The following is a 461373-nucleotide window of genomic DNA, read 5'->3' as shown; positions in this document are numbered from 1 at the left end:
TCTTGATGCCACGGCTCAGGGACGGGCCTTTTTCCACCTCGATGCTGCGAAACAGCGCCGGGTCGACATAGCTGCGGTTACCCGAACCAAAGAAATGCAGCCAGACGTTGGTGGACTGCTCGGTGCCGTCGATGGTCAGCGGCGTGCGCCCCTCGCCGGTGATGCCACGGATGTTCGGGGTAATCGACTGGCTGCTGCGGGTGTCCATGCTGTAGACGCCGTTCATGCCCTTGAACACGTCGCCAGGGTTGCTCACCTGGAAGCGCTGCAGCTCCTCGCGGCCCTTGTAAACGCTGGTGATGTTTTCCTCATAAACCTTGTCGCGTCCCTCGGCGTCCTTGTTGTGTTTGCCCACAACGGTGGTCGGCAACAACTTGATTCGGCCATCGTCGCCCGCATCTGCGCTTGGCTCAACTTGCTCTTGAGCCTGCACCGGCTGACTCAATAGGCAAAGACTCGATATCAATAGCGCGAGTTTTTTTGGCGTGTACGGCATTACCCCCTCCAAGTGACTCTAAGTGAGCGAATGACCTTTACCAGGACATCAGCAAATGAGAATCATTATTCTCTGGTAATCCAGTGCGTAAGCCCTATGACAATTGTCAACACATAAGCAAAATTGGATCGCTGAGAGGGGTAAGGGAGGAAGGGGACCGAGCAGCACTCATGCCAAAGCGCTAGTGCCAGGCCTTCGGCGATGACCTTAGGCTCCCCTGACCACGGACTTGTCCCTGTGTTTCACCTGGGTGTCTTGGAAGGGAAGCCCTGTGCCTGGCCAAGTGGAAGGAAGACGCGAGCGTATCGACTGTCCATGCCAGGCCTACGGGCATTACTACTGTGCGCTTTGTCAGTTTGGTTGCCCCAGAAGTCGATGCCCTCCAGCAGACGGTTCAACTCGCGCACCGTCAGCTTGATGACTTCGTTACCCGCATCCGGCTTGGTCTTGAAACGCTCGGCCTCCAGGCGCTTGAGCCACAGGCAGAAGCCGTTGCGATGCCAGTACAGAATTTTCACGTGGTTACGCGTGCGGTTCGGGATTGAGGAAGACAAACAGCACCGGGTCGAACATCGCAACCTTGATATCCAGCTCGACCAGGGCGGCCAGACCATTGATGGATCTACGGAAGTCGACTGGCTTGGAGTAGAAGTAAACTGCTTTGACCCTGGGGTCGGGACGCATCATGAGCTGGCTCCAGAAAGAAATCGGGAGTGCAGTATCGGCGGACTATAGGTTCATTCGAAGGTGGCGTTTATGGAGCGCTTAGTGCGCCAGCCAAGCTGGCAATAGAGCGTTTGGCTACAAGCTATCGATAAGCCTGGGTAAGCGCGGCAGACACACGCTGCATCTAGGTGTTGGCGTGGCGGATAGCGGCTGATGCTCCCGCTATCCGAACCGGTAGTAAGGAGCATCCGACCACTTATTCCACGGCCGTCCGGCAACCTAACCGGGCAGGCAGCGGCGCGTGATTTCTTCACTACCATCGACCTCTTTTTCGAAGCAGAGAGGTCGGCGTGGAGCGTTTATCCATGCGTAAGATTCGTGAAGTATTACGCCTCAAGTTCGAGGTCGGACTATCGGCTCGCAGATTGCGGTCAGCGGCAACACACCAGGCTCACTTAGCTCAGTCTCGCGGCGCTTTACCCACGCCTAAGCCGCCTTCTTGCGCGCGAAGGTTTGGCTCTCTGTGTAAACTTGCACCCCATCTTTTTTGATTCGAATCTAAGCGGTGTAACTGATCGTGCCGTCAGCCCTCTTTCGCGGTCTGATCGTTGCCATGGTGGTACATCCTGTTTGCCGGTGGTACATGCGAGCATTTAGGTGGTACAGCGCACCACCCGACTTTTAAAAATGCCCCCCCGAAAACACGTTAGAAGCACGCACACCGGAGACACCCATGCTACAAGGCTCCAACTCAGTAACCACGCCGGATACGCTGTCCCGCCGCTTCTCTGTTGCTCCGATGATGGATTGGACGGGTAAATTAAGAATTTATATTAAAATCAAAACCTTATAAACGCTATTAATTTACTTTAGCAATTATTAAGCAACCTAATGCGCACATCACCAGGCAAGCAATTATTTTTCTTTGTGAAAAGCGCCGACGGTCGCGATTAAAGAACCGCCACTAGGATGGCAAAAGTCCCTGAGCCATTCTGGACCTCTGCACCCTCCTCGCCGGCACAAGAAGATTTAACGAGCCTCGACAACCTTAAACGGTGGTGCGGACAACCTTTGTCCGCCGGGTAGGTGATTGAGCGACTTGGCACCGAGCGCGAGTGAACCCTTAATCCACGACCTCTTCCACAACGGTCTCGACAGCCCTGTCCTCTATAAGCGCTTTCGGCTTTGCCTGATTCCGTCGAGTTTGTCCGCGCTGCCGCGTAGCCTGATGTTTCGCATGCAGAGCCTGAGCCGCCGTCACAATGCCAACTGCCTGGCCGCTTAAGTCCAAGCGTGGCGCATTCTCCGTCATGCTTGCCCAGTATCGACTTCCTCGACACCAGGTGGCGATGCCCTGCTTGAGTTGTTCGCTGGTAATTCCGAGCAGCTCCAGGTGTTGCTCAGCATCTTTGAGAATGCCTTCCTTTAGCGGAACTTTAGGGGCCGGATTGACCGGAAAGGCCAATGGAAAGTACTTCTGTAATAACCAGATCGCTTCTACTGCAGGGTCTTGCTCGCGGACCTTCGCCTGCGGAGAAGGCTTCCGCTTGGGCGGCTTCGTACTCTCAGGCTTTACCTTCGCTTTTTCGGCCCGCAGGCGGTCGCGTAACTCAGCTAGTTGTTCAAAACCCATCGTTCAGTTCGCAGCTTCAAGTTGAAATGTGGAGCAAGGTTATCCCATGCAGCCTTTTCGACACAGCCTAATCAAGGGTCGGCATGATTATGGATAAAGGCTGCTTTTGGCCGAGAGGCACTCGTAGCGGCGGGCTGCAGCCGGACAATAGCCGGCTGATTCTTAGTGGATCAGCCTCCAGCATTGAGGTTCGCAGGTGCCTATGTTTTCAGGGGCCATTCACTCTACCAGTGGGTGGGATCTAAAATCACTGATGAGCTATGTGGGCTGGAGGGACGTAAAATCTGCATTGCGCTATGTCGATGCTGGTGCTTCGTTCGGCGGTCTGGCCGTCCGTGCGCCGAGCTCAAAAGTCGAGTCGCTCTAAAAGTCAGTACTTTCAGGTCTTTCCCCTTTTTTGGCTTTGAGCTCCCGGCCCGCTGGATACATGCCTGGCTCGATGTGGTCGGCTTCATGTCGAATGCCAACAGTCTCGGCAATCAGCCTACTGGTTGCGCTTGCGCGCAACGCGTCATGTCTGGCGCACCCGTGAGAAACCCCACGCTGCCATGCAATGTGGGGACTTTGACTTTCTTCGAAACGTACTGGCAGTTTAAGTTGTAAACTCACAGTTGTGGATAAATCCGCTCATACAATTGCACGTCGGAAGGGCAGTCAATTTCGCCCCACGGCGCATTTGTCGGTGTCCCGCCAACCCGCACGCCCGCCTCGATCAGCAAGGAAAACAGCGAGGTCATATCAACTTGCTCACGCTGCTCGATGTTCAGCCGTTCCAGTTGTCCATTAAGTGCATGCCAGCCCGCCGGCGTCAGCTTGAACAGCCCCATGTATTGTCCCTGGATCTGCTCCAGCGTCTCGGCACGATGGCCGATTTCGCAGATCCTGCCGTTATCGATAACAAATCGCTCCATGTCATCTAGAGGTTGATCGAAGCGCTGCTGCCAGAGTTTCACCGCCTGGGGATCAAATGCCAGATCGATATCCTCGTCTTTTTGTATCAGGGCACTGACCAGTTCAGGCGAATAGAAAATATCGCCATAACTCACCACGCACGCCTGCGAGTCCAGCCATTCATGGGCCGCACTCAGCGACTGGCGAATTCCCGTTGTGCTCCACAGTGGGTTGATAAACAGCCGATCGGCATAGGGCGCGAGCATGTCGCTGCGATAACCCGCGACAATGCCGATCTCAGTAATACCTGCGACACGCAAGGTACGAACTGTTCGCTCGATTAACGGCATGCCGTTGAACGTCACCAGTGCCTTGGGCCGCTGATCAGTGAGCGCCCCCAATCGGCTGCCACGTCCAGCCGCAAGAATGATTGCCTTCATGGTGAAACTCCATAAACCTGGCGGACCAAGGAAAGGTCAGCACTGTCCCAATGTTGATTACGTTCGGGGTGCCACATCACGGCGCTATGACCTGCGCCGGGGTTGCTGACGGCTTCGATTACACCGTCCTCACTGACTGCCTCGACTTCATAGCCAGGTGGCGCGGCATAAAAGCCGTAATCGTGAAACGAGTTGACCCGACGAACCGCGCCGCGACAGTGAATGTCGTGGGCGCCTACGTGGGATGCAACGGGCACCAGCGTTGCCCCAGCACGGCTGAGCATCACCTGCATTCCACGACAGACGCCCAGGACTGGAAGGCGATGCTGTGCAGCCCACGCCAACAGCATGGCTTCGGTTTCATCTCGCGGGTCGGCAATACCCGACAACGCCTGACAACTGCCGCCCCCGGTCAATAGCACACCCTGCGGCTGAAGCCGCGCCAGCAGGTCGCGACTGACGTAGGCATCATTGGGCATGTAAAGCGGTAGCACCCCGCAATGAGACAGAAAGGATGTCCAGCGCCCATCAATCGCATCCCTCCACTCCTCTCGCGTTGTATCGAACAGCCGAAGCATGGTGACGGCTATCAAGGTCACGACAGCACCTGGATACGCCGTTCGGCACAATCGAGAATTAACCGTGTACTCGACAGCAAACTACGAAACTTCGCCTCCCCGACGCCGATTGCAGCAGGGATGGCAAATTCCCGGGCACGGATCGACATGTGAGAGTTTTCGCCGCCGTAAGCGGTAATGAACCCCGCGATACGGTGAGTGAAAATCCAGTCGAAACCAGGGTCGGCGCTCTCGATCAGCACAATGCAGCCTTCGATGTCGCGCTTGCTGGTTTCTTCTGCCCGCAAAACCGCCACTGGCGCTTCAGTCGCACTGCGGGTGATGAAGTTCGGATTGCACGTCTCGATGGCGTGGGACAGCAAATCCTGAGGCTTGCAAACAATGACCGGGGTGCGGATACCTTGAGTCGACTGCCACCGCACTCGGTTGTTGGCGATCTGGTCGCGAATCATCTCAAGCCGAACCTCTTTAAGGTTGCCGACAAAATCGTCAAGCCTTGCGAAACTCAACTCTTCGCGACTCAGCTGATGACTCTCCCCCCAACTGCCGAGCGCCTTGAGGGCTTGCGAGACGAAAGCACCGTACAAATACTTGACCTTTTCCCGGGCGGCGACAGCGGCATCGAGAAACTTGAAAAAGTGTTCGGCCGATACGCGCAGCTGACACTCGTCGAAGGCTTGTTGCACGGCATTGCGGATTTCACGACTGATCACCCGCGGCCCCTCATCGCGATGGGCCCGTTGCAGCGGCGTATTCCAGTCGAAATATGCGTCGGGGGTTTCATCGTATCGGGCCACGCGCAAATCGTAGGTGCCGGGACGTACATGGCCGTGCAGACGCAAGAACGCTTCTTTGTGCAGTATCCGGAAGTCGTCGGCCATCTTGCGCCCGACGGTGCACACGCCGCCGATCAGCGAATCCGTGAAACCCGCTGGAATTCGCTGCATGGTTTCCAGCGACTTGATGACTGCGGTGGCAACAAATGCCGCCCGCGCCACGCCGGAAAAAACTTCCCCTACCACCTTTGCGTCAGCCAGGGCGTGACGCAATCGCTGAAGTGGATCCTCGCTCTGCTGATGGCTGCCCAGTCTTTCGACTTTTTGTTCAATCCGGGGGAGCCGCGTCAGGTCCGAAAAAAACGGCCCATCGGCGCTGATGATGTGCTCGGTAACGCTCTTCAGTTCTGCCAGATAGAGCGCATGCTGAGTCGCGTTCAATCCGTTGAAAGCTGGAATTGACCTCGCGGGCATGGCCGCCAGTTGTGGTGTAAAGCAGGTGGGAATAATCGAAAACTCAATCTTGTCGTGCAACGACTGGTGAGCTGCCAGGTGTTCACAACACTCCGTGACCACCGAGTTGACGATCGACAACGGCAGCGCCGCCGGAATGAACGACTCCACGCTGTAGGGAATGCAGATATACGGTGAACCACTGAACTGATACATCAATGGTTTGTTGCGCATGTCGCGGTAGCCGTAGCGGAACCGCGCCGACGCCCAATTCACATCGGTGATCAGCTCCTTGTAAAGCGAGTACGCCAGCGGTCGCGGCTTTACGCCAATCATCTCGGCTGGATTCCAGTCCGGCATCAGCCCCAAAAAGGCATTGAAGCTTTGCTCGGGCTCTCGCGTCTTTCTGGCCAACCCTTCAAGCAGCACCACCTCCGAATCCAGGACCGAACGCAACGCCAGGTCCGAGTGCGAGTCGATGTTCTCCACGCCTTGTCCCGTCATCGGGCGAACCTGAAACAGCAGCGGCCCGTCTTCGGTGATCGCGAACTCGATATCCAGCGCGTCGCGCTCAGTCAGTTGCTCGACTTCGGCCAGCAGGGCGAATAACCCCTTAAGCGCCACCGGTTCTGAACTGCACTGGGATTTGAGCGCCACGAACGAGTGAACAGTACCGGTGCCGGCGGTGACGCCATCCGTTCCGTGCCCTGGCACATAATCGACCACATAGTAAGGCAGGCCGGTTTCCGGATCACGAGTCATCGCTACACCCGACGCCAGCACCCCGGTTGCCATGCTCTGGATCAGCACTTCATCGAAATCGCTGGCTTGTCCGTAGGAGCCGATCACCTGTTCAATGGCCTGTTTCAATGCCACTGCCCCGCGCACATTACCGACCGAATCGTACATACCGGCTCCCGAGGCGCCATCCTGATCCTCGGACAGGCTGCTGGAGCGCACAATCAATGAATGATCACCGAAGCGCGTTACACAATAGTCCAGAATGGCCTGTGGCTTAATGCGCCAGTTCCTGACCGTGAACCGATGTAATGGCAGCACGCGGCCGGTTTTCAGAAACGGGGCAAGACTTTCCAGTGTCCCGGCTTTACCGGAAAATTCGAAAGGATCGGCTAAAGTCATCGACTGCATGTCGTCTTCCATTGATAGAGGTAATTACATTCCATTGTGGGCAGCGATGACCACCAGGAACCGGTACGACAATGACTTACGCCAGTTCAGGACCGGTGTATTTCGCCAGTTCGTTGCCGTACAGCAAGGACAGTTCAGCCAGGAAACTGTTGCCCTTTTTCGCGGCAGCGTAGGGGCAGCTGTCGAGCACAATGACATGGCCGATGGTTCCGATATTGCCGGTGTAGACGCTCACCTGCTGACCGGGGGCGACATGGGCAGTACAGAACTCGATCTCGTACTTGTCCAGCAGCGGTTGCAGCGTTCGAGGGTTGTAGCTATCGGCAATCCGTCCGCCATGTCGCGAGGCGATTGTGACCACGGTGCCCGCGGTTTCAATCAGCGAATCGTCAATCTTGATGATCTCCCCCAAGTGCAGACGGATCAGCATTTCGAATGGATCAATACCGGTCAGCATCCGATACATCTGCGGTGCGACACTGCCCATCATGCGGGCATTGATCTCCACCAGGCACGGGCCGTTTTCGTCACGGAGCAACTCGACGTGATACAGGCCTATGTCTAGTTTCAAGGCGGTGAATACCTGCTGGACGTAGGCCTTTATTTCATCGCGCGCTGCTGTATCCAGACCCGATGGCATGGTTGCCGTCATCTCGAGAATTTCGTTGTAATCGGCGCGGAAACGAATGGTCGTAGCGAAGCACGACACTACCCCGTCCTGAACGATGACTTCAGCAGAGTGCAGCGTACCGTTCACGTATTGCTCGACCAGGTATTCGCGGCTGACCAGGGCATCTATCATCGGATCGGAATCAGTACGAGCCTGACGGATATTATCGACGAATGCGTCGAAATCCTGCTGGGTAAAACAGATCGCCGAAAACTGTTTGGAAAAACCACGTGTGGGTTTGACCACGAACGGCAACGCCAACCGAGGCGCGATGCCTTCGGCCAGTTGGCTTTCGGTCAAGACCTGGAAGTCGGGAGAGCGCACGTTGTTGGCGCGCAAGGTTTCACGCAGATGACTCTTGTAAACAGCGCCGCAAAGGTTTTCATGACTTGGGTAACGCGTACCGAGCAGCTCGGCTTCCCGGGCCACGGCAACAATCGCCGCCTCGGACGTAGAGATCAGCGCATCGATTTTTCGAGTGTCATTGAGCTTTACCAGCAGATTGTGAAACTCGTCCCCCTCAAGCGAATCGACGCGAATGTATTCGTCGACGTGTTTAAGGTACGGCTCGATTTTCGAGTGATCCCCCTTGACCGATATTGTCAGAAACGACGTATCGCGCTGGTGAATAAATGTCACATGACAGCCCAGGCGCTTGGCAGCTTCAAAGGCGAGCAGGCCACTGACCGTGCTGTCGACAAAAACGACGTGTTTCATAAAGCGCTCCGTATAGTTATGCGTGATATAGGAAAAAACTGCAGAGGGAAAAGACAATCGCAATGAAGGCCACAGTGGGAACGGCCTTGAATTTCGGCAATTTCAGGTTCGTGACCTGAAGCACGGCAATGAGGAACATCAGTATCAGCACGTCATGAGCGCCGACCCTGCCCGCCGCCACTGACTGGAAAGCGAGCGCGAACAGCAAACCGGAATAGGTCGTCGGCAAACCGCGATAACCCACCGGGGCATCGGGGTCATTGATGGCGAAAACAGCCAGGCGCAGTACACCGGACAGCACCAGGGCAGAACCCGCCAGTACAGCCAGAGATGAAGGGAGCAGCAGGATCAGGACAAGTGCTGGCGCGATACTGAAATTCAGCAGGTCGGCAAAACCCCCCGGTGTCAGGCTAGTTGTCGCCTGAGCTGATTTATCAAAACGATAGATCGGGGGCGTCAAAGAGAGCTGTCATGTCGAGCTATTCACCCGAGCGTAAAGCTGCCCTTATCCGTAAATTACTACCGCCGCAAAACATGTCCGTGGCCGAGTTGTCGCGTCAAGAGGGTATCTCCCAAGCCACCCTGTATGCTTGGCGCACCAAGCTCAAAGCAGGAGGCGCGGTAGTGCCTGGAGACAAGAACAACGCCGATGACTGGCCCGCTGAAGCCAAGTTCGCAGCGGTATTGCATGCGGCCACCCTGAGCGAGATCGAGCTCAGCGAATACTGCCGCAGCAAAGGCTTGTACCCCGAGCAAATCAGCGCGTGGCGTCAAGCCTGCATCACGGGCCAGATGTCCGCTAAAGCGCAGCTCAAGGCAGAGCGAGATCAGGCACGCGCCGACAAGAAACGCATTACCGAACTGGAGCGCGAGTTGCGGCGCAAGGACAAGGCGCTGGCGGAAACCGCCGCCATCCTGGTGCTGCGAAAAAAGATGAATGCCTTCTGGGGAAACGACAGCGAGGACGTTTGACCTCGCTGCCAGAACGGCAACAACTCGTTGAACGCTTTAACCATGCCGTCGCTTCTGGTGCGCGCAAGGCAGTGGCCAGCGCAGAGGCAGGGCTGTCGCTGCGTAGCCTGCAACGCTGGGCGTTGACGCCAGCTATACAGGCCGATGAGCGCACGACCACGCTACGTCCGCGACCGAGCAACGCCCTGAGCGCAGAGGAGCGCCGCGCCATCCTGGATGTCTGCAATAGCCCGCCATTCGCCAGCTTGCCGCCCAGCCAGATAGTGCCGAGGCTCGCTGACCAAGGCCGTTACTTAGCCTCAGAAGCCACCTTTTATCGCGTGCTGAAAGCCGCCAATCAGCAGCACCAACGTGGCCGCAGCCATGCACCCTACAAGCACGCAGCGCCGACCACGCACAGCGCAACGAAGAGCAATCAGGTCTGGTCATGGGACATCACCTACCTGCAATCGCCGGTGCGCGGGCAGTATTACTACCTGTATTTGATCGAAGACATCTACAGCCGCAAGGCCGTGGGCTGGGAGGTTTACGCGTGTGAAAGCGGCGAACGTGCGGCCGAACTGATGGAGCGTACTGTGCTTGCCGAGCGCTGTGCTGGGAAGCCTCTAGTGCTGCACTCGGACAACGGCGCGCCGATGAAATCGGTGACACTGCTGAGCAAGTTATACGACCTGGGCATCACCCCATCGCGCGGAAGGCCTCGGGTGAGCAACGACAATCCCTACTCAGAATCGCTGTTTAGAACTCTGAAATATTGCCCGCAATGGCCGCAAGATGGCTTTGCCGACCTAGACGCAGCACGCAGCTGGGTGCGCGACTTTATCCACTGGTACAACCATGAGCACCGCCATAGCCGCATCCGCTTCGTGACCCCGGCACAGCGCCATCGTGGAGAAGATCAAACGGTGCTGGCCAAACGTCATGTGCTGTACCAGAAAGCCCGTCATAGAAACCCGCATCGCTGGTCAGGTGCAACGCGAAATTGGCAACCTATCGGCGCTGTCACGCTCAACCCAGAGAAAGAGAAACCGGCACTGAAAATAGCAGTTTAAAAACACAGCTGACGCGACAACTACCTTGCAAAACGCCGAAACTGTCCAGATGCTTGCCAAACGCGCGCCGTGGCGCGTCGCCGGCCAACCAGGTTCTTGCAATGTGTCCATCGACGAAGTCTAGTATCGCCGCCAAACAAATAATACTAGCCGCCCAAGACAAGCGTCCCTGTTGCGCCACGACCACCGCCGCAAAAGACAACAGTATGTTTAATGCTGTTACCCCATTAGCCAGATCAAAAAAACGAACGAACGGAAATATCGGCGCTATCTGGCGCATAACTCATGACTTCCTTGTGAAATTGGAAAATCTATTAGATAACTTGTTCAGCAGGTTTCAAACTGAACGAGAGCAGTAGAGTAGCCGCCAAATAACACACGGCAAAAATAACGCTGGTACATAGCAACCCAATGTGCTCGACCAATAATGAACCGAAGAATATCGTTATAATCATTCCAGCATAAACACCCGCATATTGTACTGACGCGACCAGTGGCATGGCATTGGCCGGTGTTGCCAGCACGACATCGGATTGCAACTTGAAAAATGCCAATTCAAAGAAAAAGATATAGAAGAAGTAAGCGCCATAGCTGGAGGCCAAGCCTCCACCATAGGCGGCCGCCATCATGAACAGTGCGCTGGCGGCTGCCATGGAAAGGGGCGCCAGTCTGTGGCCACGCTTGTTCAACTTGTAGTAAAGGATCGCGCCGACCAGGGCGGCCACGCTGTTGACTGCTTGCAGCAGGCCCACATAGCCATCCGACAAGCCCAGGACATGGGCCGGCAGGATAATCCGCGACACGTTGAAAAAGCCCTGATAAACGCTGACGAAAATAATGAAGCTCCAGAAACTGCGGCGCAGTTGCGGGCTGGCTCTCATGAGATTCGCAAATGTTTCGATCAGCGCCGCAGACTGAGGGATGGTGGCGGTAGCCGGGCGTTCCGCCCGGGGCAACAGAAAGGCGGCGAAGGAGGCTATGGAGAACAACACAGCAGTGATTGCCAACGCGTGCCAAGGCATCATATCGCCCTTGACCAGTGCCATTGTAGCACCGGCGATACCACCGGCAATGAACTGTGCCGTCAGGGTCAGCGGAACGGTGGATTCGACATTTGCTGAATTGAAATAGCATTTGATGGCAACGATTCGGCCCACCCGCTGCAACGCGTCCAGTGTGCCAATGGCGATACCGCCAACGATCGCAATCAATGCAACGGTCGGCAGTAACGAATACACCAACACCGCCACCAGCAACGCCAAGACATTGGATAAAAGCAATAACGTACGCGGAGAGATCCGATCGGACAGTCTATAAATCTGTCCGACAAACAATACTGGTAATACCATGGGTGAAAACAGCACGATCTGCGAATAAAGCAGACTGCCGGTTTCCTTGTAAGTGTAATAAGACAGGTAGATATAACTTAGCGTGGACGCACAGATGGCGCACAGATTGACGATCCAAATAAGAACCGTAAGGCCCTTCAACGAAGATGTAGTACGCATGTTATCCCTAACTTACAAAATCTCCTACCAACGACAGACACGCTATCGGGAAAAAAATAAAATCACAATGACCCGTAACAAAAACGTCATAAATTTCTGAATCGCCCACTTTTTTGCACTGCTTTGGGGCGAGCTGATGGCGAAAAATGGGGGCCTGCACGTTTTCGGCCCGCAGGCGGTCGCGTCACTCAGCTAGTTGTTCAAAACCCATCATTCAGTTCGCAGCTTCAGTTGAAATGTGGAGCAAGGTTATCCCATGCAGTCTTTTGACACCGCCTAATCAAGGGCCGGCATGATTAAGGTTAAGGATCCCCTGAAGTAGCCCTGCATTTCTGACCGACTTCAGCCTCCGCTGATTTTGAAAGCGGCAAATCGATCAAAAACGATCAGATCACCCGCTTATTTCTGTGTTCTTAGCCGCCGCGAGCACCTTGCGGCGGCTATTGCCCATATTACGGACGCACCTCTCCTGCATTCGTCAGCAAATGTCTGCGTGCCATCCACAGATTTGACAGCGCGAACAGCGTCACCAGTTGCGCGGTATTCTTGGCCAGGCCACGGAAGCGCGTCTTCACATAACCGAACTGGCGCTTGATCACTCGGAACGGATGCTCGACCTTGGCGCGCACTTGGGCCTTGGCCTTCTCGATCTTGCGCTTGGCTTTGTACAGCGCGCTGCGCTTATCGAGCTTCTTGTAGGTGCTGCGGCGTGCCGCCACCTGCCAGATCACCTTCCGACTTTCATGCTCCGGACGCTTTTCGACACCGGTGTAACCTGCGTCAGTACACACCACGTTCTCGTCGCCATGCAGCAACTTATCGACCTGGGTGATATCCGCCACATTGGCTGCTGTGCCCACCACGCTGTGCACCAACCCCGACTCGTCATCCACGCCGATGTGGGCCTTCATACCGAAGTAGTACTGGTTTCCCTTCTTAGTCTGGTGCATTTCCGGGTCGCGCTTACCGTCCTTGTTCTTGGTCGAACTCGGCGCATTGATCAGCGTGGCATCGACGATAGTGCCTTGGCGCAGTGACAAACCCCGGTCACCCAGGTAGCCATTGATCACCGCGAGGATGCCAGCAGCTAGCTCGTGTTTTTCCAACACACGACGGAAGTTGAGGGTGGTGGTTTCGTCAGGGATGCGCTCAAGGCTCAACCCCGCAAACTGCCGCAGGATGGTGGTCTCGTACAATGCCTCTTCCATCGCCGGGTCGCTGTAACCGAACCAGTTCTGCATCAGATGGACACGCAACATTGCCATCAGCGGGTAGGACGGACGACCACCATCACCCTTGGGGTAATGCGGCTCGATCAAGGCAATTAAGCCCTTCCACGGTACCACCCGATCAGGAACAACTCTTTGCGGGTCTGCTTGCGCTTGCCAGCGTACTCGGCGTCGGCGAAGGTCATCTGCTTCATCGGAAAACTCGGCGGGTGGAGTCCGGGTATTTACCAAAATCAGGAAGTCTTTTTCAGGGTTTCCTTAAAGGCTGCTTTTGGCCGAGAGGCACTCGTTGCGGCGGGCTGCAGCCGGCCAATAGCCGACTGATTCTCAGTGGATCAACCTCCAGCATTGAGGTTCGCAGGTGTCTATGTTTTCAGGGGCCATTCAGCCATTTGCATTCCGTAAGCTGCCAATAGCGTCTTGGCGGAATGTTTGTCCAGATATCGCAAATTCCGGCTGAACTTAGCCCGTTTAATGGAATTATCCTTAGTGCTCAACGCCCGGCAATCCCCGCCCGCGAATTCAAGCGCAAAAAACGGAGTGTCAAAGCTCCACTGCCCCCCGATAGTGGAACGCGCCGGCACGTGCGCCCCAAGCAGCGCCTGGCCTCGGCGTGACCCTTCATGGGTAGTGACCTGGAAAAACGTCCCGCCCCCAGCCTTGAAAAACACAGAGTCGATGACGGACAGGAGAAGAAACCACATGGAGCTACGCCATCTTCGCTATTTTCTCGCCGTGGCAGAGGAATCGAACTTCACCCGCGCCGCCGCCCGCCTCCACATCGAGCAATCCCCGCTGTCCCGGGCCATAAAGGAGCTGGAATCCGAGCTCTGCATCCAGCTGTTCGAACGCAACTCCCGGGGTGCGCAGCTCACCTGGGCAGGCAGCGTGTTCCTCGATAGCGCCAAGCGCATCTTAGCCGCCCTGGAGCAGGCCCGTATGGACATGCGCGGCGTCGTCCTGGGCTTTCGCGGCACCTTGCGCATCGCCGTGTCCGACGGCATCGCCCCGAAACGCCTAGCCGACCTGCTCGCCCGCTGCCGGCAGGAGGAGCCGGAACTGAGTATCCGCCTGTTCGAGGTCAGCTACGCCCAGCAGGTAAAGGGGCTGCTCGAACGCCATTACGACCTCGGCTTCGCCCGCATCGACGCCGCCAGCAGCGGCCTGCACACCCAACCCGTCTGGAGCGACCCGCTGGTCGCCGCCATGCCGGCCCGACACCCGCTGCTATCGCACCGGGGCATCCCGCTGCAGGAGCTGGTCCGCTACCCGCTCATCCTCAGCCACAGTGAAGTCCACGAAGGGCAGTTCCAGCAGATCAGCCGGCTGCTGCGCGCCTACCTCAAAGAAGAAGAGGTCGCCAGCATCAACATCGCCGAGCAGTACATCTCCCGCGAGACCATGCTGGCCTTGGTCACCGCCGGCTATGGTGTGGCCCTGGTGAGCGGCACCGAGCACAGCGACCTGGCGGGTGGCGAGATCGTCACCCGTCCCCTTTCGCTGCCCTACGCCGAACTAACCACCTACCTGCTGCGCCCGACGGGCGAGCCCAGCGCCCACCTGTCGCGCCTCCTCGGGTGGATCGAGCAGACCTGCCAGTGCACTGAGAACGCAAGCCCCCAAGGCTTGTTCGACAGCCTGCGCCCCATAGACTTGCCCCAGACCAACGGCAGTCTGTCCGTATTATGAGCGTCGTCTTTTTCTGCCCGACCGTGCCGGACGTCTCCCACACAGCCCTTCTCGACCGGCTCGACGCCCTAGACTGGTCCCAGCTGGAGCAACAACTGGAGCAGCACGGCCATGCCTGCATCGAACGGTTGCTGGACGCCGACACATGCGCCCGCCTGGCAGGCCTCTACTCGAACGATGGAGCGTTCCGCTCGCGCGTCGTCATGGCCCGGCACAACTTCGGACAGGGTGAGTACAAGTACTTCGCATACCCCCTGCCCACCCTGCTCGCAACTCTGCGCCACCGACTGTTCCCGCCGCTGGCGCGGATCGCCAATCGCTGGCAGGCGCGCCTCGGCCTGGAGACCCGCTACCCCGAGGCCCTGGACGCCTTCCTTATGCGCTGCCACCGCGCTGGGCAGACCCGCCCCACGCCGCTGCTGCTGCGCTATGGACCGGGCGACTACAACTGCATGCACCAAGACCTCTACGGCGAGCACAACTTCCCGCTGCAGGTCGCCGTCCTGCTCTCCGAACCCGGGCGCGACTTCACCGGTGGGGAGTTCGCGCTCACCGAGCACCTGGCCGGCACCCAGCGTGCCGAAGTGGTGCCCCTGCGCCAGGGCGACGCGGTGATCTTCCCGGTGGACCTACGCCCCGTGCCCGGCAAGCGCAGCGGCTTTCGCCGCGCTGCCATGCGCCACGGCGTCAGCCTGGTGCACAGCGGCCAGCGCCGCACCCTCGGCCTGATCTTCCATGACGCTACCTGAAGGATCGCGCATGATCCCAGACCTCTTCGCCACCCACGACAGTGGCCAGCGCGAATCCATGGCCGAGCAGGCCGTGATCCTGCGCGGCTTCGCCCTGGACCAGGCCGACGACCTGCTGCGCCAGATTTTCGCCCTGCAGGCCCAGGCGCCCTTCCGCCACATGCTCACCCCCGGAGGCTTCCGCATGTCCGTCGCACTGACCAACTGCGGCGCCCTGGGCTGGACCACAGACCGCCAAGGCTACCGCTACAGCCCCACCGACCCGGACAGCGGTGCGCCTTGGCCCGACATGCCGGAATGTTTTCGCCAACTGGCCTGCCAGGCCGCCGAAGCAGCCGGCTTCGCGGGTTTCGAAGCCGACGCCTGCCTGCTCAACCGCTACCAACCCGGCACCCGCCTGAGTCTGCACCAGGACCGCAACGAACGCGGCTTCGACGCCCCCGTGGTCTCCGTCTCTCTGGGTATGAGCGCCACCTTCCTGTTCGGCGGACTGTGCCGCAGCGACCCGGTCCGGCGCTTCCTCCTGCACCACGGCGATGTCGCCGTCTGGGGCGGCCAAGACCGGCTGCGCTACCACGGCGTGGCGCCGCTCAAGGGCCCTCCACACCCGACCCTAGGCGAGCAACGCCTGAACTTCACCTTCCGCCGTGCCGACTGACACCGCCCCACCACCCACGAGAGCCACTAAGTGTCCGATCTCACCGACCTCCCCGCCGCTCACACCGGCGAACCGCTACCGGCCTGCGACCCGACGGAACAAGCCAAGCGCCAGGTACTGGTGCCCGACGGCACGTCCTTCCAGCGAAAGGTTTGGGAGGCCCCGCCGGGCTTCGCCGACGCCAGTCGCTTCCTCGCCGCCCAGGACCCCGATTGGGCGCGGCACATTGAGGCTGTCGGCCCCTGCCGGCACCAGCCCCATCCCCAGCGCGAACCCTACGAGGCCTTGGTCCGCGCCGTGGCCTACCAGCAGCTTCACGCCCGGGCGGGCGATGCTATTCTCGCCCGGCTGATGGCGCTCTATCCCGGCGGACGCTTCCCCACCCCGGCCGAGCTGCTGATCACCGAACCGGAGCGGCTGCGAGCCTGCGGCTTCTCCGCGCGCAAACTGCAGACCCTTTTGGGCATCGCCCAGGCCACCCTGGACGGTCAGGTACCCGGCCGCGAGGTAGCAATGGCCTTGGACGACGACGCCCTGATGGCGCGCCTCATGCCCCTGCGCGGCGTCGGGCGCTGGACGGTGGAAATGTTCCTCATCTATACCCTGGAGCGCCGCGACATCCTCCCCGCCGACGATTTCGGCGTGCGCGAGGGCTACCGCCGTCTCAAGGGTCTGGAAGAGACCCCAAACGCCGCCCTAATGCGTCAGCTCGGGCAGGCCTGGAGCCCCTGGCGCACTGTTGCCGCCTGGTACCTCTGGAGGATGCCGCCCAATCCATGAATTCGACCGCAAGAACCGGAGTTTTCGGCCGCGCCAACTCTGTTAGCCTTCGACCGTCAATAGACCCTTTGGGATGAATGCCATGAGCAAAACCCTTCCCACCGCCCCGCGCTACCTCACGGAAGACCAGCGCTGGGCCGCCGTCCTCGAGCGCGACCTCGCTGCCGACGGCCAGTTTGTCTACGCCGTACGGACCACAGGCATCTACTGCCGCCCCAGCTCCTCCGCGCGCCTGCCCAATCGTCGCAACGTCGAATTTTTCGATACCTCCGAGGCCGCAGAAGCCGCCGGCTACCGCGCCAGCCGCCGTCAGGTGGGCGACCGCACCGCTGCCGCGGCCCACCGCGCCGTCGTGATCGCCGAGGCCTGCCGCGCCATCGAGACCGCCGACACGCCGTCCAACCTGAATCAATTGGCAGAGTGCGCGGGCATGAGTCCCTCGCACTTCCACCGGCTGTTCAAAAACGAGACCGGGCTCACCCCAAAGGCCTACGCTTCGGCCTACCGCGCCCGGCGCCTGCGCCGGGAACTGAGCGAGCAGGGCACTACGGTGACCGACGCCATCTACGGCGCAGGCTTCAACTCCAACAGTCGCTTCTACGAGACTGCCAACCAGCTGCTGGGCATGCGCGCCAGCGAATACCGTGACGGCGGCACTGGTGCCTCGATCCACTTCGCCGTCGGCCATTGCTCTCTTGGTTCCATCCTCGTCGCCCAGAGCCAGCGGGGGGTCTGCGCCATCTTTCTGGGGGACGACCCTGATACCCTGGTGCGCAACCTGCAGGACCAATTTCCCAAGGCCCAGATGGTGGGCGGCAACGCCGACTTCGAGCGCCTGGTGGCCCAGGTGGTGGGCTTCGTCGAGGCTCCGTCGCTTGGCCTCGACCTGCCCCTGGATGTGCGCGGCACCGCCTTTCAGCAACGGGTCTGGCAGGCCCTGCGGGAAATCCCACCGGGGGTCACAGCCAGCTACACCGAGATCGCCGAACGCATCGGCGCGTCCAAGGCCGTGCGGGCCGTGGCCCAGGCCTGCGGCGCCAACCACATCGCCGTAGCCATTCCTTGCCACCGGGTGGTGCGCCGCAACGGTGACCTTTCCGGCTACCGCTGGGGCGTCGAGCGCAAGCGCGAACTGCTGCAGAGGGAAAGCCAGGCCAGCCACCCGACGAGTGCGGCGCCATGCCTGAAACAGCCTACGCTCTGAATCTGCCGGAAGACTGGACCGCCATCGAACGGGCCCTAGACGAGCACGGCCACGCGCCGTTGCCCGGCTTACTAGACACGGAGGCCGCGCGCCTGTTGGGCGAGCGCTTGGACAAGGGCCCCCGGGAGCGCTTGGAAACCATCTCCCTGGGCCGCGGTGAGGGCGTACGCGCCGACCTGCCCCACGCCCAATGGGATGCCCTTCACGCCCCACTCGCCTCCATCGCCAACCGCTGGTGCCAGGCCTTCGGCCAGCCCAACCTGCACACCCCGGACGGCCGGGTGCACTGCGCCCACCTGACCCGCCTCGGCGCCGACGACTTCATGCCCCTGCTGCCGGGCGAGGATGACCCGGAGCTGCTACCGGTACGGCTGCTGGTGCTGCTCTCCGACCCGCAGGATTTCTGCGGCGGTGAGCTCGTGCTCACCGAGCAACGGCCTCGCATGCAGTCGCGGCTCTGGGTGGTGCCGCTGTCACGCGGTGACGGCGTGCTGGTGTGCAGTCAGCGCCGGCCGCTGCGCAACAGCCAAGGGCAGCTCTACGGTGCCCAGTTGCGCCACGGCATCGGCCGGGTGCGCAGCGGCGTGCGGGTCGGCCTGGAAGTGAGTTTCCAGGGCAGGCATGACGACTGAAACGGGCGAACCCAAGGCCTGGCGCCTGATCGGCGCCGACGGCCGCCCCTGCCTCAGCCCGGTGCCCGGCACCCTCGGCGGGCACCGCCGCAACCGCCTCTACGGCCGCCTGGATTGCCGCTGTGCCCTGCAAGCCTTGGCCCGCGGCGGCTACGTGGCACAGCGGGTGTTTTTCTTCGACGAAGCCACGGCCTTGAGCGCCGGCTACCGGCCCTGTGCCGTGTGCATGCCCGAGCAGTATCGGACGTGGAAGGCCGGTGAGTAGGGGTATCACCCGTAGGGTGGGCTTCAGCCCACCAGCGGCCGTCCGCTCGTAGCCCGGGCTTCAGCCCAGGGAGCTCGGGCGTTGAACCCGGACTGAAGTCCGGGCTACGGGCAGCCAGGGCGACCGTTCGCGAGCAAGTTCGCTCCTAAACTGGGCGGCGTGGGACTCTAGGGCGTCGGGGTGGGTGCCAGGGTCTGGGGCGTGGCGGCATCGGTGGTGCGGCTGCGTTCGGCGATGCGCTTGCCCAGGGCGATCATCGGTCGCTCCACGATGCGGTGGATCAGTTCAGTGGCGCCGAACACCAGCACCAGCATCAACGCCGTGTACTGCGGCCAGAGCGCGTCGGTGATGGCGATGCCTTCACTGCGGGTGTAGCGGTGCATCAGCTCCAGGGTCAGGAAGAACATCGGGATGTGCACCAGGTACAGGGTGTAGGAGCGCTTGCCCAGGTAATCCAGCAGTGCCTGCAGCGGCTGCGGGAATACCAGCAGGCCGCCCTCGCACACCGCCATGAATACCAGCGCCAGGGACAGTGCGCAGACCACCGGCACCGCCAGCACGTTGCCGAAGCCGATGGCCGTAACGCTGGCCAGCACCAACGCTAGTACCGTGGCCAGCAGCGCACCTGCGTAGCGGTGACGGCCGGCCCGCACACGCAGGGCGGTGAACCAGGGTTGGGTGGTGGCCAGGTACAGCAGGCAGCCGTAGATCAGCCCGTCGCAACGGGTTTGGGTGAAGAAGAACACCTTCATCGGGTCGGACAGGCTGAAGGGCCGCAGCACCAGGCTCACCAGCAGCAGTGTCCCCACTAGCGCCAGCACCCGCGCGCGGGTGCTCTTCAGCAGGATCAGAAACAGCGGATAGAACAGGTAGAACTGTTCCTCCACCGACAGGCTCCAGTACGGCGCCAGCGGCACCCCGCCGGCGATCTTGTTGTCCGGCAGCCAGAAGTTGAACGTGTAGGTGAAGATACTCAGCGCCGCCTGGGCGTTGTACACCGGCGGGGCGAAGTACTGGCCCTGGTTGAGGAACAGGCTGCAGGCCATCACCAGTGCCACCACTACCCAGGCCACCGGCAGGATGCGGAACACCCGACGCACGTAGAACGCCTTGATGCAGGCCGCCCGCTGCAGGCCGCTGCGCAGCCCGTCCAGTTGTTCCAGCAGGGTGCGCGAGATGATGTAGCCGGAGATGACGAAGAACAGATCGACCCCGCCCCAGGCGTTGCCGAACAGGTCCGCTACCGACTCGGGCTTGGGGTATTGCATGGTGAAGGTCCAGGGGTAGAACACCTGGTACAAGTGGACGTAGAAGGTCAGCAGCACGGCGATGGCGCGCAGGCGGTCGAGTTCAAGGTTCCTCGACGGGCTGCCCTGGGCGGCGAGGCCGGCGGCGGGCACTTCGGTCTTCATGTTCATGGGTCTACCCCCGGAGGTGGCTAGCGGTCAGAGTTTGGTGCCACCGTCGACGCTGAGGATGTCGCCGGTGATCCAGCGCGAGGCGTCGGAGGCCAGAAACAGCGCAACATCAGCAATGTCCTCGGGCTGTGCGACGCGCTTCAGGGCCTGAATGCCGAGCACGAAGTCGCGCCCCTCGTCGCTGCGCACGAAGCTGGACATTTCAGTGTCCACAACCCCCGGGGCTAGCCCGTTGACGCGTATGCCGTGCTCACCGAGGGCCTGGGCGAAGTGCAGCACCAGTGTGTCTAGTGCACCCTTCGTGGCGGCGTAGGCAGGGATCTCGCCGACCGCCGAGCGCGCCCCGAGGGAAGACACCATCACCACACTGCTGCCCTCCCCCATCAGCGGCAGCAGTTGCTGGACTAGGAAGAACGGTCCCCGCACGTTGACCGCGAACAGCCGATCGAAGTCCTCCACGCGAGTGTCCTCCAGGCGGGCCGTCTGGGCGATGCCAGCGCAGGCCACCAGCACGTCGAGCCGGCGCACCCGCTCGCCGACCTCGGCGGCGAGGATGCGCGGCCCGTCGACGCTGGCCAGGTCCGCCACCAGCACGTCGGCGCGGCCGCCTCGTTCGCGGATCTCGGCGGCTACGGCGCGGGCCTCCTCCACGCCCCGGTTGCAGTGCACCAGCACATGGGCACCGGCGGCCCCCAAGGCCAGGGCGGTGGCCTTGCCGATGCCACGGGAGGCCCCGGTGACTAGGGCGTTCTTGGAAAGCAGGGAATGCTGCATGATGGATCTCCTTGGTTCAGCTCAGGGGCGCAGGCGTGTGCACCCCGGGTGGTATGAAGTTCAGGCGGGCTCGGCAAGGCGGTGGCCGATACGCTGCTCGGCCACCAGTACCTGCGCGGCCAACTGAGCCACGGTGAGCACCGAGGCGTGGATGTTCACCGTCGGTATCTCGGGGATGACCGAGGCGTCCACAACCCGCAGTCCGGACACGCCCCAGACCCGGAAGCGCCCGTCCACCACACTGCTGCGCGGGTCGCGCCCGGCGCTGCAGGTGCCGGTGTAGTGCAGGCCGGGCCCGGCGTGGCGGGCGATGAAGGCGAGCTTTTGCGAAGGGGTGTCCAGCGGGTCGCTGGGGTAGAACCCACCGAAGTAGTCGGTGACCCCCGCGCCGATGGCAAGGCCCTGGTCCAGGGCAGCGACCATGATGTTGCGGTCGATGGCCTCGCCCAAGTAGTTGGGGTCGATCAGCAGGGATTCGCGCGGGTCTCTGCTGACCAGACGTACTCGCCCCCGACTGCGCGGCTTGGCGAGGAAGGGAATGACGGTGTAGGAGCTGCCGCTGGGCAGGGGCACTGGGCCGAAGGGGTACTGCATGCCGGCAACTTGGATGTCCGGCGCCTGCTGGCCACTGCCGTGGTGGTAGTAGGCCATGGTCGCCACGCCGTTGGAGACCTGCGGCGGGATGGCCAGACGCGAGCGGTACTGCAGGCTGAGCAGCAGGTGGTCCTGCAGGTTCTGCCCCACGGCCGGCAGGTGCAGCCGCACCGGGATGCCCTGCTCGCGCAGGGCCTGCTGCGGGCCGATGCCAGAGAGCATGAGCAGCTTGGGTGACTCGCAGGCACCTGCGCAGAGGATCGTCTCGCGGCGCGCTCGGACCGACATCAGGCGGTTGTCCACCAGCACCCGAACGCCTTCGCAGCGCGAGCCCCGGAGGATCAGGTTGGTGATCAGCGCCTCGCTCAGCACGCTGAGGTTGGGCCGGGCCAGCGCCGGGACCAGGAACGCTTGGGCCGGGCCGATCCGGTAGCCGTCAGCGTTGGCGTTAGCCTCGGTGATGCCGGCGCCTTCCAGCGGCAGCCCGTCGTTGAGGGTCTGCACGCCGAGCCCGGTGGCGCTGCTGGCCGCGAGGTACGCGGCGGTCAGCGGGTGCTCCCCGGCGAAGCGTCCGAGGCTGATGCGTGGCGCGCCGTGGCCGGCGGGGCTGCCCACGGGCTGCGCCATGTCCAGGTAGGCACGCTGCAGCGCCGCCACCGTCCAGGGTGCGCCGACCAGGTGCTGCCAGCGCTGCAGGTCACGGGGATCACCCCGCAACCAGATCATCGCGTTGATGCTGCCGGAGCCCCCGACGATGCGCCCGGCCGCCAGGCTCTGGGCACGGTGGTCCAGCTGCGGCTGCGGGGTGCTGGTGCGGGCCCAATCGGTGTCACTGCCGAGGTTCTGCAGCCACAGCGCAACCTCGCGGACCTTGGGTTGGTCGATGCGGTGGCTGCCGGCCTCCAGCAGCAGCACCGAAGCGCCGGTGGCGGAGAGCCGGTCGGCTAGCAGGCAACCGGCGGAACCGGCGCCGACGATTATGTAGTCGTAGTCCCGTCGGTGGCTGGGGCGGCGTTCGTCAGCGGCGGCCAGGGCGGCGGGCAGCAGCCCCATACCGGCGGCGCCGGCTCCCAGGGCCAGCAGGCGGGTGAGGAAGTCCCGCCGCCCGGAGGCGTCGAAACCGGCCGTCGCTTCGCCTTCGCCTGCAACGCCGGGCATGTCGTTGTGCGTCTTCATGTCGATGCGGATTCCATTGCGGTGGGGACGGGCGCCGCGGTCGCGGCGCCCGGATCGGCCGAGTGGCCTCAGGTGCGGGTGATGGTCACGCCGCCTTCCACGAACAGCGTGGTGCCGGTGACGAAGCTGGAGGCATCGGAGGCGAGGTACAGCGCCGATTGGGCGATCTCCTCCGGGCGGGCCATGCGCTTGAGGGCATGGATGCTTTCGACGAAGGCCTTCTGCTCCGCCGTGGAGGCGGCGGCACGGCCCATTTCGGTATCGGTGCCACCGGGCATCAGCACGTTGACCCGCAGTCCCTGGGCGCCGTATTCGGCGGCCAGGGTACGGGTCAGGCCCACCAGGCCGGCCTTGCTGGCGGCGTAGGCGGCCATGCCGGGGAAGCCGACGCTGTGGCCGACGAAGGAGGAGGTAAAAATCAGCGAGCTGCCGGGACGCTTTAGCAGCTCGGGGATCTGGTGGCGGGCGCCGAGGAAGGCGCTGGTGAGGTTGGTGTCGAGGGTGTCGTGCCAGCCCTCCAGGCTGATGTCGGTCACGCTGCCCAGGGCGCCCATGCTGCCGGCGTTGTTGAAGGCGATGTCCAGGCCGCCGAACTGGCCCACAGCCAGGGCCACGGCCTCGCGGGCGCAGGCCTCCTCCTTGACGTCGCCCACCAGCATCAGGGCCTTGCCGCCCGTGGCATTGATCTCGCCCAGCAAGCGATCTAAGCAGTCGGCGCGGCGGCCCACGACCACCACCTTGGCGCCGTGGGCCGCGAAGAGCTTAGCGGTCTCGTAGCCGATGCCGGAGCTGGCACCGGTGACGATCGCGGTCTTGTTCGCCAGAGTTTTCATGCGTTCACCTTCTTTTCATGTCGTGTTGAGGGATCAGTCTCGTTTACCGGACTCGAAGAGCCGGATCAGTCCGTCCAGGTTTTTGCCGAAGGGCGGCTCGCCCTCCTCCACCTTCTCGGCGTACTGCCAGAAGTCGGTGCTGAACATCATTCCGTAGTCGCGCGCTTCGCTGACGGCCTTGAGCTGGACGATGGGGTTGTTGCGGGCACCGCGCACGCCGGGGAGGATCGGCCTGGCGATGGATTCGAAGTAGCCCTTGAGGTTCACCTCGGGGGTGTCGGGGGTCCACACCAGCCACATCATCACGGTCTTGTCGGTGATGTTGATGAAGCCGTGGATGTGGTTGCGCCGGCCGAACACCATGGCGCCCTTCTTCATCGGGATCATGCGGATGGTGTCGCGCCCGGACGCGTGTGGCGGGTTGTCCAGGTCGGTGTAGGTGCGGGTGCCCATGAACATCACCACACCGCCGTCGGGGGCATAGAACCACTCGTCCGTGCGGGTGTGCACATGCAGCGGCGGGCCGGAGCCCGGGGGGATTTCCACCTTGGCCATGAGATAGCGGCCACGGGTGGTCTCGCCAGTCTTCACGAAGCGGATGGAGGCCCCTTCGGGCTCGCCGTTGACCACCTGCGGGTTGGGGTCGTCCTCGATCAGGGCGAAGGCCGCTGCGTTCTCCTGGGCGTCGTCCGCGTACTCGGTCTCCAGCCCGTTCACGTCAAGGACCTGGTCCCGTCTCTGTTCACTTGCCAATACACTCATGTCGCCTCCTTGATGCCATCAGTTTGTCGATCAGCCCACTGCACTGAATACGCAGCCCAGCACCGGGCCGGGGGCCTGGATGCCAGCCACCCCCTGCCCGACGAGGCGGTCCAGCAACGCGCCGGAATCCTCCGGCAGGGCGTCGCCACGCCAGCCGATGTGCTGGTCGGGCCGGACCAGCAGCAGCTGCACTGCGTAGAACGTGAAGGCGGTGGCCGGCAGGTCGACCACCTCCAGGGGAATACCACGGGCACGCGCCGCGTCCACCAGGCGCGTGGCCTCGGGGGCCTGCGGGCCGTTGCGCAAGAGGGTGAAGCCGACGCTCAGCCGGTCGAACACCGAGTGTCGGCCGGTGCTGCCATCGGCGATCCACAGGTGCGGCAGGCGCCCGCCCGGCAAGGTACTGGGGCGGTAGAGCAGCGGGTCGTCCTCGGGGGGCGTGCCGTCGTCCGGCCAGAGGATCGGCGAGCCGTCGTAGCGGGCGCCCAACTCGACGCCTAGAGAGGCAAACTGCCCGCGAAATTGCTGCAGCGCTTCGCCCAGACGCTCACGCGCTTGTTGGCCAGCGGACCCTGGGTCCTCGACCTCGGCGGGCACGCTCACCTGCCCGACGCGCAGGGTTAGGAGTCGGGCGGCGTGGGTATTGCGTAAAGCGACCGAGCGCCGCTCCAACTCATAGGTTGCCAAGAGCCCGTCGCCGGCCCATCCCTGCACGGCAGCGGCGAGTTTCCAGGCCAGGTTGGCGGCGCCGTCGATGCCGGTGTTCATGCCGAAGCCGCCTGTAGGCGAGAACAGGTGGGTGGCGTCGCCGGCGAGCAACACCCGGCGGTCGGCGAAGCGCTCGGCCACCAGGGCCAGGCCACCGTGCCAGACGGCGTGGGCCAACGCGCTGACCTCGACGGGCTCGCCGATACCGCGCTGGATGGCGCGGATCACAGCCTCGTCCTGGGGCATCTCTTCGCTGCTGCGGGCCTGAGTCATGAACAGGAACTCGTCGGCGCCGTCCAGGCTGATCAGCAGCATGCGCCCATCTGGGGCGACGACGTTGTACATCCAGGCCTTGCGGTCCGGCAGCAGGCGCCGGTGAAGGTCGGGGATGCGCACGTGGCTGGAGAACATACGCCCGCTGAGAAAGCCGCCGGTACTGCCGTCCGGGCCAATATAGCCGATGCCAAGGCGGCGGCGGACGAAGCTGTGGCCGCCGTCGCAGCCCACCAGGTAGTCGGCTCGCCAGTGCTCGCCGGCGCCCTGCCCGGCGCTGTCGATGACGTGGAGGCTGACGCCCTCAGCATCCTGCTGGAAGTCCTCGACGCGCCAGCCGAAGCGCAGCTGGATGCCGGGGCGGGTGCGCAGGTGCTCCAGCAGAAACCGCTCGACGTACATCTGGTTGGCCCGTAGCAGGGGCTCGGGCACTTGATCGGTGTCCGGTGCCTGACGCGTCGCCCGAAGGCGCTGGCGCTCGGAGGGCATATCCAGGCGCGCCAGCTCCCAGCCGTTGAGGCGAGTGAAGTAGGCGACGTCCCGGGGGTGGTCATCGGGCAAGCCGAGGCGACGGATGCCGTCGGACAACCCGAGCCGCCGGTAATGCTCCATGGTGCGGGCGTTGTGGGTGTTACCCTTTGGGTGCCAGCGGGTGGTGCGCTCGCTGTTGAACAGCACCACAGGCACGCCGTGATGGTCCAAAAACAGGGCGAGCATCATCCCCACCGGGCCGCCACCGACGATGGCCACCGGGGCCTTGAGGTCGTGGGTGTCATGCATGGTGATCGCTCCCGTAGGGCTCAGGCCTCGGCCGGTGCGTGAGCACCCGGCAGGAGCTGGAGGATGTCGTAGCGCGGCGCGCCGTCGCCCTGGCCGCTAACCGAGGACATCACCCGCGAGGCATAGCCGTGCTCGCGCAGCAGGACGTCCAGGGCCTGGCTGTCGCCCTGGCTGCTAAAGCCCATCAGCAGCATGCCGCCGAGGGCGAGGTGACGCGGGGCCTCGTCGAGGAACCTCCGGTGGGCGGCATACCCCGGATCGCAGAAGGCCATCATGATGGCGGCGTCGAACACGTGGTCGGCTTCGACGAAGACGAAGTTGGAGTTCCAGAAGATGACGTCGAAGTGCTCGCCCTCCTCCAGCACGTCGAACAGGTCGCCCTGGCGGACGAACATCCGCTCGGCAACGCCGTGCCTATTGGCGTTGGCGAGGGTGTTGGCCACAGCATCGGCGCTGATGTCGCTGGCCACCACCAAGGCGCAGCCTTCGAGGGCGGCAGTGACGGCAGTAACGCCAGCGCCGCAGCCGATCTCCAAGAAGCGTCCGCCCCGAGGATAAGTTAGGTGGCGGGTGAAAATGCCGGTCGACTGGAAGTGGGTGGGCGGGAAGACGCCGCCATGCACAACGAAGCGGCGCCCCATGCATTCGTATTCGTCCTGCTGGTCGGCCTGGGCAGTGGCGAGCCTCTGGCGCACCGACGCGAGGGCGTCGGGTTGGGAGGTGAGCTGGGTCATAGTACGGTCCTTGTTCGGTTGGCGTGGGCTCAGCGCGCGGTTCCGCTGGAGGCCAGCGAGCGTTCGGCTTCAGGGGCGCGGCGCAGCAGGTGCAGCAGGGCCTGTTCGTGCTGGCCGGCCAGCAGGGTCTCGGCAAGGCCGCGCAGGCGGCGCTTGAGGATCTTGCCGGTGGCACCGGCGGGGAGGAAAGCGAGGTCGCTGACCACTGCCACCGCCACCTCGCCCTCCGCCAAGTGCACACCCCTGCGCATGGCGGCCTGGTACAGAGCGGATAGCACGCGGGGGGCGATTGCGGCGGCCTGGTCCAGGGCCTGACGTTCGGGCAGCACCAAGGCGAGGACGCGGGTGCCCTCGGCGTGGCTGGGGTCGACTCCGACCACGGTGGCGTCGCAAACGCCTTCCACCTGCTGCGCCGCTTCTTCCAGCAGCAGGGTGTAGAGCGCGCCGCCGCTGGAGTCGATGACGTCCACGGCGCGGTCGATCTGGAAAAACTCGCCATCACGGCAGTAGGCGACGTCTCCGGTGAGGAAGTAGCCGGCGCGCCAGGCTTCGGCGGTCTTCTGCGACTGCTTCCAATAGCCTGATGTGACGGTGGGCGAGCGCACGGCCAGCAGACCGACTTCGCCGGGCTTCACTTCTTCGCCGCTACAGGGATCAAGGACCTTGGCTACGGCGATGTCTACCGGGCGGCCGATAGAACGCTGGTCCGCCAGAGCGTCGCGGGTGGATTCGCTGCGGAACAGAGCCATGCCCAACTCGGAGCTGCCGAAGGCGTCGATGAAGCGCGACTGTGGTGCGCCGTCGAGGATAGCGCGCACGTGGCTCTGATGGGATGCGTCGCCCATGGCGAACCAGCGGCGCACGCCGGGGAATTCGCCGGGGCGGATCCCGCCGTCAACCAGCAACACGTAGCTGCGCGGGAAGGCGACCACCGTGGTGGGCTGGAAGTGGCGGATGGCTTCGCGCAGGGCATCGCCGTCCTGGGTGCCCAACACGAAAGTGGGGATGCCGTGGAGGACGGCCGTCTCCAGGTGGCTGATGGCCGCCGAGTGGGACTGCGGCAGAGCGGTCAGCAGGCGCTCGTCGGGCCCTTCGGCGAAGCGACCGATGCGGGCGCGCTTGCCCATAAAAAATTGCCGATGTTCGAAGCGCACTGCCTTGGGCAGCCCGGTGGTGCCGGAGGTGTGGCTGAGCATGACCAGGGTTGAGTCCTCAGGTTCCAGCGGCCACCAGGTGGGCAGCTGTGGGGCTGGGTCGAGGCGCGACAGACTGACGTCGAGTACGGACTGGGGGGCCTGGTTGCACCATTGGCGGGCGAAGGCGCTAGTGGCTAGGGTGGAGCTGTCGGTGACCAGGCGCTCGAAGCCGTTCTCGGCCATGTAGGCGAGACCGAACTCGGCGGGCATTGCCGGGTTCATCAGCGAGATGGCAGCGCCGAGGCTGGTAAGGGCGAGGTAGTGGAGCATGGGCATGAGCCCGTCCTCGACGCTCACTGCCACCACGTCGCCGGGCTTCACTCCCTGTTGCAGGTACCAGTCGGCCAGCGCCATGCGGTGGCGCTGCAGATCGTTGAGCCCAAGGGCGCTGACCGGGGCGCCCTGCAGGAGCTGCAGCGGCCGATCAAGAAACAGGAACGGTTGGTCGGCGGTGGTGCTCAGGGCCAGGCAGCGGTCGAGGAAGTTGGCGCTGCCGAGGCTGGCGTCAGCGCGCAGGGCCTGGAGGGCCTCGGGACTGGTGAGGGTGCCCTGGGCCTTACCGGTGCCGCTGCCCTCGCCGACCAGCTCAGCGAGCAAGTCCATGCGCAGGTGGATCATTTCCTCGCCGATGGCGATTACCCGGCTGCGCAGGTAAGGCCGCTCGCCGAGCATGCGGTCAATGATGTCGCGCATGACGATGGCGTGCTCCTCGTCCTCTTCGATGTGCAGGACGAAGAAGTGCTCGGCCTCGCCGGGGGCGTTGTGACTACGTAGGGCATCCAGCACCGGGCCGTAGATCAGCGGGACGATGGCTTCGGCACCAAGGCAGAGGGCGGCTAGGCCGTCCAGCGGGTCGCTGCTGCGACAGTGGCGGAACATGGCGTCGATGAGCTGACGGGTGCCCTCCAACAGGGGGCGGCTGCGCGGGACGGCGGCCATCAGGTCCATGGCGCGTCGGTACAGCTCGGCGTGCGAGATGTCGACGCTGTCGCCGCCGGAGAGTTCTTCGGTGAGGTTGTGTGACAGGTCCTTGAACTCGCGCTGGTCCGCCAGGCTGCCCATGAGGGCGCACAGGTAGCGAGTGAAGTACTGGGAGTAGTAATGGTGCTGGATGAGGAAGTGACGCAGTTGGTCAACGCTGACCGCGCCGTTGCGACAGGCCACAAGGAAGGGGTTAGCCTTGAGCTGGCCAAGCAGGCCCTCGGGGAAGAGATCCGTCCAGAGGGGGGACAGCACGTAGTCGTTGCGGCCATCGGCACGCATGTCGAGGTGTTCCATTGACCTTCTCCTTGACGGCCGCCAGGCGGCCGTCGGTTGAGTACCGTTCACACGGCGCGACTGAGGTATTCCGTTTCGCCCCGGATGCAGTCCGCCAGGCGGCGAAGCAGGTCGAGGGGCCGTGGGTGCTGGAAGACGTTGCGCCCGACGCAGAGCCCGGCGGCACCGCTGGCCAGAATGGCGCGGGTCATGGCCAGAAGGCGCTCGTCTTCGGTGCGCTCGCCGCCGGCAAAAAAAATGTGAATGTCGCGACGGTGGGTCTCCACCAGTTCGGCGCATTCGGCGCTGGTTTCTGGCAGGGCCAGCTTGATCGCATCGGAGCCGAGCTCGGCGACCACCCGCACCAAGTGGCTGAGGCGCCGCTGGCGCTCCTGGGCGGTGAGCCCGCGCGCCTTGTCGTAGAGCATGGTGAGAATGGGCAGGCCGGCGGCGTGAGCGGCGTCGATCATGGCTCCGAGCTGGGCGAGGTTGTGCTGGAAATTGTGCTCGGTAAAGTTGACCTGCAGGGACACCGCATCTGCCCCCAGCTCCAGCGCCGCCTCGACACTGGCGACGGGGATCTTAGTGTCGGGCTCGGGGGCGATGCTGGCCATGCCGTTGAGGTGGAGGATCACGCCGGTGGCCGGATGCAACATGTCACGCAGGATTAGTCGTTCGATCAGGCCCTTGTGGGCAATGATGGCGCTGATGTGCTCGCTACCGATCCATTTCTCGAAGTCGGCGGTCTGGGTCATGCCGGCGATTGGCCCGAGGGTCAGGCCGTGGTCGATGGGGACGATCAATCCGCGGCGCGATGCTGGAAACAGCAAGCGCCGCTCCCTAAGAACTCTGCTGACGTAGCTCATGGCGGCCTCTATTTTTCGATGATCGATTCGTTGATCTTGATGCCGACATGACGACCGGGCTCTGTGACGTAGCCGAGGACCTTGTCGCCGGGCTTGAGCTCCGAAATGTTCAGGGGCTTGGCTGCGTCGGAGAAGATGCGCACGTGCCAGTCGTCCTGCATGAGGACGTTGACCCGCTCCTTGCCGGAGAACTCAACCTCGATCAGCCGCAGCGGGCGCTGCTCGATCTTCATGCGGCCGACTGTGGCCCGGCGCACGCGCCCCTTGGAGTTGACGAGCATGATCGGCGAGCCGGCCTTGAGCTCGCTCATGTAGTCGGTGCGGTTGTCGGTGTTGAACACATAGGAGTGCACGGCGCCGGCGTTGACGCGGAAGGGCCTCAGCTCCATGTAGGGCAGGAAGTAGACCTCGGGACAACAGAGCACACCGCCCTGGGAGGTGCTGCCGACCAGCATGCCTTCGTCGGGCTCGAACAGGGTGGCGGCGTCGATGCAAGCCCGGTAGCCCATGCCCGCGGGGCGGCTTTCGATGACGGTGCCGATCTGGATGTTGAGGCTGGCGTAGCTCTGCGCCTGAGACATGCGAGCGAGGAACTCGCTCATCACGCCATGGTCGCGGGGAGAGAAGATCACCCCTTCGGCCCCGTACTCCATCACGCCGTAGGAGACGATGGCATCGTCAACGTCGGTGGACGCCTTGACCTCCTTCATCAATACAGTGGAGGTGGACTGCAGCGAGGCAATGACCAGCTCCAAGGGAATGTTGGTGGGGTCACGAAAGAGAATCCACAGGTAGTTGAAGCGCTGTCCCTGGTCGATGGCGCCCAGTAGGCTGTCACGGTCGTCAACATAGCTGGTGAAGCAGGTGAGCAGGCCGTCAAGGCCCAGTTCGGCCAGGGCCTCAGCGTCGCTCAGAGCGACGGAGCGGTTGCGGGCGGCGGCACCCTTACGGAAGTCCTCCACCAGGGGTTTAGAGCTCTCGCGGAAGGCCTTGATTTCGGCGGCGTTGCGCAGGCGCAGCACCACGTGCATGCGCGAGGGCACGGCGGGGAGCAGTTCGGCGACGTTGTCCATGTAGAGGACTATGCCTGTGTAGAGCGAGTTGATGACGCGGACGAAGATGCCGTCGTCAGGGCGCTTGCTGGCCAGTTGGGCACTGTCGAACCAGACCAACTGGCTGTCGTTTGCAGTACGCTTGGACTCACCGGCCTTGCGAATGTTGGCGAGTCTGACCGAGCTGCGCCTGGAAATGGTTTCTGGCGTTTCGAAGTCTTGCGGGACAGCTACTTCCTTAGTGATCTGGACATCCTTTTCCTTCACCCCTGAGCTTGTATTGATCATGTTTCTTCTCCTGGCTGCGTACCCTTGGTGAAGCGTGTTCATATAGAGGGCATCCGGACACCCGCTTGCGCACTGCTCAATGATTCGCAACCTTTACGAGCGATCCGTCTCCCGTTGGGCTGCCCAACCTCTTCCATCGTCCAGCCGCTGGGCGTCCGATGGGGTCGAGTTGCGTTGGGCAGGCTCGGCGCGCACGGTCGGGTGGTGGTTTGGTCCCAGACCGTTTCGACGCGTGGCGCACTCTCTCCCAGCCCCCAGCACAAGAAAAGACCGTATGGTTTGCATGGCATACGAAACAGGTACGGTCAGTTTTCTAGACACAAAAAGTCCGTAATCAGACCTAGGACGACTCGACAAAAAAGCCTAACGGAGTGACGTAACGGCCTAAAAAACGGCATAGCGGCAAATTAACCAGACAAAAAATGTCTGTTAACAGACATATAAAGTTGGTAATTACGGCAAACCGACTCCGGTGAGCACTGAATCGCCTCGGGTTTCGTAAAGGTCTCAGCTCTTGAGAAAATGGGGCTATGAGAAAGACTACGACCTCCTCCCCTGAAGTCCGTGAACGTGCTGTGCGCATGGTTCTGGAACACCTGAACGACTATCCGTCCGAGTGGGCGGCTATTGAGGCCATTGCCCCGAAGATTGGCTGTGCAGCGCAAACCCTGCATGGCTGGATTCGTCGTCACCAAACTGATGCCGGCCAGCGCCCCGGGCCGACCACCGAAGAGCGTGAGCGCATCAACGCTCTGGAGCGTGAGAACCGCGAGTTGCGCAAAGCCAACGAGATTCTGGGTCTGGCCAGTGCGTATTTTGCCCAGGCGGAGCTCGACCGCCGCACCAAGTCCTGAGGGCCTTTTTCGACCAGCATCGTGACCGTCTCGGGGTCGAGTCGACCTGCCGTGTCTTGCAGATCGCCCCGTCCGGTTACCACAAGCACGCGGCGCAGCAGCGCAACCCGGCACTGCGCTGTTGCCGTGCTCGGCGCGATGACACGCTGATCAAGGAAATCCAGCGCGTATGGGACGCGAACATGCAGTGCTATGGCGCTGTGAAGGTCTGGAAGCAGCTCCAGCGAGAAGGCATCGAGGCAGCCAGATGCACGGTGGAGCGGTTGATGCGTCGAGCGGGATTGCAGGGCATAAGGCGTGGCCAGGTTGTGCGAACAACAGTGGCCGGTGACAAGTCGCTCTGTCCGCTGGATCGTGTGCAGTGCCAGTTCCATGCCGACCGCCCGAACCAACTGTGGGTGTCGGACTTCGCCTATGTTTCAACCTTGCAAGACTGGCTGTACGTGGCCTTCGTGATTGACGTGTTTGCGCGGCGGATCGTCGGCTGGCGAGTCAGTACCAGTATGAAGACCGACTTCGTGCTGGATGCCCTGGAGCAAGCCCTGTATGCCCGTCAGCCGCATCGTACGGATGGTCTGATCCATCAGCGACCGTGGCAGTCAGTACGTCTCAATCCGCTATACCGAACGCCTGGCAGAGACCGGCATCGAACCCTCGGTTGGCAGCAAGGGCGGCAGCTATGACAACGCCTTGGCCGAGACCATCACGGTCTGTGCAAGGCCGAGTTGATTTACCGACAGTCATGGAAGAGCCGCGAGGCTGTTGAGATGACGACCTTGAAATGGGTGCACTGGTGAATGACATCGCTGCTTGTCCTCACCGCTACTTGGTTCTAGCCACCCACAGTTCACTGACACTTTGGATATTCGTTGGCCAGTTTCCCAGCGGTGCTCGCTATATCGCTCTGCCTTAGTAGATCGGGTTTTGAACCTAGCCTTGGCGTTCGGATCGTCACGCGCGACAGGCATCTGCTTAATCAGCGCTGTGTATGACCACCAGTAATTGGGCTTGTACGTCGCCAACCGATCGCAGTCGGTGCGGCTTTTGTGAGTTGAAATGCAGCGCATCGCCACGGTCGAGTAGAAGCTTTTCGTTCATGAAATCTACTTCTACTTGCCCCTCGTGCACGAACAGAAACTCTTCGCCTAAATGTTCCTTGAAGGATTTGTCAGTAAATTCGGTGGGCGGGTAGATGATGAACGGCAACAGACTCCTGCTACTGATTTGGTGAGCCAATACCGCGTAACTCGGCTCTTCATTGCTCGCGGACAGCGACTGACGTTCATGCGCGCGCACAAGGCTGTAGCTGTCGAAGCTGCTGCTTTCTTCGGAGAACAGCTCTTCGACCTTCAGATTCAGAGCCTTTGCCAGCTTCAGGGCAGTCGATATTGACGGTGTATTGAGTCCACGCTCGATTTTCGACAGGTAGCTCTTGGTCATTCCGGACCGATCAGCCAATACCTCGAGTGTCACGCCAAGTTTCTTTCTCAATATTTTCAAGCGGATAGCCATATGGAGCGATCAGTCCTTCCAGGTAGAAACAGTTTCCCCTTGCGAATGACACAATGTGTCATATAGCATTGTTAGTGTCATCCGCATGACCCCTACCTTAAAGAGGAGGCCGACATGGCCAAGACATTGGAACTGCCTAAAGAGCAACTGGTCAGGCAAGCACTGACTCAGATGCAAAACACTCTTGCGGATAATACATGGACTGACCGGCAAAAACTCGCCCTGACCTGCCGCATTCTATTTGAGAGCGGCCACGACTCTGGCCTCGCTGGGCAAATCACAGCCCGTGGCCCTCAGCCAGGTACTTACTACACCCAGCAATTGGGTTTGGGCTTCGACGAAATTACCGCAAGCAATCTGCTTCTAGTAAACGAAGATCTGGAAGTGCTCGAAGGCCATGGCATGGCTAACCCTGCCAACCGTTTTCATAGCTGGGTATATCGAGCGCGCCCGGATGTGAATTGCATCATTCACACCCACCCAACTCACATTGCGGCACTTTCAATGCTTGAAGTACCGCTGCAGATCTCCCACATGGATCTTTGCCCTCTTTACGATGATTGCGCATTCCTTGAGGGATGGCCTGGCGTTCCGGTCGGTAATGAAGAGGGCGACTTGATCGCCGGTGCATTGGGCGACAAACGCGCGATTCTTCTTTCCCACCACGGTCAGCTTTCCACTGGAACCACCATCGAAGAAGCCTGCGTCATCGCGCAGCTGATCGAGCGGGCTGCCAAGCTTCAGCTACTGGCCATGGCCGCAGGCACGATCAAGCCAATCATCCCGGAACTAGGCCGTGAAGCTCACGATTGGATATCCAAGCCTAAGCGTCACGCCGCCGCATTTAATTACTACACCCGGCAGAAGCTGGGGCGTCACGCCGATTGCTTGAACTAAATCCCGCCCTGTAAACCGGAGACAAAGCATGATCAGCCCAAAAATTCACGGCATCATCGGTTACACCATTACACCGTTCGGCGCGACTGGTGAAAGTGTTGACCTTGACGCACTTGGCCGTTCCATAGACCGTCTGATCGACGGCGGCGTACATGCCATTGCGCCATTAGGTAGCACCGGCGAAGGCGCATACCTGAGCGATGCGGAGTGGGATCAGGTTGCCGAGTTCAGCGTTAAGCACGTCGCTAAGCGTGTTCCAACTATCGTCAGCGTATCCGACCTAACGACAGCAAAATCCGTACGCCGGGCACGTTTTGCGGAAAGTCATGGTGCGGATGCAGTTATGGTGCTTCCTACGTCCTATTGGAAACTCACGGAAGAGGAAATACTTGCCCACTATCGCGTCATAGGGGAAAGCGTCGGCATACCCATCATGCTTTACAACAACCCGGCTACCAGCGGCACCGACATGTCCGTGGATCTGATCCTCCGCATTATAAACTCCGTAGAGAACGTCACTATGGTCAAGGAGAGCACCGGTGACATCCAGCGCATGCACAAGCTGCAGTTGTTGGGCGAAGGCCAGGTGCCTTTCTACAACGGCTGCAATCCTCTTGCGCTAGAAGCTTTCGCCGCAGGCGCTAAAGGTTGGTGCACTGCTGCTCCGAACCTCATTCCGCAACTCAACTTGGAACTGTACGAGGCTGCGTTAGCCAATGATCTGGGTAAGGCGCGAGAAGTATTCTATCGTCAGCTTCCGCTACTGGAGTTCATCCTGAAAGGCGGTTTGCCCGCGACCATCAAAGCCGGCTTGCGTGCTACCGGTTTGGACGTTGGTGATCCGCGGTTGCCAGTCTTCCCTTTGGGTGAGGCTGGCCGTCACCAGTTGAATGACCTGCTGCAGGTTTTGCGCTAATTAGGTACGTAAGCTGTGTGATCGTTCCTTAGCCTTACGTCGGAACGCTCAAGCTGCTGTCTAGGCGATTTGGCTACCCGAACCGGGTAGTTGGGTCACCGATAACAATTTGAACGAGGCAATCGAGGCGCGAAACTCGCTAAACAAAGCGCGGGTAGTCGCGGGATATTGCTGGCCCTGGCTCAGCAAAAAAGACCCGATGGCCGATGACATTGTTATCGGCGACTACCGTCGTCAATGGAGTCTCAGCCAGGACGGCAGTCTGTGGATCATCGCTGACAAATCAATCGATCAGGTTGGCTGCATCCATACCTGTCAGGGGCTTGAGGTGGACTACATCGGCGTGATCATTGGGCCCGATTTTATTGTGCGGGATGGGCTGGTAATCACCTCCCCTGATCAACGCGACAAGCACGACAAGTCGATACGGGGTTACAAGAAGCTCAGTAAGGCTGATCCGGAGTCTGCGAAGCGTGAGACGGATCTGATCATCAAAAACACGTACCGGACGTTCATGACGCGTGGGATGAAAGGCTGCTATGTCTACTGTACTGACCAGGAGACGGCTGAGTATTTTCGGGCGAGGCTTGCTCAGCGGGACTGAGTAGCGCGGAAACCCCAGGAGCGCTGAAGAGGCAAAGCGTAGTTCGCCCTGCATCGTTATCGGCCGCCCTTGCGGTTCGTCGTCAGGGGCTACAGATGACTTGCAGATCGCATCCGATAGTCTCCTTCAGGTAGACCATGGCGGCCGCGATGACCATGTCTTGGTCATCGCTACGGCTAGCCGCAGATATACCTGGCTGAGCAATCAACACCTCCGCGACGATGGGTTTGAAACGGCTCTGCCTCAGCAGCTCGTTTAGCCTGGACGCATTGAATCGCCCCTAACTTCATAGACACCTCAGGTATCTGGTTGGCGCCCGCCGACCAGATACTTGGCATCCGAACAGACTGGACTACGCTCAGTGAACCTTGAAAAGGAGTTCGAGCTATGTGCCCCATGCGCAAGGCCGCGCCTCTGCTTCTCGCTCTCTTTTGGCGGTTTTGCACCGCCAAAGCTATTCCCATCGTAAGAAATCAGCCCTAGCGCTTTATCGGCTCACCCTATGCGTGAGATCGATTGCGTGTGCTCGTCCCCTTAACACCAGGCAAACCCATCAACACAGAGTTCAAGGGCAAGGTTTTCGACTACCTGCATAGCAACGGACAGCAAAGCTTTGCCGGTACCGATGGCAAATTCATCCGAAAGTCTGGCAAAAAAGTGTATGGCGCCACCTCAGTCAAGGTTGGTGGTTCAACAGTAGCGCTGGGGACGTCTGAAGATCTGGAAGAGACATACAGCCCTTGCCCACCGGCTACGCAGTAGATAGAACAACCAGTGTCTACAAAGGTAATCAGCATGGGGCCCCATGCAAGGTACAAATCTCAAGAGAGATGGAGCTTTAACTTGAGCGCTAGCGTGCAGTTTCTCTGATCTGCTGATCTGGTATCGTCGTTGCTCCATCAAGCGCTAGGAGCAGGAGCATGACGATATCGGTACACAGGCTGACTGGCGGCGACATTCCCGCAAGTTTTCGCAGTTCAGAAGTTAAAGCTGTCTGGCTCGTCGTAGCGAATGGCGAAGTCATCAAACTGTGCACTTCAGAGTCGGAGGCGCGTGGACTGGCCCAGTACTTGGAAGAAGAGGAACTCGAGCGAGAGCTCCAAAACTTCACAGATTTTGTCGACGGCGATGCAGAGACCCCAGAGGTAGAGCCTCCTTCACCGGAGGGACCTAGAATGGGCTAGATTACTGCGAGTCAGTCAAAATGACGGCATATTCATGTCCGATTTTGGTACCGGCAGGCCCACGCCTCCTAGCCACATTCAGAACCTTCCTGAGCCATCAACCTAAGCCCCCACCAACCAACGTACATGACGATCAGAACCTCCACCCCCATCTACAACTTGGGTGCCTCGGACGGATATCTTAGTCCGCTACTTGCCGATCTCCGCTCAAGGGAGCTATATACGCTTCGGAGATTTCTTTTCCACGATAAGCTGGTCGTTAGGGATCTCAAGCTGCCGCTCTGCGTCCTCATCCTTGAATACCACTACGGTCGTACTGCCGAACCCCTTAAATCGCACGCTAATACCTTCGTAGGCCTTGTAGCCCTCTGGCGCCTTTAGGTTCTTGGCGATAAGCGATTCCGGCAGCAACTCGTCATACGGGGCTTTCGCATAAATCACCGGGTGCTCAATGCGAACATTCGCGAGGCGCATAGCACTGTCTACCAGTTGCCCTGAAACGCCGCCGACGAGCAGCGGAAGCAGTATTATCAAGAAGCAAACGATGTGGTAGATGTTCTTCTGCTTGCTGGCTTCCACTGCGGCTTGGGCCTTGTCCGGTGTTTCAATTACCGAGTTTTGCAGCCTCTGCGCCGCACGAAATTTCTTACTGGCGTCAATTGCAACGGAATAGAACATGTGCAGCATGATCGCGACGGCCAGAAGCTTCAGGTAGACCGAATAGTCACTGCCTCCAAGCGCAATCATCATCATGACGGCCATCACTGCGAAAGGAATTGCGGGCCATTGGAAAGGCTCGAAGCTCATATGCCGGATCAATCTTCTTCCCGCGAAACTTCGTCATCACCCAGCTGGTGAACTTCAGCACTTGGTTCGTCAACGGACTGAAGCAGCTTCCCAATCCAACCAGGCCGGCCGTGAAGAATACGTAAAGGAAGCCAAAGCAGCCAGCCGCGAGCAGAAACAATAGCCCATCTCCCAGGGCCAGGCCTTGGGGAAAATGTCCGATTCGGATGGAATAGAGGATCACGCAGGCGCTACCCAGGGCGATGCTGAGTTTGACAGCGGCGCCCGCCACTTTCATGAGACTGTCCGAGGCCGATTCAAAAGGGGAAAGTTCCAGTTGCATAACTTCTCGCATATGAGGTTGGTTGTTAATGATTCAGGTAGTTTCTGCGTCGCTAGCTAGTACCAGCCGGCCACTTCGCGATTCGTTGTACTCGCCGAAGCGTCACTCCAGAAGGCCGGCTTGGCCGCGGCAGTGATCGCAGACGCTTACTAGGTCGCAGATCTCTCAGTGGTGAATCTGCCAGAGGATGAAGGGGATCAACCTTCGGCACCCTGCGTCCACAGGCTAAAGCGTCCCCACCTGTCGAATTGACTGAATACCCGCTCCTGGCCGACCTCTGCCGGCCATGACAAGCGGGGGTAATCCAGTTGCACTCAGTTTTGCCCCCGTCGAGCCTAATCAGGCAATCCCGGTATCCTGTGTACACGCACAGAGGTGATATCAAGCTTCTCAACCAACGCTTCGTGCTCGTACTGGCCAGTAAGAAGACCAACTATCCCCCACTGCTGGTCGAGCTCTTCGTTGATGGCTTGCATACGCTCAATCATCCGCCGAGCCGAACTCTGTACGGCCTCATCCTGAGAACGAAGCTGCTCGAAACCCATGGCCGTAACCGATGCGGTCATATGGGTCATGCTGCGGGCCATCAAGCCCACCAACTCAATCAACTGCTCTTCCCTGACAGACATAAACTACTTCCTGTGGTGATGCGCTCCAGAGTAGCTGATCGGCTTTAGAGGTAGATAAGCGGAATCTGTAAGCCAAACGCCACAGACCAGGTACTACATTTCCCACCTAACCCAATGACTGTCCCAAGCATACTGCTCTACAAGCCCCATCTACGCCCCAACATGTTGCCATCCTGAAACCCGCGAGCTAGAGTGCGTCCGTCGTGGTAAATCCCACGACCGGGTGTAGCAACCTGAATCGTTCGGGACGCGGCAGCGCCATAACTTAAGTGGTCAGCACTTCGTGTGCTCGGTTGCTTAACTTTATGGCGGGCCGTGTGGGGCAGGCTTTTGCCTGGCCGGTTCCCTCGGACGCCGGTTTGCTACCCCCGCACGGTCCGCCTCCATTACCGTGTAGCAACGGCGGTAGGCGGCTCCTTAATCGTCTGAGGAGCATAAGGAAAATGCGCTACCCCTTTTTTACCCAAGAGCTCCGCCTTGGCTGCTTACTCTTGCTGATCACCTCTATTTCGGAGGTGCGCCATGGCTGAGTTCGAAACCTGCGTTGTACCCTTCCCACGGCAACCGAGCCCACTGCACGAATCAGAGCGCTCTGCCCTCCCCATCGAAGCTGCAGCTGAACTGCGCGCAATCATGCTCGGCAATCTGCTGGATCAAATGGCTGAGCCACATGGCCTCCAACCTGAAAACCTACGCCTGCGTGTAGCTGCTTACTCAGCCCTGGATCTGCTGGATGAAATGGTGGTGCTCTACCGCCGGGCACTATCCCAAGTGCGAGGAGGTGCAAGATGAGCAAAGGTGTAATGACCTGCTTACCGGAACATGATGGTCACCCTGGTATGGAAATCATCTGGGCGGCAGACTGCAGACATGCGTTTAACCAGGGCGTAAGACTGGCTCAGTCATGGCTCGACAACGCGGGGAGCGGTTGGCTGTGGGCAACCATGATCGCCGAGCGAGAACTCCTGCCCAGCGCCATCGAAAGGCGTGCATTCGAGGTGGGCTTTCTAAGTCGTATTCATCAACGAATATACTTACGTCAGTGCGGCGATGAACAGAAAAGGGGCCTTCCCCTCACTTTGTAAACGACTGATCCGAGCCGGTATTGCCGGTTCGGTTCTGTTCTCATTTGTCTACGCAGACTTATCCACCAAAGCGCCCGGAGTCCAACAGCGGGGCTTTCGGCCAAAAGCGGTCGGTTCCGCTGGGCTCAGCATGCAGCCCATCACCTCATCTCGGCCTAACCGGGTTGGCTGGACAACACTGCATTGCGCTGAACCGTCATTTTGACTCCAGTCCGGGGGTTCCCCTCCAAATGAATCATGTTCAACAAATGCCTGTCCGTGATGCTCGAAAACTTTTGAGCCATGTGCCGCGCCAGCGAATCACTTGCAGTAGTCAAAATCAGGTTCATAGACGGCATGGAGGTCGCAACCAGTCGGAAAATGTCCAACATTGCCACTCGATTTAGGTCATCCAAATGCGCGATCGGCTCGTCGAGGAAGAAGCTTCCTCCGGTATTCCGAGCCCTGGCAAGGTACAACGACAATGCCAGATCCTGGCGCTGCCCTTGGCTCAGCTTCCCTTCTGCGTCCAACGCAGGCTCATGGCCTTCGGCGAAGACGGTCCACTTCAACGCATCATCGCCTTCGGAGACGCCCAGGCCTTTGTAGACTTCGTTGGCATGCATTCTAGAAAACAGCTCAGCTGCAGGACTGAGTAGAGGCCTGAGGCTCGAGGCAGTGAAATCTTTCACATGCAAGGCATACTGCTCAATCGCAAGTTCTGCTTCTGCGATGTAGTCTGTGCCGATTTTCAGTTTGCTGGTCAACTCAACCAGTTCCCGCTCAAGCTTCCTCAGCTTTGCCGATTCAGTATCAACACTCACCACTGCCTCGCATTCGTCGAGCATGCTGGAGTATTTCGTTACCTCATTTCCTCGCTGACCCACCTGTTGACGCATGAGTTCGTAGGATTGCACCAAAACGGGTTGATCACCAAAAAGTTCGCGCCAGAGGGCGTCGAAGCTACTGGTGATCCCTACTGCCGCTGCGATACTCGTGTTAAGACCAGCGATCTCGTTCGCCTTGGATTGAACGACTTGTAAAAGTCCCTGTACAACAAGAACAAGACTGCGGATTCCGCGCTGACTCGGACACCCATTCCACGCACATCCGGACAGTGATTCCACGCTGATCCGGACACCCATTCCACGAGCATCCGGACACTGATTCCACAGCCATCCGGACACTTTCTGGCAGGCAGCTACGCAGGATTTATTCACTACCATTGGCCTCTTTTTCGAAGCAGAGAGGTCGTCGTGGAGCGTTTATCCATGCGTAAAATCCGTGAGGTGTTGCGCCTCAAGTTCGATTGCGGGCTGTCTGTCCGTAAGATCTCCCGCAGTCTGGGCATAGGCCACAGCAGTGCCGGTGATTACCTCTGCCGATTCACGGCCTGCGGCCTCTCCTGGCCGCTTCCTGCTGAGCTGTCCGACGCAGAGCTGGAGCGGCGCCTGTTCCCGCCACCGCCGGAGATCCCCTCTGAGCAACGACCAACTCCCGACTGGGCCTGGGTGCATGCCGAGCTGCGCCGACCAGGCGTGACCCTGGCGCTGCTCTGGCAGGAGTATCGGCTGGGCCAGCCGCAGGGCTTCCAGTACAGCTGGTTCTGCGAGCACTACCGGGCCTGGGCCGGCAAGGTCGATGTGGTGATGCGCCAGGAGCACCGCGTCGGCGAAAAGCTGTTCGTCGACTACGCAGGGCAGACGATGCCGGTGATCGACCGTCACAGCGGCGAGATCCGCCAGGCGCAGGTATTCGTCGCGGTACTCGGTGCCTCCAGCTACACCTTCGCCGAGGCCACCTGGTCGCAGCAGTTGCCGGACTGGCTGGGCTCCCATGCCCGTTGCTTCGCCTTCCTCGGCGGGGTGCCGGAGATCGTGGTGCCGGACAACCTGCGCAGTGCGGTGAGCAAGGCCCATCGCTACGAACCGGACATCAACCCCAGCTACCGCGACTTGGCCGAGCACTATGGCGTGGCGGTGGTGCCTGCGCGGGCCCGTAAGCCCCGCGACAAGGCCAAGGCCGAGGTCGGCGTGCAGGTGGTCGAGCGCTGGATCCTCGCCGCCTTGCGCCATCGCCAGTTCTTCTCCCTGGACGAACTCAACACGGCCATCGCCGTGCTGCTGGAGCGGCTCAACCAACGGCCGTTCAAGAAGCTGCCGGGCTCCCGGCAATCGGCCTTCGCCAGCCTGGATCGCCCGGCCCTGCGCCCGCTGCCGGAGCAGCCCTACGTCTATGCCGAGTGGAAGAAGGCGCGGGTGCATATCGACTACCACGTCGAGGTCGATGGGCATTACTACTCGGTGCCCTACCAGTTGGTGAAGAAGCAGCTGGAGGTGCGTCTGACGGCCCGCACCGTGGAGTGCTTCCACGCCAACCAGCGGGTGGCCAGCCACGTACGCTCCCTACACAAAGGCCGGCACAGCACGCAGACCGAGCACATGCCCAAGAGCCATCGAGAGCATGCCGAGTGGACGCCGCAGCGGCTGATCCGCTGGGCCGAGCAGACCGGCCCGAACACCGCCGGGGTGATCGGCCACATCCTCGAACGGCGCGTGCATCCGCAGCATGGCTACCGCGCCTGCCTGGGCATCCTGCGCCTGGGCAAGCACCACGGCGAAGCGCGCCTGGAAGCCGCCTGCCAGCGCGCCCTAAGCCTCGGTGCCTGTAGCTACAAAAGCCTCGAATCGATCCTGCGCCAAGGCCTGGAAAACCTGCCGCTGGCTCAACAGAACCTGCCCCTACTACCGGACGACCACGCCAACCTGCGCGGCCCCGGCTACTACCACTGAACAAAGGAATCCCACCATGCTGCCTCACCCGACCCTGGACAAGCTGCAAACCCTGCGCCTGCACGGCATGCTCAAAGCCCTCGCCGAGCAACTGAAAACACCCGACATCGACAGCCTGAGCTTCGAAGAACGCCTCGGCCTGTTGGTCGATCGCGAGCTGACCGAGCGCGACGACAAGCGCCTGAGCAGCCGCCTACGCCAGGCCCGGCTCAAGCACAACGCCTGCCTCGAAGACATCGACTACCGCGCCCCGCGCGGGCTGGACAAGGCGCTGATCCTGCAACTGCGCAGCGGCCAGTGGCTGCGCGACGGCCTCAACCTGATCATCGGCGGCCCCACCGGCGTCGGCAAAACCTGGCTGGCCTGCGCCCTGGCCCACCAGGCCTGCCGGGACGGCTGCAGCGTGCGCTATCTGCGCCTGCCACGGCTGCTGGAAGAACTGGGCCTGGCACATGGCGACGGCCGCTTCGTCAAGCTGATGAGCAGCTACGCCAAGACCGACCTGCTGATCCTCGATGACTGGGGCCTGGCACCGTTCACCAACGAACAGCGCCGCGACATGCTGGAGCTGCTGGACGACCGCTACGGCCAACGCTCAACCATCGTGACCAGTCAGATGCCGGTGGACAACTGGCACGAACTGATCGGCGATCCGACCCTGGCCGACGCCATCCTCGACCGCCTGGTGCACAACGCCTACCGGATCAACCTGAAGGGAGAGTCGATGCGCAGGCGGGCGAAGAAATTGACGACGCCGGGCACCTCAGACTAACAATGCATATCCTGCGTCGCTGCGCTCCGACTGCCTGTCCGGATGACCGTGGAACAGGTGTCCGGATCAGCGTGGGCTGAGTGTCCGAATGGCGTGGAATCCGCAAATGACACAAATGAACAGCCCGCATTCTTACAAATCCTGCTTAAAACAGGGGTTCTTGCCCCCTCAAAATCAAGACAAATAGACGGTTTCCAACCGGCCGCTGCGCTGGGTGGAGCCTCCGCGATTTATCTTGATTTTTTCACGACAGCCTTAGTCGCCCTAGTCGGCAGGGGTTCATGCGCAACGCAAGCGCAGAACCCTGAAGACGAAGGAGCGAAAGCCATGAGCGAACACATCAGGATCTACGTTGCCGATCTAGCCGCCTACAACGCAGGCTATCTACATGGCGTCTGGATAGATGCCACCCAGGATCTCGACAACATCCAAGCACAAGTCGACATCATGCTGGCCGCATCACCCGTCGAGGGCGTGGAGGAATACGCCATCCATGATTACGAAGGTTTTGATGGCTACAGCCTCGGCGAGTACGAAGGGCTCGAAAATGCCCATGAGGTTGCCTGCTTTATCGAGGAATACCCGGCGTTCGGCGGTGCCCTGCTCGCCCACCTCAACGACATTGGCGAGGCGCGCAAAGCGGCTGAGGAAGATTACTGCGGCTGCTACGTCTCGCTAGCCGACTACGCCCAAGATCTAACCGAAGAAACCAGCAGCATTCCCCAACACCTGGCCAATTACATCGACTACACCGCCATGGCTCGTGACATGGAGTATGGCGGCGACGTATTCACGCTTGAGACTGGCCTCGAGCAAGTGCACGTGTTCTGGAACCGCTAATTTGAACGGAAGGCACCGGGAGCAACCGGTGCCTTTGCTTTTTGCGCCCCTGGCCTGCCGGCCACCCGCGCGCCCCACCCTAGTAGATGGACTGGTGCGAGCACCAGCGCTGAATCTAGATGCTGACAGCTCTGCGGCTGCAGCCTATTCAGACTGTTACGGACTTACGTCTTTGCACAAATCAGCCAATCCGTATCTACAGATTTACTGATTTGCAGGGAACCGGATTTACGCTTTTACGTATTTACGGAAATCCGCATCTGCGCATTTCAGGTTTTACAGGCTTCCGTAATTACCCAATCCTTGTTGTTGCGCGAGTAGACCTCGTCGAGGTCTTTTGCTGCCACCGGTTACCTTCATAGGCGGGCGTACTCGGTCAGCGCCCAGACCTTGGGGGCATCAATCCATCGCCGACCTTCCTGCGAGTTCGCCCAGACCTAACCCGACATGATCGAGCGCGACGGCTGCCGCACGGTGCACCTTCCACTTCAACGGAGGACACACCATGTCGCAACTACCGACTCTGCCCCACCACCAGCATCGCGTCGACCTAGACTCTCCGCGTCATCGCAAGGCTGGGCCGACGGCTCATGCCATGGCCCCAATAGCGCCCAATCAAACAGCAACCGCGAAGCAAGCCGGTACTCCACCGCGCTACCTCACCAATACCGAGGCAGCGACCTACCTGCGCTTATCGCCGCGCACTCTGGAAAAACAGCGCGTACTCGGCGGTGGCCCGCGCTTTCACAAGTTCGGCAGACGAGTCATGTACGCCCTGTCAGATCTTGAGACTTGGGCCAACGAGCGCAGCTTTGAGACCACCTTCGATCCTGAGTACCTAGAACGCCACCCAGGAGCTCAACGTGATGACCAGTGAAACCTTTGGCTATGAGTCGCTGCACGCACACCCTGCCAACGCAGAACGAACAACTGGATCTGTTCCGCGCATTGCCGGGCGAGATGGCGCCACGCGACGCCCAGGACCTAATGGCAAATCCGTTCTTCTCGCTGGCCAAGTCGCGGCGCACGGTGCCCATCGACTTTCGTTCGGGAGAAGTGACGGTGCGTGTGGAAGGCACACTGGAGCATGGTATTGCCACAATCTGGGATGCCGACATCCTGATCTGGGCAGCCAGTCAGATCGTCGAAGCGCGCGATGCGGGTATTCCGACCTCAAGACTGATGCGCGCAACGCCCTACCAAATACTGCGCTTCATCGGTCGCGGCACGTCATTACGCGACTACCAGCGGCTCAAGGCCGCTCTAGATCGGCTGCAGTCGACCAGCGTGGCCACCTCAATCCGCGAGACCACTGGCAGGCGACTGCACCGCTTCTCTTGGATCAACGAGTGGAAGGAACTCGCCGCACCGGATGGCCGACCGCTGGGTATCGAGTTGATCCTGCCAGATTGGTTCTACAGCGGAGTGCTCGACCAAGCACTGGTGTTAACAATCGACGCGGCTTACTTCCGGCTCACCGGCGGCATCGAGCGCTGGTTGTATCGTCTGGTGCGCAAGCATGGCGGCAAGCAGGAGGACGGCTGGCAATTCGATTTTCGCCACCTGTACCGCAAATCAGGGAGCACAGCCCGCTATTCAGATTTTGCTCTCGACCTGCGTGCACTGGTCGCTCGGCAGTCGCTACCGGGATATCGCTTGAGCATTGTTCGGTTTGCCCCCTCAACCGAACTGCTCGCCTTTCGCCCCGTGCCGTATACGGCACGGGGATAACCTGCGCAAAAACTGTGAATTCAGACGTGCTATCAGGCGCAAGCCGGCACGTGCTATCGGGAGCATCACCCTCGTGCCATCAGGCGCACGAAATTCTCTGCAGGCCACGCCCAGCGTGGCCTGCAGCATCCCTTAACTTAACTAACTTAAAAGCTCTAACTTGTTATTGGGAAAACACTCGACTGTGGACAGGTGAAAATCGGCCCTATCTGGCCGGGGAGATCCGACCATGATCGTCGCTCTACTCAACCAGAAAGGCGGGGTTGGTAAGACCACGCTCGCCACCCATATCGCAGGCGAACTGGCCCTACGTGGCAATAACGTTATCCTGCTTGATGCTGACCCACAGGGCTCGGCACTGGACTGGACGCAAAGACGCAGCCAACAAGGTTTACCTAGGCTATTCAGCGCCGTCGGCCTGGCACGCGAGACGCTGCATCAGGAAGCCCCTGAACTGGCTCGCCGGGCCGATCACGTGATCATCGATGGACCACCGCGTATTGCCGCCCTCGCCCGCTCGGCGTTACTTGCAGCCGACCGCGTTTTGATCCCTGTACAGCCTAGCCCTTACGACCTGTGGGCAAGCGCAGAAATGGTCAACCTGATCCGCGAGGCGCAGGTGTTCCGGCCCATGCTGCGCGCCGCGTTTGCCATCAACCGTCGCGTTAGCACTACGGTGATTGGTCGGGAGGCACGCAGCGCCTTGGCTGAACAACCGCTGCCAGCTCTGCAGTCGGAGGTACGCCAACGTATCGTCTTCGCTGAAAGCGTTGCTGCCGGTCGCTTGGCACGTGAGTTAGCACCAGCCAGTGCTGCAGCGCGCGAGATCAGTAACCTTGTAGACGAACTGCTGCGGTGGTCGCTGTGAGCGGCAAGCGCATCGACATCGGTGCTCGTCCGTTAGCCGATCCAAAGGCCGATAACTGGATACGCCAGGGCGCCGTCCAAGACAGCGGCAAAGTCGAACGCTACAGCGCCCGACTCACGCTCGACGTCACACCAGCACTGCGCACACGCATCAAGCTCGCTGCATTCGATCGCGGTGTAACGATGGCGGAGATGCTGCGTGATGTCCTGGAACGGGAGTTCCCGGAGGTCACGTCATGACGCCGTTTGGTCGACATGCGTTGTGGCCTATCGCCTTGAGCGTCGGCAGTCTGTTCGCACTGGCCTGGGTTGCACTCACCAGTTCGTCACCCCTGCTCGTCTACAACGCTTCCAACAGCGTGCCCGCAGGTTGGTACCACATCGCTGATGCTCGCCTACTGGCTGTTGGCGACTTAGTGCTGGTTCGCTTGCCGCCAGAGGCCACGGCATTAGCAGCGCAGCGCGGCTACCTGCCATCGACCGTACCACTGCTGAAAACGGTAGCCGCTATCGCGCCCCAGCATGTGTGCATACAGCGCAAGCAAGTACTGATCGACGGCCAACGTGTGGCCAAGCAATTGCGCCGGGATCAGCAAGGTCGCGCGCTTCCAGACTGGGGAGCCTGCCGCCACTTAGTGAGCGATGAACTGTTCCTGCTCAGCAGCAATCCAGAGTCGTTCGACAGTCGCTATTTTGGACCTGTTTCGGCCAACGCAGTAATCGGTCGAGCGCAGCCATTGAAGCTGGTAACACCCCCATGAACCCGCACTTACCGCGTCAACCAACGGGTCAACTTCGTGTGCTCCGCTTGCCCAGCCGCGCGCCGCCTAGGGGCATAAACCCCTGCCCTGCACCTGAGCCATGGGCTCCACATCTGGGCACCCAACACACCCTGTTTACCCACTTCAGAACAACCACAGCAAAGGAAAAGCAGAGGGCAAGATAAAAGGGGGCGGCACTTCGTGGCTCGCGGAGGTGGTCTGCACGGGAGGGTTAGACGGCACACCGCCTAGACGATCAGGTGCAGGAACTGTTTCGAACACTCTCAGCTCCTGGCCCATACGCGTGCTTGATACCCCCATCTGCGATCAGCTTTGAGGAGCCATCAACATGAGCAAGGAAAGCCACAAAGATAGCGAGCAACTATTTCAGCCCCAGCCGGGCAAGCCACAGCAGCGCGGCCAAACCTTCGTTAATCAGGTTCTGCGCCAAGCAAATAAGGCCGGCGCAAGTAAGCCACGCAAGGCCGGTCGCCAACCCGGTGCGGGTATCGGCCGCGGGCATGTAGCCGCTCGCTTCAGTAAGCAAAATCTGCCTCACAATGCGCGCCGTGTAACCATCAAGACGCGCTTAGTGAACCTGCGCCAGGCTGGTAAACGTTCAACGCTCACTCACCTGCGCTACATCGAACGCGATGGGGTCAGCCGCGATGGCGATCCGGGCAAGGCCTACGGTCCATTGGCAGACCAGGCCGACGTTGGTGCCTTCGAGGAACGGGGCCGGGAAGACAGGCACCAGTTTCGCTTTATCGTCTCGCCCGAGGATGCCGAACAGCTCGACGATTTGCGCACCTACATTCGTCATCTGATGAGCCGGATGGAAACGGACCTAGGCACTCGGCTTGAGTGGGTCGCAGTTGATCACTGGAACACCGACAACCCCCATACCCACATCGTTCTGCGCGGCAAGGACGATACCGGTAAAGATCTGGTGATCGCTCGCGACTACATCACCGAAGGCATGCGCAATCGTGCTGCAGAGCTAGCCACTGAGTGGCTTGGACCGCAGACAGAACTGGAAATCCAGCATGGCCTTCAGCGCGAGGTTCAACAGCAACGCTGGACCAGCCTGGATCGTACCCTGCTGCGTGAACACAAAGCTGGCGTGCTGCATCTGAAGACACTCGCTGACCATCCGCGTCGGCAGCTACTGATCGGACGCCTGCAGTACCTTCAGCAAATGGGTCTGGCTCAAGAGGGCCGCTCCGGCGAATGGGCAGTGCGCAACGACGTCGAGGTTACCTTAAGGGCCATGGGTGAGCGTGGTGATATCGTGCGTACGATGCAACGTGCCATGGCCGGTACCAAGCGGGATCTGGCGGTGTTTGAGCCAGGCGGAAGCAACCCGAACGTGGTCGGCTGCGTGGTGGCTAAGGGGCTTGCGGATGAACTGCATGACCGCGGCTATCTGGTAGTAGACGGTCTCGACGGCAAGGCTCATTACGTGACGCTGCCTGCACGCACGGAGTTGGCCGACTATCCCATGGGCGCAGTGGTGGAGATACGAAGCATAAGCGAGCCTCGCGCTATAGATCGCTCGATAGCCTCAATGGCCGTGGGCGGACTCTACCGAGCAGATCTTCACCTCACGCTGGCCAGGTCACAGACTTCCCAGGAAAAAGATCCAGAGTCACTTGTTGAGCGCCACGTACGCAGACTCGAAGCTTTGCGCAGGGCCGGCATAGTGGAACGGCTATCGGAGGGAACTTGGCAAGTTCCTGCCGACCTGCCCGAACGTGCAAGACGGTACGACGCACGTCGCCTTGGTAATGTCAGCGTTGAGTTGCGTACACCGCTCACTGTGGAGCAGCAAGTTCGTGCTTTAGGCGCGACATGGCTGGATCAGCAATTGATCGGTGGAAATCGAGATTGGGCTGATAGGGGTTTTGGCACGGAAGTGGGCGAAGCGCTGAAGCAGCGTGCCGACTACTTAGTTGAGCAGGGTTTGGCCAAGCGCCAGGGCAAGCGTGTCGTGCTTGCCCGCAACCTGCTGAACACCCTACGCGTGCGAGAGTTGTCGTCCGTGGCAGACGACATATCATCTCAGACGGGACTGCACTATCGCCCGGCAGTTGAGGGCGAGCGAATCAGCGGTATCTACCGACGCAGCATGCAGTTGGCGAGTGGTCGCTTCGCAATGCTGGATGACGGTATTGGCTTCAGCCTAGTGCCTTGGAAACCCGTGATTGAACAGAAACTCGGACAGAGTGTTTCGGCGGTCATTCAAGGCAACAGCATATCTTGGCAACTGGGACGCCACCGTGGACCTTCGATAGGTTGACCAATAATTGCCTGCGCTCACACCAACGCCGGCTCCTGCTGCAGCCACTGCTCGAATAATTGACTCTCAGGCCTGCCCTGCTTGGGCGCGTAATAGACCAACCGCAAGTGACGGTCTTCGTCGATCGTCAAGTTGGTATGGTCGAAGACAAGGTGCCCAACCGGCTTGATAAACAGATGCCGAATACCCTGGCAAGGCCCGTGAATGTCCTGGTGCCGCCACCACGTTTTGAAGTCAGGTGAGACCTTCTCCAACTCCTTAACCAGCTCAACGATATCCGGGCTTTGAGTCGCCCGGACAAAGTCACGACGAAAACTGGAGAGAATCTGCAGCGCCTGATCATCCCAAGGATCGAACAATTCGCGCATAGCTGGGCTGGTGAACAGCATCCAAAGCAGGTTGCGACGTTCAGCCGGTACCGCAGAGAAACCGAGCACCCGATCCGCTGCTGCATTCCAGGCCAGCACGTCCCAACGCAGATTAATCACATATGCAGGACTGAACGGCAGTTCCCCCATCAGGCGATGGATCACAGGGGGAACTACGCACCACGTTCGGCCGGGTTCAGCCGGTGGGCGCTGATGCGCCAGCAGGAACAGATGGCGACGCTCGGTCGCATCCAGCTTGAGTGTTCTCGAGAGGTTATCAAGGAAGGCCGCGGAGACGCTGATATCCCGCCCTTGTTCTAGCCAGGTGTACCAGGACAACCCAACCCCCGCCAAAGCTGCTACCTCCTCGCGGCGCAAGCCTGGCGTACGTCGCCGGCTACCAGCAGGCAACCCCACCTCCTCCGGCGAAATTCGCTCGCGGCGACTACGCAGGAATTCGGCCAGTTCTGCCCGGGTGCGTTCGAGTGTGCGCGGAGCGCTCATCTGGTTACCTCTAGTAATAGCATAAGCACTCAAATTGTAACCCTTTTAAATCCGAAGAAGAATAGCCCTACCTGGCCGCAAATACTTGAGCCAGAGCTCTTGCTTGATGAGGAAGCACACAGCGACGTGTCAGCAACTTGCTAAGGAGATAAACGGATGTACCAAGCACTTCTTCGGGAACAATTGGAGACATTGAAGTCATCCAACCAATACCGCACCTTCACCACCCTAAGCCGCATTTGTGGCCAGTACCCATTGGCCAAACTGGACGGCTGCGATCAGAAACCTGTGGTCGTGTGGTGCAGCAACGACTACCTGGGGATGTCTCAGCATCCCTGCGTGTGTAAGCAAATGCATGAGGCACTGGATACCTACGGGGCGGGTTCCGGAGGCTCGCGCAATATCGGCGGCTCTCACGAGGTCTACGCCCAGCTCGAAACCAGCCTGGCCGATTGGCATGACAAGGAAGCGGCCCTGGTTTTCCCGACTGGCTTCGGTTCGAACGACGCCACGCTCCAGTGCCTACTGCGCAGCATCCCCGACTGCGTTGTAGTGAGCGACGAACTGAACCACGCCTCAATCGTCAACGGTATCCGCTCAACACCAAACGAGCGCAGGATCTTCCGGCATAACGATGTAGAACACCTGGCGCAGATCCTCGCCAGCTACCCGTTGGGTCAGCCGAAAATCGTGGTGTTCGAATCGATCTATTCAATGGACGGCGACATCGCACCTATTGCCTCAATCATTGCTATCGCAAAGTGCTACAACGCACTCACCTACCTCGATGAGGTGCACGCTGTCGGCATGTATGGCCCGCGCGGTGCTGGTGTTGCAGCGAAGCTTGGCCTCGCCGATGAGGTGGATATCATCCAGGGCACCATGGCCAAGGCCATCGGGGTTATTGGTGGGTATATAGCCTCAACCCGCGTGATCGTTGATGCGGTGCGATCATTTGCCACCGGATTTATTTTCACTACCTCGCTACCACCCGCAGTTACTGCTGGCTGCCTGGCTAGCGTAGAGCACCTTAAAGACAGCAATACCGAGCGAGAACTGCTACATGCGCAGACAGCTAAGCTGCGCGCGCGCCTCAAGCACTTCGATATTCCTGTCATGCCCTGTTCGCAGACTCACGTATTGCCGGTGCTCGTGGGCGACGCAACGCGCTGCAAAGCCGCCGCCGAACGCTTGCTGCACACCCACGGCGTATATCTGCAGCCGATCAACTATCCATCGGTGCCCGTAGGTACCGAGCGTTTTCGCGTGAACGCAACGCCCAACCACAGCGACGCGCGGATTGAGCACCTTGCCGTCTCGCTGCGTGAGACCTTTGAGCACTTCGCCATACCACTTGCGTCCCAGGTGTTCGGCGCGGAGGTGGCCTGAGATGGATCAGCCATTACTCACTGTGCGTCCGGCTACCGTGGCGGATCTAGCCAGTTTGGTGGAGTTACGTGCACACCTTTTAGATGGCACTGCCGCCATCTACTCAAGCAAAACGCCTGAAGACTCCACCCGCTGGCGTGCGGCATACCGCGCCTGGCTGAGCAATCGCCTTAGCGAGAGCGACTGCGTGCAGATCCTCGCCGCTGAGCACAAGGAATCCGGTCAAGTGCTGGGCTGCGCGACCGCCATTATTGACCAACGCGCACCAGCCCCTGGCTGCCTGAACGGACTGTCCGGATGGGTACAATCGGTGGTGGTCGAGCCGCAATGGCGTAACCTGGGTATTGCTCGCATGCTGATGCAGCACCTGCTGCGCTGGTTCGCCAATCGCGGCGTTGGCTCAGTTGTGCTTCAGAGCACCGAAGCCGCCGGCACGCTCTATCAGACCCTTGGCTTTAAAATCAGCGACGAGCACCTGCTGATACGTCAGGAGGCCTCGGCATGAAGATACTGATCATTGGCCTGGGTTATGCCGGTAACCGCTATCTCCGCGCCTTCGAGCATATTGCCGCAAGCACTGGGATGCAGTTGTCGCTGGCCTATGTCGGCCGCAATCAAAAGCCAACTGAGCTGCCCTACTTCAACAACATCGGCGTAGCACTGACAACCTTTACTCCGGACATCGTCGTGGTAAGCGTCAACGACCACAACCATGCACCCGTACTACAGCAGTTGGCTGGTTTTCGAGGTTTCGTGATTTGCGAGAAGCCCTTGGTAACCCCAAAGGACGACATCAGAACGCTGTTCGAAGCTTTGAAGAACGTCAGCGGCTTCGCTCTCGACTTGGTGGAGCGTTACTCGGACGCCAGCCGCCAGTTGCGCGAGTGGATCGAACGGCATGACTGGCTACTGGTGCGCGCGAGCTTCCACTGGGGCAAGGACCGCATCAACGATTACCGCCCAACCTGCGGCGTAACCAGCGAAGTAATCCACGCCCTGGATCTGATCAGCTGGGTTTGTCCACGCGCCGGTCAGCTCAGGTTACATGGCGCACTTGGCGTACGCTCGGACTTCTCGATATCTGGCGACGAGGTACTCGATACCGTGCAACTCACGGCGAGCCTGGGAGAGGCGCGCGTCACCGGCTACAGCAGTTTCGTGAACATCGTTCGCCAGCGCACGGTGGACTTCAGCTTCGTAGACCGCGAATCCCAGTTCGTTCACGCGCGGCTGGTATTCGACACACCGCGCTGGGATCACGACCAACTGCAAATCTGGACGCGCGGCGCAAACGGTGAGGAGCAAGTGCTGCATCAGTTCGCTACCGAACCCAATGAACCTGGACTGGGCACCCTGCATAAGCTCTCGCGGCTGTGCCTGCAGGTGGTGCGAGCCGTGGCGCTCAAAGAGCCACCACGGCAGCCCTTCGCCAGTCTCAATACCGCCGTGGAGTTGCAGCGCCTGCTCAACGACCTAGATACCCATGCTCAAACCCCACCACCTGCGCGGTACGTCCATGGCGACAGGCGCGTGCTGCTGGCCGAGGACAGCGATCTGGAAAGCCTCGGGTAACCCAATTCACAAGGAGAGAACTATGTGTGGAATCGCTGGATGGCTGTCTTACAGCCAGAAGATGGAACTGCAACGCGACACCCTGCAGCACATGACGGACACCATGGCGCTGCGTGGGCCGGATGCCGGTGGGCTGTGGATCGATGGTCCGGTAGGGCTGGGCCATCGGCGCCTATCCATCATCGACTTAGAGGGCGGTCGCCAACCGATGACCGCCATGCATGGTGGTCTACGAGAGGTCGCTGCAATCACCTACAGCGGTGAGGTCTACAACTTCCGCGAACTCCGTACCGAGTTACAGCGGTGCGGCCATTTGTTCGAGACCCGTAGTGATACCGAGGTGGTACTGCGCGCTTACGTGCAATGGGGCGAGGCATTCGTTGAACGACTTAACGGCATGTATGCCTTCGCCATTTGGGATCTACGAACGCAGGAACTGATGCTGATTCGCGACAGGATGGGCGTTAAGCCGCTCTACTATTTCCCGACTGCAGACGGAGTGATATTCGGTTCCGAGCCCAAAGCGCTACTGGCCAACCCCCTGGTGCCACGCAAGGTGCGCGCAGATGGCCTGCGCGAGATTCTGGAAATGGTAAAGACACCAGGGCACGCCATATTCGCTGGCATGCATGAGGTGATGCCAGGCGAGATCGTGCGTATTAACCGCCAAGGCCTGAGCCGCCGCCACTACTGGAAACTAGAGGCGCAGGACCACAGTCATTCACTGGACGAAACCATTCGCCATACCCGCGACCTGCTAGAAGACATCGTCGACCGCCAGATCGTTGCCGACGTGCCGCTTTGTAGTCTTCTCTCAGGCGGCCTCGACTCCTCAATTATCACTGCGCTGGCCTCGAAAAAACTTCTGGCCGCTGGTAAGGAGAACATTCGTTCCTTCTCCCTCGACTTCCTCGACCACGGCGGAGGCTTCACCGGCGATGCCGTTCGAGGTACGCCGGATGCACCCTACGTTCGCGACCTGGTAGCAATGATCCGTTCAAACCATCAGGAGATTGTCCTCGACAGCAGTGAACTGGCAGACCCTGAACTGCGTACGCAGGTAGTCCGGGCTCTAGATCTGCCACCAGCGTTCTGGGGTGACATGTGGCCTTCGCTCTATCGCTTGTTCCAAGAGGTACGTAAGCACTCAACCGTGGCCCTGTCCGGCGAGAGCGCAGATGAGGTGTTCGGCGGCTACCGCTGGTTCCATGACCCCGAAGCCATTCAAGCAGACACGTTTCCCTGGCTGACCTCAGTCACTGGCAAGTACTTCGATGGGAAGCCTCTCTTCGATCAAGGCCTGCTGACCCAACTGGATATGCAGAGCTTCTTGCGCGACAGCTACACCCAGGCGCTTGCAGAGGCGCCGACGCTGTCCGGCGAAAGCATGGTGGACCAGCGCATGCGCCAGATGAGTTACGTCAACCTAACGCGCTTCGTGCAGACCCTGCTTGATCGCAAAGACCGCATGAGCATGGCCGTTGGCCTCGAAGTGCGAGTGCCATTCTGCGATCACCGCCTAGTCGAGTACGCCTTCAACATCCCTTGGGAAATGAAGTCCTTCGACGACCGGGAAAAAAGCATTTTGCGGGCTGCGACTCGCGACCTGCTGCCCGAGTCGATCAGCGAGCGGGTCAAAAGCCCCTACCCATCGACCCAGGATCCGGCTTACGAAAAAGCCCTCCGCGAGTCACTAGCCGCCATTCAAGCAGATCGAAATGCGCCCGTTACAGCGCTACTCGACAGCAGCCGTATCCAGCAGACCCTGGCCAAACCACTTGGCAGCATTTCCCCGATGCATGAGCGCATGGGAATGGAGTTGGCGGTCGGCCTTAACACCTGGCTGAGCGAGTACGACGTCAGCCTCGAGCTTTAACCCCCAAAAGATGCGGCTCTGTTACAGAGCCGCGTCATTCAGCTGTACCACTAGCGCGCCTCAAGAGCGCAAGCGAGCCTGAGCATGCACACACATAAACAATCCTCAATTTACCTGATAGCGCTAGGAGCCTTTGCCCTCGGCATGGCGTCTTACGTCACCGCTGGGCTGATTCCCATGATCGAGGCCTCATTCGCGGTTTCCGTTGCCGTGGCTGCACAACTGGTCACCGCTTTCACCCTCGCCTACGGCTTGGGTTCACCGATTTTCGTTGCACTGACTCCAGCGCACCGCCAACGTACCGGCCTTTTATTAGCCTTGGGGTTATTCGTCATCGCCAACGCTGCCAGCGCATTGGCTGAGGACTTCACCGTTCTGATGATATGGCGGGCGATTGCTGGCATAGGCGCTGGCGTCTATCTGGCCATGGGTATTGGTGCCTCTGCGGCAGTATCCACACCTGAACGCCGAGGCAAAGCCATCGCCATCATCATGGGCGGCATGGCCAGCGGCGTGGTGCTTGGCGTACCTCTTAGCCTGCTCGTCGCGGAGCAGATGGGCTGGCAAGGCGCTCTGTGGCTGGTCACTCTCCTCGGCTTAGTGGCGTTTTTCGGCCTGCTACTGAAATTACCAGCGCTACCCGCTGCCACAACAAGTTCTCTCAGCGAGAAGCTCGCAATCCTCGGCGATGGTCATGTGCTGGTGATCCTGCTGGTATCCCTGCTGGCAGCGATTGCCAGCCTGGGCATGTACACCTTTATTGCACCACTGATGACTGACCCAGCCTACGGCGCTGTTAGTTCAGTCACGCCTTATCTCTGGGTCTGGGGTATCGGCGGCGTAGTGGGCAGCTTTCTGATTGGACCGTTGGTGGACCGTATCAAAGGCCCGACACTGACCTTCGCCATCATGCTAATCCTCTGTGTATCGCTGCTCGTGCTGCCGCTGTCAGCTGCAATCAGCACGTGGCTGGTGATGCTGCCAATCGCTCTGTGGGGTGCAGTCGGCTGGGCACTTCAAGTGCCACAGAACAACGAACTGATCCAAGCACGCCAGGCGCAAGGTGACGGCAATCTTGCTATTGCACTGAATGAGTCTGCGCTCTATTTGGGTAGCGCTATCGGCGCCGCAGCAGGTGGTTTCGTGTTGCTGTTGCAGATGCCTACATGGACCCTAGCCGCAAGCGCCGGCGCAGTGGCGGCCCTCGGCGCCCTACTGCAGATAATCAATCTACGTCGCCGGCCAACCTGGACAAGCAACGTGCAAGCCCAACTCAACAACTAAATCACTACAAGGAGGAAGGCAGTGGAACTGCGCCATCTTCGCTGTTTCATCGCCGTCGCAGAGGAACTGCACTTTGCGCGTGCGGCCGCGCGTCTGCACATCGAACAATCGCCCCTCTCCAGAATCATTAAAGAACTGGAGTACCGCCTAGGAGTGCAACTGTTTGAACGCACGACGCGTAGCACACGCCTGACGTGGGCCGGCAAAGTATTGTTGGAGGAAGCCCGCCGTGTATTCGCCGTTGTCGATCAGGCCAAGGCCAGCGTCAAGAGCGCAGCGGCCGGCTACCAGGGGCGTATTCGGGTTGCGCTCTCGGATGGCATTCCACAAGCGCGTCTATCAACCTTGCTCGCCCAGTGCCGAGAAGAAGAGCCCGAAGTCGATATCTGCTTGTCAGAAGTCACGTTCACCGAACAGGTCAGGGGACTAAACAATGACATGTTCGATATCGGCTTCGCTCAGTCGGATGAGGTCGGCGATGGGCTGGTGGCCGAGCCGGTCTGGTTTGATCCTTTGGTTGTGGCGGTACCTTCACGTCATCCTCTACTGAGTTATCGGCGAGTCCCTCTCGAGGAGATAGTGCGCTACCCATTAGTGCTCTGCGATCCGCAAGTCTGCGAAGGCTTCTGGCAGCAACTGCAGCAGGTGCTAAGTAGCGTGGAAGCCCGACTGACCATCGCTGACCGGGTCCCAACGTTAGACTTGATGATGGCGCTGGTCGCTGCAGGTTATGGCCTAGGTTTCTCCAGCCTTGCCCGCATCGCCGAACTCAATAATCCGGACGTAGTAGCTCGCCCACTTGCCGGGAGCCCAGCGATGTTAACCACCTATTTGATAAGGCGCGAAGGCGACCCGGTCGAACAACTGGTCCGGTTTATCGGGCGGGTGAGCCCAGTCGAGGAACATGCATCGCTGCCTAATCAGGAGATAGCTTGACGACTCCAGACACAAGGCTTACGTAGATAGTGAAGGGACGCTTTTGGACCTGAAGATACGGTGAGAGAAAAATCATCAGGCGACAGACCTGATCCGTACCCTAAGCAAGCAGCCAGGACGATAAGCGAGTTGGTGAAACAAAAAGCTGCATTGTTTGAATCGACCGGAAATCGATAGCCGCTGAATGAATTAAGCTCTGCGACTCCTACCTATCACGAGTGGCAACTATAGGTAGAAAGCAGTACTGCCCAATCCGACCGGCATCCTTGCCTGATGCTCGCCGATCGGTGGGCAGAGGTGTCTAGTATAGGCGATCGGGTGGCGACACCGCGCGTTGAAGCAGACCTCAACCAGCCTTCACTAATTCACTATGGATGGTCTGAAAAAGTCCTTTCTCGAAATTGCAGCCCAGCAACCATACTGGTTACAGGGCAGCAATTTCGCGAAACAAGGGATTTTTCAGAGTTTCCCTAGCTGCTAACCACCCGGCAACGGCCAGCTTGGACTGTGAGTTGCAACAGATTTTGTAGACGCCATGATCGACCCATCGTCAGATCGCCTCTTAAATCGCGCACGGGTCAAGGTCCCCCCTCCAGGCCAGCAATGCTGCCAAAAGAAAGAAGCTTCCGCAGGCTGACTCAACCTTCTGTTCGACATCGGATACGGTTCGATAGCAATGTCCAATAAAGCGGCCATCCTCAAAGTCTGCGCTACGGACTACAGCCGCAAGCAGTTGGCCCGCCTGTTGGCGTGCTTCTTCACCGCCTGCCTCCGTGGCCAATCCTTGCAGAGCTAATGCCACCACCGCCGCAGAACAAGGGTCACTCGGTCCTAGGGGCTGGCCGAGACGGTTGGCCGGCGCGGACAAGCCGCGGCTGCTCAGCCAGTAGCGGCTGGCCACCAGCGCATCGGTACTGAAAGGCTCGCCATACAAGCGCGCGCCAGTTCCAAGCCCGAGCAGGGCCCAGGCCTGCCCCCGGGACCAATCGCCCGGTTTATCGCCAGTCCGCCATTGCCCCTGCTGAAAATACGCGTTGCTGCTCCAGACACCGTTCGCACTGGCACAGGCGTACAAGGACGTTTGCAACTGCTGGCGGCCCAAACCCAGAAGGCGTGGGTTTGCATCCAAGGCAAACAATTGCAGGGTTGCCGCTAGCGGGTCGACGCTCAGGCTGCGCTCGCCCAGTTCGCCGCCGCCCAGATCGCGCCCCAGAGGAATACACCCCAACAGAGGATCAAAAGCGGACGCCAGGTGAGCCGAGGCCTCGGCCGCTAACTCAGCGGCCTGAGAATTGGCCAGCAGGCGCTTGCCCAGGCCCGCGCCGTACCAGAAAATCAGACTGCGATGGTGAGTGGCGCTGCCAAGCTTGTCCCGCAGTCGCTCAGCAATGCACATTGCCTGTTGCTGGTCCTCACGACGCCCGCTGTGCAGGGCCCGCAACCACCACAGACCGGCCCAGAAGCCTCCCAGCCATGAGCCACCGGCGCTAACCTTCCAGGCCTGGTTAGAGCCCGTGCAGTACAGCGGAAAGCCCTGGCTACAGGCAGCGTTGATCTGATCCAGGCGCTGGAGGATGGCCAGGATCGCCTGTCTTGCCTCAGCGCTATCGAAAGGACGATCAAGCATTTCGATGGCGCTCATTTGACCACCCTCAACGACGACTCAAACGCCCCACTACCCACTCTTGCGTGGCGTTGCCGCAGCCAGAACAGCAATAAACTCAGCAGGCACCCCACCAGCAAAACGCCAATCAGCGCCAGCCAGGCCTCGGCAAAACTCCAGGGCCCGTTCTGCACTAGCCCGAACAGCGGTGGTCCCACGGCAAAACCGCCGAAAAAGCCCACCGAAAGCAGACCTGCAGCCGGTGCCGGGCCACCAAAGCCTGGGTCACGCAACACCATGCTCATGGCAATAGCATTGGTCGCCACCGCGGTCAGGCCCATACCTACAGCACCTGCCCACAATGGCCAGTGCCTGTCCGGCGTGGCCAGGGAGGTCATCCACAAGACCAAACCCGATAACAGCAATAGCACCAGCAACAACCAGGATTCCTCAGCCATGCGCGCCCCCAGAGACGTGAGGAAGATCCGCGCGACTATGCCCATGACCCCAAATCCGGCGATCAGGCCGCCGATCGTGGTCGCAGGCATGCCCTGCCCAGCGGCGAACACCCCGAGAAAGGTCACGAACGAAGAAAGCACGATGCCTACACACAGCTGCACGCCCATCAATAGCGCCAGGCGTCCGTTGGGGCGGGCAACGGCAAAACTAAGGAGATTGCCCTGATGCATCCGGGGTGCCACTCTCGGCCCGAGCACTGCCAGCAGCACGGCCGGTAGCAGCAGGCTCGCCAGGGCTCCACGCCAGCCGAAGTTCAGGGCCAAGGTCGGCAGCAGCAAGCCGGCGAATAACGCCGATACCTGCACACCCGATTGTTTCAAACCGACCACCGCCGCCCTGTGCCGAACCTCCACGCGCTCGGCAATCAGCAGATTGGTCACTGGGTTGGCTAAGGCCTGGGCAATGCCGCAGGCCGCCAGGGCCAGCACCGCGCCGAAGAATCCCGGCAGGCTGGCGAGTAACCCATAGGCACCCACCGTGCTCCAGAACAGCAACGCCAGAGCCCGTCGAGTACCCAGCCAATTGACCAGCGGCCCGGCCCACAACGACAGCAACGCGGCAAAGCCAAAGGCGCTCATGATCAGCCAGCCGAGCCAGTGGGTCGGCACGCCGAGGTCTGCCACCATCAATGGTCCAAGGCTGCCGATGGCGTAGAAGATCAGCATCGGCAAGGCCATGGCGGCGGTCAGCACCAGCCGCAACCACCCGCCATGCGGGGCTTCATACGCGCTCATCGGCCCGCTCCCGTGGCCAGCGATGGCTGATCGAAATCCAGCCCGCTGTCGCCGCAACTGTCCAGCAACTGCCGGCCCACCGCGCTGATCAGGGCGTCGTCGGTGCCGTCGAGGATATGGGTGGTGCGCGCAGTGCGGTAAATCCCCGACAACGGTGACAAATCACTCAGGCCTTCGGCCCCCATGATCTGGATCGCCGAATCCACCGCCTCGCTCAAGGCCTGGGACGCGGCGACCTTGGCGATGTTGACCTCAATGCTATTGGCCACTCCCGCATCGTGTTTGCCGGCGGCATCCTGCAGCAGAGCGCGCGCGCTGGCGATGGCCTGGTAGACCCGGAACACCCGCTGGCGCACCAGCTGTTTATCCGCCAGCCGCGCCTGCTGGCCGCGGGCCGAATGGATGCGCGCGCCCATCAGATCGAAGCAGCGCTGGGCCAGGCCCAGCCAGTGCACCGAACGCAGGATCCGTCCCAGCCCCAGGCGCTCCTGCATCAGCGCCAGGCCTTGTCCCGGCTGGCCCAACACATGGCTGGGCGGGACCCGTACCTGCTCGAAGGACAGCTCGCCCTGGCCGCTAAAACGCCCGAGGATCGACAACGGCCGCTCGACTCGAAACCCCGGCGCATCGCTGGGCACCAGCAGCATCGACAGAGCGCTGTCCAGGGGGCCGGAACCGGTGCGAGCAATCACCGTGACCAAGGCCGCGCGTTCGGCGCGACAGATAAACCACTTGCGCCCGCTCAACAGCCACTGGCCATCAACCAACTCGGCGTGGCTGTTCAGGGTCGCCGGAATCGAGCCAATGCTGTCGGGCTCGGACATGCCGTAACTGGAAACCAGCGCTCCCGCTGCCAAAGGCTCGAGAAAGCGCTGACGAATGTCCGCGCTGGCATGCCGACTGAGCATATGCAGATCCAGGGTGGCATCGTCACCGAAGATTGCGGGGGCATATTCCGAGCGCCCCTCCTGTTCGGCTACCACCAGATAGTCGCGCAGGCTGGCGATGCGCCCGCCGAGCACCTGGGGGTAATAACTGCCCCATAGCCCGACGGCACGCGCCTCGGCGCTGAGTTCGGCGATACGCTTGGCGGCCTGCTGGGGCTCCGCCGCCAGCTCGGCCTCCAGGGGAATGATGCGCTCGTCGACAAAACGCCGAACCTGCCGGGCCAGTTCGGCGCTGCCCTCGGTAGCAGACCATGGCTGTGGGCTCAACATGCGACGCCTGCCCCACTTTCGAGAAACGCCACTTCGGCGGCCAGGGCTTTCTTGTCGATCTTGCCCGCCGGAGTCAACGGCAACTGCCGGTAGAAGCGCAGGTACTCCGGCAGTTTGTTGACCTCCAGACCCTGTTGGCGCAGGTAGTCGGTGAGTTCACTGAGGGAGAAGCGTGGCGCGCCGTCACGCAGGGTCACGCAGATGCACACCCGCTGCCCGAGGTCCGGGTCCGGCACTGCCACGCAGGCGACGCTGACCACGTCCGGGTGACCGGTGGCCAGGGTCTCGATCTGCACCGGGCTGATATTGGCACCACCACGAATGATGATGTCCTTCTTGCGCCCGGCCAGAATCAGGTAGCCGTCGGCGTCGATATAACCCAAATCGCCGGTGTTGACCCAGCCTTCGGCATCGCGGTACTGGGCATCGAGCTCCGGAGCGTTGACGTATTGCATGGGGCTCAAAGGGCCGCGTGCCTTGATTTCGCCGACGCTGCCCTGGGGCAGTTCCCTACCTTGCTCGTCGAAGATCTTGATTGCGCAGACCGCCGGATTCGGCCGGCCGACGCTGTAGAACACTACGTCCAGGGCATCGTCCAGAGTGTTGTGACAGTTCACCCCATCCGCCGAACCGTAGAGGCTGATAAAGCCGCAACCGAAGGCCTCGACACAACGGCGTACCGTCACTTCATCGATCAGCGAACCGCCGCAGATCAGTCCCCTTAGGCTGGATTTGTCGACCTGGGTCAGGCGGGCATCGGCGGCGATGCGCTGGAGCATGGTCGGTACCCCGAGAATGTGGCTCGGGCGCAATTGCTCGATGGCCTCGATCGCTGCACCGACGTCGAACTGCGGCAGTACTGCTATCGAACCGCCCAGCCAGGACAGGCTGCCAAAAGTCGCGGTGGAGCCGAAGGAGGACCCCAGCGGGACCAGATAGAGTCCACGGAAGGTTTCACCTTCAGGGTGAATGCGCTGCAGAAATCGTCCGCGCCCGCCCACCAGGGCGTTGTGGGAATAAGCCACCAACTTGGGCTCGGACTCAGTGCCGGAAGACACCAGCAAACGCACCGGAGAGTTGGGGCAAACCGTGGGTAGTTGCGCCTCGCTCAAGGGCGCGGCCTGAAGCATGTCCTCAAGGCTCAGCCAACCGTTCCGAGCACTGCCTTCGACGATCAACACCCGCATCGACAACAGAGTCGGGCGCAGGGCCTCGATGACCTGGCACAGGTCGATGCCGGCGTATTCCGCCGGCACTATTACCGCTCGGGCATCGCAACGGCGCACCAAGGCCTGGATATCCAGGCTGCCACGCCCGGGTGGAAACGGCGCGACCACAGCGCCCAAGGCTGCGGCGGCCAGATCGATGGCGCAGCTGCGCCAACTGTTGGTCAACTGGTACGCCACCACGTCGCCGGCGACAATGCCGGCAGCGCGCAGGCTGGCGGCCATGCGCAGCGCGGCGTCATGCAGTGCGCCATAGCTGAGGGTGCCTTCGGGTGAGAGCACCGCCGGTTTCTCCGGAGCGCGCTGAGCATGCTCGCGGAACAGTTGATAGACCGAACGGTTGGGGTAGGTGCCGTCGCGTTCCCAAACACTGCGAACATCGGCGGGGACCAGATCGATAATGCCTGCGTTATTCATCGAAAACTCCAGTGAGCGTTGACCGAGGTATAGGCATTCACGCTTAAACACGTCTTCAATCGCCTGTCTTGAGCCAGCTGCGACAGGTCTTCTACGGCCACCGTGGCCGGTATCGCGGCATCGTCCAGCAACGGCTGCCAGGTAGCCGCGGGCTGCGACGCCAGTGCACTGCGGATCAACTCGTCACGCCCTTCAGGGTCGCCGTGCAGATCACAGGCAAGGATTGCTTCCAGCTGCTGAAACTGGGCCGAGGTCTGGCAGTCGATGGCCAGCAACCCGGAGCGGGTTGGATAAACACCCTTGAACAAACTGCTGTCGGCGCTGCCCGTCCCTTGCAGTTGCCGCACGCACAACAGGTTGGCGGCACCCAGCAACGAGCTGTCGACCCGCACGCCCTGGCCGCTGAGGGCACGGTGCAACAAGGCGGCACTGACCCCCTGGGCGGCGACCACACCGCCCAGCACATCGAGCACGGTGAACAGCGAACCGCCCGGAGTAGCCGATGCCTGCCCGATCTGCTCGCCAACCCCGGACCAGGCTTGCACCACGAAATCGGTACCCGGCAAGGCCTCCCCCGAACGGTCATGCCCCCAACCACCGGCATAGGCGTACACCAGCGCCGGGTTGACCCGGGCCAGGTCGCCGCGATCCAGCCCCAGTTCAGCGGCCTTGCCCGGTGCCCAGTTGTGCAGGAACACATCGGCGTCACGCACACGCTCATAGAGTTCTTCACGGCCGGCGGCGGATTTGATGTCCAGTTCGCGCACCTGCTTGTGCCGGTTGAGGGCATCAAAGCGCACAGACACCCCATCGACGCATGGCGGCATGCCGCGCAGCGGGTCGCCACCGGGCAGTTCGATGCGAATCACCTCGGCCCCCAGCAGCGCCAACAGATGGCCGGCCAGTGGCCCCTGGATCCGGCGGCAGGACTCCATCACCCTCAGGCCGCTCAAGGGCAGTGCCTGGCCACTCAACATGGGCAGCGTTTTATTGCCCCCAATACTGGCGTCAAAGCACCAGGGCCCCTGCTCCAACTGACCAGGCAAATCGCTGTCGGCACGACGCTCAGCGAGGCTGCGCAGGGGACACAATGCCATTCCACTCGAGGCGCACAACGCAGAGATCCGAGCCATAGATAAGCGCGCCAGGGCCTGGCGGAACACCGTTGGCATCGGCGCAACAGCCTTGGCATAGCGCAGTAGGAAGGCTTTCCAACCCTGCCCAGCCTGCTCGCCATCGATGCCCACCGAAGCCCAGAAACGACGCCAGGGCTCGGCATCCAGGGTTTCCAGTTCGAAATGCACGCCATCGGCCGAGACAAAGGGGGGGCGATTCTTCGCACAGGTAGCTCCCGGCAACAGGCGCTCGGCCTCGCCCACCGCAGTCGCGCCCGCCAGGTACTGGGCGATACCCAGCACCCCGGCCGCGGCCATGGAGGTCTCAACCCTACTGAAGTCGCCGCCGCGCAACTGCCCCAGCGCTGCGGCAAAGCCTCCTTGCAGGGCCAGGCTGGCGCTCAGGGTCGAGACATAGTCCAGCCCCAGGCCCTGGACCTTGCCGCTGGCCCGACCATGCACCGACATCAGCCCGCAGGCGGCCTGCACGGTGTGTTCGGTAACCCCCACGGAGCTGCCGTCGGGCCAGCCATGAATAACCCCATGCAAGGGTTTGAGATCGGGATGCCGCAGGCTGAAACTCAGCCCGCCGTCAGTCGGATCATCGCTGCTGACCTGTGGACTCAGGCCCAGCGTCGTCGCCTGGTAGCGCAGTGATGCAGCCAGCGCGGAGAGCCCGGGAGGAGCAGAAGTAAATGAGCCGCTGAGGCTACAGCCATGTAAAAGACGGGACATAAGACATACGCCAGAGTGGTTGCATACCGCTGCGAGGAAGGCCTCGGCTGAGGTCCGCCGCGCAGGCCTGAGCCATCGGTGGGCAATCAGCCGCCAGCGACCGCCGGAAGGATGGTGATGGCATCACCAGGCTTGAGGGCGGTGGCCAGGTTGTCGGCAAAACGGATGTCGTCATCGTTGACATAGATATTGACGAATCGATGCACCTGACCATCGCCAATCAGGCGTTCCTGGACCCCAGGGTATTGCCGTTCCAGCTGTTCGATTACTTCAAGAACCGTACTTCCCTGAACTTCGACGTGCTTCTGATCTTGAGTAAAAGAGCGCAACAACGTTGGCACAATGACGGAAATCGACATGCAGAACTCCCTGAGCCTATATAGGCTCCTGTATTAATTAATTGATCTGTATTTATGCCTACCGGCATCAAGCACTAACGAACTACATAGATACTTTCTTCGGTGACTTTATGTTTAACGATGCGAAAACTGCGCACCGCCACATCAATATCCGGCAAGGTTGAAACAATCACGTAGTGCACCGAAGCATCGCCGGCATACTGCACATCTTCCGCGCTGGGATAAGCCACACTGGAGGTATGGGAGTGATAGATCACCCGGCACTCTTCGTTCCGCTCGTCCAGTTCACGCCAGACCGCCAACTGCTGTTTTGGCGCAAAACTGAAGAAACTCGACGAACGCGCCGCGTTGTCCATGGCAATCAGCCGTTCGGCGGTCCTGCCCCCGATGAGCGCAGCGATGATGCCGCAGGTTTCCAGCGGATGATCCCGCCGAGCCTGCTCCAGCATGGCCTCCAGCAGGCCGGCGCGAATTCTCAACATCCTCGCCCCGTGCCTCTCAATAGCTCGGCAACGTCGGCTCGACGTCGCGCACCCAGGCCAGCACGCCACCGTCGAGGTTGCGCACATTGCTGAAGCCGCGCTGCTGCAACTCCAGCAGGACGGCCCTGGAGCGCAGCCCTGACTTGCAATGCAGCACCAGGTTAGCGTTCTTGCCAAAACGGCTCTCGATCAGCTCGGCGGTCTTCGCTCCTTTTGGAATATGTTGAGCGCCCTGGATCCGCACGATGTCCCACTCGGTACGCTCGCGCACATCGATCAGCAGCACATCCTGACCACGTTCGCGCAGGGCTTGCAGTTCCAGGGCGCTGATGGAGGGAATATCCGACGGCTGCACACCCTTGGGCGCAGTCAGTCCGCAGAACGCCTGATAGTCGCTGAGGGCAGTGACCGGCTGACGTGTCGGGGAACGGCGCAGCGGCATCTGCCGGTAGGACATTTCCAAGGCGTCGTAGACCATCAAGCGGCCCAGCAGGCTCTCGCCGATACCGGTGATCAGCTTGACCGCTTCGGTGGCAATGATGGCACCGATGGACGCACAGAGGATTCCCAGCACGCCCCCCTCCGAACAGGAAGGTGCCAGCTCCGGCGGAGGCGGCTCCGGATACAGGTCGCGGTAATTGAGGCCGACGCCGCCGGGGGCGTTTTCCCAGAACACCGACGCCTGCCCCTCGAAGCGGAAGATCGACCCCCAAACATAAGGCTTGTTGGCGAGTACGCAGGCGTCGTTGACGAGGTAGCGGGTAGCGAAGTTATCGGTGCCGTCGAGGATCAGATCGTACTGACTGAACAGCTGCACCGCAGTGTCCGGCTCCAGGCGCTGATCGTAGAGATTGACCTGCACATGGGGGTTGAGGTCGTTGATCGCAGCAGCGGCGCTTTGCACCTTCAGCTGGCCGACGGTGGCGACCCGGTGAATCACCTGACGCTGCAGGTTGGACTCGTCCACCCGATCGAAATCGATGATGCCCAGGGTACCGATGCCGGCTGCCGCCAGGTACAACAAGGCAGGCGAACCGAGACCGCCGGCACCGATAACCAGCACCTTGCTGGTCTTCAGGCGACGCTGGCCTTCGAGGCCGACATCGGGAATCAACAAGTGTCGACTATAACGGGTTATCTCTTCGTTACTTAGCGTGGCAATGGGTTCTACAAGAGCAGGAAGTTTCATGACGAATACCTGTTACTGGATGCAATTGATTCTCAGGCGACACCTTGAGTTAATCAATTCGTGTGGCCTGGATTTTCATATTCAGAAGGCGCGTTTATGTATGCATTTAAATAATCACCGGTAGCTATCTAGCAAATAGATGCAAGCCCTCTCCCGAGGACTTACATAGACTGCCAATAGGCTCAGGCAAGAAAGGTCGACATGTCCTTGCACACCGAACTGAATGCCTCGACAAAATGTCGCGCCTCGGCGTCACTGAGCACCAACGGCGGCTGGATGCGCATCACCCTATTGTTGTTGGCAGTGACGAAGGTCAGCACCCCATGCTCGCGCGACAGCTTGCTGACGAAACGCAGGACGAACATCTCCTCGAAGTTCTTCTCCACCTCACTGATGGCCTCTTCAATGTGCCGCTTGGCCTTGCCCGAGAGCATGCGATAGGTGCCTGCGGCGTTGCCGGGAATGCGACTGGCGAACTCACGTACGAAGGCCTCGACGCCACCGTCAAAGCTGTATTCGAACTCGATGGCGAGCATCAGCCCGACACCCCGCACTTCGCGGATAAACGGGTAAGCGCTGACCGCCTCACGCAAGGCCTCCTTGAGCTGCCCACCGACCCGGGCAGCGTTGCCCGCCAGGTCTTCGTCGACGATCACGTCCAGGGTCGCCAGGGCCGAGGCCGAGGCGAAATTGCCGCCACCGAAGGTCGAGGTATGCAGGGCGAAGGTGTCGATGCTGCCATAGGCGCGATCCCACAGCGCCGCACTGGACAGGGTCGCACCGATCGGCACAGCCCCGCCGGAAAGGGATTTGGACAGCACCAGGATGTCCGGCACCACCGCTTCCCATTCACAGGCGAAGAGCTTGCCGGTGCGGCCGAGTCCGGTCTGGATCTCGTCGAGGATCATCAGGCAGTCGTGAGCACTGCACAGTTCGCGAACCTGCTTCAGGTAGCCCACAGGCGGCAGTATCACCCCGCCCTCACCCTGGATCGGCTCAAGGATAAAGGCCCCGACATCCCCCTGAGCCAAGGCAGCTTCTAAAGCCGCCAGATCGCCGTAGGGAATCGAATCGCAGCGTGACAGCAGCGGTTTGAACGGATCGCGGTGTTTGTCGCGGCCGGTCACCGACAGCGCCCCCAGGGTTTTGCCGTGATAACCATTGTCGCAGTAAAGCACGCGCGGACGCTGCATGGCGGCCATGGCCAGTTTCAATGCGGCTTCGACGGCCTCGGTGCCGGAGTTGCTGAAGAACACCCGCTCCAGGTTTCCCGGTGCCAGCTCGCTGAGACGTTGTGCCAGCAGGCTGGTTTGCAACGGCACCGACACGTACTGAACGAAGGTCGGATACTGCTGTTGCAAATACGCCTGCAAGGCCTGGTTGACCCGCGGGTGGTTGTGCCCGGTGTTCAGGCAGCCATAACCGGCGACAAAATCCAGGTAACGACCTCCGTCCAAGTCGGTCAGCCAGCAACCGCTGCCCTGGGTGAATACCCGCTCGATATGGTTGAACTGGTAGAACTCGCGCAGCACCGGATTGATGTGCTCGCCAAAGCAACGCAAGGCTTCGGCGCGCAACGCCGCCGGCGAGTCGATGGGCGTCGCGGCCAGAGTACGGCGATGAAAGCGTTGCAGGGCCTGGAAATCTTCCTCGCGCAGGCGCTCGCCATAGGAGGCCATTGGTGAGGCCGAGAAACCATGCGACTCGGCGATCCGACCGATCTCCAGTACCCGTTCCTCGGGCAGTTCGCGGCCAATGGAGAACGCCTCGGCGCGCCCTTCCAGCGCCAGCACCAGGGTTTCCGCCAGGCAGCCGTTGAGAAATTTCTTCGGAGCCAGACCGAGGGTCTCGGTGCCGAAGCGCAGGGCTGCGCTGGCAGAAACCAGGCCGCCGTCGATGATCAGGATGTCCTTACGGTCGTGATTGAACGGCAACACGTCTCGCGGCAAGGCTGCATCCACAACCACCGAGCCCGGGGCCAGTCGGTACGGATCGATCACCCCGCCGCTGGAGGTGGCGGCAACGTAGAACCGCACATCGTCATAACAACTGTCGATATCGGCGGTCAGGCGCACCTGGCTGTGCATCTCCGCCGGCAGATAGGCCAGGCTCTCGCGGCCCTGTTCGACACTGCCGCGATGCACCAGGCGCAGGCGGCAACCGTCCCGAGCCAAGAGCTTGGCGATCACCAGAGCAATCGACCCCGGGTAGCCGACCACCGCCACTTCCGTATCGGCCGGTGCCACTTCCAAATGCGCCATGGCTTCCAGCACATTCCTGTAGGCGGCATAGGCGGTGAGGGAGTTCCCGGTGGTGACCGCCACGCCGCTGCGTTCCAGGGTCTGCAAACCGCGATTGCCGACTATCGCGGTAAAGCCACCCAGGCCCACCAACTGGGCCCCCTGCTCTTTCAGGCTTTGCACCCCTTCCAGTACCCGCCCGGCGATGGTACGCGGCTGGCTGAGCATCTGTTCGGCGGTCAGCGGCAGATAATGCAGGATGCCTTCGCAGGTGGCACCGCTGGCGCTGACGATGCGCCCGAAGTCGGCGAACGGCACCAGGTTACGCGGCTGCCAAAGCTCGGCCTGATAGCCGCGGTCCTGCTCGACGAGGGTGCGATCCAGCAGGTCGATGATCTTCACCTGGCGCTGCAAGGCAATGGAGGTCGGGTGGGCAATAAAACCGAATTTCATAGGGTTCTGTCCTAGGTTCTGGCTCATTGACGGTTCCAGGCGGTTTCGGAGACCAGGCTCAAGCCGTCGCCTTCCGAGTTGTGGGCCAGCAACACGTCGAAAATATTCAATTGTCCGGGGCGGGTCAGGGCGTTGCGCAGGTGCGCTTCATCGAATGTTGTCAGGCGCTCACGGTGCAGATTGATGGGCCCGACCCGCTCCTGGGTTGCCGCCAGCGGTGCGGCACTGGTCACCGCAACCTGTTGCGCGCCGTTGTGGGCGTAGCGTTTGTCGAGATAGGTCTGAATCATCGATAACAGACCGTTGGTGAGGTAGAACAGGGTCACGTTGCGCTGGACCGCAGCGGGATCATCGGCCAGGCCCTGGGCCAGGCGCGCTTCGATATCCGGCACCAGGGCCCGGGCCCCGTCGCCGACAAAGGCCAGGACATTGCCGGTGCCGGTCATGGCGATATAGGGCAAGGCTATCAGGCCGTCCCCCATCAGGGCGCGCCCGTACCAGCCGGAAAACCCCGGGTCGGTACGCGGCACGTTGCGCAGCGCGGAGATGCCGCAACGGCCCACGTCATAGACGCCAATGTAGCGGTAGCCCTGCTGCTCGATCAGATCGCGCACCAGATTGCCGAGACGGCGGAAGAAGAAGTTGGAGGTCATCGGCAGGGTCTCGATATGGTCTGCTGCCACGCTCTCGCTGATGCTGGACAGCGCCTCGAGCTTGGCCCGGCGTAAGGCGAGAATCTGCGGCTCGACCTGCAAGCCGCGCTCGATATGCTCGAGGAACACATCCAGCGACACATCCAGGGCCAGGTCGGTAAAGGGCGAAAGGTGCCGCGGCTCATGGTTGACCTGCACCACCCGCAACTGACGTTTGAGTTTGCCTTCGGAAAACGGCGTGGCGGCCTGGTCGACCTTGCCCTTGAGGAAGAACACGCAATGGCTTTGCGGCCCGTTCAACTCATGGTCGGTGTGCACGAACTGATAGACCCGACGACTGAAACCATACAGCGACAAGGGCCCCAGATAGTTCGGCATCGCCCGCCCCTCGTGGTAAGGGCCAACACTGCCGGGCTGGGTGATGCTGTCGGCCAGGGCAATGGCCCCACGCTGGGCCAGGGTATGCACCCGCCGCCGCTGCTCGTCGCTGAGCTTGCCGCACTGCCAGAGCAGGTGCAGCGGCTGTTGGTTGATCAGTTCCAGGGCTTGGTCCAGGGCCTCGACCTGGCTGCTGCTGAGGTTGCGTGCCGGGGTCGCCGACGGCTCCGGCAGACAAACATCCAGGGGTACCTGGGGACGGGATTCCAGTACCCCTTGGGTGGCTAAGATAAACACCGGTTCGGCCCGTTCGGCGAGCATGGCAAAGGCATGTTGCAGACAGCTACCGATCTCCTCGACCTTGCGGATAAACACCTGGCGCAAACCTTTGGCCTCGATCACCCGACGTCCGTCGTTTTCACCGTCATGGGTGCCCTGGAAGGCGTACCAGACACTCTCCGGACTGTCGGCGCAGATGATCAGCCCTGGCGCACCGATGCGTTTGAGGTTGGCCAGGGTGCCGCGAAATTCGTCGATCATCCCGGAGGTCACGGCAATCACATAGGCCCGGCCAAACAGTTGCCAGCCGGCCATCGCGCTCACCGCCAGGCTGTGTTCGTTACAGCCTCTGAGGCAGCGCACACCGCTGCCGGCGACGTTCTGCTGCATCGACTGGATTAGCCCCGCCACCATGGAGCCGGTGTAGGAGTGAAAGTCCCAGCGCTCCTGCCAGCGACTGCGCATAAAGCGCGTCACTTCAGTGGCCAGACTTACAGGCAGCAACGGCCCCGTGATGGAGCGCGCCAGCAGGCGGTTGAAATAGGCGTGCTCGAGATGATCGAGAACGATGCGCAGCAAGTCTGCGCGCCGCGCCGCGCGGTCCTGGCCAACAACCCGCAAATGGCGATTGCCGCCCGTGGTGTTCATCCATCCGGGCAAGGCAGGCAGGCTGCAATACAACAACGCCGAATGGGGCGACAGGCGCGAATTGGGTGCCGCTGCAATCAGTTCGTCGAACGGATCGCAATTCCCGGCCTGCGGCTGCTCGCCAAGGTCGAGAATAAACAGCTCGCTCGATAACTGAGGGCCCTGCAGGCGCAACCGCGCCTGTGCCGCCTCGACCGAATCAAAGATCATTACCCATAGGTCAGGCAGTGTCGCCACATTCACCGCACCGCCATGTAGATAACGCTGGGCCTGGACCATCATGGTTTCCAACACCGCCTCGCTACGCGGACGCGGCCCCAGAGCCCGATGCATTTCCTCGCACCCTCCGCTCACCAATGGCCAGTCAGCGGCACTGGCAGGTGGCTGTAAACCGACCTGTAACTGCTCGATAACAAACCCCACATCCTCGATCAGAGGCTGAGCCTGGGTAATCAGACAGATGCCTAATGTTGCCTTCATGGACTTATCCCTACTCAAGTCGAATTTACGATTGAATGGCTCGCGAGCAAGGCTCAGCGCCCCTGGTCGGCGCAGGATGCACCTCCGTGCCTCCCACCCTGTAAAGACCCGCCGTGGCCAGCGCGAGCGAACGCCGGGCCGCCAGGGCCAGGGCACAGACCACGCACATCGCCAGGGACAGGCCCACGAGCATGCCCAGGTAGCCGCCATGGTCGAGCAGCACTCCGGCGGCAATCGGCACCAGCATTCGCGTGAGCACGAACAGGCTGGCTTGCAGGCCGTAGTCGGCGGCCTGCCGATGGACCCGGGAGAAGAACATCATCAGGGCGAAGACCAGGCTCGACACCGCGCCCATGGCCGTAGCCAACAGCAAGGCTGCGGCCACCAGCCACGCCATTGCGGCCTGCATTCCCACTGCCGTCATCAGTGCCAACAAAGCGAACAACGCCCAGAACATAAACATCGGCATCGCCCGCCCCGGCCCCAGGCGCTGCACCACACGCCCGCCGAGCAGGCTGGCCAGAGCCCCGACCGCGCCGCCGCCGACACCAGCAATCAGCGCCACCTGCTGTGCCGCCATGCCCTGATCGAGCAGCAAGGGTTTGAGGTACAGCCAAGCCGCACCGACGAAGGGAAAGCTGCTCAACAACACCCAGGTCCACAGCCTCGCACCGGGCTGGCGGAAGTAGCCCGCCCAATCGGCCAGAGCAGGCCCAGCCGGTGCGGCGCTGACGCCCTCGGCGCGGCCTTCGCGCAAGCAAGCCAATGGCAGCAGAGACAGCAGCAAACCGGCGGCCATCAACAGAAAGGGCAGCTGCCAGCCCCAGCGGCTCTGCACCAGCAGCATCACCCCGCCACCGACAATGGCACCGAGGAACAGCGCCGCCGCCCGAATGCTCCCGGCACGAATCTGCTGGGACTGCGGCAGCAGCTTGATCGCTAGGGCGTTCAGCGGGATGTCGGCCCAGGTCGCCAGCATCCCGGCGGCGAATGCCAGACCGAACAGGTACCCGCGATTGGCGGTGATCGACTGCTGGCCAACCAGCACCAGCAGCAGGGCCAGTAGCAGGCACAGCAGCATGACCCAGACCCGGTAGTGGCCATGAGCCGAGCGGTAGCGCTGTACCGGCAAGGCCAGCAGGAACTTGAATAGCGCCGGCAGCCCGGCCAGCTGGAACAGCCCGATATAAGTGCCTGACCAGCCGTGCTCACGCATCACCAGGGGCAAGCCGAGCAGCAGGTAAATACTCGGCACCACCAGCACGAAGTTCAGCCAGCCAAACAACAGCTGCAGAGGCCAGGCTTTGTCTTTAGCCGTCATAGCTCACCCCGACGCGCCACCAGCACCGAAACCGGGGCCACGGCGAAGGCCACTTCAGGATAACTGTCGATATCGACGAACCCCGCCTGCTCCAGAGCCTCTTGCAAGCCGCCGGCGTGGCTCACCTGGCGCCCGAGCATCTGCATCGACAGGTAGTAAGGCAGCACCCGCCGGGCCTGCACCGGGTCGGCTGGGATTTCGGCATGGGCACTGACCAGCACACCACCCGGGCGCAGCGCAGCATGAATCTTGGTCAGCGCGGCCGCCAGGTCCGGAACAAAATGCAGTACCGAAGAACACCAGATCAGGTCATAGCCCTCTCCGATCGGATCGCTGGCCAGATCGCCACCGCGCACCGCCAGGCGCTGCTCCAGGCCGGCGTGACGGATGTTGTCCGCAGCCACGCTCACGGTCTGCGCGAAGTCAAAGACCTCGCCAGTGAGCTGCGGATTGTCCCGGGCCAGGGCGATGGCCACCAACCCCGGGCCACCGCCTAGGTCGAGCAGTCGGCGGGCGGCGTGAAACTCCGGCACCTGGCTCATCAGGCGCAACGCCAGAGCAACGGTGACCGCCCGCTGCTCCTGGGCGATCTGCAAGCGCGCTGCTGTGGTCCAGTTATCGATGCTGGTCGCCACATTCGGTGCCTGAACGCTGGGCCGGCCGGCGCGCACCTGCTCACCCAGCTGGCTGCCAAACTGGCGCAAGCCACGCAGGCGAAAGTTCCAGGCATCACCGCAGTAGTCCGGCGCATCGGCGCGCAGATAATCAGCGGCTACCACCGAGTTGCGGTAGTGCGGCGGCTGGCGCTCGTCACGGCCCAGCAGCGCCATGCTCCACAGCAGCTCCAACCAGTGACCGGTGTTGACTGGGTCAAGTTGCAACTGGCGGGCAATCGACAGGGCGCTGGTCGGCACGTGTAGCAGGTTGAACAGCTTGCAATCCAGGGCGACACGCAGGGCATCGGCGTGAACCGCTGCCAGCGTCAAGTCCCAGTAAGGTTGCAGGGCGTGAGGGGTTGCCAGGTTGCTCGGGTTCATCGTGCGCCACTCATTATTTTCATCGTTCAGAGTTCGTAACTGATCCGCAGGCCGATTTCCCGCGGCGGGCTGTAGACCCGGGCGCTGCCATTGAGGTAGCCGACCGCGTCGTAGCGTTTGTCGGCGGCATTTTTCACGTAGGCGGAAATGCCGTAGTGGCTGAAGTCGTAGCCGGCATTCAGATCGATCAGGCCGTAGCCGCCACGGCTGTAATGGTTGGCCGAATCCAGGTAGGTCTTGCCGACGGCACTGACGCTGCCCTGGGCGTACCAACCTGCGGGGGCGTCATAGCGCAGGCCGAGGTGGCCGGTCAGGTCCGGTGCATAGGGGTTGCGATTGCCCTGATAGTCGCTACTGCCTTCAGTGAAGTGCTCGAAGCGGGTGCGATTCAGGCCCAGGGCGCTGACCAGCCGCCAGTTGTCGGCGAGCAGGTATTCGGCTTCCAGATCGAGGCCGGTGGAGCGCGCCGAAGCCGCGTTGGTGATGTACACCACACCCGGCTGGATAATCTGTTGCACCTGCATGTCGCCCACGTCCATCCAGTACAGCGCCGCTGAGTAGCGCAGACGCTTGCCGTCGAGCCAGCCCTTGGCCCCGACCTCGTAGGCCTTGACTCTTTCCGGCTCGTAGCCGGGGTAATTGGCGGCACTGGAGAAGGCGTTGAAACCACCGGCGCGAAAGCCCTCGGCGTAGCTGGCGTAGAGATAGGCATCGGACTGCCACTCATACTCCAGCGCGGCCTTGGGACTGAAGCGCTGCCAGGTGTCACTCTGTCGGCTGCCGATGGCCGGTTCGATATGCACCCGGTTCTGCTCGGCACGGGCACCGAGGGTCAGGGTCCAGCGCTCGGCCAAGGGCATCAGCCACTGACCGAACAGGGCCGTGGTATTACCGCCCAACTGGACGTCGGTCTGAACCAGGCGCACAGGCAGTTTCTGCCTGAACGACAGGTGGTGGTCATCACGGTCGGCGTAGGCACCCAACAACCACTGGTTATCGCGCCACTGTCCTTCCAGACGGAACTCCTGGGACAGGGTATTCATGTGGTAGTCGCGGCCCAGGTGGAACAGGCCCGCCGGCATAAAGTCCGTGTCCTGCTGTACCCGGTCGTAGAAGTCATTGCGCGCAGTGATCGAGCGCAGTCTCAGACCCGAGTCGAACTCATGCAGCACGTCCAAGGACAGGCTGCGACCGCTGGAATGGTTCCAACTCGACGTCCCGGAACGCACCTCCCGCCGCTTGGCATTTGCTGCTCCCCACAGCGATCCGCCATCGCGATAATCCTGACGGCCGTAACGCAGGTTGACCTCAGTGGCCAGGCCAGGGGTCCAGCGCAGCACCATCCGCGCACTCTGCCGCTCACGGTCATCGGCCTGGCCGCCTCGGTAGGCATTGTCGATATAGCCGTCCTGTTCCCGCCATTGTCCGGACACCCCGGCATACAGGGTATCGGCTATCAAGGCGGTACTGGCGTCGACGCCCAGGGTGCGTTGATCACGGCTGCCAGCGCCGGCTTCGATACGGGCATAAGCTGCGCTGCCAGGCTGGCGGGTATGGATGCTCAACACCCCGGCTTCGGCGTTGCGCCCATAGAGGGTCGACTGCGGACCACGCAAGATCTCAACGCGCTCAACACCCAGCAGGTTATGGTCAAAGCCCTGCCCCATCAGGGTAGGCACGCCGTCTACCAGCATCAGCATCGAGGATGAGAACGCCGTAGGGCTGGAAGTGAGCCCGCGAACCACCGGTACGTTGGTGCCGGACTGCCCAAAAGGCTGGAAGGTTAAGCCAGGGGTCAGGCGAGCTAGTTGTTGCAGGTCATCGATGGCTCCTTTTTGCAGGTCTTCAGCACTGAGCACCGATAGACTGGCCGGCACCGCCTCCTGCACCTGTTCGATCTTGTTCGCTGTGACCACCACGGGCGGCAGCTCTGTCTGCGCGCATAGCGTCGATGCTCCGCCCAACCAGCAGCCAATCAAGAGCACAGAGCCCCTTATGTCCAACACATGCTTGATCATTGCTTTCCTCATCAATGAATAGGCGCACTGCCTCGTTTTGCTGTGGCAGCTGCATTGGAAACATGCTATTCATAAATGCGAATGCTTATCATCTATATTCATATGGATTCTGTATCAATCCATATGCGAATCGGAGCTAAATCAAGGGAGGACAGCCAACGTGGCGGCACTGCAAAGGATTTCCCAGGCCTATCGAGTCGCGTCAACGCACTCGCGACTGGTCAGTAATAATGAAGGGGACTGGATACGCCAGCAGTTGCCGCAAGATCTAGGCGAATGCTATTCGGAGCGTATGTCTCTGGAAGATGATTTAGCCGTGGTGCGCTTGCGTTACCGCCCCACGCACAACCTGATCGAAGAGACCGCCAACCCGCATAACCGGCATATGCTGGTGATTACCTACGGAATGCAAGGCGACTCCGGTTATAAAGATGCAAATGGATCGGCTGTCCCATTTCGCGCGGGCTACACCACTATTACGTCTTTTCAGATGAGCCTCGGAGAGCGATGCTACGAAGCTGGGGCGACGGTGTCGCAACTACGCTTGCTTATCGGTGAGAGCATGCTTAAAAAATATATTGGCGAACAGCGCACACGCCAATTACTGGGCAATGGCAACGTCCGCCAGTTGGCATTCCAGAAAACCTCGGCAGCGTCCAACAGCCATGCCAACGCCCTAATCCACTACCTCAACCAAGGTGTAACCAGCACCCTGGACATGCACATCCATACCCTGAGCCTGCTCTCGGAACAGCTCAAACTGCTGGCACCCGCAGACAATGCCGATAATCTGCAATTCAGCGCGACAGACATCGAAAAACTCGACCGCGCCCGCGACATCATGATCGAGCAGATGGACCAGCCTCTGACCATTCCCTACCTGTGCGCAGCGGTTGGGCTCAATGAATTCAAACTCAAGGAAGGCCTGCATTACCGCTTCAACTCCACCCCACACCGCATGCTCCACGAGATTCGTATGCGCAAGGCCTATACGTTGCTCGAAAGCGGCTGTCAGGTGGCACAGGCGGCCTACAGCGTGGGCTACAAGTTTCCCAATAATTTCAGTGCGGCCTTCACCCGATTTTTTGGCAAGACGCCCAAATCGATATTTGGCAAACGACGCTGAATAATCAAATACGGACGCTGCGCCCCATAACGCTGCCCCCCCACTCATCTACTGAGTAAGTATTAATACCTGCTCGCTCTGAATTGCTTTCGATACGGTCTTTGACCCCCGCCCTGCCAGTACCGAATCTCTCGTCCGCGGCACATCTTCGTGCCGAGTGCTTCGTCATGGAGGCTGGGCTCAGGGATGCAAGCGACAACGGTGCTTTACGGCCAGGTGCTGGTAGTTTTGACCATTACCCTTTCCGGGATATGGAGTGGGACCCAATGGACAGCTTCCGCGCTCGGCTATCAGGCGCGCCTAGGAATGCCTTGGTTCGAGTTGTTGGGCACACCGATCTATCACCCATGGCGCCTGTTTGAGTGGTGGTTCGTCTTTGATGCCTACGCGCCTGAAATTTTCAACACTGGCGGTAGCATCGCGGCCTGCAGTAGTTTGCTTGCGCTGGCTGTGGCTATTGGCATGGCAATCTGGCGCGCTCGCCAGGCTCGGCAAGTCACCACCTACGGTTCAGCACGCTGGGCGGGTGTAGAAGAAGTACGCAAAGCAGGGATGACTCAATCCGCAGGGGTATTTCTCGGATTGCTCGAAGAGCACTACCTGCGCCACGAGGGCCCCGAACACGTACTGACCTTCGCCCCAACACGATCAGGTAAAGGCGTCGGCCTAGTGGTGCCCACCCTACTCTCCTGGCCGGCCTCGGCCGTCATCCACGATATCAAGGGTGAGAACTGGAGCCTGACTGCTGGATGGCGCTCACGGTTTTCCCACTGCCTACTCTTCAATCCGGTAGACCCGGCATCAGCAGCCTACAACCCATTGCTTGAAGTACGGCGTGGCACCCATGAAGTGCGTGACGTACAGAACATTGCCGACATCCTGGTCGATCCGGAAGGCGCCCTTGAACGGCGCAATCACTGGGAGAAAACCAGTCATGCGTTGCTGGTCGGCGCCATTCTGCATGTGCTGTATGCGGGGCAGGACAAAACTCTGTGCGGCGTGGCCAATTTCCTCTCTGATCCGGCCTGCACCTTCGAGTTTACCCTTCAGCGAATGATGAGCACTCCCCACCTGGGCGATGTACCCCATCCAGTTGTCGCTTCGGCCGCCAGAGAGGTGATGAACAAGAGCGATAACGAGCGCTCGGGGGTGTTGTCCACGGCGATGTCGTTCCTCGGTTTGTACCGAGATCCGACGGTAGCTGCGGTCACCTCGCGTTGCGACTGGCGCATCGCAGACCTCATATCTGCCAAGCATCCCGTGTCGTTGTACCTGGTAGTGCCGCCCTCCGATATAAGCCGCACCAAGCCGCTGATCCGCTTGCTTCTTAATCAGATCGGCAGGCGCCTTACCGAGTCGCTTGATGGTTCCGATGGTATCGAGCGCAAGCACCAACTCTTGCTCATGCTCGACGAGTTTCCGGCGCTAGGACGACTGGATTTCTTCGAAACCGCCCTCGCGTTCATGGCCGGCTATGGGCTGCGAGCATTCCTGATCGCTCAGTCGCTCAATCAAATTGACAAGGCCTATGGCCAGAACCACTCGATCCTCGACAACTGCCATGTGCGGGTGACCTTCGCCACCAACGATGAGCGAACGGCTAAGCGCATTTCCGAAACTCTCGGTACCGCTACAGAACTGCGCGCACAGCGCAACTACGCAGGCCATCGTCTAGCGCCCTGGCTCGGACACTTGATGGTGTCGCGCCAGGAAACTGCACGCCCCTTGCTGACGCCCGGCGAAGTCATGCAACTGCCCAGCGACGAGGCCGTCGTGATGGTCTCCGGCCTCGCTCCGATACGCGCGAAGAAGATCCGCTATTTCGCCGATGCCAACTTCAAACCCCGTGTATTGCCTGCGCCTGAGCTTAAGCCTGGCCGGTATGCCGACTCACCAGCAGCAAGGATGGATGACTGGAGCGGCATGTTTGTGAACTCAGCGATTGATGCGTCTCCGACCGACTTAGCCAACGACGAAAGCATCGAAGACGGCGGCCCTCGTCTTCAGCCCGAGTTGGCTGAGGTCGTCCATGGACCTGATTACGACGCCCCTACCAGCGACCTATTGCTCTTCGACGAGGACGACATCCCTGCCCTATTTCCAACCCAACCCGATCCACGCTTAAACCGCGTGGCGCGGCTTGCTGCCCTCGACCCTGATGACGGAATAGCCTTATGAGCCGAGCACGTCTAAACCTGTTCATCCAACCTGAACACGCCAAACGCCTAAACGAACTGGCAATCAAGAAAGGCGTATCCAAGTCTTCGATTATTGCGGCGGCGCTTGCTTCCTGGCTGTCGCCTGAATCCGGCGACCAGCGCGAAATCGCGACTGCCAAGCGCCTCGATCGATTGTCACGCCAGTTCGAGCGCCTAGAGCGCGACCAGAACATCCTGATTGAGACTGTGGCGCTCTATATCCGCTACTACCTCACGGTCAGCACGCCGGTGCCCGAGGCTCATCAAGACGCAGCCCGCGCCCAGGGCAAGCTGCGCTTCACCCAGTTCGTTGAACAGCTAGGCCGTCACCTGCAGCGCGGTCGCAGCCTGGTCAGAGAAGCGGCCGAGTATGTGCAGCCCGAACTCCCAGATACGGGAGAACTTCCATGAGCGCTGCCTCCTCCGTTGCTAGTGCTGCGGCAACCTCCTTGGACCGCCGAACACGCATGCTGCGTACGGCAATGGGGTCTCTGATTGCTGAAGCCCTAGATGATTCAGACGTCGTGGAGATCATGCTCAATCCTGACGGGGCACTCTGGATCGATCGCCTTACCGGCGGACGGTCACGCCTGGGCACACTATCAGCGGCTGACGGGGAGCGGATTATCCGTCTAGTCGCCGCGCATGTCGGCGCAGAAGTGCATCGAGGCAACCCCTTACTCAGCGCGGAACTACCCGAGTCTGGCGAGCGCTTCGAAGGCGTCCTTCCACCCGTAGCTGCCAAGCCAACATTTGCGCTGCGCAAACGCTCAGCCGGAGTCATCCCGCTTCAGCGCTATGTAACGGACGGAATCCTTACTGCTCCGCAGGCCGATTACTTACGCAGCGCAGTGCACAAACGGCAGAACATTCTCGTTGCCGGCGGTACCAGCAGCGGCAAGACCACACTGGCCAATGCGTTGCTGGCCGAGGTAGCTAGCACCGGCGACCGCGTGCTGCTGCTTGAGGACACCATCGAGTTGCAGTGCCCCGCCCCAGATCACGTCGCACTGCGTACAAAGCCCGGCGTGGTGTCCATGGCCGACCTAGTGCGCAGCACACTTCGCCTTCGCCCTGATCGTGTAGTGGTCGGCGAAGTTCGCGGTGGTGAAGCGTTGGATCTGGTCAAGGCATGGGGAACAGGCCATCCAGGTGGTATTGCCACGATCCACGCTGGTTCCGCGCAAGGGGCACTGCTGCGCCTAGGAGCCTGTCGGACTTAACCCGAAAAGGAATGACAGCGCGGGTTTAGGTCTTTGATTGCTCGGGGTCGTTCTTTCTAAGCATCCGAGTTGACTATCGCGAACCCAGGCGGTCCGTTCGTGCACCTGAGCAGCTGCCTGGACGCGGGTGGGCGTACTTTTCGGCCGCGTTACATCGCGCGTAGCACATGCAAACGCTTGATGTTCCAGGCCATGGTCACCAGGCTCCATTCGCCCTGGGCGTTGGCCAGGCCGCGCATGCTCATCTGCCGCCAGCCCATCACTCGCTTGATGATGCCAAACACCGGTTCGACCGTCTGTTTGCGTAGCCTGTACAGCGCTCGACCTTCTTGCGTGCTCAGTCGGTGAGCCATCTGTTCGACTGGGTTACTCGTCTGTGGTAGCGGCGAGTCGGTGGCAAAGCGCTCCAGTACCGGGGTGTGGTGCGACTCGCGTTTGAGCGCCAGAAGCGGTTCGACCTTGGCTTCGTGGCAGGCGCTCACGTTGGCCTGGCTGAAGAAGCCGCTGTCCGCAATCAGGCTTTTCACCTCGCCTAATTCGGCGGGCAAGGTGGCTATGCGCTGTAGCGTGGGAACCACTTCGCGCTTGTCGTTGCAGGCCTGGGTTACATGCTGTGTGACCACCAGCATCGTCTCGGTGTCGACCCCGGCTTGAGCGTTATAGCTCTGCTCGAAGCCGCCACCGGAGACGGGCATGATGCGTGACTCTTCATCGGTCAGATTGACTTGATCGCTGTCTTTGGGGCCCGCTGCGGGCGGTTCTGGATCCTTGCCGCGTGGTTTCTTTCCAGCCTTGCGCTGGGCCTCACGCTTGGCCGTCTTGGTCTCGAATTGCTGTTGCTCAATGGCGTGTCGCTCAGCTGCACGTTGCTCGATCTTCGCTTTGGCCTGGGCTATCGCGCTGAGCCGATCTTCGCGCCGGGCAATCTCCGCCGGCACATCCATGCCATCGGGTACGGCGGCGCAGTCGCTGTTCTCGGCCAGCGCCAGCAACTGCTGGACCTCCTGGCGTAACTGCGCCTCGATCTTGTTGGCGTGCGCCCAGGACAAGGCCTTGTGCTTACTGGCGTTGGCCTCGATCTTGGTGCCGTCGAGGGCGATATGACCGAGCTTGAGCAGCTTCATCTCGCGCGCCAGCATCAGCACCTGGACGAACAGCGATTCAACCTGCTGCCGGAAACGTCGACGGAACGTGGCCAAGGTGTCGTGATCGGGGTGGGTGTTGGCCGCCAGATAACGGAACGCTACCGAGTCATAGGTCGCGCGTTCGATCTTGCGGCTGGAGTGCACGCCATTGGCGTAGCCGTATATCAGCAGCCCCAGGAGTACGGCCGGATGGTGGGCAGCTGAACCCCGCCCCGCATACTGCCCAGTCAGCTCGCTCAAATCGAGTTGCTCGATGACCTCGACCACGAACCGCGCCAAGTGATCCGCCGGCAACCACTCGTTCACCGAAGGCGGTAGTAAATACGCAGTGTCTCGGTCAGCAAGGACAAAACGGCTCATCAGCGGGGCTCTCGATTGCAGGGCCTTGATTGTCGCGAATACTTTCAGCGCAAGGAAGAGTCAGAAAGTCCGACAGGCTCCTAGAGCAACTGATTCTCGAAGTTGCCCTTGCAGCACCTAGGGCGCTGATCGCAGAAGCGGTCAACCTAGTGGTGTTTATCTCAGGTCGCGGCCGTGCCCGGCATGTGCAGCAGATCGCTCGAGTCATCGGCCGCGACGAGCGTGGTTATCACCTCAGCGCCGTCGATGCTCTCAACTCCCTGACTTCAGCCTTAGGAAATAAGCCATGAACCTCCTCCCCGCTTCCGTGATTAATCGTCGGCGTATTGCCGAAGTATTTGTCCTTGGCGCCCTCTGCTTGGGCTTGTCTTTACCTGCTCTGGCAGCAGGTTCCGGGATGCCTTGGGAGGGGCCATTGCAATTAATTCTCGAATCTGTCCAAGGCCCTGTGGCCCGCATTATCGCGGTGATCATCATCATTACCACTGGCCTGACGCTGGCTTTCGGCGACACCAGTGGCGGTTTCCGCAAGCTCATCCAAATCGTCTTCGGCCTTTCTATTGCCTTCGCGGCCTCCTCGTTTTTCCTGAGTTTCTTCAGCTTTGCTGGCGGGGCGGTGGTCGCATGAACGGCGAGCGCGGATTCATTGCAGGCTTTGAAGTACCACTGCATCGGTCGCTCACCGAACCGATCTTGCTCGGCGGTGCTCCACGCAATGTGGCGATCCTCAACGGCACCCTGGCCGCAGTCGTTGGCCTGGGTTTACAGCTCTGGATTCCTGGTCTGGTGCTCTGGCTGGTCGGCCATTCATTGGCCGTCTGGGGTGCACGTCTAGACCCACAGTTCCTCCAGGTGTTCGCCCGACATATCAAGCAGCGCTCGCTGCTAGACGTGTGAGGAGGCCAACATGCTGAACCTTATCGAATATCAACGTCGACCGACCCAACTCGCCGACTGGCTGCCATGGGCAGGGTTAGTCGCTCCAGGCGTGGTACTGAACAAAGACGGCTCTTTCCAGCGCACGCTGTTCTTTCGTGGGCCAGATCTGGACAGCGCAACGCAAAGCGAACTTGTGTCCGCTTCGGCGCGCCTTAACAACGCCCTGCGCCGCCTAGGTTCAGGCTGGGCTTTGTTCATTGAGGCAGAGCGAACTCCGGCCGCAGATTACCCCGACAGTGAGTTCCCTGATGCGCTGTCCTGGCTGGTAGATGAAGAGAGACGCGGTGCCTTCGAGGCGCATGGCAGTCACTTCGAAAGCAGCTACCACCTGACGCTTCTCTTCCTGCCGCCGGAGGAAGTACGTTCACGCGCTGCCGGCCTGCTCTATGAGCACAGGGCGCAGCAGAGTGTCGACTGGCGCGAGCAACTGACCGCATTCATAGCTGAGAGCGATCGCATCCTCGACCTGTTGGACGGTGTAATGCCGGAACTCGGTTGGCTGGATGACCGACAGACGCTGACCTACTTGCACGCTACGGTCTCAACTCACCGTCAGCAAATTGCTTTACCCGAAGTGCCGTTTCATCTCGATGCGCTGTTGGCTGACAGCCCACTGACCACGGGGTTAGCACCGCGGCTTGGTGAACAACACCTACGTGTACTCTCAATACGCGGCTTTCCGACGTCGACCTGGCCAGGCGTGCTGGACGATCTGAACCACCTGGGCTTTGCATATCGCTGGTCGACGCGCTTTATCTGCCTGGAAAAGGACGAGGCTGAAAAGGAGTTAGTGCGTCTACGCCGGCAGTGGTTCTCCAAACGTAAGGGGGTTCTGGCACTGCTGCGTGAAGCGATCTTCCAGCAGGAAAGTCCGTTGATCGACAGCGATGCGGCGAACAAGGCCAGCGACGCCGATGCTGCACTCCAAGAACTGGGCAACGATCAGGTTGCCTTCGGTTACGTGACAGCCACCGTTACAGTATTTGACTGCGATTCCCAGGCTGTCGACGAAAAACTGCGTTTAGTGGAGCGGGTTATCCAGGGGCGAGGGTTTATCACCATTGCCGAAACCCTCAACGCAGTTGAAGCCTGGCTCTCATCCATACCTGGAAATGCCTACGCCAATGTTCGGCAACCGCTGATATCCACACTCAACCTGGCTCACATGATGCCGGTCTCAGCAGTCTGGGCGGGGCCGGTACGCAATGATCACTTGGGTGGTCCACCCCTGGTGATCACCCGCACGGAGGGTGCGACGCCATTTCGCTTGGTTACCCACGTCGGCGACGTTGGACACACCTTGGTAGCCGGCCCTACCGGGATGGGTAAGTCGGTGCTGCTGGCGACCCTTGCCCTGCAGTTCCGGCGCTACCCTGGCTCACGCCTGTTTCTATTTGATATGGGTCGTTCATTACGCGCCACTGTGTTGGGTATGGGCGGTGAACACTACGACTTAGGCGGAGATGGAGACCTTGCCTTCCAGCCCCTGGCGCGAATCGACCAGGCGAGTTATCGCTCCTGGGCGGCTGAATGGCTAGCAGCCCGCCTGCTGCAGGAAGGTGTAGAAGTTGGCCCTGAACAAAAAGCCGCACTGTGGACAGCGCTTGAAAGCCTGGCCGGTGCACCAGAGACGCAGCGCACGCTGACCGGTTTGTCCGTGCTACTGCAGGACAACACTTTGCGTCAGGCGCTGCAGCCCTATGTGTTGGGTGGTGCCCACGGGCAGTTGCTGGATGCCGACCAAGATCGCCTCGGCACAGCTGATGTGCAGTGCTTCGAGATGGAAGAGCTGATGCATAGCAAAACAGCAGTGGCCGCTGTACTGAGCTACCTGTTTGCCCGTTTCGAGGAACGTTTCGATGGTGCGCCTACCCTACTGATCCTCGATGAGGCTTGGTTGTTTCTCGACGACCCGCTGTTTGCTGCTCGTATTCGCCAATGGCTCAAGACACTGCGCAAGAAGAACGTGTCGGTGATCTTTGCCACTCAGTCACTGGCAGATATCAAAGGCTCGAGCATTGCCGCAGCAATCATCGAGAGCTGCGCCAGCCGCATTTTCCTGCCCAATCCACAGGCTTGTGAGCCGCAGGTCCGTGGGATCTATCAGGACTTCGGCCTCAACGATCGGCAGATCGAGATCATCGCCCAGGCCACGCCTAAGCGTGATTACTACTACCAGTCTCGCTTGGGGAATCGCCTATTCGACCTCGACTTGGGGCCAGTGGCGTTGGCATTCACGGCGTCAGCTAGCCCTGTTCAGCAACTAGCCATCGGCCAGGTCCAGCAAGCACATCGATCTGCGGACTTCGCACCCGCCTGGCTGCGCCATTGCGGCCTGGACTGGGCTGCCGATCTGATCACGTCCTATTCCCCAGCACGCAAGGAGTGCCAGCCATGAATTCCCTCATCCGCAGATCTGCGTTCACCACGCTGCTAACTCTTGGCCAGCTTTTGGCCCAGCCAGCAGGTGCCTTCACCGTCATTGACCCGACAAACCTGCTGCAAAACACCCTGACCGCTCTGCGCACCATGGAGATGGTCAGCAACCAAGCAAGCCAGTTGCAGAACGAAACTCAGATGCTGATGAACCAGTCCCGGCATTTGGCGACGTTGGACTACAACGTGATCAATCGACTGCGCGTGAACTTGGCCACCACCGAGCGGCTTCTGGCCCAAGCCCAGGGACTGGCATTTGAAGTGCAACGTCTTGATCAGGAATTCGCTCGTCTCTATCCAGCTCAGTACTCAAGCAGTGTCAGCACCCAGCGTATTGCGCAGGAAACGCGAGAGCGCTGGAAACAGGGTCTCGACGGTCTGCATACGGCGATGCGCGTGCAAGCACAAGTGACGCAGAACCTGGCCCAGGACGAGAGCGCGCTGGCTGACTTGGTGCAACAAAGTCAGTCTGCCGGCGGCGCACTTCAGGCGGCCCAGGCCACCAACCAACTGCTAGCACTGCAGGCCAAGCAGTCGATCCAGGCACAGCAACTTCAGATTACCCAGAACCGTGCCGTCTCTCTAGAACTTGCCCGCCAGGCCGCTGCGTCCGAGAAAGCCCGTGAATTGCGCAGACGCTTTATGGGCAGCGGAACACCTTACAGCGCCCACTCCGTGCAGTTTTATCGGCAGTGAGGTCGCGTTATGAAAACCCTCTCCGTTCTGCCCCTCCTGCTCATGCTGGCTGCCTGTGAACACAAAGCTGATACCGCGGACGTCGATCACCCTGAGCCTCTCAGCAGACGCTTTTACTCCGGATGCGCACAGCCTGGTGAATTCCTGAAGCTCGATGGTCTGCCAGCCATACCAGCAAGTTTCGACGAGGACGTGCAATGAATGACGTCAGCGTGATTGACCGATTCCTCGAGGTGTTCGGTCTATATATCGACTCAGGGTTTGGTCTGTTGGGCGGCGAGGTAGCCTTTCTCACACTGACACTAGTGGCCATCGACATGACCCTGGCTGGGCTGTTCTGGGCAATGGGTGGCGAAGACGTCAGCTCAAAGCTGATCCGTAAGGTTCTCTATATCGGCGCCTTCGCGTTCATCATCGGCAACTTCAACAGCCTGGCCAAGATTGTCTTTGATTCCTTCGCCGGGTTGGGTCTTTTGGCCTCGGGCTCCGCACTGAGCCATACCGAGTTTTTACAGCCAGGACGCCTGGCATCGCTCGGCATCGAGGCCAGCCGTCCCTTGCTTGATCAGATAAGCAGCCTCGGCGGCTTTCCCGAGGTGTTTAGTAATCTCGACAGCATTCTGGTGCTGTTCCTAGCCTGGCTGGTGGTAATCATCAGCTTCTTTTTCCTGTCGATTCAGCTGTTCGTCACGCTGATCGAATTCAAGCTGACCACCCTCGCCGGCTTTGTTCTGGTGCCCTTCGCCTTGTGGAACAAAACAGCCTTTCTCGCCGAGAAGGTGCTGGGTAACGTGGTGGCCTCCGGGATAAAAGTACTTGTACTGGCAGTGATCGTTGGTATCGGCACAGGTCTGTTCGCCGAGTTCCGGGCTGTGCCGGATGAGCCTTCTATCGATCACGCCCTGGTAGTGATGCTCGCTTCATTGGCCTTGCTTGGCCTGGGCATCTTCGGACCGGGGATTGCCACCGGCCTTGTATCAGGTGCACCGCAACTGGGTTCCGGCGCAGCAGCCGGTACCGCACTGGGCGCCGCAGGTATGGCTGCAGGTGCAGCAGCCGTGGCCACAGGCGTCGGCGGAGCGGTGTTGGCCGGCGCGCGGATGGCGCCTGGAGCGGCACGTTTAGCACTGGGTGGGGCCAAGCCTTTGGCCGCCGGCATAGCGCCAGCAGATGGGGCTTCGGCTGGCGCCCAGGCCACTGCTGCCAGCACAACTGCATCCGCAGCCCAACAACCCCAGTGGGCCAAACGCCTTCAGCGCAAACAACAACTCACCCACGCGGCAACCACAGTCGCGCACACGCTACGCGGTGGTGATGGCGGCGGCTCATCACCGGGGCCGCAGATCAGCGACTCATCAAATTCGTGAAGGAGAACGAAGGTGCGATTCAAACGCCCTCAGACGCGTTATAGCGAAACCCCACAGCCCGTCACACCGTACCAAGCAGCGCAGCAGGCCTGGGACCGACGCTTGGGCAGCAGTCTGACCCACGCACGCAACTGGCGACTGATGGCATTCGGTTGTCTCAGCCTCGCTCTGCTGATGGCCGGCGGACTTGTTTGGCGCATGGCAGTGTCGACGATCACACCCTACGTGGTGGAAGTCGACAATCTCGGTGAGGTGCGTGCCGTCGGCAAAGCGGAAAGTCCTTATAAACCTCAGGACGCACAAATTGCCCACCACCTGGCGCGGTTTATCGAGCAGGTGCGCTCCTTATCCATCGATCCAGTGGTGGTACGGCAGAACTGGCTAGTGGCCTATCACTCCACCACTGACCGAGGCGCCGCCACCCTCAACGACTATGCCCGCGCCAACGATCCCTTCGCACGGGTCGGTAAGGAGTCCGTGTCAGTTGAAGTCACCAGCGTGATACGCGCCAGCGATAACTCATTCCAGGTTCGCTGGATCGAGCATCGCTTTGTAAACGGCGCAGCCGCAGGAATGGAGCGCTGGACGGCAGTGCTCTCGCTTGTGCTGCAGCAACCGCGCACCGAGGAAAAACTGCGGCGCAACCCACTCGGCATTTACATCAACGGCCTGTCATGGAGCCGCGAATTGGACACTACGGAAGGAGCCAAGTAACCATGAAATTACCCCTGCACTTCTACATCTGCCCACTGCTGCTTGCAGTACTGGCTGGCTGCGCCAGTCAGAAGCCGCCCGTGATCGCTCTGGACGAGCCCGTTGAGGCACAGCGTTTACCTGAGCCACCAAAACCCATCGAGGTGGTGGAAATGCCCAAGCCATTGGCATTGCCGGCGCAGCTCAAACCACTTGCAACTGCATCCGCAGGCAAGCCAGGAAAGGAGCCGATTGATGAACGTGTGCGGATATCGCGTGCCAATCGAGACGCTCGAATCGCCCCCACGCGAGAAGGCTACATCAATGCGATTCAGGTCTGGCCGTACTCGGACGGCGCGCTGTACCAGGTCTACAGCAGCCCTGGTCGTGTAACCGCGATCAACTTACAGCCCGGCGAAGAGCTTATAACCGTGGCAGCAGGCGATACGGTTCGCTGGATTGTCGGAGACACCACCAGCGGTAGCGGTGAAGACCTGCGTATCAGCGTGCTGATCAAGCCAACCCGCGTCGATCTCAAAACTAACCTGGTGATCACCACCACACGACGTACTTACCTGATCGAACTAACGTCGACGGAGCAAGCGTGGATGGCTTCAGTGTCTTGGGACTACCCAAAAGATCGCATGCTCGCCCTGCAACGTCGAGCCAGTGCAGCACAAGTGGCGGCACCGGTGGATGCAGGCCTGACGCTTGAACAACTGCGCTTTCGCTATGCGATCACAGGTAGCAACCCGCCCTGGAAACCACTCCGTGCGTTTGATGACGGCCGCAAGGTGTACATCCAGTTTCCCGAAGGCATAGCCCAAGGCGAACTGCCGCCACTGTTTGTGATCGGCCCTGAGGGCGACGGCCAGCTTGTTAACTATCGCTTCCGCTCACCCTACTACATCGTCGACCGCTTATTCGGTGCCGCAGAACTGCGTTTGGGCGCTGACAAGGGGGATATCGTCAGGATCGAGCGTACGGATGGCCGTGTTCGGAGGCCCTGACCATGAGTGCTAATCAAGAGACCGGAGGCGCTGTGCAGTCGCCACTGCAGCCCAAGGAAGCACCCGAGTCACTGGAGCTGCGTGCGCAGCCGCGCCCGGTCACCCGCCTCAATCCTCGCATGCTGGCTGTACTCGCCGGGGGCCTGGCCAGTGCAGTGCTGGGTGCCATGCTGTGGTCACTGCAGCCGCAGCATCGCCGTCAAAGTACGGAGCCAAGCGAGCTTTACAACATTGATCGCATTGCACGTTCCGAGGGGCTGGAGCAGTTGCCCGCAGACTACTCGCAGTTACCCCAGCCCGCTGCACCTTCAGTACCGCATCTTGGACCACCACTGCCTGGTGATTTAGGTGGCCCTATTCTCAAGTCTGAGCAGCAGTATCAAGTCCATGGCTACAACCAATCAGGGGCTGATCCGGTCGAAGCTGAACGTCTCGCCAGGCTCAAAGAAGCGGAGGAAGCAGCGCAGTCGTCTGTGTTCTTCCAAACGGGCGGACAACGCATATCGAGCGCCACGACTGCTACTCCCAGTCTTGCTGCTCGTGAAAACCTCACGCCCTCAATGCCAGTCTCGGGCCCGCCTTCAGACGTTTCCGCCATGCCGAACCGGCAAGAGCAGAAAGAGGCGTTTCTCAGTAAATCCGGAAACTCACAAATCCGTAATTCAGGACTTGTGCAACTTCCAGACTCGCCTTACCAGGTGATGGCCGGGACCATCATCGCGGCGGCACTGGTCACAGGCATCAAGTCTGATCTACCTGGAGATGTGATCGCCACGGTAACCGAACCGGTCTACGACAGCGCTACCGGCCAGCATGTGCTCATCCCCCAAGGCTCACGTTTACTTGGCCGCTATAACAGTCAGGTGAGCTTCGGGCAGAGTCGAGTGCAGATGGTTTGGCAGCGGGTGATCCTGCCTAACACGTCCTCATTTCAACTCGACAACCTGGTCGGTGCAGATGCCGCCGGCTATGCCGGTCTGGAGGATGGCGTCGACTGGCATTGGGATCGGATTGTTGCGGGTGCGGCAATGACCAGCCTGCTGGGCATCGGTGCCGAATTGGCGGCCCCCTCCAATCGTGCTGACGGCGACCGAATCATCATCGCGGGGCGCGACAGCCTGCAGGACACCGTCAATCAAATCGGTCAGGAAGTGACCCGGCGCAATCTGGATATCCAGCCCACGCTTACTGAGCGTCCTGGCCTGCCACTGCGCGTGATCGTCAACCGCGATTTAGTACTGCGCCCTTACCCGCCCATGCTCATCCAACAAAGGAATACGCAATGAGTACAACCAAACTGCGCCTCGGCCCCTTGCCTAAAACCGAGAACCTGAAGCTGACCTTCAACTGCCCGGCCAACCTGAAGGCCGAACTCGAACGCTACGCGAAACTGCACTCGCAAACACACGGCGAAGAGGTCGATGCCCTGACACTCATACCGCACATGCTTGAGACGTTTATGGCTAGAGATCGAGGTTTCAGGAGGGCGCCCAAGACCTGAGGACATGACGCATCCACGCTGTTAGGCTTAACCACAAGATGCAAGGCCATTACGACGGTTCGATGACTCAAGACGAAGTTGATATAGAGCAAAGGGCAATTGCCTTTGCAAAAGCGAACAGAACGCGAATTGCCAGAGAATTAGCGGATGTGAGAGCTTTTCCTGGTGAGGATACGCCTGTCTCTGTTTTCATGGCGGGCTCCCCCGGCGCGGGAAAGACAGAGGTATCCAAAGCACTAATCGCAGGATTCGAAGATATCGGAGCAAAAGCGCTGCGAATTGACCCAGACGATTTGCGGAAATGCTTCCCTGAGTACACCGGCAATAACTCCAGGTTGTTTCAACGCGCCGTGAATAGCATTGTCGAGCGCCTGCATGATCTTGTGCTTGAACAACGCCAATCATTTCTACTGGATGGAACACTCTCCAACGAACAAGTAGCTCGACGAAACGTTGAGCGCTCCTTGCGACGCAACAGGGACATCACAATCGTATATGTCTATCAAGACCCCTTGCTTGCCTGGGAATTTGTGAAGGCTCGAGAACTGACTGAAGGGAGGAACATCCCAAAGGCCGAGTTCATCAGACAGCTTTTTGCAGCAAAGGAGGTTGTTAAGGCACTGAAACAGAGCTTTCGCTTGCAACTCAAGGTTGACCTTATCATCAAAGACACTGACGGTAGTAACCAGGCAGTCGAACTGAATGTCGGTTCCGACGAAATTGACGCTCTCGTCACCTTTGGGTACTCTGCCATAGAGTTTGATCAAATTTTAACCGAGGCCTAATCCATGAAAAGAGTTCATGCGGGCAGTCCAAGCCCCCTGTCGAGCTTTTTCAGAAGCAACTCTGATGCTGCAAAGCGCGCTGCTTATGGCGCTGCATCTGCGCGAGCCATCGACAGCCAGCGCAAGGTACTCGAAGAAGCGAAAAGCATTAGAGAAAAGCAGGAAACAGCCTAGAGCGCATGCGCCACAAAAAGCCGCCACTTTCAGGCGGCTTTATTGTGAGGGGACGGAAATGGTGGATCTGAATCGTGCCACAGACGCTACAGAGATCAGTTGCGTTCCAACCGCCGGATGACGCCCGGGAAATCGTCCCCCTACCTGCTCCTTGATGTCTCGTCTGATATGTCCGGCACTCGGCACCGACGTCGCTAGCAGCCTACCGAACCAGAAACGACACACCAGCAAAGCCACCAATACCTTTACAGCTTCACTCCCACTCTCATCTACGACATAACTGGTTTTCCGGTAAACATCGTGCTGATAGGTTGAATTCACTGGAATAGTGATATGGCATGGAGCGATGAAAACACTGTTACTTCTGATGACCCAGTACGATGGGCAAGCCGTGATTCCTATCGAATGGGTATGCAGAGACTTTCTGGGCCTCTCGGTAGACAAATTCAAACGCAAACGCCTGATGGGAGAAATAGATCTCCCGGTCATACGACTGGGCGCGAACTCACAGAAGGCTAACCTCGGCATACATCTAGAGGATCTCGCAGCCTACATCGATAAGCAGCGAGCGGCTGCAATCAGGGAGCAAGATCAGTTGATGGATCGACGACGCCTCGCCTGAAGCTTACTCCCTCGATCGCCTGCGGATTCAGGCGCTACACGTGCCCCGAGTACGACAGGGACTCCCATGATTATTTCCAACCAAGGCCAATCTTTGTAGGGGTCTCCTCGCCCGTTCAAATGCGTATAGCGACGCATGGAGTTCCAGTCTCGATGCCCTGACACGCTAGCGACTCTCGGTATATCCCAATCCATCTCGAAGAGCCGGCTCACGCCATCATGGCGAAGATCGTGAAAGTGCAAATCCTTGATAGCCAAAAACATGCAAGCACGAGTGAAGGCTGCAGAAATTGAGTCCGAGCTGTACGGGAAAATCTCTAAGCAAGACTGAGGCATGCTGTGAATAATCTGCCAAGCCTCATCCGGCAGATGACACCAGACATCATTGCCAATCTTCTGACCGGGATTTTTCATATCCCGAACAAGTACCGCCCGCCTCCGCTCATCCAGATCCTCCCAGCGTATCCGGGTGATCTCGTCCTGCCTGCGCGTCGAAAAAATTGCAAAAGCCATGACCTTAGGCATATGTATCGCGGTAGGCCTACGCACTAGAATCTCAAAAAAATGGGCAAGCAACTTGTCGAGCTCATCCACACTTGGCCGCCGATCACGTTCTCGACTCCTTCCCCCCATACCCAGCTTACGCAATACCTTGCGCGTATCAGTCATAGCGGTCGCGTCGATCTCATATCCCCAAGCGGGCTTAGCGACAGACAAGACCGCACCAAGATGTGCGAGATCATTTCCAACCGTCTGGGCCTGAACGCCGCCGCCCTCCTGGCTCATTCGCCATCGTGCGTACTCGACTAGTTTCTGGCTCGTTAGATCGGCATCAGCGACTTGGCCTAGCCAGGTCTCGCTGATCGCCTTCAAGGTGGTTCGCTTGGTTTTCCCGAGAGGACGGATTAGCTCGTACTCTTCCAAATAACGTCCGATGATTTTCTTGAGCGGCACATCCTCTCGCGAAGCCTTCTCGAGAGCACCGGGCAACGCAAGATCAGCCTCCCTCCTAATCATCCAGGCGCGGGCGACCGGCTTACGGTCGAAAGACTGGCTTTCTTGGTAAACTATGACTCCCTTACGGCGCAGTCGAATCTGCACCGTGTACTTGGTCTGCCCGCTTTTGTTCACGCGCCGAGTGATCGTTCCCATGTAGCTCACCACCAGTGCTAAAAATGCATTTACCAGTGCTTAATTTTAGCATTACATGCGCAGAAACGGGCAAAAATTAGCCTTTATGGCCTTAAATCGATCTGAGCCAATGCATCCAAAATCAGCATCAAACCCAGCAACCACGGCATCTACGCTGTCTCGCCGCTTCTCCGTAGCGCCGATGATGGATTGGACGGACCGCCACTGCCGCTTCTTCCTACGCCAATTATCGCAGCACGCTCTGCTCTACACCGAGATGGTCACCACGGGGGCGATCCTGCATGGTGACGCGGCGCGCTTTCTACGCCACAGCGCGGCCGAGTACCCGCTGGCCCTGCAGCTGGGGGGCAGCGTGCCGGCGGATCTGGCGGCCTGCGCCAAGTTGGCACAAGAGGCGGGTTATAACGAGGTCAACTTGAATGTCGGCTGCCCCAGTGATCGGGTGCAGAACAACATGATCGGCGCCTGCCTGATGGGTCACCCGCAGTTGGTGGCAGATTGCGTAAAGGCCATGCAGGATGCTGTCGAGATTCCGGTAACGGTCAAGCACCGTATCGGCATCAACGGCCGCGACAGCTATGCCGAACTGTGTGATTTTGTCGGCACAGTGCGCGATGCAGGCTGCCGTAGCTTTACCGTGCATGCGCGTATCGCCATTCTCGAAGGGCTATCGCCCAAGGAAAATCGCGAGGTGCCACCACTGCGTTACGACGTGGCCGCCCAGCTCAAGCAGGACTTTCCGGAATTGGAGATCATCCTCAACGGTGGCATTAAGACCTTGGAGGATTGCCAGCAGCACTTGCACACCTTTGATGGCGTGATGCTCGGCCGCGAGGCGTACCACAACCCTTACCTGCTGGCCCAAGTAGACCAACAACTGTTCGGGTCTGGCCGCGCGGTGATGAGCCGTTTCGAGGCCATGCTGAGCATGCGCGACTACATCGCCGCGCACCTCGACGAAGGCGGCAGCATGCACCACATCACCCGGCATATGCTCGGCCTGGGCCAGGGCTTCAATGGCGCGCGGCGCTTTCGCCAGCTGCTCTCGGTGGACATTCACAAGACCAGCGAGCCGTTAACGCTGTTCGATCAAGCTGCGCAATTGCTGCAAGGTCGCTGACTCGGGTAAGGTCGGTGCATCTGCAACGATAAGGCTGTGTCATGACCTCCAAGCTGGATCAACTCAAGCAGTTCACCACTGTGGTCGCCGATACCGGCGATCTCGACGCCATCGCCCGCCTGAAGCCGGTCGACGCCACCACCAACCCTTCCCTGCTGCTTAAAGCCGCAGCAATGCCTGGTTACAGCGAACTGCTGAAAAGCGCAGTCACAGCCAGCAATAGCGATCTGGGCCTGGCCTGCGACCATTTTGGCGTCGCGGTGGGGAGCGAGATTCTCAAGATCATCCCCGGGCGGATTTCCACCGAAGTGGATGCACGCCTGTCCTTCGATACTCAGGCCACCCTGCGCCGCGCTGAACGCCTGATTGGCCTGTATGAAGAAGCCGGTATTGGCCGCGAGCGGGTACTGATCAAGATCGCCTCGACCTGGGAAGGCATCCGCGCCGCCGAGCAACTGGAGAAGGCCGGCGTCCAGTGCAACCTGACCCTGTTGTTCTCTTTCGCTCAAGCCCAGGCCTGTGCCGATGCCGGTGTGTTTCTGATTTCGCCATTCGTGGGGCGCATCTACGACTGGTACAAGAAGGTTGAAGGCCGTGACTTTGTCGGCGCCGAAGACCCCGGCGTACAGTCAGTCACGCGCATCTACAACTACTACAAAGCCAACGCGTACCAGACCGTGGTGATGGGCGCGAGCTTCCGCAATATCGGCCAGATCGAACAACTGGCTGGCTGTGATCGCCTGACCATCAGCCCCGAACTGCTGCAGCAACTGGCGGATGATCAACAGCCGCTGGCGCGCCTGCTAAGCCCCGGCAAGGCTGCCGAAGCCAAGCAGAGCCTGAGCGAAAGCCAATTCCGCTGGGCCATGAATGAAGACGCCATGGGCACCGAAAAGCTCGCCGAAGGCATTCGCCTGTTTGCCCGCGATCAGGAAAAGCTGGAAAAACTGCTGACCGCCCACGCCTGAATGGCCTGAATACAAACGGGGCGCTCATTGAGCGCCCCGTTTTTTTAGCGTGCCAGATCAATGATGCTCGAGGGCGTTGACCAGATCGTGGAAGGCTTCGCGGTTGGACTCATTCAAGCCCATCAAAATGCGATGTGCCTCGAGCACCTTGGCGCGCACCAGTTCTTCCGACTGGTCCTGCGACGGCAGATCATCCAGACAATCCGGGCATGGCACTGGCGTGTCGACGATATTGAAGACCTGATCAAAACCCATCGACTGCAGCAAGCGCGTGATATCGGCGTGGGTGGTCACCACGGTCGGCAACAGGCCGATCTTTTGCCGCGACAGAATCGACAGCTTGGCCAACAGCCCAAGGGTCGTACTATCGATACTGCGGGTCTCGGTAAGATCAATCACGATGGCTGAGAAATTCAGCGCGGTGAAGATTTTCTCGATGGTCGAATCAAGGGCCGAACACAGCGTCAGGCGCACTTCACCGACAAACTTCAAGATGAAGGTGCCATCTTGCTCGGCAAACTGGATTCTACCGGGGCTTATCCCAGGGTTCATGCAAGGTTCCTGCTTAACACCAGCAAGGCAATATCATCCGGCATATCACCTAGATTGGCCAGCCCAAAAGCCTTGCGTAAGCCATCGAGGGTGCCACCTGCGGAACTGATCATCTGCGGCAACAGGGTTTCCTTGTCTTTCAAGGTATCGCCCGGTAGCAGATCGAGGATGCCATCGGAGAGCAGCGTCAGGCTGAACGCCTCGGGCAATTCAAGCACCTGGTCGTTGTATTCGGCTTCGACAAACAGTCCAACCGGCAGACCACGGCCCTCCAGATAACGCGCCTGACCATCGCTGTAGAGCACCGGCAGCGGTAAGTGACCGCCAACGCTGTAGGTCAGGCGATTGTTTTCCTGATCGATCACCCCGCCCAGCATGGTCACGTGCTTGCCCAGCTTGCAGTTGATCAGGCCACGGTTGATATGGCCAAGCACTTCCGAAGGCTTGAAATCCGGCAGATTGCCGCCACGACGCGACTCATAGAGCAAACGCGTGGTCATAAACTTCAGCAACACGGTGATAAACGCAGAAGAAGCGCCGTGACCGGAGACATCAGCCAGGTAAAAAACGATGCGACTGTCATCGACGCGGAAGTAGTCGACAAAATCCCCCGACAGGTACAGCGACGGAATGATCTGGTGCGCGAAATTCAGCCCATCGACCTTCCAAGGCGTAACAGGCAGCATGTTCATCTGCACCTGACGCCCGGCGTTCTGATCTTCTTGCAGTAGATGCAGGCTGGCTTGCAGTTCGCGGTTGGCGGTTTCCAGTTCGTCGCGGTAGCGCTGGTTTTCCAGACGCAAATTAGCGCGATCCAGCGCCCGGCGCACCGAATGCTCAAGCACGGCGAGATCCGCCAAGGGTTTGATCAGGTAATCGGCAGCGCCCAGGCGCAACGCCTCGACGGCATCACTCATCACGCCTGCGCCGGAGACCACGATCACCGGGGTTTGCACGTGCAGGGCGTTGATGAGGCGGATCAGCTCAAGACCATCGACTTGTGGCATGCGCAGATCGCAGATCACCAGATCCGGCGACTCAGCATGAAAGACTTCCAGCCCCTGCAAGCCGTTGGCGGCCTGCAGCACATGAAAACCACTGTCTTCCAGGTAGGCTGCGAGGCTCGCACGCACTACGTCGTCGTCATCGATTATCAGCAGCGTGGCACTGGTTTTTTGCATGAGGTATCCAGGCAAACTGCGCCGGGTGTGGGTTGGCTTATACGTCAGGACAAACGCCTGGACGCGCGAACTCGGCTTGTATCAAGGCGCAGACGGTACTCCCATCCGTTACGTGATTCAAGCGCATGCCGGTCGTCGCCGTATGACTTTACACCTCAAATCGGCCAAGGTTATAAGAGCTGTAGGACAGCCCCCATAACAAGAGGAAAAAGCCCATGAGCCAAAATGATCGTGCCTACAGTGAGAAACGCGATTACATCCGCATGCGGCTAGAGGCCCCCGTCACCCTGCATCATGACGGCAAGGAGATTCCCGCACTGTGCCTCGATCTGTCCAGCACCGGCATGCAGCTGGAGGCTGAAAGCGCGGTGAAGATGGGTGACAAGGTGCGCATCCACATCGCCTCGGACCATAACGAGCTGCGCGGCTTGGATGCACAAGCCGAGGTAGTGCGCGTCACCACGATGGACGACGGCCGTCAGGCGTTGGGATTGGCGATTATCTCTATGAGCTGAACATGCTCGAAAACAAAAAAGGCGACCTAGTAGGCCGCCTTTTTTACTATGCACCGACGGCTCAGAAGTCGTCTTCAACTTCACCATCGCGCACTTTGAACTCGCGATTTTGCAGGTAGGCATTGCGGATAAAGATGTACTTATCACCGCTGACCATGCGCTCGGCCTTGAGCAAGCTGGCCCGCACGTCGACTAGCTGAACGCCGCGCACCACATTGCGAGTCGGCACATGGTCGATAAACGCAGGCGCAGTCAGCATGCTGTCCGGCACCTTGCCGAAGGCATCACGAACGGTGCTTGGGCCCAACAGAGGCAACACCACGTAAGGCCCGCTATTGAGCCCCCATGCGCCCATGGTCTGACCGAAATCCTCATCGCTGCGCTGCAGGCCCATGGCGCTGCCCACATCGAAAAAGCCCAGCAGACCGAAGGTAGTGTTGAAGATCAACCGGCCGCCATCAACCCCAGCATCATGCAGTTTGCCTTGCAGCAGATTGTTGGCCAGGTTGCCAACATCACCGATATTTCGGAAGACGTTATGCACGCCATCTTCAAGAAACTGCGGCGTCACCGCCTGATAACCCTTGGCCAACGGCTTAAGGGTATAGGCATCGACGTTATCATTGACTCGAAACATAAAGCGGTTGTAGCCCTGCCAAGGGTCCTCTTCACTGGCTTGCGCCAATGCAGGCAGCAACAGCACGCTGGTACAGGCTATCAACAGGCTCAATCGTTCAATCCAGTTCGCACCGGTTACACGCATCACAGTCGCTCCTTGAAAATTCTCAGGCTGGCGCAGCAGCCAACTCAGGCCACGCAGTATAAAGCGCCAACTCGCTAAATAGGCAGCATAGCCGAGGAACAAATAGCTGAAAAATCTCACCGCCTGCTGCCGTACAGCTCAGCAGTTAGCGGCAATGCACAAAGAAATAAAGCCTTCATCTGCCTGTAACCTGCACCCGCTAGCCTGGACTAGACCATTTTCAAGGACGGCCCATGCAAACGCCCGCCAGCTTGCCCGCTTTCAACGCCATCTTATTCAGCCTGTCCGGCTGCCTGGTTGATTTTGGCGCACGCACCATCCCGCTCACCCTGCAACGCCTTTATCCAATGTTAGCCAATCACCAAGACCTGCCACAGTCCTTAGGTCGCGAACCTTTAGCTGAAGAGTGGCAAGCCTATCAGCAAGCACTATGCGAAACCGCACGCGAGCATGCCGAGGCTACGCCTGCAGCCCTGCCCCTGCTTGAGCAACTGCAAGAACAAGCGGTGCCCTGCGCCTGGCTGGATGAACTGCCGCGCGACGCCAGCGCCTGCCTGGCCAGCGCGCTGCCAAACTGGCTGCCCGGCACACCCAGGCAAAGTCATCGTCCCTGGCCGGCGCCCGATGCTATCTGGCTTAGCCTTATGGAACTGCAGGTTGATCAGCTTGAAGGCTGCGTACTGGTCAGTGGCGAACCGCGCCTGCTAAAGGCGGCACTGAATGCGGGTATCTGGACCATCGGCCTGGCAATCAGCGGCCCGCTCTGCGGCCTGGCACCGGCTGACTGGCAGAGCCTGCCAATGGCCGAACGTGATCGACTGCGCAGCCAGGCCACCCTGAGTCTGTACCGCCTTGGCGTACACTCGGCAATCGACCAGCTTAGCGACTTGCCTACCTGCCTGGCTGATCTCAGCCTACGTCGCCACAAGGGCGAAAAGCCCTGAGCCAGCGCCCGAGTGCGTGCTGATTCAGGGCCGCACGCTTGATCCAAAGCAAGCAAAGGCGGCGGGCTTGGATTAACCTGAACGCATGTAGAACCTTTCGCCCACGCGCAAGGTCAGTCAATCTGTCGATTACCCAAGGGAGAATTCCATGCCTGCAAGCCATCTGCAGCAACAACTGCAAGACCTGCGCGACCAACTGGCCGAACAACCGCCATTGACTGAAGAAGAACGCGCCGAGCTATTTGTACTGACCCAAGAAATTGAACTGCAACTGGCCCGCCAGGCCGCAGCCGCACCTGACGCAACCCTGATCGACGGGGTCAACCTCGCGGTAGAGCGCTTCGAAGCCAGCCACCCGACTCTCGCCGGCACCCTACGCAATATCGTGCAGAGCCTGGCCAATATGGGCATTTAAACGCACGCAGCACTCACAAAAACCCCAGCTCAGCGGCTGGGGTTTTCTGTTACTGGCGCACCAAACGCTGGTTATCCAGGCTGATCGGCCCGCTGCTGCGGTAAGGATTGATGTCCAACCCACCACGCCGCACATAGCGCGCATACACCGTCAGGTGCTCGGGCTTAAGCAAGCGCTGTAGGTCGAGAAAGATCCGCTCAACGCACTGCTCATGAAAATCCGCGTGCTGACGAAAGCTCACCAGATAGGCCAACAGGCTGGCGTGATCCAGCTCTGCGCCACGGTACTGCACCACCAGCGTGCCCCAATCCGGCTGGCCGGTGACCGGGCAGTTGGACTTGAGCAGATGGCTGTGCAGAGCCTCTTCGACTACCCGCGCCGTATCGCAACGCAGCAACTCTGGTTGCGGCCGCACATAGTTGCTGATAAACACATCCAGATCATCAATACAGACGCCAGGTGCAGCCCGCACACCCTCAGCTGTTACCTCGACCAGGCTGCGCACACGCACGCCAACCGGCTTGCCAGCAGCAGCCGAGAGGTCTTTCACCAACAACGCCGCCATCTCATCAACCGTGTTAAACACCGACTGATTCAGCGAGTTAAGGTACAGCTTGAAGGATTTCGACTCGATGATATTCGGTGAGTCAGCGGGAATAGCGAACTCACCCATGGCTACCACCGGCTTGCCCGACGGCAACAGCCAGGACAGCTCGAAACAGTTCCAGAAGTCCACGCCTTGATACGGCAGTGTCTCGGCGCTCAGGCCCAGTTCGGCCCACTTGGCTGCACGCGGAATCGGGAACAACAAGGACGGGGTGTAGGTAGCGATGTATTCGCTGGATTTGCCCAGTGGCGAATCTTCGGCAGCAGGATGCATAACAGTCACCGGATCAGAAGGAAAGAAATTCAGGCATCTAGGAGCCTGTCGGACTTAACACTGTTCTACTGCGGAAAATCCGGATTCGGCCATTTTTGCTGCTCTTTCTCGTTAAATAGCTCGCTATTCGCCTCGAAAGACCAACAAAACTGACTCGATCCGGGCTTTCCCTCGCTACGAACGGTCAAGCCCGACAGGCTCCTAGCTCGGCGACAATAGCTGCCAGCGCTTGGGCTGGATCAGCGGCCTGACTGATCGGGCGGCCAATCACCAGATAATCCGAGCCCACATCCAGCGCCTGACGCGGCGTCAGGATACGCCGCTGGTCATCCTGCGCGCTGCCGGCCGGACGAATCCCCGGGGTCACCAACTGCAGGGCCGGGTGCGCAGCTTTCAGCGCCGGGGCTTCCTGGGCCGAACACACCAGACCATCCATACTCGCCTGGGCTGCCAGGCCGGCCAGACGCAGTACCTGCGCCTTCGGTTCAATATCCAGGCCAACGCCCGCCAGGTCTTCGCGCTCCATGCTGGTCAGCACGGTCACCCCGATCAGTAGCGGTTTGGCACCGCTGAGCTTATCCAGGGTTTCGCGGCAGGCGGCCATCATGCGCAGGCCGCCCGAGCAATGCACATTGACCATCCACACGCCCATCTCGGCCGCCGCCTTGACCGCCATGGCCGTGGTATTGGGAATGTCATGGAATTTCAGGTCAAGGAACACCTCAAAGCCCTTACCGGCCAGCACGTTGACGATCTCCGGTCCGCAACGGGTAAACAGCTCCTTGCCGACCTTGACCCGACACAGCTTGGGGTCGAGCCGGGCAGCCAATGCCAGCGCGGCTTCACGGGTCGGAAAATCCAGGGCAACGATGATCGGGGTCTGGCAGGCGGACATGAGCAGGCTCTCGGGCAAGACAAATTCGGCGCGCATTGTAGCGGATGCGCCGCACGCTTGCCGCTCCGGTGATCCGACTACGCCGACCCGAGCGCCAGCTCAGCGAGCGAATCGGGGGCCGCAAACGCCTGACGAAAACTAAACGCCTGCGCGTTGGCGCCCTGCTCACGCAACAACGCCAGGCGTTCGGCGGCCTCCTGCACCGATGGCCGATGACCCGCCGGCACCCACCACAGCACCATATGCACCGAACTGACCTTGCTGAACCACTCCTGGCGGCGCTTGAGCATCTCGGTATGGGCGGAGGTGTAGACGTAATCGCTGAGCGCCTGCACATCACGCCATACCGACAGATTCATCAGCACATCATCGCCAAACGGGCGAAACGCCGTGGCATCGCCCGCCTCGTCCTGCAAGCGCCAGACGTAACCGGGCGAGGCTTCTGCCAGCGCATTGATGCGCTCCAGATTGGCGACAAAGTCAGCCATGCTCGGCGACTCCAGCGGCGCCTTCATCGTGGCGATATTCAACTGCGCCAGTTGATACGTGGACATCGATACTCTCCTTTCAATTAATTAACTCCCTGAAAACCATCCACAACCTCAGCGCGCCAACGGATCATCCCAGAAGGGCCGCTCGCTCTCCTGCAGTACATCGCCGCGGCTCAAGCCGAGATCCTTCAATGCCGCATCATCGAGCATGGCCAAGCGCCGACGCTGCTCGGCCAGCTGCCACCAGCGGTAAAGCTGGCGGCCAACTGCACGCAGTATTTCTAATGGCCGACGGCCCTGTAAACGCCCGGTACTGACTAATGCATAACCTTTTTGACCTTTCATCTCGTCGCCCTCCTTGTGGGGTTGGCGACAGTCTCGCGCTGGGCTTATGATCAATCCAACGAATGTTTATTATGCATTCCATCTCGGAGATTGATGAGTGGCCAGCTACCCGAGCATCGACAGCGAGCTGCTACGCACCTTTGTCGCCATTGCCGACCACGGCGGCTTTACCCGTGCGGCGGAAATGGTCAACCGCACCCAATCGGCGGTCAGCATGCAGATGAAACGCCTGGAAGAGGATGTGGTGCAGCGCCCGCTGTTTCTGCGCGACGGGCGTCAGTTCAGCCTAACTGCTGAGGGCCAGCTGCTATTAAGCTATGCGCGGCGCATTCTCAAGCTGCACGCCGAAGTGATGAGCAGCATGCGCGAGCCGCATATGGTCGGCACCGTACGCATCGGCACGCCGGATGATTATGTGATGCGGTTTATGCAGGGCATTCTGGTGCGCTTCGCCCAGTCCTATCCGCTGGTGCAGGTGGAATTGCATTGCGAGCCGTCCTTCCAGCTGCTGCTACGCCAGGACCTGGACCTGACCATCGTCACCCGCGAGCCAGGCACCGAGATCGGGCAGCTGTTGCGTCAGGAACACCTGGTGTGGGCGCAGGCGCGCAACGCCAACCTGCATGAGCTGGAAACCCTGCCGCTGGCGATGTTCAACTCGCAGTGTTTCTGCCGCTCCTGGGCCTGCAATGGCCTGGAAGCACTGGGGCGCAACTTCCGCATCGCTTACACCAGCCCAAGCCTGTCGGCGATCATGGCCGCAGTCAGCGCCGGCCTGGCGATTACCGCCCAGCTGCAAAGCCTGATCACCCCGGACTTGCAGATTATTGGCGAGGCGGAAGGCATGCCTGCCCTGCCCTCCGCCAGTATCGTGCTGCTGCGCAATAGCAACACGCAAACACAGGTCAGCGAGACATTGGCCGAGCAGATTGTCGAAGGCTTTAGACTTTAAGCCCGAGCAATACCGCACAAAGCAGCAGAAAACCGGCAAAAAGACCGCGCAAGACCCGTTCAGGCAGCGCATGGGCCAACTTCCCCCCAGCTGATACTCAGCAAACCACCCGGCGCCAGAGACAAGCCTTGCGCAACCACCTGACTGCTGCCGCTATTCTGCGAAAACGGCCTACAACGCAGTTAAGAGCAGAAACAGCAGGCAGAAGAGTGGCCGCCATGGATGGCTGTCCATAAAAAAGCCCTACTCGAGGTCGGGCTTTTTCGTCTCGCCGTTAAAGCAGGTCTTAGACCGGAGCTTTAGCGCGGGATTTGTACTCGCCGGTACGGGTATCGATTTCGATCCAGTCGTCGATGTTGCAGAAGTCAGCGACTTTGATCTCGGTGCCGTTGCTCAGCTTGGCTGGCTTCATCACCTTGCCGGACGTGTCGCCACGGGCGGAACCTTCGGTGTAAGTGATCTGGCGAACGATGGTGGTCGGCAGGTCAACCGAAACCACTTTGCCTTCGAAGAATACGGCTTCGCAAACGTCGGTCATGCCATCAACGATGTACGGCATTACGCTTTCCAGGTCGTCTTTGTTCAGTTCGTACTGGTTGAACTCTTGGTCCATAAAGACGTAGTTCGGCTCACTGTAGTAGGAGTAGGTCACGTCCACGCGATCGAGGATCACCGGCTCCATTTTGTCGTCGGCTTTGTACACGGTTTCAGTCGAGGAGCCGCTCAGCAAGTTCTTCAGCTTCATTTTAACGATGGCGCTGTTACGACCGGACTTGGTGAATTCGGCCTTCTGGATCAGCCAAGGTTGGCCGTCGATCAGGGCCACACTGTTGGGCTTCATTTCTTGTGCGGTTTTCATACGAATATCCGGGTTTGGATGGAATTACAAAATTCTTGGCCGCGTATCATAGCCAATTTAGGTAAAACTGCACCAGCGCCTCGGCAAGATCGGCCTGAGAGGCCCGCTGTAGGCACCACTGCTCAGCGTGCGCCTGTTGCTCGGGCCAGCCTTGTAGCAGCTGATTCCAGCTTTCCTTGACCGACTGACCGGTATTCCAGGCATGCCAGAGCTCGATCAGCGCACGCTGCCCATCCGTTGACAAGCCCGCCTTATAGAGAGCAAGAAAGGCGTCGAGCTTTTCCAGGTGGGCGTTGTCCGCTTGCTTATAGATATGCCAAAGCAACGGTCGTCCCGCCCATTGCGCACGGACGAAGGAGTCCTCCCCGCGTACCGCATTAAAATCACAACTCCACAGCAGTTGGTCGTACTGATCCTGCTGGACAAACGGCAGCACCTGAATATGCAGCTGACCGCGTTGCTGCACATCCCCGGCGCGCATACCTGTGCACCCGAGCCAGGCTTGCAAATCCGCCAGAATGCGCCCTTGCGGCACCAGTAACTGATTGGGCTGAGTATCGGCGGCCAAAGCATCCAGCCAACTGGCCAGTGCGGCGTTCTCGTAAGCAAACAAAGAAATCAACCGCGCGCCTGACAATGGCACTACGCCAATGCTGCGCAGGAACACATCGCGCGCGCCGCTATCCGCCTGAAACGCCCAGCGTTGTTGCAGCAGCTCGCGCTCACGTAATAAGCCGCCGCTGCCTGCGGTAAAACCGGGAAAGAAGAAGAACTTCGACAAGCCATTGGATTGCAATGAAGGCAAACCGTGGCAGCCCTCCACCCAATCCTCGGCGCTCAGGTACTCCAGATTGAGCCAAAGCGGTTTCTGCGAGCGCTGCGCCATCGCCGCTACATAGAGTGCGGGCAGCTCACAGGCAAATGCTTCGATCACCACATCCGCAGGCTCGACCGCCTGCCACTCGGCACGCCACAAACAGACCTCGACACCCTGCTGGGTTTGCCGCTGCGCCTGCATGTCAGCCTGCGGGCACAGGCGTACAAACGCGCTCAGGTCATCCACCCATAGCCGCACCGCCAGACCGTGCTCGGCTACCAGCTGCCGCGCAAGCCGCCAGGTCACCCCGATATCGCCGTAGTTATCGACAACGCTGCAGAAAATGTCCCAGGTGGCGCGCATACGCTACTCCGCTATGTATTGGACTCACCTTAAAAGCGACAGCGCCGCCAGCAAATGCCTGAAACGAAAAAACCCCCAGAAAGGCTGCTCTCTGGGGGTTTCTAATATGGCGGTGAAGGAGAGATTCGAACTCTCGATACGATTTCTCGTATACACACTTTCCAGGCGTGCTCCTTAAGCCACTCGGACACTTCACCGGGTATCAACAGGCATTGCCGCCTGTTGAGGCGCGCAAATGTAGCCGAACAGCCCGCCAAAGGCAAAATCTTTTTTCAAAAGATTCATGTGCTTATGCCAAATGTCAGGAGCAGTCAAAGCGCTTATCAGGCCCAGTCCGAATCGCTACCGGCCGAGACAGGAGAAAGTTCGGGGAAATAAACCGGCTGAGGACAACAAGCGCGGCGCACGCTGACCAGCCAGTCAGCCATCGTGCTTTACCTGACCGGTGCGGATGAGTAACGTCTGCTGCACTTCAGCACAAGGAACCCGACCATGAGCGACCTGATCAGCTACCAACTCGACGATGGCATTGCCACCCTGACCCTGTGTAATGGCAAGGTGAACGCCATCTCCCCGGATGTGATCACTGCCTTCAACGCAGCTCTGGATCGCGCCGTACAGGACAAGGCCATCGTAATCATCACTGGCCAGCCGGGCATTCTTTCCGGTGGTTACGACCTTAAGGTGATGACCTCCGGCCCGCAGAATGCGATTGACCTGGTGGCCTCCGGCTCCACCTTGGCTCGCCGCATGCTCGCCCACCCCTTCCCGATCATCGTCGCCTGTCCCGGCCACGCGGTGGCCAAGGGTGCGTTTATTCTGCTCTCGTCGGATTACCGCATCGGCGTCGAAGGTCCGTTCAGCATCGGCCTCAACGAAGTGCAGATCGGCATGACCATGCATCACGCCGGCATCGAACTGGCCCGTGACCGCCTGCGTAAATCGGCCTTCCATCGCTCGGTAATTAACGGTGAAATGTTCGACCCGCAAGGCGCGGTGGATGCCGGTTTCCTCGACAAGGTGGTGCCGGCCGAGCAGCTGCACGCCACCGCCCTGGCGGTTGCCCAGCAGATGAAGAAGATCAACATGACCGCGCACAAGAACACCAAGCTGAAAGTGCGCAAGGCGCTGCTCGAAACACTCGACATGGCGGTCGAACTGGACAAGAAGCACATGGTGTAAATCGCACCCAGCAACACCGCGAAGCCCGGCTAATGTGTCGGGCTTTTGCATTTAATGGCAAAACAACCACAATCGAGCAAGCAATCTGGCCAGGCTGTATTACTTTTAACAGGTAAGGCCAGGGAGTAGAGGCACTCACCGATCTATTCGAAATTGCCGCCGGGAGCGTGTTATGAAGATTGCCCACAAGGTTGGTCTGGCTGCGGCCATCGTGCTGTTCCTCACCACCAGCCTGCTGTCACTGGCGCAAGTCAGCCAGGTTCGCGAAACCCTGCATAACCAGGTGGCCGCGAGCATTGGAGAGTCGAGTAACGCGCTAGCGCGGCAGATCGAGAACTGGCTCAACGCCAAGCTCAAACTGATGGACCTGATGTCGCAAAGCATCGACAGCAACTACAGCCCCGAAGAAACCCAGCGCGTCGTCAACACGCCCATGCTGAAGAACGAGTTCATCCTGGTGTTCGGTGCTTTGCAAAGTGATGGCAAACCGATCAAAAACACTGACGAGTGGAAGCCTGCACCAGAGTGGGATGGCCGCCAACGCCCCTGGTACGCCACCGGTAAAGCCAGCAACCAGGCTGTGTTCACCGAACCCTATGTGGATTCCACCACCGGGGAAATCCTGATTTCCGCCGTTACTCGTATCACCAATGCCGGCGAGTTCCTCGGCGTACTGGGTGGCGATATCCGCTTGAAAACCGTGGCCGATGCGGTCAACACCCTGGACTTCAACGGCGCCGGCTACGCCTTTTTGCTGACCCGCAACGGCAACATCATTTCCCACCCCAATACCGAGCTAAACAGCAAAAGCTACAGCGAGCTGTTCGGCGGCCAGAGCCCCGCCCTAAACAAGGAGCTGCAGGAAACCAGCGGCGGCGACAAGGATCTGCTGGTGTCCTTCACCCCACTGCCGAATCTCAAGGGTATGGATTGGTATATCGGCGTGGTGCTGGACAAGAGCATCGTTATGGCCGAAGCCAATGCTCTGAGTTGGCGCGCGGTGATCGGCACTGTGCTGGGGGTGGTCATCAGCTTGATCGTGCTCGGCGTGCTGATGAACAGCCTGCTCAAGCCCCTCGACCACCTGCACAATTCGCTGCGTGAGGTGAACAGCGGCGAAGGCGACCTGACCCGCCGCCTGCCTGCCACCGGCAACGATGAAATTGCCCTGGTTTCCAAGGAGTTCAACAGCTTCCTGCAAAGCCTGCAGAGCCTGATCAGTGAAGTGATGGGCAGCTCCAGGCAGGTGCGCGAAAGCACCACCCTGACCTCCGGCGAGGCCAATCAGGCCGCCAATCGTCTGCAGCAACAACTGCAGGAGCTCGATCAACTGGCCACCGCCATGCAGGAAATGGCCTCCACTGCCGAAGAAGTCGCGCGCAACGCACAAGCTGCTGCGCAAGCAGCGCTGGCAGCCAATCAGGAGACTGAAAACGGCGTGCGCGTGGTCTCGCGCTCCACCGAGGCAATCAAGCACCTGGCCGAGGAAATGGACGAAACCAGCCACGCGATCAACGAGCTGGCTAAGCTCAGCCACAACATCGAGTCGATCCTTTCGGTGATCACCAGCATTGCCGACCAGACCAACCTGCTGGCTCTCAACGCTGCCATCGAAGCCGCCCGCGCCGGTGAATCTGGCCGGGGCTTTGCCGTGGTCGCCGATGAGGTACGCTCACTGGCCTCGCGCACCCAACAGTCAACCCAGGAAATCCGCCAGATGATCGACCAGCTGCAATCCGGCGTGAAGCAGGCCGAATCACGCATGCAGCAGAGCCGCGATACTGCCAGCAAGACCGCCGAAGAAGCCGGCGCAGCCAACGACATGCTCGGGCGCATCAGCGATGCCATTACCCGGATCAACGACATGAACCTGCAAATCGCCACTGCCGCCGAACAGCAGAGCGCCACCACCGAGGAGATCAACCGCAACACCACCAATATCCGCGACATCAGCCATGAGGTGGCCGCCGGCGCCGAGGAACAGGTGCGTCAGTGCGCCGTAATGGTCGAACAGGTCGGCCAGCAAGACCATCTGCTCGGGCGCTTTAAGGTGTAAATGCCCATACACCTGCACTTGCGAGCGCAGGTCGCGCCAACCAATGAAGGAGATTGGGTATGCGCATACTCGTAACGTGGCTACTGTGCCTGGCTGTGCATGGCACCGCCCAGGCGCAAACGCCCATCAGTGTTACGGTGCTGTGTGACGCCAGTTACCCGCCGTACAGCTACGTCGAAAACGACGAAGTCAAAGGCCTGTACAGCGACATCCTGCGCGTGGCCTTTGCACGCATGCCAGCTTATCGCGTCCGCATCCGCCCAGTACCCTGGTCACGCGGCCTCGCCGCACTGAAAAAAGGCACAGCCTTTGCTCTATTCCCGCCCTACCACCGCCCCGTAGAACGCCCATGGATGGATTACTCGCGACCGATTCTGGAAGAAAGCGTGGTGGCCTTCGTGCGCACCGATTTGGCTGAGCAACGCGCCATCGAAGATTTCCCAGCCGCTTACGCCGGCCTGCGCATCGGTCTCAACCGAGGCTTCAGTACCATCATCGCGCCGAACTACAAGGCTATGCTCGCCTCTGGTGAGGTGCAGCAGAGCTACGCCACGGATAACCGCACCAATCTGCTGCAACTCAGGCGCAAGCGCATTGATGTGTTTATCAATGATCGCCTGTCGATTCTCTGGGAGCTGCAGCAGATGCGCAGTGAAGGCCTATTTGCCACGAGCGGTTTGAACTGGCTGGTTGAAGGGCCGAAGCTGTCCAGCGAACACGGCCATCTGGGCTATACCCGCATCAATGAACAGGCCTACCCCTACAAGCAGGACTTTATGCAGCAGCTGGATCAAGCTCTACTAGCCCTTGAGCAGGATGGCAGCATCTACCGCCTGGCGCAGCGCTACAGCTCGATTGACCTGCTACCCGCCACCGGCGGAGGCTCTAGCGAAGACGCAGCAGCCGGCAGCAACCTCTGATCAGCATCAATTGCCGAAAGCAGTGCACGCCCGTACACTGCGCGCCTTTTTCCTATGACGGGCGTACCAAATGCTTTTTCTTTTGCGCATGCTGGCGATGGGCGTGCACTTTATCCTCGCCGGCATCCTCGGCCTGCTGCTTGGCATCTGCCGCCCGTTCAACCCTGACAACAGCCGCCTCTGCGCGCGTCTTTACAGCATCCCAGCGCAGTGGCTGCTGGGCTGGAGGCTGAAGACCGATGTACAGCCGCTGCTGGAAAACCCGCATGCGTGCGTAATCATCGCTAACCACCAGTCCAACTATGACCTTTACGTGCTCGGCCGCGTGGTGCCCAAGCGCACCGTAAGTATTGGCAAAAAAAGCCTGAAGTGGGTGCCGTTTTTCGGTCAGCTGTATTGGTTGGCCGGCAACGTATTGCTCGACCGCGGCAACGCTATTCGTGCCAAACAAGCAATGTTGACCACCACCGACACGCTCAAACACAAGGACACCTCGATCTGGGTGTTCCCCGAAGGCACCCGTAACCTGGGCAAGGACCTACTGCCGTTCAAGAAAGGTGCATTCCAGATGGCGATTGCCGCCGGCGTGCCGATCATTCCCGTATGCGTCAGCACCTACACCAAGCATATCCAGCTAAACCGTTGGAACAGCGGTGCAATCATGATCCGCTCGCTACCGGCCATCCCCACCACTGGCATGAGCCAGGATGACCTACCGCAACTGATCGAAACCTGTCGCACGCAGATGCAAGAGTGCATCGCAGCCATGGACGCAAGGCTGAAGCAGCCTGCCTGAAGCAATGCCACATGCCTGCCAAGCCCAGCCTATATGCTGCAATGCTGTTCACTTAAGCGGAGCAGCTTTGCGGTCAGACTGACCGGGCTTTTTCGTGCAACCGCACGTTACCCAGCCAGTCCGGCACGACCATGGGCGACAAAGCGCATCATCCACTCGGCCACAGTGTGCCCCTGGTGGTCGTGCTGCAGGCTGTCGACGCCCCTGGAGTAAGTTGGCTCACCGATATGCTGCTGACGCAGATCGAGCAGCGCGCGCGAATAGTCATTCACGAATTCGGGGTGGCCCTGGAAGCACAGCACCTGATCGTCGATGCAGTAGGCGGCAATCGGGCAAAACTCGCTACTGGCCAGCAATGTGGCATTTTCCGGCAACGTGGTGACCTGGTCCTGGTGACTGATCAGCAGGGTCAGATGCTCCAGGTCAGGGCTCATCCAGGTCGGCTTGCTCGCCATGCGGTATTGATGGATACCCACACCCCAGCCCTGCACCGCGCGCTCGGCCTTGCCGCCCAGCAGCAACGCCAGCAGCTGATGACCGAAACATACACCGAGCAGCTTGTCGCCACGGTTGTAGCGCTCCAGCAGATAGGTTTTCAGGGTCTGAATCCAGGCATCGGGACCAAAGGAGTCCGCCTTGCTACCGGTCACCAGGTAGGCATCATAGTGCTCGCTGTCTGGCGGGTAATGCCCCTCCATCACGTTGTACACCTTGAACTCGGCAGCTATCGGCTGGCGGGCGAACAACTGTTCGAACATACGACCATAACTGTCGTATTGGTCGACCAATTCAGGGCGAAGAACATCGGTTTCCAGGATGCATATCTGCAGCGGCATATGGTCGGGCACCTCGGGCGCAGAAGGGTTGTTTTACCAGCGCGCAAGCGTGCCTGCTGACAGGCTGCAAGGCAATAGCTGCGGGGCGAACCCGACCAATTATCCGGACCGCACCAGCGTTAGCACTGCTGAGCGCTACTGCGCTGGCATCGGGCAGCTGAGGTCGCCCTCTTCACAGACAGCCAGTTGCTCTAGCTCCTTGACCCGCGCGGCGGTCTTCTGTGTCAGGCAGCCGTTAAGCACCATGGGATAGGCCGATCCGCCTTCCACTGACGCCGACTCAAATGCACAGGCCAGGTCGCGGAACTTGATCCAGGCCAGCTGCACCTCCTTAAGCTGCTGCTTCTGCCCATCATCCAGACGCTTGCGGTAATCGCCGTACAGTTGATTCAGGCGTTTGTCCTGAGTGGCGTAGTCCGCCGCCACACACTGGTTGAGGGTGAACTGATCCATGGCATTGGCGCAGTCATCCGCCCATACCGGCGCTGTCAGTAACCCCAGGCTGATTGCCAGCGCACTGCTTATCCCGATTTTCATAACACCTCCCTTGCGCCACACCCGCGTGGCCGTTGCAGCAGTCTAGTGCTGTAGCGATAAAAAAACCGGCTCATGAAAGAGCCGGTTTTCAGTACCTCAGCTTTAACGCGACCGCGTTAGAAGCTCTGGTTCTTCGCTGCCTTTTCCAACAACAGCGCCGGCGGCAGGAAGCGCTCGCCGTACTGCTCAGCCAGATACTGGGCGCGGGCGACAAAGTCCTTTACCCCGTACTGGTTGATAAACTGCAGCGCGCCGCCGCTCCAGGCGGCAAAACCAATGCCGAAGATCGAGCCGATATTGGCGTCGGCCACCGATTTGAGCACGCCCTCTTCCACGCAGCGCACGGTTTCGATGGCCTGGATAAACAGGATGCGATCACGCACGTCGATCTGCGAGATCTGCGCATCGCCCTTCTCGAAACGCGCTTTCAGCTCCGGCCACAGGTGCTTCTTGCCGCCCGCTGGATAATCGTAGAAGCCCGCACCCGCTGCTTTGCCAGGCCGTTTGTACTCGTTAAGCATCATATCGATCACGGCAAAGGCCGGATGCTCGGGGATCTGCTTACCTTCGGCAGCCAGGTCCTTGATGGTTTGCTGACGGATATGGTTCATCAGGCTCATCGACACTTCATCGCTGATCGCCAGCGGGCCGACCGGCATGCCGGCCTTGCGCGCCTCGTTCTCAATCATTGCCGCGCTCACGCCTTCGCCGAGCATGGCCAGGCCTTCGTTGGTGAAGGTGCCGAAGACCCGCGAGGTGAAGAAGCCACGGCTGTCGTTGACCACGATCGGGGTCTTCTTGATCTGCATGACGTAGTCGAAGCCGCGCGCCAGGGTTTCGTCGCTGGTGTGCTCGCCCTTGATGATCTCCACCAGCGGCATTTTGTCCACCGGGCTGAAGAAATGCAGGCCGATAAACTTGTCCTGCTTCTGCACCGCCGTCGCCAGGCCGGTGATCGGCAGGGTCGAGGTGTTGGAGGCGATCACCGCATCGCTCAGCGCCGCACGTTCGGCAGCGGCCGTGACATTGGCCTTGAGGTCACGATCCTCGAACACCGCTTCGATAATCAGGTCGCAGCCTTCGAAGTCAGCATCGCTGACGGTAGGTTTGATCCGCGCCAGAATGCCATCGCGCTTGTCAGCGCTCATCTGACCACGGCCGACCTTCTTCTCCAGCAGCTTGGCCGAGTAATCCTTGCCCTTCTCGGCCGCTTCGATGGAGATGTCCTTGAGCACCACCTCAATCCCAGCCACCGCCGACACATAGGCAATACCAGCGCCCATCATGCCGGCACCGAGCACGCCGACCTTCTTGGTCACGTAGGGCTCGAAGCCTTGCGGGCGCGAGCCACCAGCGTTGATTTCATTGAGCTGGAACCAGAAGGTGCCAATCATGTTCTTCGCCACTTGCCCTGTGGTCAGCTCGGTGAAGTAGCGCGCTTCGATGATCTGCGCAGTGTCGAAGTCGACCTGGGCACCCTCAACGGCGGCGCACATAATCTTCTCCGGCGCAGGGAAGCAACCTTTGGTTTTGTCGCGTAATACGCTCGGGGCGATAGCCAGCATTTGCGCCACATTGGGGCTGGACGGCGTGCCGCCTGGGATCTTGTAGCCGGCCACATCCCAGGGTTGTTTCGCCGCTGGGTTGGCGACGATCCAGGCGCGGGCCTTGGCCAGCAGGTCGTCTTTGTCGGAAGCCAGCTCGTGGATCAAGCCGGCCTTGAGCGCGGCATCGGGACGAACCTTCTTGCCTTCGGCCAAATAAGGCAGGGCTTTTTCCAGACCGAGCAGGCGCACCATGCGCACCACCCCGCCACCGCCCGGCAGCAGGCCAAGGGTCACTTCCGGCAAGCCGAGCTGGATGCTGGAACTGTCCAGGGCGATACGGTGATGGCAGGCCAGGGCAATTTCCCAGCCGCCGCCCAGGGCTGCGCCATTGATGGCCGCGACCACCGGTTTACCCAGGCATTCCAGGCGGCGCAGTTGGCCTTTGATGTTGAGGATCATCTGGTAGAAGGCCGGCGCGTCGGCCTTGGTCACCTTGATCAGCTCGTTGAGGTCACCGCCGGCGAAGAAGGTCTTCTTCGCGGAGGTGACGATCACCCCGGCGAAAGAGTCATTTTCCGCCTCCAGGCGCTCGACGATCTTGCCCATGGCTTCGCGGTATACCGCGTTCATGGTGTTGGCGCTCTGGCCGGGCATGTCCATGGTCAGAACGACGATATTGTCCTGGCCTTTTTCGTAACGGATGGCGTCAGTCATTTTTTTGGTCTCATCCCAAAGTGGGGTACGTAGGATGGGTTGAGCCCCGCGATACCCATCAACGGGGCGATGGGTATCGCTTCGCTCCACCCATCCTACGGTTCAGATTCGCTCGATAATCGTGGCAATGCCCATACCGCCGCCCACACAGAGGGTGGCCAGGCCATAACGCAATTGGCGCTTCTCCAGCTCATCGAGCAGGGTGCCGAGAATGGCGCAACCGGTGGCGCCCAGCGGATGGCCCATGGCGATGGAGCCGCCGTTGACGTTGACCTTGTCCTCGCTGACGCCCATGTCCTTCATAAACTTCATCACTACCGAAGCGAATGCTTCGTTGACCTCGAACAAGTCGATGTCATTAACGTTCAACCCAGCTTTGGCCAGGACCTTGCGGGTGGCCGGCGCTGGGCCGGTGAGCATGATGGTCGGGTCGGTGCTGGTCACGGCGGTGGCGACAATGCGCGCACGCGGCTTCAAGCCCAGTTCTTTGCCTTTTGCCTCGGAGCCGATCAGCATCAGGGCCGAACCGTCGACGATGCCAGAGCTGTTGCCCGGAGTGTGTACGTGGTTGATCTGCTCGACATGGCTGTAGACGCGCAGCGCGGTGCTGTCGAAGCCCATCTGGCCCATCATCTCGAAACTCGGCTTGAGCTTGCCCAGGCCTTCGAGGGTGGATTCGCCACGGATAAATTCGTCGTGGTCGAGCAGCACGATGCCGTTCTGGTCAGCAACCGGAATCAGCGATTTGTTGAACGAGCCATCCTTGCTGGCGCGGGCGGCTTTGTGTTGCGAGCGCAGGGCAAAGCTGTCGACGTCCGTGCGGCTGAAACCTTCCAGGGTGGCGATCAAATCCGCGCCGATGCCCTGGGGGGTGAAATGGGTGTGCATATTGGTCGCCGGGTCCATCACCCAGGCGCCGCCGTCGGAGCCCATGGGAATGCGCGACATCGACTCGACGCCGCCGACCACCACCAGGTCCTCGAAACCGGAACGCACCTTCATCGCGCCGAGGTTCACCGCTTCCAGGCCCGAGGCGCAGAAACGGTTGAGCTGCACGCCCGACACGCTGACATCCCAATCGGCAACCATGGCAGCCGTCTTGGCGATGTCCGCACCCTGATCGCCCACCGGTGTGACACAGCCGAGCACGATGTCATCGACCTGGCTGGTGTCGAGGTTATTGCGCGCTTGCAGCGCCTTGAGCAGACCGGCGATCAGGTCGACAGGCTTGACGCTGTAAAGCGCCCCGTCCTTCTTGCCTTTGCCGCGGGGCGTGCGCACTGCATCGAAAATAAATGCTTCGGTCATGGCGTCCTCAGACCTCCAATGGAGGGTGGCTGGCGGCGCAAGTCGAGCCCGCGCCTGTTCTTGTTGAGTGAACACAACCATACGCCCTGCTTTGCCAGGCTCAATGACCGAAGTGCTCAGGCCTATTGACCACTCAGCTCAGACAAACGGTCAATCACTGAACGAAGGCCAACAAGCGCGTCTAGCTCAAGGTCCGCTTGCCTGTAGCGGAGTCCGCGTCATAACCGCTGGCAACTAAGCCGCGCACCTTAGTAATCAAGACGTCTATAGCCCGCCGCTGCCCCCCCTACAGTTGAATCAAGCCACCGGCAAACAGTACGCAGGACGGCTGTTTTAGGTGTCGTCGCCGGGCTTTGCCGGGGCGGCTTAAATGACCAACACGAGGCGTGGCGTCGCATCCGCACATAGCGCAGGACAACGACGACCACCCGCAAAAAACAACAAGGCCAACCGCCATGTTCAATCCAGTAAAAATGCGTCAGGCAGGCATGATCGTGTTTGCCACCACCGTCATTCTGATTCTTCCCAACCTGACCCGTTTGGTCAGCTAAACCTCTGATTTCCTGCCCTGCCTGCCTCCATGGAGTGAGCCGGCAGCGGCAGCGCCCTCGCTCCAGATAAAGACACGCCCATCAAAGGCCAGGCTAACCCCGGCTGGCAGGGCATCTGGGTGTTCCAGCAGCCAGGCGTCGAAGCTGTGACCGATATGGGTCAGCACCGTTTCCTTCGGTTGCAACTGCAGGGCCACTTCCAGCGCGCGGGTCAGGTCGTTGTGGTTGCGCGGGGCGATGGGTTGCGGTGCGGTGGAGCAGTCCAGCACCAGCAGATCCAGCGGCTGCTGGCGCAGCACCTCGGCGCTGGCGTCCGGTACGCCGAGGGTGTCAGTCAGATAGGCGATACGCCGCTGTTCGCCGTTCGCGGTCAAGCCTTGCAGCAAATAGCCAAAGGTCGGTTTGGAGTGATTAAGCGGCAGCGCCGTAACGCTTAACTCACCCAGCTGCCGACGCTCGAAGGGCGCAAACGGCTGGCTGAAATCGAGGATACCGGGGTGTTTGTACAGGTCGGCCAGGCCTTCTGGGTCATCCGGGCCATGCACCGGAATAATCAGCCCCTGGCCCCAGCGCAGGTGCAGCAAGCCCTGGGCGTGATCGGCGTGGTAATGGGTTTGCAGAATGCCGCTCAGGCTATGGGGCGCGAAGCGCTCGGTAAGGTCTGTCAGGCCCGAGTCAATCAGCCAGCGCTGCGCGCCGCATTCGATTAGCGCGCAGCACGGGCCGCGACGCAAACGGCGGTCGTCGCGGGCGCGGCTACAGGCCGCGCAGCTGCAGTTGTATACGGGCTCCTGACGCGCATCGCCGGTGCCGAGCAGGGTCAGGCGCATGCGCGGCTGGCCCCGATCAGTGCCAGCAGGTTGTCCACTGCACGCTCAATCGACGCAGAGTTATCCAGCAGATGCAGGCCATCACGCTCGGCGCTGACGGCATCGAACTGAGCATTACGCGCCAGGCGCTGATCAATCTGCTCAATGTTTTCGCGGCCGCGCCTGAGTAAGCGCTCACGCAACACTGCAGGCTCGACCGTGAGCAACACACCAATCAGATCGGGATAGCACTGCAAAGCGTGTGGCAGATAGCCGCGTGAGCCGTTGACCAGCACGTCCTGCCCTGCCGCCAACCACTCATCGATCTGCTTGGGTATGCCATAGGCCAGACCATTGGCGCGCCAGCTCAGGGCAAAGGCGCCAGCGGCTTCCTGCTGCTCGAACTCGGCAGGCGTCAAAGCAATCGCCTCCTCGCCCACGGCTTCCGCCGAGCGGGTGATGACCCGGCGGGCGATCAGGCAACCGCGCTCGGCCAGACGCTCGCGCGCGGCATTTAGCAGGCTGTCCTTGCCCGAGCCCGAAGGCCCCATCAGATAGATCAACCGGCCGCTCATCAGAACACCCTTTTCGCTTGTCGCCAGACTTGCTGGATCACCGCCTGGCCGCCATGCACCTGCGCCTGCACCAGGTCGGCACGCAGGCCGACGCGGATTTCGCCGCGATCATTCAGCCCGGCTGCCTTGGCCGGTACGCGGCTGACGCAGGCAATCGCGCGCGGCAGATCATAGCCGTTATCCTGCCCGGCCAGCAGCAAAGCGGCCTGTAACAGGCTGGCCGGGTAGTAGTCGCTGGAAAGGATATCCAGCACGCCATGCCGGGCCAGTTCGGCGGCGGCGATATTGCCCGAGTGCGAACCGCCGCGCACGATATTCGGCGCACCCATCAGCACCTTCATGCCCAGCTCGTGGCTGAGCTTGGCTGCCTCCAGAGTGGTGGGGAACTCAGCGATGGCCATGGCGAAACTGGCCGATTCCTGCACATGGGCCTGAGTCGCGTCGTCGTGACTGGCCACGGAAATACCACGGGCCTGGCAGTCAGCAACGATGCTGCGGCGCTGGCGGTCGCTGTACTGCCGCGAGTTGTCCACCTGTTCCAGGATAAACGCCTCCATTTCCGCCTCACTGAGGTGGTACTTACCCATGTAGTACTCGCGATATTTGTCTTCCTTGGCGAACTGGCGCTGGCCCGGCGCGTGGTCCATAACCGAGACCAGTTGCACCAGCGGGTGCTCGACCAGATCGCGAAACACCGCCAGGGTATCCGGGTGGCATACCTCGCAGCGCAGGTGCAGGCGGTGATCGGCACGCATATGCCCCGCTTCGACCGCCGCCGCGATGGCTTCGAGCATCTCCGGCAGTTGCTGCATGCGCTTGCCGCGCGGATTCACATCGCCAATCGCCAGGGCATCAAACACCGTGGTGATGCCGGCCGACGCGATCTGTGCATCGTGGGTCAACACCGCCGAGGCTGGGGGCCAATCCACCCCCGGCCTGGGGCTCATGTATTTTTCCAGGTTGTCGGTGTGCAGCTCGACCAGGCCGGGCAGCAGATAATCACCGTTCAGGTTCTGCGCCTGGGGCAAGCCACTAACGCCCTCTTCCACCTGGGCAATCAGGCCATCGCGCAGCACCAGGGTGCCGACAAACTCCTGCTCGGCGGTGACGATCCGCGCGTTGGTAAGAACCTGTTCAACCGGCATAGATGTACTCCTGTTGCGCCGCAGCGCTCATATCAAGGTAACGATCGGCCACCGCCTCACGGGCGGCGCGGTCGTGGAAGATGCCGATCAGCGCGCTACCAGCGGCCTTGGCTTCATCAATCAGTTCCAGCACCACCTGGCGATTGGCGTCGTCCAGGGATGCGGTGGGTTCGTCCAGCAGCATCAGCGGCCAGGCGACCATAAAGCCGCGAGCAATATTCACCCGCTGCTGCTCGCCGCCGGAGAAGGTGCCGGGGGCCAGCTGCCACAGGGCCTGGGGGATATTCAGACGGCTCAGCAGGCTTTTCGCCCGCGCCTCGGCGTCAGCCTTGCTCCAGCCACGGGCCAGGGCCGGTTCCATCACCACATCCAGGGTGGCAACACGGGGAATCACCCGTAGAAACTGGCTGACATAGCCCAGGGTCTGCCGGCGTATCGCCAGCACCTGACGCGGTTCTGCGCCAACCAGCTCGACCCATACGCCGTTGTGCAACACGCGAATGCTGCCGCCGGCGGCCAGGTAGTTGCCGTACAGGGTGCGTAGCAAGGTCGACTTGCCCGCACCGGATTGGCCATGCAGCACCAGGCACTCGCCGGCGCGCACGCTGAAATGCAGCCCGCTCAATACATTCAGCACCACGCCGTGCTGCTGATGCAGGGTGAAGGTCTTGCTAAGGCCAGAGACCTCGATCAGGTTGTTCATATAAACCTCGAATTGAACCTGTAGGAGCCAGCTTGCTGGCGATTCGGCAATTGATCGCCAGCAAGCTGGCTCCTACAAAAAGCAACGGTCACGGCTGCAACACCGACGACACCAGCAACTGCGAATAGGGATGCTGCGGGTCGTCGAGAATCTGGTCGGTCAGGCCGGCCTCGACCACGTGGGAGCGGCGCATCACCATCAGCCGATCCGCCAGCAAGCGCGCCACGGCCAGGTCGTGGGTGACGATCACCACCGCCAGGTCCAGCTCGCGCACCAGGCCGCGCAGCAGGTCGAGCAGGCGCGCCTGCACCGACACGTCGAGGCCGCCGGTGGGCTCGTCCATAAAGATCAGCCGTGGGCTGGACACCAAGTTGCGGGCGATCTGCAAGCGCTGTTGCATGCCACCGGAGAAGGTGCGCGGCAGGTCGTCGATGCGCAGCGGGTCGATTTCCACCTGCTTCAGCCAGTCGATGCCGGCCGCGCGCAGCTCGCCGTAATGGCGCACGCCCTGGGCCATCAGCCGCTCGCCGATATTCGCTCCGGCCGACACGCCCATGCGCAGGCCGTCACGCGGGTTCTGCTCGACAAAGCCCCACTCGGTGCGCAGCAGCGTGCGGCGCTGCGCTTCGCTGGCGCTGTACAGGTCGACCCAGTTGCCGGCCGTATCTCGATAACTGACTGCGCCGCGATCCGGTGGGCAGCGCCCGGAGAGCAGACTGAGCAGGGTCGACTTGCCCGAACCGGATTCGCCAACGATGCCCAGCACCTCGCCCGGATACAGATCAAACGACACGCCCTGGCAGCCCTTCTCCGGGCCGTACAGGCGGGTCAGGTCGCGCACGCTGAACAGCGGCTGCGCCGTGTCGCTGCGTAGGTGCAATTTTTCGGCAGCACTCATTGCGCGCCCTCCTCTTCAAGGTCACGGCGTTGCATGCAGTAGTCGGTGTCGGAGCAGACGAAGCGCTTGGTCCCGGCGTCGTCGACAATCAACTCGTCGAGGTAGGAATCCTGGCTGCCACAAAAGGCGCAGCATTCTTCCCAGCGCTGAATCTCGAAGGGGTGATCTTCAAAGTCCAGACTGACCACCCGGGTGAACGGCGGCACGGCGTACAGGCGTTTTTCGCGGCCTGCGCCGAACAGCATCAGCGCCGGGCTCATATGCAGCTTGGGGTTGTCGAATTTGGGGATGGGCGATGGGTCCATCACGTAGCGCTCGTCCACCGTCACCGGGTAGGCATAACTGGTGGCGATATGGCCGAAGGTGGCGATGTCCTCGTACAGCTTGACGTGCATCACGCCGTAATCTTCCAGCGCGTGCATGGTGCGGGTCTCGGTTTCCGAGGGTTCGATAAAGCGCAGCGGCTCGGGGATCGGCACCTGGTAAACCATGATCTGATCGCCGGTCAGCGCGGTTTCCGGGATGCGGTGACGGGTCTGGATCACCGTCGCCTCGGGGGTGCGGGTGGTGGTTTTAACCCCAGCGGTGCGGGCGAAGAAGCGCCGGATCGACACCGCGTTGGTGGTGTCATCCGCGCCCTGGTCGATCACCTTGAGCACATCCTCGGCACCGAGAATCGCCGCAGTCAGCTGCATGCCACCGGTGCCCCAGCCATAGGGCAGCGGCATCTCGCGGCCACCGAAGGGCACCTGATAACCGGGAATCGCCACGGCCTTGAGCAGGCCACGGCGGATCATGCGTTTGGTCTGTTCGTCTAAATAAGCAAAGTTGTATCCGGCTTCCGGGGCGCGGGTAATCTGACTTTGAGCATTCATGCGCGTTGCTCCTCGGCGGCGGGCTGCTCGCAGGCCTGCTTGCGCAGTTTGCGGATCAGCTCCAGCTCGGATTGGAAGTCGACGTAGTGCGGCAATTTCAGATGCGAGACGAAGCCGGCGGCCTCGACGTTGTCGCAGTGCATCAGCACAAACTCTTCCTGCTGCGCCGGGCCTTCGACCTCCTCGCTGTACTCCGCCGCGCGCAGGGAGCGGTCGACCAGGGCCATGCCCATGGCCTTGCGCTCGGCATAGCCGAAGGCCAGGCCGTAGCCACGGGTAAACTGCGCCTGCTCAGGGCTGGTGCCGACAAACTGGTTGACCATCTCGCACTCGGTCACTTCGATATCGCCCAGCGGCACGGCGAAACCGAGTTCTTCAGGCTCCAGCCAGACCTCGACCGCGCCAATGCGGATCTCCCCGGCAAAGGGGTGGTTGCGCCCGTAGCCGCGCTGGGTGGAATAACCCAGCGCTAACAGAAAACCTTCGTCACCACGGGCCAGAGCTTGCAGGCGCTGCGCGCGACTGGCGGGGAAATCCAGCGGTTCGCGGGTGATATCCGGCACCGCTGCGCCGTCATCCGCCTCGCGGGCCATCAGGCCTTCGTCGGCGAGAAAATCCAGCACCCGTGGGCACGGCGACAGTTCAGCCTGCGGATCAACCTGCGGCCCTGGCTGTTCGCCCTCGGCCAGCAAAGCGAAATCCAGCAGGCGGTGGCTGTAGTCGAAGGTCGGGCCGAGTAGCTGGCCGCCGGGCAAATCCTTGAAGGTCGCCGAGATGCGCCGAGTCAACTGCATCTGCGTGGTCTCCAGCGCGGCGCTGGCACCGAAGCGCGGCAGCGTGGTGCGGTAGGCGCGCAGCAGGAAGATCGCCTCCATCAGGTCGCCGGCCGCCTGTTTGATCGCCAGGGCTGCCAACTGCGGGTCGTACAGCGAGCCTTCGCTCATCACCCGCGCCACGGCCAGGGGCATCTGCTCGCGCACTTGTTCGACGCTGAGTTCGGGTATGGAAGTATCGCCACGGCGCTTTTTGGCCAGTAGCAAATGGGCATTGTCGATGGCGCGCTCGCCACCTTTGACGGCGACGTACATCAGGCAGCCTCCTCGGCATTGAGCAGCACGCGGGTGCTGCGCGGCAGGCCAATAACCTGCTCGCCGGCAGCGAAGAAGGCATCCAGGCCCCGGGGAAAGGCGCTGCGCGCCTGGCGCTGCTGCCAGAACAGCGCCGGCAGCGGCAACTCGACGCTGCGTACGTCCTTGATACCCGGCCCGCGCCAGCGCAGCGCTTCGCCATTGCTGAGGGCATTGAGCTGGATCAGCAAGGTGCAGGACTGATCCGGGTAGCGCTCGCTGCCATTGTCGAAGGCCGAGAGGTCGGTCAACTCGTGCTCATCAAGCAGGGCAAACAGCGCCAGCTCGCGCTCGGCGACAATTGGGCAGCCGCAGTGGAACGACAGGTTGGCGCGGATTGCCGGGGTGTCGAAACACGGCGCCAGCCACAGCGGCGTATCGCCATCGAGAAACGCCAGGCACAGGGCGTAGGTCGCCGGATGCAGGTTTTCCAGGGCCAGGGCGCGGTTCAGCGGTTGCACAAGGCCGGGTTCGGCCAGGGCCTTGAGTGCGCTGCGGAAGCTGGTCTGCGCATCCAGCACCGGATCATTGAAGGCCGGTTGCAGCCATTGCGAGCTATTCGCCGCGTTCATCAGTCTTCTCCTCGGACCAGGGTGAAGAATTCCACCTGGGTGGTTGCGGTTTCTGCGGCCTTGGCCGCCTGTTGGGCTTGTTGCGCTGCCGCCAGGGGTTCGATCAGTCGGCTCAGCCAGTGCGGCTGTTCGCTGCCCTGCAAATGCGCGTCGGCCAGGGCCGCCAGTTCGGCGTGCTGCTTGTCGCGGCCGCTCACGTAGCTGTAACCGGTGCGGCCATCGGCCAAACGCACCACGCAGCGGGTCACGCTCATCTCACCAAGGTTGAACGGGCTGCCAGTACCGCCCATGCGCCCACGCACCAGGGTCATGCCAATTTCCGGTGCACGGATCAGGCGGTAATCGACCTCTTTCAACACCGACTCATAGGCCGCCAGCTGGCCGCTGGCGCGGGCCAGTACGCCCATCCAGCGCTGGCGGCTGGCGATCTGCGGGTCGCTGTGCAGCAGGTTGCTTTGCGGTCGTTCGCGGTTCATCAACAGGCCTCCATCAAAGGGCGATCTGGTATTGGAAGCGGTCGGCGCGGCTGGTCGATAACGACAGCTCCACCGGCCGCCCAGCCAGATCGCGGGAAAGGGTTTGCACGCTGAGTAGCGGCGCATGCCGGGGCATCAGCAGGCGCGCGGCCTCGTCACGGCTGGGCAGGCGCGCGCCGATCAGGCTGAAGGTGCGAGTCAGCGACAGGCCGCGTTGGCTGAGGTAGTGGCGCAGCGAGCCGCCCTGGTAGTCGGCCAGCAGCTCGGCGTGTTCACTGCTGAAGGCATGGCGAATCAGGCTCACCGGCTGGCCTTCAATCAGGCGCAGGGTGCACAGCTCCAGCAGCTGTGCGCCGCTGGCCAGTTGCAGGTACTTGCGCTCCTCACAACTGGCCGGGCGCAGGTGGCGCTCCAGCAATTGCGCCTCGACCTTGTGGCCAAGCGCCGAGAGCGAAGCGCTGTAGGCGCTGCCGGCCTGCATCGGGTAGATCAGGGGCTTGGCCAGCACCCGCGTACCCTTGCCCTGCTGGCGTAGCAGACGGCCTTCGAGTACCAGCTCATCCACTGCGCGGCGCAGGGTGTGGCGGTTGACGGCAAAGCGCGCGGCCAGCTGCACCTCGCCCGGCAGGTAATCACCTGGGCTCAGATGCTGCAGCTCATCGCGCAGCACGGTGGCCAGTTCGCGGTACAGCGGCTCAGGTTGTCTAGACAAGTGCATGGCTAAAAACGGGTGCCCGCAGGCACCCGACTCCGTCAGATAAATTGTTTGCGCAGGCGCTGCGAGATGATGTCCAGCAGGGTGACCACCAGGATGATCACGATCAGCAGGGCGCAGGTCTGGGCGAACTGGAAGCCGCGAATCGCTTCCCAGAGAATCACCCCGATGCCACCGGCGCCGACCATGCCGACCACCGTGGCCGAACGCACATTGGCTTCGAAACGGTACAGCGAGTAGGAAATCCATAGCGGCAGAACCTGCGGAATCACCCCGTAGATGACTTCCTGCAGCGCGCTGGCGCCGGTGGCGCGCACGCCTTCCACTGGACCTGGATCGATGGCCTCGACCGCTTCGGCAAAGAGTTTGGCCAGCACCCCGGTTGTGCCGATAAACAGCGCCAACACCCCGGCGAACGGCCCCAGGCCAACCGCCACCACAAAGAGCATGGCGAAGACCATTTCATTGATCGAACGGCAGGCGTCCATCACCCGACGGATCGGCTGATAGACCCACCAGGGCACGATGTTTTCCGCACAGAGAATGCCCAGCGGGATAGCCAGAACAATCGCCAGCACCGTGCCCCACAGAGCGATCTGTACGGTGACGATCATCTCCTTGAGGTACAGCTCCCAGTTGCTGAAATCGGGCGGAAAGAAGTCCGCAGCAAAGGTCGCCATGTTGCTGGAGTCGCGGATCAGCGCCAGCGGATTCATCTCCGCGCCCTGCCAGGACCAGGCCAACACAACGAAGAACAGCCCCCAGCCGATCAGCTGCAGCCAGGAACGCTTGGCAATCAGGTCGGGCGTGGGTGCGGTGGTCAAAGTGGTCATAACAACATCTCGAATCAAGCGGCAGAAGAAAACGACCCGCCGTAGACGGCGGGTCGAAAACTGCGATTAACCAGCGCTGGCAGGGCTCTGCTTGGCGGTTTCAGCCATGCGTTTTTCCAGCTTGGCCAGCTCGGCATCCAGCGCCTTGAGCTGCGCCTGCTTGTCGGCGGCATCCAACTTGTCGTTGTTGGCCACTTCGGTGCGTTTTTTGAACAGCTCCAGCTGGCGGATCGGCAGCAGCTGATCGTCATCAGAGGCCTTGAACTTGGCCCACTGCAGACCTTCCAACACCTTCAGCTCAGCCGGATCGTCGCCGTAGGTCATAAAGAATTCGCGCAGTTTGGTCTTGGTGGCGTCATCCAGGTTCTTGCGCCATACCATCGGGTCGGACGGGATCAGCGGCGAGGTCCAGATCACTTTCAACTGCGCGGCCTTGTCCGGCGCGGTTACTTTAAGACGCTGCATGCCTTCGCTGTTGAAGGTGCCGATATCGACCTGCTTATTGGCCACCGACAGGGCGTTGACTTCATGACTGCCATTGAGCGAGCGTTTGAAGATCTTGTTGGCGTCGGCGTTGTTCTGGGCGAACACGTAGTAGCCCGGCACCAGGAAACCCGAGGTGGAGTTTGGGTCGCCGTTGGCGAAGGTCAGGCTCCCCGCGTTTTTCAGCATGTCCTCAATCGAATTGATCGGGCTGTCCTTGTGCGCCAGCATCAGGCTGTAATAACCCTGGGAACCATCAAACGCCACGGTCTGGGCGAAGACTTCGCCACCGGCGCGGTCTACCGCTTCCATGGCCGACTTGTTGCCGTGCCAGGCCACATCGACCTTATCGAAACGCATGCCCTGGATGATGCCGGCGTAATCAGGGGCGAAGAAGGCATTGATCTTGGTGCCGGTCTGCTTGCCCATGTCCGCCAGGAAGGGGTCCCACATCGCCTTGAGGTTCTGCGAGGACTCGGTGGAGATAATGCCGAAATTGATTTCCTGCTCAGCGGCCTGGGCAGCGCCCAGAACCGAGCCGGCAAGCAGCGTGGACGCGGCGAGAACGCGACTGATACGTTTGAACATGCAAAGCACTCCTAGTGCAGATGGACATACAGGGTTGGCAAAACAGAGAAGCGGTTCAGGCCTTAGCCAGAGCCAGCGGGACTTTTGCTTTACGCGCACGGCGCGGCACCTCATCGGCTTGCTGCTCGGCTATCAGCTCGGCACCGTAAAGATCGTTAAGCAGGTTGGGATGCAGCTCGGCGGCGCTGCCGTCGTAATGAATACGCCCCGCTTTCAACGCCACGGCACGCTGGCAATAGCGCATGGCGTAATCAACCTGATGCAGGGTGACCACCACGGTGGTGCCGTCTTCACGGTTGATGTCGGCAAGAATCTGCATGACCTTGCGCGCCGACTCGGGGTCCAGCGAGGCAATCGGCTCATCGGCCAGAATCACCTTGGCGCGCTGACACAGGGCACGGGCAATCGCCACGCGCTGCTGCTGGCCGCCAGATAGAGTCGAAGCGCGCTGCTGCGCCAGATCCGCCAGACCAACACGGGCCAGGGCCTGCAGTGCACGCTGCTTTTCTTCGGCATTGAACAGGCCCAAGGTTCCGCGCCAGCGCGGCATGCGCCCCAGGCAGCCGAGCAGCACGTTCTGCAGCACACTAAGGCGACTGACCAGATTGAACTGCTGGAAGATGTAGCCGATATCGGCCCGCAGACGACGCACTTCGCCGTTCAGGCGGCCGGCGGCCTGTACTTCACGGCCCAGCACCTGAATGCTGCCGCCGTCGCTGCGATCACAGCAGACCAGGCCCGCAACATGACGCAGCAATGTCGATTTACCGGAACCTGAGGCTCCGATCAACGCCACCATTTCACCGGGTTCGACGGACAGCGCGAGATCAAACAGCGCCTGCTTGCGGCCGAACGTCTTGTTCAGGCCTTCAACCCGGATCACTGCGCTCATGGAATGCCTCCTTTTTATTAACGGTTACACCACGGCTAGCAGCCGCCTTCTGGTGTAGACCAAGGTAGGCAAATCCTGTGTCAGGACGATTAATGGGCCGTGACACTTACGTGACTATTTCTTGAAGCTTTTCCTAGGAGCGGGTGATTTCCATATTTTTTGCACAGCACGGCGCATTTCTGATGACTGGTGCTGGCATAACGCCTTTATTCAACGCAAAATTCGACACCCAATTGGCGTCAATTTATCGACCTGGCGACTGCAGAATCACACGCGATGCACGCGGCTTTCTGGCTGAACGGTTAGTGCTAAAGGCGGTCAAACCGGTGACAATCCTATAGCCCATTGCCAGTATCGCTTTCCTGAACTAACCGGTTTAATGTACGCGCCCTATGAAACCAGCACTCTATTCCAGCCGCACCGCTGACAAATTCGTTGTTCGTCTGCCCGATGGCATGCGCGAACGTATTGCGGATGTCGCACGCAACCATCACCGCAGCATGAACTCGGAGATCATCGCTCGTCTTGAGCAAAGCATGCTCCAGGAAAGCGCTCTGGGTGATGACCTCAATATGCGCCTGGACAGCCCAGACCTGTCCTTGCACGAGCGTGAGCTGCTGCAGCGCTTTCGCCAGCTGTCGCGCCGTCAGCAAAATGCCCTGGTGGCATTGATCGCTCACGACGCCGAGATGGCCGCAGAAGACGCCTGATTGCGCTAACAATGAAAACCCGGCCTAGGCCGGGTTTTTTGCCGCCCATTTTTCTGCCAATAAAAAACCGCCCTTCGGCGGTTTCTTATTAAGCGTGGCAATCAGCCAACAAAACTGAGCAACACACCTGCCGCCACTGCCGAGCCAATCACCCCGGCCACGTTCGGGCCCATGGCGTGCATCAGCAGGAAGTTCTGCGGGTTGGCTTCCAACCCAACCTTGTTCGACACCCGCGCCGCCATCGGCACCGCAGACACCCCGGCCGAACCGATTAGCGGGTTGATCTTGTTCTTACTGAACAGGTTCATCAGCTTGGCCATCAGCACCCCCGCCGCCGTACCGCCGCAGAACGCCACCATGCCCAAGCTCAGGATGCCCAGGGTTTTCAGCTGCAGGAAGGAATCGGCAGAGAGCTTCGAACCGACGGTCAGCCCAAGGAAGATGGTGACGATATTGATCAACGCATTACGCGAGGTATCGGCCAGACGCTCTACCACACCGGCTTCGCGCAGCAGATTACCGAGGGCGAACATACCGATCAGCGGCGCCGCATCGGGCAGCAACATGCCGATCAGCAGGCACAGCACGATCGGGAAAATGATCTTCTCAGCCTGCCCCACCGGACGCAGCTGCTGCATCACAATGGCGCGCTCTTCCTTGGTGGTCAGGGCGCGCATGATCGGCGGCTGAATCAACGGCACCAACGCCATATAGGCATAGGCCGCCACGGCAATCGGGCCAAGCAGATGCGGCGCCAGCTTGGAGGTTACGAAAATCGAGGTCGGGCCATCGGCACCCCCAATAATGGCGATGGATGCGGCTTCCTTAAGGGTGAACTCCAGGCCCGGAATACCCAACGCCGTCAGCGCCAGCGCGCCCATCAGGGTGCCGAAAATCCCGAACTGCGCCGCCGCACCCAAAAGCAAGGTCTTGGGATTGGCCAGCATCGGCCCGAAGTCGGTCATAGCCCCGACACCCAGGAAGATCAGCAGCGGGAAGATACTGGTAGGCAGGCCCACCTCGTAGATCATATGCAGAAAGCCTGCACCCTCGGCCATATTGGCCACTGGGATGTTGGCCAGCAGGCCGCCAAAACCAATCGGGATCAGCAGCAGAGGCTCAAAGCCCTTCTTGATCGCCAAGTAGATCAGCAGGATGCACACCGCGATCATAAACAGCTGGCCAGCCTCGACGTGATACAAGCCGGTGCTGTGCCAAAGCTTGAGGAGCTTATCCATTACTGCGCTCCCTTAACCGATGGTCAGCAGGCTGTCGCCCACCGCCACCGCATCGCCAACCTTGACGTTGACCGCACCGATAGTGCCGCCCTTGAACGCACGGATCTCGGTTTCCATCTTCATGGCCTCGAGAATGATCAGCAGCTGCCCCTCCTCCACCGCCTGCCCCGGCTGCACCAGCACCTTGAAGATATTGCCAGCCAGCGGGGCATTCTGCGGCTCGCCAGCGCCAACCGGCGCAGCTACCGCTACAGTCGTAGATGTCGCGCCGCCAACAGCCTTGAGCCCTTCAATATCACCGCCCTCGCCCACCTGCACCACATAGGACTTACCGTTCACTTCAACGGTGTAGACCTCAGGCTTGCCGGCTTCACGCACCAGGGTTTCCTTACCCGTCGGCACCGGCTCGAAAGCTGCCGGGTTACCGCGGTTTTCCAGAAACTTCAGACCGATCTGCGGGAACAGTGCATACGTCAGCACATCGTCGATTTCATCGGCGGCCAGCTTGATGCCTTTCTCTTTGGCAATGCCCTTGAGTTCGGCAGTCAGCTTGTCCATCTCGGCTTCGAGCAGATCGGCCGGGCGACAGGTAATGGCTTCGGCACCCTCCAGCACCCGCTCCTGTAGCTCTTTATTGAACGGCGCCGGCGCTGAGCCGTATTCACCTTTCAAGATGCCGGCAGTTTCCTTGGTGATCGACTTGTAGCGCTCACCGGTCAGCACATTGATCACCGCCTGAGTGCCGACGATCTGCGAGGTCGGGGTTACCAGGGGGATAAAGCCGAGGTCTTCGCGCACGCGCGGAATCTCAGCCAGCACTTGGTCAAACTTGTCCTGAGCGCCCTGCTCTTTCAGCTGGCCTTCCATATTGGTCAGCATGCCACCCGGCACCTGAGCCACCAGAATGCGCGAGTCGACGCCCTTGAGGTTGCCCTCGAATTTCGCGTACTTCTTGCGCACTTCACGGAAGTAGGCGGCGATTTCTTCAAGCAGCAACAGATCCAGGCCGGTATCGCGCTCGGTGCCTTGGAACATCGCCACTACGGATTCGGTTGGCGAGTGGCCGTAGGTCATCGACAGCGAGGAAATAGCGGTGTCGACGTTGTCGATGCCCGCTTCCACCGCTTTGAGAATGGCAACGGACGACAGGCCGGCGGTGGCGTGACACTGCATATGGATCGGGATCGACAACGTGGCCTTCAGGCGGCTGACCAGCTCAAACGCCGTATAGGGCGTGAGAATGCCGGCCATGTCCTTGATGGCCACCGAATCGGCGCCCATGTCTTCGATCTGCTTGGCCAGGTCAACCCACATTTCTAGGGTATGCACCGGGCTGGTGGTATAGGAAATAGTGCCCTGGGCATGCTTGCCCAACTGCTTCACCGCCTTGAGGGCAGTTTGCAGGTTGCGCGGATCGTTCATCGCGTCGAATACGCGGAACACATCAACGCCATTGAAGGCGGCACGCTCAACGAATTTTTCCACCACGTCATCGGCGTAATGGCGGTAGCCCAGCAGGTTCTGCCCGCGCAGCAGCATTTGCTGGCGGGTGTTGGGCATGGCTTTTTTCAGCTCACGGATACGCTGCCAAGGGTCTTCACCCAGGTAACGGATACAGGCATCAAAGGTCGCGCCACCCCAGGACTCCACGGACCAGAAGCCGACCTGATCGAGCTTGGGCGCGATCGGCAGCATGTCTTCCAGGCGCACACGGGTGGCCAGGATCGACTGGTGGGCGTCACGCAGCACCACATCAGTAATTCCGAGTGCTTGTTTTACGGCAGTCATACAGATGCTCCCTGTCGAACCTGGCTCACCCGCGGCGGGCGCGGTGCTGGTGAATAGCGGATTGGATAGCGGCTAGCACATCAGCGCTCGGCTCGTCGGAGGCCGGCTTGACTGCCGATGGCACAGATACGGGAATTGGCGCCCTCACGGTAAAACGCTCAATAACCCACGACATCACGCGGATCATCAGCACCAATAGAATCAGGAAGAGAAATACAGTGCCCAGGCCGAATAGCATGAGCTCGACACCCTCGAGGAGGAGTTCACTAGGGGTCATCTTGGCTCCATTACCAGCTACTTATGAACTGCGTTAATTATTAGAGTGGAGCGCCCGGGAGTTGATCCCGGGCAAAGCTGGCGAACCTTAGCGTGAAACGAGCGTTTGAAGCAAACCCAGCACGGCCGAATGAGACATTTTATGTAGAAAAAGCGTCACATTCCCCGCGCGCCACTAGAGCAAGAACAAGCTGGCCAGGCCCAGGAAGATAAAAAAGCCACCACTGTCAGTTACTGCAGTGATCATCACACTGGCCCCCATAGCTGGATCGCGCCCCATACGCACCAGCGTCATAGGGATCAACACCCCCATCAGCGCCGCCAGCAGCAGGTTCAGCACCATCGCAGCAGTCATCACCACGCCCAGCGACCAGCTGTCATAAAGCAGGTAGGCCACCACACCAATTACCCCGCCCCAGACAATGCCGTTGACCAGGCCAACACCTAACTCCTTGCGAATCAACCGCGAGGTATTGCCGGTGCTGACCTGATCCAGCGCCATGGCGCGCACGATCATGGTGATGGTCTGGTTACCCGAGTTGCCACCGATACCCGCCACAATCGGCATCAGCGCCGCCAGAGCCACCAGCTTTTCAATGGAATCCTCGAACAGGCCAATCACCCGCGAGGCCAAAAAGGCCGTAACCAGATTGATCGCCAGCCAGGCCCAACGGTTGCGCAGGGATTTCCACACAGAGGCGAAGATATCTTCTTCCTCGCGCAGACCGGCCATATTGAGGACTTCGCTTTCGCTTTCCTCGCGGATTAGGTCGACCATCTCATCGATGGTCAACCGGCCGATCAGCTTGCCGTTTTTGTCCACTACCGGCGTAGAAATCAGGTCGTAACGCTCGAACGCTTGCGCGGCGTCGTAGCCGTTCTCATCCGGATGGAAACTCACCGGGTCGGTGGCCATGACCCCGCTAACTAGTTTTTCCGGGTCATTGACCAGCAGACGCTTGACCGGCAGCACGCCCTTGAGCACGCCGTCGTAATCGACCACAAACAGCTTGTCGGTATGCCCTGGCAGCTCCTTGAGACGACGCAAATAGCGCAATACCACTTCCAGGCTGACATCTTCGCGGATGGTGACCATCTCGAAGTCCATCAGCGCGCCGACCTGATCGTCCTCGTAGGACAACGCCGAGCGCACGCGCTCGCGCTGCTGCGCATCGAGGGTTTCCATCAGCTCATGCACAACATCGCGCGGCAGCTCGGAGGCCAGATCAGCCAGCTCGTCGGCGTCCATGTCCCTGGCCGCAGCGAGAATTTCATGGTCGTCCATGTCCGCGAGCAGGGTTTCACGCACTGCGTCGGACACTTCAAGGAGGATGTCGCCGTCGCGCTCGACCTTGACCAGCTGCCAGACCGTCAGGCGGTCATCAAGCGGCAGGGCTTCGAGGATGTGGGCAACGTCAGCGGAGTGCAGCTCATCAAGCTTGCGCTGCAATTCGGCGAGGTTCTGCCGATGCACCAGATTTTCCACCCGGCCGTGGTGCTGGCCTTCCTGACGGTGGGTCAGGTCTTCGACCAGCTTGTGCCGATGCAGCAACTCGACCACCTGGGCCAGACGGTCTTGCAGGCTTTCCTGCGGTTTTTTCGCTTCTACTTCAGTCATGGCGCGCTCCACCCCCAGCGGCGGCGCACGCCAAAGAGGGTCAATCAGTCAGTACGTGATTGCACAATCGAATTTCAGAGTAACTACTGGGTAAGTCCATGGTGGTGTCCCACAAGCCCCGGCGGGGCTGACAGGGCAAATGATAGCACCGCCCAGGTGCGTTGCATGTGACAAAAACAAACCTAGAACAAGCGCTTGCGAGGCAAACTTAAGCCCACTCTCACATCACTAGCTGCGACGAGCCAGGCACCGACAAAGGCACGCCTGGCACATGCAAATACATGGACTACCCTTGCACATGACACCGTCACGGAGGACGCACCATGCATGGACTGCGCTGCGCAGCTTTCTGCGCCATTCTGCTTTGCCCACTGCCCACACTCGGCTCAAGCGTATTTCGCTGCGAAGACGCCAAAGGCCACGTCACCTTCACCCGCCAGGGCTGCCCTGATACGCACAGCCAGAGCCTGCAACAGGCCTATAACCCCACACCAGGCAGCGGCAAACCGGTGCCACTGGCCAAACCGCGCAAGGCCAGCCGCGAGAGCAAGAAGAAAGATCAACAGGAGCTGACAGTGATTGGCGCAAAGCAGGATGGCTGCGGCAACCACCTGAGCAGCAGCGAACGGCGCGCCGCCATCATCAAGCAGCAGATACGCCTGGGCATGAGTCGCGCCGATGTCGAGAGCAGCCTCGGCAAGCCCGACAAGGTCACCGAACAGAACGGCCAGACGCGTTACGTGTACCAGGGCAAGAAAGGCAATAAGCGCAACGTCAGTTTCGATGAGGCCGGCTGCGTTAAAGGCAAAGCCAAACGCTGAATTCGACACATAAAAAAGGGCCTGCATCGCTGCAGGCCCTTCTTGTTTGGTGCACTCAGGAGGATTCGAACCTCCGACCGCTCGGTTCGTAGCCGAGTACTCTATCCAGCTGAGCTATGAGTGCAATGGCGCTTTTAAACCAGATCACCGCTGGCTGAAACAAATTAGCCTGCATCACTGCAAACCATTTCGATTTGGTGCACTCAGGAGGATTCGAACCTCCGACCGCTCGGTTCGTAGCCGAGTACTCTATCCAGCTGAGCTATGAGTGCAAATGGCGCTTTTTGACCAGATCACCGCTGGCTGAAACAAAATGGCCTGCATCACTGCAAGCCATTACGATTTGGTGCACTCAGGAGGATTCGAACCTCCGACCGCTCGGTTCGTAGCCGAGTACTCTATCCAGCTGAGCTATGAGTGCATGTAACGCTTGCACTGCAGACTTCCAAAATCGACGCCTACAGCACTAAATAATGGCGGAGAAGGGGGGATTCGAACCCCCGACACCCTTTTGAGATGTACTCCCTTAGCAGGGGAGCGCCTTCGGCCACTCGGCCACCTCTCCGCAACACGGGGCGCATGATAACCATGTTTTCCCCGTTTGCAAAGCCAAAATTTCGATAAAAATTAGTGGCTTGGTTCTTCGCCTTTCTCTTTCTGGATGCGCTGGTAAATTTCTTCACGGTGCACGGCAACCTCCTTCGGCGCGTTAACGCCAATGCGCACCTGATTACCTTTAACGCCCAACACGGTGACAGTGACTTCGTCACCCACCATCAGGGTCTCTCCGACCCGGCGAGTCAGAATCAGCATTCCTTTCTCCTTACGGATATCAGTTCAGGACAACAGCAGTCTGCAAAAATAAAATGGTGGCAGCCCCGAACATCTCTAGCAGAGCCTTCACCCAAGTATTGACTAGTGTGAGCAGAAAGAAAGTTCCTGCTCATGCCAACCAAAAAGACGAAAGGCGCGGGATAAACCGCGCCTTTCGGATAATGCCTCAGTCGCCCTGACGGGCTGGGGCATCCAGTTCAAAAGCAGTGTGCAGGGCGCGCACCGCCAACTCCAGATATTTCTCTTCGATTACCACGGAGACTTTGATCTCCGAGGTGGAGATCATCTGGATATTGATGTTTTCCTTGGCCAGCGCCTCGAACATGCGACTGGCGACGCCTGCGTGGGAGCGCATGCCGACACCGACGATGGACACTTTGGCAATCTTGATATCGCCGATCACTTCACGCGCACCCAACTCGCGAGCGGTGTTTTCCAGCACCTGCTGCGCCGCAGTGTAGTCATTGCGATGCACGGTGAAGGTGAAATCGGTGGTGTTATCGTGCGCAACGTTCTGCACGATCATGTCCACTTCGATGTTCGCAGCACTGATCGGGCCGAGAATTTTGAACGCCACGCCCGGGATGTCCGGTACGCCACGGATGGTCAGCTTGGCTTCGTCGCGGTTGAAAGCGATGCCGGAGATGATCGGCTGTTCCATGGATTCCTCTTCATCAAGGGTAATGAGGGTGCCCGGCCCCTCTTGGAAGCTGTGCAGCACGCGCAGCGGGACGTTGTACTTGCCGGCGAATTCCACCGAACGAATCTGCAGCACCTTGGAACCGAGGCTGGCCATTTCCAGCATCTCTTCGAAGGTGATTTTTTCCAAGCGCTGAGCCTGCGGCACCACACGTGGGTCGGTGGTGTAGACACCATCAACGTCGGTGTAGATCTGGCACTCATCAGCCTTCAGCGCAGCAGCCAGGGCTACACCGGTGGTATCGGAACCGCCACGACCGAGGGTGGTGATATTGCCGTGCTCGTCAACCCCCTGGAAACCTGCGACCACCACCACGCGACCGGCCTTGAGGTCGGCGCGCAGCTTCTGGTCATCGATCTGCAGGATGCGCGCTTTGTTGTGCGCGCTGTCAGTGAGGATGCGTACCTGATTGCCGGTGTATGACACCGCTGGCACGTCAAGCTTGATCAACGCCATGGCCAGCAGGGCAATGGTCACCTGCTCGCCGGTCGAGACCATCACGTCGAGTTCACGCGGTACCGGCTGACCATCACTAACCTGTTTGGCCAGATCGATCAGGCGATTGGTTTCACCGCTCATGGCGGAAACCACAACCACAATGTCATCGCCGTTTTCGCGGAATTTCTTCACCTTCGCGGCCACCTGCTGAATACGCTCAACAGTGCCGACGGAGGTGCCGCCAAATTTCTGTACGATCAAAGCCATTTTAAAGCCGCCTCAGCCCGTGAAGGGCGCCCATTAAACAGATAACTCAATACCCTGCCAAGGCCCGCCGGACGTAGACCGGGCCTTGGACTGTAGATCCGGGAAATCGGCGTTTACAGACCCTGCTCAGCGAAGGCCACCGCCAACGCCAGGGCACCATCGAGGGCCGCCGCATCAACGCCGCCGCCCTGAGCCATGTCCGGGCGACCGCCGCCCTTGCCGCCGACCGCCGCAGCCGCCTGCTTCATCAGCTCACCAGCTTTCAGTTTGCTGGTCAGGTCCTGGGTTACACCGGCCACCAGCACGACTTTGCCGTCCTGTACGCCGCCGAGCAGGATCACCGCGCTGCCGAGCTTGTTCTTCAATTGGTCGACCATGGCAAGTAGTGCCTTGCCGTCCAGACCGTCGAGGCGTGCCGTCAGCACCTTGATGCCTTTGACGTCGACAGCGGAACCGGCCAGGTCATTACCGGCTACGCTGGCGGCCTTGGCCTTGAGCTGCTCCAGCTCTTTCTCCAGCTGACGGTTGCGCTCCAGCACACCGGCGAGCTTGTCCAGCAGGTTGTCGCGACTGCCCTTGACCAGCGCTGCAGCTTCTTTCAGCTGCTCTTCCGCGCCATTCAGGTAAGCAAACGCCGCAGCACCGGTAACTGCTTCGATACGGCGCACGCCTGCGGCCACACCGCTTTCGCTGATGATCTTGAACAGGCCGATATCGCCCGTACGTTTGACATGGGTACCGCCGCACAGCTCAACGGAGAAGTCGCCGCCCATGCTCAGCACGCGCACCTGATCGCCGTACTTCTCACCAAACAGGGCCATGGCGCCTTTGGCCTTGGCGGTTTCGATGTCGGTTTCCAGGGTTTCCACTTCGCTGTTACCGCGCACTTCGCGGTTAACGATGCTTTCCAGCTCTTTCAACTGCGCCGCAGTGATCGCCTCGAAGTGGCTGAAGTCAAAACGCAGGCGCTGGCTGTCAACTAACGAGCCCTTCTGGGTCACGTGCTCGCCCAGCACCTGACGCAGCGCGGCATGCAGCAAGTGGGTGGCCGAGTGGTTGAGCGCTGTGGCTTGACGCACGCTGGCGTCGACTTCGGCCTTGAGCGAAGTGCCAACACTCAGGCCGCCTTTGACCGCAACGCCATGGTGCAGGAATGCGCCGCCCGCCTTGGTGGTATCACGCACATCGAAACGCACGCCTGCGCCTTCAAGGAAGCCGCAGTCGCCAACCTGGCCGCCGGATTCGGCGTAGAACGGCGTCTGATCGAGGACCACAACGCCCTCCTCACCTTCGCCCAGGCTATCGACGGCCTGGCCGGCCTTGAACAGCGCAATGATCTTGCCGCTGCCGCTGGTGCCCTGGTAGCCGAGGAACGCGGTGTCGCTATCAACCTTAACCAGCGCGTTGTAGTCCATGCCAAAGGCGCTGGCAGAACGGGCACGCTCGCGCTGCGCCTGCATTTCGCGCTCGAAACCTTCTTCATCCAGAGTCAGCTCACGCTCACGGGCGATGTCGCCGGTGAGGTCCATCGGGAAGCCAAAGGTGTCGTACAGTTTGAAGATCACTTCGCCCGGAATGACCGTGCCTTTCAGCTCGTCCAGGTCCTGTTCGAGGATCTTCAGGCCCTGCTCCAGGGTCTTGGCGAATTGCTCTTCTTCGGTCTTCAGCACGCGCTCGATATGCGCCTGCTGCTGTTTCAGCTCAGGGAAAGCATCGCCCATCTCTGCCACCAGCGCGGCAACGATCTGATAGAAGAAGCTGCCCTTGGCGCCCAGCTTGTTACCGTGACGGCAGGCACGACGGATGATGCGGCGCAGCACGTAACCGCGACCCTCGTTGGACGGCGTAACGCCATCGGCAATCAGGAAACCGCACGAACGAATGTGGTCAGCCACCACTTTCAGCGAAGCCTGAGCTTCGTTGGCGCAGCCGATAGCCTTGGCCGCTGCGTTGAGCAGGCTCTGGAACAGGTCGATCTCGTAGTTCGAGTTGACGTGCTGCAGCACCGCGCTAACGCGCTCCAGGCCCATGCCGGTGTCCACACTCGGCGCCGGCAGCGGGTGCAATACGCCGTCTGCGGTGCGGTTGAACTGCATAAAGACGTTGTTCCAGATTTCGATATAGCGGTCGCCGTCCTCTTCCGGGCTGCCGGGTGGGCCGCCCCAGATGTGCTCGCCGTGGTCGAAGAAAATCTCCGTGCACGGGCCGCACGGGCCGGTGTCGCCCATGGTCCAGAAGTTGTCAGACGCGTACGGCGCGCCTTTGTTGTCGCCGATGCGGATCATCCGCTCGGCCGGCACACCGACTTCCTTGTTCCAGATATCAAAAGCTTCATCGTCAGTGGCGTAGACCGTGACCCAGAGTTTTTCCTTGGGCAGGTTCAGCCAGTTCTCGCCGGTAAGAAACTCCCAGGCAAAGTGAATGGCGTCGCGTTTGAAATAGTCGCCAAAGCTGAAGTTGCCGAGCATTTCGAAGAAGGTGTGGTGGCGTGCGGTGTAACCGACGTTTTCCAGGTCGTTGTGCTTGCCGCCGGCACGCACGCACTTCTGACTGGTGGCGGCGCGGGTGTAGGCGCGCTTTTCCAGGCCGAGGAAGCAATCCTTGAACTGGTTCATCCCAGCGTTGGTAAACAGCAGGGTCGGGTCATTGCCCGGAATCAGGGAGCTGGAGGCGACACGGGTGTGTCCCTTCTGTTCGAAGAAGCTGAGGAAGGCTTCACGGATTTCTGCGCTTTTCATAGGAATCTTCCAAAAACCAGCGGCCACGACAAAGCCGGCAAAGGGCCGCATTATATCGGGCCTTTAGCATCGGTACAGCGTGTTTATCAATAGATAACGGCTATAACACCGCTCGACGCGAAAGACGACGAACAGTAGGTTGGGTTAGCGGCAACCGGCATGCCTGGTCATGACACGGCTGGAGCCGCCGCGTAACCCAACAACGGCATCCGCAGTGCAGCCATGATGGGTTACGCCGCACGTAAACGGACGCCCTCCTAATAACCCGCTGGCGGCTAACCCATCCTACGGCGCTGGCCGGCTCAAGCGCGGGAATACGCGGCAAAAGCCTCGATCACCTGCCCGATAGCCGCAGCCGAGGTATCCAGATGGGTAACCATGCGCAAACGCGGCGCGGCGCTAAGCTTGATCCCGCGCTCAGCGCAGAAGGCTTTCAGGGCGCCGGCCTGCTCGTCCACCTGGACATAGACCATATTGCTCTGCACCGGCTCCACCGCATAACCCAGCTCGCGCAAGCCTGCAGCCAGCAGCTCGGCGTTGGCGTGATCCTCGGCCAGGCGCGCCACCTGATGCTGCAAGGCATATAAGCCAGCCGCTGCGAGCATACCGGCCTGACGCATACCGCCGCCGACCATCTTGCGCAGCCGTCGCGCCTTGCCGATCAGCTCAGCTGAGCCACACAACACCGAGCCAATCGGTGCGCCGAGGCCCTTGGACAGGCACACCGAGACCGAATCGAAGTACTGAGTGATCTCCCGTGCAGGTACGCCCAGCTTGACCGCCGCGTTATACAGCCGCGCGCCGTCCAGATGCAGGGCCAGGCCGCGTCGCGTGGTTAGCTCACGCGCCGCCCGCAGATAGGCCAACGGCAGCACCTTGCCCTGCATGGTGTTTTCTAGCGCCAGCAGGCGCGTGCGGGCGAAGTGGAAGTCATCCTGCTTGATCGCGGCTTCGACCTTGGTCAGGTCCAGCGAACCATCGGCCTCGCCATCAATCGGCTGCGGCTGGATTGAGCCGAGCACTGCCGCGCCACCACCTTCGTATTTATAGGTGTGCGCCTGCTGGCCAACGATATATTCGTCGCCCCGCGCGCAATGGGCCATCAGCCCGAGCAAGTTGCTCATGGTCCCGGTGGGCACAAACAGCGCCGCCTCAAAACCCAACTCGGCAGCCAGATACTGCTCCAGTCGGTTGACTGTAGGGTCTTCGCCATATACGTCATCGCCCAGCTCGGCGGCATGCATGGCCTCGCGCATACCTGGGGTCGGCTGGGTGACGGTGTCGCTGCGCAGGTCGATAACGGGCATGGCGTGCAGTCCTTAGATGGGGCTAAAGCCCGATGCTAAAGCGCTGCGGATAAGCACACAAGGTACAGATCAGGCGAGAAAACGCAGGACAGATTACGCCTCAACAGAGTCGTAGCCCGGATAAAATCCGGGAAAATAGTGTGCGGCCAACACTGGCCCCCGGATTGCATCCGGGCTACAGATTGGCACTTGCCATTGGGATCAGGCTAGTTGCACGTCTTCGGCGGGAACAATCAGGATACCGGCACGCAGGCCGTTTTTAACCTTGGGATTGGGGAAGATGATCCGCGCGCCCGGCTCGCCCACCACCCAGCGGGTGTCGGACAGGTCTTCAGCCAGCAGATAGCCGAGCGGCAGTTCGCTGAAGTTTTCGATATCAGCCGGCAGGTGCAGCTTGAAGGCGTCGCTGTGCTTGATCACCTCGCGCGCTACAGCAAACAACTTGAGCTCACCCAAATCATCGCTGGCACCCTCAAGCTCGCGGCCTTCAATCAGGGCCTGCAGATGCAACTCAAGCAGGTCGAGATTGACCAGTTCGTTCTGCCCGAACGGCCGCGCTTTACCCAGTTCCAGGGTGAAGGCTTCCGCCCCCAGCTGGGTGTAGGTGTAAGCGCTGAAGGTGATCGAGCTTTTGTTGTGCAGCAGCACCGCTTCAATCCCGGCAGCGTTCAGGCGCGCCAGCTCATGCTGGCTGCGTGGGCGGCCCTCCTGAAACGGGTAGAGGGCGAATTGCTCGATCTTTGATGCACGAATGGCGGTGTGCAGGTCGTAATGCAGGCGTGTGCGCTCTGGTTTGCTGAAGAAGGTTGCGGCCAAATGCTCAAGGTCGCAGGCGCGCAGGGCCTCGGGCCCGGTGTGCTGGTCGTGGCGGCCATTGAACAGGCGGTTGATGTCCTGCTCGATATACCGCTCGCCGCTGCGCATAGCCGCGGGGTTACCGAACAGAAAGAGAATGCGCGCGCGGGGCTTCAGCTGGTTGCGAGCAATGCCCTGCAACAGGCGGTCGAGCAATTCAATCGGCGCGGTTTCATTGCCATGGATGCCCGCTGACAGCAGCAGGTCCTGACCGTTGTCGCTGGCCACCGGCGGCGTGACTTCCAACGCGCCTTCGGCCAGCCAACGCAAACGCGTGCCCTCGGGAGTCAGCTGAATCTTCGCTGCCGGTTCATGGCCGGCCAGGGTCAGTTCGAGCAATTTGCCAAGGGCAAGCATGGGCGTTTCCTCAGAGCGTAAAACTCTTAGTGGTTGCAGTCGGGGCCATGCACATGACCGTCCTGTTCATCTTCATCCAGACCAGCGGCTTCCATTTCCAGCTCCAGGCTGACCAGGTTGGTGGCCAGCGGGCGCAGCAGCAGGTTGGCGTATTCAGCAGCGCCCTCCTCCACGTCCACACCGATCATCAGTTGGTTGTTGCCCACCTGTTGGAACCAGATTTCCTGGCCCTGCCAGATCACGGCAAAACGTGTGCAGGAGGTTTCCAGCTGGGTGCCGTCAGTATCTTCGAGGATCAGTTGCAGGGCGTCGCTCATAAAATCTCCACAGGTGTTGGCGTAGGGTGGCTGTCGTTTTTTACATCCACCACAAGCCCGTCATGGTGGGCCGAGAAAGCGCGACCCACCCTACTCAAGCTAATTGGAATGGATAAACCGCGCCCAGTTTAAGGATCTGCGTCAGTTCGTCCAAGGCTGCACGGCATTCGTTGAGCAATTGTGGGTCAGCCAGATCGTTTTCGCTCAGGCGGTCACGGTAGTGCTTGTCGACCCAGACGTTGAGGCTGTCGTGCAGGGTCGGGGTCATGATCACGCCCTGGTTGACCGCCGCCAGCTCGTGCTCCTTGAGCGCCACGCGCAGGCGCAGGCATGCTGGGCCGCCACCGTTCTGCATGCTCTGCTTGAGGTCGAAGACTTTAACCTCGCGGATCGGCCCATTACCGCTGGTCAGTTGCTCCAGGTAGCACCAGACATTGGCGTTGTTGCGGCATTCTTCCGGCACGATCAGCAGCATGCCGCCCTCGGCGCGGTTGAGCAGCTGACTGTTAAACAGGTAGGACTTGACCGCATCCTCCACCGTCACCGCATCACGCGGCACACACACGGACTGGAAGTTGCCACCACGGCGGGCGAGCTTGTCGCTCAGCTCGGCCAGTACCTTGTCGGTATCGAGGAGGGCGTCCTGGTGATAGAACAGCACCTCACCATTACCCACCGCGATCACGTCGTTGTGGAATACGCCCTGATCGATCACGGTTGGCGTCTGCTGGGCGTAGACCACGCCGTCATCACTCAGGCCATGCAAACGGGCAACCGCCTGCGAAGCTTCCAGGGTTTGCCGCGCCGGGTAGCGCTGCGGGGCCGGGAAGCGGCTGTCGAAGGCGCTGCGGCCGAACACGAAGAACTCCACGCCAGCATCACCGTAGCCTTTGCAGAAGCGCGTGTGGTTGGCCGCGCCTTCATCACCGAACTGACCGACTGCCGGCAACGCCGCGTGGTGGGCGAAGTGCTGATCGTTGGCGAACATCGCACCAAGCACGCGGCTGGTGGTCGGGTGTTCGATGGAGCGGTGGAATTTGCAGTTGAGGTTAGCGGCGGTGAAGTGCACGCGACCATCAGCAGTATCGGCACTCGGGCTGACGGTGCAGGCGTTGGCGGTCCACATGCTGGAGGCCGAGCAGCTGGCAACCAGCAGCGGCATGGCGTCTTTCGCGGCTTTCTGGATCACTTGTGCGTCGGTGCCGGTAAAGCCCAGGCTGCGCAGCACGGCGACATTCGGGCGCTCCTGCGGGGCCAGTACGCCCTGCTTGAAGCCCATATCCATCAGGGCCTTCATCTTGGCCAGACCCTGCTTGGCCGCTTCTTTCGGGTTGGACGCAACCTGGCTGTTGCTCTGCGAGGCGACGTTGCCGTAGGACAGGCCACCGTAGTTGTGAGTCGGCCCGACCAAGCCATCAAAATTCACTTCGAATGCATTGCTCACAGGCTTACTCCGGGGGTCAGGGTGGCGGGCAGACTCAGGCTGTCAGCTTCCAGCGAGGCCACCGGGTAGGCGCAGTAATCAGCCGCGTAATAGGCACTGGCGCGGTGGTTGCCGGAGGCGCCCACACCGCCGAAGGGCGCGGTGCTGGCAGCCCCGGTCAGCTGTTTGTTCCAGTTGACGATACCGGCGCGGCTTTGCAGCCAGAACTGCTCGTAGCGCGCCTTGGAATCGGACAGCAGGCCAGCGGCCAGGCCGTACTGGGTATTGTTGGCCTCGGCGATGGCAGCATCGAAGTCGTCGTAGCGAATCACCTGCAGCAGCGGACCGAAGAACTCTTCATCCGGACGATTGGCGACCTTGGTTACATCAATGATGCCAGGGGTGAGCAAGGCGGCACCCTGCAACGGCTGAGTCATTTCCAGCAGCGGCTTGGCGCCCTGGTTCAGCAGGTGCTGCTGGGCTTTGATCAGGTGCTGCGCAGCGGCTAGGGAAATCACCGAACCCATAAAGGGCGCTGGCTGGGCGTCAAAACTGCCAACCTTGATACTCGCAGCAACCTCCACCAGGCGCTCCAGCAGGCTATCGCCCCACGCGCCTTGCGGCACCAGTAGGCGGCGCGCACAGGTGCAGCGCTGGCCAGCGGAGATAAAGGCTGACTGGATGATGGTGTACACCGCCGCGTTGAGATCAGCGACCTGATCGACCACCAGCGGGTTGTTGCCGCCCATTTCCAGGGCGAGGATTTTGTCCGGGCGACCGGCAAACTGGTGGTGCAGCAGGTTGCCGGTGCGGCTGGAGCCGGTAAAGAACAGCCCGTCGATACCGTCATGCGCAGCCAACGCCACACCGGTATCGCGCGCGCCCTGCACCAGGTTGAGTACGCCCAGCGGCAGGCCGGCTTCGATCCAGCACTTGACCGTCAGCTCGGCGACTTTCGGGGTCAGTTCGCTGGGCTTGAACACCACGCAGTTACCCGCCAGCAGCGCCGGCACGATATGGCCATTAGGCAGGTGACCGGGGAAGTTGTACGGGCCGAATACCGCGACCACACCATGGGGCTTATGCCGCAGCACGGCGGTGGCGTCGGCCAGTGGGCCACTTTTCTCGCCAGTTCGCTCGCGATAACTCTGCACCGAGATGGCGATCTTGTTGACCATGCTGGTGACTTCAGTGGCGGTTTCCCACAGCGGTTTGCCAGTTTCCTCGCCGATGCAGTGGCCCAGGGCATCTGCATGGGTTTTCAGGGTGGCGGCAAACTGTTCGAGCACAGCGATGCGCTCATCCAGCGGGCGCGAAGCCCAGGCTGGAAATGCGCCACGGGCAGCCTGCACGGCAGCATCAACCTGTGCGGCGCTAGCCGCAAAGCCTTGCCAGATAGTTTCCTGGCTGACCGGGTTGAGCGATTCCAGGGCTTCACCCTGGCCTGCGTGCCAGGCCCCAGCAATGTAATGAGTGCTCATCTTGTTTTATCACTCCCAGCAAGGTGTAGACCCGACCTACGCCGGATCAGCAAATAGAGACAGCGCCGTTCAGTTGCTAGCCGCGGGCGGAAATCGCAACCGCCCGCACCTGATCGCCCGCCGCCATCTGTAGGCGCTTGGCGGTTTGCGCATCCACCACCAGGGTGCCGGCAGCCAGGCGCGCCGGCGCTGCGGTAATTCGGCAGTCTTCGCGCTTGCGGTTATGGATCAGAAACTGCGGCGCGTCATCGCCTGGGGTGCCGACGGCCAGTACCAACACCTGGCTGTCCTGCACCGCACGGATCTTCGCGGTTTGCGCTTCGATGGACGGGCCAGCATCGAAGATATCGACATAGCCCTGATAGCTGAAACCCTCACCCTTGAGCATGGCCAGCGCTGGCTCGGTATCTGGGTGCACGCGGCCGATGATGTTGCGCGCATCCTCCGAGAGGAAGCAGGTATAGAGCGGAAACTTGGGCATCAGCTCGGCAATAAAAGCCTTGTTGCCCACCCCGGTGAGGTAGTCAGCCTGACTGAATTCCATCTTGAAGAAGTGCCGCCCCAGGCTTTCCCAGAATGGCGAACGGCCCTGCTCATCGGACATGCCGCGCATCTCGGCAATTACCTTGTCGCCGAACAGCTCGCGGAACTCAGCGATAAACAGAAAGCGTGCCTTCGACAACAGCCGGCCATTCAGGCCGCTGCGCTGATCACTGCGCAAAAATAGCGAGCACAGCTCGGAGTTGCCGGTCAGGTCGTTGGCCAGAAACAGGGTGGGGATCTGCCGATGGATATTCAGCTCCTGCGAGGCGCTAACGGTCAAGCCGACCCGGTAGTTGTACCAGGGTTCGCGCAGACCAACGGCGCCGGCGACGGCTGAGATACCGACCACCTCGCCGTTGTCGTCTTCGAGCACGAACAGGTAGTCGGCATCGGCACGCGCGGCTTCGCCACGGAAGGTTTTCTCAGCCCAGCCAACGCGGTGCGCCAGGCGTTCCTCATTGGCGGGCAGCGTGGTCAGGCCAGCGCCGGTACTGCGCGCCAGTTGCAACAGGGCCGGCAGATCGGTGCTGCGGACGGGACGAACGATCATGCGCTAACTCCTTAAACCGCAACCAGGCGTACGCTGACGCCCTCGCCGACACCCAGGGCCTCGGCAGCCGCCAAACTCAGAGTGACCGGCTTGCCCGGCACCCAATCAAGATCCACAACGATGGCGCGGAAATCCTGCAACTGACCGTTACTCACCAGATACGGCCGACCACCTTTTACAGGCTCACGCTCTTCATTGGCGGAGACGTGCAGCGGTACCACGCGGCTCTGGGCAATCGAGCGGATACCCGAGGTACGCGCATGCAGGGTCGGGCCGCCGTCGAAGATGTCGATGTAATGGTCGGTCTCGAAGCCTTCACGCATCAGAATGTCGAAGCTGATCTGCGCCCGTGGATGCACCTGGCCCATGGCCTCTTGCGCCTCATCGGGCAGCAGCGGCACGTAGATCGGATAATGCGGCATCAGCTCGGCGAGGAAGGTGCGGCTTTTCAGGCCACACAAGCGCTCGGCCTCGGTGTAATTCATGTCAAAGAAGTTGCGCCCCACCGCATCCCAGAACGGCGAATCGCCGGCCTCATCGCTATAGCCGACGATCTCCACCACCAGCGCATCGGCAAAGCGCTCCGGGTGGTTGGCCAGGAATAACAAACGACCACGCGAATTGAGTTCCGACCAGGCGGTGCTCACCAGCGACCGCTCGACGTAGAAGCTGGTCAGCAGGCTGTTGCCGGTGAGGTCGTGGCACAGCGAGAGCACATGGGTCTTGTTATGGATCTTCAGCTCGCGGGAGTTGTGCACGAAAGTTTCGTTACGAAAGCTGTAGAACGGCTCCGAATAGCCGGCCGAGGCGACGATGCCGGAGCAACCGACCAGGCGGCCGCTCTCAGTGTCTTCGAGAACGAAGAAGTAACTTTCTTCACCGTTGAAGCTGACTTCGGCGGAAAATGAGGCCTCCGAAGCAGCGATCTTTTCGCGTAGACGATCACTGTCGTCCGGCAGTGAAGTCACACCAACCGGGCTGTCCGCGGCGAGACGCTGCACTTCAGTGAGGTCGGCCATTTGCGCGGGGCGCATCACCAGCATGGTGCCACTCCTTTTTATAAAAGCTCCAAGCTGTCCCAATAGGACGGCCTAGAGAAAACCGCAACAAAGGCTGCGGCACACACAGAGACAGGCTTCCTTGCTGTTTGCTCAACCCATCCGTGGGTCAAGCGGGCGCAGCCTGATCCGCCGTACTAACGACGGGCCAGGCTGGCAATCAGGCCTGGGCCAGCTTGGCCACGGCACGCTCGAAACGCGCCAGACCTTCATCGATATCGGCGTCTTCAACCACCAGGCTTGGGGCGAAACGCACCACGTCCGGGCTGGCCTGCAGCACCATCACGCCCTCCACAGCGGCAGCATCGAGGATCGCCTTGGCTTTGCCTTTCCAGGCATCGGCCAGCACCGCACCGATCAGCAGACCGAGGCCGCGCACTTCGCTGAACACGTCGTACTGTTGGCCGATCTGCTCCAGTTTGGTTTTGAAGCGCTGATGCTTGGCCTTCACCCCAGCCAGCACTTCAGGGGTGTTGATGGTGTCGATCACCGCCTCACCCACCGCACAGGCCAGCGGGTTACCGCCGTAAGTGGTGCCGTGGGTGCCGACGGCCAGGTGCTTGGCCAACTCATGGGTGGTGAGCATGGCGCCAATCGGGAAACCGCCGCCCAGGCTCTTGGCGCTGGAGAGGATGTCCGGGGTCACGCCGTAGTGCATATAGGCGAACAGCTCGCCGCTGCGGCCCATGCCGCTCTGCACTTCGTCGAACACCAGCAGCGCATTGTGCTTGTCGCACAGCTCGCGGGCCGCTTGCAGGTAAGCCAGGTCAGCCGGCAGCACGCCGCCCTCACCCTGAATCGGCTCCAGCACCACGGCGCAGGTTTTGTCCGATACCGCAGCCTTTAGCGCCTCGATATCGTTATAAGGGATGTGGCTGATGCCCTGGATCTTCGGGCCGAAACCGTCGGAATACTTCGGCTGACCACCAACGCTGACGGTAAACAGGGTGCGGCCGTGGAAGCTGTTGGTCGCGGCAATGATTTCGCACTTGTCTTCGCCGAACTTATCGAACGCCACACGACGGGCCAACTTAAACGCGGCCTCGTTGGCTTCGGCGCCGGAGTTACAGAAGAACACGCGATCAGCGAAGGTGGCGTCGATCAGTTTCTTGGCCAGACGCAGGGCCGGCTCGTTGGTGAACACGTTGGATACGTGCCAGAGGTTGCCGGCCTGCTCGGTAAGCGCCTTGACCAGCGCCGGATGGGCATGGCCCAGCACGTTGACGGCAATGCCGCCGGCAAAGTCGATCAGCTCACGACCGCTTTGATCCCACACGCGCGAACCGGCGCCACGTACTGGAATAAAGGCAGCGGGTGCGTAGTTGGGCACCATCACCTGGTCGAAATCGGCGCGTTGCACCGGGTCGTGCTGAACAGACATCTGAGCTCTCCTGACGAGGAACACCTGCATTCAATAGCAGGCGATGTGAAGGATTGTAGGGACTGATCCGGGGCCGGCATTGCCGCCATGCGACAACTTCTTATAGCGCCAACCCTAGGAAAACCGCAGCTTTCGCAAATGCGACAGAAAGCATCGCGAAGGCGCAGTTTAAATGCAGCCATCTGCCTTGGTGCGGTTTTATCGGCAGTGTGGAAAAGGATTTATATGGCCTGCCATCCATCGCGGGCACCCTGCGGGGCGTCGCTGTGTGGTGTTAAAGATGGCTATGTACCCGTTAACTGTTGCGCGGCTGTTCATCTGCTCAGCGGGTAGGTTGGGTTGAGGAGCAACGCGACGAAGCCCAACACGACATACCACTGCCTGTTGGGCTTCGCTACGCTCAACGCCAACCTACGACCTATCACCTCACACCACGCAATGGCTTTTCAGGCGGGTATCGGAATCACCGCAGGCACCGGCGGACTGTCCAGACAGAGGAACTCGATCAAGCGGGCTTTCTGCGCCATGGCGTCCTGATAACCCAGCTCTATCAGCTCGTTGCAGTAACCCGGCTCGAACAGCAGGTAACTCAGCACCCCTGCCCCACTGGCCTTGGTCGCCCCAGGGCCACGCAAAAACATACGCAGCGCGCTGGGCAGCTCGTGGCGATGGCGCGCGGCGATCAGATCCAGCGGCTGACTAGGCGCAATCACCAGCACATCCACCGGTTTGAGCCCCAGGCCACGTGGATGGTTTTCGACCGGGATCAATCGGCCCATCTGGTTAAGCCGCTCAAGCAATTCGATATCGCTTTCCAGGCTGTCGATAAAGGTGCTGTTGAGCATATGCCCGCTGATCTGCGCCAGGCTCGGCGGCCGACTGTGCTGCGGCCGTACCACCGGAGGCTGAGCCTGCGGCCCCGTCGGATTACCACTGACCCCCACCACCAGCACCCGCGTCGCGCCCAGGTGCAAAGCCGGGCTGATTGGCGCGGACTGACGCACTGCGCCATCACCGAAGTACTCGCGATTGATCTTTACCGGCGGGAATATCAGCGGAATCGAGGCGCTGGCCAGCAGATGCTCAAGCGCCAGCCGGGTTGGCACACCCACCCGACGATGACGGAACCAGGGGTCGATGGTGGCGCGGCCTTGATAGAAGGTCACCGCCTGGCCGGTTTCATAACCGAAAGCCGTCACGGCCACCGCGCGCAGCTGGCGGTGGCGCACCGCTGCGGCGATCCCGCTGAAATCCAGCTCACGCCCGAGCAGATCGGCCAGCGGCGAGCTGTCGAGCAACGCCACCGGCACTTGGCCGCCCAGCCCGAGCAAGCTGTGACCAATAAAGCGGCTGGCCTGGCGCAACACGCCCGGCCAATCACTGCGATACACCTGATGGGTATGAAAGCCCTGCCAGACGCTGGTCAGCCGCCGTACGGCCTCGGTGAAGTGCAACGCACCGCAGGCCAGGCCCACCGCATTGATCGCGCCGGCGGAGGTGCCGACGATCACCGGAAAAGGATTGTGCGCCGCGTTGGGCAGCAAGTCGGCAATCGCCGCCAGCACGCCCACCTGATAGGCCGCCCGTGCGCCACCGCCGGAGAGAATCAGCCCGGTAACCGGCTGATTGGTTGGAGCAGGGTACGGCATAGGCTGTTTCCCACTGTTTTTTAGCCAGTATAGGAGCCAGTCAGGCGCACACGGAACCCGCAAGTGCCAAGAAAACCCACTTTAAACAAGCGACCCGCCAATTGGATGGCGGACCAAGTCAGAAGCTAACGTTTCTTTCTATAGAGCTTCGGCTCGCCTGGCGGCCGAGTTTTGAAGCGCCGATGCGCCCACAGATACTGTTCGGGGCAGACGCTGATAGCTTGTTCGACCCACTGATTGATTCGCAGGCAATCGGCCTCTTCGCTCTCGGTGGGGAAATCCGCCAACGGCGGATGGATCACCAGCCGATACCCCTGACCATCGGGCAGGCGCTGCTGAGTAAAGGGAATCACCTGAGCACGACCCATACGGGCGAACTTGCTGGTAGCGGTGACGGTAGCCGCTGCAATACCGAACAGCGGAACGAAGAGGCTTTGCTTGGGACCATAATCCTGATCCGGCGCATACCATATAGGCCGCCCCCCACGCAGCACCTTGAGCATGGCGCGCACGTCCTCGCGCTTGATGACCGTGGCGCTCAGATTATGCCGCTCTCGACCGCGGCGCTGAATGAAGTCAAACAGCACGTTTTTGTGCTCACGGTACATACCGTCGATGACGTGCACCTGCCCGAGCAACGCCGCGCCGATTTCCAGGGTGGTGAAGTGAATTGCCATCAGGATCACCCCCTGACCTTGCGCCTGGGCTTGCTGCAAATGCTCGAGACCCTCGATATGAGCCAGCTGCGCCAGCCGGGCCTTGGGCCACCACCAGCTCATTGCCATCTCAAAAAAAGCAATACCGGTTGAAGCGAAGTTCTCTCTCAACAGGTGCTCCCGCTCGGCGGCTGACATCTGCGGGAAACACAGCTCCAGGTTGCGCGCGGCGATCTTGCGCCGCGAACGGGCCAGACGATACATCACGCCGCCCAACACGCGCCCCAGCCGCAACAGCACCTTATATGGCAGCTGGGCGACCAGCCACAGCAGACCCAAGCCCAGCCACAGCAACCAAAAACGCGGATGAAGGAAGTAGACGCGAAATACAGGGCGATCCATAACACAGGTCCGAGGCACGCAAGAAAGCGCCGCATTCTATCAGGAGTTTGCCTGCCGCCAGGTTTCGCGGCGCGTAACTTGCGAGCACGCGGCGTTCTCGCTATAAGTCCGGCTTACTTTTCCCTCAGTTTCTAATAAGGGCCGCATCAGGCAGACCATGAGCCAAGCCGATCTCCTCGCGCAAGACCCCGTATTCCAGCTAAAAGGCAGCATGCTGGCCATCACCGTGATGGAGCTGGCGCACAACGACCTCGCCCGCCTCGACCAACAGCTTGGTGAAAAAGTCGCCCAGGCCCCGGCCTTTTTCAGCAACACGCCGCTGGTGCTGGCTCTGGACAAACTGCCGGAAGGCGAAGGCGCGCTCGACCTGGCCGAGCTGATGGCGGTCTGCCGTAAGCATGGCCTGCGCACCCTGGCGATACGCGCCAACCGCGAGGCCGATATTGCGGCCGCCGAAGCCTTGGATTTACCGGTACTGCCGCCGTCCGGCGCACGCGAACGGCCCATCGACCTTGCGCCACCAAAGCCGGAAAAACCTGCAGAGCCCGAATTCAAGCCGAGTAAAATCATCACCAGCCCGGTACGTGGCGGCCAACAGGTGTATGCCCAGGGCGGCGACCTGATCGTTCTGGCCCCGGTCAGCGCCGGCGCGGAACTTCTCGCCGATGGCAACATCCATGTGTACGCACCGATGCGCGGCCGGGCACTGGCCGGCATCAAGGGCAATCTTAAGGCGCGGATTTTCTGCCAGCAGATGGGCGCAGAACTGCTGTCCATCGCCGGCCACTACAAGGTGGCCGAAGACCTGCGCCGCGACCCACTCTGGGGGAAGCGGTGCATGTCAGCCTGTCGGGTGACGTGTTGAACATCACCCGCCTTTAACGGATACTGCCGCCACTTTTCAAACAGGGCAGCCGGACGCCTGAAATAGGCCACGGAACCTGCGTTTTCTCTACATTTTGGGGTGAATCACCTTGGCCAAGATCCTCGTTGTTACGTCCGGCAAAGGTGGCGTCGGTAAAACCACCACCAGCGCTGCCATCGGTACCGGCCTCGCTCTGCGCGGGCACAAAACTGTCATCGTCGACTTCGACGTCGGCCTGCGCAACCTCGACCTGATCATGGGCTGCGAACGCCGCGTGGTGTACGACTTCGTCAACGTGGTCAACGGCGAAGCGACCCTCTCGCAAGCGCTGATCAAAGACAAGCGCCTAGAAAACCTCTACGTGCTGGCCGCCAGCCAGACCCGTGACAAAGACGCGCTGACCCAGGAAGGCGTCGAGAAAATCATCAATGAGCTGCGCGAAACCTTCGAATACGTGGTCTGCGACTCGCCGGCTGGTATCGAAAAAGGCGCGCACCTGGCCATGTACTTCGCCGATGAAGCGATTGTTGTGACCAACCCGGAAGTCTCCTCGGTACGTGACTCGGACCGCATGCTCGGCCTGCTTGCAAGCAAATCGCGCCGCGCCGAGAAAGGCGAAGAGCCGATCAAGGAACACCTGCTGCTGACCCGCTACAACCCGGAGCGCGTGCTCAAGGGTGAAATGCTTGGCGTGGAAGACGTCGAGGAAATCCTCGCCATCCGCCTGCTTGGCGTGATTCCGGAGTCGCAAGCCGTACTCAAGGCATCAAACCAGGGCGTGCCGGTGATCCTTGACGACCAAAGCGACGCGGGCCAGGCCTACAGCGATGCGGTTGACCGCTTGCTTGGCAAGGACGTTGCGCACCGCTTCCTCGACGTGAAAAAACAGGGCTTTATGCAACGCCTGTTTGGAGGTCGTGAATGAACATTTTTGACTTCTTTCGTGAGCGCAAGAAAGAAACCACGGCGTCCATTGCCAAAGAGCGCCTGCAAATCATCGTCGCCCACGAGCGCGGCCAGCGCAGCCAGCCAGACTACCTGCCGGCCCTGCAGCAAGAACTGGTCGAGGTGATCCGCAAGTACGTCAATATCGACTCGGATCAAGTGCAGGTTGCACTGGAAAACCAGGGCAGCTGCTCCATTCTGGAGCTCAATATCACTCTGCCCGATCGTTGATTGTCTAACACCCCGAAACGGCGGCCCTGGCCGCCGTTTCTATTTGTGGAATGCCCATGCCGCTGTCAAATGTCGTAATTCTCCACCAGGACGCCGCCCTGCTGGTGATCAACAAGCCCACCCTACTGCTCTCGGTGCCCGGCCGCGCCGAAGACAACCGCGATTGCCTGGTCACACGCCTGCAGGAAAACGGCTACCCGGAAGCGCGCATCGTCCATCGCCTGGATTGGGAAACCTCGGGGATCATCGTCCTGGCCCGCGACGCAGACAGCCACCGCGAGCTGTCCCGCCAGTTTCACGACCGCGAGACCGAGAAGGCCTACACCGCCCTGTGCTGGGGCCAGCCCGAGCTGGACAGCGGCAGCATCGACCTGCCCCTGCGTTACGACCCGCCGACCAAACCGCGCCACGTGGTCGACCATGAACAGGGCAAACATGCGCTGACCTATTGGAAAGTGTTGGAGCGGCACGCCGAACATTGCCGCGTTGAACTGACGCCCATAACAGGCCGCTCGCACCAACTGCGCGTGCACATGCTGTCCATCGGCCACCCACTGCTCGGCGACGGCCTCTATGCCCACGAACAGGCCCTGGCTGCTTACCCGCGTCTGTGCCTGCACGCCAGCATGCTCAGCCTCACTCACCCGCAGACCGGCGAGCGGATGCGCTTCGAATGCCCCGCACCGTTCTAAAGCTGACCCACAAGCAATTGATGGGTTGTATCTAGGCGTACCACGAGGGTAATAGCGGTTGCACGCCAACAGCAAAAGCTTCGCGGGCAAGCCCGCTCCTACGCGGCTCGCCGCTGTACCTGTAGGAGCGGGCCATGCCCGCGATAGAGATGGCCGGAACGCCGCCTGCTTAGCCCTGCTTACGCGGCCAGATCAGGGTAAAACACGCCCCGCCGAGGTTTTCACTGCGACTGATCTGCGCGCGGCCACCGTGCCAGTAGGTGATGCGCCGCACGATGGACAAACCCAGGCCATGGCCGCCCGAGGCGCGGGTGCGGCTGTCATCCAGGCGCAGGAACGGCGTGAATATCCGCTCCCAGGCCTCTTCCGGCACGCCAGGGCCATCGTCTTCAACATCCACACGGCAACGTTGCTGGCCTACCTGATAGCTCACCCGCACCCGTGATTCGGCATGACGCATGGCATTGCTCACCAGGTTCTGCAGCGCGCGGTGCAAGTAGCGCAGCTCGGCCTCGACACAGGCGCCGCCGCCATCCAACGCATCACGTGAGGGGCCGTGTTCGACCCGCACGCTGGCGCGCAGCGGAGCCAGCTCGGTGATCACCTGATCGATCAACTCATTCAGGTCGACCTGCTGGAAGTTCAGCGCCGGCGCGCCCTGCTCCAGGCGCGCGTAGGTGAGCATTTCATCGACCAGCTTGTCGAGGTCCTGGATATCGCTGTCCATGCCTTCCATATATTTGCGCCGCGCCGCAGCGCTTTGCGCGTCGCCGATCATTTCCAGGCCAAAGCGCAGGCGCGCCACCGGTGTGCGCAGCTCATGGGACACCGCACGCACCATCTCGCGCTGAATGCTCAGGGAGCGCTGCAAATGCTCGGCCATGGCGTTAAAAGCCGCCGCCAAGCGCCCCACCGAATCCGTTCCACGGGTCGGCACGCGGGCATCCAGGCGGCCGCTGGCAATGTTCGTGGCAGCACCTTCCAGATCACTCAAACGCTGCTCCAACGGCCGTACCAGCAGGTAAACCATCAGCCCAATCAAGCTCAGTCCCAGTGCGCCGATCAGCACCAGCAGCTGCGGCGGATAGGGGTTCATTTGGTACAGCGGGCCGATCTCCAGCACCCAGTCGGTATCGACGATGCCGGAGAACACATGGACGCTGTCACCGCCACGGCCCAGGGCCATCACTGTGTCGCCTTCGTCCACGCGGCGGCGCTGATCGGGGTCGAGGTCGGCTTGATCAAGACGCACCAGGCGCAGGTCAAAGCCGAACTGTTTGTCCTTTTTTAGCGCCGCGAGTCGGCGCGGTTGTTCATCCCAGGGATAGCGCACCAGCTCATCGATCAGCAGAAAGCTGGTGGCACGGGCCAGTTGCTCGCTAACCTGCTGCACATCGGCGACCAGCAGCAGCGGCTGCTCGTTCAACTGACTGAAGATGCGCGCTGCGTGCGGACCGGTCTGCTGCACCAATACCTGGCCGCGACGCAGACTATTACGCGCACCACTGTCCAGCTCGGCACTGCCCAGGGCCTCGACGCGCAGCGGAATGCCGAGCAAGCGCCCCCACACCGTCACGGCGCGGCGCCGCTCGACGTCCAGCATCGGCGAGAGGTTATCGGTCATGAGGCGGAAAGTGCCCTGGGCCAGGCGCTCACGGTATTGATCCACGCGCACTTCATTAAGCAACTGCAGCGCGCCGACACCGAGCAGCGCCACCAGCACCAGCACGGCAAGCATGCCGCCATAGATGCGCAGGAAGATCGAGTTCATGGCAGTAAATTCATGGCAGCGCTTCGGCCGCCTCGGCAACAAATAAATACCCCTTGCTGCGCACGGTCTTAATTAGCCGTGGGTGCATCGGGTCATCGCCGATTTTCGGGCGGATGCGCGAAATGCGCACGTCGATAGAGCGGTCCTGGCCGTCGTACTCAATGCCGCGCAGAGCATTGAAGATTTCCTCGCGCGAGAGAATTCGCCCAGCATTCGATGTCAGCAGCCACAGCAGATCGAACTCGGCACTGGTCAGCTCAATGCCCTGCTCGCCCAGCCAGGCTTCACGCATGGCGCTGTCGATTACCAGCGGACCGAATTGCAGACGCCGACGCTCGCTTGGTGCCTGCGCCTCACTGCCCTCATGACGGCGCAGCAGTGCGCGGATGCGCGCCAGCAGCACGCGCGGGCGTACCGGCTTACACACATAGTCATCCGCACCCATCTCCAGGCCCAGCACCTGGTCCATGTCGTCGGTGCGCGCAGTAAGCATCAGAATCGGCCCTTCGTATTGCCCGCGTACCTTGCGGCAGATTGACAGGCCGTCTTCGCCGGGCAGCATCAGATCAAGAATCACCAGATCGGGCTGCTCCTGCAGAATCCGCGCGGCGGCCTGCGCGCCATCCATCTCGATGGACACGTTAAGGCCATTGCCCTGCAGGTACTCACGGGTCAATTCGGCCAAGCGCTGGTCGTCTTCGACAATAAGAATGTGCCACGACTGCTGCTCCACAACGGACTCCAGACAACACGGAAACGGCCGGCATTGTATCAATGCACCAGGCACTGCATAGCGCATGCCACATTTCTGTAAAAACACTAGATGTAGTATCGAGCTGAGAGTTAGGCCACGCCTGGGTAAACCTCGGGCAAAGCCTGATCAACACCGACGAACGGTACATCCCAGCAAGCATGCGGGCTTGCCGCCAATCGTGCGGTTTAACCCACAATTCACCCACAACTTATCCACAGGTTGTTCTTGCTCTATCGCCTTGCAATACCCCAGATAGCGCATTATCTTGTATGCCAATCGCGCTACACCCACCACATGTTGGGTTTAGCTTGGCAACCGGACACAAGAAAAATGACTCGCACACGGCCTGATCCCAGCCCGTCACCGGTCGCCTGAAAGACCTTTGCAGTACGCCTGTTCTACCGCAACAGGCCGCTCTTCAGTGCAGTGCTTAGCGCGCCTGAAAATGAATAAAGCGCCAACCGCACACGCGGTTGCACCACTAGATGTAGTAGTTAAGGCGCAAAAAACGCCTTGACGTGTGACTCTTGAGCCAGGAAGGCGCTTTAGTCGTTTCTTCCCCGCCCAATTTGCAAGTCCCGTGTGCCCGGCCTCTGGCTGCGCCCATGGCATTGTTGAAATGGAATGAATGGCAGTAGCCGCAGCGGTCGACGGCAAAGCGTCTGACTAATAAATACAGAACATGGAGACTTTCATGCACACCGACACCTCCCGCGAGAACCCGCAGGCTAATACGTCGCAGGCCACCGATGACAACCAGAGCCTGAGCGCCACCGCGCCGGGTCAACTGCGCGTGATCAAGCGTAACGGCACCGTGGTGCCCTACACCGATGACAAGATCACCGTTGCCATCACCAAGGCTTTTCTCGCAGTTGAAGGCGGTACCGCAGCCGCCTCGTCGCGTATCCATGAAACCGTCGAGCGTCTGACCGAGCAGGTCAGCGCCACCTTCAAGCGCCGCATGCCGTCCGGCGGCACCATTCATATCGAAGAAATCCAGGACCAGGTCGAACTCGCCCTGATGCGTTCCGGCGAGCAGAAAGTTGCCCGCGACTACGTGATCTACCGCGAATCGCGCAGCCAGGCGCGCAAAAGCGGCGCCGCCACTGACATCGCCGAGCCGCACCCAAGCATCCGCGTCACCCACCTCGACGGCACGGTTGCGCCGCTGGACATGGGCCGTCTCAACACCATCGTCACCGAAGCATGCGAAGGCCTGGCGGAAGTCGACGGCGCGTTGATCCAGAAAGAAACCCTGAAGAACCTCTACGACGGCGTCGCGCAGAGCGATGTCAGCACCGCCCTGGTGATGACCGCGCGCACCCTGGTTGAGCGTGAGCCCAACTACAGCTACGTCACCGCGCGCCTGTTGATGGATAACATCCGCGCCGAAGGCCTGGGCTTCCTCGGTGTCGCCACCAGCGCCACCCACCACGAAATGAGCGAGCTGTACGCCAAGGCCCTACCGGCTTACATCGCCAAAGGCGTTGAGTTCGAATTGCTCAACCCCGTGCTGCTCGACTTCGACCTGGAAAAACTCGGTAAGGCGATCAACCACGAGCGCGACCAGCAGTTCACCTACCTGGGCCTGCAGACCCTCTACGACCGCTATTTCATCCATAAAGACGGCACCCGCTTCGAACTGCCGCAAGTATTCTTTATGCGCGTGGCCATGGGCCTGGCGATTGAAGAAAAGCAGCGCGAAGAACGCGCCATTGAGTTCTACAACCTGTTGTCGTCCTTCGACTACATGGCCTCGACGCCGACCCTGTTCAACGCCGGCACTCTGCGCGCGCAGCTGAGCTCGTGCTACCTGACCACCGTGCCGGACGATCTGGGCGGCATCTACGACGCCATCCGCGACAACGCTCTGCTCTCCAAGTTTGCTGGCGGCCTGGGTAACGACTGGACGCCGGTTCGCTCGCTAGGCGCCTACATCAAAGGCACCAACGGCAAGAGCCAGGGCGTTGTGCCCTTCCTCAAAGTGGTCAACGACACCGCAGTAGCAGTCAACCAGGGCGGCAAGCGCAAGGGCGCGGTCTGCGCTTACCTGGAAACCTGGCACATGGACATCGAAGAGTTCATCGAGCTGCGTAAAAATACCGGGGACGACCGTCGCCGCACCCACGACATGAACACCGCCAACTGGATTCCAGACCTGTTCATGAAGCGCGTCTTCGACGATGGCCAGTGGACCCTGTTCTCGCCAAGCGAAGTACCGGACCTGCACGACCTCACCGGTAAAGCCTTCGAAGAGCGCTACGAGTACTACGAAGCCCTGACCCAGTACGGCGGCAAGATCAAGCTGTTCAAGACCATCCAGGCCAAAGACCTGTGGCGCAAGATGCTCAGCATGCTGTTTGAAACCGGCCACCCATGGCTGACCTTCAAAGACCCATGCAACCTGCGCAGCCCGCAGCAGCATGTGGGCGTGGTACACAGCTCGAACCTGTGCACCGAGATCACCCTGAACACCAACGCCGACGAAATCGCCGTGTGCAACCTGGGCTCGGTGAACCTGCCGAACCACATAAAGGACGGCAAGCTGGACACCGCCAAGCTGCAGAAGACCATCAAGGTCGCCGTGCGCATGCTCGATAACGTTATCGACATCAACTACTACTCGGTGCCGCAAGCGCGTAACTCCAACTTCCGTCACCGCCCGGTCGGCCTTGGCATCATGGGCTTCCAGGACGCCCTGTACCTGCAGCACATCCCATACGGCTCCGACGCCGCCGTGGAATTTGCTGACAAGTCGATGGAAGCGGTCAGCTACTACGCCATCCAGGCCTCCTGTGACCTGGCCGATGAGCGCGGCAGCTACGAAACCTTCCAGGGTTCGCTGTGGAGCAAAGGCATTCTGCCGCTCGATTCGCAGCAGATCCTGATCGAGCAGCGCGGCCAGAAGTACATCGACGTCGACCTGACCGAGTCCCTGGACTGGGCTCCAGTGCGTGCCCGCGTGCAGAAAGGTATTCGTAACTCGAACATCATGGCCATCGCGCCAACCGCCACCATCGCCAACATCACCGGCGTGTCGCAGTCGATCGAGCCGACTTACCAAAACCTCTACGTGAAATCGAACCTCTCAGGCGAATTCACCGTGATCAACCCCTACCTGGTTCGCGACCTCAAAGTGCGCGGCCTGTGGGACTCGGTGATGATCAACGACCTGAAGTACTACGACGGTTCCGTGCAGCAGATCGAGCGCATCCCGCAAGAGCTGAAAGACCTCTACGCCACCGCGTTTGAAGTCGACACCAAGTGGATCGTCGATGCCGCCAGCCGCCGCCAGAAGTGGATCGACCAGGCGCAGTCGCTGAACCTGTATATCGCCGGCGCATCGGGCAAGAAGCTCGACGTGACCTACCGCATGGCTTGGTACCGTGGCCTGAAAACCACCTACTACCTCCGTGCCCTGGCCGCGACCAGCACCGAGAAGTCCACCATCAACACCGGCAAGCTGAATGCCGTGTCCAGTGGCGGCAACGACGGCCTGAGCGCAGCCCCGGCCAAGGCCCCGGAAGTAGAAATGAGCGCAGGCCCAGCTCCAGTACCAAAGGCTTGCGCAATCGACGAGCCAGACTGCGAAGCATGTCAGTAAGCGCGCGTATCTGAGCGGCGCGCGCGTTGTTGCCTGGTAGGTCGGCCCCCATCACATACAGTCGTATGCTCAGGGGTTCCAACCCACCAGGCGCCTAGCGCTCACTCGCTCAGCTACACGCTCGAACGTCGAGCAAAGAGCAAACGCAACACCATGTAGGAGCCAGCTTGCTGGCGATGCTTTTACTGAACAGGCAGCACCTATAGAACGTGCTGCATAAACACAGTCAGTCCCCTCGCCCCTTCGGGGAGAGGGTTAGGGAGAGGGGCAACAGGCAACACGATTTTCCTCTCTCCGACCAATTACCACCCCCCGCCTTTGCCGGCGTGGGCCTCGGGGCAACGGCCAGTCACTAGAGCCACCCCGACCAGCGGTACCCGTTTTACCCTTGCGCGCTGTACGCAACGGAACACAATTAGACTGTATATCCACACAGGTCGGTTATTTCACCGGCCCGCAAGCAGGAGCCAAGCCATGCTGAGCTGGGATGAATTTGACAAGGAAGACGGCGCAGACACAGCCGTTGCCAGCAACACCACCGCACACGTCGCGGACATGAATATCGACAAACTCGACCAGGTCGGCGGTGCCGCTGCGGTTGAAGCCCGCGCCATCGCAGCCGACGACAGCGCCGCCGTGGCACGCGCCAAGGCCGCCCTCGACCAACTCGACATCGCCGAAGGCCTGGCCGAGCTGGAAGGCGCCTCCGCCCGCGTAGCGGTCGATGAAAAGCGCATGATCAACTGCCGCGCCGACCTCAACCAACTCGTACCCTTCAAGTACGACTGGGCCTGGCAGAAGTATCTGGATGGTTGCGCCAACCACTGGATGCCGCAGGAAGTGAACATGAACGCGGATATCGCGTTGTGGAAAACCCCGGACGGCCTGACCGACGACGAGCGCCGCATCGTCATGCGCAACCTCGGCTTCTTCTCCACCGCCGACAGCCTGGTCGCCAACAACCTGGTGCTGGCTGTATACCGCCTGATCACCAACCCCGAGTGCCGCCAGTACATCCTGCGCCAGGCGTTCGAAGAGGCGATCCACACCCACGCCTACCAGTACTGCATCGAATCGCTGGGCATGGACGAAGGCGCGATCTTCAACATGTACCACGAGATCCCATCGGTCGCTAAAAAGGCCGCCTGGGGCCTCAAATACACCCGTTCGATCTCCGACCCGACCTTCACCACCGGCACGGTCGAGACCGACAAAGAACTGCTGCGCAACCTGATCGCTTACTACTGCGTACTGGAAGGCATTTTCTTCTATTGCGGCTTCACCCAGATCCTCTCCATGGGCCGGCGCAACAAGATGACCGGCGTCGCCGAGCAGTTCCAGTACATCCTGCGTGACGAATCCATGCACCTGAACTTCGGCATCGACGTGATCAACCAGATCAAGATCGAAAACCCACACCTGTGGGACGCCGCGATGAAGGACGAAGCAACCCAGATGATCCTGGAAGGCACCCAACTCGAAATCGAATACGCCCGCGACACCATGCCGCGCGGCGTACTGGGCATGAACGCCGCGATGATGGAGGACTACCTCAAATTTATCGCCAACCGTCGCTTGACCCAGATTGGCTTGAAGGAAGAGTACCCAGGCACCTCTAACCCGTTCCCATGGATGAGCGAAATCATGGACTTGAAGAAGGAGAAAAACTTCTTCGAGACGCGGGTTATTGAGTATCAAACGGGCGGAGCGTTGAGCTGGGATTGATAAACGGAGCCTGTAAGACGCCCAAGGACAGGACCTCCCAGTCACCAGTCTAGTCAGCCAGTTGCGCTTACGCGCAACGCGCCATGCCTGGCGCACACAACAAAAAGGCCGGTTGATAACCGGCCTTAACTACACAACTGAACGCTTCAGTTAATACTCAACTTATCGCGATTCTTCTCCAGCGTCGCCTCACCAATACCTTTGACCTCCAGTAACTCATCCACTGAAGCAAAGTCGCCGTGCTCATCGCGATAAGCAACAATCGCCTGAGCCTTTACCTCACCAATCCCCAACAACTCACGTTGCAGGGTGGCGGCATCAGCTGTATTGAGATTGACCTTACCGACCGGAGCTACTTCAGTTGTTTCAACAGCAGGGGCCGGCGGGGTCTGCGCTTCAGCGGCGACAACCGCCAAGGACATGGAAGCAAGAACAGCGAACAACAGAGAAGACAATTTGACTTTCAGCATACGATAATCCCTTCGTTAGTTTTTCAGTGCGTGGGACTTCCTTCTCCACGCTCTGAAAACTAGCTGCTGCCATGCACTTGTCAAATAACTCAATGCATCACTGAAAGGGTCGGCACCAACCTGCAACTCATGCTCCGCTCAACAAGGCACCACGGATACCCTATGGCTCCAGGCGCCGCCTCATGTGTATCCAGTCAACAATCTCGCCTTCTGGCTTGTAACCGCTAACCGTCTCACGTAACAACTGCCGCACGCGCTCATAATCATCACGCTCAACAGCATCCAGCAACTCGCTCAAGCGAGCTTTGAACTGTTCCCATGGCAGGTGTTCCTCATTGGCACGCATGATCATCGGATGCTCAGTCGGGCTGACGTTATCGCCGATCAACAGTTCCTCGTACAATTTCTCACCGGGACGCAAGCCACTGAACTCAACGGCGATATCGCCATGTGGGTTCTTGCTCGATCGCACACTGAGACCGCTGAGGTGGATCATCTTCTCTGCCAACTCGACAATCTTTACCGGCTGGCCCATGTCCAGCACGAAGACATCACCACCTTGCCCCATGGCACCCGCCTGAATAACCAACTGCGCAGCTTCTGGGATGGTCATGAAGTAACGGGTGATATTCGGATGAGTGACGGTAATCGGCCCGCCCTTACGAATCTGCTCACGGAAAAGCGGAATAACCGAGCCAGACGACCCCAACACATTACCAAAACGCACCATGGTGAAACGGGTCTTGTTGACCCGATGCACAGTCTCGCCATCACGAAACAACACCGGTGCTGACTCGCGGCTCAATGCCTGTAGTACCATTTCGGCCAAGCGCTTGGTACTGCCCATAACATTGGTGGGGCGCACAGCCTTGTCGGTGGAAATCAACACAAAATGCTCGACGCCAGCCTTTACTGCCGCCTGGGCAGTAAAGGTTGAACCCAACAGATTATTCAGCACACCCTCGGCAATATTGTGCTCAACCATAGGCACATGCTTGTAAGCCGCTGCGTGATAGACCGTGTTTACCTTCCAGGTTCGCATAACATCGAAAAGGCGTCCGGCGTTGCGAATCGAGCCCAGGATTGGCACCAGCCGCACCGGCAATGACTCACGCCGGATTAACCGGTCAAGCTCACTATGAATACTGTAAAGATTGAATTCGCTGTGTTCGAACAACAACAAGGTCGTCGGTCCACTTGCGAATATTTGCCGACACAACTCCGAACCTATGGAGCCACCGGCTCCCGTCACCATTACCACCTGCCCACGAATACAGCGCTCAAATAGAGCCTGCTGCGCCGGTACCGCATCGCGCCCAAGTAGGTCGGCAATGTCCACTTCCTGCAGATCGTCGACTTTGACCCGGCCACTTGCCAGGTCCATAAAATCCGGCACGCTGCGTACATGCAGTGGGAAGCCCTCAAGCAATTCGAGGATTTCCCGCCGCCGCGAACGGGAAAGCGAGGGAACCGCCAGGAGGATTTCCTGGGCTCCGGTGTCATCGATCATCCGCTGGATATGAGCCGGCCGGTAAACCTGTAACCCGGCAATGATCTGCGTTGAAATGCTCTTATCGTCGTCGACAAAAGCCACCGACTGCACCGAACGCCCTGCACGCAAAGCCGACACCAGCTGGTTGCCCGCCGCCCCCGCCCCGTAGATCGCCACCCTGGGCAGCGAATCATGCCGCCTGGCATTACCGAAAGACAGCTGGCGCGCGGCCACATACCAGTCGCCCATAAAGTATTGGCGCATAAACAGGCGTAGGCCGCCCACCAGCAACAGGCTGAACCACCAGTAGTTGAATACCAGGGAGCGGGGCACCAGGGCACCGCGATACCAGTACACCGTCAGGGCCATAAGCAGCGCGGCAAGCGTCACCGCCTTGAAAATCGCCACCAGAGCGTCATTGCCGAAATAGCGCATCACCGCGCGGTACATACCCAGGCGAATAAACAACGGGATGGCGATAACCGGCGCGGCGACAAACAGCCAGGCATGGTCGCCAAATGGATCAATACGCTTGTCAAAACCCAGCCGCACGACAAATGCCAGCCACAGCGCCGACCAGACCAGCACAACGTCCACGGCCACTTGCAGCAAACGTTTGTAACGGCGTGGCAGCCTCAACAATGCTGTACGCAGCTTATCCGTCATCCTTTTCCACCATCACTCACCGGAGCAACCGCAGCGCACCGAACGATGGCCGTGCACAGCTTAGCGCAACGCGGTTTGGCTTAGCCAAGGCAATCGTCTCAGTCAACTATTGCCGACGGGCGCAGCCGGTGCAGGAGTGAGCTTTGACAGCTGTTATCGCGGCTAAAACCCCTCCCACGGGTGGTGCTTAGTCAGATCGTGGCCAATCACTTGGCACCCCACCGCTCCTACGAACTTCTCAGGAAGTACTTGCGTCTACATTCAATTCGGCGACGCCGGCACGCAGCTTCCAGGCAAGCACCAACAACGGGGCATAGGCAATCAGCAAGCCCGCCAGGCCGTCCAGGCCGCATACCACTACCCACAAAGCAATCGGCAATAGCCAGCACAGATTCAACAGCGCCACCCCCAGTGTGACCGGCAAGTGCCTGCCACAGCGCCGGGCCGCGTGCTGATAGGCATGGCTGCGATGCGCTTCATGCACCCGCTCGCCGCCGAGCAGGCGGCGCGCCAGCGTCAGAGTAGCGTCGACTACAAAGACACCCAGCAAAATCAGCCAGGCCCAGAGCAGGTCGAACGAGACCCAGGCCGCCTGCAACAGCATCACGCCCAGAGCCATGCCGAGGAAACCACTCCCCGCATCGCCCATGAAAATCCCCGCCGGCGGGAAGTTCCAGTAACAGAACCCGAGTACGGCACACGCCAGCGCCAAGGGCACCCACAGCAGTTCGGAATGCCCGCTCACCGCGTACAGCAACGCGCCCCCCAGACAAACGGCGAGCGCCTCCACGCTGGCGATACCATCGATACCGTCCATAAAGTTATACAGGTTCAACAGCCAGACCAGGCCCAAAGCAGCCAGACCATGCCCTAACCAACCCAACTCCAGCGAAGCCCCCATTACCAAGAGGGGCGGCATCCCGCCCAGCCAGTACAGAGCCCAGGCAGCCGCAACGAAGTGCCCCAGCAGACGCCAGCGGGCCGCAATATGGCCATGATCGTCGAGTAACCCTAGGAGGGCGACCCCGCCACCTGAGCCCAGCAAGGCCCACATCAGCGCATCGTCCAGGACGCCGCAGTAGGCCAGCCAAGGCAAAGCCAACAGAAAAGCCAACACCAGCGCCACCCCGCCACCGCGTGGGGTAGGCACCGAATGGGAGCTGCGTCCGTTGGGAATATCCAGCAGGCTACGCGCTAGGGCATAGCGCCGCATACGCCCGGTGAGGAACCAGGACAGCAGCACGATCACCAGTAATAAACCGGGCATCATTGCTCAGGCCGCGCGAGAAAGTCTTCAGCTGTTTTTCTCAAGGCCTCAGCCACTGCATACTCGGGTTGCCAGCCCAGCAGCGTCTTGGTCTTGCCAATATCAACACGTAGTTCGCCGCACAGACGCTGGGCCACCGAACCCTGACCCGCCAGCTGCAAGCCACTGCGCAACCAGCTACGCGGAATCGGCAGTAACCGGGCGGGACGCTGCAGCGAAAGGGCCAGATGCCTCGCCAGTTCGGCAACTGACCAATCATCACCATCACTGACCATAAAGGTCTGGTTCGCCGCCGCCGGATGTGTGAGGCAGGCCAGTACAAGTTCCAGTAGATTATCCAGCGAGACAAGGCTACGTCGGTTATCGAGTGCCCCCAAGGGCAGCGGCAGGCCGCGAGCCAGGCTACCCATAAGACGCTGGAAGTTGGCCCGAACCCCAGGGCCATAAACCAGTGGTGGCCTGATGATCACCCACTGCATTCCTGTGCGCTCACACAAAGCTTGCAAGGCCTGCTCGCCCTCCCACTTGGAGAACCCGTAGGCATCGCACGGACATGGCTGATCGGCTGCGCCGAAGGCGTGCCCCGGCGGCGTTTCCTCGCCATTGACCTTGATCGAACTGATCAACACGAAACGTTTCACCCCGGCCTCGGCAGCCGCCGTAGCCAAGCGCAGCATGCCCGCGACATTGACCGCGCGAAAAGCGGCCAGCGGATCCGTGACCGTTTCATCCAGCACATGCACCCGCGCCGCCGCATGCACCAGTACATCGATGCCTTGCAACGACTCGGGACTCACGGCCGCTACAGCCAGATCACCCAGCACGCGCCGCTCACAGGGTAGTTCGCCCTCGGCCAGCGCACTCGCCTGGCGCAACCCCGCAACTGCGGCCACACCGCTCAAGGTCAGCAAACGCTGCAGCAGCGCACGCCCGATAAAGCCATTGCCCCCGCTGACCAGCACCCGCATCAAGCGGCACCTGATGGTTCGACTACAACCGGGGCCATTGCCTGCATGCTCCGCTCCGCAGATAGGTTTCAATTAGCGTGAAAGTCGCGTAGCGACGCCTTCCCTATGCCCCTCCGGAGGCGAGACTCCCGCTCCGGCCTGCTGGGCTTCGCTACGCTCAGCAACAACCCACCTGGCCGCAGCGTGCTCGTCGGCCTTAACGGGCTGCACTCCCAGCAGAATGCCTACCGGGAACCAGAACAACACCCAGTAAGGGCTCGGCCGATGGAAGATGGCATAGACATCCGACACCATGGCCACCATGGCATACACCAGCAGCGCTATGCCCAGGCGCGCCAAGGGCTGAGCCCGGCATTGCCAGCCCTTCCATAGCAGGCTCAACAGCAGCAGTACGAACAAAACAATACCGACGATGCCGTATTCGTACCAGAGCTGCAGGTACAGGCTATGGGCGTGGAACACTCGGAAACTGCCCCAAGGAAACGCGAAGACAAAATCCGCCCCTGCCCCGGAACCCATTAGCCAGAACCCAGGAAGACGATCTAGCCAGCTCTCCCAGATGAAGCCTCGGTGGCTGAGCCCCACTTCTCGCTCACTCTGAATCTCAGACCAGAATAGGTAAACAACGCACAGCATCAACAAGCAGCCCACGCCGATCAGACTACGCGAACGGACGTTGGGAAATAACAGCAACAGTACAAAACCTCCCGCCGCCGTGGAAAACCAGGCCCCTCGGGAGAAGGTGAGCAACACATAGACCAACAGCCCGAGCACGCCCAACGCCAACAGACCCGCGTGCCAGACACGCTGTTTTAATCCGACGAAAAGAAAAGTCAAGAGCACCGCGAACACGCCATAGTACAGACCCGCAACAACCGGATGCTTGAGGTCTGCCAGGCCATGCCAGCCCAGCTCGCTTAAGCGACCGGAAAAACGGAGCTTGCTGTACTCAAGCGGTTTGTCGAGCACGCCAAATTGGTAGTAAAGCGTCAACCAGGCAAAGAGCGCCGCCAATGCCACCACGGCAACCAGCAAGCCGTTAAAGGCTTTCTGGTTGCGTACCAAGCTGGCCACGGCAAAGATGTAAAGCAGAATCAGGGCAGATATTTTCAGCCAATAGACAGGCGCCTTACCGGAGCCTGAATTGAACAAGCTGCTCAATACAACCCAAGCCAACAAACATAACAGGATAAGGCCGGGAGTCTGAAGCCAAGTACTTAGTGAAAATCGCCGCCACAACAGCAGCAGCAGTGCCGGCACAAACAACAACAAATACATCTGCGTCGCGTAGCGGCTACCGTCGTTATTGAACAGCAGCCCGGTCAACTGTACAAACAGGCCCAATGTCAGAACCCATAACCAGGCCGTGGGTAACACCGCTCCGGGTGCCGTCAATCGCTGAATAAAACGCACAAATCTTCCCTCCAATTTTCTGAGACCAAATAGCCCTAGCTCAACGGGGCTTTCAATAGACCATGCTCCAGTTAACGGCTATACGACGCATAAAACGCGGTAATACGTAGGGAGGGTTAGGCCGCGCCCGCTCCCGGCGGGCTTGCGGTATTCACCGCATCCATGGGGGTTGCGCGAACCGGAATCAGGAGAGACCCATCGATTCTCAATGCGCCGCAACAGCAACCTCAGCCCCTCGCGTGCAGGGGAGTGGAGCAAATCACGCCAGGCAACACAACACATGATTGGTGCATAGCCTTTAATAGGCATTCTTGTTGATAAAGCCCTTGAACACCGTCAGGAATACAATCTTCAAATCCAGCCAAAGCGACCAGTTGTCGATATACCAGAGGTCATACTCGACGCGCTTCTGCATCTTCTCCAGGGTATCGGTCTCGCCACGATAACCGCTGACCTGCGCCCAGCCGGTGATACCCGGCTTGACCTTGTGCCGCTGCATGTAGGACTCGACCAGATCCTTGTAATACTCGTTATGTGCCAGGGCGTGGGGGCGCGGGCCAACGATGGACATACGCCCCTGCAGAACATTGAAGAACTGCGGGAGCTCATCCAGGCTGGTACGACGCAAAAAGGCCCCCAGGGGCGTGATGCGCGCATCGCTGCGGGTGGCCTGGGTCACCTCCCCCGATTCCTCCTGATGCATCACCATTGAGCGGAACTTGTACACCTTGAAGCACTTACCGTTGATACCCGTGCGGTACTGCTTGAACAAAATCGGCCCGTGCGAGGTGAGCTTGATTGCAATACCGATGGCTAGGCACACCGGCACTATCATCAGGCTGATCAGCGCGCCCAGCAGTAGATCCTCCAGGCGTTTGATCACCCGTGCCGGACCATCCATCGGGCTGCAGCTCAAATCCAGGGAATAGAGCCCGGCGATATGGCTGACCTTGTGATTGAGCAGGGGGATATCGCCCCACTCGGGAATAAAGCGCACCTCGACCGTATGGTGACGCAAGGCATAGAGAATCGAGCGCAACGCCCCGCCTTCGCTCAACGGCAAGCACAACCATACCTCGTGCACGGCATGTTTATTAACAGCATGGACCAGGTCATCCAGCCATTGCGGGCCGCCTTGGGCAAAGGCCAGGGTATGAGCAATGGTAAAGCCCGACTCGCCCAGCGCACGGCCATTACTCAGGCGCTGCGCCGTCTCACCGCCCGCCCCTACCAGCAATACCGACTTGAGGTTACGGCCACCGGCGCGGAGCTGGCGCAGCAGAAGATAAACCCCAAAACGCATCAGCAGGCTAAACGAGAACCCAATAAGCAATAAGGTGAAAAACCAGAACCGCGAATAGTCCCCCGACACCTTGAGGAAAAATGACAGGGTCAGAAGTATGCCAGCCGCAACCAGCCAGCCGATCAGCAAACGACTGACCTGACGCAGAAACGGCTTGCCACGCTGTGAACCATAGGCTCCGCTCATTCCCAGGCTAAAAACCAGAACAATAGCGGTCAGCAAGGTTGCCGTGTCGTAGCGCCCGGTCATCTCAAAGGCATTAAAACGCCAGTAATGGGCCAGAAAACCGGCGGCAATCACCAGGGCCATATCCAGGAGCGCAACAAATAGCGGAACGGGATAGCGCTCAGCAAAAGTAGGCTGGTAACTCGGAATGGATTGCATATCCTTTACAAAACCCCAAACTGCTAGCTGATAAAGCGTCGAATATTAATGCCCAGCAGCGCAAAAGCCCATGAAAAACACCACCACGGCCCAACTCCCAGCCCCTGCATAGCATTGTGGGAGGGGCTTTAGCCGCGACAGGCTGCATTGCCTGGGTGCGCCCATCATGGGCAAGCCCGCCCCTACAAGAGTGCCCGTCGCCGCTAAAGCTTTTCTCACGGATCATGTAGCGTGCGGCTGCCTACTGCCCCTTCTTGTAAAACTGCTCAAAACAGTAATTAGTCGCCTCGACATAGCCTTCGGCACTGCCACAATCGAAACGCCGCCCCTTGAACTTGTAAGCCAGCACAGCGCCCTGCCGGGCTTGTTTCATCAAAGCGTCGGTAATCTGAATCTCGCCGCCCTTGCCGGGCTGTGTATCGGCAATCAGCGAGAAGATATCGGGGGTGAGGATATAGCGACCGATAATGGCCAGGTTGGAAGGGGCTTCCTCGGGTTTTGGCTTCTCGACCATATGACTGACGCGGTAGAGATCATCGCGGATCATCTCGCCGGCGATCACGCCATATTTGTGAGCCTCCTCGCGGGGTACTTCCTGAATCGCGACAATCGAACAGCGGAACTGGCGATACAGCTCGATCATTTGCAACAACACCGGGTCGCCCCCGGGGTTGACGCACAAATCATCGGCCAGCACCACGGCGAAGGGCTCATCACCTATCAGGTGCTGCCCGCACAGAATCGCGTGACCGAGGCCCTTCATTTCCACCTGGCGGGTATAGGAAAAGGTACAGGCATCGATCAGCAGCCGCGTGCTATCCAGATAACGCTCTTTATCCGTGCCCTGGATCTGATGCTCCAGCTCGTAGCTGATATCAAAGTGATCCTCCAGCGCACGCTTGCCGCGCCCGGTGATCACCGCCATATGCTGCAGACCGGCCGCGTGTGCCTCCTCGACGCCATACTGGATCAGCGGCTTGTTTACGATGGGCAGCATCTCCTTGGGCATGGCCTTGGTAGCCGGGAGAAAACGCGTGCCATAACCAGCTGCGGGGAACAGGCATTTACGAATCATGTGAAACCCTTGAACCTTAAAGACGAAAAAATAGATAGATAAAACAAGGCTGCCCTCAGCTACTGCCCTGCCAGCTCCAGCAAGACTGCGCGCAACTCATCGCGCCAATCGGCAGGCGTTATCTGCTGGGCCTGTTGCAAGCGGCTGCAATCCATGACCGACCAGGACGGGCGCTTTGCCGGCGTGGGGTACTGCGCCGTGCTGATGCCATGTACCACAGGTACCCGTGGCAGCATGCCCAGTTCGTGGGCCTGGGCGAAGATTTCCTGCGCAAAGCCATGCCAACTGCAGGCCGGCATGCCACTGTAGTGATAGAGTCCCCACTGCAAGGCACCGCTCTCCCGGTACTGCTGCGCCAGGGTCCACAGCGCGCGGGCGATACTCGCCGCCGAGGTCGGACAGCCCTGCTGATCGGCCACCACCGACAATTCATCACGCTCACGCCCCAGACGAAGCATGGTCTTGACGAAGTTGTTGCCATGAGCACCGAACACCCAGCTGGTGCGCAGAATCATATAACGGCTGCAGCCCGCCGCCAGGGCCAATTCACCTGCCAACTTGCTCGCGCCGTACACACCGGAGGGGGCAGTTGCATCCTGTTCGTCATAAGGAGTGGTGGCATCCCCGGCAAACACATAGTCGGTGGAGATATGCAGCAAAGGGACGCCCTGCCTCTCGGCGGCGGCCGCCAGATAGGCGACCCCGTCGCGGTTCACCGCGTAGGCCTGCCCCGGCTCACTCTCGGCCTTGTCCACAGCGGTGTAAGCCGCCGCATTGATAATCAGCTGCGGTTGCACCCGCTCAACCAACGTCGCCACTTGCGCCGCATCGGCAATATCCAGGTCGGTAGAGCTCATCCCTATAGCCTCGAACCCCTCAGGCACCAGGCGCATCAACTCATGACCGACCTGGCCATGGGCACCGGTAATCAATACACGCATATAAAAATCTCAAGACTGGGGAAATATCAGGCGTGATGTCGCAGCCGAGAGCTGAGCTCTCTAGGATGCCACTCGCCGCAGGCAGTGCACCGTGATTTATCGTCGCGGCATAAGCGGGCGGGCTGCCGCTACGCCCCTGAACGGCCGGCATCCCGGGCGCCCTACATACTGTCACCGCCACCTACCGACGTACACATTCAACTCCCTCGCCCCTTAGGGGAGAGGGCTGGGGTGAGGGGGAAATGTCCGCGCCGTACATCAATTCCCAGCAACACCAAACAATCTCTCACCCGAGAGAGGGGGTCTAGCCGAGCTACAGGTCAACAAACCGACCATGGGTAAGAGTGCAAAACCTGGCTGACGGGCATTAAGCTGGAATAAGCACTGCCTCCCGCCCTAGTATCGTGTCACAGATCATTTGTAGCAGAGTCCCATGCGCCGTTAGCCGGTGGGTTGCAGGCGCGGCTGGGCGGTACTCCGCCATGCTGGCGATTCGCACGCATGGCTTGCTCCTACAGGTTTGCGACAGTTGAACCCTGCCGCGACACTAGCCATCCTTGGCCCCTCAGCACATTGCCTAACGAACCAAATCACGCAACCTGGGGTTCTGCATATCCTTGGCCGACAATTGCGGCTCGCTGATGGGCCAGGGAATATTCACATCCGGGTCATTCCAGATCAGACCGCCCTCATCTTCCGGGAAGTACAGGTCGGTGCACTTGTACTGGAAGTCCGCCACCTCGCTCAGTACACAGAAGCCATGGGCATAGCCTGGCGGCACCCAGAGTTGACGGTGGTTTTCGTCGTTCAGCTCCACCCCCACAAACTGGCCGCAGGTTGGCGACTTCGGATCGATATCCACGGCCACGTCATACACCGCACCACGGCTGACGCTGACCAGCTTGCCCTGAGGGCGGGTGCGCTGGAAATGCAAACCGCGCAAGACCCCGCGCGGGGAGCGCGAGTGGTTGTCCTGGACAAAGGGTAAATCGATGCCCACCTGGCGATAACGCTCGACCTGAAAAGTCTCGAGGAAAAAACCACGATGATCACCAAACACCTTGGGCTCGATGATCAATACACCGGGCAAGGCTGTTTCGATGACCTTCACAGAACAGCCTCATGCGTCAGTAGACGCTGAAGATATTGTCCATACCCGGTTTTACTAAGCGCTTCGGCCTGCCTGGCGAGTTGCTCGGCGGCGAGCCAGCCCTGTTGGTAAGCGATTTCTTCCAGGCAGGCGACCTTCAGGCCCTGGCGCGCCTCGATGGTATGCACGAAGTGGCTGGCTTCCATCAGCGAATCATGGGTACCGGTATCCAGCCAGGCGAAACCACGGCCGAGCAGACTGACATGTAAATCGCCACGCTGCAGGTAGGCGTTGTTCACATCGGTGATTTCCAGCTCGCCGCGATGGGACGGTTTTACCTGCTTGGCAATCTCCACCACCGAATTGTCGTAGAAATACAAACCGGTCACCGCATAGTTGGACTTGGGTACCGAAGGCTTCTCCTCGATCGAGATCGCCTTGCCGGCACTGTCGAACTCCACCACACCAAAGCGCTCGGGGTCGGACACGTGATAACCGAATACCGTGGCACCGCTTTCGCGTTGGGCGGCATCGCGCAACATGGAACTGAAGCCATAGCCGTAGAAGATATTGTCGCCGAGGATCAGGCACACACTACTATCGCCGATAAACGACTCGCCGATTAGAAACGCCTGCGCCAAGCCATCCGGCGAAGGCTGCTCGGCATAGCTCAACTCGATGCCGAACTCGGAACCATCGCCCAGCAGCTTGCGGAAATTCGGCAAGTCTTCCGGGGTGGAAATGATCAACACCTCGCGAATGCCGGCCAGCATCAGCACAGACAAGGGGTAGTAGATCATCGGTTTGTCGTAAACCGGCAGCAATTGCTTGGAAACACCCCGGGTAATGGGGTGTAAGCGCGTGCCGGAACCACCGGCCAGAATAATGCCTTTCATGCCTGCTCTCCCAAGCGTCCCAACTGATACTCACCGCTCAGTACCCGTTCCCACCACTGGCGATTATCGAGGTACCACTGCACGGTCTTGCGTAGCCCCGTTTCGAAGGTTTCTTGCGGCTTCCAGCCCAGCTCGCGCTCGATCTTGCTGGCGTCGATGGCATAGCGGCGATCATGCCCTGGCCGATCTTTTACAAAAGTAATCAGCTGTTTGTAGGAGCCAGCTTGCTGGCGATCCGCACTCAACGGTACCAACTCATCGAGCAAGTCGCAGATCGCCTCCACCACCTGCAGATTGCGCTTCTCGTTATGCCCGCCGATGTTGTAGGTCTCCCCCACCACGCCGCGGCTTACCACCTCGCACAGGGCCCGCGCATGGTCTTCCACATACAGCCAGTCACGAATCTGCGAGCCGTCGCCATACACGGGTAACGGCTTGCCCGCCAACGCATTGAGGATAACGTGCGGGATCAGCTTCTCCGGGAAGTGGAACGGCCCGTAGTTGTTCGAACAATTGGTCAACAGCACCGGCAGGCCATAGGTACGCTGCCAGGCACGTACCAGATGGTCGGAACTGGCTTTGGAGGCTGAGTAAGGCGAGCTGGGCGCATAGGACGTGCTTTCGGTGAACAGATCATCCGTCCCCTCAAGGTCGCCATACACCTCATCGGTGGAAATATGATGAAAGCGGAACGCTGCCTTCTGCTCGTCCGCCAAGCCGTTCCAATAACGGCGGCTGGCCTCCAGCAGGCTGTAGGTGCCGACGATATTGGTCTGGATAAAATCCGCCGGGCCATCGATGGAGCGGTCCACATGGGACTCCGCCGCCAGGTGCATCACCGCCGTCGGCTTGAACTCGGAAAACACAGCATCCAGCGCCGCACCATCGCAGATATCCACCTGATAGAAATGGTAGCGAGGCGAATCGGACACTGAAGCCAAAGACTCCAGATTGCCGGCATAGGTCAGCTTGTCGAGGTTAGCCACCTCGGTGGCGGTATTGTCAATCAGGTGGCGAACTACAGCGGAGCCGATAAAGCCGGCACCGCCCGTGGCAAGAATGCGAGAAATCATAACGTACTCATCTTATTTGCTTGGGTACCAACGGATCAGCAGCTCTTCGTATTCGCGTAATACCTGTGGCCAGGTAAAACGCTCATGAAAGCGTGCCAGGCTTGCAGCCTTCATCCGCGCCATAGCCGCGTCATCCGCCAACAAGCTATCAAACGCAGCCGCACAGGCTGACTCATCCTTAAAATAGGTCGCGCCAGGACCGGCCACCCAGCGGTTGAAGTGGTTATCGTGAGCAATCACCGCACATCCTGCGCCCAGCCCTTCAACCAGAGAGGGGTTGGTACCGCCAACACGGTGCCCATGCAGATAAAAGCGGCTGAAAAACCGCAGCGCCTGAACGATGGATGCCTCATAAATCGCCCCAGGAAAAATCACCTCATCGCTGGCAGCTTCAATCACTTGACGATGAAAGCTATTGCTTTGCGGCGTGAAATTACCTAGAACGACCAACTTGTGGTTACGTCGAGTCTTACTGAACGCACGGACCATCTCCAGAAAAGAATTCTCCGGCTCGGGACGAGCAATAATAATCGAGTACTGATGTGGCTCAATACCATAAGGCATAAGCAAATTGGCATCAGCCTCCTCCACCTGATCACCACCATAAGGGATCATGGTAATTTTCTCGGCATTAACGCGGGTGGCCAAATGATCCTTGATCTTCGGATGATCCGCTACCAGATGATTCCCCACCCAACAGCCTGCGCGCTCGTTAAGCCAGAACCAAGTTTTGGCGATAACACCCCATTTATCCCGACGCCACTCAATACCATCCATATTGATGATATTGCTTTGCCCTTTGATGCGCTGCATTAAATTGAAAATTGCAGTGTTGTAACCTAGGGTCAGGAAAATTCCCTGCTGAGAAAGTGCGTGACGGGTCGCCTTCCAGTCAAAAATCACAGTACCTGCTGCACCATCCCGACTGACCGGAATGTGGATACGGCGCACGCCTTGCCAGTTACTTTCCCAGCGATCACCTTCACCATTCTCTTGGCAATAAACAGTAACTTGCCATCCCTGCATAACCAGAAAAGGACATAGTTTTTCGGCGAAAGTCTCAAATCCGCCATGCTGTGCAGGTACACCGCGGATACCTAGTACATAAAGGTGTTTTCTCAAAATTAAAACCCTATAAGCTAATAACTTTCACTATATTTTTATTAAATGATTTTAAGTCAAAGGACTGAGCACGCTGAAGCGCGTTAATAGCCAACTGTTGATGGAGAATAGGATCATCTGACATTTTTTTGAGCGCAGTAACAATCCTTTCAATTTCATAGCACGAAATTAGATAACCCTCTTTTCCATCCGTGACAATCTCCGCAGGCCCTCCAATAGGGGGCACGATAACAGGTAAACCTTGCGCCATGCCTTCGATAATCGTAAGCCCAAAAGTTTCAACCACTTCATCAGGTCGAGAGAGATTTAACAGAACCGATGCTTCGCTATAAAACGGCTTTACATCTGCCTGACGCGGGAGTAGAGAAACATTGTGCGGAATAGACACCGCAGCAAAAAAATCACAAATTTCAGCGTAATCAGCATTTAATACCAAGGTAAATCGGATATCAGTTCGCTCAGTAAGGAGTTGCGCAACACTTAGAAATTCCATAACACCTTTGTAACCCTTCAACGAACATACCATAAGAACATTAAAAAAATCTTTCCTCCCTCCCCTCTCAAGATACTTTACATCAGAATCTAACGCATTGTGTACGATGAACTGAGGCATGCATTTGAAAGACTCTACGCCTCGCAAATACCCAGATACAAAGATAACCTTAGAAGCAGTAAACTCAATAATTTTGCGCAGAAAAAATTTAAGCAACTTTGGCTTTATTGACGTCTCATGAACATGATATACAACCGGCTTACACATAAACTTAGCCGCAAGCGCAGCACCAAATGGCATCATAGTATTTACAAAAAACACAGCATCCTGCCGCCAGTAACGCAAACAATAAGAAAACAAATAAACCTGCGAAATCATGTAAAAAAACAACGTCACAAATTTGTTCTCGGAACGCCTATAGAAAATAAAACGTCTAAGCCCTGGCAAACCATCGAGAAAGCCATTGGAGTGATTACTAGCAAGCACCTCAACGCCATACCCATGCTCATGTACGGCACGTACTACTTGCGAGAGAACTTTTGGACTTCCGCTTCGATCATTATACAAATGGATGAAAATATATTTACGCAAAGGACCGCTCCGAAACCAATCGACTCTTTTCAAACTGACACAAACAAATTACCACAACCCAATAAAGCCAGAAACTTATTGATAAATACTCCTGCGTCATAAACTGCACTAGAAAAATATAATAAAAAGAAAAAAACGCGAGAAAAAAAGAATATCTAGCAAGGTATATCACCCACAAAAAGCAAAGTAGACTTACCAAGCCCACCCCAATCAATCCAAATTTAATAAGCAAATAAAATGGACCACTCTCGATATATGAAAAACTCCGGTCGTGCATAAAAAAATATTCTCCCGAATAAAATGGCCGCCCCCACAATAAGTGCCTAAGATCTTGATCAAGCCAAAAAGAAATCAAATGATCAATCATCATAAATCTAGACTGGACAGTGCCAAATGAGAACATAACATCCGAATAAAATACAAAAACAGGGAGAGATAGTAAGCCTAGGAAAACGAAAGCATACATAACTTTACGCCCACCCCAAAAAAGCAAAAAAAATGGAATAAATAGCAACCATACTCGATTAAGTGAAGACAGCACTGCGAGCAAAGATATGACTATAAAAAACAAATTAAAAAATTTACTGCCAATATTATACCTTTCCATCCAAGCAACAGAAATTAAGCCAAGAACTGTGATCGTTCCAAAAACCTGCTGGGTCGTTGAAAAGGAAAGTGCTGCATAAACATCAGCCATTTGCTTTCCGTAGAGCGGCTGTACAAAAAAAATATCGCCGACTAACACTGAATAAACCCAAGATACAAACCCGAACAGAATGTAAAAAAAACTGGCTGCGATAAAAACGCCAAGAACAGCAAGGTAATTATTCTCAAGGGATGAAAACAAAAGCAAAAAACAAAACATATAGAAAAATATTATATACGAGTCAAATCCATATAAAGAAAACTCGTCAACGGAGAATGCATAAGAAATAAGGAACGAAACAAGCACCAAAAAAAATAGCAACTCTCCACCTTTGAAGAGGATTCCTTTATTTAGAATGGCAGTCACACACACACAGAACACAATGAATGCAAGTTTATCCACCGGCACAACAAAAAGCGTATTAGCCAAGCTCAAAAACAACAATACCGAAAGAACAAAAAACCAAGATAAGCCTACTCGCAAAAAAGTATTACTCTTCACTAATTCAACACCCCTAAAGCACCTTCTATATACTCATATGTCCCCACTCGCATAACCTCCAATTTTTCTTCGGCGACTATAAAGTCAAGACTAGAACTCAAGGCCGTATCTATCGCATCAATAGTCGTTACCAATCGCTCCTCCAAACCAACAGACTCTAAAAAGCCCTTTATTCGATTTAATCCGGCCTCAGGAAGAAGAGTAATAAATGGAATATTAAAATTCACGGAAAAAGCCGTACCATGAAAAGAGTTGGTCACAACAAATTTAGCCCCTGCGATCAACCGAATATAATCACAAGGACTTGCGTCCATAACATGCGAGTCTGCCCCGTACCCTATGAAAGGATCTTGATCAATAGCAACTATTTTCAAATTTAGCAGCCGTGCAATTTTCTCAACAGACTCACAAATCAACTTACTCTTCTTGAGAGTATATACAAACATATACTCGCCACCATCATTATCGTCTATACCCAGAATATCTAACCACTGCTCTTTTTTAAGCAAAAGCGTTGGATCCAAAGTTTTCTTAATATCATCCCGACACAAAGTTAATTTTAGTTTTTCAGCAACATCTTGCTCCCTAACCGAAACACTAGAAAAGCCAGCCAAATGCGTTGTAGCTATACTCAGTTCTTCCTCATTGAACCAATAAGACCCCATGCTCGACGATAAAGAAAACTTCTTCTTTTCCCCAGCAAAGGAAAGCATGTAATTCAAGTCAAAACTACCGACTACTTGAGGATTCCAAATTTGATCGCTACCACATACAAATACATCGAATTGATCAACAATCTCTTTCAACTGCTCAGCACTATTAAATTCGCGAGTCAGATTATATCTTTCGCTCATAAAAATCTTAAATTTAGCGATCAATCTTCGGCGAGGAAAAAACCTAAACACATCCTTACCGACTCGAAGTATATCCCTCGGTCTCCAGCCAAACCTTATGACGCTCAACGTCTTTTCGAGCTCCTTACTCTTATAATTAATTATTTTCACATCACCATACTTAGACAACACTGCCTGCGACGCTAGCGCCTGCAAGCAGCCACCGTAGCTATTAGCATAATGTATGGTTATCAACGCAATTTTCATGCTCACAGAAGCTCCTTAATAATTACCTTATCCAAAACACTCTTATCAGATACCTCTCCCCATCGGAGCGGCGATATAATTATTTCGTTCTCAATTAACGTATTTTTATTTAATTTCCCACGAACAACATTAATATAACCCAACGTATCATCAAGAGTAGAGACCCCATCATTTATTAAAATGTTCATTGATTTAGGCGAGGGTTGATAACCCAAATCACTAATAGACATGTATACCTGAGCCAGACGATTGAATATCTTGTTATTGGGCTTCTTCCTAAATATGAATTTAGATACAGGGTTTTTTAAAAAAAACTTTAAAATATAACAAAGGAAGTTATATTTGACATCCCCTTTAAAAATTTCACGATAGAAATCTCCTTTAACAGAAAACATACTCCCCAAATTTGGAAAAGCAAATTCTTGATAAGAGTGTCTTGCTATGTGGTAGGTCTCGATACGATCGGCAGATCTTCTTCTAGACGCAGTTAAAAGCTCGAACACTGCAGAAAGAATTACGTAATTAGAATTCCCTTTAAATATTGAATTACGAAAACTAAACCCGCACTGATCCTTGTCAAGTATTAAAATACCCCCTGTGGAGTCGATGCAAGTAACTCGAAGTAGGTGATCCGAGATTGTATAACCATAAGCGCCAGCATTCATGGCTATACCACCTCCCAGACTACCCGGAACTCCCTCTAAGCCTTCAACCCCACCAAGGCCATGAATAAGGGCAACTCTTACAAAATCATATAACGCATAGCCACAACCCACCTCAACTTTATTACCATTCACTGAGCAGCCAGTGAGGTTTTTCGTTGTAATTATTACTCCATAATCCAACTCATCCAGAAAAAAGACATTCGTACTTAAACCAATAATCTTGTACTCTATATTTATTTGACGCATGTGTGAAATAAGGTTTACTAAACTTTCCAAACATACAGGCATAATGTAAAAGCTAGCACGACCCCCTGTTTTGAAATACGTTTCATATTTCAAAACAAAATCCATCTTGTATGGAACCGAGTTTTCATCCAAAAAGCCCTTTAATACAAGCGTTGGATCTTCCAGAACCGAATAATTCATTTACCGAAAACCTTTATCATAAATACCTTTTTACTAGCACCGTACAAGTAGAGTGCCAGCAATATAAAATTGCTTAGTACTGTTGCTACTGCAGCTCCTTCCGCCCCCCAAATCGGAATGAAGGAGAAATTAAGAACTACATTAACGAACGCGACAAAAATCATATACTTAACTTTCTCAACCATATGCTCTTGCGTTACTAAAACAGATCCCGCACTTAATGCCAAAAAAATAACAGGCACTGAAACTGCCAATACATTTAGCAACTTAGCGGACAAGGAGTATTCCGAGCCAAATAAAAATTCAACGCCCCAATCTCCAAACCCCCATATTGCACACATAGCAAGAAAACCAAAAAACAACATCCATAAGCTCCCCCTTTTATAAACCAAATAAAATTTATTCTTATCATAATATGACCACCGATGTATCTTGGGCATGAGGAATTTCTGATAAATAACACTCGGAAACAAATAAACCGCAGACATAATAGTGAAAGCAACGTTATATTCACCCGCAGCATTATCACCCACTATATATTTAATCAAAATTATATCACTCTGAAAATAAATCAAATGCGCGAAAGCACCGACACCAAATGGCCATGCGCTCCTTAGAACGTCCTTTAGGCTTATCAAAGTCTTGGGCGAAAAAGCAACTTTAACATCAGGGCGCTCCTTCAATATAAAACCACCCGCTCCCATTTTCTTAAACACTATTAACGCCAAAAACATGATAAAAATAGATGTAGCAGAATAGGCAAAGGCCACTTGACTAAGATGAGCAAATGATCCCAATAAGTAAAAAATAGATGCCACTAAAAAAAAACGACCGCAGTGCGGCAAAAGTTGCCATGCAGCCATTTCCAAATATCGCTCTTCGAGCTGAAACTTACTGCTCACCAACTCAGTCGAAACCTGACCTAGGACACATACAGCCAGTATCAGTATTAAAGCGCGACTTAAATCATCATGAAAACCAAAAATAGCCCACAAGAAAACTATCACGAGAATTAAAGCAGTAGAGATCAAAACAAAGATAAATGATGACTTTAGCCAACGCCCACCCCCTACACCTTCCAACCCAAAAACCTTTAACCACAAAGACGCAACACCAAATCCAGCAACAGGACTCAAAAGTGTGACAGTAGCCAGTGCCGAAGAAAAAACCCCAAACCCTTCTACACCCAAATTCCTAGCAAGCAAAATTTGTGTTATAAACGCCAGACCCGCACCAGCAAAAGAGCTTATCCATAAAAACGAAATGGCTTTTGCTACTTTAAATTTATTCATCACTTTCTACAGATAAAAAAGAGGTCAATAGTGGATAATATTTATAATTACACCGGCTAATGGTGCTCATTAGTAACCATCCTGAATCTATACTTAAAAACACAAAACAGAGCTTTCATTTAAAACCCACATTCAGACTAACACGGCATACGGCTTAAAATAAAATATCTACATCGAGATGCTCACCTATGGGGGAGTTCTTTACACCTGCCGAGTATAAAAAGCACGCCTACGCGCTCGATGTGTTCGAGTAACGAGCTATTGTCGATTTGGTGCTTGAACGAAATGTCCACCATCCGGGGGCAGTAGCAGGTTGTCAATGTGATTTTCGATCGTTAGCAGTTGCGTAAGTGTGAGCTCCTCGCCTTCTATGGTTAGAGCCGGAACGATAGTTGCCCTTGGCGCGCGAGCCGTAGAGCAGTACTCGCTGGATCTGCGGCTAGCCCTGAAAAATCCCGCGCAGCATTTCGACCGCATAGGCTGGCAAGCCAAAGCTGAATCGGTCGGTCATGCCTGATCAGCCAGATTTTGCATATGTTTCTGAAATTTCTGAAACAGGTCGTGGTACTGCGCAATGATCTTGCCTGTGATCTCGTTGGCGATGGATTCGTTGTACGTGTGCACTGTCTGCGGATTTTGATCATCTCCATCCAGTCTTCGCCATCAGCATCACCCTTGCTTAAGTGCCGTACGAATGGCATCGCGAGAGCCGGTGGTGGCAGGTTTTCCCGGGTAGAGGAAGTAGTCCCTCATCAGGTTCCAGGCCAACTCAAAAAATAAACTCAAGTGTTTGGATCAGTCCCAGTTTTTCCAGCTCGCTCAGTTCGTGATTGTGCCAGCTTCACCGCTCGCGATAGCTGTGCCTGAATGCCCGGATGTAGTTGAGCAGGCGCGGCTACCAGCAGATGTCTTGGTCAGTTATAACCATGGAGCCTTCATTCAAGCTAGAAAATGAGGATTGTGCTGGAGCATTACCTACCCACGCTTTTGCTACGACTAACTCTCTGTCAGGATCGCGCCTTGGCGATGACGGGCAACGCCCGCCTAATAAGCAGAAGCATCATGCTGGCGAAACCAGGAGCAAAGTCGATTTTCTCTCCGAGCGGGCTGTGCCCGTTCTCTCCGCTGGGCGGCCCTGCTACAGGGGTTACGCCTGCCGCTCATAGAGCGGTAGGCCTACGCGATCGATATGTTCGATCAAGGCCGGGTTGTCCAAATGCCGATGGAGCGAGAGGTCGATCTTGTAAGGCAGTAGTAAATCGTCCAGAGCCAGCTCGATATCGAGCAGATCCTGATACGTCAGGTGTTCACCTTTGAGCGTGAGATCGATGTCCGAGCCTGGTCGATAGTTGCCTTTGGCTCGCGAACCATAAAGCAGCGCCGCCTCGATTGCGGGGAAGCGCATGAAGAGCTGCTGAATGGCTTCGACCGTCTGAGGCGACAAGCCCGTGTCTGACGTGCTCATGTGCTCATGTGCTCAACTCGACGCGCGCGGACAGGGTGTGCTGCAACTCTTTGAGCAACGGATGATGCTGCTGCCTTATATTGAGCAGGATGGCTTCTGCTGTTTCTTCGTTGTAGGTGTGCGAGGTGCGGTTGCGGTCGGCGAGCATATGCATCCAGCCTTGTCCGTCACTGATCAAGCCTTTGCTGAAGGCTTCACGGATACAGTCACGAGAACCGACAATACCCTCGATGCCCTGCCAGACGAGAAAGTCCTTCAGGGTGTTCCAACCCAACTCGTAGCTGTATTCAAAGCCCTGAATAACACCCTGTTTTTCCAGCTTTGACAGGTCGCGTTGGCACATCAGCTCGATGGCCTCATCGAGTTGCCGCATCGCCTTGCTGAAGTTGTTCAGTCGCTGCTGCCAGCGGATATCGGCACTAGTCATGGGCTGCTCGATTCAAACAAATTGGGCCAGTTGGTTTTCTCTCAGAGCGGACTGCGCACGCTTTCGCGACGGGGTGCGTGACCCACATGGCTGTGGGAAATGCCGCAAGCCCGTCAGGAGCGGGCGCGGCCCTCTACAGGGGCGCGCGACTCTATCCTTCAGTGCATGCGCGGATGGAGGTTTGATCTGCATCAGACACGCTACCGCCCCAAGATTTACCGTTGGTTTCTTGAGAACGTCACAATCATCAAATTTTACTGGCATGGCCAGGGTGTTGCCTTGGTCTCGGCCAATGCCGAGGGTGTTCAGTTCTTTACCACGCTCATCAGCGGCATGCTGATCTGCTGCTGGCGGTTGAGCATATTGAGCAGCAGTAGCACGCGCTGCTCGCCATCCATGGCGACAAAGATGGCGTCCAGTTCGGCAAAGCCGCCTTGGGTAATGCGCACGCTATCCCCTGCCTCAAGGGCTGGTTTAACGGCTGCTATCGTACGTTGCTGCAGCTGTGCAATCAGGCTGTTGTCGAGCCGCAGCGGCATGCCGCCGAAAGCCACTATGCGGCTGACCCCACGGGTCGAACGCAGGGGTGACCAGTTGGCATCGGCTGCCAGCTGAATAAACAGGTAACCAGGGAACAGCGACTCGCTGACGGTTTGCCGACGGCCGCGCACAATGCGTTCGCAGCTGTGCTGCGGTCGGTAGCAGGCATACCCCTGGCGCAGCAGGTGCTCTTCTGCACGCGCATCCTGGCGGGGCTTGCAATGCACGAGGTACCAGGCTGGGGCCGTATCTGCAGTGCAGAGAATATTTGTGGTGCTCTGATTCATATGGGTAACAAGCAAATCGGTGCAACATCTGCAGACCGACTGTTCACTCCTGTTTGCAACTGGCCGATTTAGCCGGTGCATGATCCGTTCTCCCTGACCAACCGCTAGGATGGATAGGAAGGGTTCTAGGCCGTTGAGGCCACATGTCTGTGTGTTGCCAGGTGCCGGTTCGCCAGACAATAGCCGTTAACGAAATGCCCCTGACATTTTTTACTACCGCACCCACCCATAGATTCGAGTACGGTTTACGGCATTTCCCACACTGTATAGGGACAACCACTATCGCCAGCAAGCTGGCTCCTACAGTCAGGGAAGCTCTGAAAAAGCCCGTTTTCTACGAAATGGCAGGTCTGTAGCCGCACGATTACTGGGCTACATTTACCGACGCAGGACTTTTTCAGACCTTCCTTAGGCATCGTTAGTGCCGCTTGGGATTAACAGCTCCAGATTCCGTTGAGCCTTTTTGTAGAGGGCTTTCAGGCGCTCACCGAGTTCGCGCTTGGCATTGCTTTCGCCGTGCACGATACGCACCTGGCTGGGCCAGCGGTGCATGCGCGTGACAAAACCGAGCAGGCCTTGTTGATCCGCATGGGCGGAGTAGCCGCCTATGGTATGGACTTTAGCGCCAATCTTGTAGCGCTCTCCGTCTAAACCCACGTAACCGCCGCGCTCACCATATATCTGCATGGCGCGGCCGGGGGTTCCTTGCGCTTGGTAGCCGATAAAGAGCACGTCATGCCGAGGATCATGGAGCATGGCTTTCAGGTAATTGACGATTCGACCGCTGCTACACATTCCGCTCCCTGTGATGACGATGGCTGGACGAGCGGTAGACGCCAGATGACGCACCATGGCCAGATGGGCCTGGTGGCTGTCGACGGTGAGCAATTGCTCGAAGCCCAGCGGATTACGGCCTTGCTTGACGCGCTGCAGTACTTCGTTATCCCAGAACTCATCAAGCTCCCGGTAGACCTGAGTGAAGCGGCTGGCCAGGGGGGAGTCGAGGATGATTGGGAGGGTGGGCCAGTCGGGGGATGGAACGTCGTGACTGCTGGTTTTAGCCCTCACCCCGCTTTCCCTCACCCCTAGCCCCTCTCCCGGGGGGAGAGGGGACTAACAGCGGCTCTGTTCGCCGCTCCCTTGTTAACAGCACTCACCCCTACGCCGGGCGCCCCTAGCCCCTCGGCTTTGGCATCCTGCGTCGCCCTACCTCCTGCATCCATGCAGTCGTCTCCCGAGGGGAGAGGGGGATTAAGAGCGGCGCTGTTTGCCTGCCTTTTGTTGTCGGCATCAAGGTTTTTGCGGTTGATGATGTCTTCCAGTTCGTAGAGCAGTTCCTGGGTGCGGCCGATGCTGAAGGCGGGGATCAGCACCGTGCCGTTGTTGGCCAGTGCGTGTTCGATAACGCGCTCCAGACGCTGCCGGCGGGTGCGGCGGTCTTCGTGCAGGCGGTCGCCGTAGGTGCTTTCGATCACCAGAATGTCGGCGCGGTATGGCGGCTTGGGTGCTGGCAACAGTGGCGCATGGGGTGCACCGAGGTCGCCGGAGAAGACGATGCGCTTTTTTTCACCGGCCTCGAGGTAATGCAGATCGATTTCCACATAGGCCGAACCGAGGATATGCCCGGCACGCTGCAAGCGAATCTTGGCCTTGAGCTGTGGTGTATCGATCAGGCTGAACCAGGCTTTGTAGGGCAAGGCGATAATGCGCTGCTCAATCAGCTTGATGTAGCGCTCGACCTGCTTCTGGTCACGGCTGAAACCCAGTTTGAAGGCATCCTCAAGCACGATGGGCAGCAGTTTGGCCGAGGGTTCGCTGCAGAGGATCGGCCCTTTGAAACCGGCGGCCAGCAAGTAAGGAATACGCCCGACATGGTCGATATGCACATGGGTGGCGACCAGAGCCTTGATGCTATCCAGCGGGAACTCAATGGCTAGACGATCTGCCGCAGATTTGCTCTCGACAGAGGTTTCGCCCCCCTGAAACAGGCCGCAGTCGATCAGCAGGCTGTGCCGGGCATCCATCAGCAACTGATGGCAGGAGCCGGTCACGCCGCTGGTCGCACCGTGGTGCAGAATTTCTGGGTAGGCCATGTTATCGATCTGCGTCAGTCCGTTAACTACTCACTTGCTTGCAATCAAACCTCCACTGCCTGCTTTGGAGCGCCGTAGCAGGCAGCGGGGGAACAGGCGCTAAGCCAATCCCGGCTCTACGGGTTTGCTGCGCAACATATTACGCAGCAAGGCAACGAACAGGCCGAGCATGCCCCCCAGCACCATCCCCAAAACCAGGATAAGCAGCTTCTTGGGCTTTACCGGCTTGATCGGCTGGGTAGCCGGCTGATCGATCGTGGCCAGCTTCAGGCCTGATACATCGACGTTGAGGCTGCGCAAGCGTGCTGCCTCCTCACGCCAGACAGCCAATTTCTTGAGAAACAGGTCTTCGTTCTCACGCTTGTTGAGCACTTCAACCTGACGATTGTTCGTTAACAGTTGCAACTCTTTGGCAATCTGCGCCACACGCGGCTCGGTAAAGTCATCGGAGCGCCGTTGCAACAAGGCATTACGCTCAGCTTCCAGCGCCTCACTGCCCATAAAGTAGAGGGGGATCTGCTGGTTGTTAACTTCCGTGCGTATCACACTGCCCTGCCCTGAACGCTCGCCCTCACCGAGGGCCGAAGGGGTGGTCGGTTTGGTGATGCCGAGCGACTTGGAGATGCGAATGGCTTCATCCAGCTGGGCAATACGATTATCCCGCCGCGTTTTCAGCTGCTGGCGCAAGGCTTTAAGTTCATCCTGTAATTCGGCGCGCTTTAGGCTATCGGCCTCAAGCAACTTGGCGATTTGCGACTCTTTGGTCGCCTCATAGCTGGCACGTGCAGCGCTTATCTGCAAGTCGAGCTGGTTGAGGCGGTTCTGAATAACCACGGCCAAATCAGCGGCAATACGCTCACGTTCAAGCTGGAACGCATGTTCAACTAGGCCGTTGACCAAGGCGACACCGTTGACATCCTCAGGGTAGGTCAACTGGATACCGACATAGGCGCTGAGGTTATCTGCCTTCTTCGGATCAGGCTGAAGCATCGTGAAGGCTTTTTCATTAAAGCGCTCAAAGGTTTGCTCAAGGCTGCGATTGGGCTGGCGCAGTGCCTCGAACAGTGCCTGATTGGAGCGGAAAAACTCCAAGCGACTGTCGTAGGACTCCAGAGCAGCACCAACACGTCGCATAGCCTGAGCTGGCGTAAGCTTATACACCCCGGTGCGGTTTAGCTCATCAAGGTCCTTGATCACCGCAGGGCGCACTATGCTTTGCACTTGGTATTCAGCGGTAGCCAAAAAGGCATAGGCTGCCGCCGCCAAGGTGACGACAGCGGTTATCAGCATGATCAGCAGCTTTTGCTGCCAGAGCGCGCGCGCTAATGCTGCCAGATCGATTTCATCACTGGCGCCGTGTTGTATAGCAGGGGAAATTGCATTCACGAGGAAGATCCATCTTGTAATAGGGCTTCACTGATTCGCCAACAAGGGGATCACGTCCTTAATTTTTTGTTATCCGACTCGGCCGATGCTTGAAAGCACACAGCACAAGGGCTTGCGCCAATCCTGTTAGCAGTGATTACGCGGCATTGTGCCAGCACCGCATAACATTACAAGTCTTGACAACGCATTAAGGCACAGCATGGCAAGGGGGCGCATAGCGTGACACCTGCCACAACAACCAACGATAAGTGGGCTGCTATTGCACCGGCCCCGTGCGCCGTTAACCAGAGGCTTATGGCACTCCGCCATGCCGGCGATTCGCACGCATGGCGTGCTCCTAATGGTTTGCGACAGTCGTGGCACTAGCCAGCTCAGGCTCCTTGGCTCTTGGGCGAACTATATTGCGCAATAGCGCAACAAAAACCCCCAAGATCAAACCCACACCTAGCCCCAAAACGATGATCAGCGCCTTCTTCGGCTTGGCCGCCGAGAGCGGTTCGAGCGCCTGCTGATCCAGCCGAACTAGCTGCAGCTGGCTACTATCGAACTTGATGCCTTTAAGCTGTGCAGCCTCTTGGCGCCACTTGGCAAGATCCTTGAGATAGAGGTCTTCGTTTTCGCGCTTTTCCAGCACCTCGACCTTACGGTTGTGTCCCAACAATGCCAGCTCTTTCTCAATCTCGGAAATTCGCGGCTCTACAAAATCATCCGACTCGCGCGCGCTCAATGCATCCCGCTCAGCCTTTAATGCTTCGCTGCCCATAAAATAAAGCGGAATTTCCCGGCTATTTACCTCGGTGCGCACAACCTGCCCCTGGCGCTGCGAATCCGACATGGACGAAGGCGTCGTCGGTTTTTTGATGCCCAATGAGTCGGCAATCTGGATGGCCTCATCGAGCACCATGATTCGAGACTGGCGGCGCGTTTTCAATTCTGTCCGCAAGGCTTGCAGCTCATCCTGCAACTGGGCACGACTCAGGGTGTCTTTCTCGAGCAAAACGGCAATCTGCGACTCTTTGCTGGCCTCGTAGCTGGCCCGCGCCGCGTCAATCCTTTGCTCAATATTGAACAGTCTGTTGGCGACCAACACCTTTAGATCGGCGTTTATCCGCGCACGCTCCGCATCCAGCACAAAGGTTACCAACCCATTGACCACCGCGACACCATCCACACCTTGCGGGTATGTCAGCGATAGCCCAACAAACTCGCCCTGGCCACTGGCCTTTTTAGGGTCGACTTGCAGCATGGTGAAGGCCGAACCATTGAACCCTTCAAAAATTTGCTCCAGCGAACGGCCAGGCTTGACCAGCCCAGCAAAAAGTTCCTGATTGCCCCGAAAGAACGCAAGACGATTTTCATAGGAAGACAGCCCCGCGCCAACCAGATTAAGCGCCTCGGTGGGCGTCAACTCATAGACACCGGTGCCATTGAGTTCATCAAGGCTGCCACGGTCAACGGGGCGCAGCACACTCTGCACCTGGTAATAAGGTGTTGCCAGGAAAGCATAACCAGCCGCAATCAGGGTCACGACACCAGCCACAGCCAAAATCAGGAATTTTTGCTTGAACAGGGAGTGAAGCAGCTCGACCAAGTCGATTTCATCGTCGCGAAACGAACGCTGGGAAGGGTCCTGCATTATCAGGGAAGCTCCAAGATGAATAGGTTTCTATCGCGCTTCCATGAGCCTCCATATGCCGCACTAGCGACACGGCGAGCACGCATCCCGATGCGTGAAGGGAATATGGCAGTTCTTTTCCAGCAATGTTCCCAAGATCACTACAAATTGATTACATCAGCACAAATATTTTGGGCAGAGTGCATATCGCATAACATGCCCCATCTGGCGCAGATCTATAACGCCAGGGAAAACACACAACATACAAGCGGGTGAGAGGCCAGTCGAAGGTTGGCGCCTCTATTCGAGAAGTGAACACTACAGAAGCAACTGCAGCGCTCGCTACACACCACCCCAGGCTAGTTCCGATCCGAATATAGCAAACGGCGGTTACTCGTCCTCGTTCACCCGATCACGTAGTTCTTTGCCCGGTTTGAAATGCGGCACGAACTTGCCATCGAGGCGCACCGAATCACCCGTTTTCGGGTTACGCCCTACACGCGGCGCACGGTAGTGCAGCGAGAAGCTGCCGAAACCCCGGATTTCGATGCGATCACCGGTCGACAATGCCTGGGACATCTGCTCCAGCATGGTCTTGATGGCCAGCTCCACATCCTTGGACGAAAGCTGACCTTGGTGGGTAACGATGCGCTCGATCAACTCCGACTTGGTCATGGTTTTTCCCTTCTTTTTCAAGCGGCTAGATCACTAGATAGAACGGTTTTAGCATGCTAAGTCAGATTTGAACAGCCTGAAAATTTGCAGCCCCCAAGTGCTGGCCGCGCTTTTAAAGGAATGTTGTGGCCACAAGATTGCCGCACCACTAAGGCGCCCCCACAAGCTTGTGCACAGCCGCCCCAGGGCATTACCTGGTTGAGGCTCCACTTTTCTTCAGGACGCAAAAAGGGCGACCGAAGTCGCCCTTTTTTCTGGATTAACCGAACTTAGTTCTGTTTTTCCATTTGTGCGCGGAGCAGATCACCAAGGGTGGTTGGACCCGCAGTTTCAACTTCCTGCTTGCGCATTTCTTTGATGGCTTCTTTTTCGTCTTCAACGTCTTTCGACTTAACCGACAAGCTGATTACGCGGCTCTTACGGTCAACGCTGATGATCTTGGCTTCAACTTCCTCGCCTTCTTTCAGCACGTTGCGCGCATCTTCAACACGGTCACGGCTGATTTCGGAGGCTTTCAGAGTGGCTTCGATGCCTTCGGCCAAGGTGATGATGGCGCCTTTGGCGTCAACTTCTTTAACGATACCGCGCACGATGGTGCCTTTATCGTTAACAGCAACGTAGTCGGAGAACGGATCTTCTTCCAGCTGCTTGATGCCGAGGGAAATACGCTCACGCTCCGGATCAACGGAGAGGATAACGGTTTCCAGCTCGTCGCCTTTCTTGAAGCGGCGTACAGCTTCTTCGCCTACTTCGTTCCAGGAGATGTCGGACAGGTGAACGAGGCCGTCGATGCCGCCATCCAGACCAATGAAGATACCGAAATCGGTGATCGACTTGATGGTGCCGGAGATTTTATCGCCCTTGTTGAACTGACCGGAGAAATCTTCCCACGGGTTAGTTTTGCACTGCTTGATACCCAGGGAGATACGACGACGCTCTTCGTCGATATCCAGAACCATAACTTCCACTTCGTCGCCGACGTTAACGACTTTCGAAGGATGGATGTTTTTGTTGGTCCAATCCATTTCGGATACGTGTACCAGGCCTTCCACGCCTTCTTCCAGCTCTGCGAAGCAGCCGTAGTCGGTCAGGTTGGTTACGCGCGCAGTAACACGGGTGTCCTGCGGGTAACGCGCCTTGATGGCAACCCATGGATCTTCGCCCAGCTGCTTGAGGCCGAGGGAAACACGGTTGCGCTCGCGATCGTACTTGAGGATCTTGACGTCGATCTCGTCGCCAACGTTGACGATTTCCGACGGATGCTTGATGCGCTTCCACGCCATGTCGGTGATGTGCAGCAGACCGTCGACGCCACCCAGATCCACGAACGCGCCGTAGTCGGTGAGGTTCTTGACGATACCTTTGACTTGCTGACCTTCCTGCAGGGATTCCAGCAGAGCTTCGCGCTCGGCGCTGTTCTCGGCTTCCAGCACGCTGCGGCGGGAAACGACAACGTTGTTGCGCTTCTGGTCCAGCTTGATAACTTTGAATTCGAGCTCTTTGCCTTCCAGGTGGGTGGTATCACGCACCGGACGGACATCGACCAAGGAACCGGGGAGGAACGCACGGATGCCGTTAACGTCGACAGTGAAGCCGCCCTTAACCTTACCGTTGATAACGCCCGTAACCACTTCCTCAGCGGCGAAAGCTGCTTCCAGAACGATCCAGCACTCGGCACGTTTGGCTTTTTCGCGGGACAGCTTGGTTTCACCAAAGCCATCTTCAACCGCGTCCAGGGCAACGTGAACTTCGTCACCGACCTTGATGGTCAGCTCGCCAGCGTCGTTGTGGAACTGTTCCAACGGGATGAGGCCTTCAGACTTCAAACCAGCGTGAACGGTTACCCAACCAGCTTGGTAATCGATGTCGACGATGATAGCGGTGATGATCGAGCCAGCCTGAAGATTCAGGGTTTTTAGGCTTTCTTCAAACAGTTCAGCAAAGCTTTCGCTCATTTTAATTCCTGTTGATTCAGGGCAGGGAATCCGCCCAAACCACATTCCAGACAATGTGGGTACGTTCATTTAAGAAGAGGCAAACGGGACGAAGACTGGGTTCCCGTACGCCTCCTTGCGAGCCGGTCAGCTTAAAGCAGCTGTGGCTCTAATCATCCGGCGAGATCGCGATTGGCGACTTCACTCAGAATTCGTTCAAGCACTTGTTCGATGGAGAGTTCAGTGGAATCCAGCTGGATCGCATCGGCTGCCGGCTTGAGCGGCGCCACTGCACGCTGGGTATCACGCTCATCGCGCGCCTGAATCTCATCAAGAAGACTCGCGAGATTAACATCATCGCCTTTGGCCTTCAACTGCAAGTAACGGCGGCGGGCACGCTCCTCGGCGCTGGCGGTGAGGAAAATCTTCAGCGGGGCATCGGGGAATACCACGGTGCCCATATCACGACCATCGGCAACCAGCCCCGGCATTTCCTGAAATGCCTGCTGACGCTGCAGCAGAGCCTCACGCACGGCAGACAGCGATGCCACTTGCGAGGCACCGGCGCCGACCTGCTCGTTACGAATCAGATCAGTGACCTCCTCCCCCTCAAGGATAATGCGCTGACCATGACCGCCACCGGCGGCGATAAATTGCACATCCAGATGAGCGGCGAGCAGTTTCATCGCCTCTTCGTTGGTCAGATCAACGCCGTGATTGCCGGCTGCAAAGGCCAGCAAACGGTACAGCGCACCGGAATCCAGCAGATTCCAGCACAGCTGCTTGGCCAGAAGACCGGCAATGGTGCCTTTGCCCGAGCCACTTGGCCCGTCGATGGTGATAACCGGTGCATTGATCATGCCTTGCCCTCCTCGGCTACACGGATGCCCACCTGGGCCGACAGCGCCAGGAAGTTGGGGAACGAGGTGGCGACGTTGGCGCAATCATGGATACGGATCGGCGCCGTAGCGCGCATCGAGGCGACGCTGAACGACATGGCGATACGGTGATCACCGTGCGCCCAGACTTCGCCCCCACCGATGCTGCCGCCTTCGATAACGATGCCATCCGGCGTTGGCTCGGCCCTGACGCCCAGGGCAATCAGGCCATCGGCCATCACCTGAATCCGGTCGGACTCCTTGACCCGCAGCTCTTCGGCGCCGCGCAGTACGGTGCGCCCTTCGGCCACCGAAGCCGCCACGAACAGCACCGGGAATTCGTCGATGGCCAGGGGCACCAAGTCTTCCGGGATATTGATGCCCTTGAGCTTGGCGCTGCGCACACGAATATCAGCCACGGCTTCGCCGCCGACTTCACGCTGGTTTTCCAGGGTGATGTCGCCGCCCATCAGTTTGAGAATATCGATGACACCAGTGCGGGTCGGGTTGATGCCGACATGCTCCAGCACCAGCTCCGAGTCTTCGGCAATGCTGCCGGCGACCAGGAAGAATGCAGCCGAGGAGATATCCGCCGGCACTTCGATATGAGTCGCCGTCAGCTTATGGCCCGACTCGACGCTTGCCGTGCTGCCATCCACCGTTACGGGATAACCGAAACCGCGCAGCATGCGCTCGGTGTGATCGCGAGTTGGCGCAGGCTCAGTCACCGAGGTACGGCCTGCAGCATAGAGGCCGGCCAGTAACAGGCAGGATTTCACCTGAGCGCTGGCCATGGGCATCTCGTAGTCCATGCCGGTCAGGCGCTGGCCGCCCTTGATGTTCAGCGGCGGACGACCTTCCGGTGCGGTTTCGATCACAGCGCCCATTTCACGCAACGGCTTGGCGACACGATTCATCGGCCGCTTGGACAGCGAGGCATCACCGGTCAGGGTGGTGTCGAAGGGTTGCGCGGCCAACAAACCGGAAAGCAGTCGCATCGAGGTGCCGGAGTTGCCCATATAGAGTGGGCCGGCTGGCGCCTTCAGGCCATTCAGGCCAACCCCGTGAATGGTCACCCGACCATGATGCGGGCCTTCGATAACCACACCCATGTCGCGGAACGCCTGCAGTGTTGCCAAGGCGTCTTCACCTTCAAGGAAGCCTTCGACCTGAGTGGTGCCTTCAGCCAACGAGCCGAGCATGATCGAACGGTGGGAGATGGACTTGTCGCCTGGAACGCGAATACGCCCGGAGAGTTTGCCGCCAGGGTTAGCCAGGAAAATCAGATCATTCGAGTGCATAGCGTCCACATAGGCCCTGCGGGCCAGAATTTTGCCGAAATGCTCACGGGCAACCCGGGCGCGAGTAAATACGCCCAGCAACTGATGCCCATCCCCTGCGTCAACCGCGTCGCGCAAGGCGTCGAGGTCGTCGCGAAATACGTCCAGCGTGCGCAGCACGGCCTCGCGGTTAGCGAGGAAGATGTCGTGCCACATGACTGGATCACTGCCGGCGATCCGCGTGAAGTCGCGGAAACCACCAGCGGCGTAACGAAAGATTTCCAGGTTCTCACTGCGTTTGGCCAGTGAGTCCACCAAGGTAAAGGCTAACAAGTGTGGCAGGTGACTGGTGGCGGCGAGCACCTGGTCGTGATGTTCGACCTCCATATGCTCAACATCCGCGCCCAGCTCGCGCCATAGGCTGTCGACCAGTTCCAGGGCAGACGTATCGCTCTGCTCGCAGGGCGTGAGGATCACCTTGTGGCGGCGGAATAGCTGCGCATTGGAGGCTTCCACCCCGCTCTGCTCGGAACCGGCAATCGGGTGGCCAGGGACAAAACGCACCGCCTTGCCGGCAAAGGCCAGACGCGCGGCGCGCACCACATTGCCCTTGGCACTGCCGACATCGGTGAGTACTGCAGCGCCCAGCTCAAGCTTGGCCAGTTCCGCCAGCAGCTTCTCCATGGCCAGGATAGGCACCGCCAGCTGGATCACATCAGCACCCTGACAAGCGGCTGCCAAGTCAGACTCACAATGATCGACCACGCCCAGTTCGACGGCTAGCCGCCGTGACTCGGGGTCCAGATCGACACCTATCACTTCGCGAAACACGCCGCGCTCGCGCAAGCCTTTGGCAAAAGAGCCACCAATCAGGCCCAGGCCGATAACCACTAGGCGACCGAGCTTAGGGGCAACAGGTTGCACCTGAGTGACAGCAGATTTGGCCTCACTCACGCGCTGAGCACCTTGGCCAGAGCCTCAAGAAAGCGTGCGTTCTCCGCTGGCAAACCAATCGATACGCGCAGGAAGTTCGGCATACCGTAACCGGCAACCGGCCGCACGATAACGCCCTCGTGCAACAACGCCTGATTGATCGCTGCGGTGTCACGAGCAAAGTCCACGGCGATAAAGTTGCCTTTCGAAGGAATCCAGCTCAGGCCCAGCTCACGCAGGCCGGCTTCCAGCTGTGCCATGCCGGCATCGTTAAGCGCACGGCTTTGCGCCAGGTAATCGGCATCATCCAGAGCCGCACAGGCGGCAGCCAAGGCCAGACTGTTGACGTTGAATGGCTGGCGCACGCGGTTGAGTACATCAGCGATCTGCGCCGAGCTGATTGCATAGCCGACGCGCAGCGCGGCCAGGCCATAGGCCTTGGAGAAGGTGCGCGAGACCAGCAAATTGTCATAGCGCGCCAGATACTTGAGGCCGTCCGGCAGCTCATCACCTTCGGCGTACTCGATATAAGCCTCATCCAATACCACCAGCACATTGCCGGGTACGCGAGCGAGAAAGCGCTCCAGCGCGTCTGGGCCGAACCAGGTGCCGGTCGGGTTGTTCGGGTTGGCGATAAACACCACGCGGGTGCTTTCGTCGATGGCCGCCAGCATGGCTTCCAGGTCGTGGCCGTAGTTCTGCGCGGGCACCACTTTGCCCTGAGCACCGACGGCCTGGGTCGAGATGGGATAGACAGCAAAGGCGTACTGGCTGAATACCGCATTCAAGCCTGGAGCCAGATAGGCGCGGGCGACCAGATCGAGAATATCGTTGGAACCATTGCCCAAGGTGACCTGATTGATCTGCACGCCACAACGCTCGGCCAGGCGGCTTTTCAGCTCGAAGCCATTGCCATCGGGGTAACGGGTCAGATCACTCAGTTCAGCGCGAATCGCTTTCAGTGCTTTAGTGCTGGGGCCCAGCGGATTCTCGTTGCTGGCCAGCTTAACGATGCTGGCCGGGTCCAGATTCAGCTCACGGGCCAACTCATCCACCGGTTTGCCCGGCACATAGGGCGACAGCTTTTGTACGCCTGGCTGGGCCAGGGCGAGGAAATCGGTCATAGCAAAGCCTCACGCTTAAAGCCGCAAGCCCCAAGTACAGCCCGGCGTCGATGCGCGTGCAGCTTGAGACCTGAGGCATGCCGCAGCAGTTTTAAAGCACCGCCTTCGGATAAGAGCCCAGCACTTTCAGCGCCACGGCTTCCTGGTTGATCTTTTCCAGCACGTCCTTGATCAGCGGGTCGCGGTGATGGCCGACGAAGTCGATAAAGAACACGTAGGTCCACTTGCCGCTGCGCGACGGACGGGTTTCGATGCGGGTCAGGTCGATGCCGTTGTTGTGGAACGGCACCAGCAGCTCGTGCAGCGCGCCCGGCTTGTTGCGCATGGAGATGATGACCGAGGTCTTGTCGTCGCCGGTAGGCGGCACTTCCTGGCTGCCGATGATCAAGAAGCGCGTGGAGTTGTCTGGACGGTCTTCGATCTTTTCCGCCAGCTTGGTCAGGCCGTACAGGCTGGCCGCCATATCGCCGGCAATCGCCGCGCTGTTCCACTCGCTTTTCACCCGTTTGGCTGCATCGGCGTTGCTCGACACCGCCACGCGCTCGACGTTGGGGTAATGCGCGTCCAGCCACTTGCGGCACTGTGCCAGGGACTGGGCATGGGAATAGATGCGGGTGATCTTGTCGGTCTTGGTGGTTTCACCGACCAGCAGGTGGTGGTGAATGCGTAGCTCGACTTCGCCGCAGATGACCATGTCGTGTTCGAGGAAGCTGTCCAGGGTGTGGTTGATCGCGCCTTCGGTGGAGTTCTCCACCGGCACCACACCGAAATTCACCGCACCAGCAGCCACTTCACGGAACACTTCATCGATAGCCGCCATCGGCACGCTGATCACCGCATGACCGAAATGCTTCATCGCTGCGGCCTGAGAGAAAGTCCCTTCCGGGCCGAGATAAGCGACCTTGAGCGGATTTTCCAGGGCCAGGCAGGAGGACATGATTTCGCGGAACAACCGCGCCATTTCCTCGTTGCCCAGCGGCCCCTGGTTGCGCTCCATGATGCGTTTGAGCACCTGGGCTTCGCGTTCAGGGCGGTAGAACACCGGCTTCTCGCCTTCCGGCAGGGCCTTCATCTTCACCCGCGCTACTTCTTCGGCGCAGCGCGCACGGTCGCTGATCAGCTCAAGAATGCGCTCATCTAGGGTGTCGATGCGCAGGCGCAGGGCTTGCAGCTCTTGCTCGGATATAGGTTCGGACATATCAGCCATGCTCCTTCTCGAACTCGGCCATATAGGCCACCAGTGCCTCAACAGCGTCCATGCCCACGGCGTTATAGATAGAGGCACGCATGCCGCCGACCGAACGGTGGCCTTTCAGGTTGAGCAGGCCACGTGCATCGGCGCCGGCGAGGAACGGCTTATCCAGCTTCTCGTCGGCCAAGCGGAACGGCACGTTCATCCAGGAGCGGGCGTTATGGGCAATCGGATTGCTGTAGAAATCGCTGGTATCGATAGCCTTGTACAGCAGGTCTTTCTTGGCGCGGTTGATCCGCTCCATGGCTTCGACCCCGCCCTGCTCTTTCAGCCATTCGAACACCAGGCCGGACAGATACCAGGAGAAAGTCGCCGGGGTGTTGTACATCGAACCGTTATCGGCCGCGATTTTGTAGTTGAGCATGGTCGGGCAGACGCTGCGGGCACGGCCGAGCAGGTCTTCACGGACAATGGTCACTACTAGGCCGCTGGGGCCGATGTTCTTCTGCGCGCCAGCGTAGATCAGGCCGAACTTCGACACATCGATCGGGCGCGAAAGGATGTCGGAAGACATATCCGCCACCAGCGGCACGTCGCCGACTTCGGGAATCCAGTCGAACTGCAGGCCACCAATGGTTTCGTTGCTGGCGTAGTGCAGGTAGGCGGCGTCTTTCGACAGCTGCCACTCGTTCTGCCCAGGAATAGCGAAGTAGTCATAGGCCTTGGCACTAGCGGCGACATTAATGTTGCCGTAGCGGCTGGCTTCTTCGATGCTTTTCTTCGACCAAATACCGGTGTCGATATAGTCGGCGACGCCGTCTTCGGGCAGCAGGTTGAGCGGGATTTCAGCAAACTGCTGGCTGGCCCCACCCTGCAGGAACAGCACCTTGTAGTCGGACGGAATTTCCATCAGGTCGCGCAGATCCTGCTCGGCCTTTTCCGCGATGGCAGTGTATTCGTCGCTGCGGTGACTCATCTCCATCACCGACAGGCCTTTGCCCTGCCAATCGAGGAGCTCCGCCTGGGCGCGTTGCAGAACAGCTTCAGGAAGCGCGGCCGGGCCGGCGCAGAAGTTAAAGGCTCGCTTGCTCACATCCACTCTCTCTCAGATTCACTGAACACCACCGTGTCTCACGATGGGGCATTCGATGGGTATCGCTTCGCTCAACCCATCCTACGATCCTCGCCGGATGAGTTAGCCCGTAGGATGGGTTAGCCGAAGGCGTAACCCATCGAGCGGATAGCGGTCGAGCCGGGGATGACGTGCTCCCGCCGATCGGTTACGCCGCTACGCGGCTAACCCATCCTACGCACTCGATGGGTATCGCTTCGCTCAACCCATCCTACGGCTTGCAGCGATTACTCTTCGCTGATCGGGTTTTCGTCAGCTGCGGCTTCGGGTGCATCACCTGCATCCTCAACTGCGCCGTCAAAACCCTCTTCGCCTTCCAGCAGCTCTTCGTCGTCTTCCGCCGAAGGCTCCTGCACGCGCTCAAGACCGACCAGGGTTTCATCCTTGGCCAGCTTGATCAGGGTCACGCCCTGGGTGTTACGGCCGAGGCTGGAGACTTCGCTGACGCGGGTGCGCACCAGAGTGCCCTGATCGGAAATCAGCATGATTTCCTCGCATTCAAGCACCTGCACGGCGCCGACCAGCTTGCCGTTACGCTCGTTGCTGACCATGGCGATCACGCCCTGGCCGCCACGACCGCGACGCGGGAACTCGGCCATCGCCGTGCGCTTGCCGTAGCCACGCTCGGAGGCGGTGAGAATCTGCGCTTCGGGCTCAGGAATCAGCATGGAGATGATTTCCTGGCCTTCCGGCAGACGCATGCCGCGCACACCGCGAGCCGTACGGCCCATGGTGCGCACCTTGCTTTCCTTGAAGCGAATCACCTTGCCGCCGTCGGAGAACATCATCACTTCGCGAGCGCCGTCAGTAACGGCGGCGGAGATCAGGGTGTCGTCTTCATCCAATTTGAGGGCGATCAGGCCCGAGCTACGCGGACGGCTGAACTGCACCAGCGGAGTCTTCTTAACCGTGCCTTTGGCCGTGGCCATAAAGATGTAGGCACCGGTCGGTTCATCCGGGGTTTCGTCGTCAGCGTCATCGCCTTCGGCCAGGTCTTCGATTTCTTCAGCCTCGACCACTACGCCTTCAATATCGTCCGGCTCGTCGCCTTCCGGCGCTTGCTGACGCAGGGCTTCCAGGTCAACTTGCAACATAGCGGTGATGCGCTCGCCTTCGTCCAGCGGCAACAGGTTGACCAGCGGACGACCACGGGCGGCGCGCGAGGCTTCCGGAATTTCGTAGGTCTTCAGCCAGTAGACCTTGCCCTTGCTGGAGAACAGCAAGAGGGTGGCGTGGCTGTTAGCGACCAGCAGATGCTCGATGTAGTCCTCATCCTTGATCCCAGTGGCCGACTTGCCCTTACCGCCGCGACGCTGCGCCTGGTAGGCATGCAGCGGCTGGCTCTTGGCATAACCGGTGTGGGAGATGGTGACTACGCGCTCTTCTTCGGTGATCAGGTCGGCCAGGCTCAGGTCCAGACGGTTGTCGAGGATCTCGGTGCGGCGCTTGTCGCCGAACTCGGCCTTGACCGCTTCCAGCTCTTCGCGGATCACTTCCATCAGGCGCGTGGCGCTGGTGAGGATGCGGATCAGCTCGCCAATCTGGGTGAGAATTTCCTGGTATTCGGCCAGCAGTTTTTCATGCTCAAGACCGGTCAGACGGTGCAGACGCAACTCAAGGATGGCCTGGGCCTGTTCCGGCGAGAGGAAGTACTTGCCGTCGCGCAGACCGTACTGCGGATCGAGATCATCCGGGCGGCAGGTGTCGGCACCGGCGCGCTCGACCATGGTTTCCACCGCACTGGATTCCCAGGGCGTGGCAATCAGCGCCAGCTTGGCTTCAGCCGGGGTCGGCGAGGCCTTGATCAGGGCGATAACCGGGTCGATGTTGGACAGCGCAACCGCCTGGCCTTCAAGAATATGGCCACGTTCGCGGGCTTTACGCAGCTCGAATACGGTGCGGCGGGTGACCACTTCACGGCGGTGCAGAATAAAGGCTTCGAGCATGTCCTTAAGGTTAAGGACCTTCGGCTGGCCGTCGATCAGCGCCACCACGTTGATGCCGAACACACACTGCATCTGGGTCTGGGCGTAGAGGTTGTTGAGCACCACTTCCGGTACTTCGCCACGGCGCAGCTCGATGACGATGCGCATGCCGTCCTTGTCGGACTCATCACGCAGCTCGGTGATGCCTTCGAGCTTCTTCTCTTTAACCAGCTCGGCGATCTTCTCGATCAGGCGCGCCTTGTTCAGCTGATACGGCAGCTCGCTGACGATGATCTGCTGGCGGCCACCGACCTTGTCGATGTCTTCGATAATGGCGCGGGCACGCATATAGATGCGGCCACGACCGGTGCGGTACGCCTCGATGATGCCGGCGCGACCGTTGATGATCGCCGCAGTCGGGAAGTCCGGACCGGGGATGTACTGCATCAGCTCATCGACAGTCAGCTCGCCGTTGTCGATCAGCGCCAGACAACCGTTGATCACTTCCGTGAGGTTGTGCGGCGGAATATTGGTCGCCATGCCCACGGCGATACCGCTGGAGCCGTTGACCAACAGGTTAGGAACCTTGGTCGGCATAACCGCAGGGATCATCTCGGTGCCGTCGTAGTTCGGCACCCAATCCACGGTTTCTTTGTGTAGGTCGGCCAGCAGCTCATGGGCCAGCTTGGTCATGCGCACTTCGGTGTAACGCATGGCGGCGGCGTTATCGCCGTCCACCGAACCGAAGTTACCCTGGCCGTCGACCAGCAGGTAACGCAGGGAGAATGGCTGCGCCATGCGGACAATGGTGTCGTACACCGCCGTATCACCGTGCGGGTGATATTTACCGATTACGTCACCGACCACACGGGCGGACTTCTTGTATGCCTTATTCCAGTCGTTGCCCAACTCGCTCATGGCAAACAGCACACGGCGGTGCACGGGCTTCAAGCCATCACGTGCATCCGGCAGCGCTCGCCCGACGATTACGCTCATCGCGTAATCGAGGTAGGACTGCTTGAGTTCGTCTTCAATATTGACCGGGAGGATTTCTTTGGCCAGTTCGCCCATGAGTAGCCTTGTTCCTTTTTCTGGTGGAACTCCGCGCCGCTCGTCCTGAGTGGTGTGGAGCCTGTCGCTGCGACCTGTGTTCTACAGCGACTCACGACAAATCAATAAGTTATGCCATGCATCTGCGCAGGTAAGAGGCCCATAACGGGCACCCTCGAAAACCGCCGGAGCTTACCACAATCACTGCGGCGCACCTATCCCCAGCAGCAGCCAGCAGACCAGGGATGCGTACCCGCAGGGAAACTCAATGCAGACGCTTGCGGCACATCAATTGCGCCATTTTTTCTGCATCCGGGCGATCAACCACACCTTTTTCGGTGACGATAAAGTCGATCAGGTCGGCGGGGGTCACATCGAATACCGGATTAAGCGCGCCTATCTCACCAGCCCCGCCCGCGATGCGCTTGCCGCCCAGCTCCAGCAGTTCACTGGCGTCGCGCTCTTCTAGCACGATGTCGTCACCGTGCTCCATGGCCATGTCGATGGTTGAACTGGGCGCCACCACCATAAAACGCACGCCGTGGTGCATGGCATTCACCGCCAGCTGATAGGTGCCAATCTTGTTGGCCACATCACCATTGGCGGCGATACGATCCGCCCCAACGATCACCCAGGTAATGCCACGGGTTTTCATCAGGTGCGCGGCCGCCGAGTCAACATTCACCGTCACCGGAATGCCATCAGCCGCCAGCTCCCAGGCGGTCAGACGCGAACCCTGCAGCCAGGGCCGGGTTTCGTCGGCGTATACCCGCTCAAGCAAACCATCGTGGAAGGCCGCGCGAATCACCCCCAGCGCCGTGCCAAAGCCGCCCGTGGCCAGAGCGCCGGCATTGCAGTGGGTCAGCAGGTTCTGCTGGTTACCTTGATGCTTGCGGATCAGGTCAACGCCCAGCTGGGCCATGGTCAGGTTGGCTTCGCGGTCACTTTGATGAATGCCGATGGCTTCAGCCTCCAGTAGCGCCAACGGATCGTCATGGCTTTTCAGCCGTGCCAGCCGCTCACGCATGCGCTCAAGCGCCCAGAACAGATTAACCGCCGTCGGCCGCGAAGCCGCTAGCAGGTCAAAATCCACCTGCAACGCCGCGCACCAGTCACCGCCCTCCTGCAGACGAGCCCGCACGGCCAGCACAATCCCATAGGCCGCACTGATGCCGATGGCCGGCGCGCCGCGCACCACCATGCTGCGGATCGCCTCGGCAACATCGGAGGCCGAGTGGTAGCTCAGCCAGGTTTCCTCGAAAGGCAGCGCGCGCTGATCGAGCAGGTGCAGAGTGCCGTCACGCCACTCGATGGCCCTGACCTTCTCTGCCGCTAGCAATTGCTCGCGCATGACATACCTCCGCCGGAAAAAGCCGACCATTATACGCACAGCACCCCGCACATCGCGCCCGCAGCCCGCCAGATAAAGCGCGTGCAGCTTCAAGCCTAGGGCGTTCCTCTATAAACTCGCCACTTTACTGACTGCCGGAAGCGCCCTTATGTCCCAAGCCCCACTCGACCTGCTACTGCTGCCCACCTGGCTGGTCCCGGTCGAGCCCGCCGGCGTGGTGCTGCTGGAGCATGGCCTGGGCATCCGTGACGGGCGCATTGCGCTGATCGCCCCGCGCGCTGAGGCGCTCAAACACAGCGCCCTGCATGTGCTTGAGTTGCCCGGCCGCTTGCTCACACCTGGCCTGGTTAACGCCCACGGACACGCGGCCATGACTCTATTCCGTGGCCTGGCCGATGATCTGCCGCTGATGACCTGGCTGGAAAAGCACATCTGGCCGGCCGAGGCCAAGTGGGTCAACGAGCAGTTTGTCCAGGACGGCACCGAGCTGGCCATCGCCGAGCAGCTCAAGGGCGGCATCACCTGTTTCTCCGACATGTACTTCTTCCCGGAAACTGCCAGCCAACTGGTGCACAGCAGCGGTATTCGCGCGCAGATCACTATTCCGGTACTGGATTTCCCGATTCCTGGCGCCCGTGATGCAGACGAGTCGCTGCGCAAGGGCCTGGCGCTGTTCGACGACCTCAGGCACCACCCGCGCCTGAGTGTGGCCTTTGGCCCGCACGCGCCCTATACGGTGAGCGACGACAAGCTGGAAAACATCCGCATGCTCGCCGAAGAGTTGGACGCAGGCATCCACATGCACGTGCACGAAACCGCTTTTGAAGTGCAGCAGAGCCTGGAGCAACACGGCGAACGGCCACTGGCCCGCCTGGCACGCCTAGACCTGCTGGGTCCGCGCTTCCAGGCCGTGCACATGACCCAGATAAATGATGAAGACCTGGCCCTGCTGGTAGAAAGCAACAGCAGCGTGATCCATTGCCCCGAATCCAACCTCAAACTGGCCAGCGGCTTCTGCCCGGTGGAAAAACTCTGGCAGGCCGGGGTCAACGTCGCCATCGGCACCGACGGCGCAGCGAGCAACAACGATCTGGACCTGCTCGGCGAAACCCGCACCGCCGCCCTGCTGGCCAAAGCCGTAGCTGGCTGCGCCACTGCACTGGATGCCCACCGCGCGCTGCGCATGGCCACCCTCAACGGTGCCCGCGCCCTGGGCCTGGATGAGCAGATCGGTTCGCTGGAGCTCGGCAAGGCGGCAGATATGGCGGTGTTCAACCTCTCAGGCCTGGCCCAACAGCCGGTCTACGACCCGGTCTCGCAACTGCTTTATGCCGGCGGCCGCGCCTGCGTCGAACACCTGTGGGTTGGCGGCAAGCAATTGCTCGACGCCGGCCACCTGACGCGCCTGGACGAACAACGAATCATCGCCAATGCCCGCGCCTGGGGCGCGAAGATCGCCGAGAAGTGATTGCCAACCCAGAGAATGCGAGCACTGCGACAAACTGACATACATTGAACGCATAACAGGCGTCCAATCCACCCGGCGAAACTGGCAACATGAGCACCTTGCGCTCCCACTCTCGCCGCAGCCTGATTCAGGGATCTATATGAGCAACGTCGACCACGCCGAAATCGCCAAATTCGAAGCCCTCGCCCATCGCTGGTGGGACCGCGAAAGCGAGTTCAAGCCGCTGCATGACATCAACCCGCTGCGCGTCAACTGGATCGACGAACGCGTCGGCCTGGCCGCCAAGAAGGTGCTCGACGTCGGCTGCGGTGGCGGCATTCTCAGTGAATCCATGGCCCAGCGCGGCGCCAGTGTGACCGGCATCGACATGGGCGAAGCGCCGCTGGCAGTAGCCCAGTTGCACCAGCTGGAATCGGGCGTAAGCGTCGAGTACCGGCAGATCACCGCCGAAGCCCTGGCTGAAGAAATGCCTGAACAGTTCGATGTGGTCACCTGCCTGGAAATGCTGGAGCACGTGCCCGACCCCGCGTCGGTGATCAGCGCCTGCTACCGCATGGTTAAGCCTGGTGGTCAGGTGTTTTTCTCCACCATCAACCGCAATCCCAAGGCGTACCTGTTCGCCATTATTGGCGCGGAATACCTACTGCGCCTGCTGCCGCGCGGCACCCATGACTTCAAGAAATTTATCCGCCCCTCCGAACTCGGCGCTTGGAGCCGTGAGGCGGGTCTTGAGGTCAAGGACATCATCGGCCTGACCTACAACCCGCTGAGCAAACGCTACAAGCTGGAAGCGGACGTCGACGTCAACTACATGATCCAGACTCTCAAGGAGGCGTGATGCGCTTGCGCGCGGTTTTATTCGATATGGACGGCACCCTGCTCGACAGTGCGCCGGACTTTGTCGCCATCAGCCAGGCCATGCGCGCCGAACGCGGCCTGCCGCCGATTGCTGACAACCTGATCCGTGATCAGGTGTCCGGCGGCGCGCGGGCCATGGTTGCCGCCAATTTTGCCATGGCCCCCGAGACTGAAGGCTTCGAAGCCTTGCGCCTAGAGTTTCTCGAACGCTATGAGAGCCAGTGCGCGGTGCTGACCCGGCCATTCGATGGCATGAATGAGCTGCTAAATGACATCGAACAGGCCAAGCTGATCTGGGGGGTGGCGACCAATAAGCCGGTGCGCTATGCCGAACCCATCATGCAACAACTCGGCCTGGCGCAGCGCTCGGCGGTTTTGGTCTGCCCGGATCACGTCAGCCGCAGCAAGCCCGACCCGGAGATGATCCTACTGGCCTGCGCGAAGATGGGCGTGGAGCCCGCCGCCACCCTGTTTGTTGGCGATGACGAGCGCGACATCGAAGCCGGCCGCGCCGCCGGCTGCAAAACCGCCGCCGTCACCTACGGCTATATCCACCCGCAGGACAACCCACGCAACTGGGGCGCCGATGTGGTGGTGGACCATCCGCTGGAATTGCGCGCCGTGCTCGATCAAGCCCTATGCAGCTGCTAAAGCCTACCTACCGAACGCGCAGCGACGCCACCCGCTTTTGAATTAATGAGGCTTTACCCATGCATGACTATTCCGCCCGCCCCGACCTACTCAAGGGCCGCGTGATTCTGGTGACCGGCGCCGGCCGTGGCATTGGCGCAACCGCCGCCAAGACCTTCGCCGCCCACGGTGCAACGGTGTTGCTGCTGGGCAAGACCGAAGAAAACCTCAGCCGCGTGTATGACGCCATCGAAGCCGCCGGCCACCCACAGGCCGCGGTGATCCCGTTCAACCTGGAAACCGCCCTGCCGCACCAATACGACGAACTGGCGGCGATGATCGAGGCCGAGTTCGGCAAACTCGACGGCCTTCTGCACAACGCCTCGATCATCGGTCCGCGCACGCCGCTGGAGCAGCTGTCCGGCGACAACTTCATGCGCGTTATGCAAGTCAACGTCAACGCCATGTTTATGCTCACCAGTACCCTGCTGCCGCTGCTCAAGCTCTCGACGGACGCCTCGGTGGTGTTCACCTCCAGCAGCGTTGGTCGCAAGGGCCGTGCTTACTGGGGCGCTTACGCAGTATCAAAGTTCGCCACCGAAGGCTTAATGCAGGTACTGGCCGATGAAATCGACGGTATCGCCAGCGTGCGCGCCAACAGCGTCAACCCAGGCGCCACCCGCACCGATATGCGCGCCCAGGCCTACCCGGGGGAAAACCCGCAAAATAACCCACTGCCTGAGGCCATCATGCCGGTCTATCTGTACCTGATGGGGCCGGATAGTACAGGGGTCAACGGTCAGGCATTTGACGCGCAGTAGTTCAACTGATCCGCTGCGCATCGGTCCTGCGGTAAGCGGCATGCATGGGTAGGTTGGCGTTGAGCGCAGCGAAGCCCAACAGGCGGCGGCAGGCCTCATCTGGTTTCGCTGCGCGGCTTCTCAACCGAACACCCCTCGCTCCTACCGCCGGTTTTCCGGCGGCAAGCGAATCAGCTGGCATCAAATTGCCAGCAGCTCCGCCAGTTAACCGGCAAAGAATTGCCGCCCCGCCGTAGGGCAATAACCTAACCACATGAAATAAAAGAAATTTCAGTACAAAACTGAGATTGGCACGGAATTCGCTCTATCCCTTCTGTCGTCGCGTATTGCGCAAGAGGTAGAGCTTCATGGCCCCGCACAACCAGTCCAACACCATCGATTTCGACGCAGCCAAATTGCAGCGCCTTGGCTATGCCGGCCACATGCAAAAAAATCTGAAGCCGGTCAGCCTAGCGCAATTGCGTCAACAGCTGAGCCTGCGCCTGCAGACCTCACTGGAAGCCGAACGCATTCTCGAGCTGTTCTACAGCGAAGTGCAGCGCCTGGTACCGCTCAGCGCCCTCAGCTACCAACTGGCCTCCTGCGACCTGCGCCTGGAGCTGGGCGAGCGCGCGAATCACTCGGCCGGCTATCGCCTGAATCACGACGGCGAATTCCTTGGTGAGCTGACCTTCCGCCGCAACCAGCGCTTTAGTGAAGATGAGTTGGGCCAGCTCGAATCGCTGCTCGCCAGCCTACTGTTTCCGCTGCGCAACGCCCTGCTCTACCGCGCTGCAGTACAAAGCGCACTGCGCGACCCGCTGACCGAAACCGGCAACCGCATCGCCATGCAGCAAACGCTCAAGCGCGAAGTCGACATTGCCCGTCGCACCCTGCAGCCGCTGTCGGTGCTGATGGTCGACATCGACCACTTCAAACGCATCAACGATAGCCACGGCCACCTGATCGGCGATGAAGCGCTCAAAGCCGTCGCCACCGCGCTGAAAGATAGCCTGCGTAACGTCGACATGGTGTTCCGCTTCGGCGGCGAAGAATTTATGGTGCTGCTCTCCAACACCAGCCGCGAATCTGCCTCGATGGTTGGCGAACGTTTGCGTATGGCGGTGCTGGGCATTCAGTACCTGGTAGAGAGCCGCGCTATAGAACTGTCGGTCAGCCTCGGCTGCGCCACCCTGCTGCCGGGCGAGTCGATGGAAAGCCTGCTGCGCCGCGCCGACAGCGCGCTGTACGTATCCAAGCGCGGTGGTCGCAATCGGCTGTCGATGGCTGGATAAACCACTCGACACTAAAAAATGGCCGGGAGTCATTTTTAACGTCGCGCAGCGACGGCCCGCAGGGTGGCCGCCATGGATGGCAGGACATAAAAAGGCGACCCAAGGGTCGCCTTTTTCACATCCACCGCGCTGGATTATTCCGGCTTAGGATCGCGACCAAAACCTGGGCGCTGACCTTCACGGCTCGGTTGACTGCGACGCTTGACCGGCGCACCCGCCGGCTTGCGCGACGGGCGATCAGTCAGCTCGACGCCTGGGCGCTGCGCACCCGGCTTGGCCGGACGCTTCTTGTTGACATCACGCGGACGCTCGGCAACCGGCGTGCCCTTACTTTGATCGACACGCGGCGCACGCGGGTTACGCACCGGACGCTCATCACCTTCACCACGGGCAGGACGCGAACGGCCCTGGTCACCAGCCGCTGCCGGGCCGCCGCCATGGGCTGGACGCAAGGTCCGCTCCGGGCGTGCAGCACGACCCACCGGCTTGGCCGATTTGCGCTGCAGACGGTCGATCTTGTCGCGGGCTTTTTCCTTCATATCAGGCAAGGCAACTGGCTTGAGGCCGACTTCCTCGCTGAGGATATCCACTTCGCGCTGGCTCATTTCGCGCCAGCGGCCCATGGTCAGGTCCGAGGTGATAAACACCGGACCGAAACGCACGCGCTTCAGGCGGCTAACCACCAGGCCCTGGGATTCCCACAAGCGGCGTACTTCGCGGTTGCGGCCTTCCATCACCACGCAGTGGTACCAATGGTTGAAGCCCACGCCGCCCGGCGCAACCTTGATATCGGTGAACTTGGCCGGGCCGTCTTCGAGCATCACGCCGGCTTTCAGGCGCTCGATCATCTCTTCGTCGACTTCACCACGTACACGCACCGCGTACTCGCGGTCCATCTGGAAGGACGGGTGCATCAGGCGGTTGGCCAGTTCACCGTCAGTGGTGAACATCAGCAAACCGGTGGTGTTGATGTCGAGACGACCGATATTGATCCAGCGGCCCTCTTTCGGCCGTGGCAGACGATCAAACACGGTCGGACGGCCTTCCGGGTCGTCACGGGTGCAGATTTCGCCTTCGGGTTTGTTGTAGATGATCACGCGGCGCACGTTTTCGGCAGCTTCTTCGCGGCGTATCACCTTGCCATCGACGGCAATCGCATCGTGCAGGTCGACACGCACGCCGAGGCTGGCGACTGCGCCGTTGACCTTGACGCGGCCAGCGGTAATCCAGGCTTCGATTTCACGGCGTGAAGCCAGGCCCATGCGCGCCATGACTTTCTGCAGTTTTTCGCCTGCGGGGCTGTATTCTTCGATTTCTTCACTCATCTGGGCACCTCCCGGTGTGTTCTTTAGTGATTTGGACGATTTAGGCAGGGCCTATTCGTCGAAGGGTCGCGGAGCATACGCGAAACGCGGCGGCTACGCACGAATTGAGGCTAGCTGGCAGACGAGCAGTCGTCACCGTAGCCCGGATGAAATCCGGGGAACTGCCATCCCGGATTGCGCCAGGGCTTATCCGGGCTACAACTGTGATGGGTTAGCACCCATCCGACCCTCAATCAGGCAGCTGCTCTTTATCCAAGGTTTGGTGAGGCTCATCGGCATCCTCACGCTCATCGTCCTGCTCGGGCAAGTCGTCGAAGTCGGTTTTCAGGCCCTGTTCCATCGAGTCGAGCTCAGCCAGCAGGCTGCTGAAGCTGGTTTCCTCGCTCGCCTCCACCGCAGACTCATCGGCCAGGGCCAAGTCGGCGCGGGCTTGCAGGCTTTGCGGCGCTTCCAGATCATCCTCAAAAGCCAGCACCGGCTCGGGTTCCAGCTCGCGCAGGGCGGCCAGGGGCGGTAATTCGTCGAGACTTTTCAGGTTGAAGTGGTCGAGAAAGGCCTTGGTGGTAGCGAACATCGCCGGCTTGCCCGGTACATCGCGGTAACCCACCACGCGAATCCACTCGCGCTCCAGCAGGGTTTTGACGATATGGCTGTTGACCGCCACACCGCGCACATCTTCGATCTCACCACGGGTGATCGGCTGGCGGTAGGCGATCAGCGCCAAGGTTTCCAGCATGGCGCGCGAATAGCGCTGTGGACGCTCTTCCCATAGGCGACCAACCCAAGGTGCATATTTTTCACGCACTTGCAAGCGATAGCCGGACGCCACTTCAACCAACTCAAAAGCGCGTCCTTCGCAGGACTTGCCCAGGTGCGCCAGCGCCTTCTTGAACACCGCCGGCGCCGGCCGCTCGGCCTCCTCGAAGAGCTCGAACAGGCGCTCCAGCGATTGCGGTTTGCCGGAGGCCAGCAAAAAGGCTTCGAGCAGGCTGGCCAGCTCACGAGGTTCGTTAAGGTTCATGCTTATTCAGCCCGCGCACGCACATGGATTGGCCCGAAAGCCTCATTTTGCACCAGTTCAACCAGGGATTCCTTGATCAACTCGAGCACCGCCATAAAGGTCACCACCACGCCGAGCTTGCCCTCTTCCGCGCTGAACAGGCTGACAAAGGGCACAAACGCGCCGCCTTTGAGCCGTTCGAGCACTTCACTCATGCGTTCGCGGGTCGACAGCGCTTCACGGGTGACCTGGTGGCTTTCAAACATATCGGCGCGGCGCAGCACTTCAGCCATCGACAGCAGCACTTCTTCCAGGCTGACATCCGGCAGCAGCTTGCGTGCCCGCGCTTCGGGGGCATCCAGGCGCGGCACGGTGACATCACGGCCGACCCGGCTAAGGCCATCAATGCCTTCTGCCGCCGCTTTGTAACGCTCGTATTCCTGCAGGCGGCGGATCAGCTCGGCGCGCGGGTCGTCTTCCTCGGCTTCGACCTCACTGGAGCGCGGCAACAGCATGCGCGATTTGATCTCGGCGAGCATGGCGGCCATCACCAGGTACTCGGCGGCCAGTTCCAGGCGCACCGACTGCATCAGCTCGACATAGCCCATGTACTGGCGGGTAATTTCCGCCACCGGGATATCCAGCACGTCGATGTTCTGCTTACGAATCAGGTACAGCAGCAGGTCCAGCGGGCCTTCGAAGGCTTCGAGAAACACCTCCAGAGCATCCGGCGGGATGTACAGGTCCAGCGGCATTTCGGTAACCGCCTGGCCATATACCAGGGCAAATGGCAGCTCCTGCTGGGCATTGGCCTGATCCTGGGGATGGCTATCGGGGTGTTCCTGGGCGGGCACGCTGGACATCGTCACTCTCAAAAATAGGTTCAGCGTTAAGTCAGCGGTAGTTCAGGCCAAGGGCCTGGCGCACTTCACTCAGGGTTTCCCGCGCCTCGGAGCGCGCACGGTCGGCGCCGTCGGCAAGAATCTGCCGGACCAGATCAGGGCTGTCCTGATAATCCGCAGCGCGCGCCTGCAGCGGTTGCAGTTCTTGCTGCAGCGCCTCGACCAACGGCGCCTTGCACTCCAGACAGCCAATACCGGCGCTGCGACAGCCTTGCTGCGCCCAGTCACAGGTCGCGTTGCTGGAATACAGCTGATGCAGCGGCCACACCGGGCAATTGGCTGGGTTGCCGGGATCATCGCGATGCACCCGCGCCGGATCGGTCGGCATGCGGCGGACTTTCTCCTCGATCGCCGCGCCGCTGTCGCGCAGGAATATCGCATTGTTATTGGATTTGGACATCTTGCTGCCATCCAGCCCAAGCAGCTTGGGCGACTCGCCGAGCATGGCCTGCGGCTCAATCAGCAGAATCTTGCCGCCGCCTTCCAGGTAACCGTAGAGGCGCTCTTTATCACCCAGGGTGATGCTCTGTTGATCCTTGAGCAGGGCTCGTGCGGTTTCCAGCGCCTCAGCGTCGCCCTGCTCCTGATAGGCCCTGCGCAGGTTGTTGTAGAGCGTCGCGGCTTTCTTGCCGAGCTTGATGATCGCCGCCTCGGCCTTTTCCTCAAAGCCTGGCTCGCGGCCATACAGATGGTTGAAACGCCGCGCCACATCCCGGGCAAACTCGATATGCGCCAACTGATCGCTGCCCACCGGCACCACGCCGGCGCGGTACAGCAGAATGTCTGCCGCCTGCAGCAAGGGGTAACCGAGAAAGCCGAAGGTGCTCAGGTCCTTGCCATGCAGCTGTTCCTGCTGCTCTTTATAGGACGGCACACGCTCCAGCCAGCTGAGCGGGCAGATCATCGACAGCAACAGGTGCAATTCGGCGTGTTCAGGAACCTGCGACTGGATAAATAGCGTCGCCGAACTGGGGCTGACGCCGGCCGCCAGCCAGTCCACGGCCATGTCCATGACGCGCTGGGACAGCGGGCCGACATCGTCGTAATCAGTGGTCAGCGCGTGTAGATCGACGATGCAGAAGAAGCATTCATAGGTGTGTTGCAGCTTCACCCAATTCTTCAGCACGCCCTGGTAGTGCCCCAGGTGCAGCAGACCACTCGGGCGCATGCCAGACAGCACGCGGCGTTCGGCGTCAACAAGACTCAAAACGGATCACCTGAAAACTCAAAGGAAACCGATTATAGCCAGGATCAGATGTCATTCGTAAAAGGCGACGGATCACCGCAACCCACACGAAAAACCTCGGGCTCATCATCAAGCAGGCTGACCACGGTGGAAGCTTCCAGCCCGCCAAAGCCGCCATCGATGATCAGATCGACCTGACGCTCAAGGATCTGGCGCATTTCGTAAGGGTCGCTCATCGGCAGGGTTTCGCCCGGCAGAATCAAGGTCACGCTCATCAGTGGCTCATCCAGCTCGGCCAGCAAGGCCATGGCAATCGGATGATTGGGCACGCGCAGGCCGATGGTGCGACGCTTGGCGTGCAGCAGCATGCGCGGTACTTCGCGGGTGGCGTTGAGGATAAAGGTGTAAGGGCCAGGGGTATGCCCCTTGAGCAAACGGAAAGCGGCGGTATCGACCTTGGCAAAGGTGCTGAGCTGCGAAAGATCGCGGCATACCAGGGTGAAGTTGTGTTTGTCGTCCAACTGACGCAGGCGGCGGATGCGTTCCACCGCGTTCTTGTCGCCGATATGGCAACCCACGGCATAGGAGGAGTCGGTCGGATAGATCACCACCCCACCGTTACGGATAATCTCCACAGCCTGCTTGATCAGGCGCGCCTGTGGGTTTTCCGGATGAATCTGGAAGAATTGGCTCACGCTAGGTACCGGGTCAAATTGCAGTAGGCTGCTGGACATGTTGAAACCGTGCCCATAAGGGCGGTAGATCCTCGGGCACCGGCCGATAAACGCCCAGCTCAGACCACTGGCCCGGCGCATGGAAATCACTGCCTGCGGTGACAAACATACCGAACTCCCTTGCCAGAATCGCCAAACTGCCAACTTGTTCGGCCGGCTGCATACCGTTGACCACTTCCAACGAATGCCCGCCGGCGCCAACAAAATCGGCAATCAACTTGCGTCGTTTACTGCGCGTAAAGTCGTACTGCCAGGGATGCGCCAGACTGATCCAGGCGCCCGCACGGCGCAGGGTATCCACAGTCTGCGCCAGTTCCGGCCAGTGCTGTTTAACATCACCCAGCTTGCCTGAGCCCAGCCATTTACGGAACGCTTCAGCGCGGTCCTTGACGTAACCGCTGCGCACCAGAAAGTCAGCAAAGTGCGGGCGCGCTGGGGCGTTGCCGCTGTCACCTAACTCCTGCTGCAGGGCCCGCGCGCCGTCTAGCGCACCCGGCATGCCCTTGGCCTCCAGACGCTTGCTGATTTCTGCGGCACGCAGCCAACGCCCTTCATGCAGTTCGGCAATTGCTTGCTGCAAGGCCGGTGCATCACGATTGAAGGCGTAGCCCAGCACATGAATAGTCGCACCGCCCCAGGTGCAGGACAGCTCAATGCCATTGACCAGTTGCATGCCCAGCGCTTGCGCTGCGGCGCCAGCCTCATCAAGGCCATCAAGGGTGTCGTGATCGGTCAACGCCAGCAACCGCACACCGCGCTCAAACGCCCGCGCCACCACCACAGCCGGCGCAAGTGCGCCATCTGAAGCGGTGCTGTGGCAATGCAAATCAACATCCATAAGGGGCGCTTTCCGAGTCATTTATGTTTGTTATTATGCCGCCAGATGTGGATTCTTGCTGGCTTGCGCCAACATTTCCTCAACCTTGCCTGACCAGGCTGCTTTTCTCCCCTGGCTGCGGCCTGCACCGACGACCTTATTAAGGATTGAAATGCTCTACGCAATCATCGCCACCGATGTGCAGAACTCCCTGGAAAACCGCCTAAATGCCCGCCCAGCGCACCTGGCACGCCTGGAGCAGCTGAAAAGCGAAGGCCGCTTGATCCTCGCCGGCCCACACCCAGCCGTCGACAGCAATGACCCAGGCCCGGCAGGGTTTTCCGGCAGCCTGGTCGTCGCCGAGTTCGAATCGCTGCTGGCCGCACAACACTGGGCCGACGCCGACCCTTACCGCGCCGCCGGGGTGTATGCCTCGGTGCTGGTAAAACCCTTCAAACTGGTCTTGCCTTGAGCCAATCCCCTCGCTGAATAACCCATAACAACAATTACAAAAATAGGAGTTCCGATGCGTCCAGGCCCGCTATTTATGCTCTTGACCCTGTGCTTGCCGGCCATTAGCCAGGCCGAAGAAAGCCCGCCGCAGCCATTGGCAGAAGCCACCTCGGCGCAGACCCAGATCGATGAGTTGGAGCAGCGCCTGGCGCTCAGTGAAGAACAGCGCCAAGCCCTCAGCGCTGAACTGCAAAACAGCAACAACGAACGTGACACCGTACAGCTGCAGCGCCTGCGCCAGGAAAACCAGCGCCTCAAGCTGCAGCTGAAAAAAGCCCAGGCCAGCGCCTCGCAGCCACTGATCAGCGAACAGCAGATGTGGTTTGCCACAGGCGCGGGGGCCGGTTTACTCGGGGTGATTATCGGTGCGTTGCTACGCCGTGGTCGCCGCTCACGCAGCGAGTGGCTCAACTAACCCATGAGTGATCTGCTGTTAATCGACGACGATGTCGAACTCTGCGAACTGCTGACCAGCTGGCTGACCCAGGAAGGCTTTCAGATCAGCGCCTGCCATGATGGCCACAGCGCCCGCAACGCCCTCGCCAAACACAGCCCTGATGCGGTGGTGCTGGATGTGATGCTGCCCGATGGCAGTGGCCTGGAGCTGCTCAAGCAATTACGCAGCGACCACCCAGAATTGCCAGTGCTGATGCTTTCAGCGCGCGGCGAACCACTGGACCGCATTCTTGGCCTGGAACTGGGCGCCGACGATTACCTGGCTAAACCGTGCGATCCGCGCGAACTCACCGCGCGCCTACGCGCCGTCTTGCGCCGCAGCCTGCCGGCCACGCCCAGCAGCCCACTCGATCTCGGCGACTTGCATTACAGCCAGGCTCGCGGCACCGTAACCCTGGGCGAACAGGAAGTGCTGCTGACCCTCTCGGAAAGCCGCATCCTCGAAGCCCTGCTGCAACATCCGGGCGAGCCGGTGGGCAAACAGGAACTGGCGCAACTGGCCCTGGGCCGCAAGCTGACCCTGTATGACCGCAGCCTGGATATGCACGTCAGCAACCTGCGCAAGAAACTCGGCCCGCACGCAGATGGCCGCCAGCGCATACTCGCCTTGCGCAGCCGCGGCTATTACTACAGCGTTTAAGTAAGGCCATGAAGCCCTTGCGTATTGTGCGGCGATCAGTCGTAGGTTGGCGTTGAGCGCAGCGAAGCCCAACAGGCGGTGGCATGTCTCGTTGGGCTTCGTCGCGCGGCTCCTCAACCCAACCTACCCGCTGACGCTCTATCTGCCTGTGGGCCTCAAGTCCGACAGGCTGCTAGGCGCTCTTTACCTAAGCTTTACCTTGCCCTGACGGCCCTTGACCTTGACCGCCCTAGACTGGGCTCATCCGGTGTTTACCGGTTTCAGACAAGGAGACACACCATGCGCAAGACCCTTACCGCAGTACTGCTCGCCCTGACCCTGCCGACCCTGGCTATGGCCATGCCCGAAGACGGCCCACGGCACGGCGGCGGCCATGGCGAACATGGCTCGCGCATGTTCAAAGAGCTCGACCTGAGCAAAGAGCAGCACCGCGAAATCCGCAAATTGATGGGCGAGCAGATGAAAGGCCGCCATGAGATCACCAAGCGCTACCTGGACAAGCTGCCAGCTGCTGAACAGAAAGCCATGCAAGACGAACTGAAGGCCGCCAAAGACAAACAGCACAGCGCCATCCGCGCCCTGCTCAAGCCCGAGCAGCAGAAAGCCTTCGACGAGCACCAGAAGAAGATGCAAGAGCGCCGCGCCGAGCACCAGGCATTCAAAGCCTGGCAGGCCGAGCAGGCTAAAAACAACTAACCCAGGCACTGTTGCCTTAACGCCCATCAGGCTTTGCAGCCTGATGGGCGTAGCCATTTCTAAATAAGGAGCCACCGTGCGGTCACTGTTCTGGCGCATCTTTGCCAGCTTCTGGTTGGCTATTGCCCTGGTTGCCGGGCTGTCCATGCTGCTTGGGCGCATGCTTAATCAGGACGCCTGGTTGCTCAGCCAGCACCCCGGCATGGATGACCTCGCCGAGAAGTGGACGCAGCGCTACGAGAAGAAAGGCCCAAGCGCCGCTCAAGAGCTGCTCGAACAACGCAAACGCAAGTTCCGCATTGATGTGCAGGTGCTTGATGACAGCGGCCAAGCCGTGGTCAAAGGCACCTTCCCGCCCCGCGCAGCGGCCTTTGAGGCCCGCCATCGCAACGAGAAACGCCTGCCCTGGCGCCGCCTGAGTGTCGATTACACCAGCCCACACAGCGGCGAAACCTACCTGTTTATCTACCGCATCCCGAACCCCGAAGTCGCCGCCTGGCAGCGCAAAAGCCTGCTCTGGCCGCTAAGCGCACTGGGTATCGCCATGCTGGTGCTAACCCTGTTCAGCCTCTGGCTGACGCTGTCCATCACCCGTCCACTGAGTCGCCTGCGCGGCGCCGTACACGATCTGGGACAAACCGCCTATCAGCAGAACAGCCTGGCCAAATTGGCCGAGCGGCGTGATGAACTCGGCGTGCTGGCGGCCGACTTCAACCGCATGGGCGAGCGCGTACAAGGTTTGATCAGCAGCCAGCGCCAGCTGCTGCGCGACGTGTCCCATGAACTGCGTTCACCGCTGGCGCGCCTGCGTATCGCCCTGGCACTGACCGAACGCGCCGATGCTGTTGAACGGGAAAAATACTGGCCACGCCTGAGCCGGGAGTGTGACCGCTTGGAAGCGCTGATCAGTGAAATCCTCGCCCTCGCCCGCCTTGACGCCGAACCAGGCGCCGCGCAGCCAATCAACCTCGACGAACTGCTGCGCACATTGCAGGAAGACGCACATCTGGACGCACCCGAACAACAGATCAAGATTCAGCTGGAAAGCGACTTACAGCTCAACGGCTGGCCGGACATGCTGCAACGTGCGCTGGACAACCTGCTGCGCAACGCCTTGCGTTTCAACCCAGTTGGCCAGGCCATCGAACTGATGGCCTGCAAAAACGCTGAGCAGCTATGCCTGAGTGTGCGTGACCACGGCCCCGGCGTTGCGCCTGAGCTGCTGGCACGCCTTGGTGAGCCCTTCTACCGCGCCCCCGGCCAAACCAGCTGCGGTCATGGTCTGGGCTTGGCCATCGCGCGCCGCGCCGCCGAGCGACATGGCGGCCAGCTGGAACTGAGTAACCATGCGCAAGGCGGCTTTGTCGCCACCCTGCGCCTACCGCTTACTTCGTCGAATCAGGCGCAGGCCAAGCTCTGACAAAGTCACTGACCTGCACCTGCGGCACCGCGCGCAATTCACGTTCCGGTGTGCCGAGGTAGAGGTAGGCAATCACCTGCTCATCTGCGCTCAGCCCCAGGCCGGCGGCGACCTGCGGGTTATAAGCCATATCGCCGGTACGCCAGACCGCACCGATGCCCTGGGCATGGGCCGCCAACAGAATGCCGTGGGCGGCGCAGCCGGCGGCGATCACCTGCTCCTGCGCCGGCACCTTGGCATGGGCCTGCACCCGCGCAATCACCACCACCAGCAGCGGTGCCCGCAATGGCATGGCCCGCGCCTTGGTCAACGCCTCAGGGCTGGCATCGGCGGGTAGCGCACTGGCAAACAACTCGCCCAGCTGCGCCAGCGCCTCGCCTTCCACGGTGAGAAAACGCCAGGGCCGCAGCTGGCCATGGTCCGGCGCACGCAAGGCGGCGCGGAACAACAGCTCACGCTGCGCAGCATCGGGTGCCGGCGCCATCAGGCGCGGCGCGGAAACACGGTTTAGCAACGCGTCAAGAGCGTCCATCAGCCACCTCATCTATCCAGTCAAGGCGCCATTCTAGTGCCTGTGCGGCGCAGACGGGTAACCGGGACTCAGGCCACCCGCTGCGGCAATACACTCGGCATGAGCGGCGGCTGTACAGCGGCTGCGGCGCGCGTAGAATAGCGCGCCTTTGCCCCACCAGAGCCTGAGCCGAATTCATGTCATTGCCGACACTGCGCATCATTGCTTTTATTCTCGGCATCTTTCTGATCACTCTGGCCGTCAGCATGCTGATCCCCATGCTGACGCTGCTGCTGTATTCACGCACCGACGACCTCAACGCCTTTCTCTGGTCTAGCCTGGTGACCGCCACCGCAGGCATTGCCATGGTCATCCCCGGACGCCCCAAGGATGCCCAGCTGCGCCCGCGCGACATGTACTTGCTGACCACCGGCAGCTGGCTGGTGGTGTGCATCTTTGCCGCCCTGCCGATGGTGCTGATTCACCATATCAGCTACACCGACGCCTTCTTCGAGACTATGTCTGGCGTAACCACCACTGGTTCAACCGTGCTATCAGGCCTGGACCACGCCTCGCCCGGCCTACTGATCTGGCGCTCAATGCTGCAATGGCTGGGTGGTATCGGCTTTATCGGCATGGCGGTGGCGATTCTGCCGCTGCTGCGGGTCGGCGGCATGCGCCTGTTCCAGACCGAATCATCGGACTGGGGCGAGAAAGTTATGCCACGCTCGCACATGGCGGCCAAATACATCCTGTTTATCTACCTGAGCCTGACTTTAATCGGCTTTCTCGGCTTCTGGCTGGCGGGCATGACGCCCTTCGATGCGCTCAATCATGCGATGACCTCGATCTCCACCGGCGGTTACTCGACCTCGGACGCTTCCCTGGCCAACTGGAGTCAGCCGGCCGTGCACTGGGTCGCGGTGGTGCTGATGATCTGCGGCGGCCTGCCCTTTACCCTTTATGTCGCCACCCTGCGCAGCAACCGTAAAGCGCTGCTCAAGGACCACCAAGCACGCGGCTTTATCGGTTTTCTGCTGGCCACCTGGCTGGTATTCGGCACCTGGCTGTGGCTGCACTCGGATAACAGCTGGCTGGATGCCTTTCGCATTGTCGCGGTGAATGTCACTTCGGTGGTCACCACCACCGGTTATGCGCTTGGTGATTACACCACCTGGGGCAGTTTCGCCGTACTGCTGTTCTTCTACCTGACCTTTGTCGGCGGCTGCTCGGGCTCCACCTCCGGCGGGCTGAAAATCTTTCGTTTTCAGGTGGCCTACGTGCTGCTCAAAGCCAACCTGCAGCAACTTGTACATCCTAGGGCGGTGATCAAGCAGCAGTACAACAACCACAACCTCGATGAAGAGATTGTCCGCTCGCTGATCACCTTCTCGTTCTTCTTTACCATCACTATCGGCGTAATCGCCCTTGGCCTGACTCTGCTTGGCCTGGACTGGGTAACAGCCCTGACTGGCGCGGCGACGGCGGTATGTAACGTAGGCCCAGGTTTAGGCCCAATCATCGGACCGGCGGGTAATTTCTCCAGCCTGCCGGATGCCGCCAAATGGCTGCTGACTATCGGCATGCTACTTGGGCGCCTGGAAATTTTGACTGTGCTGGTACTGGTCACTCGGGCATTCTGGCGCCATTGAGTGAAACCGGTCGGGCGATACGCAAGCCCGATAACCTAAAATCCTGCTACTTATGCAATGGAACCCGCTTAGATGGCTTGGCCGACCTTACGGATCATCGCGTTTATCAATGGCATCTTTCTTCTGACCCTGGCGATCAGCATGGCCGTGCCCATGCTGACCCTGGTGCTGTTTGCGCGGCTTAACGAACTCAACGCCTTTCTCTGGTCCAGCCTGATCACCTTTATCGCCGGCATCGTGATGATTGCCCAGGGTCGGCCCAAGGATGTGCAACTGCGCCCGCGCGATATGTACCTGCTGACGGTGTCCAGCTGGGTACTGGTGGGGCTGTTTGCCTCCCTGCCCTTTATGTTTTCCCAGCACCTGGACGTGACTGACGCGGTGTTTGAAAGCATGTCAGGTATCACCGCCACCGGCGCCACCGTGCTGACAGGGCTGGACAGCATGTCACCGGGCATTCTGATCTGGCGCTCGCTGCTGCACTGGCTCGGTGGGATCGGCTTTATCGCCATGGCCGTGGCGATTCTGCCGATGCTGCGCATCGGCGGGATGCGCCTGTTCCAGACCGAATCATCGGACCGTTCCGAAAAAATCATGCCGCGCTCGCATATGGTTGCCAAATACATGATTGCGGCCTACCTGGGCATCAGCCTGCTCGGCTGCCTGGCGCTCTGGACGGCGGGTATGGGCGGGTTTGATGCGATCAACCACACCATGTCAGCCATCGCCACCGGCGGTTTTTCCACCTCGGATCAGTCGCTGGGCAAATGGAGCGAGCCGGCCGTGCACTGGGTCACCATCGTGCTGATGATTCTCGGTAGCGTGCCCTTTGTGCTGTTTGCCTCGATGCTGCGCGGCAACTACAAGGCCTTGATTCGCGACCAGCAGGTACGCGGCTTTATCGGTATTTTGCTGAGCACCTGGCTGCTGCTCGGCACCTGGTACTTCATCAGCACCGACCTGCACTGGCTGGAAGCCATTCGCCATGTGGCGTTCAACACCACCTCGATTATGACCACCACCGGTTTTGCCCTCGGCGATTACACGCTGTGGGGCGGCTTTGCCGGCATGCTGTTCTTCTACCTGGGGTTTATCGGCGGCTGCTCGGGCTCGACGGCCGGCGGTTTGAAGATTTTCCGTTTCCAGGTGGCCTACGTGCTGCTCAGGGCCAACCTGATGCAGCTGATCCACCCGCGCGCGGTGATCAAACAGCAATACAACCGCCATCACCTGGATGAAGACATCGTCCGCTCGATCCTGACCTTCTCGTTCTTCTTCACCATCACCATCGCCGTGCTGGCCCTAGGCCTGACGCTCTGCGGCCTGGACTGGATCACTGCACTCAGCGGTGCCGCCAGCACCGTCTCCGGTGTCGGCCCCGGCATGGGCCCGATCATCGGCCCGGCGGGCAACTTCTCCAGCCTGCCGGACACCGCCAAATGGCTGCTAACCTTCGGCATGCTGCTCGGTCGCCTGGAAATTCTCACCGTGCTGGTACTGATGCTGCCGGCGTTCTGGCGACACTAACAGGCCGTTACAGGCGCGCTGTACTCCCCCGGGGGTAATGTCAGTGCCCCCAGCGCCCCAAGTACGTCTGTCGACCTAGACTGCAAGTAAGCCACCACAGCCGCAAGCCTGATGGCGCTCAAAAAAGAATAAGAGGAGCCCCCGATGAGCACTGAAACCCAAGAACGTTACAGCAGCTTCGCCGAGTTCTACCCCTATTACCTGCAGGAGCACAGCAACGCCACCTGCCGCCGCCTGCACTATGTTGGCAGCCTGCTGGTGCTCTGTGTGCTGGGCTATGCACTGGTTACTCAGCAGTGGCTGTGGCTGCTGGCCATTCCACTGATTGGTTACGGCTTCGCCTGGGTCGGCCACTTTGTTTTCGAAAAAAACCGCCCAGCCACCTTTGACTACCCGCTCTACTCGCTGATGGGCGACTGGGTGATGCTCAAGGATACCTTTACCGGGCGTATCAAGTTCTGATTGAGCGACCGCTGGCACAAGCAGCGCCACCGTTCAGCTGGCGCGCTTGGCGGTTGCGGTGGGCTTGGTTATGATCCCTGGCCTGTTTTGCGCAACCGCCACAGTGCGCCCCCCCAGGCACCAACAGAGATGCCAGACGAGCAGCAGGGATTGTTCCATCGGATGAATGTCAAAAGCGCCCCCCGAATTTCCGCACTACCGGCACCGCCGCTGCGTGAGTACTACTCCCGTGTCCTGGCTTATATCGCCATCGCTGCCAGTATTGCCGCCGGCACCTACACCCAGCATTTCGGCTACAACATTCTCTGGATGGTGCCCTACGCCCTGCTCTATCCGCATTTGGCACACCATCTGAGCCTGCGTTTCAAGCGCGAGCATCCGCAACGCACCGCCCTCAGCCTGCTGTTTATTGACGCAGTGCATTGCGGCGGTTCCATCGCACTGCTGGGCTTCTCGGTCGTACCCTGCCTGATGGCCATATTGATTATGGCCTTCAGCGCGCTGGTAATCGGCGGGTTACGTTACCTCGGGCTAGCCAGCCTGATAGCCCTGAGCAGCGCAGTCTTTATGCTCGCCCTGACTGGCACCACAGCGAATATCCATACTCCCGCACTGGTAGCGCTGGTCAGCATCTTTTTCACCACGCTGTATATCTGCATCACCGCCTACTTTGTGCACCAGCAAGGCCTGCGCCTGACACAGGTGCGCAGCGAAATTACCCGCGAGCAGGAAAAAGCTGCACGCCTTGCGCGCAACTTGGCCAAGTACCTGTCGCCACAGGTGTGGGAGTCGATCTTCACTGGCAAGAAAAGCGTGCGCCTGGAAACCCAGCGCAAGAAGCTCACGGTGTTCTTCTCTGACATCAAGGGCTTTACCGAATTGGCCGAAGAGTTGGAAGCCGAAGCCCTGACCGACCTGCTCAACACCTACCTCAATGAAATGTCGAAGATCTGCCTGAAATACGGCGGCACCATCGACAAGTTTATCGGCGACTGCGTGATGGTGTTCTTTGGCGACCCCAGCAGCAAAGGCGCGAAGAAGGATGCGGTGAATGCCGTGTCCATGGCCATCGCCATGCGCAAACATATGAAGGTGCTGCGCCAGCAGTGGCGCGCCCAGGGCATCACCAAGCCGCTGGAAATCCGCATGGGGCTGAACACCGGTTACTGCACGGTAGGCAACTTCGGCGCCGATACGCGCATGGACTACACCATCATCGGTCGCGATGTGAACCTTGCCAGCCGCCTGGAAAGCGCCGCTGAATCCGGTGAGATTCTGATCTCCCACGAGACCTATTCGCTGATCAAGGACGTGATCATGTGCCGCGACAAGGGTCAGATCAACGTCAAGGGCTTTACCCGTCCAGTGCAGATTTACCAAGTAGTGGACTTCCGCCGCGACCTGGGCGCCACGTCCAGCTACGTCGAGCACGAACTACCCGGCTTCTCCATGTACCTGGACACCAACGGTATCCAGAACTTCGACAAGGAAAAAGTCATCCAGGCCCTGAGTCAGGCAGCCGATAAGCTGCGTGACAAGGTGATCATGTAGTACTCAGCTGGGTTGACTGACACAGCTCACCATCGAGCAACGGCTGCTGCGCCAGAAATTCCAGCGCAGAGGCCCGCCAGGATTGCCGCGCTGCCAACTCGGCGCAGCGCGCGCGATCCAGGCTCAAGGCCGCCACACAAGCCGCGCGCAAGTCCTCATGCATGACGCCACTAACGCCCGCCTGCAACACATCCAGTGGTCCGGCTACCGGAAACGCCGCCACTGGCGTACCGCAGGCCAGGGCTTCGAGCATCACCAAGCCATAGGTATCGGTGCGCGAGGGGAATACCAGCACGCTGGCGGTCTGAAACGCTTCGGCCAACGCCTGGCCATGCTGATAGCCAAGAAAGCGTACCTGCGGATAAGCCGCCTGCAATGCCTCACGCTGCGGGCCGTCGCCAACCACGCGCTTTTCTCCCGGTAAGTCGAGGGTGAGAAACGCTCCGATATTCTTCTCCTGGGCAATCCGCCCGACATACAGGAATACCGGTTGATCCCGGTTCGGCAGAGTCAATGATGGGCGAAATAGCTGTGTATCAACGCCCTTGCGCCACAGCACCAGGCGTTTAAAACCCCAGCCGGCAAACTCGTCGCGCATGCGCTCGGTGGTCACCAGCACCGCCTGGCTCGGCCGATGAAAAGCACGCAGAAAGGCATAGCCCCACCCTAGTGGGATCATGGGCCAGCGAGTGTGTACGTACTCGGGGAAGCGCGTGTGGATAGCACTGGAGAACGCCAGGCCGCGCTTACTCAGCCAGCGCCGTGCCGCCCAACCCAGTGGGCCTTCGGTGGCCAGGTGCACGCAGTCCGGCTGAAACGCGCGAATCGCCGGGCCAACCCGCCAGAGGTTCCATGCCAGCGGAATTTCCGGGTAACTGGGGCACGGCAGCGCACGAAAATCAGCCGGCGACAGCAACTTGACTTGATGCCCCAAACCGCGCAGCTCGCTGATCAACGCCTGCAGACTGGTGACCACGCCATTGACCTGCGGCGACCAGGCGTCGGAGACAATCAGAATTCTCACAGGGCCGGCTCGGCAGCAGCAACCGGGGCAGCCTGCAACTGACGCGCCTGATCATCGGCCAGGCGATACAGCTCGATACTGCCATCCAGATGCTCGATCAACGCCGTGCAGGACTCCACCCAATCGCCGCAATTCATGTACTCGACATCACCCATGGGGCGGATTTCGGCATGGTGGATATGCCCGCAGATCACGCCATTGAAGCCGCGCCTAGCGCACTCGTGGACGATGGCTTCTTCAAAGTCGCTGATGAAATTCACCGCGCTCTTGACCTTGTGCTTGAGGTACGCCGACAGCGACCAGTAGCCATAACCATAACGGCTGCGCCAGAAATTCAGCCAGCGGTTGAGGGTCAGGGTGAAGCCGTAGGCTGAGTCGCCGAGAAAGGCCAGCCAGCGGTGATAGCGAGTGATCACATCGAACTGGTCACCGTGAATCACCAGCAACCTGCGGCCGTCGGCAGTGAGGTGCTCGGCCTCGTCGACCAGCTGGAGATTACCGAGCATCAGGCTGGAGTAGCGGCGCAAAAATTCGTCATGGTTACCCGTGACGTAGATTACCTCGGTGCCACGCTTGCTCATGGTCAGCAAACGGCGGATCACGTTGCTGTGCGACTGCGGCCAGTACACCCCGCTGCGCAGCTTCCAGCCGTCGATGATGTCGCCGACCAGGTAGATCTTGTCGGTCTGATAGCGCTTGAGAAACGCCGCCAGGTGTTCGGCCTGACAATCCCGGGTACCCAGGTGCACATCGGAAATCCACAGGGTACGGACACGTTGCTTGCGGCTGGGCTTGGCGAGCTGGGCGCTGGTCATGGACGACCTCCGGCTGGGTTTGCTCGAGTCTGCGCAGGCGTGGTGAAAGGTGCATGACAGTGCCGTGGCGATTCGGTGACATGCCCTAAACAGTATAAACCGCAGGCCGAACAAGGAGCCCACCACGCCCGCGCTGCTTTCGCAGCGTCATTACAGCCACGAACTGCTTAGCAGGCCGTTGAAAAATGCAGGCGAGGCAGCTGACCAAGTGATCACGTGCTGCGGTCGTTGTGGCCCAGATCCCGGACCGGATCGATCTGATCGCGCAAGCGCTGCTTGAGTACTTTGGCCTCGGGGAAGCCGCCATCGGCCTTGCGCTCCCATAACTGCACGCCATCGCAGGTAATGCGGAACACACCGCCAGTACCGGGAGCCAAGCTGACTCGGGACAAGTCGTCAGTAAATGTCGACAGCAGCTCTTGGGCTAACCAGGCAGCGCGCAGTAGCCACTGGCATTGCGTGCAATAGGTGATAACCACTTCGGCTTTGGGGCTGGACATTGGCAGGCTCGCGACGGATGAAAAGCCGATGATAACGCGCAGCCGCCTGGCCTCGGCATAAGAAAAACGCCCGCGCACCAGAGGCACGCGGGCGTTGAACGACAGCGCCCTGTATCAGGCGATCTTGGCCAGCAGCTGACGTGCTTCCTGCTTCTGTTCTTCATTGCCCTCGTTGATCACTTCATTGAGAATCTGGCAGGCGCTGTCCAGGCTGCCTTGCTCGATATAAGCCAAGGCCATGTTCAATTTGGACAGGTTGTCACGACTACCGGCCAGGTCATCGAGGTCACCCAGAAAGGCCACATTGAATTCGTCGCCCTGCCAACCGTCGTGGGAGGTTTCTTCCACCAGCATCGATTCGGCAAATGGGCTGCGGGCATCGCGACTGCCCGAAAATTCGAAAATATCCGAGGTCTTGCGTTTGGCTGCAGCACTGCCCGGGGCCTTGTCCGCCACTTTTTTCGGTGCAGTAGGGGCAAAGGGGCTGACCAGATCCCAGTCGGCATCCAGCGACATATCATCCAGATTGAGCTGGCCGTCATTGGCGGCCTCATCCAGCGGCTGCGCCTCGACCTCATCCAGCTCAAGCACCACATCGTCCAGCAAGCTGGCCGACGGCGCGCTGAATAACTCGGCATGTCGTGCCTTCAGCTCGTCGATACGCAACGGAGTAAAGCCGGATGTCCGCACCAATGCTTCATGGGCAACAAAGCCCTGGGCATCGCCCAGCAAGGCCAATACTTCCAGCAGTCGGAAAGCGATATCACTGCGCTGCGGCTGCGCCTCCCAGGCCTTGCGCAAGGTACTGGCGGCCTCGCTAAGGCGACCATAGGCGATATACACGTTGGCACTTTGCAGCGCATCTTCACCCGCCGCCGGCCATACCGGGCCGTCGCGCGGCACGTCACGTACATCACATGCATTAAAGGCCACCGCAGTCGGCTCGACCGGTAAAGCCGGGGCAAGACTTTGCGCCTCAGGCATGACCGGTGCCAGCGCCGCTGTAACCGCAACAGGCGCTGGCTCAACGGGTTTTCTACTGCGCCAGAACAGGCCAGCCACACCCGCCAGTAACAGCGCCAGCAGACCGGCGATAATCGCCAGCCAGTTGCTATCTGGCTCAGCTGCAACCGGCGCAGTCGCCGCAACCGGAGCGGGCACAGGCGCTGTCGTTGCTTCGGCACTGGCCCTGCGCGCGGCCAACTCGGCCTGCAGGCCGGCAATCTGCTGATCACGAGCCTCCATCTGCGCCTGCAACTGCTGCACCTGCAGGCCCAGCTGCGCCAGGCTCTGTTGCAACTGCAGGGTTTCGTTAATCTGGCTGGCCAGCTCCTGCTCTACACGGGCCTGCTCCTGAATCAGCAGCTCAGCCGGCAGATCAACCGGCAGTTCAGCACTGGAGGCCGCCACAGACTCTGGCGCAGCAGCTACAGCCACGGGGGTTTCAGCCACTGCCGGTGCGGTACTGGCAAGGCTATCGGGCAAGAGCAATTGCGCACCGGCACGCAGGCGATTGATATCGCCATTGATAAAGGCCTGCGGGTTGAGCGCATGGATGTCGTTCATCAACGCCTGGGGGGTCACCTGCCCGTCATTGGCGGCCAGACGCGCGGTAATCTTCCACAGACTGTCACCGCTGACCACGCTGTAACGCTTGCCCTGCTGCGCAGCGGGCATTACTACCGGACGCACAGGCGCGGCAGTGGTTCTGAGGGGCTCGGCTTGCACCACTGCGGTAGAAGGCGCGGCCAGGCTACGGTAAGCGGCAGAGCTGGGTGGGTCGAGCAGCACAGTGTACTCGCGGTACAACTGGCCATTGGGCCGGGCCACTTCCACGATAAAGTTCAGGTAAGGCTCGCGCACCGGCTGGGTCGACACCACGCGAATCACGCTCTTACCGCCACGTAGCATCGGGGTAAAGCGCAAGTCGTTAAAAAAATACAAACGTTCGACGCCCGAACGGGCGAAGACTTCAGCGGGCGCCAGGCGCACGCGCATATCGGCGTCGGTCAGATCGCCCGCATCAAACAATTCGATTTCGGCATCCAGCGGCTGACTGAGCGCCGAATGCAGGATGATTTCGCCCAGGCCCAGGGCTGGAACCAGCCCCGAATACAGAACCGAACTGGACGCCAGACCAATCAGTAATTGACGAGTCTTAAATTGACGAACCTTTGCCATAAAAAACGCTCCCGGTGAATCCGCCCCTGTGCCCTCGCCACTTCACGTCCAAGACGTGTGCTTCCTGCGCTTGCGAAAGTATAGGAGTCGGCAAATGTTGCCCTGGGAAGTACGTTCCGTGTTTAACCCGGCTGGTGCATGGCAATAATTACGGCGAACTGAATAGACAAATGTCACCGCCGCTGGGCAAAAAGCCACCACAGGTGCAAGCATAGGCCTGCAGTCAAGAAAATGACAACTCCGTCACACTACCGTGTAGCTGTCAGCGTCTTGTCGATTTGACGCCCCAGGCCGCTAAAACCGTGACTACGAATACCCCGGCCACCAGCCAGAAACTCTGTTTGAAGGCAAGCATCTCCGCGATGTGATCGCCACCTTCAGCGCTGTGCCGCCACTCCAGAAAGAAGGTCAGCAGATTGACCCCAAACGCGCCGCCCAGTTGGCGCACAAAAGTGATGGCGCCTGCGCCCTGGGCCAGCTCCTCGGGGCTGAGGATATCCAACGAGCCGGTACTCAAAGCCGGCAGCAACACGCCCAGACCCACGCGCCCGACGCAGGCCCAGAAACACAGCTGAATAAACGAGGCGCCCTGCTCGACCCAGGCCAACCCCGCTGCCGACAGCGCAAAGATCAGCAGACCGGCACTCAGCAGCACGGCTGCAGACAACCGATCACTGAGCCAGCCGCCAAGAAAGGACGCCATGCCCATCAACAGCCCAGCCGGTAACAGCAGCAGACCCGAGCGCCCAGCGCTGAACCCCTCGACGGTCTGCAGATACAGCGGAATCAGGTAGGTCGAACCATACAAACCCAGCCCCAGGGTCAGGGCGACCCAGCTGGCACTGCGAAACCCGGCATGTCGCCACAGTGCCAGCGGCAGCAGCGGCTGGGCGGCGCGCCCGCTGCGCAGAGTAAACGCCACACCGGCCAGCAGTGCGAGGCAACCCGGCAACCAGACTCTAGGCGCCGTCCAGGCAAAGCGCTGCGCCTCAGCCAGAAAACCCAGCGCGGCAAATATCGCCACACACAGCCAGGCGAAGGCCTGAATATCCAAACGCGGCGTGTTGCGTTCACGCTGACTGGGCAACAACCATTGCCCCGCCAGCATGGCCAACAGACACATCGGCAGCGGCATCCAGAAGATCGACGGCCAGCCGAAATGATCGACCAGGTAACCACCAACCCCTGGCCCCAGTGACGGCGCCAGCATCACACCCAGACCGTATATGCCCAGCGCCATACCGCGACCGCCATCAGCGAATACGCGAAAGATCAACACCATGGCCAACGGTTGCACGATCCCCGCGCACAGCCCCTGCACGATACGCAAAGCGATCAACTGCCAAGCAGCGTGAGCCACCAGCGCCAAGAGTGAACTGAGGATAAACAACAGCAGACCAAATTGCGCTGTACGCCGTGCGCCAAAGCGCGACTGAGCCCAAGCAGCCAACAGCAGGCCTGCGGTCATGGCGGCGAGAAAACCGGTGGACAACCACTGCGCCAGCGGCCGGCCGATGGCGAAGTCCGCCATGATCGCCGGTAGAGCGACGTTGATACTGGTGGAGGCCAACACCATGGCCATGCTGCCGACCATCAGCAACGCCAGCAGCCACTGTGGGTAACGCGGGCCGAAGCGTTGCTGCAGGCTCTGCAGGTCGTCACGCATCAGCGTTTTTCCAGGTTACTCAACACCTGGGCATGGACCTTCTGGCAGCGGCGCAATTCGTCTTCATCGATACCGGCGAATACTTCCTGACGCAGCTGCGCGGAGATCGCTTCGATCTTTTCAATCAACGGACGGGCTTGTGGGCTGAGGGCAATCTTCTTCGCACGACGGTCTTCCGGCACCGCCTGACGGCTGACCAGCCCCTGGGCTTCCAGGCTGTCGAGCAGGCGCGCCAGGGTCGGCCCTTCAACGCCGACGCTCTGCGCCAATTCGCGCTGGGTCGGCAACTCGGCAAAGCGCCCCAGGTGCAACAGCACCAACCAGCGGGCTTGCGACAGCCCCAGGCCGACCAGACGACGATCCAGTTCGGCGCGCCAGGCGCGGGAGAGTTGGGCAACTTGCATGGCAAAACGGTGTTGATCGGTATGCGACATGGACAACGGCTCTTAACTATCAAAAAACTAATTATTAGCCAGCTAACCATAACCCTTTTACCGAGGCAAGCTTGCAAAAGGTCTACAACCGTTTCACCACTTTACATACTGGTCTTCAACAAACCCCCACAGGTTGTCGATACGCACTTCGGGTCGGCCAATCGGCCGTAGCACACCGGTGAATTGACCGAATATCTGTTTGAAGTTGCTCGCCAGCAGACCCACGTTCAACCGCTCTTTGTGCAGGCCACGCCCCTCGAAACGCAGCTCCACCTGGCCGTCATAGGCGTTGATCAACCAGGGCTGCAGCGGCTGATCGCGATCAAAGGCAAAGCGCACCGTATCGACCTTGAGCAACTCACCATCCAGCCAGAAGCAGTTCTCGGTAAAGCTGCTTTCATTGACCCCGCAGGACAGGTTCAGCCCAACTCGCTGCTCGCCTGCCAGGCCGGACAGGCACGCCCAGTTCCAGTGGGTTTCGGGACGCATATAGCCGGCCGACCAATCGTGATGAGCGAATGCGCCGATCTGCGCCAGATCAAAATCCCCTAGTGCGCTGCGCACCTGCCCCGTGCAGCGCACCCCCGCCACCTTCTGCGCATAGACCCAGCCATTGAACGCTGTCGGCGTATTGATGCACATCGGCTGAAAAGCCGGCGCCGCCTCGGAAAAACAGGCGTCGATACGGGTGCCGTCATCCAGTTCCACCAGCAGGCGCTTTTCTTTCGTTGCGGCGCTGTTCTCCAGGCGCAGCAGATTGCCGCCGCTGCGCAACTCGCATACGCCTTGATCCGGGGTCTGCGAGAACTGGCTGCCAAAGCTCAACGGCAGCTTGAACTGGCGCTCGATCATGCGCCCGCTGGCAGGGTGAAACAGGTAGACAAAGCCCACGCCCAGCAAGCTGAGATTAGCCAGAGCGCAGCCGCCAATCAGCTCATCACTGATCAGGCCGAAATACTGAAATTGGTGAAAGCGCCGCCATTTGGCCAACGCGCCCAGTTTGCGGCCCATGGGCGAGCGGAAATCAAAATCGCGGTAATTGATCAGCCCAGGCGCGGCGGGAAAGATGCCGTAATGCGGCTGGCCGTTGGCCTGAATCAGTCGGTCCATCGGGGCAATCACTCAAGGAAAAAACCTTAGCGATGCTAGCACCACGACTTTGTTTCAGGCACTCACCCCACGCGCCAAGCGCAGCGGCAAAATCGGCCATCGCTTTTGCGCAACCTACGCCACGACCTGATTGCGGCCAAACGCCTTGGCCTCGTAAAGCGCGCGATCCGCATGCTCATAGAGCTGCGCCAACGCACCACCCACGGCAGGCTGGATGCAGGAAATGCCAATCGACATGGTCAGCATGCTCGCCGTGTCCGAGCGGGCATGTTCGATATTCAGGGTCTGCAGCGTGTCACGCAGCGCTTCGGCGTGATGCCGCGCTTCGGTTTCGCCGATGTCATACAGCAGCACGGCAAACTCTTCGCCACCCAAACGCACGGCCATGTCCAGCGGGCGCCGCGCGGCGTCCTGCAGCAGGCTGCCAATACGCTGCAATACGTTATCGCCGGCTTGATGGCCGTAGTGATCGTTGTAGGCTTTGAAGTGATCAACATCGCAGAGCAGCAACGCCAGGCTGCGGTGTTCACGCTGAGCCTGACGCCACAGGCGCTCGAACTGACGATTGAAACTGCGGCGGTTGTGCAGCCCGGTCAGGCTGTCGTGATCGGCCAATACGCGCATCAGCCGGCTGATCAGAAAATGCTCGCGCGATTTAAACTCCAGCAGGTAACAGCCCACCGCGCCCATCAGGTTGCCGAACAGCAGAAACAGGGTGTTATTGAGCAAGCGCGGCAGCGGCAAACCGGCCACCAGCAGCTCGACGCAGACATACACCAGCAGCACCAGCAAAGAGCAGCACAAGGCTTCGATCAGCCGTAGACCCGCCAGAAAGTACGCCGCCATACAGACCAGCAACAACCCCTCATAGGGGTAGCTGGGATCAACCCGATGGGCAATGCCAACCACAAAGGACGCTGCCGCGCCGAGCGCCAACAAGCTGACCAGGCTCAGCGGCTGCAATAGATGAATGTGCTTACGTTGAATCAGCAGCCCGCCGAATAGGCACAACAACAGTAAAATGGCGAGGCGGATGGCCAGCATCCACCACACCTCGGGCGCCTTGATCAGGACGAAATCGAACGCGGCAAAAGCCAACCACACCAGAATGCCAACACTCAGGGCAATGCGTTTGAGGTCAAAGGTGTCGTCACGCACATAGTCGCGATACTCCTGCTCCAGCGGCCTGGAGAAACGCAACAGGCGAAAGCCCAAAGCGAGCTGATCGGCATAGGGGCTGGGGCGAACATCGTCTAACCAGGCATGGGAAAGCGGCACCGGAACCTCTGCAACTGGGTGGCTGAAAACACCTTAGTCGCTCGTACCCGGTGCCACAAGATCAACCGTCAACCAGGCTGAGGCCTTTCAGGCCTCGAATTCCGCCTGCAAGGCCGCACGCACGCAGTGCAGGATGCCCAGCTCAACCCGTCCGGCAAACTGCTCGCTGATCGCGGCCACCGGCGGCAGCTCACCCTCGCCATCAAGGAAGGCATCCTGAATTTCACCGAGCAATGCCTCGGGCACATCCAGCGCCTGCTCCAGGGACAACTGCTGACGGCTAATCGCTTCGGCCAGCAGGCTGTAGACATTCTTCTCGCTGCAGCTGAGTTGGCTGGCGATCTGCGCCGGGGTCATGCCGGCACGGGCCAGGCTGACCAGTTCATGGCGCAAGTCGACCACGGCACGCGGCGCGTCATCATCCGCGCCGAGCACGGCCAGGAAGGCTTCGCCATAGCGCTCCAGCTTACGCGCGCCAACGCCACTGACCCGCGCCATTTCGGCCAGGGTGCTGGGCTTGCTGCGCAGCATCTCCAGCAAGGTGGCATCCGGGAAGATCACATACGGCGGCACGCCATGCTCTTCCGCTAGCTTGCGCCGCAACGCGCGCAGCGCTTCCCACTGGCCGCGCTCCTCGCCACGCACCAGTTGGCTGGCCGCGCTGCTGGAAGCCTTGGCGCTCTGCTGCGGTTTCAGATCGCGGCGCAGCTGCAGGCTGACCTCGCCCTTGAGCAAAGGCCTGCAACTGTCGGAAAGACGCAGGCCACCAAAGCCCTCAAGGTCAACATCGGCCAAGCCGCGCGCCACCAACTGGCGGAACAGCGAACGCCACTCACCTTCGGCCAGCGCCTTGCCGATGCCGAACACTGCCAGATGCTGATGACCCACGCCGCGAATCTTTTCGTTATCACGGCCGAGCAGCACATCGACCAGATGGCCGACGCCATAACGTTGGCCGGTGCGATAGATAGCCGACAGCGCTTGACGCGCCGGTTCGGTGGCATCCCAGGTCTGCACGCCATCGATGCAATTGTCGCAATGGCCGCAGGGCTGCGGCATGACCTCATCGAAATAGGCCAACAGCGCCTGACGCCGACAGCGGGTTTCCTCACACAGCGCGAGCATGGCATCGAGCTTGTGCTGCTCGACGCGCTTATGCCGCTCGTCACCCTCGGAGTTGTTGAGCATCTGCTTGAGGAAAATCACATCCTGCAGGCCGTAGGCCATCCAGGCATCCGCTGGCAGGCCATCGCGGCCGGCGCGTCCGGTTTCCTGGTAATAGGCTTCCAGGGATTTGGGCAGGTCAAGGTGGGCGACAAAGCGCACGTTGGGTTTATCGATGCCCATGCCGAAAGCGATGGTCGCGACCATGATCAACCCTTCCTCGTTGAGAAAGCGCTTCTGGTGATAGGCGCGCAGCTCGTTGGCCAAGCCGGCGTGATACGGCAACGCGGGGAAGCCCTGCTCAGAGAGGAACGCGGCGACCTCCTCGACCTTCTTGCGCGACAGGCAATAAACGATGCCGGCATCGCCCTTGCGCGCTGCGAGGAAGTTCAGCAACTGCTTGCGCGGCTGCTCCTTGGGCACGATGCGGTAGAAGATATTTGGCCGGTCGAAGCTCGACAAAAACCGCTCGGCATCCTGTAGATGCAGGCGCTGGACGATTTCCTCACGGGTGCGCATATCCGCCGTGGCGGTCAGGGCGATGCGTGGCACGCTGGGGAACAGTTCGGCCAATTGGCCCAGCTGCAGGTATTCCGGACGGAAATCATGGCCCCACTGCGACACGCAATGCGCTTCGTCGATGGCGAACAGGGCGATGTCGAGATTCTGCAAAAAGCTCAGCATGCGCGGCTGCACCAGCCGCTCAGGCGCTAGATAAAGCATCTTGATTTCGCCGCGTTTGATCCGCTCGGCAATCTCGCGCTGCTCATCGGCGCTCAGGGTCGAATTCAGCGCTGCAGCGGCCACGCCCAGCTCATCGAGGGTGGCAACCTGATCGTCCATCAGCGCGATCAGCGGCGACACCACCACAGCCAGGCCTTCGCGCAGCAGGGCGGGCACCTGAAAGCACAGCGACTTGCCGCCACCGGTGGGCATTAGCACCAACGCATCGCCGCCACTGGCCACGCGCTCGATAATCGCACCCTGACGGCCACGGAAGCTGTCGTAGCCGAATACGTCTTTGAGGATGCGTTGCGCGTGGTCGAGCATGAAAGGCCTCCGAAACAAGCCGCGCATTATACGCAAGTGCCGCCTGGGCACGCGCAGGCATGGCGGAGTTTGATCCGATTTTCACCGCCCATGGTATGCGGCTATGGCCGCTGTGGCTGCGGTCGACTAGAATCGACCCTCGTTTACTCCTTCAAGGTAGCCCCCGATGTCCTTCGCCGAGCAACTCTCCCGCCTGCAAGCCTTCCTCGATGCCGATGAGCTGCATGAAGAGGCCCTGGACTACATCGCCGCCCACGGCTACCTGACAGCCCTGTCGATCTGCCCACAACCGGTGCCAGAGCGCGAGTGGATTGACGCACTGTTCTCCGAGGCGCCGCACTACCGCAGTGACGCCGAGCGCGAAGACATCGAAGCTACCCTGATCCAGCTGCAAAGCCATATCGCCCGCCAACTGGCCAGCGACGATGAACCCGACGTACCGTGCGAACTCGACCTGGGCGAAGAACCAGACGATTCCGACCTGCGCGGCTGGTGCATTGGCTTTATGGAAGGGGTGTTCCTGCGTGAAGCGGTGTGGTTTGACGACGCCGAAGATGAAGTCAGCGAGCTGCTGCTGCCGATCATGGTCGCCTCCGGCCTGTTCGACGAGCAGCCTGAATTCGCCGAGATCGCCCGTGATCGCGACCTGGTCGACAGCATGGTCGAGCAGATCCCCGAGCTGCTGACCGCCCTGTTTCTGCTGTGCAATGCACCGGAAGAGAAGCCAGCACTCCTGAAGCCCCGCCACCACTAAGCACGCGCCATGGCGCGTGAGATTCAGAGGCCGCCGGTTCAAGAGCAGCGCAACCCGGTTATTCGCTACGTTCTGCTGGCCATCGGCTGGCTGAGCGTGGCGCTGGGGGTCATCGGCATCTTCCTCCCCGTCCTACCGACCACGCCTTTTCTGCTGCTGGCTGCCGCCTGCTTTATGCGCAGCTCGAAGCGCTTCTACCTGTGGCTGGTCAATCACCGCCAGCTTGGCCCGTGGATCGTCGACTACCTCGAAGGCCAGGGCATTCCGCTCAAGGGCAAGGTCTACGCCATCAGTCTGATGTGGCTGAGCATCGGCCTGTCGTGCTACCTGGTGCCGCTGTTCTGGGCCCGAGCGTTTATGCTGACCAGCGCGGTGCTGGTCAGCCTGTACATTCTCAGCCAGAAAACCCTGGTCAAACCCTAGGGTCTGTTGCCGTTTCGTTCGCGGCTCGCGACGAAACGGCAACAGACCCTAAGCACTACAGCCGCCGACATTCGCTATAGTCGGCTGCGGCAAAAATCAGCAGCGACACCTAGACTTTCCTAATTCCCGGCAGAGGCGCGGTATATGCCACCCCGTCAGCTTACTCATGGATGGCTCAAACGCCTCAACCGAGTGTTGCTGGGCAGCTGCATCCTGCTGATCGGTCTGGCCAGTGCCCTGGCCAACTGGGACTTCGGCGTTATCCTGCAAAATGCCGAAACCCGCTACGGCAACCTCGGCGCCGCCAAGCAGCGCATCCAGGCCTGGGAAGCGCAAATCAAGACCAGCGCGGGCAGCAGCGAAAGAGACAAGCTCGACGAGGTAAACCGCTTCTTCAACCGACAGATCCGTTTTGTCGACGATATCCAGCTATGGAGACAGAACGACTACTGGGCCACGCCCATCGAGATGCTGGTCAAGGGGGCCGGCGATTGCGAAGACTATTCCATCGCCAAGTACTTCACCTTGCGCCGCCTCGGCGTGCCTGCCGACAAACTGCGCATCACCTACGTCAAGGCCCTCAACCTCAACCAGGCGCATATGGTGCTGACCTATTACACCAGCCCCGGTGCCGAGCCCCTGGTCCTCGACAACTTGATCAACCAGATCAAGCCCGCCTCGCAGCGCCGCGACCTGTTGCCGGTCTATGCCTTCAATGCCGAGGGGCTGTATCTGCCCGGCTCCAACGTGAAGAAAAGCGACAGCAAGAAGCTCTCACGCTGGCAGGACATCTTGAAAAAAATGCGCACGGAGGGCTTCGCCATCGGCGAAGGCTAGGAGAAACCTATGTCTCTACTCAAGCAGCTATTTCTCGCCATCTGCCTGTTCCTAGTCGTGGCTTTTACCGGCAGCTTTATTGCCGGGGTAGAAAGCTCCCGCGAGCAACTGCTCAGCCAGCTGCGCTCCCACGCCCAGGACGCTGCAACCGCGCTGGGCCTGTCGATGACCCCGCACGTGGATGACCCGGCGATGATTGAGCTGATGGTCAGCTCGATCTTCGACAGCGGCTACTTCACCAGCATCCGCGTGGTACGCATCCCTGATGATGAGGTGATTGTCGAACGGCGCAGCGACGATGCCAGCGACGAAACCGTCCCAGTCTGGTTTAGCGAGCTGGTGAACCTGCAGCCCCAAGGAGGTGATGCGCTGATCATGCGCGGCTGGGAACAGGCCGCCAGGGTTGAAGTGCTCAGCCATCCACAGTTCGCCCTGGCCAAACTCTGGGACAGTGCCATCGGTAGCCTGATCTGGTTGCTGCTCTGCGGCCTGGTTAGCGCCGTGCTCGGCGGCTGGCTGCTGCGCACCCAACTGCGCCCATTGGACAACATGGTGCAACAGGCCCAGGCCATCACCCGCCGCGAATTCCTCACCCTGCCCAAGGTGCCGCGCACACCCGAGCTCAAGCGCGTCGTCACCGCCATGAACCAGATGGTGGAAAAGCTGAAAACCCTGTTCGCCGAAGAAGCCGCACGTAGCGAAAAACTGCGTGAAGAGGCCTATCAAGACAGCATCACCGGGCTTGCCAACCGCCGCCTGTTCGATATCCGCCTGGCCCACCAACTGGTGCTCAGTGAGCAGAATGCCGAGGGCTATCTACTGCTGCTGCGGGTCAATGACCTCGGCGGGCTCAACCAGCGCCTCGGTGGCCAGAAGACCGACGCCCTGATCGCTGCCATCGGCGAGTTGCTCAAGCGCCTGCTCAACCAGACCAACCGCTCCGATTGGCTGGCCTCGCGTAGCCGCGGCGGCGAATTCAGCCTGCTGGCCCCAGGCATTGGCAGTGAAGAAGTTGACCTGCTCGCCGGCGAGCTGCACACCGTGCTGGAAAGCCTGCGCCAGACTGGCGCCAGCGACTGCACACCAGTGGTACATATAGGTATTGCCGCCTTCCGCCCCGGCGAAGAACCCAACCAGGTCATCGGTCGCGCCGATCAGGCCCTGGCGCAGGTGCAGAACGACCCGAGCCGCCACTGGGTGCGTCTGGACGACTACAACGCGCAACCCACCCAGGGCGGCCTGCACGACTGGCGCACCTGGATCGATGACGCGCTGAGCAAACGCAAGCTGCAGCTGTATTTCCAACCCGTCACGCAATGCGTCGACCGCAATAAACTGCTGCACCACAAAGTGCTGGCGCGCCTGCTTGACCCACAAGGCGAAGCCATTGCCGCCGGGCGTTTCCTGCCCTGGATCGAACGTCTGGGTTGGACCGCGCGCTTTGACCTGGCCATGCTCGAACACAGCCTGGCGCACCTCAGCCAGCATGCGGCGCCGTTGGCACTGAGCCTATCCGCCGCGACCCTGCGCGATACAGAAACCCTCAGGCGTATATTCGAAATCCTCCGGCAACACCCGCTGCAGGCCAGCCTGCTGACCCTGGAAGTGGATGAACGCCACCTGCCACCTGCGGCCGAACTGGAAGCACTCAGCCAAGGCGTACGCGGCACTGGCTTCAGCCTGGGCCTGCAGCACTTTGGCGGACGCTTCAGCCTGATCGGCAACCTGACCCACCTGGGCTTGGCCTACCTGAAACTCGACGGCACCTATATTCGCGCCATCGACCAGGAAAGCGACAAGCGCATGTTTATCGAGGCCGTGTTCCGCGCCACCAACAGCATCGACCTGCCATTGATTGCCGAGATGGTGGAAACCGAGGGCGAGTTGGCGGTGCTCAAGGAGCTGGGGCTGTACGGTGCAATGGGCCGTCTGCTCGGCGCACCGGAGCCGTGGAAAGACTGACCGTAGGCACGGGCCATGCCCGCGATAGCCACTTCGCGGGCATGGCCCGCTCCTACAACCTGCGAGCAAAACAGCGGGAAGTAAGCAGGCGTAGGGTGGATGACGCTTTACCCATCCACCAACAGAGTTCTTATGGTGGATGAAAAGAGCGTCATCCACCCTACAGCTCCGGAATTTCAGCCTGTGGCCGAATGTAATCCGGGCTACAGAGGCTTAGCTGGCAAACAGATACCCTTCCACATCCATCCCGGCATCACGCATTTGCGCCAGTTTGTAGCGCAAGGTGCGCGGGCTAATACCCAGACGCTCGGCGGCTTCCTTGCGCCGGCCACGCTCGGCACGCAGGGTGTCGATAATCATCTGAAACTCATGCCGGCGCAGGTCATCGCCCAAGGCGCCCGCTTCTGCCGGCAAGGCGTCCTGCGGCGCAGGTGCGCTATTGACCACCACTGCCAACAGCGGCTGAGCTGGCGGCGTCACGGCCGAACCAATGGGTGCCTGCAGACAAAGGTCCTGCGGCTGAATCAGCCCGCCCTGCTGCAGAATCAGCGCGCGCTGAATGGCGTTATCCAGCTCACGCACATTACCCGGCCAGCTATGGCTCATCAGGCTCATCTGCGCCTGGGGTGAAAGCCGGATCGGTGCGTGGTTCATTTTCTTCACGTACTTGGCCAGCAAACGTTCAGCCAGCGGTACGATGTCTGCCGGGCGTTCGCGCAACGGTCGCCAGGCCAGCGGAAACACCGACAGGCGATAGTAAAGGTCTTCCCGGAAGCGCCCCGCCGCCACTTCTGCAGCCAGATCGCGGTTACTGGTGGCCAGCACGCGAATATCCAGGGTAATCGGCTTACGCGCGCCCACCCGCTCTACTTCACGTTCCTGCAACACGCGTAACAGCTTGGCCTGCAAGCCCAGCGGCATTTCAGAAATTTCGTCGAGCAAAATAGTGCCACCCTCGGCCAGTTCAAACTTGCCCGGCGCACTGGCAATCGCCCCGGTAAATGCGCCCTTTTCATGGCCGAATAACGTGGCTTCGAGCATGTTGTCCGGAATTGCCGCGCAGTTGATCGCAATAAAGGGTTTACTGCCGCGTGGCGACTGCTGATGGATAAAGCGCGCCAGCACCTCTTTACCGGTACCGGATTCGCCGGTGATCAGCACCGTGGAATCGCTCTGCGCCACCCGCGTCGCTAAGGCCAGCAGTTGCACGCTGGCGGGCTCTTCGGCGACCGGGCCATCCTGTTCACCGGCAGAAACACGGCCCAAGGCATGCCGATCCACCAGCGTCAGCAGGGCTTTGGGTTCGAAGGGTTTGACCAGGTAATCCGCCGCGCCTTGGCGCATGGCATCCACCGCACGCTCCACTGCGCCAAAGGCGGTCATAAGCAGCACCGGCAATTGCGGCTGACGTTGACGAATCTGCGCGAGCAATTGGTGGCCATCCATGCCGGGCATATTCACATCACTGACCACCAGGCCAAAAGGCTCTTCGGCAATCGCCAACAGCGCCGTTTCGGCGCAATCCACCGCGCGGTACTCATGCCCACCCAGCGCCAGGGTATCGGCCAGTGCCTCGCGCAACGCGCGGTCATCTTCGACCAATAGAATTTTGCTCGCCATGGCTGGTTACTCCTGAATCAAAGGGTGCGTAGCACCAAGCAGCGGCAAGGTGAGAATGGCGCACGTGCCACGCCCCAGCCGCGAACGCAGCTGCACATCGCCCTGATGGGCGCGCGCCACTGCCTTGACCACGGCCAGGCCAAGCCCGGTGCCCGTGGTTTTGGTGGTAAAAAAGGGTTCGCCAAGCCGCGCCAGTGTCGCGCTGTCGATGCCTGGACCGTTGTCGCTGATGCACAGGCGCAGCGTTTCGCCGCGCTGATACAGATGAATCTTCAAACGCGCTTCACGGCCGCCAGCCTGAATCGCGTTTTCGATCAGGTTGAGCACGGCGCCAACCAGGGTGTCGCGATTGCACAGCAACTCGCCCGCGCGGCTGTCACACTGCCAACGCACCTGCATATCCAACACATGGGGTTCGGCGGCGCTGCGCAACGCATCGAACAGCGCCTTGGGCGCCAGGCGATCCGGCAGCGGCAGCTCGCCACGGGCGAAGATCAGCATGTCGCGCACCTGATGCTCCAGCTCATGCAAGCGCTCTTTCAGGCGACCGGCAAAGCGCTGCTGCTGTTCAACCGGCAGCACCTGTTCAGTCAGATGACTGGCGTAGAGCAAAGCAGCGGAGAGAGGCGTACGAATCTGGTGGGCCAGAGAGGCGACCATGCGGCCCAAAGCAGACAAGCGCTCGTGACGGGACAGTTGATCCTGCAAGCGCCGGGTTTCTGTCAGGTCGGTCAGCAGCACTAACTGGCCAGGCTCGGCGTGCAAGGAGCGGGTGGCAATCGACAAACGCCGGCCATCCTTCAGGGAAATTTCATGGCCATCATCTTCGCGCGGGGCGAAGTTGCGCGCGATCACCTGGCGCCAGAGCATGCCGACCAAAGGCTGGCCGAGCAGATTACGCGCCACCGGATTGGCTTCGCGCACCACGCCCTGACCATCGATCACGATCACCCCGCCGGGCAGCAGATCCAGCAGGCTTTGCAGACGATGTGCCAGGCGCTCTTTCTCGGCCAGCTCCTGCATACGCTGGGCACTGACCAGCGCCAACTGGCCCTTAAGCTCGGTCACCCGCGCTTCCAGCATGCTGTAGCTGGTGCTGAGCTGAGTCGACATCTGGTTGAACAAGGCAAAGGCCTGTTCGAGCCCGGCACGGCTGGCCTGCTCCACGGGTGCGGGCGCTTCGGATTCTTCAGGGCGTTGGGCGTTAGCGGTCATGGTTCTCTCTCGCGCAGCGAGCCGTCATAAGACAGTCAGTTGCAAGAGAGATAGCAATACCCGTGCCTGAAAAAAATATCGCTTATATATCAAATACTTATAAAAACAATGTCAAGAAACCGGCTTATTCCCTCTACAAGGTTCGGATAACCGTGTAGGAGCCAGCTTGCTGGCGATCTTTGCGAGCTGGGGCGAATCGCCAGCACGCTGGCTCCTGCCTGCTCTGAGTAAGCCAAAACTTCAGTCGTCCAGCCCTTCGTCATCACGGCGGCTCATGCCGTACTTGCGCATCTTCTCGACCAGGGTGGTACGCCGAATACGTAAACGCTCGGCGGCACGCGCCACCACGCCGCCAGCATCATCCAGCGCCTGCTGAATCAGGCCCTGCTCAAGGTTACCCAGGTAATCCTTCAGGTCCAGGCCTTCAGGCGGCAGCATGGCCATTGAGTCCACGCCCGGCAGACCGGCCAGGATAGTCGCGCGCTCATCCAAGTCCTCACGCAAGCTGGCAACCAAGGTCTCATCTTCATCATCGACATGACGGAATTTCTTCGGCAACTCGCCCACACCAATAACGCCATAGGGATGCATGATCGCCATGCGCTCGACCAGATTGGCCAGCTCGCGCACGTTACCCGCCCAGTCATGCCGGCACAGCGACATGATCGCCGCCGAGTTGAAACGGATAGACCCGCGCTTCTCGAACTCCATGCGCGAGATCAGCTCATTCATTAGCAGCGGAATATCCTCGATGCGCTCACGCAGCGGGGCCATCTCGATCGGGAAGACGTTAAGGCGGTAATACAGATCCTCGCGGAAGCTGCCGTCCTCGATCATTTTTTCGAGGTTCTTGTGCGTAGCGGCAATGATCCGCACATCGGCGCTCTGGGTCTTGTTGCTGCCCACCCGCTCGAAGGTGCGCTCCTGCAATACGCGCAGCAGCTTCACCTGCATGGGCAGCGGCATATCGCCAATTTCATCGAGAAACAACGTGCCGCCATTGGCCAGCTCGAAACGCCCGGCCCGGCTGGTGATTGCACCGGTAAACGCACCCTTCTCGTGGCCAAACAGTTCGCTTTCCAGTAGCTCGGCTGGGATAGCCCCGCAGTTAACTGGCACAAACGGCGCTTCACGGCGCTTGGAGTGGTAGTGCAGGTTACGCGCGACCACTTCCTTACCCGTACCCGACTCGCCGAGGATCAACACACTGGCCTCGGTATCGGCTACTTGCTGCATCATCTGCCGCACCTGCTGAATAGCCCGACTGGTGCCAACAAGACTGCGGAATAGATTGGTCTCGCGCTGACGCCCGCGATCACGGGCCTGATCGTACATTTCGCGGTAAACCTGAGCGCGGTGCAGGGAGTCGAGCAGTTTGTTGTAGCTGACTGGCATTTCCAATGTTGCCAATACACTACGGCGCTGCTGATCCGGCCATTCAGTCACTACTTGGTCATTAAGCAGCAAGGTCGGCAGAAACTCATCCCAGGCGGCCAACTGCTTGAGCATCTCAAGCACGCCGCCTTTGGCTTTCACTTCGCCAAGCAACACGCTGAGCACTTCACGAGTGGACGCCAAGTCCGCCACGCATTGACGCCAGTTCTGGCTGTCACAGGCCAGATGATCTTCACCCAGAAAATTCAGAATCACCGTCAAGTCACGACGGCGCTCGCTGTTATCGTCAATCAGGAGAATTTTGGTTTCACGCCACATAATTTGTTTTCTGATCCTGGAGTGAAAAACGCGCCAACAGCCCAACTACAACTCGACCTAACGGCGGCAACTGGCCATTAGTTAAGTCAATTTTTTGTTAATAGTCAATTTTATGACGTGCTTTTTATCGTGCCCGACAAGCGGACTAAGCAGCTGTTTAACAAAGGAGGGAGAAAGATCGGGGCAGAACGCAGGCAAATACCAGAAGGTCGACGCCAGGCGGCACCGACCGAAAGTCGCCAATCAGCCAAACAGCTGATAAACCTTGGCGCCTTGTTGCGACTGATTAAGCTGAACGAGCTCATGTGCCAAGCGCTGCTGCTCGGCCTGGCAGACGCTAACCAGCTCACGATAAAGATCCAGCAACTCCTGCATGCGCGCACGCAGGGCGTCTTCATCGCTGGCGGACTCGACCATAGCCTCGTCAACGGCCTGGCGGCACTGCAGATCCAGCTCGCCAATGGCGACCCAATCCTGGGTAGCCAGAGCGGTACGCAAGGCGCTGCCAGTTTCTTCTAGACGCTGCACGGATGAACTCATGAAACTCCCCTCGCGGCTTGCAGCACGCATCAGTGGCTGATGGCATCCCAACCGGATTTCACATTACGCAGCAGATCACTCACTTCATCGATCAGCGCTACATCATTGTCCCGATTAGCTTTAACCAGACGAGACATCATGTACTCATAGAGCCGGTCCAGATTGAGCGCAATTTCGCCACCCTGCTCAAAGTTCAGCGCGTCACGCAAACCACCGATGATACCGATGGCCTTGCCAATCAGCTCACCTTTGACCGCCACTTGACCGTATTGAATCGCACCCTTGGCCTGGGCCAGACGGGACAAGCCGCCTTCCATCAGCATCTGAATCAGACGATGAGGGTCTGCATCAGTCAATTGAGTCTGAGTATTAACAGTTTGATACTGCCGCAGGGCTACCATTGCATTCATTATCGCTCTCGCCATTCTGCTTTTTCGATATTCAATATATCGGCACCGCAGGGCAAAGCTTTAGCAATGAACTCAGCTGAGCTGAGGTGTTTCGACCTCCGAGCCGATTCCATCCCAAGCTGTTTTGATCTGCCCCAGCAGCGCCAGGACTTCGTCCAGGGAGCGCGGCGTGTCATCCAGGGGCACTCCGGCCAGACGGCGAGTCATGTAGTCGTACAGCGCATCCAGATTCTCGGCAATTTCACCACCGAGTTCTTTGTCCAAGCTTGCCTGCAACACACCAATGATACTTAGCGTCGAGCCAACCGCCTCACCACGCATGCCAGGCTGGCCATCCGCCTGCGCCTGCTTCGCTAACAACAGGCGCTCGATAGCACCATCAAGCAGCATCTGCACCGCCCGGTAATTGCTGACTTCCTGGCTGATCTTGACTTGCTTGTAGGTGTCGATGGATTTCTTGCTCATTGGTTATTTATCCTTTCTGACAAAGCCCGGCAGGTTGGCAAGCGACTGGGTCAAGCGATCACCGGTCTGGTTCAACTGCGCGACCAACGCATCCATAGCATTGAATTGGGAATACAGACGAGCCTGTACCTTCTCAATTCGCAAGGCGAGGTTTTCTTTCTGCTTGTCGATGTCACTAATAGTCGACTGCAAGCCGCTCATGCGTTGCTCGAGCACGCCACCGGCCTTGATAAAGCCGTCGATGCGTTTGTCGACTCGACTCATCAGGCCAGCCTCGCCGGTGAAGAAGCTGCTGACTGCATCGAAATCACTTTCGAGCGCGCCCTTGAGCTTGTCATCATCGATCTTCAGGGTGCCGTCTTTCTGAGTAGTAATACCCAGATCAGCCAACACGCGAAGTCCGCCCTGGCTTGCAGGATCAACCAACTCACTGCGTACAGCACTCAGCAGGTTGCGCACAGTTGCATCGCCGACCAGGCCGCCAACCACCGGCTCCTTGCCCTCACCCACCGGCACCACACTGGTCAACTCGTTGCTGGTCTTGATCAGCTTGTTATAGGCGTCGACAAATTTCTTGATGCCATCGGTAACGCCGCCCGTATCCTGCCCCACCGTTACCGTCAGCGGTGCATCTACTGGCGTTTTGCCAATCAGCTCAAGGGTCACCTCAGGGATGGCACCCGTCACACTATTGGTTGGGCTAGTCAGCGTCAGCCCGTCAATGCTGAACTGCGCATCGGCCGCCTGGGTAATGTAACCCGCGCTGGCAGTATCCGCAGTATTCAAGGCAACCGTACCGTCGGCCGCCAACGCAGCCAGATTGCCAGTGCCCGTCACGATTACGTCACTGCCTGCACCGGTGGTACTGGAGCTGAATACCAGACGCGACTCCCCGGTTGTCGAACCCGGGTTGCTCACAATATTGACGCTAATGCCCTTGTCTTTGAGCGCCGCATTGAGCTGGTCGCGGGTACTCGACAAATCGGAACCGACTGCAATCTTGACCGGTGTGCCAGTATCACTGGCACCGAGCTTGACGGTAAAGGTTTCCTCGCCAGCGCCGCTGCTGAAGGTATTGTCTACCGCAGCGGACGCCACCTTGCTCGAGGCAGCCAGGCGCTCCACTGCCACTTGATAGACACCCGCCAAAGCACTCTTGCTGGCAGAGGCCGTGACTGCGGCGGTATTGGATGAGCTGGCGGTACGCTTTTCAAACAGCGCTGGATTGTTCAATTCCTTTAGCGCTGTCTGGAAGGCGCTAAGCGCACTCTTGAGCTGGCCCAAGGCGGAGAACTTGGTAGTCGTAGCCTTTTCAAGGCGCGCGAGCTGCGCGGCCTTCGGTGCCTTTTCTGCATTAACCAACGCACCGACGATGCTGTCGATGTCGATGCCAGAACCAATACCCGTTAAACCGACCATGTTAACCACCTCGTCATGAGAATGACGCTCAACGCTAGAAATCAATAACAACCAAAAATCATGCCACTCAGGCTTCAGCCTTGAACAGTAAACTACGGATTTCTTCCAGATTCTCGGCCAAACGCAACGCATCTTCAGTCGGGATCTGACGAACGACATCGCCCGATACTGAGTCGGTGACCTTTACCACCACGCGCCCGGTGGAATCATCGACAGCGAAGTTGAGGTCGCGCCGTATTGACTGAACGAAGCCCTGAATCGAGGACAGGGCTTTTTCAACCGACTCCCGGTCCGATTCGACAGGCTGTTCGGCTTGCTCGGTTGCTGCTGCACGAGCCGACGATTCTGGTGCAGGCACCGACCCAGGCCGCGACACAGAGCCGCTGGCCGCGCCGGCTGGCGACTTCGTCCCAGCTGTTACCAACGACAACGGGTTGCTGATACCTATGTCCATCGTCACACCCTCTCAATGGCAAGACGGGGGAAGCGCTAAGCACTTCCCCCCGTAGTCTAACGCTGACTAACTGTTTCAGCTTACTGCAGGAGGCTAAGCACCGCCTGCGGCAACTGATTGGCCTGAGCCAGGATCGCGGTACCAGCTTGTTGCAGAACCTGATTCTTGCTCAGATTCGCGGTTTCAGCAGCGAAGTCGGTATCCTGAATCCGCCCGCGGGCAGCCGATACGTTTTCACCAATGTTTTGCAAGTTGCTAATCGTGTTCTCAAAGCGATTCTGCACCGCACCCAGATCGGCACGCTGGTTATCGATCTGCTTGAGGGCATCATCAATGACCAGCACGGCCGCCTGCGCACCTGCCGCGTTGGTGATGTCTATATCTTTAACGGAGTTAGCAGCAACAGGCACTAATGGAGCCGGAGTCACGGTGCCAAATGTCGCACCAGTCGTGTCAGTGTCGGCGAAGGTGATAGTCACAAGATCACTGGTGGGGACCGCTTGGGTGGGATCTGCCTTGTTAATCACCTGATACACGCCGGCGGCATTCTTATGCACACCCACTTCCACGTTGGCGTCGTTGATAGCCGCAGCCAGTTTGTCGGTGGCCTGCTCAACCGTATCGGTGGTAAGCAGTTCCGCCGTCACAACCACGTCGGCCTTACTTCCGAAATCAAGCGTCAAGCTCACTGTACCGTCTGCTGTAGCAGCGGTGGCAGAACCGAAGGCGGTTTGAAAGAAGGTACCTTCAAGCGAGTCAGCACTCATTTCAGCGATGTTGACGCTGATGCTTTCGTTCGCAGCCGAACCCACCTGAAAGTTCTTGGTGCCGAAATTACCATCAAGCAATTTCTGACCACCGAAGGTGGTGGTGTTGCTAATACGGTCCAGTTCTTTTTTCAACTGGCTGACTTCAGAGTTCAAGGCCGTACGCTCGGAAGTGCTGTTTGAGCCGTTGGACGACTGCAGGGACAGGTCACGCATACGCTGCAGGATATTGGTGGACTGCTGCAGGGCACCTTCAGCGGTCTGCGCCAGGGAGATACCGTCGTTGGCGTTACGCACCGCTACACCCAGACCATTAATCTGGCTGGTAAGACGGTTGGCGATCTGCAGGCCGGCAGCATCATCCTTGGCGCTGTTGATGCGCGAACCGGTGGACAAACGCTGAAGCGAGGTTTGCAGCGCATTGGAGGAAGAGTTCAGGTTGCGCTGAGTGTTCAGGGACGGGATGTTGGTATTGACTGTAAGGGCCATGATGTTTGCCTCCAATGGGCTGGTACTAAAGGTAGCCGGGTAGTGCGAGCTTGGTTGCCTTGCTCAGGCACCCCAGTTACTTCGCATTCGTAATCTTTATCGGCGCTGGCCTAGGATGCTTTAGGTTTTTTTGGCCTATTTCGCGAAAAAAAATTCTTCGGGGTTAACAATCAGTTAGCTCAAACGATAAGACGAATGCAGGGTTTGGGCAGGTTTACGTCAGGAAACCCCCAATTAACAACCACATCTGGACTGTAGGAGCGGGCTTGCCCGCGAGCTTTCGGGGTGACGCTGCCAGCTATATGCACAAAGCTCGCGACCAAGGGATCCCCTACAGCGGTAAAAAATACCCGCAAGTTTTCGGCAATCAAGCGGCTCTAAGAACTACGAAGCATCAACGCAGCTGGTTGAACAGGTTGAGGTTGCTGATTTTTACAAAACTCTGCTGCGCTGCCTCCAGAATGATCGACTGAAAGGACAGACGCGACAGCGCCTCGGCGTAATCCAATTCACGCAGGTCGGCCTGCACGCCTTTGTTGACCAGAGTGACGTCGTCGTTATCAGTCAGGGTCGACTCGATAATATTCAGGCGTGCACCGATTTCGCCGCGCACGCTGTCCACCGTAGTCATGCCGTGATCCAGGTTGGTCAGCGCCTCGGCCACCGCGTCGCGCGTTTGCAGGTTGCCGGCCGGGGTGTCCACACCGTTTTCCAGGGCCGTGCGCAGATTGGCGATGGTGGTCAAAATACCCTGCTTTTCTTGTGTTGGATCGGCCGTGATCTGAATGGTTTCGCCTCCCACCGGAACCCCGTCGAAGTGCAAGGTCACGCCGCGAAACACCAACTGATCGCTATCATCTGGGTCATCGTCGAGTTTGCCGCTGGCCAGCACCGTGCCCGGCACACCGATTTCAAACACTTCATAACTCTCGGCATCTGGATTGCCGAAAACGATTTCAATACCGGCCTGCGGAAAGTTGTTTGGTGGTAACGCGGCGAAAGCCACTTCGTCCTGCACCAAGGGTGCTGAGACGCCCAGGGTAGAACCCACTGGACTCACTGTAAGCACGCTACCTAAGCGCCCCGCATTGGTGACGCGCTCGAAAATCCGCTTGCCACTGCCACTGATCGCCATGTCCAGCGAGCTAGCCACTTGCAGCTTGCGTTGGCCCTCGTCGCCTTCATAGCTGTAACTGCCATCGGCCTGGCGCACGAAGGGTTGGGTCTTGCCCTGAAACCCTGAAAACAGGTACTCGCCGCGAGCATTGCGGGTGTTCATCAGGCTGAGCAACTCATCCTCGCGCTCGCCCAGCTCGGCGGCGATAGACTGGCGGTCGCTCTGACTCAGTGCGCCATTACCGGCCTGCACCGCCAGCTCGCGCACGCGCTGGAGGACGGTATTGACCGAGTTGAGGGTGACTTCCTCCTGGGTCAGGCTGTTGTTGGCCGCCGCAAGGTTGTCTTTGTATTGGGTCAGCACGTTCTGCTGTTGCTCCAGCTGCAGCAGGCGCACCGAGGCAACCGGGTCATCCGCTGGAGTGAGGATGCGGTTGCCAGTACTGATTTGTTCCTGGGTGCGGGTGACATTTGCGTAGTTGCGCTGGATGCCCTGCACGCCGTTGTTGAACGCCTGGATGGTGGAGATGCGCATGAAATCTTACCTCTTAGGCGGCCTGGACAATTGCCTTGCTGCCGAAACCGGATCGCCAGCAAGCTGGCTCCTACACAGTTTGCTACGCGACAGCGCAGCGTCTGGACGACGGGATATCTCCTACAGATCGCAGGGTACGCCAGACACCGCGAGCAGCTCCTCCCCCTAACCCTCGGCTTTGGCGTCCTGCGTCGCCCTACCTCCTGCATCCTTGCAGTCGTCTCCTGGAGGGAGAGGGTATTGTGCTGCGCGCGCCGGCGAGCCGCGCGCTTTTATCTGAACGTATTGATCAGGGTATCGAACAAAGAGCGCGCAACTTGAATGACTTGCGCCGAAGCATTGTAGTACTGCTCGAACTTGATCAGATTGGCCGCTTCCTCGTCGAGGTTCACCGCCGACAGCGAATCACGGCTGTCAGTGGCCTGTTTAAGTATCGCGCCGGTGGCTTCGCTGTCCTGCCGAGCTTGTGCAGTCAGGGTGCCAACACGCTCGACCAGGTCGCCATAGCCATCGGTGAAAGTAACCCCGGTGCCGATGCCGGTCACCGTTGGATCTACGCCAACCGTCTGCTTGCTTTGCAGATCCACCAGCTTCAAAGCGTTGCGGTTGTCCGACACGCCATTGGTGTTGAACGACAAGCTGAAGCTGTCGCCGCTCTCTGGACGACCGCTGACGGTGAAACTCACCCGGTTGCCGCCGCCCAGATCAAGTTCGTAGGTATTCGGCTGGCCGGGTACGAATGCCCCGGCGGGAACCCGAGCTAGGCCAGCAACCGGGGTGCCTGGCGGGTTTTCAAACGCACCCGCGCCGTTATAAGTAAGGGCCACAGGCAAAGCGGCGGCAATAGCCGTTGAGTCAATGGGGCTGGTGCCGGCCGCAATCAGATCGGGCTGTGAAATCGAGCCGTTACCGCGATTCTGCAATTGTGCTTCCGCCCGCACCGGCGCGGCGAAGGCCAATTGATCAGGCTGGTCCAGCACTGCCGTGATGCTACCGGCGCCGCGCCGAGTAGGCTGAAGCAGGAATCGATCCCCAGCATTCGGCGTACCATTTGGGGTTATGGTGAACCCTTGGTCACGCCCACTGCCATCGGTAAAACTGAGCACGCCAGCCGTATCGGTAATCGAAAGCGCCTCGCCATCGCTTAAGCGTCGCGCTGTATAGGTGGCGCCGTCATATTCTAAGCGATAGTCGCTGGTGGTCAGCACGCTGCTGTCGGTGATGTTCAGCGTCGGCTGGACGTTGCTGGTGTTAGTCGTGAAGGCCAGCACTCGCAGCGCTGCGGTTGCGGCGTCGTTGAAGTCACCGAACAGGGCGGTACCCACCTGCCCCTTCAAATCCAAGCCTTCGCCGAGCTGGGTATTGACCTGATCGCTGACCGCCAGTGCCAGCCGACCGAGCGAGTTGAGGGTTGGATCCAGGGATTCGGCGCGGTAACGGATCAGCCCGCCCAGCTCACCGCCGGTTATCAGTGAGGTGATGCCCTGCCTGGAACCGCCGCTGACGAGGTTCACCTCAAAGCGGGTCGGGTCGCCCTGTCCCGGCACGACCTCCAGGCGACTGGTGGTGCTACCCACCACCAGCGGCTGGCCAGAGCCGACGAACAGGTTGACCGAGCTATCATCCTGCGCAACCACCGTCACCCCGATGTAGGTGGACAGTTGGCGGATCGCCTCCTCGCGGGCATCCAGCAGGTCATTGGGCTGCTGGCCGTTGGACGCCGCAATGGCAATAGCCTCGTTGTAACTGCCAATTGAAGTGGCCAGGCGATTGATCTGATCGCTGACCGCCACCATCTGTTTGTTGATGAACTCGTTCTGCTGGTTGATGCGGTCGTAGACCGTATTGAAACGCCGGGCCAGACCTTCCGCCTCCGATAGCACCAACTGCCGGGCGGGGATATTGGCGGGGTCTTCGGCGGCGGTCTGCAGGGCCGAGAAGAACTTCTGCAACGAAGGCGTGATGCCCGTGGTCGAGCCGGCCAGCAGGGAATCCAGCTGCTCGATCTGGCTTTTGTAGGCCTCAACGTCGGAGCTGAGCGCCGTGCTACTACGCACCTGCGCGCTAAGAAACTCGCTGTAGCTGCGCCGAATATCCACCAGCGTAGTGCCCGAACCAATATATCCAGCACCACTAAACTGCGGCACGCGCGTGGCCTGCACGGTGTCCTGGCGCGAGAAACCTGGCGTATTGACGTTGACGATGTTGTGGCCCGTGACTGCCAGCGAAGTCTTGTTCGCCGACAATCCGGACAGGCCAATATTGAGTAAGTCAGCCATGGTTCATCATCCGTTGGTGGACGGCGTACTGACGGCAGCGACTGCTTGATAGGTCTGCATCTGCCGAGCTATCTGAGCGATCTTGCGGGCGTACTGCGGGTCTGTGGCGTAACCGGCTTTCTGTAACTCACGGGCAAACTGCTCGGGTTTGTCGGTGCTGGCCAGGGCCTTCTGGTAGCGACCATTGCCCTGCAGGAAGCTCACGTAGTCTTCAAAGCTATGGGCGAAGGACTCGTAGGCGCGGAATGAGGCCGCTTCCTTGACTGCTTTGCCGCCCTTGAACTCAGTGGTTAGCACGCGCGCCGAGTCGCCTTCCCAGGTGTTGTGGGTTTTGATGCCGAACAGATTGTGGCTGCTGCTGCCGTCCTGCTGACGAATGATCGACTTGCCCCAACCGGTTTCCAGCGCGGCCTGGGCCACCAGGTAACGCGGGTCGACGCCAATCTTCTCGGCAGCCTGTTCGGCCATCGGCAACATGGCGGCAATAAACTCATCCTTCGAGCCGAACGCGGCTTTGCCCGGTGCCAGTGGCGGCTGGGCAATGCGCCGGCCAGTGATCGCATCCATTCCATTCAAAGCCAGCGCGGTATCGGCGGGCGCGGCAAAAGACTTGGCGGGAATCCAGTCGTTCTGCGCCAATGGCTGGCCATCGGCGGCAGTGGCCGATGGCACGATGCCGGCCAGCAAACGGTCCGTCAGTTTACCCGGCAACGACAGGCGCCGTTGGTTGATTAATGAAGTGTCGTCACGCGCGCTGTCGACTTTGGCCAATGGCTTGATTGGCGCACTTGGCACCGGCTCATCAACCTGAGCAAAGGGATTAGGGCGGCTATCCGCCTGCTTGATCTTCGACATCTGCCGCACCAGCACGTCGGCCAGGCCGATGCCACTCTGGTGGTTGGACAGGGTCACCGACAGCTGCTGGTCGTGCATGTCCTGGTAGGTTTTGCTCTCGTTACTGTTCATGAAGTTGCCTTCACCGAACACTTCGTTGGCCGAGCGCATGGCCTTGAGCATTTCATTGAGAAACAGCGACTCAAACTCCTGAGCCACCTTCTTGATGTTCTTTTCGCTGTCGCCACCGACCTTGAATTGCTGCAGGCGATTGAGGTCGTTGAACGCACCGCTGTCCAGGGTGCTTGGGCCACTGCCGAGCAAGCCGGCGGAGAGTCGAGAGTCCATGGCTAGCTCCTCAAATCACGATCAGGTCAGCCTGCAGAGCGCCGGCTTGTTTCAGCGCCTCCAGGATGGCCATAAGGTCGGAAGGCGAAGCGCCCACCTGATTCACCGCGCGGACGATCTCATCCAGCGTGGTACCGGGACCGAACTTGAACATCGGCTTTAATTCCTGATCGGCATTGATCTTGGAGCGAGGCACCACAGCGGTCTCACCACCGGCCAATGCCTCCGGCTGGCTGACAATCGGGTCTTCGGTGATGGTCACGGTCAGGCTGCCGTGGGTCACAGCGGCAGGCTGCACGCGCACGTTCTGGCCAATCACGATGGTGCCGGTGCGCGAGTTGATGATGACCTTGGCCACGGCCTGACCAACCTCAACTTCGAGGTTCTCCAGAATTGACAGGTAGTCAACGCGCTGACCCGGATCGAGCGGCGCGCTGACCCGGATCGAGCCACCGTCGACCGCCTGGGCCACGCCTGGGCCGAGCAGCTCGTTGATATGGTCAACAATATTCTTTGCGGTGGTGAAGTCAGGACGATTGAGGTTGAGCGTCAGGGTATTACCCTGGTCGAAACCACTTGGCACTGGTCGCTCGACCGTCGCGCCGCCAGGAATACGCCCGGCTGACGGAACGTTGACAGTGATCCGCGAACCGTCGCCGCCCTCGGCGTCAAAACCACCGACCACCAGGTTGCCCTGGGCAATGGCATAAACGTTGCCATCGATACCCTTGAGCGGTGTCATCAGCAAGCTACCGCCACGCAGGCTCTTGGCGTTACCGATAGAGGATACGGTGATGTCGATGGTCTGCCCTGGCTTAGCAAACGCCGGCAGGTCCGCATGGATCGACACCGCAGCCACGTTCTTCAGCTGCACGTTGCCGCCCGCCGGCACCTTGATGCCGAACTGGGCCATCATGTTGTTGAAGGTCTGCACGGTGAACGGCGTCTGGGTGGTCTGGTCGCCACTGCCATTAAGGCCGACTACAAGGCCGTAGCCAATCAACTGGTTGGTGCGTACACCCTGGATGCTGGCCAAATCCTTAAGCCGTTCGGCCTGAGCCAGGGAAGCCAGCAGTAGAGCCGCAGCGGCAAGCAGGTATTTACTAAGCGTCATGGTAGCCATCCTCAGAACGGCCACATTGGGCTAAGAAAAAACCGGCTCATCCAGCCCGGCTGGCTAGCATCGGCAAAGGCGCCAGTGCCCGAGTAGGTGATGCGCGCGTCGGCGATACGGGTCGAGGACACGGTGTTGTCGGTGGCGATGTCATCAGAGCGTACCAGGCCGGCAATTCGCACCAGCTCATCGCCGGTATTGAGGGTCATCCATTTTTCACCGCGCACCAGCAGGATGCCGTTGGGCATTACCTCAGCCACCGACACGGTGATCGAACCGGTCAGGCTGTTGCTCTGCCCGGCCGCACCAGAGCCATCTGCTGAGCGGGCAGCATCAAAGCTGGCATCCAGGCCCAGGGTGTCGTTGGCCATGCCCAGCGCGCCAAGGCCTGCCAGTGGGTTTTTCGGGTTCACCGCCATACCAAACAGATTGGGCACGCCGAGGTTGGCCGAGCTGTCTTTGCTGATCTTACTGTTGCTGTTCTTGCTGGCCTGGGTGCGCTCATTCAGGGTGATGGTGATGATGTCGCCCACGCGGTAGGCCTTGCGGTCACCGAACAAACCATTGTCGAAACCAGCCTGATAGATCGAGCCATTGTTCTGCGCCGCAGGCAGCGGTGTACGCGGCATCACTGGAGCGTAATAGGGATCATCCGGCTTAGCTGCGGGCGCCATGCAGCCACTCAACGCCAGGGGGCCAAGCAGTGCGCTTATTACTATCAGCCGGTTCATATCTACTACCTCATGCGTTGCCTGGGATGGCGTGTAACCTGAGCCACCAGTACCCGTTCAAGCGATTCCTTGCTGTATCCAAAGCCAGACCAGACGCTGCGCGACTAGCCGGCCCTACCTATCAAAGATTCTGCGAAATAAAGCCGAGCATCTGGTCAGCGGTGGAAATGACCTTGGAGTTCATTTCATAGGCGCGCTGAGTGGTGATCATGTTCACCAGCTCTTCGACCACGCTGACGTTGGAGTTTTCCAGGGTGTTCTGCAGCGTGGTGCCAAGGCCGTTCAGGCCAGGCGTACCGACCTGCGGCGCGCCGCTGGAGGCAGTTTCCAGAAACAGGTTGTTGCCGATCGCTTCCAGCCCCGCCGGGTTGATGAAGTCAGCGGTTTGCAGGTTGCCGACAATCTGCGGTTGCGGGTTGCCGGCGGTGGTCACCGACACAGTGCCATCTTCACCCACGGTAAAGGTGCGCACCTCATTGGGCAGCACGATGGCCGGCTCCAGGGCATAACCGTTGGACGTCACCACCTGGCCATCGGAGTTGAGGTGGAAGCTACCGTCACGGCTGTAGGACACCGTGCCGTCAGGTAGCAACACCTGGAAGAAACCACGGCCGTTGATCGCCATATCCAGCGGTTGTTCGGTGGTTTGCAGGCTGCCAGCAGTGAAGATCTTCTGCGTGCCGACGATACGCACACCCGTACCCAACTGCAGGCCAGAAGGCAGCTGGCTGTCCTGGCTGGATTGGCCGCCAGGCTGACGACGGATCTGGTACAGCAGGTCTTCAAACTCGGCGCGATCACGCTTGAAGCCCGTGGTCGAAACGTTGGCCAGGTTGTTGGAAATGGTGGTCAGGTTCATGTCCTGAGCGGACAGACCGGTTTTGCTGACCCACAGTGCCGGAAGCATATCGATTCTCCTCGGGCGCCGTTTTAACGACGCCGCGTGCTGATAATTAGGTCATCTGCAAGACGCGCGCCATGGCCGCCGAATTGTCTTCGGCGGTGCGCATCATCTTCACTTGCAATTCGAATTGGCGGGACAGCGAGAGGATCGCCGTCATCTCTTCCACGGCATTGACATTGCTCGATTCGAGAAAGCCCGAGGTGATTTCCATATTGGCATCCGCCTGTACCGGGCCCTGGCCCTTGAAGCGGATCAGGCCATCGGTGCCCTTCTCCATCTGCTTGAGGTCCGGGTTGACCAGCTTTAAACGGTCCACCTCGGCCAGTACGTTGGGTGCCTCGCCCAGGGCGCGAATGCTGATGGTGCCGTCCTTGCCGATTTCGATTTTCTGCTCTGGCGGCACTGCAATCGGCCCAGCGTTGCCCATCACCGGCAAGCCATTGCCGGTACGCAGCACGCCCAGGGCATCGACGTTCAAGCTGGCGGTACGCACATAGGCTTCAGTGCCGTCGGGCGCCTGCACGGCCAGCCAGCCTTTGCCGCCGACGGCCACGTCCAGATCGCGACCGGTTTCTTGCATCGAGCCTGGCGTGAAGTCAGTGCCAGGGCGCTCGCTCATGGCGTAGACCCGCGACGGATAACTGTCACCAAAGATCGGCATGGAACGCGCCTGCTCGAAGTCCCGACGGAAACCATTGGTGGTGATGTTTGCCAGGTTGTTGGCGTGGGCACGCTGGGCCAGGGTGTTCTGGTGGGCCCCAGTCATGGAAACGTACAACATCTTGTCCATGGTTATTCTCCGAGTGGGCTTGCCGCCCCGCTGCTCTATACACGCTATAAAGCAATGGCTGTGCCAGCACTCGAAAATAACCAATAAGCGATTGATTTATCTCAGCTTTAAAAATTAAAAAAGGCTCCGAATGGAGCCTTTTAATATCAAGTCGGCGAGTCATTGCCGTAAGCGGCAAAGCGATCGTCTGCCGTATAGATTCACTGCCACCGCCACAACCAGGCAGATTGAGTGACGACTGCCATGATGATGGGTATCGCTATGCTCAACGCCATCCTACAGGCTGAACTTTTGTAGGATGCGGTTGAGCGCAGCGATACCCATCAATCGCTGACGCCCAACCGTTCCACTCTATCAACGCAGGTTGATAATGGTCTGGGTAATGGCGCTTTCGGTTTCGATGGTTTTGGCGTTGGCCTGGTAGTTGCGCTGCGCCACGATCAGGTTAACCAACTGATCCGACAGTTCGACGTTGGAGTCCTCCAAAGCACCTGACTGCAAAGCCCCCAACGTGCCGCTGCGCGGTGTACCCACCACCGGCTCACCCGACTGGAAGGACTGCACCCAGGCAGTCTTGCCCACCGGTGTCAGCCCCTGCACGTTAGCGAAGTTGGCCAGGATCACCTGGCCCTGAATGTTCGACTGACCGTTGGTGTAGCGGGCAAAGATCACCCCGGTATCATCAATTTCCAGCCCGGCCAATTGGCCGGTGGTGTAGCCGTCCTGACTGACGCTGTTAACCGCGAATGAGCTGGCAAACTGGGTAGCCTGCCGCAAGTCGATATTCACCCCGGTCGGGCTAGCATCGGCACCGTTGGCCGACCAGACCGGCGGCACCGCGGCGTCCGGCGCAGCAGGCACCCAGGTGGTCAGATCAATGGTGCCATCGGGGCCAACTGCAAAACCGGTGGGTGTCGAGGCGATCAACGCCGCCACATCCAACTGACCCGCCGTGGTGAACTGCAGGTCGACCGAAGACGGCGTGGTCAACGTCGGATCATCTGGGTTGCGCCCATCAATCAACACGTTCATCTGCCAGTTGTTGGGCCCGGTCTTGAGAAAGTACTGCGTGAATACGTGGGAGTTACCCTGGGTATCGTAGATATTGGTCGAGGTCGACGAGTTGTAGGACGTCGGGTCCGCCGGATCGAACGGCACCGTGGTCGGCACCGTATTGGTCGAATTAAGGTTAAAGGTCTGGTCCAGATTGCTAGTCGGCAGCGGAGCCTGGCTGGCCGTTTCAATCTGCAGGTCACTGATCACGCCATTCTGCAGATTGTTATTGGCATCCACGGCATAGCCCTGCAGCTTGTAGCCGAAGTTATTGACCAGAAAGCCATCGCGATCCGTACCGAAGTAACCGGCACGGGTGTAGCTCACCTCACCGTTGTTACTGGTCTGAAAGAAGCCGTTGCCGTTGATCGCCAAATCCAGGGCATTTTGCGTGTAATTGATATTGCCCTGGTTGAACAACTGCGACACATCACCCAGCAGCACACCACTGCCCTGGGGGTTGGCACCGGAGCCCAGCACGGACGCCGCATACACATCGGCAAATTCGGCACGCGACTGTTTGAAGCCTGCGGTGCCGGCGTTGGCGATGTTGTTGCCGGTCACGTTAAGGTCGCTGGTCGCGGCACGCAGACCGCTCAGGCCGATATTGAAACCCATGGAAGACTCCTTTGCCGGACAGCCGGCGGCTAAAACCTGTTAATTACTGACCGATCACCTGGACCTGCGACATCGGCACGCTGCCAAGCCCCGCCAGGTTCAACATCAACTCTTGGCCGCCCAACGTGACGCTGTCGACGTTGGCCGGCAGCATGGTGTAAAGCCCCTTGGTGCCTTCGGCGTAGGTGGCCTGGGCCTCGAACTTGTAATTGCCAGGCGGCAGCAGATTGCCGCTGGAGTCCTTACCGTCCCAGATAAAGCTGACATTGCCGGCCGCCTGCTCACCCAGATTGACTCGAGCCACGGCAGCACCGGCCTTGTCATAAATGTTGACGTACACGTTGCTGCTGCTGGCTGGCAGCACCAGGCTGGCTTTGAAGCTTTCACTGGTATCAACCACCGCCTTGTCGCTCGGAATAATCACCTTGCGACCGACCAGCGAGGACGCCTGCAACGCCTGGGATGACTGATAACCGGTGAGCAGCGAGCCCATGCTGGTATTCAACTTCTCAATCCCCTCAACCTGGCTGAACTGCGCCAGCTGGGCGATAAACTCGCCATTGCCTTGTGGCTCCAGCGGGTTCTGGTTATTCAACTGCGCCACCAGCAGATTGAGAAACTCATTCTTACCCAGGTCTTTATTCGTCTTGGTCTCGTTCTTGATCTGGTATTGATCCAGTGCCGAACCAGTGACATCGCCAACAGTGCTCATGGGGGTACGCTCCTTTTTCCGTTGGCTTACTGACCCAGGGTCAGTACGCGCTGCATCATCTGCTTGGCGGTGTTCATCATTTCAGTGTTGGTCTGAAAGGCCCGACTGGCAGAAATCATGTCGGCCATTTCTTCCACCACATTGACGTTGGGGTAATACACATAGCCGCCGGCATCGGCTGCTGGATGGTTCGGCTCATAGCGCGGCATCAGGCTGCTCTGATCCTCAACCACACCCAATACCTGCACACCGACCCCGGCATTGTCCTGATCGGCAAACAGCGAACCGCGATCACCGTTCTGCGCGGACTGGAACATGGTGGCGAATACGGGGTGGCGTGCACGGTAGGTCTGATCAATGCTCGAGGAGACCGTCTCGGCGTTGGCGATGTTGCTGGCAATGGTGTTCAGGCGAGTGCTCTGGGCGCTCATACCTGTACCGGCGATGTTGAAAACACTGGCTAGTGACATGGCATCAGGCTCCTATTAATCGCCGCGCAGGGCGCTGACCAGCCCTTTGAATTTGCTGTTGAGAAAGGTAAAGCTGGCTTGGAACTGCACCGAGTTTTCTGCGTAATTGGACTGCTCGATCTGCAGGTCGACGGTGTTCTGATCAATCGAAGGATGGAACGGCGTGCGATACGCCAGGCTAGCATCGCCGGCAATCACACCATCGGCAGGGATATGCTGGCTGTCGGTGCGACTCAGGCTGACCTGGCCGCGCTGGCTCTTGGCGCTTTGCTCAGCCAGCACACTGGCGAACTGCAGGTCACGCGCCTTGTAGTGCGGCGTGTCGGCGTTGGCGATGTTGTTGGCCAACACCTCTGCGCGCTGAGCGCGAAAGCCCAGTGCTTTTTCGTGAATGCCGAGTGCCCGATCGAAACTGATGCTCATGGTCAGAAACCTTTGCCGGTTGGTGTTACTACTTTCCGTGCAAGACCATAAGCAATGCTTGTGCCATATTATTTTTTACTTATTTATCAATGACTTGATCGATAAATCTTTCGATATATGCGGCAAAGCGGCAAACGCTTTCCGCCTACGAACAAGCAAGCGGCAAGCCGGGACAGCCTATTGCCGCTCGGCCTGCCAGCGCACCGCCTGTCAAACCATCCTAAAATTAACCAAACACTGCTTTGACAAGCATTCTCATTAACATTAGTATCTATCGCATTAGCCACTGCCCTGCCACGAGCCCTAATCATGTACGTGTGTCTCTGCGAAGGTATTACTAACGGTCAGATCCGCGAAGCCATCTACGAAGGCTGCTGCAGCTACCGTGATGTGCGCGCCACCCTCGGCGTTGCCAGCCAGTGCGGCAAATGCGCTTGCCTGGCCAAGCAAGTGGTGCGAGAAACATTGAGCGACGTGCAAAACAGCCAGGCCGCGATGGCCTACCCGGCGAGTTTTGTTGCCGCGTGAATTTAGCGATATACAAGAACCGGACCAAGTGTCCGGTTTTTTATGCTTTAAATTCAATACCTTAGCGTCAAATCGCAGAACTTAAGCATTCGTATTCATATTAATTTTAACTTTAAATTCAAATACTTAGGTTTGACAGCCGAAAACCATCGGCCCAGAATTTAACGCTAACTCCCCTGCAAGGCAGACGCAGACATGAAAGGCGACAAGAAGGTCATCCAGCATCTGAACAAGATCCTCGGTAACGAGCTGGTCGCGATCAACCAGTACTTCCTGCACGCACGCATGTATGAAGACTGGGGCCTGAAGAAACTCGGCGAGCACGAGTACCACGAGTCCATCGACGAGATGAAGCATGCGGATAAGCTGATCAAGCGCATTCTCTTCCTCGAAGGCCTGCCGAATGTGCAAGACCTGGGCAAGATCCTGATCGGCGAAAACACCCAGGAAATGCTCGAGTGCGACCTGAAGATCGAACACAAGGCGCATATCGATCTGAAAGCGGCGATTGCCTACTGCGAAAGCATCGGTGACTACGCCAGCCGCGAACTGCTCGAAGAAATCCTCAGCTCCGAAGAAGACCACATCGACTGGCTGGAAACCCAGCTAAGCCTGATCGACGCCGTGGGCCTGCAGAACTATCTGCAGTCGCAGATGGACGAATAAGAACCTGCTTACGATCTGCTGCGCGTCGACCCTGCCGCGTTAACAGTCATGGCAGCCCCGCCACCCCTGATGATGAAAGAGAGCTATAGATAGGGAAGGTGGCGGTGAGAGGTCGCTAGTTTTTTTGGCGGAGACACCCCGTCGTTAACATGATCCAGCGAACTGACTCGTACCCCGGATTGCCTCTTTCGAGAGCGAACGCTAAATAGGCCGTTGGGGACTTGTTCCCTTCAGGCTCATTCAGTTCGATCACCGCCACCTTCCCGATCTTGAGTGTAGACAGCAGAGGGGTGGGGTATGGAATTGATTGCCCTTTATAAACGTGTGGTTGGACTGGATGTGCATCAGGCCCAGATCACTGCCTGCGCGGTGATTGAAGAGACGGATGGTCGCATCACAGTCGAGCACCGTCAGTTTGGCGCGTTCAAGCGTGATCGTCGGGCGCTGGCCGAGTGGGTAGCGGCTCTGCAGCCGGACGATGTGGTGATGGAGAGCACCGGCGTTTACTGGAAGAGCCCCTATGCGGCCCTGGAAGCGGTGGGTATCAGGGCCAAGGTGGTCAATGCTCGGCATGTCAAAAATGTACCTGGGCGCAAAACGGACATAGCCGATGCTCACTGGCTGGCGATCCTGGCGCGCGCTGGGCTCTTGCGTGGCTCGTTTGTGCCGCCGGCCAAGCTGCGCGAGTTGCGCCTGATTGCCAGGCAGCGGCAGAAGCTGGTCAGCCAGTTGGCCTCGGAGAAGAACCGCTTGCACAAGGTGTTGAGCGACAGCGGGGTGCGTCTCGGCGTCGTGGTGAGCGACCTGCATGGGCGTTCTGCGCGGGCCATGGTCAAGGCGATCATTGCGGGTCAGCCCGTACACGAAGTGCTCAAGTTCGCCACGCGCCGCCTGAAGGCCAGCCGTGAAGAGCTGTTCGAGGCGCTGCAAGGAGAACCGACGGCCAGCCACTGTTTTGTGCTCGACGAGTTGATGCAGCACATTGAAGAGCTTGAAGCGCGGATTTCCCGTTTCGAAGCCCGCCTGCTCAGCGAACTCGATAGCGAGCGCAATGCCCTGTCTCTTTTGCAGACCCTGCCCGGCGTTGACTTGATCGGCGCGGCGCTACTCATCGTTGAGATCGGCAGTGACATGGACGCCTTTGGTAGCGCTGATCGATTAGCCTCCTGGGTGGGCATCTGTCCAGGCAACAACGAGTCTGCAGGTAAACACAAACCTGGAAAGATACGTAAGGGCAATGCTCATGTGCGGCGGTTGTTATGCGAATTCTCGCACTCGGCCAGCCGCACTGCATCGGTATTCAAAACCAAGTTCCAGGCACTGGTGATTCGACGTGGCTACAAGCGCGCGATCATCGCCTTGGCTCACAAACTGCTACGTACCGTCTACTACATGCTCAAGCGGCGCGAACACTACCGGGACAGCGCCCTGGACTATGAAGCCTTGTCGGTCAAACGCAATTCAGCTCGCTGGCTCAGGGCACTGGAGAAGTTCGGCTACCTGCCGAGCTAAACCACCCCCGAGTGTTTTTTTGCTGGTGTCCGGCAGGTTCGCGCTCGTCTGTCAGATGGATTCTTTCACGCTAAAAACAGGCTCGGAATGCTCATGTACAACTCGTACACTCCGCTTCCTCGCCCGTTTTTGCCTTGCAGGACTCTAGCTCGCTAGAGCGTGAAACAGGTTCTATGGCGCAAACCACCGCGCCCTAAACAATAAACCCCGCACTTGGCGGGGTTTATTGTTTATACACAACGGTACGGTGCACGATGCGCGGTAATACGTAGGGCAATGAGATGGACTCCTCCCTCCTACGGCGTCTATGCGCCAGACTGAGGTTGTCACAACCAAACAGCCACGAAGGGAGGAGTCACCATGAAACTTAAGCGAATCGGCATCGATTTGGCAAAACAGGTTTTTCAAGTTCATGGCGTCGATAGCCACGAGCAGGTGAAGTGCCGTAAGCAGCTCAAGCGTTCACAGATGCTGGATTTTTTCCGCCAACAAGAGCCGTGCTTGGTGGCGATGGAGGCCTGTGGTAGTTCGCATTACTGGGCGCGCGAGCTGGGCAAGTTGGGGCATGAAGTGCGGTTGATTGCGCCGCAGTTCGTCAAACCCTACGTCAAGAGTGGTAAGAACGACGCCAACGACGCGGAGGCGATTTGCGAGGCTGCCAGCCGACCCACGATGCGTTATGTCGCGGTGAAGAGTGCCGACCAGCAAGCTGGGCAGTCTGCGGATTCCACGCCATTCGGACACTCAGCCCACGCTGATCCGGACACCTGTTCCACGGTCATCCGGACAGGCAGTCGGAGCGCAGCGACGCAGGATATGCATTGTTAGTCTGAGGTGCCCGGCGTCGTCAATTTCTTCGCCCGCCTGCGCATCGACTCTCCCTTCAGGTTGATCCGGTAGGCGTTGTGCACCAGGCGGTCGAGGATGGCGTCGGCCAGGGTCGGATCGCCGATCAGTTCGTGCCAGTTGTCCACCGGCATCTGACTGGTCACGATGGTTGAGCGTTGGCCGTAGCGGTCGTCCAGCAGCTCCAGCATGTCGCGGCGCTGTTCGTTGGTGAACGGTGCCAGGCCCCAGTCATCGAGGATCAGCAGGTCGGTCTTGGCGTAGCTGCTCATCAGCTTGACGAAGCGGCCGTCGCCATGTGCCAGGCCCAGTTCTTCCAGCAGCCGCGGCAGGCGCAGATAGCGCACGCTGCAGCCGTCCCGGCAGGCCTGGTGGGCCAGGGCGCAGGCCAGCCAGGTTTTGCCGACGCCGGTGGGGCCGCCGATGATCAGGTTGAGGCCGTCGCGCAGCCACTGGCCGCTGCGCAGTTGCAGGATCAGCGCCTTGTCCAGCCCGCGCGGGGCGCGGTAGTCGATGTCTTCGAGGCAGGCGTTGTGCTTGAGCCGGGCCTGGCGTAGGCGGTTGCTCAGGCGCTTGTCGTCGCGCTCGGTCAGCTCGCGATCGACCAACAGGCCGAGGCGTTCTTCGAAGCTCAGGCTGTCGATGTCGGGTGTTTTCAGTTGCTCGGCGAGGGCTTTGAGCATGCCGTGCAGGCGCAGGGTTTGCAGCTTGTCCAGGGTCGGGTGAGGCAGCATGGTGGGATTCCTTTGTTCAGTGGTAGTAGCCGGGGCCGCGCAGGTTGGCGTGGTCGTCCGGTAGTAGGGGTAGGTTCTGTTGAGCCAGCGGCAGGTTTTCCAGGCCTTGGCGCAGAATCGATTCGAGGCTTTTGTAGCTACAGGCACCGAGGCTTAGGGCGCGCTGGCAGGCGGCTTCCAGCCGTTCTTCGCCGTGGTGCTTGCCCAGGCGCAGGATGCCCAGGCAAGCGCGGTAGCCATGCTGCGGATGCACGCGCCGTTCGAGGATGTGGCTGATTACGCCGGCGGTGTTCGGGCCGGTCTGCTCGGCCCAGCGGATCAGCCGTTGAGGCGTCCACTCGGCATGCTCGCGATGGCTCTTGGGCATGTGCTCGGTCTGCGTGCTGTGCCGGCCTTTGTGCAGGGAGCGTACGTGGCTGGCCACCCGCTGGTTGGCGTGGAAGCACTCCACGGTGCGGGCCGTCAGACGCACCTCCAGCTGCTTCTTCACCAACTGGTAGGGCACCGAGTAGTAATGCCCATCGACCTCGACGTGGTAGTCGATATGCACCCGCGCCTTCTTCCACTCGGCATAGACGTAGGGCTGCTCCGGCAACGGGCGCAGAGCCGGGCGATCCAGGCTGGCGAAAGCCGCCTGGCGGGAGCCCGGTAGCTTCTTGAACGGCCGTTGGTTGAGTCGCTCCAGCAGCACGGCGATGGCCCGGTTGAGTTCGTCCAGGGAGAAGAACTGGCGATGGCGCAAGGCGGCGAGGATCCAGCGCTCGACCACCTGCACGCCGACCTCGGCCTTGGCCTTGTCGCGCGGCTTACGGGCCCGCGCCGGCACCACCGCCACACCATAGTGCTCGGCCAGATCGCGGTAACTGGGGTTGATGTCCGGTTCGTAGCGATGGGCCTTGCTCACCGCACTGCGCAGGTTGTCCGGCACCACGATCTCCGGTACCCCGCCGAGGAAGGCGAAGCAGCGGGCATGGGAGCCCAGCCAGTCGGGCAACTGCTGCGACCAGGTGGCCTCGGCGAAGGTGTAGCTGGAGGCACCGAGCACCGCGACGAACACCTGCGCCTGACGGATCTCGCCGCTGTGCCGGTCGATCACCGGCACCGTCTGGCCGGCATAGTCGACGAACAGCTTCTCGCCGACGCGGTGCTCCTGGCGCATCACCACATCCAGTTTGCCCTGCCAGGCCCGGTAGTGGTCGCAGAACCAGCTGTACTGGAAGCCCTGTGGCTGGCCCAGCCGATACTCCTGCCAGAGCAGCGCCAGGGTCACGCCTGGTCGGCGCAGCTCGGCATGCACCCAGGCCCAGTCGGGAGTTGGTCGTTGCTCAGAGGGGATCTCCGGCGGTGGCGGGAACAGGCGCCGCTCCAGCTCGGCGTCGGACAACTCAGTAGGGAGCGGCCAGGAGAGGCCGCAGGCCGTGAATCGGCAAAGGTAATCACCGGCACTGCTGTGACCTATGCCCAGACTGCGGGAGATCTTACGGACAGACAGCCCGCAATCGAACTTGAGGCGCAACACTTCACGGATTTTACGCATGGATAAACGCTCCACGACGACCTCTCTGCTTCGAAAAAGAGGCCAATGGTAGTGAATAAATCCTGCGTAGCTGCCTGCCAGAAAGTGTCCGGATGGCTGTGGAATCAGTGTCCGGATGCTCGTGGAATGGGTGTCCGGATCAGCGTGGAATCACTGTCCGGATGTGCGTGGAATGGGTGTCCGAGTCAGCGCGGAATCCGCACAGTCGGTGCACCGGATCAGAAGCCGGTTAATCAGGGCGCGTACAGCGTTGGTTAACGAGATACGTGGCTTGCTTGGCGAGTTCGGTTTGGTTGCGAGTCGCCAGGGAATAGCGGCCACCCGCGCGTTGCTGCAGCAGGCGCTGGACGAACACCAGACATTACCGGGCGAGCTGCACGAAATGCTGGAGCTCTTGCGTGATGAGCTGCAGGGACAGGATGAGCGAATCAAACAGCTGGACGGCATGCTTCACCGTCAGGTTAAGACGGATGAGCGTGTCCAGCGTTTGCTGCAGGTGGAGGGCGTTGGCCCGATCAGCGCGACTGCCGTGGTGTCTGCAGTGGGTGATGCACGGCAGTTCAGTTCGGGCAGACAGTTCGCGGCCTGGCTGGGATTAGTGCCGAGCCAGCATTCAAGTGGCGGCAAAGAACGTCTGGGGCACATCAGCAAAAAGGGTGACTGTTACCTGCGCACGTTATTGGTCCATGGCGCTCGTGCGGTGCTGAAGACCTGTAAGGAAAAGACGGATCGACGCAGCACCTGGCTGCAGCAGTTGCAGTGTCGACGCAACACAAATATCGCCACGGTCGCCTTGGCGAACAAGAATGCCCGGATCATCTGGGCGATCCTCGGCAAGGGGAAGACTATCAACCTGCTGAGGCGTAAACCTGAAGTACCCAAGCAGGAATGAAGTGACACCGTAGAAGATCCACCACGATTGCACAGTGACATGCAGTGATGACGAACCGGTCGAGCCGGCATGTGTAAAACCTGCTTTACCCACAGGCCCTCTGTAAACCAAGGCCGCTAGGGCGATCAGGAACACATGAGCGGATATTCATCATGGCTCAAGGCACCCAACGCCTTATCAGAAGCCGGATATACGGAAGCAGTCGTACCTAGGTTCGTTGGATGTGTATTTCACTGGCAAAACGGGAGGAGTCCATATATGGGTTAGGCGCGAACCGGGATCAGACAAGCACCACCGACGCTGAACGCGCCGTAACCCACCATGGCGGTCTACTGACAAACCGCAATGGTGGGTTACGCGCCCCGCTGCTATCGCAGTTGGATTATCGAGCGCTGTTCTGCGTCGCTAACCCACCCTACAAAAGCGGCCTGCGACATAGCCTTGGGATAGGGCCTTGTTTTTTGTGCAGCCTGCTGAGCTTAGGCGTCGGCTTTCTGCACAGCGTCTTTGATCAGGGTTTGCAGCTCACCCTTATCGAACATTTCCGCGAGGATGTCGCTGCCGCCGACCAGCTCACCACCGACCCACAGCTGCGGGAAGGTTGGCCAATTGGCGTATTTAGGCAGGTTGGCGCGGATTTCCGGGTTTTGCAGGATGTCGACATAGGCGAATTTCTCGCCACAGGCCATCACAACCTGCGCAGCTTTGGAGGAAAAGCCGCACTGCGGAGCGTTCGGCGAGCCTTTCATGTAAAGCAGAACGGTATTTTTAGCGACCTGCTCTTTGATCGTTTCGATGATATCCATTGGGCACCTCAGGACTTAACTTCCCGACTCACGGGTCGGCACGGTGGCGGCATTGTAGCGAAAAGCCGAGCGTAATGCTCGGCCTTCCCATAGCGCCCCGTAGCCTTAATGCAATCCAGGGGTTTGCTCAATTACATCCGGGCTATGCGGCGTCTACGTGCACTGGTACGCCGTTAAGAGCCGCATTGCCGGACAAGGCATCCAGTTGCCGCTCATCAGTCAGGTCATTGGCGCTGGCGCCTGGCTGCTCACTGGCGATGCTCATCTGCACGCCCGGCCGCGCATGCCCCCAGCCGTGCGGCAGGCTGACCACGCCGGCCATCATGTCGTCACTGGCGGCCACTTCCACCTCAATGACCCCGACCCGCGAACGCACGCGCACCAACTGGCCATCTGTCAGGCCGCGCTGACTCAGATCCGCCGGATGCATCAGCAGTTGATGACGCGGCTTGCCTTTAACCAGGCGGTGATAGTTGTGCATCCAGGAGTTATTGCTGCGCACATGGCGCCGGCCAATCAGCAACAACTCGCCCGCCTTGGCCGTTGGCTGCTCAGCAAAACGCTGCAGGTCGGCCATGATCACCGCCGGTGCAGCCTGAATTTGCTGGTTGGCGGTTTTAAGACGACCGATCAGGTTGGGTTTAAGCGCCCCTAGGTCGAGACCATGCGGGTGCTCACGCAGCGCAGCCAACGACAGCTTATATTCCGACTTGTCGCCGTAACTACCAAACCGCAGACCCATGTCGATCATCTGCTCGGGGGCCATGGTCGGTTTCAGCTCCACGCCCGTCTTAGCGGCAAAGGCTTTGGCCAGACCGACAAATATCTCCCAGTCATGCAGCGCGCCCGCCGGCTTGGCTAATACAGCTTCATTGAAGCGGGTGACATTGCGCACCGCGAACATATTGAAGGTGGTGTCGTAGTGATCATGCTCCAGCGGCCCAGTGGGCGGCAGGATCAGGTCGGCATAGCGGGTGGTTTCGTTGATGTAGAAGTCGATGCTGAGCATAAACTCCAGGCCATCCAGCGCCTGCTCCAGCTGCCGACCATTAGGCGTGGACAGCACGGGGTTGCCGGCCACCGTGACCAGCGCGCGCACCTGCCCTTCGCCCTCGGTAAGCATCTCCTCAGCCAGGGCCGAAACCGGCAATTCGCCACCGTACTCCGGCAAACCGGACACACGGCTTTGCCAGCGATTGAAATGCCCGCCTGAAGTCGAGGCCACCAGGTCCACGGCCGGTTCGGTGCAGAGCACGCCGCCCACTCGATCGAGGTTGCCGGTGACCAGGTTGATCAACTGCACCAGCCACTGACACAGCGTGCCGAAGGCCTGGGTGGAAACGCCCATGCGGCCATAGCACACCGCCGATTCGGCAGCGGCAAAGTCGCGCGCCAACTGACGAATCACTTGCGCCGGCACGCCGCAGCGCGCGCTCATGGCTTCGGCGGTAAACCCGGCAATCGCCTGGCGCACGTCATCCAGCCCGTCTACCGCCAGATGGCTGGCGCGGCCGAGGTTTTCCTCGAACAGGGTATTGAGCAGGCCGAACAGCAACGCGGCGTCCTGGCCAGGGCGAACGAACACATGCTGATCGGCAATGGCCGCAGTTTCGCTACGACGCGGGTCCACCACCACCAGTTTGCCGCCGCGTTTCTGGATGGCCTTCAGGCGCTTTTCCACGTCCGGCACGGTCATGATGCTGCCGTTGGAGGCTAGCGGGTTGCCGCCGAGAATCAGCATAAAGTCGGTGTGATCGATATCCGGAATTGGAATCAGCAGGCCATGGCCGTACATCAAGTGGCTGGTCAGGTGATGCGGCAACTGGTCAACCGACGTAGCGGAATAGCGGTTGCGGGTTTTCAGCAAGCCAAGAAAGTAGTTGCTGTGGGTCATCAGGCCGTAGTTATGCACGCTCGGGTTGCCCTGATACACCGCCACAGCGTTCTGCCCATGCTGCGCCTGGATCGCGCTTAGGCGCTCGGCCACCAGCTCGAAGGCATCCTCCCAGTCGATAGCCTGCCATTCATTGCCCACGCGGCGCATCGGCTGACGCAGGCGATCCGGGTCGCTCTGGATATCCTGCAGGGCCACCGCCTTGGGGCAGATATGGCCACGGCTGAAATTGTCCTGGGCATCGCCCTTGATTGAGCGGATCTGCGTGGAACCGTCGTCCTGCACTTCGGTTTCAATGGTCAGGCCACAGATGGCTTCGCACAGGTGGCATGCACGGTGGTGGAGGGTCTTGGTCATGGCCGGGCCTCTTGTTTTGAGTCGATGCATAAAGCACCGTAAAGCATGACTATGGCGGCAGTTCGGGGCCTGCACCAGCAGGGTTCGCTGCGTGAATTGCGCAGCATCAGGTCAACGGATAGATGCTAATGCGCTCAGCCTCAATGGTCTTGAAAGAGCAGGCAATTTGCGCCTGATCGGCGTTTGCTTATAAGATCGCGACTTCCCCGTTTCGTCGCATAGTGCGGCCCCCCAGCCGCAGGTTCTGCCGTTTCTTCTATTTAATTAGGCCATTGAACCTGCGCCCAGCTGTCAAAAGGTAGTTAACGATGAGCGCAAGACACTTTCTCTCGCTGATGGATTGCACACCTGACGAACTGGTGAGCCTGATCCGCCGCGGCATGGAGCTGAAGGACTTGCGCAATCGCGGCGTACTGTTCGAGCCGCTGAAAAATCGCGTGCTGGGCATGATCTTCGAAAAAGCCTCAACCCGTACCCGCCTGTCGTTCGAAGCCGGCATGATCCAGCTCGGCGGCCAGGCCATTTTCCTCTCGCCGCGCGATACCCAGCTGGGCCGTGGCGAGCCGATTGGCGATGCCGCCATCGTTATGTCGCGCATGCTTGATGCGGTAATGATCCGCACCTTCGCCCACAGCACCCTCACCGAATTCGCCGCCCACTCGCGCGTGCCGGTGATCAACGGCCTGTCCGACGACCTGCACCCCTGCCAGCTGCTGGCCGACATGCAGACCTACCAGGAGCGTCGCGGCAGCATCAAAGGCAAGACCGTGGCCTGGATTGGCGACGGCAATAACATGTGCAACTCCTATATAGAAGCGGCCATGCAGTTCGACTTCCAGCTGCGCGTCGCCTGCCCTGAAGGCTATGAGCCGAACGCCAAGTTCCTCGCCGCCGCTGGCGAGCGTGTGCAAATTTTCCGCGATCCGCTCGCCGCCGTTGCGGGCGCCCATCTGGTGAGCACCGATGTGTGGGCCTCCATGGGCCAGGAAGACGAAGCCGCCGAACGTCTGAAGCTGTTCCGGCCTTACCAAGTCACCCGTGCCCTGCTCGATGCTGCCGCAGAAGACGTGCTATTTCTGCACTGCCTGCCAGCTCACCGTGGCGAGGAAATCAGCGAGGATCTGCTCGACGACCCACGCTCGGCAGCCTGGGATCAAGCCGAGAACCGCCTGCATGCACAAAAGGCACTGCTCGAATTTCTAGTTGAACCGGCGTACCACCACGCATGAGCCAGCCCCTGCTGAACCTGCGCGACCTAAGTTGCGGCTACCCCGGACACAAGGTGGTGCAGAACCTCAATCTGCACCTCAATGCCGGCGATATCGGTTGCCTGCTCGGCCCTTCTGGCTGCGGCAAGACCACCACGCTACGCGCCATTGCCGGTTTTGAGCCGGTGCTGGAAGGCGAGATTCAGCTGGCTGATCAGGTTATCTCCAAAGCCGGCTTTACCCTGGCCCCGGAGAAACGTCGGATCGGCATGGTGTTTCAGGATTACGCGCTGTTCCCGCATCTGAGCGTGGCCGAGAACATCGGCTTCGGCATCCGCAAGCAGCCCAACTGCGAGCGGGTTACCCAGGAGCTGATGGAACTGGTCAAACTCGGCCACCTCGGCAAGCGCTACCCGCACGAGCTGTCCGGCGGCCAACAGCAGCGCGTGGCTCTGGCCCGCGCGCTAGCGCCGGAACCACAACTGCTGCTGCTTGATGAGCCGTTTTCCAACCTGGATGGCGAACTGCGTCGGCGCTTAAGCCATGAAGTACGCGACATCCTCAAGGCGCGCGGCACCAGCGCGGTTCTGGTCACCCATGACCAAGAAGAAGCCTTCGCCGTCAGCGATCACGTCGGCGTATTCAAGGAAGGCAAGCTTGAGCAGTGGGATACCCCGTTCAACCTCTACCACGAACCGCTAACGCCCTTTGTCGCCAGCTTTATCGGCCAGGGCTACTTTATTCGCGGCCAGCTACTTAGCCCGGATGCGGTGCAAACCGAGCTGGGCCTGATTCGTGGCAACCGGGATTACACCTGGCCGACCGGCAGCGCGGTGGACGTGTTACTGCGCCCGGACGACATCGTCTACGACCCGGACAGCACGCAGAAAGCCTTGATCGTCGGCAAGACTTTCCTCGGCGCCGCAACCCTATATCGCCTGCAACTGCCCACCGGCAGCCAGCTGGAATCAATCTTCCCCAGCCACGCCGATCACTTGCCCGGCCAGCAGGTCGGCATTCGCGTTGCCGCCGATCATCTGGTGGTGTTTGCCGCTGCGGGTAGCATCGCCGCCCAGGTCAACCTGGGTGAGTCGGGGGTACGTCGCTACAGCAGCGACAGCTGACTCACCCCAACATCAACCGGCCACTGGCGATCAACAATGCCTGGCCGGCAATCTTTACTCGCTCACCAACCCACTCGCAGTGCAACTCACCGCCGCGCGCCGAACACTGGAAGGCACTCAGCCGGGTCTTGTCCAAGCGCTGCGCCCAATACGGCGTAAGGATGCAGTGGGTCGAGCCGGTCACCGGGTCCTCATTGATGCCGATGGAGGGGGCGAAGTAACGCGAGACAAAATCGTGTTGCTCACCAGCCGCGCTGATCAGCAAGCCCAATCCCGGCAACGTGGCCACTGCTGCCAGATCAGGCTCATACGCCCGCACCGCAGCCTCGCTCGACAGAATCACCAGCAGTTCCTGAACCCCCTGCCCTTCATGCAACGCCAGCACGCTTTCTACCGACAAGCCGAGCGCCTGCTCAACTTCTGTGCGCAAGTCGCTCGGCTGTGCCCGGCGCACAGGGAAATCCAGCACCAGCTGAGCGCCCTGGCGGCTGACCCGCAGTGCGCCGGATAGACAGGTGAAATCGAGCACCTCACCCGGCTCACCGTAGACCTCGAACAGCACATGGGCACTGGCCAGAGTGGCATGGCCGCACAACGGCACTTCCGCCGTCGGGGTAAACCAGCGGATATGCCAGGCCGCGCCCTCCTTCACTACAAAAGCGGTTTCCGCCAGGTTGTGCTCGGCGGCAATCTGCTGCATCAGCGCGTCGTCGAGCCAGCTGTCCAGGCGATAGACCATCGCCGGGTTACCGGTAAACGGCCGCGTGGCAAAGGCATCGACCTGGTGAAATTCAAGCTGCATGGGGCACGTCCTCAGTGATTTCTTTCAAGCATGCCTGAGCCTTAATCCGTATGAGCGCTACAGCTATGCGCGCATTGGGCGATACAGCAACCCTCCCTCAGTTTTCGCTGCGCACCCTGTTCACCGCATCCAGCCAGCCGTCATAGAGTTTGCTGCGATGGCTGTCGGCCATGCGGGGGTCGAAGCGCTGCTGGCGATGCCAGTGCCGGGCGATGCTCGCCAAATCCTTGTAAAGCCCGGCTTGCAGACCCGCCAGATAAGCCACACCCAGCGCCGTGGTTTCGGTGATCTCAGGACGCTCCACCGGCACCCCAAGGATGTCAGCGAGAAACTGCATCACCCAGTTGTTCTCCACCATACCGCCATCAACACGCAGCGCGCTCGGCTCGGCCGCGCCGTCCTGGCGCATGGCTTCGAGCAGGTCGCGGGTCTGATAGCACACCGACTGCAGGCCGGCGGTGACGATTTCCTTGATCCCGGTGTCGCGGGTCAGACCAAAGATGGCGCCACGGGCTTTCGGGTCCCAGTACGGCGCACCGAGGCCGGTAAAGGCCGGTACCAGATACACGCCGCAAGCATCGCCAGTTTGCTCGGCCATGGCCTCGGTATCGCGGGCATGACTGATCAGCTTGATGCCGTCGCGCAGCCACTGCACAGCGGCACCAGCAACGAAAATGCTGCCTTCCACCGCATAGGTGACCTGGCCATTCAGGCGATAACCAACCGTGGTGAGCAGGCGATTTTTCGAAGTGACCGGCGTGCTGCCGGTGTTCTGGATCATAAAACAGCCGGTGCCGTAGGTACTCTTGACCATGCCCGGCTCGAAGCAGGCCTGGCCGATCAGTGCGGCCTGCTGATCACCGGCCATGCCCAGTACCGGAATCGCAGCCCCAAGCAGACCAGGCTCGGTGCTGCCAAAGTCGGCAGCGCAATCGAGCACTTCGGGCAGCAGGCTGGCGGGAATCTCGAATAGCTTGAGCAGTTCCTCATCCCACTGTTGGGTGTGGATGTTGAACAGCAGGGTGCGTGAGGCGTTGCTGGCGTCAGTCTTGTGCGATTTGCCGCCGGTTAGGCGCCACAGCAGGAAGGAATCCACAGTACCAAACCGCAGCTCACCGCGCTCGGCACGCTCACGGGCACCGGGCACCTTCTGCAAAATCCAGCGCAGTTTAGTCGCGGAAAAATACGGGTCGATCAGCAGCCCGGTCTTGGCCGCAACCGCCGCCTCATGCCCGGCCTCTTTCAGCTCGGCGCAGTAATCGGCGGTGCGGCGGTCCTGCCAGACAATCGCCGGATGGATCGGTGTGCCTGTTTGCGCATCCCACACCAAGGTGGTTTCGCGCTGGTTGGTGATGCCGATAGCGGCCACATCACTGGCACTCAGGCCGCTTTGTTTAAGCGCCTCACGGCAGACCTTGAGGGTGCTCAGCCACAGCTCTTCGCCATCATGCTCAACCCAACCGTCCTGGGGAAAATACTGCTTGAACTCCTGTTGCGCACGCGCCACGGGTAAGCCCTGAGCACTAAAGACAATCGCCCTACTGCTGGTGGTGCCCTGGTCGATGGCAAGCAGGTAATGAGACATGCAGATTTCCTTGTTTTTATAAGTTGTAGAGCGGCTGCTAGCCGCGACCAATAGGTGCAAACAACGCCTGCGTCAGCTGCGCCAGCACGGCGGCCTCCAGCTGCACTTCCAGCCCGCGCCGCCCGGCGCTGACGTAGAGAGTCGGAAACTGCTGCGCCGACTCATCAATAAATGTACGCAAACGCTTCTTCTGCCCCAGCGGGCTAATGCCGCCGAGCAGGTAACCGGTGGCGCGTTGCGCTGCAGCGGGGTCAGCCATATCGGCTTTCTTTACTCCGGCGGCATGAGCCAGGGCTTTCAGATCAAGCGTGCCGGCTACCGGCACCACCGCCACCAGCAACTCGCCCTTCTCGCTGGCTGCGAGTAGGGTCTTGAACACCTGAGCAGGTTCAAGATTGAGCTTTTCTGCCGCCTCCAGGCCATAGGAAGGCGCCTTGGGGTCGTGGTGATAACTGTGCACCTGATGCACAACCTTGGCTTTTTTCAACAGATCAATGGCAGGCGTCATGTTCGAATGTGAAAACAATCTGACAGATTTGGCGTACCTTAGCCGCAAATTGGCTGCGGCGACAGCCTATAATGTCGCGCACTTTAAAGGACTCACCATGACCCTGCCGCCCCGCCAACACGACATTCTCGAACTTGCCCGCGAGCGCGGCTATGTCAGCATCGACGAGTTGGCCCAGGCGTTTGCCGTCACCCCGCAAACCATCCGCCGCGACATCAATCAGCTCGCCGAACAGGGTTTGTTGCGCCGCACCCACGGTGGTGCTGCCAGTGAAAGCTCAAGCACGCAGAACACCGCCTACAGCATGCGCGCCGGGCAAATGCGCGATGAAAAACAGCGCATCGCCGCCGCCATCGCCGCGCAGATTCCCAACCACGCCTCGCTCTTCATCAATATCGGCACCACCACCGAGGCGATAGCCCGCGAACTGCTCGGCCACAAAGGCCTGAAAATCATCACCAACAACCTGCACGTGGCTGCCCAGCTGAGCGCCAAGGCTGACTTCGAGGTGCTGCTGGCGGGCGGCACGGTGCGCAGCGATGGCGGCATCGTCGGCCAGGCGGCAGTGGATTTTATCCAGCAGTTCAAGGTCGACTTCGCCCTGGTCGGCATCAGCGGTATCGATGAAGACGGCAGCCTGCTCGACTTCGACTACCAGGAAGTACGGGTCTCACAGGCCATTATCAGCAATGCGCGCCAGGTATTTCTGGCCGTCGACTCCAGCAAGTTCGGCCGCAATGCGGTGGTGCGCCTGGGCTCGGTTGCTCTGGTTGATCGGGTGTTTACCGATGCGGCGCCTTCTGCGGCAATCAATCGCCTACTGGCAGAGCACAAGGTTCAGCTCGATTTGGTGTAAGCCAAGGCCTCAGCTTAAAAAACAACAACCACTGGGCGCGAAAGCGCACTCCGGGGTGGCAAAGCCGTGGTTATTCGACTAGCATATTTTCGAAAGTGAACATTCAAAGTTCAATACTGACCTTCGGTGCCGCCATGCCTACTCGCCCTGCCAGCAACACTCCACTCGCTGAAGTCTATGACCTGGCCGTAATCGGCGGCGGCATCAATGGCGTGGGGATTGCCGCCGACGCAGCCGGGCGCGGCTTGTCCGTGTTCCTTTGTGAAAAGGACGACCTGGCGCAACATACCTCTTCGGCCAGCAGCAAGCTGATCCACGGTGGCCTGCGCTACCTGGAACACTACGAGTTCCGCCTGGTGCGCGAGGCACTGGCCGAGCGTGAAGTGCTGCTGAAAAAAGCCCCGCATATCGTTAAACCCATGCGCTTTATCCTGCCGCACCGCCCGCACCTGCGGCCGGCCTGGATGATCCGCGCCGGGCTGTTTCTCTATGATCATCTGGGCAAGCGTGAGCAGCTGGCAGGCTCGCGCGGCCTACGTTTTGGGGCCGGTAGCCCGCTGCAGGCCGAGATCAGCCGTGGTTTCGAATACTCCGATTGCTGGGTCGATGACGCCCGCCTGGTGGTGCTCAATGCCATGGCTGCCCGCGAGCAAGGCGCCCACGTGCACAGCCGCACCCGCTGCGTCAGCGCGCGGCGTAGCAAGGGCTTGTGGCATATCCATCTGGAGCGCAGCGATGGCAGCCTGTTCTCGATTCGCGCCCGCGCCCTGGTGAATGCCGCCGGCCCCTGGGTGGCGCGCTTTATTCGCGAAGACTTGAAGCAGGAGTCGCCCTACGGCATTCGCCTGATCCAGGGCAGCCATATCGTCGTGCCGCGCCTGTTCGATGGCGAGCAGGCTTACATCCTGCAAAACGAAGACCGCCGCATCGTCTTCGCCATCCCCTATCAGGAGCGCTTCACCCTGATCGGCACCACAGACCGCGAATACCAGGGTGACCCGGCCAAGGTGGCGATCAGCGAGGAAGAAACCGACTACCTGTTGAACGTGGTCAACGCGCACTTCAAAAAGCAAATTCAGCGCAGCGACATCCTGCACACTTATTCCGGCGTGCGCCCGCTGTGTGATGACGAGTCGGACGACCCATCGGCGGTCACCCGCGACTACACCCTGTCGCTGTCTGGCCACCCCGGCGAAGCGCCGCTGCTCTCTGTGTTCGGCGGCAAGCTCACCACCTACCGCAAGCTCGCCGAATCGGCGCTGGCGCAACTGGCGTCCTTCTTCCCCAAGATGGGCCCAAGCTGGACCGCCAGCAGCCTGCTACCCGGTGCGGAGCAACTGGACAGTCAGAGCGCACTGGTGGAAGCCCTATGCGCCCGCTTTGGCTGGTTACCCACCACCCTGGCGCGGCGCTGGGCCAGCAGCTACGGCAGCCGCAGCTGGGTGATGCTTAAAGGCGTAAGTAACCTTAGCGATCTGGGCGAACATCTGGGCGGCGGCCTGTACACCCGTGAAGTCGACTACCTGTGCCAGGAAGAATGGGCCATGCAGGCTGACGACATTCTCTGGCGGCGCAGCAAACTCGGGCTGTTCACCACCCCGGCGCAGCAAGCCAAACTCGACAGCTACCTGCATATCGAATCACCGCGTAGCCCGGAAGATGCGCACGCGGCCTGAGTGGGTGTTTCAGGGGCAAAGCATCTTCTTGCCCGCGCCGCAGTTTTGCGCGTCATGCACGGCTGCCGACTGCATGCGCACCGTAGCCTCAGACGTCAGGACAAAGCCCTTGCGCTGGCCGCAGATGGCGGCGTACTCGTCCCATGACTGCTTGGAGTTTTCGCTGAAGCTGCCGCCGGATTGACGCTGATTGAATTTCGAGGCGCTACTGAGCATGTTCTCGACCATGGGCACGATCAGTTTGACGCAGTACTGCACGCGGATTTTCAACAGGTTGGCATCTTGAATCGACACCGGGTTCTGCTGGGCTGAGCGGTACATCAGGTTGTCATTGGGGATGGCTTGAGCAGTTTGGCCGCTGCTTAGCAGCCCGGCATGGGGCACTTGCCAGGCGTTGAAGCTGTTGAGCGCCGGGCTAATGCGGGTGATCAGCACGAAGTTGTCGACCTCCTCGGCGGTTTTGTCCATCCGCTCGGCCTCTGGGAACTGCGCAAACATCGGGTACATACCGCGCAGCAGACCACGGCGCATGCTGTCGTACTGGGCGTTGTTGACCGCACCCAGGCGCGCCGCCTGAAAGGCCGCGTAGTTCAGCCCACTTTTGGCCGAGTAGATCAGCGTGGCTTGAAACGCCCCAAAGATCAGCAGGATCAACACCGGGATGATGATCAGGAACTCAACCATGGCCTGACCACGACCTTGCCGGCTACTCGCTGCTGGCGGGGGCGTGTTCATTGAACACCTCGATCAGTTGCTCGGCGCGCTCCAGGGCCGGGCGTGCCCTGGGATTTTTGCGGTCCAGATAACGCCGCGCCTCCATGGCTGTCAGGGTCAGTTCCTGCGCTTGCAGCTGCATCAGGTTGTACCAGGCACCGGCGTGCTGCGGGTCACGGAGCAAGGCTTCGCGGTAGGTGCGGATCGCCAGGCCGTGATTGCCTTCGCGCGCCAGGCTATTGGCCAGGCGATAACGGGTATCGGCATCGGTGGGCATCTGCGCCGCCAACTTGGCGTAATACTCGCTGGAGCGCGCGTAGTTGCCTTTGGCGTAGGCCTGTTGCGCCTGGTGCTCAAGGTCGAGCAGGTCGTTGGAGCTGCCAAGCCCGAGCCCGGCACAGCCCTGTAACACGACGCTCAGGGCGATGATGATTAAGCCACGCATTGGATCTGGTCCCCCGCAGTAATGTTCAGCCGCTGGCATTCGCCTGCGGCCATTTCGATAACGCTGTTAGCCGGCCAGCACAGGCTCAGTTGCCAGGGCCGCAGCTGTGCGCGGATGTGCAGCACCCGCTGTTGTTCATCCAGGTAGATCACATCAATGGCAAAGCGCATAAACCAGCAATGCACGGAGTTACACGGCCGCAACCACAAGCCGTGGCCGGCCGGCAAGGTTTTATAACCGAGCAATCCGCGTAAGCGCGCCCAAGGTGTGTGGGCAAGTTGCAGCTGTAATCGGCTGGACGGAAGATTGTCAGCGGCGTGCACAACCATCGCTTCATGCATCAGGTTTGCCCCATAAACTTGACCACAATCGGGAACAGCAAGATCACGAAAGTCAGCGGGAAGATGAACATGATCAAAGGGATGATCAGCTTCACGGGGGCCTGCATGGCGGTTTTCTCGGCGCGCTGAAAGCGCTCTTCCAGGCGCTGCTGGGCCTGAATCTGCAGGGTATTGCGCAGGCTGCTGCCCATCTTCTCGGCCTGCACCACCGAGCGTACGAAGGTGGTGACATCCTTCAGGTTGATGCGTTGCTCCATGCGCGCCAGCGCTTCGGCGCGCGGCAGGCCGGAGCGGATATCACGCAGCACGATGCGGAACTCGTTTTTCATCGCACCATCCGGACCTTTATCCACGGCCTGCTGCAAGGCACCAAGGAAATTCAGGCCGGCGTCTACGCACATGGACAGGTATTCGAGAAACACCGGCAGGTTGCGCACAATGTCGCGGTCGCGGCGTTTGTGCGTATCGCTAATCCACATCACGGGCAAGGCGGCGCCCATCAGCAGCATCAGCAACACCACCGACCAGAGAATGCCGCTCTTGCCGCTGGCCATCGGCAGAATCGCCAGTAGCGGAAACAGCAGCGCCATGGTGATACACAGGGCAAGAAAGTCTTCGGCGGTGAGCACGTAGAGCGCGCCGGTGCGCTGCATACGCACGTCCAGCCAGTCCATGAACTTGGGCGGCAGGTTGCTGCAGGCAAAATGGCTGACCAACCGCACCAGTGGCCAGATCGGGCGAATCCAGCCGGGCACCGGGTCCATGTAGGTGCGGTTTTCCTGGGGCAGTAATGTGAGCAGCGACAACACCGCAAGTATGATGCAGGTGACGGTCACCCCTAGGCTGGCGCTGCTGAACAGGACAAGAAGTTCGCTCATGATCAGGCGTCAATCCGGGTGATTTTTTTGATGAACATAAAGCCCAGCACTTCCATCACCACCATCACCGCCAGCACCATCAGGCCGTTGCGGGTGGTGTAGAGCTGGCGCATGGCTTCCGGCTCGATAAAGCTGAGGATGATCGCCAACATGATCGGCAGCATGGCCATAAACGTGCCCTGGGCGCGGCCTTGGGCGGTGAGGCTGTCGATCTTGCCTTCCATGACTTTCTTGCGGCGCAGCATGGCGGCCATGCCGTTGATGGTTTCCACCAGATTGCCGCCCACCTCGCGGCTGATGCGAATGGCCGAACTGGCCATGATGAACGAGGCTAAGGGCAGGCGCTTTTCCAGCTTGATTAGCGCATCTTCCAGGGTTACGCCGAGGCGGATGTTCTTGATCAGCAGGCCGAACTCCTGGTTCAGCGGCGCCGGCGATTGATGCACCACGTTCTCCAGCGCCATATTCAGGCTGGCACCGGATTGCAGGCTACTGGACAGCAGCATAAAGGCATCAGGCAGCTGCTCTTCGAACTTCTTCAACCGTGCCTTGCGCAGGTGATTGAACATCAGGTGCGGGGTGAACAAGGTCAGCACAATGCCCGCTGCCGTGACCACCGGCAGTTTAAACAGCAGCTCAAGCAGCACCGGCACCAGCAACAGCAGCACCAGGGTGATGATCACCACTTGCCGGCCGCTGGTGAAAATGAACATGTCGGCCATTTCCAGCTCTGCGCGGCGGGAAAACTGCCGACGGTAGTGGTCCAGATTGTCCGCCATGCGCCGGCTGATCAGCAGGGCCAGGGCGCAGACCGAAACGGCCAGCAGCAGCGCGCACAACACCAGCCACACGGCGGCCACTTACAGGCGCTCCTGGGTGTGGAAGATATCCATGTTCACGCCAATGCCGCGCTTGCTCAGCGCTTCATAGAACTCGGGCACTTGCCCGGTGGCGCGGTAATGGCCCTTGACTCGGCCCTGCTCGTCAAAGCCTTGCTGCTGGTAGGCAAAGATCTCGTTGAGCAGAATCGTGCTCTGTTCCATGCCGGTGACTTCGGTGATGCTGATGATGCGCCGCGAGCCATCGCCAAAGCGGGTTTGCTGCACGATCAGTTGCACGGCCGAGGAAATCTGTTCGCGAATGGCCTGCACAGGCAAATCCATGCCGGCCATCAGCACCATCACTTCCAGGCGGCGCAGCATGTCGCGCGGCGAATTGGCGTGGCCGGTGGTCAGTGAGCCATCGTGGCCGGTGTTCATCGCCTGGAGCATGTCCAGGGCTTCACCGCCCCGGCACTCGCCGACCACGATGCGGTCGGGGCGCATGCGCAGGCAGTTGCGCACCAGGTCGCGAATGGTCACCTGGCCTTTGCCTTCCATGTTGGCCGGGCGCGCTTCCAGGGAGACCACGTGGGGTTGCACCAGTTTCAACTCGGCGGCGTCTTCGATGGTCACCACGCGCTCATCCAGCGGGATGAAGTTGGAGAGAATGTTCAGCAGGGTGGTTTTGCCCGAGCCGGTGCCGCCGGACACGACAATATTCATCCGCTGTTCAACGGCAATACGCAAAAACTCGACCATGGGTTCATCGATCGAGCCGTAGCGCAGCAAGTCATCGGTGGTGAGCTTCTTCTCCGAGAATTTACGGATGGTCAGGCACGGCCCACGCAGCGCCAGCGGCGGGATGATGGCGTTGACCCGCGAGCCGTCCTTGAGGCGTGCATCGACCATCGGCGAGCTTTCATCGATGCGCCGGCCCAGCGGCGAAATAATCCGCTCGATGGTGGACAGCACCGCCGAATTGGAGCTGAAGCTGATACTGGTGCGTTCCAGGCGGCCTGAGCGCTCCACGTAAATATCGTCGTAACGGTTGACCATGATTTCCGAGACGCTGGGGTCGGCCAGCAGGTCTTCCAATGGCCCCAGTCCCACAGCTTCGTTGATTACGATCTTGTGCAGAATCTCGCGGCTGAGCGTGGCCGGCAGGCGATGGGCGATCTGCTCGGTAATGCCGTTGATCAACTCCGACAGGCTGTTGCGCACCTCCAGCGGTCCCATGCTGTCGAGGTTCATCCGTCGCAGGTCCATGGCGCGGAACAGTTCCGCCTGCACGTACTGCGACCACTCCATATAGACTGTGTTGTCTTCGCCGCTGGCCGTTATTGCTGGCGGCAGAGGTGCATCAGCCTCGGCTGCGGTCTGCTCCAAAGCGCGCACCTGCAGGTTGTAGGCGCCGATGCCGATCAGGTCTTCCGGGCTGAGCGGGCCGAAGCGCTCCACCGGTTTGCCGTTAACCAGCAGCTCGTTGCCACGGCTGATATTTTCCACAAACAGGCCGCCCAGCGACTGTTCGATGCGCGCGTGATTGGGCGCCACCTTCCAGCCCCGCAGGCGTACCAGCCCGGTGCGCGCTTTGCCTACGTCGCATTGCGCCGAGGTGCAGGTGAGCGTGTCGAGTAGCTCGCCGCCTTTATAGGTCACCACCACTTCAAACATGCTCAGCCCTCAATCGATTAGTTCGAGATTGCCAACGGTTTTGGCGTACTTCTCGATCATCTGTTTCTCGCGGGCGAGCTCTTTGACGTTCGGCGAGTCGGCGCCCTCGGTGAGCAGGCGCGGGGTGATAAAAATCACCAGTTCGGTGCGGTTGCCTTTGTAACTTTTGTTGCGAAATAAGCCGCCGATGTACGGGATGTTCATCAACCACTTGATGCCTTCAATGGTTGACTGGCTGTCTTCGGTCACAAGGCCGGACAGCACCAGGGTCTCCCCCACTTTGAGCTGCACTTCGTTCTCGGTGCGGCGGGTTTTGAAGGCCGGGTATTCGCCGACCTGATTGGCTTTGTCCAGCTGGCTGATTTCTGCCTTGACGTTGGTGGCGATGGTTTCGCCGCCGTACAGTTGCGGCTCGATATTGAGCAGGATGCCGAAGTCCTTGTACTCCACCGAAGGGCCGTTGATGCTGCTGGTCACCACCGGTACCTGGCCGCCAACGGTCAGCTCCGCCTTGCCGCCACTGCGGGCGCTGAGCCGTGGTGAGGCCAGGGTCAGGGCCGAGCCGTTTTTCTCCAGCAGGTTGATCCGCGAGGTGATCTCGCTGGCCACCCCCCAATAGGCATGGGAACCGACATTACCAACCGCGTCATTGAGGTCGTCAAAGGTGCCGGTGGCACTGGGGAACTGGCCCCGGTAGAGGTTGTTGGTGCCACCGTCGGCGTTGAAGGCGAACGTCGGGCCATTGATGCTGGTGCTCCAGTTGACGCCCAACTCTTCGACGTCGTCTTTAGCGAACTCGGTGATGCGCACATCGAAGTAAATCATCGGCGCGAGAAACTTGGACATCGGCTGGGCCAGCACCAGCAGGTCCGGGTAGCGCTCCTTGAGCAGCTCAATGCGGGTGATGTCGATGGCATCCAGATCGCCGTCGATGACAATCTGCCGGCCTACCGCTTTGATTTGGATGCCGGGAATTTGCCCGAGCATGGCCTTGACCTCTTGCAGCACCTGAGCTGAATCGGCCTTGGTGGCGGCACCGGTTTGCTCTTCGGCCAGCACCAGCACGTTTTCATAGAACTTGGCGGCTTCCTTGACGCGCGCCAGGTACTCACTGCTCAGGCGCCCCTCAAGCACCACCTGACGGCCCACGGTGCGGATGCGCAGCCCCGGGATATCGGACAGCAAGGCGCGTAATTCGCCGACCTGGCGGTAACCATTGGCCTTGGCGACCACCACGCTGACTTGTTTGCGCTCATCGCCTTCAAACCACAACTGCACCGTGGTTTCCCCCGGTGTTTCTGCGGTGATCACTACCTCTTCATTCTTCAGCATGGTGGCGCTGATGATCGCCACATTGCCCACGGCCACCCGTTCCACACCGGGCGCCAGCAGCACATGCACATCGCCGTCGTACAGCACCATCGCTGCGGGAATCTCGTCGGCCTGAACCTGCAGGGCCATGGCGGCACCGCACACTATCGATAACACTCCTAGCCTTTTCATTGTCGCTCCAGCGTGTGCAATTGAGTGAGCCCGCGCAGGCACTGCCCGCGCGCAGTGGTGAGGGTTATTCAAGGCGCAGGGTCTGCACCGGAATAACCCCAGCGGTGCCTGTACCGCCAGGGATAAACTGGATCATGCGGGCCGGCTCCAGGCGCTTGTTGCGCGCTTTGCCTGACTGCTCGCTGGGCAGGTTGGCGGCCTGTTCAGCGGCCACCGTCAGACCGCTGACCAGCACGTTGCCGTTACCATCGACGAGCTTGCCGTTGAGCAGTTTTCCGGCGACCTTGCCGTCGGTGCCCACTACGGTGTCGCCGCGCAAAGTACCGATGATGTTGCCCTCGGCATCACGCACCACGACCTTGGCGTCGCCCTGGACGGCCACCTTGGCACCCGCCACCGCCTGCCCGGCCAGATCGCGGACTTGGCCATCTTTGACGCTGCCAACCTTGCGCCCCTGGGCATCAATAATGTCGTCACCCACCAGGGCGCCGATTACCTTGCCGGAAGCATCGCGCACCACCCGCACGTTGCCCTCGACGGGGCGGCCGTTGCTGTCGAGTTGGATACTTTCGACCTGGCCGAGCACCTTGCCGTCGCGGCCGATCACCTTGCCGTCCTTGACGGTGCCGAGCACTTTTCCCTCGGCATTGAGCAGTTGGCCATCGACCACCCGGCCGATAATCTTGCCTTCGGCATCGCGCGCCACCTGGCCCATCTCGCCAACGATATTGCCTTGCGCGTCTTGCACCACGGTGCTGATGCTGCCGAGCGGTTTGCCGTTTAGATCAAACGCTTTGCCGTCGCGTTGGTGCCCGATCACCTGGCCCTGGGCATCGACGATCGTGTCGCCGTCGACCGTACCGAGCACTTTACCGGTCGCATCACGCACCACCTGGCGTTCTTGATTAGCTGGCGCCGCGTGGTCCTGCACCCGCGAGCGGCTCATGTCGACCACGCGGCCCTGGCTGTCGAGCACGACGTTGGCTTCAACCTTGCCCAGCGACTTGCCATCTACCCCAACAGCCTTGCCATCGACCACGGTACCAATGGCGTTGCCGCTGGCATCGATGACCTTGCCATCGACCACGCGGCCGAGCACATTGCCCTGCTCATCGCGTACCACCGTGGCGCGCTCATGCATGCGTAGCAGAGGATCGTCCGCGTTAAGGCCGCGAACAGTACGGCCTATCACGTTGCCGTCGAAGCCTACCGCTTGCCCGTCAACGACTTTGCCGACGATGCGCCCATCGGCAGCGACAATGTTGTCGCCGACAACGCGCCCAAGCAGATTACCGTCGGCATCCACCACCACATCGATCAGCTCCTGGGGCGGCGGGTCCAGCAGGTTGGCGACGGTGACCTGACCCAGCGCAGCCATGCTGGTGTCTTTTGGGTGGCGCAGGACGGCGACCATTTCTCCGGCCTTTTCCGCCAGCTCAACCCGCGCCACCTGGGCCGGTGTAAGCATCAGCGACAAGGTGGAGAAGTTCATGTTGAAGCCGTCGGGCGTGCTCTGGTCGTAGTAGTTCTCGTACTTATGGCCGCTGGCATCTTCACGGCCTGCGGCTAACACGACGATGTCTTCAAGGATGTTGATCACCACATCATCGGCATAGTTGGGCTGCTTTTGCAGGCCGATGTCGCCGGCGGCAAAACTGCCCAGCAGGTCGATGTGGTCGCCGGGACGCAGCATGCCGTCAAAGGAATTGATCTTGCTAATTTTGACCGTCTTGACCCGCTTGCCCAGCTCGACGTTCTCCGAAAAACGCGAGACGCGTTCCTGCTCTACGGCATCCCAACTGATCGGCCGGCCACGTTGCAGGGGCGCAACCGTCATGCGGCCTTCAAGCTTGGGCCAGTCCTCGGCCAGAACGACATTGGAGGCCAGGTAGTCATTGGGCACATCCAGGGTGGCAACCAGCGCCTGGGTCAGCACCTGAGCCTTGCCGATGTCGGCCCGTGGCACGACCACCGTGACCTTCTGCTCAACCGGCGGGCGATAGGCGTCGCGGTACTGGGCTTCCTTGGATTTCAGGTACATCCAGCCCATGGCCCCGGCGAGCACACCACATGCCACAGCGATGATCAGCAGTTTCTTTCCTGATACAGATGACATGGAGCTCCCTAGTACAAAAAGTGCTGCGCCGCAGGTGCGCAATGGTTTTTCTATACGTTGCAGCGTTTGCAGCATGTGTGGCGGGCTTCGCGGATGCGCATCAATTGCGCCGCAGCGACCACTGCGTCCCGGTAGCGGGGTTATTGGTTTGCAGCACGGAGAAGCGTGCCTTGCAGGCATCCGCCGTGCTGTCTAGGTAACTGAGTTGGGCTGCGGGGGCGCTGAACTGGTCAGACACATTGCTGCCAATGGCTACGCTTGCGCCTTCGGCCGGCAAGGGGCTGACCTGCTCGGCGGCCCAGCCATAGGGGCGCACGATGCACAGCGAATGGTTGTTCCAGGCGGCCTCGGTCTCTGGGGCGAGGTAAAGGCTGACCAACTCGCCAATGATTTTGCTAGCGTTGGTGAATGTGCCACTGCTGCTGATCAACGCATCACTCCGGGCATACACCAGCCCCGCCGCTTCATAAGCAGCGACGAAGGTTTTGCCATCAGGGCCGTACATCAGCACGTCACGGGTGGCGATGGGCGTCAGCCCTGCGGGCTGCTTGACTAGCGCCTTGCCGGTGATGGCATTGAAGTACTTTTTGCCATCCAGATAGGCAAAACCCAGCACTTCGCCGCTGGTGTTGGCCAGTGCTTGCAGCACCAGGGGCTTACCGTTGCTGTCGACAAAGACCTGGCTGATGCTGAAGCCGGGATAGAGAACCTGGCCATTGGCATCAACCAGGCTGCTGTTGCCCGATGCATCGAGGGCGTACGTGCCGATCACATCGCCATTGGCAGCAAGCAGTTGGCCATTTATCACGCGCCCGACGTACACGCCGGTGGCGTCATACACCTCGTTCAGTACCGCGAGTGCATCGTTGGCGGGCTGTTCCGGCTCGCTCGGCGGCGGTGGCACGGGCTGGCCGTCATCAAACGGTGGCTCGGGGCTGGGCTCAAGGATCCGCACCGCCTCATTGTTGTACAGCTGAACCTTGTTCATCTCGCTGGAGTAGGTTTTGTAGCTGCTGCGCACGTTATCGAACAGGCGCCCAACATCGTTTCCCGTCAGCATCAGCGCCGCACCGGCGACGCCGAGCACCACCAGGTACTCGGTCATGGATTGTCCGCGCTGGGCTCTCATCAGCGGTCCATCCGGTTGACCAGGATCTGAGTCTTGTCCTGATGGCGTAACAAGCCGACCGTCATCAACTCACGCTTGCGGCTGTAGCTGAGCACCACACCGTTGGCCTGCTGACTGCGCTGCTCCAGGTTCCAACCTTGCTGCTTGAGCTCGGTTTCGTACCAGCGGGCCGTGGTGTGCATGTCCTCTTCATTGAGCAGCAGCACCATACGGCCTTGGCGAATATCGTCATCGCTGCGCATATCACTGATCACCTGGGCGCCTGGCGGCACCGGCATACCGTCCCCCAGCACTTGCGCTGCACCAGCACCTGTCGGTGGGTTGGTGATAAGCAGCTGGCCGTAGCTGTAACGCTCGTTCTGACGCTTTGCCTGAATCATCATCATGCAGTGTTGATTGATATGCAGGATCTGCTCCCAACCGTTGAACGCCGAGAAGTCGACCTCATCGGCCCAGGCCTCGGCATAAAAATCTTTAACGCTCGCCAGATCGGCGGGCACGCGAAAACTGCGCCCAGCCATGGGCGTCTGGTTCCACTGAATATTGCTGCCGATGCTGGCGAGCAGCATGTCCGGCATCAGCGGGAAATCGTCGTAGTCACACTCGGCCTGCGCCGAATTGGCAGCCAGGAACAGGGTGAGGAAGAGCAGCGGGATTATTTTCATAGGCTATTCGAAGTAACAGAACCCGGTGCTGTTGGTGCATTTAGCCGGCTTATCCGGAATAGGCTCGATGCCGACATGGTCAAACTCGACATTCTTGAACGAGGGTTCAAAGATGCCGATGGTCGAGATGATGGTTTCAATCAGGGGATTGCTAAGCATGGTGCCCACGGCAAAGTCGTCGGCACGTTCCTTGAAATGATGCTCGCCCTGGGCGTTCCAGCCGTCGGCAAGCACTGCGGACTGGGCGCGAATATTCAGCTGCTTGTCCAACGCGCCGCCAAACAGCGGTTTACTACCCAGCCGGCTACCGGCCATAGAAACGGGAATGACGATGCTGGGGTTGTAGAGGTTCTCGGTCTCGTGGGCCACTTGCAGAAAGTCGTCATCCTTGGCGATTTTCAGAAAGCTCAGCACTTTCATCACGCTGCCCATGGCGTCGTTGTAAATGCCGATCACGTCGTAGCTGTAGGACGGCGTGTCCTCTGCACTCAAACTGGAGTTGCTCGGCATGCTGCCCGTGGCGCTCATCGGCTTGGCTCCGCCGCCGTGGGTCCAGCGCCATAGCGTGTTGTTGCTGGCGGTGTTTACGCTGCCATCGATGTCGGCGGCGGTGAAGGGCTGAGTCACTGCGGAGTAGGCCATCAGGCGTTTTTCCGCAGTTTTCAATATCGCTTCATTGCCGCGTTGCGCGGTATCGCCGTGGCCGGTCTCGCCCGGCGCTTTGTCAGTGTCAAACCAGACGGTGCGCTCCCAGGCCACATAACGCGCCACCTGCTGGGCGGTGTAGGCCATGTCGGCCAGCTTGGCCACCACGGGCACCAGCACGAACAACAGCAGCACGCCGCCCGCGACCATCACCACAAATTCCGCCATGGCCTGGCCGCGCATACGGGTTTTGGATGTCTTGGCGGCCATGGTCACTTCACCAGCTCGGAAACAGCGCCGCTGGCGGTGCTGGTGACCGTGTCAACGAACTTGTCGAGCACTGGCTTGACCGGACCTCTGATGACAGAAGGCAGTTTGTCGACCACCCGATCCTTACCCGGCTCGATCAGTTTTTTCAGGCCCAGGTCGAGCACCGCGCCCACAATGGCCGATGTGCTGGCGCCAGGTTGCAGGCCCAGCACGGCCATCAGATCGATCTGCCCGGCGGCAATCATCTGCACCACGCGGCTCGGCTCACGCAGGCGGGCATCCCAGAAGGGGCTGAACTGATTGGGGCTTTCTACGCGGCCAGGCGGCGGGGCGAAATAGGACTCCGCCGAGGCGATGGTCATCATATGGTCGGGCCCGCCCCAGAGCGACGACAGCGCGTTGTCTTTGACTTCCTGAGTCTCGAGGGCAAATTTGCCGCTATCCAGCCCCAGGCTGGCAGGGTTGTCGCTGGTGCGCAGGCTGCCCAGTGGCTTGGCTACCGCCACAGTAAATTCATTGCTGGTGCCACGGCCCTGATAGTCACGGCCGAGGCTGAAAAATGAGGGCGCACCGCCATAGCCGGTGTTGACGTCTTCCGCCTGGTTTAGGCCGAAGGCACCCAGGGTATTCCCCCATGCCCAGGTCGTCGCATGCACCGACTGCATCGCCTCGCCGTAGGGGGCAGAGCTACCCGGCGGCGAATTTTGCGTAGGGCTGCCCCACTGCGTACCAATCAAAAACTGATCGCCGGCCTTGGCCACTATCTGGTGCGTGCCGCCGCTAAGTGGCAGCCCCATCTGGAGTGGGAAGCCAGTGAATATCTCGACGCAACCTAATAGGGGCAGACAGAATTCGATTCGCAGAGATACTTGCATCTTGAAACCGATGGAGCTGAAGTCGACAGACGCCCAGCCGTAATGCGGGATGCCTTTACCGCCTGCGGCCGTGCTCTTGGGGTTATAGACATAGGCCGTGCCGCCATTGTTGAACACACCCACCTCGACGTTTAAGCCCAACCTTATGGTGATAAAACCAAGGTAAATCGGCAGCTCAGGCGGGTTCAAACTGACGGTCGGGTTATAGTTTCGCGCCTCCAGCCAGTCGTTGCGGTTGCTGTTCATAATCGCCGCGTACTGACGCCCTGCCGTTCGTGCGGCGCTGTTGTCGGCATTCTGAGCGTTACTGCTGTCGTACTTCTCCGGTGCGGTATTGACCAGCATGGTCGAGGGCGCAAGGCTGCCGAGAAAGTCGGCGACAAAGTCATCGGATGAGGCCGCGCTGCCACCTGCCGCCGTGCTGGCACTTTTAGCCTGGCTGGCCAGGCTGCTCAAATTCAGGTCACTGGCGAAATACGTCAGGATGAAATTCTGCGCCAACAACAGATGGCTAAGGGTGACCACTTTCAGGTCGTCGTTGGTGCCCGGCATTTCATGCCGGTTAACAATGTTTATGGGTGTGGTGAACTGCGCTTCCAGCGTCGCCACCGCAAAAATCTTCTGGAAGAAACCCATTACCAGATTGAAGCTGGAGACCACATCGGGGTAGATGCCGAGCAGCGGCTTGGCTGCGGTCCCCGTGGCAAAGCCGAGCACCTGATAGAACAGCGTGACGGTGGACAGCGCATCAGCGATGGTCGGATTGGGTGCGGGGACGAGGGGAATTCGGTACGGCGGAAAAGTATTCACCCAGCGCGGGATGTTGGCGTAGCGTTTCGACCAGGACATCAGCGCGACCATCTGACCGACCGACATCTCGTTAGCGACGATAGCGCGGTTGGTGTAAGCAATCAGGTTCTGGTGGCGGGCAAACAGCTTGGCTTGCGAATACGCTGCTGCGTCGGCAGCGTTTTCGACCTGTACACGATCACGGGTCAGTACCCCGTGGTTGTACATCAGGATCAAGCCGATCAGCGCGATGCCGATGAAGAACAGGCCAAAGACCATGGCCTGCCCCGACTGCCGGTGTGCGTTCACAAGCTAAGGATCGGGCGCTTATTACTTGCGTTCGTCTTGCTTGTAACTGCTCAGGTTGGACTTGGCGGCAGCGGCTGTTTGCGCCTCGCCACCCGTTGTGGCGGCTGCTTGCGTGGCTTCGCCACCGCCCAACTCCGCCGCCATATCACCGACCTGCTCGCGCACGGTACTGCCGAACAGGTTGTAAACCACAATCGCCGAAATCGCGATCAGCGCGACGATAATGATGTACTCGGTCATGCCTTGGCCCAACTGACGAGCGCGTAGCTTAATAGTCATGATGCTTCCTCTGGACTAGGTCGAGTGTGTTTGGGCTTGATCGCTGCTGGCGTGACCACTGACTGGCCTGGGCGGTCATGTTCGGCCTGCTTGCCACAAGCGCCCTTCTTGTCACATCGATGCTAAGCGAAGGCAACCCGAGCCGTATGTCCCCATTTATAGCTACAGATAAACCTGCCGCCTTGCTCTGTTAAGGCAATACTGCCTAATTAGCTGCGCTACTATCGCGGCAATGCCCTCGTCTCATTCAGGATCAAGATGCGCAGCGAAAATGACAGCATGCCGATTCGAGTGATCCTGATTGAGGACGACTTGGCGTTTCAGCAAGCACTGCGGCATACCTTCACCACAGCGACAGATATGCAACTGGTGGCGGTATTGAGCACACGCGCCGAGGGCTTAAAGATCCTTGATAGTGCGCCGGCGGATGTCCTGTTGGTCGATCTAGGGCTGCCAGACGGCTCGGGGATCGATGTGATTCGTGCCGCCCATAGCAAATGGCCCGATTGCAATATCATGGTCAGCACCGCTTTTGGCGATGAAATGCATGTCATGCAGTCACTTGAGGCGGGCGCGACGGGCTATTTACTTAAAGACAGCAGCACAGTCAGCATCGCCTCAGAAATCCGCAGCCTGCACCAAGGCGGCAGCCCGATCAGCCCGCTGATCGCTCGCCAGATACTGATGCGTTTTCGCCAAGAAGATATATCCCAGCCCTTGGCAGCAACTTCACCCAGTACCAGCCCTGCGCGATTATCGACACGAGAGCAGCAGGTACTTGAATACATTACCAAAGGCTTTAATTCGGATGAGATTGCCGAGCTAATGGGCGTATCACGCCATACTGTTCTGACATTCGTACGGCGAATTTATAAGAAGCTTGAAGTGAACTCAAAAACAGAAGCGATATACGAAGCGCGCTGCCAAGGGTTACTGGGTGCCTAAGCAATGGCTAGGGATTATTTTCATAATTGCACTGCTAACAGCATGTAGCTATACAGCTACTGCGACTGAATCGCCCTTACACATTACTACCGCGCAAATACTCAATATCCCAAGCCAGGGTTTTAGCGCCCCACCGCAAGTGGTTAATAAACGACTACTGCCTGATAAATGGACTACCGTTGATCTGCCCCACGCCCTGACCCGGCAATTGATTCGCTCCTCTGTCCAGCATGAACATGTAAGCTCCCCCACGACAGAAACCTGGTATCGCTTGCAACTGCCCGTTTCAGCCTCAGAAACACAAAAACAACTCTACATTCCACGCTGGAAAACCGATGGCAACCTTGCCATTTATGCCGACGGCCAGCTGATTTACATGTCAAGCAGTGGCGTATATTGGAACGGCTGGAACATCCCCTTGAGCATTCCGTTAAATGCAACTGCCAACACACCAAGCCCCAGCGTTATCCTCTTGCGCATCCAACGCCCGAGCGATTCGGGAGGCGGAATTTCTTCTATATGGGTTCAAGAAAGCAGCAGCCTGAACTGGCGTTACCGGCTTCGATACCTGCTACAGGTCCAGCTTCCGTATACCAGCAGCGTGATTTTTCTAGCAGTCGGATTATTCTCTTTTTTTATTTGGTGCCGCTTACGCAGCGAGCACTCCTACCTATTGTTTTTCTTTATCTCAACCGCCTCATTTATTCGCACACTTCATTATTACGTCGGCGAGCGTGAGCTGCCCATAGCGGAGTCCTGGTTCAGCTGGCTAACTATAAACTCACTGTTCTGGATGGTATTAGTTACTCACTTCTTTTTGCTCAGCCTTCACCATCGCCCCAACCGCTGGCTAAATACTCTTGTCACACTGGTTACGCTTGGGGCCGGCGTGCTGACTCTGCCAATGTTTTCCGAGCTGCTGAACGCCTATGCCCTGTCACCACTGATCTACTTCGCATTAATTCTCACTGGCTCTTTAGTGGCGGGCTTTGGCGCGCATCAATCATGGCACGCTCGCTGCAATGATGGACTGCTGTTAAGCGGCTGGGCAACAGCAGGCATGTTGCTGGGTTGCCATGACTGGCTACTGCAAAACAATTACTTAACTATCGAGTCAATTTATCTCGGCCCTTACAGCAATATTGGCGCGTTCCTGATTGTCATGAGCATTATTTTCCGGCGTTTTCTCAAAGCCAATGAAAACGTCAAAAGCACCAATGCCAGCTTGGCTTTTCGCCTGCAGGAGCGTGAGGACGAGTTAAAGAACAGCCACCAACGGCTACGCGAAATTGAACACCGACAAACACTTAGCAATGAACGTCAGCGGCTTATGCAAGACATGCACGACGGCATGGGTTCGTCACTGATCATTGCATTGCTGGAGGCTGAGAAAGGTCACCTTGATGCGTCGTCGCTGACCGATGTACTGAAGAACTGCATCGAAGACCTAAAACTCACCATCGACTCAATGGAGCCGGTAGAAGCCGACCTGTTGCTGCTGATGGCGACATTAAGATTTCGCCTAACACCTCGCCTGGAAAGTGCCGGAATACGCTTGCGCTGGGATATTCAAAACGTGCCCGCCCTTGACTGGCTTGACCCGCGCAATGCACTGCATATCTTGCGCATCCTCCAAGAGACATTCTCCAACATTATCAAGCACACCAACGCCACGGAAATTCGCATTAGCACATCCTCTGACGCGACTCATGTCAGAGTCATCATCATCGATAATGGCCAAGGGTTTACCGCAGAACAGTCCGCGCTCTTTAACGGTAAAGGACTTAAGAACCAACTGCGCCGCGCTGCCTCAATAGGCGCTGAAATTCTATGGCACTCCACCACCGCCGGCGTGAATGTCACGTTAACGCTGCCTATTGTCGCCATTGAGCGGAATAGCAATCCCAGAGAATGTCCGCCATAAAACATAAGCCTTGCTAACTAGCATCGGCGCACATCGAGTAGGAGGCGGATTCACATCCGCCGTCCTCTCACACCACCGTACGTACGGTTCCGTATACGGCGGTTCCTGCCTACTGATAAACAACGTCAGCGAGCTTGGTTCCGTTGATGTGTCGCCTGTGGTATCTAAGCGCCCAGACCGGCCCTCGGAGCTTCCGGCTCCTACCTCCTGATGGTCTCGACCCCCGCTATGCGGAGTTTCTGCTTTACGCTCCAACAGAGATCACACCCGACTATCCACTCATGGCAGGTTCAGCCCTTCATTGCTCCGGTTTCGAGCAGCTACTACGGCCTCTGCTGACTTCTGTCGCCCATCCCGTCATCTCACGACGCCGGTAGCACTTGGCAGGCTAAACAGATCTCCCAGGGTAATTCGCGCGACCTTCCTGCTTATGCCTGTCGGATATACGTCGCAGCGTTCCGTGCAAGTATTGGGCTTTGACGATTATGGCCGTCTTACCCCGCTACGCCGCCTCTATCCGCTTCCTGTACGTCAGGCCAGCATTTTGCCTCGGGCTTCCTTCAGATTCGCAGTCACCCGCGACACCCTTGCCTCTGGCTAACACTTCCCCTTGCCGGGTGTGTAGAGGACTTTCACCTCCAAGTCGTCCGACTCACCACCACAGTGACCCGAACAGCGCCAGTCACGGCGCTACGCGCCATGCCTGGCGCACCATAAAAAAAGGCGACCGAAGTCGCCCAAATTGCCTTGCGTGCCCCATACAGCAGACTCAGCCCTGCTTGCGCTTGTGCGAGTCCTGCCAGATGAAATAACCGACACCGACGAAGAAGGCGACCATCAGACCGACGGTGCCGATACCGGCGAGAACTACGACATCGATAAACATGGTTGCCTCCTGCTATGAAGCCTGTGTGGGTATGGCTGCAAATTAACAGGGGCTGCGGGGGCGCTATTGATCCAGATCAAGAAGCGGCGGGCGCGAGCCGGATGAGGCAGTGCTTAGCTGATCCAGATCAACGAATCAGCCTAAGGCACGTCCGTCTCAGGGCTTTTTCGGTTTGCTCTTGGGCTTTTTCTTGCCTTTGGGCAGCGGCAGGGCTTGCTCGAAGGCATCGCGCATTTCATTGAGTTTCTTGTCGCGCAGGTCGTGGATGCGCTTGTCGCGCTCGGCCGCGAAATCAATCAGTTTGTCGTCTTTGCTCATGGGTTTGGCTTGATCAAACGAAAGGTCAGATTCAGACGTGGCGCGCAGGGGCTGCGCGTCTTCGCCACTTGGTGTTGCCAATGATGCTGGGTTGGCCCGCGCATGACCAGCAGCGAACCATGCTGCAGTGGCAGTGAATGCTCGATGCGGTTCTGCCCTTTGCGGCGCAAATCGAAGCGCCGGGTGCCGCCCAGATTCAGCGAGGCAATCAGCGGATTAGCGCCCAGCTCAGCCTCATCATCACTGTGCCAGCCCATGGAGTCCTGGCCGTCACGGTAATAGTTGAGCAGCACGCCATTGAGCGGCTGACCAACCGCCTGCTCCACCTGTGCACGAATCTGCGCCAGCAGCGGCGTCCAGGGCAAGGGTTGATGAGTTAACCCTGAGTAGCGATAGCTGGCTTCGGCATCGCCATACCAGGCCACCAGGCGCGGCACCGGCAACTGCCGGCCATAAATTTGCACCTGCGGCTGCTGCCAGGGCGTCTGCGCGCTCAATTCGCCCAGCCAGTGATCGGCGGTGGCAGCATCGCGCCACTGCGCATGCAGCTGCAAGTCGGCGTTGGGCAGCTGCAACGGGCTGTCGGCAAATAGATCCACGGTTAGATCACTCAAACTTCCACATCCACCCACAACCCCTGGCGCGGCAACTCACCCATCACGGCCTCATCAGCTTCTGCCACTTCGCCTTCGGCCAATTCTTCAGGGGTGTAACCGTGGCGGCGCTGACGACGGCGCTGCTCCTCACGCAGCAGCATCTCGGCTTCCTGGGGGTGGCGTTTATCCAGGCTTACACCACTTTCTTTGGAGCTTTCGGCCGTGGCGGTAACCGGCGGGATTTCCGGACGCGGCTTAACCACGTCGTGCTGGACGGTTACAGGAACTAGGCTGTGGGGGATCGGCGGCAGCATCTATTAGCCCTCCTTTGGTCAGACTGTCGGCCAGCCAAGCCGCGACTTGAGCCTCGCCTCACTACACTTTCGATCTACCTAATCACACAAAGTGCCCAATGTGCAGCAATGCGCCTTGGGCCAGGGCACGACGCTGCGTTAACATAGTCGGCTTTTTCACGCGGGAGACAAGCATGGCGCAGTATGAACCGGGGCAACGCTGGATCAGTGACAGCGAAGCGGAGCTGGGGCTGGGTACCGTTCTGATGCAGGACGGCCGCATGCTCACCGTGCTCTACCCGGCCACTGGCGAAACCCGCCAGTACGCCCTGCGCAATGCGCCATTGACGCGCGTGCGCTTCTCGCCGGGCGATGAAATCACCCACTTCGAGGGCTGGAAGCTGACCGTACAGGAAGTCGACGACGTCGACGGTCTGCTGGTCTATCACGGCCTCAATGCCCAGCATGAAAGCGTCACCCTGCCGGAAACCCAGCTGTCGAACTTTATCCAGTTCCGTCTGGCCAGTGATCGCCTGTTCGCCGGGCAGATCGACCCGCTGCCTTGGTTTGCCCTGCGCTACCACACCCTGGATTACACCAGCCGCCAGTTGCAATCCAGCCTCTGGGGCCTGGGCGGCGTGCGTGCGCAGCCGATTGCGCACCAGCTGCACATCGCCCGCGAAGTCGCCGACCGCATCGCCCCACGGGTATTGCTGGCCGATGAAGTGGGCCTGGGTAAAACCATCGAAGCCGGCCTGGTGATCCATCGCCAACTGCTGTCCGGGCGCGCCAACCGCGTGCTGATCCTGGTGCCGGAAAACCTCCAGCACCAGTGGCTGGTAGAAATGCGCCGGCGCTTCAACCTGGATGTTGCGTTGTTCGACGAAGAGCGCTTTATCGAAAGCGACGCCAGCAACCCCTTCGAAGACTGCCAACTGGCCCTGGTCGCCCTGGAATGGCTGTGCGAGGACGAAAAAGCCCAGGACGCTCTGTTTGCTGCCGGCTGGGACCTGTTGGTGGTCGATGAAGCGCACCACCTGGTCTGGCACCCCGAGCACGCCAGCCGCGAGTATGCGCTGGTTGAACAGCTCGCCGAGGTCATCCCAGGCGTGCTGCTGCTCACCGCCACCCCCGAGCAACTCGGCCAGGACAGCCACTTCGCCCGCCTGCGCTTGCTCGACCCGAACCGTTTCCATGATCTGGCCGCCTTCCGCGCCGAGAGTGAGCACTACAAGCCGATTGCCGAAGCCGTGCAAGAGCTGCTGGACAAAGGCAGCCTGTCCACCGCTGCACACAAAACAATCCATGATTTCCTCGGCGCAGGCGGTGAAGAATTGCTGGCTGCGGTGAATGCCGGTGACAGCGAAGCCTCGGCGCGCCTGGTGCGCGAGTTGCTGGATCGTCACGGCACTGGCCGCCTGTTGTTCCGCAACACCCGCGCCGCCGTGCAGGGTTTCCCTGATCGCGAGCTGCACCCCTACCCGCTGGCCAGCCCCGATGAATATATGGAGCTGCCGATTGGCGAGCACGCCGACCTCTACCCGGAAGTCAGCTACCAGGCGCAGCCGGATGTCGATGAAGAGCTGCGCTGGTGGAAATTCGACCCGCGCGTCGAGTGGCTGATCGACACCCTGAAGATGCTGAAAAAATTCAAGGTGCTGGTGATCTGCGCCCACGCCGAAACCGCCATGGACCTGGAAGACGCCCTGCGCGTGCGCAAGGGCATCCCCGCCACCGTGTTCCACGAAGGCATGAGCATCCTTGAGCGCGACCGCGCAGCCGCCTATTTTGCCGATGAAGAGTTCGGCGCGCAGGTGCTGATTTGCTCGGAAATCGGCTCGGAAGGTCGTAACTTCCAGTTCGCCCACCACCTGGTGCTGTTCGACCTGCCAGCGCACCCGGACCTGCTCGAACAGCGTATCGGCCGTCTCGACCGCATCGGTCAAAAGCACCGCATCCAGCTGCACGTGCCGTACCTGGAAAACAGCCCGCAGGAGCGCCTGTTCCAGTGGTATCACCACGCGCTAAACGCCTTCCTCGCCACCTGCCCCACCGGCAACGCCCTGCAGCACCAGTTCGGCAGCCGCTTGCTGCCGCTGCTGGAAAGTGGCGATGACGGTGAGTGGCAAGCCCTGGTCGATGAGGCCAAAGCCGAGCGGCTGCGCCTTGAAGGCGAGTTGCATGCCGGCCGTGACCGCCTGCTGGAGCTCAACTCCGGCGGTGCCGGCGAAGGCGAAGCTTTGGCCTCCGCGATTCTTGAGCAGGACGACCAATTCGCCCTGCCGATCTATATGGAGCAACTGTTCGACGCCTTCGGCATCGACAGCGAAGACCATTCCGATAACGCCCTGATCCTGCGCCCCAGCGAAAAAATGCTGGACGCCAGCTTCCCGCTTGGCGACGACGAAGGCGTGACCATCACCTACGATCGCGACATGGCCCTGGCCCGCGAGGACATGCAGTTCCTCACATGGGAACACCCCATGGTGCAAGGCGGCATGGACCTGGTGCGCTCAGGTTCGATGGGCAACACCGGCGTCGCGCTGATCAAAAACAAGGCGCTGAAACCCGGCACCGTGCTGCTGGAGCTGCTGTATGTCAGCGAAGTAGTCGCCCCGCGTGCCCTGCAGCTCGGCCGCTACCTGCCGCCCATCGCCCTGCGCTGCCTGCTTGATGCCAACGGCAACGACCTGGCCACCAAGGTCTCGTTCGAGAAGCTCAACGAGCAGCTGGAAACCGTGCCACGCGCCAGTGCCAACAAGTTCGTCCAGGCCCAGCGCGACAGCCTCAACCCGCTGATCAACGCTGGCGAAGGCAAGGTCGCCGAACGCCACGCGGCGCGCGTCGACGAAGCCAAACGCCGTTTGGCCGCCGAAACCGACGAGGAGCTAGCGCGCCTGATCGCCCTGCAAGCGGTCAACCCAAGCGTGCGTGACAGCGAACTCAACGCCCTGCGCCAACTGCGCGAGCAAGGCCTGGCCATGCTCGACAAGGCGGCGTTGCGCCTTGAAGCAATACGCGTACTGGTCGCCGGCTAACATAAGCGCACGCAGGTAGGCTGGCGCTGAGCGCAGCGAAGCCCAACAGGCATTGACTTGTGTCGTTGGGCTTCGTCGCGCTGCTCCTCAACCCAACCTACGCCAAGGTGCACTCCACACGGGCTGCTAGAGTCAGAGGCAATACTTCTGACTCTCCAGCCCACAGGAGCTTTCTGTGCCTGCACGCGCCGCCTCGCGTCGGTTTCGCCATAGCCTCGACGGGCTCTGCCTGCTGGCGCTGCTTCTGCTTCCTCTGTTGCATCTGTGGCCCGCACTGAACGGGCTAAACAACGCCCATCTTGACTGGCTGATCCGCCAGCGCGCCGCCGAACAAACGCCCGACCCGCGCCTGCTGCTGATTGATATCGATGACCTGAGCCTACAAGTGCTGGCCGGTGAAGCCGGTAAATGGCCGTGGCCGCGCTCGCTGCACGGCGAACTGCTGGAATACCTACTCAGCCAACAGGCCAAGGCCGTGGCCTTCGACATCCTGTTCAGCGAACCCGACCCGTTCAACCCGGACGCCGACAGCTACTTTGCCGAAGTGCTGCAACGCAGCGCCAACACCTACCTCGCAGCCCTGGTCCAGCAAGCCGAGGAAGGCAGCAAACCGCCGCTGCTGCGCGACTACCCTGCCTCCACCTGGCAAGCCCCCGGCCAACGCGGCGCGGACGATCAACGCGGCTTGCTGCTACTGCCCAACGCTTTCCCCAGCGAACTATGGCGCCTGGGCAGCATCAACTTTCGCCCGGATACCGACGGCATCGGTCGGCGCCATGAGCTGTACCGCAGCTTTGCCGACTGGCGCTTGCCCAGCATGCCTGCGCGCATCGTGCATGACCTGACCGGCAACTTACCGCCGCAACAGAACCTGCTGCTGGACTGGCCCGGCACCAGCCGCCTGCCCTACCCACGCGTGCCCTACGCCGCCGTATTGGCGGCGGCACGCAATCAGGGCGAGCCACTGGCAACCGAACTGTTCAAGGACCGCATCATCGTCATCGGCACCACCGCCGCCGGCCTGCACGACCTGCGCCCAACCCCGCTGGACACCCTCTATCCCGCACCATTTATCCTGATGACGGCCATCGACAACCTGCTCAACAACAGCCAGTTGCGTGAAGCGGACAGCTGGCTGGAACTGCTCGGCCCGCTGCTGCTCTTGTTCGGCCTGAGCCTTCTGCTGCTGCGTGAACAGCTGCCGGCAGCCTTTGCACTGTGCCTGTTCGGCAGCCTGGCGCTGTTTGCCGGCAGCTACTGGCTGGCCTTGCAGGGCCTGCTGCTCGGCGTGCTGCCGGGGCTGATCTGCCTGTGGCTGTTGCTGGCCGCCGCGTTGGCGCTGTTCTACCTGCGTCGGCGCCAGCAATTGCAGGACACCATTCGCCTGTTTAGCCGTTTTATGGACCCTGTGGTGGTCAACCAACTGGTGTCGCGTGACGACCCGGAAGCCTTGCTGGCGAGCAAGGAGTGTCAGCTGACTGTGCTGTTTTCCGACATCCGCAGCTTTACCACCCTCTCCGAGCAGCACACCCCAAGCGAAATCGTGCACCTGCTCGAAGGCTATTTCAGCAGTCAGGTGGAGGTGCTGTTCAAACACCAGGCGACCCTCGACAAGTTTATCGGCGACGCCATCATGGCCTTCTGGGGTGCGCCGTTGGACAACCCGCAGCAAGCCGACCAAGCCATTCTGGCGGCCATGGAAATGCTGGAAAACCTCGACGCCTTTCGCCGCGACTACAACTGCCCGGATTTCGACATCGGCATCGGCCTGCACACGGGACCAGCGGTCGTCGGCCTGGTCGGCGCAAAGCAGCGCTATGACTACACTGCAATAGGCGACACGGTGAACCTGGCCAGCCGCATCGAAGGGCTGACCAAGGGCCGTGCCCATCTACTGATTTCTGCCGCCACCCGCGAGGCCTGCACGCTCGATCTGGACTTCGTGTCCCAGGGCGAACACCAGGTAAAAGGTCGCGCCGAAGCCGTAATGCTCTTTGAGCCGCGAAGGAGACATGATGAATAAAGGCCTCTGCAGTGCCCTTGCGGCGCTGATATTCAGTTTCTACTGCTTCTCGGCGCTGGCCGAAGTACGCCAGGCGCACACCCTGCAGGACAGCGTCCTGCGCGCCGACGCCAACGTTTCGGCCGCCAGTGTCGGCCAGATCGGCAAACAGACGCAGGTACTGGTGCTGGAGCGCCAAGGCGGCTGGTATCAAGTGCAAACTTCAAGCGGCCAGCGCGGCTGGCTGCCACTGCTCAGCCTGCGCTTTGCCAAGGATGCGCAAGCCAGCCGTAGCAATGACCTGGGCAGTCTACTCAAACTTGGCAACCAGGCCTCCCCCGCCAGCGGCGTAGCCACCGGAATTCGCGGCATCAGCGACGAAGAACTGCGCAGCGGCAGTGCCAATACCTCAGCCAGTGTGCAGAGCCTGGACGCCTTCGCCGCCAGCCCGAGCGAGGCCCGCAGCTTCGCTCAGCAAGGCGGTCTGCGTAGCCAGAACCTGCCCTACGCCCGCTAATACGCCGCGAGGAGAGTGACATGCAAACAGCCGCATTACTCAAGCGCGCCAGTCTGCTCGGCCTGATCGTCAGCCTCAGTGCCTGTCAGGGCTTGGAAGGCATGCAGATCCAGGGCGTCGATCTGGGCAAACTGGCCAGCGCCGGCCAGCATCTGACCAACATGGGCCAGAAAAGCGTCGATGAAGAGCGGGTGATCGGGCAGAACACCGCCACCATCCTGCTGAGCAAAGCGGCAGTGCTGAACAATCCGCCGCTGCAAGCCTACGTCAATCGCGTCGGCCTATGGGTCGCCCAACACAGCGAGCGCCCCGATCTGCCCTGGCGTTTCGTCGTGCTCGACAGCCCGCAAGTGGCCGCCTACGCCGCACCCGGCGGTTACGTGTTTATCACCAGCGGCATGCTCGCAAGAATGAACAGCGAAGCCGAACTGGCCGGCGTACTCGCCCATGAAGTGGCCCATGTGGTGCAGCAGCATCACCTCAAAGCCATTCAGCAGCAAGCGCAAACCGGCCTGCTGGCGGACCTTGCCACCCTCGCGGTGCAAGCCGGTGCGGCAGACAAAGGCGGCAGTAAAGCCGGCGAACTGACCGACCGTTTTACCCGCAGCGTCAGCGACCTCTACAGCCGCGGCCTGGACCGTGGTGATGAATACGAAGCCGACGCAATGGGGGCGGTAATCGCTACCCGCGCCGGCTATGACGCCTATGGGCTGGCCGGCGTATTGCAGACCCTGGGCACAACGCGGCACAACGACGCAACGCTCACCAGCTTTCTCAAGGTGCACCCAGGCATCGACGACCGCCTGCAGCGCCTGCAACCGGTCTACCTATATATCGAGAAAAACGCCAGCGGCCCGAGCAAGAGCCTGGATATGCGCTATCAGCAGGCGCTTAGAAGCAAGCGGTAGAGGCAGACAACCCACGTCTAATGCGAGTGGGGATGTTCACGGGTGCACGACGGCTCGTAATCACACACATGATGGCTAAACGGTGAGGTGGTGTGCGAGCCCGGCGCACCCGTCACCTGGAAGCAGCGACTGGCGATAAACAGCTGCACCAGCTCGGCATCGAGTAACCCGCCCTGGGCCTCACTCTTGAGAATATCCAGCGCCCGCTCCAGGGGCATTGCCGGCTTGTAGGGGCGATCCGCCGCAGTCAAGGCATCGTAGATATCGCAGATGGTCATGATCCGTGAGGCGCAAGGAATCGCATCGCCGATCAGGCCTTTGGGATAACCGCTGCCATCGAGTTTTTCGTGGTGTGCGCCGGCGATATGTGGCACGCCCTGCAGGTCCGGGGTCCAGGGAATCAGGCTGAGAAACTGCTGGGTGTGCACCACATGGCGCTCAATCTCTTCACGCTCAGCCTTGGTCAGGCTGCCTTTACGCACCGCCAGGGCACTGAACTCACTCTCGCTGAGCAGGCTGACCAGACAATTGCCGGGCGCTTTGACCAGTTCGCCCTGCACTTCCTGCAAATGCTGGAAATCCCCCTCACTGAGCATGCTCGGCTCGTTGGCCTGAACGATATTGCTCAGGTAGCGCTCCAGGCGTTCGCACTCATAGGCCAGCTCGGCCTCCAGTTGTAGGCGCCGCTCATCGCTCAAGCCGCCCTGATGGCGGTAGGCATGCAGCATCTTGCGCAGGGTCTGGTTGCGCAGATTTTCCTGGGCCAGGGCGACGCGGTAACGCAAGTTCTCCAGCACCTGCTCGGGAAGCTTCTTGGCCTTTACCAGCACATGCTCACGCACCCCGACCTTGCCAAAGTCATGCAGCAAGGCGGCATAACGCAGCTCGCGCAGGCCATCGCTACTCAGCGCCTGCTCACGCAAGCGGGCCTGTGGGGCATGGGGCAACTGATTGGCCAGGGTCAGGCACAGTTCGGCAACCCGAAAAGAATGGCCGCTGGTGGTCGGGTCGCGCTGCTCAATGGCAAACACCGAGGCCTGCACAAAACCGTCGAACAGTCGGCTGATGTCATCCAACAACTGACGGTTCTCAATGGCCACGGCCGCTTGGCTAGCCAGCGCACGCAGCGATACGGCGGTTTCTTCATCGAAGGCAATCAGCTCAGGCTCCAGCGGCTCGCAGCCTTTGCGCTGACGGTTGATAAATTCCAGCACGCCGACCACTTCATGGCGATGGTCGCGCATGGGGATCGCCAGGATCGACAGGGTGCGGTAGCCCATCTGCAGGTCAAAGGAGCGGTTGAAGCGATACGGCGCATCGGCGGCAATCGCGTACACATCCTCGATATTCAGCTCGGTGCTGGTCAGCGCCACGTAACCGGCAATCGAGGCCTTGCTCAACGGCATGCGCTGATCCTGAAAGCTGTTCTGGCTGAGCGTGCCGTTCTGCGTCAGCTTGAAGATCAGCTGCGCCGGCGCATCCGGGCGGCGGCTGATCAGAAACAGCGAGGCGGCGTCACTGTTGGACAGGCGGCGCCCTTCGATCAGGATTTTTTCCAGCAAACAGTCCAGGTCACGCTCGGCCGACAGCGCCAAGCCCACGTCCACCAGCTTGCTCAGGTCATCATGCTTGCCCGCCAGAGCGGCGGCCAGTTGTTCGGTCTGATGACGCAGGCTGTACTGCTCACCGGCAAAACGCAGCAAGGCCGACAACTCCTCGACACTGGCATGCGGCGGCAAGGGTAAGACGCCAGGCTGGTCCATGCAGCCCAGCAGAATCGCGCCACAGCTCCGCCAGGCGGCCAACGGCCAGCGCGCCAGCAGGCTTTCATCAAGCAGTACCAGCGCCAGTTCATCCGGCAGTTCGTCAGGCGCATCAATCGCCTGCAAACTCAGCGGGCACTGAGTCAAGAGGTTGCACAAGGGGTGTTCGCCAAGTGCATTGCTGTGGCCCAGCACAAGGCGGGAAGTGCCCATGGTGGTTGTCCTCAGTCGCAGTTGCGTGACAGCAGTGCGACTGAGTATTGCACAGGAAAATGGCTTAGCTAGCGGGCTGCAGCTGCATACCCCGCTGCATCTTGGCGGCATCGGCGACGAAGCAACGCGAGGCTTGCAGCAGCGCCACCATGGTCAGCAGCAGTGCCACCGGAATCAGGTACATGGCGTTATGCAGACCGACAGCCTTGAAGGTCTCGTTCATTTCACTGGCCCCGGCCGCGAGCATCGCAGCATGGGAGTAGTGATCCGAGAGCATGCCCACCGCCAATGGGCCAAGGCCACCACCAAGCAGGTAAAGGCCAGCGAAGAATAGCGCCATGGCCGTGGCGCGCAGACGTGGCTCGATCACATCCTGAATCGCGGTGTAAACGCAGGTGTAGAAGTTGTAGGCAAACAGCCAGCCGATGCTGAATAGCGCCACGAACACGGCGATTTCAACCCGCCCGGCCAGCAAGGCATAGCCCGTAGCCACGGAGGCAATCAACATGCTCAACGCGGCAAACAGCAGGCGGCCGGTCTGCCAGCGTTGGTGGATCTTGTCCGCCAGCCAACCGCCCAAGGTCAGGCCGACCAGGCCAGTCAGCCCGACAATCACCCCGGTGGCCATGGCTGCCTGCTCCAGTGGCATAAGGAAGTAGCGCTGCAGCATCGGCACCATGAACGAGTTACAGGCATAGGTGGCGAAGTTGAACGCCAGGCCAGCCATCACCAGCCACCAGAAAGTGCGGATCGCCAGCACCTTGCGCAGGGGTTTTTCCACCGGGGTGGTGCGCGATTGCACCAGCTCGGCCGCACCACGCTTGGGCTCTTTGATAAAGAACATAAACAGCGCCAGGATCAACCCCGGCACTGCGGCAATAAAGAACGGCGCACGCCAGCTGTCGAAGGCCTTGACCATCGCGCCAATGGTGAAGAAGGCCAGCAGCAAACCAATCGGCAGGCCCAGCATAAAGATGCCCATAGCCCGCGCGCGCTTGTGCGCCGGGAACAGATCGCCAATCAGCGAGTTGGCCGCCGGCGCATAGCTGGCCTCGCCAATGCCGACGCCCATGCGAATCAGCAGGAAGCTCCAGAAATTCCAGGCCAGGCCATTGACAGCAGTCAGCCCACTCCAGACCGCCAGGCCCCAGCCCATGATCTTGCGCCGCGCGCCGGTGTCGGCCATACGCCCCAGCGGAATCCCGGCAATCGCATAGACGATGGTAAAGGCGGTACCGATCAAACCCAGCTGCAAGTCGCTGAGATCCCATTCCATGCGGATCGGCTCAATGATGATCGCCGGAATGGTGCGGTCGAAGAAGTTGAACAGGTTGGCGAGAAAAAGCAGGAACAGAATGCGCCAGGCATTCGCTGCTTGTAGGGACTGCTGCATGGGATCCATCTCTATTTGTTGTTATCGAAGCAGGCCAGTGGCGCATGGCCAACCGCCGTATCCAGCACGTGCAGGCGCAATCTAGAGCCTTGCGTCTATGCTGTCTGTGACTATTTGTTGCGTGTATGCCGGGTAATGGGCGCTCGAACAAGCACGCAGGTCACAAAGCGCATCGGAAAACTCCAGATATGCCCCAGTAAAACCGGGTGTAAAGCGCGACTTCTCATTTTTCATGCTACAAACAATCTTGTTGAGTGAAATGTGGCCATTAGCCGCCCACCCTCGTTAGCCGCCGGAATGTCTCTAAAATGAAAACAAAAAAAGATCCTGTGACCTCCCCCGCGACCGAAGCCACACTGGCTGACCTGGCTGATACCCTGCTCGCTCCACTCGCCCCCCCTTCCCCGCTGCAGCCCCCCATGCGCCTGGACAGCAGCGGCGAGCAATACATGTATTTCACCGAGCACGACATTGATCGCATCCTCGATAACCTCGACGGTCTGCGCAACCTGGTGTTCCCCCTGCTTCCCAGGATGACGACAGCGAACGGCGGGTGCAGCACTTTCCTTCGGTCTGCCTGATCGGCCTTGGCCGTTGCGGCTCGAACATCGCCCTGGATGTCGCATCCCTGGTGTACAACGCTCGGCAGTTCTACCTGAGCGAATTCAACAATGAAGAAAAAGCCGTGGCCGAGCAGGATTTCCGCCCCACGCGCTGGATTCGCAGCAACCTGTTGCGCGCACCGAGCAAGGACAGCAAGCCGGTGTTCCTGATCGAGCCACTGGTCATGCTCGGCGATCTGGACAAGGACATCGAGGGGCGCATCCGCTTTTCGCGCAAAGGCGAAACCAGCGGTTTTCTCAGCGACTACAGCAAGATGAAGATCATGGACCTCTCCGAGGTGCATGCGGGCGGTGCCGGTAACGCGCCGATCCTCGGCCAGTACCTGGCCAAGATCATCCTCAACAAGGACACCCAGCGCTTCACCAATGAAGACTGGAAGTTTATCCACAGCTACCTGATCGACTCCTGCGGCATCAAGGCCAACCAGTCGCGTCTGTACTTCTATATCTTCAGCGCCGGCGGCGGCACCGGCTCGGGCATGGCCTCGGAATTCGGCCTGGCGCAGCAGTTCGCCTACATGAGCAAAACCTTCGACACCAAGAACTTCGACGAAACCCCGGAGAACCGTGATCACAGCTTCGTCTTCGAGCCGATCTTCACCAGCGGCATCTGCATCCTGCCCAATATCTCCGACCAGCGCAGCGAGATGTCCGAGGCCCTGCACATCAACGCAGGCCGCCTGCTGTGCAAGTACCTCGCCGAGGAATGGGACTTCTCCTACAACTTCGACAATGAAGAGAACAGCGAAGAAAGCGTGATGCGCCGCATCCGCCCATGGAACGCCATGATGCTGATCTCCAACGACATCATGCGTTACGCCGAAGAAAGCGATGACGGCAATATCCAGAATATCGATGTCAACGCCATGGAGCGCCACGCCAACCAGTACATCTCGCAGCAAATCTTCAACATCCTCACCGCCCAGGCGGTGACCACCGACTACGACCAGAACTACTTCCGCCGCGCCGGCATCGACATCGGCGAAACCATCCGTTTGGATGCTAACGATCTGTTTATGAGCCTGGCCGGCCCCGTGGCCGTGGCGTATGCCGAATCGGTGGTGCCCGAGCAAAGCGCCGCCGCACTGGACAAGTTCCGCGTGCTGGACAAAGAACCGTCGCGACTGAATATCGATGACCTGTTCTTCCGCTCCATCGACCTGCCGCACTTCAACAAGGTGACCCAAGCCATCGAGGGCATCAGCCTGCTGCCAATCGAGTCCAAGCGTTACCGCCAAGCGCTGGAGGAATACAAAAAATCCGATTACAACGCCGCCAAGCTGAGCGACCTGCACTTCTTCAAGAATTGCTCCTCGGTGGTATCCATCGTCTCGCTACCGAAAGACTACAAGCTGTCCTATATGGACCTGAACCGGCTCAAGACCCACCTCAACAGCCTGTTCCCCAATACCACACTGAAGCGCTATGCGCTGGTGATCGGCGCCTCGGCCAACCTGTCGCTGACCACTTTGATCGCCAAGAGCCCGTGCCTGTCGGACGACTTCCTGACTCTGATCGTGGCCTTTATCAAGCGCTGCTTCGCCCGCGACCCGCACCGCTTTGATGAAAGCCTGGACAACGCCATTCTCGATTTCATCATGAGCGATGAGTTCGACGAAGTGCGGGTTGACGCCATGCTCAACGAGTTTGAGAACCCGGCGAAGATCCTCGACACCAACTGGTACGCGATCAAACCGATGTACGAGAAGAAGTACCGCGAGCTGATCCACGATCAGGACAAGTTCGTCTCGATCAACGACATCCGCCTGTCACGCGACAGTGTGAAGAAAGCCATCAAGTACCTGCGCGAGATCTACCGTCACCGTATCGGCAAGACCCGGGTTATTTCGCTTAACAAATACGCCGAAGACAAGCCCGACTAGCAGGCCGTTGAAACCTGCAACCTGAGATCAATCGGGTTGCAGGTGGGCGCTTCAGCTCGCGCGCCACTCGCTCAACCAGCTCAAACTGGCCTGAGTGCCCGCCTCCCCCGGTCGGTACTCGGCCGCCAACCAGCCCTGATAACCACTCTCACGCAAAGCCGTCAGCAGCGGCGCAAACTGCAGCTCGCCCGTGCCCGGTGCGCCACGTCCAGGGTAATCGGCAAACTGCACATGGCCGATCCGCCCGGCCAGCAGAACGATACCCGCCTGCATATCCAGTTCCTGGCGCGCCATATGGTAAAGATCGAACTGCGCCGTCAGGTTAGGATGAGCCACGGCCTTTAGCAGCGCATCCAGCTGTGCCGGGGTATTGATCAGAAAGCCCGGCATATCCAGCGGGTTGATCGCCTCCACCACCACGCCAATGCCCAACAGCTGAAAAGCCTCAGCGGTCTTGCGCAGATTGTCGATCAGGCAGGCCAACGCCTGTTCAGGCTCAACCCCCTCGGCCAGGCGCCCCGGCAGCACATTGACCAGCGCCGGTCGCACCATGGCGGCGTAACTCAAGGCCTGCTGCAGAGCCGCAGCAAACTCGGCCTGTCGTGCAGGTACGGCGGCAAGACCGGGCCCGCCGCTCATCAAATCCCCAGCAGGCAGGTTGATCAGGCGCAACGGCATAGCCGCAGCGTCCAACGCCTCTTTCAGGCGAATGGCCGGCAGCTCGTAGGGGAACTGGATTTCCACGCCATCGAAGCCCGCAGCGGCGGCAGCTACCACTCGCTCGATCAGCGGTAACTCGCTAAACAGCAGCGATAGATTGGCGGCGATCTTCATGGCTGTGGCTCTTGATGCTGCGATTCTTGATGCTGCGGCGCCCGGTACAGCTGCACCAGAGTCGCAGGGTCACGCTGCAAATTGCCCTGGCTGCCGTGCTGGCGCATCAGCTGCGCCGCCAGACCACTGAGCGGCGTGGCCGAGCCGACTTGCTGCGACAGTTTGACCGCCGTATCGAGATCCTTAAGCAGCGTGCGCACATGCCACTTAACCGGTTCGAACTGACTCTCGGCCATCTGCGGCGCGAGTATCTGTAGCGGCTTGGAGTCGGCAAAACCTCCGGCCAGCGCTGGGGCGATCAAGCTGGCGTCGACCCCGGCTTGCTCCGCCAGGGCGACCACTTCAGCGATGACCAGAGCGTTGCAGGCGACAATCATCTGGTTGCACACCTTGGTCACCTGGCCTGCGCCAACATCGCCCATGTGCGTCAGGCGTTGCCCCAGGTGCGCGAGAATCGGCCGCACCCGCTCGATATCCTCAACCCGGCCACCGGCCATGATCGCCAAGGTGCCATTGGCCGCACCCGGCGTGCCGCCAGAAACTGGCGCATCAACCCAGTGCATGCCACAGCGCGCATGCAGTTCAGCAGCCATCTCGCGGGTAGCCGCCGGCTCCAGGCTGGAAAAATCCACCAGCAGTTGCCCAGGCTTGGCTGTTTCAACAATGCCGCCTGGGCCGAACACCACCTCACGCACCACCTCGGTATTGGCCAGGCAAAGCATAACGATATCTGCCTGATCACAGAGCTGCGCCGGCTTGACCACGGCCTGCGCACCCAACGCATGCAGGGGGGCGCACTTGTCAGGGGAGCGGTTCCAAACGCTTAGCGGATAACCGGCAGCCAGCAGGCGCTGGGTCATGGGTAGCCCCATCAGGCCAATACCGGCAAAGGCCAAAGCAGGAAAGGAGGTGGACATAGGCAGACTCCGACTCATTGATGGCTGCCATCTTAACCGAGCCGCACCGAAACCTGTCCGGCTAGTCAACGCCCGAGCAACAAGCCTAAAGGCCGTTTTTTACCCGATGATCGAGGTTGATCGGCTCGCTGCTGTGCGCGCCGAGCCTGACGCGAAGCACATGCGCCAGATCAGTGCAGCGGCGCACGCTGGCTGCGTTCCTGCGCCAGCACCCAGGGCGCCACGACCACCGCCCACAGCTCTGGATCGCGGCTTAGCAGGTCTTCGGCGCGGCTGTCGTCAGCCTTGCTCAAGATACCTGCGGCTAGCCAGGCGGCGACTTTACCCTCATCGTTCTGCGCCACGGCCTGCGCCACTTCAATCAGGTCCTGAGTGCCGTCTACCAGCAGCAAAGCGCCACGGGCGAAGAAAGGTTGCAGCTCTCGCCAGCTAATAGCTGCAGTTTCACCAAGCAGCTTGGCATAGAGGGTGCTAGGTTGTTCTGTCATGGAATGCCCTGTCATGGAATGGCCGCTTTTTAATCGGCCGCCATGATAGCGTCGACCAGCGCGCTGGCAAATTCGCAACGCTGTTCGCGACGTTGCCAACGGCGATCAAGACACGCCGTTTTTCTATACGTTTATTGCATTAAAGCGACACCCCAAGGTTTTGCCCCCAGCAAGCTGCTTTTCAAGCCGCAAAGCCGCGCTCTACACTGCACCGGTACAGTTGCCGGGGGGATGACCGGGGAAACAACCCGGTTCTGCAGCTTTGGCCGCCAGAACTACAACAATCAAAACCAATAAGAGTGGAGCACTATGAACAAGGCTACTAAGCAGATTTCCAAACTGTTTGCCGCCATGGCCATGGCTGGCGTTGCCAGCTACTCGGTAGCGGCTGACACCATCAAGATTGGCCTGGCAGGCCCAGTCACCGGCGCCGTCGCGCAATACGGTGAAATGCAGTTCATCGGTGCCAAAATGGCTATCGAGCAGATCAACAAGGCCGGCGGGGTTAACGGCGCAATGCTCGAAGGCGTGGTGTATGACGACGCCTGCGATCCGAAGCAAGCGGTTGCCGTTGCCAACAAGATCGTCAACGACGAAGTTAAATTCGTGGTTGGCCACCTCTGCTCCAGCTCCACTCAGCCAGCGTCCGACATTTACGAAGACGAAGGCATCCTGATGGTCACAGCGGCGTCCACCAGCCCGGACATCACCTCCCGTGGCTACGAACTGGTGTTCCGCACCATCGGTCTGGACAGCCTGCAAGGCCCAACCGCCGGTAACTTCATCGCTGACCACGTCAAGCCGAAAGCGGTTGCCGTGATCCACGACAAGCAGCAGTACGGTGAAGGCATTGCCACTGCGGTCAAGCAGACCCTGGAAAGCAAGGGCACCAAGGTTGTTCTGTTCGAAGGCATCAACGCCGGCGACAAGGACTTCTCCGCGATGATCGCCAAGCTCAAGCAAGCCAATGTCGACTTCATCTATTACGGTGGCTACCACCCAGAGCTGGGCCTGCTGCTGCGTCAGTCGGCTGAGAAAGGCCTGAGCGCCAAGTTCATGGGCCCTGAAGGCGTAGGCAACAAGGAAATCTCGGCTATCGCGGGCCCAGCTTCCGAAGGCCTACTGGTGACCCTGCCGAAGTCGTTCGACCAGGACCCACGCAACCAGGCTCTGGTTGATGCATTCAAAGCTAAAAATGAAGACTCCAGCGGTCCGTTCGTGTTCCCGGCTTACGCCGCAGTACAAGTGATCGCCGAAGGCATCACCAAGGCCGGCGACACCGACACCGCCAAGGTAGCCGCAGCCCTGCGCGCCAACAGCTTCGACACTCCGACTGGCAACCTGACCTTCGACGAGAAGGGCGACCTGAAAGACTTCAGCTTCGTCGTCTACGAATGGCACCAGGACGGCACCAAGTCCGAAGCCAAGTAAACACTTAGCCTGAACCCAAAACCCACTGCTTCGGCAGTGGGTTTTGTTTATTAGAAGAATTCCGGTTGCATGCTGCGCCATAAGCGCTGCCTTGCGTGACAACCCAGGAGTTAGGCAATGCCTGATCTTTATCACTACCTGCAACAGCTGGTTAACGGCCTGACCGTTGGCAGCACCTATGCCTTGATTGCCATCGGTTACACCATGGTTTACGGCATTATCGGCATGATCAACTTCGCCCATGGCGAGGTTTACATGATTGGCTCCTACGTAGCCTTCATTGTGGTCGCCGGCCTGGCCATGTATGGCCTGGACAGTTTACCCATCGTGATGATTGCGGCTTTTGCTGCCAGCATCATTGTCGCCAGTGCCTATGGTTACAGCATCGAACGGGTCGCCTACCGCCCTCTGCGTGGCGGCAACCGTCTGATCCCGCTGATTTCCGCCATCGGCATGTCGATCTTCCTGCAAAACCAGGTGCTCCTGGCGCAAGACTCCAAAGACAAATCGATTCCCAACCTGCTACCGGGCAACTTCGTCTTCGGTGAAAGCACCATGAATGGCGTGGTGATTTCCTATATGCAGGTGCTGATTTTCGTCGTCACCTTCTTTGTCATGGTCGGGCTGACGCTGTTTATCTCTCGTTCACGCCTGGGCCGCGCCTGCCGCGCCTGTGCCGAAGACCTGAAGATGGCCAACCTGCTAGGCATCAACACCAACAACATCATTGCCCTGACCTTCGTGATCGGTGCCTCGCTGGCAGCCGTAGCGGCCGTACTGCTGGGCATGCAATACGGTGTGATCAACCCGCACCTGGGCTTCCTCGCCGGGATCAAGGCCTTCACCGCAGCGGTACTTGGCGGTATCGGCAGTATCCCCGGCGCAGTGCTCGGTGGGCTACTGTTAGGCGTGGCCGAAGCCTTTGGCGCCGATATCTTCGGCGACCAGTACAAGGACGTGGTGGCCTTCAGCCTGTTGGTACTGGTGTTGCTGTTCCGCCCAACCGGTATTCTCGGCCGCCCGGAGGTTGAAAAAGTATGAGTACCTCCATTACCAAAAACCTCAAGACCGCGATCTTCAGCGCCCTGCTGGTGCTGGCCGTGGCCTACCCGGTTATCGGCCTGAAGCTCTCCACGGTCGGCATCAAGCTCGAAGTGCAAGGCGCCAGCCCGGCTGTGCTGTGGACCATCTTCGGCTGCTCGATTGCCATGTTCTTCTGGCAACTGTTCCGCAACCACCTAAGCGCTGCCTGGAGCCACGCGCCCAAGCTGCCCAGCATGCCGGGCAAAGCCAGCGAGTTCCTAACCCTGCCCTCGACCCAACGCTGGATCGTTCTTGGTCTGATCGTCGTCGCCCTGGCTTGGCCGTTCTTCGGTTCGCGCGGAGCGGTGGATATCGCCACGCTGATCCTGATCTACGTGATGCTCGGCCTCGGCCTGAACATCGTGGTCGGTCTGGCCGGCCTGCTCGACCTCGGCTACGTGGCCTTCTACGCCGTAGGTGCCTACAGCTACGCACTGCTGTCGTTCTACTTCGGCCTGAGCTTCTGGATCTGCCTACCGATTGCTGGCCTGATGGCGGCGTTCTTCGGCTTTATCCTGGGCTTCCCGGTGCTGCGTTTGCGCGGCGACTACCTGGCCATCGTCACCCTGGGTTTTGGCGAGATCATCCGCATCCTGCTGAACAACATGACCTGGCTAACCGGTGGCCCCAACGGCATCGGTTCGATCCCCAAGCCAACGCTGTTCGGCCTGTCGTTCGACCGCAAGGCCGCCGAAGGCATGCAGACCTTCCACGAATACTTCGGGGTGGCTTACAACTCGATCAACAAGGTGATCTTCCTTTACCTGATCGCCCTGCTGCTGGTGCTGTTGACCCTGTTCGTGATCAACCGCCTGCTGCGCATGCCAATCGGCCGCGCCTGGGAAGCCCTGCGTGAAGACGAAATCGCCTGCCGCGCCCTGGGCATGAACCCAACCGCAATCAAGCTTTCGGCCTTTACCATCGGCGCCTGCTTCGCCGGGTTTGCTGGCAGCTTCTTTGCCGCGCGCCAAGGCCTGGTCAGCCCGCAGTCGTTCACCTTTATCGAATCGGCGATCATCCTCGCCATCGTCGTACTGGGCGGCATGGGCTCGCAGCTCGGCATTATCCTCGCGGCCATCGTGATGATCCTGCTGCCGGAGCTGGCGCGTGAATTCAACGAATACCGCATGCTGATGTTCGGCGCGCTGATGGTATTGATGATGATCTGGCGTCCGCAGGGCCTGCTGCCCATGCAACGTCCGCACCTGGAGCTGAAGCAATGAGCCGCCCGATTCTGGAAGTAAGCGGCCTGTCCATGCGCTTTGGCGGTCTGCTGGCCGTCAACGGGGTGAACCTGCAGGTCGCGGAAAAACAGGTTGTGTCGATGATCGGCCCGAACGGCGCCGGCAAGACCACCGTATTCAACTGCCTGACCGGCTTCTACCAGCCCACCAGCGGCAGTATCCGCCTCAATGGCGAGCAGATCGAAGGCCTGCCCGGCCACAAGATCGCCCGCAAAGGCGTGGTGCGCACGTTCCAGAACGTGCGCCTGTTCAAGGACATGACGGCGGTGGAAAACCTGCTGGTCGCTCAGCACCGCCACCTCAACACCAGCTACCTGGCAGGTCTGCTGAAAACCCCGGCGTTTCGCAAGAGCGAGCGCGAAGCCATGGAGTTCGCCGCGTATTGGCTGGACCAGGTCAACCTGACCGAATTTGCCAACCGCACGGCCGGCACCCTGGCCTACGGTCAGCAACGTCGCCTGGAAATCGCCCGCTGCATGATGACCCGTCCGAGCATCCTGATGCTCGACGAGCCAGCTGCCGGCCTCAACCCGCGCGAGACCGACGACCTCAAGGCACTGATCCGCGTGCTACGCGACGAGCACAATGTCACCGTGCTGCTGATCGAGCACGACATGAAGCTGGTTATGAGTATTTCCGACCATATTTACGTGATCAACCAGGGCACGCCCCTGGCGGACGGCACGCCGGAGCAGATCCGCGAAAACCCGGACGTGATCAAAGCCTACTTGGGGGAAGCGTGATGCTGTATTTCGAGAACGTTTCCACCTTCTACGGCAAGATCCAGGCGCTGCATGACGTCAACGTTGAAGTCCGTCAGGGTGAAATCGTCACCCTGATCGGTGCCAACGGTGCCGGCAAGTCGACCCTGCTGATGACCCTCTGCGGCTCGCCCCAAGCGAGCAGCGGCAGCATCCGCTACCAGGGTGAAGAGCTGATCGGCCAGGACACCCCGGACATTATGCGCAAGAGCATTGCCGTGGTACCGGAAGGCCGCCGGGTGTTCTCCCGCCTGACCGTGGAAGAAAACCTGGTGATGGGCGGCTTCTTCGGCAGCAAGGCCGACAACCAGGAGCAAATGGACAAGGTGCTGCACCTGTTCCCGCGCCTGAAGGAACGCTTTGCCCAACGCGCCGGCACCATGTCCGGTGGTGAACAGCAGATGCTCGCCATCGGCCGTGCACTGATGAGCAAGCCCAAGCTGCTGCTGCTCGATGAGCCGTCCCTGGGCCTGGCACCGATCATCATCCAGCAGATCTTCGACATCATCGAACAGCTGCGCAAGGACGGAGTGACGGTGTTCCTGGTCGAGCAGAACGCCAACCAGGCGCTCAAGCTGGCCGACCGTGGCTATGTGCTGGAGAACGGTCGGATCGTTATGCAGGGCAGCGGGCACGACCTGCTAAACGATCCGAAGGTGCGCGACGCCTATCTAGGCGGCTAGCCGTTTCTCTGTAGGAGCCAGCTTGCTGGCGATACTTTCAGTTTGCTGATCGCCAGCAAGCTGGCTCCTACAAGAACGAAACAACAGCGCTTCGCCGAGCTTTTTTATCAACACCGCTCGCCCGATGTTCCGCGCACGGGCGCCCAGGCCAGTTACAATGGCCGCCCTTTTTTGCCGATGACCGCTTTTATGACCGACCCCATTCGCCTCTCCAAACGCCTGATCGAAGTGACCGGCTGTTCGCGCCGCGAGGCCGAACTCTATATCGAAGGCGGCTGGGTCACGGTGGATGGCGTGGTGGTGGAAGAGCCGCAGTTCAAGGTCGCCGAACAACGCGTGGAACTGCTGCCCAATGCCGTGCTGGCGCCGGTCGAGCCGGTCACCCTGCTGCTCAATGTGCCCAACGGTCACAACCCGGAACGTGCAGTGGAAGGCATCAGCTCGGCCAGCCACTGGGCGGAAGACGGTTCCGGCATTCGTCCGCTGAAAGGCCATTTCGCCCGCCTAATCAGTTGTGCACCCCTGCAAGCCGGCGCCGATGGCCTGCATGTACTGACTCAGGACTGGCGCATCGAGCGCAAGCTCAAGGAAGACCTGAGCAAACTGGAACAGGAATATGTGGTCGAAGTTGTCGGCACCTTGAGCGCCAGTCAGCTCAAGCGCCTGGCTCATGGTCTGACCTTTAACGGTGTAGCCCTCGCGCCCTGCAAGGTCAGCTGGCAGAACGAAACCCGCCTACGCTTCGCCTTGAAAAACCCACTGCCCGGGCAGATCGTGTTTATGTGCAACAGCGTCGACCTCAAGGTGCTGGGCATGAAGCGCCTGCGCATCGGCGGCGTGCCGATGGCCAAGGTCCCGGCGGGCCAGTGGCGCTATCTGGCAGGCAAAGAACGCTTCTAATTTTTCAGCTGATGCGTCTTGCGTATCAGCCCATTTCAGGACCACCCCATGCTTAACAACGACGTACTGCGCAGCCTGCGCTACACCCTCGACATCAGCGACGCGCAGATGATCGACATCATCAAGCTCAGCGGCAAGCAGGTTGCCCCAGACGACCTCGCGGCCATGCTCAAGAAGGAAGACGAAGAAGGCTTTACGCCCTGCGACGACGAGCTGATGGCGCATTTTCTCGATGGCCTGGTGTACTTCAAGCGTGGCAAGGATGACAGCCGTCCGGCCCAGCCATTCGAACTGCCAGTCACCAACAACATGGTGTTGAAGAAACTGCGCGTGGCCTTCGAACTGAAAGAAGACGACATGCATACAATCATGAATAGCGTCGACTGCCCGGTTTCCAAGCCGGAAATGAGCGCGTTGTTCCGCAAGTTCGGCCACAGCAACTACCGCACCTGCGGCGATCAGTTTCTGCGCAACTTCCTCAAGGGCCTGACTCTGCGCGTTCGCGGCTGAGTCAGCGCGTAAGTTGGGCCTGGGCCTGGGCGTAGGTTGGGTTGAGGAGCGCAGCGACGAAGCCCAACGTCGAAGTACAGATTCCTCCGCCACGGTTTGGCTCCGGGGCGCTTCCCGAGCAAGATGACCCAGTTTATCGCCCAGGACGAGGCCGCCATGCCCTACTCCGTTTCGCCCATCGGCTTTGTCCGCTCCTGCTTCAAGGAGAAGTTCGCCATTCCCCGTCAGCCGCAGCTCGCACCTGCGGCCCGTGGCGTATTGGAACTGATCGCACCCTTCGATAGCGGCGATGCCGTGCAGGGGCTGGAGCAGGTCAGCCATGTCTGGTTGCTGTTTCTGTTTCACCAGGCGCTGGAAGACAAACCACGCCTGAAGGTGCGCCCGCCGCGCCTGGGCGGCAATCAATCGGTCGGCGTGTTCAGCACGCGCGCCACGCACCGCCCCAATGGCATCGGCCAGTCAGTGGTCAAGCTGGACAAGGTCGAAGCCGGCAAGCTGTGGCTGTCCGGTATCGACCTGCTCGACGGCACCCCGGTGCTGGATATCAAGCCCTACGTGCCCTATGCCGACAGCGTTGCCACTGCCTATAACCGCATTGCCAACAGTGCACCGGCACTGATCGAAGTGACCTGGCAAAGCACAGCTCTGAGCCAGGCCCATGAGCATGCACAACGTCTAGCTGAACCGCTGGTCGAGCTGATTGAGCAATGCCTGGCCCAGGATCCACGCCCCGCCTACCAGCAACCCAGCCCTGAACGCCGCTACGGCGCGTGCTTCTGGGATGTTGATGTGCATTGGCACTACCCGCAGCCCGGCAGCATCTGCGTGCTGGAAGTCGTGCCGGCCGGTTGACCTGGTTGCGGGCTGTTGCATGCTGACAACGCCACCGGGCCAAGCAAAAAGACGGTAATGCGCGCGCAGCGCCCATTGGGTCGCAAAGCTGTTCACTTAAGCCCTAGGTGGCAGCGGTCATCCCCTCGCCCCTCCGGGGAGAGGGTTAGGGAGAGGGGAGCGAAACGCATGCGGCCCATGGCCGCGACCGCTTTTTCGCGGGCATGGCCCGCTCCTACAATCGCTGCATCCCTTAGATCGCGCCACGCTCACGCAGCAGCGCCAACACCGTCTTGACGCCTTTCAAAAGACAGCGACTGCGTATCGATCACTAGATCGGCATTGCGCCGATTGGCGGGCCTCTGCTTACTGCAGGCTTACTTCTCGACGAAGGCGCGTTCGATCAGGTAATCACCCGGCTCACGCATGCGCGGGGAAATCTGCAGGCCAAACTCGTTGAGCACTTCGCTGGTTTCATCAAGCATGCTCGGGCTGCCGCAGATCATCGCGCGGTCGTCCTGCGGGTTGATTGGCGGCAGGCCGATATCCCGGAACAGCTTGCCACTGCGCATCAGATCAGTCAGACGACCCTGGTTCTCGAACGGCTCACGAGTCACCGTCGGGTAGTAGATCAGCTTGTCCTTCAGCGCATCGCCGAAGAATTCATTCTGCGGCAGGTGCTCGGTGATGAACTCGCGGTAAGCCACTTCGTTCACATAGCGCACGCCGTGAACCAGAATCACCTTCTCGAAACGCTCATAGGTTTCCGGGTCCTGAATCACGCTCATAAACGGCGCCAGCCCAGTGCCGGTGCTAAGCAGATACAGGTGCTTGCCGGGCTTGAGATCATCGAGCACCAGAGTGCCGGTGGGCTTCTTGCTGATGATGATCTCGTCGCCTTCCTTGAGGTGCTGCAACTGCGAGGTCAGCGGGCCATCCGGCACCTTGATGCTGAAGAACTCCAAGTGCTCTTCCCAGTTCGGGCTGGCGATCGAGTAGGCGCGCATCAGCGGGCGGCCGGTCTCCTGCTGCAGGCCGATCATCACGAACTGACCATTCTCGAAACGCAGGCCCGGATCACGGGTGCACTTGAAGCTGAACAGCGTGTCGTTCCAATGGTGAACGCTAAGAATGCGCTCGGCGTTAAGATTGCTCATGCTCGGAGCTCCGCAGAAGGTAATGTCGCCAGCGCACCTGGGCGCAATTGCACAGCATTGTAATGAGCAGCAGAATATCTGTTAACTTGATTATCAAGATATAGGTTATCGGTTATATAGATATGCGATTTACCCTCAGACAACTGCAAGTCTTCGTCGCCGTGGCCCAGCATGAAAGCGTGTCACGCGCCGCCGATTCCCTGGCTTTGTCGCAATCGGCCACCAGCACCTCGCTCAGCGAACTGGAGCGCCAATCCGACTGCCAGCTGTTCGACCGCGCCGGTAAACGCCTGTGCCTTAACGCACTCGGCCTGCAACTGTTGCCACAAGCGGTAGCGCTGCTCGAGCAGGCCAAGGAAATCGAACGCCTGCTGGGCGGCAAGAGCGGTTACGGCTCACTGAATGTCGGCGCAACGCTCACCGTCGGTAACTACCTGGCCACCCTGCTGATCGGCAGCTTCATGCAGCGCCACCCGGAATGCCGGGTCAAGTTGCAGGTGCACAACACCGCCTACGTGGTGCAGCAGATTGCTCACTACGAACTGGACATGGGCATGATCGAAGGCGACTGCCAACACCCGGATATCGAGGTGCAGCCCTGGGTTGAGGATGAGCTGGTGGTGTTCTGCGCGCCGCAGCATGCCCTGGCGCAGCGCGGCGAAGCGAGCCTGGAGGAGCTGACGCGCGAGGCGTGGATTCTGCGTGAGCAAGGCTCTGGCACCCGCCTGACCTTCGACCAGGCCATGCGTCACCACCCCAGTAGCCTGAATATCCGCCTGGAGCTGGAGCACACCGAGGCGATCAAACGCGCGGTGGAATCAGGCCTGGGCATTGGCTGCATTTCCCGCCTGGCGCTGCGCGATGCGTTTCGCCGCGGCAGCCTGGTGGCGGTGGAAACGCCGCAGCTGGATCTGCGCCGGCAGTTCTACTTTATCTGGCACAAACAGAAGTACCAGACCGCCGCCATGCGTGAATTTATCGAACTGTGCCGCGCCCTGACCGCCGGCGTAACGCGCAGCGATCAGATTGTCCTGCCGACTATCGCCTGATAACTACGGATTAGCCCAGCAGGATAATCGCCCACACCAGGGCAATCAGGCTGAGGGCGGTGAACTGAGCGGCGCTGCCCATATCCTTGGCATTCTTCGACAGCGGGTGCAGCTCCAGCGAGATGCGATCAATGGCCGCCTCCACCGCCGAGTTGAGCAGCTCGACGATCAAGGCGAGCAGACACACCGCAACCATCAAGGCGCGCTCGACGCGGCTGACATCCAGGTAGAACGCCAAAGGCACCAGGATCAGATTGATCAACAGCAGCTGACGAAAAGCGGCTTCACCGGTAAAGGCTGCGCGCAGGCCTGCAAACGAATAACCGGTGGCATTGAGAATACGTTTAAAGCCGGTCTGGCCTTTGAATGGCGACATCATCACAACCATATTCGAGAAAGCCCGGCAGGCTACGCCAAGCCCGGGAGAAAAGCACTTCAGTTAGACGCAATAGATTCCAGCTGCTGCAACAGCAACGCCGCCTGCGTACGGGTGCGCACCCCAAGCTTGCGGAAAATTGCCGTGACATGGGCCTTTACCGTGGCCTCGGAAACGCTCAGCTCATAAGCAATCTGCTTGTTCAGCAGACCGTCGCAGACCATGGTCAGCACGCGGAACTGCTGCGGCGTCAGGCTGGCCAAACCCGCGCTGGCGGCCTTGGCTTCAGCCGACAGGGCAATCGCTTCCTGGCTCTGCTGCGGCCACCAGACCTCGCCATCAAGCACCAGACGCACCGCTTGCTGAATGGTTTCCAGCGGGCTGGATTTGGGGATAAAACCGCTGGCGCCGAACTCCCGCGAACGCGCGACAATGGACGGCTCTTCCTGGGCAGAAATCATCACCACCGGTATATGCGGGTATTGCCCACGCAGCAGCACCAGGCCAGAGAAGCCATAAGCGCCGGGCATATTGAGGTCAAGCAGCACCAGATCCCAATCGGTCTTCTGCGCCAGGCAGGCTTCCAGCTCAGCAATACTGGCCGCTTCGACCAGCCGCACATCCGGCCCCAGCCCCAGGGCCAACGCCTGCTGCAAGGCACTGCGAAACAGCGGGTGGTCATCAGCAATAAGGATTTCAAAAGCGGCCATGGTGAATCCTGTTTTTGTTATGTGGATACCCGCTAGGGGTAATGTCCAGGGCACGGTGAACAGTGCGTGCAGGCCGCAGGGTTGCCGCGCAACCAGGCCTGAAAACGCCGAAAAGCGACCAAGCATGCCCAGCACTTACAGGGTGGTCAAGCATCACGCTTTGCGGCACAGTTCGCAGCTTTGCCGACGAGAGCCTGAAATGCGAAGCCACGCCCTGCGCGCCGACCTGTTGATGCTGCTGACCGCGATGATCTGGGGTTCGGCATTTGTCGCCCAGCGTCTGGGTATGGACTCCATCGGTCCATTCCTCTACAGCGGCCTGCGCTTTGCCCTAGCGGCGCTGATTCTGCTGCCGGTCCTGCGCTTGCTGGAAGGCCGCAGCAGTGCGACAGTCGCGCCATTGAACCGCCAACTGTTGCGTGGCGGCGTGTTGATGGGCCTGGCGCTGGCTTTGGGAATCAACCTGCAGCAGGTTGGCCTGCTGTTTACCAGCGTGACCAACTCCGGCTTTATCACCGGGTTGTATGTGATCATCGTGCCGCTGCTGGGGCTGTTTATCGGTCATAAAACCGGTCTGGGCATCTGGCTGGGAGCAAGCCTGGCGGTGGTCGGCATGTTCCTGCTCAGCGTCGGCCAGGGCTTTACCGTAGCCTCCGGCGATTGGCTGCAACTGGCCGGCGCCTTTGTCTGGGGCGTGCATGTGCTGCTGGTGGGCTTCTTTGCCGGCCGCCATGACCCACTGCGCCTGGCCCTGGTGCAATTTATCACCTGCGCGGTGATCAGCCTGCTGCTGGCAGTGATCTTCGAGGAAGTCCAGCTGCAAGCGATTATCGCCGCCGGGCCGGCGATTCTCTACGGCGGCCTCTTTGGCGTCGCCATCGGTTTTACCTTGCAGGTGGTGGCGCAGAAAGACGCCATCGCCTCCCACGCCGCCATCATCCTCTCGCTGGAGGCAGTATTCGCCGCCATCGCCGGGGCCTGGCTGCTCGGTGAATCGCTGGAGCTGCGCGGCTACTTCGGCTGCGCACTGATGTTTGCCGGCATGCTATTGGCGCAGTTGTGGCCGAAGAAACTGGCCAACTAGCAGGCCGCTGAAAACTACCTGCTAACCGCTAAAGAAACTGGCGCAGGCGGTCGTGCAGTGGATCATCCAGCGGCACCGTGCGCGGTGCCTTGGCGGCCAGGTAGTGCTGGCTGAAGACATCCAGATAGGCATTCAAGCCATCGGCCGCGCGCTGGTCACCGGCCAGTTCCAGGCACAGAGCAGCCACTTCGGCGGTGCAGAAATGGTCGTCGCGCTTGGAGCGGCGCAGTTTGTAGCGTGACAGCTGCTCAGCCTGCAAGCTGAGCACCGGCAGGCTGTCGAGGTAGGGGCTTTTGCGAAACATCTTGCGCGCCTCGCTCCAGGTGGCATCCAGCAGCACAAACAACGGCCGCTTGCCCGGCGCCGGCTGCACCTCGCTGACCACTCGCTCGGCGGCGACATATTCGCCCGGAAACACCAGATAAGGCTGCCACTGCGGATCACGCAGCAACGCCGGCAACTCAGCATCCACTGCAACCCGTGACCAGCCGAATGCCGAGGTATCGGCCAGCACATCGGCAATCAGCCAACCGGTGTTGCTCGGCTTGAGCGCTTCGACATCATGCATCAGCAGACACACCGCAGACGTTGCGGCAATACGCGGGCGCCAGGCGCACAGGCAATGGGTCATCACCAGGCGGCAATCATCACAACGCACCGAGCGGCTGCCACGGGCAAGAAAAGGTTTGGCACTGCGGGCAATCCGCGCGGCCCGCAAACGCGCGACAGCGTGGCTCATCAGGTGTGCACCTGACAGAAGAAAAAGAACGGCATGGGTCATCCAGGGGTCAGCAAGCGCGGCAGTCTAACAAAGCGCGCGGCTGCTTATTCAACCGTGCGTCTTACGCCGCCTGCCGTGGCAACTGCGTAAGTGCCTGCAGGCGAGTAAGATAGACGCCACTGAACCTCTGGCCGGCCTTGTCGGTCAGAGGAGCGAATAACCCTTGGAGAACCCCATGCTGCGTCTGACCAGCCTGACCCTGGCCTTGAGCCTGCCCCTGTTTGCCCATGGCGCCACCCTGAAAGACTTTGAATTGAGCAAGACCCTAGAAAAAGTCGCGCGCGAAAGCAGCGTAGGCACGCCACGGGCGATCAACGAAGACATTCTTGATCAGGGCTATACCGTTGATGGCAGCGAGCTGGTCAACCATCTCAGCGTGCGCAGCGAGCATGCAGCAAAGATGCGCGGCAACCCGGATGTGGTGCGCGCACAACTGGCCAACAGCGTGTGCCGTAATGCAGGTTATCGCCAGTTACTGGTCCGACGGTGCAGCGCTGCGCTACGAATTCAGCGAATACAAGAGCAACCGCCCGGTGACCACCGAGCGGTTCAGCAAAGCGGATTGCGGCCTGTAAGCCTCAACCGCTACCCTGCTGCGCGCGCCGCTGCTCATCATCGGCGCGCAAATCCGCCAATAAGGCGTGCATATAACGCGAACGTCGTACTGCACCCTCAAGCCGCTGCAAACACTCCTCTTCCAGGCTTACCTGGTTATTGCGCGCGACCTGCTGCAGCAGGCGGTATAAATCCATATCAAGATCCAAGGTCAACTTAGGCATACCTGCCCCTCCTTTCCCGCTACATCTTCCGCTTGCTAACGTAGACAGCGCGGCTCTCCTCGCCCTTGCACGGCAGCTTGCTCCTCGGCACTGAGCAAATCGCCAAGTGGCTTCTCCAGTAATGTGGCGGCTGCCTCCAGCACATGCGCCCAACTCGCCTGATTGGCGAACAGCATGCCGGCTTCATCCAGGGTGCCACCCCGGTTTCGATAGCCCAACACGCGGCTGTGTCGAGCGTCACCAAGCAGCTGCCACAGATGCCCACGGGCAACTTCCGGACGCATATGGGTGAGCAGCACACGCTTTGTGCTGGCAGCCGGGAATAACCGCTCAACCCGCTCGGCATCGACAATCACCGCCTGTTCCCAGGTATCGCGGGCTGCGCGAAAACGTCCCGGCTCTTGTAAGTAAACCAGACGCCAGGCACATCCGGCCGCGCCCAGACGAACGGCCGCGCGCTGCATTTGCGCCAACTGATAGCTGCCAGTGGCGATCAGCAGCAGGGGCTGCTCTCCAGGCTGCTCAGCCAGCACAATGGCGCCATCCTGCGCCAGCTGCTCGGCCTGCTCACGGGTGAATACGCAAGGCCGCTCGCGCTTGGCAATCACCATGCAAGCGATCTGGCCGCGCGACTGGTAGATACCTGGCAGCAGCGCCAATAGCGAGTTGTGATCGGCCGGAAACAGCACCCGGACCATATCGCCCATCTCACCGAGCAAAGCCTCGCAGAAGGTGGTGTCCTGGTGCGATTGTTGATTCTTGCCGTTCTCCCAGGTGTGCGACGTGGCCACCAACGGCCAGCCGAGCCAACCTGCTGGGCGCCCCGCCTCTTTCTGCTGCCGGGCAAAGATGATGCGCTGGCGCACCGCGCCGAGCATCTTCACGCAGAAGGCCTCGTAGCTCGCCACCAGATTCAGGCCACCCTGGTTGGCCAGGCAGGCGGACACCACCGCCTCTTCGTTGAGCGCAGTGATGATGGCGCCATCCAGTGCTTCCAGTTCGCTCTCCGGCGCGGTCACCCGGTGCTTGAGCGCCTTGAGCACGCCGCCCAGGCGATTGCTGGCCAACTCATCGGGGTTACCGACGCGCGGACGCAACTGTGGATTGGCCTGCACCAGATCGACAAAGAAACGATCCAGCGCCAGCATCGGCGAGCAGGCGCCGTCCTGGTAATGCAGCTCGGGCAGTTTTGGCAGCGCGGGATGACGCTGCGCCAGCGGGTTATCGCGCTCCAGCGCGCGGGAACCTCGATTCGCAAACAGCGCGCAGGCGGCACTCAGCTCATCCGGCGCGACCCAGAGCTGCGCCGCATGCTGATTGAACAGTTCGCGGGCAGCCCCATCGGTATGCGGGTTGGCTGGCAATGGCAGGTTATGCGCCGCATTGCTGCCTGCGCCATAAAAGCCAAAGCCCTTGAGCGTTTCGGCAATGCCATAAGGCATCGGCAGCGGGTAACTCAGCACACCATCGCGCAGCTCCTGCACACGGCGGCCCAGGCGCTGCTCCATGTCCCACAGAGCGCAGACAAAAGCGGCCGGGTCACGACCATCAAAACTCACAGGATCAAAACCGCAATGGCGCAGGTGCTCGCGAAAGTTCTCCAGCCCGGCGGGCGTCGCCAGCTCGGTGCGTTGCTCTATGCGCCGGCCGTTGGCAATCATCAGCGGCAAGGCCACGCCACAGTCTTCGGCACGCCACCAGCGCGGCATCCAGTCACTGCCGCGTTGCTCCTCGGCCGCACCATCGGAGAGGAACGCCACCAGCTTCTCGCCAGGTAACGGTAGATGGGCATATTGCAGCTCGGCAAACCCCAGATAACCGCCCTCAGCAATACCCCCAGCGGTGTGCGGGTTGACGTGACTGCCCAACGGCGCGCAGACCTGGCCGGCCGCGTTCTGCACATAGCTGTAGAAGTCGGCCACCAACTGGCTCATCCCGACCTCATCACAGGGGTAGCGCTCGGCCTGCTCCGGATGCTGATTGGCCGTCAGCAGGTTGAGCGCCTCAATGGCCGCCACACAGTGGCCCTGCCCCATCAGCCAGCCACGGGTTTCCCCGGTCAGATTATTCAGCGCCAGGTAGCCGGCGTAGGCCGGTACCATGTTCAGCGCACCGCCGGTGTGCCCTTCGGGCGAGACTTTGAAGTCCTCTGCGGCCAACGCCACACCATCAAGGCGCACGCGCTGGGCATAAGTCATATGCACCACCAGCCACAGTCCCGCAGCGGTCAGCCGATCCAGCGCGTAAAAGTGCCGGTAAACGCTGGACAGATCCGCCTGCACGCCAGCTTGCACCAGTTGGTGAGCCAGGCGGTAGACCGCCGCGCAGGTCTGCGGACTATGCTGCAAAGGACCATAACCGCGCTGCCAGGCAGCGAAGGTCGGCTCAAGGCGCGCGTGCTCGGCCAACTCGCTGGCGCTGGGAAATAGCTGGGTCATATGCGGCTCCGATAGTTTGAGACAGCTTAGAGCGCGCGAGACAGGCAGATGCTGACCTGTATCACCCTCCCTGTTGCTTGATAGGACAGTCTTAAGCGCCACCCATTCAACTCGCTCAAGGATTAGCTATACCCAGCTCAACTTCCTCGGCGCAATTCAACAAGTCACCGGTTCCTGCTACCTGATCGAAAGCCGTGACGGCGCACGGATATGTGTCGATGAACCCGGCGAGCAAATCGCCCTCTGATGCAGTCCTGGCATAGGCCATCGGTTATCGTGCAGGAGCATGCGCCGCACAAACCATCGGTCACAGCCATACTCAGGACAAGGCCGACGCAACAGTACGCCGCCTCGGCCGGCAACCAGAAGGAGAAGTTGTATGCCCTATGAATCGGACGATTTTCTGTCCCGGCATTTTCAAACCAGCGGCATAGACCTGACCAGCAAAGTGGCAGAACTGGGCATCCTAGCCGCACCGCCCGACAGCCCCAACACCAAGCTCTACCAGGCCATGCTCGGTACGGTTGTGCGCATGGCACAGGCCGATCGCAATCGCTGGGATGCCAAAATCATGCTGCAGACCCTGCGCGAATTGGAGCAAGCCTTCAGTGCGCTGGAACAGTTCAAGCGGCGACGCAAGGTGACCGTGTTCGGCTCGGCGCGCACCCCGGCCAACCACCCGGTGTACAACCTGGCCCGCGACCTGGGCGCAACCCTGGCCAAACACAACCTGATGGTTATCACCGGTGCCGGTGGCGGCATTATGGCAGCCGCCCACGAAGGTGCCGGCCTGGAAAACAGCCTGGGGTTCAATATCACCCTGCCCTTTGAACAGGGCGCAAATGCCACCGTACAAGGCAGCAGCAACTTGCTGTCGTTCCATTTCTTCTTTCTGCGCAAGCTGTTCTTCGTCAAGGAAGCTGACGGCCTGGTGCTCTGTCCGGGAGGCTTCGGCACCCTGGACGAAGCGCTGGAAGTACTAACCCTGATCCAGACCGGCAAAAGCCCGCTGGTGCCCGTGGTATTGCTTGACCAGCCTGGCGGCACTTTCTGGGCTAGCGCCCTGACCTTTCTGCAGGAACAGCTGCAAGACAATGGCTATATCCTGCCCAGCGATATGCGCCTGATGCGTTTAGTACATAGCGCCGAAGATGCCGCAGAAGAAATTGCCCAGTTCTACCGCAACTACCACTCCAGCCGTTGGCTCAAGGAGCGCTACGTTATCCGCCTTAACCATGCGCTGAACGAGGCAGCCATGCAGCAGCTGAACCATGAGTTCCGCGGCCTGTGCACGCACGGCGACTTCCAGCAACAAGCGCACTGCGACTCCGAGCAGGACGAACCGGAGCTCTGCCATATGACGCGCCTAGCCTTCGCCTTTAACGGCCGCAACCACGGCCGCTTGCGCGAATTGCTCGACCTGGTCAACCAGCCGCACAACTGGGCAGAAAACGCCTGACCTGCCGCCCAGCCGATAGCCTTGCTTACGGGCTATCGGCAATCTCGGCTCAGTTGGCTAACAAGAAAAAATCAGCCACACGCATTTCAGTACCGAAGGCATTTGCTTGCAGTACTGCCGCATCATCGGCGTGTGGGAGATGCCCCGTCGTCCAGACGCCGCGCTGTCGCGCAGCAAACTGGGGGCAATTGCGTCTATCGGCTTGTAGGTGCCTGTAGGAGCGGGCCATGCCCGCGAAACGCATCGCGGGCATGGCCCGCTCCTACAGGTCTTTGTGCGAATTTAATTTCTTGATATAAAACAAAGAGTTATTTTTTTGATGAGAGTAGGTAACGGGGAGAACGGAGGGAGTTGATACAAACTGGTCGGCGAACAGCAAGCTTCGGCCTAATCGTCAAACGCACCGCGTAACAAGCGTCCGATCAGCTCAGGCGGATAACCCCGATAACTAAGAAAGCGGCTCTGCTGGGCACGCTCACGGGCATCACAAGGCAGCTCACCGGCAAACTTGCGCTGCCAGGTGTCCTGCAGATGTTCATGCCAGTCGATACCACTGTCGCGCAGGGCCTGCTCGACATCACTACGGGCCAGGCCGCGCCGGGTCAACTCTTCACGAATACGCAACGGCCCATAGCCGGCACGCGCACGATAGCTGACAAAGGCCTCCAGATAGCGCGCTTCTGACAGCAAGCCTTCTTCAGCCAGGCGATCAAGAGCGGCCTCGATCAACTCATCTGCCGCCCCGCGACTGCGCAACTTGCGGGTCAACTCGACGCGGCCATGTTCGCGCCGCGCCAACAGATCCATGGCCGCCCGTCGCACCGCGACGGGGTTATCCAGAGCAATGGACATAGGTAGACAGATCAGGCGTCGGCATCAGCCAGATCATCAGCAGTGGCGCCCGAGTTGGCCTTGACCGTCGGACTGACTACCAGCAACTTCTCACGGATCAAGCCTTCAATGGTGCGTGCCACTTCTGGGTTGTCTTCCAGGTACTTGGCCGAGTTAGCCTTACCCTGACCAATCTTGCTGCCCTGGTAGCTGTACCAGGCGCCGGACTTCTCCAGCAGACCGTGCTGCACGCCGAGATCGATGATCTCACCATTACGGTAGATGCCCTTGCCGTAAAGAATCTGGAACTCGGCCTGACGGAACGGTGGCGCGACCTTGTTCTTCACTACCTTAACGCGGGTTTCACTACCCACTACTTCATCGCCTTCTTTCACCGCGCCGGTACGGCGGATGTCCAAGCGAACCGAAGCATAGAATTTCAGGGCGTTACCACCGGTAGTGGTTTCCGGGCTGCCAAACATCACGCCGATCTTCATGCGGATCTGGTTGATAAAGATCACCAGGCAGTTGGCGTTCTTGATGTTGCCGGTGATTTTGCGCAGCGCTTGGCTCATCAGGCGGGCCTGCAGGCCAACGTGCATGTCGCCCATTTCGCCTTCGATTTCCGCCTTCGGCACCAGGGCAGCCACGGAATCGATCACGATCACGTCGATGGCGTTGGAGCGTACCAACATGTCGGTGATTTCCAGGGCCTGCTCACCGGTATCCGGCTGCGAAACCAGCAAATCGTCAACGTTGACGCCCAGCTTGCCAGCGTACTCAGGGTCGAGCGCATGCTCGGCATCGACGAAAGCGCAGGTGGCGCCGAGTTTCTGGGCTTCGGCGATCACCGACAGAGTCAGGGTGGTTTTACCGGAAGACTCAGGGCCGTAGATTTCAACGATACGACCTTTCGGCAGACCGCCAATACCCAGCGCGATATCCAGACCTAGCGAGCCAGTGGAGATGGCCGGAATCGCCTGGCGATCTTGATCGCCCATGCGCATGACCGCACCTTTGCCGAACTGCTTTTCAATCTGGCCCAAGGCTGCCGCCAAAGCGCGCTTCTTATTCTCGTCCATTTAAGTCCTCACGTAATCAAGAAGGGCCAGCTAGCGGCCACCAACAACTGTATAAGTAGACAGTATTATTCCACAGGGCAAGTCGCCCGCCTACCCCGCGTTTGGATTTTCTTGCGTAAGTAGGCGCAATAGCCCAGCCAGTGCGGCCTCGACCGTTTGTCGGCGAACTTCGCTGCGATCCCCGGCAAACTGCCGGCGCACGCTGAATAGTTGCTCACCATCGCCCCAAGCCAGCCAGACCGTGCCCACCGGTTTCTCCGGCGAACCACCATCGGGGCCTGCCACACCACTGACCGCCACCGCATAACGCGCACGGCTATGGGCTTGGGCACCACGCACCATGGCCTCGACCACCTCCTGACTCACCGCACCGACCGTGGCGAACAGCGCCTCAGGCACGCCCAGCTGTTTAGTCTTCTGCGCATTGGAGTAAGTGACATAACCGACTTCAAACCAGGCCGAGCTACCGGGAATGCGGGTAATCGCCTCGGCAATACCGCCACCGGTGCAGGATTCGGCTGTCGTCACCTGGGCCTTGGCGGCAATCAGCTGCGCACCCAATTCGGCAGCCAGTTGGGTCAGGACATATTCATTCGCAGTCATCTGCACTCCGGGGTGAAACCGACGAGGTGGATACCCTACACTAGGCGCTTTTGCGATTCAGCCGGACAGTTAAAACGATGAGCCAAAGCGACCTCAGTTCTCACACGCCGATGATGCAGCAGTACTGGAAGCTGAAAAATCAGCACCCGGAACAGCTGATGTTTTACCGCATGGGCGACTTCTACGAGATCTTCTACGAGGACGCGAAAAAAGCCGCCAAGCTGCTGGATATCACCCTGACGGCTCGCGGCCAGTCCGCCGGCCAGGCCATCCCCATGTGCGGGATTCCCTACCACTCGCTGGAGGGCTACCTGGCCAAGCTGGTCAAGCTCGGCGAGTCGGTAGTGATCTGCGAACAGATCGGCGATCCGGCCACCAGCAAAGGCCCGGTGGAACGCCAGGTGGTACGCATCATCACCCCTGGCACCGTCAGCGACGAGGCCCTGCTCGACGAGCGGCGCGACAACCTGCTGGCGGCGGTGCTCGGTGATGAGCGCCTGTTCGGCCTGGCCGTACTGGATATCACCAGCGGTCGCTTCAGCGTGCTGGAGATCCAAGGCTGGGAAAACCTGCTGGCCGAGCTGGAACGCCTGAATCCGGTTGAACTGTTGATCCCCGATGATTGGCCGCAAGGTTTGCCCGCCGAAAAACGTCGTGGCACGCACCGCCGCGCGCCCTGGGACTTCGAACGCGACACCGCGCACAAGAGTCTGTGTCAGCAGTTCGCTACCCAGGATCTGAAAGGCTTCGGCTGCGAAAACCTGACCCTGGCCATCGGCGCCGCCGGCTGCCTGTTGGCCTACGCAAAAGAAACCCAGCGCACCGCACTGCCGCACCTGCGCAGCCTGCGCCACGAACGCCTGGACGACACGGTGATTCTCGACGGGGCCAGCCGCCGCAACCTGGAGCTGGACATCAACCTGGCCGGTGGACGCGAGAACACCCTGCAATCGGTGGTTGATCGCTGCCAGACCGCCATGGGCAGCCGCCTGCTTAGCCGTTGGCTGAATCGCCCGTTGCGTGACCAGGCCATTCTGGAAGCACGCCAAGAGTCGATTGCCTGCCTGCTGGAACGCTATCGCTTCGAAACCCTGCAGCCACAGCTGAAGGAAATCGGCGACCTGGAGCGTATCCTCGCCCGTATCGGCCTGCGTAATGCGCGCCCGCGTGATCTGGCGCGCCTGCGCGATGCCCTGGCCGCATTGCCCACGCTGCAGATGGCCATGACCAACCTGGAGGCGCCGCACCTGAGCGATCTGGCGGGCGTCGTCAGCACCTACCCGGAACTGGCCGAGCTGCTGGCCCGGGCGATTATCGACAACCCGCCGGCGGTGATCCGCGATGGCGGCGTGCTGAAAACTGGTTACGACGCCGAACTGGATGAGCTGCAATCGCTTAGCGAGAACGCCGGCCAGTACCTGATGGACCTGGAAACCCGCGAGAAAGCCCGCACCGGCCTGGCCAACCTCAAGGTCGGCTACAACCGTGTACACGGCTACTTTATCGAACTGCCGAGCAAACAGGCCGAATCCGCTCCGGCCGACTATATCCGCCGCCAGACCCTGAAAGGCGCCGAGCGCTTTATCACGCCCGAGCTGAAAGAGTTTGAAGACAAAGCGCTGTCCGCCAAGAGCCGTGCCTTGGCCCGCGAGAAGATGCTCTATGACGAGCTGCTCGAACGCCTGATAGGCCACCTCGGTCCGTTGCAAGACAGCGCCGCCGCCCTGGCCGAGCTAGACGTGCTGAGCAACCTGGCTGAGCGCGCACTAAATCTGGATCTCAATCGCCCACGTTTTGTAGATGAGCCCTGCATGCGCATCGACCAAGGCCGTCACCCGGTGGTCGAGCAGGTACTGACCACGCCGTTCGTGGCCAACGACCTGAGCCTGGACGATGACACGCGCATGCTGATCATCACAGGGCCGAACATGGGTGGTAAATCCACCTACATGCGGCAAACCGCGCTGATCGTGCTACTGGCCCATATCGGCAGCTTCGTGCCGGCGAAAAGCTGCGAGCTGTCGCTGGTCGATCGCATTTTTACCCGCATCGGCTCCAGCGATGACCTGGCCGGTGGCCGCTCGACCTTTATGGTGGAGATGAGCGAGACCGCGAATATCCTGCACAACGCCACAGAGCGCAGCCTGGTGCTGATGGATGAAGTGGGTCGTGGCACCAGCACCTTCGACGGCCTGTCCCTGGCCTGGGCCGCCGCCGAGCAACTGGCCAAACTGCGCGCCTACACCTTGTTTGCCACCCACTATTTCGAGCTGACCGTGCTACCGGAAAGCCAGCCCATCGTGGCCAACGTGCATTTGAATGCCACCGAGCACAATGAACGCATTGTGTTTTTGCACCATGTATTACCCGGTCCGGCCAGCCAAAGCTACGGTTTGGCTGTGGCGCAGCTGGCGGGGGTGCCGAATGAGGTTATCCTGCGTGCCCGCGAGCACCTGGCGCGCCTGGAAACCACCAGCCTACCCCACGAACTGCCGCCAGCGCAGCCCGGACAGGCAGCCGCACCGATGCAAAGCGATATGTTCGCCAGCCTGCCGCACCCGCTGCAGGAGGAATTACGCAAGATCAACCCGGATGATCTGACTCCGCGTAAAGCGCTGGAACTGTTATATACATGGAAGACACGCTTCTAACGTTTAGTCGCGCGAACTGTTAGAATCGCGCGCATTTTTACCATTGCCCGACTTAAAGCCTGAGCCGTGGCCACTACCCCTAGCCTGCTTAAAACCCGCATAGAACGGGGCAGGCTGGCGCCCGAGGAGAGAATCAGAAATGACCTTCGTCGTTACCGACAACTGCGTCAAATGCAAATACACCGACTGCGTAGAAGTCTGCCCGGTGGACTGCTTCTACGAAGGCCCGAACTTCCTGGTGATCCACCCGGACGAGTGCATCGACTGCGCACTCTGCGAGCCTGAATGCCCTGCACAAGCCATCTTCTCCGAAGATGAGGTGCCGGAAGATCAGCAGGAATATATCGAACTGAACGCCGACCTGGCTGAAGTCTGGCCAAATATCACCGAGAAGAAAGAGTCCCTACCGGACGCTGAAGAGTGGGATGGCGTGAAGGACAAGCTGCAGTATCTGGAGCGCTAGTACCAAGCTCACCGCACCGCAGACCCAAAACCCGCCTTGTGCGGGTTTTTACTTTTATGCAGGCCCGAAACCCGAAACTGCCTCGAACAATGTTCAACGTCGCCTAGGGTGGCTGCCTGGGATGGCGGACACAGCAAAGGAAAAAAGGACGGATTTATTTATAAGCCAGAAGCTGCAGCCTATAAGGTTTCTACGAAACACCTCGGTGTTTTAACCGAAAGATCACAGCGTATATGAGCACTCCACGATCTGCCCCTGCCAGGCCCCTTGTCGACGGCGTACAATTACGAGGCAATCGCCTGTACCAGCTGCGCTCACGACCAGTTGGCCGCCTGGGGCCCAGAACGCGCTACGCCCTGCGCAGGCCCAGCCACCGGTGGGGCCTCCATGATTGGCCATCAAGACCCCTAGCGAATGTTCCTGGGCGTAGCCTTTCAGCAGCCGACTGTCGTGTGGGTAGCCGTTATCGCTGATCAGCACGCTGGCAGCGTATACACCGGCGCCTGCTTTGGCGGCGGTTCGCGCATGGCTGGCGTGTGCAAAATCAGCGCAGACCGATAGCGCTATTTGCTCAGCCCCGATGTTCAAAAACGCACCTCCATCTCCCGCGCTAAACACAGCCTCTTCGCCGGGGTGCAAATGCTGCTTGGTATACACGGCCTGCGAACCATCAGCGGCGAAAACAAGCGCTCCAATCAAGATCGCTTCGCTACCAGGGCGGCACAGCGGCAGGCCAACTACAGTGGTCATTTGCAACTGCTGCGCCAGATCACGCAGAGGCTGCAGAATTTCAGCATCTGGCTTTTGGGCTAGTTCACGCGCGAAAGTTGGCTCGTAGCCAGTCAGGGACAATTCCGGAAACAACAGAAATTCAACACCCTGCTTGGCGGCAAGGCGCATGAACTGTGCATGGCGATCAATGTTGACGCTGAGGCTGCCTGCTACTGAGCAATATTGAGCAGCGCAAATATTGAGGTTTGTCATATGTATTCACGTCATGGACAGTTGCGATGGGAGCGCATGGACTCTAGCTGGTTCGGTGTACCGCTTCGCGCAACATAACAAAGCAGTACAACAGATGAAGGCTTGACGATGCATACCGACGGCCCAGCCAGCAGGGAACGCTGTAAATCAGCTCTGAATCCAGAGCATCGTCTGAACCGTAATATGCGGATGACTATCGAGCGGCTCCCATTCATCCAGGAAAGCAAAACCCTGCTTCAGATAGAAATTCGCGGCTCTTGCACTGTCGGTGGATACTTCCAGGTAGACGCGATCAAAGCCTTTCTCCGTCGCGCGATTTTTCACTGCTTCTACCAACCGAGTGGCTACACCAGAGCCTCGTGCAGCCGGTGCAACCCACATTCCAATCAGGCTAAAGCGCTGCGCGCCACTGACTACAGCACCCACCATGGCGACAGGTCGGTCTTGCTCGAAGGCCAGCCAGAACTCTGTTCCGGCCGATGAGGCCCTGTCTTTCCACTGTTCGTCACTGTATGCGGCGGCGGTTTGATAACTCACGGCAAACGCCGTAGGCGCGTCCAAAAGCGCGGCAAGTCGGACTTGCTTTAATAGCGCCCAGTCTTTTGTTTGCGTTGATCGAATGTCCATGATCTTCCCTGGAAAATTAACGTCACCTCAACCCCTCACGAGCGTTTCGAGGGCGCAACCAAACTCGCTTAGCGCAATGGACGCCCTACGCCCACGCCCCAGCGGCCAACACAAAAAACGGGACTGGCGCGCAAGGCGTCAATCCCGTTTGTATGCAGTAATCAACCGCCACACCGGGCAGTGCGCCCGGCGTTTGCTCAGTCTTTTCGGACGTTCTGGTAAAGCATCAGACGCGATGTTTCATGCAGCCCACGGGTCAGCTCGCTCAAACGACGAAACTCTTCTGGGTGCTGGTCGGCAACGTTCTCTAGCGGTTCCATCGAGGCCAGGTCATGCAAGGTCGGCTCGCTGCCGTCGTGTTGCATTTGCAGGAGGAAGTCTTTGGTCACGCCCCCGATCAGCGGGAAGGTGCCCTCGCGCAATACCAGCGGCACCACGCGCTCGCCTTCCGGTGCTGGCTGCTGAATGTCACGGCCCAGCGCGCCGTTACGAAACTCCATGCCGGCCATGCCGAGCACGCTGGGCAGCAGGTCGACCAAGCCCACGGCTTCTTCGATCACCCTTGGTTCCAGCAGTTTGGGTGCATGGATCAGCAGCGGCACATGGTTACTTTCCAGCCCAAGCTTCTCGAATGCCGGCGGCATGTGGGGGATCTGGCTGATGCGGGTGTTGTGGTCGCCAAACATGACGAAGATGGTGTTGTCGTACCAACCGCCCTCTTTGGCGATCTCCATCAGACGACCGATATTGAAGTCCAGCAGGCGTACTGCGTTGTATTGCTCAACGCTGCGCGAGCCGGCGTTCTGCACGGTTTCCAGCGGCAGATCGAGCACCTCAAAACCGTCGTTCTGTTTAGGGATGGTAAAGGGGCGATGGTTGCCCGCCGTCTGGATATAGGCGAAGAAGGGTTTGCCAGCGGCTTGCTGACGCAGGATGCGGTCGCTTTCCTTGAACAGGTCAAGATCCGAAACGCCCCAAACGTCCACCATGGGCGAGGTCCAATGACGCTCCTCAAGCAGCTGCACGTTGTCGATGCTCTGACGAATCAGGGCGTTCATATTCGCCCAGCCGGAATTGCCACCGATCATGTAAAACTTTTCATAGCCCGGCAGCGCATTGATCAGCGTGTGTTGGCGCGTGATCAACGGATTGCGCGTCGAGGTCTCAGCGCGGGAAACATCAGGCACACCGGAGATACTGGCCCAGACGGTTTTCGCCGTGCCGGTAACCGGCACATAGAAGTTCTTGAAGAACCAGCTCTGCTTGGCCAACCGATCAATATTCGGCGTTGGGTTCAGCGGGTTGCCGTAAGCACCCACGGCGCTGGTGCCGAGGGATTCGAGCATCACGAACACCACATTCGGCGGCGGGCTACCGGCAATGGCATAGGGTTGGGGTGCCTGTTCGCGATTGAAATTCAGGCTCTGCGCATCGGGCTGATCGACACCCAGGTAGCGGCTGACGACATCGTAATGCGCCGCAACCTGCTCGCGGTCGTAAGGCTCGTTGGGCACCCGCAAGGTGTCGTAGAGGAAGATCACCGGATTCAGGCCGAGCGCTGAAATTTGGTTGTCTCCGGAGAAGAAGGCATCGCTCCAGCGCAGGGGCACCGGGTTTTCCAGGTTGATGCTCTCGACGCGGCCGAGAATGCCAAGCAAGACCAGCACAACCATCAAGGTGCTGCCCCAGGTCAGCGAGAGGCGGCTGATCGGCTTGGCCGGGCGGTCCAGGGTCACTCGCTCCAGGCGCAGCAGTAGCCACCAAACCAGTGCGGTGGCCGCAGCCCAGCCAAGGCTGATCCACACCACCGGATAGGTCTGCCAGACCATATCGGTGGAAATCTGCGCGTCTTCAAGAAAGCGCAGCACGGTGGCATTGATACGCACACCCAGGTAGGCGTAGTGACCGAAGTCGATGATATACACCAGCAACACCGCGCCGAGCGCCAGTGCCAGGTACAGCCGCGCCAGCCAGCGAACAGCGCGCGAACGCGTCAGGTTCCATTTGGGCAACCATGCCAGCAGGGCAACGGGCAGCATCAGCAAGATGGCCAGGCGCAGGTCAAAACGCAGCCCGATACCGAGGGTTTGCTGCACTGCCTCAACCTCGCTGAGTGCGCTGGCTGCAAACCCCGAGAAGCCGATAAAAAACAACCCGCGCAATGCCGCCAGCGCTACGAACAGAATTACCACTGCACCCAACCAGTAGTGCAAGCGCCGCGAGTGAAGCCAACCCATCATCCAACCCTCAAATAATCAAACCGACAAAACAGTGCTGTGTCGCCATCAGAGGCGGATCGGCAATTTCACCTCGCGCTGCGCGGACGGCCAGCGCACGATCTTCTTCGCGACATAACCGATCAGCGCGCCCCAGCAGTACAACGCGATAAAAGGATCGATCAGGTAGTCCCAGTAATTCGGCGAGGGCTTGAGGCCCAGGCTAAAGGCCAAGGTCGCCAGGCCGAGCATGCAGGCCCCCAGCCAATTGCGCAGCACCAGCAGCGCCAGGGTCACCACACCGATAGCGATGATCAACGGGCGCGGGTTGTAGCCCAGCCGGTAAGGGTCAACGTAGCTCAGGCCCATCGTCGCCGGGTACAGAACGAGTGCCAGCGCTGCCATCAGGATCAGCAGCTGTAAACGAGTCGTCTGCTCCAGCCGCGTCGCCAGCCCCATACGCACTGCAGCAGCAAATGCCAGCGCCACCAGCGTGGTGATCGCCACGTCATCGGTGAAGCTACGCATATAGGCCGCCAGCGGGAGACCGTCTACGGAAATAAAACTGATCCCCAGCAGCACCAGCAGGCGCAGAGCCTGCAGACCCGGACGGAGTCCAAACCCCGGAGTTAGAACAAACGCGAGTAGCGCAAAGGTCAGGTGCGCTTGCCAAAGTTCAAGCATTAGAGCTGCTCCTCTAGCCAGGCATCATTGAAGCTGACGTGTTTGATAAAGGTGTTATTCCACGAATAAACCAGATGGTAGAGACCATCGGCACCCTTAATGAAGTACGGGTATTCGTACTCAAAATCACAGCCGTGCTTCGAGCACACGCGGTAATCCAGTTTGGTCAGGAACTCGTCGACCAGGCCCAGTCGACCTGCCCCACTGGAGAGGCGAAACTTATCGCCGATGATTTCCCGATACGCCTCAGGGCTGAATGGGTTGCCTTGCAGATCAGGCGACTCATCAACATCAATGACCTGCTTCCATTCATCGAGACTGAAGTCAGTGCCCATCAGGCGCAGGCGAAAGCGTCCGTCCTCAAGATCGTTCAGCGCCACCAGCAAACCATGGTTGGGGGTGGCTACCGCCGCAAGCGAAGAGTTGGGGTTGGAGGGGTCAAGCGCATACGGCTCACTCCAGGTTTGCCCTGCATCGTCGGTGCGGCTGGCGAGTACCTTGTGATGGGCGTCACCGGCATAGCGCAACATCGCAATGGCATTGTGCTCGTCCATAGGCACGACGGTGGGTTGCAGGGAATGCTTGCCTTTGCTGATACGGCTTTTATCGAGCACAACACCCGACGGACTGATGTACAGGTACTCGGCAAACTTGCCCAGGAACTCATGGTAGACGGGCAGGCCAATCGTGCCGTCGCTATGGAACACCGGCGCATTACGCACCAGGGTGCTGATATTCAGAAAAGGCGTGGTGATCAGCTGCTTCGGCGTCGACCAGCTTGCGCCGAAATCATCCGAGTACATGGCATTGATCGCGCTACCGGCCCAGCCGCCAATCGACACCGAAACGTAGAACAGCCACAGGCGATTGTCCGGAGCTAGCGCAATGACGGGGTTGCCCAGTTTGCGTATGTGTTTCTGGAGCGCGTGCTGAGTCGACTCCCGTGTGGCGAGCACTAACTCAGCACCCCACTCCGCCGTTTTCGCGTCGTAACGCGCGCCGCGCACCTGAACATCCGCCGCCCCCTCTCGGGAGCCGGCAAACCAGACGGCTATCAGCCCGCCATCAGGCAAAGACGCCACCGATGACGCGTGAACAAACTCTTCAAGATCCGAAGACGCGAAGCGGCTGTTATAGAAGGGAGCCGCTGTACTGCCGATGATTTCACCGGGTATTGCCGCAACAGCAAAGCCAGAGATAGGGCGTTCAGGGTTCAGCCACCACGCGCAGGCGAACACAGCAACAAGGGAAACAGCAGCCAGGGCTGAAGGCAGAAAGCCAAACTTCTTAGAGTGCATTGAAAAAAACCATATTCACACAAACACGTACGAAGCCTGCATGTGCGCAGGCGTCGACTAGACACAGACCTCAGGGATGGAGGCATGGCGGAGGGGTGCTTGGCGGGTTCTTACAAGGGTCTAGCTCAACGCAGATTAAAAGAAAGTGGCCAAAGGACATACCCCGGCAGTCGGCGAATGATCGCCCAGTGAGCTCACCGATGCAATCGTGAATAACATCTTGACTATTATTTCGGTTGCTGGAGATGGCGCTGAACACCGCAGAAAATCTAGCGCACTTACCTGCCCAGATAAGACTGAATACGAACACCGCTGCAACATCTGGTCAATAAATCACCATAACGACGAGGTACAGCTGCTAATATTTCGGCCCACCCACCCACGAGCCGATGCCGGAAAGCCCCCCCGAAGCGATGATTGGTTGCTGTTCCACGCTGGCAGTTACCCCGCCATAGGACACTCATCCGCTTTCTAGCGCTGCTGCCTGTTGCTGCTCCGCCAGCGCCATTGCGCACAGCGCTGACCATCAACGACGGCTCCCCATTCTGCTGCTCCTGTATTGAAAGGCACAGACAATGAGCGATGAGATTGATCTGACGCATTTCCGAGGTCTGCTGCAGGCTCGCCTGACAGAGCTGGAGGGCCTTGAGATTGCTGCGCAATCGCGAGACTCCGTCGAGCTGGACCAGAGCAAAGTGGGTCGACTCTCGCGCATGGATGCCCTGCAACAGCAAGCCATGCTGGATGCCAACCGAGAACGAGGCAGACGTGAACGCTTGCGCATCGAAGCGGCGTTTCGCCGTATCGACGAAGGTCATTATGGTTACTGCGCGCAGTGCGACGAAGCCATAGCCATCGGCCGGTTGAACTTCGACCCGGCAACACCGCTGTGCATTGAGTGCGCCAGCAAAACCGACCAGAACGCTTAATCCACTTGAAATGCCGAGCTATTGAGGCTCGGCTTTTACCCATTGCTTGATTTGACGACGCTATGCAGCTGATTACCGAACTGATTCACCCCGAACTTAAATCCACCCAGGGCCGAGTATTCCGGCGTCATGCCGCGCGCGGCATCGTGCTGCGCAATGAGCAGATCCTGCTGTTGTTCACTGAGCGTTACAACGACTTCAGCTTCCCTGGCGGCGGGCTTGATGCCGGCGAGGACATCATTGCTGGGCTCACCCGTGAGCTGGAAGAAGAGACTGGCGCCCGTGACATTCGAATAGTGCAGAACTATGGCTATATCGAAGAGTACCGGCCCTATTGGAAGCCGCAATACGATCTGATGCACATGACCTCGCACTTTTACCACTGCGAAGTAGCACCGCAATTACAGCCCGTGCGGATGGAAAGCCACGAGATCGCCAACGGCATGCGCCCCGTCTGGATCGACCTTCACGAAGCCATCGCCCATAACCAGAGCGTCATGCAGCGTCAGGAGTCCTCCATGGGGCAATCTATTCAGCGCGAGACCTTTATGTTGAAAAAGGTCGCGGCAGAGCTGCTGGAATAAGCTGAAGCCGCAATACTCTTGTGCTGCGCGCTCGTGTGGATGAACGGATAGCCCCAACTACGAAAGCCCCGGATAGTCATCAGGGCGACGCCCCAAGGGCCAACGGAATTCCTGATTAGTAACGATCTTCCTGGCCAAGCGCTTGAACCTAAACATGCGCGTGCATATCAATCCGGACGGGGAACGCTTAGGTATCACGCCTTACTCGGTGGGCTCGGCTAAATACACAGACGTGATGAAAACCGAAGCGCTCAAACAGGCGCTGGATCAGTATGGTTTTGATGCCTGCTTCGGCGGAGCACGCCGCGACGAGGAGAAATCACGGGCAAAGGAGCGCGTATGTTCATTTCGCGATAGCAATCATCGCTGGGACCCCAAGCAGCAACGCCCCGAGCTTTGGCAGCTTTACAACACGAAAGTCGGATCTGGAGAGAGCCTGCGTGTATTCCCCTTGTCTAACTGGACCGAGCTGGATATTTGGCAGTACATCTACCTTGAGAACATCGAGATCGTCGACCTCTACCGAGCGGCACCAAGGCCGGTTGTGGAGCTGCATGGCACGCTGATCTGTATTGATGATGAACGCATCCTGCCGCACCTGACCGCCGAACAACGCGCCAGTATCGAGACCCGCTGGGTGCGTTTCCGCACCCTGGGTTGCTACCCATTAACCGGCGCAGTGGAGTCCACCGCGACTGATTTACCGCAGATTATTCAAGAAATGCTGATGACACGAACCTCTGAACGCCAAGGCCGGATCATTGATCACGACCAGGACGGCTCGATGGAAAAGAAGAAGATTGAAGGCTACTTCTAAATAAGGCCGCGCCATGCTGGCGCGGCCTTAAAACCTCAACCCGGTAGCGGTTGCCAACCCTCAGCCGTGCAACGCTCCAAGGTGTCGCTGTTATCGCTGTCAATGCGCAGTAGATAAAGCCAGCCGTGCATCACCAGATCGCGGACTGCAGCATGCTCGGCGATAACCTTATCAATCATGCTCTGCGGTGCTTCAATCACCACGGTCAGCCGCAGTGGCCGATGAACCCAGCGTTTACCGTCATGCAGCGACTGCTGCGCAAGACCGATGCGCAAATCGCCGCCATTGCCCTCGAACACACCAATGCGGCCGCCAACCACGTTATGCAGCACCTTGTTGCCGCTACCAAACCGCAGGTTGTCAGTGGTGGAGGTCAGGTACTGCAGGTTGATCCAGTTTGCCACCACCATGGGTGCCATCATGATCAGCTCCAGCACATTACCGCCGGTATCCTGCTGCCAATCGTAGTCATGCAAAAAGGCCCGCCCTTGCAAGCTCTGCCCATAGGTGCGAGCGCGCGGCGCAGCGATAAATGCGGCATTGCCAGCCAACCCCCACTCGGGCCGAGTCTGCGCCCAGTCAGCGCCACGCCGGCGCAAGCTGTTTAACAGTTTTGCCGGTTCTTCGGCCATGTGTGCCAGCCCTAGCAAGCTGGCACGTTCGCGCCGAGCACGTTCGCTGGCGTCATCAAGGGCTTTACGCAGTGTCCGCCAGGCCGAATGCAGATGCGGCGGTAACAACTCGCTGGCAAACACCTGAATTTCATCGGTAGTGGTGTTATGCAGCCCGGCCAGCACCCGGCACTCCTCCGGCAGGTCGATACCTTCCTGGAGCAGGGCTTTGCGCACCTCCGCATCATTGAGCAAATCGGCCAACAAACGGGCATTGATCTCGCCGCTCTGGCCGCAGCAGGCGCCACAGTCCAAGCCCGCCGCTTGCGGGTTATTGGCACTCTGGCTGCCATGCCCCAGCAATATGATCAGCGGAGGGAAGTCATGCGTGAGGCTCATGGCGCGCAAGATACGCGCCGCCACGCTCGTGCGCTGCTCAAGCGCGATCACGGGTAGCGCAGGCTGCAACTGTTGCCACTCGCTTGGCCGCAATGCGTTGCGGTCAGGTGCAGGTGGGCGGGCCAAAAGCCCGCCCACGCGCCCCAGCAGTGCACCGGCATAGCCCAGCCCAAGCGCTTCAACCAGGGTAAAAGTCGAGGCAGGCAGGCGCTCGAATAGCTGCCAGTGCCCCGCACGGGCCAAGCGCTTGTTGCGTAACGCGGCTAACGCTTTGTCACGGACAGCGTTGCCGCTGCTGTCGGTGACGGCCAACTGCGCAGCCAGCAATCCCGGAAGTTGTGGCCGAGCGGCTTGCGTGCCCAACGGGGTGTAGGCGATTGGCAGGCCAAAGAACCCGGCAAAACCACCGGTCTGGACCTGTGGGCAAACCTCTTCAAGGGCACGACGCAGCACCTCGGAGCGCACATCAATACAGAAGAACACCCGTGCAATCGGCGCAGCTCCTGCCGCTGGCTTAACGGGCTGCCGCAGCATGCCTTGCAGCTGCTCCTGCCAGACTATCTCTTCGGCCCGTTGCCACAGTTGCAGCGCTTGCCACTGCAACGAGGGGGCCTGGCCGCGCGCCGCTTGCCAGGCGGCGCGCCACGCATGCCAGCAACTGCCAGCATCTCGCTGGCGGTCGTCCACCAGCCACTCCCAGGCTGCTCGAATAGCCAGCAGTTCCAACATAACCGAATTGTCGCCGCCTTCTAGGCGTGCTTGCCAACGCTGATAAGCGCACCAGGACGCCCATCCAAGACTACGCAGCAGCAAACAATCAAACCACTCATGCAGCTCATCTTCGGCAAGGCCTAAATGCTCAACCGCCGCCGCTAGAGCATCCTGCGGCTGCAGCGGTAACTCCGCGATCCGTTCACCCAGCGCGCGGCAAGCACTGAGCACGCTCAAGCCACGGTCTTGCAACATTGACTCACGCCAGGCCTGGTAAAGGCTGAGCTGCTTCGCTGGGCGCCAGTCGGACTGCTGATCGTCAAACCAGGCGGCGCAGCTTTGGCCGATTTGCTGGGTGATCAACGCTGGCCAGCCGGGCACAGTCATCTCGGCCGCAGCCATATCTTCCAGCAGCGGCAGGCCTTGGGCGATCCCGGTTGGCTGCTCGATAAACTGCAGCAACTGCGCCGGGCTCCACTGCTGCGATGTTTCAGCCAGCGCCAGCTCCAGATGGCGCTCGCTGATTTGTCCGCTCTGCCACGCCAGGCGATAGTCTGCCGGCGTGAGGGTCAAACGGCTGCCCGCGCGCCGCCAGAGCTGTTCGGCAACGGCTGCCCATGGCTGATCACGCCGCTCCCAGAGTGGGTTAACGGCAATCATGCGGTCCAGCGGCCAGGTCGGCGCAATACGTTCGCAGGCCTGCCGAGCGAGTTCATGCAGAGCAGCCTCATCGATGCGGGTGATGTGTTCGAGCGCGGTCACAGGCTTTCTCCAGTTGCAGACGTATTGGGCTGCGACCGGATTAACGGCCACAGGCGGAAAGTCAGGCGGGTAAAGTGTTCATCCAGATAGAAACCGGCGAACGCCAGGGGGTACAGTCGCCGGGCGAGTGCGCCTGCCGGTTGCGCAATGACCAAGGTTTGCAGCGCGTAAAGGCTGACAAACAGCAGCAGTGCGAACACCCCCAGATACTGCTGCAACTCACTCGGCGCAGGGCTGGTGCCCAGCACCCGCGCGGCGGCCATATGCCAGAGCAAATATCCGCCCAGCAAAAGCGTGAGCATGCCCAGACTGTGCAACGCGCCACTCAGTCGCAAACACCAAGGCGCAAGACCGATTGCCAAAATAACCAGAGCCATCAGCGGCAGCGCATGCGATGGCAGCAGCAGGCTCCAGAGGCCATGCAGCAGCGCCAACCAAAGCGTAACTACAATCAGCGCCCACAAAGCGAGCTTCAGGCTGACGGGTTTACTGCGTTGATGGAGCATGTGCCGACGCACATGGGCAACCGTTTCACCAGCACTGAGGAAGGCATACGCCTTGTACAGCGAGTGAGCCAGCAGATGCACCAGGGCTAATTCATAGAGACCCAGACCGCACTCCAACAGCATCAAACCCATTTGCGCGCAGGTAGACCACGCCAGGCGCACCTTGATGCTGATGCGCGTCATCATCACGAGACCGGCCAGCACCGCCGTCACCCCACCGACTACGACCAGCAGGGTTTGCGCCGCAGGTGCAGCGGATAGCAGAGGGGCGAAACGCAGCAGGACAAAGCCGCCCAGGTTGACCAGGCCGGCATGCAGTAATGCCGAAACCGGAGTCGGCGCTTCCATCACCTGGATCAACCAGCCGTGAACCGGCAGCTGAGCGGACTTGAGAATCACCGCCAAGACCAGCAGCACAGTCGCCAGCTGCAGGTCCCAACCCAAGGCGTCGTTTGTCTGCAGACGCTGCGCCACCTCATCCAGTATCGCTGCAATCGCACTATCGCCGCCGGCATGCACCAACAGCGCAGCCGCAATGATCAGGCACAGATCAGCCAAGCGGCTGGCAAGAAATTTCTTGTGGGCCACGACCTGGGCCATGGGGCGGTCGCGGTAAAAGGTCAGCAGTTGATGTAAACACAGGCTGGAAATGATCCAGGCAGCAACTAACAGGTACAAGTCGTTGCTGGTGACGACCACTGCAACTGCCGCCAACGTGCCGAGGAGCGCCAAAATATAGCGTCGCTGCCCCGGCTCACCCTCAAGGTAGCGCTGCGAGAAGTCGATGATGACCAATGCCAGCAGGCTTACCAGGGTGGCCATGGCTAACCCCAAGCGGTCGCTGTCACGCTCGTCCAACAAGGCTTGCAACAGAGCAGCTGCCAACACGACAAAGCCCGCATAACCGGCCAATCGAGCTGGCCACCAGAGGCGTTCAGTTGACGATGTAGATGGGCTTAATGCCACAAGCAGTATTGCCAGCAGGTAAACCCAGGGCAGCAAGGTGCTCAATTCAAGGAGCCAGAAAGACATTAGAGAACCTCCGCAGGTGATTGGCAGGTTCAGTTTCTAGCAGTTGCTTTTTTAATAAAAATAGATTGAATAGAACTTAACGATCCTTAAAAAAGAACGAACCATGCGCCGCCTGAATTTCCATCACCTGCATTACTTTTGGGCCGTAGCCAAGGAAGGCAACCTGACCCGCGCCGCCCAATCGCTGCATGTCGCTCAATCTGCACTCTCGACGCAGATTCGTGCCTTGGAGGAGCAGCTCGGCTACGCCCTATTCATTCGCTCAGGCCGAAACCTGCTGCTGACCGAGGCGGGCCGTCTGGCTCTGGATTACGCAGAAAGTATTTTCGCCCTGGGCAACGAACTGCAAATGACCCTGCAGGGCGCTCAGCAGACTAACCAAAAGCTGCGTATCGGCGCGGTTGCAACCCTCTCGCGTAATTTCCAAGAGAACTTACTGCGACCGTTTCTAGGCCGCCGCGATGTGCATATAACCTTGGAATCAGGCAGCCTGGCGGAGCTATTGGAGCGCCTCGCCCTGCACAAGCTGGACATTGTGCTGAGTAACACGCCGGTTAGCTCCGACGCACAGCGCTCCTGGCGTTGTCAGCTATTGGATCGCCAATCGGTGTGTCTGGTAGGACCTCCACGTATCGATCAGCCACCTTTCGACCTGCAACGCGACCTGCAGCACGTGCGCCTCATCGTGCCAGGCCGCAGCAGCGATATACGCAGCCAGTTCGAGTTGTTTTGCGACAGTCATGGTTTAAGCCCAACCATCTGCGCCGAGGTCGACGATATGGCCATGCTTCGACTGCTGGCGCGTGACTCTGGTGACGTGGCGCTGCTACCGGCCGTGGTGGTGCAGGATGAATTGCAGGCTGGTGTGCTGGAGCTTTATGCACAAATCCCGGAAATTGCAGAGCAATTCTTCGCAGTAACCCAGCAACGGCACTTCAACTTAGGGGTTCTCGATGAGCTGTTATCCACACATCAACTCCCGGCCAAAAGTTGATCAACACAATCTCAAGGTAAATCGAAAAAATGGCGCCGCGCTGATCGGCAGTAGCCCTGGACGACACACTGCAACCGACCAGAAAAATCACCTATAGCCCGAGGGAATAGCGCCCTGCCAAGCAGTGGGTCTCGATATCGAGTATTGATCCGTTAGCACCACTCGCCGCCTGAATCAGGCTCACGCCAGCAGTTGAATAATCCACTGCGTCTGCCTGGCAACCTGCTGCACTTTCTCCTCCGGCACCACCTGCTTGGCTTGAGCGAAGTCGGCCAGGGTCTGCTGCTTCAGTCGCAGCATACGTTGCCACTTGGCCAGGAACGCCGGGCTGCGCGCCTGCATCTGCAGCGGGCCAAAGTACAGCTGCTCGGCGCTGTAGGTCACCGGGCCGGAGCATTCGGCCACGATGATTTCGTAGGCAAAGCGGTTTTCCCGCAGCACCTCCTCGCAGAGGATGCGGTAGCCATTTTCCATCAACCATTGGCGCAGTGGCTGCTCGCCGCCATTGGGCTGCAGGATCAAACGCTCCTGGCCACTTAGACGCGCCTTGCCCCTGTCGAGGATGTCGCGAATCCGCTCACCGCCCATCCCACAGATGCTGATTGCCGTGATTGCATCGACCGCCTCAATCGCCGCCAAACCATCAGCCAGGCGCACACTGATGCGCTGGCTCAGGTCACTCTCATGCACGCTACGTTCAGCCGCGTGAAACGGCGTCAAAGCCACCTCCCCCGCCACTGCAGCCTCGATGGCACCACGGCGCAGCAATGCCACCGGCAGATAGGCGTGATCCGAGCCAATATCGGCCAACCGCGCCCCTGCCGGCACATGCGCTGCCACACGCTCCAGGCGCATGGACAATGTCTGTTCGTTCAACTGCAGTCCCTTTTCAGCATCTACGTCCGGCTCTTTAGCCGAATCGGGGCGCGATTCTGTCGGGCAACGCCGCGCATGGCAAATCGCGGCGACCAGCGCTATGGGCACGACCCGAGCCTGGGATTGAGAGGAGCATTAATAGCGGCACTGGGATGGGCTGTTAACGGCCAGAAGCGGTCATTTGATCATCTACAAAATCAGAGTCTATTCAGATGCCGGCTTTAACAGTTGCTCGATGATGGTGACCTTGTTCGAGGTCGCGCCGATTTCGGCATTGCCCTTGCGCATGGCAAACAGCGATGCGGCACCCTGGTGGTTGAGATACACCTCGACTGCGCGCATGCGATCAAGGTTGTCATAAATCTTGTCGATGGTAGCGTCGGTTGAGACGTCGTCGAAGAAGTTCAACTCACCAATCGATGTGTCGACCCGATCCGGAATCGAGATCGACTCCAGTTCGGCTTGGCTGACTGCGGCTGAGGCCCAGTTGTGCCAGTGGCGAGAGAGCGAGCGCGGTAACGGTGGCAAAACACAGCGGGCGTATATTCATGGCTGCAGGTTCCTGTTTGCTGAGCGATGAAGGGGTAGTGTCCTGCTACCCCTTGTGTACTTCACGGTCGCTGCTTGGTTCTCCGTCCTTTAGAGGCCATGGCCGGATCAGTCGGCAATGACAATACCTGGCGGCGACCAGGTGCCTTTGCCAACAGGCAGGACCGACAGGGCCTCAGTAGCCGGCTTGGGCCAGTACAAGCGCATAACCGGATAGGCCGTGCCATCCGGTGCCGGCAGCCAGTTAGCTTGCTTATCCGCGCCCGGCGAATCCTTCTGGATGAAGATGGTCACGGATCCGTCTGCGTTCTTGGTCATTTCTGACGCCATCGCGGAGTTGACCAGGTAGCGATTGATCGGGTTCTTGATCATCAACTGTGTGTTGCCGTCGTACATGGTCACCGACCAAAACGCATTCACCGGGGGCATCTGCTCAGCGGCGAAGGTGAGTGTGTAGTTGTGCTTGCTGGTGTCGAGGGTATTGCCGTTGACATCGACACGGGTTAATGGATAAACGGCCTCGGCGGCATCGTTGCCATAGATACCCGCTTTGGCAGCTGCAGCACGCATCAGCCAGTCGCCGTTGTAATGCGCCTGGTCACCCGGCAACGAGCCGAGCTGCCAGCCATTGATGTCGTTCATGCCGGAGGCCAGATAGGTGTCGATCTTAGCGTCACCGGCTTTCATTGCCTCGACCATAGCCTGCTGACGCTCGGGCGACAGGGCGCTGATGGCGAAAGTCTGGCCTGGGCCGACACCGATTGCGGCCAGTTTGGCCCGGATGGCCTTGTCTTCCTCGGCTTCAGGAATGTATTGGAGCGCAGCGCCGAGGTAACTCCAGAAGTTTTCCTTGATGCCGGCAGTAGTGGCGGGCAGGAAGTCGATCTTCGTTGCGGCCTCAGGAGCTGGCTGGCCAAGGAATACCGAGAGCGGCTCAGTTTTGTACTGGGCCTGGATAGCCTCCACGTTGGGCAGATCTGCGGCATTGAGAAGCTGGGTGCGGAAGCCTGCGAGAGTGAACGGTGTAAGCGAGTGGAACACCTTGTCTATCCCCGCTGGTTGTTCACCTTTCCAGTCGGGGCCGACGACCATGTAATTGCCGGCCTTATTACCAGTGGCACGGCTGCCAATGTAGCCGTAGTTGTATGTATTGCTATCGTTGAGCATCACCGAGTAGTAACGGTCCTCTACGGCCGGAACCGAGATCACCATGGGTTCTGCACGCAGATCCATCCACACGAAGGAATAGGGCGTGTCGCTGTTGGCGGTGACGACCGCCGTGTCCTCGTAGGTGTACACGCGAGGGATATTCTTGATCTGGTTGAACGGCGCCTTGAACTGACTGCCGTCCTTGTCGATGGCATATTCGTGCATCACCGCGTAGTTCATCACCAGCGGCAGGGCATAGATAAAGCCTTCCTCGGCGATGGCTTTGAATTGCTCGGTGGTCAGGCCATCCGCCTCTGCGGCGGTCGCCACCGTGCCAGGGGCTGCTGTGGTGTCGGCTGGAGCCTGGGCGGTTGCCGTGTCTTCGGCCTGGTTGCAGGCTGATAGCATGGCAAGCGAAAGCACGCTTACCAGTGCCACACTGAGGGTATTGCGAGGAAACGCAGTCATTGGGAGTAATCCTGTTGTGTGCTTGATTTCGAGTGCAGCCCCGGACGGCTCTGCATCCAGGGGCAGTATCAATGTACGAGGTTACTTAGCCGCTCTGTTTCACTGTGCCTTGACCAGCTTTGGCCGGGTCCATGAACCATTCACTGCGGCTTCTTTGGGCCAGTAGAGGCGCATGGAACTCCAGAACGGGCCATCGGGCGCCGGGAGCCAGTTGGACTCTTTGTCTGGGCCGGGCGAGTCCTTCTGGATGTAAATCGTCAAGCCACCGTCAGCGTCCTTTTTGAGATCAGGGAGCATCGGTGAGTTGATCAGATAGCGGTTGATAGGGTTCGCCACCATCACGCTCTCGGGCAGGTTGTACATCGTCAGCGACCAGAACGCATTGACCGGGGGATATTCACCCGGCTCAAGGCGCAAGGTGTAATCGTGCTTCGACGCGTCCATAGGGTCACCGTCGGCATCCACTCGATACATCGGATAGATTGCTTCTTCCTTTGAGTTGGCATAGATGCCCAACACCGCGCCGGCAAAGCGGAAGAGATAATTGTTTTTGAGTACCTCCCGGGTTCCGAACATATCGCCGCTGGTCACTTTGCCCGAGGCGACGTCCGTATTCAGCAGGTGATCCAACTCTTTCCAGGCGTCGGCGATGCCGCCAGCAAAGGCCTGCTGCATTTCAGGCGACAGGGCCTGGAAATCGATCTGCTTTCCAGCTTCGATGCCGATCTTGGCGAAGCGAGCCTTGAGCTGTTGCTCCGAGGGCACGGTAGGGGTGAATTCAAGGACAAAGTTGAGAAGGTTGAAAAATTCCAGTGAGGTCTTCTGCTCGGCTGCCGAGAGGGGAGTCATCCAGGAAATCTCGGGGGCGGCCTCGGGCGCGGGCTTAGCAAGATACGCTGAGAGTGTCTGCACCTTGTAGCCGGCCTGGACCTTCTTCACGTTGTCGAGGTCAGCGGGGTTGAACAGCTGAGTCCGGTACCCCAGAAAGACAAACTGCGTTTCCGCTTGCATCGTCTTGGTGATTCCTGCGGGAGTCTCGCCCTGCCAGTCCGGCCCTGCGACCATAAGCACGGCCCCGTCGTTGCCGGTTGTGCGGGTCCCTGCGTAGGCAAAGTTGTGGGTGTACCCGTCGATGAACTGCAGCGAGAAATAGCGCTCTTTCTCAATCACTGGCAAGGTGAGAATCAGCGGCTCGGTGCGCAGATCCATACCGATAAAGGAATAGGGCGTGTCCGAATTAGCGGTCTGAACGGCTACGTCGTCGGAGGTAAATACCCGCGCCATGTTGAAGATCTGGTTCCACGACGTCTTGTATTCGGGATTCTGCTTATCGACGAAATACGCATACTGGACCCGATAGTTGTCCACCATCGGATTGCCGTAGATGTAGGCTTCCTTGGCGATGGCGCGTGCCTCGGTGGGGGTGACAGTGGGAGCAACCTGCGCCCATGCACTGCTAGCGAGTAGCAGGCCGGCTATGGCAGCGCTGCCCAAGCGGGTGGTGCGTGTGAACATTCTCATGGGGACCTTTCCTTGTTGGTGCTTTTTTAGCGTTTGCTGCAGTCCCGGATAACTCTGCATCCAGGGGCAGCATCAATGTACGAGGTTACTTAGCCGCTAAGTTTCACTGTGCTCTGACCAGCTTTGGCTGGGTCCAGGCGCCATTCAGCGCGTCTTCTTTGGGCCAATAGAGGCGCATATAAGTGGCAAAAGGCCCCTTGGGTGTGGGCAACCAGTTGGATTCCTTGTCCTTGCCCGGCGATTCGCTCTGGATGTAGATCGTCAATCCGCCATCGGCATCCTTGGTCATGTTCGCCAGCATTGGTGAGTTGATCAGGTAGCGATTGATCGGGTTATCCACCAGCAGGCTGGCCGGCAGCTCATACATGGTCAGTGACCAGAAGGCGTTGACCGGCGGGTACTTGCCCGGAGCAAAGCGCAGCGTGTAGCGATGAGCGCCGCTAAGGGCCTGGCCTTCGCTGTCTGCGCGATAGATCGGATACATCGCCTCTTCTTGGGCGTTGCCGTAGATGCCGATGGTGCCAAGCCAGCGGTTTAAGTAATTGTCCTTCAAGGTTTCGCGGGAGCCGAAGACATCTCCGGAGGTCAGCTTTCCTTCGGTCAATTCTTTTACGCCAACGGCAAAAATTTCCCAGGCGTCGGTGCGGCCCTGTTCAAAGGCCGCCCTTATTTCGGGCGAGAGTGTGGTGGGGTCGAAGGTTTTTCCTGCCTCGATGCCGATTTTGGCAAAGCGCTCCCGCAGCGCCGCCTCGCTGGGCAGTGTCGGGCTGTAGCCCAGCACGAAGTTCATGATGTTGAAGAACTCCAGGGACGTTTTCTGTTCAGCCTGGGTGATGGGCTTGATGAAATCCACGGCGGGAACGGCTGCAGGTGGTGTGCTTCCCAGGAACCCAGACAACGGCTGCATAGTGTATTGCGCCTGGATTTTCTTGACGTTGTCGATGTCAGCCGGATCGAACAGCTGGGTACGGAACACGACGACTCCGAAGTGCGTATCAAGCCTGTAAACCTTGTTGATGCCTTCAGGTGTTTCGCCATTCCAGTCTGGCCCGGCCAGCATAAAATTGCCGGCTTCATTGCCGGTTGTTCTCGATCCGGCATAGCCGGCAATATATGTATAAGCATCCCACAGCTGAATACTGTAATAGCGCGCCTTCTCGATCGCTGGCACGGACATCACAATCGGCTCAGCACGAAGATCCAGGCCCGCCCAGGAATACGGCGTGTCGGAATTTGGGGTTTGTACTGCAGTATCGGCCGGGGTAAAGACGCGGTTAATGTTCTTGATCTGGTTCCAGGGCGCCTTGAAGTTTGGGTCGTTCTTGTCCACGTAGTAGGCGTAGGAAATGCGGTAGTTGTCTACCATCGGGTAGCCAAAGATATAGGCCTCCTTAGCGATAGCACGGGCTTCGGTTGATGTTACTTCGCTCGCATGTACCAGTGGAGCCAGGACGAGCGCAGCTAAGAGCGCGATGCCCGCAGAGGTATGTCGAATGGTCATCCGTTTGGCTGCCTCAAGTATGGCTGGTGAGTATGGTTCTCATGAAAAACATACCATAGTCCCCCGGCAATCAAGTACACCGAATGATGTCGCGTAGGCGATATGTGGATACTGAAAATAATAAGCATTATGGTCGACCGCAATTGAAGTTCAGAAAGGCGGGGCGCAAATCTAATGGATTTACGCCGTTAAGCTGGCGCCTTTTTCTTGACACTTGTATGGCAACTCAAATGGCTATACAAAACATAGCCTCACCTACCCTCGCGTCGAATAAAGCCACATGGCGCAAATAGTCAATTGGTTCGTATTATTAGCGTCATTTAATTAGGTAATCCTCCTATATACCTCGGACATGGATCGCCACCTGAATGCATAGACATAAAATAACCACACCCAACAGCGGTGCTAAGGAGCTTTGACATGTACAAGATAATTGTCCGGGGTGGACAGCTCGGCATTCTCGCTGGGGTGCTGACGACCACGCAGGTTATGGCTAGCGGCCTATTTCTGTACGAATTAGCTAATGACAACGCAGGGTTAGCGAATGCTGGTGCGGCGGCACGTGCGCAGAACCCCGGCACCCTGGCCAGCAACGTCGCTGGCATGAGCTACTTGCCGGGCACTCAAATCAGTGGCGGCCTGCAACTGCTCCATAGCAACTTAGAATTTAGTCAGGATGCCAACAGCAATATCGCTGGGCGCGATAGCGGAACGCTCATGGAATGGGTGCCCGGCGGTAGCCTGTTCGTTACCCAGCAACTCGACGAACACTGGCATGTGGGCTTTGCCAGCTATGGCGACTTTGGCTTAGGTCTCGATTATGAGAATGACTGGTCAGGGCGCTACTTCATCCAGAACGACGAGCTGTTGGGTCTGACCCTACAGCCCAGCGTGGCCTATCGCTTTAACGATCAATGGTCGCTGGGTTTAGGGCTGCGCGCGATGTACGCAATGCTCGATGCGCAACTCGCCGTCGACAACACACCTCTCGACATTCGCAGTGGCGATGACGGTTCGATGACATACAAAAGCCACGACTGGGGCTTTGGTGCCAACCTCGGCGTCATCTATCAGCCCTGGCAAGGCACCCGCATCGGCCTGAACTATGCCAGTGAAATTGAGCTGGAGTTTGAGGACGCTTTTTCACCAGAAGGCTTGGGTCCGCTGGTGACTAACAGGCTGCAAGCGGCCGGTATTCTGGGCGCAGAAACCAAGCTGACCATGAATGTGCCGCAGACCCTGACCCTAAGCCTCTATCACGCCCTCGATGAACGCTGGGCCGTGCTGGTGAGCGCTAACTGGCAAGACTGGTCGAGTTTTGGCCAAGTGGGCGTGCAGATAGACAGCGGCAAGCCTATGTCGGGCACCGCCGATGCAAATTTCAAGGACACTTGGCACGTCTCTCTCGGTACCCAGTATCAGGCTAACCGACAATTACTGTGGAGCCTGGGCATAGCTTATGACAGCTCCCCGGTCAGTGATTCAGACCGCACCTTTACTATGCCGCTAGGCTCAACGTGGCGCTTTGGCACAGGCCTGACCTATGCTTTGGATCAGCAAACAGACCTGAACCTGAGCTATGCCTTGGTCTGGATGGGCGATATGAAAATCGACCAGCAGAAGCAATTGCCGCTTAACGACCCTAAACGCGTCTCTGGCGAGATTGAAGATGCGTGGATCCAGGCTGTGAGCGCCAGTGCGACGTGGCGTTTCTGATTTTCTTAAGCTGAACAATACCTGCGCTGCCAAGAGCCAGCAGGCCAACTATAAAAAGGAGCAGTAATAGTGAAGTCAAAGCAACTTGCAGGGATATGCCTCTGCCTATGGGCCAGCGTCGGGCTGGCTGACGACACGGCAGAGCTTGCGAAGAAAACTCAGAACCCAATTGCCGCGCTCTACAGCCTGCCCATCCAGTTCAACTGGAACCAGAGTCTAGGGCCAACCAACGACGGTATTCAGACGGTAACGAATATCCAACCGGTATTGCCGTTTTCCATCAATGAAGAATGGAATCTGATTTCACGCACCATCCTGCCAGTGATTGACCAGCGCAGCCTTGCACCCAATGGCCTGGCGGATAAGTCAGGCGTGGGTGACGTCACGCAGAGCCTGTTTTTCTCCCCCAAAGCGAAAACCGAAAACGGTTGGATTTGGGGTGCCGGCCCGGTTTTTCTGATGCCTACAGGCAGCGATGATCTATTGACCAACGATCAGTGGGCGGCTGGCCCTACGGCTGTGACGTTAAAACAATCTAACGGCTGGACCTACGGCGCGCTGGCTAACCATTTATGGTCTTTAGAAGGCAGCCCGGCCGATGGCCGAGAAAAGATCAATGCAAGTTTTCTTCAGCCGTTCTTGTCTTACACAACATCCACCTACACCACGTTTGGTATTAACACCGAGTCCTCCTATGACTGGCAGGCTAAAGAGTGGTCGGTGCCAGTTAACCTGAGCGTTACTCAGCTACTCAAATTAGGTGGCCAGCCTTTGAGTATCCAGGTGGGGCCGCGTTACTGGGTCGACAGTACGGAAAACGGTGCGGATGGATGGGGCTTCCGCGCGGCTGTCACCTTATTGTTTCCCCGTTAATGCATCACCGGTATGACGGCCGTCAGCACCCAAGGCGGCCAGTTATTGATTTATCTTTCTCACACGAAGTCTGTCCACACACATGGAGCGGTATCGATGAAAACAACAAAGTTGATGGTGGGTGGCCTGCTGGCTGCAGCTGTAGCTCTTAGCGGTTGTACGACTAAAACGGCTAATCAATCACAATACTCGGGCTTTTTGTCCAGCTATGAGGGCTTGAGTTCTACCAAGACCAGCGGTGGCAGCACTGTTTTGCGTTGGGTCGATCCGGGCTTCGATCTGGCCAACTATCAAAACATTATCTACCAGCCGGTGCGCTTCCATCCTGAGCCGCTGCCTACTGAACGCCTCAGTCGAAAAACGTTACAGGACGTGTTGGACTACACAAATAGCCACTTGTCTAAGGCCATGTTCAGCCGCTTAAAGCCAGTAGGCTTCAGTGCTGGCCCAGGCACTCTGGCTTTCCGTGGTGCCATTACCGGCGTCACGGCCAGCACCGAGGGCCTCAAGCCGTATGAAATCATTCCGGTCGCTTTGGTGCTCGCAGGTGCAATGACCGCCAGCGGCGCGCGTGACCAGAACACCGAGCTGTATCTGGAAGCAGAGTTGGTCGACACCACCACCGGTAAAACCATGTTGCGCGTCGTTCGCAAGGGCTTTGGTAAAACCCTGAGTAATAATAGCCAGGCGATAACCGCAGACGATCTGAAATCGGTAGTCGACGATCTGACCCGCGACGTGTTGACCTTCAAATAAAGTGATATACCGCCTGCTTAACGACTCATCCTTGGTGACGAAGACACCCCGGAAAGTGTTAACACCAGGTAACGCAATTAGTTGAACAAGCCCCGGTGCTTAAACACCGAGGGCTTTTTTTTAAGACGCTGCAGGTAACAACCGCCCGAGACGACACAAGCCCAGTGAGTGCCCGTATTGGCTCGAAATTAACTGTTGTGAAGGGCTGTTATTGGCCGATTGCAACCCTATCAATAGGAAGCAATCGGCCCAAGACGAACACTTTTATAGGAAAAGTCGGTCATCGATTGCTCATCGAGCTTCATGTATCGCTGCGCGTATGAGTGCTTTTGTTTTTGCTACCAAGACCCACGTCTGCTCACTCGGTTTCAGTTCTGGAAACGTGGCAATAGCTCGTGCGCACAGTGAAGCAACGTGGTCAGGCGCAGTGCCTAACGATGCTCGCCCTAGGGGTTTACGTAACGCTGCACAATCCGCGCATATCTGCCATCCACCACCAGTTCACGCAGCGCATCAGAATAGGCCTGGACAAAGGCTTCATCATTTGAGGCTTTGCTAAACGCCACTTCTGCCGCATCGCTGGACACCACCACAGCCGTTGGTTTGATCCGGTCGCTAAGGCCGAGCTGCTGGATTTTGCGGATTCCACGCCATTCGGACACTCAGCCCACGCTGATCCGGACACCTGTTCCACGGTCATCCGGACAGGCAGTCGGAGCGCAGCGACGCAGGATATGCATTGTTAGTCTGAGGTGCCCGGCGTCGTCAATTTCTTCGCCCGCCTGCGCATCGACTCTCCCTTCAGGTTGATCCGGTAGGCGTTGTGCACCAGGCGGTCGAGGATGGCGTCGGCCAGGGTCGGATCGCCGATCAGTTCGTGCCAGTTGTCCACCGGCATCTGACTGGTCACGATGGTTGAGCGTTGGCCGTAGCGGTCGTCCAGCAGCTCCAGCATGTCGCGGCGCTGTTCGTTGGTGAACGGTGCCAGGCCCCAGTCATCGAGGATCAGCAGGTCGGTCTTGGCGTAGCTGCTCATCAGCTTGACGAAGCGGCCGTCGCCATGTGCCAGGCCCAGTTCTTCCAGCAGCCGTGGCAGGCGCAGATAGCGCACGCTGCAGCCGTCCCGGCAGGCCTGGTGGGCCAGGGCGCAGGCCAGCCAGGTTTTGCCGACGCCGGTGGGGCCGCCGATGATCAGGTTGAGGCCGTCGCGCAGCCACTGGCCGCTGCGCAGTTGCAGGATCAGCGCCTTGTCCAGCCCGCGCGGGGCGCGGTAGTCGATGTCTTCGAGGCAGGCGTTGTGCTTGAGCCGGGCCTGGCGTAGGCGGTTGCTCAGGCGCTTGTCGTCGCGCTCGGTCAGCTCGCGATCGACCAACAGGCCGAGGCGTTCTTCGAAGCTCAGGCTGTCGATGTCGGGTGTTTTCAGTTGCTCGGCGAGGGCTTTGAGCATGCCGTGCAGGCGCAGGGTTTGCAGCTTGTCCAGGGTCGGGTGAGGCAGCATGGTGGGATTCCTTTGTTCAGTGGTAGTAGCCGGGGCCGCGCAGGTTGGCGTGGTCGTCCGGTAGTAGGGGTAGGTTCTGTTGAGCCAGCGGCAGGTTTTCCAGGCCTTGGCGCAGAATCGATTCGAGGCTTTTGTAGCTACAGGCACCGAGGCTTAGGGCGCGCTGGCAGGCGGCTTCCAGCCGTTCTTCGCCGTGGTGCTTGCCCAGGCGCAGGATGCCCAGGCAAGCGCGGTAGCCATGCTGCGGATGCACGCGCCGTTCGAGGATGTGGCTGATTACGCCGGCGGTGTTCGGGCCGGTCTGCTCGGCCCAGCGGATCAGCCGTTGAGGCGTCCACTCGGCATGCTCGCGATGGCTCTTGGGCATGTGCTCGGTCTGCGTGCTGTGCCGGCCTTTGTGCAGGGAGCGTACGTGGCTGGCCACCCGCTGGTTGGCGTGGAAGCACTCCACGGTGCGGGCCGTCAGACGCACCTCCAGCTGCTTCTTCACCAACTGGTAGGGCACCGAGTAGTAATGCCCATCGACCTCGACGTGGTAGTCGATATGCACCCGCGCCTTCTTCCACTCGGCATAGACGTAGGGCTGCTCCGGCAGCGGGCGCAGGGCCGGGCGATCCAGGCTGGCGAAGGCCGATTGCCGGGAGCCCGGTAGCTTCTTGAACGGCCGTTGGTTGAGTCGCTCCAGCAGCACGGCGATGGCCCGGTTGAGTTCGTCCAGGGAGAAGAACTGGCGATGGCGCAAGGCGGCGAGGATCCAGCGCTCGACCACCTGCACGCCGACCTCGGCCTTGGCCTTGTCGCGCGGCTTACGGGCCCGCGCCGGCACCACCGCCACACCATAGTGCTCGGCCAGATCGCGGTAACTGGGGTTGATGTCCGGTTCGTAGCGATGGGCCTTGCTCACCGCACTGCGCAGGTTGTCCGGCACCACGATCTCCGGTACCCCGCCGAGGAAGGCGAAGCAGCGGGCATGGGAGCCCAGCCAGTCGGGCAACTGCTGCGACCAGGTGGCCTCGGCGAAGGTGTAGCTGGAGGCACCGAGCACCGCGACGAACACCTGCGCCTGACGGATCTCGCCGCTGTGCCGGTCGATCACCGGCACCGTCTGGCCGGCATAGTCGACGAACAGCTTCTCGCCGACGCGGTGCTCCTGGCGCATCACCACATCCAGTTTGCCCTGCCAGGTCCGGTAGTGGTCGCAGAACCAGCTGTACTGGAAGCCCTGTGGCTGGCCCAGCCGATACTCCTGCCAGAGCAGCGCCAGGGTCACGCCTGGTCGGCGCAGCTCGGCATGCACCCAGGCCCAGTCGGGAGTTGGTCGTTGCTCAGAGGGGATCTCCGGCGGTGGCGGGAACAGGCGCCGCTCCAGCTCGGCGTCGGACAACTCAGTAGGGAGCGGCCAGGAGAGGCCGCAGGCCGTGAATCGGCAAAGGTAATCACCGGCACTGCTGTGACCTATGCCCAGACTGCGGGAGATCTTACGGACAGACAGCCCGCAATCGAACTTGAGGCGCAACACTTCACGGATTTTACGCATGGATAAACGCTCCACGACGACCTCTCTGCTTCGAAAAAGAGGCCAATGGTAGTGAATAAATCCTGCGTAGCTGCCTGCCAGAAAGTGTCCGGATGGCTGTGGAATCAGTGTCCGGATGCTCGTGGAATGGGTGTCCGGATCAGCGTGGAATCACTGTCCGGATGTGCGTGGAATGGGTGTCCGAGTCAGCGCGGAATCCGCAGGATTTCGTAGGTGCCCGTGTTTTCGTCGGCAATCACGCCATCGATACGGCCCTTGCCGACCATGTGCCAGAGGCTAGTGCGATTGGCGACTATCGATACCCGCGCGGCAAAGGCCGGATCACGCATCAGCTGTTCGTAGTCCGCGCCGTAGGCCACGCTAATCTGCGCGCCCAGGCGGAACTCGCTGTGCTGCAGCTCTAGCAGTCGCGTAGCCGGCCAACGCTGCATGGCCTGCGCATGCATAAACAGAATATTGCGCGATGGCGGCAGCACCGGGCCGGAAAAATGCGCATACACCTCGCGCTCTGGCCGGCGGAAGGCGCCTGGCAGAATATCCAGCCGACCCAGCTCCAGTTCCTTGAGCGCCCGCGCCCAAGGCAATTTGCGCAGTTTGGTTTGGCAGCCCACACGGGCCAGTGCCGCGCGGTTGATTTCAACGTCGATACCAACCACCGCGCCATCGTCTGCCTGCATGCTGAAGGGCGGATCATCGTCCCAGCGCAGGGTTTTCTCGCACGCGGCTAGCGCCAGGCCCGGCACATAGGCCAGCAGCCCTTTTTCTCACTCAAGCCTCGACGCTGCTCCACTGCTTGCTCAGGCGCTTGTCCGACACCGGCAGCTTGGTGCCCAGTTGCTGGGCGAACAGCGATACGCGGTATTCCTCCAGCAGCCAGCGATACAAAACCAGTTGCGGGTCGCGTTTGCCTTCCTGGCTGTGTTTGCCCAGGCGCGCCTGGTATTGCTCCCAGTAGCCCGCCAGCTCGCCGCTCCATACGCGGTCGCGCTGCACCTGGCCGGCGATCTTGTCCAGGCGTTGCTCGATGGCCTTGAGATAACGCGGCACTTCCTTGAGCCACTGCGCCGGGGTTTCGCGGACGAAACCGGGATACACCAGGTTGCTCAGTTGCAGCTTGATGTCATTCAGCGCCATGGCCTGGGCCAGGTCGATCTTGCCTTTGAAGCGCTTTTGCAGGCCGTGCCAAAGCTTGAGAATTTCCAGGGTCAGCTTGGCCAGACGCTCGGCCTCGCCGGTCCAGTCGCCACGCTTGCGTTCGGCCAGGGCAGCCAGACCCGCACCGTTACGCGGTAAAGGCTCAGTGCCTTCAAGGATGCAGTTATCGAGGCTGGCCAGCAGGATGTCTTCGACCAAGGCATCGACCCGGCCCATGTCGCGATAGAGCAACGCCAGCTCGGTCAGCCCCGGCAATTTGCCGCGCAGGAATTTCGCCTGCTCAGCCAGTTGCTGCAGCAGTAAACGCTGCAGCGCGCGGCGGTGCTGGAACTCGGCTTCGGCCAAGGTTGGGAAGCGCCCTTCCTTGACCACGCCCGCCTCTTCCACCAGCGCCGGGTAAACGGTCATGGACAGGCCGGCCACCTGTTGCTGGGTCTTGGCCGCCACTTCGCTAAAGGCCTTGGCCTCCACTGGTTGCTGGCTCTTGGCGGTTTTCGGTAGGGCCAGGCCGGCCTGGGTGGCTTCGCTGAAACGCGCGGTCAGCTCGGCCAGGTCGCGGCCTTCACCCAAGGGTTTGCCCTGGTTGTCGACCACTTCGATATTCATCCGTAGATGGCCTTCAAGCTGCGCGGCGGACTCCATCCAGGCCTCTTCGCTGACCCGCGTGCCAGTCATGCGCGTCAGCTCGCGGCCCAGGGCGTCGGGCAGGCTGCCGTCGGCAAAGCTGAGCTTGCCTAAAGCTGCGCCAACAAAATCCGGCACCGGTACAAAGTTCTTGCGCAGCGCCTTGGGCAGGCCGCGCACCAGGGCCATGCACTTGGCTTCCAGCAGGCCCGGCACCAACCATTCCAGGCGCTCCGGCGGCAGTTGTGGCAACAGCGGCGCGGGTACGCGCAAGGTCACGCCGTCACGGGGATGATTGGGTTCGAAATGATAGGTGAGCGGCAAGGTCAGCTCGCCCAGGCGCAGGGTATCCGGGTATTGGGCGGCGGTGACTTCCTTGGCATCACGGGCGAGTACATCCTCTTCGCGCATGATCAGTAGCTGGGAGTTCTTCGCGCTTTCGGCTTTGTACCAACTGTCGAAGGTCGCGCTCTGGTGGATGTTTGCCGGCAGACGCGCCTCGTAGTAAGCAAACAGGGTTTCATCGTCGGCCAGAATGTCGCGGCGGCGGGCCTTGGCTTCCAGCTCGTCGAGTTTTTCCAGCAACTGGCGGTTGGCGGTCAGGCACTTGGCGCGGCTGTGCATCTCGCCGCCGACCAGGCCCTCGCGGATAAACAGCTCCCGCGAGGTCACCGGGTCAATCGGGCCGAAATGCACAGCGCGGCGACCGACCACGATCAGGCCGTAGAGGCTGATTTGCTCATAGGCCACCACCTGGCCGCGCTTCTTCTCCCAATGCGGTTCCAGGTGGTTCTTCTTGATCAGGTGGCCGGCCAGGGGTTCGATCCAGTCCGGCTCGATTTTGGCCACCATGCGGGCAAACAGCTTGGTGGTTTCCACCAGTTCACTGGCCATCAACCAACTGGGTTTCTTGCGCCCGATCACCGAGGACGGGTGCACCCAGAAGCGCCGCTGGCGGGCGCCGAGGTAGTCACCGTCTTCGGTCTTTTGGCCGATCTGACTCAGCAGGCCGGCGAGAATGGCCTTGTGTACGGCGGCGTAGCCTTTGGCGCGTTGTGCGGCTTGGTCTTTTTCGGCCAGTTCTTTTTCTTTCTGCGCGGCTGATAGCTGGACGTCACCCGTAGGATGGCGTTGAGCAGAGCGATACTCATCATCTGCTCCGGCATGGGTATCGCTACGCTCCACCCATCCTACGTTGCCCTTAGCCGGCGAGAGCTGCAAATCACGGGTAATCAGCACCAACTGGCGGTGCGCGTCGCGCCATTCGCGCAGGCGCAGGTAATTGAGGAAGTTCTTCCGGCACCAACTGCGCAGCGCACTGGAGCCGAGGGCCTGGCGCTGTTCTTCGAAGCCGCGCCAGAGGTTGATCAGCGCGGCGAAGTCGGAGTCCACATCCTTCCACTGCGCATGGGCCTGGTCGGCGGCCTGCTGGCGGTCGGAGGGGCGCTCGCGCACATCCTGCACCGACAAGGCGCTGGCGATAATCAGGATTTCCTCAAGACTGCCCTGCTTGGCCCCTTCCAGCACCATACGACCCAGGCGTGGGTCCACCGGCAAGCGCGCCAGCTGGCGCCCCAGCGGGGTCAGTTGGCCCTCGCGGTTAACCGCCGAAAGCTCCTGCAGCAAGTTGAAGCCGTCGCTGATGGCCTTGCCATCCGGCGGTTCGATAAAGGGGAAAGCGTCGATTTCACCCAGGCGCAGATGGAGCATCTGCAGAATCACCGCCGCCAGGTTGGTGCGCAGAATTTCCGGGTCGGTAAAGGCTGGGCGGCCGTTGAAATCTTCCTCGCTGTACAGGCGAATACAGATGCCCGGCTCGACCCGCCCGCAACGGCCCTTGCGCTGGTTGGCGCTGGCCTGGGACACGGCCTCGATGGGCAGGCGCTGTACCTTGGCGCGGTAGCTGTAGCGGCTGATACGCGCCGTGCCGGAGTCGATCACATAGCGGATGCCGGGTACGGTTAGCGAGGTTTCCGCCACGTTGGTGGCCAGCACAATCTTGCGCGCGCCCATGGGCGCGAAAATCTTCTGCTGCTCGGCCGGGGTCAGGCGCGCATAGAGCGGCAGCACTTCGGTCAGGCGCAGATTGGCCTTGCGCAGCACTTCAGCGGCGTCACGAATCTCGCGTTCACCGGGCAGGAAGACCAGGATGTCACCGGGACGCTTGCCTTCGCTTTTCTCAAAGGCACTGATTTCATCCAGAGTCGCGAGAATTGCCTGGTCAACCGAAAGGTCTTCCTCAACCCGGTTGCCGTCTTCGTCCTGCTCGGCGGCCAGGGGCCGGTACCAGGTGTCCACCGGGAAGGTGCGCCCGGACACTTCGACAATCGGTGCGCCGTCGAAATGTTCAGAGAAGCGCTGCAGGTCGATGGTCGCCGAAGTGATGATCAGCTTGAGGTCCGGGCGGCGCACCAGCAGGGTTTTCAGAAAGCCCAGCAAAAAATCGATGTTCAGGCTGCGTTCGTGGGCTTCGTCGACGATGATGGTGTCGTACTTTTCCAGGTAGCGGTCGTGCTGGGTCTCGGCCAGCAGGATGCCGTCGGTCATCAGTTTGATCAGGCTGCGCTCGTTGCTCTGGTCCTCGAAACGCACCTGATAGCCGACCAGCTCACCCAGCGGCGTGCCAATCTCCTCCGCCACCCGTGTCGCCACGCTGCGTGCGGCCAGACGGCGCGGCTGGGTGTGGCCGATCAAACCATGTACGCCGCGACCCAGCTCCAGGCAGATCTTCGGCAACTGGGTGGTCTTGCCCGAACCGGTTTCCCCTGCGATCACCACCACCTGGTGTTTGCTGATGGCGGCCTTAATCTCATCGCGCTTGGCGGCAATCGGCAGCGCATCGTCGTAGCGCATGGCCGGCACGCTCAGGCGGCGCGCCTCAACCTTGGCGCGGGATGCCTCGAAGCGTTCAAGCCAGTGCGCCAGCTTGGCCTCATCCACGGGCGTCTGCTTGCGCAGCTCATGCAACTGGCGGCGCAAGCGATGACGGTCGCCCAGCAGGGTCTGGTCGAGGTTTTTCAGCAGGTGGTCAACGGCGGGCGTGGCTTCGGTCATCGGGCAATCGCGGGGTGGGGTGAAGGGGAAGAGCAGGAGGGTGGCGATTGTCGCAGATTTGCCGGGCGAGGTCAGGAACCCCATAAATCTAAGGACTCCAGGCAAATGGCCAACCACCAGACTGTCATTAAAGCGCGCGCTCATACCTAATCGCGGCTTATTGATTCATATCACTACGGTCGCACAGATAAACGCGCCCAATACCCTCGCTATTCACTGACTTGGTGGTAAATGGTATGCCTGATTCAACGCAGAAACTTCGCCTAGGCGCACTGGTCGCCCTGGTGGTCGGCTCCATGGTCGGCGGCGGGATTTTCTCCCTGCCGCAGAACATGGCAGCCAGCGCAGGGGCCGGGGCCGTAATGATCGGCTGGGCCATCACCGCAGTCGGTATGCTGACCCTGGCCTTCGTCTTCCAGACTCTGGCCAACCGCAAGCCGGAGCTGGACTCCGGTGTCTACGCCTATGCCAAAGCCGGCTTCGGCGACTACATGGGTTTCTCCTCGGCCTGGGGCTACTGGATTAGCGCCTGGCTGGGCAACGTCAGTTACTTCGTCCTGCTGTTCTCCACTCTCGGCTACTTCTTCCCGGTGTTCGGCGAAGGCAACACGGTACCGGCGGTAATCGGTGCCTCGCTGGTGCTCTGGGGCGTGCACTTTTTGGTGCTACGCGGGATCAAGGAAGCGGCTTTCATCAACACCGTAACCACCATCGCCAAGATGGTGCCGCTGGTGCTGTTTATCGTTATCGCCGCCATCGCTTTCAAGTTTGAGGTGTTCACTGCGGACATCTGGGGCTTGGGCAACCCGGACCTGGGCAGCGTGATGACCCAGGTGCGCAACATGATGCTGGTCACCGTCTGGGTGTTTATCGGCATCGAAGGCGCCAGCGTCTATTCGGCCCGCGCCGAGAAGCGCAGCGATGTTGGCAAGGCCACCGTGATCGGCTTCGTTGGCGTACTCATGCTACTGATGCTGGTCAACATGCTGTCGCTGGGCATCATGAACCAGGCCGAACTGGCCGGGCTGAAGAACCCCTCCATGGCCTACGTGCTTGAGCATGTGGTCGGCCGTTGGGGCGCAATATTTATCGCCATCGGCCTGGTCGTTTCACTCGCTGGCGCCCTGCTGTCCTGGACCCTGTTGTGCGCGGAGATTCTCTTCGCCGCCGCACGCGACCACACCATGCCGGAGTTTCTGCGCAAGGAGAACGCTAACCAGGTGCCGGCCAACGCACTGTGGCTGACCAACGGACTGATCCAGCTGTTTCTGGTCATCACCCTGTTCAGCAGCTCCACCTACCTCAGCCTGCTGTATCTGGCCACCTCGATGATCCTGGTGCCTTATCTGTGGTCCGCTGCCTATGCCGTACTACTGACGGTACGCGGCGAGAGCTACGAGCAGGCACCCGGCCAACGTAAAAAAGACCTGTTTATCGGCAGCATTGCCCTGGTCTACGCCATCTGGCTGCTCTACGCCGGTGGCATCCAGTACCTGCTGCTCTCCGCCCTGCTCTATGCCCCTGGCGCTCTGCTATTCGCCAAGGCCAAGCGCGAGCTGGGTCAACCCATCTTCACCGGCGTTGAAAAGATCATCTTCACCGCCGTCCTGATAGGCGCCGCCCTCGCTGCTTACGGGCTGTATGACGGCACTCTGAGTCTCTGACGAAAAGGCGTTCACTATGTCCAAGAAAGCTCTCGGCGTTCATTCCGAAGCCGGCAAACTGCACAAGGTAATGGTCTGCTCGCCAGGCCTGGCACACCTGCGCCTGACCCCGAACAACTGCGATGAGCTGCTGTTCGATGACGTGATCTGGGTATCCCAGGCCAAGCGGGACCACTTCGACTTTATGACCAAGATGCGCGAACGCGACATCGAGGTGGTGGAGATGCACAACCTGCTGGAGGAAACCGTCAAGCACCCCGAGGCCCTGAAATGGATCCTCGACCGCAAGATCAACCCCAACAGCGTCGGCCTGGGCCTGCAGGACGAGGTACGCTCCTTTATCGAAGGGCTGGAAGCACGCAGGATCGCTGAGTACCTGATCGGCGGAGTCTCCGGTGCAGACCTGGCCAAGCACAAGGACTCCGACGCGGCGAAGATGTTCAACGCCTACCTGGGCGAATCGAGCTTTATCTTCCCGCCACTGCCCAACACCCAGTTCACCCGCGATACCACCTGCTGGATCTATGGTGGGGTGACCCTCAACCCCATGCACTGGCCGGCCCGTCGGCAGGAAACCCTGCTGGCCACCGCCATTTACAAATTCCACCCGGACTTTGCGAACGAAGAGTTCGACATCTGGTACGGCGACCCGGATAAAGACCATGGCTCAGCGACGCTGGAAGGCGGCGACGTGATGCCTATCGGCAACGGCACCGTTCTGATCGGCATGGGCGAGCGCACCTCGCATCAGGCCATCAGCCAAGTGGCCCGCGCACTGTTCGCCAAGGGCGCAGCAGAGCGGGTGATAGTGGCCGGCCTGGGCAGATCCCGCGCAGCCATGCACCTGGACACCGTGTTCAGCTTCTGTGACCGCGACCTGGTGACCATCTTCCCGGAAGTGGTGAATGGCATCGTGTCCTTCATCCTGCGGCCAGACGAAAGTCGCCCAGGCGGCATCGATGTGCGCCGCGATGAACGCCCCTTCCTTGAGGTGGTTGCCGAAGCCCTCAATTTGAAAAAACTGCGCGTAGTGCAGACCGGTGGCGACAGCTACGAAGCCGAGCGTGAACAGTGGGACGACGGCAACAACGTGGTCTGCCTGGAACCGGGCGTAGTGGTCGGCTACGACCGCAACACCTACACCAACACCCTGTTGCGCAAGGCCGGCGTAGAAGTCATCACCATCAGCGCCAGCGAACTGGGGCGCGGGCGCGGCGGCGGCCACTGCATGACCTGCCCGATCATCCGCGACCCCATCGACTATTAGGGTCTGTTGCCTTTTCGACGCGAGCCGCGTTGCTGCGCCAAATTGCGCCAGGCTAGGCGTGGGATGCAGGTAATGGTCGTTCCCTTGCCAAATCCCACAACGACGCATGGCGCAATTTGCCGCGCAACCCGAAGGGACGGGCCAGTTTTTGCGTGGAGCGTCGTTACTCGACGGCTCATTTGGGCGACCAAACTTCGCGTCTCGCGCCTAGCCCCACGCAAAAACTGGCTCCGTCGCGGCCGTGCGCGAAATGACAACAGACCCTATCAAGCCAGCCCCTGCGACTACCCGTGCAGGGTGCTTTTCAGATGCCCACAAGGAGAAAGAACCATGGCTTTCAATATGCACAACCGCAACCTGCTCAGCCTGATGCACCACAACCCCCGCGAGCTGCGTTACCTGCTAGACCTGGCGCGCGACCTTAAGCGTGCCAAGTACACCGGCACCGAACAACAGCACCTGCAACGCAAGAACATCGCACTGATTTTCGAGAAAACCTCCACCCGTACCCGCTGCGCCTTCGAAGTGGCCGCCTACGACCAAGGTGCCAATGTCACCTACATCGACCCCAACTCCTCGCAGATCGGTCACAAGGAGTCGATGAAAGACACCGCTCGCGTACTCGGCCGCATGTATGACGCCATCGAGTACCGTGGCTTCAAGCAGGAGATCGTCGAAGACTGTTGGCGCTGATGGAAAATTGACCCACCCTGCCGATTGAAATTTGACCCAGGGCGGATTGCTGATTTCTGCATCAGCAACTGTGGATAAGTCTATCAGCGCAGCTGCTCTTAATCCCCCCTCCGTCGATAGCCCAGTTCAGTTGTTTAAGACCTGCCACATGCAGTCATGCAGCAGGTCACCCTCTCGACATGCTCAGAACGGCTCGTCGTCCTCCGGCCGCTGGTCGCCCTTAGGTTTTCGTTCGCGTGCTTTGATCTTCGCCTGGGCCGCCAAGCTGCTGTGTTGCAAGCGGTAGGACTCGTTGCCCGTTTCGACGATGTGGCAGTGGTGGGTCAGCCGATCCAGCAGGGCTGTGGTCATCTTGGCGTCGCCGAACACACTCGACCATTCGGCGAAGCTCAGGTTGGTGGTGATCACCACGCTGGTGTGTTCGTACAGCTTGGACAGCAGGTGAAACAGCAGAGCACCACCGGCCTGGCTGAAGGGCAGATACCCTAGCTCGTCGAGGATGATCAGATCCATGCGCAGCAGTGCCTGGGCGATGCGCCCGGCCTTGCCGTCGTGCTTCTCGCGCTCCAGCAGATTGACTAGGTCAACCGTGGAGTAGAAGCGCACGCGCTTGCCGTGCAGGGTGATGCCGGACACGGCCAGCGCGGTGGCCAGGTGGGTCTTGCCGGTGCCCGGTCCGCCGATCAGCACCAGGTTCTGGGCGGTGTCGGTAAAGGCCAGGCTGGCCAGCTCTTTGATCAGGCGTGCGTCGGCGCTGGAGGAGCTGAAGTCGAAGCCGGCCAGATCGCGGTGCATCGGCAGCTTGGCCATGTTCATCTGGTGGCTCACCGAGCGCATGGCGCGATCTGTGTGCTCCTGTTGCAGCAGGTGTTCGAGCAACCATCTGGAGGACGCCGTTGCCGACTCGCCCTGGGCGATCAACTCCGCCCAGGCAGTGGCCATGCCGTGCAGGCGCAGTTCCTTGAGTTCAGCCATAAGATCACGCATGACCGATTTCCTCGGCATGGCTACGCAGGAGGTCGTAGCGCGCCGTGTTGGCGACGGGGGCTTCCTTGAGCGGCAAGTGGGTTTCGACGGTGGGCGGCGGTTCGCTCGATGTCAGCCGCGCCACGACATTGAGGATGTGTTCGGCGCTCAGGCTGCCGCTCTCAAGCACCAGCTCAACAGCCACCAGCACCGCATCGAGCCCGGCGACCGGTACGGCGGCCAGGACTTGCGCCATGATCCGGTCACCGCCGGCATGCCGCCCCAGGCCGTGCCTGAGCCGACGCAGCGGCGCTGGCAGATCGGCAAAGGGCGCGCCGTTGCGCAGCGCGCCGGGCTTGCGCTCAATCAGCGGGATGTAGTGCTGCCAGTCATAGCTGACCTGGTCGCGATCCAGTAAACGCGCATGGCTGGCAATCAACAGGTCATCGGCCACCACCTCAATCCGGGTCGGATACAGGCGGCTGCTGACCCACCGGCCGGCGCGCTCACAGGGCACCGAGTAGCGGTTGCGCCCCACGCTGACCAGGCAGGTACTGGAAACCCGCGCCGCACGCTCGACGTAACCGTCGAAGGCCGTGGGCATGGGCATCATTTCGGCCCGCTCCAACTCCAGCACCTCGGCCACACTGAGCCCGCCGTACTGCGGGTGCGCCAGCTCGCTCCAGAGTGCGCGGCAGCGCTGGCCGAGCCAGGCATTGAGTTCTTCGAAGGAGTGAAATTGGCCGTCCTGGGCGTCGAGCCAGATGCGTCGCCGGCTGTCTTGCACGTTCTTCTCGACGATGCCCTTTTCCCAGCCCGAGGCGACGTTGCAGAAGTCCGGGTCGAACAGGTAGTGCGCACACATCACCGCGAAACGCGCATTCACCGTGCGGCCTTTGCCCTTATTGACCTTGTCGACGGCCGTCTTCATGTTGTCGTAAATACCCCGGCGCGGCACGCCGCCCAAGGCGCTGAACGAGCGCGTATGCGCGTCGAACAACATCTCGTGGCCTTGGCTCGGATAAGCCACCAGCCAGAATGCACGGCTGGCGCAGAGCTTCAGGTGCGCCACCTGCATACGCCGGTAAATGCCGCCGATCAGCAAACCCTCTTCGCTCCAGTCGAACTGAAACGCCTCGCCCAGCGCAAAGGTCAGCGGCACAAAGGCGTGCAACGCCTTGCCCTGCTCCCCGCGCCAGGCACGGATAAACGCGGTGAGCTGGCTGTAGCCACCGTCGTACCCCTCGGCCTTGATTTGCGCCAACAGCGCCTTGGCACTGCGCCGCTGTTGCTTGGAACGCAGCGAGTCGGCCTTCAGCGCCTGCTCCAGCGTGGCGTGAAAAGCACTGAGCTTGTTGAATACCGCCCGGCGCTGGTACGCCGGCTGCTTCGCCTCGGGTGCTCTGACCCATTTGCGAATGGTGTTGCGCGCCAACCCGGTGCGCTTGGTTATCTCATGCAGCGACAGCTTGTCGCGAAAATACATCCGGCGAATTTTGCCCATCATTTCCATACTGATCACCCTGTGTTCTCCTGCTCAGAAATTGAGCAGAAGCAGTTGAACACCTGGGTCAGTTTTCAGTCGGCAGAACAGCCTCTACTGGGTCAGTTTTCGGTCAGCGGCAACAGTCGAAGACCTCGCCCAGTACGCCGGCGTACCAGTATTCAACGGGCTGACCGACGAATACCACCCGACCCAGATGCTCGCCGACGTGATGACCATGCGCGAGCATAGCGACAAAGCCCTCCACGAAATCAGCTACGCCTACCTGGGCGATGCGCGCAACAACATGGGCAACTCGCTGCTGCTGATCGGCGCCAAACTCGGCATGGATGTCCGTATCGCCGCACCCAAGGCGCTGTGGCCGAGTGATGAACATGTCGCCGCGTGCAAGCAATTCGCCGAAGAAAGCGGCGCACGCATCACCCTCACCGAAGACCCCAAGGAAGCGGTCAAGGGCGTCGACTTCGTCCATACCGACGTGTGGGTGTCCATGGGCGAGCCGGTAGACGTATGGGGCGAGCGCATCGAAGAGCTGCTGCCGTACCAGGTCAACATGGACATCATGAAGGCCACCGGCAACCCGCGGGCCAAGTTCATGCACTGCCTGCCAGCCTTCCACAACAGCGACACCAAGATCGGCAAGCAGATCGCCGAGCAGTACCCGCATCTGGCGGGCGGTGTAGAGGTCACCGAAGAAGTCTTCGAGTCGCCCTACAACATCGCCTTTGAGCAGGCAGAAAATCGCATGCACACGATCAAGGCCGTATTGGTCTCGACTCTGGGCGATATCTGAGAACCGGCTGAAAGTCTGCTGCGCGTCGGCACTGCTGCGTTAAAAAACAGGCTCGGGCGGCTCATTTACAGCTCGTAAACTCCGCGCCCTCGCCTGTTTTTGCCTTGCATTGCTCTAGGAGCCTGTCGGACTTGACACTGTTCTACTGCGGAAAAGCCCGACAGGCTCCTAGCTCGCGAGACTTTAAAGCCGGTTCTAAATAGCCGTAGCCCTGATTGCATCCGGGCTACGAGTTCTCGAACAAGGAGATTCAACTATGCGATTAGTCATCGCTCTGGGCGGCAACGCCCTGCTGCGGCGTGGCGAAGCCATGACCGCCGAGAACCAGCGCGAAAACGTGCGCATCGCCTGCGAGCAGATCGCCAAGGTGGCGCCCGGCAACGAACTGGTGATCGCTCATGGCAACGGCCCACAGGTCGGCCTGCTGGCGCTACAAGGCAACGCCTACGATGCCAATAATTCCTTTCCGCTGGACGTACTCGGGGCTGAGACCGAAGGCATGATCGGTTACATGATCGAGCAGGAATTAGGCAACCTGTTGCCGATTGAAGTGCCCTTCGCCACCCTCCTCACCCAAGTCGAGGTGGATAGCGGCGACCCGGCCTTTAAAAAACCCAGTAAGCCCATCGGCCCGGTCTACAGCAAGGAAGAGGCCGAGCGCCTGGCCGCCGAAAAGGGTTGGAGCATCGCCCCAGACGGCGACAAATTTCGCCGCGTAGTGGCCAGCCCAAGACCACAACGTATCTTCGAAATTCGCCCGATCAAATGGCTACTGGAAAAAGGCTGCGTGGTGATCTGCGCCGGCGGTGGCGGGATTCCCACCATGTACGACGGCAATCAGCTGCGCGGCGTCGAGGCGGTGATCGACAAGGACCTATGTTCAGCACTGCTTGCTGAGCAGCTCAATTGCGACCTACTGGTAATCGCCACCGACGTCGACGCCGCCTATATCGACTGGGGCAAGCCAACGCAGGCCTCCATCGCCGAAGCGCACCCGGACGAGATGGACAAACTCGGCTTCGCCGCTGGCTCAATGGGACCCAAGGTACAGGCCGCTTGCGAGTTCGTCCGTAACACCGGCGGTACCACAGTGATCGGCTCGTTAGAAAATATCGAAGCCATCGTCCAAGGCACCTCCGGCACCCGCATCAGCCTGGCAAGCGACGGCATCCGATTCTACTGACCCGAAGCAGGGCTTCGGCCCTGCGCGCCCTAATGGAGCGCTCAGCATGTTCACACCTGGTCATCTACACCGCAGCAACCTAGAACACCCTGAAGGCCTGCGGCTGGCTCCGCCCTTCTCCATCGATTTCTACTACGAAGTGCGCCAAGACCCGCAAGAGGGCCCTATGCTGCATATGCGCTTGGTCGGTGAGGTGCAGGGACGGCATTTCGACGAGGAATTCGAGCTGCATCGCGATGTTGCCTTCAACTTCGCCAGCGCCGCCACCCGAGTCGCCGCTAAGCACGGCCTGCCACCCAATGCCAGCCCGATCATGCGTGGCCACGACGAATACGACAAAGTGTTCGCCGATATTCGCCAAAAGCTGCATGCCAAGCCTGGGGAGCCAGTCAATCTCGACCACATCGACTAAGCGGGCGGTGTAACAATCGCTCAGGCCGGTCACGGCGATCCGCTTGGTGCATATGCGCGGACCGCATTATGGCGTGAGTTATGGTTTTTGGCTGGCCACGAGTTATCACGTGGGAACGGCATTGGCCGCGATGCTTTATAACCTTGATCGCGGGCATGGCCCGCTCCTACAGAGGCAGAAATGCAATGCCGTGGGAGGCGCTTTAGCGGCGAGTGATCTCGATAAAAACAAAGGGCCGCATTAAGCGGCCCTTTGTAGGTGCATACGGAATTAGCCGTGTTTGCGCCGACGCCATAACCACAGCGCCAGCACGCCCAGCGTCAGCAGCAGCGGCACCAGGGCGATATTGAGGAATTTGAGCGTACCGCCCAGTGCCTCGATATCAGCATTGAGCTGGTAGCGCACATCACGCAGTTCCTTGCGGATTGCCAGTTTCTGTTGCACGAACTGCTGCACTGCGGCCTGCTGCTCGGGGGTCAGTTCCAGAGCCTTACTCGGATCATCACTGCGTTGCAGGGCGGCCAGTTTCTGCTCAGTTTCGGCCAGTTGGTTTTGCAGGGCCTGTTCCTTCTCGCGGAACTTGACCTCGGCATCACGCTGAATGGCATCCACCACCTCGAACGGCCGGGTAAAGCGACCGCGTGAACGCACGCTGATCAACGCTTCGGAACCGGCCAGGTTATCCAGGGCGTTGATCGCAAAGCCGGCGTTGTCCGCCCAGGGCTGCGGGATACGCTGACCGAAGAATTCCTGCACCTGCACCCACATGCGGTCGGTGAGCATGTCAGTGTCGGCCACCACGATCACGTTGATGTTGTCGGCTTGTTTGAGGCCGTCCTTCTGCCCTTCGATGCCATTCGGGTATGCCGACACCGCCGGACCGCTGATACGCGCCGCCAGGGTGTAGCGCTCGCCGGTGGGTTTCAGCTCGCGGATCAGCTCCTCCGGATTGGCCAGCATGCCAAAGCGTTTAACATCAAACGGCATAGCGTACTGCGAGCTGCGAATCAGCGGGGTGAACTGGGTTTTCGCGCCTTCCAAAGGTTCCAGCAAACCGGCGGTGGCCACCGTGACGGTTTCCAGCGAAGCGGTGCTGATGTCCTCGGCATCCAGGGCATTCTTCGGCAGGCTCAACCAGGCGGCGTGGCGCACCGGCCGTTGGCCCTGCCCCATGCTGACCGACATGGCGTAGGAACCGTCGCCAAGCACTTGGTCCGGCACCATGCGCAGGCCCCAGGCCTTGAACAGTTCCGGCAAGTCCGAAGCCTTATCGATGACCATTTCACCCGGCATTTCGGCCTGGGTATCGGCCTCGCTGAACGGGTCAACAAAGGTCAGCAGCTTGCCGCCGCGCAGAACGAACTGATCAATTGCGTACAGGGTCTGCTCGGGCAGCTGCTTGGGATGGATCAGCAGCAGCACCGAAACATTCTCGGGGATCAGGTCAACGTCACGCTTAAGGCTTTCGATCTGGAACAGCTGGCGGATTTCCTCGATCAGCATCCAGGCCGGCGTCGGCTGGCGCGCAGCCATATCAAAGCCGCCATTAACCTGCAGCCCGGCAAGCACGCCGACCACCGGCCGCTCGGGCTTGGCCAGGCTTTGCACCAGACGGCTGAGTTCGTATTCAAGGAACTCTTCCTGATCCAGGGCGAAGAACGGGATCACCTGGGTCAGGCCTTCGGCATTTTTGCCGGCCAGGCCAAAGTAGATTGTGTCACCGCCCTGCTGCAGCGGAATGCCCTGCAGGCCGAACTCGGCGGCTTTGTCTTCGTCCTCAGAGAACGGTGCCGGGTCGATGATCTTCAGTTTGAGTTTGTCACCGGCCTCGCGCTGGTAGGCCTTGAGCATTTCCTCAACGCGTTTGGCGTAGGTGCGCAGCGCCGGCAAGTCCTTGGTGGCGGTGTCGGAGTAGAAGAAGTTCAGCTCCACCGGCTCATCCAGCTCGGCAAGAATCTGCTCGGTGCCGCTGGAGAGGGTGTAGAGCTTCTGCTCGGTCAGATCCAGGCGCAGCCCGCTAAGGCTGACGCTGGAGAACAGGTTGAAGGCGAGAAACGCCAGGGCAATGAGTGCGAGCCCGGCGCTGGAAACCATCAGCTTTTTCATGGGCGGCCTCAGTCAGCTTTCTTCAGGTCGATAACCACCGCCGTCGCAGCCAACCAGGCGGCGATCAGGGTGAGGAAATACAGCAGGTCGCGCAGGTCGATCACGCCCTTGCTGATCGCATCAAAACGGGTCAGGACGCTCAGCGAAGCCACGGCATCCACCAGCCATTGCGGGGCCCAGCCACTGAAACCGTCGAGCACCATGGGGAAGCCGCTGACGATAAACAGGAAGCACACGCTAACCGCCAGGATAAAGGCGATCACCTGGTTCTTCGCCAACGCCGACATGCACGAGCCAATCGCCAGGTAGGCGCCGGCCAGCAGCCAGCTGCCGATGTAGCCGGTGATGATCGCGCCGTTATCCGGCTCACCCAGGTAGTTGACGGTGATGATCATCGGGAAGGTCAGCAGCAGCGCCAAGCCGGCAAACACCCAGGCCGCGAGGAACTTGCCGGTGACCGCGTCAAAACGGGTGATCGGCAGGGTCATCAGCAGCTCGATGGTGCCGCTCTTGCGCTCCTCGGCCCACAGGCGCATGGCAATCGCCGGCACCAGAAACAGGTACAGCCAGGGGTGGAAGTTGAAGAACGGCGCCAAGTTGGCCTGGCCGCTCTCGAAGAAGCCGCCCAGATAGAAGGTGAACACCCCGGACAGCACCAGAAAGATCAGGATAAACACGTAAGCCAGCGGCGTGGCGAAGTAACTCGCCAGCTCGCGCTTGAAGATCACCGGCAACTGACTCATACCACCTCCCCACGGGTCAGGCTGCGGAACACTTCGTCCAGCCGACCGCGTTCGACATTCAATTCCTTGACCTGCCAACCGCGTTCGGCGATCAGCGCATTGACCTGCGGGAAGATCACCTCACCCGGCTTAGCCAGGATGCTCAGGCTGTGCTCCAGGGCGTTCTCTTCCACTCCGGCAACGCCCGGCAGCGCCGCCAGTGCGGCCTGATCCAGCGGCTCGGCAGCGACCAGAGTGACGGCCTGGTGATAGCGCGAGCGGCTTTCCAACTCCAGCGGCGTGCCATCGGCCAGCAACTTGCCGTGGGCAATGACCACGGCGCGGGTGCAGACAGCGGACACTTCTTCAAGAATGTGGGTGGAGATGATCACAATCTTGTCGTGGGCCAAGCTCTGAATCAGCTTGCGCACCTGGTGCTTCTGGTTCGGGTCGAGGCCGTCGGTGGGCTCGTCGAGGATCAGCACCTTGGGGTCATGCAAAATCGCCTGGGCCAGGCCGACGCGGCGCTTAAAGCCCTTGGACAGGGTTTCGATAGACTGCTCCAGCACGGCGTCCAGCTCGACCTGAGCCACCGCCTTGGCCACCCGCTCACGCTTCTCGGCGCCCTTGAAACCGCGCACCTCGGCAATAAATTCGAGGAAGCTGCGCACCGTCATATCGCCGTAGCATGGCGCGCCTTCGGGCAAGTAACCGATCTGCCGTTGGGCTTTGAGGGTGTCTTTCTGGATATCGAAACCGAGAATGCTGGCGCTGCCTGATGTCGGCGCAAGAAAGCCGGTGAGCATCTTCATGGTGGTGGATTTGCCGGCGCCGTTGGGGCCGAGAAAGCCCAGCACTTCACCGGGCTGAACACTGAAGGACAGGTCGTCGACAGCCGTGTGCTGCGCAAAACGCTTGGTTAGTTTTTTTATTTCGATCATGGCCTCTCACCATTGCGGTAACAGGCCCTGCTTGCAGCCGGTACTGACGCAAGCCGGGCGCTTAAGTGCCGGCGGACTATAAGGAGTCACACGCGGGCAACGCAAGCCAGGAACCGGTGAGTCATGTATCTGTTCGCTACAGCGCAGCGAGGTGCTGGCCACCTAGCCTGTAGCCCGGATGAAATCCGGGGAAATCCTCCACCCATAAATCCGCCCTGGATTGCATCCAGGCTACGGGCGGCGTTAGTCACAGCCTGGGATTGGGCAAACCAGCGAACAACGGGTGGGTTAGCGGCGCAACGCGCAGAGCAGTCAGGCACCGCCATAGTGGCGCGCCGCGTAACCCACCAGGCGACATACCAGGTTGCGCCGGTGGTGGGTTACGCCGCGCCGGATCTTGCGGGATCATCGCTATCGGCAGCACGCGCCTAACCCACCCTACGCAAGGTCGCTTAAGCCCGTAGCCCGGATGAAATCCGGGGAAATCCTCCACCCATAAATCCGCCCTGGATTGCATCCAGGCTACGGGCGGCGTTAGTCACAGCCTGCGATTGGGCAAACCAGCGAACAACGTAGGGGGGGGTAGCGGCGCCACGCGCAGAGCAGTCAGGCACCGCCATAGTGGCGCGCCGCGTAACCCACCAGGCGATAACCAGGTTGCGCCGGTGGTGGGTTACGGCGCGGCGGATCTTGCGGGATCATCGCTATCGGCAGCACGCGCCTAACCCACCCTACGCACGGTCGCTTAAGCCCGTAGCCCGGATGAAATCCGGGGAAATCCTCCACCCATAAATCCGCCCTGGATTGCATCCAGGCTACGGGCGGCGTTAGTCACAGCCTGCGATTGGGCAAACCAGCGAACAACGGGTGGGTTAGCGGCGCCACGCGCAGAGCAATCAGGCACCGCCATAGTGGCGCGCCGCGTAACCCACCAGGCGATATACCAGGTTGCGCCGGTGGTGGGTTACGCCGCGCCGGATCTTGCGGGATCATCGCTATCGGCAGCACGCGCCTAACCCACCCTACGAGAGGCCGCTTAGGGCACAAACAGCCTCTCTAAAGGGTGCCGCGCAGGGCTTTTTCGAACAACTGACTGTATTGCGCAGCGGTAAAGGCAATCGGGTTGGTGCCGGCGGATGGGTCGACCTCGGCCATCTGCCCGACCTGCTCGATGCGCGTGTCATCGATGCCGATCTCGCCCAGGCTGTGCGGAATGCCGACCTGCTCACGCAGCGCCATCACCCACTCCAGCACGCCGCTGAAACCTGGATTGGCCAGGTTCAGGTAACGCGCCATTTTTTCCATCTGCGGCTCGATGCGCTCGCGGTTGGCCACCAGCACGTAGGGCATCAGTACTGCATTGAGCAGGCCATGATGGGCGTCGTATAGCGCGCCAAGCGGATGGGCCAGGGCATGCATGGCGCCCAGGCCGCGCTGGAATGCCGTCGCGCCCATGCTTGAGGCCACCAACATCTGCAAGCGCGCTTCAACATCGCCGCCCTGCGCCACTGCGCGCGGCAGATACTCCTGCACCAAGCGCATACCTTCCAAAGCGATGCCTTCGGCCATGGGGTGGAACAGCGGTGAGCAGAAGGCCTCCAGGTTGTGTGACAGCGCGTCCATACCGGTGGCAGCGGTGATTTTGGCCGGCAGGCCGAGGGTCAGTTCGGGGTCGAGAATCACCAGCGCCGGCAGCATGCGCGCGTGGAAGATGATGCGTTTGATATGCGCGGCGTCATCAGTAATCACCGAGGCGCGGCCAACTTCCGAGCCGGTGCCGGCGGTGGTCGGCACCGCCACAACCGGGGCCATACCGGCGACGTTGACGCGGTTGCAGTTGTCGCCGATATCCTCGAAATCCCACAGCGGTCGGTCCTGGCCAACCATCAGGGCAATGGCCTTGCCGGCATCCAGCGCCGAGCCACCACCAAAAGCGATCACCCCGTCATGCCCGCCGGCTTTGAACGCGGCCACCCCATCCATCACGTTCTGCCCGGTGGGGTTGCCCTTGATGCCATGGAACAGCCCGGCCTTGAGGCCATCATCGCGGCAGTGCCGCAGCGCGTGGTCGATCATCGGCAAGGCGGCAAGGCCTGGGTCGGTCACCAGCAGCGGCGCGTTCATCCCCAGGTGCCGGCAAGCCGCAGGTAATTCGCTGATACGGCCAACACCGACGCGCACCGAGGTCGGGTAATTCCAGTTCATGCGGTAGTGATTCAGGTCCATGGCGCGCCTCACAACTGAGTTTTGAAGTGGAAGGATTTCGGCCGGGTGACGTGCTCGAAGCCAACGCTGGACAGGGTGCAGCCGCGCCCGGAGTTCTTCACCCCGGTCCAGGCCAATGCCGGGTCGAGGTAATCGCAGCGGTTGAGAAACACCGTGCCCGCCTCCACTCGGTCGGCCAGGGCCATGGCGGCGTCGACATCACGGCTGAAGATCGCGGCAGTTAGGCCGAACTCGCTGTCATTCATCAGCGCTAGGGCTTCTTCGTCATCCTTGACCTTCTGGATGCCCACCACGGGGCCGAAGGATTCCTCAGTCATCACCCGCATACCGTGGTGCACATTAGTCAGCACCTGCGGCGCCAGGTACTGCGAGCCGGGATGGTCCAGGGCAAAGTCAGCCGGCACCAGATGGGCCGTGGCGCCCTGCTCGATTGCATCGTGAATCTGCCCACGAACGAAGTCTGCGGCCTCGGCGCGCACCAGCGGGCCGAGGGTGGTGTCCGGGTCATCGGAGCGGCCCAGCTTGTACTGTTTGACCAGCGCCACCGCCTGCTCGACGAAGACCTCAAAGAGTGATTCGTGCACATAGATGCGCTCGATGCCGCAGCACGATTGTCCGGAGTTAAAGAACGCCCCATCGATTGTGGTTTCCACCGCATGGGCCAGATCGGCGTCGGCCCGCACATAAGCCGGGTCCTTGCCGCCCAGCTCCAGGCCAATACTGAGAAAGCGCCCCACCGCTACCCGCTCGACCATGGCGCCGCCCGGCACCGAACCGGTGAAGGCCACATGGGCGATGGTCGGCGCCTGGATCAGCGCCTCGGTTTCACCGTGGCTCAGGTGCAGGTACTGGAATACTCCGTCCGGCAAGCCGGCTTCAGTAAAGGCCTCCACCATGCGCTCGGCGCACAGCGGGGTTTGCGCCGAATGCTTGAGCAGTACTGCATTGCCGGCCAGCAGCGCCGGCATCACCGCGTTTACCGCTGTCAGGTAGGGGTAATTCCAGGGCGCAATCACCAGCGCCACGCCCAAGGGTTCACGGCGGATAAAACGGATAAAGCCGGGCTTTTCCGGCACCTGAATATCTGCCAGGGCCTGCTCGGCGATATCGGCCATATAGCTGGCGCGCTCGACAAAGCCGCGCACCTCACCTGCTGCATAGCGGATCGGCCGACCCATCATCCAGCACAGCTCTTCGGCCAACTGAGGTTCCTTGGCGGCGAAGGCGGCAATCGCCTTGCGACCGATGGCGATGCGCTCGGCCAGCGGGATGTTTTTCCAGGCCTGCTGCGCTAGCTCGGCCTTAAGCAGCGCGGCCTGGATCTCGGGATTGGAAGCCAGATGACGCTCGACATACACCGAGCCGTCGATGGGTGAAATGCATTGCAGTTTGCTCATTGCTTGCACCATAGAATCCCGTCGCGAACAACAGGTTGGTCTGCTGTGACTCTACAAGCCTGGATCTCGTAGGGTGGATGACGCTTTACCCATCCACCAATACGCTGGTGGATGAAAACAGCGTCATCCACCCTACCCAGCGCCTCTAGCCCCTGTGTCTACTTGCACCTGCGGTGAGGCAAGGCATCAGATAATTTCGAAATAGCGATCCAACTCCCAGTCGCTGACATGCCGGCGGTACTCGCGCTCTTCCCATTCGCGGCTGGCGGCGAAATGCTCGACAAACTCATCACCAAATAGCTCCCGCGCCGCCGTCGAAGCCTTCAGCCGTTGCGCCGCATCCCACAGGGTGCGTGGCAAAGCCAGCTCTTCCGGATGCTTCATGGCGTAGGCATTGCCCACCACCGGCTCGGTCGGCTCCCACTGCTGCATCACGCCATACAGACCGGAGCCGAGTGCCACCGATAGAGCCAGAAACGGATTGCCATCGGCCGCGCCCAGGCGGTATTCCTGGCGCTGGGATTTGTCCGTGCCGGGAATCACCCGCAGCGCGGCGGTGCGGTTTTCCACGCCCCAGGTGGCATCGGTGGGCGCCCAGAAGCCGGGAATCAGCCGGCGGTAGCTGTTCAGCGTTGGCGCCACCATGCAGAGAAATTCCGGCATCAAACGCTGCTGGCCGGCGAGAAAATGGCGTTGGATCTTGCTCATATTGTGCGCCTGGCTCGGGTCATAGAACGCCGACTTGCCGCTGGCCAGATCACGCAGGGATACGTGGATATGCCCGCTCTGCCCCGGGTACTTGCCCGACCACTTGGCCATAAAGGTGGCCATCAGGCCGTTGCGCTGGGCCAGCACTTTCATAAAGGTTTTGAACAACGCGCCCTTGTCGGCGGCGGCTTCGGCGCGGTCATAGGCAATCGCCGCCTCCAGCACGCCGGGGCCGGTTTCGGTGTGCAGGCCTTCGATGGGAAAGTCCATGCGCTCGGCCATTTCCAGAATCTCGTGGTACAGCTCGGCGTGCACCGAGTTGCGGATCATCGAGTAGCCAAACCAGTCCGGGGTAAAGGGTTTGAGGTTGCGAAAGCCCTTCTCGCGGGCCGAGTCTGGGGTTTCATCAAACATAAAAAATTCGTATTCCAGCGCGGCAAAGGCATCGAAGCCCATGGCCTTGCAGCGCTCGACCACCCGACGCAGGGTGCCGCGCGGGCAGACCTTTTCGGCCGCCCCGGCAAACTCGCAGATAAACAGCAGCATGCCGTTTTCGAACGGCAACTCCCGACAGGTATGCGGCAAAACCCGCACCGGCGCATCCGGGTAACCGGTGTGCCAACCGGTGTATTGAGCGTTGTCGTAGAGCTGGTCCTTTACGTCCCAGCCGAGCACCACATCGCAGAAGGCAAAACCGCTGTCGAGGGCAGAGAAGAACTTGCTGCGGCTGAGGTATTTGCCACGCATAACCCCATCGTTATCAAACACCCCAACCTTGATATGGCTAAGGCCCCGCTCTTCGACAATGCGCTTGGCATCCTGAACGGTTTTCACGTCTCGCGGATTGAGCATAAATGCACCTGTCTCTTGTTGTTATGACTGTCGTTATGGCCGACATCCGGGGGCAACAACAGAGTCTCAAGCGCATCCCCACAACAACCACACAATGCGCCCTGACTACCACCCAACGCCTTTAGAACACCCGGCAAAAAGCCTGTTCAGTGTGGTACAGGATTGCGCAGTTAGCTGGCTGAGCCAGGAAATATCTGCTGTTTGTCACCGCTGCACTGCATACAGCAAAACGCCCGCACCTTGCGGTGCGGGCGTGGTTTTGCGGGGCTGATCAAGGCGCCTAACGATAGGGCGCGCCAGCCTTGGCCATCAGGGCGTTGTACTTTTTGAAGATGTCCACCACCTTGGCGCAGCGCGGGCTGGTTTTGGCGATTTCGTCCCAGAACTTCAGCGCCTCGGCTTCCACCGTGGCCCACTCCTCGGCGGCGATGGAAGTCAATTGCAGCTTGCCGCCCTCGACCCGCAGTTGCGCTTCGCCGCCCCAGTACCAGTGCTGGCGATAGTAGTTGGAGCTGTCCATGCACAGCTTGAATAGGGTTTTCAGGTGCTCGGGCACCTCGGTCCACTTGTCCGAATTGGCAAAGTAGGAGCCGCACCATGCGCCGGAAATATTGTTGGTGAGGAAGTATTTGGTCACGTTGGCCCAGCCGACGGTGTAGTCCTCGGTGATGCCGGACCAGGCAATGCCGTCCAGCTCGCCGGTCTGCATGGCCACCTCGACATCTTCCCAAGGCAGGGTTACCGGGATCACGCCGAAGCGGGTAAGAAACTTGCCCGCCGTGGGAAAGGTGAAGATGCGCTTGCCCTTGAGATGTTCAAGCTTGGTGATCGGCTCCACGGTGGCGAAGTGGCAAGGGTCCCAGGCGCCGGCACCGAGCCAGGTCACGCCTTTGACTTCACCATAGGCTTCGGCCCAGATTTCATTAAGCCCGTACTGGTTGAACAGCACAGGAATGTCCAGGCTGTAGCGGGTGGCAAACGGGAAGTAGCCGCCGAACACCGAGATATCCACGGGCGCGGCGATGGAGTCGTCATCACTCTGCACCGCATCGATGGTGCCCTTCTGCATGGCGCGGAATAGCTCGCCGGTAGGCACCAGCTGGTCGGCGTAATACAGCTGAATTTCCATCTCGCCATTGGCGGCCTTGTTGAAGGCATCGATGGACGGTTTGATCACATGCTCGCCCAGGGCCGCGCCGGCATAGGTCTGCAGGCGCCAAACGATTTTCTTCGGCTCGGCGGCGTAGATATGCGCCGAACCCAGTGCCGTCGCCCCTGCTGCCCCGGTGGCCACTGCGGCGGTTTTCAGAAAACTGCGTCTCGTACTCATGCTGTTATCTCCAGGCTTGTCGATTCAGATGGCATACAACCGCACTGCCTGGCCCAAGGGGCGCTGGCAGGTTTTTCAGAGGGGCAACCTGCACCTGATTGCGACAAAGCCCTTGAGGATTGCGTACGACATAAGCGGCACATGCCGCAGCAATCCTCACTGGCTTCTATAGGTACGACTGCGCTGGCCTACAGCTGAAATTCGTGTGCTCACCCGCCGTAATGCCACTGCGGCAACCACAGGGCGATCTGCGGGAAGACCATGACCAGCACTAGCGCCAGCACCATGATCAGCACGAATGGGGTAACTGAGACGTAGATGTCGCGCAGCGAGACTTCCGGCGGAGCCATGGCGCGCATCAGGAACAGGTTGTAGCCGAAGGGCGGGGTCATGTAGGCGATCTGGCAGGTGATGGTGTAGAGCACGCCATACCAGACCAGATCAAAGCCCAGGGCACCGACCAGCGGAATATAGAGAGGGGCAACGATCACCAACATGGCGGTGTCATCGAGGAACATGCCCATGATGATGAACGACAGCTGCATCAGGATCAGCACCTGCCAGGGTCCCAGCCCGAGGCTTTCGAGGAAGAACGCCTCAATCGCCTTGACCGCACCGAGGCCATCGAACACCGCGCCAAAGCACAGCGCCGCGAGGATGATCCACATAAACATGCAGCTGATGCCGAGGGTCTTGCGCAGGGTTTCTTCCATCACACTGCGGGTCAAACGGCCCTTGACCAACGCCATCAGGGTGGCCGCTGCCGCGCCCACCGCCGAGCTTTCCACCAGGCTGGTGATGCCCATCAAAAACAGTCCGGTCATGCAGAAGAAGATAAACAGTGGCGCAAAGCCGGCCTTAAGCAGCAGCAGTTTCTCGCGCCGGCTGATCTGCCCGCGCTCGTCCTCGGACAACGCAGGCCCCAGCTCGGGCTGCAAACGGCAGCGAATGGCGATATAGAGGATAAACAGCCCCGCCATCAGCAGACCGGGAAACACCCCGGCCAACCACAGCTGGCCGACTGGTTGACGGGCGATCATGCCGTACAGCACCAGCACCACGCTCGGCGGAATCAGAATGCCCAGGGAGCTACCGGCCTGGATCACCCCGGTGACCATGATCTTGTCGTAGCCCCGGCGCAGCAGCTCCGGCAGCGCGATGCTGGCGCCGATGGCCATGCCGGCCACGCTCAGGCCATTCATCGCCGAGACCGCCACCATCAGGCCGATGGTGCCGATGGCCAGGCCGCCATTGAGCGGGCCCATCCAGACGTGGAACATCTTGTAGAGGTCTTCGGCCAACCCCGACTCAGAGAGCATGTAGCCCATAAACACGAACAGCGGCAGGGTCAGCAGCGGGTACCACTTCATCAGTTTCATGGCCGCGCTAAAGGCCATTTCCGAACCACCATCGCCCCACAGCAGCAGGGCCGCCGCCACTGCGACAAAACCAATGGCGCCAAATACCCGCTTGCCGGTAAGCAGCAGCAACATCATCGAGGAGAACATCAGCAGGGCTATCAGCTCGTAATCCATTACAGCGGTTCCCCCCGCGCGGCGGCGATGTCCTTGAACAGGGTGGCGATGGCCTGCAACAACATCAGGGCAATGCCGATGCACATGATGATCTTGATAGGGGCCATGGGCGGTGACCAGGCCGAGTAACTGGTCTCCTTGTACTCAAGGGCGTACTGGGTCGAGGAAATACCGCCGTATAGCAGGAACACCAGGTAGAAAATCAGAAAGCCGATGGTGATCGCATCGATGATCGCGCGGGTTCGTGGCGACCAGTTGCTATAGAACAGGTCCATGCGCACATGGGCATCGAGCTGCATGGAATAGGCGCCGCCGAGCAGGAAGTAGGCGACCATCAGAAACTGCGCCGACTCCAGCGTCCAGGCAGCCGGCATAAAGAAGGTCTTGCTGATCGAGGAGTACAGCAGCACGCCGAGAATGGCGAAGATCAGGTACATGGCGAAGCGCCCGACCACGCGGTTGAGCGCCTCCACTGCGTGCACAAACAGCCTGATGGCCTTGGGCATACTGCACCGCCGAATAATTGTTATTCCGAGAGCCTAGCAGCTCGTTGAAAAATGTAGGCGAGGCAGCCGAGACAAGGCAAAAACAGGCGAGGAAGCGGAGTTTACGAGCTGTAAATGAGCATTCCGAGCCTGTTTTAGCGTGAAAGAATCCATCTGACAGACGAGCGCGAACCTGCCGGACACCAGCAAAAAAACACTCGGGGGTGGTTTAGCTCGGCAGGTAGCCGAACTTCTCCAGTGCCCTGAGCCAGCGAGCTGAATTGCGTTTGACCGACAAGGCTTCATAGTCCAGGGCGCTGTCCCGGTAGTGTTCGCGCCGCTTGAGCATGTAGTAGACGGTACGTAGCAGTTTGTGAGCCAAGGCGATGATCGCGCGCTTGTAGCCACGTCGAATCACCAGTGCCTGGAACTTGGTTTTGAATACCGATGCAGTGCGGCTGGCCGAGTGCGAGAATTCGCATAACAACCGCCGCACATGAGCATTGCCCTTACGTATCTTTCCAGGTTTGTGTTTACCTGCAGACTCGTTGTTGCCTGGACAGATGCCCACCCAGGAGGCTAATCGATCAGCGCTACCAAAGGCGTCCATGTCACTGCCGATCTCAACGATGAGTAGCGCCGCGCCGATCAAGTCAACGCCGGGCAGGGTCTGCAAAAGAGACAGGGCATTGCGCTCGCTATCGAGTTCGCTGAGCAGGCGGGCTTCGAAACGGGAAATCCGCGCTTCAAGCTCTTCAATGTGCTGCATCAACTCGTCGAGCACAAAACAGTGGCTGGCCGTCGGTTCTCCTTGCAGCGCCTCGAACAGCTCTTCACGGCTGGCCTTCAGGCGGCGCGTGGCGAACTTGAGCACTTCGTGTACGGGCTGACCCGCAATGATCGCCTTGACCATGGCCCGCGCAGAACGCCCATGCAGGTCGCTCACCACGACGCCGAGACGCACCCCGCTGTCGCTCAACACCTTGTGCAAGCGGTTCTTCTCCGAGGCCAACTGGCTGACCAGCTTCTGCCGCTGCCTGGCAATCAGGCGCAACTCGCGCAGCTTGGCCGGCGGCACAAACGAGCCACGCAAGAGCCCAGCGCGCGCCAGGATCGCCAGCCAGTGAGCATCGGCTATGTCCGTTTTGCGCCCAGGTACATTTTTGACATGCCGAGCATTGACCACCTTGGCCCTGATACCCACCGCTTCCAGGGCCGCATAGGGGCTCTTCCAGTAAACGCCGGTGCTCTCCATCACCACATCGTCCGGCTGCAGAGCCGCTACCCACTCGGCCAGCGCCCGACGATCACGCTTGAACGCGCCAAACTGACGGTGCTCGACTGTGATGCGACCATCCGTCTCTTCAATCACCGCGCAGGCAGTGATCTGGGCCTGATGCACATCCAGTCCAACCACACGTTTATAAAGGGCAATCAATTCCATACCCCACCCCTCTGCTGTCTACACTCAAGATCGGGAAGGTGGCGGTGATCGAACTGAATGAGCCTGAAGGGAACAAGTCCCCAACGGCCTATTTAGCGTTCGCTCTCGAAAGAGGCAATCCGGGGTACGAGTCAGTTCGCTGGATCATGTTAACGACGGGGTGTCTCCGCCAAAAAAACTAGCGACCTCTCACCGCCACCTTCCCTATCTATAGCTCTCTTTCATCATCAGGGGTGGCGGGGCTGCCATGACTGTTAGCGTGAAAGAACCCATCTGACAGACGAGCGCGAACCTGCCGGACACCAGCAAAAAAACACTCGGGGGTGGTTTAGCTCGGCAGGTAGCCGAACTTCTCCAGTGCCCTGAGCCAGCGAGCTGAATTGCGTTTGACCGACAAGGCTTCATAGTCCAGGGCGCTGTCCCGGTAGTGTTCGCGCCGCTTGAGCATGTAGTAGACGGTACGTAGCAGTTTGTGAGCCAAGGCGATGATCGCGCGCTTGTAGCCACGTCGAATCACCAGTGCCTGGAACTTGGTTTTGAATACCGATGCAGTGCGGCTGGCCGAGTGCGAAAATTCGCACAACAACCGCCGCACATGAGCATTGCCCTTACGTATCTTTCCAGGCTTGTGTTTACCTGCAGACTCGTTGTTGCCTGGACAGATGCCCACCCAGGAGGCTAATCGATCAGCGCTACCAAAGGCGTTCATGTCACTGCCGATCTCAACGATGAGTAGCGCCGCGCCGATCAAGTCAACGCCGGGCAGGGTCTGCAAAAGAGACAGGGCATTGCGCTCGCTATCGAGTTCGCTGAGCAGGCGGGCTTCGAAACGGGAAATCCGCGCTTCAAGCTCTTCAATGTGCTGCATCAACTCGTCGAGCACAAAACAGTGGCTGGCCGTCGGTTCTCCTTGCAACGCCTCGAACAGCTCTTCACGGCTGGCCTTCAGGCGGCGCGTGGCGAACTTGAGCACTTCGTGTACGGGCTGACCCGCAATGATCGCCTTGACCATGGCCCGCGCAGAACGCCCATGCAGGTCGCTCACCACGACGCCGAGGCGCACCCCGCTGTCGCTCAACACCTTGTGCAAGCGGTTCTTCTCCGAGGCCAACTGGCTGACCAGCTTCTGCCGCTGCCTGGCAATCAGGCGCAACTCGCGCAGCTTGGCCGGCGGCACAAACGAGCCACGCAAGAGCCCAGCGCGCGCCAGGATCGCCAGCCAGTGAGCATCGGCTATGTCCGTTTTGCGCCCAGGTACATTTTTGACATGCCGAGCATTGACCACCTTGGCCCTGATACCCACCGCTTCCAGGGCCGCATAGGGGCTCTTCCAGTAAACGCCGGTGCTCTCCATCACCACATCGTCCGGCTGCAGAGCCGCTACCCACTCGGCCAGCGCCCGACGATCACGCTTGAACGCGCCAAACTGACGGTGCTCGACTGTGATGCGACCATCCGTCTCTTCAATCACCGCACAGGCAGTGATCTGGGCCTGATGCACATCCAGTCCAACCACACGTTTATAAAGGGCAATCAATTCCATACCCCACCCCTCTGCTGTCTACACTCAAGATCGGGAAGGTGGCGGTGATCGAACTGAATGAGCCTGAAGGGAACAAGTCCCCAACGGCCTATTTAGCGTTCGCTCTCGAAAGAGGCAATCCGGGGTACGAGTCAGTTCGCTGGATCATGTTAACGACGGGGTGTCTCCGCCAAAAAAACTAGCGACCTCTCACCGCCACCTTCCCTATCTATAGCTCTCTTTCATCATCAGGGGTGGCGGGGCTGCCATGACTGTTAACGCCGTATCGCCGACGCGCAGCAGATTCGAGATAGGTTCTTACACCAGGCTGGTCAACGCCTCACGACTAAACGGCAAAATGTCCTGCTCGCGGCCATCGCGTACTTTTACCGCCCAATCCGGGTCGACCAGCAGTGCGCGGCCTACGGCAACCAGGTCGAACTCCTGCTTGTTCAGGCGCTCCAGCAGGTTTCCCAGGCTGGCCGGCTGGGCCACCTTGTCGGTGTTGACCATAAACTGCAGGAACTCGCCATCCAGGCCGACGCTGCCGACGGTGATGGTTGGCTTGCCAGTAAGCTTGCGGGTCCAGCCAGCCAGGTTCAGCTCGGAGCCGTCGAACTCTGGCTCCCAGAAACGGCGAGTCGAGCAGTGGAAGATATCCACGCCAGCGTCAGACAGCGGCTTGAGAAAGGCTTCCAGGGCTTCTGGCGTTTCCACCAGACGAGCGCTGTAGTCCTGCTGCTTCCACTGCGAGAAACGGAAGATGATCGGGAATTCCGGGCCGACTGCGGCGCGTACGGCCTGGATCAACTCGATGGCAAAGCGCGAGCGGCTTGCCAGGTCACCGCCATATTCGTCGGTGCGCTGGTTGCTGCCGGCCCAGAAGAACTGGTCGACCAGATAGCCGTGGGCACCGTGGATTTCCACGCCGTCCATGCCGATGGCCTGGGCATCCTTGGCGGCCTGGGCGAAGGCGGCGATCACTTCCTTGATGTCGTCTTGGGTCATGCCGTGAACCACGACATTGCCTTCTTTGATTTTCTCGCTCGGGCCGTAGCCTGGGACGCTGGCGTCCGGCTCGGTGCCCAGTTTGCGCACATTGCCCACGTGCCACAGCTGCGGAACGATCTTGCCGCCTTCGGCATGAACTGCATCGACCACTTTCTTCCAGCCAGCCAGGGCGTCTTCACCGTAGAAGCGTGGCACGTTCGGGTAACCGTTGGCTGCCTTGTGGCCCACCGTGGTGCCTTCGGTGACGATCAAACCAACGCCTGCAGCTGCGCGGCGACGGTAGTACTCGACAACCTTGCTGTTGGGCACGCCACCCGGGGAGAAGGAACGGGTCATCGGGGCCATAACCACACGGGTCGGCAACTCCAGGTTGCCCAGGGTAAAGGGTTGGAATAGCGCTTTAACGGGATCGGTCATCATCGTTCCTCTGCCGGTTTGGTGATCGGCATAGTTAGTCGAAGGTTAAATGTCAGGCCTGCAACAGCAGTTGCAAACGTTGGATAAAGTCAGTCAGGGCGCGGGTGTTGTTCGCCACCTTGAGTCGGGTCAACGCGCCTTGCCAGGCATTGGCAATAAAGCTCGCCAGGTTGCGACAATCCTCATCGGCCGCTAGCTCGCCGGCGGCCTGGGCCTGTTCCAGGCAGGCCTGCAGGGTGTCTGCCGAGCGTTGCAGAATCGCATCGACCTGCGCGCCCAGGGTCGGTGAAAGCTCGGCCATTTCGAAGCTCAGGCTGCCAATAAAGCAGTGGTATTCCAGACGCTCCTGGCGGGCGAAGTGCTCCACCAGTTCGGCGTAATAACCGAGGATGCGCTCACGCGGGCTTAGCGCCGGATTGGCCAAGGCTTCGGCATAGCGCGCCAGGCGCGGCTGGTAGACGTGCTGCAAGGCCTGCAGGGCAAAGTCTTCCTTGCTGGCGAAGTAGTGGTAGAAGGAGCCTTTCGGCACCCCCGCCGCCTGGACGATTTCCTGCACGCCGGCACCGTGATAACCACGACGGGTCATCACCTCGGCGCCTTTGGCGAGGATCAGGTCACGCTTGTCGAGGCGGATGCTGGAGTTCATGCCGGCAAGAATATGACCGGTCGTCTCGCCCCGCCCAGCACTATTGATTTGAGTGATTACAGGCAAGAAGTGCGGCAGGAATCAGAGACTGATTTCGCGGGCATGGAACTAGGCGTCCCCCGCTCCTACAGGTATCAATGACCGTAGGAGCGGGGCATGCCCGCGATAGCTGTGGAGCAACACAGAATTGAGCGCAGCGCCAAACGCGGGACCAAGCCAGGGGAGCGGCCTGACAGAGGGGTAATCAGCCGCGAGCGGCTTTGATCACGTCTATATAAGGTTCGGCAAAGCGTTGATCCTGGATCAGCGCGATAAAGTCATTGCCCTGAGCATCCTTGGCATTCAGGTCGTAGCCGGCCTCAACGAAGAAGCCGACAAAGCGCTCGAAATCATCGATACGCAGACCACGGTAAGCCTTGACCAGTTTGTGCAGCGACGGCGGCGTGGTGTCGGCCGGTTCTACGCTGAGGAACAGCTTGATCGGCTCGTCACCAATCTCTTCGCCAATCACCTGCTTCTTGTCTTTACGCATCACTCACTCCAGCTAACCAGGCCACACGGGGCCGGCAGTGTACCTCCGGGGTGGGCAAGGGCTCAACGGATGCAGCTCAGTCGACTTTTCTAACACGCGCCACGTTTGGGCAATAGCCAACTTAGGTCAACACAGCCCGCCGCGCCTTGCTCGGGCTGTTGCTGGCAAGCCTGCAGATACCCATAGCGACCATTGGCGAACGCTTCAGCTATAGCCCGGTAGCGCAGCAAGGTAGGCTGTGCTTACAACCCTTTAACCGCGTAGATACCCGGCGCATTGCGCCAGTAGCCCTTGTAATCCATACCGTAGCCAAACACATAGCGATCAACGCAGGACATGCCGACGTAATCAGCCTTGAGGTCGGGGCGTGCTTTGCGGTCGTGGGTCTTGTCTACCAGCACGGCGATTCGCACGTTCTTGGCACCGGCATGCCGGCAGAAATCGATGATTGCGCCGAGGGTGTGCCCTTCATCGAGGATGTCGTCGATGATCAGCACGTCGCGGTCGATAAAGGAGATTTCCGGCTTGGCCTTCCAGAACAGCTCGCCGCCGCTGGTTTCATTGCGATAACGGGTGGCGTGCAGGTAGGACAATTCCAGCGGGAAGTCGAGCTTGGGTAGTAACTTGCCGGAGAAGATCAGCCCGCCGTTCATCACGCAGAACACCACGGGGTTGCTGTCGGCCATCTCGCTGTTGATGGCTGCAGCCATGGCGTCGATGGCCACTTCGACCTCGGCATTGCTGTGCAGGCAATCGGCTTCGGCCATAACTTGGCGGATATGCGCGAGATCGACGGACATGCTGTTTCCTCTTGGGAGCGGGACGGCCAGATCAGAAAACTGATCAATGCGTCAAAATAAAAAATGACCGGGAGTGATTTTTAACGTCGCGCAGCGACGGCCCGGAGGGTGGCCGCCAGGGATGGCAGGCCATAAAAGCCGGCAAAGGTACGCATCTGCGCCATGCAGAGCAAGCCCCGACAGACCAACTGCGGCAATTGCCCGCAAGCAGCGACACGTTAGCCGCTATTTCGCGACATTAGGCCATCTTGGCCCATCACTTGGCATAGCCAATGCTTTAATCTAACGCACTTTTTCGCCCGTCCTGCCGGAGACCCCGCCATGCCCATCCTTGAGATCCGCCACCCGCTGATCCGCCACAAACTCGGCCTGATGCGCCGCGCCGATATCAGCACGAAGAATTTTCGTGAGCTCGCCCAGGAAGTCGGCGCGCTGCTGACCTACGAAGCGACCAAGGATCTGCCGCTGGAAAACTGCGAGATCGAAGGCTGGTGCGGCACCGTGCAGGTGGAAAAAATCTCCGGCAAGAAGATCACCGTGGTGCCAATCCTACGCGCCGGCATTGGCATGCTTGAAGGCGTGCTCAGCCTGATCCCCGGCGCCAAGGTCAGCGCCGTGGGCGTGGCGCGCAATGAGGAAACGCTGCAAGCGCACACCTACCTGGAAAAGCTGGTGCCGGAAATCGACGAGCGCCTAGCGATGATCATCGACCCGATGCTCGCCACCGGTGGCTCGATGGTTGCCACCATCGACCTGCTGAAAAAAGCCGGCTGCAAGGAGATTCGCGCCATGGTGCTGGTCGCCGCCCCCGAGGGCATCAAGGTGGTCAACGACGCACACCCGGATGTGCTGATCTTCACCGCCTCCATCGACCAGTGCCTGAATGAACACGGCTATATCATTCCCGGCCTCGGTGATGCTGGCGACAAGATCTTCGGCACCAAGCAAAAGGACGCCTGACCATGCAGGATCATATGCAGGACGAATACAACGACCCACTCTGGCGTCAGGGCATTTCCGGCGCGCAGATGCTGTTTGTGGCTTTCGGCGCACTGGTACTGATGCCACTGATCACCGGCATGGACCCCAACGTTGCGCTGTTTACCGCCGGTATCGGCACCCTGCTGTTCCAGCTGGTGACTGGCCGTCAGGTACCGGTATTCCTGGCCTCCAGCTTTGCCTTTATCGCACCGATTCTCGCCGCCAAGGGTGAGTTTGGCCTGCCGGCAGTGCTCAGCGGCATCATCGCTTCGGGCTTGGTGTATATCCTGCTCAGTGCCGTGGTGCGGGTTAAAGGCGCCGGCTTTATCGACCGCCTGCTGCCGCCGGTGGTAATTGCCCCGGTGATCATTTCCATCGGCCTGGCGCTGTCGCCGGTAGCGGTGAACATGGCCATGGGTAAAGCCGGCGATGGCAGCGCGCAACTGGTGCCGTATGAAATCGCCATGCTGATTTCCATGTCGGCGTTGGTCACCACCGTGCTGGTCGCCGCCATGGGCAGTGGCCTGCTGCGCCTGGTGCCGATCCTTGCGGGAATCATCGTCGGCTGCATCGTCGCGGCGTTCTGCGGGGTGATCGACACCAGCAATGTCGCGGCCGCACCCTGGCTGGCGATTCCGGCATTTGTGACGCCTGAGCTGCATTGGGGCGCGATTCTGTACATCGTCCCGGTCGCCCTGGCGCCGGCCATCGAGCATATCGGCGGCGTGGTGGCGATTAGCAGCGTGACCGGCAAGAACTTTATCAAAAAGCCCGGCCTGCACCGCACCCTGCTTGGCGACGGCCTGGCCACGTCGGCTGCCGGCCTGTTCGGCGGCCCGCCTAACACCACCTATGCGGAAGTCACCGGCGCGGTGATGCTGACCAAAAACTACAACCCGAAGATCATGACCTGGGCGGCCTGCTTCGCCATCGGTCTGGCCTTTGTTGGCAAGTTCGGCACCGCGCTGCAGAGCATTCCGGTGCCGGTCATGGGCGGCATTCTCTGCCTGCTGTTCGGCTCCATCGCGGTGGTGGGTTTGAACACCCTGATCCGTCATCAGGTCGATTTGTCCGAAGCGCGTAACCTGATCATCGTCTCGGTGACCCTGGTATTCGGCATCGGCGGCATGGTGATCGGCAACAGCGACTTTGCCCTCTCCGGCATCTCGCTGTGCGCTATCTGCGCCCTGGTGCTTAACCTGGTACTGCCGGGCGGCCAAGGCTGGCGCAGCAAAACCGTGCTGGAAGAGCCGGACCTGTAAACCGCGCCCACTTATAGATGGACCTTGGATAGCGCCCCTGCGGTTCTAACAGGCTGTTGAAAACTACCTGCGCTGTCATTGCGGCGTAAACGGCCTCACAGCCTTTAGCGGTGAGACCGTTTTAACGCGGTATGCCAACGCAGGCAGCTTGCACAGGGCTGCTAAAGCATCAGCGGTGCACGCTCACTCAGTACTTTTAGCGCCGCCACCCAGCTTGGATGATCATTCAGGCACGGCACCAGCTGCAGGCTCTCGCCGCCGGCTTCGACAAACTGCTCGCGGCCACGGTCGCCGATTTCTTCCAGGGTTTCGATGCAGTCGGCGACGAAGGCTGGGCACATCACCAGCAATTTCTTCACCCCCTGTTTGGCCAGCTCGTCGAGACGGCTTTCGGTGTAGGGCTCGATCCACTTGTCACGACCCAAGCGCGACTGGAACGACACCGACCACTGCTCGGGCTTGAGCCCCATGCGCTGGGCAAACAGCTCAGCACTGCGCATGCACTGGGCGCGGTAACAGGTGGCCAACACTTCGGGCGAGGCCGTGCGGCAGCAATCGGCACCTTTCAGGCAATGCTTGCTGGGGTCGAGCTTGCGCAAGTGACGTTCCGGCAGGCCGTGGAAGCTCAGCAGCAGATGATCGAATTCCTGCTCCAGATAAGGCTTGGCGCTGTCGACCAGGGCGTCCAGGTATTCCGGCTGGTCATAGAACGGCGGCAGGATGGAAAAGCGAATGGGCAGCTGCTGCTCACGCACCACCCGCTTGGCCTCTTCGATCACCGTAGTGGTGGTGCTGTCGGCAAACTGTGGGTACAGCGGCGCCAGTGTGACCTGCTTGATGCCCTGGGCAGCCAGACGGGTCAGCACGGTTTGCAACGACGGCTCGCCATAACGCATGGCCAGTTCCACCGGGCCGTGCGTCCAGGAAGCCTTCATCGCCTGATGCAGGCGCTTGCTCAGCACCACCAGCGGCGAACCTTCATCCCACCAGATGGAAGCGTAGGCATGCGCTGAGGCTGCCGGGCGCTTGATCAAAATCAGCGAAACCAGCAAGCGCCGCAGCGGCCAAGGCAGGTCGACGACATAGGGGTCCATCAGAAACTGGTTGAGGTAACGGCGCACATCGGCCACGTCAGTGGAGGCCGGCGAGCCCAGGTTTACCAACAGCAGAGCGTGATCGGTCATGTAAAGTCCTAGTCCGGTTGGCCGAGCAAGTCCGCCAGGGCCACATCGAGATGAGTAAAACGAAAACTGAAGCCAGCCTCTTGCAAGCGCGTCGGCATCGCGCGCTGGCCACCGAGCAGCAACACCGACAACTCACCCAGCAGCGCACGCAGAGCAAACGCCGGGGCCGGCATAAAGGCCGGACGATGCAGCTCGCGACCCAGGGCCTGGCTGAAGGCGCGGTTACGCTCAGGCGTTGGCGCGCAGGCATTATAAGGACCGCTGGCCTGCTCCTGCTGCAGGAGAAAATCAATCAGGGCGATTTGATCGCTCAGATGAATCCACGGCATCCACTGCCGACCATTACCCAGCGGGCCACCCAGGCCCAGCTTGAACGGCAGCAGCAGACGTTTGAGAAAACCACCGTCGCGGGCCAGTACCAGACCGGTGCGCAGTAACACCACGCGGATGCCCAGCTCTTCGGCACGCAGAGCGGTTTCTTCCCAGGCGCCGCACAACTGCGCGGCGAAATCCTCGCTGACCGGCGGCGAATCCTCATGCAGCTCGCGCTCGCCGCCATCGCCATACCAGCCCACCGCCGAACCGGATAGCAACACCTGCGGTTTGTGCTCGCGGCTCTGCAGCCAGGCCAGCAATTGTTCGGTCAGGCCAATCCGGCTGGCCCACAGCAGCGCCTTACGCTTGCGCGTCCAGGGCCGGTCGGCAATCGGCGCGCCGGCCAGGTTGACCACAGCATCCAGCGGTTCCTCAGCCAGCTCATCGAGCCGGCCAATGCCACGCACCGCGTCACCGCACAGGGCCGCAACCTGCTCAGGCCTGCGGCTCCACACCGTCAATTGGTGACCCTGCTGCAACCAGTGCCGGCACAGCGCCCGCCCGATCAAACCGGTTCCGCCTGTGAGAAGAATGTGCATAAGAACGCCCTCGCATGACCTTTGCATAAGTGGTAATAACCGACGGATTAATGCCGTTTGTGGCTTCAATCCGGCTGCAGGTTGTCTTAACTATAGAAAGGCAAGATCGACTCCGGCATAGCTTATACAGAAAAACCATATTGTATAGCTTTTGTCTAAAGCGTAGCCTAGCGCTTGAAAATACGAGGTAGACCATGACCGCTCTTCATCCCATCGCCATCATCGGTACCGGCATCGCCGGGCTGTCTGCCGCACAGGCGCTGCATGCCGCCGGGCATCCCGTGCACCTATTCGACAAGAGCCGCGGCAGTGGCGGACGCATGGCCAGCAAACGCAGCGATGCTGGCGCGCTGGACCTTGGCGCGCAGTATTTCACCGCCCGCGATCGCCGCTTTGTCGAGGTGGTGCAACAGTGGCAAGCCCGTGGCTGGGTCGCCGAATGGACCCCCAGTCTCTACAACTTCAATAACGGCCAGCTCAGCGCCTCGCCGGATGAACAAGTGCGCTGGGTCGGCAGCCCGCGCATGAGTGCAATTACCCGCGCCATGCTCGGCGCATTACCGGTGAGCTTCTCCTGCCGCATCACCGAAGTGTTTCGCGGTGAGCAGCATTGGCACCTGCAGGATGCGGAAGGCAACAGCCACGGCCCGTTCAGCCATGTGATCGTCGCCACCCCGGCGCCGCAGGCTACAGCGCTGCTGTCCAGCGTGCCAAAACTGGCTGGCGCCGCCGCCAGCGTGGCCATGGACGCGACCTGGGCAGTGGCCCTGGCGTTTGCCAGTCCACTGGAAACCCGCGTCGAAGGCTGCTTCGTGCAGGACAGCCCGCTCGACTGGCTAGCGCGCAACCGCAGCAAACCCGGCCGCGACACACACCTCGACACTTGGGTGCTGCACGCCACCAGCCAGTGGACCAAGCAGCACCTGGACATGCCCAAGGAAGCGGTGACCGAACACCTGCACGGCGCCTTCGCCGAACTGATCGGCTGCGCCGTGCCCGCCCCCACCTTCAGCCTGGCGCACCGCTGGCTTTACGCCCGCCCAGCCAGCGCGCACCAGTGGGGTGTACTGGCCGATGCCGACCTCGGCATCTACGCTTGCGGCGACTGGTGCCTGTCCGGCCGTGTCGAAGGCGCCTGGCTGAGCGGCCAGGAAGCGGCGCGACGCTTGCTCGAACATCTGCAATGAGCACTCAAGCGCGCGCCATGCAAGCCAAGCATCGGCTAAATCCACGCAAGCTGCTGTTGTCGAAATGGACTGCAGCGCAACCGCAGAACCGCGAGAAGCACTTTCTCGTCACCGAACTGTTCTGCGACGAAGACGGCACGGTGCTGCAGATCGAACTGCAGGCCGTACTCAACCAACGCTGCCAACGCATGGACTGGCGCGCACTGGAAAATCCCGAGCACTGGCGCATGGGCTGGAAATAATAAGCCAGAGGCAAAACCTTACAACAGTTGTACAAAAATATTGACTTGTACAATTACAAACCTATGATGAACTCAAGTTGTACACCCACCACGACCTGTACAAGTCGTCATCAGAGGTTGCCCATGAGCCCATCCGCAAACGCCACTGGCAAACCCAAACTGGGCATTAGCGCCTGCCTGCTGGGTTCCGAGGTGCGCTACAACGGCGGCCACAAGGAATCGCGCCTGTGCAGCCGCACCCTCAGCGAATATTTCGACTTCGCTCCGCTGTGCCCGGAAGTAGCCATCGGCATGGGCATCCCGCGTGAACCGATCCGCCTGGTCGGCGATCCGCTGGCACCACGCGCCGTGGGCACGGTCAACCGCACAGTAGATGTCACTGCACCATTGGCCGCCTATGGCGAACGCATGGCCGGCGAGCTGACGGATATCTGCGGCTACATTTTTATGCAGCAGTCGCCATCCTGCGGCCTGCACCGGGTCAAGGTTTATCAGGACAATGGCCGGCCGAGCGAGCCGGGCCGTGGCATCTTCGCTCAGGCTTTCTGCGCGCGTCATCCCAACCTGCCGGTGGAAGAAGATGGCCGCCTCAACGACCCGATCCTGCGCGAGAATTTCATCACCCGCGTGTTTGCCTATGCCGAGTGGCAACAGCTGTTGCGTGATGGCCTGACGCGCAAGCGCCTGATCGACTTCCACTCGCGCTACAAATACCTGCTGATGGCCACCAACCCCATGCAGTACAAACTACTCGGGCGCATGCTCGGCGACCTCGGCCAGCACGACCTGAATGAACTGGCGCCGCGTTATTTCAGCGAACTGATGAGCGCGCTGAAAAGCTGCGCCACCCGCCGCACCCACAGCAATGTGCTGCAGCACATCAGCGGCTATCTCAAGCAAGCGCTGAGCAGCGAAGAAAAGCAGGAAATGCAGCAGCTGATCGACCAATACCGCCATGGCGTGGTGCCGCTGGTGGTGCCCATGACCTTGCTCAAGCATCACTTCCGCCGTCATCCGGATACCTACATCGCGCAGCAGGTCTACCTGCAGCCGCACCCGGAAAACCTCAGCCTGCGTAACGCGTTATGAGTCTGGAGCCAATCAGCGCAGGCGCCGCCGACGATTACCAGGCGGCCATCGCCCAGGGGTTTATGCCAATCCGCGATGTGGCGCGCATCACCGGGGTAAACGCCGTGACTCTGCGCGCTTGGGAACGGCGTTATGGCTTGATCGTGCCGCACCGCACGCCCAAGGGTCATCGCCTGTATTCCAATGAACATGTAGCGCGTATCCAGGCGATTCTCACCTGGCTCAATCGCGGCGTCTCTGTCAGCCAGGTCAAGGGCCTGCTGCGTTCCAACCAGCCGGCCTTCGCCGAAGCCAGCTCGCAGTGGGAAGCGCGGCGCCAGCAGTTGCAGGAAGCCATCTGCAACCTCAACGAGCGCCGCCTGGATGACTGTTTCAACAGCGAACTGGCGCTCTACCCGCCGCATACCCTGTGTCAGCAACTGCTCCTGCCGCTGCTCGAAGAACTCGAGCTGCGCTGGCGTAACCAGGTTGGTGCACAGGCTGAGCGGGTGTTCTTCTACTCTTGGATGCGCAGCAAATTCGGCGCGCGGCTGTACCACAACAATCGCCAGTACAACGGTGCGTCGCTGCTGTTGATCAACGTCTCCGACCTGCCGATGGCCCCCGGCATGTGGCTCACCGCCTGGCTGGCGAGCAGTGCCGGCTGCCCGGTGGAGGTCTTCGACTGGCCGCTATCACCGACGGAGCTGGCCCTGGCAGTCGAGCATATTCAACCGCGCGCGGTGCTGCTGTATTCCAGCCAGGCGCTCAATAGCACCCACCTGCAGCGCCTGCTTGGCGGCTATGACTGCCCCTGCCTGCTGGTCGGTCAGGTGGTGCAGATCCACGCCGAAGAATTAGTCGCCATCACCGCGCAGAACGCCGAACTGAGCTTGGCTGCCGACCCGCTGGCCGCGCTGCACAGCCTTACCGACCTCAACCTGCTGCACAGCTGATGGGAAATACCATGCTGCAACTTATGTGGTTTCGTACCGACCTGCGCGTGCAGGGCAACAGCGCTCTGGCCGCCGCCCTAAGCAGCGGCCCGACCGTGGCGCTGTACCTGCTCAGCCCCGGGCAGTGGCTGGCACACGATGATGCGCCGAGCAAGGTCGACTTCTGGCTGCGCAACCTCAAGGAGCTGGCCAGCGAGCTGGGCAAACTCAACGTGCCGCTGCTGGTGCGTGAGGCCGATGACTGGAGCGCCGCAACCCAGGTGATCGGCCAGCTGTGCCAGCAGCTGCAGGTCGGCACGGTGCAGGTCAACGAAGAATACGGCGTGCATGAAAGCCGCCGCGACCAGGCCGTGGCCGGGGCGCTGGATGGCCTGGGGGTGAATTTTCGCAGCCATCTGGATCAGCTGTTCTTCAAGCCTGGCAGCGTGCTGACCAAATCCGGCGGTTACTTTCAGGTTTACAGCCAGTTCCGCAAAGTTTGCTATCAGCGCCTGCACACTGCACTGCCAGCGCTTATCGCCACGCCTAAAGCGCAGGCACCGCTGGCGATCCAAAGCGATGCCATTCCTGAACAAGTTGTAGGCTTCGCCCTGCCCGCTTCAGAACTGCGTGAGCTGTGGCCTGCCGGTGAAGCCGAGGCAGCGAGGCGGCTGGATGATTTTGCCGCGCAGCAGATCGACTTCTACCAGAGTGCCCGCGACTTCCCCGCCAAGCCCGGAACCAGCCAGCTATCCGCCTACCTAGCCGCAGGGGTTATCTCACCGCGCCAGTGCCTGCATGCAGCGTTGCAGGCCAACCAGGGCGAATTCGACAGCGGCAATATCGGGGTGATCACCTGGATCAACGAGCTGCTCTGGCGCGAGTTCTACAAACATATCCTGGTCGGCTACCCGCGCGTGTCCATGCACCGCGCCTTCCGCGCGGAAACCGAGGCTGTGGCCTGGCGTGATGCGCCGCAGGAGCTGAAAGCCTGGCAGGAAGGCCGTACTGGTTTTCCGATTATCGACGCCGCCATGCGCCAGTTGCTGGCCACCGGCTGGATGCACAACCGCCTGCGCATGGTTGTGGCGATGTTTCTGACTAAGAACCTGTTGATCGACTGGCGCGAAGGCGAGCGTTTTTTTATGCGCCACCTGATCGACGGTGACCTGGCGGCGAACAATGGCGGCTGGCAATGGAGTTCCTCCACCGGCACCGATTCGGCGCCGTACTTTCGCATCTTCAATCCGCTGAGCCAGTCGCAGAAGTTCGATCCGGATGGCCGCTTTATCCGCCAGTGGCTGCCCGAACTGGTCGGCCTGAATAAAACCAATATCCATAACCCATCTGCCATCGGCGGGCTGTTCGGTATCGCCGACTACCCCTCGCCGATTGTTGACCTGAGCAAAAGCCGTACGCGCGCCTTGGCGGCTTTCAAAAGCCTGCCGCACCTTGCTGGCGAGGAAGTGCCATGAGTGACTTTCTACGCCAGTTCGCCCAGGACTTTGCCGGGTTGAACAAAGACAACCTCGACCGACTGGGCCGCCTCTACAGCGACGACGCGCTATTTTGCGACCCGCTGCATGAAGTGCGTGGCCTGGCCAATATGCAGCGCTACTTCGCCGAGATGTACGCCAACGTCAGCGAACTGCGCTTTGACTTCTATGGCTTTGACCAGGTGCGCGACGGTGAAGGCTACCTGCGCTGGACCATGAGCTACCGCCACCCGCGCCTGGCCAGCGGCCAGCTGATTCGCGTGGAAGGCTGTTCGCACCTGCTGTGGCAGGACAAGGTCTATCGTCATCGTGACTATTTCGACGCAGGCAGCCTGCTCTATGAGCACCTGCCCTTACTCGGCTCGGCAATTCGTTGGCTGAAAAGGAGGTTGGCATGAACGCGAACGCACGGCGTATCTGGCTCACTGGCGCCAGCAGTGGCATCGGCGCAGCACTGGCTGAACAACTGCTTGAACAGGGTCACCGCCTGGCTCTCAGCGCCCGCACCATCGAGCCTTTGCAGGCGCTGGCCAAGCGCTATCCGCAGCAGGTGTTGGTGGTCGCAGGCGACCTTGGCGATGCAGCCCAGGTGCGGGCAATCGGCGAGCATATTGGCCAGGTCTGGGGCGCACTGGATTGCGTCATCCTCAACGCCGGCACCTGTGAATATGTCGAGGTCAGCACCTTCGAGGCGGCCATGGTTGAGCGGGTGATGCGCGCCAACCTGCTCTCTGCCAGTTACTGCATCGAAGCCGCCCTGCCTTTGCTGCGCCAGGGCAATCGGCCGCATCTGGTCGGTGTCGGCAGCTCGGTCACCTTTATGCCGCTGCCGCGCGCCGAAGCTTACGGTGCCTCAAAGGCGGCCATGCGCTACCTGATGGAAGCCCTGCGCATCGACCTGCACGCCGAAAAAATTGCCGTTACCCTGGTCAGCCCCGGATTTGTCGACACCCCGCTGACGCAAAAAAATGACTTCCCCATGCCTATGCGCTGGCCGGTGGACAAAGCCGCCCGGCATATCGCCGAACGCCTGCACCAGCAGCCCTTTGAAATAAGCTTTCCCGGCCCGTTTATCGCCATGCTCAAGCTGCTCGGCCATTTGCCCAAGCGCTTGCAGGTGGCCATCGGCGCCCGCATGGCCCGCACTGAAGCCAAGAACAAGGACAACCCATGAAGATCGCCATTATCGGCAGCGGTATCGCCGGTTTGACCAGCGCTTACCTGCTTAACCGCAAACACGAGATCACAGTGTTCGAGTCTGGCGACTGGATTGGCGGGCACACCCATACCGTGGATGTGCAGGTTGCTGGCCAGAGCTACGCCGTGGACACCGGGTTTATCGTGTTCAACGACTGGACCTACCCGAACTTTATTCGCCTGCTCAGCCAGCTCGGCGTCGGCTTCAAGGCCACCGAGATGAGCTTCTCGGTCAGCGACCCGGTTAGCGGCGTGGAGTACAACGGGCACAACCTCAATACCTTGTTCGCCCAGCGCCGCAACCTGATCTCAGCGAAATTTATCGGCATGGTGCGCGACATCCTGCGCTTCAACCGCGAGGCACTGAACGACCTCAACCAGCAGCGCATCGCCAGCACCATGACCTTGGGCGATTACCTCAAGGCCAATGGCTACAGCGAGCGCTTTATCGCGCATTACATCGTGCCGATGGGCGCGGCGATCTGGTCGATGTCGCTGAACGACATGCTTGGCTTCCCGCTGCAGTTCTTCGTACGTTTCTTCAAAAACCACGGCCTGCTGTCAGTCAGCGACCGCCCGCAATGGTGCGTGGTCGAGGGCGGCTCCAGCAGTTACATCGCGCCGCTGACCGAGTCTTTCAAACAGCATATTCGTCTTAACTGCGCGGTGAGCCGGGTCGAACGTGATGGCGATGGCGTCACTGTGCATAGCGCTGCCGGCGCCGAGCGCTTCGATAAAGTGGTATTCGCCTGCCACAGCGACCAGGCCCTGGCCCTGCTGGCCGAACCGACCCGGATCGAGAAGGAAATTCTCGGCGCGCTGCCTTATGCCGATAACGACGTGGTGCTGCACACCGACACCCGCCTGTTGCCCAAACGGCCACTGGCCTGGGCCAGCTGGAACTATCGCCTGGGTGGTTCAGTCAAGCAGCCGGCAGCCGTGACCTATGACATGAACATCCTGCAGGGCATCCAGAGCGACACCACCTTCTGCGTCAGCCTGAACCAGACCGCCGCCATCGACCCGAGCAAAATTCTTGCGCGCTACACCTATGCCCACCCGCAATACAGCCTGGCCGGCATGGCTGCGCAAGCGCGCTGGGAAGAGCTGCTAGGCGCCAACCACAGCTATTTCTGCGGCGCGTACTGGGCCAATGGCTTCCACGAAGATGGCGTGGTCAGCGCACTGCGCGTGGCCCGCGAATTCGGCGAGGCGCTGTAGTGAGCAGCACAACGGTGATGAACAGCGCCCTGTACAGCGGCTGGGTGCAGCACCGGCGCTTTGCCCCGCGCCTGCACAACTTCCGCTATCGCATGGGCCTGCTCTACCTCGACCTGAGCGAGCAGGACGCCGTGCTGGCGTTGTCGCCCCTGGCCGGGCGTGGTCGTTTTGCACCCTTCGCTTTTCGTGAAACAGATTACCTGCCGCAGTTCACCGGCGCTGGCATCAAGCTAATCGACGCCGTGCGTCAACGCGTGACTGAAGCCCTGGGCCGTACGCCGCAGGGGCATATCTGCCTGCTGACCCAGCCGCGCAGCTGGGGGCTGAGCTTCAATCCGGCGAGTTTCTTCTACTGCCACGAGGCTGATGGCCAGTTGGCGGCGATTCTCTGTGAGGTGAGCAACACACCTTTCCGCGAGCGCTACCACTACGTGCTGCCGGCTGAGGGTACAGGCCATCAACACGTTGCCGTGGCCAAGGCTTTTCACGTCTCGCCCTTTCTGCCGCGCGACCTGGAGTACCGCATGAGCTTCAGCCCGGCCGGCGAGCGCTTAGGCATTCATATGGCCGACTGGCAGGGCGAAGTAAAGCTCTTCGACGCCAGCCTCAGCCTACAACGTACGGAACTGAACCGCGCCAGCCTGCACCGCTACCTAGTGCAGTTTCCCTGGATGACCGGCAAAACAGTTGCCGCCATTTACTGGCAGGCCCTGCGCCTGCTGCTCAAACGCATTCCCCTGTTCACTCATCGGGCCGCTGAAGGTGATTTGCGCGTCGCCCGCCCCGCATCAAAGGAAGTCCCCCATGAAAAGCTCTAGCCTGGCTTCTGCCAAACATGTCGTGCGTGCCGGTAGCGGCATCGGTGCCAGCTTGTTGCGGCGCGCGGTACTGCGCCAGCTGCAACAGCTGCGCCATGGCCAGTTGGTGATAGTCGAAGGTGACGAGCGCATGGAGTTCGGCGATGCCCACTCTAGCCTCAGCGCCGAGATCCAGGTGCAGGATGGTGCGACCTGGGGACTGGTCGCGGGCAACGGCTCGATCGGCTCGGGCGAGGCCTATATCCATGGTTACTGGACCACTCCGGACCTGACCGCAGTAATCCGCGTATTCGTCAGCAACCTCGACGTACTCGACGCCATGGAAAACGGCCTGGCGCGCCTGGGCCGTCCACTGATCCAGGGCCTGCACTGGCTTAACCGCAATACTCGCCAGGGCTCGCGCAAGAACATCTCGGCGCATTACGACCTGGGTAACGAACTGTTCGAGCAGTTTCTCGACCCCACTATGATGTACTCGGCGGCGATGTTCCAAAGCGCCGATGACAGTCTTGAACAGGCGCAGCTGCACAAGCTCGAACGCATCTGCCAGAAGCTGGCATTGAAACCCAGTGATCACCTGCTGGAAATCGGCACCGGCTGGGGCAGCATGGCGATCTACGCCGCCACTCATTACGGCTGCAAGGTCACCACCACCACGCTGTCGCGTGAGCAATTCGCCTACACCCAACAGCGCATTGCCAAGCAGGGCCTGCAGGGACAGATCACCCTGCTGCTGGAGGACTATCGCGACCTGGCCGGGCAGTACGACAAGCTGGTATCAATCGAGATGATCGAAGCCGTCGGCCATCGCTTCCTGCCCACCTATTTCGAGCAATGCGCCAGCCTACTGAAACCCGACGGCCTGATGCTGCTGCAAGCCATCACCATCCGCGATCAGCGCTATGAGCAGGCGAAAAACGCCGTGGACTTTATCCAGCGCTATATCTTCCCCGGCGGCGCGCTGCCCTCGGTGAACAAGATGCTTGAAATCATCACCGCCAAAACCGATATGAACCTGCACCACATGGAAGACTTCGGCCTGCACTACGCCCGCACCCTGCGCATCTGGCACGACAACCTGCGCCACGCGCGGCACAAGCTGGAGCAGCAGGGCTACGACGATTACTTCTTCCGCCTGTGGGAGTTCTACCTGTGCTATTGCGAGGGCGGCTTTATCGAGCGCACCATCGGCACCGCGCAATTGCTGCTGGCTAAACCGGCGGCACGTCCTGCTCCACTATTAGGAAATCTCGATGCCTAAATTGATCGTCAACACCCTGCTGTTTCAGCTCGGCTGGTTCGCCTGCGTCTTCGGCGGCGACAGCCTGTGGCTGCTGATTGTCGCAGCGGTGCTGGCGATACACCTGTTGTGGACCAGCAGCTGGGCGGCGGAAGGCAAACTGCTGATCACGGTGTTTCTTGCCGGCAGCGCGCTGGACAGCTTCCTGCTCAACCTCGGCGTGTTCGACTTCGGCGAGCCACGCACGCTGATCCCGCTGTGGCTGGCAGGCCTGTGGCTGCTGATGGCCACCACACTCAACCACTGCCTGGCCTGGACCGCACAACCCTGGTGGCGCGGCAGCCTACTCGGGGCAATCGGCGCGCCGCTGTCCTATTACGCCGGCGCGCAGATCGCCGGCGTCGGCCTGCCCTACGGCACCTGGCAAAGCCTACTGCTGATCGGCGCCCTCTGGGCCGTGGTGATGCCCGCGCTGCATGGCTTTGCCAAGCTCTATCGCAGCCAGTACGAACAAAGCCAACGAACCCGCAAAACAGCGTAGGGCGTACATGCCGAAGGCTTGTACGCCATTCGGGCAGCCAGCGGTGGACAAGGCTTCGCCATCCCCACCCTACAGCGCTCTTGTAGCCCGGATGAAATCCGGGAACGCGATGTGATGGCCACAACCGATGCCCCGGATTGCATCCGGGCTACGGTGTTTGGGGCTTTCGCCGGATGGATTAAACGCCATCCACCCTACGTCGGCGGCAGGCGCCGCAATAACAGCGATCGCGTACACTGCGCGGCATGAGCGAAAGCATTCCCCATATCCAGCTACCCGGCGAAGAAGCCGTCAGTTGCTCCAACTGCGCCGCCTGCTGCTGCCAGCTGGAAGTTATGCTGATCACCGATACCGGCGTACCTCCGCGCTTTATCGACACAGACGATTGGGGCGGCGAAGTCATGCTGCGTCTGGACGACGGCTGGTGCGCCGCGCTGGACCGCGACAGCATGCGCTGCACCATCTACGAAGTGCGCCCACTGATCTGCCGCGAATTCGAAACCGCGTCCCCCGAGTGCCTGGATGAGCGCAAGGGTATGAGCAGCATCTACCGCTAAGCGTTAGAAACTCATGCGGTAATGCAGGCTATAGCTCTCCACCCCATCGTTGGGTTTTTTAAGCCCCGCGTTGGAGTAATGCATGGCGCGTACGCCGACTTCCTGGCCAGCGAAACGTACGCCGAAACCGATGCGGTCTTCAAACTGGAAGGATGAACCCAGGTCGTTGTCTTCCAGCTCGGTGCTGCTGAACGCCGCAATACCGATACCGGCTTCGATATAAGGTTTGAAGCGCTCGCCAGCAAACTCGTAGACGAGCACCGGGCTAAGCGAAAGGCTGTGATTGCTAGAGGCTTGGTCACCGTCCCAATAGGTGTAGGCCGCATCCCAGTAACCGGTCAGACGGCCGACATCACTGACAAGCCAACTCTGGTTGAAATCAAACTGCGTGCCCAGCCGGTAGGTCATGGTCGACTCGCCCGTCTGGGCCACCGCTACACTCAAATCCGCTGCCTGCAGCGCACTCACCGGCCCCAACGCTAAGGCCGCAAATGCAGCCAAGGTAATGACTTTTCTCATGGTAATAATCCTTATTCACCCAAGTAGAAGCGTACTGACGCTGCTTGAGAGTATAGAAATCTTTGCCTGCTGAGAAAGCCGACTTATAGATAAACCTTATCAGGCAGGCCACTGACCAGCGCAGTCTCGCCCCATAGCAATGGCAACACCCGCTGCATAGCCGCAGGATCGCCACTCGACCAGAACTGCGCCGGCTGCGCCGGGCCGCTGGCGAGCAGATCATGGCCAGCTAGCAAACGCTGAACTTGCCGCGCCACCGCCGCGCCCGTGTCAATCAGGCTGATCGACTCGGGCACCAGGCTGCGCAGCAGCGGTTTGATAAAGGGGTAATGGGTGCAGCCGAGAATCAGCGTGTCGCAGCCCTCGGCCAGTAACGGCGCGATAAAGCCCTGCAGCAGCTCACGGGTGGCGGGACTGTCCAGTTCGCCGGCTTCGATCCGCTCGACCAGCCCGGGACAAGGCTGGGTAATAACCCGCACGTCGCTGGCAAAACGGTCGAGCAGCGCGGCGAACTTGGCGCTTTTCAGAGTACCCGTTGTGGCCAGCACGCCGACTACGCCGCTCTGGGTAGCAGCAGCAGCGGGTTTAACCGCTGGCTCCATCCCCACCAAGGGCAACTGCGGATACAACTCACGCAACTCGGCCACTCCCGCCACGGTGGCGGTGTTGCAGGCCAGCACCAGCGCCTTGGCGCCTTGGGCCAGAAGAAACTCGGCCAACACCCGGCAGCGTTCGCGGATAAATTCCGGGCTTTTTTCGCCATAGGGCACATGGCCGCTGTCGGCGACATAGAGCAGTGACTCATTGGGCAGCAGCGTGCGAATCTCGCCCAGCACCGACAGGCCGCCGACCCCGGAGTCGAATACACCAATCGGCGCGTCTGGCTGACTCATATATTTACCCGCTGCAGCCAAGTGTAGGGTGGACATGCCGAAGGCTTGCCCACCACGCAGACAGCACTGGCGGACAAGGCTGGCGCCATGCCCACCCTACGCATCGCCACACACGCTGCAACCCGGATCGCGCTTGACCCGCAGTTCGCGGAAACGGCTGCCCAGCGCATCAATCAGCAGCAAGCGCCCGACCAACGGCTCACCAAACTGCGCCAGCAGCTTCAAGGCTTCCAGCGCCTGCAGACTGCCGACCAACCCCACCAGTGGGCCAACTACGCCCGCCTCGCTGCAAGTCAGTTCGGCCTCGCTGCCGTGGCCGTAGATGCAGTGGTAGCAGGGGCTGTCATCGCGGCGTGAATCGAACACCGAGAGCTGGCCTTCCAGGCGAATCGCCGCGCCGCTCACCAGCGGCACCTTGGCCGCCACGCAAGCGGCATTGACCGCCTCGCGGGTACTGAAGTTGTCCGAACAATCCAGCACCAGGTCCACCGCCGCCACGTCACCATTCAGGGAGTCGGCGTCCAGGCCCTGGGGATGCAGCTGCAACTTGAGCTGCGGGTTGATCGCCAACAGGCGCTGGGCCGCCGACTCCACCTTGGGCAAGCCGATGCTGGCGGTGTCGTGGGCGATCTGTCGTTGCAGGTTAGTCAAATCAACCGTATCGAAGTCCGCCAGATGTAGCTCACCAACGCCGGCAGCCGCCAGATACAGCGCCACCGGCGAACCCAGGCCGCCGAGGCCGATGATCAGCACGCGGCTGTTTTTCAGGCGCAGCTGGCCAGCGATATCGATCTGTTGCAGGAGAATCTGCCGGCTGTAGCGCAGCAGCTCCTCATCATTCAGCATGTCCTGCGAGCTCATGGCGTCACTCATTATCGAAACATCCCAGGCTGATACGCTCATGGCCGCCGAGGTCACGCCGGCTTTCCACCGCGCTAAAACCGCGCGCGCTAAGCAACTCGCGCACTGCTGCGGCCTGATCGAAGCCGTGCTCCAGCAGCAACCAGCCACCCGCTTGAAGATAGTCCGGTGCCTGGGCAATGATCAGTCGAATATCGTCCAGCCCATCCGCGCCCGCCACCAACGCACTGCTCGGCTCGAAACGCACATCGCCTTCGCCCAGATGTCGATCATCGGCGGCGATATACGGTGGGTTGCTGACGATCAGCTGATAGTGCTGGCCTGCCAGGGCGCTAAACCAGTGGCTTTCAACAAAACTGGCGTTGTTCAGATTGAGACGCACGCGATTGCGTTCAGCCAGAGCCACCGCCTCCGCCACGCGATCCACCCCGGTTAGCCGCCAGGCCTGGCGCTCGCTGGCCAAGGCCAGGGCAATCGCACCGGTGCCGGTGCCGAGATCCAGCAGCGCAGCGGGCGTGGCCGGCAGCAGCGCGAGAACGGTTTCCACCAGCAGCTCGGTATCCGGGCGCGGAATCAGGGTATGCGAGGCAACTTCCAGCTCCAGGCTCCAGAAACCCTGCTGACCGAGGATATAGGCCACCGGCTCGCCAGCCTGACGCCGCACCAGCGCCGCCTGGTAACGCTCAAGCTGCGCCGCATCAAGTTCGTGCTCCGGCCAGGTGTGCAGATAGCTGCGCGACTTGCCCAGGGCGTGGGCGAGTAGCAGCTCAGCGTCCAGGCGCGGGGTGGGCGAGTCGGGTAGTTCGGCGTGGTTGAGCAGGAATTCGATGGTGGCCATGGCATTTATTCCGTAGCCCGGATGCAATCCGGGACATGCGTCAACGGTCGCTCCCGGATTACATCCGGGCTACGAAAAGCGCGAATCAATCACCCAGCGCCGCCAGCTGATCGGCCTGGTATTCGACCAGCAGCGGTTCGATAATCGCTTCAACGCCGCCAGCAATCACTTCGTTGAGCGAATACAGGGTCAGGTTGATACGGTGATCGGTGACCCGGCCTTGCGGGAAGTTGTAGGTGCGGATGCGCTCGGAACGGTCACCGGAGCCCACCAGCAATTTACGCGAGTCGGAAATTTCCTTGTGCGCGGCGGCTTCCTGCTGGTCTTTGAGTTTCGCCGCGAGCCAGGCCATGGCCTTGGCGCGGTTCTTGTGTTGCGAGCGCTCCTCCTGACATTCCACCACAGTGCCGGTGGGAATGTGGGTGATGCGGATCGCCGAGTCGGTGGTGTTAACGTGCTGACCGCCGGCGCCGGAGCTGCGGTAGGTGTCCACACGCAGGTCGGCCGGGTTGATGTCGATGGCCATCTGCTCATCCGGCTCGGGCAACACCGCCACGGTACAGGCCGAGGTGTGGATGCGGCCCTGGGATTCGGTTTCCGGTACGCGTTGCACACGGTGCGCACCGGACTCGAACTTGAGCTTGCCGTAAACGTTGTCGCCCTCAACCCGGGCAATCACTTCTTTATAACCGCCGTGCTCGCCTTCGCTGGCCGACAGCACTTCAACGCGCCAGCCCTGCTTCTCGGCATAACGCGAGTACATGCGGAACAGGTCGCCGGAGAAGATCGCCGCCTCGTCGCCACCGGTGCCGGCGCGCACTTCGAGGAATACGTTACGCCCGTCATTCGGGTCTTTGGGCAACAGCATGCGTTGCAGCGTGGCTTCCAGCTCGATCAGCTGTTCCTTGGCCTCGGCGACTTCTTCCTCGGCCATCTCGCGCATGTCCGGGTCGCTGTCTTTGAGTAGCGCCTGAGCACCTTCGAGGTCGGCCTGGACTTTACGGAAGGCACTGAACGCCTGGTACACTGGCTCAAGTTCGGCGTACTCCTTGGAATAGGCGCGGAACTGTGGCTGATTGCTGATCACTTCGGCATCGCCAAGCAGCGCAGTCAGCTCTTCGAAACGGTCCTGCAACAGGTCGAGTTTATTGATCAATGACGCTTTCATTGCAGACCTTTATTTATTGGCCGAGCCGCTCTGGGTAGCAGCAGGCGGCGCGCCCTCGTCGAGGGCAAACAGTTCTTGGGCCACGCCCAGCGCATCGACGCGGCCGTCAGCAGAGAATTTTTTCAACTGCACGCTGGGCGCATGCAGCAACTTGTTGGTCAGGCCGCGAGCCAGCAGCGCCAGCACATCCTCGGCCGAACTGCCGTTATTAAGCAGACGTAAAGCCTTGTTCAGCTCCTCATCACGCAGGCGCTCAGCCTGCTGACGATAGGCCTTGAGCACATCCACCGCCGCCAGTTCACGCAAACGCAGCATAAAGTCACGAGCGCCGACGCTGACCAGCTCTTCCGCAGCCTGGGCCGCGCCCTGACGGCTCTTGAGGTTTTCCGCGATCACCTCGTGCAGGTCATCGACGGTATACAGGTAAACGTCGTCCAGCTCGCCAACTTCCGGCTCGATATCGCGCGGCACGGCGATGTCGACCATAAATATTGGTTTGTGCTTGCGCTGCTTCAGTGCGCGCTCCACCGCGCCTTTGCCGAGAATCGGCAGCTGGCTGGCGGTGGAGCTGATGACGATATCGCTATTGACCAGCTCATCGGGAATTTCCGAGAGCAGCACGGCATGGGCACCGAACTGCTCGGCCAGGCTGCTGGCGCGCTCCAGGGTGCGATTGGCTACCACGATGCGCTTGATGCCCTGGTCGTGCAGATGACGGGCGACCAGACTAATGGTTTCACCGGCGCCGATCAGCAGCGCCTGGCTGCGATGCAGGTCGGTGAAGATCTGCTTGGCCAGGCTAACGGCGGCAAAGGCTACAGAGACCGGGTTTTCGCCGATGGCGGTATCGGTGCGCACGGTCTTGGCAGTGCTGAAGGTGGCCTGAAACAACCGCCCAAGCAGCGGGCCGAGCGTGCCGGCCTCGCGGGCCACGGCAAAGGCCGACTTCATCTGGCCGAGAATCTGCGGCTCGCCCAACACCATGGAATCCAGCCCCGAGGCGACGCGCATCATATGGCGCACGGCTTCATCATCGGCATGGATATAAGCGCAGGCACGCAACTCTTCGAGGCTCAGGCGGTGATAACCCGCCAGCCAGCCCAGCACTTCATCAGCGCTCAGGTCATCCTGCTCAAGGTATAGCTCACTGCGATTGCAGGTCGAGAGAATCGCCACTTCGCGACTGCTGGTGCGCTGACACAGCTGTTGCAAAGCCTCAACCAACTGCTCGGGAGTGAAAGCCACGCGCTCGCGGACGTCCACCGAGGCGGTCTTGTGGTTGATACCGAGGGCAATAAAAGCCATGCACGTCGCTGACAGGGAGTGGAAGCCGGCAATTGTCCTACTTCGGCCAAGGGAGAACAACCACTGCGGCCTATTGTCCCAATAGCCAGGTTTATCTCTTAATCCGCATCATGGCCGCCCATGGGCTTGCCCCAACGCTTGTGTCATGATGCCCAAACCGCAGGTTGGCCACATACTCTTCCTATGAATAGATCCTTCGCCTTGCTGACTGCCGCTGCCTTATTAAGCGGTTGTCAAACGTTTGCCCCCTCTGCCCCGGATGGCACGCCACCGGTGGAAGATCCTGCTGTCGTCGCCGCACAAACCCAGCCGCAGGTTTACCGCAACTTCAGTCAGGAAACCCTGCTGTCGCTGCTGATCGCGGAACTGGCCGGGCAACGCAACCGCTTCGACATTGCCCTAGACAACTATGTAGAGCAGGCCAATGCCACCCAGGATGCTGGCGTCGCCGAGCGTGGCTTTCGCATAGCCGAATACCTCGGGGCCGAGCAGCCCGCCCTGGAAACCAGCCTGATGTGGGCCAAGACCGCGCCTGAAAATATCGACGCGCAGCGCGCCGCTGCCGTGCAGCTGGCCCGCGCCGGTCGTTATGACGAGTCCATGGCATTTATGGAGCAGGTGCTGCAGCGTCAGGGCGATACGCATTTCGACTTTCTCGCCCTGTCCGCCGCTGAAACCGATCCGGACACCCGCACCGGACTGCTGCAGAGTTTCAACCGCCTGCAGACGAAGTACCCGGATAACAGCCAGCTGCAATTTGGCAAAGCCCTGCTGCTGCAACAAGACGACCGTCCGCAGGAAGCCCTGGCGCTGCTGGAGCAACAACCCAGCAAAAACCGCCCCATTGCCTCGATCCTGCTGCACGCACGCCTGCTGCAAAGCCTTGAACGCAACGATGACGCCCTGCCGCTGCTGAAAAAAGGCATCCAGCAGCACCCGGACGACAAACGCCTGCGCCTGACCTACGCCCGCCTGCTGGTCGCCGAAGACCGCCTGGATGAAGCCAAGGGTGAGTTTGCCTCGCTGCTGCAACAACACCCCAATGATGATGACCTGCGCTTTTCTCTGGCACTGGTCTGCCTGGAAGCCAAAGCCTGGAAAGAGGCGATTGTCTACCTGGAGGAACTGGTCGAGCGCGGCAGCCACAGCGAAGCGGCGCACTACAACCTGGCCCGCGCCTATGAAGAACTCGGCGATACCTCCAGCGCACTGATCGAGTACGCCCTGGTTGGCCCCAGCAATGACTATCTGCCTGCCCAATCCCGGCAGAGCGATCTGCTGTTCAAAGAACAGCGTGGCGAAGAAGCCTCCGAGCGCCTGCGCCAGGCCCGCGAGAGCCAGCCGGACTACGCCATCCAGCTGTACCTGATCGAGGCCGAAGCCTGGTCCAAGCAGCAAGACACCGAGCGCGCCTGGCAGCTTATCCAGCAAGCCCTGGAACAGTTCCCGGAAGACCTCAACCTGCTCTACACCCGCGCCATGCTCGCCGAGAAGCGCGACAACCTGGCCCTGCTGGAACAGGACCTGCGTTTTATTCTCGAACGCGAACCGGACAACGCCATGGCCCTCAACGCCCTGGGCTACACCCTGGCCGACCGCACCACGCGTTACGCTGAAGCCAAGCAGCTGATCGAGCAGGCGCACCAACTCAACCCGGAAGACCCGGCGATTCTCGACAGCCTCGGCTGGGTGAATTACCGCCTGGGCAACCTGGATGAGGCTGAACGCCTGCTGCGCCAAGCGCTGCAAGAATTCCCCGACCACGAAGTCGCCGCCCACCTGGGCGAAGTGCTGTGGGCGCAAGGCAAACAGAAAGAAGCGCGCAAACTCTGGCGCGAAGCCCTGAAACAGCAACCTGATAGCCCAATCCTGCGCAGCACCCTGCTGCGCCTGACCGGAGCAGAGACACTCTGATGTTTGCGCGCCACCTGATAGTTTTCAGCCTGATCACCTTATTGGCAGGCTGCGCCGGCCTGACCTCCCGCGAAGCCCTCGAAGGCCAGGGCAATGCGCAAAGCTGGCAAGCCCACAAGGAGCAGATCAGCAACCTGGATGCCTGGCAGATCAACGGCAAAGTTGGTATCCGCGCGCCGAAAGACTCCGGCAGCGGCACCCTGTTCTGGCTGCAACGCCAGGATTACTACGACATCCGCCTGTCCGGCCCCCTGGGGCGCGGCGCCGCTCGCCTGACCGGCCGCCCTGGCGCCATTCAGCTGGAAGTGGCCAACCAGGGCCGCTACCAAGCCGAGTCGCCGGAGCAGTTGCTGCAAGACCAGCTAGGCCTGAACCTACCAGTCTCGCACCTACTTTGGTGGATTCGCGGCCTGCCCTCGCCGGATAGCAAAAGCCGCCTGAGCCTCGATAGCCAAAGCCACCTGGCACAGCTGAGCCAAGACGGCTGGCACGTTGAGTACCTAAGCTATGCCGAACAGAATGGTTTCTGGCTGCCGGAGCGCATCAAGCTCAGCGGCTTTGATCTGCAAGTCACCCTGGTAATCAAGGACTGGCAACCGCGCCAGCTCGGCCAATGAGCGCCCCGGCAATACCCGCCGGGGCCGAGTTGATTCTGCCGGCACCGGCCAAGCTCAACCTGATGCTGCACATCCTCGGCCGCCGCGCCGACGGTTATCACGAGCTGCAAACTCTGTTTCAGTTTCTCGACTTCGGTGACGAACTGGGCTTTGCCTTGCGCAGCGACGGTGAGATTCACCTGCATACGCCCATCGACGGCGTGCCCCACGACAGCAACCTGATCGTGCGCGCCGCGCGCCTGCTGCAACAACACGCAGGCTGCACCCAGGGCGCCGATATCTGGCTGGATAAACGCCTGCCCATGGGCGGCGGCATCGGCGGCGGCAGCTCGGATGCCGCCACCACCCTACTCGGCCTCAACCACCTGTGGCAGCTAGGTTGCAGCGAAGACCAACTGGCCACCCTGGGCCTGAGCCTGGGCGCAGACGTACCGGTATTCGTGCGCGGCCACGCCGCATTTGCCGAAGGCGTGGGGGAAAAGCTGCAACCGGTAACTCTGAGCGAACCCTGGTTTCTTGTCGCGATTCCGCAAGTACTTGTCAGTACAGCGGAAATTTTCTCCGACCCTGAGTTGACACGGGATACGCCGCCCATTAAAGTTCGCAGCCTTCTTGAGGGGGGTGGTCGTAATGACTGCCAGCTGGTAGTCCAGAAGCGTTACCCAGAAGTTCGTAACGCTTTGATCTTGTTGAACAAATTTGTTTCAGCTCGATTAACCGGCACTGGAGCTTGTGTGTTTGGGAGCTTCCCAAACCAGGACGATGCTGGTAAAGTCGCCCGCCAACTTCCAGCCACATTGCCAAGTTTTATAGCCCAAGGCCGTAACATTTCGATGTTGCACCGCAAGCTCGAAACATTGGTCGGGAAGTGAATGCACGCTGTACGTTGTAAAGCATCGGGTTGTATGTAGGGGCGTCGCCAAGCGGTAAGGCACCAGGTTTTGATCCTGGCATGCGTTGGTTCGAATCCAGCCGCCCCTGCCATTCCGTCCTGGAGCGGATATACAATTCAACGCATTCGGTTACACAGATACAGGGGCGTCGCCAAGCGGTAAGGCACCAGGTTTTGATCCTGGCATGCGTTGGTTCGAATCCAGCCGCCCCTGCCATTTCTGTACTCATCCAGGTATACCCTCAGCCGGCAGGTACTGCGCGTGTCCAAGATGATGGTCTTTACGGGGAACGCTAACCCCGATCTGGCGCGACGTATCGTACGTCAGCTGCACATTCCCCTCGGTGATGCTTCTGTCGGTAAGTTTTCCGACGGCGAGATCATGATTGAAATCAACGAAAACGTCCGCGGTAAAGACGTCTTCCTGATTCAACCGACGTGTGCGCCAACCAATGACAACCTGATGGAACTGGTAGTGATGGCCGACGCCTTCCGCCGCTCCTCAGCCACTCGAATTACTGCTGTTATCCCCTACTTCGGCTATGCCCGCCAGGATCGCCGTCCGCGCTCCGCTCGCGTGGCTATCAGCGCCAAAGTTGTGGCTGACATGCTCACCGTTGTAGGCATCGACCGGGTTCTAACCGTCGACCTGCACGCGGATCAGATTCAGGGCTTCTTTGATATCCCGGTAGATAACATCTACGGCTCCCCAGTGCTGGTGGACGATATCGAAGACCAACGTTTTGAAAATCTGATGATCGTCTCCCCGGACATCGGTGGCGTAGTGCGTGCACGCGCCGTGGCCAAGTCCCTGGGTGTTGACCTGGCGATCATCGACAAGCGCCGCGAGAAAGCCAACCACTCCGAAGTGATGCACATCATCGGTGATGTTGAAGGCCGTACCTGCATCCTGGTCGACGACATGGTGGATACCGCCGGCACCCTGTGCCACGCCGCCAAAGCGCTGAAAGAACATGGCGCCTCGAAAGTCTTCGCCTATGCCACGCACGCCGTACTGTCTGGCCGCGCCATCGAAAACATCGAAAAATCCGTACTCGACGAGCTGGTGGTGACGAACACCATCCCGCTGTCAGCCGCTGCGCAATCCTGTTCGCGTATTCGCCAACTGGACATCGCACCGGTAGTCGCTGAAGCGGTTCGCCGCATCAGCAATGAAGAATCGATCAGCGCGATGTTCCGTTAACTCGGCACACGCCCTGAGCGCAAACGCCCTGCCCTAATGGCATGGCTTTTCAACCAACCGTCCCGTCGCTGGTCGCAAGCGTAACGGACGGTTTGGTTATTTTGGAGAAGTGAAATGACTGAATTTGCCCTGAATGCCGAAGTGCGTTCCGACCTGGGGAAAGGTGCGAGCCGCCGCCTGCGTCGTAACGTTGCCATGGTTCCTGCCGTAATTTACGGCGGCGAAAAAGCGCCACAATCGATCAGCCTGCTGGCCAAAGAACTGGCCAAACTGCTGGAAAACGACGCAGCCTACAGCCACGTGCTGAGCCTGAACGTAGCCGGCAGCAACGAAAGCGTGATCATCAAAGCCCTGCAGCGTCACCCGGCCAAAGGCTACGTGATGCACGCCGACTTTATCCGCGTCGTAGCTGGCCAGAAACTGACCGCTATTATCCCTCTGCACTTCCTCAACCAGGAAACTGCGGTTGGCGTGAAGCAGCAGGGTGGCGAAGTTTCCCACGTTCTGTCTGAAGTAGAAGTTTCCTGCCTGCCGAAAGACCTGCCCGAATTCATCGAAGTCGATATGGCTGCCATTGAAATCGGCCAGATCGTTCACCTGGCCGATCTGAAACTGCCAAAGGGCGTTGAGCTGGTTGCACTGGCTCACGGCAACGACCTGGCCGTGGCTAACATCCACGCCCCGCGCGTTGTTAAAGACGCAGAAGAAGAAGAAGGCGAAGGCGAAGGCGCTGCCGAGTAAACCTCACAGCGTCGGAAACCGGCCCGGCATGCGATTCTGCCGGGCTATTTCCACAAAAGGGCTCCTGACATGACTGCCGTACAACTGATCGTTGGCCTGGGTAACCCCGGCCCTGAATACGACCAGACCCGGCATAATGCAGGGGCCCTTTTCGTTGAGCGCCTGGCCGACAGCCAGCGCATCAACCTGAGTCTCGACAAAAAGTATTTTGGCCTGGTTGGCAAGTTCAACCATCAGGGCCGCGATGTGCGCCTGCTGATCCCCACCACCTTTATGAACCGCAGCGGCCAGGCCGTAGCGGCATTAGCGAATTTCTTCCGCATCCCGCCGGAAGCCATTCTGGTGGCGCACGACGAACTCGACATGCCCCCCGGCGTCGCCAAACTCAAACAGGGTGGCGGGCACGGCGGGCATAACGGGCTGCGCGACATCATCGCCCAGCTCGGCAATCAGAATAATTTTTACCGCCTGCGGCTTGGCATTGGCCATCCCGGGCACAGCAGCATGGTTTCCAACTTCGTCCTCGGCCGCGCCCCACGCAGCGAACAGGAACTGCTGGATACCAGCATCGACTTTGCCCTAGGCAGCCTGCCGGAAATACTCGTAGGCGACTGGAGCAAGGCCATGCACAAGCTGCACAGCCAGAAAGCCACCTCCTAACTCTTTACCGCCATTCGCGCGAGGGACAACACCATGGGATTCAACTGCGGCATCGTCGGCCTGCCCAACGTCGGCAAGTCCACCCTGTTCAACGCCCTCACCAAATCCGGGATTGCGGCCGAGAACTTTCCGTTCTGCACCATCGAGCCCAACAGCGGCATCGTACCGATGCCCGACCCACGCCTCGCGGCGCTGGCGGCCATCGTCAACCCTAAGCGCATCCTGCCGACCACCATGGAATTCGTCGATATCGCCGGCCTGGTGGAAGGCGCCTCAAAGGGTGAAGGCCTGGGCAACAAGTTCCTCGCCAACATCCGCGAAACCGACGCCATCGCCCACGTTGTGCGCTGCTTTGAAGACGACAACGTGATCCACGTCGCCAACAGCGTCGACCCTAAGCGCGACATCGAAATCATCGACCTGGAACTGATCTTCGCCGATCTCGACAGCTGCGAGAAGCAACTGCAGAAGACCACTCGCAATGCCAAGGGCGGCGATAAAGAAGCTGTCGCCCAGAAGGCCCTGCTGGAAAAACTCATCCCCCACTTCAGCGAAGGCAAGCCAGCGCGTACCCTGATGAAGACTCTGGGCGACGACGAGAAACAACTGGTACGCGGCTTCCACCTGCTCACCAGCAAGCCGGTGATGTACATCGCCAACGTCGCCGAAGACGGCTTTGAAAACAACCCACTGCTCGACATCGTCCAGGCCATTGCTGACGCCGAAGGCGCTCCTGTGGTGCCGGTATGCAACAAGATCGAAGCAGAAATCGCCGAGCTGGATGATGGCGAAGAAAAAGACATGTTCCTCGAAGCCCTGGGCCTCGAAGAACCCGGCCTGAACCGCGTCATCCGCGCGGGCTACGAACTGCTCAACCTGCAGACCTACTTCACCGCCGGTGTCGAAGAAGTCCGCGCCTGGACAGTCAAGGTCGGCGCCACCGCGCCACAGGCTGCCGGCGTGATCCACACCGACTTCGAAAAAGGCTTTATCCGCGCCGAAGTCATCGCCTACAACGACTTCATCCAATACAAGGGCGAAGCCGGCACCAAAGAAGCCGGCAAATGGCGCCTGGAAGGCAAGGAGTACATCGTTAAAGACGGCGACGTCATGCATTTCCGCTTTAACGTGTAAGCAATAATTCGGATCCTGCCGGATCTTGATGGACGCGAGACCCCTTGAATTTAGCTGATTCAAGGGGTTTTCCATTTCCACCAACGCCCAGAGGAACACATTGAGATCCACGCACTTACCGGGTACGCTGCCGGGTACAGCAATCTCCTACCCGACAATATAACCGGGTATGGCGCGCAGGAGCAGATATGCCACTTACCGATACCCAGTGCCGCACTGCAAAACCCAAGGAAAAGCCTTACAAGCTCACAGACGGAAATGGCCTTTATCTTGAGGTAAAGCCAAACGGAGTGAAGGCTTGGCGCTATCGATTTGAACTTAGCGACGGCAATACCAGGAAGGAAAGCGTATTTGCCATTGGGCAATACGTGGTCGCCCCCAAGGGTGAAACATCCGACCAGGCCGAAGATCGCCGCAATGGCCGGCTTCTTACGCTTTCAGAGGCGCGCGAAGCACGCTCTAGAGCACGCTCACTGGTCGTGCAAGGCATCAACCCTGCACATCATCGCCAGCAGGAACGTGTAAAGCGCGACCACGAGAAAGCAACCACCTTCGAGGCCGTGGCCAAAGAATGGCTGGCCTTAAAAGACTGGGAGGAAACAACTAAGTCCAAGCGGCTTGGAATGTTGAAACGTGTCATCTTCCCGAAAATTGGTGACATGCCTGTAAAAGCAATCACACCAGCGCACATTCTTGACGTACTAAGATCGGCCGCCAAGGACAACGGGCTATCAGTAGCCAATGAAGCAAAACGCACCATGTCTGGCATCTTCGAGCTAGCCATTGCCACCCTTCGCGCCAGTACCGACCCCGTTCATCCAGTGCGCAAAGCGCTACCCAAAAACAAAACCCAACACAAGCGAGCACTTTCCACAGAGGAAATCGGCCGGCTGCTCAGGGACGTTGACTCCCATGGCGGCCGTCATGAAACGCTCTGTGCATTCCGACTTATGTGGCTGACCCTATGCCGGCCCAATGAGGCGGTTGAGGCTCAATGGTCAGAATTTGACCTTGATAAGGCCTTGTGGCGCATTCCTGCCGAACGAATGAAAAAGCGTAAAGAGCATATAAACCCACTGCCCATACAGGCAGTGGAGATGCTGCACGCTTTACAAGGCGTTACTGGAAAATACACTCATCTATTCCCGCACCGAGACGTCCGCACCCGCCCCATGGTGTCAGCTTCATTTCGCCAGATGCTTAACGTCCTAGGCTGGGGCGGCAAGTACAGCCCGCACGCCACACGCACCACAGGCAGCACCAGACTAAATGAAATGGGCTTTTCCGCAGACTGGATCGAAATGCAACTGGCTCACATCGAACAAAACACAGTGCGCGTCACCTACAACCATGCGAAATACCTCACCGACAGAGCCCAAATGATGCAGCAATGGGCTGATTTGCTGGATCAATGGAAAAAGGAAAGCACTTAGACTGATTTGAAAGATATATCCCTGATCACCTCAACACCCACAGGCGCTTTAGTTATTTCTGAATCAATCAGGACAAGTCCCTGATTACCTAGGGTATAAGTGACGTACCAAGCAAAACCACCGAAAGGCGAACCTGCAGTAAAGATTACCGACCAATCCTCACTTTCCCCATGTATGCCGTCGGCCTCCTTTTTCTGCTCACCCTGGGACAGTTGGCTGGCTGGAATATGATGTTCATGGCCGTCTTTCTCGAAAACGAGCTCACCAACTGGCTTAACGCGCATAGCACCTCCCATATCAAAGCGAGGGACTATAAACGAGCTGCTTAGCAGGCACTACTAGGCTGAGCGCAAGAGTCCGATGACGACCTGGCGGAGTGAGCACATTCAGACAGCGGCTACCGGAAATATGTCGGTGTCTGCAATGACGGAAAATCGGTATAGGAAAGTCGTTTCGATTTGCTGACAAGCTTATCCCTGACCAGGAGCAAGCAATGCAGCTCCAGGCCAGGGACACCCAACAACTGCTAAGTATCTGGCACTGAATGGATATTGGTTACCAGACGCCTGACAGCATGCAGGAAGTTATCAAATGCGCGGTAGTCGCTTGGAGTGCAAGGCACGCTGACAAAGCCCCTTCCTTCGGGCGGGCGAATGCGGCCATGAGAGCGCCCCGACTGGTATGACCAACCCTCAGCGAGAAGACGCCTAATCAGCAGATTGATATCCTTGGATGAGCTGTATCTCCTCATTCTCGCCCCACCACCAATGCGTCCCCGTACCTCGCAGCATATGTTCCGGCCGAAAATCGCCATTCACTGAACGCACGCTCCGCACCAATCACGTCAATAGGGTTGCTGTAGTGGTAACCCTTCTGACCGGTTGTGTTCTGAAAGAAGCGGCCCAGCGGGTCGATCATAATGTACGACTCCGTCATGTCGTCATTACCCTCAACACACATCACGTCATGAAAAGCGTCATGCCGCGCAACGAAGGCAAGAAAATTCTCAGACGAAACTGCCAGATCACTGGTTACTACCTGCAGCATGCGTAACACTTTCCATCGGTCTGGCATAAGCGCATGCATGATCGGCGTCATGTCTTCTTGGTGGTTCAGTGCATTGACCACTGTATTAACCTTCAATCGCAGAGCCGAATTCTGCGTCTTTGCGCGCACCAGCACTTCGGAGAGCGAGTCCACCTCCAGCAAAGAGCCACGACTGTCGACGCGGCCAATGCCAATGTTCCTGGATGGATCCGCTGAGTCCAGACTCAGTCCGAGCATGGAAACCAGCGGTGCGAGTCGGTCAATCAAATCGTTAGTGAGCCGGCTACCATTGGTGATAATGGACGCACCCATCCCCTTACTTCTCGCATATTCCAGTGCCCGAAGCAGAGCATCTTGATACAGCAGCGGCTCTCCACCGGCCAGATTCAAACGAATGCTGGACCATGTCATGTGCTGACTGAGCGGATTGGCATCGTTCTCCGGATGAAAGAATGCCTGCAGTTCATCGAGCAAACTACGGACGCGAGTCCAGTCATGCAGCAACTCCCTGCCGGCACCATTCCATTTCGCATAGCAGTAGCGGCACTTGTAGTTACAAGCTTCGGTGATGTGCCAGTTGATAACTAATTCGGAAACGTGAGGACGCATAGCCCCCTCTCCACTTCGGAGATACACCATGATTCAGCTCCTGGTGAAAGAGGGTTAGGCGTCGAGATGGGCGACGTAGCAAAGCCGGAACCCGACCTTGACGCCCTTGTAGCTCATCGTCATATGAACAGGGCAGAGATTGCGCTCAATGGAGCCGCCAACAATAGATTGACCGGTTGCTACAGAGGCAATCGGCGCTGCGCCATGCTGGTAGTCAGACAGCCACTCACCGAAACCCGGTACAGTGAGGAACGGGACTCCTTCGTCGTTGTCGAGCCATTTCAGGTTCGGTCCATAGTGCATGGAGCCATCAGGCCGATGGCAATGCGAGGAGTTACCACCCAGCACGCCATCCCCACCGACAATGCCCCAGCCCAACTGTTCATAAACAGGATCGTCAGGCATCTCTCCCTTTTTCACGCTAAGCAGGCGCGAAGATCGCACATGGCTAAAGTCCATCGGTGGCGGGGCGATCTGCTGCCATTCTTCGACGCTAATCATTCGAACAGGAAGCCCTGTCCGCCGCTCATAGTCACGGCAATAGGCCACGGCATCCAGCCAGGTCAGGCTCACCGGAAGCTCAGCGGGATCCATGTTGATACTGCCCAAGTCGTCGATTTCCTTCGAGCTTGTTTTGAGCGCCTTCTCTTGCCTGGCCTGCCTCCAGTTCGACCGAGCACAGAAATCGAAAAAATCAGCGATCGAAACGAGGGGAGATACCATCAAGCAGCTCTCACCGAGCCGGTGCGGGATGAAGTCATCGGATGAGCCCCCAGTATTAGGGCGTGGCGCTCGGTACCCCTTGCCGGCAATGAGCTCGCGCTGAATCAGCTTCGCATAACCAGGCCAATTGGCTGCCGTTCCACCTTCGGCGTAATGACGCGATTCTGCATCGTGCTCCAGCTTTTCCGCCCAAGTGCCGGTTGCAAAGTACAAATGCCCGTCCAGCTTGCTCCGGTCCATAGCCTTGGGGACTTCGTCCTTATTAAAGAACGGGTAAAGCGGATTGGAGGAAAACTCCTTGTCGCGCTGATCACGAACAACCCAGTCAAAAGCGCCGTTAGCACCTTTCAGGAATATAAGGTTGGCATTTCCTGGAACTGGTAATACGTCCACCCAGCCATCATCGGAGCCTTCAATTTCTTTACGAAACAGCCGGAACAGCTGCAGCTCAAACGCCAGATCTTCTTCGGACATGTTGTAACTGCGCATCACCGGTTTACCCACTGCCGGCTCCATCAGATTGCTGCCCATCAGGTTGTACATGCATCCGATGAACTCACTTACCGCGTTGAGCATCAACATCCGGCCAGTCATATCGAGGTAGTCGAGACCGCAGCCATCCTGCATGTACTCTGCACGCATGAGGATTTTGTCCTCATGCTGCTCACAAAAAGCGTATCGCTGCTGGTCTGTCCAAAATGTGCGGCCAGCTACTTGGTCAAAATCCAGACGACCGTACGCGCGCGGAGCGAACAGGCAAGAACCCACCCCGGTAAAGATCCGCTTGGGCAGTGCCAGACCGGAGTTGAACAGCCGATCGGCAACCTGCTGCGCCGCTAGAGCACCAACCATTCTTGGCGAATACGACCACTTAATGAGATCAGTCGGCACCGACATGCCGTGCTCGCTCAGAAAGTTGGCAACCCTCTGCTGCTCGACCTCGCGCCAGTGGGTATAGGACTGCGCACCGAGGGTGCGGGCAAGTGCGTCCTGTAGCGCAACCGATTTGACGGAACGCGCAATCTGCTTGGGAATGGGCCGCGACCAACGACTGCGCAGCTCGTCTACAGCACCACGGATGTGGTCGTGATGAAGGCCTTCGATTCGCATGGACCAGAAGCGCTCAGAACCCCCGTCTTCGGTGTTCGGCTTCTCAGTCAGGACATGGACGTCACGCGATGCACGCAACAAATCAGGCATATTCATAGCTCTCTCCAGTAAAGCCACGGCAACAAAGTACCGTGCTGCCTCAGGCAACAGGTCATGGTCAGCAGGGATTTGGAGAGAGAGGGCAAGGCCCTTTGAGCTGATCAACTGAGGAGGCAACTGCTCAGCCGTGGTTGCTCAGGCACCACACGCACTTGGCGATGGGTAAATCATATTATCGAATATGGCCTGAGTACAAGGCCTCGATTGCTGGCGATTCGATTCCAATAAATCTCAGCCCTACATAACTGCAATGACATAACCACCAAGAAGGTTCGACCCATGTCATTGCACTGCCCTCGTTGTCACTCCCCCAAAGTTGCTTCATTCCATCAGGCCATGAAAGTCGGCGCAGCCATAGGCACCGTAGGCGGTGTTGCGCGTGGCGTCAGCGCTGCACTGGCTGGCGGCCAAGCAGGTGCGCTGATTGGCACCATCGCAGGGCCTTTCGGCATCACACTCGGCTATGTATCAGGTGCCATCCTCGGCGGCCTGGCCGGCGGGGTTGGCGGTTGTGCGCTTGGCGCGCAGCTGGGCGATACCCTCGACCGCCACGTATTGGCCCACAACCTCTGCTTGCTCTGCGGTCATCGTTTCAACCTGTCGGCCTGATCTGGCCGCACCACATCTTTTCTATCCATATCGTCCGGACGGTGCTGCGCTGGGCGCGGCGCTTTATGCCGGCATGCACCCAAAGGAATCTTAACCATGGCTCATCTCGTCGAAACTATGGCCTACGCTGGCGCTGCTCCGTGGCATGGCCTGGGCAATCAACTCACGCAAAAACAACCCATCGAAGTCTGGCAACGCGAAGCTGGTATGGACTGGCAGATTCAGGAAAGCCCTGTGCATTTCAAATCGGACAGCATCGGTACGCTAGGCGCTATCCACTCGTTTCCCGAGCAAAAAGTGCTGTTCCGCTCGGATACCAAGGCACCGCTGTCAGTGGTCTCCAATCGCTACCACACTGTGCAGCCACGCGAGGTGCTGGAGTTCTACCGGGATCTCACCGAGGTCTCCGGCTACGAACTGGAAACGGCTGGCGTGCTCAAGGGCGGTCGCAAGTTCTGGGCGCTGGCACGTACCGGTCAGGGCGCTGCAATAAATGCGGATTCCACGCCATTCGGACACTCAGCCCACGCTGATCCGGACACCTGTTCCACGGTCATCCGGACAGGCAGTCGGAGCGCAGCGACGCAGGATATGCATTGTTAGTCTGAGGTGCCCGGCGTCGTCAATTTCTTCGCCCGCCTGCGCATCGACTCTCCCTTCAGGTTGATCCGGTAGGCGTTGTGCACCAGGCGGTCGAGGATGGCGTCGGCCAGGGTCGGATCGCCGATCAGTTCGTGCCAGTTGTCCACCGGCATCTGGCTGGTCACGATGGTCGAGCGTTGGCCCCACCGGCGTCGGCAAAACCTGGCTGGCCTGCGCCCTGGCCCACCAGGCCTGCCGGGACGGCTGCAGCGTGCGCTATCTGCGCCTGCCACGGCTGCTGGAAGAACTGGGCCTGGCACATGGCGACGGCCGCTTCGTCAAGCTGATGAGCAGCTACGCCAAGACCGACCTGCTGATCCTCGATGACTGGGGCCTGGCACCGTTCACCAACGAACAGCGCCGCGACATGCTGGAGCTGCTGGACGACCGCTACGGCCAACGCTCAACCATCGTGACCAGTCAGATGCCGGTGGACAACTGGCACGAACTGATCGGCGATCCGACCCTGGCCGACGCCATCCTCGACCGCCTGGTGCACAACGCCTACCGGATCAACCTGAAGGGAGAGTCGATGCGCAGGCGGGCGAAGAAATTGACGACGCCGGGCACCTCAGACTAACAATGCATATCCTGCGTCGCTGCGCTCCGACTGCCTGTCCGGATGACCGTGGAACAGGTGTCCGGATCAGCGTGGGCTGAGTGTCCGAATGGCGTGGAATCCGCAACTCCGCCGCCAAATTCACCACTGTTCAAGTCAATAGTTGAGAGTGAGGACTATAAGACCTGGTGCTCGCTCTGAGCCAATGGCGATAGCCGCAGGGCAGACTCCAAGTGATCAGGAGACAGATGTGCATAGCGCATGGTCATGGTGATGAAGGAATGGCCGAGGATTCGCTGCAGACTAAGGATGTCACCGCCGGCCATCATGTAACCTGATTAGCAACGATCTTCAGCCGGGATGCCATGAGCCCAATTATCACTATACTGTATGCATAGCCAGTACGCAGGAGTGAGCATCATGCCCATGAATCATATCCAGTTCCAACTCGGTGTATCTCTGCCTGAATTTCTCAAGCATTTCGGAACCGAGGCAGACTGCTCAGCAGCCTTGGAGCAAGTACGCTGGCCCCAGGGCTTTCGTTGTCCCCGCTGCGAAGGGGTCGTTTACAGCCGCGTGAGTGGGCGTACCCATCCTTTATGCCAGACCTGCCGTCATCAGACTTCGTTGATTGCCGGCACTGTATTGATGACGCCTACCTCGGCGGCGAGACAGTGGCGGTAAAGCCGGTAGAGGGCCTGAGAATACGACCCCTTTTGTTGCTGCCGTCTCACTGAGCAAAGACGGCCATCCCCTCCGCGCTAAGCTGCCCCCCCGTGTCGGGCTTCAGCACCAATGCTCCTGCGTTCACTCCGATGGTCTGGCCTGCCTCGGCGCAGTTACTGCCGCAGGATGTATCCATGAGCGAACTGTAGTCGGCGGACGCAAACCTAAAGGACTGCCACAGTTTCAGTGGGTCAATACGGTTCTCGGCAACCTCAAAACCAGCTTGAGCGGGAGCCATCACGCCATCAAGTTCAGTAAATATGCCGCCCGATATTTGGGCGCATTTGCGTAGCGATTTAATCGGTCGCGGTAGGGACGGCAGTTACCTGCCGCCCCCCGCACAGATCCGTACGTGCGGAACTACCGCATACGGCTCCTGCCTTGGGTATGTGACGCGAAGCGATCCTCAGGGTACGGATGTGCATTTCTGGGTTTAGGTATGTAGAGGTCGGCGAGGCGACCGTAGCGTGACCATTGGAGCCTATTACGCTGACTGCGTCGCATGAGGGCTTGCCGCCATAGACGGCAAACCGCCGAACGAAAACCGCCAAGACGTATCAGGTTCCCCGGCACCGCGTGGTAGTTGAAGTAGCCCCTGACCACCCGGGTGAGCCACTGACCTACGACGTGAACAGACTCGTGGCGTCGACGCTTCAGCTCATCCCGAATAGCCAGCAGCGTCGCACGCATTCGCTTCTTGACCGTCAGTCGCAGAATTTGAAAACCACCGCTTCTGTTGGTACTACAACAGTGCGTAAAGCCCAGGAAGTCAAACGTCTCCGGTTTGCCTAGACCTCGTACCCTACGATTTCTCGCAGCAAAACGACCAAACTCAATCAGTCGTGTTTTCGAGGCATTGAGGGACAATCCGAACCTGGCCAACCGCTCCTGCAACTGCACCAGAAACTGCTGAGCCTGCCATTGCGTCCTGAAACCCACCACGCTGTCGTCCGCGTAACGCACGACAATCACATCGCCACGGGCATGCCGCTGGCGCCACTGCCTTGCCCACAGATCCAGCACGTAGTGAAGATAGATATTCGCCAGCAACGGCGATATCACTGCACCTTGGGGAGTCCCCTTGGTCGCAGCCACCCTACGGCCATCCTCCATTACACCCGCTTGAAGCCACTTGCAGATAAGTCCGAGCATGCGCCGGTCTGCAATCCGGTGTCCCAGAAACATCAGCATCCATTCATGGTCGATCTCATCAAAGAACGACGTGATATCCGCATCCAATATCCAGTTCACCTTCTGACCCTTCAGCGCGACCGTCAACGCATCCAGCGCATCGTGCTGGCTGCGTCCCGGTCGAAACCCATACGAGAATCCCAGGAAGTCCTCTTCATAGATCGCATTTAGAACGGTAACAACCGCCTGTTGTACGATCTTGTCCTCCAAAGAGGCAATGCCCAACGGGCGCTGCCTGCCATCGGCTTTGGGAATGTAGACCCGCCGCGATGGTGTTGCCCGATAGGCTCCGCTGTGGAGCTTTGCGTGCAAAACGGTTACCCGCTGGAGAAGACCTTCCTCATATTCTCGCCACGACATGCCGTCCACGCCCACCGCGGCATCTCGGCGCAGGGCATAAAAGCTCTGCGCCAATAACTGCGGTGTGATGTGGTGCAGCAACGCCGTGAACTGCATGCCCTTGTTCCTTCGGGCTGCTTCACGTACACCTTCAAGTCCCATCAACGTGCAACTGATCCGGCTCAGTGTCCGGGGCACGGGGTTCTTATCGGTGTTTCCCTTGGCTACGCCCCTTTCCTCCACTATCTCCGCAGGGCCAGGCCCTTTGTTCGATGGCTTCTCAGGTACTACGGACGTATCCGACTTCTCAGCGACGTGAACAGCAGGGTTATGGCTTTTGGCCTTTCCTGCTCCGCCCGGTGCCTGCGCACCGGGCACCGGGCACCGCTGAGATCTCCCAGTTTCTGTGCGAAGGACTTCCCGACGTGCACAGGGTCTCCGACCGCGCGGGATCAGAGCATGACTGGCGTAAAACGCCATGCTCCGTGTTGCCTTCTGCTTCGCTTAACAGCATCGGCATCCCGAACTTGTGATTACGCGGCTCAATGGCTGGCCCATCGGTTTCCCCTGTCAACGCTTCACCCTGCACCTCACGGTGCAACATGCATGACTCGGGGTCTGGTTGATTCGCCATTTCTTACCAGTATCGAACTTTCATCGACTATCCTCCGCCAGCTTTAACTGGCGCACTAAGCGCTCCATAAACCACGCCCGCCATGGCAAGGCCTGTTTTCAGGAGGCCGTGGCTGGCGAGCAGTTCCACGGCAGCAGCGCTTCGTAGCCTTCGACGCTGTTGACCTGAGGCAGGCGTTCGAGGATGTGGCGCAGGTAGGCGTAAGGTTCTTGGCCGTTGGCCTTGGCGGTTTCGATCAGGCTGTAGATCTGCGCGCTGGCAGTGGCGCCCTTGGGCGTGTCGCTGAACAGCCAGTTTTTTCGGCCGATGACGAAGGGGCGGATGGCGTTCTCGGCGCGGTTGTTGTCGATGGGCAGGTGCCCGCCTTCGATGTAGCGCTCCAGTCGGCTCCAGTTGCTCGCCAGGTAGTTTACGGCTTTGCCCAGGGCGTTCTGCGCGGTGACCTGGGGCTGGGTTTTCTCCAGCCACGCGTTGAGTTGGCCGAGGATCGGCAGGCTGCGCTTTTGACGACCTTCATGGCGTCGCTCGGCGCTGGCCTCTTTGAGGTCGCGCTCGATGACGTACAGCTTGTTGATCAGGTTCAGCGCCACATCGGCGCGCCCGGTTTTGCCCTTGGGCTGCACCTTCTGCGCCTCGATAAATTTGCGCCGCGCATGCGCCCAGCAGGCCAGGCGTTCGACGCCTGCTTGTGCGGCCACGGCGTTGTAGCCGGCGTAGTCGTCGGTCATCAGGTAGCCACGGTAGCCATCGAGCAGGCGCAAGGGTACGTCCTGCGCACGGCTGGTGGTGTAGTCGAAGAGGATCAGTGGCCTGTCCGGCGGGCCGCCGGTTTGTACCCACATCCAGGATTGGCTGCTCGGCTCGCGCCCCGGCTCTTTGAGCACTTGCACACGGGTCTCGTCGCAGTGCAGCACCGGATAGTCCAGCAGCATGTCGCGCATCAGGTTGAGCAAGGGTTGCAGGTGCTCACCGCACTGGATCACCCAACGCGCCAGGGTCTGGCGGGGGATGTCGATGCCATGTCGATGGAGGACTTTCTCGAAGCGATACAGCGGCGTGCCGTCGACATACTTGGTGCTCAGCAACATCGCCAGCACGCTGGGGCTGGCCAGGCTTTTTTCGATCAGTTGCGCCGGTTTGTCGGCGGTTACCAGGGCGGATTCGCAGCCCTTGCAGGCATAGGTCTTGCGGATGTGTTTGATCACCCGGATCTGCATCGGGATGATGTCCAGCTGTTCGCTGGTTTCCTCACCGATCACCTGCTTGCGGCAACCGCAGGCGCAGGTCAGTTCGTGCTCGGGCAGCTCATGGATGACTTCGACGCGGGGCAGCTCGGCCGGCAACGGCTTGCGCTTACCACGACGCTTGGTCGGCGCGACGTCCTCTTCTTCGACCTCAGCGGCCGGAGCTTCAGGCGCCGCTTCGGCGAGGCTTTCGGCCTCGTTGAAGATCTCCAGCTGCGGCGAGTCAGGATCGGCACTTTGCTCGGATTTACGGCCGAACAAGCGCTGGATCAGCAGTGCGTTTTGTTCACGTAGGTGCTCGATCTGTCCGTCCTTAACCAGCATCTCCTGATCTTTTGCAAACACCTGTTCATGCAGCGACAGCAGAAGCTGCTTCAGCAAAATAGGATCGTCAGGAAGGCTTTCGGGCACGGAAATCATGCCGTGGATTATACCGGCTCACGTGACGAAACGGGGCGTCAGTACCTTGTGCGGTTGGTTGCCCCAGAGGTCGATGCCCTCCAGTAATTGGTTCAACTCGCGCACAGTCAGCTCAATGGCTTCATCACCCGCATCCGGCTTGGTCTTGAACCGCTCAGCCTCCAAACGCTTGAGCCACAGACAGAAGCCGTTGCGGTGCCAGTACAGGATTTTCACTTGGTTGCGCGTACGATTGAGGAAGACGAACAACACAGGGTCGAATACCGCGACCTTGATATCCAGCTCGACCAGGGCCGCCAGGCCATTGATGGATTTACGGAAATCGACCGGCTTGGGGTAGAGGTAAACGGCTTTGACCCTGGGGTCGGGACGCATCATGGGCTGGCTCCAGAAAGAAATCGGGAGCACAGCATCAGGTCGTGCCGGGATCATTTGAAGGTGGAGTTTATGGAGCGCTTAGTGCGCCAGTTAAAGCTGGCGGAGGATAGTCGATGAAAGTTCGATACTGGTAAGAAATGGCGAATCAACCAGACCCCGAGTCATGCATGTTGCGCCGTGAGGTGCAGGGTGAAGCGTTGACAGGGGAAACCGATGGGCCAGCCATTGAGCCGCGTAATCACAAGTTCGGGATGCCGATGCTGTTAAGCGAAGCAGAAGGCAACACGGAGCATGGCGTTTTACGCCAGTCATGCTCTGATCCCGCGCGGTCGGAGACCCTGTGCACGTCGGGAAGTCCTTCGCACAGAAACTGGGAGATCTCAGCGGTGCCCGGTGCGCAGGCACCGGGCGGAGCAGGAAAGGCCAAAAGCCATAACCCTGCTGTTCACGTCGCTGAGAAGTCGGATACGTCCGTAGTACCTGAGAAGCCATCGAACAAAGGGCCTGGCCCTGCGGAGATAGTGGAGGAAAGGGGCGTAGCCAAGGGAAACACCGATAAGAACCCCGTGCCCCGGACACTGAGCCGGATCAGTTGCACGTTGATGGGACTTGAAGGTGTACGTGAAGCAGCCCGAAGGAACAAGGGCATGCAGTTCACGGCGTTGCTGCACCACATCACACCGCAGTTATTGGCGCAGAGCTTTTATGCCCTGCGCCGAGATGCCGCGGTGGGCGTGGACGGCATGTCGTGGCGAGAATATGAGGAAGGTCTTCTCCAGCGGGTAACCGTTTTGCACGCAAAGCTCCACAGCGGAGCCTATCGGGCAACACCATCGCGGCGGGTCTACATTCCCAAAGCCGATGGCAGACAGCGCCCGTTGGGCATTGCCTCTTTGGAGGACAAGATCGTACAACAGGCGGTTGTTACCGTTCTAAATGCGATCTATGAAGAGGACTTCCTGGGATTCTCGTATGGGTTTCGACCGGGACGCAGCCAGCACGATGCACTGGATGCGTTGACGGTCGCGCTGAAGGGTCAGAAGGTGAACTGGATATTGGATGCGGATATCACGTCGTTCTTTGATGAGATCGACCATGAATGGATGCTGATGTTTCTGGGACACCGGAGTGCAGACCGGCGCATGCTCGGACTTATCTGCAAGTGGCTTCAAGCGGGTGTAATGGAGGATGGCCGTAGGGTGGCTGCGACCAAGGGAACTCCCCAAGGTGCAGTGATATCGCCGTTGCTGGCGAATATCTATCTTCACTACGTGCTGGATCTGTGGGCAAGGCAGTGGCGCCAGCGGCATGCCCGTGGCGATGTGATTGTCGTGCGTTACGCGGACGACAGCGTGGTGGGTTTCAGGACGCAATGGCAGGCTCAGCAGTTTTTGGTGCAGTTGCAGGAGCGGTTGGCCAGGTTCGGATTGTCCCTCAATGCCTCGAAAACACGACTGATTGAGTTTGGTCGTTTTGCTGCGAGAAATCGTAGGGTACGAGGTCTAGGCAAACCGGAGACGTTTGACTTCCTGGGCTTTACGCACTGTTGTAGTACCAACAGAAGCGGTGGTTTTCAAATTCTGCGACTGACGGTCAAGAAGCGAATGCGTGCGACGCTGCTGGCTATTCGGGATGAGCTGAAGCGTCGACGCCACGAGTCTGTTCACGTCGTAGGTCAGTGGCTCACCCGGGTGGTCAGGGGCTACTTCAACTACCACGCGGTGCCGGGGAACCTGATACGTCTTGGCGGTTTTCGTTCGGCGGTTTGCCGTCTATGGCGGCAAGCCCTCATGCGACGCAGTCAGCGTAATAGGCTCCAATGGTCACGCTACGGTCGCCTCGCCGACCTCTACATACCTAAACCCAGAAATGCACATCCGTACCCTGAGGATCGCTTCGCGTCACACACCCAAGGCAGGAGCCGTATGCGGTAGTTCCGCACGTACGGATCTGTGCGGGGGGCGGCAGGTAACTGCCGTCCCTACCGCGACCATTTAATCGACGCTTCGACCTGAGTACGCTGCACATGCGATTAATCGTGGCCGCCGCCACCCCCGCGCCCCGCAACCCTTGCCGGAGGTTCGCATGGCTGAGCATCATTTCTAATCAGGACATTCTTTGATATTACGCATGGCTACTCGCTGCGCCGCCATCCCTCTACTCCCCAAAAACGGGCTAGGGTGACGGTCGCGTCAGGTCATGCGCAACAGGGTGAAAGTGTTTCGCTAAGCCGTGACCAACAATTTCGCTAAGTCGTGACCGCCTATTTCGGAGCAGGCTGTAAATCGGTCACGTTGATAGCGAAATGAGCGGTCACGACTTAGCGAAATGGCCGGTCACTGTGGGCCGAAATACGCACTAGACCTGGCGATCAAGCTGATAGTGCGCAAAAACCCTAACCAGTTGCTCACCAAGCCAGCCTTTGAACCAGGGCGTTTTCAGCAGACCGATCAGCAGCATGGTCGGGATCAGCCACTTCATGGTGTCGAGCAAGGGCTGGAGGATGACGAGGTAGTTCATGGCAGGCCTTTACGTTTTTGCAGATCAGTCTTCGCTGAAGTAATCACTGTCGAGCTGCTTCACCTCGTACACCTGCTTAATGCTCACGCCCAGATTGTTCTCCACCATCAACCGCGCCAGTTCCACGCCATCGATCAGCACCACCTTGATATCCAATCCCAACGCCGCCTCGCGGGCACCAGCAGAGAAGTCCGAGGTGGTGATAAACACGCCTTTGCGCGCCCGCTGGCGAGTCAGTGCGCCGATGAATTTGTCGATCTCCGGGCGATGCACCGTGTTGCTCCAGCGCTTGGCCTGCAGGTAGATCACGTCGAGGCCGAGCTTGTCCTCTTTGATGATGCCGTCGATGCCGTCATCGTTGGTCGCCTGGGTCGCCTTGCCGGCTTCCTTGCGCGAGCCGCCGTAGCCCATGGCGATCATCAGATCAACCACCAACTGTTCAAAGAAGCTCGGCGTTGCCGCCCGCACCTGCGCCAGCAGCTCGTCCGCGAGAGACTGCACCAGCGCCTGATGCGCCTCGGCCAACTGCTCGTCCGGTGTGGTTTCGGCAATCTCAACGTCCAGCGCGGCGGGTGCGTTTGCCGCTTGCGGTTTGGCGGTATGGAAGTCCGCGAACTCGGGGAACTGCTTCAACCAGCTCACGGTGATGCGCTCTGGGCCATTGGCCAAGGCATCGAGGCCGCGTGGCGTGATCTGCACCATGCCCTTGGCGGGAATGCACAGCAGCCCGGCCTTATTGAGATAAGTGCGCGCCCAGCCCACCCGATTGTTGATCGCCGTCTGATGGCCGGAGGGCAGGCGCTCCTTGCGCTCGTCCTCGGTCAGCTGGAACTGATCGGCCACCCGCTCACGCAACTCATTCAGCGGCAGCGGCGCGCCGCTCTGCACAGTGGTCAGCACCGGCCGCATTACGCTTTGAAAATCCGGAATTGCCATCGTCACTCCCTAACCCTGTTGGCCGCCGTGCAAGCCTCTCTCATCAATGCCCGCTGCCGACTTCAGCATCTTCAAAATAACCAACGCAAACGCCCGGCTCTTGGTTTCGTTATCCAGCACTTCCAGCGACAGTTTCTCGTGGTCGGTCATGGCGTCCAGCACCGTGTCCAGCACGCGCTTGGGAAACAGGCCGTGCATCACTTGATCGACCGAGTGGTTGTTCACCTGGGCCATCACGTCTTCCTGGCGGCTGATGCGCTGGGCGATGCCAGTGAGAAACTGCAGTTGATCGTCATCGCTCACTTCGGCACCGAAGATATCGTTCAACGCCTCGATGATTTCCGATAGGCGCTTCTTCTCCGGGTCATGCGGTTTACCGCTGCCCACGTCGCTGCCAGGTTTTAGCTGGTATTCGCCTTCTTCCTCGCTCAAACGCAGCTGATGTTCGGCGCGCTTGCTCAGGCGGTAGTGGCTCAGTTGCAGCTCGCCAACGTCCACGTCGTCTTGTAGCAGGCGATCCACGCGCAGCAGGGGATGCAGGTGCTTGGCGTACACGCACAGCTGCTCCAGTTCGCGGTCTTCATAGGGCACGATCTGCGAGAGGAACTCATACAGGCGCACAAAGCTCTGCAGGTTTTTGCGGAACAGGTCGAGCTGGTCCACCTGCTCGCCGGCCTCTTTCAGTGCATGCTCGGCTTTTTTCAGGCCGGCGCTATCGCCGTTGGCTTCGGCAGTGCGTTTGTAATCCAGCGCCTGCTGGCGCGACTCAACGGAGAAGGCATAACGCTTGGCAAAGCGCTCCTTGGCCGGCGTGCAGTAGTAGCTGAGCTTGCTGGCCGCCGCCTTGGGGTCGAAGAAGGCCATGGCGAACGCCTCGACCTCCTGCCAGTGATAGATGCCCTCGGCATCCAGCTTCTTCTGCAGGTCATAGATGATCTGCGGGTCGGTCACGTCGGTCAGTTCGGCCTTGGTGTAGTACGGGAAGAAGGCGTCGAGAATGTCCTGCGGCTCGTTGAAAAAGTCGAGAATAAAGGTTTGTTTGTTGTAACCAAAGGTGCGGTTCAGTCGTGACAGGGTTTGCACACAGTCCACGCCTTGCAGCTTCTTGTCCACGTACATGGCGCACAGCTTGGGCTGATCGAAGCCGGTCTGGTACTTGTTGGCCGCGATCATCACGTTGAAGTCCTGGGTGTCGAACGCCTTGGCCAGGTCGCGGCCATTTAGGCCGGCGTTGAGCAGGCTGCTGTTTTCCGTCACTTCTTCGGGGATTACCTCGTCCGCCAACACGCTGCCAGAGAAGGCCACCAGCGGGTGCACATCGCTGTAACCCATCTGCTGCACATAAGCCTTTACTGCCAACTGGTAACGCACTGCCTCCTGGCGGCTGCTGGCGACGACCATGGCCTTGGCCTGGCCACCCAACAGACTACGGATATTGGCGCGAAAGTGCTCGACGATGATCTCGACTTTTTTGTCGATGTTGTACGGATGCAGCCGCACCCAACGGGCCAGCTTGATGCGCGCTTTCTTGCTGTCCACCTCGTCGTCTTCGCCATCCGGGTGGGCGATCTTCCAGGCGGTGCTGTAGGTGGTGTAGTTGCGCAGCACGTCGAGGATAAAACCCTCCTCGATGGCCTGGCGCATGGAGTACAGGTGAAACGCTTCCGGTTTATTGCTGGAACTACGCTCCAGCGTCGGGTCCGGCTCACGACCGAACAGCTCCAGGGTCTTGGCCTTGGGCGTGGCGGTAAAGGCGTAGTAGCTGATGCGCTCATTCGGTTGGCGCGCCTGCACGGCGGCGTCGAGCAGCTCTTCGGCGCTGACTTCCTCCCCTTCCAGGGCATCACTGCCGAGTATCTGTTTCAGCTTGCTGGCCGACGAGCCGGTTTGCGAGGAATGCGCCTCGTCGGCGATCACCGCATAGCGCCCGCTGGCCAGCTTGGGGTACTTGTCCAGGGCATCGAACAGCGCGGGGAAGGTCTGGATGGTGACGATGATGATGCGCGTCTGCTCACCCAGCGCCTCGGCCAACTGCTCGGATTTGCTCTGGCTGCTGGTTTCACGGTTGATCTGCTTGACCACGCCCTGGGCATGCTCGAACTGATAGATGGTGTCCTGCAACTGCTTATCCAACACCGTGCGGTCGGTAATCACGATTACCGAGTTGAACAGCCGTTGACCGTCAGCGTCGTACAGCGAGGCCAGTTGATGGGCGGTCCAGGCGATGGAGTTGGACTTGCCCGAGCCGGCGCTGTGCTGAATCAAATAGCGCTTACCCGGCCCTTCGGCGCGGGTGGTGTTGATCAGCGTGTTGACCACCTCCCACTGGTGGTAACGCGGGAAGATCATCGTCTCCTTGGTCACCGGCGTACCGTCGAAGCCTTCGCTGGTCTTTTTCTCCAGGTGCAGAAAGCGCCCGAGCACCTTGAGCCAGGCATCCGGCTGCAGCAAGCGTTGCCACAGGTAGCCGGTAGCGTATTGGCTGTCATCCTCTGGCATTGGATTGCCCGCGCCGCCTTCCGCGCTGCCGAGGTTGAACGGCAGGAAGAAGGTGTCTTTACCCGCCAGCTTGGTGGTCATCGCCACTTCGTTCTGGCCCACGGCAAAGTGCACCAGCGCGCCGCGCTTGAAGGTCAGCAATGGCTCGGGCTTGCGCGTGAGCGGGTCTTTTACCGGGCGGTCGTAACGGTACTGGCGTTTAGCGTTTTCCACCGACTGCTTGAACTCGCTTTTCAGCTCCAGCGTGGCGGTGGGGATTCCGTTAACAAACAGCACCAAGTCCAGCCGTGGGTTGTAGCTCTGCCCGCCGCTCGCCCCATCACGCGCATGGGGCGAGTAGGACACCTCCGGCACTACGCGCAGGCGGTTGCACTGGTAGCGTTTGAGGGTGTCCGGGTTCATGCCGTGGTCGGGCTGGAAGCTGCACAGCTCCACCTTCACCGCCGGCAGCTTAAAGCCATGGCGCAGCACATCCAGGGTGCCGCTCTGTTCCAGCTCGCGCACCAGCTTTTGTACCAGCACGCCGTCCGGGTCATTCGGATTGGCCTTGGCAAACTTGTCCCAGCGCTCTGGCCAAGCGTCCTTGAAGTAACCGAGCACATCTTCGGTATACAACGCGGTACGGCGGTCATAGCCGCTGGCGGTGCCGACTAGCCAGCCTTGGGCGGCCAGGGTGTCGATAATGTCGCGTTGAAACTGAGCTTCCTTGCTGTCCGCCATTACACGGCCTCTTGTGCTAATTCGGGAGTTGGCGCGCTGGCCGGTGGCTGCCAGCCGCGTACGTCGATTTTGCCGGTGACGGCAGCGGAGATTAGGGCGGAGCGGCGTTCTTGAAGTAAAGACACCCCACTTTCGGCCTCGGCTATCAGAGCATCAAAACTGGAGAGCTGGATGTCCAAAAACTCAACTATTTGGGTTTGCTCTTGCAGCGTTGGTAAGGCAACTATGACCGACTTGAAGTCATCTTTATTAAGTTTCGGCTGTGCGGATGAGGCGGTTGCGAGTAAGCGAAGCTGATCATGGGCACTCTTGCCGATCGCAGCAAAGGATACGAAGCTCGGTAGAATTTTCTTCTCGTCAAATTTTGCCATAAACATATTTGGCGCCAGCGAAGCCGGCCCAGCACCATATGGCATTTGATAGAAAAGACCTGCATACGCACCTACGTTTGCGAGCAAAAACTCACCACCAAAAAGAGCAGACTTAGCAAGGTACTTGTATGCGTTTTCATCAATCCAAACGCCATCAAGGTTTTCTAGATTCTTTCTTAAATCCGTAAGTCTGACCAAGCGTGCGAAATTGGGTGAATCTAGGAGCCTGTCGGACTTAACCCGAAAAGGAATGACAGCGCGGGTTTAGGTCTTTGATTGCTCGGGGTCGTTCTTTCTAAGCATCCGAGTTGACTATCGCGAACCCAGGCGGTCCGTTCGTGCACCTGAGCAGCTGCCTGGACGCGGGTGGGCGTACTTTTCGGCCGCGTTACATCGCGCGTAGCACATGCAAACGCTTGATGTTCCAGGCCATGGTCACCAGGCTCCATTCGCCCTGGGCGTTGGCCAGGCCGCGCATGCTCATCTGCCGCCAGCCCATCACTCGCTTGATGATGCCAAACACCGGTTCGACCGTCTGTTTGCGTAGCCTGTACAGCGCTCGACCTTCTTGCGTGCTCAGTCGGTGAGCCATCTGTTCGACTGGGTTACTCGTCTGTGGTAGCGGCGAGTCGGTGGCAAAGCGCTCCAGTACCGGGGTGTGGTGCGACTCGCGTTTGAGCGCCAGAAGCGGTTCGACCTTGGCTTCGTGGCAGGCGCTCACGTTGGCCTGGCTGAAGAAGCCGCTGTCCGCAATCAGGCTTTTCACCTCGCCTAATTCGGCGGGCAAGGTGGCTATGCGCTGTAGCGTGGGAACCACTTCGCGCTTGTCGTTGCAGGCCTGGGTTACATGCTGTGTGACCACCAGCATCGTCTCGGTGTCGACCCCGGCTTGAGCGTTATAGCTCTGCTCGAAGCCGCCACCGGAGACGGGCATGATGCGTGACTCTTCATCGGTCAGATTGACTTGATCGCTGTCTTTGGGGCCCGCTGCGGGCGGTTCTGGATCCTTGCCGCGTGGTTTCTTTCCAGCCTTGCGCTGGGCCTCACGCTTGGCCGTCTTGGCCTCGAATTGCTGTTGCTCAATGGCGTGTCGCTCAGCTGCACGTTGCTCGATCTTCGCTTTGGCCTGGGCTATCGCGCTGAGCCGATCTTCGCGCCGGGCAATCTCCGCCGGCACATCCATGCCATCGGGTACGGCGGCGCAGTCGCTGTTCTCGGCCAGCGCCAGCAACTGCTGGACCTCCTGGCGTAACTGCGCCTCGATCTTGTTGGCGTGCGCCCAGGACAAGGCCTTGTGCTTACTGGCGTTGGCCTCGATCTTGGTGCCGTCGAGAGCGATATGACCGAGCTTGAGCAGCTTCATCTCGCGCGCCAGCATCAGCACCTGGACGAACAGCGATTCAACCTGCTGCCGGAAACGTCGACGGAACGTAGCCAAGGTGTCGTGATCGGGGTGGGTGTTGGCCGCCAGATAACGGAACGCTACCGAGTCATAGGTCGCGCGTTCGATCTTGCGGCTGGAGTGCACGCCATTGGCGTAGCCGTATATCAGCAGCCCCAGGAGCACGGCCGGATGGTGGGCAGCTGAACCCCGCCCCGCATACTGCCCAGTCAGCTCGCTCAAATCGAGTTGCTCGATGACCTCGACCACGAACCGCGCCAAGTGATCCGCCGGCAACCACTCGTTCACCGAAGGCGGTAGTAAATACGCAGTGTCTCGGTCAGCAAGGACAAAACGGCTCATCAGCGGGGCTCTCGATTGCAGGGCCTTGATTGTCGCGAATACTTTCAGCGCAAGGAAGAGTCAGAAAGTCCGACAGGCTCCTAGGTAAGTGACATTCGATTTCAAATCTGCGAATGAGCCATTAGCCGTGTAATCAGTAAGGACCGTTTTCAGAAAGCCGAACTTAGATACTTCCCAATGCGCCGGCACCTCACCTAGCCATTCCACGCCGGAGTCTTTAATCGGTGCAGTGGAGTCGAGGCCTTTGGTCACGGCGTGGGAGATCACGGCCTGGCGCTTTTCTTTGAGTAGCTCGATCAGGCGCTGCTGCTCTGCGATCAGCGCGTCGATGCGGGCGGTTTCGTGGTCGAGGAAGCGGGCGATTTTGGTTTGTTCAATTACCTCAGGTGTCGCGACCTTAAAGTTATTGATCACATCAGTGGGCACCCGCTTCAGCCCGCCAGCACCGATCATGCTGGAAGTGCAGAAGTCCATGTAACTGTCTTCCTGCACGCGGTAATAAAGGTACGCAGCATTAACACCCTGATAGGGCCTAAGAACGTTGATTTCGCTGGAGCCGAACCCGACCCCATTGGTTAGGCCTTTGGCAATCGCAATATTCTTATTCTCGAAGCACGGCGTGACCTTGGCCTGCAATACGTCTCCATCTTCGAAGTAGGTGTAGCCGCCAATAAGCTCTGCGATGGGGCGCTCTTCATCCAGTTGCACGACACCAGTTTTTAGCTTCTCCATGGGAACGAAGCTGCATAGCTGTTCAGTATCGCCGTCGTAGCCTGACTTTCTCGGGTTGAGTAATGCGAGATGCTTTAACGGCGTTAATATCCAATGCTCAGGCACCTCGCCTAGCCATTCCACATCAGATTTTTTATACGCTGGATACGCCGGAAAACTCATGCCGACAGTCCTTCGATCATCTGTTTGATACGGTCGGTGCAGGCTTTCAGATCGCGGTCGATCTCGGCCAGCGGACGCGGTGGCTGGAACACATAGAAGTGGCGGTTAAAGGGAATCTCGAAGCCGACAATACCGACTTCGCCGTCCAGCGCATCGGTTTTGCTTTCGTCGATCCAGGCATCCGGCACATGGGGGATGACTTCGCGCGCAAAGTAGTCGTACACCGACTCGCCCAGCGGCACGTTCTCGTTGTCGCGCAGGCCAGCATCCGCTTCCGGCTGGCCCTTGGTCATGCAGATATCCGCCTCGGGGTCGCGCTCGCTCAGGGCGCTCATCAGGGCTTTAAGTTCCGGCGCACTCAGGCTGACGCTGTGTGCGGTGAGGGCTTTTTTCAGCAGCTTGCTGAACTGCTCGCGGTTGCGGTGCAACTGGCTTGCGTCGATCGCTTCCAGGGCAGCCAGCAGGTGCTGCTGAGCGGCGCTGTCGCGTTTCTGCAGGGCCTTTTCTTCCAGCACTTTGCCGATGCGTTCTGCGCTGGTTTGGAAGTTCAGGCGTAACGGGCGCTCGACGGTGATACGCCGGTAGCCGAAGGCGTCGATGGGGAAGATTTTGCTCTGTGCGGTTTGCTCGAAGCTGCCATACAGGCGCACCAGCTCTCTGATTTGATCTTCAGTAATGTACTGGCGCTTGCTGCCCAGCGACTTGCGCATTTTGGCGTAGTGCTGGCTGCCATCGATCAACTGCACCTTGCCCTGGCGCGCAGCGGCCTTGTGATTGCTGAGTATCCACACATAGGTGGCGATGCCGGTGTTGTAGAACATGTCGGTGGGCAGCGCGACGATGGCTTCGACCAGATCGTTCTGCAGCAGGTAGCGGCGAATCTCCGACTCACCCGAACCCGCGCCGCCGGTAAACAGCGGCGAGCCGTTGAGGATGATGCCGATGCGCGAGCCGCCCTGCTGCTTACCATCGGGGCGCGGGTCACGCATCTTGCTGACCAGGTGCAGGAGGAACAGCAGCGAACCGTCAGACACACGCGGCAGGCCGGGGCCGAAGCGGCCGCCGAAGCCCTTGTGGCTGTGCTCGTCGGTGATCTGTTTTTGTACCTTCTTCCATTCCACGCCAAAAGGCGGGTTGCTGAGCATAAAGTCGAAGCGTTTGTCGGCCAGCTGGTCGTTGGACAGGGTGTTGCCGAGCTTGATGCTGGCCACGTCCTGGCCCTTGATCAGCATGTCCGCCTTGCAGATGGCGTAGGACTCGGGGTTGAGCTCCTGGCCGTGCAGCGACACGCTGACCTTCTCGCTGATGGACTGGATGTACTCATCACCCTCAGACAGAAAGCCGCCGGTGCCGGCGGTTGGGTCGTAGATGGTGACGATGCTGTTGGGCGCGAGCTTGTGGTCTTGGTCGGTGATTACCAAGGAGGTGGTGAGGTGCACGATATCGCGCGGGGTGAAGTGCTCCCCGGCGGTTTCGTTGGAGCTTTCCGCAAACTTGCGGATCAGCTCTTCAAAGATGATGCCCATGCCGAAGTTGCTGATGTTCTCGGGGCTCAGATCGGTGGCGGCGAAACGCTGCACCACCTGATACAGCAGGTTGGCGGTTTCCAGCTGCTGCACGAAGTCTTCAAAGTGGAAGTGCTCGAAAATCTCGCGGGCATCTTTGCTGAACGCCTGCACGTAGCTCATCAGGTCGGCGGCGGTCTGGGTGTCGGACAGCGTGCCAAGGGTCAGCGGCGAGGCATTGAAGAACTGCTGACCAGCAGCGCGCAGCAGAATCATCTCGCGCACGGTATCGGGGCGGCCTTCCTGGGCGAAGGTCTGCTTGATCACCTCATCCTTGGTCGGCGCAAGCACGCACTCCATCCGCCGCAGCAGGGTGAACGGCAGAATGATGCGGCCGTACTGGGACTGCTTGAAGTCACCGCGCAACAGATCGGCAATGGACCAAAGAAAAGCGGCCGTCTGGGAATGATTCTCCGTGTTCACGCAACAACTCCTAGGTGAGCTAACAAAACCCGGAGTTTACCTCGCCGAACACTATCCGATCACATCCATGCGGCTGTATACCTCCACACGCTCGTAACGTTTGGCGAATGGCGGGTGCGCATGGCGCGGTACGCATGGAATCAGTCGGTTAGCGATGGGTAAGCGTAGACGCGTATTCCACGTGTAACCAAAACCGGACTTTTTCAGCAGAGTCGGTCAGGGGCAGTCGTTCATGACCACCAATTCTCACCCGCCTTATAGCCCCTGCTACACCAAAGGCCTTTCCCACTGGATAATTCATCCTCGGCGACAGTCTGTTGACCGCCACAGAAATGCAAAGTAATTTGCGAGCGTTATCAAAGTGCAATCATGGATTTGGTTAGATCAGGATGCTCAATTTTTTTGCTATTTACACTTGGCGAAAGTATCTCTGCGGCATCTTTATTCTGCTTATGGTGGTACTTGACCCATTCGGGCTCACAAGTTCGACGGAAAACGCTTCGGCCCAGTGGCTCAATCGGATGTTTTCCGGCTTCTACGATACTCGAGGGCAGCAAAATATCGTCGTCGTATTGATTGACGACGCCTATTTGCTACGCAACAACACCTACTGGCCGATGCCTTACAGCGAGCAGAGCAAGCTGTTCAAGCGCTTGCTCTCCTACCAGCCCGCAGCACTCTTCATCGATCTGCTCTACAGCCACGATCACTCTCGTGGCGACCCTAGTCAGGGGAGCCAGTTGCTGGCCAATGTTTTTGCGCGCTACCAGCACCAGCGTATCCCTCTACTGCTCGCAAATACCGGCCAAGCACGCGGGAAAGACAGTCAGATCAATGTTCTACCGCAATTTGCCAGCGTCAGCTCACCAGCTCACCAGCTCTGGTGAGCTGGAGCGGATTTAGCGACAGGTATCCACTCTCCGTACAAACAGCGGTAGGGGCCATGGAAACCCCGGCACTCCAGCTTTATCGCCACTATTGCCGAGAGCACGCTTGCAAAACATTGCCAGCAAGCGTCATAGAATCGATTCAGGCACCACCCATTGCCGTGCAATGGGGTCTCGACCTTGCACCACAACAGGCACAGATATCCGATATCCGCCACTGTACGGAACCGGGTTTTCTGGACCAGTTCTTCCAAGCGGTTTTTTGGAAGTTGGGTAGCTCGGCCCAGGCGACCTGCCCTTATACCCTGACCCTGTCGGCCAGCGATCTGGAGGCCAACAGCGTCGAAGACCGTGCGCTACTTAAGCAGTTGCTGGCGAACAAGCTGATTCTAGTCGGTGCACACATTACCTCTGCTAGTGACTTGGTTCAGTCGCCGCTACATGGAAAAATCCCCGGCATTTACATGCACGCAATGGCTCTGGATAACCTCATCACCCAGGGCATGAACTATGACCGCGACCCATCAAATCTTTTCTGGGGTATCGACTGGTTGGATCTGGTCGAAGTCGCCCTGCTGCTGCTGATAGCCGTGCTGAAGGCTCTGCATGATCAGCACCGGAATAAGCTGGCGCCGGTATCGCCTTGGCCACACTGGGAGAAACGTTTTTTTGCCAAGGTGCGGTACTCGTGGTGCGTGGTGATTGGCTTTCTTCTCCTGCTCTGCCTCGTGCTTTATGCCTATGACATTACCCCCGCAAATGTTCTGGCAATTCTGCTGCTTTCGCTCGTGCTGTTCGGCGACAAGATCGAAGCCTGGTTAGACGGCTAAGGTTAGCGAAGCGCTTTTTTCATACCACTCAAGGACCCCTCGATATGAATAAAATTTTTGTTTTTCTGCTCAGCACGCTGGTCAGCCACGCCTGCCTAGCAGCCTCACCGACTGTCGAGGAGTTTCTCGCCGACCCAATTGCAGTCCTGAATGAGCAAGGCAAGCTTGAGCGCGAAATAGCCTTAAGCGAAGCCCCACCTAGCCCGCTGCCAGTACTACGGTACAACGAGGAGCTGGAGCTTGTGCAAGTCGAGCTAGCAGGCAAGAAAGTTTGGCTGGACACCATGGATCTACGCCTGAACCCTAGCAAGATTGTAAAGCTACCCTGCCAGAAAATGCCCACCAGTCAGGCACAAGACCATCAAAACAACTCCACCATTGGCTTTGGTGCCGGCTGTAGCAAATAAGGGATTAACTCGTGAAAGGACATCTACTGACACTACCGATACTCGCTATCCTGATCCTTGGCGGCTGCCAAACCATGCAAGGTGCAGATGAAGCCTTAATGAACCTTGTAGGCCCGTCGACACAATCACGTTTAATTGGCCGCTACTTCGAGCAGGCCGAAGTACGTGAGCATTTCAAACTGGATCCCCAGCAACTGAACAAACAACGTCTGAGCTTCGATGGTCGGACCATTCCGGCAGCCGAAACCCGCCAGCAGAATCTGGTGCACATCCCAGAACTGCAAAGCTATTTGCAAGGTATCGTCAGCCGTCTTGCCAAGGGCTGGCCAGGTGAACTTCCTCCGTTGCAGATACGCATTATTGACAGCTATGGCTTTGGTCCTTCGGCCGATCCTTATGGCAATATTTTTGTCCCGCTGGGCATGCTCGACAATGTTGAGAGCGAAGACGAAATTGCCGCCATGCTTGGCCATGAGATGAGCCATGTGCTGCTCCGTCACCATGACCGTATCGCTGCCTTCCAGCAGCAAAAAAAGCTAATGACCAACATCGCAACGACTGCGGTCATTGCAGTGATAGCCTCCAACGCCAGCATAGACAGAAGTTCTGGCAGCCTGAAACTAATCAGCAAAGACCCTCTCGGAACGCAGAAAACTATTGGGAACACCGTCCTTTACACCGCGCTGGCCAATACTTTCTCAGATAATGTTTGGAGTACCGCCTGGGGCCGTAGCCAAGAGGATCAAGCTGATCTACTCGGTACAGACCTGATGATTCTCAGCGGTTATGCACCGCGTGCTGCCAGCCACAGCCTGCAGCGGCTAAATGATTTCCAAGGCAAGCAGAAACCTTTGCTCAACAGCTTCCTAAGTGCGCGCAAGCACGCAATGCAGGATTCACTTAAACAGCTCAACCTTAACCGCTTAACTCAAGAGTTGAACATTCTGCTTAATCAGGGGCTGGCCACCAGCATTAACTCGGCAGGCCAGTACTTAAATCGCTCGCACATGTCTCCGATTGATCGCGATGAGGATCTACGCCAGTACCTGCAGCGCGAATATCGCCAGGAACGCAGAGCGAGGGTTGACCGCAACAGCTGGCCTAAAGTGCGCAACTCGAAAGCAGTCGCGAGTGCTATGCAAGGATACAAAGATGCCTATGCCGCGACGGTTGCACTTGAGGAGGGGAAAACTCGTGAAGCCCAAGTGTTCACCGAGCGCGCGCTTTCTTCGCCAGTAAAAAATCAGCCAGGTGTTCGGCGCGCGGCATTCAATCTGCACTTAGCCCAGGGCAATAGTCGCAAAGCCCTCAACGATCTGGAGTCAATACAAGACTGGACTCTGGCCGGCCCCTCGATCTACGACTTGATGATCAGCTACCATCTCAAGCGGGGCGACGCTCAATCCGCACTGGCGATGATAGATAAGGCTGAGCGCAATCTAGGCTCAGAAGAGTTATTTATTACTGAGAAGCTGCTGGCCAATCAGCAACTTAAGAACGAGCCACAGGTCCAGAGCATCTTGCGAAAATGCGATAAGTATCCTGCACAAAAAGAAAACTGTAAGAAGGTTGTACCGGTAAAAACTTGAGGTTTGTTCAATAAACGTAAGCGTCCAGCACGCCCACCTTTCCTCAAATCCCCCAGCCCGCATCCCCTGCACTTTTAAGCAGGCGGATGCTCGCTCTGAGCCAAGGGCGATAGCCGTAGTACAGGCTTCAAATGGTCAGGCGACAAGTGTGCATAGCGCTTGGTCATGGAGGAATGTCCAAGGATTCGCTGCAGGCTGAGGATGCCGCTATAGCGAAAGGCTTACACGCATTGGCTGCGATCTCCTCTGTTAACGCCTGCCCCCCGAATCTAATCTACACACATCAACTGAAGCGCAGGACGCGCTCAGGATCAAGGAGGATCGGCCATTGCCTAGGAGGCTTCTGACAGGAAGTCAGAATGGTCTTGAAGAAACCCGCTTCGGCGGGTTTTTTGTTGTCTCGTGAAAAAAGCTACTGCTTCTGATGCGGCAGAGCTTCCATCCGCAAATACCCGGATGCCCCTCACATTTTCGGTTTGTATTGGCGAAGTCAGACGCAGTACAACTTGGTGGTCAAACTACCTATTTCACTCTCAGCTCAACGCCCCTTCACACGCCCCTGCGTACCCAGCAGCAACCCCGCAAAAATCAGCGCAGCACCAAGCCAGTGGTAGCTCTGCAGGCCCTCCCCCAGTAGCAGCCAACCCAATATGGCGGTAAACACCGGCATCAGGTAGTTGGAGAGGGCCGCTTTGGCGGCACCGAGTACGCGGATGGCGTGGTTCCAGGCGAGGTAGGCGAGCAGTGAGGCGAAGATCGCGGTGTAGCTGATGGCGGCCAGGTTCTCTGGCGTCAGGTTGAAGTGCGCGCCCTGGGCCAGTTCGTAAAGATAGAACGGCAGAATCAGCGGTACGCCCAGCAGCATCAGTACGCCAAGCAGTGCCAGCGGCGGGATCGGCAGCAGGTGGCTGGCCCAGCGCCGCAACAGCAGCGAGTAAAGCGCCCAGTCGGCCACCGCCAGCAGCATGATCAGATCACCCTTGTTGAATGCCAGGCCACTGAGGCTGGCCCAGCTGCCTTTGCTGATCAGCACCAGCAGCCCGCCTGCGGCCACTCCCATGCCCCACCAGGCGCGTCGATGCGGCCACTCGCCGAGCAGCAGGCCGGCGCCGATAAAGGTCATCAGCGGCAGGCAGGTGTTGACCAGGGTGATATTGATCGCTGCCGTCGTTTGCGCGGCGGCGTACAGCAGGCTGTTGTAACCCGCGATGCCGACGCCGGCGAGCACCAGCAAACGCCAGCCGGCTGCGCGCAATGCCGCGCGGTGTTGCCACAGCGGCTTGGCCACGAAGGGCAGCAGCAGAACCAGGGCCAGGCTCCAGCGCCAGAATGACAAGGCAAACGGCGGAATCTCACCGGCAAACGCCCGTGCCACCAGGGCATTACCGGACCAGCAGAGGGTTGCCAGCAGCAGACCAGCCAGCGCGACACGCACGGAAGATTGCATGCCTCAGCTCTGCCCGAGCGGGCGCAGGCGGTATTGCGGCGGCAGCTGCTCCATGCCGCTGACGGTGACGTTGAGGTTCTTCCAGCGGCCGTCCTTGATGCCGTAGATACAGCCATGCACTGCCAGCGGCTGACCGCGATGCCAGGCGTTCTGCACGATGGTGGTGTGGCTGACGTTGGCCACCTGCTGGATCACGTTGAGCTCACACAGGCGGTCGACTTGCTCTTCCTCGCTGGGCAATTGCGCCAGGTGCTCGCGGTGCTCGTAGTAGAGGTCACGAATGCTGCGCAGCCAGCCGTCGATCAGGCCGAGCTGGCCGTCTTGCATCGAGGCGCGCACACCGCCACAGCCATAGTGGCCGGTGACCAGGATATGTTTGACCTTGAGCACATCGACCGCATACTGGATCACCGACAGGCAGTTGAGGTCAGTGTGCAGCACCACGTTGGCGACATTGCGATGCACGAACAGGTCGCCCGGCAGCAGGCCGACAATCTCGTTGGCCGGCACCCGCGCATCGGAGCAACCGATCCACAGGTACTCCGGCACCTGCTGCTGGGCCAGTTTGGCGAAGAACTCGGGATCTTCCTCTTTGATCGCTTCGGCCCAGCGCGCGTTGTTATCGAAGAGGTGTTGTAGGTCGCTCATGCGTCACTCCCAGGTTCGTCGATGCGCACCATAGGAGTGCCGCGGGCTTTTGACAAGCACGCGCGGCGCTCAGGTACAGCAATCTGCTCAGGCGCGGCGGCGGCGCAACAACCAGAGAATCAACAGCAGGCCCGCCAGCAGCACCAGGCTTACGCCCCACTGCAACGGCCCGGCGTAGCGGTACAGCTCTGCCGGCTGCAGGCTGGGCGCACGCAGCATGCGCTGCTCGGCGGCCGCGCCCCGGGTCGGGATATCGGCCAGGCCATCGCCGTCCAAATCCGGCAGGCTGCGAATATGGTCGAGCAGGCCCTGCCACTCTTTATATTCCTGCACGCCGGGCTGCTGCGGATCGGCATCGATGATTGCGTCCTTGATCGCCGCCAGCGGCTGGCCCTTAGCATCCTTGGGCTGCACGCTGAGCAGGCCCTTGGTCAGGTCGCTGACCAGCCAGGTAAAGCTGCCGACATAGCTGGTAGCGCCGATGCTGTAGAGGCGCGTATCGGCCAGGTCGAGCGGCGTGTAGCCCTTGATCGGGTCGCCCAGCTCAATCCGGCTGACCCGGTCAAACGGCACGCGCCAGGGGTTGTAGCTGAAGCGCAGGCCCGACACGCGCGGGTAATAGCTTTTGCTCTCGCGCACCTGATAGGCCAGCAGCAGCACTTCGAGCAGGTTCTTCAGCTCCTGCCCGCTGACATACACCTTGATCAGCGGATAGCCCGGCGCATTATCCAATTCACCAACGCCCAGCGGAGCGATGCGGAACAGGTCGGACACCGCCTGCACGCCATGCCGGCCCATGATCATGTTGTCGCGGATGGTGCCGTTGCCGGTGAACGACACATCGCTGCCCGTGGCCTGGCGCAGGGCATCGGTGACCAGATTGCCGAGAATCGGATCGTCATAGGCGCGGGTCAGGGTCTTGTCGACCTTGGCCAGCGGCTGGTCGAAAGTGTAACCCTTGGGCGCCAGCATCTGCGCGCTGACCACCTGCTTGAAGTCCTCGACTCTGGCAGTGATCGCGGCGCTGCCGGCAATCTGGTCATTGATCGGGTGCAGTTGGTAGTCGACAACCTGCGGCTTGCCGTCTGCGAGCAGGCGCATACGCAGCTCGCCGAGGTTCTGGATTTCCGAGCCGGCCTGCATCACCGGCGTACGCCCATTCACCAGCAGCGGTTGCGCCAACGCAGTGTGCGAGTGACCGCCAACGACAATATCGATGCCTGGCACCTGCTCGACCAACTCGACTTCCTCACCGCGCCAGCTGCCGTCTTCCTGCTGCACCACGCCCATGTGCGAAAGCAGAATCACCACCTCGGCGCCCTCCTCGCGCAGCTTGGCGACCATGGCCTGGGCGGTCACCACCGGGTCGGCAAACACCGCCGGTTTGATCATCGGGCTGACCGCCACGGCGTTGTTGCCGAGCAGGCCGAACAGACCAAAGCGGATACCGCCCTTGTCAATCAGCTTATAGGGCAGGATGCGCCCGGCGTCATAGTGCGCTTGCAGGCTGTCGTCTTCCTTGCGTACGGGATCGAAGCCGAGGTTGATCGACAGCAGCGGCATCAGCGCATCGCCTTTGATTTTGTGCGCTGCGCTGATCATCGCGGCCAGGCCGGCCGGACGAAAATCAAATTCGTGGTTGCCCAGGGTCGCGGCGTCGTAGCCCAGTTCAGTCATCAGGCGCAACTCGCCGCCGGTTTCGCGGGTTACGGTGTGAAACAGCGTGCCCATGCTGAAGTCGCCGCCATCGAGCAGCAGCACCGGTTGTTCACCGGCAGCGGCGCGGCGCTGTTCAAGCAAGGTGGCCAGACGCGCAACGCCGCCGACGGTGTCGTCATCGCCGGTGGTAGCGGGGGAATATTCGTTGTTCGGGCCAAAGCCGAGCAGGCGTGATTGCCAGTCGTTGGTGTGCAGGATGGTAAAGCTGCGTTCGGCGCTGAAGGTCTGAGCGGAGGTGAATAGGCAGAACACCGCGAGCAACGAAGCAGACAGGCGCATGACAAATCCTTAGGGCAATGGGCCGAATACCGCTGCAGCTGAGGCAGCGCGCGCCAGTATGCGACAAGCTCTGCGTCAGGTCAGCGGCGAATAGCGCCGCGCGCGGTAGCCAATCGTGTCAGCACGCTGCAGGGCAAGGGCCTAATCGAACAGCGGGCAGACCATTACCAGTGCGTCCTCACGTCCACCCACGGCCGGGTAGTAATCGCGGCGGCGGCCGACTTCGTTAAAACCGTAGCGCTCGTACAGGCGGTACGCCACCTGATTACTCGCGCGCACCTCCAGAAAACAGTCATTGGCGCCCTGCTGCTGGGCTTGCTGCATCAGGTGTTCGAGCAGCTTCAGGCCCAGGCCACGACCCTGGCTTTCAGCCTTGACGGTGATGTTGAGCAGGTGCGCCTCGTCCATGATGATCTGGATAACGCCGTGGCCGACCTGCTGCTCGCCCTCGAACATCACCCAGCAGTTGTAGGAGGTCAGGCTGTCGGTAAAGATGCCGCGCGTCCAGGGATGGCTGAAGGCGGCGTATTCGATTTTCAGCACCGCATCGATATCCGCCGCAGTCATCGGGCGGAAGCTGATTGCATCACTCATTCAGGTGGACTCGGCAAGCAGGAGAAACCACGGCCAAGCGGCCGGATAAAGGTGTATTCACGCGTCGGCCAACCAGCGCTGACGCACGCGGCGCATGGCTTGCCACAGCTCGCGCTTGCGCTCGGGCTCATCCATCAGCAACTCCAGGCCCGGCAGCGCCCAGGCGGCGCCCAGCCCCTCAACCTGCAACTCACGGTTATAGGCGTCGGCATCGGCTTCACCGGCAAAGCGAATGGCGGGCAAGCCCACCAGCCATAGGCAACTGCAGGGCTCTTGATCTTCCAAGCGTGCGCCAACAAAGCTCTGCACATATTCCAGCGCCGCTTGCGGGCCCTGATCGATCTGCCCCCGCACCAACAGCGGCCAGCGCACCGGCTCGCCAATCAGTTGCGGACTGTCCGGCAGGCCGGCGGCGCGCAGCAGATCCTTGAGCAGCAGATACGCCGGATCACGCCCTTGCAACGGCTCGCCGGTGGGCAATTCGACCAGCAGCGCACAGGCGCCAGCACGCAGCAATTGCAGGGCAAAACGCGGAGGCGCGACGGGCGTTGGCTGGGAAGTAATCTGCGTTTCGGCGTCGACTGTAGCCGGCTCCACCTTGGCCATGCGCCCCTGAGGCGCCGGACGCGGCACTTCGATCTTGGGGCGGGTCACTGGCGCGGCAAAGGCGGCTTCGGCTCGCGGCGACTCATAGGCCGGCGCAGCTTCAGCCACCGCCTGTGGCACGGCAACGGTTACCACCTGCTCAGGCTCTAACTCAACCAGCGGCTGCAGCAACTCCGGGCGTGAGGGCGCGGCAAACGGCAGCTCCACACGCGGCAGCCAACTGGCCACCTGCATGGCACTCAGGTAAGCGCGACGGCGCAGTTCTGCAATCAAACGTCAGCCGCCTGCGGGTGAGCCTTCTGCCCCGCCTGCATCAGGTTGAGCGCATTGATATAGGCCTTGGCCGATGCCACCAGAATGTCGGTATCGGCGCCATTGCCATTGACGATGCGCCCAGCCTTCTCCAAGCGCACAGTCACCTCGCCTTGCGAGTCGGTGCCCTGGGTGATGGCGTTGACCGAATACAGCTGTAGGTTGGCGTCTGAGCTGACAATCGACTCGATGGCCTTGAAGGTGGCATCCACCGGTCCGGAACCCTGTGCATTGCCACTGTGCTCCGCCCCCGCAACGCTGACCACAACCTGAGCCTGCGGCACCTCGCCGGTCTTGCTCGCCACTTCCAGGGTGACCAGCTTGAAGTGCTCCGGCGCCTCGTCGGCCAGGGTGTCGGAGACCAGCGCCTGCAGGTCTTCGTCGAAGATTTCGTGTTTCTTGTCGGCCAGATCCTTGAAGCGGGCGAAGGCGGCGTTTAGCTCCGCCTCACCCGCCAGGACGATACCCAGCTCGTCCAGGCGCGAGCGGAAGGCATTGCGTCCGGAGAGTTTGCCCAGCGACAGTTTGTTGGTGTGCCAGCCAACTGACTGGGCAGACATGATTTCGTAGGTTTCGCGGTGCTTGAGCACGCCGTCCTGGTGAATACCGGATTCGTGGGCGAAGGCGTTGGCGCCGACAATGGCCTTGTTCGGCTGCACCGGGAAACCGGTGATACCAGAGACCATGCGCGAGGTGCTTAGAATATGCGGGGTGTCGATGCGTGTGTGTACGCCGAGCAGATCTTCGCGGGTTTTGATCGCCATAACGATCTCTTCCAGCGCGGCGTTACCGGCGCGCTCACCGAGGCCGTTGATGGTGCACTCCACCTGCCGCGCACCGGCCACTACGGCGGCCAGGGAGTTGGCCACGGCCAGGCCCAGGTCGTTGTGGCAATGCACGGAGAACACCGCCTTGTCGGCGTTAGGCACACGATTGAGCAATTGACGAATGGTCTCGGCATATTGATGCGGAATGGCGTAACCAACGGTATCGGGGATATTGATGGTGCGCGCGCCAGCGTCGATGGCCGCTTCGATAATGCGGCAGAGGAAATCGATCTCCGAACGGCCGGCGTCCTCACAGGAGAATTCGACATCGCTGCACAGGTTGCGTGCGCGTTTGACCGCGTGCACGGCCTGCTCGACCACCTGATCCGGCTGCATGCGCAGTTTGTACTGCATATGGATCGGGCTGGTGGCGATAAAGGTGTGGATGCGCCCGGAGTTGGCGCCCTTGAGCGCTTCGGCGGCGCGATCAATATCGGCATCCAATGCCCGAGACAGGCTGCACACGGTGCTGTCCTTGATGCTGTCGGCAATCGCCTTGACCGCCGCAAAGTCGCCGGGGCTGGCGATGGCGAAACCGGCTTCGATCACATCGACGCGCAAACGCTCCAGGGCCTTGGCGATGCGCAGCTTTTCTTCACCGGTCATCGACGCGCCGGGGCTCTGCTCGCCGTCACGCAGGGTGGTATCGAAAATAATGACGCGGTCGTTGCTGCTCATGCTGGTGTCCTCACGGAGTCGCCGTAGCACGCACCCGACATTGGGGCGCGTTTCGATAAGGGTTGATTGTCGCGTGAAATGCCACGGGCGGGAAGCGCGGCGCGTATCGATGCCACTTCGCTACGAAAGCTGCAAAAAGCAAAACGCCCACCAAAATGGCGGGCGTTTTGTTTGGATAGAGCCTTTACCGCTGATGGGTATCGCTTCGCTCAACCCATCCTACGATCTGATTAACGCACCTTCAACGACGCAGGGCCGACGCGCAGCCAATCAGAGGGCCTGATCCCAGGGACGGTCGCCATTGGCGTCCTTGATCCGGGTGGGCAGGCCCATTACATCCAGCAGCTTGAGGAACGGCCCGGCCGGTAACTCTTCAACGTTGGCCATGCGCGCCACATCCCAATCACCACGAGCCACCAGCAAGGCAGCCGCGACCGGCGGAACGCCTGCGGTGTAAGAAATGCCCTGGCTGTCGGTTTCTACATACGCATCTTTGTGGTCGGCGACGTTGTAGATAAACAGCTCGGCCGGCTTGCCGTCTTTGGTGCCTTTGACCAGGTCACCAATGCAGGTCTTGCCGCTGTAGCCCGGTGCCAGCGAGGCGGGGTCGGGCAGCACGGCCTTGACCACTTTCAGCGGCACCACTTCCAGGCCTTCGGCAGTTTTTACCGGCTGCTCGGAGAGCAGGCCGAGGTTTTTCAGCACGGTAAACACATTGATGTAGTGCTCACCGAAGCTCATCCAGAAACGCACATTGGGTACGTTCAGGTGCTTGGACAGGGAATGCACTTCGTCATGCCCGGTCAGGTACAGATTTTGTTCGCCGACCACTGGCAGGTCGTCGGTGCGTTTGACTTCAAACATTGTATTGCTGGTCCACTGGCTGTTCTGCCAGCTCCAGACTTGCCCGGTGAATTCACGGAAATTGATTTCCGGGTCGAAATTGGTGGCGAAGTACTTGCCGTGCGAACCGGCGTTGACGTCGAGGATGTCGATCGACTCGATGCTGTCGAAGTACTGCTGTTGCGCCAATGCGGCATAGGCATTGACCACGCCCGGGTCGAAACCGACGCCGAGGATGGCGGTCACGCCCTTGTCCTGGCATTCGGCCAGATGCTTCCACTCATAGTTACCGTACCAAGGCGGCGTTTCGCAGACCTTGCCCGGTTCTTCGTGGATGGCGGTGTCGAGGTAGGCGGCGCCGGTATCCATGCAGGCACGCAGCACCGACATATTGAGGAAGGCCGAGCCCACGTTGATGACGATCTGCGATTCGGTTTCGCGAATCAGCGTCTTGGTTGCTTCAATATCCAGCGCATTGAGGGCATAAGCCTGGATCTCGGCCGGCTGCTTCAAGCTGCCTTTGGCCTTTACGCTGTCGATGATGGCCTGGCATTTGGAGATGCTGCGCGACGCGATGGCAATACGACCGAGTTCGTCGTTGTGCTGCGCGCACTTGTGGGCCACCACCTTGGCGACACCTCCTGCACCAATGATCAGAACATTCTTCTTCAATTGTTTCACCTCCTGGGTACTGCGTTATTGAGAGAGTTGCAACGGGTTTACAACACGTAGGGTGGATGACGTTTTTTTCATCCACCAACGCGATTGCGAGTGGTGGACGGAAAAGCGCCGTCCACCCTACGAATCAGCTGAGGCTGGACAGGTAATCGTCAAAGCCAAATTCACGCACCACCTCGACGCTGCCGTCGAGTTGCTTGACCACGATGGACGGCATTTTCAGGCCGTTGAACCAGTTTTTCTTGACCATGGTGTAACCCGCTGCGTCGATAAACGACAGGCGATCGCCGATGGTCAGAGGCTTGTCGAATTGGTACTCACCGAAGATGTCACCGGCCAAGCAGGATTTGCCGCACACCATGTAGGTGTGCTCGCCGCTGCACGGTTCCATCTTGGCGTTGAGCCGGTAGATCAGCAGGTCGAGCATGTGCGCTTCGATGGAGCTGTCGACCACGGCCAGATGTTTGCCGTTGTACAGGGTGTCGAGCACCGTGACTTCCAGCGAGGAGCTCAGGGTGATCGCCGCTTCGCCCGGCTCCAGATACACCTGAACGCCGAAACGCTCGGAGAAGGCCTTGAGCCGCGCACAGAATTGGTCCAGTGGATAGTCGTCGCCGGTGAAGTGAATGCCGCCACCAAGACTGACCCACTCAACCTGCTCCAGCAGGTGGCCGAAGCGTTCCTCAATGGTGCTCAGCATCTGGTCAAATAGCTCGAAGCTGCCGTTCTCACAGTTGTTGTGGAACATAAAGCCGCTGACCTTATCCATCACCGCAGCGATCTTTTCCGGGTCCCACTCGCCGAGACGGCTGAAGGGACGTGCCGGGTCGGCCAGCAGGTAATCCGAGCTGCTCACCTGCGGATTAACGCGCAGGCCGCGCACTTTGCCAGCGGAGGCCTCGGCAAAGCGTTCGAGCTGGCCAATGGAGTTGAAGATGATCTTGTCGCAGTTGGCGAGCATCTCGGGGATTTCGTCATCAGCCCAGGCCACACTGTAGGCGTGGGTTTCGCCGGCGAACTTTTGCCGACCGAGCTTGAGCTCGTACAGCGAGGACGAGGTGGTGCCGTCCATGTATTGCTGCATCAGGTCAAACACCGACCAGGTGGCGAAGCATTTGAGCGCCAGCAGCGCCTTGGCGCCGGAGTGCTCGCGAACGTAGGCGATCTTTTCCAGGTTGCCCAAGAGCTTTTGCTTATCGATCAGGTAGTAAGGCGTTTTGATCATTTCGGTGCCCCGTGCAAGGTCGGCCAACGGAGAGCAGAGACTGCTCCCCCCAAAAAGTGGAGGCGAATTGTGCCGACAACCGGCACATATCGAAAGGGCAACGGGGATATTTCCTCGATTCAGCGACTATTGGCAACGACTGGGCGGCCAATGTGAAGCCACCGGCGCGCTCTATAACGCGCCAGCAGAATGACCAACAAGAATGACAGGGGCATGACGGCACAAAGCGCCTGCATGGCGCTTGTTATGCGGATCAGTTGATTGGCGTCGCCGTCAGGTTGGCGCGGATATCGGCGTTCTGCAGCTTGACTCCATACATCGAGGTCACTGCACCACCGTCTGGATGAACGTGCTGAATCCGGTCGATATTCACTTCCTTGAAGTGCACGCGACCGTTGACCGCAAAGCCCAGCGGATCGGGACTGACCGGCGTACAGCCGGAGGTCGTCTTGTCGCACACTTTAGTCGGCGCCACATCGAGATTGAGGTCAACGTTAAAGCCATAGGCATTGGCGTTCGGGTTGCTCGGGGTACCGTCGGAGGTGTGAAAATTATCCACCACCAGCTGACTGCCCGTGCCATTAACGCCATTGACCCTGCCCGTTTCGATGATGACCTGGTTACGTTTCTCGTTATTCGACACCGTATTACTCGGGTTACCACTGGTGTCGCGCACAAACACGTTTTTCAACTTGACCGAGATACCTTCGTCGCCGCGATTTTCCCAGCGCCCTCCGTTAGCGGTACACGCGCTCGCGGTACTGCCGCTGCCGCCCACGCACAACGCACCGGCCCCGCCCGAGCTGATGGCCAGGGTGGAACCCAGCTCATAACGCTTGAGCACCAGACGGCCAATGCTGCTGCCGGTTAGGCGGTCGCCCCAGCGCACATTGGCAACATCCAGCTTCGACCAGTAGGTGCCTTTGCGCAGCTCGACGCCATTGTTGCTGATATCCAGCGAGCCTTCGCGGTAATGCATTTCATAGCTGCTACCCGACAGCCACAGCCCACGACCATTTTCATCCACGGTGATCGCCGCATTGGCCTCAGTGATATAGAAGTCGGCGTTATAACGCAGGCCGTCGCCCACAGCACCACCGGCGCGCAAAGTGATCTGGCCATTGAGGGTGAAATCATAGGCCGGGAAGATTTCCATCAGCACCAGCAACTCAGTGCCGCCCTGTAGGGGCGCATCCGGCGTGCCCACGCGCAAACCATCGAAGCTGTAGCTGCCGACGATGTTCTTCAACCCCAGGCGCATACCATCAAAGTGGCCGTTATAGCCGCCACTGTTTATGTCGCTGTTGGTTCCTGCATAGCAGCCGGCGCTCACGCCTGCCGCGCAGCTCTTGGTCAGATCGAAACTGAACTGGCCAGTGCCGTAGGTGCGCAGCCCGCTGAACCACATGGTGTTGCCGTTATCGGTGAGCGCCAGGGAGCTGTTGACCATATTCCAACTGAGGTCGGCGCTGATGCCCTTCTGCCCGGAATTGGGGTCGCCACCCGGACGCAGTTTCAACCAGTTCTGCCGCGCGCCCTGGTCGAGGAAATTCAGGTCCAGCGCCAGGCCGCCGAGTTTCTGATTGCTCGGGTTGCCCATGATCAGGCCGCCGAGGGTGGCGTTGAATTTGAGATCCTGAAAGGCAATTTTGGCGTAGCTGCCCGCACCGTCTTGCTCCAGATCGAGGGTAAGGCCGGCGTTACTGATCAGGCTGCCAGCGAAGTTCTCGGCGCGCAGCACGCCTTCGTCCTGATACTGAAACAGGCTGTTGGTGATGGTGATATTGGGCTTGATCCGCAGCCCCTCGCCGCTGGCGCCGCCGCCGGCAATGCTAATGCTGCCGCCCAAACGCAAGTCCATATCCAGCTTGCCGAAGCTGCGTTGGGCATCAACGTCACGCAGGTCTGGGCTGCCCGGCGTCACCGCCACACCTGGCGTCGGGTCGCCATGGGCCAGATCGAGGCCGATACCGGCAATCGAGCCGACAAAGCGCGAGGTGCCGAGGTCCAGCTTGATTTCCTGGCCGCTGCCGCCGCTGACGATATCCAGGTAGGCGTTGTTCAGGTAAGTGTCGAACGACAGGCCTTTGACGATCAGGTCAAAGCCATTGTCGCGGTAATAAAAAGTCGCCGCGCTCAACGACAACTGACTGTCATCCACGCTGAAGCCGCTAACGCCGCTGGCCCCGCCGCCACTCAGTTTGAGGCTGGCTCCCAGAGTAAAGAAGGCGCGAAAGGAACCGAAACTTTTGCTGCTACCGGCCAGTTCAATGTTGTCGATACTCAGCATCTGAGCACTGCCGCTGTGCTGCACCTGCAATTGATCGCCAACCACATCAAGCGTGGTGGTCGAGCTGCTGCCGGCAACCTGCGGCGTGCTGCTGACGCCTTTCAGGCTAAGGGTCTGACCATCCTGTTTGTAGTCAATACTGCCGGCAGACCAGCCACCTCCGCTGGTTTGCAGGCTGATGCCATCGCGCCCGCTGACGGATGACAACGCCTGATCATCCAGCGCCTGCATGGCTTGCGTCAGCGGGCTCAGAAGTGCGAGCAACAACAGCGAATGACGGTGCATGGCCCTGCTCCTCAGTTCTGCGGAAAGATCAGCACGTTGCCCTGCATACGGATGGTGCCGTCGATCTTCGCCGAGAAGATATTGGTCTGCTGATACGACGGATTACCGCCGTTGGCCACGCTCAGCGACTTGTTCTGCCAGCCGCCCTGATTAGCGACGCCAAAGGCGAAACTGCCATCCTTGAACTTCACCTCGTTGGGTAAACCAAACTCCAGCACATCCTGATTAAAGGCTGCACCATCACCGTTAAAGCCACTGTTGATGGTGCGGGTGCGCAGGGTCAGGCCCTCAAAACTGAACACGCCCTTGAGATTGTCCAACACATACCAGCCGCCATCGGCCTCGGAGCGAATCGCTACGCGCATACCGCAGTTCTCCGGTGTACTGGCACCCGCATTGGCACAGCTGCGCTGGTTGGCCGTCCAGGTGCTGGGGTTGTTGCTGACCGGCTTGCTCCACAGCACGCCGCCATCCTTGTTGATACTGAACTCACCGGACAGGTAAACCCCGCCCTGGCCATTCATGCTGCTCAGGGTGTCATCGTCCAATGCCTGCATTTCGGCAAGGGCAGGCATGGCCAGCAATGCACTGAGGGTTAACCCAAATCTAGAGATCACGGCTGGTCACCTTCAGGTAGTTGAAGCTCAGGCCGGATATTTCGTTTCGGCCGAAGTTGTACCCCCAGCTCATCCCACCGCCCCCCACTACAGCCTGTCCACTTGAATTAAGGGCAGCGCCCGGCATATTGGTAAAACCATTAGCTGGAGGACGTCCGTAACCGATGTTCATGTTGTCTAACACCAGGTTGGTGCGCGGCGTATTGGCATAGAAGTCGGCTGCCTGGGTATTGCGCTGAGCCGCCGTACCTGCGGTGTTAACCGGATTACTGAGTTCCAGAACAAACTGACCATTGCTATTTACATCAAACTGCAGCGGCTGGAACTTGCCATAACCCAAGGCAATATTTGCGTAAGCATTGGTCAAGTACATGGTGCCAGCCAGGGCAGCGGCAGAAGTACAGTTGGCTGAAGCCTCTGGGGCTGTGCAGGCGCTAATATCAAGATTTTTAGCAAAGATATTGATCAGTGCCTCGCCCACCAACTGTTTGCGGCTGTTATCCCCCCACAACCGCAGGTAAGAGCCGTCCATGGTCAACTGAGCCAGGTCAAAATCGAGAATATCCTTACGCCCTCCCCCCACGCTGAAGTCGAAGCGCATACCTAGGTCGGCACGCCCACTCGGATCACTGGAGCAGTTCAACCCCGCACCCGCGTAACCGCTAATGCAGCTTGAGCCGCCGGATGTCATGCGCTCCGGAAAAGCCAGTGTCAGCACGGCCACGTTGTTGGGCGTAGTCTGCACCCATTGCGAGGCTCCATTAGGAGCCCAATACTGGACGGTTTTATTTGCACCACCTTCACGAACAACCTTACTACGCAGCTCCCATGTATCGCTGAGGGCGCGCATTTCCTCGCCCTTGCCCAGGGTCACGGTAAAGGGATGGTTCAATCGCCCGAGCGTAACCGGCGTTTTATTGGCACCTTTGTTACTACCGCTGCCGCTCAGGTAAAACTCCGACAATGTGATGGGCATGTTTTCCTTGATACCGCCGGGCCTGACTCGTTCAATATCATTGATCGTGATATTGGCCCCAGAGGCATCAAGCATGATGCCGTCCAGAACGAAACCTAAACCTGCACCCTGAACGGTCGACAGTTCTTCGTCTGCCAGCTCCTGCATTTCCGCAGAACTACACGCGACAAACGAAACCAATAAGCAGAACCCGATTGATCGCATCATGGTTAACACCCGTGAGTCGCTGAGCCGAGACAGGTATCTTTGCGTGCAATGCCTTCCAGCGCCTGTTGGAAGCTCAGGTTAATGGCTGCCGTACCATCGGCATTGCGCGGCAGGTTCATAAAAGCGCCCGCCAGAGCCGTGATGAATTTGCTGGCATCCTGCTGATCACGCCACTGTACGTTTTCCGTCTGCATAGAGAGGAATACGCCATTGGCATTGCCCGTAAACTGCTGGGTCTGATTGTCAAACTTACCGACAGGAATACTGCCGTAATCGGAAAGATTGAAGCACGTGCTGACACCTAACAGACCGCAGTCCTGTGACTTGAATAACCCCAGCAAAAAGTTGGCAACCGCGCCTGATGCGGGCATTGAAAGCTTCGTGCCATCTGGCAGACCGGCCATGGTGCCGCGCACTGGGTCTGCACTACCGGCCCCGTTGACCAGCGTCGCCTGCGCCTTGAACTCATCATTAGCCCAAGTGCCACTTACCAGTGACCTTGCGATGCCGCAGATTGGATCCCAGCCACAATTCATTTTCTGACCGAGATAGCTGCCTTTACCGAAGATATCGATGGCCAGATTGCCGGTGTAAGTATTGATATTGCCCGACAAAAGCCCTTGCGCTTCGCCAAGGCCTAAGCGTATGCCCACAACTTTGTTGTCTTTGTAAGCCAGCTCCAGAAAGGGATTGGAAATACGGAATGGGTTGATTGTGTCGTCCGCGTTGACCGACCCAAGGGCAAAATTATCGATATTGATATCTGCGGTATTGGCAGCCTCACCCGTGCGGCCATACAAGCCCAGTTTGAGCTTGTTCATGTTCAATTGGGTTTCAATGTCCATGCCGAAATTGATGCGGGTGTAATTCACTCCGGCATAGCTATCAGTGGCCAGGTTTATAAATGCCTGGCCAGTGATCTCCGACAACTCGTTGTCCGCTAACTCAACCATCGCCCCATGGGCAGCAGCACTCAGCAGCGCACTGCACATCAGAGCACAGGCGGTCTTGGCAAAACGCAAAGTGGGACGCATGGCGGATTCCTTTTATTCTTATGGTGACAAGCCTTGGGAGGCTCCACGCCTTGATTAGCACTATAAAAACTCAGCCGCCTAAACGTGCCGACCCATAGTCGAGAAATCCCTGA

400 protein-coding genes, 7 tRNA genes, 25 pseudogenes and 1 other annotated feature (1 of these 433 cut by a window edge) are annotated in these 461373 nt (G+C 59.6%); of the genes and pseudogenes, 159 read left to right on the top strand and 273 right to left on the bottom strand.

Features of this window, described 5'->3' with window-relative positions; translation table 11 throughout:
- The 10 genes and pseudogenes from AC0T4W_RS07040 to AC0T4W_RS06995 all read right to left on the bottom strand — a co-directional run.
- On the bottom strand, positions 1 to 496 hold the 5' portion of the coding sequence (locus AC0T4W_RS07040; protein WP_476317896.1) for a TonB-dependent receptor plug domain-containing protein. Its footprint begins 422 nt before the window's first position; 496 of the gene's 918 nt are visible here — the first part of the coding sequence; it begins with the start codon at positions 494 to 496; the stop codon falls past the left edge of the window.
- A gap of 242 nt (positions 497 to 738) precedes the next feature.
- Complete coding sequence (tnpB, locus tag AC0T4W_RS07035) at positions 739 to 1014, bottom strand: IS66 family insertion sequence element accessory protein TnpB (protein WP_476317893.1); 276 nt, start codon at positions 1012 to 1014, stop codon at positions 739 to 741.
- A 4-nt stretch (positions 1015 to 1018) separates the two neighbouring features.
- Positions 1019 to 1183, bottom strand: a complete 165-nt coding sequence (tnpB, locus tag AC0T4W_RS07030) for an IS66 family insertion sequence element accessory protein TnpB (RefSeq protein WP_476317891.1) — start codon at positions 1181 to 1183, stop codon at positions 1019 to 1021.
- A gap of 468 nt (positions 1184 to 1651) precedes the next feature.
- Positions 1652 to 1777: pseudogene (locus tag AC0T4W_RS07025) on the bottom strand (site-specific integrase); the annotation flags it as partial.
- A gap of 508 nt (positions 1778 to 2285) precedes the next feature.
- Positions 2286 to 2795, bottom strand: a complete 510-nt coding sequence (locus AC0T4W_RS07020) for a ProQ/FinO family protein (RefSeq protein ID WP_476317888.1) — start codon at positions 2793 to 2795, stop codon at positions 2286 to 2288.
- A gap of 605 nt (positions 2796 to 3400) precedes the next feature.
- A complete protein-coding gene (locus AC0T4W_RS07015) occupies positions 3401 to 4126 on the bottom strand; it encodes a phosphocholine cytidylyltransferase family protein (protein ID WP_476317886.1) in 726 nt (241 codons plus the stop codon).
- Positions 4123 to 4725 (bottom strand): gamma-glutamyl-gamma-aminobutyrate hydrolase family protein, encoded by a 603-nt coding sequence (locus tag AC0T4W_RS07010; protein ID WP_476317884.1) that lies wholly within the window; start codon positions 4723 to 4725, stop codon positions 4123 to 4125. The genes AC0T4W_RS07015 and AC0T4W_RS07010 overlap by 4 nt, the downstream gene beginning before the upstream one ends.
- Positions 4722 to 7082 (bottom strand): PEP/pyruvate-binding domain-containing protein, encoded by a 2361-nt coding sequence (locus AC0T4W_RS07005; RefSeq protein ID WP_476317881.1) that lies wholly within the window; start codon positions 7080 to 7082, stop codon positions 4722 to 4724. The genes AC0T4W_RS07010 and AC0T4W_RS07005 overlap by 4 nt, the downstream gene beginning before the upstream one ends.
- 76 nt (positions 7083 to 7158) lie before the next feature.
- Complete coding sequence (locus tag AC0T4W_RS07000) at positions 7159 to 8469, bottom strand: ATP-grasp domain-containing protein (protein WP_476317878.1); 1311 nt, start codon at positions 8467 to 8469, stop codon at positions 7159 to 7161.
- Between the two features lie 16 nt (positions 8470 to 8485).
- Positions 8486 to 8929: a CDP-alcohol phosphatidyltransferase family protein gene (locus AC0T4W_RS06995; RefSeq protein WP_476317875.1), complete on the bottom strand. Its 444-nt coding sequence runs from the start codon at positions 8927 to 8929 to the stop codon at positions 8486 to 8488.
- A gap of 11 nt (positions 8930 to 8940) precedes the next feature.
- On the opposite strand from AC0T4W_RS06995, the gene AC0T4W_RS06990 reads away from it, so the two are divergent.
- A protein-coding gene (locus tag AC0T4W_RS06990; RefSeq protein ID WP_476323504.1) for an IS3 family transposase occupies positions 8941 to 10493 on the top strand; the annotation gives its coding sequence in 2 pieces (ribosomal slippage) (positions 8941 to 9403 and positions 9403 to 10493; 1554 coding nt in all).
- On the opposite strand, the gene AC0T4W_RS06985 is transcribed toward AC0T4W_RS06990, so the two are convergent.
- The 4 genes and pseudogenes from AC0T4W_RS06985 to AC0T4W_RS06970 all read right to left on the bottom strand — a co-directional run bounded on the left by AC0T4W_RS06985 (position 10450) and on the right by AC0T4W_RS06970 (position 13934).
- Entirely contained in the window at positions 10450 to 10773 is a 324-nt protein-coding gene (locus AC0T4W_RS06985; RefSeq protein ID WP_476317872.1) for a CDP-alcohol phosphatidyltransferase family protein, read from the bottom strand. The genes AC0T4W_RS06990 and AC0T4W_RS06985 overlap by 44 nt on opposite strands.
- A 34-nt stretch (positions 10774 to 10807) precedes the next feature.
- Complete coding sequence (locus AC0T4W_RS06980) at positions 10808 to 12001, bottom strand: MFS transporter (RefSeq protein ID WP_476317870.1); 1194 nt, start codon at positions 11999 to 12001, stop codon at positions 10808 to 10810.
- A 452-nt stretch (positions 12002 to 12453) separates the two neighbouring features.
- A pseudogene (locus AC0T4W_RS06975) lies at positions 12454 to 13424 on the bottom strand (IS5 family transposase).
- A 171-nt stretch (positions 13425 to 13595) separates the two neighbouring features.
- Positions 13596 to 13934 (bottom strand): hypothetical protein, encoded by a 339-nt coding sequence (locus AC0T4W_RS06970; RefSeq protein WP_476317868.1) that lies wholly within the window; start codon positions 13932 to 13934, stop codon positions 13596 to 13598.
- Between AC0T4W_RS06970 and AC0T4W_RS06965 the strand changes: the two genes are divergently transcribed.
- The 7 genes from AC0T4W_RS06965 (at position 13933) to AC0T4W_RS06935 (ending at position 19207) form a co-directional block, all read left to right on the top strand.
- On the top strand, positions 13933 to 14919 hold the full coding sequence (locus tag AC0T4W_RS06965) for a LysR family transcriptional regulator (protein ID WP_476317866.1): 987 nt from the start codon (positions 13933 to 13935) through the stop codon (positions 14917 to 14919). The genes AC0T4W_RS06970 and AC0T4W_RS06965 overlap by 2 nt on opposite strands.
- Entirely contained in the window at positions 14916 to 15668 is a 753-nt protein-coding gene (locus tag AC0T4W_RS06960; RefSeq protein ID WP_476317864.1) for a 2OG-Fe(II) oxygenase, read from the top strand. The genes AC0T4W_RS06965 and AC0T4W_RS06960 overlap by 4 nt, the downstream gene beginning before the upstream one ends.
- 10 nt (positions 15669 to 15678) lie before the next feature.
- On the top strand, positions 15679 to 16326 hold the full coding sequence (gene alkB / locus AC0T4W_RS06955) for a DNA oxidative demethylase AlkB (RefSeq protein ID WP_476317862.1): 648 nt from the start codon (positions 15679 to 15681) through the stop codon (positions 16324 to 16326).
- 225 nt (positions 16327 to 16551) lie between these two features.
- Positions 16552 to 17106, top strand: coding sequence for a DNA-3-methyladenine glycosylase family protein (locus tag AC0T4W_RS06950; protein WP_476323501.1), 555 nt, complete (start codon positions 16552 to 16554; stop codon positions 17104 to 17106).
- Positions 17107 to 17188: 82 nt separating this feature from the next.
- Positions 17189 to 18310 carry a bifunctional DNA-binding transcriptional regulator/O6-methylguanine-DNA methyltransferase Ada gene (gene ada, locus AC0T4W_RS06945; protein ID WP_476317860.1) on the top strand — a complete coding sequence of 374 codons (1122 nt, stop codon included), beginning with the start codon at positions 17189 to 17191 and terminating at the stop codon, positions 18308 to 18310.
- Positions 18286 to 18942 carry a 2OG-Fe(II) oxygenase gene (locus AC0T4W_RS06940; protein WP_476317858.1) on the top strand — a complete coding sequence of 219 codons (657 nt, stop codon included), beginning with the start codon at positions 18286 to 18288 and terminating at the stop codon, positions 18940 to 18942. The genes ada and AC0T4W_RS06940 overlap by 25 nt, the downstream gene beginning before the upstream one ends.
- Positions 18932 to 19207 (top strand): Ada metal-binding domain-containing protein, encoded by a 276-nt coding sequence (locus tag AC0T4W_RS06935; RefSeq protein WP_476317856.1) that lies wholly within the window; start codon positions 18932 to 18934, stop codon positions 19205 to 19207. The genes AC0T4W_RS06940 and AC0T4W_RS06935 overlap by 11 nt, the downstream gene beginning before the upstream one ends.
- A 167-nt stretch (positions 19208 to 19374) precedes the next feature.
- Here AC0T4W_RS06935 and AC0T4W_RS06930 read toward each other — a convergent pair whose 3' ends face one another.
- The 10 genes from AC0T4W_RS06930 to AC0T4W_RS06885 all read right to left on the bottom strand — a co-directional run bounded on the left by AC0T4W_RS06930 (position 19375) and on the right by AC0T4W_RS06885 (position 31918).
- Positions 19375 to 20625: an acyltransferase family protein gene (locus AC0T4W_RS06930; RefSeq protein WP_476317854.1), complete on the bottom strand. Its 1251-nt coding sequence runs from the start codon at positions 20623 to 20625 to the stop codon at positions 19375 to 19377.
- A 27-nt stretch (positions 20626 to 20652) separates the two neighbouring features.
- Entirely contained in the window at positions 20653 to 21399 is a 747-nt protein-coding gene (locus AC0T4W_RS06925; protein WP_476317852.1) for an SDR family NAD(P)-dependent oxidoreductase, read from the bottom strand.
- 60 nt (positions 21400 to 21459) lie between these two features.
- Positions 21460 to 23169, bottom strand: coding sequence for a GMC family oxidoreductase (locus AC0T4W_RS06920; protein ID WP_476317850.1), 1710 nt, complete (start codon positions 23167 to 23169; stop codon positions 21460 to 21462).
- 68 nt (positions 23170 to 23237) lie between these two features.
- Positions 23238 to 24002, bottom strand: coding sequence for an SDR family oxidoreductase (locus AC0T4W_RS06915; RefSeq protein WP_476317847.1), 765 nt, complete (start codon positions 24000 to 24002; stop codon positions 23238 to 23240).
- A gap of 33 nt (positions 24003 to 24035) precedes the next feature.
- On the bottom strand, positions 24036 to 24764 hold the full coding sequence (locus tag AC0T4W_RS06910) for a cupin domain-containing protein (RefSeq protein ID WP_476317844.1): 729 nt from the start codon (positions 24762 to 24764) through the stop codon (positions 24036 to 24038).
- A 30-nt stretch (positions 24765 to 24794) separates the two neighbouring features.
- The gene (locus AC0T4W_RS06905) at positions 24795 to 26525 is read right to left on the bottom strand and encodes an FAD-dependent monooxygenase (RefSeq protein ID WP_476317841.1); all 1731 of its coding nucleotides are present in this window, start codon (positions 26523 to 26525) and stop codon (positions 24795 to 24797) included.
- 20 nt (positions 26526 to 26545) lie between these two features.
- Positions 26546 to 27259 carry a methyltransferase gene (locus AC0T4W_RS06900; RefSeq protein WP_476317838.1) on the bottom strand — a complete coding sequence of 238 codons (714 nt, stop codon included), beginning with the start codon at positions 27257 to 27259 and terminating at the stop codon, positions 26546 to 26548.
- Between the two features lie 29 nt (positions 27260 to 27288).
- Positions 27289 to 29733, bottom strand: a complete 2445-nt coding sequence (locus tag AC0T4W_RS06895) for an AMP-binding protein (RefSeq protein WP_476317835.1) — start codon at positions 29731 to 29733, stop codon at positions 27289 to 27291.
- A gap of 47 nt (positions 29734 to 29780) precedes the next feature.
- Positions 29781 to 30542, bottom strand: coding sequence for a class I fructose-bisphosphate aldolase (locus tag AC0T4W_RS06890; protein WP_476317832.1), 762 nt, complete (start codon positions 30540 to 30542; stop codon positions 29781 to 29783).
- Between the two features lie 44 nt (positions 30543 to 30586).
- Positions 30587 to 31918 (bottom strand): 3-dehydroquinate synthase II domain-containing protein, encoded by a 1332-nt coding sequence (locus AC0T4W_RS06885; RefSeq protein WP_476317830.1) that lies wholly within the window; start codon positions 31916 to 31918, stop codon positions 30587 to 30589.
- Positions 31919 to 32448: 530 nt separating this feature from the next.
- Between AC0T4W_RS06885 and AC0T4W_RS06880 the strand changes: the two are divergent.
- Positions 32449 to 33569, top strand: a pseudogene (locus AC0T4W_RS06880) (IS3 family transposase).
- Positions 32727 to 32843, top strand: a sequence feature (AL1L pseudoknot). Its footprint overlaps the pseudogene before it by 117 nt.
- Before the next feature lie 175 nt (positions 33570 to 33744).
- Here the strand turns inward: AC0T4W_RS06880 and AC0T4W_RS06875 are convergent.
- Positions 33745 to 34284, bottom strand: a complete 540-nt coding sequence (locus AC0T4W_RS06875) for a helix-turn-helix domain-containing protein (protein ID WP_476317827.1) — start codon at positions 34282 to 34284, stop codon at positions 33745 to 33747.
- 114 nt (positions 34285 to 34398) lie between these two features.
- On the opposite strand from AC0T4W_RS06875, the gene AC0T4W_RS06870 reads away from it, so the two are divergent.
- The 3 genes and pseudogenes from AC0T4W_RS06870 to AC0T4W_RS06860 all read left to right on the top strand — a co-directional run.
- Positions 34399 to 35181, top strand: coding sequence for an aldolase (locus tag AC0T4W_RS06870; RefSeq protein ID WP_476317824.1), 783 nt, complete (start codon positions 34399 to 34401; stop codon positions 35179 to 35181).
- 28 nt (positions 35182 to 35209) lie between these two features.
- Positions 35210 to 36097: a dihydrodipicolinate synthase family protein gene (locus AC0T4W_RS06865; RefSeq protein WP_476317821.1), complete on the top strand. Its 888-nt coding sequence runs from the start codon at positions 35210 to 35212 to the stop codon at positions 36095 to 36097.
- Between the two features lie 115 nt (positions 36098 to 36212).
- Positions 36213 to 36701, top strand: a pseudogene (locus AC0T4W_RS06860) (DNA/RNA helicase domain-containing protein); the annotation flags it as partial.
- Between the two features lie 1400 nt (positions 36702 to 38101).
- Here the strand turns inward: AC0T4W_RS06860 and AC0T4W_RS06855 are convergent.
- From AC0T4W_RS06855 to AC0T4W_RS06845, 3 genes are all read right to left on the bottom strand, one after another.
- On the bottom strand, positions 38102 to 38638 hold the full coding sequence (locus AC0T4W_RS06855; protein ID WP_476317818.1) for a hypothetical protein: 537 nt from the start codon (positions 38636 to 38638) through the stop codon (positions 38102 to 38104).
- Positions 38610 to 39014 (bottom strand): hypothetical protein, encoded by a 405-nt coding sequence (locus AC0T4W_RS06850; RefSeq protein ID WP_476317815.1) that lies wholly within the window; start codon positions 39012 to 39014, stop codon positions 38610 to 38612. The genes AC0T4W_RS06855 and AC0T4W_RS06850 overlap by 29 nt, the downstream gene beginning before the upstream one ends.
- A 335-nt stretch (positions 39015 to 39349) precedes the next feature.
- Positions 39350 to 39643 (bottom strand): hypothetical protein, encoded by a 294-nt coding sequence (locus tag AC0T4W_RS06845; protein ID WP_476317813.1) that lies wholly within the window; start codon positions 39641 to 39643, stop codon positions 39350 to 39352.
- A gap of 522 nt (positions 39644 to 40165) precedes the next feature.
- Between AC0T4W_RS06845 and AC0T4W_RS06840 the strand changes: the two genes are divergently transcribed.
- Both AC0T4W_RS06840 and AC0T4W_RS06835 read left to right on the top strand, forming a co-directional pair.
- Entirely contained in the window at positions 40166 to 40435 is a 270-nt protein-coding gene (locus tag AC0T4W_RS06840) for a hypothetical protein (protein WP_476317810.1), read from the top strand.
- Positions 40432 to 40728 (top strand): LasR-specific antiactivator QslA, encoded by a 297-nt coding sequence (locus AC0T4W_RS06835; RefSeq protein WP_476317807.1) that lies wholly within the window; start codon positions 40432 to 40434, stop codon positions 40726 to 40728. The genes AC0T4W_RS06840 and AC0T4W_RS06835 overlap by 4 nt, the downstream gene beginning before the upstream one ends.
- A 155-nt stretch (positions 40729 to 40883) precedes the next feature.
- On the opposite strand, the gene AC0T4W_RS06830 is transcribed toward AC0T4W_RS06835, so the two are convergent.
- Complete coding sequence (locus AC0T4W_RS06830) at positions 40884 to 41852, bottom strand: hypothetical protein (protein WP_476317805.1); 969 nt, start codon at positions 41850 to 41852, stop codon at positions 40884 to 40886.
- 126 nt (positions 41853 to 41978) lie between these two features.
- Between AC0T4W_RS06830 and istA (AC0T4W_RS06825) the strand changes: the two genes are divergently transcribed.
- The 9 genes from istA (AC0T4W_RS06825) to AC0T4W_RS06785 all read left to right on the top strand — a co-directional run bounded on the left by istA (AC0T4W_RS06825) (position 41979) and on the right by AC0T4W_RS06785 (position 50769).
- Entirely contained in the window at positions 41979 to 43499 is a 1521-nt protein-coding gene (gene istA, locus AC0T4W_RS06825) for an IS21 family transposase (protein ID WP_476317802.1), read from the top strand.
- 16 nt (positions 43500 to 43515) lie between these two features.
- The gene (istB, locus tag AC0T4W_RS06820; protein ID WP_476317799.1) at positions 43516 to 44271 is read left to right on the top strand and encodes an IS21-like element helper ATPase IstB; all 756 of its coding nucleotides are present in this window, start codon (positions 43516 to 43518) and stop codon (positions 44269 to 44271) included.
- A gap of 327 nt (positions 44272 to 44598) precedes the next feature.
- Positions 44599 to 45111 carry an antirestriction protein ArdA gene (locus AC0T4W_RS06815; protein WP_476317796.1) on the top strand — a complete coding sequence of 171 codons (513 nt, stop codon included), beginning with the start codon at positions 44599 to 44601 and terminating at the stop codon, positions 45109 to 45111.
- 595 nt (positions 45112 to 45706) lie between these two features.
- Complete coding sequence (locus AC0T4W_RS06810) at positions 45707 to 45988, top strand: helix-turn-helix transcriptional regulator (protein WP_476323498.1); 282 nt, start codon at positions 45707 to 45709, stop codon at positions 45986 to 45988.
- Positions 45989 to 45999: 11 nt separating this feature from the next.
- The gene (locus AC0T4W_RS06805; RefSeq protein ID WP_476317794.1) at positions 46000 to 46842 is read left to right on the top strand and encodes a replication initiator protein A; all 843 of its coding nucleotides are present in this window, start codon (positions 46000 to 46002) and stop codon (positions 46840 to 46842) included.
- Positions 46843 to 47071: 229 nt separating this feature from the next.
- Complete coding sequence (gene parA / locus AC0T4W_RS06800; protein ID WP_476317791.1) at positions 47072 to 47710, top strand: ParA family partition ATPase; 639 nt, start codon at positions 47072 to 47074, stop codon at positions 47708 to 47710.
- Positions 47707 to 47949 (top strand): hypothetical protein, encoded by a 243-nt coding sequence (locus tag AC0T4W_RS06795; protein ID WP_476317788.1) that lies wholly within the window; start codon positions 47707 to 47709, stop codon positions 47947 to 47949. Before parA ends, AC0T4W_RS06795 begins: the two co-directional genes overlap by 4 nt.
- Positions 47946 to 48470 carry a S26 family signal peptidase gene (locus AC0T4W_RS06790; RefSeq protein ID WP_476317785.1) on the top strand — a complete coding sequence of 175 codons (525 nt, stop codon included), beginning with the start codon at positions 47946 to 47948 and terminating at the stop codon, positions 48468 to 48470. Before AC0T4W_RS06795 ends, AC0T4W_RS06790 begins: the two co-directional genes overlap by 4 nt.
- 349 nt (positions 48471 to 48819) lie before the next feature.
- The gene (locus AC0T4W_RS06785; RefSeq protein ID WP_476317782.1) at positions 48820 to 50769 is read left to right on the top strand and encodes a DUF3363 domain-containing protein; all 1950 of its coding nucleotides are present in this window, start codon (positions 48820 to 48822) and stop codon (positions 50767 to 50769) included.
- A gap of 17 nt (positions 50770 to 50786) precedes the next feature.
- Here the strand turns inward: AC0T4W_RS06785 and AC0T4W_RS06780 are convergent, their stop codons facing one another.
- On the bottom strand, positions 50787 to 51641 hold the full coding sequence (locus AC0T4W_RS06780) for a helix-turn-helix transcriptional regulator (protein WP_476317779.1): 855 nt from the start codon (positions 51639 to 51641) through the stop codon (positions 50787 to 50789).
- A 156-nt stretch (positions 51642 to 51797) separates the two neighbouring features.
- On the opposite strand from AC0T4W_RS06780, the gene hemA (AC0T4W_RS06775) reads away from it, so the two are divergent.
- The 6 genes from hemA (AC0T4W_RS06775) to AC0T4W_RS06750 all read left to right on the top strand — a co-directional run bounded on the left by hemA (AC0T4W_RS06775) (position 51798) and on the right by AC0T4W_RS06750 (position 58698).
- A complete protein-coding gene (hemA, locus tag AC0T4W_RS06775) occupies positions 51798 to 53030 on the top strand; it encodes a 5-aminolevulinate synthase (protein ID WP_476317776.1) in 1233 nt (410 codons plus the stop codon).
- Between the two features lies 1 nt (position 53031).
- Entirely contained in the window at positions 53032 to 53535 is a 504-nt protein-coding gene (locus AC0T4W_RS06770; RefSeq protein ID WP_476317773.1) for an N-acetyltransferase family protein, read from the top strand.
- Positions 53532 to 54602 (top strand): Gfo/Idh/MocA family oxidoreductase, encoded by a 1071-nt coding sequence (locus AC0T4W_RS06765; protein ID WP_476317770.1) that lies wholly within the window; start codon positions 53532 to 53534, stop codon positions 54600 to 54602. The genes AC0T4W_RS06770 and AC0T4W_RS06765 overlap by 4 nt, the downstream gene beginning before the upstream one ends.
- 22 nt (positions 54603 to 54624) lie before the next feature.
- Entirely contained in the window at positions 54625 to 56478 is a 1854-nt protein-coding gene (gene asnB, locus AC0T4W_RS06760; protein ID WP_476317768.1) for an asparagine synthase (glutamine-hydrolyzing), read from the top strand.
- Between the two features lie 84 nt (positions 56479 to 56562).
- Complete coding sequence (locus AC0T4W_RS06755) at positions 56563 to 57762, top strand: MFS transporter (RefSeq protein ID WP_476317765.1); 1200 nt, start codon at positions 56563 to 56565, stop codon at positions 57760 to 57762.
- 21 nt (positions 57763 to 57783) lie between these two features.
- Positions 57784 to 58698, top strand: a complete 915-nt coding sequence (locus AC0T4W_RS06750) for a LysR family transcriptional regulator (RefSeq protein ID WP_476317762.1) — start codon at positions 57784 to 57786, stop codon at positions 58696 to 58698.
- 562 nt (positions 58699 to 59260) lie between these two features.
- Here AC0T4W_RS06750 and AC0T4W_RS06745 read toward each other — a convergent pair.
- The 13 genes from AC0T4W_RS06745 to AC0T4W_RS06685 form a co-directional block, all read right to left on the bottom strand.
- Entirely contained in the window at positions 59261 to 60340 is a 1080-nt protein-coding gene (locus AC0T4W_RS06745; protein ID WP_476317759.1) for a glucuronyl hydrolase, read from the bottom strand.
- Positions 60337 to 61554 carry an MFS transporter gene (locus tag AC0T4W_RS06740; protein ID WP_476317756.1) on the bottom strand — a complete coding sequence of 406 codons (1218 nt, stop codon included), beginning with the start codon at positions 61552 to 61554 and terminating at the stop codon, positions 60337 to 60339. The genes AC0T4W_RS06745 and AC0T4W_RS06740 overlap by 4 nt, the downstream gene beginning before the upstream one ends.
- The gene (locus AC0T4W_RS06735; RefSeq protein ID WP_476317753.1) at positions 61551 to 62771 is read right to left on the bottom strand and encodes an acyl-CoA dehydrogenase family protein; all 1221 of its coding nucleotides are present in this window, start codon (positions 62769 to 62771) and stop codon (positions 61551 to 61553) included. The genes AC0T4W_RS06740 and AC0T4W_RS06735 overlap by 4 nt, the downstream gene beginning before the upstream one ends.
- Positions 62765 to 64414, bottom strand: a complete 1650-nt coding sequence (locus AC0T4W_RS06730) for a class I adenylate-forming enzyme family protein (protein WP_476317750.1) — start codon at positions 64412 to 64414, stop codon at positions 62765 to 62767. Before AC0T4W_RS06730 ends, AC0T4W_RS06735 begins: the two co-directional genes overlap by 7 nt.
- Positions 64411 to 66264 carry a CoA transferase gene (locus AC0T4W_RS06725; protein ID WP_476317747.1) on the bottom strand — a complete coding sequence of 618 codons (1854 nt, stop codon included), beginning with the start codon at positions 66262 to 66264 and terminating at the stop codon, positions 64411 to 64413. Before AC0T4W_RS06725 ends, AC0T4W_RS06730 begins: the two co-directional genes overlap by 4 nt.
- Before the next feature lie 86 nt (positions 66265 to 66350).
- Positions 66351 to 66623 carry a MoaD family protein gene (locus tag AC0T4W_RS06720; protein ID WP_476317744.1) on the bottom strand — a complete coding sequence of 91 codons (273 nt, stop codon included), beginning with the start codon at positions 66621 to 66623 and terminating at the stop codon, positions 66351 to 66353.
- A 74-nt stretch (positions 66624 to 66697) separates the two neighbouring features.
- Positions 66698 to 67105: a M67 family metallopeptidase gene (locus AC0T4W_RS06715; protein ID WP_476317741.1), complete on the bottom strand. Its 408-nt coding sequence runs from the start codon at positions 67103 to 67105 to the stop codon at positions 66698 to 66700.
- A gap of 16 nt (positions 67106 to 67121) precedes the next feature.
- Positions 67122 to 68294 (bottom strand): molybdopterin-synthase adenylyltransferase MoeB, encoded by a 1173-nt coding sequence (gene moeB / locus AC0T4W_RS06710; protein WP_476317738.1) that lies wholly within the window; start codon positions 68292 to 68294, stop codon positions 67122 to 67124.
- A gap of 182 nt (positions 68295 to 68476) precedes the next feature.
- Positions 68477 to 70987 carry a prodigiosin MAP biosynthesis aminotransferase PigE gene (gene pigE / locus AC0T4W_RS06705; RefSeq protein WP_476317735.1) on the bottom strand — a complete coding sequence of 837 codons (2511 nt, stop codon included), beginning with the start codon at positions 70985 to 70987 and terminating at the stop codon, positions 68477 to 68479.
- A gap of 23 nt (positions 70988 to 71010) precedes the next feature.
- Positions 71011 to 73425, bottom strand: a complete 2415-nt coding sequence (locus AC0T4W_RS06700) for a decarboxylase (RefSeq protein ID WP_476317733.1) — start codon at positions 73423 to 73425, stop codon at positions 71011 to 71013.
- A 25-nt stretch (positions 73426 to 73450) separates the two neighbouring features.
- Positions 73451 to 74746 carry an MFS transporter gene (locus tag AC0T4W_RS06695; RefSeq protein WP_476317731.1) on the bottom strand — a complete coding sequence of 432 codons (1296 nt, stop codon included), beginning with the start codon at positions 74744 to 74746 and terminating at the stop codon, positions 73451 to 73453.
- On the bottom strand, positions 74743 to 75783 hold the full coding sequence (locus tag AC0T4W_RS06690) for a methyltransferase (RefSeq protein WP_476317729.1): 1041 nt from the start codon (positions 75781 to 75783) through the stop codon (positions 74743 to 74745). The genes AC0T4W_RS06695 and AC0T4W_RS06690 overlap by 4 nt, the downstream gene beginning before the upstream one ends.
- A gap of 26 nt (positions 75784 to 75809) precedes the next feature.
- Positions 75810 to 77801, bottom strand: a complete 1992-nt coding sequence (locus tag AC0T4W_RS06685; RefSeq protein WP_476317726.1) for a TonB-dependent receptor — start codon at positions 77799 to 77801, stop codon at positions 75810 to 75812.
- Positions 77802 to 77961: 160 nt separating this feature from the next.
- Here AC0T4W_RS06685 and AC0T4W_RS06680 point away from each other — a divergent pair, with 160 nt between their 5' ends.
- From AC0T4W_RS06680 to trbB, 4 genes and pseudogenes are all read left to right on the top strand, one after another.
- Positions 77962 to 78927 (top strand): helix-turn-helix domain-containing protein, encoded by a 966-nt coding sequence (locus AC0T4W_RS06680; protein WP_476317723.1) that lies wholly within the window; start codon positions 77962 to 77964, stop codon positions 78925 to 78927.
- A gap of 186 nt (positions 78928 to 79113) precedes the next feature.
- The gene (locus AC0T4W_RS06675) at positions 79114 to 81105 is read left to right on the top strand and encodes a conjugal transfer protein TraG (RefSeq protein WP_476317720.1); all 1992 of its coding nucleotides are present in this window, start codon (positions 79114 to 79116) and stop codon (positions 81103 to 81105) included.
- On the top strand, positions 81102 to 81536 hold the full coding sequence (locus AC0T4W_RS06670) for a ribbon-helix-helix domain-containing protein (RefSeq protein WP_476317717.1): 435 nt from the start codon (positions 81102 to 81104) through the stop codon (positions 81534 to 81536). The genes AC0T4W_RS06675 and AC0T4W_RS06670 overlap by 4 nt, the downstream gene beginning before the upstream one ends.
- Positions 81537 to 81592: 56 nt before the next feature.
- Positions 81593 to 82330 (top strand): annotated as a pseudogene (gene trbB, locus AC0T4W_RS06665) (P-type conjugative transfer ATPase TrbB); the annotation flags it as partial.
- 167 nt (positions 82331 to 82497) lie between these two features.
- Here the strand turns inward: trbB and AC0T4W_RS06660 are convergent.
- Positions 82498 to 83853, bottom strand: a complete 1356-nt coding sequence (locus AC0T4W_RS06660; protein WP_476317714.1) for an IS1182 family transposase — start codon at positions 83851 to 83853, stop codon at positions 82498 to 82500.
- 44 nt (positions 83854 to 83897) lie between these two features.
- Here AC0T4W_RS06660 and AC0T4W_RS06655 point away from each other — a divergent pair.
- The 13 genes and pseudogenes from AC0T4W_RS06655 to AC0T4W_RS06595 all read left to right on the top strand — a co-directional run.
- Positions 83898 to 84143, top strand: a pseudogene (locus AC0T4W_RS06655) (P-type conjugative transfer ATPase TrbB); the annotation flags it as partial.
- The gene (locus AC0T4W_RS06650; RefSeq protein WP_476317712.1) at positions 84140 to 84481 is read left to right on the top strand and encodes a TrbC/VirB2 family type IV secretion system protein; all 342 of its coding nucleotides are present in this window, start codon (positions 84140 to 84142) and stop codon (positions 84479 to 84481) included. The pseudogene AC0T4W_RS06655 and the gene AC0T4W_RS06650, both read left to right, overlap by 4 nt.
- Entirely contained in the window at positions 84478 to 84750 is a 273-nt protein-coding gene (locus AC0T4W_RS06645; RefSeq protein ID WP_476317709.1) for a VirB3 family type IV secretion system protein, read from the top strand. The genes AC0T4W_RS06650 and AC0T4W_RS06645 overlap by 4 nt, the downstream gene beginning before the upstream one ends.
- Before the next feature lie 10 nt (positions 84751 to 84760).
- Positions 84761 to 87190: a conjugal transfer protein TrbE gene (trbE, locus tag AC0T4W_RS06640; protein ID WP_476317706.1), complete on the top strand. Its 2430-nt coding sequence runs from the start codon at positions 84761 to 84763 to the stop codon at positions 87188 to 87190.
- Positions 87187 to 87924 carry a P-type conjugative transfer protein TrbJ gene (gene trbJ, locus AC0T4W_RS06635; RefSeq protein WP_476317703.1) on the top strand — a complete coding sequence of 246 codons (738 nt, stop codon included), beginning with the start codon at positions 87187 to 87189 and terminating at the stop codon, positions 87922 to 87924. Before trbE ends, trbJ begins: the two co-directional genes overlap by 4 nt.
- Before the next feature lie 9 nt (positions 87925 to 87933).
- On the top strand, positions 87934 to 88125 hold the full coding sequence (locus tag AC0T4W_RS06630; protein ID WP_476317700.1) for a hypothetical protein: 192 nt from the start codon (positions 87934 to 87936) through the stop codon (positions 88123 to 88125).
- Positions 88122 to 89291 carry a P-type conjugative transfer protein TrbL gene (trbL, locus tag AC0T4W_RS06625; protein ID WP_476317697.1) on the top strand — a complete coding sequence of 390 codons (1170 nt, stop codon included), beginning with the start codon at positions 88122 to 88124 and terminating at the stop codon, positions 89289 to 89291. Before AC0T4W_RS06630 ends, trbL begins: the two co-directional genes overlap by 4 nt.
- A 12-nt stretch (positions 89292 to 89303) precedes the next feature.
- A complete protein-coding gene (gene trbF / locus AC0T4W_RS06620; RefSeq protein WP_476317694.1) occupies positions 89304 to 90005 on the top strand; it encodes a conjugal transfer protein TrbF in 702 nt (233 codons plus the stop codon).
- Positions 90006 to 90007: 2 nt separating this feature from the next.
- Positions 90008 to 90994: a P-type conjugative transfer protein TrbG gene (gene trbG, locus AC0T4W_RS06615; RefSeq protein WP_476317691.1), complete on the top strand. Its 987-nt coding sequence runs from the start codon at positions 90008 to 90010 to the stop codon at positions 90992 to 90994.
- 2 nt (positions 90995 to 90996) lie between these two features.
- Positions 90997 to 92280 carry a TraB/TrbI/VirB10 family type IV secretion system protein gene (locus tag AC0T4W_RS06610; RefSeq protein WP_476317688.1) on the top strand — a complete coding sequence of 428 codons (1284 nt, stop codon included), beginning with the start codon at positions 90997 to 90999 and terminating at the stop codon, positions 92278 to 92280.
- The gene (locus tag AC0T4W_RS06605; protein WP_476317685.1) at positions 92277 to 92495 is read left to right on the top strand and encodes a DUF2274 domain-containing protein; all 219 of its coding nucleotides are present in this window, start codon (positions 92277 to 92279) and stop codon (positions 92493 to 92495) included. The genes AC0T4W_RS06610 and AC0T4W_RS06605 overlap by 4 nt, the downstream gene beginning before the upstream one ends.
- A gap of 62 nt (positions 92496 to 92557) precedes the next feature.
- Positions 92558 to 93280: a zeta toxin family protein gene (locus tag AC0T4W_RS06600; protein WP_476317682.1), complete on the top strand. Its 723-nt coding sequence runs from the start codon at positions 92558 to 92560 to the stop codon at positions 93278 to 93280.
- Between the two features lie 520 nt (positions 93281 to 93800).
- A complete protein-coding gene (locus tag AC0T4W_RS06595; protein WP_476317679.1) occupies positions 93801 to 94076 on the top strand; it encodes a pyocin activator PrtN family protein in 276 nt (91 codons plus the stop codon).
- On the opposite strand, the gene AC0T4W_RS06590 is transcribed toward AC0T4W_RS06595, so the two are convergent.
- Positions 94046 to 95227 carry a tyrosine-type recombinase/integrase gene (locus AC0T4W_RS06590; protein WP_476317676.1) on the bottom strand — a complete coding sequence of 394 codons (1182 nt, stop codon included), beginning with the start codon at positions 95225 to 95227 and terminating at the stop codon, positions 94046 to 94048. The two genes, AC0T4W_RS06595 and AC0T4W_RS06590, sit on opposite strands and share 31 nt — an antisense overlap.
- 109 nt (positions 95228 to 95336) lie before the next feature.
- On the opposite strand from AC0T4W_RS06590, the gene dusA reads away from it, so the two are divergent.
- A complete protein-coding gene (gene dusA / locus AC0T4W_RS06585) occupies positions 95337 to 96347 on the top strand; it encodes a tRNA dihydrouridine(20/20a) synthase DusA (protein ID WP_476317674.1) in 1011 nt (336 codons plus the stop codon).
- A 41-nt stretch (positions 96348 to 96388) separates the two neighbouring features.
- On the top strand, positions 96389 to 97315 hold the full coding sequence (gene tal / locus AC0T4W_RS06580) for a transaldolase (RefSeq protein WP_476317672.1): 927 nt from the start codon (positions 96389 to 96391) through the stop codon (positions 97313 to 97315).
- Between the two features lie 57 nt (positions 97316 to 97372).
- On the opposite strand, the gene rssC is transcribed toward tal, so the two are convergent.
- Both rssC and rssB read right to left on the bottom strand, forming a co-directional pair.
- On the bottom strand, positions 97373 to 97855 hold the full coding sequence (gene rssC / locus AC0T4W_RS06575; RefSeq protein ID WP_275963607.1) for an anti-sigma factor antagonist RssC: 483 nt from the start codon (positions 97853 to 97855) through the stop codon (positions 97373 to 97375).
- 8 nt (positions 97856 to 97863) lie between these two features.
- Complete coding sequence (gene rssB, locus AC0T4W_RS06570) at positions 97864 to 99048, bottom strand: two-component system response regulator RssB (RefSeq protein ID WP_476317669.1); 1185 nt, start codon at positions 99046 to 99048, stop codon at positions 97864 to 97866.
- A gap of 215 nt (positions 99049 to 99263) precedes the next feature.
- Here rssB and AC0T4W_RS06565 point away from each other — a divergent pair, with 215 nt between their 5' ends.
- Positions 99264 to 99563, top strand: a complete 300-nt coding sequence (locus tag AC0T4W_RS06565; RefSeq protein WP_476317666.1) for a PilZ domain-containing protein — start codon at positions 99264 to 99266, stop codon at positions 99561 to 99563.
- Between the two features lie 61 nt (positions 99564 to 99624).
- Here the strand turns inward: AC0T4W_RS06565 and AC0T4W_RS06560 are convergent, their stop codons facing one another.
- Positions 99625 to 100326, bottom strand: a complete 702-nt coding sequence (locus tag AC0T4W_RS06560) for an MlaA family lipoprotein (RefSeq protein ID WP_476317663.1) — start codon at positions 100324 to 100326, stop codon at positions 99625 to 99627.
- Positions 100327 to 100559: 233 nt separating this feature from the next.
- Here AC0T4W_RS06560 and AC0T4W_RS06555 point away from each other — a divergent pair, with 233 nt between their 5' ends.
- Positions 100560 to 101270 carry an HAD family phosphatase gene (locus AC0T4W_RS06555; RefSeq protein ID WP_476317660.1) on the top strand — a complete coding sequence of 237 codons (711 nt, stop codon included), beginning with the start codon at positions 100560 to 100562 and terminating at the stop codon, positions 101268 to 101270.
- A gap of 148 nt (positions 101271 to 101418) precedes the next feature.
- On the top strand, positions 101419 to 101685 hold the full coding sequence (locus AC0T4W_RS06550) for a DUF4404 family protein (protein WP_476317657.1): 267 nt from the start codon (positions 101419 to 101421) through the stop codon (positions 101683 to 101685).
- A gap of 49 nt (positions 101686 to 101734) precedes the next feature.
- On the opposite strand, the gene queF is transcribed toward AC0T4W_RS06550, so the two are convergent.
- From queF to AC0T4W_RS06530, 4 genes are all read right to left on the bottom strand, one after another.
- The gene (gene queF / locus AC0T4W_RS06545) at positions 101735 to 102565 is read right to left on the bottom strand and encodes an NADPH-dependent 7-cyano-7-deazaguanine reductase QueF (protein WP_476317654.1); all 831 of its coding nucleotides are present in this window, start codon (positions 102563 to 102565) and stop codon (positions 101735 to 101737) included.
- Positions 102566 to 102749: 184 nt separating this feature from the next.
- Positions 102750 to 103460 carry an orotidine-5'-phosphate decarboxylase gene (pyrF, locus tag AC0T4W_RS06540; RefSeq protein WP_476317651.1) on the bottom strand — a complete coding sequence of 237 codons (711 nt, stop codon included), beginning with the start codon at positions 103458 to 103460 and terminating at the stop codon, positions 102750 to 102752.
- 77 nt (positions 103461 to 103537) lie between these two features.
- The gene (locus AC0T4W_RS06535; protein WP_476317648.1) at positions 103538 to 104014 is read right to left on the bottom strand and encodes a DUF3291 domain-containing protein; all 477 of its coding nucleotides are present in this window, start codon (positions 104012 to 104014) and stop codon (positions 103538 to 103540) included.
- Positions 104015 to 104062: 48 nt separating this feature from the next.
- Entirely contained in the window at positions 104063 to 104296 is a 234-nt protein-coding gene (locus AC0T4W_RS06530; protein ID WP_476317646.1) for a DUF1127 domain-containing protein, read from the bottom strand.
- 97 nt (positions 104297 to 104393) lie between these two features.
- On the opposite strand from AC0T4W_RS06530, the gene AC0T4W_RS06525 reads away from it, so the two are divergent.
- Positions 104394 to 105248 carry a LysR substrate-binding domain-containing protein gene (locus AC0T4W_RS06525; RefSeq protein WP_476317643.1) on the top strand — a complete coding sequence of 285 codons (855 nt, stop codon included), beginning with the start codon at positions 104394 to 104396 and terminating at the stop codon, positions 105246 to 105248.
- Here the strand turns inward: AC0T4W_RS06525 and AC0T4W_RS06520 are convergent.
- The 4 genes and pseudogenes from AC0T4W_RS06520 to AC0T4W_RS06505 all read right to left on the bottom strand — a co-directional run.
- Positions 105238 to 105376, bottom strand: a pseudogene (locus AC0T4W_RS06520) (sulfite exporter TauE/SafE family protein); the annotation flags it as partial. The gene AC0T4W_RS06525 and the pseudogene AC0T4W_RS06520 overlap by 11 nt on opposite strands.
- A 158-nt stretch (positions 105377 to 105534) precedes the next feature.
- A complete protein-coding gene (efp, locus tag AC0T4W_RS06515; RefSeq protein WP_090247751.1) occupies positions 105535 to 106107 on the bottom strand; it encodes an elongation factor P in 573 nt (190 codons plus the stop codon).
- Positions 106108 to 106153: 46 nt separating this feature from the next.
- Complete coding sequence (gene earP / locus AC0T4W_RS06510) at positions 106154 to 107287, bottom strand: elongation factor P maturation arginine rhamnosyltransferase EarP (RefSeq protein WP_476317639.1); 1134 nt, start codon at positions 107285 to 107287, stop codon at positions 106154 to 106156.
- 107 nt (positions 107288 to 107394) lie between these two features.
- Positions 107395 to 107484 (bottom strand) — tRNA-Ser (locus AC0T4W_RS06505).
- A gap of 295 nt (positions 107485 to 107779) precedes the next feature.
- Here AC0T4W_RS06505 and AC0T4W_RS06500 point away from each other — a divergent pair.
- The 5 genes and pseudogenes from AC0T4W_RS06500 (at position 107780) to AC0T4W_RS06480 (ending at position 112241) form a co-directional block, all read left to right on the top strand.
- On the top strand, positions 107780 to 108469 hold the full coding sequence (locus AC0T4W_RS06500) for a crotonase/enoyl-CoA hydratase family protein (RefSeq protein WP_476317636.1): 690 nt from the start codon (positions 107780 to 107782) through the stop codon (positions 108467 to 108469).
- Between the two features lie 172 nt (positions 108470 to 108641).
- Positions 108642 to 109667 (top strand): annotated as a pseudogene (locus AC0T4W_RS06495) (cache domain-containing protein); the annotation flags it as partial.
- A gap of 30 nt (positions 109668 to 109697) precedes the next feature.
- Positions 109698 to 110525, top strand: a complete 828-nt coding sequence (locus AC0T4W_RS06490; protein WP_476323495.1) for a methyl-accepting chemotaxis protein — start codon at positions 109698 to 109700, stop codon at positions 110523 to 110525.
- A 59-nt stretch (positions 110526 to 110584) separates the two neighbouring features.
- Complete coding sequence (locus AC0T4W_RS06485) at positions 110585 to 111445, top strand: substrate-binding periplasmic protein (RefSeq protein ID WP_476317633.1); 861 nt, start codon at positions 110585 to 110587, stop codon at positions 111443 to 111445.
- Between the two features lie 70 nt (positions 111446 to 111515).
- On the top strand, positions 111516 to 112241 hold the full coding sequence (locus AC0T4W_RS06480) for a 1-acylglycerol-3-phosphate O-acyltransferase (protein WP_476317630.1): 726 nt from the start codon (positions 111516 to 111518) through the stop codon (positions 112239 to 112241).
- 107 nt (positions 112242 to 112348) lie between these two features.
- Here AC0T4W_RS06480 and AC0T4W_RS06475 read toward each other — a convergent pair whose 3' ends face one another.
- From AC0T4W_RS06475 to phnC, 17 genes and pseudogenes are all read right to left on the bottom strand, one after another.
- Positions 112349 to 113077 carry an amidotransferase gene (locus AC0T4W_RS06475; protein ID WP_476317628.1) on the bottom strand — a complete coding sequence of 243 codons (729 nt, stop codon included), beginning with the start codon at positions 113075 to 113077 and terminating at the stop codon, positions 112349 to 112351.
- A 135-nt stretch (positions 113078 to 113212) separates the two neighbouring features.
- Positions 113213 to 113614 (bottom strand): lysozyme inhibitor LprI family protein, encoded by a 402-nt coding sequence (locus tag AC0T4W_RS06470; protein ID WP_476317625.1) that lies wholly within the window; start codon positions 113612 to 113614, stop codon positions 113213 to 113215.
- A gap of 116 nt (positions 113615 to 113730) precedes the next feature.
- Positions 113731 to 115875: a 3-hydroxyacyl-CoA dehydrogenase NAD-binding domain-containing protein gene (locus AC0T4W_RS06465; RefSeq protein WP_476317622.1), complete on the bottom strand. Its 2145-nt coding sequence runs from the start codon at positions 115873 to 115875 to the stop codon at positions 113731 to 113733.
- A gap of 102 nt (positions 115876 to 115977) precedes the next feature.
- Positions 115978 to 117183 (bottom strand): acetyl-CoA C-acetyltransferase, encoded by a 1206-nt coding sequence (locus AC0T4W_RS06460; protein ID WP_476317620.1) that lies wholly within the window; start codon positions 117181 to 117183, stop codon positions 115978 to 115980.
- Between the two features lie 628 nt (positions 117184 to 117811).
- Positions 117812 to 118564: pseudogene (phnP, locus tag AC0T4W_RS06455) on the bottom strand (phosphonate metabolism protein PhnP); the annotation flags it as partial.
- Positions 118555 to 119118, bottom strand: coding sequence for a phosphonate metabolism protein/1,5-bisphosphokinase (PRPP-forming) PhnN (gene phnN, locus AC0T4W_RS06450; protein WP_476317617.1), 564 nt, complete (start codon positions 119116 to 119118; stop codon positions 118555 to 118557). The pseudogene phnP and the gene phnN, both read right to left, overlap by 10 nt.
- The gene (locus AC0T4W_RS06445) at positions 119118 to 120263 is read right to left on the bottom strand and encodes an alpha-D-ribose 1-methylphosphonate 5-triphosphate diphosphatase (RefSeq protein WP_476317614.1); all 1146 of its coding nucleotides are present in this window, start codon (positions 120261 to 120263) and stop codon (positions 119118 to 119120) included. Before AC0T4W_RS06445 ends, phnN begins: the two co-directional genes overlap by 1 nt.
- Positions 120253 to 120966: a phosphonate C-P lyase system protein PhnL gene (gene phnL / locus AC0T4W_RS06440; protein WP_476317611.1), complete on the bottom strand. Its 714-nt coding sequence runs from the start codon at positions 120964 to 120966 to the stop codon at positions 120253 to 120255. The genes AC0T4W_RS06445 and phnL overlap by 11 nt, the downstream gene beginning before the upstream one ends.
- A gap of 88 nt (positions 120967 to 121054) precedes the next feature.
- On the bottom strand, positions 121055 to 121864 hold the full coding sequence (phnK, locus tag AC0T4W_RS06435) for a phosphonate C-P lyase system protein PhnK (RefSeq protein WP_476317609.1): 810 nt from the start codon (positions 121862 to 121864) through the stop codon (positions 121055 to 121057).
- A complete protein-coding gene (locus tag AC0T4W_RS06430) occupies positions 121861 to 122739 on the bottom strand; it encodes an alpha-D-ribose 1-methylphosphonate 5-phosphate C-P-lyase PhnJ (RefSeq protein ID WP_476317606.1) in 879 nt (292 codons plus the stop codon). The genes phnK and AC0T4W_RS06430 overlap by 4 nt, the downstream gene beginning before the upstream one ends.
- Positions 122736 to 123827 carry a carbon-phosphorus lyase complex subunit gene (locus AC0T4W_RS06425; RefSeq protein WP_476317604.1) on the bottom strand — a complete coding sequence of 364 codons (1092 nt, stop codon included), beginning with the start codon at positions 123825 to 123827 and terminating at the stop codon, positions 122736 to 122738. Before AC0T4W_RS06425 ends, AC0T4W_RS06430 begins: the two co-directional genes overlap by 4 nt.
- Positions 123827 to 124438 (bottom strand): phosphonate C-P lyase system protein PhnH, encoded by a 612-nt coding sequence (gene phnH, locus AC0T4W_RS06420; protein ID WP_476317601.1) that lies wholly within the window; start codon positions 124436 to 124438, stop codon positions 123827 to 123829. The genes AC0T4W_RS06425 and phnH overlap by 1 nt, the downstream gene beginning before the upstream one ends.
- Positions 124438 to 124914, bottom strand: a complete 477-nt coding sequence (phnG, locus tag AC0T4W_RS06415) for a phosphonate C-P lyase system protein PhnG (RefSeq protein ID WP_476317599.1) — start codon at positions 124912 to 124914, stop codon at positions 124438 to 124440. Before phnG ends, phnH begins: the two co-directional genes overlap by 1 nt.
- A 13-nt stretch (positions 124915 to 124927) precedes the next feature.
- Positions 124928 to 125632, bottom strand: a complete 705-nt coding sequence (gene phnF / locus AC0T4W_RS06410) for a phosphonate metabolism transcriptional regulator PhnF (RefSeq protein WP_476317596.1) — start codon at positions 125630 to 125632, stop codon at positions 124928 to 124930.
- A 35-nt stretch (positions 125633 to 125667) separates the two neighbouring features.
- Complete coding sequence (phnE, locus tag AC0T4W_RS06405) at positions 125668 to 126462, bottom strand: phosphonate ABC transporter, permease protein PhnE (protein ID WP_476317593.1); 795 nt, start codon at positions 126460 to 126462, stop codon at positions 125668 to 125670.
- Positions 126463 to 126528: 66 nt separating this feature from the next.
- On the bottom strand, positions 126529 to 127533 hold the full coding sequence (gene phnD, locus AC0T4W_RS06400) for a phosphonate ABC transporter substrate-binding protein (protein WP_476317591.1): 1005 nt from the start codon (positions 127531 to 127533) through the stop codon (positions 126529 to 126531).
- Between the two features lie 55 nt (positions 127534 to 127588).
- On the bottom strand, positions 127589 to 128425 hold the full coding sequence (gene phnC, locus AC0T4W_RS06395) for a phosphonate ABC transporter ATP-binding protein (protein ID WP_476317588.1): 837 nt from the start codon (positions 128423 to 128425) through the stop codon (positions 127589 to 127591).
- 392 nt (positions 128426 to 128817) lie between these two features.
- On the opposite strand from phnC, the gene AC0T4W_RS06390 reads away from it, so the two are divergent.
- Positions 128818 to 129135: an Arc family DNA-binding protein gene (locus AC0T4W_RS06390; protein ID WP_422580671.1), complete on the top strand. Its 318-nt coding sequence runs from the start codon at positions 128818 to 128820 to the stop codon at positions 129133 to 129135.
- Positions 129136 to 129236: 101 nt separating this feature from the next.
- On the opposite strand, the gene AC0T4W_RS06385 is transcribed toward AC0T4W_RS06390, so the two are convergent.
- The 4 genes from AC0T4W_RS06385 to mgtE all read right to left on the bottom strand — a co-directional run bounded on the left by AC0T4W_RS06385 (position 129237) and on the right by mgtE (position 134055).
- A complete protein-coding gene (locus AC0T4W_RS06385) occupies positions 129237 to 130373 on the bottom strand; it encodes a sodium ion-translocating decarboxylase subunit beta (RefSeq protein ID WP_476317585.1) in 1137 nt (378 codons plus the stop codon).
- Between the two features lie 12 nt (positions 130374 to 130385).
- Positions 130386 to 132161, bottom strand: coding sequence for a sodium-extruding oxaloacetate decarboxylase subunit alpha (gene oadA / locus AC0T4W_RS06380; protein ID WP_476317582.1), 1776 nt, complete (start codon positions 132159 to 132161; stop codon positions 130386 to 130388).
- 25 nt (positions 132162 to 132186) lie between these two features.
- On the bottom strand, positions 132187 to 132438 hold the full coding sequence (locus AC0T4W_RS06375) for an OadG family protein (protein ID WP_476317580.1): 252 nt from the start codon (positions 132436 to 132438) through the stop codon (positions 132187 to 132189).
- Positions 132439 to 132612: 174 nt separating this feature from the next.
- A complete protein-coding gene (mgtE, locus tag AC0T4W_RS06370; protein WP_476317577.1) occupies positions 132613 to 134055 on the bottom strand; it encodes a magnesium transporter in 1443 nt (480 codons plus the stop codon).
- A 323-nt stretch (positions 134056 to 134378) separates the two neighbouring features.
- Between mgtE and AC0T4W_RS06365 the strand changes: the two genes are divergently transcribed.
- Positions 134379 to 134876, top strand: coding sequence for a DUF4124 domain-containing protein (locus AC0T4W_RS06365; RefSeq protein WP_476317574.1), 498 nt, complete (start codon positions 134379 to 134381; stop codon positions 134874 to 134876).
- A 47-nt stretch (positions 134877 to 134923) separates the two neighbouring features.
- Here AC0T4W_RS06365 and AC0T4W_RS06360 read toward each other — a convergent pair.
- From AC0T4W_RS06360 to AC0T4W_RS06280, 17 genes are all read right to left on the bottom strand, one after another.
- Positions 134924 to 135000 (bottom strand) — tRNA-Arg (locus AC0T4W_RS06360).
- Positions 135001 to 135071: 71 nt separating this feature from the next.
- A tRNA-Arg gene (locus AC0T4W_RS06355) sits at positions 135072 to 135148 on the bottom strand.
- Positions 135149 to 135220: 72 nt separating this feature from the next.
- Positions 135221 to 135297: transfer RNA gene (locus tag AC0T4W_RS06350), tRNA-Arg, on the bottom strand.
- A gap of 53 nt (positions 135298 to 135350) precedes the next feature.
- Positions 135351 to 135441, bottom strand: a tRNA-Ser gene (locus tag AC0T4W_RS06345).
- Positions 135442 to 135503: 62 nt separating this feature from the next.
- A complete protein-coding gene (csrA, locus tag AC0T4W_RS06340; protein ID WP_025165378.1) occupies positions 135504 to 135689 on the bottom strand; it encodes a carbon storage regulator CsrA in 186 nt (61 codons plus the stop codon).
- Positions 135690 to 135876: 187 nt separating this feature from the next.
- The gene (locus AC0T4W_RS06335) at positions 135877 to 137115 is read right to left on the bottom strand and encodes an aspartate kinase (RefSeq protein WP_476317571.1); all 1239 of its coding nucleotides are present in this window, start codon (positions 137113 to 137115) and stop codon (positions 135877 to 135879) included.
- A 113-nt stretch (positions 137116 to 137228) separates the two neighbouring features.
- Positions 137229 to 139853, bottom strand: a complete 2625-nt coding sequence (gene alaS, locus AC0T4W_RS06330) for an alanine--tRNA ligase (RefSeq protein ID WP_476317568.1) — start codon at positions 139851 to 139853, stop codon at positions 137229 to 137231.
- 302 nt (positions 139854 to 140155) lie between these two features.
- Entirely contained in the window at positions 140156 to 141160 is a 1005-nt protein-coding gene (gene ltaE, locus AC0T4W_RS06325) for a low-specificity L-threonine aldolase (RefSeq protein ID WP_476317565.1), read from the bottom strand.
- Between the two features lie 201 nt (positions 141161 to 141361).
- On the bottom strand, positions 141362 to 142372 hold the full coding sequence (gene astE, locus AC0T4W_RS06320; RefSeq protein WP_476317563.1) for a succinylglutamate desuccinylase: 1011 nt from the start codon (positions 142370 to 142372) through the stop codon (positions 141362 to 141364).
- Positions 142373 to 142398: 26 nt separating this feature from the next.
- Positions 142399 to 142689, bottom strand: coding sequence for a topoisomerase II (locus AC0T4W_RS06315; protein ID WP_476317560.1), 291 nt, complete (start codon positions 142687 to 142689; stop codon positions 142399 to 142401).
- Between the two features lie 94 nt (positions 142690 to 142783).
- Positions 142784 to 144133, bottom strand: a complete 1350-nt coding sequence (astB, locus tag AC0T4W_RS06310) for an N-succinylarginine dihydrolase (RefSeq protein WP_476317557.1) — start codon at positions 144131 to 144133, stop codon at positions 142784 to 142786.
- On the bottom strand, positions 144130 to 145593 hold the full coding sequence (gene astD, locus AC0T4W_RS06305) for a succinylglutamate-semialdehyde dehydrogenase (protein WP_476317554.1): 1464 nt from the start codon (positions 145591 to 145593) through the stop codon (positions 144130 to 144132). The genes astB and astD overlap by 4 nt, the downstream gene beginning before the upstream one ends.
- A gap of 76 nt (positions 145594 to 145669) precedes the next feature.
- Positions 145670 to 146686 (bottom strand): arginine N-succinyltransferase, encoded by a 1017-nt coding sequence (gene astA, locus AC0T4W_RS06300; protein ID WP_476317551.1) that lies wholly within the window; start codon positions 146684 to 146686, stop codon positions 145670 to 145672.
- A gap of 11 nt (positions 146687 to 146697) precedes the next feature.
- On the bottom strand, positions 146698 to 147729 hold the full coding sequence (gene aruF, locus AC0T4W_RS06295) for an arginine/ornithine succinyltransferase subunit alpha (RefSeq protein WP_476317549.1): 1032 nt from the start codon (positions 147727 to 147729) through the stop codon (positions 146698 to 146700).
- Between the two features lie 175 nt (positions 147730 to 147904).
- Complete coding sequence (locus AC0T4W_RS06290; protein ID WP_476317546.1) at positions 147905 to 149125, bottom strand: aspartate aminotransferase family protein; 1221 nt, start codon at positions 149123 to 149125, stop codon at positions 147905 to 147907.
- 446 nt (positions 149126 to 149571) lie between these two features.
- Positions 149572 to 150774, bottom strand: coding sequence for a patatin-like phospholipase family protein (locus AC0T4W_RS06285; protein WP_476317543.1), 1203 nt, complete (start codon positions 150772 to 150774; stop codon positions 149572 to 149574).
- Between the two features lie 125 nt (positions 150775 to 150899).
- Positions 150900 to 151832, bottom strand: a complete 933-nt coding sequence (locus AC0T4W_RS06280) for a lipid A biosynthesis lauroyl acyltransferase (protein WP_476317540.1) — start codon at positions 151830 to 151832, stop codon at positions 150900 to 150902.
- Positions 151833 to 151989: 157 nt separating this feature from the next.
- On the opposite strand from AC0T4W_RS06280, the pseudogene minC reads away from it, so the two are divergent.
- The 4 genes and pseudogenes from minC to AC0T4W_RS06260 all read left to right on the top strand — a co-directional run bounded on the left by minC (position 151990) and on the right by AC0T4W_RS06260 (position 154565).
- A pseudogene (gene minC, locus AC0T4W_RS06275) lies at positions 151990 to 152714 on the top strand (septum site-determining protein MinC).
- 92 nt (positions 152715 to 152806) lie between these two features.
- On the top strand, positions 152807 to 153622 hold the full coding sequence (gene minD, locus AC0T4W_RS06270) for a septum site-determining protein MinD (protein WP_476317537.1): 816 nt from the start codon (positions 152807 to 152809) through the stop codon (positions 153620 to 153622).
- Positions 153619 to 153873 carry a cell division topological specificity factor MinE gene (gene minE / locus AC0T4W_RS06265; RefSeq protein WP_025165363.1) on the top strand — a complete coding sequence of 85 codons (255 nt, stop codon included), beginning with the start codon at positions 153619 to 153621 and terminating at the stop codon, positions 153871 to 153873. Before minD ends, minE begins: the two co-directional genes overlap by 4 nt.
- Before the next feature lie 56 nt (positions 153874 to 153929).
- Entirely contained in the window at positions 153930 to 154565 is a 636-nt protein-coding gene (locus AC0T4W_RS06260) for an RluA family pseudouridine synthase (protein WP_298182862.1), read from the top strand.
- 169 nt (positions 154566 to 154734) lie between these two features.
- Here AC0T4W_RS06260 and AC0T4W_RS06255 read toward each other — a convergent pair whose 3' ends face one another.
- Together AC0T4W_RS06255 and AC0T4W_RS06250 are read right to left on the bottom strand one after the other, a co-directional pair.
- Entirely contained in the window at positions 154735 to 156336 is a 1602-nt protein-coding gene (locus tag AC0T4W_RS06255) for an ATP-binding protein (RefSeq protein ID WP_476317532.1), read from the bottom strand.
- Positions 156337 to 156346: 10 nt separating this feature from the next.
- Positions 156347 to 157069, bottom strand: a complete 723-nt coding sequence (locus AC0T4W_RS06250) for a response regulator (RefSeq protein WP_476317529.1) — start codon at positions 157067 to 157069, stop codon at positions 156347 to 156349.
- Between the two features lie 715 nt (positions 157070 to 157784).
- Here AC0T4W_RS06250 and AC0T4W_RS06245 point away from each other — a divergent pair.
- Both AC0T4W_RS06245 and AC0T4W_RS06240 read left to right on the top strand, forming a co-directional pair.
- Positions 157785 to 160694, top strand: coding sequence for a ribonucleoside-diphosphate reductase subunit alpha (locus AC0T4W_RS06245; protein WP_476317526.1), 2910 nt, complete (start codon positions 157785 to 157787; stop codon positions 160692 to 160694).
- A gap of 474 nt (positions 160695 to 161168) precedes the next feature.
- Positions 161169 to 162419, top strand: coding sequence for a ribonucleotide-diphosphate reductase subunit beta (locus AC0T4W_RS06240; protein WP_476317523.1), 1251 nt, complete (start codon positions 161169 to 161171; stop codon positions 162417 to 162419).
- A 146-nt stretch (positions 162420 to 162565) separates the two neighbouring features.
- Here the strand turns inward: AC0T4W_RS06240 and AC0T4W_RS06235 are convergent, their stop codons facing one another.
- The 32 genes and pseudogenes from AC0T4W_RS06235 to mtnA form a co-directional block, all read right to left on the bottom strand.
- On the bottom strand, positions 162566 to 162889 hold the full coding sequence (locus AC0T4W_RS06235) for a ComEA family DNA-binding protein (protein ID WP_476317520.1): 324 nt from the start codon (positions 162887 to 162889) through the stop codon (positions 162566 to 162568).
- Between the two features lie 160 nt (positions 162890 to 163049).
- Positions 163050 to 165047, bottom strand: coding sequence for a polysaccharide biosynthesis protein (locus AC0T4W_RS06230; protein WP_476317517.1), 1998 nt, complete (start codon positions 165045 to 165047; stop codon positions 163050 to 163052).
- A gap of 238 nt (positions 165048 to 165285) precedes the next feature.
- The gene (locus AC0T4W_RS06225; RefSeq protein WP_476317514.1) at positions 165286 to 166317 is read right to left on the bottom strand and encodes an MraY family glycosyltransferase; all 1032 of its coding nucleotides are present in this window, start codon (positions 166315 to 166317) and stop codon (positions 165286 to 165288) included.
- The gene (locus AC0T4W_RS06220) at positions 166314 to 167282 is read right to left on the bottom strand and encodes an NAD-dependent epimerase/dehydratase family protein (RefSeq protein WP_476317511.1); all 969 of its coding nucleotides are present in this window, start codon (positions 167280 to 167282) and stop codon (positions 166314 to 166316) included. The genes AC0T4W_RS06225 and AC0T4W_RS06220 overlap by 4 nt, the downstream gene beginning before the upstream one ends.
- A 72-nt stretch (positions 167283 to 167354) precedes the next feature.
- Positions 167355 to 168695: an O-antigen ligase family protein gene (locus AC0T4W_RS06215; RefSeq protein ID WP_476317508.1), complete on the bottom strand. Its 1341-nt coding sequence runs from the start codon at positions 168693 to 168695 to the stop codon at positions 167355 to 167357.
- 298 nt (positions 168696 to 168993) lie between these two features.
- Complete coding sequence (locus AC0T4W_RS06210) at positions 168994 to 170382, bottom strand: undecaprenyl-phosphate glucose phosphotransferase (RefSeq protein ID WP_476317505.1); 1389 nt, start codon at positions 170380 to 170382, stop codon at positions 168994 to 168996.
- Positions 170383 to 170623: 241 nt separating this feature from the next.
- Entirely contained in the window at positions 170624 to 171457 is an 834-nt protein-coding gene (gene galU / locus AC0T4W_RS06205) for a UTP--glucose-1-phosphate uridylyltransferase GalU (RefSeq protein WP_476317502.1), read from the bottom strand.
- A 59-nt stretch (positions 171458 to 171516) separates the two neighbouring features.
- Positions 171517 to 172398, bottom strand: a complete 882-nt coding sequence (gene rfbD / locus AC0T4W_RS06200) for a dTDP-4-dehydrorhamnose reductase (RefSeq protein ID WP_476317499.1) — start codon at positions 172396 to 172398, stop codon at positions 171517 to 171519.
- Between the two features lie 577 nt (positions 172399 to 172975).
- Positions 172976 to 173509, bottom strand: coding sequence for a dTDP-4-dehydrorhamnose 3,5-epimerase (gene rfbC, locus AC0T4W_RS06195; RefSeq protein ID WP_476317496.1), 534 nt, complete (start codon positions 173507 to 173509; stop codon positions 172976 to 172978).
- Positions 173506 to 174384, bottom strand: coding sequence for a glucose-1-phosphate thymidylyltransferase RfbA (gene rfbA, locus AC0T4W_RS06190; RefSeq protein ID WP_476317493.1), 879 nt, complete (start codon positions 174382 to 174384; stop codon positions 173506 to 173508). Before rfbA ends, rfbC begins: the two co-directional genes overlap by 4 nt.
- Positions 174381 to 175457 (bottom strand): dTDP-glucose 4,6-dehydratase, encoded by a 1077-nt coding sequence (gene rfbB, locus AC0T4W_RS06185; protein ID WP_476317490.1) that lies wholly within the window; start codon positions 175455 to 175457, stop codon positions 174381 to 174383. Before rfbB ends, rfbA begins: the two co-directional genes overlap by 4 nt.
- A gap of 12 nt (positions 175458 to 175469) precedes the next feature.
- Positions 175470 to 176579 (bottom strand): DUF1972 domain-containing protein, encoded by a 1110-nt coding sequence (locus AC0T4W_RS06180; RefSeq protein ID WP_476317487.1) that lies wholly within the window; start codon positions 176577 to 176579, stop codon positions 175470 to 175472.
- 10 nt (positions 176580 to 176589) lie between these two features.
- Positions 176590 to 177663, bottom strand: coding sequence for a glycosyltransferase family 4 protein (locus AC0T4W_RS06175; protein ID WP_476317484.1), 1074 nt, complete (start codon positions 177661 to 177663; stop codon positions 176590 to 176592).
- Positions 177656 to 178810 carry a hypothetical protein gene (locus AC0T4W_RS06170; protein ID WP_476317481.1) on the bottom strand — a complete coding sequence of 385 codons (1155 nt, stop codon included), beginning with the start codon at positions 178808 to 178810 and terminating at the stop codon, positions 177656 to 177658. The genes AC0T4W_RS06175 and AC0T4W_RS06170 overlap by 8 nt, the downstream gene beginning before the upstream one ends.
- Positions 178810 to 179910 (bottom strand): polysaccharide pyruvyl transferase family protein, encoded by a 1101-nt coding sequence (locus tag AC0T4W_RS06165; protein WP_476323492.1) that lies wholly within the window; start codon positions 179908 to 179910, stop codon positions 178810 to 178812. The genes AC0T4W_RS06170 and AC0T4W_RS06165 overlap by 1 nt, the downstream gene beginning before the upstream one ends.
- A 2-nt stretch (positions 179911 to 179912) precedes the next feature.
- Complete coding sequence (locus tag AC0T4W_RS06160) at positions 179913 to 181001, bottom strand: FAD-binding protein (RefSeq protein WP_476317478.1); 1089 nt, start codon at positions 180999 to 181001, stop codon at positions 179913 to 179915.
- Complete coding sequence (locus AC0T4W_RS06155; protein WP_476317475.1) at positions 180998 to 182293, bottom strand: flippase; 1296 nt, start codon at positions 182291 to 182293, stop codon at positions 180998 to 181000. Before AC0T4W_RS06155 ends, AC0T4W_RS06160 begins: the two co-directional genes overlap by 4 nt.
- Positions 182294 to 183440: 1147 nt before the next feature.
- Positions 183441 to 183758, bottom strand: coding sequence for a nucleotidyltransferase domain-containing protein (locus tag AC0T4W_RS06150; protein ID WP_476317472.1), 318 nt, complete (start codon positions 183756 to 183758; stop codon positions 183441 to 183443).
- Between the two features lie 4 nt (positions 183759 to 183762).
- The gene (locus tag AC0T4W_RS06145; RefSeq protein ID WP_476317469.1) at positions 183763 to 184185 is read right to left on the bottom strand and encodes a nucleotidyltransferase substrate binding protein; all 423 of its coding nucleotides are present in this window, start codon (positions 184183 to 184185) and stop codon (positions 183763 to 183765) included.
- A 305-nt stretch (positions 184186 to 184490) separates the two neighbouring features.
- Positions 184491 to 185012 (bottom strand): transcription/translation regulatory transformer protein RfaH, encoded by a 522-nt coding sequence (gene rfaH, locus AC0T4W_RS06140; protein WP_476317466.1) that lies wholly within the window; start codon positions 185010 to 185012, stop codon positions 184491 to 184493.
- Positions 185013 to 185420: 408 nt separating this feature from the next.
- Positions 185421 to 187105, bottom strand: a pseudogene (locus AC0T4W_RS06135) (MBL fold metallo-hydrolase RNA specificity domain-containing protein).
- A 99-nt stretch (positions 187106 to 187204) separates the two neighbouring features.
- On the bottom strand, positions 187205 to 188491 hold the full coding sequence (locus tag AC0T4W_RS06130; RefSeq protein WP_476317463.1) for a Wzz/FepE/Etk N-terminal domain-containing protein: 1287 nt from the start codon (positions 188489 to 188491) through the stop codon (positions 187205 to 187207).
- Positions 188492 to 188828: 337 nt separating this feature from the next.
- Positions 188829 to 190127 carry a Wzz/FepE/Etk N-terminal domain-containing protein gene (locus AC0T4W_RS06125; RefSeq protein ID WP_476317460.1) on the bottom strand — a complete coding sequence of 433 codons (1299 nt, stop codon included), beginning with the start codon at positions 190125 to 190127 and terminating at the stop codon, positions 188829 to 188831.
- A 369-nt stretch (positions 190128 to 190496) separates the two neighbouring features.
- Positions 190497 to 190781: an integration host factor subunit beta gene (gene ihfB, locus AC0T4W_RS06120; RefSeq protein WP_090387490.1), complete on the bottom strand. Its 285-nt coding sequence runs from the start codon at positions 190779 to 190781 to the stop codon at positions 190497 to 190499.
- Positions 190782 to 191050: 269 nt separating this feature from the next.
- Positions 191051 to 192736, bottom strand: coding sequence for a 30S ribosomal protein S1 (gene rpsA / locus AC0T4W_RS06115; RefSeq protein WP_339409884.1), 1686 nt, complete (start codon positions 192734 to 192736; stop codon positions 191051 to 191053).
- Between the two features lie 152 nt (positions 192737 to 192888).
- Positions 192889 to 193575: a (d)CMP kinase gene (gene cmk / locus AC0T4W_RS06110; protein WP_476317458.1), complete on the bottom strand. Its 687-nt coding sequence runs from the start codon at positions 193573 to 193575 to the stop codon at positions 192889 to 192891.
- The gene (locus tag AC0T4W_RS06105) at positions 193572 to 195827 is read right to left on the bottom strand and encodes a bifunctional prephenate dehydrogenase/3-phosphoshikimate 1-carboxyvinyltransferase (RefSeq protein ID WP_476317455.1); all 2256 of its coding nucleotides are present in this window, start codon (positions 195825 to 195827) and stop codon (positions 193572 to 193574) included. Before AC0T4W_RS06105 ends, cmk begins: the two co-directional genes overlap by 4 nt.
- Positions 195824 to 196930 (bottom strand): histidinol-phosphate transaminase, encoded by a 1107-nt coding sequence (hisC, locus tag AC0T4W_RS06100; RefSeq protein ID WP_476317453.1) that lies wholly within the window; start codon positions 196928 to 196930, stop codon positions 195824 to 195826. The genes AC0T4W_RS06105 and hisC overlap by 4 nt, the downstream gene beginning before the upstream one ends.
- A gap of 91 nt (positions 196931 to 197021) precedes the next feature.
- Positions 197022 to 198128: a prephenate dehydratase gene (gene pheA, locus AC0T4W_RS06095; RefSeq protein ID WP_476317450.1), complete on the bottom strand. Its 1107-nt coding sequence runs from the start codon at positions 198126 to 198128 to the stop codon at positions 197022 to 197024.
- Position 198129: 1 nt separating this feature from the next.
- Positions 198130 to 199215 (bottom strand): 3-phosphoserine/phosphohydroxythreonine transaminase, encoded by a 1086-nt coding sequence (gene serC / locus AC0T4W_RS06090; protein WP_476317447.1) that lies wholly within the window; start codon positions 199213 to 199215, stop codon positions 198130 to 198132.
- Positions 199216 to 199481: 266 nt separating this feature from the next.
- Positions 199482 to 202250, bottom strand: a complete 2769-nt coding sequence (gyrA, locus tag AC0T4W_RS06085) for a DNA gyrase subunit A (RefSeq protein WP_476317444.1) — start codon at positions 202248 to 202250, stop codon at positions 199482 to 199484.
- 244 nt (positions 202251 to 202494) lie between these two features.
- Positions 202495 to 203580 carry an S-methyl-5-thioribose-1-phosphate isomerase gene (gene mtnA, locus AC0T4W_RS06080; protein WP_476317441.1) on the bottom strand — a complete coding sequence of 362 codons (1086 nt, stop codon included), beginning with the start codon at positions 203578 to 203580 and terminating at the stop codon, positions 202495 to 202497.
- A gap of 148 nt (positions 203581 to 203728) precedes the next feature.
- On the opposite strand from mtnA, the gene AC0T4W_RS06075 reads away from it, so the two are divergent.
- From AC0T4W_RS06075 to AC0T4W_RS06055, 5 genes are all read left to right on the top strand, one after another.
- On the top strand, positions 203729 to 205048 hold the full coding sequence (locus tag AC0T4W_RS06075; RefSeq protein ID WP_476317438.1) for a TRZ/ATZ family hydrolase: 1320 nt from the start codon (positions 203729 to 203731) through the stop codon (positions 205046 to 205048).
- Positions 205049 to 205187: 139 nt separating this feature from the next.
- Positions 205188 to 205886: a bifunctional 2-polyprenyl-6-hydroxyphenol methylase/3-demethylubiquinol 3-O-methyltransferase UbiG gene (gene ubiG, locus AC0T4W_RS06070; RefSeq protein ID WP_476317435.1), complete on the top strand. Its 699-nt coding sequence runs from the start codon at positions 205188 to 205190 to the stop codon at positions 205884 to 205886.
- Entirely contained in the window at positions 205886 to 206557 is a 672-nt protein-coding gene (mupP, locus tag AC0T4W_RS06065) for an N-acetylmuramic acid 6-phosphate phosphatase MupP (RefSeq protein WP_476317432.1), read from the top strand. Before ubiG ends, mupP begins: the two co-directional genes overlap by 1 nt.
- A 59-nt stretch (positions 206558 to 206616) precedes the next feature.
- Complete coding sequence (locus AC0T4W_RS06060; protein WP_476317429.1) at positions 206617 to 207357, top strand: YciK family oxidoreductase; 741 nt, start codon at positions 206617 to 206619, stop codon at positions 207355 to 207357.
- A gap of 347 nt (positions 207358 to 207704) precedes the next feature.
- Positions 207705 to 208631, top strand: a complete 927-nt coding sequence (locus tag AC0T4W_RS06055) for a GGDEF domain-containing protein (protein ID WP_476317427.1) — start codon at positions 207705 to 207707, stop codon at positions 208629 to 208631.
- 134 nt (positions 208632 to 208765) lie between these two features.
- Here the strand turns inward: AC0T4W_RS06055 and rluB are convergent, their stop codons facing one another.
- From rluB to AC0T4W_RS06025, 6 genes are all read right to left on the bottom strand, one after another.
- Complete coding sequence (gene rluB, locus AC0T4W_RS06050) at positions 208766 to 209956, bottom strand: 23S rRNA pseudouridine(2605) synthase RluB (RefSeq protein ID WP_476317424.1); 1191 nt, start codon at positions 209954 to 209956, stop codon at positions 208766 to 208768.
- 229 nt (positions 209957 to 210185) lie between these two features.
- Positions 210186 to 210977, bottom strand: a complete 792-nt coding sequence (gene scpB / locus AC0T4W_RS06045) for an SMC-Scp complex subunit ScpB (RefSeq protein WP_476317421.1) — start codon at positions 210975 to 210977, stop codon at positions 210186 to 210188.
- 2 nt (positions 210978 to 210979) lie between these two features.
- Positions 210980 to 211678 (bottom strand): segregation and condensation protein A, encoded by a 699-nt coding sequence (locus AC0T4W_RS06040; RefSeq protein WP_305589233.1) that lies wholly within the window; start codon positions 211676 to 211678, stop codon positions 210980 to 210982.
- 172 nt (positions 211679 to 211850) lie between these two features.
- Positions 211851 to 213065: a tryptophan--tRNA ligase gene (locus tag AC0T4W_RS06035; RefSeq protein WP_476317418.1), complete on the bottom strand. Its 1215-nt coding sequence runs from the start codon at positions 213063 to 213065 to the stop codon at positions 211851 to 211853.
- A 44-nt stretch (positions 213066 to 213109) separates the two neighbouring features.
- Positions 213110 to 213739, bottom strand: a complete 630-nt coding sequence (locus AC0T4W_RS06030) for an L-threonylcarbamoyladenylate synthase (RefSeq protein ID WP_476323488.1) — start codon at positions 213737 to 213739, stop codon at positions 213110 to 213112.
- Between the two features lie 13 nt (positions 213740 to 213752).
- Positions 213753 to 214616 (bottom strand): PHP domain-containing protein, encoded by an 864-nt coding sequence (locus tag AC0T4W_RS06025; protein WP_476317415.1) that lies wholly within the window; start codon positions 214614 to 214616, stop codon positions 213753 to 213755.
- A gap of 151 nt (positions 214617 to 214767) precedes the next feature.
- Here AC0T4W_RS06025 and AC0T4W_RS06020 point away from each other — a divergent pair, with 151 nt between their 5' ends.
- The 5 genes from AC0T4W_RS06020 to AC0T4W_RS06000 all read left to right on the top strand — a co-directional run bounded on the left by AC0T4W_RS06020 (position 214768) and on the right by AC0T4W_RS06000 (position 218320).
- Entirely contained in the window at positions 214768 to 215067 is a 300-nt protein-coding gene (locus AC0T4W_RS06020; protein WP_476317412.1) for a YciI family protein, read from the top strand.
- A gap of 54 nt (positions 215068 to 215121) precedes the next feature.
- On the top strand, positions 215122 to 215523 hold the full coding sequence (locus AC0T4W_RS06015) for an SH3 domain-containing protein (protein WP_476317409.1): 402 nt from the start codon (positions 215122 to 215124) through the stop codon (positions 215521 to 215523).
- Between the two features lie 3 nt (positions 215524 to 215526).
- Complete coding sequence (locus AC0T4W_RS06010) at positions 215527 to 216204, top strand: response regulator transcription factor (protein ID WP_476317406.1); 678 nt, start codon at positions 215527 to 215529, stop codon at positions 216202 to 216204.
- A 279-nt stretch (positions 216205 to 216483) separates the two neighbouring features.
- Positions 216484 to 216900 (top strand): LTXXQ domain protein, encoded by a 417-nt coding sequence (locus tag AC0T4W_RS06005; RefSeq protein ID WP_476317403.1) that lies wholly within the window; start codon positions 216484 to 216486, stop codon positions 216898 to 216900.
- A 76-nt stretch (positions 216901 to 216976) separates the two neighbouring features.
- On the top strand, positions 216977 to 218320 hold the full coding sequence (locus tag AC0T4W_RS06000; protein WP_476317400.1) for a sensor histidine kinase: 1344 nt from the start codon (positions 216977 to 216979) through the stop codon (positions 218318 to 218320).
- On the opposite strand, the gene AC0T4W_RS05995 is transcribed toward AC0T4W_RS06000, so the two are convergent.
- Positions 218286 to 218852, bottom strand: a complete 567-nt coding sequence (locus tag AC0T4W_RS05995) for a nitroreductase family protein (protein WP_476317397.1) — start codon at positions 218850 to 218852, stop codon at positions 218286 to 218288. The genes AC0T4W_RS06000 and AC0T4W_RS05995 overlap by 35 nt on opposite strands.
- A 176-nt stretch (positions 218853 to 219028) precedes the next feature.
- Between AC0T4W_RS05995 and AC0T4W_RS05990 the strand changes: the two genes are divergently transcribed.
- The 4 genes from AC0T4W_RS05990 to AC0T4W_RS05975 all read left to right on the top strand — a co-directional run bounded on the left by AC0T4W_RS05990 (position 219029) and on the right by AC0T4W_RS05975 (position 224023).
- On the top strand, positions 219029 to 220483 hold the full coding sequence (locus tag AC0T4W_RS05990; protein ID WP_476317394.1) for a TrkH family potassium uptake protein: 1455 nt from the start codon (positions 219029 to 219031) through the stop codon (positions 220481 to 220483).
- Between the two features lie 72 nt (positions 220484 to 220555).
- A complete protein-coding gene (locus tag AC0T4W_RS05985) occupies positions 220556 to 222010 on the top strand; it encodes a TrkH family potassium uptake protein (protein ID WP_476317391.1) in 1455 nt (484 codons plus the stop codon).
- 144 nt (positions 222011 to 222154) lie between these two features.
- Positions 222155 to 222472, top strand: coding sequence for an Mpo1-like protein (locus AC0T4W_RS05980; protein ID WP_476317388.1), 318 nt, complete (start codon positions 222155 to 222157; stop codon positions 222470 to 222472).
- A 162-nt stretch (positions 222473 to 222634) separates the two neighbouring features.
- Positions 222635 to 224023 (top strand): adenylate/guanylate cyclase domain-containing protein, encoded by a 1389-nt coding sequence (locus AC0T4W_RS05975; RefSeq protein WP_476317385.1) that lies wholly within the window; start codon positions 222635 to 222637, stop codon positions 224021 to 224023.
- Here AC0T4W_RS05975 and AC0T4W_RS05970 read toward each other — a convergent pair.
- From AC0T4W_RS05970 to recQ, 9 genes are all read right to left on the bottom strand, one after another.
- Entirely contained in the window at positions 224016 to 225047 is a 1032-nt protein-coding gene (locus AC0T4W_RS05970) for a glycosyltransferase family 4 protein (RefSeq protein ID WP_476317382.1), read from the bottom strand. The two genes, AC0T4W_RS05975 and AC0T4W_RS05970, sit on opposite strands and share 8 nt — an antisense overlap.
- Positions 225044 to 225862: a UDP-2,3-diacylglucosamine diphosphatase gene (locus AC0T4W_RS05965; protein WP_476317379.1), complete on the bottom strand. Its 819-nt coding sequence runs from the start codon at positions 225860 to 225862 to the stop codon at positions 225044 to 225046. The genes AC0T4W_RS05970 and AC0T4W_RS05965 overlap by 4 nt, the downstream gene beginning before the upstream one ends.
- A 212-nt stretch (positions 225863 to 226074) precedes the next feature.
- Positions 226075 to 226362 (bottom strand): Rdx family protein, encoded by a 288-nt coding sequence (locus AC0T4W_RS05960; RefSeq protein WP_476317376.1) that lies wholly within the window; start codon positions 226360 to 226362, stop codon positions 226075 to 226077.
- A gap of 114 nt (positions 226363 to 226476) precedes the next feature.
- Positions 226477 to 228543 (bottom strand): motility hub landmark protein FimV, encoded by a 2067-nt coding sequence (locus AC0T4W_RS05955; RefSeq protein WP_476317373.1) that lies wholly within the window; start codon positions 228541 to 228543, stop codon positions 226477 to 226479.
- A gap of 262 nt (positions 228544 to 228805) precedes the next feature.
- A complete protein-coding gene (locus AC0T4W_RS05950; RefSeq protein WP_476317370.1) occupies positions 228806 to 230209 on the bottom strand; it encodes a DHA2 family efflux MFS transporter permease subunit in 1404 nt (467 codons plus the stop codon).
- A complete protein-coding gene (locus AC0T4W_RS05945) occupies positions 230209 to 230643 on the bottom strand; it encodes a MarR family transcriptional regulator (protein WP_090248226.1) in 435 nt (144 codons plus the stop codon). Before AC0T4W_RS05945 ends, AC0T4W_RS05950 begins: the two co-directional genes overlap by 1 nt.
- Positions 230644 to 230736: 93 nt before the next feature.
- A complete protein-coding gene (locus AC0T4W_RS05940; protein ID WP_476317366.1) occupies positions 230737 to 231753 on the bottom strand; it encodes a DUF2804 domain-containing protein in 1017 nt (338 codons plus the stop codon).
- Between the two features lie 114 nt (positions 231754 to 231867).
- Positions 231868 to 233031, bottom strand: coding sequence for a GGDEF domain-containing protein (locus AC0T4W_RS05935; protein ID WP_476317363.1), 1164 nt, complete (start codon positions 233029 to 233031; stop codon positions 231868 to 231870).
- 87 nt (positions 233032 to 233118) lie between these two features.
- Positions 233119 to 235245, bottom strand: a complete 2127-nt coding sequence (gene recQ, locus AC0T4W_RS05930) for a DNA helicase RecQ (RefSeq protein WP_476317360.1) — start codon at positions 235243 to 235245, stop codon at positions 233119 to 233121.
- A gap of 166 nt (positions 235246 to 235411) precedes the next feature.
- On the opposite strand from recQ, the gene AC0T4W_RS05925 reads away from it, so the two are divergent.
- The 4 genes from AC0T4W_RS05925 (at position 235412) to lapD (ending at position 239221) form a co-directional block, all read left to right on the top strand.
- Positions 235412 to 235999: a UPF0149 family protein gene (locus AC0T4W_RS05925; RefSeq protein ID WP_476317357.1), complete on the top strand. Its 588-nt coding sequence runs from the start codon at positions 235412 to 235414 to the stop codon at positions 235997 to 235999.
- 9 nt (positions 236000 to 236008) lie between these two features.
- Positions 236009 to 236422, top strand: coding sequence for a YbaN family protein (locus tag AC0T4W_RS05920; RefSeq protein WP_476317354.1), 414 nt, complete (start codon positions 236009 to 236011; stop codon positions 236420 to 236422).
- 144 nt (positions 236423 to 236566) lie between these two features.
- The gene (lapG, locus tag AC0T4W_RS05915) at positions 236567 to 237259 is read left to right on the top strand and encodes a cysteine protease LapG (protein ID WP_476317351.1); all 693 of its coding nucleotides are present in this window, start codon (positions 236567 to 236569) and stop codon (positions 237257 to 237259) included.
- Positions 237260 to 237268: 9 nt separating this feature from the next.
- Positions 237269 to 239221, top strand: a complete 1953-nt coding sequence (gene lapD / locus AC0T4W_RS05910) for a cyclic di-GMP receptor LapD (protein ID WP_476317348.1) — start codon at positions 237269 to 237271, stop codon at positions 239219 to 239221.
- Positions 239222 to 239434: 213 nt separating this feature from the next.
- Here lapD and AC0T4W_RS05905 read toward each other — a convergent pair whose 3' ends face one another.
- The 20 genes from AC0T4W_RS05905 to flgB form a co-directional block, all read right to left on the bottom strand.
- Positions 239435 to 240841, bottom strand: a complete 1407-nt coding sequence (locus AC0T4W_RS05905; protein WP_476317346.1) for a sigma-54-dependent transcriptional regulator — start codon at positions 240839 to 240841, stop codon at positions 239435 to 239437.
- A 6-nt stretch (positions 240842 to 240847) separates the two neighbouring features.
- Entirely contained in the window at positions 240848 to 242056 is a 1209-nt protein-coding gene (locus AC0T4W_RS05900; protein ID WP_476317343.1) for a sensor histidine kinase, read from the bottom strand.
- Positions 242057 to 242296: 240 nt separating this feature from the next.
- A complete protein-coding gene (locus tag AC0T4W_RS05895) occupies positions 242297 to 243769 on the bottom strand; it encodes a sigma-54 dependent transcriptional regulator (protein WP_476317341.1) in 1473 nt (490 codons plus the stop codon).
- A 243-nt stretch (positions 243770 to 244012) separates the two neighbouring features.
- Positions 244013 to 244309: a flagellar protein FliT gene (gene fliT, locus AC0T4W_RS05890; protein WP_476317338.1), complete on the bottom strand. Its 297-nt coding sequence runs from the start codon at positions 244307 to 244309 to the stop codon at positions 244013 to 244015.
- A 29-nt stretch (positions 244310 to 244338) separates the two neighbouring features.
- A complete protein-coding gene (gene fliS / locus AC0T4W_RS05885; RefSeq protein ID WP_476317335.1) occupies positions 244339 to 244719 on the bottom strand; it encodes a flagellar export chaperone FliS in 381 nt (126 codons plus the stop codon).
- A 72-nt stretch (positions 244720 to 244791) separates the two neighbouring features.
- Positions 244792 to 245184, bottom strand: coding sequence for a flagellar export chaperone FliS (gene fliS / locus AC0T4W_RS05880; protein ID WP_476317333.1), 393 nt, complete (start codon positions 245182 to 245184; stop codon positions 244792 to 244794).
- Between the two features lie 3 nt (positions 245185 to 245187).
- Positions 245188 to 246603 carry a flagellar filament capping protein FliD gene (gene fliD / locus AC0T4W_RS05875; protein WP_476317330.1) on the bottom strand — a complete coding sequence of 472 codons (1416 nt, stop codon included), beginning with the start codon at positions 246601 to 246603 and terminating at the stop codon, positions 245188 to 245190.
- Positions 246604 to 246670: 67 nt separating this feature from the next.
- Positions 246671 to 247057, bottom strand: a complete 387-nt coding sequence (locus AC0T4W_RS05870) for a flagellar protein FlaG (RefSeq protein ID WP_476317327.1) — start codon at positions 247055 to 247057, stop codon at positions 246671 to 246673.
- 80 nt (positions 247058 to 247137) lie between these two features.
- Complete coding sequence (locus AC0T4W_RS05865) at positions 247138 to 248313, bottom strand: flagellin (RefSeq protein WP_476317325.1); 1176 nt, start codon at positions 248311 to 248313, stop codon at positions 247138 to 247140.
- A 394-nt stretch (positions 248314 to 248707) separates the two neighbouring features.
- On the bottom strand, positions 248708 to 249964 hold the full coding sequence (gene flgL / locus AC0T4W_RS05860; protein WP_476317322.1) for a flagellar hook-associated protein FlgL: 1257 nt from the start codon (positions 249962 to 249964) through the stop codon (positions 248708 to 248710).
- 272 nt (positions 249965 to 250236) lie between these two features.
- Positions 250237 to 252243: a flagellar hook-associated protein FlgK gene (gene flgK, locus AC0T4W_RS05855; protein WP_476317319.1), complete on the bottom strand. Its 2007-nt coding sequence runs from the start codon at positions 252241 to 252243 to the stop codon at positions 250237 to 250239.
- 6 nt (positions 252244 to 252249) lie between these two features.
- Complete coding sequence (gene flgJ, locus AC0T4W_RS05850) at positions 252250 to 253425, bottom strand: flagellar assembly peptidoglycan hydrolase FlgJ (RefSeq protein ID WP_476317316.1); 1176 nt, start codon at positions 253423 to 253425, stop codon at positions 252250 to 252252.
- Positions 253426 to 253435: 10 nt separating this feature from the next.
- Positions 253436 to 254539: a flagellar basal body P-ring protein FlgI gene (locus tag AC0T4W_RS05845; RefSeq protein ID WP_476317313.1), complete on the bottom strand. Its 1104-nt coding sequence runs from the start codon at positions 254537 to 254539 to the stop codon at positions 253436 to 253438.
- Between the two features lie 11 nt (positions 254540 to 254550).
- The gene (flgH, locus tag AC0T4W_RS05840) at positions 254551 to 255270 is read right to left on the bottom strand and encodes a flagellar basal body L-ring protein FlgH (RefSeq protein WP_476317310.1); all 720 of its coding nucleotides are present in this window, start codon (positions 255268 to 255270) and stop codon (positions 254551 to 254553) included.
- Positions 255271 to 255391: 121 nt separating this feature from the next.
- Positions 255392 to 256177, bottom strand: a complete 786-nt coding sequence (gene flgG / locus AC0T4W_RS05835; RefSeq protein ID WP_476317308.1) for a flagellar basal-body rod protein FlgG — start codon at positions 256175 to 256177, stop codon at positions 255392 to 255394.
- A gap of 46 nt (positions 256178 to 256223) precedes the next feature.
- Positions 256224 to 256964 carry a flagellar basal body rod protein FlgF gene (locus tag AC0T4W_RS05830; protein WP_476317305.1) on the bottom strand — a complete coding sequence of 247 codons (741 nt, stop codon included), beginning with the start codon at positions 256962 to 256964 and terminating at the stop codon, positions 256224 to 256226.
- Between the two features lie 354 nt (positions 256965 to 257318).
- Complete coding sequence (gene flgE / locus AC0T4W_RS05825; protein ID WP_476317302.1) at positions 257319 to 258635, bottom strand: flagellar hook protein FlgE; 1317 nt, start codon at positions 258633 to 258635, stop codon at positions 257319 to 257321.
- 43 nt (positions 258636 to 258678) lie between these two features.
- A complete protein-coding gene (flgD, locus tag AC0T4W_RS05820) occupies positions 258679 to 259347 on the bottom strand; it encodes a flagellar hook assembly protein FlgD (RefSeq protein WP_476317299.1) in 669 nt (222 codons plus the stop codon).
- 26 nt (positions 259348 to 259373) lie between these two features.
- Positions 259374 to 259817, bottom strand: a complete 444-nt coding sequence (gene flgC / locus AC0T4W_RS05815) for a flagellar basal body rod protein FlgC (RefSeq protein WP_275961269.1) — start codon at positions 259815 to 259817, stop codon at positions 259374 to 259376.
- A gap of 15 nt (positions 259818 to 259832) precedes the next feature.
- Entirely contained in the window at positions 259833 to 260240 is a 408-nt protein-coding gene (flgB, locus tag AC0T4W_RS05810) for a flagellar basal body rod protein FlgB (RefSeq protein ID WP_476317295.1), read from the bottom strand.
- Positions 260241 to 260549: 309 nt separating this feature from the next.
- Here flgB and AC0T4W_RS05805 point away from each other — a divergent pair, with 309 nt between their 5' ends.
- The 4 genes and pseudogenes from AC0T4W_RS05805 to AC0T4W_RS05790 form a co-directional block, all read left to right on the top strand.
- Positions 260550 to 260768, top strand: coding sequence for a bacterioferritin-associated ferredoxin (locus AC0T4W_RS05805; RefSeq protein ID WP_476317292.1), 219 nt, complete (start codon positions 260550 to 260552; stop codon positions 260766 to 260768).
- Positions 260769 to 260963: 195 nt separating this feature from the next.
- On the top strand, positions 260964 to 261434 hold the full coding sequence (bfr, locus tag AC0T4W_RS05800) for a bacterioferritin (protein WP_476317289.1): 471 nt from the start codon (positions 260964 to 260966) through the stop codon (positions 261432 to 261434).
- A 297-nt stretch (positions 261435 to 261731) separates the two neighbouring features.
- Positions 261732 to 262946 (top strand): IS110 family RNA-guided transposase, encoded by a 1215-nt coding sequence (locus AC0T4W_RS05795; protein ID WP_476316702.1) that lies wholly within the window; start codon positions 261732 to 261734, stop codon positions 262944 to 262946.
- Positions 262947 to 263306: 360 nt separating this feature from the next.
- Positions 263307 to 263666, top strand: a pseudogene (locus AC0T4W_RS05790) (IS110 family transposase); the annotation flags it as partial.
- A 104-nt stretch (positions 263667 to 263770) separates the two neighbouring features.
- Here the strand turns inward: AC0T4W_RS05790 and istB (AC0T4W_RS05785) are convergent.
- Complete coding sequence (gene istB / locus AC0T4W_RS05785) at positions 263771 to 264526, bottom strand: IS21-like element helper ATPase IstB (protein WP_476316371.1); 756 nt, start codon at positions 264524 to 264526, stop codon at positions 263771 to 263773.
- 16 nt (positions 264527 to 264542) lie between these two features.
- On the bottom strand, positions 264543 to 266063 hold the full coding sequence (istA, locus tag AC0T4W_RS05780; protein WP_476317286.1) for an IS21 family transposase: 1521 nt from the start codon (positions 266061 to 266063) through the stop codon (positions 264543 to 264545).
- A 157-nt stretch (positions 266064 to 266220) separates the two neighbouring features.
- Here istA (AC0T4W_RS05780) and AC0T4W_RS05775 point away from each other — a divergent pair.
- Positions 266221 to 266955, top strand: a pseudogene (locus AC0T4W_RS05775) (IS110 family RNA-guided transposase); the annotation flags it as partial.
- A gap of 479 nt (positions 266956 to 267434) precedes the next feature.
- On the opposite strand, the gene grxD reads toward AC0T4W_RS05775, so the two are convergent.
- Positions 267435 to 267761, bottom strand: coding sequence for a Grx4 family monothiol glutaredoxin (gene grxD / locus AC0T4W_RS05770; protein ID WP_476317283.1), 327 nt, complete (start codon positions 267759 to 267761; stop codon positions 267435 to 267437).
- A 142-nt stretch (positions 267762 to 267903) separates the two neighbouring features.
- A complete protein-coding gene (locus AC0T4W_RS05765; protein ID WP_476317280.1) occupies positions 267904 to 270012 on the bottom strand; it encodes a molybdopterin oxidoreductase family protein in 2109 nt (702 codons plus the stop codon).
- A gap of 308 nt (positions 270013 to 270320) precedes the next feature.
- Between AC0T4W_RS05765 and argF (AC0T4W_RS05760) the strand changes: the two genes are divergently transcribed.
- A complete protein-coding gene (gene argF / locus AC0T4W_RS05760) occupies positions 270321 to 271241 on the top strand; it encodes an ornithine carbamoyltransferase (protein WP_476317278.1) in 921 nt (306 codons plus the stop codon).
- Positions 271238 to 272344, top strand: coding sequence for an ABC transporter ATP-binding protein (locus AC0T4W_RS05755; RefSeq protein ID WP_476317275.1), 1107 nt, complete (start codon positions 271238 to 271240; stop codon positions 272342 to 272344). The genes argF (AC0T4W_RS05760) and AC0T4W_RS05755 overlap by 4 nt, the downstream gene beginning before the upstream one ends.
- A gap of 1 nt (position 272345) precedes the next feature.
- Here AC0T4W_RS05755 and AC0T4W_RS05750 read toward each other — a convergent pair whose 3' ends face one another.
- From AC0T4W_RS05750 to ybaK, 3 genes are all read right to left on the bottom strand, one after another.
- Positions 272346 to 273146 (bottom strand): PhzF family phenazine biosynthesis protein, encoded by an 801-nt coding sequence (locus AC0T4W_RS05750; protein WP_476317272.1) that lies wholly within the window; start codon positions 273144 to 273146, stop codon positions 272346 to 272348.
- A 97-nt stretch (positions 273147 to 273243) separates the two neighbouring features.
- Positions 273244 to 274731, bottom strand: coding sequence for a glycerol kinase GlpK (glpK, locus tag AC0T4W_RS05745; protein WP_476317269.1), 1488 nt, complete (start codon positions 274729 to 274731; stop codon positions 273244 to 273246).
- 37 nt (positions 274732 to 274768) lie between these two features.
- Positions 274769 to 275239 carry a Cys-tRNA(Pro) deacylase gene (gene ybaK / locus AC0T4W_RS05740; RefSeq protein WP_476317266.1) on the bottom strand — a complete coding sequence of 157 codons (471 nt, stop codon included), beginning with the start codon at positions 275237 to 275239 and terminating at the stop codon, positions 274769 to 274771.
- 97 nt (positions 275240 to 275336) lie between these two features.
- On the opposite strand from ybaK, the gene AC0T4W_RS05735 reads away from it, so the two are divergent.
- The gene (locus tag AC0T4W_RS05735; protein ID WP_476317264.1) at positions 275337 to 276095 is read left to right on the top strand and encodes a DeoR family transcriptional regulator; all 759 of its coding nucleotides are present in this window, start codon (positions 275337 to 275339) and stop codon (positions 276093 to 276095) included.
- Positions 276096 to 276229: 134 nt separating this feature from the next.
- Positions 276230 to 277771: a glycerol-3-phosphate dehydrogenase gene (gene glpD / locus AC0T4W_RS05730; protein WP_476317261.1), complete on the top strand. Its 1542-nt coding sequence runs from the start codon at positions 276230 to 276232 to the stop codon at positions 277769 to 277771.
- Positions 277772 to 277780: 9 nt separating this feature from the next.
- On the opposite strand, the gene AC0T4W_RS05725 is transcribed toward glpD, so the two are convergent.
- The 13 genes from AC0T4W_RS05725 to AC0T4W_RS05665 all read right to left on the bottom strand — a co-directional run bounded on the left by AC0T4W_RS05725 (position 277781) and on the right by AC0T4W_RS05665 (position 291224).
- Positions 277781 to 278506 (bottom strand): TadE/TadG family type IV pilus assembly protein, encoded by a 726-nt coding sequence (locus AC0T4W_RS05725; RefSeq protein WP_476317258.1) that lies wholly within the window; start codon positions 278504 to 278506, stop codon positions 277781 to 277783.
- Complete coding sequence (locus AC0T4W_RS05720; RefSeq protein ID WP_476317255.1) at positions 278478 to 278930, bottom strand: tetratricopeptide repeat protein; 453 nt, start codon at positions 278928 to 278930, stop codon at positions 278478 to 278480. Before AC0T4W_RS05720 ends, AC0T4W_RS05725 begins: the two co-directional genes overlap by 29 nt.
- Positions 278918 to 279271 (bottom strand): DUF192 domain-containing protein, encoded by a 354-nt coding sequence (locus AC0T4W_RS05715; protein WP_476317252.1) that lies wholly within the window; start codon positions 279269 to 279271, stop codon positions 278918 to 278920. Before AC0T4W_RS05715 ends, AC0T4W_RS05720 begins: the two co-directional genes overlap by 13 nt.
- Positions 279271 to 280149, bottom strand: coding sequence for a type II secretion system F family protein (locus tag AC0T4W_RS05710; RefSeq protein WP_476317249.1), 879 nt, complete (start codon positions 280147 to 280149; stop codon positions 279271 to 279273). Before AC0T4W_RS05710 ends, AC0T4W_RS05715 begins: the two co-directional genes overlap by 1 nt.
- 2 nt (positions 280150 to 280151) lie before the next feature.
- A complete protein-coding gene (locus tag AC0T4W_RS05705) occupies positions 280152 to 281009 on the bottom strand; it encodes a type II secretion system F family protein (protein WP_476317246.1) in 858 nt (285 codons plus the stop codon).
- Positions 281010 to 282644, bottom strand: a complete 1635-nt coding sequence (locus AC0T4W_RS05700; protein ID WP_476317243.1) for an ATPase, T2SS/T4P/T4SS family — start codon at positions 282642 to 282644, stop codon at positions 281010 to 281012.
- A 9-nt stretch (positions 282645 to 282653) separates the two neighbouring features.
- The gene (locus AC0T4W_RS05695; protein ID WP_476317240.1) at positions 282654 to 284105 is read right to left on the bottom strand and encodes a type II and III secretion system protein family protein; all 1452 of its coding nucleotides are present in this window, start codon (positions 284103 to 284105) and stop codon (positions 282654 to 282656) included.
- A 106-nt stretch (positions 284106 to 284211) separates the two neighbouring features.
- A complete protein-coding gene (cpaB, locus tag AC0T4W_RS05690) occupies positions 284212 to 286263 on the bottom strand; it encodes a Flp pilus assembly protein CpaB (protein WP_476317237.1) in 2052 nt (683 codons plus the stop codon).
- Between the two features lie 100 nt (positions 286264 to 286363).
- The gene (locus AC0T4W_RS05685) at positions 286364 to 287392 is read right to left on the bottom strand and encodes a hypothetical protein (RefSeq protein WP_476317234.1); all 1029 of its coding nucleotides are present in this window, start codon (positions 287390 to 287392) and stop codon (positions 286364 to 286366) included.
- Entirely contained in the window at positions 287392 to 288057 is a 666-nt protein-coding gene (locus tag AC0T4W_RS05680) for a hypothetical protein (protein WP_476317231.1), read from the bottom strand. The genes AC0T4W_RS05685 and AC0T4W_RS05680 overlap by 1 nt, the downstream gene beginning before the upstream one ends.
- A gap of 3 nt (positions 288058 to 288060) precedes the next feature.
- Entirely contained in the window at positions 288061 to 288972 is a 912-nt protein-coding gene (locus tag AC0T4W_RS05675) for a hypothetical protein (RefSeq protein WP_476317228.1), read from the bottom strand.
- A gap of 2 nt (positions 288973 to 288974) precedes the next feature.
- Entirely contained in the window at positions 288975 to 290945 is a 1971-nt protein-coding gene (locus AC0T4W_RS05670; RefSeq protein WP_476317225.1) for a hypothetical protein, read from the bottom strand.
- A 21-nt stretch (positions 290946 to 290966) separates the two neighbouring features.
- Entirely contained in the window at positions 290967 to 291224 is a 258-nt protein-coding gene (locus tag AC0T4W_RS05665; protein WP_476317222.1) for a Flp family type IVb pilin, read from the bottom strand.
- A gap of 258 nt (positions 291225 to 291482) precedes the next feature.
- On the opposite strand from AC0T4W_RS05665, the gene AC0T4W_RS05660 reads away from it, so the two are divergent.
- Both AC0T4W_RS05660 and AC0T4W_RS05655 read left to right on the top strand, forming a co-directional pair.
- Positions 291483 to 292169, top strand: coding sequence for a response regulator (locus AC0T4W_RS05660; RefSeq protein ID WP_476317219.1), 687 nt, complete (start codon positions 291483 to 291485; stop codon positions 292167 to 292169).
- The gene (locus AC0T4W_RS05655; RefSeq protein ID WP_476317216.1) at positions 292162 to 294093 is read left to right on the top strand and encodes a sensor histidine kinase; all 1932 of its coding nucleotides are present in this window, start codon (positions 292162 to 292164) and stop codon (positions 294091 to 294093) included. Before AC0T4W_RS05660 ends, AC0T4W_RS05655 begins: the two co-directional genes overlap by 8 nt.
- Positions 294094 to 294862: 769 nt before the next feature.
- Here the strand turns inward: AC0T4W_RS05655 and ccoM are convergent.
- The 4 genes from ccoM to AC0T4W_RS05635 all read right to left on the bottom strand — a co-directional run bounded on the left by ccoM (position 294863) and on the right by AC0T4W_RS05635 (position 296207).
- Positions 294863 to 294979: a cytochrome c oxidase subunit CcoM gene (gene ccoM / locus AC0T4W_RS05650; protein WP_276605876.1), complete on the bottom strand. Its 117-nt coding sequence runs from the start codon at positions 294977 to 294979 to the stop codon at positions 294863 to 294865.
- Positions 294980 to 295135: 156 nt separating this feature from the next.
- Positions 295136 to 295297 (bottom strand): hypothetical protein, encoded by a 162-nt coding sequence (locus AC0T4W_RS05645; protein ID WP_282875354.1) that lies wholly within the window; start codon positions 295295 to 295297, stop codon positions 295136 to 295138.
- On the bottom strand, positions 295294 to 295896 hold the full coding sequence (locus AC0T4W_RS05640) for an alpha-ketoglutarate-dependent dioxygenase AlkB family protein (RefSeq protein ID WP_476323485.1): 603 nt from the start codon (positions 295894 to 295896) through the stop codon (positions 295294 to 295296). Before AC0T4W_RS05640 ends, AC0T4W_RS05645 begins: the two co-directional genes overlap by 4 nt.
- A gap of 11 nt (positions 295897 to 295907) precedes the next feature.
- The gene (locus tag AC0T4W_RS05635; RefSeq protein WP_476317212.1) at positions 295908 to 296207 is read right to left on the bottom strand and encodes an aspartate-semialdehyde dehydrogenase; all 300 of its coding nucleotides are present in this window, start codon (positions 296205 to 296207) and stop codon (positions 295908 to 295910) included.
- A gap of 173 nt (positions 296208 to 296380) precedes the next feature.
- Between AC0T4W_RS05635 and rapA the strand changes: the two genes are divergently transcribed.
- From rapA to AC0T4W_RS05615, 4 genes are all read left to right on the top strand, one after another.
- The gene (gene rapA, locus AC0T4W_RS05630; protein ID WP_476317210.1) at positions 296381 to 299224 is read left to right on the top strand and encodes an RNA polymerase-associated protein RapA; all 2844 of its coding nucleotides are present in this window, start codon (positions 296381 to 296383) and stop codon (positions 299222 to 299224) included.
- A gap of 175 nt (positions 299225 to 299399) precedes the next feature.
- Positions 299400 to 301247 carry a CHASE2 domain-containing protein gene (locus AC0T4W_RS05625; protein ID WP_476317207.1) on the top strand — a complete coding sequence of 616 codons (1848 nt, stop codon included), beginning with the start codon at positions 299400 to 299402 and terminating at the stop codon, positions 301245 to 301247.
- Complete coding sequence (locus tag AC0T4W_RS05620; RefSeq protein WP_476317204.1) at positions 301240 to 301743, top strand: SH3 domain-containing protein; 504 nt, start codon at positions 301240 to 301242, stop codon at positions 301741 to 301743. Before AC0T4W_RS05625 ends, AC0T4W_RS05620 begins: the two co-directional genes overlap by 8 nt.
- Positions 301744 to 301763: 20 nt before the next feature.
- Positions 301764 to 302651, top strand: coding sequence for a M48 family metalloprotease (locus AC0T4W_RS05615; protein ID WP_476317201.1), 888 nt, complete (start codon positions 301764 to 301766; stop codon positions 302649 to 302651).
- Between the two features lie 17 nt (positions 302652 to 302668).
- Here the strand turns inward: AC0T4W_RS05615 and AC0T4W_RS05610 are convergent, their stop codons facing one another.
- Positions 302669 to 304627, bottom strand: a complete 1959-nt coding sequence (locus AC0T4W_RS05610; protein ID WP_476317198.1) for an HD domain-containing phosphohydrolase — start codon at positions 304625 to 304627, stop codon at positions 302669 to 302671.
- A gap of 64 nt (positions 304628 to 304691) precedes the next feature.
- Positions 304692 to 306020: a spinster family MFS transporter gene (locus AC0T4W_RS05605; protein WP_476317196.1), complete on the bottom strand. Its 1329-nt coding sequence runs from the start codon at positions 306018 to 306020 to the stop codon at positions 304692 to 304694.
- A gap of 419 nt (positions 306021 to 306439) precedes the next feature.
- Here AC0T4W_RS05605 and AC0T4W_RS05600 point away from each other — a divergent pair.
- Positions 306440 to 308526, top strand: a pseudogene (locus AC0T4W_RS05600) (hypothetical protein).
- Positions 308527 to 308577: 51 nt separating this feature from the next.
- Here AC0T4W_RS05600 and AC0T4W_RS05595 read toward each other — a convergent pair.
- From AC0T4W_RS05595 to AC0T4W_RS05585, 3 genes are all read right to left on the bottom strand, one after another.
- Positions 308578 to 309360: a hydroxypyruvate isomerase family protein gene (locus AC0T4W_RS05595; RefSeq protein WP_476317193.1), complete on the bottom strand. Its 783-nt coding sequence runs from the start codon at positions 309358 to 309360 to the stop codon at positions 308578 to 308580.
- A complete protein-coding gene (locus tag AC0T4W_RS05590) occupies positions 309357 to 310277 on the bottom strand; it encodes an NAD(P)-dependent oxidoreductase (protein ID WP_476317190.1) in 921 nt (306 codons plus the stop codon). The genes AC0T4W_RS05595 and AC0T4W_RS05590 overlap by 4 nt, the downstream gene beginning before the upstream one ends.
- A 170-nt stretch (positions 310278 to 310447) precedes the next feature.
- Positions 310448 to 310765: a DUF2288 domain-containing protein gene (locus AC0T4W_RS05585; RefSeq protein WP_476317187.1), complete on the bottom strand. Its 318-nt coding sequence runs from the start codon at positions 310763 to 310765 to the stop codon at positions 310448 to 310450.
- A gap of 309 nt (positions 310766 to 311074) precedes the next feature.
- Between AC0T4W_RS05585 and AC0T4W_RS05580 the strand changes: the two genes are divergently transcribed.
- The 8 genes from AC0T4W_RS05580 (at position 311075) to tsaA (ending at position 318229) form a co-directional block, all read left to right on the top strand.
- Positions 311075 to 312196, top strand: coding sequence for a branched-chain amino acid ABC transporter substrate-binding protein (locus AC0T4W_RS05580; protein ID WP_476317184.1), 1122 nt, complete (start codon positions 311075 to 311077; stop codon positions 312194 to 312196).
- Positions 312197 to 312313: 117 nt separating this feature from the next.
- On the top strand, positions 312314 to 313237 hold the full coding sequence (livH, locus tag AC0T4W_RS05575; protein WP_397494422.1) for a high-affinity branched-chain amino acid ABC transporter permease LivH: 924 nt from the start codon (positions 312314 to 312316) through the stop codon (positions 313235 to 313237).
- Entirely contained in the window at positions 313234 to 314502 is a 1269-nt protein-coding gene (locus tag AC0T4W_RS05570; RefSeq protein ID WP_476317180.1) for a high-affinity branched-chain amino acid ABC transporter permease LivM, read from the top strand. The genes livH and AC0T4W_RS05570 overlap by 4 nt, the downstream gene beginning before the upstream one ends.
- Positions 314499 to 315266 carry a high-affinity branched-chain amino acid ABC transporter ATP-binding protein LivG gene (gene livG / locus AC0T4W_RS05565; protein WP_476317177.1) on the top strand — a complete coding sequence of 256 codons (768 nt, stop codon included), beginning with the start codon at positions 314499 to 314501 and terminating at the stop codon, positions 315264 to 315266. Before AC0T4W_RS05570 ends, livG begins: the two co-directional genes overlap by 4 nt.
- Positions 315266 to 315967 (top strand): ABC transporter ATP-binding protein, encoded by a 702-nt coding sequence (locus tag AC0T4W_RS05560; protein WP_476317174.1) that lies wholly within the window; start codon positions 315266 to 315268, stop codon positions 315965 to 315967. Before livG ends, AC0T4W_RS05560 begins: the two co-directional genes overlap by 1 nt.
- Before the next feature lie 189 nt (positions 315968 to 316156).
- Positions 316157 to 316867, top strand: a complete 711-nt coding sequence (locus AC0T4W_RS05555) for an rRNA pseudouridine synthase (protein ID WP_476317171.1) — start codon at positions 316157 to 316159, stop codon at positions 316865 to 316867.
- A 48-nt stretch (positions 316868 to 316915) separates the two neighbouring features.
- Positions 316916 to 317377 carry a YehS family protein gene (locus AC0T4W_RS05550; protein ID WP_476317168.1) on the top strand — a complete coding sequence of 154 codons (462 nt, stop codon included), beginning with the start codon at positions 316916 to 316918 and terminating at the stop codon, positions 317375 to 317377.
- A 156-nt stretch (positions 317378 to 317533) separates the two neighbouring features.
- Entirely contained in the window at positions 317534 to 318229 is a 696-nt protein-coding gene (gene tsaA / locus AC0T4W_RS05545; RefSeq protein ID WP_476323482.1) for a tRNA (N6-threonylcarbamoyladenosine(37)-N6)-methyltransferase TrmO, read from the top strand.
- A gap of 232 nt (positions 318230 to 318461) precedes the next feature.
- On the opposite strand, the pseudogene AC0T4W_RS05540 reads toward tsaA, so the two are convergent.
- Both AC0T4W_RS05540 and fpr read right to left on the bottom strand, forming a co-directional pair.
- Positions 318462 to 318552: pseudogene (locus AC0T4W_RS05540) on the bottom strand (hypothetical protein); the annotation flags it as partial.
- Between the two features lie 33 nt (positions 318553 to 318585).
- On the bottom strand, positions 318586 to 319365 hold the full coding sequence (gene fpr / locus AC0T4W_RS05535) for a ferredoxin-NADP reductase (RefSeq protein WP_476317165.1): 780 nt from the start codon (positions 319363 to 319365) through the stop codon (positions 318586 to 318588).
- 122 nt (positions 319366 to 319487) lie between these two features.
- Here fpr and AC0T4W_RS05530 point away from each other — a divergent pair, with 122 nt between their 5' ends.
- On the top strand, positions 319488 to 320414 hold the full coding sequence (locus AC0T4W_RS05530) for a LysR family transcriptional regulator (RefSeq protein ID WP_476317162.1): 927 nt from the start codon (positions 319488 to 319490) through the stop codon (positions 320412 to 320414).
- 10 nt (positions 320415 to 320424) lie between these two features.
- Here the strand turns inward: AC0T4W_RS05530 and AC0T4W_RS05525 are convergent, their stop codons facing one another.
- Both AC0T4W_RS05525 and erdR read right to left on the bottom strand, forming a co-directional pair.
- Complete coding sequence (locus AC0T4W_RS05525; protein WP_304866092.1) at positions 320425 to 320796, bottom strand: diacylglycerol kinase; 372 nt, start codon at positions 320794 to 320796, stop codon at positions 320425 to 320427.
- 53 nt (positions 320797 to 320849) lie between these two features.
- Positions 320850 to 321500: a response regulator transcription factor ErdR gene (erdR, locus tag AC0T4W_RS05520; protein WP_476317158.1), complete on the bottom strand. Its 651-nt coding sequence runs from the start codon at positions 321498 to 321500 to the stop codon at positions 320850 to 320852.
- A 199-nt stretch (positions 321501 to 321699) separates the two neighbouring features.
- Here erdR and AC0T4W_RS05515 point away from each other — a divergent pair, with 199 nt between their 5' ends.
- A complete protein-coding gene (locus AC0T4W_RS05515) occupies positions 321700 to 322584 on the top strand; it encodes a DMT family transporter (RefSeq protein WP_476317155.1) in 885 nt (294 codons plus the stop codon).
- A 28-nt stretch (positions 322585 to 322612) separates the two neighbouring features.
- Here AC0T4W_RS05515 and AC0T4W_RS05510 read toward each other — a convergent pair whose 3' ends face one another.
- Complete coding sequence (locus AC0T4W_RS05510; RefSeq protein WP_476317152.1) at positions 322613 to 323323, bottom strand: tRNA-uridine aminocarboxypropyltransferase; 711 nt, start codon at positions 323321 to 323323, stop codon at positions 322613 to 322615.
- 217 nt (positions 323324 to 323540) lie between these two features.
- Here AC0T4W_RS05510 and AC0T4W_RS05505 point away from each other — a divergent pair.
- Positions 323541 to 323940: pseudogene (locus AC0T4W_RS05505) on the top strand (quorum-sensing-regulated virulence factor family protein).
- Between the two features lie 3 nt (positions 323941 to 323943).
- Here the strand turns inward: AC0T4W_RS05505 and AC0T4W_RS05500 are convergent.
- Positions 323944 to 324144, bottom strand: coding sequence for a hypothetical protein (locus tag AC0T4W_RS05500; protein ID WP_476317149.1), 201 nt, complete (start codon positions 324142 to 324144; stop codon positions 323944 to 323946).
- Positions 324145 to 324179: 35 nt separating this feature from the next.
- A complete protein-coding gene (locus AC0T4W_RS05495) occupies positions 324180 to 326582 on the bottom strand; it encodes a phosphoketolase family protein (RefSeq protein WP_476317146.1) in 2403 nt (800 codons plus the stop codon).
- Between the two features lie 379 nt (positions 326583 to 326961).
- Between AC0T4W_RS05495 and AC0T4W_RS05490 the strand changes: the two genes are divergently transcribed.
- Positions 326962 to 328041 (top strand): LOG family protein, encoded by a 1080-nt coding sequence (locus AC0T4W_RS05490; protein WP_476317143.1) that lies wholly within the window; start codon positions 326962 to 326964, stop codon positions 328039 to 328041.
- A 387-nt stretch (positions 328042 to 328428) separates the two neighbouring features.
- On the opposite strand, the gene recX is transcribed toward AC0T4W_RS05490, so the two are convergent.
- The 3 genes from recX to AC0T4W_RS05475 all read right to left on the bottom strand — a co-directional run bounded on the left by recX (position 328429) and on the right by AC0T4W_RS05475 (position 330557).
- A complete protein-coding gene (gene recX / locus AC0T4W_RS05485; RefSeq protein WP_476317140.1) occupies positions 328429 to 328893 on the bottom strand; it encodes a recombination regulator RecX in 465 nt (154 codons plus the stop codon).
- A gap of 11 nt (positions 328894 to 328904) precedes the next feature.
- Complete coding sequence (recA, locus tag AC0T4W_RS05480) at positions 328905 to 329954, bottom strand: recombinase RecA (protein ID WP_476317137.1); 1050 nt, start codon at positions 329952 to 329954, stop codon at positions 328905 to 328907.
- 90 nt (positions 329955 to 330044) lie between these two features.
- Positions 330045 to 330557 carry a CinA family protein gene (locus AC0T4W_RS05475; RefSeq protein WP_476317134.1) on the bottom strand — a complete coding sequence of 171 codons (513 nt, stop codon included), beginning with the start codon at positions 330555 to 330557 and terminating at the stop codon, positions 330045 to 330047.
- A 77-nt stretch (positions 330558 to 330634) separates the two neighbouring features.
- Between AC0T4W_RS05475 and mutS the strand changes: the two genes are divergently transcribed.
- Positions 330635 to 333208, top strand: a complete 2574-nt coding sequence (gene mutS, locus AC0T4W_RS05470; protein ID WP_476317131.1) for a DNA mismatch repair protein MutS — start codon at positions 330635 to 330637, stop codon at positions 333206 to 333208.
- Positions 333209 to 333347: 139 nt separating this feature from the next.
- Complete coding sequence (gene fdxA, locus AC0T4W_RS05465; protein ID WP_090248347.1) at positions 333348 to 333671, top strand: ferredoxin FdxA; 324 nt, start codon at positions 333348 to 333350, stop codon at positions 333669 to 333671.
- A gap of 222 nt (positions 333672 to 333893) precedes the next feature.
- Here the strand turns inward: fdxA and AC0T4W_RS05460 are convergent, their stop codons facing one another.
- The 5 genes from AC0T4W_RS05460 to AC0T4W_RS05440 form a co-directional block, all read right to left on the bottom strand.
- Entirely contained in the window at positions 333894 to 334655 is a 762-nt protein-coding gene (locus AC0T4W_RS05460) for a carbon-nitrogen hydrolase family protein (protein ID WP_476317126.1), read from the bottom strand.
- 147 nt (positions 334656 to 334802) lie between these two features.
- A complete protein-coding gene (locus tag AC0T4W_RS05455; protein WP_476317123.1) occupies positions 334803 to 335282 on the bottom strand; it encodes a GNAT family N-acetyltransferase in 480 nt (159 codons plus the stop codon).
- Positions 335283 to 335479: 197 nt separating this feature from the next.
- On the bottom strand, positions 335480 to 337519 hold the full coding sequence (locus tag AC0T4W_RS05450; RefSeq protein WP_476317120.1) for an LTA synthase family protein: 2040 nt from the start codon (positions 337517 to 337519) through the stop codon (positions 335480 to 335482).
- A 48-nt stretch (positions 337520 to 337567) separates the two neighbouring features.
- On the bottom strand, positions 337568 to 338182 hold the full coding sequence (locus AC0T4W_RS05445; protein ID WP_476317117.1) for a hypothetical protein: 615 nt from the start codon (positions 338180 to 338182) through the stop codon (positions 337568 to 337570).
- Complete coding sequence (locus AC0T4W_RS05440) at positions 338182 to 339480, bottom strand: sialidase family protein (protein WP_476317114.1); 1299 nt, start codon at positions 339478 to 339480, stop codon at positions 338182 to 338184. Before AC0T4W_RS05440 ends, AC0T4W_RS05445 begins: the two co-directional genes overlap by 1 nt.
- Before the next feature lie 575 nt (positions 339481 to 340055).
- On the opposite strand from AC0T4W_RS05440, the gene AC0T4W_RS05435 reads away from it, so the two are divergent.
- The 3 genes and pseudogenes from AC0T4W_RS05435 to cysD all read left to right on the top strand — a co-directional run.
- Positions 340056 to 340409 carry a TraR/DksA family transcriptional regulator gene (locus tag AC0T4W_RS05435; RefSeq protein WP_476317111.1) on the top strand — a complete coding sequence of 118 codons (354 nt, stop codon included), beginning with the start codon at positions 340056 to 340058 and terminating at the stop codon, positions 340407 to 340409.
- Between the two features lie 62 nt (positions 340410 to 340471).
- Positions 340472 to 340993, top strand: coding sequence for an NUDIX hydrolase (locus AC0T4W_RS05430; protein WP_476317108.1), 522 nt, complete (start codon positions 340472 to 340474; stop codon positions 340991 to 340993).
- 130 nt (positions 340994 to 341123) lie between these two features.
- Positions 341124 to 341810: pseudogene (gene cysD, locus AC0T4W_RS05425) on the top strand (sulfate adenylyltransferase subunit CysD); the annotation flags it as partial.
- 35 nt (positions 341811 to 341845) lie between these two features.
- On the opposite strand, the gene AC0T4W_RS05420 reads toward cysD, so the two are convergent.
- Together AC0T4W_RS05420 and AC0T4W_RS05415 are read right to left on the bottom strand one after the other, a co-directional pair.
- Complete coding sequence (locus AC0T4W_RS05420; RefSeq protein WP_476317105.1) at positions 341846 to 344293, bottom strand: YbcC family protein; 2448 nt, start codon at positions 344291 to 344293, stop codon at positions 341846 to 341848.
- The gene (locus AC0T4W_RS05415) at positions 344290 to 345831 is read right to left on the bottom strand and encodes an NADH-quinone oxidoreductase subunit L (RefSeq protein WP_476317102.1); all 1542 of its coding nucleotides are present in this window, start codon (positions 345829 to 345831) and stop codon (positions 344290 to 344292) included. Before AC0T4W_RS05415 ends, AC0T4W_RS05420 begins: the two co-directional genes overlap by 4 nt.
- 103 nt (positions 345832 to 345934) lie before the next feature.
- Here AC0T4W_RS05415 and AC0T4W_RS05410 point away from each other — a divergent pair, with 103 nt between their 5' ends.
- Entirely contained in the window at positions 345935 to 346825 is an 891-nt protein-coding gene (locus AC0T4W_RS05410; RefSeq protein ID WP_476317099.1) for a LysR family transcriptional regulator, read from the top strand.
- A 180-nt stretch (positions 346826 to 347005) separates the two neighbouring features.
- On the opposite strand, the gene AC0T4W_RS05405 is transcribed toward AC0T4W_RS05410, so the two are convergent.
- The 5 genes from AC0T4W_RS05405 to AC0T4W_RS05385 all read right to left on the bottom strand — a co-directional run bounded on the left by AC0T4W_RS05405 (position 347006) and on the right by AC0T4W_RS05385 (position 352889).
- Complete coding sequence (locus tag AC0T4W_RS05405) at positions 347006 to 347701, bottom strand: tRNA (adenine(22)-N(1))-methyltransferase (RefSeq protein WP_476317096.1); 696 nt, start codon at positions 347699 to 347701, stop codon at positions 347006 to 347008.
- Between the two features lie 204 nt (positions 347702 to 347905).
- Positions 347906 to 348229, bottom strand: a complete 324-nt coding sequence (locus AC0T4W_RS05400; protein WP_476317093.1) for a hypothetical protein — start codon at positions 348227 to 348229, stop codon at positions 347906 to 347908.
- 129 nt (positions 348230 to 348358) lie between these two features.
- The gene (locus tag AC0T4W_RS05395; RefSeq protein ID WP_476317090.1) at positions 348359 to 349867 is read right to left on the bottom strand and encodes a DUF1254 domain-containing protein; all 1509 of its coding nucleotides are present in this window, start codon (positions 349865 to 349867) and stop codon (positions 348359 to 348361) included.
- Between the two features lie 99 nt (positions 349868 to 349966).
- The gene (locus AC0T4W_RS05390; protein ID WP_476317087.1) at positions 349967 to 351388 is read right to left on the bottom strand and encodes a DUF1254 domain-containing protein; all 1422 of its coding nucleotides are present in this window, start codon (positions 351386 to 351388) and stop codon (positions 349967 to 349969) included.
- 103 nt (positions 351389 to 351491) lie between these two features.
- Positions 351492 to 352889 (bottom strand): DUF1254 domain-containing protein, encoded by a 1398-nt coding sequence (locus AC0T4W_RS05385; protein WP_476317084.1) that lies wholly within the window; start codon positions 352887 to 352889, stop codon positions 351492 to 351494.
- A 420-nt stretch (positions 352890 to 353309) separates the two neighbouring features.
- On the opposite strand from AC0T4W_RS05385, the gene AC0T4W_RS05380 reads away from it, so the two are divergent.
- From AC0T4W_RS05380 to AC0T4W_RS05370, 3 genes are all read left to right on the top strand, one after another.
- Positions 353310 to 354605, top strand: coding sequence for an OmpP1/FadL family transporter (locus AC0T4W_RS05380; RefSeq protein ID WP_476317082.1), 1296 nt, complete (start codon positions 353310 to 353312; stop codon positions 354603 to 354605).
- A gap of 66 nt (positions 354606 to 354671) precedes the next feature.
- Complete coding sequence (locus AC0T4W_RS05375) at positions 354672 to 355478, top strand: transporter (protein WP_476323479.1); 807 nt, start codon at positions 354672 to 354674, stop codon at positions 355476 to 355478.
- A gap of 96 nt (positions 355479 to 355574) precedes the next feature.
- Positions 355575 to 356234, top strand: coding sequence for a DUF3313 domain-containing protein (locus AC0T4W_RS05370; protein WP_476317079.1), 660 nt, complete (start codon positions 355575 to 355577; stop codon positions 356232 to 356234).
- A gap of 446 nt (positions 356235 to 356680) precedes the next feature.
- Here AC0T4W_RS05370 and AC0T4W_RS05365 read toward each other — a convergent pair whose 3' ends face one another.
- From AC0T4W_RS05365 to hrpA, 5 genes are all read right to left on the bottom strand, one after another.
- Positions 356681 to 356896, bottom strand: coding sequence for a hypothetical protein (locus AC0T4W_RS05365; RefSeq protein ID WP_476317076.1), 216 nt, complete (start codon positions 356894 to 356896; stop codon positions 356681 to 356683).
- 80 nt (positions 356897 to 356976) lie between these two features.
- Positions 356977 to 357732, bottom strand: coding sequence for an IS21-like element helper ATPase IstB (istB, locus tag AC0T4W_RS05360; protein ID WP_476316371.1), 756 nt, complete (start codon positions 357730 to 357732; stop codon positions 356977 to 356979).
- Between the two features lie 16 nt (positions 357733 to 357748).
- Positions 357749 to 359269 carry an IS21 family transposase gene (istA, locus tag AC0T4W_RS05355; protein ID WP_476317073.1) on the bottom strand — a complete coding sequence of 507 codons (1521 nt, stop codon included), beginning with the start codon at positions 359267 to 359269 and terminating at the stop codon, positions 357749 to 357751.
- A gap of 185 nt (positions 359270 to 359454) precedes the next feature.
- On the bottom strand, positions 359455 to 360012 hold the full coding sequence (locus tag AC0T4W_RS05350; protein WP_476317070.1) for a substrate-binding periplasmic protein: 558 nt from the start codon (positions 360010 to 360012) through the stop codon (positions 359455 to 359457).
- 25 nt (positions 360013 to 360037) lie between these two features.
- A complete protein-coding gene (hrpA, locus tag AC0T4W_RS05345) occupies positions 360038 to 364102 on the bottom strand; it encodes an ATP-dependent RNA helicase HrpA (protein WP_476323476.1) in 4065 nt (1354 codons plus the stop codon).
- A gap of 236 nt (positions 364103 to 364338) precedes the next feature.
- Between hrpA and arcD the strand changes: the two genes are divergently transcribed.
- From arcD to AC0T4W_RS05330, 3 genes and pseudogenes are all read left to right on the top strand, one after another.
- A complete protein-coding gene (arcD, locus tag AC0T4W_RS05340; protein WP_476317066.1) occupies positions 364339 to 365766 on the top strand; it encodes an arginine-ornithine antiporter in 1428 nt (475 codons plus the stop codon).
- Between the two features lie 16 nt (positions 365767 to 365782).
- Positions 365783 to 367033, top strand: coding sequence for an arginine deiminase (gene arcA, locus AC0T4W_RS05335; protein ID WP_476317064.1), 1251 nt, complete (start codon positions 365783 to 365785; stop codon positions 367031 to 367033).
- Positions 367034 to 367363: 330 nt separating this feature from the next.
- A pseudogene (locus AC0T4W_RS05330) lies at positions 367364 to 367714 on the top strand (Rossmann-fold NAD(P)-binding domain-containing protein); the annotation flags it as partial.
- Positions 367715 to 367909: 195 nt separating this feature from the next.
- On the opposite strand, the gene istB (AC0T4W_RS05325) reads toward AC0T4W_RS05330, so the two are convergent.
- Both istB (AC0T4W_RS05325) and istA (AC0T4W_RS05320) read right to left on the bottom strand, forming a co-directional pair.
- Positions 367910 to 368713 carry an IS21-like element ISPst3 family helper ATPase IstB gene (gene istB, locus AC0T4W_RS05325; protein WP_476314408.1) on the bottom strand — a complete coding sequence of 268 codons (804 nt, stop codon included), beginning with the start codon at positions 368711 to 368713 and terminating at the stop codon, positions 367910 to 367912.
- Complete coding sequence (gene istA / locus AC0T4W_RS05320; protein WP_476315011.1) at positions 368706 to 370205, bottom strand: IS21 family transposase; 1500 nt, start codon at positions 370203 to 370205, stop codon at positions 368706 to 368708. Before istA (AC0T4W_RS05320) ends, istB (AC0T4W_RS05325) begins: the two co-directional genes overlap by 8 nt.
- Before the next feature lie 115 nt (positions 370206 to 370320).
- Here istA (AC0T4W_RS05320) and argF (AC0T4W_RS05315) point away from each other — a divergent pair.
- The 3 genes and pseudogenes from argF (AC0T4W_RS05315) to AC0T4W_RS05305 form a co-directional block, all read left to right on the top strand.
- Positions 370321 to 370989: pseudogene (argF, locus tag AC0T4W_RS05315) on the top strand (ornithine carbamoyltransferase); the annotation flags it as partial.
- Between the two features lie 256 nt (positions 370990 to 371245).
- Positions 371246 to 372172: a carbamate kinase gene (gene arcC, locus AC0T4W_RS05310; RefSeq protein WP_476317061.1), complete on the top strand. Its 927-nt coding sequence runs from the start codon at positions 371246 to 371248 to the stop codon at positions 372170 to 372172.
- A gap of 46 nt (positions 372173 to 372218) precedes the next feature.
- Positions 372219 to 372584, top strand: coding sequence for a DUF5064 family protein (locus AC0T4W_RS05305; protein ID WP_476317058.1), 366 nt, complete (start codon positions 372219 to 372221; stop codon positions 372582 to 372584).
- Between the two features lie 270 nt (positions 372585 to 372854).
- On the opposite strand, the gene AC0T4W_RS05300 is transcribed toward AC0T4W_RS05305, so the two are convergent.
- The 15 genes from AC0T4W_RS05300 to AC0T4W_RS05230 all read right to left on the bottom strand — a co-directional run bounded on the left by AC0T4W_RS05300 (position 372855) and on the right by AC0T4W_RS05230 (position 391258).
- Positions 372855 to 374690, bottom strand: coding sequence for a GldG family protein (locus AC0T4W_RS05300; RefSeq protein ID WP_476317055.1), 1836 nt, complete (start codon positions 374688 to 374690; stop codon positions 372855 to 372857).
- An 8-nt stretch (positions 374691 to 374698) separates the two neighbouring features.
- Positions 374699 to 375433: an ABC transporter permease subunit gene (locus AC0T4W_RS05295; RefSeq protein WP_476317052.1), complete on the bottom strand. Its 735-nt coding sequence runs from the start codon at positions 375431 to 375433 to the stop codon at positions 374699 to 374701.
- Complete coding sequence (locus tag AC0T4W_RS05290) at positions 375430 to 376353, bottom strand: ABC transporter ATP-binding protein (protein ID WP_476317049.1); 924 nt, start codon at positions 376351 to 376353, stop codon at positions 375430 to 375432. The genes AC0T4W_RS05295 and AC0T4W_RS05290 overlap by 4 nt, the downstream gene beginning before the upstream one ends.
- A gap of 1056 nt (positions 376354 to 377409) precedes the next feature.
- On the bottom strand, positions 377410 to 378579 hold the full coding sequence (locus AC0T4W_RS05285) for an iron-containing alcohol dehydrogenase (protein ID WP_476317047.1): 1170 nt from the start codon (positions 378577 to 378579) through the stop codon (positions 377410 to 377412).
- 8 nt (positions 378580 to 378587) lie between these two features.
- Positions 378588 to 379976, bottom strand: coding sequence for an aldehyde dehydrogenase family protein (locus tag AC0T4W_RS05280; RefSeq protein ID WP_476317044.1), 1389 nt, complete (start codon positions 379974 to 379976; stop codon positions 378588 to 378590).
- Between the two features lie 186 nt (positions 379977 to 380162).
- Positions 380163 to 381536 (bottom strand): glutamine synthetase family protein, encoded by a 1374-nt coding sequence (locus tag AC0T4W_RS05275; protein WP_476317041.1) that lies wholly within the window; start codon positions 381534 to 381536, stop codon positions 380163 to 380165.
- A 280-nt stretch (positions 381537 to 381816) separates the two neighbouring features.
- Complete coding sequence (locus tag AC0T4W_RS05270) at positions 381817 to 382866, bottom strand: TRAP transporter substrate-binding protein (protein ID WP_476317038.1); 1050 nt, start codon at positions 382864 to 382866, stop codon at positions 381817 to 381819.
- A gap of 209 nt (positions 382867 to 383075) precedes the next feature.
- On the bottom strand, positions 383076 to 384401 hold the full coding sequence (locus AC0T4W_RS05265; RefSeq protein WP_476317035.1) for a TRAP transporter large permease: 1326 nt from the start codon (positions 384399 to 384401) through the stop codon (positions 383076 to 383078).
- Positions 384401 to 384907: a TRAP transporter small permease subunit gene (locus tag AC0T4W_RS05260; RefSeq protein ID WP_476317032.1), complete on the bottom strand. Its 507-nt coding sequence runs from the start codon at positions 384905 to 384907 to the stop codon at positions 384401 to 384403. The genes AC0T4W_RS05265 and AC0T4W_RS05260 overlap by 1 nt, the downstream gene beginning before the upstream one ends.
- A 208-nt stretch (positions 384908 to 385115) precedes the next feature.
- Positions 385116 to 386330 carry an IS110 family RNA-guided transposase gene (locus AC0T4W_RS05255; RefSeq protein ID WP_476316702.1) on the bottom strand — a complete coding sequence of 405 codons (1215 nt, stop codon included), beginning with the start codon at positions 386328 to 386330 and terminating at the stop codon, positions 385116 to 385118.
- 328 nt (positions 386331 to 386658) lie between these two features.
- On the bottom strand, positions 386659 to 387873 hold the full coding sequence (locus AC0T4W_RS05250; protein ID WP_476317029.1) for an IS110 family RNA-guided transposase: 1215 nt from the start codon (positions 387871 to 387873) through the stop codon (positions 386659 to 386661).
- 297 nt (positions 387874 to 388170) lie between these two features.
- Entirely contained in the window at positions 388171 to 389280 is a 1110-nt protein-coding gene (locus tag AC0T4W_RS05245; protein WP_476317026.1) for an NADH:flavin oxidoreductase, read from the bottom strand.
- Positions 389281 to 389332: 52 nt separating this feature from the next.
- Positions 389333 to 389926 carry a TetR/AcrR family transcriptional regulator gene (locus AC0T4W_RS05240; RefSeq protein WP_476317023.1) on the bottom strand — a complete coding sequence of 198 codons (594 nt, stop codon included), beginning with the start codon at positions 389924 to 389926 and terminating at the stop codon, positions 389333 to 389335.
- A gap of 244 nt (positions 389927 to 390170) precedes the next feature.
- Complete coding sequence (locus tag AC0T4W_RS05235; RefSeq protein WP_476317020.1) at positions 390171 to 390458, bottom strand: PA4642 family protein; 288 nt, start codon at positions 390456 to 390458, stop codon at positions 390171 to 390173.
- A gap of 242 nt (positions 390459 to 390700) precedes the next feature.
- Entirely contained in the window at positions 390701 to 391258 is a 558-nt protein-coding gene (locus AC0T4W_RS05230; protein WP_476317017.1) for a hypoxanthine-guanine phosphoribosyltransferase, read from the bottom strand.
- Positions 391259 to 391579: 321 nt separating this feature from the next.
- Between AC0T4W_RS05230 and upp the strand changes: the two genes are divergently transcribed.
- Both upp and AC0T4W_RS05220 read left to right on the top strand, forming a co-directional pair.
- Entirely contained in the window at positions 391580 to 392218 is a 639-nt protein-coding gene (gene upp, locus AC0T4W_RS05225; RefSeq protein WP_476317015.1) for a uracil phosphoribosyltransferase, read from the top strand.
- A gap of 2 nt (positions 392219 to 392220) precedes the next feature.
- The gene (locus tag AC0T4W_RS05220) at positions 392221 to 393501 is read left to right on the top strand and encodes a uracil-xanthine permease family protein (protein ID WP_476317012.1); all 1281 of its coding nucleotides are present in this window, start codon (positions 392221 to 392223) and stop codon (positions 393499 to 393501) included.
- A gap of 161 nt (positions 393502 to 393662) precedes the next feature.
- Here the strand turns inward: AC0T4W_RS05220 and hemH are convergent, their stop codons facing one another.
- The gene (gene hemH / locus AC0T4W_RS05215; protein WP_476317009.1) at positions 393663 to 394685 is read right to left on the bottom strand and encodes a ferrochelatase; all 1023 of its coding nucleotides are present in this window, start codon (positions 394683 to 394685) and stop codon (positions 393663 to 393665) included.
- A gap of 8 nt (positions 394686 to 394693) precedes the next feature.
- Positions 394694 to 395599, bottom strand: a complete 906-nt coding sequence (locus AC0T4W_RS05210) for a TIGR01777 family oxidoreductase (RefSeq protein ID WP_476317006.1) — start codon at positions 395597 to 395599, stop codon at positions 394694 to 394696.
- 194 nt (positions 395600 to 395793) lie between these two features.
- Here AC0T4W_RS05210 and AC0T4W_RS05205 point away from each other — a divergent pair, with 194 nt between their 5' ends.
- The 12 genes from AC0T4W_RS05205 (at position 395794) to AC0T4W_RS05150 (ending at position 406101) form a co-directional block, all read left to right on the top strand.
- On the top strand, positions 395794 to 396786 hold the full coding sequence (locus AC0T4W_RS05205) for an NAD(P)/FAD-dependent oxidoreductase (protein WP_476317004.1): 993 nt from the start codon (positions 395794 to 395796) through the stop codon (positions 396784 to 396786).
- On the top strand, positions 396783 to 397028 hold the full coding sequence (locus AC0T4W_RS05200; RefSeq protein WP_476317001.1) for a TIGR02450 family Trp-rich protein: 246 nt from the start codon (positions 396783 to 396785) through the stop codon (positions 397026 to 397028). The genes AC0T4W_RS05205 and AC0T4W_RS05200 overlap by 4 nt, the downstream gene beginning before the upstream one ends.
- Before the next feature lie 123 nt (positions 397029 to 397151).
- Positions 397152 to 398117 (top strand): YbgA family protein, encoded by a 966-nt coding sequence (locus tag AC0T4W_RS05195; RefSeq protein ID WP_476316998.1) that lies wholly within the window; start codon positions 397152 to 397154, stop codon positions 398115 to 398117.
- Complete coding sequence (locus tag AC0T4W_RS05190) at positions 398114 to 399052, top strand: MerR family transcriptional regulator (protein ID WP_476316996.1); 939 nt, start codon at positions 398114 to 398116, stop codon at positions 399050 to 399052. The genes AC0T4W_RS05195 and AC0T4W_RS05190 overlap by 4 nt, the downstream gene beginning before the upstream one ends.
- Positions 399053 to 399066: 14 nt before the next feature.
- Positions 399067 to 400506: a deoxyribodipyrimidine photo-lyase gene (gene phrB / locus AC0T4W_RS05185; RefSeq protein ID WP_476323473.1), complete on the top strand. Its 1440-nt coding sequence runs from the start codon at positions 399067 to 399069 to the stop codon at positions 400504 to 400506.
- Positions 400503 to 400925 carry a nuclear transport factor 2 family protein gene (locus AC0T4W_RS05180; protein ID WP_476316993.1) on the top strand — a complete coding sequence of 141 codons (423 nt, stop codon included), beginning with the start codon at positions 400503 to 400505 and terminating at the stop codon, positions 400923 to 400925. The genes phrB and AC0T4W_RS05180 overlap by 4 nt, the downstream gene beginning before the upstream one ends.
- Positions 400922 to 401701: an SDR family NAD(P)-dependent oxidoreductase gene (locus tag AC0T4W_RS05175; protein ID WP_476316990.1), complete on the top strand. Its 780-nt coding sequence runs from the start codon at positions 400922 to 400924 to the stop codon at positions 401699 to 401701. The genes AC0T4W_RS05180 and AC0T4W_RS05175 overlap by 4 nt, the downstream gene beginning before the upstream one ends.
- Complete coding sequence (locus AC0T4W_RS05170) at positions 401698 to 402945, top strand: NAD(P)/FAD-dependent oxidoreductase (protein WP_476316987.1); 1248 nt, start codon at positions 401698 to 401700, stop codon at positions 402943 to 402945. The genes AC0T4W_RS05175 and AC0T4W_RS05170 overlap by 4 nt, the downstream gene beginning before the upstream one ends.
- A 17-nt stretch (positions 402946 to 402962) precedes the next feature.
- On the top strand, positions 402963 to 403763 hold the full coding sequence (locus tag AC0T4W_RS05165) for a DUF1365 domain-containing protein (RefSeq protein WP_476323470.1): 801 nt from the start codon (positions 402963 to 402965) through the stop codon (positions 403761 to 403763).
- Complete coding sequence (locus AC0T4W_RS05160; RefSeq protein ID WP_476316984.1) at positions 403750 to 405024, top strand: class I SAM-dependent methyltransferase; 1275 nt, start codon at positions 403750 to 403752, stop codon at positions 405022 to 405024. Before AC0T4W_RS05165 ends, AC0T4W_RS05160 begins: the two co-directional genes overlap by 14 nt.
- Positions 405017 to 405544 carry a DUF2878 domain-containing protein gene (locus AC0T4W_RS05155; protein WP_476316981.1) on the top strand — a complete coding sequence of 176 codons (528 nt, stop codon included), beginning with the start codon at positions 405017 to 405019 and terminating at the stop codon, positions 405542 to 405544. Before AC0T4W_RS05160 ends, AC0T4W_RS05155 begins: the two co-directional genes overlap by 8 nt.
- A 245-nt stretch (positions 405545 to 405789) precedes the next feature.
- Entirely contained in the window at positions 405790 to 406101 is a 312-nt protein-coding gene (locus AC0T4W_RS05150; RefSeq protein WP_476316978.1) for a YkgJ family cysteine cluster protein, read from the top strand.
- 3 nt (positions 406102 to 406104) lie between these two features.
- On the opposite strand, the gene AC0T4W_RS05145 is transcribed toward AC0T4W_RS05150, so the two are convergent.
- The 6 genes from AC0T4W_RS05145 to hemA (AC0T4W_RS05120) form a co-directional block, all read right to left on the bottom strand.
- Entirely contained in the window at positions 406105 to 406620 is a 516-nt protein-coding gene (locus AC0T4W_RS05145) for an acyloxyacyl hydrolase (protein WP_476316975.1), read from the bottom strand.
- An 83-nt stretch (positions 406621 to 406703) separates the two neighbouring features.
- A complete protein-coding gene (murI, locus tag AC0T4W_RS05140) occupies positions 406704 to 407513 on the bottom strand; it encodes a glutamate racemase (RefSeq protein ID WP_476316972.1) in 810 nt (269 codons plus the stop codon).
- Between the two features lie 96 nt (positions 407514 to 407609).
- Entirely contained in the window at positions 407610 to 408359 is a 750-nt protein-coding gene (locus AC0T4W_RS05135) for a molybdopterin-synthase adenylyltransferase MoeB (protein WP_476323467.1), read from the bottom strand.
- 19 nt (positions 408360 to 408378) lie between these two features.
- On the bottom strand, positions 408379 to 409212 hold the full coding sequence (gene prmC / locus AC0T4W_RS05130) for a peptide chain release factor N(5)-glutamine methyltransferase (RefSeq protein WP_476316969.1): 834 nt from the start codon (positions 409210 to 409212) through the stop codon (positions 408379 to 408381).
- A gap of 85 nt (positions 409213 to 409297) precedes the next feature.
- Complete coding sequence (gene prfA, locus AC0T4W_RS05125; RefSeq protein WP_275963427.1) at positions 409298 to 410380, bottom strand: peptide chain release factor 1; 1083 nt, start codon at positions 410378 to 410380, stop codon at positions 409298 to 409300.
- 9 nt (positions 410381 to 410389) lie between these two features.
- Positions 410390 to 411685, bottom strand: a complete 1296-nt coding sequence (gene hemA / locus AC0T4W_RS05120) for a glutamyl-tRNA reductase (RefSeq protein WP_476316966.1) — start codon at positions 411683 to 411685, stop codon at positions 410390 to 410392.
- Between the two features lie 183 nt (positions 411686 to 411868).
- Between hemA (AC0T4W_RS05120) and AC0T4W_RS05115 the strand changes: the two genes are divergently transcribed.
- The 10 genes from AC0T4W_RS05115 to AC0T4W_RS05070 all read left to right on the top strand — a co-directional run bounded on the left by AC0T4W_RS05115 (position 411869) and on the right by AC0T4W_RS05070 (position 420280).
- Positions 411869 to 413599, top strand: coding sequence for a tetratricopeptide repeat protein (locus AC0T4W_RS05115; protein WP_476316963.1), 1731 nt, complete (start codon positions 411869 to 411871; stop codon positions 413597 to 413599).
- Complete coding sequence (gene lolB / locus AC0T4W_RS05110; protein ID WP_476316960.1) at positions 413599 to 414216, top strand: lipoprotein insertase outer membrane protein LolB; 618 nt, start codon at positions 413599 to 413601, stop codon at positions 414214 to 414216. Before AC0T4W_RS05115 ends, lolB begins: the two co-directional genes overlap by 1 nt.
- Positions 414213 to 415088 (top strand): 4-(cytidine 5'-diphospho)-2-C-methyl-D-erythritol kinase, encoded by an 876-nt coding sequence (gene ispE / locus AC0T4W_RS05105; protein ID WP_476316957.1) that lies wholly within the window; start codon positions 414213 to 414215, stop codon positions 415086 to 415088. The genes lolB and ispE overlap by 4 nt, the downstream gene beginning before the upstream one ends.
- 37 nt (positions 415089 to 415125) lie before the next feature.
- A tRNA-Gln gene (locus AC0T4W_RS05100) sits at positions 415126 to 415200 on the top strand.
- Between the two features lie 50 nt (positions 415201 to 415250).
- Positions 415251 to 415325, top strand: a tRNA-Gln gene (locus AC0T4W_RS05095).
- Positions 415326 to 415370: 45 nt separating this feature from the next.
- The gene (locus AC0T4W_RS05090; protein ID WP_090251437.1) at positions 415371 to 416312 is read left to right on the top strand and encodes a ribose-phosphate pyrophosphokinase; all 942 of its coding nucleotides are present in this window, start codon (positions 415371 to 415373) and stop codon (positions 416310 to 416312) included.
- Positions 416313 to 416426: 114 nt separating this feature from the next.
- Positions 416427 to 417053, top strand: a complete 627-nt coding sequence (locus AC0T4W_RS05085; protein WP_476316952.1) for a 50S ribosomal protein L25/general stress protein Ctc — start codon at positions 416427 to 416429, stop codon at positions 417051 to 417053.
- A 69-nt stretch (positions 417054 to 417122) separates the two neighbouring features.
- Positions 417123 to 417713, top strand: a complete 591-nt coding sequence (gene pth, locus AC0T4W_RS05080) for an aminoacyl-tRNA hydrolase (protein WP_476316949.1) — start codon at positions 417123 to 417125, stop codon at positions 417711 to 417713.
- Between the two features lie 33 nt (positions 417714 to 417746).
- Positions 417747 to 418847 (top strand): redox-regulated ATPase YchF, encoded by a 1101-nt coding sequence (gene ychF, locus AC0T4W_RS05075; RefSeq protein WP_397495141.1) that lies wholly within the window; start codon positions 417747 to 417749, stop codon positions 418845 to 418847.
- Positions 418848 to 419035: 188 nt separating this feature from the next.
- Positions 419036 to 420280: a tyrosine-type recombinase/integrase gene (locus AC0T4W_RS05070; protein WP_476316944.1), complete on the top strand. Its 1245-nt coding sequence runs from the start codon at positions 419036 to 419038 to the stop codon at positions 420278 to 420280.
- On the opposite strand, the gene AC0T4W_RS05065 is transcribed toward AC0T4W_RS05070, so the two are convergent.
- The 3 genes from AC0T4W_RS05065 to AC0T4W_RS05055 all read right to left on the bottom strand — a co-directional run bounded on the left by AC0T4W_RS05065 (position 420277) and on the right by AC0T4W_RS05055 (position 423865).
- A complete protein-coding gene (locus AC0T4W_RS05065; RefSeq protein ID WP_476316941.1) occupies positions 420277 to 420564 on the bottom strand; it encodes a hypothetical protein in 288 nt (95 codons plus the stop codon). The genes AC0T4W_RS05070 and AC0T4W_RS05065 overlap by 4 nt on opposite strands.
- A gap of 463 nt (positions 420565 to 421027) precedes the next feature.
- A complete protein-coding gene (locus tag AC0T4W_RS05060) occupies positions 421028 to 421936 on the bottom strand; it encodes a viperin family antiviral radical SAM protein (protein WP_476316938.1) in 909 nt (302 codons plus the stop codon).
- 54 nt (positions 421937 to 421990) lie between these two features.
- Positions 421991 to 423865, bottom strand: a complete 1875-nt coding sequence (locus AC0T4W_RS05055) for a hypothetical protein (RefSeq protein WP_476316935.1) — start codon at positions 423863 to 423865, stop codon at positions 421991 to 421993.
- A gap of 339 nt (positions 423866 to 424204) precedes the next feature.
- On the opposite strand from AC0T4W_RS05055, the gene AC0T4W_RS05050 reads away from it, so the two are divergent.
- Positions 424205 to 424477, top strand: coding sequence for a hypothetical protein (locus tag AC0T4W_RS05050; RefSeq protein ID WP_476316932.1), 273 nt, complete (start codon positions 424205 to 424207; stop codon positions 424475 to 424477).
- Between the two features lie 96 nt (positions 424478 to 424573).
- Positions 424574 to 424996, top strand: a pseudogene (locus tag AC0T4W_RS05045) (DUF932 domain-containing protein); the annotation flags it as partial.
- Positions 424997 to 425076: 80 nt separating this feature from the next.
- Here AC0T4W_RS05045 and AC0T4W_RS05040 read toward each other — a convergent pair.
- Entirely contained in the window at positions 425077 to 425244 is a 168-nt protein-coding gene (locus AC0T4W_RS05040) for an ATP-binding protein (protein ID WP_476316929.1), read from the bottom strand.
- 14 nt (positions 425245 to 425258) lie between these two features.
- On the opposite strand from AC0T4W_RS05040, the pseudogene AC0T4W_RS05035 reads away from it, so the two are divergent.
- A pseudogene (locus tag AC0T4W_RS05035) lies at positions 425259 to 425699 on the top strand (ATP-binding protein); the annotation flags it as partial.
- A gap of 155 nt (positions 425700 to 425854) precedes the next feature.
- Here AC0T4W_RS05035 and AC0T4W_RS05030 read toward each other — a convergent pair.
- A pseudogene (locus tag AC0T4W_RS05030) lies at positions 425855 to 426016 on the bottom strand (phage integrase); the annotation flags it as partial.
- An 82-nt stretch (positions 426017 to 426098) separates the two neighbouring features.
- Here AC0T4W_RS05030 and AC0T4W_RS05025 point away from each other — a divergent pair.
- Positions 426099 to 426690, top strand: a pseudogene (locus tag AC0T4W_RS05025) (IS1595 family transposase); the annotation flags it as partial.
- Positions 426691 to 426764: 74 nt separating this feature from the next.
- On the opposite strand, the gene ltrA (AC0T4W_RS05020) reads toward AC0T4W_RS05025, so the two are convergent.
- From ltrA (AC0T4W_RS05020) to tnpB (AC0T4W_RS05010), 3 genes are all read right to left on the bottom strand, one after another.
- Entirely contained in the window at positions 426765 to 428051 is a 1287-nt protein-coding gene (ltrA, locus tag AC0T4W_RS05020) for a group II intron reverse transcriptase/maturase (RefSeq protein WP_476316926.1), read from the bottom strand.
- 615 nt (positions 428052 to 428666) lie between these two features.
- Positions 428667 to 430232 carry an IS66 family transposase gene (gene tnpC / locus AC0T4W_RS05015; RefSeq protein WP_476316923.1) on the bottom strand — a complete coding sequence of 522 codons (1566 nt, stop codon included), beginning with the start codon at positions 430230 to 430232 and terminating at the stop codon, positions 428667 to 428669.
- An 18-nt stretch (positions 430233 to 430250) separates the two neighbouring features.
- A complete protein-coding gene (gene tnpB / locus AC0T4W_RS05010) occupies positions 430251 to 430610 on the bottom strand; it encodes an IS66 family insertion sequence element accessory protein TnpB (RefSeq protein ID WP_476316920.1) in 360 nt (119 codons plus the stop codon).
- A 167-nt stretch (positions 430611 to 430777) separates the two neighbouring features.
- Between tnpB (AC0T4W_RS05010) and ltrA (AC0T4W_RS05005) the strand changes: the two genes are divergently transcribed.
- Positions 430778 to 432544, top strand: a complete 1767-nt coding sequence (gene ltrA, locus AC0T4W_RS05005; protein ID WP_476316917.1) for a group II intron reverse transcriptase/maturase — start codon at positions 430778 to 430780, stop codon at positions 432542 to 432544.
- Between the two features lie 424 nt (positions 432545 to 432968).
- On the opposite strand, the gene AC0T4W_RS05000 is transcribed toward ltrA (AC0T4W_RS05005), so the two are convergent.
- The 7 genes and pseudogenes from AC0T4W_RS05000 to AC0T4W_RS04970 form a co-directional block, all read right to left on the bottom strand.
- Complete coding sequence (locus AC0T4W_RS05000) at positions 432969 to 433130, bottom strand: hypothetical protein (protein ID WP_476316915.1); 162 nt, start codon at positions 433128 to 433130, stop codon at positions 432969 to 432971.
- 24 nt (positions 433131 to 433154) lie between these two features.
- Positions 433155 to 434066: a restriction endonuclease gene (locus AC0T4W_RS04995; RefSeq protein WP_476316912.1), complete on the bottom strand. Its 912-nt coding sequence runs from the start codon at positions 434064 to 434066 to the stop codon at positions 433155 to 433157.
- A gap of 9 nt (positions 434067 to 434075) precedes the next feature.
- A complete protein-coding gene (locus tag AC0T4W_RS04990; RefSeq protein WP_476316909.1) occupies positions 434076 to 437285 on the bottom strand; it encodes a type I restriction endonuclease subunit R in 3210 nt (1069 codons plus the stop codon).
- Entirely contained in the window at positions 437285 to 437854 is a 570-nt protein-coding gene (locus AC0T4W_RS04985) for a restriction endonuclease subunit S (protein ID WP_476316906.1), read from the bottom strand. Before AC0T4W_RS04985 ends, AC0T4W_RS04990 begins: the two co-directional genes overlap by 1 nt.
- Before the next feature lie 190 nt (positions 437855 to 438044).
- Positions 438045 to 439400, bottom strand: a complete 1356-nt coding sequence (locus tag AC0T4W_RS04980; RefSeq protein WP_476315485.1) for an IS1182 family transposase — start codon at positions 439398 to 439400, stop codon at positions 438045 to 438047.
- Positions 439401 to 439541: 141 nt separating this feature from the next.
- Positions 439542 to 439781 (bottom strand): annotated as a pseudogene (locus AC0T4W_RS04975) (restriction endonuclease subunit S); the annotation flags it as partial.
- 509 nt (positions 439782 to 440290) lie between these two features.
- Positions 440291 to 442282 carry a type I restriction-modification system subunit M gene (locus AC0T4W_RS04970; RefSeq protein WP_476316903.1) on the bottom strand — a complete coding sequence of 664 codons (1992 nt, stop codon included), beginning with the start codon at positions 442280 to 442282 and terminating at the stop codon, positions 440291 to 440293.
- A 389-nt stretch (positions 442283 to 442671) separates the two neighbouring features.
- Between AC0T4W_RS04970 and AC0T4W_RS04965 the strand changes: the two genes are divergently transcribed.
- Genes AC0T4W_RS04965 through AC0T4W_RS04950 form a run of 4 tightly spaced genes read left to right on the top strand, consistent with a single transcriptional unit; the run spans position 442672 to position 445995 of the window.
- On the top strand, positions 442672 to 443169 hold the full coding sequence (locus AC0T4W_RS04965; protein WP_476316900.1) for a CHASE2 domain-containing protein: 498 nt from the start codon (positions 442672 to 442674) through the stop codon (positions 443167 to 443169).
- A 56-nt stretch (positions 443170 to 443225) separates the two neighbouring features.
- Positions 443226 to 443999 (top strand): CHASE2 domain-containing protein, encoded by a 774-nt coding sequence (locus AC0T4W_RS04960; RefSeq protein WP_476316898.1) that lies wholly within the window; start codon positions 443226 to 443228, stop codon positions 443997 to 443999.
- Between the two features lie 44 nt (positions 444000 to 444043).
- A complete protein-coding gene (locus AC0T4W_RS04955; RefSeq protein WP_476316896.1) occupies positions 444044 to 444406 on the top strand; it encodes a hypothetical protein in 363 nt (120 codons plus the stop codon).
- A gap of 11 nt (positions 444407 to 444417) precedes the next feature.
- Positions 444418 to 445995 (top strand): M48 family metallopeptidase, encoded by a 1578-nt coding sequence (locus AC0T4W_RS04950; protein ID WP_476316893.1) that lies wholly within the window; start codon positions 444418 to 444420, stop codon positions 445993 to 445995.
- A 74-nt stretch (positions 445996 to 446069) separates the two neighbouring features.
- Here the strand turns inward: AC0T4W_RS04950 and AC0T4W_RS04945 are convergent.
- The 13 genes and pseudogenes from AC0T4W_RS04945 to AC0T4W_RS04885 all read right to left on the bottom strand — a co-directional run.
- Positions 446070 to 446198 (bottom strand): annotated as a pseudogene (locus AC0T4W_RS04945) (phage integrase); the annotation flags it as partial.
- 335 nt (positions 446199 to 446533) lie between these two features.
- Complete coding sequence (locus AC0T4W_RS04940) at positions 446534 to 447442, bottom strand: DMT family transporter (protein WP_476316890.1); 909 nt, start codon at positions 447440 to 447442, stop codon at positions 446534 to 446536.
- A 3-nt stretch (positions 447443 to 447445) separates the two neighbouring features.
- Complete coding sequence (can, locus tag AC0T4W_RS04935) at positions 447446 to 448090, bottom strand: carbonate dehydratase (RefSeq protein ID WP_476316888.1); 645 nt, start codon at positions 448088 to 448090, stop codon at positions 447446 to 447448.
- 87 nt (positions 448091 to 448177) lie between these two features.
- A complete protein-coding gene (locus AC0T4W_RS04930) occupies positions 448178 to 450088 on the bottom strand; it encodes a bifunctional metallophosphatase/5'-nucleotidase (protein ID WP_476316886.1) in 1911 nt (636 codons plus the stop codon).
- Positions 450089 to 450229: 141 nt separating this feature from the next.
- Positions 450230 to 450682, bottom strand: coding sequence for a ribosomal protein S18-alanine N-acetyltransferase (gene rimI, locus AC0T4W_RS04925; protein WP_275963439.1), 453 nt, complete (start codon positions 450680 to 450682; stop codon positions 450230 to 450232).
- A gap of 57 nt (positions 450683 to 450739) precedes the next feature.
- Positions 450740 to 451561, bottom strand: a complete 822-nt coding sequence (locus AC0T4W_RS04920; protein ID WP_476316884.1) for an energy transducer TonB — start codon at positions 451559 to 451561, stop codon at positions 450740 to 450742.
- Entirely contained in the window at positions 451558 to 453105 is a 1548-nt protein-coding gene (locus AC0T4W_RS04915; protein ID WP_476316881.1) for a 2-isopropylmalate synthase, read from the bottom strand. The genes AC0T4W_RS04920 and AC0T4W_RS04915 overlap by 4 nt, the downstream gene beginning before the upstream one ends.
- 270 nt (positions 453106 to 453375) lie before the next feature.
- The gene (locus AC0T4W_RS04910; RefSeq protein ID WP_476316878.1) at positions 453376 to 454620 is read right to left on the bottom strand and encodes a saccharopine dehydrogenase family protein; all 1245 of its coding nucleotides are present in this window, start codon (positions 454618 to 454620) and stop codon (positions 453376 to 453378) included.
- 133 nt (positions 454621 to 454753) lie between these two features.
- Complete coding sequence (locus AC0T4W_RS04905) at positions 454754 to 455851, bottom strand: carboxynorspermidine decarboxylase (protein WP_476316875.1); 1098 nt, start codon at positions 455849 to 455851, stop codon at positions 454754 to 454756.
- 253 nt (positions 455852 to 456104) lie between these two features.
- Positions 456105 to 458426, bottom strand: coding sequence for a DUF6160 family protein (locus tag AC0T4W_RS04900; RefSeq protein WP_476316873.1), 2322 nt, complete (start codon positions 458424 to 458426; stop codon positions 456105 to 456107).
- Between the two features lie 11 nt (positions 458427 to 458437).
- Positions 458438 to 459043, bottom strand: coding sequence for a DUF6160 family protein (locus AC0T4W_RS04895; protein ID WP_476316870.1), 606 nt, complete (start codon positions 459041 to 459043; stop codon positions 458438 to 458440).
- Positions 459033 to 460226 (bottom strand): hypothetical protein, encoded by a 1194-nt coding sequence (locus tag AC0T4W_RS04890; protein WP_476316867.1) that lies wholly within the window; start codon positions 460224 to 460226, stop codon positions 459033 to 459035. The genes AC0T4W_RS04895 and AC0T4W_RS04890 overlap by 11 nt, the downstream gene beginning before the upstream one ends.
- A gap of 2 nt (positions 460227 to 460228) precedes the next feature.
- Positions 460229 to 461260, bottom strand: coding sequence for a hypothetical protein (locus AC0T4W_RS04885; RefSeq protein WP_476316864.1), 1032 nt, complete (start codon positions 461258 to 461260; stop codon positions 460229 to 460231).
- Positions 461261 to 461373 lie beyond the last annotated feature (113 nt).

The sequence above is a fragment of the Pseudomonas sp. C7.1 genome (assembly GCF_056312395.1).
Note: the sequence above shows the minus strand (reverse complement) of the source record. Positions and strands in the feature narration are given on the sequence as shown.

Bases quoted from the DNA above. Each gene is read 5' to 3' on its own strand.
- tnpB (WP_476317891.1), bottom strand. From the start codon at position 1,183: ATGATGCGTCCCGACCCCAGGGTCAAAGCAGTTTACTTCTACTCCAAG.
- AC0T4W_RS07020 (WP_476317888.1), bottom strand. From the start codon at position 2,795: ATGGGTTTTGAACAACTAGCTGAGTTACGCGACCGCCTGCGGGCCGAA.
- AC0T4W_RS07015 (WP_476317886.1), bottom strand. From the start codon at position 4,126: ATGAAGGCAATCATTCTTGCGGCTGGACGTGGCAGCCGATTGGGGGCG.
- AC0T4W_RS07005 (WP_476317881.1), bottom strand. From the start codon at position 7,082: ATGCAGTCGATGACTTTAGCCGATCCTTTCGAATTTTCCGGTAAAGCC.
- AC0T4W_RS07000 (WP_476317878.1), bottom strand. From the start codon at position 8,469: ATGAAACACGTCGTTTTTGTCGACAGCACGGTCAGTGGCCTGCTCGCC.
- AC0T4W_RS06985 (WP_476317872.1), bottom strand. From the start codon at position 10,773: ATGCGCCAGATAGCGCCGATATTTCCGTTCGTTCGTTTTTTTGATCTG.
- AC0T4W_RS06980 (WP_476317870.1), bottom strand. From the start codon at position 12,001: ATGCGTACTACATCTTCGTTGAAGGGCCTTACGGTTCTTATTTGGATC.
- AC0T4W_RS06965 (WP_476317866.1), top strand. From the start codon at position 13,933: ATGGAGCTACGCCATCTTCGCTATTTTCTCGCCGTGGCAGAGGAATCG.
- AC0T4W_RS06970 (WP_476317868.1), bottom strand. From the start codon at position 13,934: ATGTGGTTTCTTCTCCTGTCCGTCATCGACTCTGTGTTTTTCAAGGCT.
- AC0T4W_RS06960 (WP_476317864.1), top strand. From the start codon at position 14,916: ATGAGCGTCGTCTTTTTCTGCCCGACCGTGCCGGACGTCTCCCACACA.
- alkB (WP_476317862.1), top strand. From the start codon at position 15,679: ATGATCCCAGACCTCTTCGCCACCCACGACAGTGGCCAGCGCGAATCC.
- ada (WP_476317860.1), top strand. From the start codon at position 17,189: ATGAGCAAAACCCTTCCCACCGCCCCGCGCTACCTCACGGAAGACCAG.
- AC0T4W_RS06940 (WP_476317858.1), top strand. From the start codon at position 18,286: ATGCCTGAAACAGCCTACGCTCTGAATCTGCCGGAAGACTGGACCGCC.
- AC0T4W_RS06935 (WP_476317856.1), top strand. From the start codon at position 18,932: ATGACGACTGAAACGGGCGAACCCAAGGCCTGGCGCCTGATCGGCGCC.
- AC0T4W_RS06930 (WP_476317854.1), bottom strand. From the start codon at position 20,625: ATGAACATGAAGACCGAAGTGCCCGCCGCCGGCCTCGCCGCCCAGGGC.
- AC0T4W_RS06925 (WP_476317852.1), bottom strand. From the start codon at position 21,399: ATGCAGCATTCCCTGCTTTCCAAGAACGCCCTAGTCACCGGGGCCTCC.
- AC0T4W_RS06920 (WP_476317850.1), bottom strand. From the start codon at position 23,169: ATGAAGACGCACAACGACATGCCCGGCGTTGCAGGCGAAGGCGAAGCG.
- AC0T4W_RS06915 (WP_476317847.1), bottom strand. From the start codon at position 24,002: ATGAAAACTCTGGCGAACAAGACCGCGATCGTCACCGGTGCCAGCTCC.
- AC0T4W_RS06910 (WP_476317844.1), bottom strand. From the start codon at position 24,764: ATGAGTGTATTGGCAAGTGAACAGAGACGGGACCAGGTCCTTGACGTG.
- AC0T4W_RS06905 (WP_476317841.1), bottom strand. From the start codon at position 26,525: ATGCATGACACCCACGACCTCAAGGCCCCGGTGGCCATCGTCGGTGGC.
- AC0T4W_RS06900 (WP_476317838.1), bottom strand. From the start codon at position 27,259: ATGACCCAGCTCACCTCCCAACCCGACGCCCTCGCGTCGGTGCGCCAG.
- AC0T4W_RS06895 (WP_476317835.1), bottom strand. From the start codon at position 29,733: ATGGAACACCTCGACATGCGTGCCGATGGCCGCAACGACTACGTGCTG.
- AC0T4W_RS06885 (WP_476317830.1), bottom strand. From the start codon at position 31,918: ATGATCAATACAAGCTCAGGGGTGAAGGAAAAGGATGTCCAGATCACT.
- AC0T4W_RS06875 (WP_476317827.1), bottom strand. From the start codon at position 34,284: ATGGCTATCCGCTTGAAAATATTGAGAAAGAAACTTGGCGTGACACTC.
- AC0T4W_RS06870 (WP_476317824.1), top strand. From the start codon at position 34,399: ATGGCCAAGACATTGGAACTGCCTAAAGAGCAACTGGTCAGGCAAGCA.
- AC0T4W_RS06865 (WP_476317821.1), top strand. From the start codon at position 35,210: ATGATCAGCCCAAAAATTCACGGCATCATCGGTTACACCATTACACCG.
- AC0T4W_RS06855 (WP_476317818.1), bottom strand. From the start codon at position 38,638: ATGATGATGATTGCGCTTGGAGGCAGTGACTATTCGGTCTACCTGAAG.
- AC0T4W_RS06850 (WP_476317815.1), bottom strand. From the start codon at position 39,014: ATGCAACTGGAACTTTCCCCTTTTGAATCGGCCTCGGACAGTCTCATG.
- AC0T4W_RS06845 (WP_476317813.1), bottom strand. From the start codon at position 39,643: ATGTCTGTCAGGGAAGAGCAGTTGATTGAGTTGGTGGGCTTGATGGCC.
- AC0T4W_RS06840 (WP_476317810.1), top strand. From the start codon at position 40,166: ATGGCTGAGTTCGAAACCTGCGTTGTACCCTTCCCACGGCAACCGAGC.
- AC0T4W_RS06835 (WP_476317807.1), top strand. From the start codon at position 40,432: ATGAGCAAAGGTGTAATGACCTGCTTACCGGAACATGATGGTCACCCT.
- AC0T4W_RS06830 (WP_476317805.1), bottom strand. From the start codon at position 41,852: ATGGGTGTCCGGATCAGCGTGGAATCACTGTCCGGATGTGCGTGGAAT.
- istA (WP_476317802.1), top strand. From the start codon at position 41,979: ATGCGTAAAATCCGTGAGGTGTTGCGCCTCAAGTTCGATTGCGGGCTG.
- istB (WP_476317799.1), top strand. From the start codon at position 43,516: ATGCTGCCTCACCCGACCCTGGACAAGCTGCAAACCCTGCGCCTGCAC.
- AC0T4W_RS06815 (WP_476317796.1), top strand. From the start codon at position 44,599: ATGAGCGAACACATCAGGATCTACGTTGCCGATCTAGCCGCCTACAAC.
- AC0T4W_RS06810 (WP_476323498.1), top strand. From the start codon at position 45,707: ATGGCCCCAATAGCGCCCAATCAAACAGCAACCGCGAAGCAAGCCGGT.
- AC0T4W_RS06805 (WP_476317794.1), top strand. From the start codon at position 46,000: ATGAGTCGCTGCACGCACACCCTGCCAACGCAGAACGAACAACTGGAT.
- parA (WP_476317791.1), top strand. From the start codon at position 47,072: ATGATCGTCGCTCTACTCAACCAGAAAGGCGGGGTTGGTAAGACCACG.
- AC0T4W_RS06790 (WP_476317785.1), top strand. From the start codon at position 47,946: ATGACGCCGTTTGGTCGACATGCGTTGTGGCCTATCGCCTTGAGCGTC.
- AC0T4W_RS06785 (WP_476317782.1), top strand. From the start codon at position 48,820: ATGAGCAAGGAAAGCCACAAAGATAGCGAGCAACTATTTCAGCCCCAG.
- AC0T4W_RS06780 (WP_476317779.1), bottom strand. From the start codon at position 51,641: ATGAGCGCTCCGCGCACACTCGAACGCACCCGGGCAGAACTGGCCGAA.
- hemA (WP_476317776.1), top strand. From the start codon at position 51,798: ATGTACCAAGCACTTCTTCGGGAACAATTGGAGACATTGAAGTCATCC.
- AC0T4W_RS06770 (WP_476317773.1), top strand. From the start codon at position 53,032: ATGGATCAGCCATTACTCACTGTGCGTCCGGCTACCGTGGCGGATCTA.
- AC0T4W_RS06765 (WP_476317770.1), top strand. From the start codon at position 53,532: ATGAAGATACTGATCATTGGCCTGGGTTATGCCGGTAACCGCTATCTC.
- asnB (WP_476317768.1), top strand. From the start codon at position 54,625: ATGTGTGGAATCGCTGGATGGCTGTCTTACAGCCAGAAGATGGAACTG.
- AC0T4W_RS06755 (WP_476317765.1), top strand. From the start codon at position 56,563: ATGCACACACATAAACAATCCTCAATTTACCTGATAGCGCTAGGAGCC.
- AC0T4W_RS06745 (WP_476317759.1), bottom strand. From the start codon at position 60,340: ATGAGCGCCATCGAAATGCTTGATCGTCCTTTCGATAGCGCTGAGGCA.
- AC0T4W_RS06740 (WP_476317756.1), bottom strand. From the start codon at position 61,554: ATGAGCGCGTATGAAGCCCCGCATGGCGGGTGGTTGCGGCTGGTGCTG.
- AC0T4W_RS06735 (WP_476317753.1), bottom strand. From the start codon at position 62,771: ATGTTGAGCCCACAGCCATGGTCTGCTACCGAGGGCAGCGCCGAACTG.
- AC0T4W_RS06730 (WP_476317750.1), bottom strand. From the start codon at position 64,414: ATGAATAACGCAGGCATTATCGATCTGGTCCCCGCCGATGTTCGCAGT.
- AC0T4W_RS06725 (WP_476317747.1), bottom strand. From the start codon at position 66,264: ATGTCCCGTCTTTTACATGGCTGTAGCCTCAGCGGCTCATTTACTTCT.
- AC0T4W_RS06720 (WP_476317744.1), bottom strand. From the start codon at position 66,623: ATGTCGATTTCCGTCATTGTGCCAACGTTGTTGCGCTCTTTTACTCAA.
- AC0T4W_RS06715 (WP_476317741.1), bottom strand. From the start codon at position 67,105: ATGTTGAGAATTCGCGCCGGCCTGCTGGAGGCCATGCTGGAGCAGGCT.
- moeB (WP_476317738.1), bottom strand. From the start codon at position 68,294: ATGAAACTTCCTGCTCTTGTAGAACCCATTGCCACGCTAAGTAACGAA.
- pigE (WP_476317735.1), bottom strand. From the start codon at position 70,987: ATGAAATTCGGTTTTATTGCCCACCCGACCTCCATTGCCTTGCAGCGC.
- AC0T4W_RS06700 (WP_476317733.1), bottom strand. From the start codon at position 73,425: ATGAAGGCAACATTAGGCATCTGTCTGATTACCCAGGCTCAGCCTCTG.
- AC0T4W_RS06695 (WP_476317731.1), bottom strand. From the start codon at position 74,746: ATGACGGCTAAAGACAAAGCCTGGCCTCTGCAGCTGTTGTTTGGCTGG.
- AC0T4W_RS06690 (WP_476317729.1), bottom strand. From the start codon at position 75,783: ATGAACCCGAGCAACCTGGCAACCCCTCACGCCCTGCAACCTTACTGG.
- AC0T4W_RS06685 (WP_476317726.1), bottom strand. From the start codon at position 77,801: ATGATCAAGCATGTGTTGGACATAAGGGGCTCTGTGCTCTTGATTGGC.
- AC0T4W_RS06675 (WP_476317720.1), top strand. From the start codon at position 79,114: ATGCAAGCGACAACGGTGCTTTACGGCCAGGTGCTGGTAGTTTTGACC.
- AC0T4W_RS06670 (WP_476317717.1), top strand. From the start codon at position 81,102: ATGAGCCGAGCACGTCTAAACCTGTTCATCCAACCTGAACACGCCAAA.
- AC0T4W_RS06660 (WP_476317714.1), bottom strand. From the start codon at position 83,853: ATGAGCCGTTTTGTCCTTGCTGACCGAGACACTGCGTATTTACTACCG.
- AC0T4W_RS06650 (WP_476317712.1), top strand. From the start codon at position 84,140: ATGAACCTCCTCCCCGCTTCCGTGATTAATCGTCGGCGTATTGCCGAA.
- AC0T4W_RS06645 (WP_476317709.1), top strand. From the start codon at position 84,478: ATGAACGGCGAGCGCGGATTCATTGCAGGCTTTGAAGTACCACTGCAT.
- trbE (WP_476317706.1), top strand. From the start codon at position 84,761: ATGCTGAACCTTATCGAATATCAACGTCGACCGACCCAACTCGCCGAC.
- trbJ (WP_476317703.1), top strand. From the start codon at position 87,187: ATGAATTCCCTCATCCGCAGATCTGCGTTCACCACGCTGCTAACTCTT.
- AC0T4W_RS06630 (WP_476317700.1), top strand. From the start codon at position 87,934: ATGAAAACCCTCTCCGTTCTGCCCCTCCTGCTCATGCTGGCTGCCTGT.
- trbL (WP_476317697.1), top strand. From the start codon at position 88,122: ATGAATGACGTCAGCGTGATTGACCGATTCCTCGAGGTGTTCGGTCTA.
- trbG (WP_476317691.1), top strand. From the start codon at position 90,008: ATGAAATTACCCCTGCACTTCTACATCTGCCCACTGCTGCTTGCAGTA.
- AC0T4W_RS06610 (WP_476317688.1), top strand. From the start codon at position 90,997: ATGAGTGCTAATCAAGAGACCGGAGGCGCTGTGCAGTCGCCACTGCAG.
- AC0T4W_RS06605 (WP_476317685.1), top strand. From the start codon at position 92,277: ATGAGTACAACCAAACTGCGCCTCGGCCCCTTGCCTAAAACCGAGAAC.
- AC0T4W_RS06600 (WP_476317682.1), top strand. From the start codon at position 92,558: ATGACTCAAGACGAAGTTGATATAGAGCAAAGGGCAATTGCCTTTGCA.
- AC0T4W_RS06595 (WP_476317679.1), top strand. From the start codon at position 93,801: ATGAAAACACTGTTACTTCTGATGACCCAGTACGATGGGCAAGCCGTG.
- AC0T4W_RS06590 (WP_476317676.1), bottom strand. From the start codon at position 95,227: ATGGGAACGATCACTCGGCGCGTGAACAAAAGCGGGCAGACCAAGTAC.
- dusA (WP_476317674.1), top strand. From the start codon at position 95,337: ATGCATCCAAAATCAGCATCAAACCCAGCAACCACGGCATCTACGCTG.
- tal (WP_476317672.1), top strand. From the start codon at position 96,389: ATGACCTCCAAGCTGGATCAACTCAAGCAGTTCACCACTGTGGTCGCC.
- rssB (WP_476317669.1), bottom strand. From the start codon at position 99,048: ATGCAAAAAACCAGTGCCACGCTGCTGATAATCGATGACGACGACGTA.
- AC0T4W_RS06565 (WP_476317666.1), top strand. From the start codon at position 99,264: ATGAGCCAAAATGATCGTGCCTACAGTGAGAAACGCGATTACATCCGC.
- AC0T4W_RS06560 (WP_476317663.1), bottom strand. From the start codon at position 100,326: ATGCGTGTAACCGGTGCGAACTGGATTGAACGATTGAGCCTGTTGATA.
- AC0T4W_RS06555 (WP_476317660.1), top strand. From the start codon at position 100,560: ATGCAAACGCCCGCCAGCTTGCCCGCTTTCAACGCCATCTTATTCAGC.
- AC0T4W_RS06550 (WP_476317657.1), top strand. From the start codon at position 101,419: ATGCCTGCAAGCCATCTGCAGCAACAACTGCAAGACCTGCGCGACCAA.
- queF (WP_476317654.1), bottom strand. From the start codon at position 102,565: ATGCATCCTGCTGCCGAAGATTCGCCACTGGGCAAATCCAGCGAATAC.
- pyrF (WP_476317651.1), bottom strand. From the start codon at position 103,460: ATGTCCGCCTGCCAGACCCCGATCATCGTTGCCCTGGATTTTCCGACC.
- AC0T4W_RS06535 (WP_476317648.1), bottom strand. From the start codon at position 104,014: ATGTCCACGTATCAACTGGCGCAGTTGAATATCGCCACGATGAAGGCG.
- AC0T4W_RS06530 (WP_476317646.1), bottom strand. From the start codon at position 104,296: ATGAAAGGTCAAAAAGGTTATGCATTAGTCAGTACCGGGCGTTTACAG.
- efp (WP_090247751.1), bottom strand. From the start codon at position 106,107: ATGAAAACCGCACAAGAAATGAAGCCCAACAGTGTGGCCCTGATCGAC.
- earP (WP_476317639.1), bottom strand. From the start codon at position 107,287: ATGCGCGCCACCTGGGACATTTTCTGCAGCGTTGTCGATAACTACGGC.
- AC0T4W_RS06500 (WP_476317636.1), top strand. From the start codon at position 107,780: ATGAGCGACCTGATCAGCTACCAACTCGACGATGGCATTGCCACCCTG.
- AC0T4W_RS06490 (WP_476323495.1), top strand. From the start codon at position 109,698: ATGGGCAGCTCCAGGCAGGTGCGCGAAAGCACCACCCTGACCTCCGGC.
- AC0T4W_RS06485 (WP_476317633.1), top strand. From the start codon at position 110,585: ATGCGCATACTCGTAACGTGGCTACTGTGCCTGGCTGTGCATGGCACC.
- AC0T4W_RS06480 (WP_476317630.1), top strand. From the start codon at position 111,516: ATGCTTTTTCTTTTGCGCATGCTGGCGATGGGCGTGCACTTTATCCTC.
- AC0T4W_RS06475 (WP_476317628.1), bottom strand. From the start codon at position 113,077: ATGCCGCTGCAGATATGCATCCTGGAAACCGATGTTCTTCGCCCTGAA.
- AC0T4W_RS06470 (WP_476317625.1), bottom strand. From the start codon at position 113,614: ATGAAAATCGGGATAAGCAGTGCGCTGGCAATCAGCCTGGGGTTACTG.
- AC0T4W_RS06465 (WP_476317622.1), bottom strand. From the start codon at position 115,875: ATGACTGACGCCATCCGTTACGAAAAAGGCCAGGACAATATCGTCGTT.
- AC0T4W_RS06460 (WP_476317620.1), bottom strand. From the start codon at position 117,183: ATGACCGAAGCATTTATTTTCGATGCAGTGCGCACGCCCCGCGGCAAA.
- phnN (WP_476317617.1), bottom strand. From the start codon at position 119,118: ATGAGCGGCCGGTTGATCTATCTGATGGGGCCTTCGGGCTCGGGCAAG.
- AC0T4W_RS06445 (WP_476317614.1), bottom strand. From the start codon at position 120,263: ATGCCGGTTGAACAGGTTCTTACCAACGCGCGGATCGTCACCGCCGAG.
- phnL (WP_476317611.1), bottom strand. From the start codon at position 120,966: ATGAACAACCTGATCGAGGTCTCTGGCCTTAGCAAGACCTTCACCCTG.
- phnK (WP_476317609.1), bottom strand. From the start codon at position 121,864: ATGAGTGCTGCCGAAAAATTGCACCTACGCAGCGACACGGCGCAGCCG.
- AC0T4W_RS06430 (WP_476317606.1), bottom strand. From the start codon at position 122,739: ATGAATGCTCAAAGTCAGATTACCCGCGCCCCGGAAGCCGGATACAAC.
- AC0T4W_RS06425 (WP_476317604.1), bottom strand. From the start codon at position 123,827: ATGTACGTCGCCGTCAAAGGTGGCGAGCGCGCCATCGACAATGCCCAT.
- phnH (WP_476317601.1), bottom strand. From the start codon at position 124,438: ATGAACGCGGCGAATAGCTCGCAATGGCTGCAACCGGCCTTCAATGAT.
- phnG (WP_476317599.1), bottom strand. From the start codon at position 124,914: ATGAACCGCGAACGACCGCAAAGCAACCTGCTGCACAGCGACCCGCAG.
- phnF (WP_476317596.1), bottom strand. From the start codon at position 125,632: ATGCACTTGTCTAGACAACCTGAGCCGCTGTACCGCGAACTGGCCACC.
- phnE (WP_476317593.1), bottom strand. From the start codon at position 126,462: ATGACCACTTTGACCACCGCACCCACGCCCGACCTGATTGCCAAGCGT.
- phnD (WP_476317591.1), bottom strand. From the start codon at position 127,533: ATGTTCAAACGTATCAGTCGCGTTCTCGCCGCGTCCACGCTGCTTGCC.
- phnC (WP_476317588.1), bottom strand. From the start codon at position 128,425: ATGAGCGCAGTGATCCGGGTTGAAGGCCTGAACAAGACGTTCGGCCGC.
- AC0T4W_RS06390 (WP_422580671.1), top strand. From the start codon at position 128,818: ATGAAACCAGCACTCTATTCCAGCCGCACCGCTGACAAATTCGTTGTT.
- AC0T4W_RS06385 (WP_476317585.1), bottom strand. From the start codon at position 130,373: ATGGATAAGCTCCTCAAGCTTTGGCACAGCACCGGCTTGTATCACGTC.
- oadA (WP_476317582.1), bottom strand. From the start codon at position 132,161: ATGACTGCCGTAAAACAAGCACTCGGAATTACTGATGTGGTGCTGCGT.
- AC0T4W_RS06375 (WP_476317580.1), bottom strand. From the start codon at position 132,438: ATGACCCCTAGTGAACTCCTCCTCGAGGGTGTCGAGCTCATGCTATTC.
- mgtE (WP_476317577.1), bottom strand. From the start codon at position 134,055: ATGACTGAAGTAGAAGCGAAAAAACCGCAGGAAAGCCTGCAAGACCGT.
- AC0T4W_RS06365 (WP_476317574.1), top strand. From the start codon at position 134,379: ATGCATGGACTGCGCTGCGCAGCTTTCTGCGCCATTCTGCTTTGCCCA.
- csrA (WP_025165378.1), bottom strand. From the start codon at position 135,689: ATGCTGATTCTGACTCGCCGGGTCGGAGAGACCCTGATGGTGGGTGAC.
- AC0T4W_RS06335 (WP_476317571.1), bottom strand. From the start codon at position 137,115: ATGGCTTTGATCGTACAGAAATTTGGCGGCACCTCCGTCGGCACTGTT.
- alaS (WP_476317568.1), bottom strand. From the start codon at position 139,853: ATGAAAAGCGCAGAAATCCGTGAAGCCTTCCTCAGCTTCTTCGAACAG.
- ltaE (WP_476317565.1), bottom strand. From the start codon at position 141,160: ATGCCCGTTATCGACCTGCGCAGCGACACCGTCACCCAGCCGACCCCA.
- astE (WP_476317563.1), bottom strand. From the start codon at position 142,372: ATGCTTGCCCTTGGCAAATTGCTCGAACTGACCCTGGCCGGCCATGAA.
- AC0T4W_RS06315 (WP_476317560.1), bottom strand. From the start codon at position 142,689: ATGAGCGACGCCCTGCAACTGATCCTCGAAGATACTGACGGCACCCAG.
- astD (WP_476317554.1), bottom strand. From the start codon at position 145,593: ATGAGCACTCATTACATTGCTGGGGCCTGGCACGCAGGCCAGGGTGAA.
- astA (WP_476317551.1), bottom strand. From the start codon at position 146,686: ATGATCGTTCGTCCCGTCCGCAGCACCGATCTGCCGGCCCTGTTGCAA.
- aruF (WP_476317549.1), bottom strand. From the start codon at position 147,729: ATGCTGGTGATGCGCCCCGCGCAAATGGCCGACCTCACTGAAGTGCAG.
- AC0T4W_RS06290 (WP_476317546.1), bottom strand. From the start codon at position 149,125: ATGTCTGTTCAGCACGACCCGGTGCAACGCGCCGATTTCGACCAGGTG.
- AC0T4W_RS06285 (WP_476317543.1), bottom strand. From the start codon at position 150,774: ATGCCGTACCCTGCTCCAACCAATCAGCCGGTTACCGGGCTGATTCTC.
- AC0T4W_RS06280 (WP_476317540.1), bottom strand. From the start codon at position 151,832: ATGGATCGCCCTGTATTTCGCGTCTACTTCCTTCATCCGCGTTTTTGG.
- minE (WP_025165363.1), top strand. From the start codon at position 153,619: ATGAACATTTTTGACTTCTTTCGTGAGCGCAAGAAAGAAACCACGGCG.
- AC0T4W_RS06260 (WP_298182862.1), top strand. From the start codon at position 153,930: ATGCCGCTGTCAAATGTCGTAATTCTCCACCAGGACGCCGCCCTGCTG.
- AC0T4W_RS06255 (WP_476317532.1), bottom strand. From the start codon at position 156,336: ATGAACTCGATCTTCCTGCGCATCTATGGCGGCATGCTTGCCGTGCTG.
- AC0T4W_RS06245 (WP_476317526.1), top strand. From the start codon at position 157,785: ATGCACACCGACACCTCCCGCGAGAACCCGCAGGCTAATACGTCGCAG.
- AC0T4W_RS06240 (WP_476317523.1), top strand. From the start codon at position 161,169: ATGCTGAGCTGGGATGAATTTGACAAGGAAGACGGCGCAGACACAGCC.
- AC0T4W_RS06235 (WP_476317520.1), bottom strand. From the start codon at position 162,889: ATGCTGAAAGTCAAATTGTCTTCTCTGTTGTTCGCTGTTCTTGCTTCC.
- AC0T4W_RS06230 (WP_476317517.1), bottom strand. From the start codon at position 165,047: ATGACGGATAAGCTGCGTACAGCATTGTTGAGGCTGCCACGCCGTTAC.
- AC0T4W_RS06225 (WP_476317514.1), bottom strand. From the start codon at position 166,317: ATGATGCCCGGTTTATTACTGGTGATCGTGCTGCTGTCCTGGTTCCTC.
- AC0T4W_RS06220 (WP_476317511.1), bottom strand. From the start codon at position 167,282: ATGCGGGTGCTGGTCAGCGGGGGCAATGGCTTTATCGGGCGTGCGCTG.
- AC0T4W_RS06210 (WP_476317505.1), bottom strand. From the start codon at position 170,382: ATGCAATCCATTCCGAGTTACCAGCCTACTTTTGCTGAGCGCTATCCC.
- galU (WP_476317502.1), bottom strand. From the start codon at position 171,457: ATGATTCGTAAATGCCTGTTCCCCGCAGCTGGTTATGGCACGCGTTTT.
- rfbD (WP_476317499.1), bottom strand. From the start codon at position 172,398: ATGCGTGTATTGATTACCGGTGCCCATGGCCAGGTCGGTCATGAGTTG.
- rfbA (WP_476317493.1), bottom strand. From the start codon at position 174,384: ATGAAAGGCATTATTCTGGCCGGTGGTTCCGGCACGCGCTTACACCCC.
- rfbB (WP_476317490.1), bottom strand. From the start codon at position 175,457: ATGATTTCTCGCATTCTTGCCACGGGCGGTGCCGGCTTTATCGGCTCC.
- AC0T4W_RS06165 (WP_476323492.1), bottom strand. From the start codon at position 179,910: ATGAAAATTGCGTTGATAACCATACATTATGCTAATAGCTACGGTGGC.
- AC0T4W_RS06160 (WP_476317478.1), bottom strand. From the start codon at position 181,001: ATGAATTATTCGGTTCTGGAAGATCCAACGCTTGTATTAAAGGGCTTT.
- AC0T4W_RS06155 (WP_476317475.1), bottom strand. From the start codon at position 182,293: ATGAATAAATTTAAAGTAGCAAAAGCCATTTCGTTTTTATGGATAAGC.
- AC0T4W_RS06150 (WP_476317472.1), bottom strand. From the start codon at position 183,758: ATGAGCACGTCAGACACGGGCTTGTCGCCTCAGACGGTCGAAGCCATT.
- AC0T4W_RS06145 (WP_476317469.1), bottom strand. From the start codon at position 184,185: ATGACTAGTGCCGATATCCGCTGGCAGCAGCGACTGAACAACTTCAGC.
- rfaH (WP_476317466.1), bottom strand. From the start codon at position 185,012: ATGAATCAGAGCACCACAAATATTCTCTGCACTGCAGATACGGCCCCA.
- AC0T4W_RS06125 (WP_476317460.1), bottom strand. From the start codon at position 190,127: ATGCAGGACCCTTCCCAGCGTTCGTTTCGCGACGATGAAATCGACTTG.
- ihfB (WP_090387490.1), bottom strand. From the start codon at position 190,781: ATGACCAAGTCGGAGTTGATCGAGCGCATCGTTACCCACCAAGGTCAG.
- rpsA (WP_339409884.1), bottom strand. From the start codon at position 192,736: ATGAGCGAAAGCTTTGCTGAACTGTTTGAAGAAAGCCTAAAAACCCTG.
- cmk (WP_476317458.1), bottom strand. From the start codon at position 193,575: ATGATCAATGCACCGGTTATCACCATCGACGGGCCAAGTGGCTCGGGC.
- hisC (WP_476317453.1), bottom strand. From the start codon at position 196,930: ATGACCGATTTCCTCGCCCTGGCCCAGCCAGGCGTACAAAAGCTGTCG.
- pheA (WP_476317450.1), bottom strand. From the start codon at position 198,128: ATGTCCGAACCTATATCCGAGCAAGAGCTGCAAGCCCTGCGCCTGCGC.
- gyrA (WP_476317444.1), bottom strand. From the start codon at position 202,250: ATGGGCGAACTGGCCAAAGAAATCCTCCCGGTCAATATTGAAGACGAA.
- mtnA (WP_476317441.1), bottom strand. From the start codon at position 203,580: ATGCGCGAGCAATTGCTAGCGGCAGAGAAGGTCAGGGCCATCGAGTGG.
- AC0T4W_RS06075 (WP_476317438.1), top strand. From the start codon at position 203,729: ATGTCCCAAGCCCCACTCGACCTGCTACTGCTGCCCACCTGGCTGGTC.
- ubiG (WP_476317435.1), top strand. From the start codon at position 205,188: ATGAGCAACGTCGACCACGCCGAAATCGCCAAATTCGAAGCCCTCGCC.
- mupP (WP_476317432.1), top strand. From the start codon at position 205,886: ATGCGCTTGCGCGCGGTTTTATTCGATATGGACGGCACCCTGCTCGAC.
- AC0T4W_RS06060 (WP_476317429.1), top strand. From the start codon at position 206,617: ATGCATGACTATTCCGCCCGCCCCGACCTACTCAAGGGCCGCGTGATT.
- AC0T4W_RS06055 (WP_476317427.1), top strand. From the start codon at position 207,705: ATGGCCCCGCACAACCAGTCCAACACCATCGATTTCGACGCAGCCAAA.
- rluB (WP_476317424.1), bottom strand. From the start codon at position 209,956: ATGAGTGAAGAAATCGAAGAATACAGCCCCGCAGGCGAAAAACTGCAG.
- scpB (WP_476317421.1), bottom strand. From the start codon at position 210,977: ATGAACCTTAACGAACCTCGTGAGCTGGCCAGCCTGCTCGAAGCCTTT.
- AC0T4W_RS06025 (WP_476317415.1), bottom strand. From the start codon at position 214,616: ATGGATGTTGATTTGCATTGCCACAGCACCGCTTCAGATGGCGCACTT.
- AC0T4W_RS06020 (WP_476317412.1), top strand. From the start codon at position 214,768: ATGCTCTACGCAATCATCGCCACCGATGTGCAGAACTCCCTGGAAAAC.
- AC0T4W_RS06015 (WP_476317409.1), top strand. From the start codon at position 215,122: ATGCGTCCAGGCCCGCTATTTATGCTCTTGACCCTGTGCTTGCCGGCC.
- AC0T4W_RS06010 (WP_476317406.1), top strand. From the start codon at position 215,527: ATGAGTGATCTGCTGTTAATCGACGACGATGTCGAACTCTGCGAACTG.
- AC0T4W_RS06005 (WP_476317403.1), top strand. From the start codon at position 216,484: ATGCGCAAGACCCTTACCGCAGTACTGCTCGCCCTGACCCTGCCGACC.
- AC0T4W_RS05995 (WP_476317397.1), bottom strand. From the start codon at position 218,852: ATGGACGCTCTTGACGCGTTGCTAAACCGTGTTTCCGCGCCGCGCCTG.
- AC0T4W_RS05990 (WP_476317394.1), top strand. From the start codon at position 219,029: ATGTCATTGCCGACACTGCGCATCATTGCTTTTATTCTCGGCATCTTT.
- AC0T4W_RS05985 (WP_476317391.1), top strand. From the start codon at position 220,556: ATGGCTTGGCCGACCTTACGGATCATCGCGTTTATCAATGGCATCTTT.
- AC0T4W_RS05980 (WP_476317388.1), top strand. From the start codon at position 222,155: ATGAGCACTGAAACCCAAGAACGTTACAGCAGCTTCGCCGAGTTCTAC.
- AC0T4W_RS05975 (WP_476317385.1), top strand. From the start codon at position 222,635: ATGAATGTCAAAAGCGCCCCCCGAATTTCCGCACTACCGGCACCGCCG.
- AC0T4W_RS05965 (WP_476317379.1), bottom strand. From the start codon at position 225,862: ATGACCAGCGCCCAGCTCGCCAAGCCCAGCCGCAAGCAACGTGTCCGT.
- AC0T4W_RS05960 (WP_476317376.1), bottom strand. From the start codon at position 226,362: ATGTCCAGCCCCAAAGCCGAAGTGGTTATCACCTATTGCACGCAATGC.
- AC0T4W_RS05955 (WP_476317373.1), bottom strand. From the start codon at position 228,543: ATGGCAAAGGTTCGTCAATTTAAGACTCGTCAATTACTGATTGGTCTG.
- AC0T4W_RS05950 (WP_476317370.1), bottom strand. From the start codon at position 230,209: ATGCGTGACGACCTGCAGAGCCTGCAGCAACGCTTCGGCCCGCGTTAC.
- AC0T4W_RS05945 (WP_090248226.1), bottom strand. From the start codon at position 230,643: ATGTCGCATACCGATCAACACCGTTTTGCCATGCAAGTTGCCCAACTC.
- AC0T4W_RS05940 (WP_476317366.1), bottom strand. From the start codon at position 231,753: ATGGACCGACTGATTCAGGCCAACGGCCAGCCGCATTACGGCATCTTT.
- recQ (WP_476317360.1), bottom strand. From the start codon at position 235,245: ATGCTCGACCACGCGCAACGCATCCTCAAAGACGTATTCGGCTACGAC.
- AC0T4W_RS05925 (WP_476317357.1), top strand. From the start codon at position 235,412: ATGTCCTTCGCCGAGCAACTCTCCCGCCTGCAAGCCTTCCTCGATGCC.
- AC0T4W_RS05920 (WP_476317354.1), top strand. From the start codon at position 236,009: ATGGCGCGTGAGATTCAGAGGCCGCCGGTTCAAGAGCAGCGCAACCCG.
- lapG (WP_476317351.1), top strand. From the start codon at position 236,567: ATGCCACCCCGTCAGCTTACTCATGGATGGCTCAAACGCCTCAACCGA.
- lapD (WP_476317348.1), top strand. From the start codon at position 237,269: ATGTCTCTACTCAAGCAGCTATTTCTCGCCATCTGCCTGTTCCTAGTC.
- AC0T4W_RS05905 (WP_476317346.1), bottom strand. From the start codon at position 240,841: ATGGCGAGCAAAATTCTATTGGTCGAAGATGACCGCGCGTTGCGCGAG.
- AC0T4W_RS05900 (WP_476317343.1), bottom strand. From the start codon at position 242,056: ATGACCGCTAACGCCCAACGCCCTGAAGAATCCGAAGCGCCCGCACCC.
- AC0T4W_RS05895 (WP_476317341.1), bottom strand. From the start codon at position 243,769: ATGTGGCGTGAAACCAAAATTCTCCTGATTGACGATAACAGCGAGCGC.
- fliT (WP_476317338.1), bottom strand. From the start codon at position 244,309: ATGAGTTCATCCGTGCAGCGTCTAGAAGAAACTGGCAGCGCCTTGCGT.
- fliS (WP_476317335.1), bottom strand. From the start codon at position 244,719: ATGAATGCAATGGTAGCCCTGCGGCAGTATCAAACTGTTAATACTCAG.
- fliS (WP_476317333.1), bottom strand. From the start codon at position 245,184: ATGAGCAAGAAATCCATCGACACCTACAAGCAAGTCAAGATCAGCCAG.
- fliD (WP_476317330.1), bottom strand. From the start codon at position 246,603: ATGGTCGGTTTAACGGGTATTGGTTCTGGCATCGACATCGACAGCATC.
- AC0T4W_RS05870 (WP_476317327.1), bottom strand. From the start codon at position 247,057: ATGGACATAGGTATCAGCAACCCGTTGTCGTTGGTAACAGCTGGGACG.
- AC0T4W_RS05865 (WP_476317325.1), bottom strand. From the start codon at position 248,313: ATGGCCCTTACAGTCAATACCAACATCCCGTCCCTGAACACTCAGCGC.
- flgL (WP_476317322.1), bottom strand. From the start codon at position 249,964: ATGCGCATCTCCACCATCCAGGCGTTCAACAACGGCGTGCAGGGCATC.
- flgK (WP_476317319.1), bottom strand. From the start codon at position 252,243: ATGGCTGACTTACTCAATATTGGCCTGTCCGGATTGTCGGCGAACAAG.
- flgJ (WP_476317316.1), bottom strand. From the start codon at position 253,425: ATGGACTCTCGACTCTCCGCCGGCTTGCTCGGCAGTGGCCCAAGCACC.
- AC0T4W_RS05845 (WP_476317313.1), bottom strand. From the start codon at position 254,539: ATGACGCTTAGTAAATACCTGCTTGCCGCTGCGGCTCTACTGCTGGCT.
- flgH (WP_476317310.1), bottom strand. From the start codon at position 255,270: ATGAACCGGCTGATAGTAATAAGCGCACTGCTTGGCCCCCTGGCGTTG.
- flgG (WP_476317308.1), bottom strand. From the start codon at position 256,177: ATGCTTCCGGCACTGTGGGTCAGCAAAACCGGTCTGTCCGCTCAGGAC.
- AC0T4W_RS05830 (WP_476317305.1), bottom strand. From the start codon at position 256,964: ATGGACAAGATGTTGTACGTTTCCATGACTGGGGCCCACCAGAACACC.
- flgE (WP_476317302.1), bottom strand. From the start codon at position 258,635: ATGGGTTTCAATATCGGCCTGAGCGGTCTGCGTGCCGCGACCAGCGAC.
- flgD (WP_476317299.1), bottom strand. From the start codon at position 259,347: ATGAGCACTGTTGGCGATGTCACTGGTTCGGCACTGGATCAATACCAG.
- flgC (WP_275961269.1), bottom strand. From the start codon at position 259,817: ATGTCACTAGCCAGTGTTTTCAACATCGCCGGTACAGGTATGAGCGCC.
- flgB (WP_476317295.1), bottom strand. From the start codon at position 260,240: ATGAGCATCAGTTTCGATCGGGCACTCGGCATTCACGAAAAAGCACTG.
- AC0T4W_RS05805 (WP_476317292.1), top strand. From the start codon at position 260,550: ATGTACGTGTGTCTCTGCGAAGGTATTACTAACGGTCAGATCCGCGAA.
- bfr (WP_476317289.1), top strand. From the start codon at position 260,964: ATGAAAGGCGACAAGAAGGTCATCCAGCATCTGAACAAGATCCTCGGT.
- AC0T4W_RS05795 (WP_476316702.1), top strand. From the start codon at position 261,732: ATGGAATTGATTGCCCTTTATAAACGTGTGGTTGGACTGGATGTGCAT.
- istB (WP_476316371.1), bottom strand. From the start codon at position 264,526: ATGCTGCCTCACCCGACCCTGGACAAGCTGCAAACCCTGCGCCTGCAC.
- istA (WP_476317286.1), bottom strand. From the start codon at position 266,063: ATGCGTAAAATCCGTGAAGTGTTGCGCCTCAAGTTCGATTGCGGGCTG.
- grxD (WP_476317283.1), bottom strand. From the start codon at position 267,761: ATGGATATCATCGAAACGATCAAAGAGCAGGTCGCTAAAAATACCGTT.
- AC0T4W_RS05765 (WP_476317280.1), bottom strand. From the start codon at position 270,012: ATGACCAAGACCCTCCACCACCGTGCATGCCACCTGTGCGAAGCCATC.
- argF (WP_476317278.1), top strand. From the start codon at position 270,321: ATGAGCGCAAGACACTTTCTCTCGCTGATGGATTGCACACCTGACGAA.
- AC0T4W_RS05755 (WP_476317275.1), top strand. From the start codon at position 271,238: ATGAGCCAGCCCCTGCTGAACCTGCGCGACCTAAGTTGCGGCTACCCC.
- AC0T4W_RS05750 (WP_476317272.1), bottom strand. From the start codon at position 273,146: ATGCAGCTTGAATTTCACCAGGTCGATGCCTTTGCCACGCGGCCGTTT.
- glpK (WP_476317269.1), bottom strand. From the start codon at position 274,731: ATGTCTCATTACCTGCTTGCCATCGACCAGGGCACCACCAGCAGTAGG.
- ybaK (WP_476317266.1), bottom strand. From the start codon at position 275,239: ATGACGCCTGCCATTGATCTGTTGAAAAAAGCCAAGGTTGTGCATCAG.
- AC0T4W_RS05735 (WP_476317264.1), top strand. From the start codon at position 275,337: ATGACCCTGCCGCCCCGCCAACACGACATTCTCGAACTTGCCCGCGAG.
- glpD (WP_476317261.1), top strand. From the start codon at position 276,230: ATGCCTACTCGCCCTGCCAGCAACACTCCACTCGCTGAAGTCTATGAC.
- AC0T4W_RS05725 (WP_476317258.1), bottom strand. From the start codon at position 278,506: ATGAACACGCCCCCGCCAGCAGCGAGTAGCCGGCAAGGTCGTGGTCAG.
- AC0T4W_RS05720 (WP_476317255.1), bottom strand. From the start codon at position 278,930: ATGCGTGGCTTAATCATCATCGCCCTGAGCGTCGTGTTACAGGGCTGT.
- AC0T4W_RS05715 (WP_476317252.1), bottom strand. From the start codon at position 279,271: ATGCATGAAGCGATGGTTGTGCACGCCGCTGACAATCTTCCGTCCAGC.
- AC0T4W_RS05710 (WP_476317249.1), bottom strand. From the start codon at position 280,149: ATGAGCGAACTTCTTGTCCTGTTCAGCAGCGCCAGCCTAGGGGTGACC.
- AC0T4W_RS05700 (WP_476317243.1), bottom strand. From the start codon at position 282,644: ATGTTTGAAGTGGTGGTGACCTATAAAGGCGGCGAGCTACTCGACACG.
- AC0T4W_RS05695 (WP_476317240.1), bottom strand. From the start codon at position 284,105: ATGGCCCTGCAGGTTCAGGCCGACGAGATTCCCGCAGCGATGGTGCTG.
- cpaB (WP_476317237.1), bottom strand. From the start codon at position 286,263: ATGTCATCTGTATCAGGAAAGAAACTGCTGATCATCGCTGTGGCATGT.
- AC0T4W_RS05685 (WP_476317234.1), bottom strand. From the start codon at position 287,392: ATGAGAGCCCAGCGCGGACAATCCATGACCGAGTACCTGGTGGTGCTC.
- AC0T4W_RS05680 (WP_476317231.1), bottom strand. From the start codon at position 288,057: ATGAAAATAATCCCGCTGCTCTTCCTCACCCTGTTCCTGGCTGCCAAT.
- AC0T4W_RS05675 (WP_476317228.1), bottom strand. From the start codon at position 288,972: ATGGCCGCCAAGACATCCAAAACCCGTATGCGCGGCCAGGCCATGGCG.
- AC0T4W_RS05665 (WP_476317222.1), bottom strand. From the start codon at position 291,224: ATGACTATTAAGCTACGCGCTCGTCAGTTGGGCCAAGGCATGACCGAG.
- AC0T4W_RS05660 (WP_476317219.1), top strand. From the start codon at position 291,483: ATGCGCAGCGAAAATGACAGCATGCCGATTCGAGTGATCCTGATTGAG.
- ccoM (WP_276605876.1), bottom strand. From the start codon at position 294,979: ATGTTTATCGATGTCGTAGTTCTCGCCGGTATCGGCACCGTCGGTCTG.
- AC0T4W_RS05645 (WP_282875354.1), bottom strand. From the start codon at position 295,297: ATGAGCAAAGACGACAAACTGATTGATTTCGCGGCCGAGCGCGACAAG.
- AC0T4W_RS05635 (WP_476317212.1), bottom strand. From the start codon at position 296,207: ATGCTGCCGCCGATCCCCCACAGCCTAGTTCCTGTAACCGTCCAGCAC.
- rapA (WP_476317210.1), top strand. From the start codon at position 296,381: ATGGCGCAGTATGAACCGGGGCAACGCTGGATCAGTGACAGCGAAGCG.
- AC0T4W_RS05620 (WP_476317204.1), top strand. From the start codon at position 301,240: ATGAATAAAGGCCTCTGCAGTGCCCTTGCGGCGCTGATATTCAGTTTC.
- AC0T4W_RS05615 (WP_476317201.1), top strand. From the start codon at position 301,764: ATGCAAACAGCCGCATTACTCAAGCGCGCCAGTCTGCTCGGCCTGATC.
- AC0T4W_RS05610 (WP_476317198.1), bottom strand. From the start codon at position 304,627: ATGGGCACTTCCCGCCTTGTGCTGGGCCACAGCAATGCACTTGGCGAA.
- AC0T4W_RS05605 (WP_476317196.1), bottom strand. From the start codon at position 306,020: ATGCAGCAGTCCCTACAAGCAGCGAATGCCTGGCGCATTCTGTTCCTG.
- AC0T4W_RS05595 (WP_476317193.1), bottom strand. From the start codon at position 309,360: ATGAAGATCGCCGCCAATCTATCGCTGCTGTTTAGCGAGTTACCGCTG.
- AC0T4W_RS05590 (WP_476317190.1), bottom strand. From the start codon at position 310,277: ATGTCCACCTCCTTTCCTGCTTTGGCCTTTGCCGGTATTGGCCTGATG.
- AC0T4W_RS05585 (WP_476317187.1), bottom strand. From the start codon at position 310,765: ATGACAGAACAACCTAGCACCCTCTATGCCAAGCTGCTTGGTGAAACT.
- AC0T4W_RS05580 (WP_476317184.1), top strand. From the start codon at position 311,075: ATGAACAAGGCTACTAAGCAGATTTCCAAACTGTTTGCCGCCATGGCC.
- livH (WP_397494422.1), top strand. From the start codon at position 312,314: ATGCCTGATCTTTATCACTACCTGCAACAGCTGGTTAACGGCCTGACC.
- AC0T4W_RS05570 (WP_476317180.1), top strand. From the start codon at position 313,234: ATGAGTACCTCCATTACCAAAAACCTCAAGACCGCGATCTTCAGCGCC.
- livG (WP_476317177.1), top strand. From the start codon at position 314,499: ATGAGCCGCCCGATTCTGGAAGTAAGCGGCCTGTCCATGCGCTTTGGC.
- AC0T4W_RS05560 (WP_476317174.1), top strand. From the start codon at position 315,266: ATGCTGTATTTCGAGAACGTTTCCACCTTCTACGGCAAGATCCAGGCG.
- AC0T4W_RS05555 (WP_476317171.1), top strand. From the start codon at position 316,157: ATGACCGACCCCATTCGCCTCTCCAAACGCCTGATCGAAGTGACCGGC.
- AC0T4W_RS05550 (WP_476317168.1), top strand. From the start codon at position 316,916: ATGCTTAACAACGACGTACTGCGCAGCCTGCGCTACACCCTCGACATC.
- tsaA (WP_476323482.1), top strand. From the start codon at position 317,534: ATGCCCTACTCCGTTTCGCCCATCGGCTTTGTCCGCTCCTGCTTCAAG.
- fpr (WP_476317165.1), bottom strand. From the start codon at position 319,365: ATGAGCAATCTTAACGCCGAGCGCATTCTTAGCGTTCACCATTGGAAC.
- AC0T4W_RS05530 (WP_476317162.1), top strand. From the start codon at position 319,488: ATGCGATTTACCCTCAGACAACTGCAAGTCTTCGTCGCCGTGGCCCAG.
- erdR (WP_476317158.1), bottom strand. From the start codon at position 321,500: ATGGCCGCTTTTGAAATCCTTATTGCTGATGACCACCCGCTGTTTCGC.
- AC0T4W_RS05515 (WP_476317155.1), top strand. From the start codon at position 321,700: ATGCGAAGCCACGCCCTGCGCGCCGACCTGTTGATGCTGCTGACCGCG.
- AC0T4W_RS05510 (WP_476317152.1), bottom strand. From the start codon at position 323,323: ATGAGCCACGCTGTCGCGCGTTTGCGGGCCGCGCGGATTGCCCGCAGT.
- AC0T4W_RS05500 (WP_476317149.1), bottom strand. From the start codon at position 324,144: ATGCCTAAGTTGACCTTGGATCTTGATATGGATTTATACCGCCTGCTG.
- AC0T4W_RS05495 (WP_476317146.1), bottom strand. From the start codon at position 326,582: ATGACCCAGCTATTTCCCAGCGCCAGCGAGTTGGCCGAGCACGCGCGC.
- AC0T4W_RS05490 (WP_476317143.1), top strand. From the start codon at position 326,962: ATGCCCTATGAATCGGACGATTTTCTGTCCCGGCATTTTCAAACCAGC.
- recX (WP_476317140.1), bottom strand. From the start codon at position 328,893: ATGTCCATTGCTCTGGATAACCCCGTCGCGGTGCGACGGGCGGCCATG.
- recA (WP_476317137.1), bottom strand. From the start codon at position 329,954: ATGGACGAGAATAAGAAGCGCGCTTTGGCGGCAGCCTTGGGCCAGATT.
- AC0T4W_RS05475 (WP_476317134.1), bottom strand. From the start codon at position 330,557: ATGACTGCGAATGAATATGTCCTGACCCAACTGGCTGCCGAATTGGGT.
- mutS (WP_476317131.1), top strand. From the start codon at position 330,635: ATGAGCCAAAGCGACCTCAGTTCTCACACGCCGATGATGCAGCAGTAC.
- fdxA (WP_090248347.1), top strand. From the start codon at position 333,348: ATGACCTTCGTCGTTACCGACAACTGCGTCAAATGCAAATACACCGAC.
- AC0T4W_RS05460 (WP_476317126.1), bottom strand. From the start codon at position 334,655: ATGACAAACCTCAATATTTGCGCTGCTCAATATTGCTCAGTAGCAGGC.
- AC0T4W_RS05455 (WP_476317123.1), bottom strand. From the start codon at position 335,282: ATGGACATTCGATCAACGCAAACAAAAGACTGGGCGCTATTAAAGCAA.
- AC0T4W_RS05450 (WP_476317120.1), bottom strand. From the start codon at position 337,519: ATGGGTTGGCTTCACTCGCGGCGCTTGCACTACTGGTTGGGTGCAGTG.
- AC0T4W_RS05445 (WP_476317117.1), bottom strand. From the start codon at position 338,182: ATGCTTGAACTTTGGCAAGCGCACCTGACCTTTGCGCTACTCGCGTTT.
- AC0T4W_RS05440 (WP_476317114.1), bottom strand. From the start codon at position 339,480: ATGCACTCTAAGAAGTTTGGCTTTCTGCCTTCAGCCCTGGCTGCTGTT.
- AC0T4W_RS05435 (WP_476317111.1), top strand. From the start codon at position 340,056: ATGAGCGATGAGATTGATCTGACGCATTTCCGAGGTCTGCTGCAGGCT.
- AC0T4W_RS05430 (WP_476317108.1), top strand. From the start codon at position 340,472: ATGCAGCTGATTACCGAACTGATTCACCCCGAACTTAAATCCACCCAG.
- AC0T4W_RS05415 (WP_476317102.1), bottom strand. From the start codon at position 345,831: ATGTCTTTCTGGCTCCTTGAATTGAGCACCTTGCTGCCCTGGGTTTAC.
- AC0T4W_RS05410 (WP_476317099.1), top strand. From the start codon at position 345,935: ATGCGCCGCCTGAATTTCCATCACCTGCATTACTTTTGGGCCGTAGCC.
- AC0T4W_RS05395 (WP_476317090.1), bottom strand. From the start codon at position 349,867: ATGACTGCGTTTCCTCGCAATACCCTCAGTGTGGCACTGGTAAGCGTG.
- AC0T4W_RS05390 (WP_476317087.1), bottom strand. From the start codon at position 351,388: ATGAGAATGTTCACACGCACCACCCGCTTGGGCAGCGCTGCCATAGCC.
- AC0T4W_RS05385 (WP_476317084.1), bottom strand. From the start codon at position 352,889: ATGACCATTCGACATACCTCTGCGGGCATCGCGCTCTTAGCTGCGCTC.
- AC0T4W_RS05380 (WP_476317082.1), top strand. From the start codon at position 353,310: ATGTACAAGATAATTGTCCGGGGTGGACAGCTCGGCATTCTCGCTGGG.
- AC0T4W_RS05370 (WP_476317079.1), top strand. From the start codon at position 355,575: ATGAAAACAACAAAGTTGATGGTGGGTGGCCTGCTGGCTGCAGCTGTA.
- istB (WP_476316371.1), bottom strand. From the start codon at position 357,732: ATGCTGCCTCACCCGACCCTGGACAAGCTGCAAACCCTGCGCCTGCAC.
- istA (WP_476317073.1), bottom strand. From the start codon at position 359,269: ATGCGTAAAATCCGTGAAGTGTTGCGCCTCAAGTTCGATTGCGGGCTG.
- hrpA (WP_476323476.1), bottom strand. From the start codon at position 364,102: ATGACCGAAGCCACGCCCGCCGTTGACCACCTGCTGAAAAACCTCGAC.
- arcD (WP_476317066.1), top strand. From the start codon at position 364,339: ATGCCTGATTCAACGCAGAAACTTCGCCTAGGCGCACTGGTCGCCCTG.
- arcA (WP_476317064.1), top strand. From the start codon at position 365,783: ATGTCCAAGAAAGCTCTCGGCGTTCATTCCGAAGCCGGCAAACTGCAC.
- istB (WP_476314408.1), bottom strand. From the start codon at position 368,713: ATGCGTGATCTTATGGCTGAACTCAAGGAACTGCGCCTGCACGGCATG.
- istA (WP_476315011.1), bottom strand. From the start codon at position 370,205: ATGGAAATGATGGGCAAAATTCGCCGGATGTATTTTCGCGACAAGCTG.
- arcC (WP_476317061.1), top strand. From the start codon at position 371,246: ATGCGATTAGTCATCGCTCTGGGCGGCAACGCCCTGCTGCGGCGTGGC.
- AC0T4W_RS05305 (WP_476317058.1), top strand. From the start codon at position 372,219: ATGTTCACACCTGGTCATCTACACCGCAGCAACCTAGAACACCCTGAA.
- AC0T4W_RS05300 (WP_476317055.1), bottom strand. From the start codon at position 374,690: ATGAAAAAGCTGATGGTTTCCAGCGCCGGGCTCGCACTCATTGCCCTG.
- AC0T4W_RS05295 (WP_476317052.1), bottom strand. From the start codon at position 375,433: ATGAGTCAGTTGCCGGTGATCTTCAAGCGCGAGCTGGCGAGTTACTTC.
- AC0T4W_RS05290 (WP_476317049.1), bottom strand. From the start codon at position 376,353: ATGATCGAAATAAAAAAACTAACCAAGCGTTTTGCGCAGCACACGGCT.
- AC0T4W_RS05285 (WP_476317047.1), bottom strand. From the start codon at position 378,579: ATGGACCTGAATCACTACCGCATGAACTGGAATTACCCGACCTCGGTG.
- AC0T4W_RS05280 (WP_476317044.1), bottom strand. From the start codon at position 379,976: ATGAGCAAACTGCAATGCATTTCACCCATCGACGGCTCGGTGTATGTC.
- AC0T4W_RS05275 (WP_476317041.1), bottom strand. From the start codon at position 381,536: ATGCTCAATCCGCGAGACGTGAAAACCGTTCAGGATGCCAAGCGCATT.
- AC0T4W_RS05270 (WP_476317038.1), bottom strand. From the start codon at position 382,866: ATGAGTACGAGACGCAGTTTTCTGAAAACCGCCGCAGTGGCCACCGGG.
- AC0T4W_RS05265 (WP_476317035.1), bottom strand. From the start codon at position 384,401: ATGGATTACGAGCTGATAGCCCTGCTGATGTTCTCCTCGATGATGTTG.
- AC0T4W_RS05260 (WP_476317032.1), bottom strand. From the start codon at position 384,907: ATGCCCAAGGCCATCAGGCTGTTTGTGCACGCAGTGGAGGCGCTCAAC.
- AC0T4W_RS05255 (WP_476316702.1), bottom strand. From the start codon at position 386,330: ATGGAATTGATTGCCCTTTATAAACGTGTGGTTGGACTGGATGTGCAT.
- AC0T4W_RS05250 (WP_476317029.1), bottom strand. From the start codon at position 387,873: ATGGAATTGATTGCCCTTTATAAACGTGTGGTTGGACTGGATGTGCAT.
- AC0T4W_RS05245 (WP_476317026.1), bottom strand. From the start codon at position 389,280: ATGACCGATCCCGTTAAAGCGCTATTCCAACCCTTTACCCTGGGCAAC.
- AC0T4W_RS05240 (WP_476317023.1), bottom strand. From the start codon at position 389,926: ATGAACTCCAGCATCCGCCTCGACAAGCGTGACCTGATCCTCGCCAAA.
- AC0T4W_RS05235 (WP_476317020.1), bottom strand. From the start codon at position 390,458: ATGCGTAAAGACAAGAAGCAGGTGATTGGCGAAGAGATTGGTGACGAG.
- AC0T4W_RS05230 (WP_476317017.1), bottom strand. From the start codon at position 391,258: ATGTCCGTCGATCTCGCGCATATCCGCCAAGTTATGGCCGAAGCCGAT.
- upp (WP_476317015.1), top strand. From the start codon at position 391,580: ATGCCCATCCTTGAGATCCGCCACCCGCTGATCCGCCACAAACTCGGC.
- AC0T4W_RS05220 (WP_476317012.1), top strand. From the start codon at position 392,221: ATGCAGGATCATATGCAGGACGAATACAACGACCCACTCTGGCGTCAG.
- hemH (WP_476317009.1), bottom strand. From the start codon at position 394,685: ATGACCGATCACGCTCTGCTGTTGGTAAACCTGGGCTCGCCGGCCTCC.
- AC0T4W_RS05210 (WP_476317006.1), bottom strand. From the start codon at position 395,599: ATGCACATTCTTCTCACAGGCGGAACCGGTTTGATCGGGCGGGCGCTG.
- AC0T4W_RS05205 (WP_476317004.1), top strand. From the start codon at position 395,794: ATGACCGCTCTTCATCCCATCGCCATCATCGGTACCGGCATCGCCGGG.
- AC0T4W_RS05200 (WP_476317001.1), top strand. From the start codon at position 396,783: ATGAGCACTCAAGCGCGCGCCATGCAAGCCAAGCATCGGCTAAATCCA.
- AC0T4W_RS05195 (WP_476316998.1), top strand. From the start codon at position 397,152: ATGAGCCCATCCGCAAACGCCACTGGCAAACCCAAACTGGGCATTAGC.
- AC0T4W_RS05190 (WP_476316996.1), top strand. From the start codon at position 398,114: ATGAGTCTGGAGCCAATCAGCGCAGGCGCCGCCGACGATTACCAGGCG.
- AC0T4W_RS05180 (WP_476316993.1), top strand. From the start codon at position 400,503: ATGAGTGACTTTCTACGCCAGTTCGCCCAGGACTTTGCCGGGTTGAAC.
- AC0T4W_RS05175 (WP_476316990.1), top strand. From the start codon at position 400,922: ATGAACGCGAACGCACGGCGTATCTGGCTCACTGGCGCCAGCAGTGGC.
- AC0T4W_RS05170 (WP_476316987.1), top strand. From the start codon at position 401,698: ATGAAGATCGCCATTATCGGCAGCGGTATCGCCGGTTTGACCAGCGCT.
- AC0T4W_RS05165 (WP_476323470.1), top strand. From the start codon at position 402,963: ATGAACAGCGCCCTGTACAGCGGCTGGGTGCAGCACCGGCGCTTTGCC.
- AC0T4W_RS05160 (WP_476316984.1), top strand. From the start codon at position 403,750: ATGAAAAGCTCTAGCCTGGCTTCTGCCAAACATGTCGTGCGTGCCGGT.
- AC0T4W_RS05155 (WP_476316981.1), top strand. From the start codon at position 405,017: ATGCCTAAATTGATCGTCAACACCCTGCTGTTTCAGCTCGGCTGGTTC.
- AC0T4W_RS05150 (WP_476316978.1), top strand. From the start codon at position 405,790: ATGAGCGAAAGCATTCCCCATATCCAGCTACCCGGCGAAGAAGCCGTC.
- AC0T4W_RS05145 (WP_476316975.1), bottom strand. From the start codon at position 406,620: ATGAGAAAAGTCATTACCTTGGCTGCATTTGCGGCCTTAGCGTTGGGG.
- murI (WP_476316972.1), bottom strand. From the start codon at position 407,513: ATGAGTCAGCCAGACGCGCCGATTGGTGTATTCGACTCCGGGGTCGGC.
- AC0T4W_RS05135 (WP_476323467.1), bottom strand. From the start codon at position 408,359: ATGCTGAATGATGAGGAGCTGCTGCGCTACAGCCGGCAGATTCTCCTG.
- prmC (WP_476316969.1), bottom strand. From the start codon at position 409,212: ATGGCCACCATCGAATTCCTGCTCAACCACGCCGAACTACCCGACTCG.
- prfA (WP_275963427.1), bottom strand. From the start codon at position 410,380: ATGAAAGCGTCATTGATCAATAAACTCGACCTGTTGCAGGACCGTTTC.
- hemA (WP_476316966.1), bottom strand. From the start codon at position 411,685: ATGGCTTTTATTGCCCTCGGTATCAACCACAAGACCGCCTCGGTGGAC.
- AC0T4W_RS05115 (WP_476316963.1), top strand. From the start codon at position 411,869: ATGAATAGATCCTTCGCCTTGCTGACTGCCGCTGCCTTATTAAGCGGT.
- lolB (WP_476316960.1), top strand. From the start codon at position 413,599: ATGTTTGCGCGCCACCTGATAGTTTTCAGCCTGATCACCTTATTGGCA.
- ispE (WP_476316957.1), top strand. From the start codon at position 414,213: ATGAGCGCCCCGGCAATACCCGCCGGGGCCGAGTTGATTCTGCCGGCA.
- AC0T4W_RS05085 (WP_476316952.1), top strand. From the start codon at position 416,427: ATGACTGAATTTGCCCTGAATGCCGAAGTGCGTTCCGACCTGGGGAAA.
- pth (WP_476316949.1), top strand. From the start codon at position 417,123: ATGACTGCCGTACAACTGATCGTTGGCCTGGGTAACCCCGGCCCTGAA.
- ychF (WP_397495141.1), top strand. From the start codon at position 417,747: ATGGGATTCAACTGCGGCATCGTCGGCCTGCCCAACGTCGGCAAGTCC.
- AC0T4W_RS05070 (WP_476316944.1), top strand. From the start codon at position 419,036: ATGCCACTTACCGATACCCAGTGCCGCACTGCAAAACCCAAGGAAAAG.
- AC0T4W_RS05065 (WP_476316941.1), bottom strand. From the start codon at position 420,564: ATGCGCGTTAAGCCAGTTGGTGAGCTCGTTTTCGAGAAAGACGGCCAT.
- AC0T4W_RS05060 (WP_476316938.1), bottom strand. From the start codon at position 421,936: ATGCGTCCTCACGTTTCCGAATTAGTTATCAACTGGCACATCACCGAA.
- AC0T4W_RS05055 (WP_476316935.1), bottom strand. From the start codon at position 423,865: ATGAATATGCCTGATTTGTTGCGTGCATCGCGTGACGTCCATGTCCTG.
- AC0T4W_RS05050 (WP_476316932.1), top strand. From the start codon at position 424,205: ATGAAAGTCGGCGCAGCCATAGGCACCGTAGGCGGTGTTGCGCGTGGC.
- ltrA (WP_476316926.1), bottom strand. From the start codon at position 428,051: ATGCAGTTCACGGCGTTGCTGCACCACATCACACCGCAGTTATTGGCG.
- tnpC (WP_476316923.1), bottom strand. From the start codon at position 430,232: ATGATTTCCGTGCCCGAAAGCCTTCCTGACGATCCTATTTTGCTGAAG.
- tnpB (WP_476316920.1), bottom strand. From the start codon at position 430,610: ATGATGCGTCCCGACCCCAGGGTCAAAGCCGTTTACCTCTACCCCAAG.
- ltrA (WP_476316917.1), top strand. From the start codon at position 430,778: ATGTTGCGCCGTGAGGTGCAGGGTGAAGCGTTGACAGGGGAAACCGAT.
- AC0T4W_RS05000 (WP_476316915.1), bottom strand. From the start codon at position 433,130: ATGAACTACCTCGTCATCCTCCAGCCCTTGCTCGACACCATGAAGTGG.
- AC0T4W_RS04995 (WP_476316912.1), bottom strand. From the start codon at position 434,066: ATGGCAATTCCGGATTTTCAAAGCGTAATGCGGCCGGTGCTGACCACT.
- AC0T4W_RS04990 (WP_476316909.1), bottom strand. From the start codon at position 437,285: ATGGCGGACAGCAAGGAAGCTCAGTTTCAACGCGACATTATCGACACC.
- AC0T4W_RS04980 (WP_476315485.1), bottom strand. From the start codon at position 439,400: ATGAGCCGTTTTGTCCTTGCTGACCGAGACACTGCGTATTTACTACCG.
- AC0T4W_RS04965 (WP_476316900.1), top strand. From the start codon at position 442,672: ATGCTCAATTTTTTTGCTATTTACACTTGGCGAAAGTATCTCTGCGGC.
- AC0T4W_RS04960 (WP_476316898.1), top strand. From the start codon at position 443,226: ATGGAAACCCCGGCACTCCAGCTTTATCGCCACTATTGCCGAGAGCAC.
- AC0T4W_RS04955 (WP_476316896.1), top strand. From the start codon at position 444,044: ATGAATAAAATTTTTGTTTTTCTGCTCAGCACGCTGGTCAGCCACGCC.
- AC0T4W_RS04940 (WP_476316890.1), bottom strand. From the start codon at position 447,442: ATGCAATCTTCCGTGCGTGTCGCGCTGGCTGGTCTGCTGCTGGCAACC.
- can (WP_476316888.1), bottom strand. From the start codon at position 448,090: ATGAGCGACCTACAACACCTCTTCGATAACAACGCGCGCTGGGCCGAA.
- AC0T4W_RS04930 (WP_476316886.1), bottom strand. From the start codon at position 450,088: ATGCGCCTGTCTGCTTCGTTGCTCGCGGTGTTCTGCCTATTCACCTCC.
- rimI (WP_275963439.1), bottom strand. From the start codon at position 450,682: ATGAGTGATGCAATCAGCTTCCGCCCGATGACTGCGGCGGATATCGAT.
- AC0T4W_RS04915 (WP_476316881.1), bottom strand. From the start codon at position 453,105: ATGAGCAGCAACGACCGCGTCATTATTTTCGATACCACCCTGCGTGAC.
- AC0T4W_RS04905 (WP_476316875.1), bottom strand. From the start codon at position 455,851: ATGATCAAAACGCCTTACTACCTGATCGATAAGCAAAAGCTCTTGGGC.
- AC0T4W_RS04900 (WP_476316873.1), bottom strand. From the start codon at position 458,426: ATGCACCGTCATTCGCTGTTGTTGCTCGCACTTCTGAGCCCGCTGACG.
- AC0T4W_RS04890 (WP_476316867.1), bottom strand. From the start codon at position 460,226: ATGATGCGATCAATCGGGTTCTGCTTATTGGTTTCGTTTGTCGCGTGT.
- AC0T4W_RS04885 (WP_476316864.1), bottom strand. From the start codon at position 461,260: ATGCGTCCCACTTTGCGTTTTGCCAAGACCGCCTGTGCTCTGATGTGC.